Consider the following 455,405-nt stretch of genomic DNA (forward strand, 5'->3'; position numbering starts at 1 on the left):
GAAGTGGCGAGCGATGGGGGGATTGTAAGGACTGATCGGCGCCTGTCCTTGCTGCCAGGCGACAACTTGTTACAGCGCCAAACCCTGTTTTACCAAGGCTTTCGGCAATGCGACAAACACTGTCGCAATCGCGCAGTGTAAAGGTAGAGAGAGGCTGGGTGAACGGGTGTTCATTGTAGGAGCGGACTTGCGCCGCGAAAGGGCTGCGCAGCAGCCCCGGCGGCCTCAGCCCAGGCACCAAAAATTGGGGCAGCCTTGCTGCCCTTTCGCGGCACAAGGCCGCTCCTACAGAGGATCTGCGTAACCCACTCAGCCCTTTTCAGCCGGCGCCGAACTGAGCTCGAACGGGCTGCTGCTGCGCCGCTGGTTGCGGTCTTCACGCGGCGTGGCACCAAAGAAATTGCGGTAGGCGCTGGAAAAATGCGGCCCGGAGGAGAACCCGCAGGACAAGCCGATCTGGATGATCGACTTGCTGGTCTGCATCAGCATCTGCCGCGCCTTGTTCAGGCGCAGCTCCAGGTAATACTGGCTGGGCACGCGGTTCAGGTACTGCTTGAAGATGCGCTCCAGCTGCCGACGAGACACGCACACATGCTGGGCGATCTCGTCGGTGGTCAGCGGCTCTTCGATGTTGGCCTCCATCAGCAGCACCGCCTGGGTCAGCTTGGGGTGGCTGGAACCCAGGCGGTTCTGCAGCGGGATGCGCTGGCGCTCGCCACCTTCGCGGATGCGCTCGACCACCAGTTCCTCCGACACCGCCCCGGCCAGCTCCGCACCGTGGTCACGGGCCAGCACCGCCAGCAGCAGGTCGGTCACCGCCATGCCGCCACAGGCGGTCAGGCGATCACGGTCCCAGTCGAACAGGTGGCTGGTGGCGATCACCTTGGGGAAGCGCTCGGCAAAGTCATCCTGCCAGCGCCAGTGCACGGCGGCGCGGTAGCCATCGAGCAGGCCAAGGGCCGCCAGCGGGTACACCCCGGCCGACAGCCCGCCGAGCATGCAGCCACCGCGGGCCAGTTGCTTGAGCGCCGCAGACAGCGCCGAGCCCATTGCCGCAGGCGGCTCGTCGGCCACCAAAAACAGCTTGTGGCACCCTTCCAGGCGGCCGTTCCAGGCCTCGCCCGGCAGGCGCCAAGCGCCCTCCTGGCCCACCTCGGCCTGCAAAAAGGCCAACTCGTAGGCCACATCCGGGTGCACCCGCTGGGCCACCAGCAACACCTCTTCCGCCAACGCCAGGGTCAGCGGCCGGGTGCCGGGCCAGATGAGAAAGCCGATTCGCTGGGTGGTCATAGGGCGTGGTCCAAAACCTTGGAAAGGATTGTTCGCAACTGCGGCACAGGGCAGGCTGCGCGCGTTGCGCAGCATGCCCCATTCTGGTGCAAAAGTGCAGCCTTTACTTCAGGCTGCCAGAGAGGAACTGCTTGAGCCGTTCCGACTGCGGGTTGGCCAGCACTTCGCGCGGGCAACCGCGCTCTTCCACCAGGCCCTTGTGCAGGAACACCAGTTGGTTGGACACCTCGCGGGCAAAGCCCATCTCGTGGGTGACCACCACCATGGTGCGGCCTTCCTGGGCCAGCGACTGCATCACCTTGAGCACATCGCCCACCAGCTCCGGGTCCAGCGCCGAGGTGGGCTCGTCGAACAGCATCACCTCAGGCTCCATGGCCAGGGCCCGGGCAATCGCCACGCGCTGCTGTTCGCCGCCGGACATGTGGCCCGGGAACGCATCCTTGCGATGGGCCACGCCCACCTTGGCCAGGTAGTGCTCGGCCTTTTCCAGTGCATCTTTCTTGCTGACGCCCAGCACATGCACCGGCGCCTCGATGATGTTCTCAAGCGCGGTCATGTGCGACCACAGGTTGAAGTGCTGGAACACCATCGACAGCCGCGAGCGCATGCGCTGCAGCTGTTTCGGGTCGGCGGCCTTGAGCGCGCCGTCCTTGCCGGCCACAAGCTTGAGCTCTTCGTTGTTCAGCAGGATCTTGCCGGCATGGGGCTGCTCGAGCAGGTTGATGCAGCGCAGGAAGGTGGACTTGCCCGAACCACTGGAGCCGATGATGCTGATCACATCGCCCGCCTTGGCCTCGAGAGAGACGCCCTTGAGCACCTCGTGGCTGCCGTAGCGCTTGTGCAGGTCTTGGATTTGCAGTTTGTACATGCTGTCGGTTCTCACAGAGCGGTCAGTGCTTGCGCGGCGCCAGGTAGCCGAGCCAGCGGCGTTCGGCCAGCTTGAACAGGCGCACGAGGATGAAGGTCAGGCACAGGTAGAACACGCCCGCCGTGATGTAGGCCTCGAAAGGCAGGTAGTACTGGGCGTTGACCGTGCGCGCGGCACCGGTGATGTCGATCAGGGTGACGATCGAGGCCAGGCTGGTGGTCTGCAGCATCATGATCACTTCGTTGCTGTACTGCGGCAATGCGCGGCGCAGCGCCGAGGGCAGCAGGATGCGCCGGTACATCTTCATGCGCGACATGCCGATGGCCTTGGCTGCCTCGATCTCGCCATGGGGCGTGGCCTTGAGGCTGCCGGCGATGATCTCGGCGGTGTAGGCGCTGGTGTTGACGGCAAATGCCAGGCACGCACAGAAGGTCGCACTGGACAGCAACGGCCACATGAAGCTCTCGCGCACCGCCTCGAACTGGGCCAGGCCGTAGTAGATCAGGAACAACTGCACCAGCATCGGCGTGCCGCGGATCACGTAGGTGTACAGCCAGGCGGTCATGTTCACCAACGGCTGCTTGGACACCCGCATCAGGCCCAGCGGGACGGCCGCCAGCAGGCCGAAGAACAGCGACAGCGCCAGCAGCTTGAGGGTGGTCAACAGGCCGCCGAGATACAGCGGCATGGCCTCCCAGATGACGTTGTAGTCGAAGATCATAGTTCAGCCACCTTGACGCCAACCGAGTAGCGCTTCTCGAGGTACTTCAGCGCCAGCAGCGAGACGCTGGTCAGCACCAGATACAGTGCCGCCACCGCCAGGAAGAAGGTGAAAGGCTCGCGCGTGGCGTCGGCCGCCTGCTTGGCCTTGAACATCATGTCCTGCAGGCCCACCACCGAAATCAGTGCGGTGGCCTTGGTCAGCACCAGCCAGTTGTTGGTAAAACCCGGGATGGCCAGGCGGATCATCTGCGGCACCATGATCCGGAAAAACACTTGCACGCCGCTCATGCCATAGGCCGCGCCGGCCTCGGCCTGGCCCTTGGGGATACCCAGGAAGGCGCCGCGGAAGGTTTCCGAAAGGTACGCACCAAAAATGAAACCCAGGGTACCGATGCCGGCAGCCAGCGGGTTCAGGTCGATGTAGTCGTCGTAGCCGAGCAGCGGTGCTACCCGGTTGATGATGTCCTGGCCGCCGTAGAAAATCAGCAGGATCAGCACCAGGTCAGGGATGCCACGGATCACCGTGGAGTAAAGATCCCCCAGCCAGGCCAGCCAGCGTACCGGCGACAAGCGCAGCGCCACGCCGATCAGGCCGAGGACAATGGCCAGGGCCATCGACGACAGGGCGAGCTGCAGCGTCAGCCACGCCCCGTCGAGGATGACTGCCCCATAGCCTTTCAACATGATTCGGATTCCTCAGGGCTTGGGAATGAAAAATGGTGCAAACCTCAGAGCTTCTGCTGTTTGCACCATTGCACAGGTGAAACTCGACGGCTTACTTCGAGTCTGGACCGTAGATGTCGAAGTTGAAGTACTTCTTCTCGATCTCTTTGTATTTGCCGTTGGCACGGATAGCGTCGATGGCCGCGTTGATGCGGTCGACGTTGGCCTTGTCACCCTTGCGCACGGCGATACCGACGCCGTCACCGAAGTATTTCACGTCGGTGAACGATGGGCCGACGAAGGCAAAGCCCTTGCCGGCGTCGGTTTTCAGGAAACCGTCTTCGAGCAGGGTGGCATCGGCCACGGTGCCGTCCAGGCGGCCGGCAGCGACATCCAGATAGATCTCGTTCTGGGTGCCGTAAGGCACCACGGTGGCGCCTTTCGGGGCCAGGACCTCCTTGGCGAAGCGGTCGTGGATCGAACCACGCTGCACGCCGATCTTCTTGCCCTTGAGCTCATCCAGGCTGTCGCTGACCGCGGTGCCTTCCTTCATGACCAGGCGGGCCGGGGTCAGGTAGTAGCGCTTGGTGAAGTCGACGGACTTCTTGCGGTCGTCGGTGATCGACATGGACGACAGGATGGCGTCGATCTTGCGCACCTTCAGTGCCGGGATCAGGCCGTCGAACTCTTGCTCGACCCAGGTGCACTTGGTCTTCATCTCTTCGCACAAGGCGTTGCCGATGTCGTAGTCAAAGCCGGCGATGCTGCCATCAGGCTGCTTGAAAGCGAACGGTGGGTAGGCGGCCTCGATACCGATCTTCAACGGTTTCTCATCGGCCTGCGATACCAGGGAAAACACGGAAAGCGCCAGGGCGCCAAGCAGTGCGAGCTTCTTCATCAGGTAACTCCATCGGTACGGGGCAATACAAGGCAGGTGCAACGGCTGCCCGATATGCGAATGGGTACAACGCGAGCCGCGCAGGTTTCGACCAAGGTCGCAGACCACGAGCGAGTGAGTGGCATTTTAGCGACAGCCCGTTAGTCGATATTTCTTCAAAGCGACAACTAGTTATAGAAGCGCCTGAAACCGCGGCGGGCGATATTGACAGCTCTTGCATATTATGCAAGCGCAAAAGAAAAATAACCTTTACCCAAAGCAATAAGCGCGCCCATTATTGGCAAAGCCTTGAATTCCGGCAAGCGCAGCGTGCCCCACTGTAGAAAACGACTACAAAGGCGCCCCGGGATGGCGCAGAAATGTTCCCGCAAGCCCCACTATTGTGCGAACTGTCCGACAGGATTGGTTACCGATGAATGTCGGAGTAACAATTCCTTCAGTAAAGCAAAAACCCCGCCGGTTGCGCGGCGGGGTTTTCGTTGGGCTTTGTGACACTGATGAGGCCGCCTGTGCCGGCCCCATCGCCGGCAAGCCGGCTCTTATAGAACTGCACATAACTCATTGATTTAGCAGGGACCTGTGGGAGCGGGCTTGCCCGCGAACACCGGCGAAGCCGGTGCCAGACACCGCGTCGCCTGCTTCGCGGTGGTTCGGCACCCCGACAAGCCCGCTCCCACAGGGGCCGCGGCGGGCTCGTGCCCAGTTCTCTGCGCGACAGCACAGCCCGAAAGGGCTGGGCCATCCCGTACAGATACAGCGCAGGCCTGAAGGTCAGGCCGAGGCCAGATTCATGGCCTTGTGGGTGTCGATCAGGTGCTGTACCACGCCTGGGTCGGCCAGGGTGGAGATGTCACCCAAGGCGTCGTACTCGGCGGTGGCAATCTTGCGCAGGATGCGGCGCATGATCTTGCCCGAGCGGGTTTTCGGCAAGCCGGGCGCCCACTGGATCACGTCCGGCGAGGCGATCGGGCCGATTTCCTTGCGCACCCAGTTCTTCAGCTCCAGGCGCAGTTGCTCGCTCGGCTCCTCGCCGGCGTTGAGGGTGACATAGACATAGATGCCCTGCCCCTTGATGTCGTGGGGCACCCCCACCACTGCAGCTTCGGCCACCTTCGAGTGGGCCACCATGGCGCTTTCGATCTCGGCAGTGCCCATGCGGTGGCCGGACACGTTGAGCACGTCATCCACCCGGCCGGTGATCCAGTAGTAGCCGTCCTCGTCGCGGCGGGCACCGTCACCGGTGAAGTACATGCCACGGAAGGTCTTGAAGTAGGTGTCGACGAAGCGGTCGTGGTCGCCGTACAGCGAACGCGACTGGCCTGGCCACGAATCGAGGATCACCAGGTTGCCCTCGGCGGCGCCCTCGATCAGGTTGCCCAGGTTGTCCACCAGCGCCGGCACCACCCCGAAGAACGGGCGGGTGGCCGAGCCAGGTTTCAGGCCGGTAGCGCCCGGCAGCGGGCTGATCAGGATGCCGCCGGTTTCGGTCTGCCACCAGGTGTCGACGATCGGGCAACGCTCCTTGCCGACAGTCTTGTAGTACCAGTTCCAGGCTTCCGGGTTGATCGGCTCGCCCACCGAACCCAGCAGGCGCAAGCTGGAGCCATCGGCGCCGGCCACCGCCGCCTGCCCTTCGGCCATCATGGCGCGGATGGCAGTCGGGGCGGTATAGAGGATGTTGACCTTGTGCTTGTCGACGATCTTCGACACGCGGGTGATGTCCGGGTAGTTCGGCACACCTTCGAACAGCAAGGTGGTGGCGCCGTTGGCCAGCGGGCCGTAGACGATGTAGCTGTGGCCGGTGACCCAACCCACGTCGGCGGTGCACCAGTAGACTTCGCCCGGGCGGTAGTCGAACACCCGCTCGTGGGTCAGCGCGGCGTACACCAGGTAGCCGCCGGTGGTGTGCAGCACCCCCTTCGGCTTGCCGGTGGAGCCCGAGGTATAAAGGATGAACAGCGGCTCTTCGGCGCCCATTTCTTTCGGCGCGCAGTGGCTGGAGGCAACCTTCATCAGGTCTTCGTACCAGATGTCACGGTGCTGGTGCCAGGCAATCTCGCCACCGGTGCGCTTGCACACGATGATCTTCTGCACACTGTTGGTTTCAGGGTTGGTCAGCGCCAGGTCGACGTTGCCCTTGAGCGGGGTACGCCGCCCGCCGCGCACGCCTTCGTCGGCGGTGATCACCACCTTGGACTTGCAGTCGATGATGCGCCCGGCCAGCGCTTCAGGGGAGAAGCCGCCAAACACCACCGAGTGGATTGCGCCGATGCGGGCACAGGCCAGCATGGCCACCACGGCCTCGGGGATCATCGGCATGTAGATGGTCACCACGTCACCACGGTGCACGTCCTGGCCACGCAGGGCGTTGGCGAACTTGCAGACCTGCTCGTGCAGCTCGCGGTAGGTGATGTTGCGGTGTTCGGAAGGGTCGTCGCCCTCCCAGATGATTGCCAGTTGGTCGCCGCGCTCTTCGAGGTGGCGGTCCAGGCAGTTGGAGGAGACGTTCAGAGTGCCGTCGGCGAACCACTTGATATCGACATGGTGGTCGTCGAACGAGGTCTGCTTGACCTTGGTGAAGGGCTTGATCCAGTCCAGACGCTGGGCCTGCTCGCGCCAGAAGCCGTCCGGGTTGATCACCGATTGCTGGTACATGGCCTTGTAGGTGGCCTCGTCGGTCAGGGTACTGGCCGCAACCTCGGGACGAACGGGATACAGTGGAGCCGCACTCATCTGTGTTACCTCGGTGTAATAGTTGTTTTTGTATGGAACCGTTTGTAACTGTACCAGAGCGCCAAACACCATTCGACGTTGGTAGTAACGCGACGAACCGCACCCGCCGAAAAATGACACGACCGCTCTAGATCGTGGCATACAGCCATGAGCGAAGGTAACGCCAGAGGGATTGTTACGATTTCTGTCAAAAGTCTTTATCAAAAGACCCTCTGTTTCAGCCGCCACCAGCGCCATAAAATTCACCTCGCCAGCAACGGCAACGCGATTAACTAACTGGTCACAGCCCCCACGAAGGCAACGTGTTAATCGGCAACTAATCAAACTCTTTAAAACTTGCAGTACTCGCGGCGCCACAAGTGCCGCGTGCCCCCTCACGACCTTAGACAGGTAAATAGAAAATGAAAGCTTTACTGGCATTGGTACTTGGCAGTCTTTGCGGCGCGGCAATGGCCGGCGAGGCAAAAGATGCCGAGCAGATTCCGGTTGAACAGTACAGTTACTCGCAGCATCTGGACATCGCCCGCGTCATTTCCATGAGCGAAGTCCCGAACGTCTGCGAAGTCGTGCCCGCCCGCATGACCTACGAGGACTCCAAGGGCCAGAAGCACATTCTCGAATACCGCGTGATGGGGAACGGTTGTTCCAACGGTTGATTGATTCAGCACCCTTCGCGGGCAAGCCCGCTCCCACAGGTACAGCGCAAAGCCTGAGTGCAGCGTCGTACCTGCAGGAGCGGGCTTGCCCGCGATGAAGTTAAAGCCTCATTAACAGGCTATTGAATAACCGCCCTCATTCCGCCGACTTTCCCAGGGAATAATCCCGCAACTTGTTGGCAATGGTCGTGTGCGACACGCCCAATCTTTTCCCCAGTGCCCGGCTACTGGGAAACTCCCCCAGCAAACTTTCCAGCACCGCCTTTTCAAAGCGCCCGACAATATCCGAAAGTTCCCCTTCCAGTGAAAACTCGCCCAACGGCTGGCGCACGCCATAATCCGGCAGGCGAATATGTTCGCCTTTCACCACCCCGCCCTCACATAACGAAACCGCCTGGAACAACACGTTCTCCAGTTGCCGCACATTACCCGGCCAGTGGTACTGCGCCAGTTTGTCCATGGCCGACGACGCCAAGCGCGGCATCGGGCAGCCGATCTGCCGGCTGGCCTGGTCGAGAAAGTGCTGCACCAAACCGTCCAGGCCATCCATGCACTCGCGCAGCGGCGGGATGTGCAGCGACAGCACGTTCAGCCGGTGATAGAGGTCCTGGCGGAACTCGCCGCGGGCGCACAGCTCGGACAAATCCACCTGGGTCGCGCAGATCACCCGCACATCCAGGTACACCTCCTCGTCACTGCCCACCCGGCGAAAGCAGCCATCCTGCAGAAAGCGCAGCAGCTTCACCTGCAGCCGCGGGCTCATCTCCCCTACCCCGTCGAGGAACAACGTACCGCCGGCCGTCAGTTCCAGCAGCCCGAGCTTGCCCTCGGCCCGCGCGCCCTCGAACGCCCCGGGCCCATAGCCGAACAGCTCGGTCTCGGCCATCGACTCCGGCAAGCCGGCACAGTTGAGCGCCATCAGCGGCGCCTGGCCACGAGGGCTGGCCAGGTGGCAGGCGCGGGCCAGCAGCTCCTTGCCGGTGCCGGTCTCGCCCTCGATCAGCAGCGGCGCATCCAGCGGCGCCATGCGCCGCGCCTCGCGCACCACGGCGGCCATCACCTTCGAGCTCTGGAAGATACTGTCAAAGCCCCGCAACTCCTGCTTGCGCACGTTGTAGATGCGCTCGCCGATACGGTCGGCGCGGTGCAGGGTCAGCACCGCGCCAGCCAGGGCTTCGCTGTCATCGTGCTCGGACTGCAACGGCGCGATATCAGCCAGGAACACATCGCCCTTGACCTTGACCCGCAGGCCATTGATACGCGACTTGTTGGCCCGCACCAGTTCGGGCAGGTCGAAGTCCTCGACATAGCGCGACAGCGGCAGCCCCGGCACCTCGTCCACGCGCACTCCCAGCAGCTGCGCCGCGCCCCGGTTGCCTGCGACGATGCTGCCACCCATGTCGATCGAAAGCACCGGGAAGTCCAGCGCGCCCAGCAGCGCGTTGAGTTCCATGTGCCTGCGCTCGCTGGGCATCAAGCCGACGCGCTTGACCCCGAACACGCCGGTGATGGCCTCGAACTTGGGCCGCAGCGCCTGGAACTGCAAGTTGATCAGGTTCGGGCAGTGCAGGTAGATGGCGTTGCCATGGTCGCCCCCCACCTCGCCGCGCAGCACGTTGATGCCGTACTCCACCAGCAGGTTGAGGATGTCGCGCAGGATGCCGATGCGGTTCTGGCAGTGCACTTTGATACGCATGAATAGCCTCGAAGCGCGGTAACTATCTGTTGGCCGCGCATAAAATTCGTAAAAAAAACCTGACAAAAGCAGCCGATTACTGCTCGACATAGCGCTGATTTTCCGGCGGCAGACCTATTTTGTAAACTTATCGTTACGAAATGGCGGCAAACTCAGCCCTGGCATGGCGCCAGCACCCCGTGCAAAGCATCGGCTGCGGGGTTATTCCTGTTGCATGTCTTGCCCATAACAAGAAAGCCCTCACCAGGAGAGCCACATGAAACAGACGCACTACGTGGCACGCGAGCCCGATGCGCATGGTTTTATCGACTACCCCGAGCAAGAGCACGAGGTATGGAACACCCTGATCACCCGGCAGATGAAGGTCGTCGAAGGCCGCGCCTGCCAGGAATACCTCGACGGCATCGAGCAGCTCAAGCTGCCCCGCGAGCGCATTGCGCAACTGGGTGAAGTGAACAAGGTGCTGGGCGCCACCACCGGCTGGCAGGTCGCCCGGGTACCGGCGCTGATCCCCTTCCAGACCTTCTTCGAACTGCTGGCCAGCAAGCGTTTCCCGGTGGCCACCTTCATCCGCACCCCGGAAGAACTCGACTACCTGCAAGAGCCCGACATCTTCCACGAGATCTTCGGCCACTGCCCGCTCCTGACCAACCCCTGGTTCGCCGAATTCACCCACACCTACGGCAAGCTCGGCCTGGCAGCCACCAAGGAGCAGCGCGTATACCTGGCGCGCCTGTACTGGATGACCATCGAGTTCGGCCTGATGGAAACCGCTCAAGGCCGCAAAATTTACGGCGGCGGCATCCTCTCCTCACCCAAGGAGACCGTCTACAGTCTATCCGGCGAGCCCGAGTACCAGGCCTTCGACCCGGTCGAGGCCATGCGCACCCCGTACCGCATCGACATCCTGCAACCGGTGTACTTCGTGCTGCCCAATCTCAAGCGCCTGTTCGACCTGGCCCACGAGGACATCCCGGGCATGGTCCAGCAGGCCATGCAACTGGGCCTGCACGCACCGAAGTTTCCACCCAAGGCGGCGGCCTGAGCCGCCCCTTGCCGATAACAACTCAAACCGGACAACAGCCATGAATGCCTTGAACCAAGCCCACTGCGAAGCCTGCCGCGCCGACGCGCCGAAAGTCACCGACGAAGAGCTGGCGGTACTGATTCGCGAAATCCCGGACTGGAACATCGAAGTGCGCGACGGCCACATGGAGCTCGAGCGCGTGTTCCTGTTCAAGAACTTCAAACACGCCCTGGCCTTCACCAATGCCGTCGGCGAAATCGCCGAAGCCGAAGGCCACCACCCGGGCCTTCTGACCGAGTGGGGCAAGGTCACCGTGACCTGGTGGAGCCACTCGATCAAAGGCCTGCACCGCAACGACTTCATCATGTGCGCACGCACCGACAAAGTTGCCGAAGGCGCTGAAGGCCGCAAGTAACATCCCCCCTCTGTAGGAGCCGGCTTGTCGGGGTGCCGAACCACCGCGAAGCAGACGACGCGGTGTCTGGCACCGGCTTCGCCGGTGTTCGCGGGCAAGCCCGCTCCCACAGGGGCCGCGGCGGGTTCGTGCCCAGTTCTCTGCGCGACAGCGCAGCCCGCAGGGCTGGGTAATCTCCTACAGAAAAGCACCCGCCCGCACCCTGCCCTGTCCGATATCCGCCCGCAAAAACCGACAAGCGAATCGGAAAATTCTCAAACTGTCATCCAGACTGCTGTATCCTGCCCCAGCTTTTCGAAGCTCCATACATGCGCCAAGCGCTGCCTTTTCACTCACACTTGCGAGGAACGACGAGATGCATGAAATCCCGAATCTTCCCTTCCCAAGCCTGAACCCTGAAGAGCAATCCGTTGCTGCCCACGCCGAACCGACGCCTGCCGTCGAACCGGGTAGCGACGATCAATCCAGCGCCGACCAGGAATAACCGCGCCCCCATCGACAGTGTGAAAACGGCTGGCCTGCGGGAACCTCCTCGCCATCGCGTTTTCACACCGTCCAGAACCACTACCCGCCGAAGGCCCCCATGCCCGATTCACCGCGCCCCCTTGCGGTCACCCTGCAAGTCGTCTCCATCGTCCTCTTCACCTTCATCGGCTACCTGAACATCGGCATCCCCCTCGCCGTACTGCCGGGCTATGTGCACAACCAGCTGGGTTTCAGCGCGGTGATCGCGGGCCTGGTGATCAGCGTGCAGTACCTCGCCACCCTGCTCAGCCGCCCCACCGCCAGCCGCATCATCGACAACCTCGGCAGCAAGAAGGCCGTCATGTGGGGCCTGGCCGGCTGCGGCCTGAGCGGCGTGTTCATGCTCGCCTGCCACTTCCTGACCCCCTGGCCCTGGCTGAGCCTGGCCTGCCTGCTGGTCGGTCGGCTGGTGCTGGGCAGCGCCGAAAGCCTGGTGGGCTCGGGCTCCATCAGCTGGGGCATCGGCCGGGTGGGTGCCGACAACACCGCCAAGGTGATCTCGTGGAACGGCATCGCCAGCTACGGCGCGCTGGCCATCGGCGCCCCGCTGGGGGTCATGATGGTGAAAAACCTCGGGCTGTGGAGCATGGGCGTGAGCATCATCCTGCTGGGTGTGCTCGGCCTGCTGCTGGCATGGCCCAAGCAGGCGGCGCCGGTGGTCAGCGGCAAGCGCCTGCCGTTCATGCAGGTGCTGGGCAAGGTATTCCCGCACGGCTCGGGGCTGGCCCTGGGCTCGATCGGCTTTGGCACCATCGCCACCTTCATCACCCTGTATTACGCCAGCCGTGACTGGCCCAACGCGGCGCTGACCTTAAGCCTGTTCGGCGCCAGCTTCATCTGCGCGCGGCTGCTGTTCGGCAACATGATCAACCGCCTGGGCGGCTTTCGCGTGGCCATCGTCTGCCTGTCGGTGGAGACCCTGGGGCTTTTGATGCTGTGGCTGGCGCCCGATGCCGGGACGGCCCTGGCGGGCGCGGCGCTGAGCGGGTTCGGTTTTTCGCTGGTGTTCCCGGCGCTGGGGGTGGAGGCGGTCAACCAGGTGTCGGCGGCCAACCGCGGCGCAGCGGTGGGGGCCTATTCGCTGTTCATCGACCTGTCGCTGGGGATCACCGGGCCGCTGGTGGGCGCGGTGGCGGCGGGGTTCGGTTTTGCTTCGATGTTCCTGTTCGCCGCCTCGGCGGCAGCTTGCGGGTTGGTGCTGAGCCTGTACCTGTACCGGCAGGCACGGCGATTGCGCGAAAGCAGCTGAACCAGTCACGATCAGTGCCGGCTTTTTCGCGGGTAAACCCGCTCCCACAGGGATAACTCAGAGCCTGTGGGAGCGGGTTTACCCGCGAAGAGGCCGGTACAGGACTACAACCGGTCAGCGCGAAGCGAACTGCAACACCACTTCCAGCGGGTGGCGCAGCTGCTTCTCGGTCATGCGCTTGACCTGGCTGCGGCACGAATAACCGGTGGCCAGCGCCTCGCCTTCCTTGTCCAGCTTGGTCGCCCAGGACTGCTCGAAAATGGTCTTCGAACTTTCCTGGTTACGCGCCTCATGCCCGTAGGTGCCGGACATCCCGCAGCAACCGGTGGCCTCGGTCACCAGCTTGAGCCCCAGGCGCGCGAACACCTGCTCCCACTGCTTGGTGCTGGCCGGCACGTTGGTCTTCTCGGTGCAGTGCGCCATCAGCCTGAAGCTGCCAGCATTGGCCGCCGCCTGCTCGGGCAACGCACTCATCAGCCACTCCTGTGGCAGCAGCACCTGCGGGCACTCCACGCCATCGACCTTCTGGTATTCCTGGCGATACACCAGGGTCATGGCCGGGTCCAGGCCCACCAGCGGCACGCCGCAGTCGGCCAGGGCCTTGAGCTGGTTGGCGTTGCGAATCGCCGCCTTGGCGAAGGCGCCGAGGAAGCCCTGCACATGCAGCGGCTTGCCGTTGGCACTGTAGGGCGCCAGGAATACCTTGTGCCCCAGGCGGTGGGCCAGTTCGATGAAGGCCGCCAGCAGCGGCGTCTCGAAGTAGCGGGTGAAGGCATCCTGCACCAGCACGATGCTGCGCTCGCGCTGGGCCGGGGTCAGCTCGCGCAGCGCCGGCACGCTGGCCACCTGCACCCGGCAACGGGTCAGGGTGGCCTGGAAGTTGAAGCGGCTGATCAGGGGGCTATCGACCATGCCGACCTTGTCGGCCAGCAGGCCGCTGACCCACTTCGAGCCCATCACCGCGTTGTACAGGCCCGGCGCATGGGCCAGGTACGGGATGGTGAACTCCAGCGAGCCGATCAGATAGTCACGCAGCGGGCGCTGGTAGCGGCCGTGGTACAGCTCGAGGAAGCGCGAGCGGAAGTCCGGCACATTGACCTTGATCGGGCACTGCCCGGCGCACGACTTGCACGCCAGGCACCCGGCCATGGCGTCGTAGACTTCGTGGGAGAAGTCCTCCTGGCCCTGGCTGCGCGCCCGGTTGTTGCGCAGCCGCGCCGGCAGGCCCTTGAGCCACGACACCTTGTTGCGCGCCGCCGCCAGCACGTCGATGTTGGCCTCGCCCTGCAGGCGCAGCCATTCACGCATCAGCGAAGCACGGCCTTTGGGCGAGTGCTGGCGCTCGCGGGTGGCCTTCCACGACGGGCACATGGCGTCGTTGGGGTCGTAGTTGTAGCAGGCGCCGTTGCCGTTGCAGTGCACGGCGCTGGGGAAGTCCTGCCAGACCCGCTCATCGATGGTGCGGTCAAGGTCGCCGCGCAGGGTCACGCCATCCACCGGGGTGAGGCCTTCGGCGCTGTCTGGCGGGGTGCAGATCTTGCCCGGGTTGAGCTGGTTGTGCGGGTCGAACGCGCCCTTCAGGCGCTGCAGCGCCGGGTACAGCGCGCCGAAGTACTCCGGCACGTATTCCGAGCGCAAGCCCTTGCCATGCTCGCCCCACAGCAGGCCGCCGTAGCTCTTGGTCAGCGCCGCCACGGCATCGGAGATCGGCTTGACCAGCGCGGCCTGGGCCGGGTCCTTCATGTCCAGCGCCGGGCGCACGTGCAACACGCCGGCATCGACATGGCCGAACATGCCATAGGCCAGGCCGTAGCCGTCCAGCAGCGCGCGGAAGTCGGCAATGTAATCGGCGAGTTTTTCCGGCGGTACCGCGGTGTCTTCGACGAACGGCTGCGGGCGTACTTCGCCTTCGACGTTGCCCAACAAGCCCACCGAACGCTTGCGCATCACGTAAACGCGGGTCACCGCCTCGGCGCCCTCGGCCAGGGTATGGCCCAGGCGCTCGACGCTGGTATCACGCTGCAGGTGCTCGACGAACGCCTGCACCCGCGCATTGACCTCGGCCGGCTCGTCACCGCAGAACTCCACCAGGTTGATACCCAGGGTCGGGCGCTCGGCATCGGCGGGGAAGTATTCGGCAACGCTGTGCCAGACGATGTCCTTCATCGCCAGCATCAGCACCTTGGAGTCGACGGTCTCGATCGACAGCGGCTTGTGCGCCATCAGCGCGTTGGCATCGCGCAACGCGTCCATGAAGCTTGAGTAGCGCACGTTGACCAGCACGGCGTACTTGGGGATCGGCAGCACATTGAGCTTGGCCTCGACCACATAGCCCAGCGAGCCTTCGGCGCCGCACAGCACGCTGTTGAGGTTGAAGCGGCCCTGCTCGTCGCGCAGGTGCGCCAGATCGTAGCCGGTCAGGCAGCGGTTGAGCTTGGGGAAGGTGCTTTCGATCAGCTCGGCCTGGGTCTCTTGAATCTCCCGGGCCATGCGGTACACCTCGCCCACCCGGCCGGGCGCGGCGCAGGCCTGCTCCAGGGCTGCGTCGTCGATCGGCAGGCTGTGCAGGCGCTCGCCGCCCAGCAGCACGCTGTGCAGTTCCAGTACGTGGTCGCGGGTCTTGCCGTAGGTGCAACTGCCCTGGCCGCTGGCGTCGGTGTTGATCATGCCGCCGACGGTGGCGCGGTTGGAGGTGGACAGCTCAGGCGCGAAGAACAGCCCGTGGGGCTTGAGCGCGGCGTTGAGCTGGTCCTTGACGGTGCCGGCCTGCACCCGCACCCAGCGCTCCTCGACGTTGATCTCGAGGATCTTGTTCATGTGCCGCGACAGGTCGACGACGATGCCGTCGGTCAGCGACTGGCCGTTGGTGCCGGTGCCGCCGCCGCGCGGGGTCAGCTTGATGTCGCGAAACCGCGGCTCGGCCATCAGCGTGGCGATGCGCGCCACGTCGCCTGTGTCCAGCGGGAACACCGCCGCCTGGGGCAGGCGCTGGTAGATCGAGTTGTCGGTGGCCAGTACCGTGCGGGTGCCGTAGTCGGCGCTGATCTGGCCAGCAAAGCCGCTGTGCTTCAGGGCTTCGAGGAAATCGGGGTAGTTGGCGTCAGGCGCACGGGTCGGCAGCTGGGCGATCATCTGGGGATGGCCTCTTGTATTGGGCAAGTTCACGGTTTCAGGCAGTTAGCCTTCCCTGTGGGAGCGGGCTCGCCCGCGAAGCAGGCAACTCGATAGACGGCACCGGCTCCGCCGGTGTTCGCGGGCAAGCCCGCTCCCACAGATGCAGTTAGTTGTCATTTGCGCATGGATGAATTCACGGCGAATGACGAATGCGCCAATGTTCCTGTAGTTTCATGCCAGGGGCAAACGGATATTCCTGCCGCTATCAATGAGTTTTATGAATGAATTACCGCCACCTCACGCCCTCGATGTCGCTGCTGCTGGCGTTCGAGGCCGCCGCCCGGCATGAAAGCTACACCCGCGCCGCCGTCGAGCTGTCGCTGACGCAAAGCGCGGTGAGCCGCCAGGTACAGGCACTGGAGCAGCAACTGGGGCTGACGTTGTTCCGCCGCGAGGGCCGCCAGGTGCAATTGACCGACGTCGGCCGTCTGTACCAGCGCGAACTCAGCGAAGCCCTGGGGCGCATCCGCAGCGCCACCCTGCAGGCGCTGGCGTACCAGTCCGGGGTGGGCAACCTGCGCCTGGCCACCCTGCCGACCTTCGGCTCGAAGTGGCTGCTGCCGCGCCTGCATGCCTTCTACAGCGCCCACCCCGGCATGCTGGTGCATATTCATTCGCGCATCGAGGCAATCAACTTCGACACCAGCGAGATCGACGCTGCCATCGGTGTGGCCAGCCACGACCTGCCGGGGCTGGTCTGCCACCGCCTGCACGCCGAGGAGCTGGTGGTGATCCTGCCGCCCCAGGCTGCAGCCGAAGGCCCCTGGGACCCGGCGCGCATCAGCGGGCAGTTGCTGCTGAACGTGGCCAACAACCCCCACGCCTGGGGCGAGTGGTTCTCCCACCATGCCCTGCCACACCGCGCCATGCGCCTGGGGCCCAGTTTCGAGCTGACCTCGCACCTGATTCAGGCAGTGCGCGCCGGTATCGGCATCGGCCTGGTGCCACGCATTCTGGTCGAGGAAGAGCTGGCCAGCGGCGAGCTGATCAGTGCCGGCGCGCCGTTTGCCAGCCAGCGCAGCTACTACCTGATCTACCCGCCACGCAACGAGGCGCTGCCGTCGTTGCGGGCGTTTCGCAGCTGGTTGCTGGAACAGATCTGAAGGACACCGTGGGAGCGGGCTTGCCCCGCGATTGCCTCATTGACCCCATCGCGGGGCAAGCCCGCTCCCACGCACCGGATCACCGGCAACAAAAAACCCGATGCCAGTCACCCGGCATCGGGTTTTTCGCGGGCGGCAAACGCGCCTTACTTGGCCACGCTACCCGCCGCCTGCGCCCCACGCTTGCTCTTGAGCAAGTGGGCCACATACATCACCACCAGCCACACCGGGATCGCGTACACCGATACCTGGATGCCCGGAATCATCAGCATGATGCCCAGGATCAGCACCACGAAGGCCAGCACGATGTAGTTGCCGTAGGGGTACCACAGCGCCTTGAACAGCGGCTTCTGGCCGGTACGGTCCAGGTGCTGGCGGAATTTGAGGTGCGAGTAGCTGATCATCGCCCAGTTGATCACCAGGGTGGCGACCACCAGCGACATCAGCAGCTCCAGCGCATTCTGCGGCATCAGGTAGTTGAGCAGCACGGCAATCAGGGTCACGGCCGCCGATACCAAAATCGAGCGCACCGGTACGCCGCGCTTGTCGACCTTGGCCAGGGCCGCCGGGGCATCACCCTGCTCGGCCATGCCCAGCAGCATGCGGGCGTTGCAGTAGGTGCCGCTGTTGTACACCGACAGCGCAGCAGTCAGCACCACGAAGTTCAGCAGGTTGGCCGCGGTGTCGCTGCCCAGCATCGAGAACACCTGCACGAACGGGCTGGAGCCGTAGCTGCCGCCGGAGGCGTCGATGCTGGCCACCAGGCTGTCCCACGGGGTCAGCGACAGCAGCACCACCAGGGCGCCGACATAGAAGATCAGGATACGGTAGATGACCTGGTTGATCGCCTTGGGGATCACGCTCTTCGGCTTGTCGGCCTCGGCTGCGGTGAAGCCGAGCATTTCAAGGCCGCCGAAGGAGAACATGATGAACGCCAGGGCCATCACCAACCCGCTGACACCATGGGGGAAGAAGCCGCCATGGGCCCACAGGTTGGTCACCGAGGCTTCCGGGCCGCCGCTGCCGCTGGTCAGCAGCCAGGCACCCAGAGCGATCATGCCGACGATGGCCGCCACCTTGATGATGGCGAACCAGAATTCGGCCTCACCGAAGAACTTCACGTTCATCAGGTTGATGGCGTTGATCAGCACGAAGAAGCCCGCCGCCGTGACCCAGGTCGGGATTTCCGGCCACCAGTAGTGCACGTACTTGCCCACCGCCGACAGCTCCGACATGCCCACCAGGATGTACAGCACCCAGCAGTTCCAGCCCGACAAAAAGCCCGCAAAGCTGCCCCAGTATGTGTGGGCGAAGTGGCTGAATGAGCCGGCCACCGGCTCCTCGACAATCATTTCGCCAAGCTGGCGCATGATCATGAAGGCGATGAAGCCGCAGATGGCGTAGCCGAGGATCATCGACGGGCCTGCGGACTTCATCACGCCGGCCGAGCCAAGGAACAATCCGGTGCCGATGGCGCCGCCCAGGGCGATCAGCTGGATATGGCGGTTCTTCAAGCCACGCTTGAGTTCGCCGGACTGAGGGTTGTGTCCACTCATGAACGAAGTCACCTGCTTGTTTTTATCTGTGACGGAATCGGACCCACCGCGCTCGTGGCGCAGCGGAATGGGCAAGGTGGTTACCTTGGTTTCTTGGACGGGTAGTCAAGCGACGGGCGCAAAGCCCAGGGCAGATCAACCGGGTGTCAGCAAGAGTGCGCGGTACGCAAGGGGGTCACAGGTAAAACGCGGCGCATTGTATACCCCTGCAAACGCGCAGGCGTCAACGCGTTGCGTCGCTTCCTGTGGAAAAAACGCAGCGGTCCTGGGGGTGTGGCCTGAAAAGGCGGAGTGATCGGCGTACATGGCGCCTCCATTTGTTGTTCTGTTCGCCGGGCTCTGTGGCCAGGCGTTGCACACGGCAATGCGGCTATATCAGCGGTTTGCCGGAGGTTGGGCAAGGGGGCAGGACGGGGCGCGGGAGGCTTGGCCAGGGAACGCTTGGCACGTTTTTTTTACAGGCGTAGGAAAAATCGGGTTTTGGAAGGAAAACGCACCTCAGGCGTATAGATTTCTTTACGAGGCGGTTTGAAAACTTTCCAGCCTTGCCGGAAATGTTTTTGAGATCAGTAGGTTGGGGGCGCTTTGCGATCCAATCACCGGCAAGCCGGCCCCTACAGGGGGATCGCATAACTTTGCGGGCGACTGGCGACAATACAAAAACTCCAGGCACAAAAAAGCCAGCCCGAAGGCTGGCTCTTGCACTCAGGCGGGATCAGCCACGCGGCTTGCTGCGGCCACGGCCGGCGGGCTTGTCGCCGTCCGGGCGCGCAGGGCGCTTGCGCATCTCGCTCGGGCGTTCGGCCACGGCGCTGCCACGGTTCGGCTTGCCGCGCGGGGCTTCCTCACGCGGGGCACGGGCCGGGCGCTCTGCCGGGGCTGCATCGCCCTGGGCCGGGCGCAGGGTGCGCACGCGCTCGCCACGGCCCAGCGGGCGGGTCGACTTGCGCTGCAGGCGCTCGAGCTTGTCCTTGGCCTTGAGGTTCAGGGCTGGCAGCGCCACTGGCTGCAGGCCCACTTCAGCGGCCAGGATGTCGATCTCGCCCTGGCTCATTTCGCGCCAGCGGCCCATCGGCAGGTCGGAGTTGAGGAACACCGGGCCAAAGCGCACGCGCTTCAGGCGGCTGACCACCACGCCCTGGGACTCCCACAAGCGACGCACCTCACGGTTGCGGCCTTCCATCACCACGCAGTGGTACCAGTGGTTGAAGCCTTCACCACCCGGGGCCTTCTGGATGTCGGTGAACTTGGCCGGGCCGTCTTCGAGCATCACGCCGGCCTTGAGGCGGTCAATCATGTCGTCGTCGACCTCACCACGTACACGCACCGCGTATTCGCGGTCCATCTCGTAGGACGGGTGCATCAGGCGGTTGGCAAGCTCACCGTCGGTGGTGAACAGCAGCAGCCCGGTGGTGTTGATGTCGAGGCGGCCGATGTTGATCCAGCGGCCTTCTTTGGGCCGTGGCAGGCGGTCGAACACGGTCGGGCGGCCTTCCGGGTCGTCGCGGGTGCAGATTTCGCCGTCGGGCTTGTTGTACATGACCACACGGCGGGTCGCCTCGGCAGCCTCGACGCGCTTGATCAGCTTGCCATCGACGGTGATGGCGTCGTGCAGGTCGACGCGCAGGCCCAGGGTAGCGGCCACGCCATTGACCTTGATACGGCCCTGGCTGATCCAGGCCTCGACGTCACGGCGCGAGCCGACGCCGATGCGCGCCAGCACTTTCTGCAGTTTTTCGCCGGATGGCGGGGTGGGTTGTTGGTCTTGCAGGTCTTTGTCACTCATCTGGGCACCTCCCGGTGTAGTAGTGAAAGCGGGCGCGCATCATACGCGGTTCGGGGAATTAACGCATCTGGAGGGTAGAGGGTTTTTCGGGGTACGGGATTGTTTTCTGCCCAATGACCTGGGTGCGCCTGAACCGGCCTCTTCGCGGGCAAGCCCGCTCCCACAGTGAACGCACCGCATGTGGGAGCGGGCTTGCCCGCGAAGAGGCCGGTTCAGGCAACACTGAAGTCAGGATTGCAACTTGCCCTCTTCTTCCACCGAAACCTCGGGCTGTTCCTCGCGCAAATCATCAAAATCGGTCTTCAGCCCTTCTTCCATTGCATCCAGTTCCACCAGCAGCGAGCGGAAGCTGGTTTCCTCTTTCGGCTCGCCCGCCTCTTCCTCATCACCCAGGCTGGCATCAGCCAGCGCCTGCAAGTGCGCCGGCACCGGTGCGTCATCCGGGTCGAGCTCAGGCTCAGGCTCGGCAACCGGCTCCAGCTCGCGCAGCTCGGCCAACGCCGGCAATTCGTCGAGGCTCTTGAGGTTGAAATGGTCGAGAAACGCCCGGGTGGTGGCGAACATGGCCGGGCGGCCGGGCACCTCGCGGTAGCCGACGATGCGGATCCACTCCCGCTCCATCAGGGTCTTGATGATGTTGCTGTTCACCGCCACGCCGCGCACGTCTTCGATTTCACCGCGGGTGATGGGCTGGCGGTAGGCGATCAGCGCCATGGTTTCCAGCAACGCGCGGGAATAGCGCTGCGGGCGCTCCTCCCACAGGCGGCCAACCCAGGGGGCATAGGCTTCGCGAATCTGCAGGCGGTAGCCGCTGGCCACCTCCTTGAGTTCGAAGGCGCGGCCATTGCACGACTTGGCCAGCACCTCGAGGGCTTTTTTGAACACCGCCGGCGCCGGGCGCTCGGCCTCGTCGAACAGCTCGTACAGGCGGTCAAGGGATTGCGGCTTGCCCGAGGCAAGCAAAAAAGCCTCGATCAAGGAGGCAAGTTCGCGGGGTTCGTTCAGGTTCATCGGTCGTCAGGTCACTCTGCCCGGGCACGGACGTGGATCGGGGCGAAGGGTTCATTCTGCACCAGTTCGATCAGCGATTCCTTTACAAGCTCCAGAATCGCCATGAAGGTGACCACCACGCCGAGCTTGCCTTCCTCGACGCTGAACAACTCGACGAACGGCACAAAGGCGCCGCCCTTGAGGCGCTCGAGCACTTCGCTCATGCGCTCGCGGGTCGACAGTACCTCGCGGGTGATCTGGTGGCTTTCGAACAGGTCGTTGCGCCGCATCACCTCGGCCATGGACAGCAGGATCTCTTCCAGGGCCACGTCGGGCAACAGCTTGCGCGCCTTGGCCTGGGGGGCGTCCAGGCGTGGCACCAGCACGTCGCGGCCGACCCGCGGCAACTCGTCGATGCCCTCGGCGGCAGCCTTGAAGCGCTCGTACTCCTGCAGGCGGCGGATCAGCTCGGCGCGCGGATCGCCCTCCTCTTCCTCCACCTCGGCCGAACGCGGCAGCAACATGCGCGACTTGATCTCGGCGAGCATGGCGGCCATCACCAGGTATTCGGCGGCCAGTTCCAGGCGCACGTTCTTCATGAGCTCGACGTAGCTCATGTACTGGCGGGTGATCTCGGCCACCGGGATGTCGAGAATGTCGACGTTCTGCTTGCGGATCAGGTACAGCAACAGGTCCAGCGGGCCTTCGAAGGCTTCGAGGAAGACTTCCAGGGCGTCTGGCGGGATATACAGGTCTACCGGCATTTCGGTGAGGGCTTCACCGTAAACCAGCGCCAGCTGCAGCTGGAACGGCGCTTGGGCGTCAACCGCCGGCGCCTCGGGCGCTTGCACCTGGCTCACGCGTTGACCAGAAACGGCGTGGGGTCGCCGCAGCCTTCGCGGATCAGCTCGGGTTCGTCGCCGGACAGGTCGATGATGGTGGACGCCTTGAGGTCGCCAAAGCCGCCATCGATCACCAGGTCGACATGGTGCTCCAGCCGCTCGCGAATCTCGTAGGGGTCGACCATCGGCTCGTCGTCACCCGGCAGGATCAGGCTGACGCTCATCAGCGGCTCGCCCAGCTCTTCGAGCAGCGCCAGGGTGATGGCGTGGTCGGGCACCCGCAAGCCGATGGTGCGGCGCTTTTCGTGCAGCAGCAGGCGCGGTACCTCGCGGGTGCCGTTGAGAATGAAGGTGTAAGGGCCGGGCACATGGGCCTTGAGCAGGCGGAAGGTGCCGGTATCGACCTTGGCGTACAGCCCCAGCTGCGACATGTCGCAGCACATCAGGGTGAAGTTGTGGGTCTTGTCCAGGCCACGCAGCTTGCGCACCCGTTCAATGGCCGCCTTGTTGCCGATCTGGCAACCCAGGGCATAGGCCGAGTCGGTCGGGTACACCACCACGCCACCCTTGCGGATGATCTCCACGGCCTGTTTGATCAGGCGCGCCTGCGGGTTCTCCGGATGAATCTGGAAAAATTGGCTCACGAAGTCGTCCTGTTCATACCGCCATAGGCTGTTCATGTCGGAATCGGCGCCACAGAGGTGGCAGGTCCTCAGGCAATGGCCGGTAGGCACCGATCTCGCCCCAGGTGCCGGGGCCGTGGAAATCGCTGCCAGCGCTTGCCAGCAGGCCAAACTCACGGGTGAGGATGGACATCGTCCCCACCTGTTCGGGCGGCATCATCCCGTTGACCACTTCCAGTGCCTGCCCTCCAGCCTGAATATAGTCGGCAATCAGCCGTCTGCGCTTGCTGCGGGTAAGCTCGTAGTGCATGGGATGAGCCAGGCTCACCCAAGCGTTGGACTCACGCAGCGTGGCGACAGTTTCGTCCAGGGTAGGCCAGTGCAGTTTGACGTCGCCCAGCTTGCCGGCACCCAGCCACTTGCGAAACGCCTCGCCACGGTCCTTGACGAAGCCGGCTTGCACCAGATACTCGGCGAAATGCGGGCGTGCCGGGGCATTGCCGCTGTCGCCCAGCGCCTGCTGCACCGCCCGGGCGCCGTCCAGCGCACCGGGCATGCCCTTGGCGGCCAGCTTGCGGTCGATTTCCTCGGCGCGCAGCCAGCGGCCGCGGTGCAGGTTGGCGATAGCCTCGAGCAAGGGCGGTGCGTCGAGGGGGAAGTCGTAGCCCAGCACATGGATGGTGGCGCCACCCCAGGTGCACGACAGCTCCACCCCGCTGACCCAGGCCATGCCCCGCTCGGCGCAGGCCTGGCGCGCCTCGGGCAGGCCCTCGAGGGTGTCGTGGTCGGTGAGCGAGAGCGTGCGCACCCCGTGCTCGTGGGCCCGGGCGACCAGTGCCGTAGGCGACAGGGCGCCATCGGAGGCCGTGCTGTGACAGTGCAGATCAACATTCATGGTGCGGCGCTTTCGCAGGAATCGATGTTTGTTATTATGCCGTCACATCCCGCTTCTGGCTGCCATTGTGAAACAATTCATCGATTTCATCCCGCTGCTGCTGTTCTTCATCGTCTACAAGCTGGACCCGCGCCCGGTCGATTTCGCCGGCCACGTGTTCGAATTCGGCGGCATCTACAGCGCCACAGCGATGCTGATCGCAAGCTCGGTGGTGGTCTACGGCGCGCTGTTCCTGCGCCACCGCAAACTGGAAAAGGGCCAGTTGCTGACCCTGGTCGCATGCCTGGTGTTTGGCGGCCTGACCCTGGCCTTCCACAGCGAGACCTTCCTCAAGTGGAAGGCGCCGGTGGTCAACTGGCTGTTCGCCCTGGCCTTCGCCGGCAGCCACTTCATCGGCGACCGGGTGCTGATCAAGCGCATCATGGGCCACGCCCTGACGCTGCCGGAAGCCGTGTGGAACCGCCTTAACGTCGCCTGGATCGCGTTCTTCCTGGTGTGCGGCGCAGCCAACCTGTTCGTCGCCTTCACCTTCCAGGACTTCTGGGTCGACTTCAAGGTGTTCGGCAGCCTGGGCATGACCGTGATCTTCCTGGTGGCCCAGGGCGTTTATCTTTCGCGTCACCTGCACGACGCCGACCCGTCCACCTCCAAGACCAAGGACTGACATGCTCTACGCCATCATCGCCAGCGACGTCGCCAATTCCCTGGAAAAGCGCCTGGCCGCGCGCCCTGCCCACATCGAGCGCCTGCAACAGCTCAAGGCCGAAGGCCGCGTGGTACTGGCCGGCCCCCACCCGGCCATCGACAGCAACGACCCGGGTGAAGCCGGCTTCAGCGGCAGCCTGATCGTTGCCGAGTTCGACTCGCTGGCCGCGGCGCAAGCCTGGGCCGACGCCGACCCGTACATTGCCGCCGGCGTGTACGACAAGGTTGTGGTCAAGCCGTTCAAGCAAGTGCTGCCGTAATCCGCAATAGCGAGTTGCTCCCTTCGCGGGCAAACCCGCTCCCACAGGTTCTTCGGTGCCTGTGGGAGCGGGCTTGCCCGCGAATCGATTTCAGGGGCCACTCATAAATTCGGACCAGCGGCCGACAACCTCCTGAACCGATTCCATTCAGGAGTTCCAATGCGTCAAGGCCCGATGTTCCTCCTGCTGTGCCTGTTGCTGCTCTCCCCCCTGGCCGTGGCCGAACAGCCGCTGTCGCTGGAAGCCGGGGCGCGGATCACCGACCTGCAGCAGCGCCTGGAAGAAAGCGAAAAGCAGCGCGGCGCGCTGACCCAACAATTGCAGAACCAGGACAGCGAGCGCGAGAGCGCGCAACTGACCCGCCTGCGCCAGGACAACCAGCGCCTGAAGCTCGCCGTCAAGGAGCTGCAGGCCAGCGCCAGCACGCCGCAACGCCTGCTGACCGAGCAGCAGCAGTGGTTCCTGATTGGTTCTGGCGTTGCACTGTTATCGGTAGTCTGCGGTATCTTAGCCAGCGGCGGACACAGAAGACGCCGTCAATGGTTGAATTGAGTGAGACATGAGCGAGCTGTTACTGATTGATGATGACCAGGAACTGTGCGAACTACTGGGCAGTTGGCTGACCCAGGAAGGGTTTGCGGTTCGCGCCTGCCACGATGGCCAGAGCGCGCGCCAGGCCCTGGCCGCCCAGGCTCCGGCGGCAGTGGTGCTGGACGTGATGCTGCCCGACGGCAGCGGCCTTGAACTGCTCAAGCAGCTGCGCAGCGAGCACGCCGAACTGCCGGTGCTGATGCTCTCGGCCCGCGGCGAGCCGCTGGACCGCATCCTGGGCCTTGAGCTGGGCGCTGACGACTACCTGGCCAAGCCCTGTGACCCGCGCGAGCTCACCGCCCGCCTGCGTGCGGTGCTGCGCCGCAGCCACCCCAGTGCGCCGGCCACGCAGATGGAAGTCGGCGACCTAGCCTTCAGCCCGGTGCGCGGCGTGGTCAGCATCGATGAGCGCGAGATGACCCTGACGCTGTCCGAAAGCCGCATCCTCGAAGCCCTGCTGCGCCAGCCGGGCGAGCCGCTGGACAAGCAGGAACTGGCGCAGATCGGCCTGGGCCGCAAGCTCACCCTGTACGACCGCAGCCTGGACATGCACGTGAGCAACCTGCGCAAGAAGATCGGCCCGCATGCAGACGGCCGCCCGCGCATCATCGCGCTGCGCAGCCGAGGCTATTACTACAGCCTGTAACAGGCAACCGCATACCTGTAGGAGCGGGCTTGCCCGCGATTGCGTCCTTTCCCCCACCAACGCATTCGCGGGCAAGCCCGCTCCCACAGGGTCGCGTAGCGGCTGCCAGCGTCTTTACCCAGCCTTTACCCTCACCTGACCGCCCTTGACCTTGATCTCCCTAAACTGGGCTCATCCGGTAAACACCGGCCCATGACAGGAGAGACACCATGCGCAAGACCCTTATCGCCCTGATGTTCGCCGCTGCCCTGCCGACCGTTGCCATGGCCATGCCAGAAGGTGGCCCGCGCCACGACGGCCCACACCACCGCGGTGACGCGCCTTTCGCCCAGCTGGACCTGAGCCGCGACCAACGCCAGCAGATCGGCAAGCTGATGGGCGAGCAGATGCAGCAGCGCCGCGACATCACCGAGCGCTACCTGAACAAGCTGCCAGCCGCCGACCAGAAAGCCATGAAGGACGAGATCAAGGCCAGCCGCGACAAGGCCGATAGCCAGGTCCGCGCGCTGCTCAAGCCCGACCAGCAGAAGAAGTTCGACGAACTGCAAAAGGAACGCGCCGCCAAGAAAGCCGAATGGCAGGAGTTCCAGGCCTGGAAAGCTGAAAAACAGCACAAGGCCCAGTAAGCTGTCAGCCCCACGCCCGGCCCGCACCCTTGCGGGCCGGGCTTTTGCCATTTCACGGAGGTGCTCGCCTTGCGTTCACTGTTCTGGCGCATCCTGGCCAGTTTCTGGCTGGCCATTGCCCTGGTTGCCGGTTTGTCGATACTGCTGGGCCACATGCTCAACCAGGACACCTGGATCCTCAGCCGCCACCCGGGCCTGAACACCTTGGCCAGCCGCTGGGTGCAGCACTACGAGCAGGAAGGGCTGGAAGCCTCGCAGCGCTTCCTCGAGCGGCGCAAGGAGCGCTTCAAGATTGACGTACAGGTGCTCGACGACAGCGGCGAAGCCGTGGTGCCGGGCACCTTCCCGCGCCGCGCCGCGGCCTTCGAGGCGCGCCAGCACAACGACCAGCGCCGCCTGCCCTGGCGCCGCCTGACCGAGGAATACACCAGCCCCACCAGCGGCGAGACCTACCTGTTGATTTATCGCATTCCACACCCTGAGCTCGAAGCCTGGCACCGCGAAAGCCTGATCTGGCCATTGAGTGCGTTGGGCATCGCCCTGGTGGTGCTGACCCTGTTCAGCCTGCTGGTGACCCTGTCGATCACCCGCCCGCTCAGCCGCCTGCGCAGCGCGGTGCACGACCTGGGGCAGGCCAGCTACCAGCAGAACAGCCTGGCCCGCCTGGCCGTGCGGCGCGACGAGTTCGGCGTGCTGGCCAACGACTTCAACAAGATGGGTGCGCGCCTGCAGAGCCTGATCGGCAGCCAGCGCCAGCTGCTGCGCGACGTGTCCCACGAGCTACGCTCGCCGCTGGCGCGGTTGCGCATCGCCCTGGCCCTGGCCGAACGGGCCGAGCCCGAACAGCGCCAGGCGCTGTGGCCACGCCTGACCCGCGAGTGCGACCGCCTGGAGGCGCTGATCAGCGAAATTCTGGTACTGGCCCGTGTGGATGCCGAACAGGCCCATGCGGAGCCTGTGGACATCAACGCGCTGCTGGGCAGCGTGCGCAAGGATGCCCAGCTCAGTGCACCGGAGCAGGAAGTACGCCTTGAAGCCGAGCCAGGCCTTACGCTGCAGGGCTGGCCAACGCTGATCGAGCGGGCGGTGGACAACCTGCTGCGCAATGCCTTGCGCTTCAACCCGGCCGGGCAGCCCATCGAGATCCATGCCAGCCGCGAGCAAGGGCGCATCGTGCTGAGCGTGCGCGACCATGGGCCAGGGGCGCCGGCCGAGCACCTGGCGCAGTTGGGCGAACCGTTCTACCGGGCACCGGGGCAGGAAGCGCCTGGGCACGGGTTAGGCCTGGCAATTGCGCGCAAGGCGGCCGAGCGCCATGGCGGCAGCCTGACCTTGGGCAACCACCCACAGGGCGGGTTCGTGGCGACGTTGGAGTTGCCCTGTGAAGCTGCGCCAGCCTGAAGGCTTTTGGGGCCGCTGCGCGCCCCTTCGCGGGTAAACCCGCTCCCACAGGACCGCGCCGAGCCTGAATCCAGCGCTGTACCTGCGGGAGCGGGTTTACCCGCGAAGGGCCACAACGTGGCCCCCATTCACATCACTCGCCCCAGGCGCTGACGAAATCCTCGGTCGCCAGCACCGGCGCCGTACGCGGCTCGGTCGCCGGCGTACCGACATACAGGTAGCCGATCAACTCTTCGTTCTCGGCCAACCCCAGTCCCTTGTGCACATGGGCATCGAAGGCCATGTCACCGGTACGCCACACCGCACCCACACCCTGGGCATGCGCCGCGATCAGGATGCCGTGGGCCGCGCAGCCGGCCGCCAGGCGCTGCTCGGACTTGGGCACCTTGAAGTGATCCTGCAGCCTGGCCACCACCACGATCAGCAATGGTGCGCGCAGCGGCATGGCGCGGGCCTTGTCCAGCGCGGCCTGGCTGGCGTCACCCTTCGCTTGCAACGCCGCGGCGAACAGCTCACCAAGTTTCTCGCGGCCCTGGCCTTCGATGGTCAGAAAGCGCCATGGCCGCAGTTGGCCGTGGTCCGGTGCGCGCAACGCGGCCTGAAACAGCGCCTCGCGCTGGGCGGCGTTGGGTGCAGGTTCAGTCAGGCGTGGCACGGAAACACGGTTGAGCAGAGCGTCGAGAGCCTCCATGGGCTACCCTCCTGGCAAATTGAAAGTGCCGCCATTCTCAAGCTGCAAGCCACAAGCTGCAAGCCACAAGAAAAAGCAGCCTCATGCGGCAGCGCATGCACTTGGCGCTTGCAGCTTGCAACTTGCGGCTTAAAATGGCGCCCCTTCCGTAGCCAGTCAGAGCAGATCACATGGCGTTGCCGACCTTAAGGATCATTGGTTTCATCATCGGCATCTTCCTGATCACCCTGGCGGTGAGCATGGTCGTGCCCATGGCGACCCTGGTGGTCTTCGAGCGCACCGGCGACATGCCATCGTTTCTCTGGGCGAGCATGATCACCTTCATCGCAGGCCTGGGCCTGGTGATACAGGGCCGCCCCGAACACGTGCACCTGCGCCCGCGCGATATGTACCTGCTGACCGTCAGCAGCTGGCTGGTAGTGGGCGTGTTCGCCGCCCTGCCCTTCCTGCTCACCCAGCATATCAGCTACACCGACGCCTTCTTCGAGAGCATGTCCGGCATCACCGCCACCGGCTCCACCGTGCTCAGCGGCCTGGACAACATGTCGCCGGGCATCCTGATGTGGCGCTCGATGCTGCACTGGCTGGGCGGCATCGGCTTCATCGGTATGGCGGTGGCGATCCTGCCGCTGCTGCGCATCGGCGGCATGCGGCTGTTCCAGACCGAATCCTCGGACCGCTCAGAAAAAGTCATGCCGCGCTCGCACATGGTCGCCAAGTACATCGTCGCGGTGTACGTGGGTATCACCGTGCTGGGCAGCCTGGCGTTCTGGTGGGCGGGCATGAGCCCGTTCGATGCGATCAACCACGCCATGTCGGCGATCTCCACCGGCGGTTTCTCCACCTCCGACCAGTCCCTGGCCAAGTGGGACATCCCGGCCGTGCACTGGGTGGCGGTGGTGGTGATGATCATGGGCAGCGTGCCCTTCACCCTGTACGTGGCCACCCTGCGCGGCAACCGCAAGGCGCTGATCCGCGACCAGCAGGTGCAGGGGTTTCTCGGTTTGCTGGTGGCCACCTGGATCGTGCTCGGCACCTGGTATTGGGCCACCACCAACCTGCACTGGCTCGACGCCCTGCGCCACGTAGCGCTGAACGTCACCTCGGTGGTCACCACCACAGGCTTTGCCCTGGGCGACTACAGCCTGTGGGGCAACTTCTCGCTGATGCTGTTCTTCTACCTGGGGTTCATCGGCGGCTGCTCGGGCTCGACCGCCGGCGGCATCAAGATTTTCCGTTTCCAGGTGGCCTACATCCTGCTCAAGGCCAGCCTCAACCAGCTGATCCACCCGCGGGCGGTGATCAAGCAGAAGTACAACGGTCACCGCCTCGACGAAGAAATCGTGCGCTCGATCCTGACCTTCTCGTTCTTCTTTGCCGCCACCATCGCCGTGATCGCGCTGTTGCTGTCGCTGCTTGGCCTGGACTGGATGACCGCACTGACCGGTGCGGCCAGCACCGTGTCGGGCGTGGGGCCGGGGTTGGGCGAGGTGATTGGCCCGGCGGGCAACTTCGCTTCGCTGCCGGACGCCGCCAAGTGGATTCTCGCCGGCGGCATGCTGCTGGGCCGGCTGGAGATCATCACGGTGCTGGTGTTGTGTATGCCGGCGTTCTGGCGTCACTGACCGCCAGGCGCGCCCGGTACTCGCTGGGGGTGACATCGAACCAGCGGCGGAACGCCCGATAGAAGTTGCTCGGGTCGGCGAACCCCAGCAGGTAGGCGGTTTCCAGCAAGGTGGTGGTGGGCTGCGCCAGGTATTGCTCGGCAAGCTCGCGGCGGGTGTCATCGAGCAGCGCCTGGAAGCTGGTGCCCTCATCCTGCAGGCGCCGCTGCAGGGTGCGCTGCGACAGGTGCAGAGCCTGGGCCACGGTTTCACGCTTGGGCTCGCCTTGCGGCAGGATGCGGCACAGCACCTGGCGTACCCGGTGGGTCACGCGGCTTTCCGAAAAGCGCGCCAGGTACTCACCGGCAAAACGGTCGTGCAGCACCGCCATGGCTTCGTTGGCCGTGGGCAGCGGAGCTTCCATGTCGGCGCGTTCGAACAACAGTGCGTCGTGCGCTGCGCCGAACACCAGCGGTGAATGGAACGCCACCTTGTAGGGGTCGATGTTCTTCGGCTGCGGCCCCTGGATCAGCACCCGCCGCGGCTGGATCGGCCGCCCGCTGAGCCATTTGCACAGTGCCAGGGCGCAGGCCAGCGAGGCTTCGGAGCTGTGCCGGGTGGGCGGCAGGTGGTCGCCATGTACGGTCAGGATCAGCGAATAGCCCTCGGCGCCGAGCACGAAGCTCAAATCCGAGCTTTCGGCGATGATGCGCTGGTAGCGCACCAGGCGCTGGAAGCCCTCGGCCAGGGTGCGGCTGGACATCAGCGCGTAGCCGACCACATGGAACGACGCCGGGCGTACCACCCGGGCCATGTTCAGGCCTATTGCCTCGTTGCCCGACAATTCCACGGCCAGTTGCCACAAGCGGGTCATGGCGTCCTGGGGGAAGCGTGCATCGGGGTCGTCGAGGGCGGCGAAATCCAGGCCCAGTTGGCGAAACATGGCCGGGCAATCGAGCCCTTCCAGCTCGAGCGCCTTGACGATCCCTGAGGCCCAGCTGGCCGAGGTGGTTCTTTCACTCATGACAGGCTTCTTGTGCTGAACCGCTCCTGCGGTGAATCGAAAGGATACTCAATTGGCGCTGATTGTCACTGGCCATCATTCTGAGTGACTCTAGACTCGATTCAGGCTCCACGCCGTGTATCCTGTTCCCGACCCGCAGATCCGGAAAGCACAGCCATGACCCGCACAGCGCAGTTCCGCAGTTTTGCCGAGTTCTATCCCTACTACCTGGGGGAGCACAACAACCCCACCTGCCGGCGCCTTCACTTCGTCGGCACCAGCCTGGTGATCGCCCTGCTGGCCTATACCATTGGCAGTGGCAAGTGGTTGCTGCTGCTGGCGGTGCCGCTGGCAGGTTACGGCTTCGCCTGGGCCGGGCACTTCTTCTTCGAAAAAAACCGTCCGGCTACCTTCAGCCACCCGTGGTACAGCCTGGTGGGCGATTTCGCCATGTTCCGCGACATATTGCTGGGGCGTATCGCCCTCTGACTTCGTCGCAAGGCACGCGTGGCAGCGGGCATGCCCCGCGATGATCTTTACGCCGGCTCGCCAAGCTCCGCCAGGCGCTTTGCCGCTTCCTGGGCCTGGGCATCGGCAAAGCGGTACAGCTCGATCTGCCCGTCCCAGTGCTCGATCAGCGCGGTGCATGATTCCACCCAATCGCCGCAGTTGAGGTACTCCACCTCGCCCACCTTGCGAATTTCGGCATGGTGGATATGCCCGCACACTACGCCCTGGAAGCCGCGCTTGGTGCACTCGTGGGCGATGGCGTCTTCAAAGTCGCTGATGAAGTTCACCGCGCCCTTGACCTTGTGCTTGAGGTAGGCCGACAGCGACCAGTAGCCGTAGCCATAGCGTGCGCGCCAGTGGTTGAGCCAGCGGTTGAGCACCAGGGTGAACTCGTAGGCGCGGTCGCCGAGGAACGCCAGCCAGCGGTGGTAGCGGGTGATCACGTCGAACTGGTCGCCGTGGATCACCAGCAGGCGCCGGCCGTCGGCGGTGAGGTGCTCGGCCTCGTCCACCAGCTGGATGTTGCCGAGGATGAGTTTGGAGTAGCGGCGCAGAAATTCGTCATGGTTGCCGGTGACGTAGATCACCTCGGTGCCGCGCTTGCTCATGGTCAACAGGCGGCGGATGACGTTGGTGTGGGCCTGGGGCCAGTAAATGCCGCCACGCAGCTTCCAGCCGTCGATGATGTCGCCGACCAGGTAGATACGGTCGGCCTGGTAGCCCTTGAGAAAGTGCGACAGGTGCTCGGCCTGGCAGTCCCGGGTGCCCAGGTGCACGTCGGAGATCCACAGGGTGCGGACACGCAGCTTGCGGGAGGGGCGGGCGAGTTCGGCATGGGTCATCGGGGGCTCCGGTGCTGCGCTGTTTGTCGCAGACTCGCAGGTGCAGGTGACAGATTGGTGGCGGGTTTGTGACGGTCTGGGCTTTCAAGGTGTTCGCGTCAGGGCCACCAACCAACCCAGCGGTGTACACTCCGCTTGCAAAGAGGGATCCCCCATGACCACCGCCCAAATACTCTCCCTGCGCCAATACCGCGACGAGCTGATCGCCCACAGCCACGACCACCCGCAGTTGGTGTTCGCCCTGCGCGGTCGCCTGGACTTCGAGGTCGAGGGGCTGGGCGCGCGGCTCGACCGCCAGGGCCTGATCGTGGTGCCGGCCGGCGCCCACCACACCTGCGGCAGCACCAACGGCAGCCACTGCCTGGTACTGGACGTTCCCGGCGAACACTGGCTCAGCGAGCAACTGGGCACCCACGCCGACGCCAGCCGCCGCCTGCTCGACCGCCCAGGCGCCATCGGCCTGGACAGTCGCCAGCAGCAACTGGTCGACTGGCTGGCCACAAGCCCCATGGACGACCCGCTGATCACCCGCCAGGGCGCGGTGCTGTTGCTGGCCAGCCTCAACCCCCAGGCTGCTCCCATCGCCCCCAGCACCCGCCTGCCCTATGCAGCGTTCGATGCGCACATTGACCAGCACGCCGCCTACCCCCTGCAGGTGGCCGACCTGGCGCGCCTGGCCGGGCTGTCCACGGCGCGCCTGCATGCGCGGTTCGCCAGCGAAGCCGGGATGACGCCGATGGACTACATCCGCCAGCAACGGCTGCTCAAGGCTCGGCGGTTGTTGGTCGAGACCCGTCTGCCGGTCGGCGAGGTGGCGGCGCAGGTCGGGTATGGTTCGCAAAGCGCGTTCAGCGCGGCGGTGATGCGTGCGTTCGGTTGCACGCCGCTGGCGTTGCGGCGCGAGGCTGGCGATAAAGGGCAATAGGCTGACGACAGAATCGCTTGGCTGGTGGTTTTACACTGTGCCTGCCCCGCGATGAAGCCCGCGCGACATACCTCACATGCATAGGACCACCATGAACCACCGCACCGCCCTCGGCGCCCTGCATATCGGCGCGCTGTTCTTCGGCCTCACCGGCGTATTCGGCAAACTGGCCGCCAGCGCCAGCCCGGCAATCATCGTATTCGGCCGCGCCGCCTTCGCCGTGCTTGCGCTGGGCCTGTTCGCCGGCCTCGCCCGCCAGGCCTGGCAACCCTTGCAAGGCCGCGACCTGCGCCGCCTGCTGCTGGGCGGAGTGCTGCTGGCCGGGCACTGGGTGAGCTTCTTCATTGCGGTCAAGGTCGGCGGCGTGGCCATCGCCACCTTAGGCTTTGCCAGCTTCCCGGCCTTCACCGTCATCCTCGAAGGCGTATTGTTCCGCGAACGCATCCGCCGCAACGAAGCGCTGCTGGTGCTGCTGGTGAGCATCGGCCTGGTACTGGTCACCCCCGAGTTCGACCTGGCCAGCGAAGCCACCGGGGGGCTGCTCTGGGCATTGTTTTCAGGGCTGCTGTTCTCGCTGCTGTCGTTGACCAACCGCGCCGGCTCCGGGCGCCTGCCGGCGGTGCAGGCGGCTCTGTGGCAAAACTTGGTGGTCAGCCTGTGCCTGCTGCCGTTCGCAGCCCCGGGCCTTGCAGCCGTGGCGCCGCTGGACTGGCTGTGGATCGCCCTGCTCGGCATCTTCTGCACAGGCATTGCCCACAGCCTGTTCGTCGCCGCCCTGGCGGTGATCAAGGCCCGTACGGCAGCGGTGGTGTTCGGCATGGAGCCGGTCTACGGCATCGCCGTGGCCTGGGTGATATTCGCCGAAACACCGACCTTGAGCATGCTCGCCGGCGGCGCGCTGATCATCTTCGCCATCGTGCTGTCCAGCCGCCTGGCCGCCGAGCAGCCTGCGCGCCAGGCGGTTACCGAGAGCGCCTGATCAGCGATCGTTGTGGCCCAGGTCGCGCTGTGGGTCGATCCGGTCGCGCACCCGCTGCTTGAGCACCTTGGCCTCGGGAAAGCCACCATCGGCCTTGCGCTCCCAGATCTGCACACCGTCGCAGGTGATCTGGAACACCCCGCCGGTGCCCGGGGCCAGGGCCACCTGGCCGAGGTCGTCGGCGAAGGTGCTGAGCAGCTCCTGGGCCAGCCAGGCCGCGCGCAGCAACCACTGACACTGAGTGCAATAAGTGATGACAATATGCGGCTTGCTGTCGGCCATGTTGGGCATCTCCGGTTGGGGGGCCGCTTATACTAGCGGTCTTTACCCTCTGGTTTGAGACTCACGATGCGCCGTTTGCTGCTCTGCTTGTTGCTGACGCTCACCTCGCTCACCCTGCACGCCGCCGAAGCCGACCGCCCCAAGGTCGGCCTGGTGCTGTCCGGCGGCGCCGCCCGGGGCCTGGCCCATATCGGCGTGCTTAAAGCCCTTGAGCAACAGGGGGTGCGCATCGACGCCATAGCCGGCACCAGCATGGGCGCGGTGATCGGCGGGCTGTACGCCTCTGGCTACAGTGTCGAGGAGCTGGAAAAACTGGCCACCACCCTCGACTGGCAGCAGGCGCTGTCCGACGCCCCGCCACGCAAGGATGTGCCGTTCCGGCGCAAGCAGGATGACCGCGACTTCCTGGTCAAGCAGAAGCTCAGCTTTCGCGACGATGGCAGCCTGGGCCTGCCGCTGGGGGTAATCCAGGGCCAGAACCTGTCGTTGCTGCTGGAGAGCAAGCTGGCACACACCGCCGACATTCGCGACTTCGACAAGCTGCCGATCCCCTTCCGCGCCGTGGCCACCGATATCGCCAACGGCGAGAAGGTGGTATTTCGCCGCGGCCACCTGCCCCAGGTGGTGCGCGCCAGCATGTCGATCCCGGCGGTGTTCGCCCCGGTGGAGCTGGACGGGCGCCTGCTGGTCGATGGCGGCATGACCGACAACATCCCGCTGGATGTGGTGCGCGACATGGGCGTGGATATCGCCATCGTGGTCGATATCGGCACCCCGCTGCGCAACCGCAAGCAGTTGGCCACGGTGGTCGATGTACTGAACCAGTCGATCACCCTGATGACCCGGCGCAACTCCGAGGAGCAACTGGCCAGCCTGCACCGCGACGACATCCTGGTGCAGCCGCCACTGGCCAGCTTCGGCGTCACCGACTTCGGCCGCGCCCAGGACATGATCGATGCCGGCTACCGCGCCACCCTCGCACTCGACTCGCGCCTGGCAGCGCTGCGCCAGCCAGGCAGTGACGCCGAACTGGCCGTGGCTCGCTCGCCGCGCCAGCGCACCCCGGTAATCACCGCGATCAAGGTGGAAAACGACTCCAAGGTCAGCGACGACGTGATCCGCTACTACATCCGCCAGCCGGTGGGCGAGCCGTTGCAGCTCGACCGCCTGCAAACCGACATGGGCACCCTGTACGGCCTGGATTACTTCGACCAGGTGCAGTACCGCGTGGTGCACAAGGGCGAGGACAACACTCTGGTGATCAACGCCCGCGGGCGGCGCGGCGGCACCGACTACCTGCGCCTGGGCCTGAACCTGTCCGACGACATGCGCGGCGACAGCGCCTTCAACCTGGGCGCCAGTTACCGGGTCAACGGCATCAACCGCCTGGGCGCTGAATGGCTGACCCGCGCCCAAATCGGCGACCAGCAGGAGCTGTACAGCGAGTTCTACCAGCCACTGGATATCGGCTCACGCTACTTCGTCGCGCCCTACATAGACCTCGGCTCGCAGAACGTCGAAGCCACCCTGGACAACGACCCTGTAGCCGAATACCGCCTGGAACGCTACGGCTTCGGCCTGAACCTGGGCCGGCAGATCGGCACCTATGGCGAGGTACGCCTGGGTGCCGGCAAGGCCTGGGGCCAGGCCGATGTGCGCATTGGCGATCAAGACCTGCCCAAGGTCAGCTTCAACGAGGGTTTCTATGAGCTCAAATACTCGTTCGATACCTTCGACAATGTGTACTTCCCCCACAGCGGCGAAGAGATCGGCCTGACCCTGCGCAAATACGATAAATCGCTGGATTCGGACCAGAACTACCGGCAGTGGCTGCTGAATCTCGACAAGGCCTTCAGCAGCGGGCCCAACACCCTGGTGCTGGGCGGGCGCTACGGGCGCACCCTGGATGACGCCGAGGTGGTCACGTCGAGCTTCGTCTTTGGCGGTGCGCGTCAGCTGTCGGGCTTTCGTCAGGACTCGATCTCGGGGCAGAACATGAGCCTGCTGCGCATGGTCTACTACCGCCGGCTGACGCCACGGGCCTACCTGCCGCTGGACTTCCCGCTGTACCTGGGCGGGTCGCTGGAACGCGGGCGGGCGTGGAACAACGACAACCAGTTCGACAGCGGCTACATCAATGCCGCCAGCGTGTTCCTCGGGCTGGAAACGCCGCTGGGGCCGCTGAACCTGAGTTATGGGGTGAACGATGCCGATGAGCAGGCGGTATACCTGAATCTGGGGCATACCTTCTAGATAGCTACGCCCCCTGTAGCCGGCTTGCCGGCGATAGCGCCAGCGACAGCGCAGCCCGAAGGGCTGGGTGATCTCCTAGAGGGGCATTCAGGACTTCTCGAGGTTGCCGAGAATCTTCGCATGCACGCGCATGCACACCTCGAGGTCGGCCTCGTCGACACCGGTGAACAGCTCCAGGCGCAAGGCATTGGCGATGGTTTCGATCTGATCGATCAGCGGCTTGGCTGGCGGGCACAGCAGGATCTTCTTGGCCCGGCGGTCTTCCATCACCGCCTGGCGGCGCACCAGGCCCTGGGTTTCCAGGCTGTCCAGCAGCCGGGCCAAGGTCGGGCCCTCGACGCCAACGCTCTGGGCCAGCTCGCGTTGCGTGGGCGCCTCGTCGAAGCGCGCCAGGTGCAACAGCACCAGCCAACGCGCCTGCGAAAGGTTGAGCCCGGCCAGGCGGCGGTCCAGTTCGGCACGCCAACCCCGGGACATCTGGGCCAGCTGCATGCCGAAGCGGTGTTGGTTGTCGGTCAGGGGCATAAGCAACTCGATGAATAGAACTAATTATTAGTCAGCTAACCATGCCGCAACTGATCAGGCAAGGCCGAAAGTCGTCAATTGATATGACAAAGGTCAGACAATGACGCAAATGGCGTCGATCAGAGCTCGAACTCCGCCGCCAGCGCGGCACGTATGCAGTGCAGCACCCCTTCAGGTACCCGCGCGCCGAACAGCGGGGCAATGGCCGACACCGCCGGCAGCTCGCCCTCGCCGTCGAGGAAGGCGTCCTGCACCTCCATCATCAGCTCTTCAGGCAGGTCCAGGGCCTGCTCCAGGCTCAGCTCCTGGCGGCCGATGGCCTCGGCCAGCAGGCTGTAGACGTTCTTCTCGGTACAGTTGAGCTGGCCGGCGATCTGCACCGGGGTCATGCCGGCGCGGGCCAGGCTGACCAGCTCGTGGCGCAAGTCGAGCACCACCTTCGGTGCCTCCTCGGTGCCGCCGGCGCCGTTGAGCACTTCGAGGAAGGCCTGGCCATAACGCTCCAGCTTGCGTGCCCCGACGCCACTGACCTGGGCCATGTCGCTGAGGCTGGTGGGCATGCTGCGCAGCATTTCCAGCAGGGTCGAGTCGGGGAAGATGACGTAAGGCGGCACACTGTGCTCTTCGGCCAGCTTGCGCCGCAGGGTACGCAGGGCCTCCCACAGCTCGCGTTCCTCGCCGCGCACCAGCTGGCTGGCCGGGCTGCCGCCACTGCTGCTGGAGGACTTGGCGCTGGTTTGTGGCTTGAGGTCGCGGCGCAGTTGCAGGTTTACCTCGCCGCGCAGCAGCGGCCGGCAGCTGTCGGACAGGCGCAGGCCGCCGTAGCCTTCCAGGTCGATGTCCACCAGGCCGCGGGCCACCAGCTGGCGGAACAGCGAGCGCCACTCGGCCTCGGCCAGCGACTTGCCGACGCCGAACACCGAAAGCTTCTCGTGGCCGAAGTTGCGGATCTTGTCAGTGTCCTTGCCCAGCAGCACATCGACCAGATGGCCCACACCATAGCGCTGGCCGGTGCGGAACACCGCCGACAGGGCCTGGCGGGCAGGCTCGGTGGCGTCCCAGGTCTGTACCTGGTCGACGCAGTTGTCGCAGTGCCCGCAGGGTTGTTCCAGCACCTCGTCGAAGTAGGCCAGCAGCGACTGGCGGCGGCAGCGGGTCTCTTCGCACAACGCCAGCATGGCATCGAGCTTGTGCTGCTCGATGCGCTTGTGGCGCTCGTCGCCTTCGGAGTTCTGCAGCATCTGCTTGAGCATCACCATGTCCTGCAGGCCGTAGGCCATCCAGGCGTCCGACGGCAGGCCGTCACGGCCGGCACGGCCGGTTTCCTGGTAGTAGGCCTCGAGCGACTTGGGCAGGTCGAGGTGGGCGACGAAGCGTACGTTGGGTTTGTCGATGCCCATGCCGAAGGCAATGGTAGCGACCATGATCAGCCCTTCCTCGTTGAGGAAGCGGTGCTGGTTGGAGGCGCGGGTCTCGGCGGCAAGGCCGGCGTGGTACGGCAGCGCCGGGAAGCCCTGGTCGCAGAGGAACGCGGCGGTTTCGTCGACCTTCTTGCGTGACAGGCAGTAGACGATGCCGGCGTTGCCGCGGCGCTCGCCAAGGAACGCCATCAGCTGCTTGCGCGGCGACTCCTTGGGCACGATGCGGTAGAAGATGTTTGGCCGGTCGAAGCTCGACAGAAAACGCTCCGCGCCCTGCAGGTGCAGGCGCTGGACGATTTCCTCACGGGTCCGCATGTCGGCGGTGGCGGTCAGGGCGATGCGCGGCACATGGGGGAACAGCTCGGCCAACTGGCCCAGTTGCAGGTATTCGGGACGGAAGTCGTGACCCCATTGCGATACGCAGTGCGCTTCGTCGATGGCGAACAGCGACACGTCCAGGCCACGCAAAAAATCGAGCATGCGCGGCTGCACCAGGCGCTCGGGGGCCAGGTAGAGCATTTTCACCTCGCCCCGGCGCAGGCGCCCGGCCAGGTCGCGTTGCTGCTCGGCGCTCAGGGTGGAGTTGAGCGCAGCGGCAGCCACCCCCAGCTCGTCGAGGGTGGCGACCTGGTCATCCATCAGCGCGATCAGCGGCGAGACCACCACCGTCAGGCCCGGGCGCAGCAGCCCCGGCACCTGGAAGCACAGCGACTTGCCGCCGCCGGTGGGCATCAGCACCAGAGCATCGCCGCCATTGGCCACGCATTCGATGATCGCGGCCTGGCGCCCCCGGAAACTGTCGTAACCGAAGACATCCTTGAGAACGCGCTGAGCCTGTTCGAGCATTTGCCACTCCAAAATCGCCGTACCACCCCGTCACACAGGCTGGACGATAAATCCGCCGCGCACACGCTAAATGCGTAAGCGGTTTTTGCCAGGCGGCCGAAAAACGCCCGCCAGCATGAAAGCCGCGCAGTATACCCGACTGCCCTGCCCCCCGGCATGCCCCGGTGACAGACGTTCCCTTTGCCCCGTGCGCGCTGCAAGGTGCTAGAATTCGTTATCGTTTATTCCCCAAGGTAGCCCTGTAATGTCCTTCGCCGAGCAACTGACCCGCCTGCAAGCCTTCCTCGACGCCGACGAGCTGCACGAAGAAGCGCTGGACTACGTCGCCGCACACGGCTACCTGACCGCGCTGTCGATCTGCTCCGAGGACGTGCCGGACCGCGAATGGATCGACGCGCTGTTCGCCGAAGAACCCCACTACGCCAGCGACGCCCAGCGCACCGAAATCGAAGCCACGCTGGTGGCACTGAAGGGCCACATCGCCCGCCAGTTGGCCAGCGACGAAGAATTCGACCTGCCTTGCGAGCTGGACCTGACCGACGAGCCGGACGACTCCGACCTGCGCGGCTGGTGCATCGGCTTCATGGAAGGCGTGTTCCTGCGTGAAGAGGCCTGGTTCGAGAACGCCGAGGAAGAAGTCAGCGAAATGCTGCTGCCGATCATGGTCGGCTCGGGCCTGTTCGACGAGCAGCCTGAATTCGCCGACATCGCCAGCAACGCCAACCTGCAGGACGACATGATCGTGCAAATTCCCGAGGCGTTGAGCGCACTGTTCCTGCTGCTGCACGCCCCGGACGAAAAACCTGCCCTGCTCAAGCCACGCCACCACTGATCAACGTGGTGCGCTACCTGCTGCTGGCCGCAGGCTGGCTCAGCGTCGCGCTGGGGGTGGTGGGGATCTTCCTGCCGGTATTGCCGACCACCCCGTTCCTGCTGCTGGCTGCGGCGTGCTTTGCCCGCAGCTCCCCGCGTTTTCATGCCTGGCTGGTCAACCACCCGAAACTCGGGCCGTGGATCCGCGACTACCTCAGTGGTGAGGGCATACCGCTCAAGGGCAAGGTGTACGCCATTGGTTTGATGTGGGCGAGCATTGGCCTTTCGTGTTACCTGGTGCCCTTGTTCTGGGCGCGCGCGTTCATGCTCACCAGCGCGGTGCTGGTGAGTGCGTGGATTCTCAAGCAGAAGACCCTGCAGCGCTGAGAGCAGGTCCGGCCCTATCGCCGGCAAGCCGGCTCCTACAGGGTTCGCGCCAATATCACGCAACACCTGTAGGAGCCGGCTTGCCGGCGATGGGGCCAGGCCTGCCTTACACCGTATCCACCTTCAGCGAGTGATCATTGAGCATGCCGTTGATGATGGTCGCGGTATCATGCCCCGCTGCGATCACCCCGCCGGCCCCGGCCGTCACCCCGTAATGCTGGGCCAGGTCCACCCCGGCCAGCTCGATGGTCTGGGTGGGTGCCGCGCCGGCGATGCTGCTGACCTCGATGGTCGACACCACGCCGGCCCCGCTGCCGCTGACCTTGAAGTGCAGGTAGTCATCCAGTGATGCGCTGGTGGCATTCTCGCCCTGCAGCAACTGCGACAGGTCGAGGTGGTCGCTGCCGGGGGTGAAGTCGGTCACGGTATCGTGCCCGGTGTCGCCCTTCTGCCACACGAAGGTGTCGTTGCCCGGCCCGCCGGTCATGATGTCATCACCCGGGCCGCCAATGAGCGTGTCATTGCCGGCACCGCCCTTGAGCACATCGTTGCCGGCCCCACCATTGAGCAGGTTGTCACCGGCATTGCCGATCAGCGTGTCGTTGTAGTCCGAGCCGATCAGGTTCTCGATGCTGACGAAGGTATCCTGCCCGGCCCCCACGGTGTTCTGCTGCCCGACGATGCCGAGGTCGACCACTACCCCGGCGCCGGCCTTGGCAAAACTGACCGTGTCGATGCCGCTAGCGCCGTCGAACAAGTCGTTGCCGGAGCCGGCCAGTAGCAGGTCGTCCCCCGCCCCGCCATACAGGCTGCTGGTGCCATTGCCGGCCACCAGCACGTCATTGCCGTCACCGCCGTTGAGGGTGTTCTCGCCCGTGCCCGCCAGCAGTACATCATCGCCGGCCGTGCCGTTGAGGGTATGCCCGGCCTGGTAGCTGATATCGACGTTGCCAGTGGCCGTACCGCCATGGTTGTCACTGACGGTGTAGGTATCGTGGACCACCGGATTGCTGGCCTGGCTGTAGTCCACCACCAGGCTCAGCTTGTAGTTCTCCGCCGCCTTGCTGTTGCCGATGGCGTTCTCGCTGTTGACCACATGAATGCTGTACACCCCGTCGTGGCTGGCGGTAAAGCTGCCGCCATCGGCGATGCCCTGGTAGCTACCGCCGGCGTCCTTCCATTCCATCATCAGGTTGCCGGCTGGCTGGTTGTGGTCGAGGGTCAAGGTTTCGCCCTTGCGCAGGGTGACGGTGAAGGTGTCCTCATCGTTGGCGTTGCTGTTGCTGATCGCGCCCAGGTAACCGGCCACCATCAAGGCTGCAGTCATGCCGCCCGACAGGCTGGTGAACTCGCTGCGGGCCAGGTCACGGTACTGGTTTTCGGCCTGGTTGCCGGGCGCATCGAAGGTGATGGTGCGGGCCTGGGTGCCAGGGGTGAAGCCCTCGCCCTTGTCGGCAAAGCCCGTGTTGAAGGTTATCGGCGCGGCGCTCAGGCGATCGTGGTCGGCATCACTGTCGTTGGCCAGCAAGGCGGCAGCCGGCAGGCTGATGCTGGCGCCGGTGATGTTGGTGATGATGTGGTCGGCGCCGGCCACAGGCGCGGTGTTGGCATTGATGTTCACCGTCAACGTGGCGCTGCGGGTATCACCATCGTTGTCGCTGGCGGTGAAGCCGAACTGCTCGGCCTGGTTGCTGCTACCGCCTTTGGGCGGCGTGTAGGTGAACTCGCCGTTGTCCATGTCCACCAGCAAGGTGCCGCCCAGCCCGGTCTTGATCGCCAGGCTGTTGCTGACGGTGTCGAAGGTCGCCTTGTCGGCGCCGCCAGTGACGCTGTAGCCGCCCTGCCCGCCATGGGCATTGGGGTCGAAGCTGTAGGTGGTGCCGTCCACCAGCAGCGCCTTGATGAAGCCACCATCGGCGCCGAAGGTGCCGCCACTCATCAGGCTGCCGGTGATCGGCGAGCCCTGCACGGTGCCGGACAGCACCGCGTTGAGCTGGCCAAGGTCGGTGACCACCACCGAACCGGTATCGACATGGCTGCTGCCATCATAGGCCAGCGGGTCGAGGTTGCCGGTGTTTACCCCGTTGCCCAGGCCGATGGCGTAGCTCTTGATGCCGTTCTGGTCGAGGAAGTTCTCCCAGTTGTGTTCCAGGCTGCTGGTCATGCCGTGACCGGCGGTGGGCTCGCCATCGGAGAAGAAGTAGCCGATGTTCTGCGCACCGGCGATCTTGCCGCTGGTGTCGAAGGCCTGCTGCGCGGTGCTGGCCGCTGCATCGTAGTGGGTGGTGCCGCCGGCGCTGAGCCCGGCGATCAGGCTCTTGGCCTCGCCGATCGACACCCATACCGGGGTCTTGTCGGTGGCGCCGCTGGAGAAAGTGACCACCTGCACCTTGATGTCGCCCATGGCGTCGTACTTGTCGAGCAGTGCGTTGATCGCCTGCTTGGCCAGGTCCAGGCGGCTCAGGCCGGACACGCCCGAGGGCGAGTCCATGCTGCCCGACACATCGATCACCAGCAGCAGGTTGCTGTCGACCTGGCCCGGGGTGATGCTGCGCACCGCGTTCTGCACCTGCGGTACATCGTCGACGATATTGATGGCGATGCTGCCGGTGACGCTGTTGCCCAGCGCGTCGGTGGCCTTGTAGGTGAAGTGGTCGTTCAGGGTATTGGCACCGTCGTCGGCCCCGCCCGGGGTTTTCGGTGCCGAGGTCAGGGTGTAGGTGTAGCTGCCGTCGGCCTTGACCTGGATCTGCCCGTAAGCGCCGCTGGCGCTGCCCACCAGGCTGTAGGTGAGGCCACCGATACCGCCACTGACCGAGCCGGCCAGGTTGCCGCTGGCGGTCTCGCCGGTGGAGGTCGGGTCGCTGCCGGTGGTGTTGCCGGCAGCCAGGTCATTGCCGTCCTGGTGCAGGTCCAGGGCTTTTTCGTACACCGTGACGTCGTGGTTGTCGCTGGCCATCAGCTTGCTGTCCTGCACGCTGATGCGAATGGTGGTGGTGCTCTCGTCACCGTCCGCGTCGCGTATGGTGTAGGTGAAGCTGTCGGCGGCCCACGGCGGCAGCACGCTGTCGGGTTTGGCGTGGTAAGTGGCGTTGCCCTGGGCATCCAGGGTCAGGTAGCCGTACAGCCCCATCACCTGCTCACCGACATGGCCCACAGCCGAGCTCGAGGTGTCATGGCCGGCGCGCACGCCCACCACGTACTGGCCGTCGGCGCGCACATCGGCGCCCACCACATCGTTGGCCAGCACATTGCCGCTGACCGCGCCGCCCTGGTTCACGTCGGCATAGTCGCAATGGGCCTTGGGCACGTCGTCGACGATATTGATGACGATGGTGCTGGTGGTGGTATTGCCCAGTGAGTCCTTCACCTGGTAGGTGAAGCTCTCGGTGACGATATTCGGGCCGTCGTTGACGTGGTTCGGCGAATTCGGCGCCGAGGTCAGGGTGTAGGTGTACGAGCCATCGGCATTCAGCAGAATCTGCCCGTACTGGCCCGTGGCATTGCCCACCAGGGTGAAGCTCAGTGCACCAACACCGCCGTGCACCGCGTCGGCCAGCGAACCGGTCGCGGTTTCGCCGGGCGAATGCGGGTCACTGCCCACCACATTGCCCGGGGCCAGGTCGGCGCCGGTCTTGCACAGGTCCAGGGCGTTTTCGTACACCGTCACATCGTCCACACCCGCCATCAGCTTGCTGTCCTGCACATTGACGGTAATGGTTGCGGTACTTTCGTCACCATCGGCATCGCGGATGGTGTAGACGAAGGTATCGCTGGCCCACTGCGGCAGGTCCTGGTTGGCGTAGGCGTGGTAGCTGGCGTTGCCTTGGGAGTCGAGGGTCAGGTAGCCATACTGGCCGTTGATCGCATCGCCCACATGGCCGATGGCCGAGGTGGAGGTATCGCTGCCGGCGCGCACACCCACCACGTACTGGCCGTCGGCACGCACATCGGCGCCCAGCACATCGTTGGCTAGCACGTTACCGCTGACCGTGCCGCCTTCGGTGACATCGGCGTAATCGCAATGGGCCTTGGGTACGTCGTCGACGATATTGATGACGATGGTGCTGGTGGTGGTGTTGCCCAGCGAATCCTTCACCTGGTAGGTGAAGCTCTCGGTGACGATGTTCGGGCCGTCGTTGCCAGGGGTTGGCGAGCTCGGCGCCGAGGTCAGGGTGTAGGTGTACGAGCCATCGGCATTCAGCAGAATCTGCCCGTACTGCCCCGTGGCATTGCCCACCAAGGTGAAGGTCAGCGCCCCCACTCCGCCCTGCACCGCGTCAGCCAGCGAGCCTGTCGCCGTTTCGCCGGGCGAGTGCGGGTCGCTGCCCACCACGTTACCAGGGGCCAGGTCGGCGCCAGTCTTGCACAGGTCAAGGGCTTTTTCGTAGACCGTCACATCGTCCTCGCCCGCCACCAGCTTGCAGTCCTGCACCTTGATATTGATGGTGGTGGTGCTCTCGTCACCGTCGGCATCGCGAATGGTGTAGACGAAGGTGTCGGTGGCCCATTGCGGCAGGTCCTGGTTGGGGTTGGCGTGGTAGGTACCAACGCCGTTGGCGTCCAGGGTCAGGTAGCCGTACTGCCCCATAATCTGTTCGCCCACATGGCCAATGGCTGAGGACGAGGTGTCGCTGCCCGCGCGCACGCCGACCACGTATTGGCCATCGGCACGCACATCGGCGCCGGTGGTGTCGTTGTCCAGCACATTGCCGCTAACGCTCCCACCTTCCGTGACCTCGGCGAAATCGCACCGGGCCTGGGGCACGTCGTCGACGATTTTCACATCCAGCGTGCCGCTGGCGGTGCTGCCGTCCATGTCGGTGGCAGTGACGGTGAAGTGCTCGGTCAGGCTGTTGGTGCCGTCAGCGTTGGCGTGGGTTTCGTTGTCCAGCAGTTGGTAGGTGTAGCTGACCACCCCGGTATGGGGGTTATAGCCGGTGATGGTCAGGGTGTTGCCCAATGGCGTGGTGACCGACTGCGGGAAGCCTGCCGGCGTGCCGTCCACTACCAGGTTGAGCCCGGCTACGGTCAGGGTTTTCAAACCGTCCGGGGCGTCCACGGTGAAGGTGCCGCCCTGAGTTAGCTGGGCGGCATTCGGCGTGCTGCCATCGCCGAGGAATTTCTCGTAGACCGTCACCTCGCCATCAGCAACGTCCAGGCCGCCCAGTTTTACCGGGTCGTCGAGGTTCTTCACGTCGAGGGTCAGGGTGGCGCTGCTGGTGTCGCCGTCGGCGTCTTTGAGCGTGTAGGTGAAGTGCTCGACGCCGCTGCCGCCGCCGAACAGGTTCTTGAAGTCCGGGTCGTTGGTGTTGAGGGTGTAGGTGTAGGAGCCGTCGGCATTCAGCACCAGGGTGCCGTAGGTGCCGGTGAAGGTGCCGCCCTGGACCATACCGCCGGGCACACGGTCGGCGCCCTGGGTGTCGTTGTCCAGCACATTGCCGGTCAGTTCGGTATGCAGCTCGGTTGCCGGCGTGACGTTGTGGTCATCCACCGCCTTGGGCACGTCGTCGATGATGCGCACATCCAGCGAGCCACTGGCCACATCGCCATCGGTGTCGCTGACCAGCACCGGGAAATGCTCGCCCAGCACATTGTTGCCGGCCCCATCCGGGTGGTGTTCGGCACCGTTGAGGGTATAGCTGTAGCTGACCACGCCAGTGGCCGGGTTGTAGCCGGTGATGGTCAGGGTATTGCCCAGGGCAGTGGTGATGGACTGCCCGACTCCGGTCACCGCCCCGGCGGTCACCACATTGATGCCGCCAACGCTTAGATTGAACACTCCGTCGGGGGCCACCACGGTGAAACTGCCGCTCTGCGTCAGCTGCCCCGGCGCGCTGGCCGAGCCATCGGGCAGGTTGGCCTCGTTCAGGGTCAGCTCGCCGGGCTCCACGCTCAGGCCTTCGAGTTGCACCGGGCGATCCGGCGGTGGGTTGGCGACGCCGTCGCGGTCACCGTCCAGTGCACCGAGGCGGTCATTGGCCAGCTCCGGGATAATGTTGAAGCCGGCCGTGGGGAAGCCGACGGTGGGGTCGACACGCCCGGCCACCTCGGTCAGCAGCACGAAGCTGTGCCCGCCACCCAATGCCCCGACACCACCGGGGTTGCCGCCGGCAGCGGTCGCCTCGGCGTCCTGGGTCGGGTCGCTGCCCGCAGCGATGGCCCGTTGCAACTGCTCCACATCGCTCAGTTGCGCCTCGCTCGGCACCGGGTCGGGCGTTTGCACATGGGGGGCTCGGTTGGCCAAAAGCTCGGGGGACATCTCAAGGCTGCTGTCGCGGCCCAGGGTCAGTTCGGCCCCGTTCTGCAGGTGTACCGCCACCGCGCCGCTGTTGCCGGTTTCCAGCTGTTCGCCGGCATACAACCGGTCGCCCTCGACCAGCAGGCGGCGGTGGCCGTCATCACTGACCGCAAATACCTGCCCGACCAACTTGCTGACCACGCCAACTAATTTGGCCATGAGTGCACGCCTCCCCTGCCGATGGGCTTTTTGCAGATCAAGGCATGGCGGGTAAAAACACACGACGGCCCGGGTGTTGTGATTGTCGGACCGTCGCCGTCACGTTCGTGAATTTCACGCTCCCTGTGACGACTGCCGCGATAGCGGTAATAGGTAGTGGCCATCAATAAGTGACAATTTATTGTCGCCAAATACCGCTGTCGCTTTCCTCCCCTGTGTCCTTAGCTGCAAAAAAACTGGAACTTTCGCCGAAGCCCGAAACCCGCATCTTTCAGCCGGTACACCGAGCCACCTGAATGCAACAATGTCGTGTATTCCTTAGACCTCATAAGTTTTTTTTCGCATATAGCTTATGAAAAATTCTTCTTAGCTCGCCCCATAAATGTTCTTAGCTCTGTTGTTACAAGCCTGAAACGGTTTGATACCTATATTTCGTCATTTTTTTGGCGATCGCAGGACATTTTTGAGAGACCAGGGAGAAGTACCCCATGCGCGCTTTAACCCCCATCACCAGTGCAATTCTGTTGGCCATGACCTGCGCCAACAGCCAGGCGATGTCGATTAACGAGGCCGTTCAAAACGCGGTAGACCAACACCCCGAAATCAGCGCCAGCCGCAACAGCAGGCTGTCGGCCGACGAGGATGTGAAGTTCGCCCGCGGGGGCTACTACCCCACCGTCGACCTGGTGGCAGGCTATGGCCGCCAGCGCTCGGACAACACCAACACCCGCGGCTTCAACCCCGACGGCACACGCAACCACAATAAAGAAACCCTCAACTACACCCAGTCCGAACTGCGCCTGCGGCAGATGCTGTTCGACGGCTTCAACACCTCCAACGAAGTCGGCCGCACCGAGGCGGTCGCCGCCTCACGCGCCTACTACACCCAGGCCACCGCCGAAACCGTGGCCCTGCGCGCCGTCGAGGTGTACCTCGAGGTACTAAAGCGCCGCGAGCTGGTGACCCTGGCGCGCAACAACCTGCAGGCGCACCTGCGGGTCAACGACCAGATCGGCCTGCGCAGCGAACGCGGCGTGGGCAGCACCGCCGACCTTGACCAGTCCAGCGCCCGCCGCGCCCTGGCCGAGAACAACCTGGACACCGCCGAGGTGGACCTGGCCGATGCCGAGGCCAACTTCATCAGCGTGATCGGGCGCGTGCCCGACGAGCTGGAAGCGCCCACCTCCATCAAGCCCGAAGTGCCCGCCGACCTGCAGGCCGCCCGCCAGGGCATGCTGGAGAACAACCCCTACCTGAAGTCGGCCCAGGCCGACGTGCAGTCTGCCGAGCAGCAATACGAAGTGGCCAAGTCGCCGTTCTATCCACGCCTGGACGCAGTGCTGGCCACCGGCGCCGACAACAACACCGCCGGCCAGAAGGGCCACGCCAACAACGACTGGCAGGCCGGCGTCGAGCTTAGCTACAACCTGTTCCGCGGCGGCAGCGACAAGGCCCGCCTGCAGTCCGATGCGCACAAGATCAACCAGGCCATGGACATCCGCAACAACGCCCTGCGCCAGCTCAACGAGAACCTGAACCTGGCCTGGAACGCCATGAACAACGCGCGCAAGCAAACCCCCAGCGCCCGCGAATATGCCGAAACCACCCAGCGCGTGCGCGCCGCCTACCAGGACCAGTTCGGCCTGGGCCAGCGTACCCTGCTGGATGTGCTCGACAGCGAGAACGAGCTGTACAACGCCAACCGCCGCTACACCGAGGTGCGCTACACCGAGGAGTTCTCCATGTACCGCCTGCTGGCCAACATGGGCGAGCTGCTGAGCAAGCAGCGCATTTCGCTGCCGCCGGAGGCGATCGCCAAGACCGAAGTGAGAAATGAGGCCCGCTTGCCCGACATGCGTTAAGCACTGGACGAAACACGGACCTTTCAGCCAGCGCCCGTTCCCCCGTCCACTGCGGCAGGAGTAGGCCATCGTGACCAGTATGCAAAGTGCGCAACCGCGCCAGGATGTTGATGATCCACTGCTCGATGGCCTGCTGATTTTATGCAAGCTGCATGGCTGCACCGCCAGCCGCGCCAGCCTGTGCAGCGGCCTGCCGCTGGCCGGGCAAGGCCTGGGCCTGGCCCTGCTGCCCCGGGCCGCCGCCCGGGCCGGTTTGCAGGCACGGGTGCTGCGCCGCGAGCTGTCGGCTATTTCTGCGCTCAACCTGCCGGTGCTGCTGATCTTGAACGACGGCCGCAGCGCCGTGCTGCGGCGCTGGGGCGATGACGGCCGGGCGCTGCTGCTGCCGTGCGAGGCCGAAGGCGGCGAGCAGTGGGTCGAAACCCAGGCCCTGGCCGAGGCCTACAGCGGCCAGGCGCTGTTCGCCCGCCCCCGCCACGCCCTGGAAGATGCACGCGCCCCACTGCTGCCACGGGTCAACGCCTGGTTTCGCGATACCCTGCGCCACTCCCGCTGGCTGTACGGCGATGCCCTGCTGGCGAGCCTTTTGATCAACCTGCTGGGCCTGATGGTGCCGCTGTTCGTCATGCAAACTTACGACCGCGTGGTGCCCAACCAGGCGCTGTCGACCCTGTGGGTGCTGGTGGCCGGTTTGTTCATCGGCACCGCTTTCGAGCTGGTGTTGCGCATGGTGCGCGCGCACCTGTTGGACCAAGCCGGCAAGAAGACCGACCTGATCCTCTCCGCCACCCTGTTCGAGCGCATTACCGGCATGAGCATGAAGGCCCGCCCGGCCAGCATCGGCGGCTTCGCCCAGAGCATCCACGACTTCCAGGGCCTGCGTGAATTCCTCACGGCGGTCACCCTCACCAGCATCATCGACCTGCCCTTCGTCGCCCTCATGCTGTTGGTGATCGGCCTGCTCGGCGGCTGGCTGGTGCTGATCCCGCTGATCGCCTTCCCGGTGGCGGTGGGCCTGGCGCTGTTCATCCAGGTGCGCCTGCGCGACACCGTGCAAAAAAGCCTGAGCCTGGGCGCGGTGCGCCAGGCCCTGCTGATCGAGACCCTCGGCGGGCTGGAAACGCTTAAAGCCTGCGGCGCCGAGAGCGAGCGCCAATACCAGTGGGAGCACACCAACGGCGCCATCGCCCGGCTTGACGCCCACGCCCGCAACCTGTCGTCGCTGGCCAGCAACGGCACGCTGTTCATCCAGCAGTTCTGTGGCATGGCCACCATCGTTGCCGGGGTGTACAGCATCATCGCCGGCAACCTCAGCGTTGGCGCGCTGGTGGCCAGCTACATGCTCGGCAGCCGGGTGCTGGCCCCGCTGGGGCAGATCGCCGGGCTGATCACCCGCTACCAGCAGGCGCAGCTGACCATGCGCAGCACCGACGCGCTGATGAGCCTGCCCCAGGAACGCCAGGCCGAGCAGCAAGCCCTGGAGCACACCGCGCTGCAGGGCGGCCTGAGCATCAGCCACGCGAGCTTTCGCTACCCCGGGCAAACCGCCCCGGCGCTCAACGATGTTCACTTCAGCCTCACGCCCGGCGAGCGCATCGGCATCATCGGCCGCAGCGGCTCGGGCAAGAGCACCTTGGCGCGGCTGATCATGGGCTTTCATCACCCCGACGAAGGCCAGGTGCTGCTGGACAACCTCGACCTGCGCCAGTTGGACATCGCCGACCTGCGCAGCCAGCTGGGCTACGTGGCCCACGACCTGCCGCTGCTGGCCGGCAGCCTGCGCGACAACCTCACCCTCGGCGCCCGTCATGTCAGCGACGCACGCATGCTCGAAGTGGCCGAGCTGACCGGCGTCAGCGAGCTGGCCCGCCAGCACCCGCAGGGCTTCGACCGCCCGGTGGGCGAACGCGGCCAGTTGCTGTCCGGTGGCCAGCGCCAGGCCGTGCTGCTGGCCCGCGCGCTGCTGCTGGAGCCGCCGCTGCTGGTGCTCGACGAGCCCACCAGCCACATGGACAACAGCAGCGAAGACCAACTGCGCCAGCGCCTGCTGGCCTGGGTGCCGGGCAAGACCCTGCTGCTGGTCACCCACCGCACTTCGATGCTGAGCCTGGTGAACCGGTTGCTGGTGCTGGATAACGGCAAGATCGTCGCCGACGGGCCGAAGGATGCGGTGATCGATGCACTGCGCAAGGGGCGCATCGGATCGGCGTTTTAACAGGCATTGGTCATGACATGGCTCCGGCTTCGCCGGTGTTCGCGGCTAAAGCCGCTCCTACAGGTATCACGTTACCTTCAGGCCTGCGCTGTACCTGCAGGAGCCGGCTTGTCGGTGATGAGGCCGGCACAGGCAGCACAAGACAGTTGCACCAACAACCCGCCCTCCAACGAGGTAGCCCATGTCCATCACCCACAGCATCCGCAGCTACCTCCAAGGCCCCGACTCACGCGCCGAGCGCGACTACATGCCCGAGCTTGCCGGCGCCACCCTGCAGGACTCGCCAAGCCTGTCGCGCCTGACCGTGTGGCTGGCCGCCACCCTGCTGCTGGTGGCGGTGGTCTGGGCCAATTTTGCGGTACTCGATGAGGTCACTGTCGGCGAGGGCAAGGCCATTCCCTCGAGCAAGGTGCAGGTGGTGCAGAACCTCGAGGGCGGTATCGTCACCGAGATTCTGGTGCGCGAGGGCCAGATGGTCGACAAAGGCGCCACCCTGCTGCGCCTGGACGACACCCGGTTCAAGTCCAACAAGGGCGAAAGCGAGGCCGACCGCTATGCCCTCACCGCCCAGGTCGAGCGCCTGTCGGCCGAGGCCGAGGGCAAACCGTTCGTGGTCTCCGACGAAGTACGCGCCAAGGCGCCGCAGGTGGCCGAGGACGAACTGGCGTTGTACGACTCACGCCAGCGCCGCCTGGCCAGCGAGAAGCAGACCCTCAACGAGCAATTGCGCCAGAAAACCCAGGAGCTGGCCGAGTTCCGCTCCAAGGCCGACCAGTACCGCTCGGCGGTCGGCCTGCTGCAGCAGGAGCTGGACATGTCCGCCCCGCTGGTGAGCAAGGGGGCGATTTCGCCGGTGGAAATCCTGCGCCTCAAGCAGCGCACCGTCGAGGCCCGCGGCCAGCTCAACGCCACCAACCTGGCCATCCCCCGGGCCGAGGCGGCGATTGCCGAAATCCGCAGCAAGGTGCAGGAGTCCGATGCCACCTTCCGCTCCGAGGCTGCCAAGGACCTCAACGACAAGCGCACGGAGCTTTCGAAGATCACCGCCACCAGCATCGCCATCGACGACCGGGTCAACCGCACCACCGTGGTGTCACCGGTGCGCGGCATCGTCAAGTTGCTCAAGGTCAACACCATCGGCGGCGTGGTGCAGCCGGGCAGCGACCTGGTGGAGATCGTGCCGATAGAAGACAACCTGCTGATCGAAGCGCGCGTGCGCCCGCAAGACGTGGCCTTCCTGCACCCGGGGCAGACGGCGATGGTCAAGTTCAGCGCCTATGACTACAGCATCTACGGCGGCCTCAAGGCCAAGCTCGAGCTGATCGGTGCCGACACCGTCACCGACGACAAGGGCAACGCGTTCTACCTGATCCAGGTGCGCACCGACAAGAACCACCTGGGCGGGGACAACAAGCCGCTCTTGATCATCCCCGGCATGGTCGCCACGGTGGATATCATCACCGGGCACAAGAGCGTGCTGGATTACCTGTTGAAGCCGGTGTTCAAGGCGCGCACCGAGGCGTTGAGGGAGCGTTAGGTTGCCTGTGCCGGCCTCTTCGCGGGTGAACCCGCTCCCACAGGGGTATCGGTACCCTTGGAGCGCCGTGCAGTGCCTGTGGGAGCGGGTTTACCCGCGAAGAGGCCGGCACAGCAAAAGCCTGGCTTCAACCTTCGCCATGATTTCGTGTGAAGGTCTCTACGCCCATCGCCCCGATCTGCCCCTCGATCAACGCCTCGAACGGCCGCAGCAGCTCATCGAAACTGCCCGGCGCCTCAAGCACGTTCAACCCCTGCACTACCGCCTCGATGGTCGACAGCGCCCCGGGCTCCGGTGCCTTGCGCAGCCGGTAGCGTGATGGCGTCACCTGCCCCAGAGTCACCCGTGGCAAGGCGTCCAACAGCGGATTGAGGTAGAGCATCTTGCGAGCCTTGCGCCAGGTGCCGTCGGGGACGATCAGCATTAGCGGCAGGTCATCGCTCTGAGCATAGGGCTGCAGTACCTCGGCCTCATCCCCAGGGAACAGCAGCGCTGGCCGGTAACCTGGGGTGGCCAGCAGCGCCTGCAGGTCATCGAACACCTCGCCCACCCGCAGTTCGGCGTTGCGCAGCCCAAGGGCGGCCAGGCGTGCGGTGTTCAGGGCGTGGGAGGTTTCGCTGGGGTGCTGCAACAAGACCACGCGGGTGCGGCTGGCCAGGCTTGGAATCAGCGGGCAGAGGCAATGGGCGAGTGGGCGCTGGCAGCGTTCGCAGCGGGGTCTGGGCATGGCGGGCTCCTTCGGGGAGCGCAGTTTGCCACAGGGTGGTGCCCAGGCGGGAACCCTGGGCCCGGGTCGCGATGGGCCGCAGCGCGGCCCCCGCCATTGGCACGTACTCAGCGGTTGAACCGCTCCGCCAGGCTGTGCAGATACTCGGCCATGCGTTCCAGGTCCTGGCTGATCTCGGCGCCCTGCCGCGCTTGGCCGGCGCTTTCATCGCACAGGTGGGCAATGCGCACAATCTGCTGGTTGATATCTTCGGCCACGTGGCTTTGCTGCTCCGAGGCCGTGGCCATCTGCTGGCTCATACCGGTGATGCGGCTGACCGCCTGGGCGATACCCGCCAACGCCGCCTGCACCGCCTCGACACTGTGCACACTGTCCTGGGAGATCTGCTGGCCGCGGCTGGCGCTGGCTACCGCACGGTCGGCGCCTGAACGCAGGGTGGCGATGATGTGATGAATCTCCTCGGTGGAGGAACGGGTGCGCTGGGCCAGCGAGCGCACCTCGTCGGCGACCACCGCAAAGCCCCGGCCCTGCTCACCGGCCCGGGCCGCCTCGATGGCGGCGTTGAGCGCCAGCAGGTTGGTCTGCTCGGCAATCGAGGTGATCACATCCACCACGCTACCGATCGACTGGGTCTGCTCGGCCAGGGCGTTGACCGCTTGGCCGATGTCACTTACCGCCTCGCTCATGCTGCCCATGGCGCGCAGGCTCTGCTGCGCCAGGTCGCTGCCCTGCTGGGCCAACTGGTCGGCATCACTGGCGGCGTGGGCGGTGCTCTGCACGTTGTGGGTGACCTGCTGGATGGTCGCGGCCATCTGCGCGATGGCGGTGGCCGACTGGTCGGTTTCGCTGCGCTGGCGGTCGAGCATCTGTGCCTGGGCATCGGACAGGTCGGCGGACTGCGCGGCCCGCGACTTGACCCCGACGCCTGCGTCCACCAGGCGCGTCAGTGCAGTCTGCAGGCGGGCCTCTTCGCTGAGGATGGCCAGGTCCAGCTGGCCGCGCAGGCCGGGGTTGTCGCTGTAGGTCAGGGCCACCAGCGGGCTGGTGAAGGCCTTGGGGTGTTCGTCCAGGGTGCGGCGGATGGCGCGGTTCTGCTGGTTCTCGATCAGGTACCAGGCCGCAAGCAGGCTGGCCATCAGCACACCCAGCGCCGCGTAGGGTACCAGCCACAGGTAGGCGGCCGCCGACAGCAGCCCGGCGCCGAGCAGCGGCCAGCCACTGCCCACGCCATTGGCCAGCCGCGCCGCCAGGGCCACCGGCGAACGCCCACCGCGCAAGCGTGCGTACAGCGCCTCGGCACGGCGGATCTGCTCGCGGGTGGGCACCGAGCGCACCGACTCGTAACCGCTGATGCGGCCGTTCTCGTACACCGCCGTCACATAGGCGCTGACCCAGTAGAAATCGCCGTTCTTGGCGCGGTTCTTGACCACGCCCATCCAGGGCTTGCCTTGCTTGATGGTGTCCCACATGTGCGCGAATACCGACGGCGGCATGTCGGGGTGGCGCACCAGGTTGTGCGGCTGGCCCACCAACTCGTCGTAGGTGAAGCCGCTGATGGCCACGAAGGCATCGTTGCAGTAGGTGATGCGGCTGCTCAGGTCGGTGGTGGAAATCAACCGCTGATCGTTTGGAAACGTTCTCTCGCGTTCGGTGACGGGCAAATTCATGCGCATCGTTGGCGATCCCTTGCTTATCCAGATGAGTGGGAAAATCATCAAAGCAAGTAGAGGTTTAGCAGAAGGCCAGCACCGCAGCGGTCAAGTTTGTAGGAAATTCGCTCGTTTTGACGGAACGTGAGTATTCAGCCTACGTTGAGCTGGCTTTTGAGCAGGTCGCGGAAGGTCTGGATCAGGGGTTCGCGACTGCGGCCACGGCGGATGATCAGCGAAAACGGCGCCTGGTAGCCGAAGGTGGCCGGCGACAGCACGCGCAAATCGCCCTTGTCGACCCAGGCCTGGGCGTAGTGTTCGGGCAGGTAGCCGATGTAGGCACCGGAGAGAATCAGGATCAGTTGCGCCTCCATGCTCTCCACCGTCGCTGCACTGTGCTTGAAGCCATGCCGGGCCAGCTCGGCCTGGCTCCAGTAGCCACGCCCGACCATGCGCTGCTGGGTGACCACCGGCTCCGGGATGCGTCGCTCGGCGAACAGCGGGTGGCGGCTGCTGCAATACAGCCAGTGCTGTTCGCGGTACAGCGGCTGGTACAAAAGGCCGCTCATGCGTGACGAAAACGCGCCGATGGCCAGGTCCAGGCGGTTGTCCTGTACCCCCAGTTGCAGCTCGTAGGGGCTGGACACCGACAGGTGCAGGTGCACCGCCGGGTGCTCCTGGCTGTAGGCGCCGATGGCTTCGGCCAAAGGCAGGGCGCGGTCGCCGACGGTGGAGTCGATCACCCCCAGGTTGAGGGTGCCGCGCAGCTCGCCCTTGAGCGCCGCCGCGTACTGCTCGAAGCCGTCCAGCTCGGCCAGCAGGCGCAGGGTCTCCTGGTGGAACAGCTCGCCCTTGCTGGTCAGGCTGAAGCCGCCACGGCCACGGTGGCAGAGCACGATGCCCAGGGCGCCTTCCAGCTGGCTCATGTAGGTGCTGATGGCCGAGGTGGACAGGTTGAGGTCGCGTTGGGCATTGGCGAAGCCCTGGTGGCGCACCACGCTGGCGAAGATGCGCAGCAGTTTCAGGTCGGGCAGCGATGAGGCCATGGCGCGGGTCCGGCAGGGTGGAAATGCGCAGAGTCTAACGCGCTTGCCGGCCGATAGTTCAGAAATCTCTGAAGTAAGTTTTTGTCGGTAGCGATTCTTCCCCGGCACTACCTTGCGCAGACTGCGGCGAAATGTCCCTGCCCGCCGGCATTCGTCACAGTTCGAGGCGCGCGGCGGAACAGGTTCGAACAAACAGAACAATCGACCGACTGATGAGGCCCACCGTGGACAAGATTCTCCACCAACCACTGGGCGGCAACGAAATGCCGCGTTTCGGCGGCATCGCCACCATGCTTCGCCTTCCCCACCTGCAAAGCCCCGAGGGCCTGGACGCCGCCTTCATTGGCGTGCCGCTGGACATCGGTACCTCGCTGCGCTCGGGCACCCGCTTCGGCCCGCGGCAGATCCGCGCCGAATCGGTGATGATCCGCCCGTACAACATGGCCACCGGCGCCGCCCCGTTCGACTCGCTGTCGGTGGCTGACATCGGTGACGTGGCGATCAACACGTTCAACCTGCTGGACGCCGTGCGCATCATCGAAGAGGCCTACGACCAGATTGTCGAGCACAACGTGATCCCGATGACCCTGGGCGGCGACCACACCATCACCCTGCCGATCCTGCGCGCCCTGCACAAGAAACACGGCAAGATCGGCCTGGTGCACATCGATGCCCACGCCGACGTCAACGACCACATGTTCGGCGAGAAGATCGCCCACGGCACCACCTTCCGCCGCGCCGTGGAAGAAGGCCTGCTCGATTGCGAGCGCGTGGTGCAGATCGGCCTGCGCGCCCAGGGCTACACCGCCGACGACTTCAACTGGAGCCGCCGCCAGGGTTTTCGTGTAGTGCAGGCCGAAGAGTGCTGGCACAAGTCGCTGGAACCGCTGATGGCCGAAGTACGCGAAAAGGTCGGCGGCGGCCCGGTGTACCTGTCGTTCGACATCGACGGCATCGACCCGGCCTGGGCGCCTGGCACCGGCACCCCGGAAATCGGCGGCTTGACCACCATCCAGGCGATGGAGATCATCCGCGGCTGCCATGGCCTGGACCTGATCGGCTGTGACCTGGTCGAAGTCTCCCCACCCTACGACACCACCGGCAACACCTCGCTGCTGGGCGCCAACCTGCTGTTCGAAATGCTCTGCGTGCTGCCGGGCGTGGTGCGCCGCTGATCATCGCCCTGCTTGTGTAGGAGCGGCCTAGTGCCGCGATGGGCTGCACAGCAGCTCCAGATTGCCTGCAAGCCGGTAGATGCAGGCTTTGGGGCTGCTACGCAGCCCATCGCGGCACAAGGCCGCTCCTGCAGAAAACCCAGCTGCAACGACTTGCTTCACCCCGGCAGGAGCCATCCGGGAGGGCCATAGAGGCCCGCCAACACAAGACAGAGCCGTCGGGCGCCGTGAGAAGCCCTGGCGGCCGATCTCGCCATAATAAAGATAATCGGGAGACCCCCAATGGCCTTGGACATCATCGTTGTACTGATCTATGCCGCCGGCATGCTCGCGTTGGGCTGGTACGGCATGCGGCGCGCGAAAACCCATGAAGACTACCTGGTGGCCGGGCGCAACCTCGGGCCCACCCTGTACATGGGCACCATGGCCACCACCGTGCTGGGCGGTGCCTCCACCGTCGGTACCGTGCGCCTGGGTTATGTGCATGGCATTTCCGGCTTCTGGCTGTGCGCGGCACTGGGCCTGGGCATCATTGCCCTTAACCTGTTCCTGGCCAAGCCGCTGCTGCGCCTGAAGATCTTCACCGTGACCCAGGTGCTGGAGCGCCGCTACAACCCCATGGCACGCCAGGCCAGCGCGGCGATCATGCTGGCTTACGCGCTGATGATCGGCGTCACCTCGACCCTGGCCATGGGCACCGTGCTGCAGGTGCTGCTGGATGTGCCGTTCTGGATGGCGCTGCTGTTCGGCGGCGGCGTGGTGGTGGTGTATTCGACCATCGGCGGCATGTGGTCGCTGACTCTGACCGACATCGTCCAGTTCGTGATCAAGACCGTGGGCCTGATGTTCATCCTGCTGCCGGTGTGCCTGTACAAGGCCGGTGGCTGGGACGCCCTGGTAACCAAGCTGCCGGCGGCCAGCTTCAGCTGGACCACCATCGGCTGGGACACCATCATCACCTACTTCCTGATCTACTTCTTCGGCATCCTGATCGGCCAGGACATCTGGCAGCGCGTGTTCACCGCCCGTGACGAGAAGGTCTGCCAGCGCGCCGGTACCACCGCTGGCGTGTACTGCGTGCTGTACGGCCTGGCCTGCGCGATGATCGGCATGGCCGCCCATGTGCTGATGCCGGACCTTGCCAACCCCAACAACGCCTTTGCCGAGATGATCAAGGGCCAGTTGCCCGAGGGCATCCGTGGCCTGCTGATGGCCGCGGCCCTGGCCGCGATGATGTCCACCGCCAGCGCCGGCCTGCTGGCCGCCTCCACCACCCTGACCGAAGACCTGCTGCCCAAGCTGCGTGGCGGCAAGCAGTCGAGCCTCGGCATCAACCGCCTGTTCACCCTGCTCACCGGCCTGGTGGTGCTGGGTATCGCCCTGGCGGTGAACGATGTGATCAGCGCCCTGACCCTGGCCTACAACCTGCTGGTGGGCGGCATGCTGATCCCGCTGATCGGTGCGATCTTCTGGAAGCGCGCCACCACCGCCGGGGCCATCGCCAGCATGTCGCTGGGCTTTGCCACCGCGCTGTTCTTCATGTTCAAGGATGGCCTGGATGCCAACACGCCGATCTACTACAGCCTGGCCATCGGCCTGGTGAGCTTCGTGGTGGTCAGCCTGGCCTCGCGCAAGCCGGCTGCGGCGGTGAACCTGGCCTGAGGGGTAACTGGGGCTTGCCGGTGATGAGGCCCTCGGCAAAAACGCAAAAGGCCGCTACATCGAAAAGATGCGGCGGCCTTTTTGCTTGCTCTGAATCAGCGGCGGCGCGGCTGGCGCTTGCGCTGTTCTTCGTCGCTGGGGATCGGCACCGGCTGCAGCGGTGGTGGCAGCAAGCCCAGGGCGACGGCAAGGTCGTGGAGCCAGTTGTACATGTGTCGGTTCATAATGCCCCCTTGACGGGTCAGCCTCACGGTCAATCAATTCTGCGATGCTTCATACAGATCATAGTCCGATGTCCTGCATTGCGCATACGCCTGTTCTTACAGATAGGGGCGATTTTGACCCGGATCAAGCACTGGCCGCAGCTTCCGACGGTCGGTCAATCGTTTCGCTTTGTTGCAAGTCGATCCACGCCTGCAAATTTGCCCCGCGCATGCCCTGGCGCCACATCAGCCAGGTGACCGCCTGATCGAAGGGTGCCTGCAAGCGATGGGCACGTACCCGGTCGCGGCCTGGCAGGCTGTCGAGCATCGATTGGGCCATCAGCGCCACCCCGGCCCCTGCGATCACACAGGCCAGCATGCTCTGGTAGGACTCGATTTCCATCACCCGGCCCATGGGCGTGTGGGCATGGGCGTACCAGGCCTCCAGGCGCATGCGGTACGAGCAGCCCTGGCGGAAGGTAAACACCGCCTTGCCGGCGACATCCCGCGCAGTGCGTACCGGCGGGTGCTCGGGGCTGGTGATCAGCACCAGGGTTTCGTCGCACAGCGGCACGCCATCCAGCCCGGCCAGGCTGGGCGGGCCATCCACCAGCGCGGCATCGAGCTTGTGACTGAGCAGCCCTTCGAGCAGTTCACCGCTGGGCGCAGCCTGCACCTGCAGGTTCACGGCCGGGTACGCCTGGTGGTAGCGCGCCAGCAACCCGGGCAGGTGGATGGCCGCCGTGCTGTACATGGTGCCCAGCACAAAGTCGCCCGCCGGCTGGCCGCCCTGCACCGCCGCCACCGCTTCGTCACGCAGCGCCGACAGGCGGCTGGCGTAGTCGAGCAACACCTTGCCGGCCGGCGACAACTGCAAGCGCTGGCGTTCACGCAGGAACAGCTCCACCCCCAGTTGCTCCTCGAGCTGGCGCAGGCGCGTGCTGAGGTTCGACGGCACCCGGTGCAGGCGCTCGGCGGCGCGGGTCACCGAGCCCTCCTCGGCCACGGCCTGGAAGATGCGCAGTTGGCTGAACTCCATGACATTCTCCAAAACAGAACAACTTGATCATCATTATTCAATTTTATTGAAAGTCAACTCGCCCTACCCTGCCATCCATCGCCCACCTTCGGCAGGAGACTCGCCATGCCCCCCTTCGTGCAACTGCTGGCCAGCGCCGTGGCCCTGATGATGGCCATGGGTATCGGCCGCTTCGCCCTCACCCCGCAACTGCCCAGCCTGATCGCCGAGGGCCAGTTCGACCTGACCGCCGGCGGCCTGATCGCTGCGGCCAACTACCTCGGTTACTTGCTGGGCGCGGTGGACGGCATGTTCGCCCGCAAGCCCGCTCAAGTACGCCTTCGCCTGCATGGCGGGCTGTGGCTTTGCGTGCTGCTGACCCTGGCCTCAGCGGCGGCCGACGGGTTCTGGAGCCACTTGCTGCTGCGCTTCGGCACCGGCGTTGCCAGCGCCTGGGTGTTGGTGATGATCACCAGCCTCAGCCAGCAACTGGCCAATGCCCACGGCCGCCAGCGCCTTGGCGCACAGGTGTTCGCCGGGCCCGGCGCCGGTATTGCGTTGACCGGCCTGCTGGCGCTGGTCGCTCATTTGCTGGGGCTGGGCTCTTCGGCGCTGTGGCTGATCTACGGGGTGGCCGCGCTGGTGATGCTGCTGGCTGTGCTGCCATGGCTGCCGCGGGCGATGGAGGCTGTACCGGCACCCGCGGCAGTACCCAACAACCCGACGCGAGGCAGCGGTATTGGCCGCCTGGGGCTGGTGTATGGCCTGTACGGTATCGGCTACATCCTGCCGGCTACTTTTTTGTCGCAGATGGCCAGCCAACAGTTTCACGGCCAGTGGCAGGCAGACCTTTTCTGGCCGGCATTCGGCCTGGCGGCGGCGTTGGGCGTGGTGCTGGTCAGCCTGCGCCGGCCAGGCCGCACGTCGGGGTGGCTGACCATCACCTTGTGGCTGCAGGGCCTGGGGGTGCTGGCCTGCCTGCTGGGCGGCGGCATCGGGCTGGGGCTGGGTGTGCTGCTGTGCGGCGGGCCGTTCCTGGCCTGCATGCAACTGGTGATGCAGCGCTCGCGGGAGCTGGCGCCCCATGCCACCCAACGCAATGCCGGGCTGCTGACCGCCTGCTTTGCCTTGGGGCAGTTGAGCGGGCCGCTGCTGGCGGCGTTGAGCAGCCATTTCAGTGGTGGTTTGCAGCCGGCACTGGTGCTGGCAGCTGCCGGCTTGGCGGTTGCCGGGGTTTTGCTGATCAGCGCCGGGGCCGGGCGTGCCGAAGGCTGTGCCGGGCTGCAGCGGGTGCGTTGATTGGGCGGGCCCTATCGCCGGCAAGCCGGCTCCTACAGGGGCGCGGCCCTGCTCGCTAACCCACTACCTTGCGCAGTTGCTGGCGCACCCACTGCTCGGCGCTGACCATGATCACACCGAGCAGCACCATCACCGCACCGATCACGAAGTTCAGGCTCAAGGGTTCATCCAGCAGCACCACGCCGAAGGTCACACCGAATAGCGGGGTTATGAACGAAAACACCGCAAGGTTTGACGCCAGGTATTTGCGCAGCAGCCAGAACCAGGTCAGGTAGCTGATGAACGACACCACGATGCCCTGGAACAGCACACTGCCCACCGCCAGCCGGGTCAGTGTGAAGTCGCCGATCTGCCCGCTCAACAGGGCGATCAGCACCAGCCCGGCAAAGCCCACCGCCAGTTGGTAGAACAGCGTCAAGGTCGCCGGCGCCTCGGACAACCGCGAACCGCGCACCACCACGGTGGTCGCGCCCCAGGCCAGGCCAGCAAGAATGGCCAAGCCGTCGCCCAACAACATTTTCCCGTCCAGCTGATCCAGCGAAACCCCGCCGGCAAAAGCCAGGGCAATGCCGGCAAAGGCCAGCAGGATGCCCAGCCACTGCAACAGCCGCAGGCGCTCGCTGGGCATCATGAAATGCAGCCCCAGCGCGGTGAAGATCGGTGCGGTATAGAGGAACACCGACATGTGCGCCGCCGAGGTCAGCTTCAGGCCCTCGGCAATGAACAAAAACTCAAGGCCAAACAAGGCACCCGCCAACAGCCCCGCGCGCCAAGTGCTGCCCACCTGCGCCCAACCACCGCGAAAACACACCAGCAGCCCCACCAGCACGGCGGCGATGCCGTTACGAAAAGCCGCCTGCATCACCGGCGCGATGTCGACCGCAGCCGACTTGATCAGCACTTGCTGGCAGCCCCAGATCAGGCACAGCACCAGCATCACCTGCAGGGCAAAGGCGTCGGGGTTCTTGCGGGCCTCGCTCATGGGCGGGCCCCTTTTGCATCTTTGGTCATCGGCAAGGCTCGGCAGTCGAATGAAATTCAACCCCGATTATTCATGCCTCAGCCCTGCCAGCGCCACCTCTAGATGGAGCCACCGGCAATCTGCGCCTTGGCCGACACCTGTTCGAAGGTGGTTTCGTCCAGCGCATCGTCCTGCTCATCGAGCACATGGCGCGGGTGTTCGAAGCCGGGGATGCTGCTGTCGATCAGGCTGAGCAGGCGCGAACCGCGCTCGGTGAGCACGAAATTCTCGCCGTTGCCGCCGTCTTCTTCGGGGCGGCTCTCGATGTAGCCGCGCTCGAACAAGAGCTTTTCATATTCGCAGGCGCGGGTTTTCAGGTGGTCCAGATCACCCGGCGCCTCGCCCTTGGCGGCCAGCGCCGCGGCGTGTTGTTCGGCGTAGGGGCGCGGGGTGAAGCTGTGGCCGGCGCCGTTCTGTACTTCGTGCAACAAGCGCTCGATCAGGTCCCAGTCGTAGCTGCTCATGGAGCGGGCCTCCTGCTGTGGACGGATGGGGTACACAGGGTGTGGACCTGCGCGTGGCTCCAGGCGTTCCGCGAAATTTCGCTCGCCATGCATTGAGTCCCCCCATACCCGCTAAGGCCTCAGCTGTTCTTCACTAGGTAGTTGATGAACAAGCGAAACAACTCGGCATTGCCGGCGATGCCCAGGCGCTGCCAGATGTTGTGCCGGTGCACCTTGACCGTGCCCTCGGAGATACCCAGCTCGCGGGAGATCGACTGGCTGCTGTGGCCCTGCAATATGAGCTTGGCCACATGCCGCTGGGTTTCGGTCAACTGGCCCTGAAGAATGTCGACGAAGGCATCTTCCAGCTGGCTGTCCGAGTCCTGCGGGTCGGCCAGGTCGTCGCCATGGGCCAGGCGCAGGTGCTGGCTGAACACGGCCTCGACCACCGGCGTCAGCGCGGCCAGGCGCTGCGCCTGTGCGGCCGTAAAGGCGCCCTTGTCCAGGCCGCGCATCAGCGAATACACCAATGCCGTGCGTGGCCGCACCGGCACGATGAAACCGATTTCCTCGATCAGGCTGCCGTGATGCGACGACACGCAGGGGTGAATGTCGTGGGAGATGGAAAAGCCCGAAGCGAAGAAGCTGTCCGGCGCCAGCTCGCTCATGCGCCACAGGCCAGCGGGGTGGTGGTTGGTGCAGGCCACGTAGAACGGGTCAAGCAAATAGCCGCCACGCAAATAGGCCTTGAGCGTGCGCTCGGTCACCCGCTGCTGGTAGCCGTCATGCACCAGCAGCGCCGGCTGGTTGAAGCGAAACAGGTAGGCGCAGCTCATGTCGAAATCGACCACGGCCTTGAGCGCCGCGTCCACCGCCGGGCCCAGTGCATCGCTGCCGATGCTGGCGATGACCGCGCCCAGGCGGCTGGCGTTGTCGTTATTCATAGGTGCGTGCCTGCGCAGAAGAAAGCCGTTGACGGGCAGGCTGCCCGCCAGCGGCATTGAACGACGCCAGGCCCGGTCAGTGCAACGGTGCGCCGGCCGGCAACAGGCCTGCATCCTCATCCTGACGCCCCAGCTCGACGGCTTTGGGTACCGCCAACCAGTAGGCCAACAGCATGCCCAGCAAGCCGCCACTGAGCTTGCCGAGGATCAGCGGGCCGATCAGGGTGGGCTGGAAGTTGGCCGAGTAGGCCAGGTGGTCGCCGAAAGTGAACGCCGCGCACACGGCGAAGGCGATCACCAGCACCTTGTCCTTGGGCGGCATGTCGGCCACCAGGCGGAACATCGCCAGGATGTTCGCCGAGGCTGCCAGCACCCCGGCCGCACCCACCGGCGACAGGCCGACCTTGGCCGCCACCGATTCGATCGGCCGCGACAGGAAGCGCTTGATCAGGTAGACCATCGGGAACGCACCGCACAGCATGATGCCCACGTAACCTGCGATTTCCAGGGCGCGGAACTGGTCGGCCTTGTCGGCGATGATCGGCGCAAAGCCCCAGCTACCGAACACGGCAGTGAACGCCCCGGTGAAGTACTCGACGATAGAAGCCACCAGCACCAGGGTCACCGCCATGTACATCAACTGCCCGAGCTTGAGGAACAGGCGCACCATCAGGTTGGGGAAGTAGCGCAGCGCCGCGGCCAGGGCAATGCAGAACAGGATGAGCGGCGACAGGTTGCGCAGCAGGGTCGGCAAGGTGAAATGCAGGGCCTGGGTGGCGGCGCCGCTGGTGGCGATGTCCGGGCGTACGCCCAGGCCCATCAGCTGCATGCCCATGGCAATGGCCACGATACTGATCGGGATGCTCAGCAGCCCGGCCATGATCCCCAGGGCCATGTACTTGTGGTCGGCCTTGTTGAGCATGGCCAGCCCCACCGGGATGACGAAGATCACCGTCGACCCGCACTGAAAGCCGGTGATCAGCCCGAGAATCCACCCTTCGGGGCTGCTCGACAGGGCCTGGGCCAGTTGGTAGCCGCCAAGGTCGGAGGCGATGAAGATCGGCCCGGCAATGCCGGCATCGGCGCCCATGGCGTTGAACAGCGGGCCGATGAAGTGGCTGATGAAGCTGGATATGAACGGGATGGCGGCCATGATGCCGGCCACCGGGATGAAGATCGGGCCAATACTGTGCAGGCCGGCGGCGAACTCCTTGCCCAGCTCGGACTCGGCGTCGATGATCGAGGCAATCGCCCCGACCACAGCGCAGGCCATGATCACGTAAATGACGTAAGTGCCTATGTTTTCCATCTGCTGCCTCGTGTTGTTTGAGTTGGTGGGCAGAATCGAAAGGTGTCGCGGATTGTTCTTGTGATGTTCTGGTAGCGGGGCCGGCAGCCTGCTGCCGGCCGGGTGTCACATGGCGGTGTAGGCGTTGTCGACGAACAGGTGCGAGCCGCTGACGAAGCTCGACTCGTCGCTGGCCAGAAACAGCGCGGCATTGGCCACTTCGCTCGGGTCGCACAGGCGCCCCTGCATGGTCTTGATGGCCTCGTCAGAGGCATCGACCCCGTAGCCGCGCAGCAGGTCGAGCTCGCGCCGGCCATGGGCGGTACCGATAAAGCCAGGGCAAATGGCATTGCTGCGGATGTTCTGGTCGCGGTACTCCACCGCCAGTGCGCGGGCGAACATGTGGCTGGCGCCCTTGGTAGTGCAATACAGCACCTCCATCGGCGTGCCCACCACGGCAGAAATCGACGAGGTGCAGATCACGCTGCCGCCACCGGCGGCGAGCATGCCCGGCAGCACGGCCTTGGTCACCAGGAACATGCTCTTGACGTTGACACTCATCAGGCGGTCCCACTCGGCCTCGCTGGTTTCAAGGAACGGGCCGGCGGCAATGATGCCGGCGTGGTTCATCAGCACGGTGATCGGGCCGAAGTGCGCCTGGGCCTGAGTGACGACGCGGTGCACCTGGTCGGCCACGGAAACGTCAGCGGCGACGAACAGCGCCTGGCCACCAGCGGCATTGATACGCGCGGCCACGGCTTCGCCCTGGCTGCTCGGCAGGTCGAGAATGACCACCTTGGCGCCCTCGGCGGCAAACAGTTCCGAGGCTGCCAGGCCGCAGCCACCGGCGCCGCCGGTAATCAGTGCCACCTTGCCTTTCAATCGGTCCATACCCTGTGCTCCTGGCTGTCATCAGCTGTTGTGGTTGTGGCCACATGCTGGAGCCAGGCAGCGGGAGGGTCCATATACCCCTGGGTATAGGTGTCGCAAACGGTGATGGGCAGCCCGTCGCCGACGCTGAACTTATCGCTTGATGTGCCGCTCCACCGCGCATATCCACCGCCGGAGGTTCAACGGATGAAAACCCTGCTGCGTATCGCCTGCGCCGCCGCCCTGTGCAGCGCCCTGCCCGCCTGGGCCTGCACGCCGGAAGAAGCTACCCAGAAACGCGAGGAACTGGCCGGGCTGGTCAGCCAGCTGACCGAACAGAACCCGCAAAAAGCCAAGGAGATCAATGACGAGCTGCAGGACATGGACCTGGGCACGGCGAGCAAGGACCTGCCCGACAAATGCCAGCTCATCGACAAGCGGATCAAAGAGCTAAAAGCAGCCGAGAAAAACACCTGATGCCCTTCAACGCCGCTGCCGGGCTTCCATGTACTGGCGCAACAGCTGGTTGATGCGGGTCTGGTAGCCGGCACCCTGGGCCTTGAACCAGGCCAGCACGTCGCTGTCCAGGCGAATGGTCACGGTCTGCTTGGCGGGCAGGCGCAGTTCGGCGCGTTCGAAGAAGTCGTCGTCGAGTTCGGGGATGTCAGAAGTGTCGACCTGGTCGTTGACGGGCAGATTGCGGTCATCGTCGGCTGATGGTTTGGGCATAGCGCATTACCTCACGTTCGGTGGCTCTGCGGGCAGAGATGATGCGAATCACATCGCCCTGCCGCTCGGTGTAGACGACCACGCCCACCAGGGCATCGAGCCAGCCCATGGCGATCCAGCGGGTTTCGTCGTAAATGAACCGGTCATCTTCCAGTACCAGCATCGGGCGCTGGAACATTCTGGGTACATCGTTGAAGTCCAGGCCGTGCTTGCGAATGTTGAGGCGGTTCTTGTCCTCGTCCCATTCAAACTGCATCGCGCACTCTGCCGGAATCAATGTATTTACAGATGTACATACGCTACGCCTCCTGACTGCGTTATGCCAGAGCAGTCTGGAAGGTTTCGGGCGATTTTCCCGGCGAAAATGCGGTTTCAGAAAAGGGCTACAACAGGCGGGGAACAACGTGAAGACGCCCGCCACCGTTGCGGTGGCGGGGTACTGCAGAAAGGGGCTTACTCAGCCGCTGGCTTGCGCTTTTTCAGCGGTGCCAAGCCATCGGCGCTGGCCAGCGGGGCGTTAGGCCGCGGCTTGGCCGTTGGCTTGCGCTTGGCTGCGGTTTTCTTGTCGCCGGTCTTCTTGTCGCCCTTTTTCTTCTTGCTACCAACAGCCTTGCCCGAGGCCTTGACCTTTTTCGGCCCGCTGTAGGTGCCTTTGACTTCCTTGATGACCCGGCGCTCGAACTGCTGCTTGAGGTAGCGCTCGATGCTGGACATCAGGTTCCAGTCGTTGTGGGTGATCAGCGAGATGGCCAGGCCCTCGCCACCGGCACGGCCAGTGCGGCCGATACGGTGCACGTACTCGTCACCGCTGCGCGGCATGTCGAAGTTGATCACCAGGTCCAGGCCGTCGATGTCCAGGCCGCGGGCGGCGACGTCGGTGGCTACCAGCACCTTCGAGCCGCCTTCCTTGAAGCGGTCGATGGCCAGCTTGCGGTCCTTCTGGTCCTTGTCGCCGTGCAACACGAAGGCCTTCACTTCCTTGGCCACCAGGTGGCCGTAGATACGGTCGGCCAGGACACGGTAGTTGGTGAAGATGATCGCCTTCTGGTAGGTCTCGTTGGCCAACAGCCACTGGACGATCTGTTCTTTGTGCTGATCGTGGTCGGCGGTGATGACCTGCTGGCGAGTGCCCTCGGCCAGTTGCGAAACGCTGTTGAGCATCAGGTGCTCAGGGTCTTTGAGTACCTTGCCGATGATGTCGCGCAGCGCCGCGCCACCGGTGGTGGCCGAGAACAGCAGGGTCTGCTCGCGGTTCTCGCACTCCTTGCACAGGCGCTCCATGTCTTCGGCAAAGCCCATGTCGAGCATGCGGTCGGCTTCATCGAGCACCAGTACCTGCACGTGGGACAGGTCGAGGTTGCCGGCGTTGAGCTGCTCGAGCAGGCGGCCCGGGGTGCCGATCAGCACGTCTGGCACCTTGCGCAGCATTGCCGCTTGTTCCTTGAAGTCCTCACCGCCGGTAACCAGGCCCGACTTGATGTAGGTGAACTGCGAGAACAGCTTCACCTGCTTGAGGGTCTGCTGGGCCAGCTCGCGGGTCGGCAGCAGGATCAGTGCACGGATTTCCACGCTCGGGCCACTGCGGTCGACCAGGCGGTTGAGCATCGGCAGCACGAAGGCCGCGGTCTTGCCGCTGCCGGTCTGTGCCGTCACCCGCAGGTCACGCCCTTGCAGGGCCAGGGGAATGGCCGCTGCCTGCACCGGGGTCGGCTCGACAAATTTCAGCTCGGCCACGGCTTTGAGCAGGCGTTCGTGCAGGGCGAATTGGGAAAACACGGGGGTAACCTCGGGCAAGTGCAAAAATTCAAGTTGCATAGGGTAACGTTTTCCGTGGCCGGAGCCGAATTTCTTTTGGCAACTTTGCGCCGATCCGCGCTCTAATGCCGCTTCGTACCGCAATACAGACCGCTTTGAACATTTATGGACCTGCAACGATTCTGGCGTGACGCCTTCGACCTCTGGGGAACCCTGGACCAACACCCGCTGCTGCATGCCACCATCGGCCTGGTGGTATTGCTGCTGGTCTCGCTGCTGATCGGCCGGGTAACCCGCTTTCTGGTGCTGCACGCCAGCCGCCTGCTGGGCCGCCAGCCGGCGCTCAGGTGGCTGGACGACCTGCGCCACAACAAGGTGTTCCACCGCCTGGCACAGACCACCCCGTCGCTGGCGGTGCAGTCGGGCCTGAAACTGGTGCCGGAGCTTTCCAGCACCGCCCAGCACTTTCTCGGCAACGTCGCCCTGGCGGTGACCCTGCTGTTCATGACCCGCGCGCTGTCCTGCCTGCTGGACGCGCTGCTGGACATCTACGCGCGCACCGAGCACGCCCGCACCCGCTCGATCAAGGGCTACATGCAACTGGCCAAGATGATGCTGTGGATCTTCGCCGCCATCGTCATCGTCGCCACCCTGATCGACCGTTCGCCGCTGCTGTTGCTGTCGGGCCTGGGTGCCATGTCGGCGGTGCTGTTGTTGGTGTACAAGGACACCCTGCTGTCGTTCGTTGCCAGCGTGCAGCTGACCAGCAACGACATGCTGCACGTCGGTGACTGGATCGAGATGCCCCAGGCCGGCGCCGACGGCGATGTGGTGGACATCACCCTGCATACGGTGAAGGTGCAGAACTTCGACAAGACCATCGTCTCCATCCCCACCTGGCGCCTGATGAGCGAGTCGTTTCGCAACTACCGCGGCATGCAGCAGTCCGGCGGGCGGCGCATCAAGCGCAGCCTGTTCATCGACGCCGCCGGTGTGCGCTTTCTCACCGCCGAAGAAGAACAGCGCCTGGGCCAGGTGCGCCTGCTCGGCGACTACCTGGCTGGCAAGCGCCAGGAGCTGCATGAATGGAACCAGGCCCAGGGCCACAACGCCGGGCTTTCGGCCAACCGCCGCCAGTTGACCAACATCGGCACCTTCCGCGCCTTCGCCCTGGCGTACCTGAAAAACCACCCCAACGTGCACGCCAACATGACCTGCATGGTCCGCCAGCTGCAGACCACCGCCGAAGGCGTGCCGCTGGAGATCTACTGCTTCACGACCACCACGGTGTGGGCGGAGTACGAGCGCATTCAGGGGGATATCTTCGATTACCTGCTGGCGGTGTTGCCGGAGTTTGGTTTGAGCCTTTATCAGCAGCCCAGTGGCAATGATATGCGGGCGGGGTTGGCTGGGCGGGTTGTGGAGCCTATGCCACGGCGACTGGAAGAGATGGGCGAAGTTTGAGACTGCCGGGGCCGCGTTGCGGCCTCTTCGCGGGTTCAAGCCCGCTCCCAAAGGTCTGCGCGGTCATTGTAGGAGCGGGCTTGCCCCGCGAAGAGGCTCTTAACTACCCCGCATAACCCATCAGGTACAACAACCCGCTCAAGGTCACCAGAGACGCCACGGCCGACAAGAGGATCTTCCGCGAAATCAGCCCCGCCTCACCGCGGAAGCACTCCACCATCATGAACGGTCCGCTCTGGGGCGCTCGCTAACCGATCAAACAGCTAAGGAATCTCCGAACAAGTTGCTCATCAGCCGGAAATGGGCGGCTTGGAGATGCCGAAAAGCCCGATTTTCAGCCGCTAATTATTGGATACCCAAGGCAAAGCTCTGGTTATCTGCCCTCACGGGCGCACCGCTCCCGCAGCAGGCAATAATTGCCGGCGCACCATCCACAGATTCGACAGGACAAACAGCGTGGTCAGTTGCGCCGTGTTCTCGTCCAAGCCACGGAAGCGGGTTTTCACATAGCCGAATTGGCGCTTGATCACACGAAATGGATGTTCGACCTTCGCTCGTACCTGCGCTTTAACCTTCTCGACCTTGCGTCTGGCTTTGTAGAGCACGCTGCGATTACTCAAGTGCTTGTAGGTGCTACGACGAGCCGCAATCTGCCAGATCACCGGCCTTCCTTCATGCTCCGACCGCTTCTCAACGCTGGTATAACCCGCGTCGGCACAGACAACATTTTCATCGCCATGCAACAGGTGAGCGACCTCTGTTATATCAGCCACATTCGCCGCTGTGCCGTGAACGTGGTGCACCAGCCCCGACTCGGCATCAGCCCCGATATGCGCCTTCATGCCGAAGAAATACTGATTACCTTTCTTCGTCTGATGCATCTCAGGATCGCGTTTGCCTTCCTTGCTCTTGGTCGAACTGGGGGTGTGGATGATGGTGGCGTCGACGATGGTGCCCTGGCGCAACGACAGGCCTTTGTCTCGCAGGTAATTGTTGATGGTTTCCAAAATGCCCGTCGCCAACTGATACTTCTCCAGCAGGTGCCGAAAATTCATGATCGTCGTGTCTTCGGGGGTCGGAGCGCTGAGCGTCAGACGAGCAAACTGGCGCATCGAAGTGATCTCGTACAGCGCCTCTTCCATGGCTGGATCGCTCAACGAGAACCAGTTCTGCAGCAGGTGAATGCGCAGCATGGTTTCCAGCGGGTACGGCATGCGGCCACCACCGGCCTTTGGGTAATGCGGCTCGATCAAGGCCAGTAAACCGCTCCACGGCACCACCAGCACCATCTCGGCCAGTAAACCGCTCCACGGCACCACCAGCACCATCTCGGCCAGGAAACGCTCGCGACGGGTTTGCTTGCGCTTACTGGCGTACTCGAAAATCGGAAAAGCTCATCTGACTCATGGGATGGAGGGCTTGGAGAGGGCAGTTGGACGGAGAGCTATTTCAGCACAGCTCAGAGGGTCTGTGCTGACTTGTTCGGAGAATCCCTAAAGGCCAGAGCCTGCCAAAATATCGTAATCTTTGAGACAAAAAGGAAGATTTTTTGACGGTTTACTCTGGCCAGTGAAGCTACATTCAGTTCAGAAGATTTGGGCCTGCGTATGTTTCAGATTTGTGCCGATCTACGATTGATACACATGGCCAAGCCACATCCCTATAGACCTGATCCAGCAGGCACAACAGCCAACGAAGTGAACCGCTGAGGTAGTACAACGGCGCAATTATGATAGAATTCGAATCATCTGCGCTGACACTAAAGGGATTGGTTATGAGCGAAGTCAACATCACCTCAGGGTGTTCAATTGGCCACTTAGCAAAAAATATAAACTTTGGAGAAATGACAGATTTTTCTTTCACCAAGGACGCTAGCTTTACGCTTGGTGCCGAAGGTTTTTTCATCTCATGCATCATTGCTCTCGCCCGTAGTAATAAACTAGGAAAAATCAAGCTTCACCTTCGCAGAACCGACCTTGAACAGCATGGACTTCGAGACGACAACTATCTCAGCTCACCGAGCATGATCAACATCTGCATTCAAGATGTTAGAATCTATGACAAATCGGAGATAGATGTCACTGACCTGCTGACCGAGATGGTTAGCAACGCTGTTAATATGGATTACGGCGCCTTTGAGGGAGGGCAGGCCTATTCGCTCTATGCCTTAGACCCTTACTTTATTCATCCGCCCTTCCTAAACTTGGGAAATAGCGAACCTACAGAAATCGACTTTAAATGCGCTCTTGCCCCTCGAATCCAAGAGTGCATGTTTGGTGACACTGCTGCTGCGAGAGGCTCGCTCGATCACATCACCAACTCCATGAGCCTGTACGTGCTCCTTAAAGAAATTTGGGAAAACACCATTCATCATGCGAGAAGCACTAAAGTATCACTGAGATACATTAAGGTTTCGAAGGTTATTTACAATAACATTCAACAAATTCAAAACACCGAAATCCCCGAAGCGCTTAGAAGATACCTTTCATTTCGACTCGAAAATGAGGGAACAAAAAAATACCTCATCATCGATATCGTTGATTCAGGCACTGGCATCTACGAAACACTTAAGGGAAACCTGCCAGGTCTCACTAAGACTGAAGTGGTAAAGCTTGCCTTCAACAAGAACAGCACATCCAAGATTCAAAGGCAACCTATAAGCCGTGGATTAGGGCTGTTTTCCGCTATGGAGTGCGCAAAAAAATTGAAAGGAATGGTTATTATGACCACATCCGGAACGCTCTGCGTCAACTACGATTACGTTGAAGACAAATTCTTGAGCGAAATCCAAGTATTTGACATGGCCATTCCAGTAGATGACCTTTCAACATCGCTATCGCTCATCATCCCGGCCTAAACTTATGAATCCAGTAATCATCAACTGCATTGGAATGATCGCGCCGGCAGACGTTGAGCCGCTTCTTGCATCATCGTCTACCCCTTCAGATACGCCGTACGACAGTTGTTATCTCCTTGCTACAAACCAGGAATTTCTGGATTCCATGGAAAATGATGAAAACGGCCCAATTAGAGATAAACTGCTCGCACGCTTGAACGTCGAACTTATCGCAGTACTTTTTTACTGCAAAAACAAGCAGACATATCAAACCTATCAAATTCACTCGGACAAAGTCACACGTCTTGACAACGATTTCAAGACAGATGCATTAGCTTCGATTGACCTGTCGCAACTATTGGAAAAGCACTCAAGCGATAGTTTCATCCATGGCGGAGATCAATATCATTTTGCGACCCCGTCACACAATCATACCAATGCATTCTTCCGTCTCGGCGACTCCATTCGAAACAGAGACGATCTTGACAGAGTAACCTTTTGGCTACTTAAAAATATTGATCATGCCGACTATGTCTTTATCGACTCCTGGTCAATTGCAGCCATTCCACTGCGCGCATTTCAAATTTTAGGTAAAGAAACTGCATTCGATGCACTGCCAGCTCACCCAGCCAAAAAGATGGTTGATTGTAAAAGTGTCGTTTGCGCCTCCACGCCAGCCCTGAAATCAGCTAAGAACCCACTACTTTTAGTCAGCGTGGTGAGCAGCGGTAGTCTCGTCGAGAAATTTCAAGAGATTTTTAACGAGGCATACTCCACCAGAACCCTGTCAACCGTCTCAGTTTATTCATTCTCGCAAAACGACTACAGCCTTTGCATAGTAGACTACAACGTCGTCAATTATAATTTTGATGACTGCAAGTTCTGTGAACAGGGGAGTAAAGCTATTGAGATTCACCCGAGTGCTTATTATGTAAAAGACCCAAAAGACTCTGGAATCAGCTTGACCCCCGCCATCGCAGGAATGGGTTACAGCTTCTTCAAAAAATATCACGCCCATCTAGATGACATAGTGTCATTCCACAAAGGGGACACCTCCAAAGGAAATAAGCATTACGCATATTTCCTAGACTACAATCAAATAGCTAAAACCGAGTGCTTCCAAGAGTCTCTCCTCAAGGATTTCACTGAAAACCTAACCCCAGACTCAGTAGTACTTAGCATTGTAGATGAGCCAGCCATTAAGATGGCGACTGCAGCCCTTGGCGCAACTTACTGCCACACCCCTGAACCTGATAACATGATAGACGCCGATACGCTATCAGCCATCGAAAAATCTGACAGAGTTTTGATTTACGACACCGTCACCATAAGCGGAAATACATTTACACGCTTCAATAATTTCATCAGACAAAGCCCGCAATTAAACACTACGATCAAGGACATCACATTTCTTGCTGGGATTTACAGGCCAGCATCATTATCTCAAACAAGCCGACGGCTAAATAACAGCTTGGCCTACACCGACGAAAATGTTCGGAGACGGTTTACTTACATTGAGCACCTCGTGCTGCCAGATGTCGGCCCCAAAGAGTGCCCATGGTGCCTTGAACTGACGTCCATCAAGGACTCTATAAAGCCAGCACTCAAGAGCACTGGTAATTTTTATCGCCGAGTATCCAAGCTCTCCAACTTTACTGATGGAGTGAAAGGCATTGATGCCGTGTTCCATATCGATCAAACCAGCGAGACGGTATTACTAGGCGCGGAATCGGTTTTAGCCCCCACTGACACAGCTATCTGCGGTGTGATTCTGGCTGTTGCGTCGGCGCTCCAACAGTTGCGCACAACCAATAATAGTAAAGCTCGGTTAGCACCAGGCTTCCCATACACCCAAGTACTGGACTCAACAAACTTCGTAAGTTACTCGGAGGGACTAATTCGCTCCGCCCTGCTCCGCAATGCGGCCGCACTCGAATTCGGCGTAGTCGAAAAAGAGAAAACAATTGAAATCCTGTTAAAAGAACTCGGCAACTTAGACCAAAGCAATATGCTGTCGGAATATATAATAGCTGTGATATGCGGCAAACTCCCCTCCTCATCAAAGCTGGACGAGAGAGTTAACGTAAAGCTGCAAAAACTAATTAGCGAAAGCCCCGAAGTCATGAAATTAGCAGTAGTCTAATTCATCTCAACTAACAACGACGCGAACGCCATGCTTTTCAAAGTGGCGTTCATGTCCTTCAAACACGAAAATTACTTACACTGCCGAGCGCGCAAACACATTGCGAGGAGACCTTTAGTCTCCTCCTACCGCCAGCAAAGGTTGTTTGTAGAGTATATCCATAGCTGTTCCATCCTCACTGAAATCAGGCCGAACCGGACGTCCATCACATTATCTCTCGGGCTGACCGCCAAAAACATGAGCATCTCAGAAGGTAAGCAGTCAACTTCCATCAAATTCAGAGAACCCAATTAGATCTGTGATCCTTTTCTAAGCAAGTGGCGGGGGCTTGGACTAAAAACGATTTAAGTCAGAAATGCAGGCCCGATTGACGGGGGCGCGGGATGTCCATCTGAAAACGAAATTTGTGGCCACATGTCGGTGCGATAGAAGCCGCGTACTACGCGGTTTTAGCTGTCCATCAAGATCAGTTTTGCAAAACTATTGGAAGTCCTCCATCGAATGACGCAGCTTCGAAATCACACAACCCAGTCTTGAGGCTTGGCCCCTGTACGAACCGCGAAGATCCCTTGGTCAAATATCACAGGGGGCGCTTCCCTCTTCTCTGAAGGTTTCGCTGGATATCTCTGCTTTGGCACAGATTTCGGTTGGGGTACAGGTTCATTGGTCGGTGGCTGCGGACTTCCTGGGGCTGTTGCTGGAGCAGGAAGCGCAGTAGGGACTGACGGTGTTGTCGCGGGTGGAGTGGTGTAAACGAAGGCGAAGACTGCAATCCCCAGCGCCACGACGCAGAGCATTGTCAGACCTTGGCAGCTTACCCTATAAAAAAAGCTCTCGGCTTGCTCAATAGGGTCGCCTACCATTTTTTTGAATTCGGCTTCCGAGAGGAAGCGATACAGCTTCGACTGCCAATCCTGGCGCAACTTCCGCTGAATGTTTATGAATTTACGGCCCGACATGACGTTCAGCGTCGTGTAGCCGAATGCAACCGCCATGACGAGTGAAATGAGGTACGGGTTGATCTGCAGCGTGAGCCGCGCAACGATCAAGCCCAAGCCCAAAGTCAGCGCTGTCGAGATCGCAGCGATGGCCTGGCGGGTCGCATCTGTCGCTTTGGAGGTTTCTTCAGTAACTGCCTTGCGAAGGTCCCCGAGGGATTTGAGAGTATCTTTGGTGATCTCCGAGACCGCCATCTGGTAGGCGATTTTTCCGCAATCTAGTGCTGCCTCAAGATTCGCCCTGAAGTACTGAAATGCCTCTCCATCCGCCCTACCCGATCGAGCGATCTCAGCGGACAGCAGGATATGCTTCACTTCGGCTTCACGTGCGTTGTCGAACACCCAAACTGCGGCATCCTGTACGACCTTGAAGTCATTCAGCGTAATCTGCGCAGCACCATCGACCGTTTCCGGGAGCGTCAGATTGAGCTTGGGTGGCCCTTTGAAGCTGAGCTTACTCCCGCTAGCGTCAATCTCGTTCGCAAAACAACGACTCAGGGCTTCAAAGGCCTGAGTTGCCCAGACCAAGTGTAAAGGGTCAGCCTCATCGAGCTCATGGCCCTCTGCGAGCAACCAGTGCCGAACGTCCTCGGGCACAGTGCGGACGTCAGCGGACTCTTTTACTAGTAGCCGGGGTGACTTCGTCGCTTGCGATTCCACGAAAGGCTCTTCTATGCCCCAGTCGCTATAAGCGCGAGCCCGAGTATTGAAGGGCTTCAGGAGGCCCAAGACGTACCATCGTGATGCTGGATGACCGTTGTCGAGAAAGGCTCTGAAGCCCACCTCTGTGACCACGTACAAAGCTGCAGTCTTATCATGCTCCTGCGGAAGCGGTTTCACGAGCTCAGCACGAAAGGGCCCGAAAGCCTCATCCCCTTCTTCAACCTCGGTTTCGCCACCTGCGCTGTCAAACAGAGTGATCGCCCAGGCAGCAGCGGAGGCAGCCTGGGCGATTGACCGAGCAGCGTCAGCAGGTAGATCTGAGACAATGAGAGTGCTATTTCCCTCAGTGATCAGCGCCTGACCTTTACGTGACAGGTCGTTAAGTAGGCTGGCCAGCTTTTGGTGTGACAACGCTGTCCTCCGTGACTCTGTCTGTATCCACGATGATTTGCTTCTTGCCCCCTTTCAGTTCCACCACCCTGACGTTAGGGTTTTCCGTCCTATCGGGGAACAGGATGGTAACGCCTTCAGTCGTGACGATCTTACGCATATAGGGCTGCCGGAGGATCTTGCGATCAGGCTTAAAGCTGAGCTCATGCAACTTGCTCTTCTTAACGCGCGTGCGAGTCTCTTTCTCAAGGCGAGCGGCTATCTTTTCGTCTTCAGGATGACCAGCAGCCAGCATCACCGCCTCCACAATCGCACTTTCATCGATCAGCGTACGGGTTCCGAGGTTTGCTTGGGCTTTCTTCAGGGCCTTCGCCACATCTTTGCCTGGCAGATGCTCGATGCAAGTCTGGAGCGCCGCCTTAAGCACCTTGCGGGTAAGCTCGCTCAGCTCCGTGTCTGAGACTTCCCTAGCCACCGCCAGGAAATCGGTGAAGTAATCGGCGAGATCTACGCCATGCTTCGTACGGTCAGTTGCCGAGACATTCTTGTCAGCAACAGCATTGGCCACACGGATGAGCGCCGTCTTCTGGATAGCTTTCTTTTCGTCTACTAAGGCGTTCACGATTCGACGCAGCTTGTTGCCTGGAGCACCGTCGTTCTGCTCCAAAGCCAGCTTGTAGTCGTACTTGATCAAGCTGTAGATCTTCACATTGGGGTCTTTGACCGACAGCTCGAACATCAACAAAACCCCGTCAGCACTGCCGCCAACGTGGGCCCGATTGAAGCTGGCAGCCAGGCTCTGAGCACCATCAACGAACGGAGTAGCACCGGAAGCGATTGCTTCAATTGCGTTCCGGGTCGTGGACACTGCCTTGAACATGAAGATCGGGGCAGCAGCCATGTCCACAATTTTACTGATAAAGAATGCTTCCTCCTCTAGGGCACGCTCCGGCTGCGCCTCGAAGTTTTTGGTACCCACCACGTGCAGGATCATCCGAGTGATCTTGAGTGAACCGATTTCTTCGTCCGAAAAAAAACTCATGCGATCTCCATGTAAGCAGCGCCCTTCTGCCATGCAAGAGGAACCACTCGCCTCGGTTTGTACCTAGGCGGCAATGACGCATCGGTTGCAGCCTTTCAGAGGCCGGTGCCATCCCCGTAAACGTGAGATCGGGCGTGATGCAGTGGTCGGAGCATATACGCAAAGGCTGGCCAGCAGCCAGTATGTACGGACGCGTGTACGTGGGTGGAGTGAGATAGGAACCGCACAAACGTTGGATGAGATTCGGGTTGGAGAGTGTCCATATGGAGCTAAAAAATGGACTTTAAGTCACACCGCTGAAAGTCAATGTTTACGGGGTTTTATCTGTCCATTTGTCCATTTCGCTCACTAATACCCCTCTTTCGACAAGACCATCGTCTCCACCCCCACCTGGCGCCTGATGAGCGAGTCGTTCAGTAACTACCGCATCAAGCGCAGCCTGTTCATCGACGCCGCCGGGGTGCGTTTTCTGACTACAGAGGAAGAACAGCGCCTGGGCCAGGTTCGCCTGCTGGGCGACTACCTGGCCGGCAAGCGCCAGGAGCTGCATGAATGGAACCAGGCCCAGGGCCACAACGCCGGGCTGTCGGCCAACCGCCGGCAGTTGACCAACATCGGCACCTTCCGCGCCTTCGCCCTGGCGTACCTGAAAAACCACCCCAACGTGCACGCCAACATGACCTGCATGGTCCGCCAGTTGCAGACCACCGCCGAAGGCGTGCCGCTGGAGATCTACTGCTTCACCACCACCACGGTGTGGGCAGAGTACGAGCGCATTCAGGGGGATATCTTCGATTACCTGCTGGCGGTGTTGCCGGAGTTTGGCCTGAGCCTTTATCAGCAGCCCAGTGGCAATGACATGCGGGCGGGGTTGGCGGCGCGGGTTTCACATTCGCAGCCGATCTGAAACGCATCGCGGGGCAAGCCCGCTCCCACAAGTGAAACGCTGTGGGAGCGGGCTTGCCCCGCGATAAGGCCTCTACAGGCAACCGATCAACGCGAGGCGGGCAATACCTTGCCCTGCCCGCCCAGCCGGCTCATCCACACCGACGCCAAGATGATCCCGCCGCCAATGGCCAGCCGCCCCAGCGGCTCGTCCTGGTTCCAGATCAGCAGGTTCAGCAGCAACCCCACCGGCACATGCAGGTTGTTCATCACCGCCAGGGTGCCGCCGGAAACCAGGCACGCGCCCTTGTTCCACCAGTACAGCCCCAGCGCCGTCGGCACCAGCCCGAGGAACAACAGCACCAGCCACTGCGTATCGGTGCTCGGCAGGTGCTGGGCGTTGCCGAACAGCAGAAACGCCGGCAGCACCACCAGCAACGCCCCCAGGTAGAAGTAGCCAAAGCGCTTGTAATGCGGCAGGTCGCTGGGGTGGCGGGCAACCAGGTGGCGGTACAGCACCTGCCCGGCGGCATAGGTGAAGTTGGCCAGTTGCAGCAGCAAAAAGCCGATGAAGAACTCGCCGGTAACGCTGTCGAAGCGGATCACCGCAGCCCCGGCCACGGCCACCAGCGCGGCCAGCAGCGCCCAGGGGTTGAAGCGGCGGTTCAACGCATCTTCGATCAGGGTCACGTGCAGCGGTGTGAGTATGGTGAACAGCAGCACCTCCGGCACGGTCAGCACGCGGAAGCTCAGGTACAGGCACACGTAGGTGATGCCGTACTGCAGCGCGCCGATCAGCAGCATCGAGCGCATGAAGCGCGGCTCGACCTGGCGCCAGCGGGTCAGCGGCAGGAACACCAGCAGCGCCAGCACCACCCGGGCCAGCACGGCGAAGTAGCTGTCGACCTGGCCGGCCAGGTATTCACCGATCAGGTTGAAGGAAAACGCCTGGATCAGCGCGACGATAATCAGGTAGCCCATGGTTGCCTCTCGTGAATCAAGGCGGCGACCTTAGCGGGTGGGTTCGGGCAGTTCAACCATGAGGAATGTAAGGCTGTGCATGGCACCGGCTGCGCCGGTGTTCGCGGCTAAAGCCGCTCTACCCGAGGGTCGACTTGCCCAAGCAGCAAGCACCGCGCGGCTTGGCACGGGCTTCGCCCGTGTTCGCGGGCAAGCCCGCTCCCACAGGGATCGCGCTGGATTTTAGAAATTGAGCAAGACAATTGCTCCCACAGGTACAGGATTTGCTTCGGGCCGGTACAGCCATAAAAAAGCCCGGCCATGCAGGCCGGGCAGGTACACCCAAGGAGCAAAGAGGTGTCAGGGTTGGGAATTCGGGGAGCCTCAGGCCACTGCGGCCAGCTTGGCCTTGGCCTGCTTCAGGCCTTTCTCGTGGAAGTCGCCGCTCATGTTCAGGCCTTCGGCGTGGATGAAGTCCACATCATGAATACCGATGAAGGCCATCACCTGGCGCAGGTAGGGTTCCTGGTGGTCGCTGGTGGCACCCGCGTGGATGCCGCCGCGAGCGGTCAGCACGATGGCGCGCTTGCCGGCCAGCAGGCCCTGCGGCCCGGTGGGGGTGTACTTGAAGGTGATGCCGGCGCGCAGCACGTGGTCCAGCCAGGCCTTGAGGGTGCTGGGGATGGTGAAGTTGTACATCGGTGCGGCCATCACCAGCACGTCGGCCGCCAGCAGTTCATCGGTCAGCTCAACGGAGCGGGCCAGGGCTTCGAGCTCTGCGGCGCTACGCTGTCCTTCGGGCTTCATCCAGCCACCGAGCAGGTTGGCGTCCAGGTGCGGCACCGGGTTCACCGCCAGGTCGCGTACGGTGATCTGATCAGCCGGGTGAGCGGCCTGCCACTGCTCGATGAAGTCGCGGGTCAGTTGACGGGAAACGGAATCCTGCTGGCGGGCGCTGCTTTCGATGATCAGTACGCGGGACATGGGGTGCCTCCATCGGCGGTAAAGGGTTGCGATTCGATGGAGGTGAGATTAAATGTTGACCTATCGATAAAAAAGCGTAAAAAGTGGGATCAATCTATCGATTAATCCGTTTATTCCGCTTTGCAGTCAAGGTCGATGCGCAGCTTGATGATCTGCCGGTTGAACTTGGCGGTCACATCCACGCTCTTGCCGGCCGGCACGTTGACCCGGCGCACCCGCGGGGCCTCGGGGCCGTTGCGAAAGCTCACCCGGCACGCCGCCGGCACCTGGCCGTAGTTGTTCAGGGTGATCGCGCCGATGTCATAGGCCGTGTCGTAGGCGGTGTAGTCCAGCTTTACACCGTCCGCCTGCTTTTGCACATCGATGGGGTAGGCCATGGCCGTGAAGGGCAGGCACAGCAGCAAGGCCACACAACATTTCTTCATAGGGCGCTCTCCTTGAGAAGAGCGCAGCTTAGGACAACAGGAGCCATAGATGAAAGCGCCGCGCGTAACCCTGGATCAGTGGCGAACCCTGCAAGCGGTGGTCGACCATGGCGGGTTCGCCCAGGCCGCCGAGGCGCTGCACCGCTCGCAGTCGTCGGTGAGCTACACCGTGGCACGCATGCAGGAGCAACTGGGGGTGCCGCTGCTGCGCATCGACGGGCGCAAGGCGGTGCTGACCGAAGCCGGTAACGTGCTGTTGCGCCGTTCGCGGCACCTAGTCAAGCAGGCCAGCCAGCTCGAGGACCTCGCCCACCACATGGAGCAAGGCTGGGAGGCCGAGGTGCGCCTGGTGGTCGATGCCGCCTACCCCAGCGCCCGCCTGGTGCGTGCGCTGGCCGCGTTCATGCCGCAAAGCCGCGGCTGCCGGGTGCGCCTGCGTGAAGAAGTGCTCTCTGGCGTGGAAGAAGTGATGCACGAAGGCATCGCCGACCTTGCCATCAGCAGCTACAGCATCGGTGGCTACCTGGGGGCCGAGCTCAGCGCCGTGGAGTTCGTCGCCGTCGCCCACCCCGAACACAGCCTGCACCGCCTGGGCCGCGAGCTGACCTTCCAGGACCTGGAAAGCCAGCTGCAAGTGGTGATCCGCGACTCTGGCCGCGCGCAGCCACGCGACGTCGGCTGGCTGGGCGCCGAACAGCGCTGGACCGTCGGCAGCCTGGGCACCGCCGCCACCTTCGTCAGCAGCGGCCTGGGCTTTGCCTGGCTGCCCCGGCACATGATCGAGCGCGAACTGCGCGATGGCGTGCTAAAGCCCTTGCCGCTGGATCAGGGTGGCAGCCGCCACCCGCTGTTCTACCTTTATTCGAGCAAGGAAAAGACCCTGGGCCCGGCCACGCAGATCCTCATCGACCTGCTGCGCAACTTCGACACCGCACCGCTGGACGTGCCCTTCGCAGCCCCCCCGCAAGCCTGAGAGGACCGCGCCCATGGCCTGTTTCGAACACGACGGATGCCAGCTGCATTACGAGGTGCACGGCCAGGGCGACCCCCTGGTGCTGCTGCACGGGCTGGGCTCGAGCAGCCAGGACTGGGAACTGCAGATCAATGAATTCGCCCGCCACTACCGGGTGATCCTCATGGACATCCGCGGCCACGGCCAGTCCTCCAAGCCGCGCAAGGGCTACCGCATCAAGACCTTCAGCCAGGACTTGCTGGCCCTGCTCTACCACCTGGGCACAGGCCCCGTGCACTTCGTCGGCCTGTCCATGGGCGGTATGGTCGGTTTTCAGTTCGCCGTCGACCACCCCACCTGGCTGCGCAGCCTGTGCATCGTCAACAGCGCCCCTGAAGTGAAACGCCGCACCCGCAGCGACTGGCTGTGGTGGCTCAAGCGCTGGGGCCTGGCGCGCCTGCTCAGCGTCGAGACCGTGGGCAAGGGCCTGGCTGCAAGGCTGTTCCCCAAGCCTGAACAGGCCGAGCTGCGGCGCAAGATGGCCGAGCGCTGGGCGCGCAACGACAAGCGCGCGTACTTGAAAAGTTTCGACGCCATCGTCGACTGGGGCGTGCAGGAACGCATCGGGCAGATCCGCTGTCCCACGCTGGTGGTGGCGGCCGACCATGATTACACACCGATACAACTGAAAGAGCGCTACGTGGCGCTGATGCCCAACGCCAGGCTGGCGGTGATCGACGATTCGCGGCACGCTACGCCCCTGGACCAACCCGAGGTCTTCAACCTCACCGTGCTGCAGTTCCTCGCAGCCGCTTCCACCCCTCAAGGATCTTTGAGCCCATGCTGAAAAAACTCCTGCTCACCGCCTGCTCGGTCGCCTTCGCCACCAGCGTCATGGCCTCCGACAAGACCCCGCACGTGCTGCTCGATACCAGCTTTGGCCAGGTCGAGATCGAACTGAACGCGGAAAAGGCGCCGATCAGTACGAAGAATTTCCTGGCATACGTCGACAGCGGTTTCTACAACAATACGATCTTCCACCGGGTGATCCCGGGCTTCATGGTCCAGGGCGGCGGCTTCACCGAGCAGATGGTGCAAAAGCCCACCCAGGACCCGATCCGCAACGAGGCCAGCAATGGCCTGCAAAACACCCGCGGCACGTTGTCCATGGCCCGCACCTCCGACCCGAACTCGGCCACCAGCCAGTTCTTCATCAACGTGGCCGACAACGACTTCCTCAACCCGGGCCGCGACCGTGGCTATGCGGTGTTCGGCAAGGTTACCAAGGGCATGGAAGTGGTCGACCAGATCGTCAACTCGCCCACTACCGTGAAAAAGGGCATGCGTGACGTACCGGCCGACCCGGTGTTCATCAAGTCAGCCAAACGCATCGACTGACCGCAAGGCTTCACAGGGACGTGAACCGCCTGAAGGTCGGCTGAAACAGGAGTTTGCAAACCCATGCTGTACCGTCGTTTCGAGCAGTTGATCGACATCTTCCGCGAGGCGCCCACCGAGGCGCCTCCCGGCAAGGTCTGGCCCTTCTATATCTATTACCTGCGCCAGGTATGGCCGAGCTTTCTCGCCCTGCTGATCGTCGGGCTGTTCGCCTCGCTGATCGAGGTGGCGATGTTCAGCTACCTGAGCCGCATCATCGACCTGGCCCAAGGCACGCCCAACGCCAACTTCTTCAGCGACCACGCCGGCGAACTGGCGTGGATGCTGGTGGTGATCCTGCTGCTGCGGCCACTGTTCTTCGGCCTGCACGACCTGCTGGTGCACCAGACCATCAGCCCCGGCATGACCAGCCTGATCCGCTGGCAAAACCACACCTACGTGCTCAAGCAGAGCCTGAACTTCTTCCAGAGCGACTTCGCCGGGCGTATCGCCCAGCGCATCATGCAAACCGGCAACTCGCTGCGCGACTCGGCGGTGCAGGCGGTGGACGCCCTGTGGCACGTGCTGATCTACGCCATCAGCTCGCTGGTGCTGTTCGCCGAGGCCGACTGGCGGCTGATGCTGCCGCTGCTGGTGTGGATCGGCTGCTACATCGCCTCGCTGTACTACTTCGTACCCCGGGTGAAAGAGCGTTCGGTGATTTCGTCCGACGCCCGCTCCAAGCTGATGGGGCGCATCGTCGACGGCTACACCAACATCGCCACCCTCAAGCTGTTCGCCCACACCGACCATGAACAGCATTACGCCCGCGAAGCCATTCGCGAGCAGACCGAAAAAACCCAGCTGGCCGCGCGCGTGGTCACCAGCATGGACGTGGTCATCACCACCCTCAACGGCCTGCTGGTGGTCAGCACCACTGGCCTTGCCCTGTGGCTGTGGAGCCAGTCGCTGATCAGCGTCGGCGCCATTGCCCTGGCCACCGGCCTGGTGATTCGCATCGTCAACATGTCGGGCTGGATCATGTGGGTGGTCAACGGCATCTTCGAGAACATCGGCATGGTCCAGGACGGCCTGCAGACCATCGCCCAGCCGGTCACCGTCAGCGACAAGCCCAACGCGCAGCCGCTGAAGGTCAGCCGCGGCGCCGTGCACTTCGAGCATGTCGGTTTCCACTACGGCAAGGGCAGCAAGGTGATCGATGCGCTGAACCTGGACATTCGCCCCGGCGAGAAAATCGGCCTGATCGGCCCGTCCGGTGCCGGCAAGTCGACCCTGGTCAACCTGCTGCTGCGCCTGTACGACGTCGACAGCGGGCGCATCCTGATCGACGGGCAGAACATCGCCGAGGTCAACCAGGCCAGCCTGCGCGCGCAAATCGGCATGATCACCCAGGACACTTCGCTGCTGCACCGCTCGATCCGCGAGAACCTGTTGTACGGGCGCCCCGATGCCAGCGAAGAGGAAGTCTGGGAAGCGGTGCGCCGGGCCCGCGCCGACGAGTTCATCCCACAGTTGTCCGACGCCCAGGGCCGTACCGGCTTCGACGCTCACGTGGGTGAACGCGGGGTCAAGCTGTCGGGTGGCCAGCGCCAGCGCATCGCCATCGCCCGGGTGCTGCTGAAGAACGCGCCGATCCTGATCATGGACGAAGCCACCTCGGCGCTGGACTCGGAGGTCGAAGCCGCCATCCAGGAAAGCCTCGAAACCCTGATGCAGGGCAAGACAGTGATCGCTATTGCCCACCGCCTGTCCACCATCGCCCGGATGGACCGCCTGGTGGTGCTCGACAAAGGCCATATCGTCGAAAGCGGCAGCCACACCGAACTGCTCGCCCAGCGTGGGCTCTATGCCCGTTTGTGGCACCACCAGACCGGCGGTTTCGTCGGTGTAGATTGACCCCGCCCTGCCCCTCAAGCCAACGCCCGCCTCGCCGATAACCAGTTGTCGTACAACAACTAAATGGCCCTGAAGGGCCGGCGAGGTGGTAATGCTTTTACGCCAATGGAGTATCGCGCCCCGGGCTACATCGGGGTTTGCATGCATCGCACTGATGGTGGCCCTGCTGGGCTTGTTCTCCCTCGCCAAGATGGAGGACATCCGCGACTCGGCCACAGCCATGGAGAAAGACTGGGTGCCGAGCATCCGCACCGTCGACACCATCCGCGAGAACATGCTGCGCATCCGCACCATCTCGCTGCGCGTGGCGTTGGACCCGAACCCGGCCAACGTCGATACCTACGTCGGCCAGTACGATGCCCGCAACAAGGTCCTGATGCAGAACATCAAGGACTACGAGGCGTTCATCGACACCCCGGAAGAAACCCGCATTTACCAGCAGTTCCAGCGCGATTTTGCGGTGTACCAGAAAGGCATGGCCGACTCCTTCGCCCTGGCCCGGCGCGGCGACACTGCAGCCCTGCACAAGCTGGTACTGGTGGACATGAAGCCGGTGGTCGACGGCACTGGCGCGCAACTGGCCGAGCTGGGCGACCTGTACGGCAAGGGCATCGAGCGTGAGGGCAACCTGTCGGCCGAACGCTACGAGCAGTCCCGTGCCATCGTCATCGGCGTGATCCTGCTGGCCGCACTGTTCACCGTGGCGCTGGCCTGGCTGCTCACCCGCAGTATCGTGCAACCGCTCAAAGACGCGGTACTTGCGGCCAAACAGGTGGCCGAGGGCAACCTCAGCAACGCCATCGTCGCCAGCGGCAACGATGAAGTCAGCCAGTTGCAGCACTCGCTGGCGCAGATGCGCGACCGCCTGCGCGACACCTTGCGCGAAATCTCCGGCTCGTCCACTCAGCTGGCCGCCGCCTCCGAAGAGCTGCACGCGGTCACCGAAGAAGCCGGGCGCGGCATCACCCGCCAGCACGACGAAATCGAGCAGGCCGCCACCGCAGTCAACGAAATGAGCGCGGCGGTGGATGAAGTGGCGCGCAATGCCGTGTCCACATCCGAAGCTTCGCGGGCGTCCACCCAGTCGGCGCAACAGGGCCAGGCCCGGGTGTCGCAGACCATCGAGGCAATCAGCGACCTGGCCGAAGAAGTCACCGCCTCAGCATCGCTGGTGGAGCAACTGGCCGAGCAGTCCCAGGAAGTGGGCAAGGTGCTGGACGTGATCCGCGCCATCGCCGAGCAGACCAACCTGCTGGCGCTCAACGCCGCCATCGAGGCTGCCCGTGCCGGCGAGTCCGGGCGCGGCTTTGCGGTGGTCGCCGACGAGGTACGCGCACTGGCGCACCGCACGCAGAACTCCACCCAGGAAATCGAGCAGATGGTCACCCTGATGCGCACCGGCGCCAGCCAGGCGCTGAGCGCCATGCAAACCAGCAGCAGCCGGGCGCGCAACACCCAGGAGCTGGCCCAGAGCGCCGGGCACGCCCTGCAGGAAATCACCTCGGGGATCAGCGAGATGTACGAGCGCAACCTGGTGATCGCCAGCGCAGCCGAAGAGCAGGCCCAGGTGGCCCGCGAGGTGGACCGCAACCTCACCAACATCCGCGACCTGTCGGTGCAAAGCGCCACCGGGGCGCAGCAAACCAATGCTTCGAGCCAGGAGCTGTCGCGCCTGGCCAGCGGGCTGAACGGGTTGGTGAAGCGCTTCACGCTGTAGCCACGCCCCCTGTAGCCGGCTTGCCGGCGATGAGGCCAGGCCTGCAAACCCCTAGTCCAGGGCTGAGCTGTGGCTTATGGCCCTATCGCCGGCAAGCCGGCTCTCATAGAACAAACTACAACGTATTGATTTAACACGGTCCCCGTGGGAAGCGGCCTCGTGTCGCGATGGGGCGCGAAGCGGCCCTAAGATCTCGGCTTCATGCAAAATTGCCGGGGCTGCTGGGCAGCCCATCGCGACACAAGGCCGCTTCCCACAGGGGCCGCGGTGCATCTGCGAGACTAGTTCTCTGCGCGACAGCGCAGCCCGAAAGGGCTGGGTGATCTCCTACAGGGGTAATGCCCCTCGCGCTCTCAATCCTTGCGATAGGGCAACGCCGCGCACGCCTGCTCGGCATACGCCCGCACCCCCTCCCGCTCCTGCACCAGAAAATCCCCCACCGCCCGGCGCAGCCCTGGGTGCAGCAGGTAATGCCATGAGCGCGTGATCACCGGCTCAAAGCCGCGGATCAGCTTGTGCTCGCCCTGCGCCCCGGCGTCAAAGCGCTGCAGGCCCTCGGCGATGGCAAAGTCCATGCCCTGGTAGAAGCAGGTTTCAAAATGCAGCCGGTCGAACTCGTCCAGGCAGCCCCAGTAGCGGCCATACAAACTGTCACCGCCCACCAGGCTCAAGGCCATGGCCACCTCTCGCCCGTGCTGGCGGGCAATCACCACCCGCAGCGCCTCGGGCATGCGCTCGGCCAGCAGGCTGAAGAACTCGCGGGTGAGGTAGGGCGCGCGGCGGCGGACGGCATAGGTGTTGGCGTAGCACAGGTAAACGAAGTCCCATTGCGCCTCGCTCAGCTCATCGCCCCGGTACCAGGCGAAGTCGATGCCCTGCCCCGCCACCTGCTCGCGCTCCTTGCGCATCTGCTTGCGCTTGCGCGAGCTGAGGGTGTCGAGAAGATCCTGAAAGTCCCGATAGCCACGGTTTTGCCAATGGAACTGGCAACCCAGCCGCTGCATCCAGCCGGGCAGGCTGGCGAGGGCTTCATCCAGCGCGCTGTCGGTGAAGTTGATATGGGCGCCGGACAACCCACCCTTGCCCAGGTATTCGGGCATGGCCTGCAACAGCAGCAAGCCGTCGGCCGGGTCGTCGCACAGCAGGCGCGGCCCGCTGACCGGGCTGAACGGCACCGCTCCCAGCAGCTTGGGGTAGTAGGCGATGCCGGCTCGCTCGCAGGCGTCGGCCCAGCCATGGTCGAACACGTACTCGCCGAACGAGTGCCATTTGCGGTAGGCCGGCAGCAACGCACGCACCTGGCCGTCACGCTCCAGCACCAGGTGCTCGGCCGCCCAGCCGGTGTTCGGGGTGACGCTGCCACTGTCCTCCATGGCGCTGAGGAAGGCATGGCGCAGAAACGGCTGGCCCTCGGGCACCAGGGCATCCCAGGTGCTGGCCGGCAGGTCGCGCAGGTGGGCAATGCTATGCAGGCTGATCACGTTGGCGGCTCGCTTGAAAGAAGAACGCCAGTATTGCCAAAGCGCGCCAGACACTCAAATGACAGCCCGTTTACCAGGCCGCTTCTTAACCACAGTGCCACTGTTTAGACATTATTCTGTAATTCACCCCCGCAATACTTGCGCCTGTTTTCCGAAACCCCAGAACCTGTCTATTCAGGCCCTTTCCGAAGACATGCCAACTCGGGGGCGAGCGCTTGAGCCTCCCCCAACCTTTCCAACAGGGAGAACCTTATGCGTCTTGTTTCCACACTTACCGGAGTGAGCCTCACCGGCATGATGCTGGCTCTGAGTACTCCGGCCAGTGCCGCGGTCGACGCCAAGCTGCTCGAAATGCTCCGCGCCAACGGCTCGATCAACCAGGCGCAGTACAACGAACTGCAAGGCGACCTGGCAGCAGAAACCAAGGAAAAGGCCGCTCAAAAAGCTCAGTCCGACCGCATGAGCTCCTTCGAACAGAAAGTGGCATGGGCCGCCAAGACCCAGATCAAGGGTGACGTGCGCCTGCGTTACGAAGACGTCAACGTCGATGACCCGATTGCCCGCAGCAACAACCAGGACCGTCAGCGCGTACGTGCCCGCGTTGGCTTCTACAGCGAGATCAACCCGCAAGTAGACGCTGGCGTTCGTATCGCCACTGGCGGCAGCAGCGGTGATCGTCGCTCCACCAACGTGAGCCTGGAAAACTACTTCGACAAGAAGAACCTGTGGGTCGACATGGCCTACCTGGACTGGCACCCGACCGCCGTCCCCAACCTGCACATCATCGGCGGCAAGATGGCACAGCCATGGGTGAGCATGGGCGACATCATCTGGGATAGCGACATCAACCCGGAAGGCGTGGCGCTCACCTACAAGACCAACCTGGGCCCGGCCGAAGTATTCGGTAGCGCCGGTCAGTACACCCTGCAGGACAACGTCGACGGCGACGGCGTGCAGTACAAGCACGACGCACAGCTGTACCACGCTCAGTTGGGTGCCAAGTTCAACGCAGCCGACACTGTGAAAGTCACCGTCGGCGGTAGCATCTACGGCTACGACAACGACAAGGAATCGACCCTGCTGCGTTCGCTGGGTAACACCACCAACGAATTCAACCTGGTTGAAGGCTTCGGTCAGATCGACTTCACCGGCTTCGCCATCCCGGTTTCGGCCTACGGGCAGATGGTCAAAAACACCGAGAGCACCGATGGCAAGGACAAAGCCTGGCTGGCCGGCCTGAAGACCAAGCTCGGCGCCTGGAGCCTGGACTACAACTACCGCGACGTGCAGCGTAACGCTGTGGTGAGCCTGTTCACCGACTCCGACTTCGGCAACGGTTTCACCGGCTCGCGCGGTCACAAGTTCAAGGTCGGTTACGAAATCGACAAGAACTTCTCCCTGGGCGCGGCCTACCTGATGGCCAAGACCGACTACTCCAACCTGCCGAACAGCGATGCCAGCGTAGACACCCTGCAGGTAGACCTGGAAGCGAAGTTCTAAGCGACATCCCTCGTCTGCTTCACTCTAAGGCAGGAAATGCTGACCCCATCCAGCATTTCCTGCCTTTTTTTGCCTGGCGCATACCCCGGGGGAGCGGCATGACACTTGTAGGAGCGGCCTTGTGTCGCGATAGGGCTGCGCAGCAGCCCCGGCAAAATCTGCTGTGACACAGAAATCCTGGGGGCGCTTCGCATCCCTTTCGCGGCACAAGGCCGCTCCTACAGGAAATCGCGTCCCCCTGTAGGAGCGGCCTTGCGCCGCGAAAGCGCCGCAACGCGACGATCAGTGCTTGCGCAGAATCACACTACCAATCGAGTACCCCGCTCCGAACGAGCTGAGTACCGCCACCGAACCCTTGGCCAGGTCATCCTGGTACAGGTGGAAGGCAATCACGGAACCGGCCGAACTGGTGTTGGCATAGCGGTCCAGAATCACCGGCGCCTCCTGCTCGTCCACTTCACGCCCCAGCAGCTTCTTGACGATCAGGTGGTTCATGCTGAGGTTGGCCTGGTGCAGCCAGAAGCGCTTGACGTCCGACGGCTGCAAGCCGTTGTCGCCCAGGTGCTTGCCGATCAGTTCGGCCACCATCGGGCAGACTTCCTTGAACACCTTGCGGCCTTCCTGCACGAACAGCTTGTCGCGGGCGCCTTCGCCTTCCTCCGCCGCACGGTTGAGGAAGCCGAAGTTGTTGCGGATGTTGTTGGAGAACACCGTCGCCAGCTTGGTGCTGACGATGTCGAACTGGTACTTGGAGGTGGCAAGCTCAGCGCGCTCCACCAACACGGCCGTGGCGGCGTCACCGAAGATGAAGTGGCTGTCGCGGTCGCGGAAGTTCAGGTGGCCGGTGCAGATTTCCGGGCTGACCACCAGCACCGAACGGGCCTGGCCCAACTGCACGCTGTTGGCAGCGGTCTGGATGCCGAAGGTGGCCGACGAGCAGGCCACGTTCATGTCGAAGGCAAAGCCCTGGATGCCCAGCGCCTGCTGCACTTCGATGGCGATAGCCGGGTACGGGCGCTGCAGGTTGGAGCAGGCCACCAGCACGCCGTCGACATCGGCGGCAGTGCGGCCGGCGCGCTCCAGCGCCTGGCGGGCGGCAGCCACACCCATTTCGCAGAGAATCGACTGCTCGTCGTTGCTGCGCTCGGGCAGGCGCGGCTTCATGCGCTGCGGGTCGAGGATGCCGGCCTTGTCCATGACGAAGCGGCTCTTGATGCCCGAGGCCTTTTCAATGAAGGCCGCATCGGAGACCGGCGCCGCTTCGATTTCACCGCGCTCGATGGCGGCGGCGTTGTCCTGGTTGAACTGCTGCGACCAGGCGTTGAAGGAGGCCACCAGTTCTTCGTTGGAAATACTTTGGGCCGGGGTATACAGGCCGGTGCCGCTGATCACGACGTTATGCACGGTCGTTCCTCTGGTCAGAGGCCATCGCCACGCGGCGCTGGCCGGGAAAAGGGCAACATACTGGCACCTTGGTGCCAATTCAAAGGCGAGGGCTGTGCCCTCGATCGCAGGCTCCTACAGGGGAACGCTAAACCATGTAGGAGCAGGCTTGCCTGCGATGGGCCGCAAAGCGGCCCAAATTCCGCCAAGTTTGCCACAAGTCGAGGGCGTTAGGCTTCCACCTGACTCCACTGCTTGCTCAGGCGTTTGTCGGAAACCGCCACCTTGGTGCCCAACTGCTGGGCGAACAACGACACCCGATATTCCTCCAGCAGCCAGCGGTACAGGGCCAGTTGCTCGTCACGCTTGCCCTCCTGGGCATGCTTGTCGGCGCGGGTCTTGTATTGCGCCCAGCAGTTGTTCAGCTCGGCGCTCCACACCCGGTCTTTCTGCACCTGCGAACCAAGTTTCTCCAGGCGCAGCTCCACCGCCTTGAGGTAGCGCGGCAGTTCCTTGAACCAGGTGCCCGGGGTTTCGCGCACGAAGCCCGGGTACACCAGGTTGGCCAACTGCTGTTTGATATCGTTGAGCGCCACCGCCTGGCTGAGGTCGATCTTGCCCTTGAAACGCTTTTGCAGGCCATGCCACAGCTTGAGCACTTCAAGCGTAAGGCGCGCCAGGCGCTCGGCATGCTCGGCCCAGTCGCCGCGCTTGCGCTCGGCCAGCGAAGCCAGGCCGGCGCCGTCGCGCGGCAGCGGGTCTTCACCTTCCAGCACGCAGCTGTCCAGGCTTGCCAGCAGGATGTCTTCGACCAACGCATCGACCCGGCTCAGCTCGCGGTACAGCAGGCCCAGCTCGGTCAGCCCCGGCAGCTTGCTGCGCAGAAACTTGGCCGGCTCTGCCAGCTGTTGCAGCAGCAGGCGCTGCAGGGCCCGGCGGTGCTGGAACTCGGCCTCGGCCTGGGTGGAGAAACGCCCTTCGCGCACCGTGCCGTTTTCTTCGACCAGTGCCGGGTAGACGGTCATCGACAGCCCGGCGATCTTTTGCTGGGCAGTCTGCGCCACCTCGCTGAAGGCCTTGGCCTGCACCGGCTGGTCGGCCTTTTCGCTGCGCGGCATCGCCAGCGCCGCCTGGCTCGCGGCAGCGAAGCGTGCGGTCAGCTCGGCCAGGTCGCGGCCTTCACCAAGGAACTTGCCCTGGCCGTCGACCACCTCGATGTTCATCCGCAGGTGGTCTTCTACCAGCGAAGCGGCTTCGGCCCAGGCCTCGTCGGACACCCGCGCGCCGGTCATGCGCAGCAGCTCCTGGCCCAGGGCCTGGGGCAACGCGCCCTGGGCGAAACTCATGCGCGACAGCGCCGCCTTGACGAAGTCCGGCACAGGCACGAAGTTCTTGCGCAGTGCCTTGGGCAGGTTGCGCACCAGGGCGATGCACTTGGCCTCCAGCAGCCCCGGCACCAGCCATTCCAGGCGTTCGCCCGGCAGGTTGGGCAGCAGCGGCGCCGGCACCCGCACGGTCACGCCGTCGCGCGGGTGGTTGGGCTCGAAGTGGTAGCTCAGCGACAGGCGCAGCTCGCCCACCTGCAGGTGGTCGGGGTACTGCGCGGCGGTGACCTCGCTGGCCTCGCGGGCCAGCACGTCCTCTTCGCGCATGATCAACAGGTTGGCGTCCTTCTGGCTGGTGGTGCGGTACCAGCTGTCGAAGGTCGCGGTCTGGTGGATCTCTTCGGGCAGGCGCGCCTCGTAGAAGGCGTACAGGGTTTCTTCGTCTGCCAGGATGTCGCGCCGGCGCGCCTTGGCTTCCAGCTCGTCGAGCTGTTCGAGCAGGCGTTTGTTCGCCGCCAGGCACTTGGCCCGGGACTGGATTTCACCGCCCACCAGAGCCTCGCGGATGAACAACTCGCGGGAGGTGACCGGGTCGATCGGGCCATAGTGCACCGGCCGGCGGCCCACCAGTATCAGCCCGTACAGGGTGATCTGCTCGTAAGCCACCACCTGGCCGCGCTTCTTCTCCCAGTGCGGTTCGAAGTGGTTCTTCTTGATCAGGTGGCCGGCCAGGGGCTCGATCCAGTCCGGCTCGATTTTCGCCACCATGCGCGCGTACAGCTTGGTGGTTTCCACCAGTTCTGCGGTCATCACCCACTGCGGGCGCTTGCGGCCGATGCCCGACGAGGGGTGCACCCAGAACCTGCGCTGGCGCGCGCCCTGGTAGTCGCCTTCTTCGGTCTTCTGGCCGATCTGGCTGAGCAGGCCGCTGAGGATGGCCTTGTGCATGCGCAAGTAATCGCACGGCTCTTTATTGACCGCCAGTTGCAGCTCGCGGCAGATCAGCGACAGCTGGCGGTGCGCATCGCGCCACTCACGCAGGCGCAGGTAGTTGAGGAAGTTCTTGCGGCACCAGTTGCGCAGGGGGCTGGCGGTCAGCGCCTGGCGCTGCTCCTCGAAGCCGCGCCACAGGTTCACCAGGGCGGCGAAGTCCGAATCGACGTCCTTCCACTGCGCATGGGCCTGGTCGGCGGCCTGCTGGCGCTCCGGCGGGCGCTCGCGGGGGTCTTGCACCGACAGGGCACTGGCGACAATCAGCACTTCCTGCAAGCTGCCCTGGCGTGCGCCTTCAAGCAGCATGCGGCCCATGCGCGGGTCGATCGGCAGGCGCGCCAGCTGGCGGCCCAGCGGGGTCAGCTGGTTTTCGCGGTTGACCGCCGACAGCTCTTGCAACAGGTTGAAGCCGTCGCTGATGGCCTTGCCATCCGGCGGCTCGATGAACGGGAAGGCATCGATGGCGCCCAGGCGCAGGTGCAGCATCTGCAGGATCACCGCCGCCAGGTTGGTACGCAGGATCTCCGGGTCGGTGAACGCCGGGCGGCCGTTGAAGTCGTCTTCGCTGTACAGGCGGATGCAGATGCCCGGCTCGACCCGGCCGCAACGCCCCTTACGCTGGTTGGCGCTGGCCTGCGACACCGCTTCGATGGGCAGGCGCTGCACCTTGGCGCGGTAGCTGTAGCGGCTGATGCGCGCGGTACCGCTGTCGATCACGTAGCGGATGCCCGGCACGGTCAGCGAGGTTTCGGCAACGTTGGTCGCCAATACCACCCGCCGGCCGCTGTGGGACTGGAAGATCTTCTGCTGCTCGGCCGGGGTCAGGCGCGCGTACAGCGGCAAGATCTCGGTGTGGCGCAACTGCGCCTTGCGCAGCATGTCGGCTGCGTCGCGGATCTCGCGCTCGCCGGGCAGGAACACCAGCACATCGCCCGGGCCCTTGCCCTGGCTGCGCTCATGCTGGGCGATTTCGTCCAGGGTGGCGAGGATCGCCTGGTCGACGGAGATATCGTCCTCGACCTGGTTGCCCTCCTCGTCCTGCTCGCGGGTCAGCGGGCGGTACCAGGTGTCCACCGGGTAGGTGCGGCCCGACACCTCGATGATCGGCGCGCCATCGAAGTGCTTGGAAAAGCGCTCAAGGTCGATGGTCGCCGAGGTGATGATCAGCTTGAGCTCGGGGCGCCGGTGCAGCAGGGTCTTGAGGTAGCCAAGCAAGAAGTCGATGTTCAGGCTGCGCTCGTGGGCCTCGTCAACGATGATCGTGTCGTAGCGTTCGAGAAAGCGGTCGTGCTGGGTTTCGGCCAGCAGGATGCCGTCGGTCATCAGCTTGACCAGGGTGTTCGAGTCGCTTTGGTCTTCGAAGCGCACCTGGTAGCCCACCAGTGCCCCCAGTGGCGTGCCCAGTTCTTCGGCAACCCGCGCCGCCACGCTGCGCGCAGCGATACGCCGCGGTTGCGTGTGGGCGATCAGGCCGTGGCTGCCGCGGCCCAGCTCCAGGCAGATCTTCGGCAACTGGGTGGTCTTGCCCGAGCCGGTTTCGCCGGCGATCACCAGCACCTGGTGTTCGGCCAGGGCTTTTTTGATCTCGTCACGCTTGGCCGCAATCGGCAGGCTGTCGTCGTAACGGATGTTCGGCACGCTCTGCTGGCGCGCGGTGACCTGGGCGAACGAGGCCTGGACCTTTTCCACCCACTGCGCAAGCTTGGCCTCGTCCGGGCGCTTGCGCAGTTCGTGCAGTTGCCGGCGCAGGCGATGGCGGTCGGCAATCATGGCGTGGTCGAGGTTGTTCAGCAGTTGGTCGATGGCGTGGTCTGTCATGGGGCTTTTTAGTGATGCAGGTGGGCCTGCTTGTACATGATCGGCATTCGTCGGGCGGCAATTGTCGCAGATTTGCCGGGTTGGTGCCGCCTGTACCGGCCGCAGGGGTGAATGTCGTGCGGTCCCTGTAGGAGCCGGCTTGCCGGCGATAGGGCCGGTACAGGCAATACAAATGTTTAGCCAGGCCCGGTGTAAAGGTTGCCATTCACTACTTTAATCAACCTTACAGCGCATGTGAGTATCAAAGACATGACCCTCGCCCAGCCCATCGCCCCACCGCACTCGCGCCCTTCGCTACCGAAGGCCCGCAGCCGTGCCGGCGAAAATCCGCTGGTGCACATCATCCTCGCCTTCTGGGCCCTGTGGCACTGCCGCCACGCACGCCCACCGGACACCTCGCCCGCCCAACACTGAAACCCACCGGCCACTGCGCCGGCCCAATCAGTCCGACCGCACCCTCAACCAGGGCGGTCCCGTGCGCCCGTGGGCGCGAGCGAACCTACATGCACTTTGCCCCAGCAGAGCAGGCCCGACGTTTTCTGGCCGACAACCCCGATATCGAACTGATCGAGCTGTTCATCCTCGACGCCAATGGCGTACCCCGCGGCAAGCTGCTGCACCGCGACGAGCTGCTGGCGGTGTACGAAAGCGGCCGGCCACTGCCCAGCACCATCCTCGGCCTGACCCTCAACGGCGACGACGTGGAGAATTCCGGCCTGGTGTGGGACGTCGGCGACATCGACTGCCGCGCCTACCCACTGGACGGTAGCCTGGTGCGCCTGCCGTGGCGCCGGGTGCCGACCGCTGCGTTGCAGGTAAGCATGCACCCCACAGAAGGCCTGCCGGCCAGCGTCGCCGACCCGCGCCACGTGCTGCTGCGCGTCATCGAGGCGCTCAAGGCCGATGGCTACCACCCGGTGATGGCCTGCGAGCTGGAGTTCTACCTGCTCGACCAGAAGCGCAACGCCCATGGCCACCCGCAACCGGCACTGGACAACGACGGTGGCCGGCCGCGCAGCACCCAGGTGTACGGGCTGCGCGAGCTGGAGCAGATCGAGCCGTTCCTCGCCGACCTGTATGCCGCCTGCAAGGCGCAAGGCATCCCGGCGCGCACGGCGATTTCCGAATACGCGCCGGGCCAGGTGGAGATCACTCTGGAGCACGGTGACGCCTTGCTGGCCATGGACCAGGCCGTGCGCTACAAGCGCCTGGTCAAAGGTGTGGCCCATGCCCACGGCATGCAGGCCTGTTTCATGGCCAAGCCGTTCGACCATTTGGCCGGCACCGGCATGCACATGCACCTGAGCCTGGCCGACGCCGACGGCAACAACCTGTTCGCCAGCAGCGACCCGGCTGGCACGCCGCTGCTGCGCCAGGCGGTGGGCGGCATGCTGCAGCACCTGCGCGAGTCGCTGCTGCTGTTCTGCCCCAACGCCAACTCGTACCGGCGCTTTCAGGCCAACAGCTACGCGCCGCTGGCACCGACCTGGGGCGTGGACAACCGCACCGTCAGCCTGCGCGTGCCGGGCGGGCCGGCTGCCAGCCGGCATGTTGAGCACCGCATCTGCGGCGCCGACGCCAACCCCTACCTGGCCGCTGCCGCCATTCTGGCCGCCAGCCATGCGGGCATTCGCCAGCAGCTCGACCCCGGCGCACCGGTGCAAGGCAACGGCTATGCCCAGGCCACCGAGCACCTGCCCACCGACTGGCTGACCACCCTCGATGCCCTGGAGCGTTCGGCCTGGGCCCGCGAAATGCTCGGCGAGGCGTTTGTCGGCGTGTACCTGAAGGTCAAGCGCGCCGAGTACCGCCAGTTCATGGCCGAAGTCAGCGAGCAGGACTGGCGCTGGTACCTGCACCAGGCCTGAGCCCCCGAACTACAACAAGGAATACCCATGAACGCAGCAGTGAACACCGGGCCCGCCCAGCGCGCGCCGTCCTACTACAGCGCCACCCTCAACGACCGCACCGAATACCCCACTCTCAAGGGTACGGTGCAGGTGGACGTGGCAATCATCGGCGGTGGCTTCACCGGCGTCGCCACCGCAGTGGAGCTGGCCGAGCGTGGCCTGAAGGTGGCCATCGTCGAAACCCACCGCATCGGCTGGGGCGCCAGCGGGCGCAATGGCGGGCAGGTCACCGGCAGCCTGTCGGGCGACGAAGCCATGCGCACGCAAATGCGCGAGCGGCTCGGTAGCGAGGTGGACGATTTCATCTGGCAGCTGCGCTGGCGCGGCCACCAGATCATCGAGCAGCGCGTGGCCCGCTACGGCATCGACTGCGACCTCAAGCACGGCCACCTGCACGCGGCGATGAAGCCTGCGCACCTTACCGAACTGCGCGCCTTCGAAGCCGAGGCCCAGCGCCGCGGCATGGGCGAGCAAGTACAACTGCTCGACCGCACCGCCATGGCCGAGCACCTGCAAAGCCCGCTGTACCTGGGCGCGCTGAAGAACCTGCGCAACCTGCACCTGCATCCGCTCAACCTATGCCTGGGCGAAGCCCGTGCGGCGGCCGGGCTTGGGGCGCTGATCTTCGAGAATTCCGAAGTGCTGGAGATCATCCACGGCCCGCACCCGGCGGTAGTCACCGCCCAGGGGCGGATCGAGGCGCGCCAGGTGATGCTGGCGGGCGACGTGTACCACAAGCTGGAAAAGCGCCAGCTCAAGGGCAAGATCTTCCCGGCCATGGGCGGCATCGTCACCACCGCGCCACTGGGCGAGCTGGCCACGCAGATCAACCCGCAGGACCTGGCCGTATATGACTGCCGCTTCGTCCTCGACTACTACCGCCTGACCGCCGACAAACGCCTGCTGTTCGGTGGCGGCGCCAACTACTCAGGGCGTGACTCGCGGGATATCGAAGCCGAGTTGCGCCCGTGCATCGAACGCACCTTCCCGGCGCTCAAGGGCGTGCCGATCGAGTTCCAGTGGAGCTGCGCCATGGGCATCGTGGTCAACCGCATCCCGCAGCTGGGCAAGCTGTCGGACAACGTCTGGTACTGCCAGGGGTATTCCGGGCACGGCATCGCCACCAGCCATATCATGGGCGAGATCATGGCCGAGGCACTGACCGGCACGCTGGAGAAGTTCGATACGTTTGCCGGCTGCAAGCACATCAAGGTGCCGATGGGGGACTTGCTGGGGAATCCGCTGCTGGCGGCGGGGATGTGGTATTACCAGATGCTCGAGAAGTTGCGCTGAACCTGAAGCAGAAGACTGTTGTAGGAGCGACCTTGTGTCGCGAAAGGGCCGCGAAGCGGCCCCAGGCATGCTGCGTTGACTCACGAATCGTTGGGGGCGCTTCGCACCCCTTTCGCGACGCAAGGTCGCTCCTACAGAGACCGCGCAGACTGGGTGTCAGGCGATCTTCTTCAGGCCCTGCTTCTTCAGCTCTTCGTCACGCAGCTCGCGGCGCAGGATCTTGCCGACGTTGGTGGTCGGCAGCGAATCGCGGAACTCGATGGCCTTGGGCACCTTGTAGCCGGTAACGTTGGCACGCATGTGCTCCATCACCTGCTCTTTGGTCAGGGTCATGCCCGGCTTGACCACGATGAACACCTTGATCACCTCGCCGGACTTTTCATCCGGTACGCCGATGGCGGCGCACTGCAGCACGCCGGGCAGCGCGGCGAGCACGTCTTCGAGCTCGTTCGGGTACACGTTGAAGCCCGACACCAGGATCATGTCCTTCTTGCGGTCGACGATGCGCATATAGCCGTCCGGCTGGATCAGCGCGATATCGCCGGTCTTCAGCCAGCCATTGCTGTCGAGAATCTCGGCGGTGGCGTCTTCACGCTGCCAGTAGCCCTTCATTACCTGCGGGCCCTTCACGCACAGCTCGCCGACTTCGCCCAGGGGCAGTTCCTGGCCGTTGTCATCGATGACCTTGCACAGCGTCGAGGGCACCGGAATACCGATGGTGCCGACCTGGTTGGCCTCGGCCGGGTTGACCGCCGCCACCGGGCTGGTCTCGGTCATGCCGTAGCCTTCACAGATGGCGCAGCCGGTGACCGCCTTCCAGCGCTCGGCCACGCTCAGTTGCAGGGCCATGCCGCCGGACAGCGTGATTTTCAGCGAGGAGAAGTCCAGGCTGCGGAACGCCTCGTTGTTGCACAGGGCAACGAACAAGGTATTCAGGCCGACGAAGCCGCTGAACTTCCACTTGCCCAGTTCCTTGACCATGGCCGGCAGGTCGCGCGGGTTGCTGATCAGCACGTTGTGGTTGCCGATCAGCATCATGGCCATGCAATGGAAGGTAAAGGCATAGATGTGGTACAGCGGCAGCGGGGTGATCAGGATCTCGCAGCCTTCGTGCAGGTTCGAGCCCATCAGCGCGCGGCACTGCAGCATGTTGGCCACCAAGTTGCGGTGGGTGAGCATGGCGCCCTTGGCCACCCCGGTGGTGCCGCCGGTGTACTGCAGCACCGCCACGTCGTTGGCCTGCGGGTTGGCCTCGGTGACCGCCCCGCCCTTGCCCAGGGCCAGCGCATCGTTGAAGCGCACGGCGTTGGGCAGGTTGTAGGCCGGCACCATTTTTTTCACGTACTTGATGACGCTGTTGATCAGCAGGCGCTTGAGCGGTGGCAGCAGGTCGGCCACTTCGGTGACAATGACGTGCTTGACCTGGGTCTTGGGTACTACCTTTTCTGCCAGGTGGGCCATGTTGGCCAGGCACACCAGCGCCTTGGCGCCAGAGTCGTTGAACTGGTGTTCCATTTCCCGCGTGGTGTACAGCGGGTTGGTGTTGACCACGATCAGGCCGGCGCGCATGGCACCGAACACGGCTACTGGGTATTGCAGGACGTTGGGCAGTTGCACGGCGATGCGATCGCCAGGCTTGAGGTCGGTGTGCTGCTGCAGCCAGGCGGCGAAGGCGCCGGACAGCGTGTACAGCTCGCCATAGGTGATGGTCTTGCCCAGGTTGCTAAAGGCAGGTTTGTCGGCAAAACGTTGGCAGGATTGCTTGAGTACGGCCTGGATATTGGGGAATTCGTCAGGATTGATGTCCGCCGTGATCCCGGCTGGGTACTTATCCTTCCAAAAATGTTCGATCATGGAAGCCCGCTCCTTCAGCAACAGCGAATTCGGTACGCGTCGATGCGCTTATTATTGATATGGAAGCCCGGCTCATTGCAAACCGGATCCTCAGAAAGCGCGCCGAGAGTAACAGCTTTGCCAGGGGTCGCCTAGAGGCCGAAAGAGGCTTAATGGTCACAAAAATGACTCAAAGAAATATATAAGTCATTTTTAGAGTATTTAACCGAAATGTCGCGTAACTGGCCGGAAAGTCCGAAATAGAGCCCTTGCAGGAGCCGGCTTGGCGACGATGGAGCCTGATCTGAAAACATTGCTGCCTGATCGGGCCTTATCGCCGGCAAGCCGGCTCCTACAGGGGTGGCGTGTTTAAGCGATATCGCGCAGCTCGCGGCGCAGGATCTTGCCCACCGGGGTCATCGGCAGCGAATCGCGCAGCACGATGTACTTGGGCACCTTGTAGCCAGTGAAGTTGGCCTTGCAGTAGGCCTTGAGCTCCTCCACGCTGACCCCGCCCGCCCGCGCCACCACGAACAGCTTGACTGCCTCGCCGGAGCGCTCGTCCGGCACGCCGATGGCCGCGCAGCTGGCCACCTGCGGGTGGTTCATCACCACGTCCTCGATTTCGTTGGGGTACACGTTGAAACCCGAGACGATGATCATGTCCTTCTTGCGGTCGACGATGCGGGTGAAGCCGTCCGGGTCGATGATGGCGATGTCGCCGGTCTTGAACCAGCCCTCGGCGTCCAGCGCCTGGGCCGTCGCCTCGGGCTGCTGCCAGTAGCCCTTCATCACCTGCGGGCCCTGGATGCACAGCTCGCCACGCTCGCCCAGCGGCTGCTCGTTGCCCTCGTCGTCAATTACCTTGAACGCCGTGCCCACCACCGGAATGCCCACGGTGCCCAGGCGCGCCAGTTTGCCGTAGGGGTTGGTGCTGGCCACCGGCGAGGTTTCGGTAAGGCCGTAGCCCTCGACGATACGGCAGCCCGTCAGCGCCTCCCAGCGCTCGGCGGTGGCCTTCACCAGCGCGGTGCCACCGGAGTTGGTGACCTTCAAGGCCGAGAAGTCCAGCGCCTTGAACCCGGGGTTGTCCATCAGCGCGACGAACAGCGTATTGAGCCCCAGCAACGCCGAAAAACGCCACTTGCCCAGTTCCTTGATGAAGCCCGGGATGTCCCGCGGGTTGGTGATCAGCACGTTGTGGTTGCCGGTGACCATCATGCACATGCAGTTCGCGGTGAACGCATAGATGTGGTACAGCGGCAGCGGCGCGATCATCACCTCCTGCCCTTCCTTGATCAGCGGCTGGCCGTCGGGCCCGTGCTGGGCAAAGCAGGCCAGCACCTGCAGCATGTTCGCTACCAGGTTGCCGTGGGTGAGCATGGCGCCCTTGGCAAGGCCGGTGGTGCCGCCGGTGTACTGCAGCACGGCAACGTCATCCAGCGCCTGCGGCACCGTTTGGTGCACCTGCCCGCGGCCCTGGCGCAGCACCTGCTTGAACGACACCGCCTGGGGCAGGCGATAGGCCGGCACCATTTTCTTCACCTTGTCGACCACGGTATTGACCAGCCAGCCCTTGGCGGCGGGCAGCAGGTCGCCCATCATCGCCTCGATCAGATAGTCGATGCCGGTGTCGGCCAGCACCGCCTGCACACGGCTGCCGAACATGTTCAGGTACACCAGCGCGCGGGCGCCGGAGTCCTTGAACTGGTGACGCATCTCGCGCTCGGTGTACAGCGGGTTGGTGTTGACCACTACCAACCCTGCGCGCATTGCACCGAACACAGCAATGGGGTACTGCAGCACGTTGGGCATCTGCACCGCGATGCGGTCGCCCGGCTTGAGGTCGGTGTGCTGCTGCAGCCAGGCAGCGAAGGCCGCCGAGTGGCGTTCGAGCTCGGCGTAACTGAGGGTGACCCCCAGGTTGCTGAAGGCCGGGCGGTCGGCGAAGCGCTTGCATGAGCGTTCGAAGACCTCGACCACCGACTGGTAGGCGGTCATGTCGAGGGTGCTGGGGACGCCCGGTGGGCGCTTGTCGTTCCAGAATTCGGCTTGCATTTATTGTTGTTCCTCTGCCAGGAGAGTCCTTGCGAGGGCAATGCCCTCGATCGCCGGCAAGCCGGCTCCTACAGCAGCGGACGTTAGCAGCTCGGCAGGTGGTGGCAAATACGCCAAGTGCCGCCATTAACATTGTGAATCTTATTTGTGCCCTTCCTGCAATCTGGCGCTTTGTGCATACACTGTTGAACCAACCCCCGCGAAGGACCCGCCATGCCCCATGACGCCTTCTGGCTGCCTGCCAGCGAGCATTGCAGCCTGTACGTGCACCAATGGCTGCCGGCCACGCCGGTCAAGGCCGTGGTGCTGCTGGCCCATGGCATGGCCGAGCATGCCGGGCGCTACCAGCGCCTGGGCCATGCCCTGAACGCAGCCGGCTTCGCCCTGGTTGCCCACGACCAGCGTGGCCACGGGCGCACCGCCGAGCTGGGCAGCCTGGGCCTGTTCGCCACGCACAATGGCTGGAATGCCGTGGTCAACGACCTGGGCGTGCTGGCCCAGCACATCGGCCAGCAGTTCCCGGGCACGCCGCTGTTTCTGTTCGGCCACAGCATGGGCAGCTACATCGCCCAGGCCTACCTGCTGCACCACAGTGCCAGCCTGCAGGGGGCGATTCTCAGCGGCTCCAACTATCAACCGGCTGTGCTGTACCGCGCCGCGCGGCAGATTGCCCGGCTGGAAGCCTGGCGCCAGGGCCCGCTGGGCAAAAGTGCGCTGATCGACTGGCTGTCGTTCGGCTCTTTCAACAAGGCGTTCAAGCCCAACCGTACCGCCTTCGACTGGCTCAGCCGCGACCCGGCCGAGGTAGACAAGTACATCGCCGACCCGCTGTGCGGCTTTCGCTGCAGCAACCAGCTGTGGCTCGACCTGCTGCTGGGCCTGGCGCAAATCAGCCAGCCCCGGCTGCTGGCGCAGGTCGACCCGAACCTGCCGCTGCTGGTAATTGGCGGCGAATGTGATCCGGTGAGTGCCGGCAAGCGTCTCACCCATCTGGCCGACGCCTTGCGCGCGACCGGCAACCGCCACGTGCAGTTGCGCCTGTACCCCGGCGCGCGGCATGAAGTGCTCAACGAAACCCATCGCGACGAGGTGACCGCCGACATCATCGGCTGGCTGGAACAGGCGCTGGCCCTTGGCCGCCCTGCCCGCAGTGAATGATAAGCGCCCTCCTCGCCCCTCCAAGGAAGCCTCGATGACCCAGGTCACCAACACGCCTTACGAAGCCCTCGAAGTCGGCCAGAAGGCCGAATACAAGAAGTCCGTTGAAGAGCGCGACATCCAGCTGTTCGCCGCGATGTCCGGTGACCACAACCCGGTGCACCTGGATGCCGAGTTCGCTGCCAAGAGCATGTTCCGCGAACGCATCGCCCATGGCATGTTCAGCGGCGCGCTGATCAGCGCCGCAGTGGCCTGCACCCTGCCAGGCCCCGGCACCATCTACCTGGGCCAGCAGATGAGCTTCCAGAAGCCGGTGAAGATCGGCGACACCCTGACCGTGCGCCTGGAAATTCTCGAAAAGCTGCCCAAGTTCAAGGTGCGCATCGCCACCAACGTGTACAACCAGAACGACGAACTGGTGGTCCAGGGTGAGGCCGAAATCCTCGCGCCGCGCAAGCAGCAGACCGTCGAGCTGGTGAGCCCGCCGAACTTCGTCGCCAGCTGACAGACCACCATCGCCGGCAAGCCGGCTCCTGCAGGCCTCTCGCGGCTTAACGGCGAAGTGGTCCCTGTGGGAGCGGGTTTACCCGCGAAGAGGCCGGCCATGCCATCACCTCAATTCGCGTAATCGCCGCTCGATATGCCGCCGCTCCGGCCCCTGCCGGGTCAAGCCCAACGCCTGCTGCCAGGCCTGTCGCGCCTGCTGCACATTGCCCAGCTGCCGATGCAGCTCGGCCCGCGCCGCATGGGCCAGGTGATAATCGCCAAGCTCGCCCCGCGCCAGAATCGCCTCCACTGCCTGCAACCCCACTGCCGCCCCGTCACGCCGCGACAGCGCCACCGCCCGGTTGAGCTCGACCACCGGCGACGGCCAGTGCCGTAGCAGCAATTCATACAAACCAACGATCTCGCGCCAGTCCGTAGCCTGGGCACTGGGCGCCTCGGCATGCACCGCGGCAATCGCCGCCTGCACGCTGTAGGGGCCGATTTCGCCGCTGCGCAACGCCTGCTGCACCAGCTGGCAGCCTTCGTCGATCTGCGCCCGGTCCCACAGGCTGCGGTCCTGCTCGTCAAGCACCACCAGCTCGCCCGCGCTGTCACTGCGCGCGTTCTGCCGCGACGCTTGCAGCAACATCAGCGCCAGCAGCCCCAGCACCTCGGTGTCCGGCAGCAATTGCGCCAACAGGCGGCCCAGGCGGATCGCCTCGTCGGTAAGCGCCTGGGTGACCACCGCCTCGCCCGCCGACGCTGAATAGCCTTCGTTGAATACCAGGTAGATGACCCGCAGCACGCTTTCCAGTCGCTCGGGCAGCTCGCGTTGTTCCGGCACCTGATACGGAATGCCGGCATCGCGAATCTTGGCCTTGGCCCTTACGATGCGCTGGGCGATGGTCGCAGGGCTTTGCAAAAACGCCCGGGCGATCTGCTCTGTGGTGAGGTCGCAGACCTCGCGCAGGGTCAGCGGCACCTGGGCATCGGCAGCCAGGGCCGGGTGGCAGCAGGTGAAGATCAGCCGCAGGCGGTCGTCGGCCAGCAGCTCTTCGTCGGCCGGGTCCTGCGACTGGCCTTCGAGCAGCAGGATCAGGTCGGCCTGGGAGCGGTCGAAGCGGATACGCCGGCGCAAGGCGTCGATGGCCTTGAAACGCCCGGCCGACACCAGCCAGGCCCTGGGGTTGTCGGGGACGCCGTCGCGCTGCCACTGCTGCACAGCCACGAAGAACGCATCGTGCATCGCCTCCTCGGCCAGGTCGAAGTCGCCCAGCAGGCGAATCAAGGTTGCCAGAATACGCCGCGACTCGCGGCGATAGACGGCGTCCACCTCTGCCCGTACCTGCTCGGCATTCGCCATCAGTCACCTGCACCGCTTCGCTTCATCGCCAAGCTCCGTCAGGGTTGCAGTTCACGCACCGGGCGCACCTCGACGCTGCCCACCCGCGCCGCCGGGATACCCCTGGCGATGTTCAGCGCCTCATTGAGGTCGCGGGCCTCTACCAGATAAAAGCCGGCCAGTTGCTCCTTGGTTTCGGCAAACGGGCCGTCGGTCAGGCTCATGCGCCCGGCGCGCACCCGCACGGTGGTGGCGGTTTGCACCGGCTTGAGCGCCTCGGCAGCGAGCATGCGCCCGGAGCCGTGAACCGTTTCGGCGTAAGCCATGCACTCGGCGTCTTCGGGGCTGTCGGGCAGGCTGTGCAGCAGCGCTTCCTCACAATAGACCAGGCACAGGTATTTCATGATCGTCTCCAGGCGCAGTGGGCGATGGGCGGTTGCCGTGGTTCAGGGTTTGAGATCGAACAGGGCCTTTTGCGTCTGCATGTCGAACGGCGCCGACCAGTGTTCATGGATCACCTGCCACTGCCCGCCGCTGCGCCGGTAGCCGACCGTGGCGCGCATGAAGCCGCACTGGCTTTCGTCATCGCCCGGGCCGCAACGGTTGAGCCAATGGGCCAGGGCCAGGTCGCCGTCGGCATGCACGGTGAGTTCGGCCAGCTCGAACACCATGGGCCCGCTGCACATGCCCATGCACATTTCCCAGTGCGCGCGGTAGGCGGCCTTGCCCTTGAATTGCAGGGCCTGGATGGCATCGAAGGCGAGGATGTCGTCGGCGTAGGGGGCGACGATGCGCTCCACGTCGCGCTCGCGCACGGCCTGCATCCAGTGGTCGATCAGTTGGCGAATTTCGTTTTCGGCAGCGCTGTTCATGGCGGGTTCTCCGAACGGGGTCAAAGGTCAGGCGGCGCAGTGGGCGCCGCTTTCACTTCTGGTCGAACGGTAGCCGGGCAGATCGACAACGGCCGGATTTTTTTCAGCGTGCCAGCGGCAGCCAGATTTCCATCACCGCCTGCGGGTCGGCCGGGTCGAAACCTGCCGGGTAGCGCTCGAACAGCGCAGCATCTGCCTGCTGCTCGCCCGAGGCCGGCAGCCACTGCTGGAAGATGGCATTGAAGGTGACCGGCAGGCCTTGCAGGCTGCCGTGGTGCTCGAACACGGCGTAATGTTGCGGGGCCAGGGTCAGCTGGCTGAAGCCCTCGGGCAGGCTGGCGGCAGTGCTGACCTCGACCCCGGCCAGGTAGTCGAAGCCGCCCTGTTCGTCGGGGTTGTAGCACACGCCATAGCTGTCATGGCCATGGGCGCCTGGCACCTGGCCGATAAGCGGGCCGAAGCGCTGCCACAGGCGCGGCAGGCCGCTGAGGTCGGCCATGTTGAAGCGTTCGGCGAAGCCGGCCAGGGTCAGGGTTCGGCCGTCTTCGTGGCGGGCGGGGGAGATTGCGCGGGTGTCCATGATCGCGGTCCGGCTGGGGGAAGAGATCAGTACTCTAGCTTTCGGGTGAAGAAAGACAAAGGGGGATGGGTGGCTTTCCAATCGGCGGCGAACTCTTTTGCCTGCTCAATCTGCTCCGGCGTCATTTTGCCGCCAATCTCTTCAAGCATATCCGCAACATAGGTATCCAACCCTCCACCTCCGCTCAGTTCACGCAGGGTGTACATCAAACCATAACCCTTGACCAAATCAAGTTCAAACCCGTACTTTTCAGGGGCATGCCCAAGATATGCAGCATAAGAACTAACAGCATATGCATCCCCCTGCAACACTAGATCCACAGTAATCTTTCTTAAACTTTCCACCTCGCCACGCTTTTCTAGGATATCAAAGTAATAATCCATTGCTATCCGGTGCCCCGACTCGCCTGCATGCTTGAATAAAGCCTCTATCTTTTCACTCTTCTCCCACGGAGGAAAATAAAACTTGTCTCCATCTTTATACATAATAGCCAAGCGGTACTCTGCTTCTGGGTACCCTGCCTCTGCCGACCGCTTCAACCAGGGAAATCCACCACCCAGCAAAGCAAGCATGTACATCGCCTCACCGTCACCCTGCTCTGCTAAACGTTCAGTAGTGCTGCGCGCGAGTCGATACCAGTCTTTAGGGCTACGTTTGTCTTCCGAGCAACTCCCCATGATCTCGCAAAGATCATCACCTCTGGCCAACTGGTACATCGCATAGTAATCACCTTGCTCAGCAGCGGCGACATACCACTTATGGGCCTCACTGGTCATGTAGCGATTATCCAGTTTAATCTGTTCCGCCAGGTAATACTGAGCTTCACTATCTCCAGCCTGAGCCGCTACCTTAAGATAGGGTATGGCATTCTTTTTCTGACGATACAGAATCATGCCTTGGGTCTTCGCCTGTGCCTGCTCAGCAGTGAGCACAGCGGCGTGGCTCAAGGACCATGGCAGCGTCAAAATGAGAGCTAACGCCAACACTAGTTTTCTGGATCGCATGATTACAATGCCCACGCAAGAATAAAATGCATACGGAAACAGTAGGATTTAGCTACTGACATCACACCCCCATATTAATCATGCGAGCTTAATACTCCAGCTTTCGGGTAAAGAAAGACAATGGTGGGTGCGTAGCTTTCCACTCGACGGCAAACGCTTTCGCTTGCTCAATTTGCTCAGATGTCATTTTTTTGCCAATCTCCTCAAGTTTATCTTGAACATACACATCCATTGCGCCCCCTCCGTCCAGTTCAAGCAGCATCCAAACCAAACCATATCCTTTAATTAAATCAAACTCAAAGCCCATCCCCTCTGGAGTATGAGAAAGATACACACCATAGGCACTTATCGCATTGGCATCGCCTTGCATTGCCATATCCACCACAATTCTCCGCACAGTTTCCATATCGCCGCGCTTCTGGAGAATATCCATGTAGTAGTCCATAGCTAAATGATGCCCGGACTCGCCGGCGTGTTTGAACAGAGCCTCAATCTTTTCGCTCCGTTTCCAAGGAGGGAAATAGAATTTATCACCGTCTTTATACATGATTGCCAGGCGATACTCGGCTTCGGGATACCCTGCATTGGCCGAACGCTCCAGCCAAGGGAATCCCCCCCCCAACAAGGCAAGCACATACATCGCCTCACCATCACCCTGCTCGGCCAACCGTTCCGTCGTACTGCGTGCCAGGCGATACCAATCCTTGGCACTACGTTTATCTTCCGGACAGTTCCCCATGATCTCGCAGAGATCATCGCCACCTCTGGCCAATTGATACATTGCGTAGTAGTCACCTTGTTCGGCGGCGGCGACGTACCATTTATGAGCCTCGCTGGTCATGTAGCGGCTTGCCAACTTTAGTTCTTCCGCCAAGTAATACTGGGCCTCGCTATCTCCTGCCTGCGCAGCTATCCTCAGGTAGGGCGCGGCAGTCTTTTTCTGGCGATACAGAGTCATGCCTTGCGTCTTTGCTTGCATTTGCTCGTTTGTAAGCTCAGTCGCTTGGCATAGGGTCCACGGCAGCGCCAACATAAAAGAGATTACCAGCACTACCCCTTTATATCGCCTCATTCTCCTCCCCCTACATAAACAGCCCGCATCCCTGGCAAATACGTTTTTCCGTAATATTCACTTCTTGCGCAAAAATTATCCCTTTCTGCACCCAGCGCCAAAACAGACTTACTATAACGCGCGCGCATTTCACTATTTTGCTCAGCATCACGCCCTATATTCATAACCTTGACAGCCATAAACTGATCCATACGCAACCTAGCTTCACAGTAAGCCTGCCCCTGATTCTCCACCTTGCCCCCGAACCTGTTCATCCTTGAACATGCCTCTGCAAACTGAGCCATTGCCTCTTGCATCCTGTTCTTGCCTTTGGCATCCCTGAGAATCCACGTCAAGATCCTTTCAATTGCCGTTTGTTGAAGCAAATGGCAACCGGCTTTATCGTACGAACTTTTTTTGTCCTCCATCAAATCCACACCTTCGTCCCCTTGTTCAACTTCGAAGGCTTTAGGATCACTCAACAACGTCATCAACATCGGCCCCAACGCCTCCGGCGGCGCGCCCACAAACCAGCATCGCAGTGCCTCCTGATCCCGATGGGTCAGCAACTGATACGCAATCGGCCCACCCCTACCTGCACTGGTCAACGCCTCATACAAGCTCATCACGATATCCACACCCAGCATGTACACGATGGACACATCCAACCCCGCCCCACCCAGCAGGGTCAGCCTGCTGATGAATTCGAAGGCGATGGGGTCGACCCAGTCCAACCGCCGATACTGGTTATCCCGCAACGCCCTGCGGACCAGGTTGATCAGGTCGACAACCGCCTCATAGCCGACAGTGAAGTCCAGGCTGCCGCTGGCTCCGGTACCCGCCACCAGCGAGGCCTTGATGCGCAGCAGCAAGGTGCCCTTGGTCAGCGACAGGTTGATCTCGCGCTGCACCCCAAGCCCTGCGGCAACGGCCCCGCTGGCTTCCAGGCGGGCAAGGCTCAGCCAGCCGTCATCGGTGCTCATGCCCAGGGAAGGCGCCCGGCGCAGTTCTGCCAGCTCGGCGGGGGGTGCCCAGTTAAGGGCGCCGGTGACCTTGATGCCGGCCTGTACACCGGCGAACAGATTGAAGCTGGCCACGGCCCCGTCTTCGATCTTGACGTTGGCCCCCTTGCCGCTCACGACCGGCCCGGACTGAGCGTTGGCGACGCGGGTTGCAGTGTTGCCTTCGCGCTCTGCGGGCTGGACCGCGCTCAGGGCGGTGCCGTACCCGGTTTTGTCCCGGGCCAGCTGGACCTTGGCCGCCAGCAGCAGCGAAGCCCCCGCAAACCCCCAGGCCCGCGCGCTCAGGTGCAAGGAGAAACGCCCCAGGTCGAGCTCGGCCCGCTGGCCCTGGTAGTCGGTATAAGCCGCCTTGATCGATTGCGCCGCACGCCTTTCTGGCAGGTCGATCTTGCCAAGCTCCACTTCGCCGCGGGCCAGGTCGATATTCAGCGACAGCTCTGCTGCGGCCTTGAAGCCTTCAAGAGACAAGCCCGACTCGGCCTTGGCGTTGCCGTAAAGCGACGGCCTGGGCGGTGAAAGCAGGCGCACCAGCTGGGCCTGCGGGCTGGCATCGAACAGGCGCAGCTTGTTGCGCACATCATCGGCAAACAACACCTGGCGCAGGCGCAGGCCCCAGTCATTGCGCATACCCGCATCGTCGAGGGTTTTCACCCGGTAGCCCTTGGCCTCGAGATAGTTGCGGAACAACTCGACATCGAAGCAGCCCTGGGCGTCGAACCAATCACTTTGCTGATCCTTGACCCTGGCCGAGCCCATGTTCAGCAGCCAGTCCTTGAACGCCGAATCGCTGCGGTCCTCGGCTTGCTTGTTTTCGCCGCTGAGCTTCACGTCTGCCTTGCCCGCGGCCTTCGGCTTGCGAAGGCCCGCGAGCGTGGGGTCGAAGAGTTGCTTGAGGTCGGCAAAGCTCAGATGCCGCAGCGGCCTGTCAGGGGTATTGGGCAGGCTCACTTCGCGTAGCGGGAAGTCGCCCTTCACCAGGCTCTCCACCGGCTTTGGCGCAAAGCGCTCCGGCTCCCACAGCAGGTGCGGGTAGTGCAATTCAGAAACTCAGCTTCTGTTGAAAAAATGACAGCGGTGGGTGACTTAGCTTCCATTTTTCAGCAAAAATACTCGCCTCTTTAATTTGCTCCCCTGTCATCTTTTCACCAATTTCTTTTAACTTATCCTCGACATACACTTGCATGCCGCCTCCTCCATCCAATTCACGAAGAGTCAACACCAAGCCATATCCTTTTACCAAATCAAGAGCGAAGCCCATTCCGTCTGGGGTGTGGGATGTATAGACACCATAGGCACCCACAGCGTTAGCATCCCCCCGCAAAGCCGCTGCCTCCAACAGCTTTCTTGCCTCGGCAATATCTCCACGCTCTTGAAGAATCTCAATATAATAATCCATGGCTCTGACATGCCCAGACTCGGCGGCACTTTTCAAAAGCCCCTCTATTTCCTTACCTTTCTTCCAAGGAGGGAAGTAAAACTTCGCACCTTCTTTATACATAATCGCCATTCGATACTGCGCCTCAGGATAACCTGACGCCACCGATCGTTCCAACCAGCTTATGTCGCCGCCTAACATTGCGCGAACGTACATAGCCTCTCCGTCTCCTTGCAACGCAAGTTTCTCCGTCGTACGTCGTGCCAACTGATACCACTCCTCTGGCGAACGGCTATCAGACGGACAATTATCCATCACCTCACAGAGATTGTTTTTACGGCTTGCCAATCGATACATTGCATAATAATCACCTTGATCAGCTGCAGCTACATACCACTTATGAGCCTCATCAGTCACATAGCGTTTCTGTGCACTAATCGATTCGCCAAGATAATACTGCGCCTCTCGATCTCCAGCTTGCGCCGCCACCCTAAGATAGGGCTGTGCCGAGATATACTTATACTGCCCATAGAGCACCAACCCTTGAGTCTTCGCACGTAACAAATCTTCGGTGAGGGATGCAGCACCGCAGAGACCGCAAAATGAAGCTAATAGCAAAAAACCAAAAAACCGGACCCCGCTAACGACACTCACTGACCTGCCCCTGTATAAGTCACCCTGACACCTGGAAGATAAGTCTTGCCGTAATACTCACTCCTAACACAAAACCCATCACTTCTCGCACCAAGTTCAAGAACCGACGCCTTATAACGAGCGCGCATATTATTATTTTCATCACCTTTGGAGCCATAACTAAAAACATTCACCGCCATAAACTTATCCATACGAAGCCTAGCTTCACAATAGGCCTGCCCCTTATTGGCCACGACCGAACCGAATCTATTCATTCTTGCACACGCTTCAAAAAATTGTGCCTGTGCCTTTTCAAGGCACCCAGTTTTTCTGGCATCCATGAGAATCCAACTCAATATTGCTTCGATCGCTCGCTGCTGCAACAGGTAGCATCCTGCCTTGTCAAAAGAAGACTTCCTGTCTCCCAACAGATCGTCGCTGCTCTCTACCTGCATCATTTCGAAGGATTTCGGCTCGCTTAGCAGCGTCATCAACATGGGACCTAGTGCCTCGGGCGGTGCATCTACAAACCAACGAGACAATTCCGCATGATTTTGCTCCAGCATTATGTCATGTGCAATTGGTCCACCCTTACCCTCACTAGTCAGAGCTTCGTACAAGCTTATAACTACATCTCCCCCCAGCATGTAAACCACTGGCACATCGATACCTAAACCACCTAAAACATTCAATTTACTTATATAAGTGAAGGCATCCCCAGTCACCCAGTCCAACCGCCGATACTGGTTATCCCGCAACGCCCTGCGGACCAAGTTGATCAGGTCGACAACCGCCTCATAGCCGACAGTGAAATCCAGGCTGCCACTGGCCCCGGCACCCGCCACCAGCGAGGCCTTGATGCGCAGCAGCAGGGTGCCCTTGGTCAGCGACAGGTTGATCTCGCGCTGCACCCCAAGCCCTGCGGCAACGGCCCCGCTGGCTTCCAGGCGGGCAAGGCTCAGCCAGCCGTCATCGGTGCTCATGCCCAGGGAAGGCGCCCGGCGCAGTTCTGCCAGCTCGGCGGGGGGTGCCCAGTTAAGGGCGCCGGTGACCTTGATGCCGGCCTGTACACCGGCGAACAGATTGAAGCTGGCCACGGCCCCGTCTTCGATCTTGACGTTGGCCCCCTTGCCGCTCACGACCGGCCCGGACTGAGCGTTGGCGACGCGGGTTGCAGTGTTGCCTTCGCGCTCTGCGGGCTGGACCGCACTCAGGGTGGTGCCGTACCCGGTTTTGTCCCGGGCCAACTGAACCTTGGCCGCCAGCAGCAGCGAAGCCCCCGCAAACCCCCAGGCCCGCGCGCTCAGGTGCAAGGAGAAACGCCCCAGGTCGAGCTCGGCCCGCTGGCCCTGGTAGTCGGTATAAGCCGCCTTGATCGATTGCGCCGCACGCCTTTCTGGCAGGTCGATCTTGCCAAGCTCCACTTCGCCGCGGGCCAGGTCGATATCCAGCGACAGCTCTGCCGCGGCCTTGAAGCCTTCAAGAGACAAGCCCGACTCGGCCTTGGCGTTGCCGTAAAGCGACGGCCTGGGCGGTGAAAGCAGGCGCACCAGCTGGGCCTGCGGGCTGGCATCGAACAGGCGCAGCTTGTTGCGCACATCATCGGCAAACAACACCTGGCGCAGGCGCTGGCCCCAGTCATTGCGCATACCCGCATCGTCGAGGGTTTTCACCCGGTAGCCCTTGGCCTCGAGATAGTTGCGGAACAACTCGACATCGAAGCAGCCCTGGGCGTCGAACCAATCACTTTGCTGATCCTTGACCCTGGCCGAGCCCATGCCCAGCAGCCAGTCCTTGAACGCAGAATCGCTGCGGTCCTCGGCTTGCTTGTTGTCACCGCTGAGCTTCATGTCTGCCTTGCCCTCGGTCTTCGGCTTGCGAAGGCCCGCGAGCGTGGGGTCGAAGAGTTGCTTGAGGTCGGCAAAGCTCAAATGCCGCAGCGGCCTGTCAGGGGTATTGGGCAGGCTCACTTCGCGTAGCGGGAAGTCACCCTTCACCAGGCTCTCCACCGGTTTTGGCGCGAAACGCTCCGGCTCCCACAGCAGGTGCAGCCGTGGGGTGCTGCTGCTGATTGCCTGGCTTGCCTCCTGGTAAAGCTGCCGGGCCTTGTCTTCGAGGCTGCGCCACATGTTGCATTCCACCTCCACCAGGCTGCTCGGCGCCCGGTGGTTGTCGCCCGTGGCCCGCACCCAGGCCTTGTACTTGGCTTCCAGGCGTTGCTGGATCTGCTGCTGGCGCGCCAGCAGCGCCATGTAGCGCTTGAAACGCTGCACACCTTGGGTGATCGATGCAGAAGCATTGCCCGCCAGGGCATACTCGGGCTGGGCCAGGCCATACGCCCACCAAAAACACGCCAAATTAGTACTCTAGCTTTCGCGTAAAAAAAGACAGTGGCGGATGAGTTGCTTTCCAATGGGCGGCAAACTCTTTTGCCTGCTCAATTTGCTCCGAAGTCATTTTCTTACCAATCCTCTCAAGCTTCCTTGCAACATAAACGTCCAGACCTCCACCTCCATCCAACTCGAGAAGGGTATACATCAAGCCATAACCCTTAACCAGATCAAGTTCAAAACCTAACTTTTCCGGGGCATGTGCAAGATATGCAGCATATGAACTTACAGCATGAGCATCCCCCTCCAGAGCCATATCTATAGTGATTTTCCGCAAGCGCTCAGTTTCACCACGCTTTTCAAGAATATCAAAATAGTAATCCATTGCTATTCGGTGCCCCGACTCGCCTGCATGCTTAAATAAGGCTTCAATCTTTTCACTCTTCTTCCACGGAGGAAAGTAAAATTTATCTCCATCTTTATACATAATAGCCAAGCGGTACTCTGCTTCTGGGTACCCTGCTTCTGCCGAACGCTTCAACCAGGGAAATCCACCACCCAGCAGAGCAAGCATGTACATCGCCTCACCGTCACCCTGCTCTGCTAAACGTTCAGTAGTGCTGCGCGCGAGTCGATACCAATCTTTAGGGCTACGTTTGTCTTCCGGGCAATTCCCCATGATGTCGCAAAGATCACCTCCACTACTTGCCAATTGATACATCGCATAGTAATCACCCTGCTCGGCTGCCGCGACGTACCATTTATGAGCCTCAATGGTCATGTAACGATTCTTTAATGTCAGCTCTTCCGCAAGATAATATTGAGACTCACTATCCCCTGCTTGCGCCGCCACCCTCAGGTAATTTTCAGCAGTCTTTTTCTGGCGATATAGAATCATGCCTTGAGCCTTCGCTTGCTCCTGCTCAGCGGTGAGTACAACCGCCTGACTCGCCTCCCAAGGAAGTGCTAATACTAAAGCGAGCGCTACCGCTTTAAGCGGGCTCATTGCGTTTCTCCTTTATAAATAGCCCTCGCACCAGGTAAGTATGTCTTACCGTAATACTCAGTCCTAACGCAAAACGCGTCATTTTTCGCACCCAGCTCTGCAACAGTTTCTCTATAACTATCACGCATTTCCTTATTATGATCAGACCTATGCCCCACACTCATTACATTTACAGCCATAAACTGATCCATACGCAACCTGGCATCACAGTAGGCTTGCCCCGGAGCGTCAACCTTGCTTCCGAAACGATTCATTCTTGAGCAGGACTCACCAAACTGAGCCATTGCATCTTTAACACTGTTAGTTTTTTTAGCCTCAGCAAGAATCCACGTTAAAATCCTTTCAATAGCCATCTGCTGAAACAAGTAGCATTCAGCTTTATCAAATTTGCGTTTCTTGTCTTGCATCAGATCGGTATCCTCCTCTGCATGCTCAACCTCGAAAGGCCTCGGATCACTCAACAACGTCATCAACATCGGCCCCAAGGCCTCCGGCGGCGCGCCCACAAACCAGCATCGCAGTGCCTCCTGATCTCGATGTGACAGCAACTGATACGCAATCGGCCCACCCCTACCCGCACTGGTCAACGCCTCATACAAGCTCATCACGATATCCATCCCCAACATGTACACGATGGACACGTCCAACCCCGCCCCACCCAGCAGGGTCAGCCTGCTGATGTATTCAAAGGCGTTTTGATCGACCCAGTCCAACCGCCGATACTGGTTATCCCGCAACGCCCTGCGGACCAAGTTGATCAGATCGACAACCGCCTCGTAGCCGACAGTGAAGTCCAGGCTGCCGCTGGCTCCGGTACCCGCCACCAGCGAGGCCTTGATGCGCAGCAGCAGGGTGCCCTTGGTCAGCGACAGGTTGATCTCGCGCTGCCCCCCAAGCCCTGCGGCAACGGCCCCGCTGGCTTCCAGGCGGGCAAGGCTCAGCCAGCCGTCATCGGTGCTCATGCCCAGGGAAGGCGCCCGGCGCAGTTCTGCCAGCTCGGCGGGGGGGGCCCAGTTGAGCGCGCCGGTGACCTTGATGCCGGCCTGCACACCGGCGAACAGGTTGAAGCTGGCCGCGACCCCGTCTTCGATCTTGACGTTGGCGCCCTTGCCGGTCACGAGCTGCCCGGATTGGGCGTTGTCGGCGCTGGCTGCAGTGTTGCCTTCGCGCTCTGCGGGCTGGACCGCACTCAGGGTGGTGCCGTACCCGGTTTTGTCCCGGGCCAACTGAACCTTGGCCGCCAGCAGCATCGAAGCCCCCGCAAACCCCCAAGCCCGCGCGCTCAGGTGCAAGGAGAAACGCCCCAGGTCGAGCTCGGCCCGCTGGCCCTGGTAGTCGGTATAGGCCGCCTTGATCGATTGCGCCGCACGCCTTTCTGGCAGGTCGATCTTGCCAAGCTCCACTTCGCCGCGGGCCAGGTCGATATTCAGCGACAGCTCTGCTGCGGCCTTGAAGCCTTCAAGAGACAAGCCCGACTCGGCCTTGGCGTTGCCGTAAAGCGACGGCCTGGGCGGTGAAAGCAGGCGCACCAGCTGGGCCTGCGGGCTGGCATCGAACAGGCGCAGCTTGTTGCGCACATCATCGGCAAACAACACCTGGCGCAGGCGCTGGCCCCAGTCATTGCGCATACCCGCATCGTCGAGGGTTTTCACCCGGTAGCCCTTGGCCTCGAGATAGTTGCGGAACAACTCGACATCGAAGCACCCCTGGGCGTCGAACCAATCACTTTGCTGATCCTTGACCCTGGCCGAGCCCATGCCCAGCAGCCAGTCCTTGAACGCCGAATCGCTGCGGTCCTCGGCTTGCTTGTTGTCACCGCTGAGCTTCGCGTCTGCCTTGCCCGCGGTCTTCGGCTTGCGAAGGCCCGCGAGCGTGGGGTCGAAGAGTTGCTTGAGATCGGCAAAGCTCAGATGCCGCAGCGGCCTGTCAGGGGTATTGGGCAGGCTCACTTCGCGTAGCGGGAAGTCGCCCTTCACCAGGCTCTCCACCGGCTTTGGCGCGAAGCGCTCCGGCTCCCACAGCAGGTGCAGCCGCGGGGTGCTGCTGCTGATTGCCTGGCTTGCCTCCTGGTAAAGCTGCCGGGCCTTGTCTTCGAGGCTGCGCCACATGTTGCATTCCACCTCCACCAGGCTGCTCGGCGCCCGGTGGTTGTCGCCCGTGGCCCGCACCCAGGCCTTGTACTTGGCTTCCAGGCGTTGCTGGATCTACTGCTGGCGCGCCAGCAGCGCCATGTAGCGCTTGAAGCGCTGCACACCCTGGGTGATCGCCGCCGAACTATTGCCTGCCAGAGCATACTCGGGCAGGGCCAGGCCATACTCGGCAGCCTTGAGGATGGCTTGCACGTAGTTCGCGTAGGTGAACGGCGTGACGTTGTCCTGCCGCCACTTGATGTGATCGCGCAATTTATCCGGCTGCTCGAGGCCATTGACGACCGTCAGCGCAAGGCGCTCACGGTCTTCAACCAGCAGCTCGGCGATTTTTTCCTGGCTGTAGACCGGTATTTCGCCGCTTTTGAGCAGCGTTTTGCGCGCTTCAAGGTAGGCCTGCACCGCTTCGCGGGCGGCCACGGCCTGGGGGGTGAACAACAGGCCGGACTCGTAGGCGTAACCCTGCTGACGCGCGGCAGCGACGGCCTGCCGGTGCAGGCCCTCCCACTTGCGCAGGTTTGCATGGCGCTCGGCATTGGCTTTATGGGCCAGGTTGCGCGGGTCGCTGTAAAGGGCAGCGAGTTCCTGCTTCAGCGCCTCGGGCGCAGCGGGCTCCTGGGCCTCGAAGCCCTGCATCCAGGCCTTGTCTTCACCTTCCAGAAACAGGCTCAGCCGCGGCTCCAGGAAGTATTCGAGCAGCTCGCTGAGGTCCAGGCCGCGGGCACGTGCCTCTGCGCTTTGGCCGGCGACGACGTTCGAATCGAGGGTATGGATGGCTTCTTCGATCAGGCCCAGGGCACGTTTGCGTAGCAGCCAGAAGGCCTTTTCCTGCGGGGAGTAGAGGATGCTTTCGAAGACGGTCGAGCACGGCAGGTCTGGTTCGTCGAAGGATTCCTGGCACTGTGCAGGCTTTTCGACCTTGGCGTCGAGTATCAGCACTTCTGGCGCCGAAGCTGCAGTGCATTGGCCAGGGGTAACCGGGGTGTTCATGGCGGGTATCCTTTCCGCAGGGTGACATGGTGAATGAACGCAGATGGCCCCTGGGGGGCATCTAAAAACGCTCAGGCAAGCGCGCTCCAGCGAACTTGCGCAGGGATGCTATCTGCAATCAAAGGCCAAGTGCCAGTACTTGAGCGACATGATGTCAAAGTACAGGCGCCAGAAAACCTACCATTCAGCGCCGTCTGGCATTTGCGAAAATTGGCAGAAAATGTGACAGGGCTGCCTACAACGCTGGCGTGGCCAGAATGAATTCGCGGTACCCGGATACGATCACGTACACCGCGAAGTAGCAGAAGATCGCCGCCGACAGCAGGTACGACCAGGTCAGCAGGCGCTCCCCGAGCAGCCGCCCACCATGGCTGGCGATACCGCACAGCGATACGCACCACAGCATCCCGGCGGCGAAAAAACCTGCCAGGAACAGCCCGGCATCCCCAAGGCTGCCGCCACCGGAGCGGGAGATCAGCACCCCGCCCACGGCGGCGAACCACAAGATGGCGGTGGGTGACGACATGGCCAGGAAGATGCCGCGCAGAAACTCCCGCCAGCCTGACTCGACCACCACCTCGCTGCGGCTTTCAAGCTTGCCGCCGCGCCAGGCCGCCAGCAGCATCTTCAGCGCAAACCACACCAGCAACGCCGAGCCGCCCAGCCACAAGGCCCAGCGCACGCCCTCGAACTGCAGCAGTACGGTCATGCCGGCCAGCGCGGCAATGGCGTACACCAGGTCGCCGACACAGGTGCCCAGGCCCAGCCAGAAGCCCTGCAGAAAACCCCGTTGCATGGCCAGGGTGATCATGGCGATGTTGGCGATACCGATATCCAGGCATAGGGACAGGCTAAGGAGAAAACCGTTGGAGAAGGGCATTGCGGACTCATGTCGGTGAATGCAGAAGGCCGATTGTAGAGAAGAAGGTATGTGCTTCGCCAACTGCTCTAGGTCAATACTCTTTCAAGGTATTGGGGGAGGCTGGCGAGGGTTCGGCGAAAACTTCGCGGAGCCTGTGAGATCGAGCGCCGCGCGGGCGGCGCGCGATCTCGTGGGCACTGCAATAACTTCGCCGGCCACCCTTGAGTCTCCACGTAATATTGAAAGGGACCTCTTAACCCGCCAACACCCGCGCATACACCGCCCTATCCACATTCGCTCCGCTGAGCACCACCGCCACTCGCCGCCCAGCCTGGCGCTCGCGCTCCTGCAGCAACGCGGCCAGTGCCGCAGCCCCTGCCCCTTCGGCGGTGTTGTGGGTGGTTTCGTGGTACAGGCGCATGGCGGCGGCTACCTCGGCATCGGTTACCCGCACGATGCGCGCAGCATGTTCGCGCACCATGGCAAAGGCCTCGGGGTGCGGCACGCGGCAGGCCATGCCGTCGGCGAAGGTGTCGGCCGTGGCGGTGGTGACGATACGGCCCTGGGCGAAGCTTTGCGCATAGGCATCGGCAGCAGCGGACACCACCCCAACGATTTCGGTGCGCAGGCCCAGCAGGTTGCGCGCCTGGATCAGCCCGCAGATGCCCGAGCCCATGCCAATCGGCACGTACACGCAATCCAGGTCGGCCACCGCGCCGAACAGCTCCAGGGCATAGGTGGCCACGCCGCGCACCAGCTCCGGGTGGAACGACGGCACCATGGCATAACCACGAGCCTCGGCCAGCCGGGCCGCTTCTTCGCGCGCCACGTCAAAGTCCACGCCGTGCTCCACCAGCTCCGCGCCCAGGGCACGCATAGCGGCGTTCTTTTCCCGCGAGTTGCCTTCGGGCACCACGATCACCAGTGGCAGCCCGGCCTGGCGGGCGGCCAGGGCCATGCTCTGGCCATGGTTGCCGCGGGTGGCGGTGACCAGCCCGCGCGGCACCTCGCTGCCAGCCAGCAGCGAACGCACATAGACCAGCCCGCCACGCACCTTGAACGCCCCGGTGGGTGCGTGGTTTTCGTGCTTGACCCACACCTGGCAACCCAGCCGCTCGGCCAGCAGCGGCCAGGCGTGCTGCGGGGTCGGCGGCACATGCTGGTGGACGAAGGCGGCGGCTTCACGCAGGGCGGGCAGGTCGAACATGGCGGTCATCCTTTATGGGTACGAGGTTGAACCGATGCTAAGGGCCGGGCATTGTATGGGCCAAAGGTTATATTGCATGGGTGGCAATTTCGTGTGGACTCCAGCCCTGGCCGACGACGGCCAACCCCGCTACCTGGCGCTGGTCGATGCCATTGCTGTGGCCATCGAACGCGGTGAACTGAAAGTCGGCGAACGCCTGCCGCCGCAGCGGCGCCTCGCCTGGGCGCTGGGGCTGAACCCCAGTACCACCCAGCAGGCTTACCGGGAGGCGGCAGCGCGGCACCTGGTGGCCGGTGAAGTGGGCCGCGGCACCTATGTGCTGGCGGGCAGCAAGGAGGCCACGCTGTTCCGCCTGAAACGCCAGGACGGCCCGCAAACCATGATCGACCTGTCGACCAACGTGCCGGTCGCCGACCTGCACAACCACGACCTGGCCCACAGCCTGCAGGCCTTGCTGGCCCAGGGCGACAGCGCCCTGCTCGACCACTACCTGGGCCCGCAGCAACTACTGCTGGGGCGGGTGCACGGCGCGCGCTGGCTGGCGGGCCGCGGGCTTGCCCTGACCCCGGACGAACTGGCCTTGAGCGGCGGCGCCCAGCAGGCACTGCTAACCGTTTTGCAGTCGCTGTGCCAGGCCGGCGATGCGGTACTGGTCGAGGCGCTGACCGCCCCCGGCATCAAGGCCGCCTGCCGCCAGTTGCACCTGCCGGTGCACGGCGTGGCCCTGGACCGCCACGGCCTGCGCCCGGACGAGCTGGACCGCGTGGTGCGTGCCAGCGGCGCCCGGCTGCTGGTGACCACGCCAACCCTGCACAACCCCACGGGTGCGTGCATGGACGAAGCCCGCCGCCAGGCCCTGGCCGAGGTAGTCCGGCGCCATGACCTGCTGGTGGTCGAAGACGATGTGTACGGCGCGCTGACCGACCAGCCGCCGCTCTACCCGCTGCTCGAAGGCCGTGGCGTGCTGGTCAGCAGCCTGTCCAAGACCGTGGCTGCCGGCCTGCGCCTGGGCTGGATCGTTGCCCAGCCGCAGTTGCTGGCGCGCATCGACCCGCATGCCCAAGCCACCCACTGGCCGGTGTCACCGCTGAACCTGCGCATCGCCTGCCAGTGGATCGCCGATGGCACTGCGGCGCGGCGGCTGGCCTGGCAGCGCCAGGAAATTGCCGAGCGCTGGCGTCTGGCGCGCGCTGTGCTGGGCGCAGCCTTGATGAGTGATGGCGGGCCATCACCCCATGCCTGGGTGGCGACGCCCGGGGATGCCGAGCTGGTGGTGGCAGCCTGTCGCGAGCGCGGGGTGGAGGTGGTGCCGGCGAGCGTGTTCGCCGTCGGCACGCACACCCCCCAGGCGCTGCGGGTCAGCCTGTCAGCGGCGGCAAGCCGCGCGCAGTTGAAGCAGGCACTACAGGTGGTGTGTCAGGCCCTGTAGGAGATCACCCAGTCCTTTGGGCTACGCTGTCGCGCAGAGAACTGGTCTCGCAGATGCGCCACGCCCCCTGTGGGAAGCGGCCTTGTGTCGCGATGGGACGCGAAGCGGCCCCATGCAAAATTGCCGGGGCTGCTGCGCAGCCCATCGCGACACAAGGCCGCTTCCCACAGAGACCGTGTTAAATCAATAGTTGCAGTTTGTCCTATGAGAGCCGGCTTGCCGGCGATGGGGCCCGAACAGGCAGCATCATTTCCAAGCCCGGCGCCATCGCCGGCAAGCCGGCTACAGAGACCGATCGGCAAGGCCAATTATCCTTGCTGGCATCCCTCGCCCATGGCCCGGTACTGCAGGGTATGCACCTGGCCCTGATGGTCTTCGTAGGTCATGGTGGCGGGTACCACTTCGCAGACGTTGGGGATGGTCGACAGGTGGATCACGCGCTTGATGTCGAGGTTGGTGGAGTAGTCGTACTGCTGGACCACAGGCTGGCTGCGGGCGGGCTGGGCCTCTTCGGCGAGGGCGAACGAGGACATACCGACCAATGCAAGAATCAGTAGGGCTTTCATGGGTTGCGACCTTGAAGGTGTATCACGCTGATCGAGTGACTTCTGATGCCGTCATTGGCGCGGAGAAGTTGTCATCGGCAACAACCGATGGCACGAAGTACCGATCCCGCTTTTTCGTACTGCCGGGGGGATGAGGAAAAGTCTACGCCTCGCCCGGAATAGTTGAACCCCGAAGTCAGATATTCACCCTTGCCGTAATTGCAACAATCTGCGACAAAGCCCGCTCCCACGCCCCCGTTTGCTGTCGACCGCACAGCGCAAGGGCGGGAGATCGACGATAGAGGAACATGCACGTCTTGCTGACTTTTACCTTGCTACCTGCGTTACAGCGCCGCCTGCTCGACCAGTTTTACCGCCAGCATGGCTCACGCATGCGTGCCGCTGGCGAGGGTGTGCAGTGGGTGGCTCGTAGCGGCGAGATCATCGGCGGGATGAACCTGGTGCCTGTAGCCAGCGGCCATTGGCTGACCGGGCTGTTCGTTGCGCCCTCGCAGCGCGGGCAGCGGGTGGGCTCGCAGTTGATCGAAGCGGCATTACAGGCCACCCCGGGCCCGGTGTGGTTGTTCTGCGAGCCGCAACTGGCGCCGTTCTATGCACGCTTAGGGTTCAGCAACGCCGAACGACTGCCTGAAGCCCTGGCCTCGCGCCTGGCCCGCTACCAACGCAGCAAGCCATTGGTAGCATTGGTGCGCGCTCAGTCGTCCGCCACATCCAGCCCGGGGAACAGCACCTCGGTGTAGCCGAACTTGCTGAAGTCCTGGATGCGTGACGGGTACAACCGGCCGATCAGGTGGTCGCACTCATGCTGCACCACCCGCGCATGGAAGCCGTCGGCAACACGGTCGATGGGGTTACCCTGGGGGTCTATGCCTGAATAGCTGATGTGCTTGTAGCGCGGCACCACCCCACGCAGCCCAGGCACCGACAGGCAGCCCTCCCAACCATCCTCCACCTCGGTGGCCAGCGGCGTGATCACCGGGTTGAGCAGGATGGTGCGCGGCACCGGCTCGGCATCGGGGTAGCGCTCGCTGCGCTCGAAACCGAAGATCACCAGTTGCAGGTCGATGCCGATCTGCGGCGCGGCCAGGCCCACCCCGCCCACATGGGCCATGGTCTCGAACATGTCGCCGATCAGCTGTTGCAGCTCTGGTGTACCGAGCATGTGCGCCGGCACGGGCGGAGCGATGCGCAACAGGCGTTCATCGCCCATCTTGAGGATTTCACGGATCATTGCGGGTTCGGCTCACGGGGCTGGGGGTCTGCGGGGTGTTCGTGGCCGAGCACGGTGATGGTCTCTTGCGGCTGCTCGCCGCTGAAATCCTTCTCGCCGGGGTTCTTGCCCTCGGCCGACATGTGCTCGATCACGGCGTTCATCTCCGCGCCCAGCAACAGTACCGCGGCCGAGATGTAGAAATACAGCAGCAGCACGATGATCGCGCCGATGCTGCCGTACATGGCGTTGTAGTCGGCGAAGGTTTTCACGTAGTAGGCAAAGCCCAGCGAGGCGATGATCCACACCACCACCGCCAGCACCGAGCCTGGGGTGATGAAGCGAAATTTCTGCTTCACGTCGGGCATCACGTAGTAGATCAGCGCCACCGCCACCATCATCAGGATGATGATCGCCGGCCAGCGCAGCACGGTCCATAGGGTGACCACTGCCTCCTGCAAGCCAACCTGCCCGGCAATCCACTCCATCACCTGGGGCCCGAGCACCATCAGCGCGGCAGCGGCCAGCAGCATGCCGGCGATGCCGATGGTGTACACCACCGACAGCGGGATGCGCTTCCACACCGGGCGCCCTTCGGGCACGTCGTAGGCGGCGTTCATGGCGCTCATCATCAGGCGCACGCCGGCCGAAGCGGTCCACAGGGCGATGACGATACCCACCGACAACAACCCGCCCTTGGACTGCTGCAATTGGTCGATAACCGGGTTCACCTGCTCCAGGGCCTGGGGCGGCAGCACCAGTTCGGATTGCAGGCGCAGCCAGGAGAAGAAGTCCGGCAGGTGCAAAAAACCGATCAGGGCAATCAGAAACAGCAGGAAGGGGAACAGCGAGAACAGCATCTGGTACGCCAGCGCGGAGGCGTAGGTGGACATCTCGTCGTCGAGAAATTCCTTGACGGTGCGCACCAGCACACGGTGCAGGGGCAGGCCGCGCAGGGCGGGGAAAATCATAGCGTCTCCTTTCGCCGCTTGATCATCGAGGGGCTGGCCGACTCCACGGGAAGGCCTTGTCTATGGCAACAAGTCTAATAGACCGTGCGGCAAGTGTGACTGCTCAGTGTGCAGGCAGACAAAAGTCCTGCATCAAGCCCGCTCCCGCAGGGTTGGCATAAGCTTCAGGCCAGTGCCGTACCTGCAGGAGCCGACTTGCCGGCGATGAGGCCGGGTCATGCAGCACGAGACAACTGCTCCAACAAGGTCTCGGGTTGCAGGAACCACAGCCAATCAAGGCTTTTTCACGGCATCCTTGACCTTGCCCACGGCCTGCTGCGCCTCGCCCTTGAGCTCCTGGGCCTTGCCTTCGGCGCGCAGCTTGTCGTTGTCGGTCACCTTGCCGACGCCTTGCTTGATATTGCCCACGGCCTCGTTGGCCAGGCCCTTCGCTTTGTCTTTGGTGCCACTCATGGGATGTCTCCTTGCAAGAAAGACACGGGAAATCGTGTCGACAACAGATCGACCCGGCGCTGCTCGCAAGAGTTTCAATTGCTTGCGTCACCAACAGCCGAACGGCAAACAGCGGGCGAATATCGCACCGAATCGCCGCCCGGCACGCCGCCCCGGCCTGCCCTTGCCCTAGAATCGCGCCCAGACAGGCCGCCCGCCCGAGGCGCGCCACATAACAACAAACAGTCAGTGGAAACCCGCACCATGCGCCTGATGCCTGCGCTGGCAGCCCTGCTGCCGCTGCTCCCCTTGCCCGCCCTTGCCGCCGCAACCCCCGCACAAACCCTCACCGTCGAGCGCTACGCCGACGACGGCCAACCCGGCACCCTGCGCTGGGCCATCGAGACCAGCAACCAGAACCCCGGCCACTACCGCATCGAGATCGCCGCAGTAGGCAAGCCGCCCTACGTGATCAAACCCACCCGCGCGCTGCCCGAAATCAAGGGCCCGGTCAGCCTGAGCGGCCAGCCCTGGGCCCGCGACGGCCAGTACGTGGCCATCGACGGCAGCGGCTACATCAAGGATGAAGGCGTACGCACCTGCCCCGGCGCCGTGCCCGGGCAATTCGGCACCAACGTGCGCACCACCACAAACCCCGGCCTGGTGCTGCGCGACACCCAGGGCGTGCATATCCAGGGCCTGGAAGTACGCAACTTCTGCATCGGCATCTTGCTCAACCGCGCCGGCAACAACGTCATCGAAGACAACCGCATCACTGCCAACAAGGGCGGCGCCGGCATCATGCTCACCGGCGATGACGGCGCCGGCGACCCTACCGCCACCACAACGAACAACAACAAGGTGCTGCGCAACCAGTTGCTGGACAACGGCGACGGCCTGGAGCTGACCCGCGGCGCGGCGTTCAATCTGGTGGCCGACAACCTGTTCCGCTCAACGCCCGCCAACCCCGAGCCGTCGCAAGGCATCGAGATCCTGCTGGGCAACGACAACAGCGTGGTGCGCAACCGCTTCGAGAACTACTCAGACGGCCTGCAGATCAACTGGGGCAAGCGCAACTACCTGGCTGCCAACACCTTCAGCGGCAATTCCATCGGCGTCAGCGTCACCGGCGAGGGCAACATCCTCGATGGCAACCTGATCCACGGCAACCGCATCGGCGTGGCCCTGCGCCCGGAACCCGACACCACCGCCACGCGCCTCACCGCCAACCGTATCTGGGGCAACAGCCAGGACATCCGCCGCTGCCAGGCCGGGGGCTCGTGCGTACCGGGCCAGCGTACCGGCGCCATCGTGTTCGGCGTGCCGGCCCAGGCCCATGCGCTGTACGTGGGCTCGCGGGGTGTCGGGGCAGACTTGCCGAAAAAGGACCAGGCGATCATCTGTGACGCCAAGGGCGAGCCCAAGCCGTGCCAGCCGTTGCCCAACCACAACCAGCAGCCGCCGAAGCTGACCGGGTTTGCGGGCAATGTGCTGCGTGGCGAGGTGCAGGGGCCTGCGTCGAGCCTGTTGCGGGTGGAGTTGTTCGGTAATGCGGCGGCTGACGGGAGCGAGGCCGAGCAGTACCTGGGGGAGGTGCTGGTGAACAGTGACGAACAGGGGCAGGCGCGGTTTGCCCAGTTGCTGGAGCAGGTGGGTGGGTTGCAGAGCTTTACCGCGACGGTGACCAGCGTGGATGGGGCGACCTCGGAGCTTAGTCAGCCGATTCGACGGTGAGGCTTATGGCCCTATCGCCGGCAAGCCGGCTCTCATAGAACTGCACACAACTCATTGATTTAGCAACGACCTGTGGGAGCGGGCTTGCCCGCGAACACCGGCGAAGCCGGTGCCAGACACCGCGTCGCCTGCTTCGCGGGCGAGCCCGCTCCCACAGGGGCTGCGGCGGGCTCGTGCCCAGTTCTCTGCGCGACAGCGCAGCCCTAGAGGGCTGTGTGGTCTCCTACAGCGATCGCGCCGCCTGCAACCTGTGGGAGCGGGCTTGCCCCGCGATGAGCTCAGCCGCACAATGTCAGGCCTTTCTGGCGTCAACCCGCAGGAACCTGCATGAAACTCGACAAACCCAGTGCCATCGCCCGCCGTAACCTGGCCCTGGCCAACCCGGTACTCTCCAGTGCCAACACCCTGTTCGCGATTCTCGACAAAAAGCGCAACCTCTGGTGGTTCGAAGTCCCCGTAGCCTTGCTGCGCAAGGGCCAGCCCGACTGGGTCAACCTGCTGCTGCACACGCCCGAAACCGACGAGTTGCAGCACCTGAAGGTGCCGGTCAACTTCCTGCGCGCTCACCAGGAGCAGATGGAAGTGCGCAACCCCGGCAAGCGCCGCTCCACTATCAGCCTGGCCCTGAGCGCCGACCGCGACTCGCTGCTGCGCGACACCCGCCCGGGCGGCGAGCAGCTGGATTTCCGTACCTTCGTGCAGGCCTGATCAGGCCCGCTCGATGCGGTCGTCATGGATGACGATCTTGCCCTGCTTGAACAGTGCGCCAATCGCCTTCTTGAAGTTGCCCTTGCTGACGTTGAACATCTGGCTGATCACCGCCGGGTCGCTCTTGTCGCACACCGGCAGCACGCCACCGGCAGCTTCCAGGCGCTGCATGATCTGCTCGTGCAGGCCATCGGCCAGGGCCTGGCCTACCGGCTGCAGGCTCAGGGCGATCTTGCCGTCGTGGCGCACTTCCTTGATGAAGCCCTTCTCGTGCATGCCCGAACGCAGGAACTTGAACACCTCGTTCTTGTGGATCAGGCCCCAGTGGCGGTTGTTGATGATGGCCTTGAAGCCCATCGGCGTCTCGCCGGCCACCAGCAGTTCCACTGGCTGGCCAGGCTTGTAGTCGACAGGCGTGGTGTCCAGGTAGCGGTCCAGCTTGGCGGTGGCGGTGATGCGCCGGGTGCGCTTGTCCAGGTACGCATGGACCACGCAGTAGTCGCCGATCTTCAGTGGCCGCGACTCTTCCGAGTAAGGCATCAGCAAGTCCTTGGACAGGCCCCAGTCGAGGAAGATGCCGGCGCCGTTGATGTCCTTGACCTTGAGGCTGGCGAACTCGCCCACCTGCATCTTGGGTTTTTCGGTGGTGGCGATCAGCTGGTCTTCGCTGTCCAGGTAAATGAACACGTTCAGCCAATCGTCCAGCTCAAGCTCGGCATCCTTGGGGAAGTAGCGCCGTGGCAGGAGGATTTCGCCGTCGGCACCGCCGTCCAGGTACAGGCCGAATTCCACGTGTTTCACGATTTGCAAACTGTTGTAACGCCCAAGCAGAGCCATTTGTGAAGATCCTCAAGACAAGGCGGCTATTCTAACACCTGACCCGTTCGCCCGCCTGTGGGCACATCTGTCGGAACCGCCACGCCCACCTTGCGTCTACCGCCTGGCAAGCTTTTGCAAGGAATCGCTCATGCCCCTACGCCTGACCAAAGCCCTGCTGACTTTTATAGCCTTCGCCCTGGTGCTTGGCGCCTGTAGCCGCATCGACCTGGCCTACCGCAACCTCGACCGCCTGGTGCCCTGGTCGCTAGGCGACTACCTGGCCATGAACCGCCAGCAAAAAAGCCTGCTCGATGAACGGCTGAAGGAGCACCTGGCCTGGCACTGCAAGACCCAGCTACCCGGCTACCTCGACTGGCTCGACCGCATCCGCCTGATGGTGGCCAACGACGCGGTCACCGACCAGGCCCTGCAGCAGCGCACCGACGAGGCCCGCCAGGCCATCGGCCGGGTCGCCGAAGAAATCACCCCCTCCGCCACCGAACTGCTGCGCGGCATGAACGACAGCCAGGTGGCCGAGATGCGCCAGGCGTTTCGCGATGACATTGCCGAACGGCAGAAGGAGTACGTCGACACGCCGCTGGCCAAACAGGTCGAACAGCGCGCCACGCGCATGCAGAAGCGCCTGGAGCCGTGGTTGGGCGAGCTCAACGCCCAGCAGCGCCTGCGGGTGATGAGCTGGAGCCAGGCCTTGGGCGACCAGAACCGCCAGTGGATCGCCAACCGCGCCCACTGGCAGCAGCAGCTGGTACTGGTGATGGACCAGCGCGCAACGCCAAGCTTCGAGCCGCGCCTGGCGCAACTGCTGCAACGCAAGGAAAGCCTGTGGACGCCGGAGTACAAGCAGGCCTTTCAAAACACCGAGCAGCAGGCGCGCAGCCTGCTGGTAGACCTGATGAAGCAGAGCAGCCCGCAACAGAAGGCGTTGTTGCAGCAGCGGCTGGACAAGGTGCGTACGGATTTCAGCGAGTTGAAGTGCCTGAAGGGCTGAAGGGCTGAAGGCGCAAGCCCGCTCCCACGATCCGCTGCGCTGCAATCGGGCCTTTGCTAACGCCCCTTGCGCCGATACGGAAACACATCGATCACCTTCCCCGCCCGGATCGCCCCCTGCAGCCCCTGCCAATAATCGGCATCGTAAAGCTCGCCATGTAATCGGCTGAACAGCCGGCGCTGTCCGATATCGGCAAACAGAAACGGCGGGAACTCCTCGGGGAACACGTCTAGGGGCCCGATCGAATACCACGGCTCCCCCGACATCTCGTCCTCGGGGTAGCGCGGTGGCGGGATATGGCGGAAGTTCACCTCGGTCAGGTAGCTGATCTCGTCATAGTCGTAGAACACCACCCGGCCATGGCGGGTGACGCCAAAGTTCTTCAACAGCATGTCGCCGGGGAATATGTTGGCCGCCGCCAGTTGCTTGATCGCCAGCCCGTAGTCCTCCAGCGCCTCCAGTACCTGGGCTTCGCTGGCGTGCTCCAGATACAGGTTGAGCGGGGTCATACGCCGCTCGGTCCAGCAGTGGCGAATCAGCACCGTGTCGCCCTCCAGCGCCACCGTGGACGGCGCCACCTCCAACAGCTCGGCCAGGCATTGGGGTTCGAACTTGGCCACCGGGAAGCGAAAATCGGCGAACTCCTGGGTATCGGCCATGCGCCCGACACGGTCGACGCTTTTCACCAGGCGGTATTTCTCGATCACCGTGGCCCGGTCGACTGTCTTCGACGGCGAGAAGCGGTCCTTGATGATCTTGAACACGGTGTTGAAGCCCGGCAGGGTGAACACGCTCATCACCATGCCGCGCACCCCCGGGGCCATGACGAAGCGGTCGTCGCTGCTGGCCAGGTGGTTGATCAGCGCGCGATAGAACTCCGACTTGCCGTGCTTGTAGAAGCCGATGGAGGTGTACAGCTCGGCGATGTGCTTGCCCGGCAGGATGCGTTTGAGGAAGTTGACGAACTCCGCCGGCACCGGCACATCGACCATGAAGTACGAGCGGGTGAAGGAGAAGATGATCGACACCTCGGCCTCGTCGGTGATCAGCGCATCGGCCTCGATGCCATGGCCCTCGCGGTGCAGCAGCGGGATCACTAGCGGCCACTGCTCATCAGTGTTGTACAACCGGCCCACAAGATAAGCGCCCTTGTTGCGGTACAGCACCGGGGTGAACAGTTCCAGGGCCAGGGTTGGGTCCTTGCACACCCAGTCCGGCAGGCACTCGCGCAGTTGCGCTTGCAGCCGGGCCAGGTCGCCCTCAAGGTCGGCGAATGGCGTGCTGAATGCGTAATCGGCAAAAACCGCCCTGAGCAGCCCGTCAAGCCCGCCATCCGGGCGATAGGTGCGGGTTTGCGCGGCGCGTTCGCGGCCGCGCATCGATGGCCGGGTGGTGTGGATGAACATGCAGCCGTCGCTGATCAGGTCGTGGCTGAACAGGCTGCAGAACAGCGAGTTGTACCAGGTTTCCGAAAGTTCATCGTCCAGCCGCGGATCGATCAGGCGAATGTAGGCGCTCTTGACCAACGGCCATTGCTCGACGTCCAGCAGCACCTGTGGCTCGAAACCCCGACGCAGCCGGTCGCGCGCCTCGGCGACCTTTTCTTCGTACAGGTTGATGCGCGCCGCCGCGGCCTGCTGGATGTCCTGCCAGCGCGCCTGTTCGAAGCGCTCGCGGGCGCCCAGGGTGATACGCCGGAAGTGCTCGCGGTAGTCGTCGAAGCCATCGAGGATCAGCCGGGCGATATCGGCGGCGGGCCAGGTGGGGGTCATGCGCGAAGCCTCTGTGCTGGGGTCAACGGGAGAGCTTAGTTCGCCGCTCAGCCCTGTGTTTGCTCGAAAGGCCCCATCGCCCTGCAGGAGCCAGCTTGCCGGCGATGAGGCCAGCACGGCAGTACACCGCAAGAAAGCACAAGAATCCCTGCGCCCCCTCACGTACACTCGCGCCCTGCCCCACCGCCGGAGACCACCGTGAGCCCCATCGCCCTTGCCCGCCTGCTGACCCTTGCCGCTGTCTGGGGCGCGAGTTTCCTGTTCATGCGCATCATCGCCCCGGAACTCGGCACCGTACCCACGGCGTTCTTCCGGGTGTCGATCGCCTGCCTGGGGCTGGTGGCGATCCTCGCCGCCGCGCGGGTGCGCTGGGACTTTCAGGGCAAGCTCGGCGCCTGCCTGGTGCTGGGCATGATCAACTCAGGCATACCCGCGACCTTCTATTCGGTAGCCGCTCAGGTGCTGCCGGCCGGCTATTCGGCGATCTTCAACGCCACCACACCGCTGATGGGTGTGCTGATCGGCGCCTTGTTCTTCCGCGAAGCCATGACCCTGCCCAAGCTGTGCGGCATCTTCCTCGGCTTGTTCGGCGTTGGCATTCTCAGCGGTGCCGGCCCCGTGGCGCTGGACTGGGCCCTGCTGCAGGGCGCCCTGGCGTGCCTGGCGGCGACCACCTGCTACGGCTTTGCCGGCTTCCTGGCGCGGCGCTGGGTCAATGGCCTGGACAGCCGCCTGTCGGCCCTGGGCAGCATGCTCGGCGCCACCTTGCTGCTGACCCCGCTGTTCGCCTGGAGCGCCCTGGCCCAGCCACCGGCCAGCTGGGGCGGCTGGCAGGTGTGGGCATCGCTGCTGGGCCTGGGCCTGGTGTGCACGGCCTTTGCCTACATCCTGTACTTCCGCCTGCTGACCGAAATCGGCCCGGTCAAGGCCAGCACCGTGACCTTCCTGATCCCGGCGTTCGGTGTGCTGTGGGGGGCGTGGCTGCTGGACGAGCCGCTGTCGATGGCGCACCTGTATGGCGGGGTGCTGATCGCCGCGGCGCTGTGGTTGGTGTTGCGCCCCACCCGACAGTGAACTTGGTAGTGTAGGAGCGGGCTTGCCCCGCGATGCGTCATCCGCTCCGACGCAATCGCGAGGCAAGCCAGCTCCACAGGCGTCAGGCTTCGGCGGTGCGCAACGCCTGTTTACGGAACACAAACAACAGCCCGACCACAATCAACCCCATCCCCAGCAGGCTCAGTGGCGCCAGGCGGTTACCGAAGATGACGAAGTCCATCCCCGCCGTGACCGCCGGCACCAGGTAGAACAGGCTGGTGACATTGACCAGGTTGCCCCGGGCAATCAGCCGGTACAGCAGCAAGGTCGCCAGCAGCGACACCACCAGCCCCATCCACAGCAGCGCACCGATGAAGCTTGCGCTCCACTGCACGTGCAGTGGTTGCAGCGGGGCAAACACCGCGCACATGGCAAAACCGGCCAGGTATTGCAGCGGCAAGGTGCCCATGGGGTTGTCGGTAATGCGCTTTTGCAGGATGGAACCTGCAGTCATGCTGGCCAACGCCAGCAGGGCAAACAGCATGCCGGCCAGCGACACGCCGCCCAGGTTGATGCCTTGGTACACCACCATCACCAACCCGCCGAGCCCGAGCGCCAGGCCGAACAGCCGGCTCCACGAGCGCTGGCGCTCCATCAGCACCACGGTGAGGATCGGTTGCACGCCCATCACCGTGGCCATCACGCCCGGCGTGACATGGGTGTTGAGCGCCAGCAGATAGAAGATCTGGTAGGCGCCCAACAGCACGCAGCCGGTGCCCAGCGCGCGCAGAATCGCACCACGGCTGCGCGGCCAGCACAGCCCCAAAAGCGGGCCGATCAGCAAAAGTCCGGTGAACGCCAGCGCCGAGCGCAGCAGCAGGAAGGCGAACGGGCTGGCCTGGGCCAGGCCGAGCTTGGAAACGATCGCGCCGCTGCTCCACAGCAGGACGAACAGGCTGGTGGTGGCCGCCGAGGCCACGGATGCTTTGTTGAAGACAGACATGTATTGCCACCTGTATGGGCAAGGAAAGCCGTACGGGCGGAACTATCGCGTAACGAGGGGATAGCCGACCGTGTTCAGTAGGTTGCGGGTGCGAATGGGCTCAGCCCAGCACGACCACGCAAGGAGGCGGAGCTACGCCGCCTACGACGCCACTGACAGGTGGTGGGTAGTGACTGATGAAGACCGGCTGCTGGCTGCCGCGCACGACCATGCCCGCGACTGGCGCGAGGGCAAAAGCGGTGGTGATCGGGCTGGCTGACATGCGGTGGGTCTTCAGGGGAAGTGGAATGTTTCGGAATATAACGGTGAATCCAGGATCCGGCAATAGCCTGTCCCGGCCTCATCGCCGGGACAGGCTAAAACCCGATCAGAACAACCAACGGTACAGCAAGTAAGCCACCACCACCGCCAGCACCGGCCGCAGCACGCGGTAGGCCTTGGGGTTGGCGCGCTTGAAGGTTTTCACCCGCGCGCTGATGACATTGCTGAAGCGCTTGCTCCAGGCATAGGCCTGGTTGATCCCGCCCACGCGCTCGTCGTCGGTGTTCTGCGGCGCGGTGGCGCGGCCGAGGAAGGCACTGACCTTGCGGTTGATGCGGGTCATCAGCGGGCTGTTGAGCGGGCGCTCGACGTCGCAGAACAGGATCACCCGGGTGACGTCGGTCTCGTTCTTCACCCAGTGCACGTAGGTTTCATCGAACATCACGTCCTCACCATCGCGCCAGGCGTAGGGCTGGCCGTCGACGTAGATGCGGCAGGCATCGGAGTTCGGTGTGGTCAGGCCCAGGTGGTAACGCAGGGAGCCGGCGAACGGGTCGCGGTGCGGGTTCAGGTGGCTGCCGCCGGGCAGCAGGGCGAACATCGCGCCCTTGACGTTGGGGATGCTGCTGACCAGCTCGACGGTCTTGGGGCACAGCGCCTCGGCCGAGGGCAGCGGTTTGTCGTACCACTTCAGGTAAAAGCGCTTCCAGCCCTTCTTGAAGAACGAGCCAAAGCCTGCATCGTTGTCTTTTTCGGCGGCGCGAATGTAACCCTCGTCGAACAGGCGCATGGCCTCCTCGCGGATGGTTTGCCAGTTATCCTTGAGCACGTCCAGCTCGGGGAAGCGCTGGCGGTCGAGGTAGGGCTTGGACGGCACGCCCGAGAACAGATACATCAGCGCGTTGTACGGGGCGAACAGCGCCGAATGGTTGACGAACTGGCGCAACACCGGCAGGCGCGCCTTGCCGCGCAGGTGCACGAACAGCACGCTGGCGACGAACACCAGCAGCACACCGGCCTTGGCGACGAAGGAAAAGGTCATGCAACACTCCTTGGAGGGGAAATCAGGCCATCCCCGGATAGCCGGACATCATAAACCCATCCGCCCCCGGGACAAACCACCGGGGGCGCAAGGCTTTAGTCACAGATTGTGCAATAAACGGCAGGAAGGGATATTGCGCCGGATCAGCGGTGGGGGCTTATCAAAACCACTGCCCGGGTTTTCTGTGGGAGCAACTGTCTTGTGCTGCCCGTTCCGGCCTCATCGCCGGCAAGCCGGCTCCTACAGGGTTACTGCTGGTTTTCCTGTTCGCTGAACAGGTCGCTGAACAGCATGCTCGACAAGTAGCGCTCGCCGGAGTCCGGCAAAATCACCACGATGGTCTTGCCCTGCATCTCCGGTTTCTCGGCCAGGCGTACCGCAACCGCCATGGCCGCGCCGCAGGAAATTCCACACAGAATCCCCTCCTCCTGCATCAGGCGGATGGCCATGGCCTTGGATTCTTCATCGGTCACCGTCTCCACCTGATCGACGATCGACAGGTCGAGGTTCTTCGGCACGAAGCCTGCGCCAATGCCCTGGATCTTGTGCGGGCTGGGCTTGAGCTCCTCGCCGGCCAGGGTCTGGCTGATCAGCGGCGAGCTTGCCGGCTCCACCGCCACCGACAGGATCGACTTGCCCCGGGTGTGCTTGATGTAGCGCGATACACCGGTAATGGTGCCGCCGGTACCCACGCCGGCCACCAGCACATCCACCGCGCCATCGGTGTCATTCCAGATTTCCGGGCCGGTGGTCTTTTCGTGAATCGCCGGGTTGGCCGGGTTTTCGAACTGGCCCGGCAGGAAGTACTGGGCCGGGTCCGAGGCGACGATCTCGTTGGCCTTCTCGATGGCGCCCTTCATGCCCTTGGCAGGGTCGGTCAGCACCAGTTCGGCGCCCAGGGCCTTGAGCACCTTGCGCCGCTCCAGGCTCATCGAGGCCGGCATGGTCAGCATCAGCTTGTAGCCACGGGCGGCGGCAACGAAGGCCAGGCCAATACCGGTGTTGCCCGAAGTGGGCTCGACGATGGTCATGCCCGACTTGAGCTTGCCGCTGCTTTCGGCGTCCCAGACCATGTTCGCGCCGATCCGGCACTTGACCGAGTAGCCCGGGTTGCGCCCTTCGATCTTGGCCAGGATGGTCACCCCGCGCGGGGCGATGCGGTTGATCTGCACCAGCGGCGTATTGCCGATGGAGTGGGCGTTGTCTGCGTAGATACGGCTCATGGCAGGGTCCTTGGGGTTCGAGTGATGCAACTGAATACGAAAGGTTAAGCCTGCGGCACAGGTGCGTAAAGCCCGTTCGAACTCGCCGCGTTCGCCTGCGGTCAACCGCTCACCCCGCCGCGGAGAAACCACCGATGAAAGCCCGCTACCGCTGGCCATTGATCGCCCTTGGCAGCCTGCTGGTGCTGCTGGTGGCGCTGCACCTGGCACTGCCATACCTGGTGCGCGACTACCTGAACGACAAGCTCGCCAGCATGGGCGACTACCGCGGCCAGGTAACCGACGTGGACCTGGCCTGGTGGCGCGGGGCCTACAAGATCAACGGCCTGAAAATCGTCAAGGTGACCGGCAACGTGCCGGTGCCGCTGCTGGATGCGCCGCTTATCGACCTGTCGGTGAGCTGGCATTCGCTGTGGTACGACCACGCGGTGGTGGCCAAAGTCATTTTCGCGCAGCCACAGCTCAACTTCGTCGACGCCGGCAACCAGCAGGACTCCCAGACCGGCCAGGGCACCGACTGGCGCCAGCAACTTGAAAAGCTGGTGCCCATCACCCTCGATGAAGTACGTATCGAGCAAGGCACCCTGACCTTTCGCAACTTCACCTCGCAGCCGCCGGTCAATCTCAAGGCCACCCAGCTGGACGCCAGCATCCGCAACCTGACCAACGTGCGCGACCCGAAGGGCCGGCGCGACGCCAGCTTCGACGCCACCGCCGTGCTGCTGGGCGATGCCCGGGTCGAAAGCAGCGCCACCTTCGACCCGTTCAGCGACTTCGACGACTTCCAGTTCCGCCTGCGCGCCACCGGCATCGAGCTGCGCCGGCTCAACGACTTTGCCAGCGCCTACGGCAAGTTCGACTTCAATGCCGGCCACGGTGACGTGGTGATCGAGGCCGAAGCGGTGAACGGCCGGCTCAATGGCTATATCAAACCGCTGCTGCGGGATGTGGATGTGTTCAATTGGCAGCAGGATGTCGAGAACAAGAACAAGGGGTTCTTGCGTTCGGTGTGGGAAGCGCTGGTGGGCGCCAGCGAGACCGTGCTGAAGAACCAGCGCAAGAACCAGTTCGCCACCCGCGTGGAGCTCAGCGGCAGCGTGCACCAGCAGGATATCAGCGCTTTCGAGGCGTTCTTGCAGATCCTGCGCAATGGGTTCGTTCAGGCGTTCAATGCACGTTACGAGCAGCCCAAGCCTGATTCCGACTGAAGCGCGTGTGACGGGCCATTCAGGGACTGAATACCCGGTCTGCGTTTTCAGTCGCCGAACCGCACGTTATAGTCATTTCAAGTTTTGAATATCGTGTCGTCTGTTCGGGCCCCTTCGCGGGTAAACCCGCTCCCACAGGTACGGTGCATTCGCTTGAAGCGGCGCAATACCTGTGGGAGCGGGTTTACCCGCGAAAGGGCCCGCACAGGCCTACCTCTGAGGATCGCTTCATGAAGTTCGAAGGCACCCGCGACTACGTCGCCACAGACGACCTGAAACTGGCGGTGAACGCGGCCATCACCCTGGAACGCCCGCTACTGGTCAAGGGCGAGCCGGGCACCGGCAAGACCATGCTTGCCGAACAGCTGGCCGCCTCCTTCGGCGCGCGCCTGATCACCTGGCACATCAAGTCCACCACCAAGGCCCACCAGGGCCTGTACGAGTACGACGCGGTCAGCCGCCTGCGCGACTCGCAGTTGGGCGTGGACAAGGTCCACGACGTGCGCAACTACCTGAAGAAGGGCAAGCTGTGGGAGGCCTTCGAGGCCGATGAACGGGTGATCCTGTTGATCGATGAAATCGACAAGGCCGACATCGAGTTCCCCAACGACCTGTTGCAGGAACTCGACAAGATGGAGTTCTACGTTTACGAGATCGACGAGACCATCAAGGCCAAACAGCGCCCGATCATCATCATCACCTCCAACAACGAAAAAGAGCTGCCCGACGCCTTCCTGCGCCGCTGCTTCTTCCACTACATCGCCTTCCCCGACCGCAACACCCTGCAGCAGATCGTCGACGTGCACTACCCCAACATCAGCCAGTCGCTGGTCAGCGAGGCGCTGGACGTGTTCTTTGACGTGCGCAAGGTGCCAGGCCTGAAGAAAAAGCCCTCCACCTCCGAGCTGGTCGACTGGCTGAAACTGCTGATGGCCGACAACATTGGCGAGGCGGTGCTGCGTGAACGCGACCCGACCAAGGCCATCCCGCCGCTGGCCGGCGCCCTGGTGAAGAACGAACAGGACGTGCAGTTGCTCGAGCGCCTGGCCTTCATGAGCCGGCGCGGTAACCGCTGACAGGAGCCGGGCCATGCTGCTCAACCTGTTCAATGAAATGCGCGCAGCCAAGGTGCCGGTGTCGGTGCGCGAGCTGCTCGACCTGCACCACGCCCTGCAAAAGCGCGTGGTGTTTGCCGACATGGACGAGTTCTACTACCTCGCCCGGGCCATCCTGGTGAAGGACGAACGCCACTTCGACAAGTTCGACCGGGCCTTTGCCGCCTACTTCAAGGGCCTTGAGAACCTCGACCGGCATATCGAGGCGCTGATCCCCGACGAATGGCTGCGCAAGGAGTTCGAACGCTCCCTCAGCGACGAAGAATGCGCGCAGATCCAGTCCCTGGGCGGCCTGGACAAGCTCATCGAGGAGTTCAAGAAGCGCCTCGAAGAGCAAAAGGAACGCCACGCCGGCGGCAACAAGTGGATCGGCACTGGCGGCACCAGCCCGTTCGGCTCCGGCGGCTTCAACCCCGAGGGCATCCGCGTGGGCGAGGCCGGCAAGCGCCAGGGCAAGGCTGTGAAGGTGTGGGACCAGCGCGAGTACAAGAACCTTGACGACCAGGTCGAGCTGGGCACACGCAACATCAAGCTGGCCCTGCGCCGGCTACGCAAGTTCGCCCGCGAAGGCGCCGCCGAAGAGCTGGACATCGACGGTACCATCGACCACACCGCGCGTGACGCAGGCTTGCTGAACATCCAGATGCGCCCCGAGCGGCGCAACACGGTGAAGCTGCTGTTGCTGTTCGACATCGGCGGCTCGATGGACGCCCACGTGAAGGTGTGCGAGGAGCTGTTCTCGGCCTGCAAGACCGAGTTCAAGCACCTGGAGTACTACTACTTCCACAATTTCATCTACGAGTCGGTGTGGAAGAACAACCTGCGCCGCACCTCGGAGCGCTTCTCCACCTTCGACTTGCTGCACAAGTACGGCGATGACTACAAGGTGGTATTCGTCGGCGACGCCGCCATGGCGCCCTACGAGATCACCCAGCCGGGAGGCAGCGTCGAGCACTGGAACGAAGAAGCGGGCTATGTGTGGATGCAACGCTTCATGGAGAAATTCAAGAAGATCATCTGGATCAACCCGTACCCGCGGCAAACCTGGGACTACACCGCCTCCACCCACCTGGTGCGCGAGTTGATCGAGGACCGGATGTTCCCGCTGACCTTACAGGGGCTGGAGGACGGCATGAGGTATCTGTCCAAGTAGGCAGGCCGGCGATGCTCTTAGCGCCAGCTCTCTTTGACGGCCTTGCGCCGCCCGCCCAGCCCCCCCCAGCCAATCACCAGCAACAGGCTTTCGACCACAAATGCCAGCACGAAGCCCGCACCCACGCCCCAGCCGATCGCCTCGGGCACCAGCAGCACCTGGTAGCTGTAGCCCTTGAGCGTCTCCTCGCGCAGCGCCGGCTCCGGTTGCACCAGCACATGCCAGGTGCGACCAAACCACGAGCCTTGCAGCGCCTGCCACTCGTGCTCCAGCAGCTGGTTGCGGATCAGCAGGCTGTCGATGCTGTTGGCATCGCTGTTGAACACCGGGTCGTCACTGCTGCGGTAATGCCGCACCAGCGCCTGCAGGTCGCCGTTGAAGAAGCGCTGGGCAGTCTGCTTGAAACCATCGAGCGCCTGGCGCGATTCAAGCAAATGCGCCTCGACCCGCTGGCTGTAGTCATTGACCAGCCCGGGCACCTGAATACCGGCCAACAGACCGAAGGTGAACAACAGCAACCGCAGGTAACTTCTGAACATTCAGCGTCCTTGGCTTTGCCCGTGGGCGACGCACTCGCCATGGCGCCACAGCGCCCATTGGCCGGGCTCGTAGCGGTTCCAGGTCTCGTTTTCGGTCAACGCCTCGGTGGCGATCACCGTGACCACGTCGTTGGGGGTGGTTTGCGTGTGAAAGTCGACGATCAGGTCGACATCCTTGAGCCGCGCCGCACCAAACGGCGCGCGGCGGGTAATGTGCACCAGCTTGGTCGAGCAGAAGCAGAACAGCCAGTCGCCGTCGCTGAGCAGGCAGTTGAACACACCCTTGCCACGGTATTCGGCGCAGGCCTCGACCAGCACCGGCAGCAGTTGCTCGGCCTCGACAGGCTCGGGGAAGGCTTCACGAATGCGGTTGAGCAAGTCGCAAAACGCCGCTTCGCTGTCGGTGTCGCCAATCGGCCGGTAGAAGGTACGCAGGCCGCTGAACTCGCCCAGCTGGCCGTTGTGCGCAAAGCACCAGTTGCGGCCCCACAGCTCGCGCACGAACGGGTGGGTGTTGGACAGGCAGACCTTGCCGACGTTGGCCTGGCGAATATGCCCGATGACCACTTCGCTCTTGATCGGGTAACGCTGCACCAGGTTGGCCACCTCCGACTCGCTGCTCGCGGCCGGGTCCTGGAACAGGCGCAGGCCGCGCCCTTCATAGAAACCGATGCCCCAGCCGTCGCGGTGCGGGCCGGTGCGGCCACCGCGCTGCATGAGGCCTGTGAAGCTGAAGACGATGTCGGTGGGGACGTTGGCACTCATGCCCAGCAGTTCGCACATGTTCGCGGCTCCGGGTTACAGACGGGGTTCGACCCGGCCCTGGCCGGGGCCGCTGCGGCGTACCGGCTCGGCAGCAGGTTCTTCGCGGTAGCGGTCCTGGCGCGCAGCGGCCACCGGGGCTTCGACCATCACTTCGTCGTCTTCCTCGGCCTGGCGCTTGGCGGCGGCGTCACGTTGTGCGCGGCGCTCGCGGGCGCGTTTTTCCAGCGGCCAGCGAATCAGCACGAAGACGATGTACAGGGCAAAGGCGAACATACCGTACATGGCAAGGTCGGAGGCAGCGCGCCAGGCGTTGTTGCCCACCTTGAACGCAACGTCCAACGCGGTGATGGCGATGGCCGGGGCGAAGCTTTCCTTGACCGGGTCGACGATGGTCGGGCTAAGCAGCAGCACGGCGACGATCACCCGCAGCGGCTCGCGCAGCCAGCGCCACATCCAGCCGGTGAACTTGAAGGCCACCAGCAGGCAACCCAGGGCGGCGACGGCGTAGAGGCCCCAGGCCAACAGATAGTCGTGTTCGGTCATGGTGTTCGTGCAAGCCAGGCAAAGAGGTGCCTATGATAAACACTTTTACCGGCGCAGGCGCCCCCTATACCCATTCAGGACCGCGCCGGCCCCATTCGCGGGCAAGCCCGCTCCCACAGGATTGCACAGGCCTCGATGGCACTGAAGCCCTGTAGGAGCGGGCTTGCCCGCGATGAGGCCGGCACAGGCTGCCCCCAATCATGAGACAGCGAATGCCCATCAAGCCCCCCCTCGCCCACCAGGCCCCCGGCAACGACCCCTACGCCTGGCTGCAACAACGCGACACCCCCGAAGTGCTGGCCTACCTGGAACAGGAAAACGCCTACCAGCAAGCCTGCCTGGCCGGCCAGTCGCCCTTGCGCGAACAACTGTTCGAAGAGATCAAGGGCCGCATCCTCGAAACCGACCTGTCGCTGCCCTCGCCCTGGGGCCCGTACCTGTACTACACCCGCACCACCGCCGGCGACGAATACCCGCGCCACTACCGCTGCCTGCGCCCGGCCGACGACAGCAACAGCGTCGACCAAAGCCGCGAAGAGCTGCTGCTCGACCCGAACGCCCTGGCCAACGGCGGCTTCCTTTCGCTGGGCGCGTTCAACATAAGCCCCGACCATCGCCTGCTGGCCTACAGCCTCGACACCAGCGGCGACGAGGTCTACACCCTGTACGTCAAGGACCTGGCCAGCGGCGCCCTGACCACCCTGCCCTTCGACGACTGCGACGGCAGCATGACCTGGGCCAACGACAACCAGACACTGTTCTTCGCCGAGCTGGACGACACCCATCGCTCCTGGCGCCTGCGCCGCCATACCCTTGGCGAAAGCGGCGCCAGCACCGTGTTCGAAGAGCCCGACGGGCGCTTCTTCCTGCACTGCTACCGCGCAAGCTCCGAACGCCAACTGGTGCTGTTGCTCAACAGCAAGACCACCAGCGAAGCCTGGGTGCTCGATGCCGCCACCCCGCAGGCCGCCTTTACCTGCCTGGCACCGCGGGTCGAAGGCCATGAATACTTCCCCGACCACGGCCAGCTCGACGGCCAGTGGCGCTGGTTCATCCGCAGCAACCAGCAAGGCATCAACTTCGCCCTGTATCACGCCCCCGCCGATGCGGTACCGGCCCGCGACGACTGGCAAGAGCTGGTGGCGCACCGCGATGATGTGATGCTCGAAGGCCTGAGCCTGAACGCCTCGGGCCTGACCCTGAGCCTGCGCGAAGGCGGCCTGCCGATCATCGAGGTACGCCCCGAGGGCCTGGCGCCCTACCGGGTCGAGTTGCCCGACGCCGCCTACAGCTTGTACGTGCAGGACAGCCTGGAGTTCGCCAGCACGCGCATCCGCCTGCGCTACGAGGCGCTCAACCGCCCGGCCCAGGTGCGCCAGCTGGAACTGGCCACGGGCGCGCAGCAGGTGCTCAAGCAAACCCCGGTGCTCGGCGCCTTCGATGCCGACGACTACGTTAGCGAACGCCTGTGGGCACAGGCCAAGGACGGCACCCGGGTGCCGATCAGCCTAGTGCGCCGCCGCAGCGACCTGGGCAAGCGCGTACCGCTCTACCTGTACGGTTATGGCGCCTACGGCGAGAGCCTCGACCCGTGGTTCTCCCACGCCCGCCTGAGCCTGCTGCAGCGCGGCGTGGCCTTCGCCATCGCCCACGTGCGCGGCGGCGGCGAGCTGGGCGAAGCCTGGTACCGGGCCGGCAAGCAGGAGCACAAGCACAACAGCTTCGACGACTTCATCGCCTGCGCCGAGCATTTGATTGCCAGCGGCGTCACCGACAGCGAACACCTGGCCATCAGCGGCGGCAGCGCCGGCGGCCTGCTGATGGGCGCGGTACTCAACCTGCGCCCCGAACTGTTCCGCTGCGCCATCGCCGAGGTGCCGTTCGTCGATGTGCTCAACACCATGCTCGACCCCGAGCTGCCGCTGACCGTCACCGAGTACGACGAATGGGGCAACCCCGAGGAGCCCAAGGTGTACGCGCGAATCAAGGCCTACGCCCCGTACGAGAACGTCAAGGCCCAGCCCTACCCGGCCATGCTGGTGATCGCCGGCTACAACGACAGCCGCGTGCAGTACTGGGAAGCGGCCAAGTGGGTGGCGCGCCTGCGCACCCTGAAGACCGACAACCACCTGCTGCTGCTCAAGACCGAGATGGGCGCCGGCCACGGTGGCATGAGCGGGCGCTACCAGGGGCTGCGCGACGTGGCGCTGGAGTACGCGTTCGTCTTCAATGAGCTGGGCGTTGTGTAAAACGGGTTTTTCGTTGTCATAGAGTTCGGTCACCCGATCCGAGGTGACGCAGTCCCTGTGGGAGCGGGCTTGCCCGCGAATGCGCCAGAGCAGGCAACCAGGTTGCTCCTGCTGACGTATTCGCGGGCAAGCCCGCTCCCACAGAGGCCCGCAGCGCTTTCCAGACATTCGAAGAAGAACAACCCATGCCCGAAGAACTGCACCTGCACGCCGAGATCCGCGACATGCTCATGGACTGCGGCCTGTTCGACACCCTCCAGCCCGGCGACTTTCTCACCGCCGCCGGCTATTTCAGCCTGAGCACCATCGACGACGGCCAAACCATCTTCAGCGAAGGCGATGCCGGCACCTTCATGTGCATCCTGCACCACGGCGTGGTGTCGGTACGCAAGACCGACGGCCATGGCGCGCAAGGCGAAGTCGCCACCCTGCGCAGCGGCCGGGCGTTCGGTGAAATGGCTGTGCTCGACGGCGAGCGGCGCTCGGCCACCTGCGTGGCCGCCAGCCAGTGTCAGTTGCTGACCTTGGGCAAGGACTCGCTGGACAAGATGCTCAACGAAGCACCGCGCATCGCCGCGCGGATCATCCGCGCGCTGGCGGTGACGCTGTCGAAGCGCTTGCGCATGCAGGACGGCCAACGCCTGGCGTAAAGCCCGCTCCCACGCTACCGCGTACATCCGTTAATTGTGATTTTTGCCAGCAAGCGCGGCACAGTCACCTATTCGACGAAGAAGGCTTGGGCGGCTCCGGCTGCAACCCCGGCAACGGCTGGTCCTTCGGCGGCCCGGGCACAGGCATCGGCGGCAACAGCGGCGCCCCTGGCTGGCCGGCGCCGGCCTTGGGCGGCGTGCTGGGGGTGATCTGCGGGTATGGCGTGGGCGTTGGCGTACCCGGGGCGCCGGGCGCGGGGCTGAGCGGCCGGGCCTGCTGGCCGGCGGCCTGGGCCATGGGCGCAGCCGCCAGCAGCAACGCGGTGAGGATTGCAGGCAACATCGGCAGCCTCCTGTCGGGAACCTGGTTACAGGCTATGCCCACTCCGGCGTTTTCGCCTGTCCGTCCACGCCACTGGCGCGCTAGACTCAAGGGCATAACCGTCATTCAAGCCTGATAATCGAAAAGGTAACACCATGAGCTCCCCCTCCGCCGCCACCGCCCGCCTCGACCGCATCCTCGCCGACGCCAAGCGCGACAAGGAAATGGGCTACCGCGACAAGGCGCTGAAAATGTACCCCCACGTGTGCGGCCGCTGCGCCCGCGAGTTCTCCGGTAAGCGCCTGTCGGAGCTGACTGTGCACCACCGTGACCACAACCACGACAACAACCCACAGGATGGCTCCAACTGGGAGCTTCTGTGCCTGTACTGCCACGACAACGAACACTCGCGCTACACCGACCAGCAGTACTTCGGCGAAGGCTCGCTGAGCACGCCCAAGACCAACATCGCCACGCACAACCCGTTCGCCGGGCTGGGCGCGCTGCTGAAGAAGGACTGACGGTCGCCCCCGGGGTCGGCAAGCCCGTATAATCGCGCTCTTTTTTGCGAAGGGCCCCGACTCGTGGCGAACAAACGGTACAGCTGCATCGGCCTGTTCAACCCCAAATCTGCCGAAAACGTAGGCTCGGTGATGCGGGCGGCGGGCTGCTATGGGGTCAATTCGGTGTTCTACACCGGCAAGCGCTACGAGCGTGCCCGTGACTTCGTCACCGACACCAAGCGCGTGCACTACGACATCCCGCTGATCGGCATCGACGACTTGCAGCGCATCATCCCGCTGGGTTGCACGCCGGTGGCGGTAGAGCTGGTGGACGGCGCACGGCCGCTGCCGGAATACACCCACCCGGACCGGGCGATCTATATCTTCGGGCCAGAGGATGGCTCGCTGAGCGAAGAGGTGCGGGGGTGGTGCGAAGAGACCATCTACATCCCGACCCAGGGCTGCATGAACCTGGCCGCGACGGTGAATGTGGTGCTGTATGACCGCATGGCCAAGGGGCTCAATACCCGCTCGGGGCCCAAGTTCAAGTAAAACGCCGCTTTAGCGCCGCCTGTACCGGCCTCTTCGCGGGCAAGCCCGCTCCCACAGGAAGTGCAATACCTGTGGGAGCGGGCTTGCCCGCGAAGAGGCCGGTACAGGCAACACAAATGCAGCCAGGTGTCAGAACAGCACCTGACTGCTCAGATCACGAAGCGTTGATCCAGATAGTCTTCAGCTCCGTGTACTGGTCGTGGGCCCAGATCGACTTGTCACGCCCACCAAAGCCAGACTCCTTGTAGCCACCGAACGGCGTGCTCACATCCCCCTCGCCGAAGCAGTTGACCGTCACCACACCGGCACGTATCTCACGCGACAAACGCAGCGCATTGCGCAGGCTGCCGGTGTAGGCCGAAGCCGCCAGGCCATAGACGGTGTCGTTGGCCAGCTCAATGGCCTCATCGATGGTCTCGAACGTGGTCACACTCAGGATCGGCCCGAAGATCTCTTCGAAGAACAGCTTGTTGTCGCGGGTGACGCCATCGACGATGGTCGGCTGCACGCGCAGGCCTTCTTCGGTCTGGCCGCCCTGCACCACGTTGAGCTTGTGCTCGGCGGCGTAGTCCAGGTACGACTTGACCTTCTCGAAGTGCGCCTTGCTGACCATCGCGCCCAGGCGGTTGTCCGGGTCCATCGGGTCGCCCAGTTTCCAGTCCTTGAGGTGCTTGGCCATCAGGCCCAGCAGCTCGTCCTTCACATCCTTGTGCACGATCAGGCGCGAGGACGCCGAGCAGTTCTCGCCCATGTTCCAGAACGCACCGGCAGTGACGAACTCGGCGACTTCGTTCAGGTCCTCGCAGTCGTTCATGACCACGGCCGGGTTCTTGCCACCCAGCTCCAGGACGATGCGCTTGAGGTTGGACTCGGCGGCGTATTTCAGGAACAGGCGGCCGGTGTCGGTGGAGCCGGTGAAGCTGACCATCGGGATGTCCATGTGGCGGCCGATGGCCTCGCCCACTTCACGGCCACCGCCAGGCACCAGGTTGAACACCCCAGGCGCAATGCCGGCCTGGTGCGCCAGCTCCACAACGCGCAGGGCGCTCAAGGTGGTTTCCTTGGCCGGCTTGACCACGATCGAGCAACCGGCGGCCAGCGACGGGGCGATCTTCCAGGCCAGCATCAGCAGCGGGAAGTTCCACGGCAGCACCAGGCCAACCACGCCGATGGCTTCACGCACCACCATGGTCACGGCAGCGTTGCCGGTCGGGGCGGTAGCGTCGTAGATCTTGTCGATCAGCTCGGCGTGCCAGCGGATGGTGTGGATGGTTTCCGGCACGTCGACGTTCTGGCACTCGCTGACCGGCTTGCCGCTGTCCAGCGCTTCCAGTACCGCCAGTTCGTGGGCGTTGTCTTCGAGCAGTTGGGCGAACTTCTGCAGCACGTGCTTGCGGTCGGTCGGCTGCATCTTCGACCAGCTGCCTTCTTCGAACACGCGCTTGGCTGCAGCCACGGCCACGTTGACGTCGTTGACGTCACAGGCGGCGATTTCAGCGAGCTTTTCGCCGGTGGCCGGGTTGGTGGTGACGAAGGTCTTGCCCGAAATGGCATCGCAAAATTCACCGTCGATGAACGCCTTGGTGCGCAGTTGCAGGCCGGCGGCGATGGCCGCGTATTGTTCCTTGCTCAGCAAATCAGCCATGTCTGCAGGCTCCTTGTTTGATCTGTGCGACGGTGGCCTTGAGTTCGCTGACCACGCGCTTGAGTTCTTCTTTCTCGCAGGCGTCTAAGTCGTACAGCGGCTTGCGCACGCCGCCGGTCTTCAGGCCGTTGAGGGCCACGCCGTTCTTGATTGCCTGGACGAACTTGCCACCTTCGAGGAAGTCCATCAGCGGCATCATCGCGGCCATGATCTTGCGGCCCTTGTCGAAGTTCTTCTCCAGCACGCAGGCCTCATACAGGGCTACGTGTTCGCGCGGGATGAAGTTGGAGCCGGCGCACACCCAGCTCTGCGCGCCCCAGGCGAAGAATTCCAGGGCCTGGTCGTCCCAGCCGCAGGACAGCTGGATGTTCGGGCGCTTGATGGCCAGGCGGTGCAGCTGGGCCATGTCGCCGGAGCTCTCCTTGATGGCGACGATGTTCTTCACGTCGGCCACGGCGTCGAAAAACTCCTCGCCCATGCTCACGCTCATGCGGCCCGGGTAGTTGTAGAGCATGATCGGCAGGCCGGCAGCGGCGTCGACTGCTTTGACGTGCAGGGCGATTTCCTGCTGGGTCGGCAGGGCGTATGGCGGGGTGCCCACCAGCAGTGCGTCGGCCTTGATTTCCTTGGCGTGGCTGGCGAAGGCCACGGCGTCTTCGGTGCGAATGCCACCGGTGCCGACGATCAGTGGCAGGCGGCCGTTCAGCACGTCCTTGGCCTGGGCGGCCAGTTCGATGCGCTCCTGGGTGGTGTGGGCGTAGTACTCGCCGGTGGAGCCACCGATGATCACACCGTGGATCTTCGATTCCACCAGGTACTCGAGCACCTCGGCGAAGGCCGCCTTGTCGATCGAGCCGTCAGCGGCCAGGGGGGTGATTGCCGGGGTGTAGATGCCGTCGAATTTCATGGGGGTCTCCGTTGTTTCTTGTGCAGTTGTTCGTTTTCGGAATTTGCCGGGGCCACCCCGGCAAGGGTGGTTCAATTCAGCGAAGCAGCTTGTTGCAGGTTCAGCGCGCGGGTTTCCGGCGCCAGGGCAAGGGAGAACGCCAAACCGACGAACGTCACCACCGCCGCGGCGTACATGGTGGTGCCAATGCCGTAGCTATCCAGCGCCATGGGCACAAGCCAGGTGCCCACCGCCGCGCCGATGCGCGACATCGAGGTGCCCACACCCACCGCGCAGGCGCGGATTTCGGTGGGGAACAGTTCGTTGGGGTAGACCAGTTGCAGCACTTGGGCGCCGCCGATGAACAGCGCGTAGGCACCGAACAGCACCAGGATGAGCATTTCGGCGCCATTGCTGAACGCGCCCAAACCCAGCAGGGCCAGGCCCGACCAGAAGAAGCTGTGCAGCAGCGTGGTGCGCCGCCCGAGGGTGTTCAGAAGGCGGGTGCCGATGATGCAGCCGACCACGAACAGGAAGGTGATCGCCACCGAGCCGATGGAGGCCCAGTCGCCCTTGAGGTTGAGCGCGCCCAGCACCTTGGGTGCGAAGGCGTACACGGCGAACACCGGGATCACCGAGCAGGTCCAGAACATGGTGACGAACAGCATGCGCTTGCCATAGCCGGCGTGCAGCAGGCTCAAGAACGACAGCTTGCGGGTCTTGGGCTCTTCGGGCAGGTTGCGCAGCGAGAAATCGTTGCCGTACACCACCTTGATCACCTGCTCGGCTTCCTGGCTGCGGCCCTTGCTGAGCAACCAGCGCGGCGACTCCGGGGTGCCCAGGCGGATGATGAACAAAATCGCACCGATCACCGCAGCGCTGGCCAGCACCAGGCGCCAGGCATCGTCACCGCCCTGGCGCAGCAGCGCCTCGCCCACCACGTAGGCCGTGGCGGCGCCGGCAAACCACAGCACGGTCAGGGTGGCCAGGCGCGGGCCGCGGTTCTTCTTGGGCAGGAATTCCACCAGCAGCGAGGTGGCCACCGGGTACTCGATGCCCACGGCAATGCCGATGACAAAGCGCAGCAGGAACAGCGCCAGCGCCGACTCCACCCACAACTGGGCCAGGGAGGCGAGGATGAACAGGGTCGGGCCGACGAAGAACACGCGCTTGCGGCCGAAGCGGTCAGTCAGCCAGCCACCGAAAAAGCCCCCGAAGAAAATCCCGATCAGTGCCGAGGCTGCGATCATGCCCTGCCAGAAGCTGCTCAGGGACAGGCCTGCGGCCATCTGCACCATGGCCACGCCGATGATGCTTAGTACATAACCGTCGACAAACGAGCCACCGCCCGAACGGATAGTCAGAAATTGGTGAAAGCGGTTAAGCGGAACATCTTCGATTGATACAGGGGTGTTTGTCATTGTTTTCTCCAGCCGACATCAAACGCAGCCTGTTTTCAGGGCGAACGAACCCGCGACGCCGAAATAGCCTTTCAGCCCCGTGAAGTTCGAAGTTGCCCTTCAAACAGAAACAGCACGCAATAGAACGCTTGCGCCGGGTAATCAATACCCAGCCGGTACTTCCTTAACTTTACTGCCTTGCTTTAATTAACTTTCTTTGCCGGCGCGGAACTGGCCCCATTTCAAGTTGAAGTTCAAACCCAGTGAGGTCAACGCTGCCGGCGGGTTGGCGCACGGCCCCGGCGAGTTCAGCACAAAGTCGATCAGCTCGTTCTTTTCACCGGCCAGCCAGTCGGCCAGCAACTTGCCGGTGGCGGTACCGCGGGTCACCCCCAGGCCGTTGCAGCACAAGGCGCCGTATACGTTCGGCGCCAGCTGCCCGAAGTACCCCAGGTGGTTGCGCGACATCGCCAGCGCCCCGCCCCAGGTGTATTCGAACGGCATGCCCGAGAGCATCGGGAAGCGCCGTTCGAACGAGTCGCGGTGGCGTGGGGCAAAGCGCTGCAGGTATTTGCTCTGGGCGCGCCCGTCGGGGTTGAAGCTGAAACTGTTGCGCACCAGCAGGCGGTTGTCCGGGGTGCGCCGCACCGTGGTGCCGAACGGGTCGGCCGGAATCAGCCCCCAGTAAGGCTTGCCGCCCAGGCGCGCCTGCTCCTCGGCGTTCATCGGCCGGGTCAGGCTTGCGTAGGTGAACACCGGCAGCATGCGGCCCTTGAGAAAGCCAAAGCTCATGCCGAAGGCGTTGGTGGTCAGCAGCAGCTTGTCGGCGGTTATCGAGCCGTTGGCGTGCTTGAGCACGGTCTTGGCGCCGTACTCCACCTCAAGGATCGGGGTGTTCTCGTACAGGGTGACGTTGGCCGGCAGGCTGTCGGCCAGGCCCTTGACCAGCGCCGCAGGCTGGATCAAAGAGGTGCCGGGGGTGAACAGGGCCTTGCGGTAGAAGTGCGTACCGATGTGCTCGGGCAGCTCGTTCTGCTCGATCATCTGCCAGGGCTGGCCGAGCTTGTCGAGGCCGCGGCGGTAGGCGTCGAGCACGGCGATGCCGCGCGGTTCCACGGCGGCCTGGTACTTGCCGCAGTGTTTCATCTGGCAGTCGATGCCATAGCGCTCGACCAGCTCTTTAAGGTAGTTCTGGCCGCTCAGGTTGAGCTCGAGCACGGTCTTGGCGATGCCGATATCGCCGATGTAGTCGTCGGCGCCAATATCGTGGGGCAAGTCGATGGCAAAGCCCGCGTTGCGACCTGAAGAGCCGAAGCCCACTTCCTGGGCCTCGAGCAGCACGATCTGCTCGTCCGGGAAGTGCTCGGCCAGCTGGCGTGCAGCGGCCAGGCCGGTGAAGCCGGCGCCGACCACCACCCAGCGGGCGTGGCTGTGGCCGCTGTGCGCAGGTTGGATGCGCCGGTCTTTGCTCAGGTGGTACCAGCCGCAGGTGCTGTCATCGGCGGGCAACGAGGTGATCTTCGTCATTTCAGGAACCAGATATTGTTGTTAGGTCTGTTCCTCACCTGCCCCTTGCAGCAAGGGGCGGTGGAGAGCGTCGGTGCTACAGGTTCAAAGCCACATCCATACCCTGCGGCGCTGCGTACTCGGCCATGCGCCGGCGCGACAGCTCCATGTGTTCACGCACCAGGCGCCCGGCGGTTTCCGGGTCGCGGCGTTCGATCGCCTCGATCATCTGGTCGTGTTGCAGGCAGGCCAGCTCAAGGTCGGCCTGCATGTCGGTGGTGGTCGGGTGACGGTAGAAAATGGTGCCCAGGCGGGTGTGGTCGATCAGCACCCGGCGCAGGCTTGGCATCAGGTATTCGTTGTGCGCCATCTTGCCGATTTCCAGGTGGAAGGCGTCGTTGTAGATCACCCGGTTTTCCACGTCGCGCTCGACGATGGCCTGGCGGAACTGCTCCTGGATCGCCTTCAACACCTTGATTTCGGCAGCCGTGGCGTAGGTTGCCGCCAGCTGTGTGGTGGCCACGTACAGCAGGGGCGCTGCCAGAAAGAAGCTGTGCAGCGAGTCGTGGTTCATCGCCGCAACCCGGGGTGCGCGGTTGGTTTCCAGCTCGATGTAGCCTTCGGCGGCGATCTGGCGCAGCAGCTCGCGCACCGGCGGCCGCGACAGGCCGAACTCTTCGCAAAGCGCCAGTTCATCTACCACTGCGCCCGGTGCCAGCTCCATGCTCAGGATGCGCCGGCGCAACGCGTCGGCGAGCACGCCCTTGCGGTCGAGCGGCGCATCACCGGTCAGTGGGTGGACATCAGCAGTGGCTTTCATGGCGGCCTTTTTAGTTGTCATTGGCTTGTGTCTACTGTTTGTATAATGACTATAGGTGAGCGTTAGACAATGTGTCTACAGCTTTTTCGATGAGCGGTTTCAGACGGGCAAAAGCCCTTTGTGAGCCTGCGGCTATTTCACCACATACAGCGGCGACCGTGCCCGCGCCCATGGAACGATATCGGTAAACCGACGCTTATCCGCTGACGACAGGCTCGTGTCCGAATGCGACGATTTTCAGTACCACGATCAGGCAAGTTCAGCAGCGCAAAGCCATGAATCTGTTGGGTCGCTGGGTATTCTGGCTGAATTTTTTAGGTATACACAAAGAATACAACCTGATTGACCACCCTCCGATCCCGTGCCAACCTGCTGCGCAACAGCCATCACTCCGACTGCCAGAGCAACGGGGGTGTTCATGAGAAGCGGCAAGAACGACCTGTACGAAGACTTGAAGCACCAGATCCTGACCATGGAGCTGGACCCCGACCAGTTGCTCGACGAGCTGGGCCTGAGCGAGCGCTATGGCCTGTCGCGTACCCCGGTGCGTGAAGTGTTCCGCCGCCTGGCCGGTGAAGGCTACCTGGACATCCAGGAAAACCGCGGAGCCCGGGTGGCGCCAATGAACCACTCGACGCTGCGCAATTTTTTTTTGGTGGCGCCCATGGTGTACGCCGCCATCGGCCGCCTGGCGGTGCACAACTACAAGCCCGGCCAGTTGCGTGAACTGTGTGCCACGCAAGAGCGCTTTCGCCGCGCCAGCGCCGAGCACGACGCCCGCGCCCTGGTGGTGGAGAACAACCGCTTTCACGAAATCATGGGGCAGATGTCCGGCAACCCCTACCTCGAACCGAGCCTGGGGCGCCTGCTGATCGACCATGCGCGTATCGGCAACACGTTTTTCCGCCCGCGCAACAGCCAGATGGAACGCGACCTGGCCTTGGCCGTGGCGCACCACGACAGCTTCATCGAAGCCTTCGGCCGCCACGACGAAGGCGCGGTGGTGGACCTGGTGTTCGAACACTGGGAACTGTCGCGCTGCAACATGCAACTGTACATCGCCCCCCAGGGGTTGGTGGACGACCTCGCCGCCAGCATCAAGGGCGGCTGAGGGCTCGCCGGGCAGTGCCCGGTGCAATACCGATTGAGTAGTACGCAACCCTGACGGGCTGTCTTGCCCGGCTGCGGATTCGCGCAGGTGAAATTCGACAACGACAACAACAAAGGGCCGCTAACGCCCGTTTCCACACCTCGAAGGAGCACTACATGAATCGTATCCGCAAGGCGCTGTGCGCATTGGCAATGGTCGGCCTCGGGCTGTGTCAGGCCCATGCCGACGAGAAAGTCATCAAGATGGGCACCATGGCCTGGGAAGACATCATGCCGATCAGCGGCATCACCAAGAAGGCCCTGGAAAACGCCGGCTACAAGGTCGAGCTGACCACCTTCTCCGAATGGGGCATCGCCTACGCGGCGCTGACCAAGGGCGATGTGCAGATCCTCGCCTCGCAAATCAACTACGTAGCCAAGGACTACTGGGACAAGAACCGAAACCGCCTGGAGAAGATCTCCCCGGTGTCCCACGGCCTGTACCAAGGCATCGCCGTGCCCAAGTACGTGAACATCGATTCGGTCGAGCAGCTCAACGCCAACGCCGACAAGTTCGGCGGCAAGATCATCGGCATCGAGCCCGGTGCGGGGCTGATGGGTGAAGCGGCCAAGGCGGTGAAGGACTACGACCTCAAGCTCAACCTGGTCGAGGGCAGCACTGCGGCCATGACCGCCGCGCTCAAGTCTGCGGTCGATCGCAAGGAGTGGGTGGCCGTAACCCTGTGGGAGCCGACCTGGATGGCGATCAAGTACGACACCAAGTTCCTCGCCGACCCCAAAGGCATCTTCGCCCCGCCACAAACCTACTACTGGATCGGCCAGAAAGGCTTCAGCGCAAACCAAGCCAACGCCGAGGCCCGCGAAGTGCTGGCCAGCGTCTACGTGCCACTCAAGGATATCGGTGACATCAACCAGGCCGTCAACGACGGCAAGACCATGGACCAGGCGATCAAGGACTGGACCGACAGCCACGGCGATCTGCTCAAGCGCTGGGCCAGCATGAAGAAGTACTGATTCAGGCGTAACAGCCTTTGCCACTGCCGAACTTGAACACAAGAACACACCAGAAAACCTCTGGTTCGGGTGCACATATGAATACCGATAATGCTGTTGAAACCCTGGTCGATTGCCGTGGCGTCTGGAAGATTTTCGGCGACCGCGCGCCGGCCGCCCTGCAGGCCTACCGCGAGCGCGGCCTGAGCAAGACCCAGATCCTCCAGGAATATGGCTGCGTGGTGGGCGTCAGCGACGTCAGCCTGCAGGTTCGCCGCGGTGAAATTTTCTGCATCATGGGCCTGTCCGGCAGTGGCAAGTCCACCCTGATCCGCCTGCTCAACCGCCTGATCACGCCCACCAGCGGCGAGGTGCTGGTCAAGGGCCGGGATATTTCCCGGCTCGACGCCGCCGCCCTGCGCGAGGTGCGCGCCAAACACATCGGCATGGTGTTCCAGAGCGTCGCCCTGCTGCCGCACCGCTCGGTGCTGGAGAACGCAGCCTTTGGCCTTGAAGTGCAAGGCGTGGGCAAGGCCGAACGCCATGAAGTGGCCGGCCGAGCCCTGGCCAAGGTGGGCCTGAGCGACTGGGCCAACCGCTACCCCGCAGAGCTTTCCGGCGGCATGCAGCAGCGCGTGGGCCTGGCCCGGGCGATCGCCTCGGACCCTGAAGTGATCCTCATGGACGAACCCTTCAGCGCCCTTGACCCGCTGATCCGCCGCCAGTTGCAGGACGAGTTCCGCCAGCTGACCAAGTCGCTGGGCAAGTCGGCGGTGTTCATCACCCACGACCTCGAAGAAGCCATTCGCATCGGCGATCGCATCGCCATCATGAAAGATGGCGTGATCATCCAGGAAGGCACCGCCGAAGACATCGTGCTCAGCCCGGCCGACGACTATGTGGCCGAATTCGTCGCCGGCATTTCGCGCCTGCACCTGGTCAAGGCCCACTCGATCATGCAGCCGCCGGCCCGTGGCGAAAACCTCGAACACCTGGAGTGCGCCAGCCCCGACAGCGACCTGGACACCCTGATCAACCTGCTGATCCGCTCCGGCCAGGACGCCGTGGGCATTCGCGACAACGGCGCGCTGGTGGGTGTGATCAGCCAGCGCGCGCTGCTGCGCGCGGTGCAGGGCGTACCGCCGGAAACCCCGCTGCGCGCGGTACCTTCGCCACGGGAGGGCTCGGCATGAACCCCTCCGACTTTGCCGATGCCTTCGACGCCACCGTCGACAACGGCCTGATGTGGCTCTCGGACAACGCCTCGCATATCTTCGATGCGCTGAACGACGTGCTCAAGGCGCTGTACCAGGCAGTGCTGTGGGTGCTGAGCCTGCCGCCCTTCTACGTCGCCGCGCTGTTGTTCGCGCTGCTGGCCTGGCGCCTGGCCGGGCGGCGCTTTGCCATCGGCACCCTGGCCGCGCTGCTGCTGTGCGCGGTGATGGGCCTGTGGCCGCAGACCATGAGCACCCTGGCGCTGGTGCTCACCGCCACCAGCCTGGCGCTGCTGGTGGGCATCCCCTGCGGTGTGGCGGCGGGCCTGTCGCCCACCCTGTACCGCATCAGCGAACCGGTGCTGGACCTGATCCAGACCCTGCCGCCGTACATCTACCTGCTGCCGGCCATCGCCCTGCTCGGCTTTGGCGCCGGTACCGCGCTGGTGGCCACCTTCATCGTCGCCGTGCCGCCGGTGCTGCGCCTGACGGCGCTGGGCATCCGCATGACCCCCAAAGTTTTTATCGAGCTGGGCCACGCCAGCGGCACCACCGGTTGGCAGCAGTTCGTCAAGATCCGCCTGCCGTTCGCCCTGCCAAGCATCATGACCGGCATCAACCAGAGCCTGATGATGGCCTTCGGCATGGTGGTGATCGCCGGCATCGTCGGCTCCGGCGGGCTGGGCGAGGTGATCTACAACGCCATCCGCACCCTGGACATCGCCCGTTCGATCAACGCCGCCATCGCCATCGTGGTGCTGACCCTGATCCTCGACCGCCTTGCCCAGAGCGGCAGCGCCCAGGAGGCCCGCCATGAATCTCACTGAGCTGAACGTTTCGCCCGGCGCCTACCTGGCGCCGGTATTCGACTGGCTCAACGCCAACTTGCACGGCCTGTTCGTCGCCATCAGCCACTTCGTCGAAGCGGTGCTGGGTGCCATCGAAGCCGCCCTGCTGCTGCCGCCGGCCTGGGCGTTGATCGCCGTGGTGTGCGGCCTGACTGCGGCGTTCATCAGCCTGCGCAACGCCTTGCTGGCCGGCGTGCTGCTGGGCTTTTGCTGGGTCAGCGGCTTCTGGGCCGCCTCGATGCAGACCATCGCGCTGGTGTCGGTGGCGGTGCTGATCGCCGTGGCCATCGCCTTCCCGCTGGGCATCCTGGCGGCACGGGTCAAGCGCTTCGACAACGCCATCGGCCCGGTGATGAACATCATGCAAACGGTACCGCCATGGGTGTACCTGATTCCGGCGGTGATCATCTTCAGCCTGGGCAAGGTGCCGGCGATCATCGCCACGGTCATTTATGGCATCCCGCCGATGCTGCGCCTGACCAGCCTGGGCTTTCGCCAGGTGCCCAAGGACCTGCTGGAACTGGGCCAGGCCACCGGTGCCAAGCCGGCCACCATCCTGCTCAAGATCGAACTGCCCAGCGCCCTGCCCACCCTGCTGGTAGGCCTGAACCAGTGCATTTTGCTGTCGCTGGCCATGGTGGTGCTGGCCGGGCTGGTCGGTGCCGGTGGCCTGGGCGCCGAAGTGACCCGCGGCCTGACCCGCATGGAGATGGGCCTGGGCCTGCGCGCCGGCCTTGCGATCGTGGCCGTGGCGCTGCTGCTCGACCGCCTGTCCCGTGGCCTGCTGGAACGTCGCCGGGGAGCCCTGCCCGCCCATTGAACCCATCATCGCCGGCAAGCCGGCTCCTACAGGATTGCGCAAAGCCAGAGGCAAGCGTTGCACCTGTGGGAAGCGGCCTTGTGTCGCGATCGGGTGCGAAGCACCCGCAAAGCCAGGTCGCATTTGCGGCCCATCGCGGCACGAGGCCACACGGTTACCGGATCAGGCTTGCGCCAGCGCCGGTACCGGCTTGTGCCGCCACTGGTTGACTACCCCAATCCGCACAATCACCAACGCCAGCCCAATGGTCAGCGACACCTCCAACCGGTGCTGCGGCATCACGAACATACGCCGTACTTGGGGCGCCGCAGCAAAATACGGCCGAAACCTGGCAAACCAGAGCTTCGCGCCAGCCAAAACCAGTCCAGCCCCGGGTGACCAAGTTGCCCCTGGCGGACCCCGAGTTGGCCAGAAAGGTCACGCTAGAGCGGTTGTGCCGCTCGGCAGCGGGATTGAACAGGCACCGATGTGCCGGGGTCAGCTGCATAACCCATGCACACAGGAGACCGCGCAATGTTCGAAATCCCAACTTCCCAGGCCACCCCCGAACACAACGTCCACGGCCTGGAACGCCTCAGTTCGCTGGCCGGCGGCGCGCTGATGATCAGCAAGGGGCTGCGCCATGGTGGCCTGCTGGGCATGCTGCAGGTGGCCGTCGGCGGCCTGGCCCTGGCCCGCGGCGTGAGCGGGCGCTGCTCGACCAAGGCCTGGTGGCAGCGCCACCGTGCCGAGTATCACCGCCTGCACCGCGACATCGAGCGCGGCGCGCGGGAACTGAAGGCACTCAAGGCCAGTGCCGAGGCGGCAACGCGTACAGTGACCGTGACCGGGAAGGATCCGTTGGCGGGGGGTTGAAAATGCAATCGCGGGGCAAGCCCGCTCCCACGTTGCGTCCTGTTTGGGCCGCGTGGGAGCGGGCTTGCCCCGCGAAGAGCCTGGGTTAACGCAACACCTTGCTCTGCAACACCTCGGACTGGCGCCCGAGCACGTTCTCGCTGATCTGCACGAACTCATCGGTGCTGACGCTGGACAGGCGCATCAGCGCCTGGGCCACGTCGTCCAGCGAACGCTTGTCGTGGGTGTGCAGGCGGATCTCGCGGTCCAGCGCCTGCAGCAGCAGCACGCCACGGGCCACCTGGGCAGCATCGGCCTTGGCGCCCTTGAGGTGGGTGACCTTGGCGCCGAGCTTGTTCAGCCGCGCCTGCAAGGTGGCGTAGCGGTCGTCGCTGATACCGCCGGCACGGCGCAGCAGCTCGGTGGCGTAGTACTCGGTGAAGCTTTCGCCCAGCCAGTCACTGCGCTCGCGGTCGTTGATGCGGGCGAACTGCTGCACCACTTCGCGCAGCAGCGGGCTGTTGCCGCTTTCGCCGATCAACGGCCCTGCGCTGTACAGGTACAGCGAGTTGTTACCGGCCAGGGCCCCGCGCCACATGCCGTCCCGGGCGCCGACAATCAGCAGCTTGGGCGGGTTGCGCGGGAACACCGCCTGCAGTTGCGGCCAGACGAAGGTCAGCAGCGTCAGGGTGTCCATGCGCCGCATGCCCTGCCCCTGCGGTGCGGCGACGGTGACTTCGGTTTCCCCAAGGCGCGCGCGGCGGCTGCCGAGGTTGCCGGCGAGCATCCAGCCGGTGGGGCGGTCGAACAGGCGTGATACATCGTCGATGCGAAACTTCTGCCGGCCAATACGCGGCCAGGCGGTTTCCACGCTTTTCCAGCCGGCTGGCAAATCAAAGGCCAGGCGCGACACCAGCTCGGTGCCGTCCTGCTGATCAAGGCGCGCCGGCGGCACCAGCTGGTCGCCACGGAACAACGCCCAGTGTGCGGTGATGCGGGTTTCATGGGCCGCCCCGCCGGGTTGCTGGTCAAGGCGTACGCGGTAGCTCAGGCTGGTCTTGCCCGGCGCCGGGTGCCACAGGCCACGGCCGTTCTGCACCTGCCATTGGCCGTCGGCCAAAAAGTCGCTGTAGCTGTTGCCGTTGCCCAGGTCGAAGTCCAGGCTGCGCACCGCGCTGCCATCGGCCAAGGTCAGGCGCACCTCGGCCTGACCGCTTTGCGGCAGCAAACGTACCTGGTAATCGAGGTCGACCTTTTTCGCCAGTACCTGGGTACTGGCCAGCAGGCCGACAAGCAACAACAGCGGGCGACGCATACAGAAACTCCTTGTTCCCCAGAGGCGATGATTTTCAGCCGGCGCGGAAAATCAGGTGGTCTTCCCAGTCGTCTTCATCCACATCGTTCTCGCTGAGCATGCGCCCCGACCGGGAAATGCGCTGCTCGTGCACCTGCTTGCGGTCGCCGCTGACCAGGTGGTGCCAGGCCGGCAGGTCCTTGCCCTCGCTGACCAGGCGGTAGCCGCAGGTGGGCGGCAGCCACTTGAACTGGTCGGCCTTGCCGGGCGTTAGCTGGATGCAGTCCGGCACATGCTCGAAGCGGTTGGGGTAGTCACTGCACTGGCAGGTCTGCAGGTCCAGTAGCTTGCAGGCGATGCTGGTGTAGTAAACGGCGTTGTCCTCTTCGTCCTCGAGCTTTTGCAGGCAGCACAGGCCACAACCGTCGCACAGTGACTCCCACTCTTTGTCGTCAAGTTGTTCGAGGCTCTTGCGCCGCCAGAAGGGCGCGGTATCGGCGATCATCACACGGTTTCCTGCATTCAACGTGAATCCGCGGCGCGCGGCGGCGCCAGTCTAGAGCCAGTGCGGCGGCAAAGCCAGACCGCTTGTCAGTGCCAGCCGGACGCAGTAGCGTGCGGTCTTTGCCCACCTTTGCAGGAGCACCCATGAGCGCCAACCCACGCATCGCCGACTACGCCATCAACGAGCAGTTCATCAACCGCTGGTCACCTCGGGCGTTCACCGCCGAGCCGATCAGCCAGCAAACCCTGTTGAGCTTCCTCGAAGCCGCGCGCTGGGCGCCATCGGCCTACAACTCGCAGCCCTGGCGCTTCTTGTATGCCCGCCGCGACACGCCAAGCTGGGAGCGCTACCTGGCGATCCTCAACGAGTTCAACCGCAGCTGGGCGCAGCAGGCCTCGGCATTGGTGCTGGTGATCTCCAAGACCACCTTCGCAGCACCTGGCTCGGATGAAGAAAAGCCGGCCCTGTGGCACACCTTCGACACCGGCTCAGCCTGGGGCCACCTGGCGCTGCAGGCCAGCATCAGCGGCTGGCACACCCACGGCATGGCCGGTTTCGACCAGGCGCTGGCCCGCAGCGAGCTGAAGATCCCCGAGGGCTATGAGCTGCATGCCATGGTGGCGATCGGCAAGCTGGGGGACAAGGCGAGTCTGGCCGAAGGCCTGCAGAGCCGCGAAGTGCCTAGCCCGCGCCGGCCATTGAGTGAGCTGGCGGCTGAGGGTGAGTTCAGCCTGTAAATAGTCGGCTGGCTGTCCCGGCCTCTTCGCGGGCAAGCCCGCTCCCACAGGATTACCTGTGACCTGAGGAAACAGATAAACCTGTGGGAGCGGGCTTGCCCGCGAAGAGGCCGGGACAGGCAATAAAGGCTCAATAACCCCGGGCGAAATCCACCTCGCCACGCATCCCCTGCCCCGCTGCATACGCCCGCACATTCTCGACAAACAACCGCACCATCGCCGCAGGCGAGGTGGGCGCCGAGCTGTGCCCGGTCAGCAGCAAGCCCCAGGCAGTCCAGAACGGGTGGCGCTGGGGCAGCGGCTCCTGGCGGCACACATCGATCACCGCACCGGCCAGGTGGCCCTGCTTGAGCGCCTCGACAAGGTCCGCATCGACCACCGCCGCGCCGCGCCCGGCGTTGATGAACAGCGCACCAGGCTGGAAGCACTGGAACAGCGCCGCATCGTACAGGTCGTGGGTGGCTGGGGTATCGGGCAGCAGGTTCAGCACGTAGTCGGCCTGCGCCACCATGCGCGGCAGCTGGTCGAGCCCGGCCACCTCGGCGAACGGCGCCTGCTCGCGGGCGCTGCTGGCCACGCCATAAAGCGTCACGCCAAACGGCACCAGAAACTCAGCGACCCGCTGGCCGATATCGCCGGTGCCGACGATCAGCACCCGGCGGCCCTCCAGCGTGCGCCCGGGGCGGTCGTCCCAGCGCCGCTCCACCTGGCTGACCAGTCGCGACAGCACTTCGCGCTCGTGCGCCAGCATGTAGGTAAGCATGTACTCGGCCATCACCTGGCCGAAGATGCCCACGGCGCGGGTCAGACGGTAGTCACGCGGCAGGCCGTCGGCCAGCAGCGGGGTAATGCCGGCCCAGGTCGACTGCATCCAGTCGGGCTTGTGGCCCTGGCGCAGCAGGCTGGCCAAAAGGTCCGGCTGGCCCAGCCATACCGGGCAGTCGGGGGCGAAACGCGCCAGCTCGGCGGAATCGCCGCTGGTCAGGACCTCCAGGTCCGGTGCCGCTTCGCCCAGCAGGCGGGCGTAGTTGGCATGATCCTGTTCAGCGATCAGAACGCGCATGTAAAACACAACCTTGGCAGACAACGAACGCGGCCCGCCAGGCGGGCCGCTGTACAAGATGCGATGGCGCCCGGCTCAGACCGGGTCGTTGCGGCGCAGCAGCTCTTCGGGCAGGTGCTCGATGTACTCGTCTTCCAGCGGCGGCATCTGCAGGTGGTAGCCCTGGTTTTCGAGGTTCTCCAGCACCTTGGCGATGTCTTCGCGCGCCAGCTTGCGCTCGGGGGTCAGCACCAGGTCGAAGGCGTGCACGGGGGTGCCGAAGACCGGCAACAGGCCCTCGGGCACGCGCTCCAGGCCTTCGGCCTTGAGCACGTACAGGTACATTTCGTTCTTGCGCGGGCTCTTGTAGATCGAGCAGATACGTTTCATGGCTTGTCTCCGGCACCCGCCAGGTCGTCCAGCAGGGCCTGGCCCATGCGCTCACGGCGCCAGCCGCGCAACGCATCGGGCAGTTGATAGGGGCCGTCGGGGTAGCCGCTTTTAAGCAGCGCTTCGAGGGCTTTCTTGCGCAGCATCAGCTCCGGGGCAATCTGCAGGCGCTCGCCTTCGGCCTGGCCAATGGCACGCAGGCGCTTGAGAATGCCGGCGGCCTCGATCGGCAGCGGCTCGGGCAAAGCCTGCGGCCACTGCTCGGCAGGCTGGCTACCGGCGCGCTTGATCAGTTCGATGAGGAACTGGCCGTCCTGGCGGATGGTGCGCGGGTGCATCTCGTCGATTTTTGCCAGTGCCGACAGGTTGTCGGGCTGGGACTTGGCCATCGGCCACAGCGAATGTTCCTTCAGAATACGGTTGCGCGGCACGTCGCGGTTGCGCGCTTCACGCTCGCGCCAGGCGCACAGCTCGCGCAATACCGCCAGTTGCTGGCGCGACAGCTTCCAGGCCAGCTTCACCTCGCGGTACAGCGTCTGCGGGTCGACCTCGCGGCGCATCGCAGCCACCAGCTCTGCGCCGTCCTCCAGCACCCAGGCGTACTTGTCATCACTCAGGCGCGGGCGCAGGGCAGTGAACAGCTCGGCCAGGTGCACGGCATCTTCGGCGGCGTAGCTTACCTGGGTCTCGGACAGCGGGCGTTGCAGCCAGTCGGAGCGGGTTTCGCCCTTGGGCAGCTCGAGCCCCAGCACCTCTTGCACCAGGCGCGAGTAGCCCATGGAGAAGCCGATGTTCAGGTAGCCGGCGGCCAGTTGGGTGTCGAACAGCGGCTGCGGCAGCTTGCCGGTCAGGCGCAGCAGCACCTCGAGGTCTTCGCTGCAGGCGTGCAGCACCTTGACCACACCGCTGTCTTCGAGCAGCGCGGCCAGGGGTTGCCAGTTGCGGATCAACAGCGGGTCGATGAGGAAGGCGCGCTTGCCGTCACCGATCTGGATCAGGCCCGCCTTGGGGTAGAAGGTGTCGACCCGCATGAATTCGGTGTCGAGTGCTACATAGGGCAGTTCGCGCCAGGCTTGGCAGTGTTCGGCCAGGGTCTGGTCGTCACGGATCCAGTGAATTTCGATGGCCACGAGGCTCTCCCACTAACATTGGCGCGCAGTATATACGGCGCGGGCCTTGGGGGTGAAACCTCGCGCCATCCGTGGTGCCGGGCGGTTGCCCGGTGCTGTTGCGAAATGCTATCGCGGGGCAAGCCCGCTCCCACGTGAAGCTTTGCAGGATCACGTGGGAGCGGGCCTGCCCCGCGATCGGCCCTTGCAGGCTCAGCGACCCGCCGCCAGCCAAGGCCGGCAGCTGGCGAACATGTCCAGCGACTGCTGGTACACGCCGGTGCGCACCTGCAACAGGCCCAGCATCGAGTGGAACAGGTTGTCCTGGGACAGCGGCGCGTCGCGCAGCTTGGCCATGCATTCGGTGTCTACACCAAAGTCCTTCTGGTAGCTGTCGGAGAACCAGGCCACCATCGGCACGTGCTTCTGCTGGTCCGGGGCGATGGCGTACGGGGTGCCGTGCAGGTACAGGTTGTACTCGCCCAGCGACTCGCCGTGGTCGGACAGGTAGAGCATGGCGGTGTCGACCTTGTCCTGCTTGCTGCGCAGGGTGTCGATCAGCGACGACAGCACGTCGTCGGTGTAGGCCAGGGTGTTGTCGTAGCCGTTGATGATCTCGTCGCGGCTGCACTGGTTAAGTGCATTGCTGCGGCACACCGGCTGGAACGGCTCCTGGCCCTTGGGGTAGCGCTTGAAGTACTCCGGGCCGTGGCTGCCCATCTGGTGCAGCACCAGCACGGTATCCTTGTCGAGGTTGTCGATCAGCTCGCCCAGGCCTTGCAGCAGGATTTCGTCATGGCATTCGCCGCCGGCGCACAGGGCCGGGTCCTTGAGATTGCTCACGTCGATGAACTGCACGCGGTCGCAGGTGCCCTTGCAGCCGGACTGGTTGTCGCGCCACTGCACGCTGAGGCCGGCGCGTTGGAGGATATCCAGCAGGCCTTCGCGGTTCTTCGCCACCCGCGCGTCGTAGTCCTTGCGGCCCATGCCGGAGAACATGCACGGCACCGACACGGCGGTTTCGGTGCCGCACGAGTGCACGTCGCTGAAGCTCAGCAGGCCCTGCTGTTTGGCCAGTTTAGGGGTGGTGTCACGCTGGTAGCCGAGCAAGCCGAAGTTCTCGGCGCGGGCACTTTCACCCACTACCAGTACGGTCAGCGACTTGCGCTGGTGGTGCTGCCAGGCGGCATCGCGACGGGCATCTTCGCCATAGGCCTGGAACGGCCGCGCGGCGGTGCCGACCTGCTCGCTGACATAGCCGATGGAGGCGCCGACGATATTGCTTGGGGTGAGCATCAGGCGCAGTTCGTGGTGGTTGCGAAACAGCGACGACAGCCCCTGGTAGTTGACCAGCGCCACCGAACCCAGTGCCGCCACGCAGGCGCCGCCAACGACCAGCTTGCCCAGCAGTTCGCGGTGCCACGGGCGGTAGGCGATGCGCGCTTTCCACACCGCCAGCGAGGGCAGTATGCCCAGCAGCACGATATAAAGCGCAAACTTGATCGACAACAAGTCACGCACTTCCGAAACATTGGTTTCGGCGACATTGCGGAACATGCCGGCGTCAACAAGTACGCCATATTGGTTCATGAAATAAGCAACACTGGCGCCACTCATGAACAAGATGATCAATACCGGCTTCAATACATAACGAAACGCCAATAGCGTCAGTACCAGATTGAACGCGAACAGCATCAGCACGGCGAATGCCAGGCCCAGCCACAGCCCCACCATGCCGGGCGGCAGGATGCTCTCCAGGTGCCCCCAAAGAAAGGTGTTGAGGCCAATCAACAGGTAAAGGCTGGCCAACAGCGTGACCCATTCAGTCCGCAGGGGTTTGACTTTCAACATTGGCATTCGCACGTAGAGTTCATGGGCGGCCAGGGGCAACAGCGGCACCCTGGAAAGTTGGCCGAACTCTAGAAAGCCTAGCATCAATTTTTTGTGAAAAACTTGGTAACAATTGGTGCGGATGCAGTTTTCATCCGTTAAACAGTTTTCATTCAGCGATTATTCAGCCAGGCACGCCATGGCAGCCTGGCTTTTCGCAGTGGCGCAAAGGGGGCTATTCTCATGGCTCAGGCCCTTTCGCCAACCCCAGACAGAGGTGAAGAAATGCCAGTTCCGCACGATTTGCTCGCAGACCTGCACATTACCGCTGAGAATTTCCAGGCACTGATCGACAAGGACCAGGACCTGCACAAGCTGCACAAGGAATACAACGCCAAGGACAAGGAGGTGCTGGCCGCCGAAGGCAACGGCACCAGCGATGAGGCCGTCAACAAGCTGCGCAAGGAGCGGCTGCTGCTCAAGGACAAGATCGAACGGATCATCCACCCGCCCAAAGCCTGAACGTTCCTCACTGAATTCACTGACGCCATCGCGGGGCAAGCCCGCTTCCACGACTCACCGTGGGAGCGGGCTTGCCCCGCGATCATTCGGCGTTCAGGCAGAAGCCTTCAGCGCTGCATCCAGGTCTTCGATCAGGTCACGGTAATCCTCGATCCCCACCGACAACCGCAGCAGGTTCTCGCTGATGCCCATTTCGCCCTTCTGCGCCGGGCTCAACGAGTTGTGCGACATGGTCCAGGAGTGGTTGATCATGCTCTCCACCCCGCCCAGCGAATCGGCCAGCACGAAGATCTGCAACGCCTCCACCAACCGGTTGACCGCAGCCCGGTCGCCCTTGATGCGCAGCGCCACCACCGCACCGCCGGTGCGCATCTGGCGCTTGCACAGTTCATGTTGCGGGTGGCTTGGCAGCCCCGGGTAGAACACCTGCTCCACCTGCGCGTGGTTTTCCAGGTACTCGGCGATGCGCAAGGCGTTGGCGCTCTGGCGTTCCATGCGCACATCCAGCGTTTTCAACCCGCGCAGCGCCAGGTAGCAGTCGAACGGCCCCTGGATGGCCCCCACCGCCATGCTGATGTGGCGCAGGCGCTTGAGCAGCTGCTCATTGGCCGCCACCACCACGCCGCCGGTCAGGTCGGAGTGGCCGCCGATGTACTTGCTCGCCGAGTGCATCACCAGGTCCACGCCCAGGGTGATCGGCTGCTGGTTCCACGGCGAGCAGAAGGTGTTGTCGATGCAGGTCAGGATGCCGCGCTCACGGGCCAGCGTGCACAGCGCCTTGATGTCCACCAGGTGCAGCAGCGGGTTGGTCGGCGACTCGATCCAGATCAATTGCGTTTCAGGGCGGATGGCCGCAGCCACGGCGTCCAGGTCGTTGAGGTCGACGTAGGTGGTGGTCAGCCCCGAGGTGCGTGCACGGTAGTCTTCCAGCAGGCGGAAGGTACCGCCATAGACACCGTTCATCACCACCACATGGGCGTCCTTGTCGAGCAATTCCAGCACCGTAGAGGTGGCGTTCACCCCCGAGGCGCAAGCCACCGCGCCCACGCCTTCTTCCAGCGCGGCCACGCAGGTTTCGTAGGCGTGCCGGGTGGGGTTGCTGACGCGGCTGTAGGCGTATTCGGGGTGGTCGTCCAGACCGCGCTTGATGAACGAGCTGGAGGTGACGATGGCCGGGAAGATGGCGTTGTCGGCAACGCTGGACTGCTCGCCGGCGTGGATGGTACGGGTGGCGAAATTGCGCAGCTTGTCGGACATGCTCGGGCTCGTGGCGTGTGGGGGAAAGGCGCCACTATCTCATATCCGCCTGCGCCAGGCAGTGCGTGGAACGTTGTTGTCGTCACCGGCAGCTGATGTTTCCACCCATTACGGCAAACGGCTAACCTTGGGGTAACTTTTTCTCCTTTCGAGCCCGATTGCGCCATGGACAGTTTCGACCAGCACATCCTCACCCTGCTCCAGCGCGATGCCTCGATGTCGCTCAAGGATTTGGCCGAAGCGGTCAACCTGTCGACCACCCCGTGCTGGAAGCGGGTCAAGCGCCTGGAAGAGGACGGCTACATCCGCAGCCGCGTCGCGTTGCTCGACCCCGAGCGCCTGGGCCTGGGCCTGACGGTGTTCGTCCAGCTCAAGACCCAGCGCCACGACAGCGCGTGGCTGGCGCAATTCGCCGCCACGGTGACGGCGTTCGAGGAGGTGATGGAGGTGTACCGCATGTCTGGCGACTGGGACTACATGCTGCGGGTGGTGGTCGGCGACATCAAGGCTTACGACCACTTCTACAAGAAGCTCATCACCAGCACCGACGGGTTGTCCAACATCACCTCGAGCTTTGCCATGGAGCAGATGAAGTACACCACGGCGTTTCCGGTGAGCCGGTGATGTTTGCAGGCCCGGCCTCATCGCCGGCAAGCCGGCTCCTACAGGTGATCGCATCTCCCTGTGGGAGCCGGCTTGCCGGCGATAGGGCCGGTACAGGCCATCACTGCGCCGTGGCTGCCGCAATACGGTTACCCGCCTGCGCCTTCACCACCTTGATCGCCACGAACTTCGAGGTCGGCGTATAGGTGCCATCGCCGTAGCTTTCCAGCGGCACCAACGGGTTGGTCTCGGGGTAATAGGCTGCCGCCTGGCCTTCGGGTACGTCATAGGCCACCAGGCGAAAGCCCGACACCCGGCGCTCCACGCCATCCTCCCACAGCGACACCAGGTCCACCTGCTCGCCCGGCTCGAAGCCCAGGCGGCGAATGTCGGCCTCGTTGACGAACACCACCTCGCGCAGGCCGAACACCCCGCGGTAGCGGTCATCCAGGCCGTACAGCGTGGTGTTGTACTGGTCGTGCGAACGCAGGGTCTGCAGGATCAGGTCAGGCTTGTCGCCACGGGCCAGCACCTTGGCGTTGACCAGTTGCTCGGGCAACGGGCTGGGGCTGAAACGGGCCTTGCCGGTGCTGGTGCGGAAGTTGCGCTCGGCGGCGTTGTTGCCCAGGTGGAAGCCGCCCGGCGATTGCAGGCGCTCGTTGAAGTCGGTAAAGCCCGGGATCACGTCGGCGATCATGCTGCGGATGCGCCCGTAGTCGGCAACCGCGTATTCCCAGTCGATCGGCGTGTCGCCCAGCACGGCCTTGGCCATGCCGGCGACGATCGCAGGCTCCGAGCGCAGGTGCGGCGAGCGCGGTTTGAGCTGGCCGTGGGAGATATGCACCATGCTGAAGGTGTCCTCCACGGTCACGCCCTGCGGCCCTTCGGCCTGCAGGTCGATCTCGGTGCGGCCCAGGCACGGCAGAATCAAGGCATCACGCCCGGTCACCAGGTGCGAGCGGTTGAGCTTGGTGGAAATCTGCACGGTCAGCGCGCAGTTGCGCAGCGCCGCATGGGTGCGCGGGGTGTCCGGGGTGGCCTGGGCGAAGTTGCCGCCCAGGGCGACGAACACCTTGGCCCGGCCCTCCTCCATGGCCTTGATCGCCAGCACGGCATTGTGGCCGTGGGCGCGCGGCACCTTGAACTGGAAGCGTTTTTCCAGGGCATCGAGCAACACCGCCTTGGGCTTTTCGTCGATACCCATGGTGCGGTCGCCCTGCACGTTGCTGTGGCCGCGTACCGGCGACAACCCCGCACCCGGCTTGCCGACGTTGCCGCGCAGCAGCTGCAGGTTGACGATTTCCTGCACGGTCGGCACCGAATGGCGGTGCTGGGTGACGCCCATGGCCCAGCACATGATCACCCGTTCAGCCTTGCGGTACATGCGCGCGGCCAGCTCGATCTCGGCCTTGCTCAGCCCCGACTGCTCGACGATATGCTCCCACGGGGTGGCATCGACCACTTCAAGGTAGGCCTCGACTCCGCTGGTGTGCTCGGCGATGAAGGCGTGGTCGAACACTGCCGGCTCGTCGTTAAGCTGCGCCTCGCGCTCCCACTGCAGCAAAAACTTGGCAATGCCGCGCATGGCCGCCATGTCGCCACCCAGGGCCGGGCGGAAGTAGGCATTGGTGGTCGGCTCCGAGCCGTTGCTGAGCATCTCCAGCGGGTGCTGCGGGTGCTGGAAGCGCTCCAGGCCACGCTCCTTGAGCGGGTTGAAGCACACCACCTGGGCCCCGCGCTTGACCGCTTCGCGCAGCGGTTCGAGCATGCGCGGGTGGTTGGTGCCGGGGTTCTGGCCAATCACGAAAATCGCGTCAGCCAGCTCCAGGTCATGGAACACCACGGTGCCCTTGCCCACCCCGAGGGTTTCCGACATGCCGGCGCCGCTGGCCTCGTGGCACATGTTCGAGCAGTCAGGGAAGTTGTTGGTGCCATAGGCGCGCACGAACAGCTGGTAGAGGAACGCCGCCTCGTTGCTGGCCCGGCCCGAGGTGTAGAACTCGGCCTGGTCGGGGGACTCAAGTGCGTTCAGGTGCTCGCTGATCAGGGCAAAGGCCTCTTCCCAGCTGGTTTCGACGTAATGGTCGGTGGCTGCGTCGTAGCGCATCGGGTGGGTCAGGCGGCCCTGGTACTCCAGCCAGTAGTCGGTCTGCTCGCGCAGCGCACTGACGCTGTACTTGGCGAAGAACGCCGGGTCCACCGAACGGCCGGTGGCTTCCCAGTTGACCGCCTTGGCGCCGTTTTCGCAGAACTTGACCATGTCGCTTTCCGGCGACTCGCCCCAGGCGCAGCCGGGGCAGTCGAAGCCGCCGTTCTGGTTGGTCTTGAGCATGGCCCGCAGGTTCTTGAAGGCGTTCTCGCTGCCCAGCCAGCTCTTGGTCACGCTTTTCAGCGCGCCCCAGCCGGCGGCCGGCCCCTTGTAGTCCCTGATGTGTTGGTCCTGGCTCATGCGGTCGATCCTCACGCGGGCATTTGAAAGGTGCGGCAGGTCCCGTGGCCTGCTGCTTGCTTCCAGCCTATTGAGGGGCTGGTGGGGGCGTCCAATCGAAATGTCTTACGCTGTGATAGGTGCTGTCGATCATGCTGTGATGCAAGCCTGTGCTGGCCTCTCGCGGGCCAAGCGCGCTCCCACGACAAGCCCGGTGAATAAAGGCCCGCACTCGTGATAGAGGCTGTCGATCAAGCGGTCAGGCAAAGCAATTTGACGCTACTGGCCACTAGCGATAGCTTGGATCGCATAGCCCTTTTTCCTTCGAGCGCACCTGTGCAACAGCCCCCGGCCCTGATCGACGGTTTCAATCGCAAAGTCGACTACCTGCGGATGTCGGTCACCGACCGCTGTGACTTCCGTTGCGTCTACTGCATGGCCGAAGACATGCAGTTCTTGCCGCGCCAGCAGATCCTCAGCCTCGAAGAGCTGTACCAGGTAGCCGAGCGCTTCGTCGCCCTGGGCACCCGCAAGATCCGCCTGACCGGCGGCGAGCCGCTGGTACGCCAGGGCATCGTCGGCCTGTGCCAACGCATCGCCGCCCTGCCTGGCCTGCGCGAACTGTGCCTGACCAGCAACGGCTCGCAGCTCGGCCGCCTGGCCCAGCCGCTGTTCGATGCCGGCGTCACCCGCCTGAACATCAGCCTCGACAGCCTCGACCCCGAGCGCTTTCGCGCCCTCACCCGCACCGGCGATTTGCAGCAAGTGATCGACGGCATCGACGCCGCGCGCGCAGCAGGCTTTCGCCGCACCAAGCTCAACGCGGTGGTGCTCAAGGGCCGCAACGACGACGAAATCGTCGACCTGGTGCGGTTTGCCATCGATCGCGAGCTGGATATCTCGTTCATCGAAGAAATGCCCCTGGGGGTTATCAGCGAGCACCAGCGTGGCGAGTCGTATTGTTCCAGCGACGAGGTGCGCGAGCGCCTGGCCGCGCACTTCACCCTGGTCGAGTCGGCCGAATCGTCACAAGGCCCGGCCCGCTACTGGCGCCTGGCCGAGGCGCCGAATACCCGGGTCGGCTTCATTTCGCCCCACAGCCACAACTTCTGCGCCACCTGCAACCGCGTACGCCTGACCGTCGAGGGCCGGCTGCTGCTGTGCCTGGGCAACGAGCACTCGGTGGACCTCAAGCAGGTGCTGCGCCAGCACCCCGGCGACAGCGACCGGCTGGAAACCGCCATCCGCGATGCCATGCAGCTCAAGCCCTACCGCCACCACTTCGAGGTGGGCGGCGAGGTGCAGATCCTGCGTTTCATGAACATGACCGGCGGCTGATAGCCCGCCTCTGGAACCGCCTTGATCGTCCACCCACGCCCCGACATGCTGCGCGTGCTGTTCACTCTCAAGGGCTCGATCGTCAAACGCATTGCCGCGCGCTGCCTGGCAGTGACCCTGCTGGCGGCGTTGATCGTGTTGGTGGAGCGGCACTACCCGGCGCTGTTCTACCCGGTCAGCGCCACGCCGTTCACCCTGCTGGGCCTGTCGCTGTCGATCTTCATGAGCTTTCGCAACAACGCCTGCTACGACCGCTGGTGGGAGGGCCGCAAGGCCTGGGGGCGGGTGATCATCGAGGTGCGCTCGTTCGCCCGCGAAAGCGTGGTGATTGCCGATGAGCAACTGCGCGCGCATTTGCTGCGCAGCCTGTGCGGTTTTGCCCATGCCTTGAATGCGCGGCTGCGCAACGAGGATGAGCTGCGCGCGGCACGCCCGTGGCTGAACGAAGCCGACCGGGTAACCCCGCACAACGTCTGCAACGGCATTCTCCAGGCGGTCGGCGAGCACTGCGCAAAACTGCCGGTCAGCGATTTGCGCTACACCCTGCTGGAGCAGCGCCTGACCGGCCTTGCCGACGTGCAGGCCACCTGCGAGCGGATCAAGGGCACACCGCTGCCATTCCCCTACACCCTGCTGCTGCACCGCACCATCTACATCTTCTGCCTGCTGCTGCCGTTCGCCCTGGCCGAGCCGCTGGGCTGGCTGGCGCCGCTGTTCACCACCATCGTCAGCTACACCTTCTTTGGCCTGGATGCGATCGGCAACGAGCTGGAAGACCCGTTCGGGCGCGACGAGAACGACCTGCCCACCGATGCCCTGGTACGCACCATCGAGCGCGATGTGCTGGCGGCACTGGGGCATGAGCCGTTGCCGCCGGCGTTGCAGCCGGTGGAGCATGTGTTGAGCTGAGACCACGATGATTTAACACGGTCTCTGTGGGAAGCGGCCTTGTGTCGCGATGGGCTGCGCAGCAGCCCCGGCAATTTTGCATGAGGCCGAGGCCTTGGGGCCGCTTCGCGTCCCATCGCGACACAAGGCCGCTTCCCACAGGGATGGGTAATCTCCTACGGGGTCTCAACCGCGGCTTTCGCACAGCCCGATGGGTTTGAGGTGCGCGACAAAATTGCACGGCCGGTGCCGGGCATCGAGCTGTTCGGCCAGAATCCCTTCCCACGCGGTGCGACATGCCCCGGTAGAGCCGGGCAGGCAGCACACCAGGGTGCCGTTGGCCATGCCGGCCAAAGCCCGGCTCTGTACGGTCGAGGTGCCGATATCGAGAATCGACAGCGCCCGGAACAGCTCGCCGAAACCGTCGATGCGCTTGTCCAGCAGGCAGTCCACCGCTTCCGGGGTGCTGTCGCGGCCGGTAAAGCCGGTACCACCGGTGATCAGCACCACCTGCACCTGCTCGTCGGCAATCCAGGTGGCAACCTGGGCGCGGATCTTGTACAGGTCGTCCTTGAGCAGCTCGCGCGCCACCAGGCGGTGGCCCACGCCCACCGCGCGAGTGGCCAGCAGCTCGCCGGAGGTATCGGTGTCGTAGCTGCGGGTGTCGCTGACGGTCAGCACGGCGATGTTCAGCGGCACAAAGACCGCGTCGGGTTTGACGCTCACGGTGAAGCTCCTTGAAATGGCAGTGTGGGCAACGCTAGAGCGGTGGCCGGTGGGCGTCCAATAGATATGGCGTACCGGGTGATCGACAGGCTTTATCGCATGCCCGCTCCTACACAGGTAACCACGCCAGCATCCATTTGTGGCCATAACCCACCCCAGTTGGTTAAGGTCTCCCCATCCAGCACTTCCAGGCCAGCCCATGGACATCAAGCAGCTCAAGTTCCTCATCGCCCTCGACCAGACCCGCCACTTCGGCCAGGCTGCGGCGCTGTGCCATATCACCCAGCCGACGCTGTCCATGCGCCTGCGCAACCTGGAAGACGAACTGGACCTGGTGCTGGTCAAGCGCGGCCAGCGCTTCGAAGGTTTCACCGAGGCCGGCGAGCGCATCCTGGCCTGGGCCCGCACCTTGCTGGCCGCCCACGACGGCCTGCAGGCCGAGGCCGCCAGCTGCCGCGGCCAGGTGGTCGGCAGCCTGCGCCTGGGCACCGTGCCGCTGGCCAGCTTCAACCCCATGCACCTGCTGCTGCCGCTGCGCGAAAAATACCCCGAGCTGCAGTTTCAGCTGAGCTCCCACAGCACCGAGCAGATCATGGACGGCCTGAGCCGCAACCAGCTGGACCTGGGCATCTGCTACCTCGACCAGGTCAACGCCAACTTCTTCGAAGTGATCGAGCTGGGCACCACCACCATGGGCCTGCTGCATGACACCCGGCATTTCCAGTTCGAACACGACAGCCTGCGTTGGGAGGAGCTGGGGGATATCCCGCTGGGCCTGCTGAGCAAAGGCATGCACTACCGCCAGTCACTGGACCTGAGCTTTCGCAGCCGCAGCCTCGAGCCCAACGCAGTGCTGGAAAGCGACTCGACCTTCCAACTGATCCAGGCCATCAATACCGGCGTGTGCTGCGCCGTCATGCCGCTGGGCTGCGGCCTGGAAGGCTTGAGCGAACACACCCGCATCATCCCCATCGTCGAGGCCAGCATCCACAGCCCGGTGGGCCTGTTGCTACGCCGCAGCGAGCCGCGCTCGGCGATTGCCGAGCAGTGCTTCAGCGAAGCGCGGGCGCTGTTTCAGCCCTCCTGAGCCGTGGCCTGGCGGTACTGGCGCGGGGTAAAACCGGTGAGCTGGCGGAACTGCCGGCTGAAGGCGCTGTGGTCGGTATAGCCGCAGCGCAATGCCACCTCGGTGATCGGCAAATCCGAATGCAGCAGCCGGTGGGCGTGTTCAAGGCGCGCCTTGTGGATCATCTGCCTTGGCGTGAGGTGGAACACCCGCTTGCAGTAGCGCTCCAGTTGCGCCACCGAAATGCCGGCGATGCGGGTCAGCTCGCCCATTGTGACGGGCTGGTGGAAGTGCCGGCGAATGTGCTCGTCGACCGCCGCCAGGCGCTGGTACGCCGGGTGGGTGTCGGCGGCTGACTGCAGGTCCACCGAGATGCCCACCAGGCCGATGATATTGCCCGCAGGGTCATGCAAAGGGCGCTTGTGGGTCAGGCACCAGCCAGGCTCGCGGCTGCCGTACAGGTGCAGCTCGAGCTGGTCTTCCAGCACCAGCCCCTCTTCCAGTACGCGCCGGTCCTGCTCGGTATAGCCGGGGCCCAGGCGCGCCGGGAACACCTCGGCACTGGTCTTGCCGAGCAAAGGCTGCAACTGCTTGAGGCCGCAACGCTGCACCAGGGTACGGTTGGCCAGCACGTAGCGGGCCTGGGTGTCCTTGATGAAAATCGCGGCGTTGGCGATCACGTCGAGCATGGGTAGCAGCCAGACCACACCGGCCAACAGGGCCTCCAGCGACTCGGGGCGGTGCTGGTCGAGGGTCTGGTACAGGGTTGCCAGGGGCTTTGAGGTCATCGGTCAGTTCTCTGCCGGCAGTGCCGGCTTCTTCGCGGGCAAGCCCGCTCCCACAGGTACGGCACAGGGTTCGAAACTTGCAGGGGCCTGTGGGAGCGGGCTTGCCCGCGAAGAGGCCGGCACTCGCCACATACCTCTACAGCCCTTGTGCAGCCTTGCTTACAGCCTATCCACCAGCCACATCGGATCGCCACCCTTTTTTGCAACTATGCCGATTTCGTCATTCACCTTGCAGAAAACCATCAAGAACCGCCACCCCCGGCCGGTCCACTCTATGCCCCACGCAAGCCGCCCCATACCTACAAGAGCGCGGCCGTAACAAGCCGCAACGTGACATCAGACCTGCCTATCCAAAACCTACAAAAAGGCGCACCCATGTCAGGCAAATTCAAGAAGCAATTGTCATTGCTGGACCTCACCTTCATCGGCCTCGGCGCCATCTTCGGCTCCGGCTGGCTGTTCGCCGCCAGCCACGTCTCGGCCATCGCCGGGCCGGCCGGCATCCTCTCCTGGTTCCTCGGCGGCTTCGCCGTGTTGCTGCTGGGCATCGTCTACTGCGAGCTGGGCGCCGCCCTGCCGCGGGCCGGTGGCGTGGTGCGCTACCCGGTGTACTCCCACGGCCCGCTGCTGGGCTACCTGATGGGGTTCATCACCCTGATCGCGTTTTCCAGCCTGATCGCCATCGAGGTGGTCGCCTCGCGCCAGTACGCCGCAGCCTGGTTCCCCGGGCTGACCAAGGCCGGCTCCAGTGACCCCACGGTGCTCGGCTGGCTGGTGCAGTTCGCCCTGCTGGGGTTGTTCTTCTTCCTCAACTACCGCAGCGTGAAGACCTTCGCCAAGGCCAACAACCTGGTCAGCGTGTTCAAGTTCATCGTGCCGCTGCTGGTGATCGGTGTGCTGTTCACCTTCTTCAAGCCGGAAAACTTCGAGGTGCAGGGCTTTGCCCCGTTCGGCCTGTCCGGCGTTGAAATGGCGGTGTCGGCCGGCGGCATCATCTTCGCCTACCTGGGCCTGACGCCGATCATCTCGGTGGCCAGCGAGGTGAAGAACCCGCAACGCACCATCCCCATTGCGCTGATTCTGTCGGTGCTGCTGTCCACCGCCATCTACGCCCTGCTGCAACTGGCCTTCCTCGGCAGCGTGCCGACCGAAATGATCGCCAACGGCTGGGCCGGCATCTCCAAGGAGTTGGCGCTGCCCTACCGTGACATCGCCCTGGCCCTGGGCGTGGGCTGGCTGGCCTACCTGGTGGTGGCGGACGCGGTGATCTCGCCCAGCGGCTGCGGCAACATCTACATGAACGCCACCCCGCGGGTGATCTACGGCTGGGCGCAGACCGGCACCTTCTTCAAGTATTTCACCCGCATCGACGAGCAGTCCGGCATCCCGCGCCCGGCGCTGTGGCTGACCTTCGGCCTGTCGGTGTTCTGGACCCTGCCGTTCCCGTCGTGGGAGGCGCTGATCAACGTGGTTTCCGCCGCCCTGGTACTGAGCTATGCAGTGGCCCCGGTCAGCGTCGCCGCCCTGCGCCGCAACGCCCCCGGCATGCCGCGCCCGTTCCGGGTCAAGGGCATGGGCGTGCTCGGCCCGCTGTCGTTCATCATCGCCGCGCTGATCGTCTACTGGTCGGGCTGGAACACCGTGTCCTGGCTGCTGGCCCTGCAGATCGTGATGTTCGTGCTGTACCTGCTGTGCCGCCGCTTCGTGCCCACCGAGCACCTGTCGCTGGGCCAGCAGGTGCGCTCCTCGGCCTGGCTGATCGGCTTCTACGCCGTGACCATTGTGCTGTCGTGGCTGGGCAGCTTCGGCGGGCTGGGGGTGATCGGCCACCCGTTCGACACCGTAGTGGTGGCCGCTGCTGCCCTGGGCATCTACTACTGGGGGGCGGCCAGCGGCGTGCCGGCGCACCTGGTGCGGTTGGATGGCGAGGATGAAAGCGAAGGAGCTGGGCAAGTGCACAGCGCCCTGCGCCCGGCGGCACTGGCGCCCTGAAAACAACCGACAGCCCGCTCCCAAGGGTCACCTTGAACCTGCAACGGACACGCCCATGAAACAGATCCACGTCATCGATTCACACACCGGCGGCGAACCGACCCGCCTGGTGATGAAGGGCTTCCCCGCCCTCAGCGGCCGGACCATGGCCGAGCAACGCGACAAGTTGCGCGAGCTGCACGACCACTGGCGCCGCGCCTGCCTGCTGGAGCCACGCGGCAACGATGTGCTGGTGGGCGCGCTGTACTGCCCGCCAGTGTCGGCAGAGGCCATCTGCGGGGTGATCTTCTTCAACAACGCCGGCTACCTGAACATGTGCGGCCACGGCACCATCGGCCTGGTCGCCTCGCTCCAGCACCTGGGCCTGATCGGCCCGGGCGAACACCGCATCGACACCCCGGTCGGCCAGGTCAGCGCCACCCTGCACGATGACGGCGCCATCACCGTCGCCAATGTGCCGTCCTACCGCTACCGCAAGCAGGTGGCGGTGGATGTGCCGGGCCACGGCGTGGTGCACGGCGACATCGCCTGGGGCGGCAACTGGTTCTTTCTGGTCAGCGAGCACGGCCAGCGCATCGAACTGGACAACCGCGAAGCCCTCACCGAATACACCTGGGCCATGCTCAAGGCCCTCGAAGCCCAGGGCATCACGGGTGAAAACGGCGGCCTGATCGACCACGTCGAGCTGTTCGCCGACGATGAACACGCCGACAGCCGCAACTTCGTCATGTGCCCGGGCAAGGCCTACGACCGCTCGCCCTGCGGCACCGGCACCAGCGCCAAGCTGGCGTGCCTGGCCGCCGACGGCAAGCTCGACGAAGGCCAGGTGTGGACCCAGGCCAGCATCACTGGCAGCCAGTTCCAGGGCCGCTTCGAGCGTATCGGCGAGCGTATTCGCCCGTTCATCACCGGCCGCGCCTACATGACCGCCGACAGCACCCTGCTGATCGACGAACAAGACCCTTTCGCCTGGGGCATCTGACCCCGTTTTTCCGACTGAACATTGCCAGGAGTGACACCATGACCACCAACATCTTCACCGGCACCATGCCCGCCCTGATGACCCCCTGCACCGCCGAGCGCAAGCCGGACTTCGACGCCCTTGTGCGCAAAGGCCGCGAACTGATCGAGGCCGGCATGAGCGCGGTGGTGTACTGCGGCTCGATGGGCGACTGGCCGCTGCTGACCGAGGCCGAGCGCCAGGAAGGCGTGGCACGCCTGGTGGCGGCAGGCATCCCGACCATCGTCGGCACTGGCGCGGTGAACTCCCGCGAGGCCGTGGCCCATGCCGCCCACGCCGCCAAGGTTGGCGCCGCCGGCCTGATGGTGATCCCCCGCGTGCTCAGCCGCGGCGCTTCGCTGATTGCCCAGAAGCACCACTTCTCGGCCATTCTGGCCGCAGCGCCGAAGCTGCCGGCGGTGATCTACAACAGCCCCTACTATGGCTTTGCCACCCGCGCCGACCTGTTCTTCGAGCTGCGCAGCCAGCACCCGAACCTGATCGGCTTCAAGGAATTCGGCGGCGGCGCCGACCTGCGCTACGCCGCCGAGCACATCACCTCCAAGGATGACGACGTAACCCTGATGGTGGGCGTGGACACCCAGGTGGTGCATGGCTTCGTCAACTGCAACGCCACCGGCGCGATCACCGGCATCGGCAACGCCCTGCCGCGCGAAGTGCTGCAACTGGTGAGCCTGAGCAAGCAGGCGGCCAAGGGCGATGCCCGCGCCCGCCGCCTGGCCCGCGAGCTTGAGTCGGCGCTGGCGGTGCTGTCGTCGTTCGATGAAGGTTGCGACCTGGTGCTGTACTACAAGCACCTGATGGTGCTCAACGGCGACACCGAGTACAGCCTGCATTTCAACGAAACCGACGCCCTCACCGACGCCCAGCGCAACTACGCCGAGCAGCAGTACGCGCTGTTCCGCCAGTGGTACGCCAACTGGTCGGCCGAGCAGAACCTGGCCTGACCCTGGGGCTGCTTCGCAGCCCTTGTGGGAGCGGGTTCACCCGCGAACACCGGCGAAGCCGGTGCCATGCACCGTGTCGCCCTTTTCGCGGGTGAACCCGCTCCCACAGAGCCCAATGCAGAACTCCACTCCAAAGGACGCCCCATGACCCTCAACGGCAACCTGCTGATCGGCCAACGCGCCGTGCCCGGCACCGAGGCGCCAATCCGCGCCATCGACCCGGCCACCCACCAGCCGCTCGAACCCGCCTACCCCGGCGCCAGCGCCGAACACGTGGCCCAAGCCTGTGCCCTGGCCTGGGCGGCGTTCGATACCTACCGCGAAACCTCGCTCGAACAACGGGCGAACTTTCTCGACAGCATCGCCCAACAGATCGAAGCCCTGGGCGATGAGCTGATACACCGCGCCGTCGCCGAAACCGGCCTGCCGCCAGCCCGCATCCAGGGCGAGCGTGGCCGCACCTGCATGCAACTGCGCACCTTCGCCCGGGTGGTGCGGGCCGGCGAATGGCTGGACGTGCGTATCGACCCGGCGCTGCCCGAGCGCCAGCCCCTGCCCCGCCCAGACCTGCGCCAGCGCCAGGTGGCCCTGGGCCCGGTGGCGGTGTTCGGCGCCAGCAACTTCCCACTGGCCTTCTCGGTGGCCGGCGGCGACACCGCCTCGGCCCTAGCTGCCGGCTGCCCGGTGGTGGTCAAGGCCCACGGTGCCCACCCCGGCACCAGCGAGCTGGTCGGCCGCGCCGTGGCCCTGGCCGTTAAACAATGCGGGCTGCCCGAAGGGGTGTTCTCGCTGCTGCACGGCAGCGGCCGCGAAGTGGGCCTGGGGCTGGTCAACGACCCGCGCATCAAGGCCGTCGGTTTCACCGGTTCACGCAGCGGTGGCCTGGCCCTGCTGCACTCGGCCCAGGCACGCCCGGAGCCGATCCCGGTGTATGCCGAAATGGCTTCGATCAACCCGGTATTTTTGTTCGCGCATGCCCTTGAGCTGCGTACCGACGCACTGGCCCAAGGCTTCGTCGCCTCGCTGACCCAGGGCGCCGGGCAGTTCTGCACCAACCCGGGGCTGGTGATCGCCCGCCAGGGGCCGGCGTTGCAGCGCTTTGTCGAGCAGGCCAGCGAGCATGTGCGCAAGGCCCCCGCGCAGACCATGCTGACCCCGGGTATCTTCAGTGCCTATGAAGCAGGCGTGGCGGCACTGGCCGAGAACCGCCACGCGCAAACCGCCGCCAGTGGCCAACCGGCCCAGGGGCCGAACCAGTGCCAGGCGCAGTTGTTCGTCACCGAGGCCCGCGCCTTTTTGGCCGACGAGGCGCTGCAGGCCGAAGTGTTCGGCGCAGCCTCGCTGGTGGTGGCCTGCGACACCGATGCACAAATTCGTGAAGTTGCCGAGCACCTGGAAGGCCAGCTGACCGCCACCCTGCACTTGATCGACGCCGACCTCGCCAGTGCCCGCGCGCTGCTGCCAACCCTGGAGCGCAAGGCCGGGCGCATTCTGGTCAATGGCTGGCCGACCGGGGTGGAGGTGTGCGACGCCATGGTCCACGGCGGCCCGTTCCCGGCCACCTCCGATGCCCGCAGCACCTCGGTGGGCTCTGCGGCGATCCTGCGCTTCTTGCGCCCGGTGTGTTACCAGGGCTTCCCGGATGCGTTGCTGCCGCAAGCCCTGCAACAGGGCAACCCGCTGCACCTGCGGCGGCTGCTCGACGGCCAGCGGGAAGCCTGAGCCATGGCCGACTTCGACACCGATATCGCCGTGGTCGGCGCCGGCATCGTCGGCGTGGCCTGCGCCCTGCAACTGGCCCGCCAGGGTAAGCGGGTGCTGCTGCTCGACCGCCAGGCGCCGGGCCACGGCGCCTCGTGGGGCAATGCCGGGCACCTGGCCACCGAGCAAGTGTTCCCGATTGCCGACCTGTCGATCCTCAAGCGCCTGCCAAGCATGCTGATGGACCCCATGGGCCCGCTGCGCCTGGACTGGAAATACCTGCCCCGCGCCCTGCCGTGGTTCACCCGGCTGCTGCTCAACCTGCGCCCGGCGCCGTTCGGGCGCAGTGTGGCCGGCATCCGCGCGCTGAACGAGGGCAGCCTGGGCGCCTGGCAGCGCTTGCTCGGCTCCATCGGGCGGCTCGACCTGCTGCGTGAAGACGGCTCGTTGCTGGTGTTCGAGCGGCCTGAGTCAGGCGTGGCGCTGCAGGCCCTGCGCCGGCGCATGCAGCAGCAAGGCGTAGCGGTGGACGGCTGGTCGGCGCAGCAGGTGCGCGAAGCCGCGCCGCAATTGAGCGAAACGCTGCAGGGTGGGCTGTTCTTCCCGCGCACCGGGCATTTCATCGACCCGTACCGGGTGGTCAACGCGTTGTTCGAGGCAGCACTGGCGGCCGGTGTGCAGTTTGCCTGCCGCGAGGTGACGGGGGGCCGGTTGCAGGGTGACGGCGTCTGCCTTGCCAGCAACCAGGGCCAGGTGCGCGCGCGCCAGGTGCTGGTGGCGTGCGGCGCGCATTCGGCAACGCTGGTCAAGGCACTGACCGGCAAGGCCGTGCCATTGGACACCGAGCGTGGTTACCACCTGATGCTGCCGGCCGAGCACGGGCGGCTGCCGTTTGCGGTCACCTCGCTTGAGCGCAAGTTCATCATGACGCCCATGGCCGACGGCCTGCGCCTGGCCGGCACGGTGGAGTTCGCCGGGCTCGACGCGCCGCCGAGCATGCAGCGGGCGTGGCAGTTGCACCGCTTGAGCCAGGGGTTGTTCAAGCAGGATTTGAATGCCGACGGGGCAACGCCGTGGATGGGCTTTCGGCCTTCGTTGCCGGACTCGCTGCCAGTGATCGACCGGGTGGCCGACGGGCGCGTGCTGCTGGCGTTCGGGCACCAGCACCTGGGGTTGACCCAGGCGGCGCTGACCGGGGAATGGGTGGGGCGGTTGGCTGGCGGGGGGGATTGCGCCGGGGCTTATCGGTTGGATCGGTTTTGATTCAAGAGGCCGCTTTGCGGCCCTTTCGCGGCACAAGGCCGCTCCTACAGGAGATCGCGTGGTGCTGCACCTATGCGATCCCTGTAGGAGCGGCCTTGTGCCGCGAAAGGGCTGCGCAGCAGCCCCTTCAAACCTCAGCGATAGCGCTCAAGCCAATGCGCATACGGCGCTGGCAAGGTCCACGAAGCCTTGTCCACACCCAGCTCCTTGGCCGCGGCATACGGCCAGTGCGGGTCGGCCAGGTGGGCGCGGCCCACCGACACCAGGTCCAGCTGGTTGGCCTGCAGCGCGCCTTCGGCCAGTTGCGGGGTACCAAAGCCCCACGCCGAGGTTACCGGCAGCTGTGCCTCGCGGCGCACGCGCTCGGCGATCGGACCCATGAACGCCGGGCCCCACGGGATGTTGGTGTCGGGGATGGTGAAACCGACGCTGACGCTCAGCAGGTCCAGGCCGCCGGCCTTGAAGCGGCGTGCCAGCTCGATGGACTCTTCCAGGGTCTGCTCGTCACGCCCGTCGTATTCCAGCACGCCAAAACGCGCGGTCAGCGGCAGGTGCTCCGGCCACACTTCACGCACGGCTGCCAGTGTTTCCAGCAGGAAGCGGCTGCGGTTGTCGAAGCTGCCGCCGTAGGCGTCGGTGCGCTGGTTGGAGTGCTCGGAGAAGAAGCTCTGGCCCAGGTAGCCGTGGGCAAAATGCAGTTCGATCCACTCAAAGCCTGCATCACGGGCGCGGCGGGCGCCATCGACGAAGTCCTGCTTGACCCGCTCGATGTCGGCCAGGGTCATCTCGCGCGGCACTTTCGGCAGGTGGGCACCAAAGGCGATGGCCGACGGGGCGATGGTCTGCCAGCCGCGGGCATCATCTGCCGCAATGTGGTCGTCACCTTCCCACGGGCGGTTGGCGCTGGCCTTGCGCCCGGCGTGGGCGATCTGGATGCCTGGCACCGAACCTGCGGCCTTGATTGCCTGCACCACCGGCACGAAGGCCTGGGCATGGGCGTCGCTCCAGATACCGGCGCAGCCGGGGGTGATGCGGCCTTCCGGCGCCACTGCGGTGGCTTCCACCACCACCAGGCCGGCGCCGCCACGGGCCAGGCCCGCCAGGTGCACGTGGTGCCAGTCGTTGATCATGCCGTCCTCGGCCATGTACTGGCACATCGGCGGAATGGCGATGCGGTTGCGCAGGGTCACATCCTTGAGGGTGTAGGGCTGGAACAATGCAGACATGGGAAACTCCAGGGGAAGGGTTGCATACGATTGTTCGATCATAATCGAACTATGGCAATTAGTGGAACCCCCGTTATCATGTTGCCCATGCGAACCTACACCCACCCCTCCCCCGAACACCTCTCCCTGGAACGGTTGCTCTACGCCCTGAGCGACCCTGTGCGCCTGCAGATTGTCCGCCACCTGGCCGGTGTGGCCGAAGCCAGCTGTGGCGAGCTGGACGGCGGGCGGCCGAAGTCGAGCATGTCCCACCATTTTCGCGTGCTGCGCGAGGCGGGGCTGGTGTTCACCCGCAACGTTGGCACCACGCACATGAACTCGCTGCGTAGCGATATTCTGGATGCGCGCTTCCCCGGGTTGCTCGAGTGCATCTTGCGCCAGCATTGAGCATGGCTGCGACGCGGGGAATGGCACCGGCTGCGCCGGTGTTCGCGGTGGTCCGGCACTCCGGCAAGCCCGCTCCCACAGGTCCTTGCTAAATCAATGAGTCGTGTGCAGTTCCATGAGAGCCGGCTTGCCGGCGATGGGGCCCGATCAGGCGCGCACAAAAAAGCCACGAGGCCGCCGGTGGCGACGCTCGTGGCTTGGTGTGTTGCCGGGCAAGCCCGGCAAGCGGGGTGGCCTTACAGGGCCATGTCGTTGGCAGGCTTGCTTTCGACCGGTGCGCTTGGCTGCACGCTGGTGCCGACGCTCTGGTCGATCACCGGCGGCTTCTCAAGCTGCAGTACTTCGGCGGTGTAGTTCCACTCTTTCTGGGTGGCTGCAGCCGACTCGTTCAGCTTGGTGCCGTAGCTTGGGACGATTTGCTTGAGCTTGGCCTGCCACTCTGGGGTGGCGACCTTCTCCTTGAACACGGTCTCAAGCACGTTGAGCATGATCGGTGCAGCGGTCGAGGCACCTGGCGAGGCACCCAGCAGGCCGGCGATGGTACGGTCCTGGGAGGCCACGACCTCGGTGCCCAGCTTCAGCACGCCGCCTTTTTCTGCATCACGCTTGATGATCTGCACGCGCTGGCCGGCTTGCCACAGGCGCCAGTCTTCTTTCTTGGCGTTCGGGAAGTAGGTGCGCAGGGCTTCGAAGCGGTCGTCGTCCGACAGCATCAGCTGGCCGGCGAGGTATTCCACCAGCGGGTACTGCTCGATACCCACCTTGGTCATCGGCCAGACGTTGTGCATGGTGGTGCTGCTCAGCAGGTCCAGGTACGAGCCGTTCTTCAGGAACTTGGTCGAGAAGGTGGCGAATGGCCCGAACAGGATCACGCGCTTGCCGTCCAGCACGCGGGTGTCCAGGTGCGGTACAGACATGGGTGGCGCGCCGGTGGAGGCGATGCCGTAGGCCTTGGCCATGTGCTGCATGGCAATGGTCGGGTTCTCGGTAACCAGGAACGAACCGCCCACCGGGAAGCCGGCGTATTCCTTGGCCTCCGGGATGCCCGATTTTTGCAAGAGCTTCAACGCGCCGCCGCCGGCACCGATGAACAGGAACTTGGCGTCGGTGGCGTGTGCGGTGCCATCCTTCAGGTTCTTGTACTCGACGTGCCAGGAGCCGTCTTCGTTGCGGGTGATGTCCTGCACTTCGCTGGACAGCTTCAGGTCGAAGTTCGGCTGGGTCTTCAGGTGGCCGACGAACTGGCGGGTGATTTCGCCGAAGTTGACGTCGGTACCGATTGGCGTCCAAGTGACCGCGAGCTTCTGGTTCGGGTCACGGCCTTCCATCATCAGCGGGACCCACTTGGCGATCTGCGCGTGGTCCTCGGAGTACTGCATCGGGCGGAACAGCGGGCTCTGCTGCAGGGCGTCGTAGCGCTTCTTGAGGAACTTGATGTTGTCATCACCCCAGACGAAGCTCATGTGCGGGGTGGTGTTGATGAACGAGTGCGGGTTCTTCAGCACGCCCTGGCGAACCTGCCAGGCCCAGAACTGACGGGAGATCTGGAACGACTCGTTGATCTCGATGGCCTTGGAGATGTTGACGTTGCCGTCTTTGTCTTCCGGGGTGTAGTTCAGCTCGGCCAGCGCGGAGTGGCCGGTACCGGCGTTGTTCCAGCCGTTGGAGCTTTCTTCGGCGACGCCGTCCAGGCGCTCGACCATTTCCATCGACCAGCTTGGCTCCAGCTCGTGCAGCCAGACCGCGAGGGTGGAACTCATGATGCCGCCGCCGACGAGCAGTACGTCGACTTTTTTGGTTTCTTCGGCGTGGGCGTGCATGAAGCTCGCCGCAACAGCCAGACCCAGCAAGGTCTTGCCAGCTTTCTTGAACATTGATCGATTCCAGTGTTGTAGAACGGAGTGAGGGCCTGTGGCTGGCCCGGGTGTTCCATGTTCTTCAGCGCAGGCTTTTTGTGATCATTGTTCAGCAGCCAGAGAACCAGAAAACGACCCAGCCTTTTGTCGTATTGACCTACAAGCTGAATCGTTTCGCGGCGGATTGTAACCGAATTGCCAGCACAAACAAATTCTGCCCCGCCAGGCAAGGCGGCAGGTTGTCTCAGGCCGATTGCAGTATTGGCGGGACACCCCTACTATTGCGAGCATTTCTCATTCGCACAACGTCAGCGCTCGCGCCGGATGCCGCCGTGGTTTCGATACCTGAAGTGAATGCCTCGCTCCACACCCTCTACCACAGCCACTCCCGCTGGTTGCTGGGCGTGCTGTACCGCCGCCTGGGCTGCCGCTGCGAGGCGGCAGACCTGGTGCAGGACACCTTCGTGCGGCTGATCCAGCGCCCGCGCAGCTTCGACGGTGCCAGCGGCGAACGCTCGTACCTGGCCACCATCGCCCGCGGCCTGTGCATCGACCACTGGCGCCGCCAGCGCCTGGAGCAGGCCTGGCTGCAGCAACTGGCGCTGCAGCCCGAAGCGCTGCAGCCCTCCCCCGAGCAGCGCGCAATCATTGTCGAGACCCTGCACGAGGTGGATGCCATGCTGTTGCGCCTGCCAGCCAAGGTGCGCCAGGCGTTTTTGCTGGCGCAGATCGACGGCCTGGCCTACCGCGACATTGCCGGGCGCATCGGCGTGAGCGAGCGGATGATCAAGAAGTATCTGGCCCAGGCTTTCTTGCACTGCGCCATCCTCGAAGCCGAACTCGACGGCGTGCTGGTGGAGTAATGCCATGACCCAGCCCGCCCAGACACTGCGCCACGAAAGCCTGCAGCAGGCCGCACACTGGTACGTGCAGTTGCAGGACGAACCGGTTGCCCCGCAGTTGCGCCAGCAGTGGCAGCACTGGCTTGAGCAGCACGGCGACCACCAGGCCGCCTGGCTGTATGTGCAGCGGGTCGGCCAGCGCTTCGCGCCGTTGCAAGGTGAAGGCGCTGCCGCCGGGCGGGTTTTGCGCGAGCAGCAATCACGCGGCTTCAGCCGCCGCACCGGGCTCAAGTCGCTGCTGGTGCTGGGCGCCAGCGCGCTGGTCGGCTGGCAGGCCTGGCGCGGCGCGCCGCTGTCGGGCTGGACTGCCGACCTTGCCACCGGCATCGGCGAAACCCGGCAAACCCGCCTGGCCGACGGCAGCCAGCTGTGGCTGGGGGCGCAGAGCGCCATCGACCTGGACTTCTCGGCACTGGCCCGGGTGCTGCACCTGCGCTTTGGCGAGCTGCTCGTGGAAACCGCCCAAGACCGGCGCCGGCCGTTTTTCGTCGACACCGCCCAAGGGCGCATGCAGGCCCTGGGTACACGTTTTGCCGTGTGCCAGCAGGGCGACAGCACGCGGCTGAACGTGTATGCCGGGGCGGTGGAGGTGTGCACCGCGCTGGGCGGCGAGCGGCGTATCGTGCAGGCCGGCCAGCAGGTGGAGTTCAACGCCCGGGCCATCACTGCCGGCGGGCCTGCGCAAAGTGCCGGGCAGTCGTGGATCGAGCGGCGCCTGAACGCCGAGGCCATGCCTCTGGCGCAGTTGCTGCAGACGCTGGGGCGTTATCGCCATGGCCACCTGGGCTGGCACCCGGCGGTGGCGGGGTTGTCGGTGATGGGGGCGTTCCCGCTGGATGACACCGACCGGGCGCTGGCGCTGCTGCAGGCGGCGTTGCCGGTGCGGGTACAGCGCTTGACGCCTTGGTGGGTGAGTGTGGAGCCGGTGTGACAGCGCACGCATAGCGTGGGAGCGGGCTTGCCCCGCGATCACCGGCCTTGCCGGTGCCATGCTGCGCGGTGCCTGAATCGCGGGGCAAGCCCGCTCCCACGCCATGCGAAAAAAAACGCCTGCGCAGTTCCCTTTTGCAAATCTCGTCCGGTTTACCCCTGGCAAGCCACCTCAACCTACCGTATCGATTCCAGGGACCCGCATGCCGACGCCTTTCCACCCCGCGCTTCGCCTGGCGCTCGCCGCGCCGCTCACCCTCTGCGCCGCCGCGCCGCTGCTGCTGCTGCCGGTAACTGCGGCGCATGCCGAGCAGGCCGCAAGCACCGAGCTGAACTTCGACATCGCCCCCGGCTCGCTGGCTGCGGCCCTCAACCAGTTCAGTGGCCAGGCCGGCATTTACCTGGCCGGTAGCAACGAGCTGGCCGCCGGCAAAACCAGCCCGGGCCTGCAAGGCCGCTACAGCGTGGCCCAGGGCTTGGCCCGCCTGCTGCAGGGCAGCGGCCTGCAGGCAGTGCCACAAGGCAGCGCCGGCTATGTGCTGCAACCGCTCGCCGAGGGCGGCGCGCTGCAACTGGATGCCACCGCGATCAACGCCGCCTTGCTGACTGCCAACGGCCAGAGCGACACGGGCTACCGCGCAGTGACCAGCAACACCGCGAGCAAGACTGGCACCGCCCTGGCCGAAACGCCGCGCTCGGTATCGGTGGTGACCCGCCAGCGCATGGACGACCAGCAGTCGCAGACCCTCACCGAAGTGCTGGGCTATGTGCCGGGGGTTTTCTCGCCGCCGTTTGCCGGCGGTGATGGCCAGGCCGGCGACCTGTTCTTCATTCGCGGCTTCAACGCCACCGACTGGGGCTACGGCCTGTTGCGCGACGGCCTGCGGGTGCAGGGCAACCGCTACGACACCAGCAGCGAACCCTATGGCCTGGAGCGGGTGGAAGTGTTCCGTGGCCCCACTTCGATCCTGTACGGCGAAAACGCCCCGGGTGGCGTGGTCAACCTGGTCAGCAAGCGCCCCACCGCCGAGGCTCGCGGCGAGGTGCAACTGAGCTATGGCTCGCACAACCGTCGCCAGCTGGGGGTGGATGTCTCCGGCCCGCTGACCGACGAAGGCAACATTCTTGGGCGCCTGGTGATGATGGGGCGCAAGTCCGACACGCAGATCGACCATCAGCCCGACGACCGGATGTACATCGCGCCGTCGCTGACCTTGAACTTTGATGACTTCAACAGTCTGACCCTGCTGGCCACCTACCAGCGCGATCGCACCTTGATGGAGCTGGGCCACCCTGCGGCCGGCACCTTGCTGAAAAACCCCAACGGCAAGATCGACAAGGACCAGCTGTCGGGCAACCCCGACTGGGACAACTTCGAACGTGAAACCTGGAGCCTGGGCTACGAGTTCAGCCACCGCTTCAACGACACCTGGCAGTTCCGCCAGAACTCGCGCTACCTGCAGTCGCGCATCGACCGCCAGGAAACCTGGCCTGGCTCCCTCGAGGGCGGCGGTTTCGGCACTGCCTTGAACGTCCAGTACTACGATCGCTACAACCGCTCGATCGCCTACTCGCTGGACAACCAGTTCGAAGGCCACTTCAGCCAGGGCGCGATCGAACACACCGTCCTGGTCGGCGCAAGCCTGGACCGCACCTCGTTCAATCAGGACTGGGACGCCGGTATCGGCCGCCTCAACAACGTGTTCGACCCCGTGTGGACCGGCACCCCAAGTGCGCCGCTGCACGTGCAGAATGCCTTGCTCGAACAGACCCTCTACGGCCTCTACGGCCAGTGGCAGACCAAGGTCGACCAGTGGGTGCTTTTGCTGGGCGGGCGCCTGGACCGCGCCAACAGCCAGTTCCGCAACAAGGCCGGCACGCTCAACGCCGCCGCCGACATGGACAACTGGGACAGCGACTTCACCTGGCAGACCGGGGTGATGTACCAGTTCGACAACGGCCTGTCGCCGTACTTCAGCTACTCCACCGCCTTTGCCCCGACCCAGCAAACCGAGGCCAAGAGCGGCGCACTGGACCCGACCACCAGCGAGCAGTACGAGGTGGGTATCAAATACGAGCCCAAGGGCTGGAACACCGCCTTCACCGCATCGGTGTACGACCTGCGCAAGAAGGACGACGTGCTGTACGACTCGGCCGTGGGCGACTACCGCCAGATCGGCGCCAGCCGGGCCAAGGGGGTGGAGCTTGAGCTCAACAGCGACCTGACTGAAAACCTCAACCTCACCGCAGCCTACACCTACACCGACTCGCGCATCACCAAGGACGTGGCGGGCTCGCTGTACGAAGGCCACCAGATGACCGGCGTGCCGCGCAACCAAGCCTCGGTGTGGAGCACCTACCGCTGGCGCGACGGCCTGCTCAAGGGGCTGCAGGTGGGTGCCGGCGTGCGCCACTTCGACAGCACCTTCGCCTATACCCCGACCACCCTGTACGGCAAGCTCGATACCGGTGACGTGACGCTGGTGGATGCCAAGGTGGGCTACGACTTCGACGAGCACTGGTCGGTGGAGGTCAACGCACGCAACCTGTTCAACCAGGAATACGTGGCCGGCTGCAACAACGCCGGGCGTTGCTACTGGGGTGAAGAACGCACGTTGCTGGGTACCGTGTCGCTGCGTTGGTAAGGCAAGAGGTATTCAGGCCTGCGCAATACCTGTAGGAGCCGGCTTGCCGGCGATGAGGCCCGCACAGGCAGCGCAAAACTCATCGTGTTCACATGACAGCCTGCCCATAAACAAAAACCCCCGGCCACATCCATGGCCGGGGGTCTTGGATCAAGCCACTAGAGGCCCGATCGGGGTATCGCCAAGATTACTGCTGCTGAGGCAGTTTATCGATCGGGCCGCAGCCGCCGATGATCTTGGAGATGGAAACTGCTGGGTGGAACAGGTAGTCGTACGAGCAGTTCTTAGGCTGGTTGTACACTTGGCCAGTGCAACCGGACAGCAGGGCAACGCCCGAAACGACAGCAACGGCTACGGTAGCCTTGATCAGCTTTTTCATAAAAATCCTTTAAGTCCATGATCCGCCATCACTCTGATGGCGCGGGGATGATACGGGAAAAGGACTCTCAGAAAAAGCCGTTAGTACAACTGTACTATTGTTCTAAGCAGAAGCCCGCTACTTACAAGCGCACAACTAACAAGCCCGAGCCGATTGATATCGGCCAGAACATGCAAATATTGAGCACTGTTTTCTGTATCGCGTGATCGCTACAACTTCTTTAGGGATGAGCGGCACTAAAAAAACGCCCATCCCGACGCTCGCCAACTATTTTCAGCCCAATGCAAAAAGCCCCTGAAAACTTTGGTTTCCAGGGGCTTTTGCATGTATGGCGGAGAGATAGGGATTTGAACCCTAGGTACTGTTGCCAGTACAACGGATTTCGAATCCGTCCCGTTCGACCACTCCGGCATCTCTCCAGTGGCGCGAATCATACCAGCGTTTTCGCATTTGGCAAACTTTTTTTGAAAAAAATTCGCGTGGTATCAGTCGCTTGCGTGAACGAGCCGGTTACAGCGGCACGCCAAGGCGCTTGGCCACTTCTTCGTAGGCCTCGATCACGTCGCCCAGGCCCTGGCGGAAGCGGTCCTTGTCCATCTTCTTGCGGGTTTCTTTGTCCCACAGGCGGCAGCCGTCCGGGCTGAACTCGTCGCCCAACACGATCTGGCCGTGGAATACGCCGAACTCCAGCTTGAAGTCGACCAGCAGCAGGCCGGCGTCATCGAACAGCTTGCTCAGCACTTCGTTGACCTTCAGCGACAGCTTCTTCATCTCGACCAACTGCTCGGCGGTGCCCCAGCCGAAAGCAACCACGTGGGATTCGTTGATGAAGGGGTCACCCTTCTCGTCGTTCTTCAGGAACAGCTCGAAGGTCGAAGGCTCAAGCTTGATGCCCTCTTCCACACCCAGGCGCTTGACCAGGCTGCCGGCGGCATAGTTACGCACCACGCACTCGACCGGGATCATGTCGAGCTTCTTCACCAGGCATTCGTTGTCGCCCAGCAGCTTGTCGAACTGGGTCGGCACGCCGGCTTCTTCGAGCTTTTGCATGATGAAGGCATTGAACTTGTTGTTCACCATGCCCTTGCGGTCGAGCTGTTCGATGCGTTTGCCGTCGAACGCCGAGGTGTCGTTGCGGAACAGCAGGATCAGGCGGTCGGCGTCGTCGGTCTTGTAAACCGATTTGGCCTTGCCGCGGTAAAGTTCGTCGCGTTTTTCCATGATGGGCTCCGCTTGCTGAGTTGGTGGGCTAGGCGATGTGGCGCCAGTCGAGCCCATGGTCCTGATTGGCCACCTGGAGCCAGGCTGGGTCGCACCCGAGGGTATCGACGAAGCACTGTAGCGCCAGTTGTGGCAGGTTGTTCTTGCTGCTGAGGTGGGCCAGCACCAGGTGCTGCAGGTTGTTCCAGCCCAGCTCGGCCACCAGGTTCGCAGCCTGGTGGTTGTTCAAATGGCCCTGGCTGCCACCGACCCGCAGCTTGAGAAAGCGCGGGTAGTGGCCGCGGGCAAGCAGGTCGCGGCAGTGGTTGGCTTCGATCAACAGCGCATCGAGCCCCTGGTAGCGCTCGAGCAGCCGCGAATCGTAGCTGCCAAGGTCGGTGAGCATGCCGAACCGCCGGCGACCATCGCTAATCACGTACTGCAGCGGCTCATAGGCATCGTGCTCGACCCGGGCGGCGCTGACTTGCAACTCGCCGACCTGCAACAGGTCGCCGCAACCGATGAACCCGGCCACTTCCACCGGCTTGCGCAAACCGCGCAGGGTGCCCTGGCTCATGTAGACCGGTACATTGTAGCGGCGGGCGAGCAACCCTACCCCATGCACGTGGTCGGCATGTTCGTGGGTCACCAGCACTGCGCTCAGTTGCGCCGCCGACACCCCGAGCAGCGCCAGGCGCCGCTCGGTTTCACGTAGCGAAAAGCCGCAATCGACCAGGATGAAGGTGTCACCACTGGCGATCAGCGTGCCGTTTCCCTGGCTACCGCTTCCAAGAACCGCGAAGCGCACTTAACCCAGGCGGTCCTGGATGGCGCTCAGCACGCGGCGGGCGACATCGGCCGGGGCCACGGTGTTGATGTTCTTTTCAACAGTTACCTGAACGTTGTCACCGACCTTGCTCAGGCGTACCTGATAGCGCTCGGCACGGGCTTCACGCTCTTCCTTGGTCGGCTCGCTGCCGAACAGGCGGCTGAAGAAGCCAGGCTCCTTCTGCTTGTCGTCGGGTTTCTCGGACAGGTTGATGTAGTACAGGCCCAGGCTGCGGTTGATATCCTCGACCCGCCATTCGCCCTGCTCCAGGGCGCGGCCGACGCCGGACCAGGCGCGGTCCAGGTCCGAGCCCAGGTACAGCACCGGGTTGCCGCTGCCGTCCTCGCTCAGGCTGACCTGGCTCGGTGCGTCGAAATCGCGTGCGGCCAGCAGCGACACCGAACCGCCCTTCTCGGCGTTGCGGTTCATGCTGGCGAGCATTTCGTCGACCAGCAGCGCGTCGGCGCCGGTATTGCTCGAGGTGGACGGGAAGTCAGGCTCGCTGGTGCTGCCAGCCGGGCGCTCGACGCTGACCACGTACACTTCGGAAGTGTTGCGCTGCACGCCGGGCTCCATGCGCACACGGACGCGCACTTCGCTGTCCTGGCTGCTGGAGGCGCTGGCCAGGCGTTGGCCGAGCGACGCCGACAGCTCGTCGAAACGCTGCCAGGTGGTGGTGAATTCGCCGGTCTGCGGGCGCTCTTCGGCGATACGGAAGCCGTTATCCTCGAAGAACTGGTGAGTCACCGGCCAGACTTCGGCCGGGGCGCGCTGGGCCAGTACCCAACGGCTGCTGCCGCTGCGCTGCAGGGTGAAGTCGCTGACATCGGCGGTCGCCGACAGCGGCTGCGGGCGCGGAACCTCGAACTCGCCGGTGGCGTTGTCGCTGGCGACGTTACGCGGAATCGGCAGCAGCGGGTCAAGACGCTTGACGTGGGTGGCGTCCGGCGGCAGCTGCATCGGGGCGGTCGGGCGCGCCTCCAGATAATCGCTGCCACGGTCGCGGAAATAGCCGTCCTCGCCCCACAGCCAGCCGCAACCGCTGGTGCTGGAGATGATCAGGGCAAGGGTGGAAAGACCAGCCAGTCGCTTCATGCGGTGTACTTCCTCGATTAAACCAGTACGCCGGACTGGCGCAAGGCAGTACGGACTTTTTCGTGGCAGCTTTCGCTCAGCCAGGTCAGCGGCAGGCGGATGCCCTTGTGCATCAGGCCCATTTCAACGAGCGCCCACTTCACCGGGATCGGGTTGGCTTCGCAGAACAGGTCTTTGTGCAGCGGCATGAGTTTTTCGTTGATTGCGCGGGCCTTCTCGGCGTCGCCCGCCAGGGCGGCCTCGCACAGGTCGGCCATTTCGCGCGGGGCGACGTTGGCGGTGACCGAAATATTGCCCTTGCCGCCCATCAGGATCAGCTCGACTGCAGTCGGGTCGTCGCCGGACATGACGATGAAGTCGCTGCTTACGCCGTCGAGGATGGCCTTGGCGCGCACCAGGTCGCCGGTGGCTTCCTTGATGCCGATGATGTTCTTGACCTTCGACAGGCGGATCACGGTGTCGGCCTGCATGTCGCAGGAGGTGCGGCCGGGCACGTTGTACAGGATTTGCGGGATGTCGACGGCTTCGGCGATGTGCTTGAAGTGCTGGTACAGGCCTTCTTGCGTCGGCTTGTTGTAGTACGGGACGACCAGCAGGCAGGCATCGGCGCCGGCATTCTTGGCGTTTTGCGTCAGGTGCACGGCTTCGGCAGTGGAGTTGGCACCGGTACCGGCGATCACCGGGATGGGGTTTTTGCTGTGTTTGACCCGCTCGACCACGTGCTTGATGACCAGGATGTGCTCTTCTACATCCAGAGTGGCGGACTCACCGGTGGTGCCGACAGCGACGATCGCGTGGGTGCCGTTTTCCAGGTGGAAGTCTACAAGTTTGTCGAGGCTGCCCCAGTCCAGACGCCCTTGTGCATCCATGGGTGTGACCAACGCCACCATACTGCCCGCAATCATGTAACTGCTCCTGCCGGAAAAAGAGAGCGGTAATGGTACTGGGGGCATCGGCCTTGCACAAGCGAAGCAGGCGGGCGGAGCATTCCCCTTCGCGGCTTATTTCGCTACCCTTGATCCTTTGATCGGTGCAGCGCGGCCCGCCGGGCCGTCGACAGTGCTTCCGGCCTGCCTGAACAGCCGCCAACCCCGTCCTGCGCCGACCGCTCATCGCTTTAGGAATGCTGCATGTCCACCCCCACCGTTCGCGAACAATTCCTCGTTATCAGCGCCCTGGGCCCCAACCCCATGGAGCTGGCCAATGTGCTGAGCCGCGCAGCCTTCGACAACCGCTGCGCGGTGGTCACCTCGCGCCTGACCCGCCACGGCGAAACCAGCGCCCTGGTGCTGCAGGTCGGCGGCAGCTGGGATGCCCTGGCACGCCTCGAAACCACCCTGCCGGGCCTGGCCAAAAAGCACGGCCTGACTCTGGACGTGGTGCGCAGCGCCGAGCAGGAAGTGCGCCCCCAGGCACTGCCGTACGTCGCTTATGTCAGCGCCGCCTATCGCCCGGACATCATCAACGAGCTGTGCCAGTTCTTCCTCGACCACCGCGTCGAGCTGGATGCCATGACCTGCGACACCTACCTGGCCCCGCAGACCGGCAGCAGCATGCTCAACGCCCAGTTCACCGTGATCCTGCCGGCCGGCACCCAGATCAGCTGGCTGCGTGACCAGTTCCTGGACTTTGCCGACGCCCTCAACCTGGACGCGCTGATCGAACCGTGGCGCCCACAGAACCCTGTTTAAGGAATTTCCCATGGCCGTAGCACTCGACCAACCTGTCGCCGACTTCCAGGTTCAGGCCACCAGCGGCCAGACCGTCAGCCTGGCTGAACTCAAGGGCCAGCAAGTGGTGCTGTACTTCTACCCCAAGGACAGCACCCCGGGCTGCACCACCGAAGGCCAGGGTTTCCGCGACCAGCACGCGGCGTTCCAGGCGGCCAACACCCTGGTGTTCGGCGTGTCGCGCGATGGCATCAAGTCCCACGAGAACTTCAAGGCCAAGCAGGCCTTCCCGTTCGAGCTGATCAGCGACAAGGACGAGGCCCTGTGCCAGCTGTTCGACGTGATCAAGCTGAAGAAGCTGTATGGCAAGGAATACCTGGGCGTCGACCGCAGCACCTTCCTGATCGATCGCGACGGCGTGCTGCGCCAGGAGTGGCGCGGGGTGAAGGTGCCAGGGCATGTGGATGCCGTATTGGCTGCCGCCCAGGCGCTGAACAAGGCTTGAGACCCTGGGGCTGCTTTGCAGCCCTTCGCGGGGCAAGGTCGCCCCCTGTAGGAGCGGGCTTGCCCCGCGAAGGGCCGCAAGGCGGCCCCAATGACATTACAGCATCGGCGAAACACTGCTCTCCTGCCGCGGCCACGCATCCAGCACGGCCTTGAACAGCGTCGCCAGCGGGATGGCGAAGAAGATCCCCCAAAAGCCCCACAGCCCGCCAAACAACAGCACCGCACAGATGATCGCCACCGGGTGCAGGCTCACCGCCTCGGAGAACAGCAACGGCACCAGCACGTTGCCGTCCAGCGCCTGGATGATCGCGTATACCGCCATCAGGTAAATGAACTGGTCGCCCCAGCCCCACTGGAACAGCGCGATCAAGGTCACCGGCACGGTCACCACCACCGCCCCGACGTAGGGCACCACCACCGACAGCCCCACCAGCAGCGCCAGCAAGGCGGCGTAGTTGAGCCCCAGGCTGATGAAGGCAATGTAGGTGGCGCCACCGCAGATGAGAATCTCGATACCCTTGCCGCGGATGTAGTTGGCGATCTGCCGGTTCATCTCGTCGCCCACCCGGTTGAGCAGGGTGCGCTGGCGCGGCAGGTAGCCGCTGACCCAGCGCCCGATCAGCTCGCGGTCCTTGAGGAAGAAGAACACCAAAATCGGCACCAGCACCAGGTAGATCATCGCGTTGACCAGCAGCGGCAGGCTCGACAACGAGAAGGTCAGCGCCCACTGGCCGAACTTGCCGATTTCGCCGCGCACCGACTCGATGGCGCGCAGCACCTGCTCGTCCGACACCAGGTGCGGGTAGCGCTCGGGCAGCAGCAGCAACAGCGATTGCCATTTGCCAAGCATGCCCGGCAGCTCGTTGAACAGGGTGATCAACTGGTGCCACAAAAGCGGCACCAGCACCAGCATGAACACCGCCAGCGCCCCCATGAACAGCGCGAACACCAGCCACACCGCCAGCCGCGTGGGCACCCGCAAACGCTCCAGGGCGTTGACCAGGCCCTGCATCAGAAACGCCAGCACCATGCCCGCCAGCACCGGCGCCAGCATGCCGCCCAGGGTGAGCACCACGGTAAAGGCCAGAAACAGCAGGACCGCCAGCACCACCGCCTCCTCATCAGAGAAGTAGCGCTGCATCCAGTCGCGGAGCACTTTGAACATCGACGATCCTAGGGTTTGTACGGAAGGGAATCAGGCCTTGCGCAGCCAGTAGGTGTACACCCCGGCCTCGGCGGTTTCGTGCAGCAGGGTATGACCGGCCAGTTTTGCAAAGGTGCGAAAGTCGCGTTGCGAGCCTGCGTCGGTGGCCACCACCTTGAGCACCGCGCCACTGGCCAGGCGGTTGAGCTCCATCTTTGCCTTGAGCAGCGGCAATGGACAATTAAGACCGCTGGCGTCGAGCTCGGCGTCACAAGTCAGGGTGTCACTCATCGGGCGCAGCTCCTGGGCAGCGTGGAAATGGCCGGTAGGATACCGCCACTGGTCGGCTTCGTGCGACCCGGCTACAGTAAGCCTTTTGACCGACGCGAGCTTCTGCATGAATCCACTGCGCCCCACCCTGCTGGCGCTGGCCTGCCTGATGGCCCTGCCCGGCCACGCCGACGACCTGCCGTCACTGGGCGATGCCAGTTCCGCGATCGTTTCGCCGAAGCAGGAACACGACCTCGGCCGTGCCTGGCTGAGCCTGCTGCGCGGCCAGGTCAACCAGCTCAACGACCCGCAGCTCAAGGACTTCGTCGAGACCAGCGTGTACAAGCTGGCCGAAACCAGCCAGCTGCAGGACCGGCGCCTGGAATTCATCCTGATCGACAGCAAGGAACTCAATGCCTTCGCAGCACCCGGCGGTATCGTCGGGGTCAACGGCGGCTTGTTCCTCAACGCCCAGACCGAAGGCGAGTACGCCTCGGTGCTGGCCCACGAACTGGCGCACTTGTCGCAGCGCCATTTCGCCCGTGGCGTCGAAGCCCAGCAACGCATGCAACTGCCGATGATGGCCGCGCTGCTGGCCGGTATCGTGCTGGCCGCAGGCGGCGGGGGCGATGCCGGTATCGGCGTGATCGCCGGTACCCAGGCGGCAGCGATCCAGGAGCAGCGGCGCTTCTCCCGGCAGAACGAGCAGGAGGCCGACCGCATCGGCATCCAGAACCTGGAAAAGGCCGGCTACGACCCGCGCAACATGCCGAGCATGTTCGAGCGCCTGGCCCGCCAGTACCGTTACGACGCCAAGCCGCCGGAGTTTCTGCTGACTCACCCGGTCACCGAATCGCGCGTGGCCGACACCCGTAACCGCGCCGAGCAAGCGCCCAAGGGCGGTATCGAGGACAGCCTGCGCTACCAGCTGATCCGTGCCCGCGTGGCACTCACCTACGAAGGCACCCCAGGGCTTGCGGCCAAGCGCTTCCGCGCCCAGCTCGACGTAGACCCGAAACTCGATGCCGCGCGCTACGGCCTGGCCCTGGCGCTGATCAAAGGTGGCCAGCTCAACGAAGCGCGGGAGAACCTCAAGCCGCTGCTGGCCAAAGCGCCCAACGACATCACCTACAACCTGGCGCAGATCGACCTGGACATCACCAACAACCGCCTGGACGACGCCCAGCAGCGGGTGCAGCGCATGCAGCAGCTGTACCCGGGCAACTACCCGCTCAAGCAGGTGCGCGCCGACCTGCTGGTCAAGCAGGGCAAGCCGGCCGAAGCGGAAAAGGTACTGGATGAGCTGGTGAAGAACCGCCCGGACGACCCGGACGTGTGGTACGACGTGGCTGAAGTGCGCGGGCTTTCGGGCAATACCATCGGCCTGCACCGCGCCCGCGCCGAGTATTTCACCCTGGTGGGCGACTTCGACCAGGCAATCCAGCAGCTGGACTACGCCAAGCGCCGTGCCGGCAGCAACTTCCCGCTGGCCGCGCAGATCGACCAGCGCCAGCGCGAGGTGATGGAGCAGCAGCGCATGGTCAAGGACATGATGGGGCGTTAGCGCCAATCGCCGGCAGGCCGGCTGCTACAGGTACAAAGGTCATGCGATCCCTGTAGGAGCGGGTTTACCCGCGAAGCATACGACGCGGTGGATGGCACCGGCTGCGCCGGTGTTCGCGGCTGAAGCCGCTCCCACAGGTACAACCGCCATCGCGGGGCAAGCCCGCTCCCACGCATCTGACACTTGCGCAGAATCAGAGGGCCTCAGGCGTTACCCGACACCTTCATCCGCGCCGCCTGGGTGAAGTCGAGCATGCGGTTCAGCGGCTTGATCGCCTTGGGAATCAGCGCCGGCTCCACGAAGATCTCGTTGCTGCCGGTGCGCAGGCAGTCGAGCACCCGCTCCAGGGTGTTCATGGCCATCCACGGGCAGTGCGCGCAGCTGCGGCAGGCCGCGCCGTTGCCGGCGGTAGGGGCTTCGATGAACTCTTTGTCCGGGCACAACTGCTGCATCTTGTAGAAGATGCCGCGGTCGGTGGCGACGATGAACTGCTTGTTCGGCAGGGTCTGCGCGGCCTTGATCAGTTGGCTGGTGGAACCCACCGCATCGGCCAGGTCGATTACCGATTCCGGCGACTCGGGGTGCACCAGGATGGCGGCATCCGGGTACAGCGCCTTCATGTCGGCCAACTGGCGCGACTTGAACTCTTCATGGACGATGCACGCACCATCCCAAAGCAGCATGTCGGCACCGGTTTTCTTCTGGATATAGCGGCCCAGGTGCTGGTCCGGGCCCCAGATGATGGTCTCGCCGTTGTCCATCAGGCTCTCGACGATCTCCAGCGCGCAGCTGGAGGTAACCACCCAGTCGGCACGGGCTTTGACCGCCGCCGAGGTGTTGGCGTACACCACCACGGTGCGCTCGGGGTGCTGGTCGCAGAAGGCCGAGAAAGCCTCAACCGGGCAGCCCAGGTCGAGCGAGCAGGTGGCTTCGAGGGTCGGCATCAGCACGCGCTTGTGCGGGGTGAGGATTTTTGCGGTCTCGCCCATGAAACGTACGCCGGCCACGACCACGGTATCGGCCTCGTGGTTCTTGCCGAAGCGGGCCATTTCCAGCGAGTCGGACACACAACCACCGGTCTCTTCGGCCAGGGCCTGGATCACCGGGTCGCAATAAAAGTGCGCCACCAGCACGGCGTTCTGCTTTTTCAGCTCTGCGGCGATGGCCGCACGGTAATCGGCCTCCTGCGCGGGCGTCAGCGGGTGCGGCTGCTTGGCGTCGAGGTGGGCCTGAACCAACAGGCGTTCGGAAATCTGGGTCATGATCGCGGGACCTGGGGGCGCTTGGGCGCGTCAGTCGAGAGTATCACCCGGCCCTGGCAGATCGGCTAATGGCGCCGGACGGCCAGCCTGGGCGGGCCCTCCCGGCCCCTCTGCGGGCACGGATTATTATCGGACGGCGAAGGCTACAGGCAATCGGGGCGATGCAAAAGGGGTTTTTGCACAGGCCATGCAAACGCAATCGCGGGGCAAGCCCGCTGCCACGCAACGCCCGGTTTGAGGCTGCTGCGTGGCAGCGGGCTTGCCCCGCGATCTGGGGGGCTGCGCGCTCGTCAGCCCTGCGGCTGCAAGGCCGCCAGGTGGCCACTGATCAGCATGGCGAACTCTTCAACGGTCATTTTCTTGCCGTTGAAGTCGACCATGCCGTCGGCGTATTGCAGGCTGGTCACCACGTCGTTGCCCTGCACCGTGGCCATGCCGCTCTGCAGCGCCATCATGCCGACCATCTCACCGGCCTGGCTGGACTGCCGGGCAATCGCCTGGGCGTCGGTTTCACCGCCCAGCAGCGCCTGCAGGGTGGCCAAATCACCGACCATCGGCTTGGACACGCTGAGCTTGCTGTGCAGGCGGCTGACCAGTTGCTTGCCCAGCTGGTCAGGCGGCAGGTCGAACGAGGTGGGGTTGGCAAAATCCATGGCCAGGTTGAAGTGGCTCTCGCCGTTGGCGGTCTTGAACGCCAGCTTTTCCAGGGCGAACTGCGGCTTGCCGGCCAGCAGTTGCTGCAGGTCGGCCTGCACCTTGGCTTTTTCTTCCGGGGTCATGTCCAGCGCCGGCAGCCCCGCGCCTTCGGCGGCAGCTTGCTGCACTTCCGGCAGGCGGCTCTGGTACCACTGCATCAGCGACTGCATGGACGGGATGTCGATGGACTTCATGGTGAAGACCATCTCGCCGCTGCCAACCTTGCGCCCGGCGTAGGTGATATCGCCAACCTTGTATTCCAGGCGCCCGGACAGCTTGTCCTTGGCATCGCCATCGGCGCTGTACAGGTTGTTCTGCTGCAGGTCCTCGAGCACCAGCACTTCCTGCTTGGGCCCGCTGGTCACCTGTACGTTGGCCAGGGCCAGGTCGATGTTGCCGACGTAAATCATGTCGTGGGCGGTCTGGCTGAGCTTGCCGCCCAGCTTGAAGCCCTTGAGCAGCACCTTGACTGGGGTATCCTGAGCATCGGCAAAGTTCAGCTCCAGGCTGCCCATGTTGCCGTGCACCTCGGCCGCCTTGCCTTCCTGGTCACCGCTCACCAGCAGTTGCATGCCGGAGAAATCGACGACCTTCTGGCCATCCTGCTCGAGCTTGACCGGCGCCAGGCGGATGTCGCTTTCGACATGGCCGCCATAGCCCAGGCTGATCTGGCCGCTGACCGGCGGCTGGTCGCCGGCGGCGGCGAACCAGTCGGCGGTGTTGTCATCCTTTTCCAGCGCACTGTTGCTGGTAGCCATCACCGGCATCAGCTTGAACGCCTTGACCCGCGACCAAGGGAACGGGCCGTGCTCGATCTGGTCGACCACGCCGACGTCGAAGTTCAGCTTCTCCACCTCGCCCAGCTGGATATCCTGCGCCTTCAGGCGGTAGTGCGCGGTGCTGGTGAAGAAGTGCTGGTCGAGCGAGACCAGCTCGATGGTCATGCTGCCACCGGTACCCACCAAGGCTTTCTTCAGCTCGGCGTTGCCATTGGCGATGGAGCGCTCAAGCTCCGCCGGCAGTTGCTTGCCGGTATACCAGGCGCCAGCGGTGGTTGCGACGGCGATGGCAATGGCCAGACCGGAAAGGATGCCTGTTGATTTCTTCATGAATTGAACCGATTGCTGTCCATAAGGGCGCAGGCCAGGGAGTTGCCGCGCGGTGGTTGAAGAATATCCCATAGGCTGTAGTGACTGCACCGACCCGACTGTCTGCAGGAGCCGGATTGCGGGCGAGAGGCCCTGAAGTCGTAAATTTTAACGGACACCGACATCGACTATTACGCCATACCCTTTAAAAATATCAGTGCATTTCGGCCAAATTAACCGATTCACCTTCTAATCCCCCATCACTCTGTCATGTTTAACTTGACACCTCCCTAGGCATCGTTTTTTATTCCCCCCACCTTGCAAGCGCCCCATTCCACGAAGAAGAACAACGCGCCGTCATGATCCCGCCACGCCCCGCCCAGCACGCGCCGCCTTCCTCGTCCCGGCCCTGCCAGCCCTGACACCAGCGCCCTCCCCGCGCACCTCGCAGCTCCTCCATAAAAGGTGAACAACATGGAGCCAACCCGCTCGACCTTGCCGTGCCCGCCGTTCGTGCCCGCAGCCCCGCAACAGGAGTGCCGCCCGCATGCATGACCACAGCGCCACCGGCAACGGCCAGTTCCGTAAATCCCTGCGCCTCTGGCACGTGGTGATCATCGGCCTGGCCTACCTCACCCCGATGACCGTGTTCGACACCTTCGGCATCGTCTCCGGCATCACCGCCGGGCACGTGCCCAGTGCCTACATCCTGGCCCTGGCCGGGGTGCTGTTCACCGCGGTGAGCTACGGCACTCTGGTTCGGCGCTTCCCGCAGTCCGGTTCGGCCTACACCTACACACAGCGCGCGATCAACCCGCACGTGGGCTTTCTGGTGGGCTGGTCGTCGCTGCTGGACTACCTGCTGCTGCCGATGGTCAACGCGCTGCTGGCCAAGCTGTACCTGTCGGCGATGTTCCCCGAGGTCCCGGAGTGGGCCTGGGTGGTCGGCTTCGTCACCCTGATCAGCCTGATCAACATGCGCAGCATCAACCTGGTGGCGCATTTCAACTTGCTGTTCGTGCTGGTGCAGGTGGCCATCATGAGCGTGTTCGTCTACCTCTGCGTGCGTGGCCTGGATCAGGGAGAGGGCCTGGGCACCGCGTGGAGCCTGACACCGTTCGTCGACGACAAGACCCAGTTCGCCGCCCTGGCGGCCGGGGCGACCATCCTGTGCTTCTCGTTCCTGGGCTTCGATGCGGTCACCTGCCTGTCGGAAGAAACCCGCGACCCGGGCAAGACCATCCCCAAGGCGATCTTCCTCACCGCGCTGATCGGCGGGGTGATGTTCATCGGCGTGTCGTACTTCATCCAGGCCTACTTCCCGACCATGCAGCGTTTCCACGACCAGGAAGCGGCGCTGCCGGAAATCGCCCTGTATGTCGGTGGCAAGCTGTTCCAGTCGGTGTTCATCGCCTGCACCGTGATCAACACCATCGCCTCGGGCCTGGCCTCGCAGACCAGCGTGTCGCGCCTTTTGTACGTGATGGGCCGCGACAACGTGCTGCCGGCCGGGGTGTTTGCCCGCCTGCACCCGCGCTTCAAGACCCCGGTGCTGAACATCATCGTGGTCGGCCTGATTTCGCTGTCGGCGATCTTCTTCGACCTGGTCACCGCCACCTCGGTGATCAACTTCGGCGCGCTGGTGGCATTCAGCTTCGTCAACCTGTCGGTGATCAACCACTGCTTCCTGCGCGAAGGCTTGCGCCAGGGGCTGGCGAACAAGATGAAGTACCTGGTGCTGCCGACCATCGGCTTTTGCATCATCGTTTCGCTGTGGCTGGACCTGAACGAGCACTCGCTGCTGTTCGGCGGGGTCTGGGCAGCGCTTGGCGTGCTGTACCTGGGCTGGCTGACCAAGGCCTTCCGCGTCGCGCCGCCTAACTACATCGCTGAATGAACCCACCCACGCCCGCCTGACCGCGGGCGTGCTGCTTTCAGACCGTGAAGGATCCGCCCATGTTGCCGCGCCGCCTCACCATTCAGTGGAAGATCACCCTGCTTGCCGGCCTGTGCCTGCTGGCCATCGTCGCCGTGCTGGTGACCAGCGCGCTGGGCCAGGCCCGGCGCAGCGCTGCGCTGGTCAGCCAGGCCAGCACCGAAATGCTCGAACACAGCGCCCGTCTGCGCCTTGAGGCCCACGCCGAAACCCAGGCGCTGCGCATTCAGCGCTACTTCATGGACGCCTACCAGTACGGCAACGGCTTTGCCCGCCTGGTGCAGGTGCTCAAGCAAAAAGGCGCCAGCGACCTGCGCGCCGACCTGACCCGCCAGGCCCAGGCAAGCCTGGCCGGCAACCCCGACATCATCGGCCTGTACCTGGTGTTCCAGCCCAACGCCCTGGACCACCAGGACAGCCAGTTCATCGGCGCCGATGCCACCGGCAGCAACGAGACCGGGCGCTTCTCGCTATATTGGTCGCAACCCAGCCCCGGCGCCCTGGAGCAGGAAGCCATGCCCGAGTCGATGCTCGGCGACGCCAGCCTGGGCAGCAACGGCATCGCCAAGAACCGCTGGCTGACCTGCCCGCTGGAGAGCGGCCGGCCGTGCATGCTCGAACCCTACCTGGACGACGTCAACGGCCAGCAGGTGTTGATGACCAGCATCGCCCTGCCACTGCTCGAGGCGGGCAAGGTGGTGGGTGTGGTGGGCCTGGACATCGGCCTGAACAACCTGCAGCAACTGAGCCTGGCCGGGCGCCAGGAGCTGTTCGACGGCAAGGGCCAGGTGAGCATCGTCAGCCCCGCCGGCCTGCTGGCCGGGCACAGCCTGGATGCCGCCAAGCTGGGCCGGGCCCTCAACCAGGACACGGCGCAAGGCATGCTGCGGGTCGCCCACCCGTTCGCGCCAATCCCCGGCGCCGCGCCCTGGCAGGTGTTGCTGGAACTGCCAGACAGCGTGCTGCAAGCCCCCGCTGTGGCCCTCAACCAGCGCCTGAACGAACACAACCGCAGCGCCAACCTGACCAGCCTGCTGGTGGGCCTGGGCGCCGCCGTGCTGGGCCTGTTGCTGGTGTGGCTGACCGCCCGCGGGGTAACCCGTCCGATCCTCGCCGTGGCCGCGCGCCTGAAGGACATCGCCAGTGGCGAAGGCGACCTGACCCGCCGCCTGGACTACGCCCGCGACGACGAACTGGGCCAGCTCAGCAGTTGGTTCAACCGCTTCCTCGACAAGCTGCAACCGGTGATCGCCCAGGTCAAAGGCTCGCTCGGCGAAGCCCGCGGCACGGCTGACCAGTCGGCGCTGATCGCCAGCCAGACCAGCGCCGGCATGCAGCAGCAGCACCGCGAGATCGAGCAGGTGGCCACGGCCGCCAACGAGATGAGCGCCACCGCCCAGGATGTGGCGCGCAACGCCTCGCAGGCCGCCCACGCTGCCCGTGGCGCCGACCAGGCCACCCGCGAAGGCCTCGACCTGGTGGGCGCCGCCGGCCAGGCCATCGAGCGCCTGGCCGGCGGCATGGATGCGGCCATGGAGCAAGCCCGCGCGCTGGAAAGCAGCAGCGAGCAGATTGGTTCGGTGCTGGAGGTGATCCGCGCCATTGCCGAACAGACCAACCTGCTGGCCCTCAACGCCGCCATCGAGGCCGCCCGCGCCGGCGAGGCCGGGCGTGGCTTTGCGGTGGTGGCCGACGAGGTACGCAACCTGGCCCAGCGCACGCAAGTGTCGGTGAAGGAGATACGCCAGGTGATCGAAGGCCTGCAGCAAGGCACCCATGACGTGGTCGGCGCCATGCAGGGCAGCCAGCGCCAGGCCCAGGACAGCGCCGCGCAGATGGCGCTGACGTTGCCGGCGTTGCAGCGCATCGGCGAGGCAGTGGCGGTGATCAGCGACATGAACCTGCAAATCGCCTCCGCCGCCGAAGAACAAAGCGCCGTGGCCGAGGAGGTGAACCGCAACGTGGCGGGCATTCGCGACGTTACCGAGTCGTTGTCTGGCCAGGCCGAGGAGTCGGCGCACATCAGCCAGGCGCTGAACCGCCTGGCCAACCAGCAGCAGGCGTTGATGGAGCAATTTCGCGTCTGAGCACGTAGTCGCGCCGTTGCTCACCTGTGCACGAGCGGCCTTATGCCGCTCGTTGCTTCAGGATGCTTGCATCGCGAGCCCCCCCTCCTTCACCGATACCTGAGCGATAGCTGTCATTGCATCCTAGCTTTACACAGCTTAACAAAATGGCAGAATGCCATGACTCAGGAATGCCTTTGCGCAATAGACAGCTTCCCGCACCACACTTCCTGGTTTTTCCGAATACCCCGCGACCGCCCCATCCCGCCCCCTGGCACGTATGCCGGGTTCGATCATGCATGGAAATGGATTATGAGCACCCCGGATCAGAAAACTTCGAACACTATCCTGGCATCAGGCGCAGTCGACGGGCCTGGCATGGCTGCACTTAGCGACAACGGCTATGTGCTGACCTGGAGCTCCGACAGCAATACGTTCGAAGGCGTCGTTGCAGCTCGGTACAGCGCCGATGGCACCCTGCTGCAGCGCACTGAAATAGCTAGCGATGATGTCGACGACCCATCGGTTACTGCTTTGGCCAACGGCCAGTTCATCGTTGCCTGGACTTCGGAAGACGACGATGCGGGTACCGGCAGTGTCTACACCCAACTGTTCGATTCAAACGGCAATGCGGTTGGCTCGCCTGCCCTGGTCGCCACTGCTCGCTACGAACTCGAGGACGCCAAAGTTCACGTACTGGCAACCAACAAGTACATCGTGACCTGGGGTGAAACCCACTCCAACGGAGGCGATTTCGACCCAGCTACAGCAGACCTCAAAGCCGTGGTTTACACCAATGGGAAGGGCGGGACGGTCCAGACATTGCTCAAAGGCGACATCAACGAAGGTGAGGCCGATGACGTTTCGCTCTTCAGCAGCGGCGGCAAGCTGTGGATCAGCTACAGCCTGCAAAAAGATGTCTACGACAGTAACAACATGATCATCTCGAGCACCTCGACTCTTACTGTTGCGCAGATCAACAGCAGCGGCGCGGCCATTGCCGGCACCACCCAGGAACTGGGCCAGGTGGTCTCGAACTACGTCAATGCCAACGCCGCATATTACAACGTGATTCAAACCGGTACCGGCTTCCTGGTGACCTGGGTCGACAACAGCGCTACCGGCCCTAACCGTGTTATTCATCTGCAGCAGTACAATGAGCAATTCGTCTCTGTAGGCACCCCGACGGAAATCGCCAGCGACAGCTCAATCAACGGCGGTATCGCTCATGCACTGCCCGGCGGTGGCTATCTGCTCGCGTGGAACGACTACACCGGTGGAGCGTCAGAGGTGCATGCCCAGCGCTTTAACGCAGATGGCACGGCGATCGACGAAACGCCGATTCTGGTAGCAACCACCACTGAATCCGAATCTCTCTGGGACACTCCGACCGTCACTGTACGCAACGACGGCAGCATGGTGATCAGTTGGGTTACTGGTGGAGAGGACGGCACCGTCCTGCATGCTCAGCAAGTCAACGCACAGGGCGACCTCTACGGCAACATCGACACTGGCGTCCTGCCGGTCACCGACACGTCCCAGTTCGACGGCAATATGGGCGACTACAGCTTCTCCGACGACGGTGACGGCCACATCATCGTCAAGGGCGCCCAGGGCTCGATCATCACCACTGCTCAAAGCCTGCAATTCAACGATGGCACACTGACCGTAAAAGGTGGCCCTTTCGCCAACGAAAGCGGCAACGTAGTCTCCATGGAGCCGGCGTCCACTGCACTGTCCAGCGGTGGTTACGTCATCCTTTGGGAGCAGACCACTGCACCAGGCCAGGCCAGCGAAATCTGGTTGCAACGGTATGATCTGAACCAGGATTTGCTTTCCAGCGAAAAGCTCCCAGGCGTCAATGGTAGTAACCCGTTCGTGACAACCAGTGACGACGGTTTTGTGGTGGGCTGGACGACCGATACTTATACGCTGACCCTTCAAGCCTACGACAAGAATGGTCAGGCCAGCGGTAACTCCATCGCTATCGGTACTCAGGACAACGACAATTCATCGGTCCACATGGGTAACGGCTCGCTCACGGTGCTTGAAAACGGCAATTGGGTCATCGCCTGGAATGAAGAGACCCAGGCGTTCGATGAACACAACGTGTTTCACGAAGCGGGCGAAGTGTTCATCCAGTTAATCAACCCGAAAACCCTCGAATTGATCGGCGATCCTATTTCCGTCGATGCCAAAGCCAGCGACGACAGCATCTACGCCGAGGAACCGGTCGTAACAGCCCTGCGCGATGGGAACTTCGTGGTTGTGTGGGAGCGCGAGACTGACAAGACCGATGACGTCGACATCTATATGCAGCGCTACAGCGCCGACGGCGTGGCATTAGGTGGTAACACCCTGGTCAACACCACCACAGCGGGTCAACAGAAGGGCGCAGCGGTCGACGTTCTCAACGACGGCAGCTTCGTGGTGACTTGGACCAGCATCAAGTACAACGCCGATGAACAGCCGATCAGCGGCGATGTCTTCATGCAGCGCTACAGTGCCAATGGGGTCAAGCTGGGCAAAGAGACCCAAGTCAGCGTTTCGAGCAAGGAAATCCATGGCGAGCCGGCGATTACCGCACTCAATGCTGACGGCTACGTCATCACCTGGGCTACCTACGATGAAGGCTCGCACGAAGTATCCAACCTTTACGCGCAGGTCTACGACAAGAACGGCGTGAAGATCAGCAGCCTCTTGAAGATCGCCTCCGACAAAGTCAACGACCTATTCCCTGTGGTCGCAGCCACGGACGATGGCGGCTTCATCGTCACCTGGGAGTCGCTGTCCAGGGACGGTAACGACAACAACCTCAATTCCTCAGGGGACATCTATAGCCAGCGTTTCGACGCCACCGGCAACTCGATCGGACTGGTCGGCGAAAATGACAACACGATTGTCTGGACAGGTGATAAGCCTGTGAACATTACCGCCGAAGGAGGTGACAATATCCTAACTGGCGGTAATGGCAACGACACTATCGCTGGCGCTGCTGGCAATGACATCCTTGATGGCGGAGCGGGCGCCGATAGCTTGATTGGCGGCAACGGCAACGACATTTTTATCGTCGACAACGTTGGGGACCTGGTCGTCGAAAACTATGACGAAGGTATCGACACTGTTCGCTCCTCGATCACCTGGAGCCTTGGAGCCAGCCTGGAAAACCTTGAACTCACCGGCAATGCGGCGATCAACGGCACCGGCAACGAGCTGGACAACGTGCTGATCGGCAACAGCGCCAAGAACGTCCTGACCGGCGGCGCGGGCAACGACACCCTCGACGGCGGCGCCGGGATCGACACCCTGGTCGGCGGCACCGGTGACGACACCTACATCGTCGACCTGCTGGTCAAGGGCACCGGCACCAAGGCCACCGTGGCCCTGGAAGACACCATCACCGAAAAAGCCAACGAAGGCAGCGACACCCTGCAACTGCGCATGGGCGCCGATGTCATCGCCAGCTTCACCGGCAACGCTTCGATCACCCTCGCCGCCAACTTGGAAAACTTCGACGCCAGCCAGACCGGCGCGCTGAAGATCAACCTGACCGGCAACGCTGCCGACAACGTGCTCACCGGCAACGACGGCGACAACCTGCTGGACGGCAAGGGCGGCGTCGACACCCTGATCGGCGGCAAGGGCGACGACACCTACGTGATCGACGACGCCCGCGAGCTGGGCCTGCTCGTGGAAAATGCCGACGAAGGCAACGACACCCTGCAGATCACCTACCGCAACCTGTCCAAGACCGAGGCGCAGCTGGTTGACCTGTCCAGCGCATCCTTGCTCAACGTCGAGAACGTCACCGTCACCGGTACCGGCCTGTTCGACATCACCGGCAATGCCGGCGACAACGTGCTGACCGGCAACGCCTCGCGCAACGTGATCAGCGCCGGCGACGGCAACGACACCCTCGATGGCAAAGGCGGTGGCGACCGCCTGATCGGCGGCGCCGGCAACGACACGTATTACGTCTACAGTGACAGCGACGAAGTGGTTGAAGCCGCTGACGAAGGCATCGACACCGTGCATGTGATGGGCGCTGGCAAGAACGGCTACACCCTGGCCGCCAACGTCGAAAACGCCATCATCGGCGCCAAAACCGCGATCAACCTGACCGGCAACGAACTGGACAACCAGCTGACCGGCAACGATGCCGCCAACATTCTCGATGGCGGCGCTGGCGCCGACACCCTGATCGGTGGCAAGGGCAACGACACCTACATCGTCGACAACGCAGGCGACGTGGTGGTCGAGCTGGAGAACGAAGGCACCGACACCGTCCGTTCGTCCATCAACTACACCCTGGGCGCCAACCTGGAAAACCTGGTACTGCTCGACGGCGCCAGCAACGGCACCGGCAACGACCTGAAGAACATCATCACCGGCAACAGCGCGGCCAACGTGCTGGACGGCGGCAAGGGCGTGGACACCCTGATCGGCGGTGCCGGTGACGACACCTACATCGTCGACCTGCTGGTCAAGGGCACCGGCACCAAGGCCACCGTGGCCCTGGAAGACACCATCACCGAAAAAGCCAACGAAGGCAGCGATACCCTGGTGCTGCGCATGGACGCAGACACCGTCGCAGGCTTCACCGGCACTGCCTCGCTGACCCTCGCCGCCAACCTGGAAAACCTCGACGCCAGCCAAACCGGCGCGCTGAAGATCAACCTGACCGGCAACGCTGCCGACAACGTGCTCACCGGGAACGACGGCGACAACCTGCTGGACGGCAAGGCTGGCGTCGACACCCTGATCGGCGGCAAGGGCAACGACACCTACGTGATCGACGACGCCCGCGAGCTGGGCCTGCTGGTGGAGAACGCTGACGAAGGCAACGACACCCTGCAGATCACCTACCGCAACCTGTCCAAGACCGAAGCGCAGCTGGTCGACCTGTCCCGCGCATCCTTGCTCAACGTCGAGAACGTCACCGTCACCGGTACCGGCCTGTTCGACATCACCGGCAATGCCGGCGACAACGTGCTGACCGGCAACGCCTCGCGCAACGTGATCAGCGCCGGCAACGGCAACGACACCCTCGATGGCAAAGGCGGTGGCGACCGCCTGATCGGCGGCGCCGGCAACGACACCTACTACGTCTACAGCGACAGCGACGAAGTGGTTGAAGCCGCTGACGAAGGCATCGACACCGTGCATGTGATGGGCGCAGGCAAGAACGGCTACACCCTGGCCGCCAACGTCGAAAACGCCATCATCGGCGCCAAGACCGCGATCAACCTGACCGGCAACGAACTGGACAACCAGCTGACCGGCAACGATGCCGCCAACATTCTCGATGGCGGCGCTGGCGCCGACACCTTGATCGGTGGCAAGGGCAACGACACCTACATCGTCGACAACATTGGCGATGTGGTGATCGAGCTGGCCAACGAAGGCACCGACACCGTCAAGGCCTCGATCGACTACACCCTGGGCGACAACCTCGAGAACCTGGTACTGCTCGACGGCGCACTCAAGGGCACCGGCAACGAGCTGAAAAACACCATCACCGGCAACAGCGCCGACAACGTGCTCGATGGCGGCAAGGGCGTGGACACCTTGATTGGCGGTGAAGGCAACGATACCTACATCGTCGACCTGCTGGTCAAAGGCACTGGCACCAAGGCCACCGTGGCCCTGGAAGACACCATCGTCGAAAAAGCCAACCAGGGCACCGACACCCTCGAACTGCGCATGGACGCCGACGCCATCAGCAGCTTCACCGGCAGCGCCTCGATTACCCTGGGCGCCAACCTGGAGAACCTCGACGCTCGTCAGCTGGGCAACCTGTCGATTAATCTCACCGGCAACGCGGCCGATAACGAGATTTGGGGCAGCACTGGCAACAACCTGCTCAGCGGCGGTGCCGGCAACGACATCCTGCATGCCGGTGACGGTGGCGAGAATGTGCTGATCGGCGGCCTGGGTGCCGACACGATGTACGCCGGCAGCGGCCAGGACACCTTCAAGTTCAATGCCTTGAACGAGATGGGCCTGGGTGACAAGCAGGACGTGATCATCGGCTTTGGTGACGGCGACAAGCTCGATTTCTCGGCGCTGAAGGGCTACAGCTTCGTCGAAGACGGCGAGTTCACCGGCGCCAAGCAGCTGCGCTTCGAAGTCGATGCAGACGGCATCACGGTGTACGGCAACAGCAACGCCGACACCGCGCCGGACTTCTCGATCAAGCTGGTGGGGGTCACCGAACTGCATGCCGACCAGCTGACACTGTAAGCTGCACGCCCTCCCCGCCCCGGCTTGCCGGGGCGGCATCGCCAATGCCCATGGCTGCCGGTCGCTTGCACGCGACGGCCGGCAGCCATGGGCATTGGCACGTTTAACGATCAACGGGGCTTGCACCCCCGCTTTACAGGCAGGCAACCATGGCAACATCCCCCCGCACCGAGCTGGAACAAGCCCTCGCCACCTGCAAGGACAGCTTCCTCTCGGTCGGCTTTTTCAGTTTCTTCGTCAACCTGCTGATGCTGGTGCCGTCGTTCTACATGCTGCAGGTCTACGACCGCGCCGTGGGCAGCGCCAGCGAGTCGACGCTGCTGATGCTGACCCTGATCATGCTGCTGCTGATGGGTACCCTCGGCGCCCTGGAATGGGTGCGCTCGCGCATCATGGTGCGCATCAGCACCCGGCTGGAGACGCTGCTGGGCAAGCGCCTGTTCGATGCAAGCTTTCGCCAGGCCCTGGACAGCGGCGGCATGAACGCCTCGGCCCAGCCACTGAGCGACCTGAGCAGCCTGCGACAGTTCCTCACCGGCAACGGCCTGTTCGCCTTCTTCGACACCCCGTGGATCCCCATCTACCTGGCGGTGATGTTCATGTTCCACCCCTGGTACGGCTGGATGGGCGTGATCAGCGCCCTGCTGCTGGGCCTGCTGGCCTGGTGCAACGAGCGCCTGACCAAGGCGCCGCTGTACAACGCCAACCGCGAGCACATGGCCGCCACCGCCTTCACCAACAAAAGCCTGCGCAACGCCGAGGTGGTGGAGTCGATGGGCATGCTCGGTGACCTGCGCCAGCGCTGGAGCGCGCGGGTGCACAAGGTGCTGAGCCTGCAGAGCGTGGCCAGCGACCGCGCCGGGGCCATCGCCTCGGTGTCACGCACCTTCCGCCAGATCGTGCAGTCGCTGGTGCTGGGCCTGGGCGCCTACCTGACCATCAAACACGAGATCAGCTCGGGCCTGATGATCGCCGGCTCCATCCTGCTGGGCCGGGCGCTGGCGCCCATCGACCAGTTGATCGGCGTGTGGAAGGGCTTCGTCGGCGCCCGTGGGCAGTACGCGCGCCTGCACGAGCTGCTGGAGAAGATCGCCGCCGAACCCGAGCGCATGTCGCTGCCGGCGCCCCAGGGTGCTATCAGCGTGGAAAACCTGTCGGTTGCCGCCCCCGGCAGCCGCACGCCGCTGGTGCGCAGCCTGAGTTTCAAGGTCGCCCCCGGCGAAACCGTCGGCATCATCGGCCCCAGCGGCGCCGGCAAGTCGACCCTGGCCCGCGCCCTGCTGGGGATCTGGCCGGGCCTGGCCGGCACGGTACGCCTGGACGGCGCCGACATCACCCAGTGGCGCCGCGAAGAACTCGGCCCGCACCTGGGCTACCTGCCCCAGGACATCGAGCTGTTCGAAGGCACCATCAGCGAGAACATCGCCCGTTTTGCCCAGGTGGACGCCACCGCCGTGGTGGACGCCGCACGCATGGCCGGGGTGCACGAGATGATCCTGCAACTGCCCCAGGGCTACGACACCGTGATCGGCGCCAACGGCGGCGGGCTGTCCGGCGGCCAGCGCCAGCGCGTGGGCCTGGCCCGGGCCCTGTACCGGGCACCGCGGCTGGTAGTGCTGGACGAGCCGAACTCCAACCTGGATGAAACCGGCGAGCGACTGCTGGCCGAGGCGCTGCTCAAGCTCAAGCAAAGCGGCGCCACAGTGTTCGTCATCACCCACCGCTCCGGTGTACTGGCAGCGGTCGACCGCCTGCTGGTGCTCAACCAGGGCGAACTGAGCCTGTACGGCCCCCGCGACAAGGTGCTCGCCCACCTGCAAAACGCTGCCACCCCGCCCGCGCCGAATGCGCAGGCCATCGGTACCACGCCATGAACCTGAACCTGCAACACCCGGCCGCACCCGCCGAGACCGACGCGCCGCTGCCGGTGGACGACCGCCCGACCCGGCGCATCGGCTACCTGATCGTGCTGGTGACCTTCGGCCTGTTCGGCGGCTGGGCCGCCCTCGCCCCGCTGGACAGCGCCGCCCTGGCCCCCGGCGTGGTCACCGTGAAAAGCTACCGCAAGACCGTGCAGCACCTGGAAGGCGGCATCGTGCGCGAATTGCGCGTGCACGATGGCGATCAGGTCAAGGCCGGCGACGTGCTGCTGGTGCTGGACAACACCCAGGCCCGAGCCGACGCCGAAATGATCCGCAGCCAGCTCATCGCCGCTCAGGCCCTGGAAGAGCGCCTGGTGGCCGAGCGCGACGGCTTGGCCGCGCCGGCCCTACAAGCGCGCCTGAACGCCGACGACCCGCGGGTGCGTGAAGCCCGCGAAAGCGAAGCGCGGATCTTCCAGGCCCGGCGCGCCGCGCTGCTGGGCGAGATCAGCCTGCAACAGAAGACCATCCAGCAGATCCGCGTGCAGATAACCGGCAACCAGGCCATCCGCGCCGAAAAAGAGCGCCTGATCCCAGGCTACGACAGCGAGATCGCCAGCCTCGACGACCTGCTCAAGCAGGGCTACGTCGACAGCCAGCGCCTGCAGGAACGCCAGCGCGACCTGGGCAACATGAAGGCGCAACTGGCCGAATTGCGCTCGGACGCCGCCCGCGCCGAACAGCAGATCGCCGAGGCGCAGTTGAAAATCCTGCAACTGAACAAGACCTTCGCCAGCGAAGTGGCCGAGCAACTGGGCGAAACCCGCAGCAAGGTCTACGACCTCACCGAGCGCCTGGCCGCAGTGCAGGACCGCGACCAGCGCACCGAGGTGCAGGCCCCCGAGGCCGGCATGGTGATGGGCATGACCGTGCACACCTTGGGCGGGGTGATCAGCCCGGGCACACCGCTGATGGACATCGTGCCGGCCAACGAGGAGCTGATCGTCGAGGCGCAGGTCTCGCCCATGGACATCGACCGCATCGTCATCGGCAGCCTGGCCAACATCCGCTTCAGCGCCTTCAAGAGCAGCACCACGCCGGTGATCGAAGGCCGCCTGCTGCAGGTGTCGGCCGACCGCCTGGTGAACAAGGACACCGGCGCCCCCTACTACCTGGCCCGGGTGGCGGTGACCGACAACGGCCACAAGGCCCTCGGCCACCTGGCGCTGCTGCCGGGCATGCCTGCCGAGGTGCTGATCAACACGGGCGCGCGCACCCTGCTGCAGTACCTGGTGCAACCGGCCAGCAACGCCTTCGCCCGCTCGCTGATCGAGGACTGACATGAAGTACCTGATAGCCCTCGGCCTGTGCCTGCCAGGCCTGGCCCTGGCCACCCCGGCGCCGGCGTCCATCGACCTGTGGCAGCTGCAGCAGGAGGCCGCCAGCGCCGACCCGCGGGTGTTGCGTGCCCAGGCGGTGGTGCGCAGCGGTGAAGGCCGCGAACGCGAGGCGCTGGGCCAGATGCTGCCGCAAATCAGCGCCAGCGGCAGTATCAACCGCAGCCGCCGCGACGATGACCTGGGGCGTACCGAATACAACGGCAAGCGCGCGGTGGTCAGCCTCAACCAGGCGATCTACGACCCGCAGGTGTGGCGCAGCTACCAGAAGTTTCGCCAGCTCACCCGCCAGCGCGACTTCGAGGCCGAGGACACCCGCATCCAGGCCAGCATCGACCTGGCCGAGCGCTACTTCGCGGTGCTTGCCGCCGAAGACGAACTGGCCCTGGTGCGCGCCGAACTGGACGCCACCCAAACCGACAACAAGCGCCTGAAGGCTCTGCTTGCCCACAACATGGCTACCACCCAGGACTCGCAGGCCATGCAGGCGCGGGTCGACAACCTGGTGGCCGACGAGATCGAGGCCGCCAACCGCGTGGCCGTGGCCCGCGAGGCCATCTCCGAACTGGTCGGGCGTGACGTGCAGGAGCCGCTCAAGCGCATCGCCAGCAACGCCACCTACACCCTGCCGGCGCAATCGCGGGATTACTGGGAACAGACCGCACTGCGCGAGAACCCCGGTATCAAGGCCCGCGAGCGCAGCCTGGACGCGGCGCAGGCGGCGATTTCCGAAGCCAAGGCCGGGCACCTGCCCAAACTCGGCCTGAGCCTGACGGCGCTGCGCAGCGACATCGGTTATGAGGGCACGCTCACCCCACGCTCGGAGAACTACGTAGCGTCGCTGGATATGCAGGTGCCGTTGTACAGCGGGGGGTCCACCAGTGCACGGGTGGCAAGTTCGATGGGGGATCGCGATGCGGCCGAGCAGGAGCTGGAAGCGTTGCGCCGCCAGGTCAAGCGCGAAACCGCCACCGCCTTTTTGACCATGAACGCCGAGCTGCAACGCATCAAGGCGACGCGGGTGGCCGTGGAATCGACCACTGCCGCCACGCGTTCGGCCCAGGAAGTCTACAAGCGCGGCATCAACACCAGCACCGACGTGCTGTACAGCATTCGCGAGGAGTTCCGCGCCCGCCGCGACCTGCAACAGGCGCAGTACCGCTTCATCACCAGCCTGCTGACCCTGCACCGCTGGCGCGGGCAGTTGACCGACAGTGACATCCGCCGTGCCAATGACTGGTTGGTGGAGCCTTAGCCTGTACCGGCCCTATCGCTGGCAAGCCAGCTCCCACAGGTCCCTGCTAAATCAATGAGTTATGTGCAGTTCTATGAGAGCCGGCTTGCCGGCGATCACCGGCAAAGCCGGTGCCAGCAGGTCAGGCGACGAAATCGGACTACGACAGGGTGCCGCAGCCCATGCAAAGGAAAGTTGTCGCCAGAAAAGCTGTTTGATCAGCTCAAGTCAGGGGCATCAGGTCATCCTGGGTCAAGCTCTTGACACCGGTCAGCACGATCTGGAAATCGGCCTGGTCGTCGTTGTCGAGGGTGCCGTACAACACACCGCCCACCAGCTTGAGCTGGTAGCCGCCGGTGAACGCGGCATCCCCTTGAACCACGCGGAAATCACCCAGGCGGGTGAAATCGAGCAGGTCCTCGCCTGATTTGAAATCGGTGATGGTGTCGCGGGTGTCAAGGGTATTGCCCAACTGGTCGAGCGCGTCGAAACGGAACGCGTCGTGGCCGCGCCCGCCAGTGAACACGTTCTGCGCGCTGTTGCCGGTGAGTACGTTGTCCAGCGTGTTGCCGACCAGGTTGAGGCGCACGCCGGCGTTGGTGTCGCTGATATCCAGGTTGTCGAGGTTGGCGCCCAGGGTGATGGTCTTGGATGCCAGGCCCAGGGTGCCGCCACGTACCAACACGGTATCGACCCCCTCCCCGACCCGTTCGATGATGCTGTCCTGCAGGGCATTGGCCGCAGTGAGGTCGACCAGGTAGGTGTCGTTGCCGACACCGCCCTGCAGCTTGTCCACGCCCGCGCCACCGTCGAGGCGGTTGTCGCTGGCGTTGCCGATGATGGTGTTGTTCAGCGCGTTGCCGGTGCCGTCGATCGGCGCGCTGCCCATCAGGGTGAGGTTCTCGAGGTTGGCGCCCAGGGTGAAGCTGACATGGGCCTGGACCAGGTCGGTGCCCTCGTTCAAGCCCTCGACCACCGTGTCGCCGGCGCCAACCACATAGGTGTCGTTGCCCTTGCCGCCGGTGAGCAGGTTGGCGGCGCTGTTCTGCCAGCCGTCGAGCACGTTGGCCAGGGCGTTGCCGGTGGCGTTGATGGCGTTGCTGCCGGTCAGCGTGAGGTTTTCCAGGGTCGAGCCCTGCAGGTCGAAGCTGATGCTGGAGATGACCGTATCGAGCCCGGCGCTGTCGATGATCACATCACCGATATCGTCGACGTAATAGGTGTCGTTGCCGGCGCCGCCGTTCATGGTATCGGCACCGGCACCGCCATCGAGCACGTTGGCCGCCGCGTTGCCGGTGAGCTGGTTGTTCAGCGCGTTGCCGGTGAGGTCGAAGGCCACGGTGTTGGTCAGTTTGCCGTTCTCGACGTTGGCCCCCAGGGTGTAGCTGCCCTTGGCGACTGCGATGGCGATATTGACCGTGTCGGTGCCTTCGCCGGCCAGCTCCACCACGCTGTCGCCGATGCTGTCGACGTAATAGGTGTCATTGCCTTGGCCGCCGAACATCTGGTCGCTGCCAACGCCACCATTGAGGGTGTCGTTGCCCAGCCCGCCGCGCAGGATGTCGTCACCGGCCAGGCCGCTGAGCAGGTTGTCGGCATCATTGCCGATGAGTTCGTTGCCGGCGGTATTGCCGGTGAGGTTGAGCAGCACCGCGCCGGTTTGCCCGGCGTCGAGGTTTTCAAGGTTGGCACCCAGCACCAGAGTGGCCAGCTTGGCGCCGCTGGTACCACCGGTGACGCGCAAGGTGTCGGTGCCCTGGTTCAGTGCCTCGATGACCTTGTCCTGCAAGGCGTTGGTGGCCGTCAGGCTGACGCTATAGGTGTCGTTGCCGGCACCACCCTGCAGGGTATCCACCCCGTCGCCGCCATCGAGCACGTTGTCGCCGCTGTTGCCGGTGATGACGTTGGCCAGCTCGTTGCCGGTGCCGTTGATGGCGGCGTTGCCGAGCAGGGTGAGGTTTTCGAGGTTGGCGCCCAGGGTGTGGCTGAGGCTGGTCTGCACCAAGTCGATGCCTTCGTTGAACAACTCCACCGCCGTATCGCCTGCGCCGAGCAGGTAGGTGTCGTTGCCCTTGCCGCCGGTGAGCACGTTGGCGGCGCTGTTCTGGGTAGCGTCGAGCAGGTTCGCTGCGGCGTTACCCGTGCCGTTGATGGCCTGGCTGCCGGTGAGTTTCAAGTTTTCCAGGCCTGCGGCCAGGGTGTAGCTGATCGAGGCCTCGACAGTGTCGATACCTGCGCTGTCGATCACCAGGTCGCCGAGGTTGTCCACCACATAGGTGTCGTTGCCCGCACCGCCGTTCAGGGTGTCTGCCCCTAGCCCGCCGTCAAGGCGGTTGGCCGCGGCGTTGCCGGTGAGGGTGTTGTTCAGCGCGTTGCCGGTGAGGTCGAAGGCCACCGCATTGGTCAGCTTGCCGTTCTCGACGTTGGCCCCCAGGGTGTAGCTGCCCTTGGCGACTGCGATGGCGATATTGACCGTATCGATGCCTTCGCCGGCCAGTTCCTGCACCTGGTCACCGATGTTGTCCACCACGTAGGTGTCGTTGCCCACCCCGCCGATCATGATGTCGGCACCGCCGCGGCCGTCGATCAGGTCGTCGCCGGCAAAGCCCAGCAGCGTGTCGTTACCGGTGCTGCCCAGCAGGGTGTCGTTGCCGTCGAGCACGTAGGCGTAGGTTTCCAAGGTATCGCCTTCGGTCATGGCGAACTCGGCCAGCTCTGCCAGGCTTTTGTTCATGCCGGTTGCGCTGTAGACCGTGGCGCCGTTCAGGCGGAAGGTGCTGCTGGTGACCGTGCCGCTGACATAGTCGCCGAAATAGACGAAGCGCCCACCGAAGCTCTGGGTGTGCACACCGTCACTGATGACCATGGATGAGCCGGTGGCCTGGGTGACATCCCAGCTCCAGTCCTGCGGGTCGAGAAAGCTGAAACTGCGGGAAAGGGTGATGGTCGCCATGTCGTTTCGCTCATTCCATTGAATAACGGTGAACGAGCAGACTAGTTGATCCTGGGCCAATGCGGAACTGGCTGGTTGAAACAGCCATGCAGCACGTAGGAAACGGTGAAAGACGCAAACGAAAAAGCCCGCCATGAAGGCGGGCTTTTTCTTACTGCGTATGGTGGGTCGTGTAGGATTCGAACCTACGACCAATTGGTTAAAAGCCAACTGCTCTACCAACTGAGCTAACGACCCGTTGGATGGCGCGTATATTACTGATTTCTCACAGGAAATCAACACCCCATCGGAAATATTTTCAAATATACCGGGTCGGATCCGCTACACCGGCAGCCTTGAAGCCGTCGGCGCGCAGGCGGCAGCTGTCGCACTTGCCGCAGGCGCGGCCGTCATCGTCGGCCTGGTAGCACGAGACCGTCAGGCTGTAATCCACACCGCGGGCCATGCCGGCCTCGACGATCTGCGCCTTGCTCAGGTTCTGCAGCGGTGCCTGAATACGGAAGCCCTGCCCCTCGACACCGGCCTTGGTGGCCAGGTTGGCCATGCGCTCGAAGGCTTCGACGAACTCGGGGCGGCAGTCCGGGTAACCGGAATAGTCCACCGCGTTGACACCAATGAAGATGTCGCGCGCTTCCAGCACCTCGGCCCAACCCAGGGCCAGGGACAGGAACACGGTGTTACGGGCCGGTACGTAGGTGACCGGAATGCCTTCACTCGGCGCCTCTGGCACATCGATGCTGGTGTCGGTCAGGGCCGAACCACCAATGCCATCGAGGTTCAGGCCGATCACCTTGTGCTCGACCACCCCCAGGTCACGGGCCACGCGGGCCGCTGCGTTGAGCTCGGCGCGGTGGCGCTGGCCGTAGTCGAAGCTCATGGTGTAGCAGGCATAGCCTTCGGCCTTGGCCATGGCCACCACGGTGGCCGAGTCCAGGCCACCGGACAGCAGGATTACCGCACGTTTGTCAGTCATGTCTTTTCTCTCAGCGTCCAGGTTCGTCGTTCCACAGCAGCTTGTGCAGCTGCAGCTGGAAACGCACGGGCAGGTTGTCGGCGACGATCCAGTCGGCCAGGTCGGTGACGCTCACCTGATGGTGACTGGGCGAAAACAGCACTTCACCGGCGCGTTCGGCCAGGTTGTACTGGATCAGCTTGGAGACCGCCCAATCGTAGTCCTCACGGGAACAGATGACGAACTTGACCTGGTCGTTGCGGGTCAGCAGCTCGATGTTCTCGTAGCGGTTACGGTGCGACTCCTGCGAGCCTGGGGTCTTGAGGTCGACCACGCGGCTGACGCGGGTGTCGGTGCCGGCAATGTCCAGCGCGCCGCTGGTTTCCAGCGATACGTCGTAGCCGGCATCACACAGACGCTTGAGCAAGGGCAGCGCATTGGGCTGGGCCAGCGGTTCACCGCCGGTGACGCAGACATAGCGCGGCTTGAAGCCGGCCACCTGTTCGAGGATAGAATCGAGGCTGCGGATGGTGCCGCCGGTGAAGGCATAGGCACTGTCGCAGTACTGGCAGCGCAGGGGGCAACCGGTCAGGCGCACGAATACCGTGGGCAGCCCAGCCGTGCGTGTTTCACCCTGCAACGAGTAAAAGACTTCGGTGATGCGTAATGTGTCTTGCATGGTCGCCACGGGCGTGACAGCTAAACAGGCTGTCCGCCTCCGTCAGGCACTGTCGCGGACTCGACATGGCGTTATCCGCGATAGCGTGTTTGAAAAAGGGCCAAGATTCTAACGAACAACCGGGTGGTGCGTCCACCAACGCGCCTGCGGCATAACGCGCGGCCCAGTGCAGGAGCTGGCTTGCTGGCGACTGCAGGGGGCATAAAACGAAAAAACCCGCGACGGGCGCGGGTTTGTTCATCAAGCGGTGACTCAGAGCTTTTGCAGGTCGCGCTGGGCCAGTTGCGCGGCGGAGGTGCCGGGGTACTGGGTGACGACCTGTTGCAGGATGCCCTTGACCTTGTCGGTGTGGCCCAGGCGGCGCTCGACGTCGGCCAGCTTGTACAGCGAGTCCGGCACCTTGCTGTGCTGCGGGTACAGCTGGCTGACCTTGGCAAAGGCCTGGCCTGCACCCTGCAGGTCACCCTTGGCCAGGTTGACTTCACCCAGCCAGTATTGCGCGTTGCCGGCGTACTGGCTGTTGGGGTACTTGCGCAGGAAGGCGTTGAACGCCTGGCTGGCCTTGTCGAAGTCTTTCTGCTTGATCTGGTCGAAAGCGGCATCGTAATACAGCTTTTCTTTCGCCGGATCGCCCGGCTCGCTGCTCGCGGCCGGTTGCTGCGCGGCGCTTGCGCCGGCAGCGGCACCCGTGGCTGCGTTGTTCGCACCACCGGTGGAGGAATTGTCTGGAGCCGCTGGGGCAGGCGCACCGGTACCGATACGACGGTCCAGGTCCTGGTAGCGCTCGAGGTTTTCCTGCTTCATGCGCGACACATCGTTTTGCAGCTCTTCGATGATGCCTTGCTGGCGGGAAATCTGGTCCTGCATCTGTTGCAGCTGCATGAACAGCTGACCGTTTGCAGAAGCAGGGGCCGAAGCCCCTACCCCGGCAGACGCGCCGCTCGTGCCATAACCCGCAGGTGGGTAACCACCCGAGTTGTCATCTACTACGGGAACTGCAGCCCACGCCGAAAGCGGCAGGCTGAGTGCGAGGACGGTTACAGCACGACGGCACATACGCATAAGAACTTACTTACGCAGTTCTACGCGACGGTTCTGAGCCCAGGACTGCTCGTCGTTGCCGGTGGCAACTGGACGCTCTTCGCCGTAGGAAACCAGTTCCAGCTGAGCAGGGGAAACGCCCTGCAGAACCAGGTAGCGCTGAACGGCTTTCGCACGACGCTCACCCAGAGCCATGTTGTACTCGCGGGTGCCGCGCTCGTCGGTGTTGCCTTCCAGGACAACGCGGTTGCCGTTGGCTTTCAGGTCCTTGGCGTGAACGTCCAGGGCGCGCATGGCTTCTGGCTTCAGATCCGAGCTGTCGTATTCGAAGTAGAAGGTGGTGATTGCGCGCAGGGCGGCTTCTTCGCTCAGGGAACCGTCGACAGCGCCAGTGTTGGCACCGTAGCCAGCGTTCGGGTCAACAGCGCCTTCACCAGCGTTGTCGCCGCCTTTGGAGGAGCAACCTACAGCTACAGCCATGGCCAGAGCCAGCGCAGCGAATTTACCAAACTTCAGCATTTCCATCGTGAAACTCCTAATGAAACCCCAGTGTGTTAAGCAAAACGTGTTACGCCGCAATCAGTTCAGGTAAGGGGACCAGGACGGTTCTCTGACTTCGCCTTGAGCGGTAGGAAGTGGGAGCCTCACACGGCCGTTAAGCGACACGAGCATCAAGACTCCCCGGCCCTGCTGGCGGGTGGCGTAGATTAGCATGGTGCCGTTTGGCGCAACAGTGGGAGACTCATCAAGACTGGTCTCTGTGAGAATCTTTACACTTCCGCGTTGCAGGTCCTGTGCTGCCACCTTGAAGTTGGTGAAACCCTGTTGGCGATGAATCATCACCAGGGTCTTTTCATCGGCAGACAGTTTTGGGTTGGCGTTGTAGTTGCCAACGAAAGTTACCCGCTCGGCACCACCACCACTGACCGACTGTTTATAGATCTGCGGTTTGCCGCCACGGTCGGAAGTGAAGTAAAGCGTGTTGCCATCCTTGCCCCAGAACGGCTCGGTATTGATACCGGGGCCAGCGGTGACACGGCTGATCTGGCGCGAAGCCACGTTCATCACATAGATGTCCGGGTTGCCGTCCTTGGACAGCACGAATGCCAGGCGGGTGCCGTCAGGCGACCAGGCCGGAGCACCGTTCAGGCCTTCGAAGTTGGTGATCTGCTCACGGCGGCCGGTGTCGATGTGCTGAACGAAGATGCGCGGGCGCTTCTGTTCGAACGACACATAGGCGATACGCTTGCCATCCGGCGCGAAGCGCGGCGACAGGATCGGCTCGCGCGACTGCAGCAGGGTCACCGCACGGGCACCGTCGTAGTCCGAGCGCTGCAGCGTGTAGCGGGTGTTATTGGTCGAGAAGCGCTCGGCAGTCACGTACAGCATGCGGGTGGAAAACGCACCCTTGATGCCGGTGAGCTTCTCGAACGACTGGTCGGCGATGTAGTGGGCCATGTCGCGCAGTTGGTCGACACCGCCAGCAACGCTGCCGGTCAGCACTTGCTGCTCGGTGGCGACGTTGAACAGCGCGTAGCTGACCTGCAGGCGCCCGCCTGCCGGCACGATGCTGCCGACCATGACGTACTGGGCGCCCAGGGCTTTCCAGTCGCGGAAGATCACTTCACTGGCCTGGCTCGGCAGGCTGATCATGTTCTGCCGCGGGATCGGCGAGTAGTAGCCGGAGTTGCGCAGGTCGTTGCCGATGATGTCGGCCATGTCTTCCGGCAACACGCTGCCGCCCTGCACACCGAACGGTACGACGGCGATGGGCGTGGCCCGATCGCTGCCGCTGGTGACCAGGATGTTCTTCTCTTCTGCCATGGCCATGCCCGCCACGCAGCAGAGCAAGACCAGGAGTCCTCTCAGACGTTTAATCACAACGCTAGATCCTCAGGTGTAAATGTCATCTTGAATGAACGATACGGATTGAACTCGTTCGGCTTCAAGCCCTGCATCTCGGTCAACCGACCAATGTTCTTCACCGCGGCTACCGCCGAGCTGTCGAACGGGCCGTCGCCACTGGATTTGGCCACGCTCACGTTGGTGATGGTGCCGTCCGGCAGCATGTTGATCTGCAGAACTACCGTCATGCCTTTACGCGCAGAGGGCGGACGCGCCCAGCCTTCGGCTGCTCGCATGCGGATCAGGTCGTCGAAGTCGCCGGCCACCTGGTCACCCTGCTCATCGGCCAGGGCCTGCTGGCGTTCGGTGGAGTCGGACAACAGCTCGGCCAGGGCCTGGGCTTTCTTGTCTTCCGCCGACTTGCGCGCCGCTTCCTGTGCCTTTTTCTTCTGGGCGTCTGCAGCGGCCTTTTTCTTGGCCTCTTCAGCTGCCTTTTTCTTCGCATCCTCGGCCGCGGCTTTTTTCTTCGCGTCCTCGGCTGCTTTTTTCTTCGCGTCTTCGGCGGCTTTCTTCTTCGCCTCTTCCGCAGCTTGTTTCTTGGCTTCTTCCTCGGCCTGTTTCTTGGCCTCTTCTTCAGCCTTTTTCTTGGCGATGTCGGCCTGCTGCTTTTCAGCGGCCTTCTTCGCCTCTTCAGCCTTCTTGGCTTCAGCGGCCTTCTTCTGCTCGGCGGCCTTGGCGGCTTCGTCAGCCTTTTTCGCCTCGGCGGCTTCACGGGCCTCTTCGGCCTTTTGAGCGGCGTCGGCTTTCTTTTGTTCCGCGGCCTTTATGGCCTCCTGCTCGACCTTCTTCTGCTCCAACTGCTCGACTTCGGTCTGGCGCGCGGCGGTTTTCTTCGCCTCCCCGGCAATCTTCTGATTGGTCTGGGTGGTAGCCTGGCTTTTCGACTTGAGCTGGTACAGCGTAGCCTGCACGATGGGTTTGGAGGGCGGCAGCTCGGGCGTCATGGCAAAACTGACGAACAGCAAGCCGAACACCAGCACATGCAGGCCAATGGCCCAGATACTGGGCCAGAAGTAGCTTTCCGAGGCGGATGGCTCTCGCTGTTGCATCAGGGCGCCTCGGTAATCAGGCCAACGTTACCGACACCGGCCTTCTGCAACCCGCCCATGGCACCCATGACCGCGCCGTAGTCGACAGCCTTGTCGCCACGAATGAAGACCTGGGTCTGTTTGCCCTGGTCGCGGCCGGCGGCGATGATCTTGGTCACCGCACCGGTCATTTCCGGCAAGGTCATGGCCTTGTCCATCTGCTTGTCGGTGTCGACTTCGCTGCCAAGGTTCCAGTAGTAGGTCTTGTCGGCCTTGATCGAGATGGTCAGGATCTGGACGTTGTTGTCCTGCGGCAGGGCTTCGCTGGAAACCTTGGGCAGGTCCACCTTCACGCCCTGGTTGAGCATGGGGGCGGTCACCATGAAGATGACCAGCAGCACCAGCATCACGTCGATGTAGGGCACCACGTTCATCTCGGCGACCGGCTTGCGTTTGTGGCGAACTCGGGCCATGGGTTTCTACCTGATCACTCTTCGCTGGTGTGTACTTTGCGGTGCAGAATTGCCTGGAACTCGTCGGCGAACGTGTAGTAACGGCCGATCAGAGTTTCACTGCGCGCAGCGAAACGGTTGTAGGCGATGACCGCCGGGATGGCTGCGAACAAGCCGATCGCGGTGGCGATCAGGGCCTCGGCGATGCCGGGGGCCACAGTGGCCAGGGTCGCCTGCTGGGCGCTGGCCAGGCCGCGGAAGGAGTTCATGATGCCCCACACGGTACCGAACAGGCCGATGTACGGGCTGGTGGAACCGACGGTGGCCAGGAACGGCAGGCTCTGCTCGAGTTTTTCTTCCTCGCGCGAGATGGCAACGCGCATGGCACGGCCAACGCCTTCCATCACCGCGTCAGGGTCGACACCCGGCTGCTGGCGCAGGCGTGAGAACTCCTTGAAGCCGGCACGGAACACCTGCTCGACGCCCGAGTCCGGGTCCGGGTTGCTGCCGGCCTGGCGGTACAGCTTGGACAGATCGATGCCCGACCAGAAGCGCTCTTCGAACGCGTCAAGCGCACGACGGCCGGCACGCAGCATGGTGCTGCGCTGGAAGATCATGATCCACGAGGTGACCGAGGCGGCCACCAAGGTCAACATGACCAACTGAACCACGACACTGGCATTGGCGACCAGGCTCCACATGGAGGTATGGTCGACGACGGTTGCTTCCACGCTTATTCTCCTGCGTTGGATTGAGTACCCGTGCTGTCCGCCAGGAAGGCGTCACGCAGCGCTGGGGGAATGGCCCGGGGTTTGAAAGTGTCGGCACGCACGGCGGCCACCAGAAACTGCCCTTCGCAGAGCAGCGTTTCATCTTTGCAGCGCCACACCTGCTGCACGAAACGCAGGCTGGCGCGGTTCAATTCGGTTACTTGCGCGGTCACCCGCAACTCGTCGTCCAGCCGCGCCGGCGCGTGGTAGCGCGCTTCGCTGGAATGGACCACGAACAGAAGGTTGTCACCGGCCAGCTCCAGCTGGGAAAACCCCAGGTGACGCAGGCGCTCGGTACGCGCACGCTCCATGAACTTCAGGTAGTTGACGTAGTAAACCACCCCACCGGCGTCGGTATCCTCGTAATAGACGCGACAGCGGTGTGCGAACGGTTCCAGCCCATTTTGCGCGCGCATACTCTAGTGCTTACTCCTGTGCTTGCCAATCCGCTGCGGCAACTGTTTTTGCATCGATAATGTCTTATTGCCAGCGCCGCTGCGGCGTGCCTGCGGTAGGACCACAAAAACGCCGGTTCGATCTGTCATTCGTCGTCTTGCGCCGCATATTCACCGCCCTCGCAGAAGCGCCCGGGGATGTTCAGGCCGAAATGCAGGTAGGCGTGGCGGGTGACCACCCGGCCTCGAGGGGTGCGCATGATGTAACCCTGCTGGATCAGATACGGCTCGAGCACGTCTTCGATAGTGTGGCGCTCCTCGCCAATGGCCGCCGCCAGGTTGTCCAGGCCCACCGGGCCGCCGTCGAATTTTTCGATCATGGTCAACAGCAGGCGCCGGTCGGAGTGGTCGAAACCACGCTCGTCGACATCGAGCAGGTTCAACGCCATGTCGGCGACTGCCTTGGTGATCTCGCCCTTGCCGCGCACCTCGGCGTAGTCGCGCACCCGCCGCAGCAGGCGGTTGGCGATACGTGGCGTGCCGCGCGCCCGGCGGGCGATCTCGTAGGCGCCCTTGTCGTCCATCGGCAACCCGAGAATGCTCGCCGAACGGCTGACGATGGTGGCCAGGTCGCGGTCGCTGTAGAACTCCAGGCGCTGGACGATACCGAAACGGTCACGCAGCGGGTTGGTCAGCATGCCGGCACGGGTAGTGGCGCCGACCAGGGTGAACGGCGGCAGGTCGAGCTTGATCGAGCGGGCCGCAGGGCCTTCACCGATCATGATGTCGAGCTGGAAGTCTTCCATGGCTGGGTACAGCACTTCCTCGACCACCGGCGACAGGCGGTGAATTTCGTCGATGAACAGCACATCGTGGGGTTCGAGGTTGGTCAGCATCGCCGCCAGGTCACCCGGGCGCTCGAGGATCGGGCCGGAGGTACTTTTGACCGACACGCCCATTTCGTGGGCGATGATGTTGGCCAGGGTGGTCTTGCCCAGGCCCGGCGGGCCGAAGATCAGGGTGTGGTCGAGGGACTCGCTGCGCCCACGCGCGGCCTGGATGAACAGCGCCATCTGCTCGCGCACCACCGGCTGGCCAATGTAGTCCTCCAGGCTCAACGGGCGAATCGCACGGTCCTGGACTTCTTCGCGGTCACGCCCGGAGGCGGCGATCAGGCGGTCGGTCTCGATCACTTGGTAATCATCCCTTTGAGGCTGCGGCGGATCAGCTCTTCACTGCCAAGGCCTGCCTTGTCCTTGATCGCGGCGATGGCCTTGCTGGCCTCTTGCGGCTTGTAGCCCAAAGAGACCAAGGCGCTTACTGCGTCGGCCTCGGCGGTGGATTCGCTGGCCACCGGCAGCGGGCCGTCGGAAACCAGAGTGAACATGGCCGGGGAGGTTTCCCAGGCCTTGAAACGGTCCTTGAGCTCGACCAACAGGCGTTCGGCGGTCTTCTTGCCAACCCCGGGCACGCGCACCAGGGCCGAGGCGTCCTGGGCCTGAACGCAGCGCACCAGTTCGTCCACTTCAAGCCCCGACATCAGTGCCAGCGCCAGCTTGGGGCCTACGCCGTTGAGCCGGATCAGCTCGCGGAACAGCTCACGCTCGCGCTTCTCGGCGAAGCCGTAGAGCAAGTGGGCGTCTTCACGGACCACCAGGTGCGTGTGCAGGGTGACCACCTCGCCCAGCTTGGGCAGGCGGTACAGCGTGGTCATGGGGACTTCGAGCTCATAGCCCAGGCCGCCCACATCGACAATCAGGTGCGGCGGCTGTTTTTCCGCCAGGGTACCGCGCAAACGTCCAATCACGTTCCGATCCTTCCTCTCGGGCGCCGGTCGAAAACCGGTTCACCCTATCAGCAAATGTGCCGGGTGAATGTTTCCCCCGGACAAAATGTGTATCAGCGCATGAAGCGCTTACAGACGCAAGCGCCCGCCGCGCCGCCGCGCCGTGCTCAGGCCATGGGGGATCAGGCTTGAGCGGGTGTGGGCGTGGCACAAGGCGATGGCCAGGGCATCGGAGGCGTCGATCTGCGGCTTCTTGGTGAGTTTGAGCAGGTGCATGACCATAAGCATCACCTGTTCCTTGTTGGCCCCGCCGGTGCCCGCCACGGCCTGCTTGACCTGGCTGGCGGTGTATTCGGCGATCTCAAGGCCGGCTTCGGCGGCGGCGACGATGGCTGCCCCGCGCGCCTGGCCGAGCTTGAGCGCCGAGTCGGCGTTGCGCGCCATGAACACCCGCTCGATGCCCATGGTCACGGGGCCGTGCTGGCGGATGATCTCGCTGACGCCGCGAAACACCACCAGCAGACGGTCATGCAGCTCGCCGTCACCGGTGCGGATGCAGCCTGAGGTCACGTACTCGCAGCCGCGCGCGGTCTGGCGAACCACGCCGAAGCCGGTGATGCGCGAGCCGGGGTCGATACCAAGAATCAGAGTCATAACGCCTGCATTACCAGTGCAATGTGTACCGGCCTATTCGCGGGCAAGCCCGCTCCCACAGGTTCACCTTCTCTCTGACGAGTGATGAGATCCTGCGGGAGCGGGCTTGCCCGCGAATAGGCCGCCTGGATTAACGACAACCTTAGCCCAGCGCTTCCATGATCTCGTCAGAGATCTGCGCATTGGAGTAGACGTTCTGCACATCGTCCAGGTCTTCGAGCATGTCGATCAGCTTGAGCACCTTCTCGGCCCCGTCCTGGTCCAGTTCGGCACTGGTGGTCGGCTGCATCACGATCTCGGCGTCCGAGGCCTTGAAGCCGGCTTCTTCCAGGGCGTTGCGCACCGCGTAAAAGCTGTTGAACGAGGTGAACACCTCGAACGAGCCGTCTTCGTTGGCCACCACGTCATCGGCGTCGGCCTCCATGGCGGCTTCCATCAGCGCATCTTCGTCCACCTTCAGTTCGGCGGCGAAGCTGATCTGGCCCTTGCGCTCGAACAGGTAGGCCACCGAGCCGTCGGTGCCCAGGTTGCCGCCGCATTTGGTGAACGCGTGGCGCACTGCAGCTGCGGTGCGGTTGCGGTTGTCGGTCATGGCCTCGACCATGATCGCCACGCCGCCCGGGCCGTAGCCTTCGTAGCTGAGCTCTTCGACGTTGTCGCTTTCGTTGGTGCCGGCACCACGGGCCACCGCGCGGTCGATGATGTCGCGGCTCATGTTGGCGCCCAGGGCCTTGTCCAGCGCCAGGCGCAGGCGCGGGTTGGAGGCCGGGTCAGGTCCGCCTTGCTTGGCGGCGACGGTCAGCTCGCGGATCCATTTGGTGAAGACCTTGCCTCTCTTGGCATCCTGGCGTTCTTTGCGGTGCTTGATGTTCGCCCACTTGGAATGACCGGCCATAACGACTCCAAATCCTTGAAACAGAAACAGGTTCCGCCCCGAAGGGCGGAACGCGAAGAAGACTGCGCCAAAGCGCGGGAGCGCCCTGTTACCGGGGCGCCCCGGCCGATCACTCGACCTTGGTCTGCTCACGCAGACGAATGTGCAGCTCACGCAGGGCCTTGGCATCGACCTGGCCTGGGGCCTGGGTCATCACGTCAGCGGCGCTCTGGGTTTTCGGGAAGGCGATCACTTCACGGATCGACTGGGCGCCGGTCATCAGCATGACCAGGCGGTCCAGGCCGAAGGCCAGGCCACCGTGGGGTGGTGCGCCGAACTTCAGGGCGTCGAGCAGGAAGCCGAACTTCTCTTCCTGCTCTGCCGCCTCGATGCCCAGCAGGCGGAACACCGCTTGCTGCATCTCTTTACGGTGGATACGGATCGAACCGCCACCCAGCTCGGTGCCGTTCAGGACCATGTCGTAGGCACGGGACAGAGCGGCGCCCGGGTTGGCCTCGAGCTCTTGCGGCGAGCACTTCGGTGCGGTGAACGGGTGGTGCAGCGCGCTGAAGCTGCCGTCTTCGTTCTCTTCGAACATCGGGAAGTCGACCACCCACATCGGCGCCCACTTGCAGGTCAGCAGCTCGAAGTCGTGACCCAGGCGGATACGCAGCGCACCCAGGGCTTCGCTGACCACCTTGAACTTATCGGCACCGAAGAACACGATGTCGCCGTCGACAGCGCCCACGCGGTCGAGGATGTTGTTGAGGTTGGCCTCAGGGATGTTCTTGACGATCGGCGACTGCAGGCCTTCGACGCCCTTGGCGCGCTCGTTGACCTTGATGTAGGCCAGGCCCTTGGCACCGTAGATGCCGACGAACTTGGTGTACTCGTCGATCTTGCTGCGCGGCATGCTGGCGCCGCCTGGCAGGCGCAGGGCGGTGACGCGGCATTTCGGGTCGTTGGCGGGGCCGGCGAAGACCTTGAAGTCAACGTCTTTCAATTGGTCGGCAACATCGACCAGCTCCAGCGGGATGCGCAGGTCAGGCTTGTCCGAACCGTAGCGGCGCATGGCCTCTTCGAAGGTCATGTGCGGGAATTCGCCGAACTCCAGGTCCAGGACCTCTTTGAACAGCTTGCGGATCATGCCCTCGGTCAGGCCCATGATCTCGGCTTCATCGAGGAAGCTGGTCTCGATGTCGATCTGGGTGAATTCCGGCTGGCGGTCGGCACGCAGGTCTTCGTCGCGGAAGCACTTGGCGATCTGATAGTAGCGGTCGAAGCCGGCGACCATCAGCAACTGCTTGAACAGCTGCGGCGACTGCGGCAGGGCGAAGAAGCTGCCGGCGTGGGTACGGCTCGGTACCAGATAGTCGCGGGCGCCTTCAGGGGTTGCGCGGGTCAGGATCGGCGTTTCGACGTCGAGGAAGCCGTTTTCGTCGAGGAAGCGGCGGATGCTGCTGGTGATGCGCGAACGCAGGCGCAGCTTGTCGGCCATTTCCGGGCGACGCAGGTCGATGAAGCGGTAGCGCAGGCGGGTTTCCTCGCCGACGTCGGAATATTCGTTCAGCGGGAACGGCGGGGTTTCGGCTTCGTTGAGCACGTTCAGCTCGTAACCCAGCACTTCGATGCCACCGGAGGCCATGTTCGGGTTGACCGCGCCTTCAGGGCGACGGCGCACCTTGCCGGTGATCTGCACGACGTATTCGCTGCGCACGCGGTCGGCGTTGGCGAAGGTTTCGGCGCGATCCGGGTCGAACACGACCTGGGCCATGCCTTCGCGGTCACGGATATCGAGGAAGATCACCCCGCCGTGGTCGCGGCGACGATGGACCCAACCGCAAAGGGTGATTTCCTGGCCGTCCAGGCTCTCGTTCAGTTGGCCGCAATAATGGCTGCGCATCATGATGGTGTTCGCTTCTCGTGATTCGTGTATTCGGTAAAGGTCTGGCCTGCCCAGGGGGCTAATACTGCAAGACCTGCTCGGTGCAATTCAACTCAGTCGGCCTTGTCGCCGCCTGCCAGGTTCTTTTTTGCCCCGGTCTTGAAGTCAGTCTCGTACCAGCCGTTGCCGCTCAGGCGAAAGCCGGGGACCGACAGCAGTTTCTTCAACGCGGGTGCCTGGCACGCCGGGCAATCGCTCAGCGGCGCAGCGCTGATCTTCTGCAGGGCCTCGAACTGGTGCTCGCAGGCGCCACATTGATAGTCGTAAAGGGGCATGGGTGTCTCTCGTCAACCACATCGCACGCTGCCCAAGGCAGCAAAGAGCGGGATTATATATGGTTAAGGGGAGCAGTGCAGCCCGCCCGGCGATCAGTCGGCGTCGGGTGCTTCCTGCAGCCAGGCCACGCAGATGACCCGTACCAGGCCGCTGAAATTGCGCACCCCGCCATGGCGCAGGTGCACTTCGCGGTCCAGGTACGACAACACGGCGCTGACCGAGCAGTGATTGGCCCGGGCGATGCGCTCGAGGATGCGCCAGTAGACCACCTCAAGACGCAGACAGGTGGCAAAGCCGTTCAAGCGCACCGAACGCGAGACCGGCCCGGCCTGCGCCATGTCGAAGTCGGCCCTGAACGGGTCGATACTGGGCTTGCCTGCCCGCTGCCCCTGCCTGGCACCGCCATCGACCCCGCGCACCCCGTCATTCATCGCTTTGCTCCCTGTGGCGACACGACCTTTCGCCCAAGCGAGCAGGTCAAGGACACCCATGAAGCGCTCCCGGCCGCGGCCATCCCAGCAGCAAGGCCTTCCCCCCAAACGCTCAGGCCCGCCACCTGTGAAGGTGGCGGGCCTGATTCCAGGGCGCAGCGAACGGCTCAAGCGGCAATCATTTCCCGTCGAGCAATACCCGCAACATCCAGGCGGTTTTCTCGTGCACCTGCATGCGCTGGGTCAGCAGGTCGGCGGTCGGCTCGTCACTGACCTTGTCCACCACCGGGAAGATACTGCGCGCGGTGCGCACCACTGCTTCCTGCCCCTGGACCAGCTGGCGGATCATTTCGTCGGCCGCCGGCACCCCTTCCTCTTCTTTAATAGAGGAGTGGCGGGCATAGAATGCATAAGAGCCCGGCGCCGGGAAGCCGAGGGCGCGGATACGCTCGGCAATGGAGTCAACAGCCAGGGCCAGTTCGTTGTACTGCTCCTCGAACATCAGGTGCAGGGTACGGAACGACGGGCCGGTGACATTCCAGTGGAAGTTGTGGGTTTTCAGGTACAGCACGTAAGTGTCGGACAACAGGCGCGACAGCCCTTCGACGATGGACTTGCGGTCTTCTTCGCTGATACCGATATCGATTGCCATGAAGTTCCCCTTTCCATAAGGCCTGAATGCTCAAGCGGGCGCGAGCCACTGTAGCAAGAGATTGCTTCCCGCGCATGCGCTCAGGCGCCGCACGCATAGCCGTTTGCCAGCCAACGGTTTGAGAAGCCCCCTCCTTTGCTGTTAAATAGGCAGCGTGCCACCCGTGCGGATTGTCAATGCCGGGTGCATAGGCTTGGCCAGCCACGTTTTCGCACCTACCGTTTCTGTGCACCGTGCAGCCAGCTCATCCTGTGATCGGCCTTTATCAATGCGAGCCAACTAAAAATGTTCAAGATCGTCCATCTGGTGACGGGCGTGGCTGCCTTGCTGCTATCGCTCATACCCAGCCTCAGAACCGACGCAACACCTTTGCTGCAACAACCCGAAGCCGTCTACCTGGCCTTGCTCGGCCTGCTCAACCTGCTGCTCGCCCCTGCCCTGCCGCTGTACTACAAGGGCATGCGCCAGCATCTGCAACGCGCCGCCAGCATCCTGCTGGTGGCAGCGGTGATCCTGCAGACCATCACCCTGCTGGCACGCCCGGAGCTGGGCACCCTGCCGGCACTGGCCTGCGCCATGCTCGCCACCTTGCTGCACCTGGCCGCAGGCCTGGCCCGCAGCGCGCGCAAGCCACGCGCAAGCCAGGGCGTTGCGCTGGATGCTGGCAAACGCGATACCGGCACGGTGAAGTGGTTCAACACCTCCAAGGGCTTCGGCTTCATCTCGCGCGATTCGGGTGACGATATCTTCGTGCACTTTCGCGCCATCCGCGGCGAAGGCCACCGCGTTCTGGTCGAAGGCCAGCGCGTGGAGTTTTCGGTGATGCACCGCGACAAAGGCCTGCAGGCCGAAGACGTGGTCGCGGTCTCGCGCCGCTGACCACGCCCCTCCACCACCCTCAGTAATGGGGGGGTGGAGGCTCCTCCCCGCCCCCGCCGTACTGGCCGACCATGTCTTCGTAACGCTTGATCAGCTCGGCCATCTGCAGTTGCAGGCGCTCGATCACCCGCCCCTGCTCGACCACCACGTCGTTAAGCTCCTGAATGGTGTCATCCTGGAATGCCTGACGGGTTTCCAGTTCGACGATGCGCATTTCAAGCGACATGATTCAGGCCTCCTTGAAGCTTTCGCCGAGCAGTTCGACGATACGCCGACGAATGCCTTCGACCTGCTGGTCGGTGTAACCGATAGCCGGCACCTTGCCCCATACCGGCGCCGGCCAGGCGGCGTCGCCACGGCGGCGGACGATCACATGCATGTGCAACTGACTGACTAGATTGCCGAGGGTAGCAACGTTCATCTTGTCGGCAGCGAACGCGTCCTTGAGTGCCTCGGCCAACGCCGTGCTTTCTTCCCACAACTGGCGCTGGTCGGCTTCATCCAGGTCGAACAGTTCGCTGACATCGGCACGCCGCGGCACGAGGATGAACCAGGGGTAATTGGCGTCCTTGCTCAGCAGCAGGCTGCACAACGGCAGCTCGCCCAGTAGCAGGGAATCCTGTTGCAGACGCGAATCGAGAGTGAACACGGCGAACCTCCAGAAAACAGGTGCCCGCCCATGCGGCGGGAACAGGGGGCGAAGGATACCCTGCTTTACCAGCCACCACACGGGCACGACGCGCAACCGCGCACAGCTGCACCCAAGTGGTTCACCAACACCCCTGGGCTTGCCCCGCCGCGGTAACACCGCGCTACTTTTCGCACCACAATGATGCGAACCGTCACCGTGCAACCACACAGCCGTCACACAAAACAGGCAAGTTGAACAAAGCGCGGTAACACCTTGACTTTGAAGGCAGCTCAGACAAGCGCAGCAGTGGCACACCATCAGACACCCGAAACCCCGTATTCACTGGGGTTTTCGCCCTGCCCGCTGCGGGTTTGTGAAAATTTCATCAAACGTTCGCGATTTTGAGCATGCTTGTTGCATTCGTTTGACGCCAAGTCGGCACGACACCTGCAAAGACAGGTGAGCGCGACAAATAACAACAGCGGCATCGGAGTTACCAGGGAGCCTTCAGCCCTACTTTGTGTTTACACATAAATGATGGGCGCGGCAGCGCTGGCGTTGTACACCCCAATAAAAAGGGGTGTGATTTGCGACATGGAAATAACCGTAAGCGACACGGCCATAAAGTTACCGAAAGGTTGTTTTCAGCTGTATCGCCAACAATAGTCAGCGTGATATACATTTTCGCCGACATAACAAGAAAGAGCTGCCCCTCATAATTAAAACACTGGGCGCAGCGGTACTCTTCCTAAAACCAAAGGAGCAAATCACGATGCGCGTGATGAAGTGGAGCATGATCGCCCTGGCCGTTGCGGCGGGGACTTCGCAAATGGCAATCGCCTCTTCGCAGGATGAGTCCAAAGGCTTCCTCGAAGACAGCAAGCTGAACGTCAAGACCCGTATGCTGTATTTCAGCCGTGACTTCCGTAACAACGAACGGGATGCAGACGGCAACCGCCAAAGCCGCGCCGAAGAAACCGGCCTGGGCTTCCTCGGCACCTTCGAGTCCGGCTTCACCCAGGGCACCGTGGGCTTTGGCGTCGACGCCATCGGCATGCTGGGCCTGAAAGTCGACAGCGGCAAGGGCCGCGCCGGCACCGGTCTGTTCCCGACCGGCAGCGACGGCCGTTCCCAGGACGACTACTCCAAAGGCGGTGCGGCAGCCAAGTTCCGCATCTCCGATACCGTGCTGAAAGTGGGTGACCAGTTCACCGCCCTGCCGGTCTTCGCCACCGACGACAGCCGCTTGCTGCCGGAAATGGCCCAAGGCGGCCTGATCACCAGCAACGAAATCAAGGGCCTGACCCTGCACGCCGGCCGCTTCACCAGCCTGACCGGGCAAGCCGAGACCAACCGCGACAGCCTGCGCCTGACCGAAGCTGACGTTCTGGGCGGCACCTACGCCTTCACCGACAGCCTGACCACCAGCCTGTACTACTCGAAGGTCGAAGACTACTGGCGCAAATACTACGCCAACGTCAACTGGGCACTGCCGATCTCGGACAAGCAAGGCCTGGTGTTCGACTTCAACATCTATGACACCAAGAGCGATGGCTCGGGCAAGGTTCGCGCCTTCGACGGCGACAAACTGGACAACCGCGCGTTCAGCCTCTCGGCCGCCTACAACGTTGGCGCCCACACCTTCACCCTGGCTTACCAGAAAGTCACCGGTGACGGCGACTACGCCTATGGCGTGGACGGCGGCGGCACCGTGTTCCTGGCCAACTCCATCGCCCGCTCCGACTTCAACGCCGAAGACGAGAAGTCCTGGCAGGCTCGCTACGACCTGAACTTCGCCGAATACGGCATCCCGGGCCTGTCGTTCATGACCCGTTATGCCCGCGGCACTGGTGCCAACGTAGAAGGCACCAACAACGGCAAGGAATGGGAACGCGACATCGACGTCAAGTACGTGCTGCAAGAAGGCCCGGCCAAGGACCTGAGCTTCCGCGTACGCCAGGCCACCTACCGTTCGGCCGACGGCGTCTACTACGGCTCCCCGTCGCTGGACGAGCTGCGCCTGATCGTCGAGTACCCGCTGAGCATCCTGTAAGCCAAGGGCTTCAGTACTCGGCACCTGAAGAAGCCCGGCGATCGCCGGGCTTTTTCTTGGCTGACATAAATGCACAACTGCTGCATTCTGTACGCCTTCGTTCCGCCCCCGTACAATGCGGGGTCATTTCACATTCAGGCAATCGACACGGCTCCCCATGCGCACCAGTCAATATTTGCTCGCCACCCAAAAAGAAACCCCGGCCGATGCAGTGGTCATCAGCCACCAGCTCATGCTGCGCGCCGGCATGATCCGCAAGCTGGCCTCCGGCCTGTACACCTGGCTGCCGATGGGCCTGCGGGTGATGCGCAAGGTCGAGAACGTGGTACGCGAGGAAATGAACGCCGCCGGCGCCCTGGAAGTGCTGATGCCGAGCATCCAGCCAGCAGAGCTGTGGCAGGAGTCCGGCCGCTGGGAGCAGTACGGCCCCGAGCTGCTGCGCCTGAAGGACCGCCATCAGCGTGACTTCTGCGTCGGCCCGACCCACGAAGAAGTCATCACCGACCTGGCCCGCAACGAGCTGTCCAGCTATAAACAGCTGCCGCTCAACATGTACCAGATCCAGACCAAATTCCGCGACGAGATCCGCCCACGCTTCGGTCTGATGCGCGGCCGCGAATTCATCATGAAGGACGCCTACTCCTTCCATGCCGACCAGGCTTCCCTGCAGGAAACCTACGACCGCATGCACCAGGCGTACAGCAACGTGTTCACCCGCCTGGGCCTGGACTTCCGCCCCGTGCAGGCCGACACCGGCTCGATCGGTGGCAGCTATTCCCACGAGTTCCACGTGCTGGCTTCGTCCGGCGAAGACGACGTGATCTTCAGCGACAGCTCCGACTACGCCGCCAATATCGAGAAGGCCGAAGCCATCCCGCGTGAAACCGTGCGCCCGGCCCCTGCCGAGGAGCTGCGCCTGGTCGATACGCCGCAGGCCAAGACCATTGCCGAACTGGTCGAAAACCACAACCTGCCGATCGAGAAGACCGTCAAGACCCTGATCGTGCGCGGCGCCGAAGAGGGCAAGTTGATCGCCCTGGTGGTACGCGGCGACCACGAACTCAACGAAATCAAGGCCACCAAGCTGGAACAGGTTGCCGACCCGCTGGTCATGGCTACCGAAGCCGACCTGCGTAACGCCATCGGTGCAGGCGCAGGCTCACTGGGCCCGCTGAACCTGCCGCTGGAATGCATCATCGACCGCTCGGTCGCCCTGATGAGCGACTTCGCTGTCGGCGCCAACATCGACGACAAGCACTACTTCGGCGTGAACTGGGAGCGCGACCTGCCGGTCCCGCAGGTTGCCGACATCCGCAACGTCGTCGAAGGCGACCCGAGCCCGGACGGCCAGGGCACCCTGGTGATCAAGCGCGGCATCGAAGTGGGCCACATCTTCCAGCTCGGCACCAAGTACAGCGAGGCGCTCAAGTGCCAGGTACTGGGTGAAAACGGCAAGCCGGTGGTGCTGTCCATGGGCTGCTACGGCATTGGCGTGTCCCGCGTGGTTGCTGCTGCCATCGAGCAGAGCTACGACGACAAGGGCATCATCTGGAACGATGCCCTGGCGCCCTTCCAGATCGCCCTGGTGCCGCTGCGCTACGAAACCGACGTGGTCCGCGAGGCCACCGACAAGCTGTACGCCGAACTGACCGCTGCGGGCTTCGAAGTACTGCTGGACGATCGTGACAAGAAGACCAGCCCCGGCATCAAGTTCGCCGACATGGAGCTGATCGGCATCCCGCACCGCATCGTCGTCAGCGACCGCGGCCTGGCCGAAGGCAACCTGGAATACAAGCACCGCACCGAGCAGGATGCGCAGGCACTGCCGCTCAATGAAGTGCTGACCTTCCTGCAGGCCCGTATCCGCCGCTGATAACCCGTTGCGCGAGTGATCATGTCCAAGCGAAGTACCTACACCCTGGGGGGCGCCGCACTGTGCGGTGCCCTGTTCCTCACAGGCTGCGCCAACCATATGTCGCAGCGCAGCGACCATGAGGAGCGCGTCGAGCGCAAACTGCTCGAACACACCCTGCAGATCGACATCGGCGAGCCGAAGGTGATGGAGCTTCCGCAGCGGCGCGTGCGCATTCACGAACAGAAGCGCTTCGAGGTCACCGAGTTCGAGGTGACCCGCCGTTACGACCGCTACACGCCCTACCAACCCTGGCGGGAGATCTACGAGATCCCGCTGGGCGCGGTGGCGGTGGTCGCCGGCGTCGGCGCCAACGTGGTCAACGTGTTCGCCCTGGGTAACCTGCCCGACAGCGTGACCCACGACTGGCTCAGCTATGGCGTGGCCGGGCTCAACCCGTTCATGAACGTGCAGTCCAACGGCCGCGCCCAGCAGAACCTGGCCGGGATCGACGAAGTCGAGAAAGGCAAGCGTGAGGAATTCACCAGCCTGCCGTGGAACGAGCGACTGGTGGAGGTCAAGGCCGGCAAGATGACCCACGAGCTGACCACCGACAAGAACGGCGTGCTGCGCCTGAACCTGTTGGACAGCCCGTTCTCCGAGCAGAACCTCAACCACGTCGGCACCTTGCACCTGCAGGTGGTCGACGAGGATAACGGCGTACGCGGCGATGCCAGCCTGCTGGTCAGCGGCAATCTGCGCGGCAAGCTGCTCGAAGCCCATGAGCTGATCTTCGACGACCTCGAAGATGACGACGTCGGCCAGTGGGTACACCGGGTCAAGCGCCTGTCGGAGCTGGGCCTGGAAGAAGAAGCCAGCGAGCTGGAGCAGAGCCTGATCGAGCTGACCCGCAACGACCCGGAGTTGCAGCAGGAGTTCGTCAAAAGCCTGACCAAGGCCACCGGGCGACTGGTGGCAGACCCGGGCGTACAGTAATCGCCTGCAACGACCTCATCGCCGACAATCCGGCTCCGACAAGGGGGCGGCACCTTGTCGGCGATGAGACCGTTACAACTCCCCGAACAGCTCCAGCTGTTCATGAGCCCCGCGCAAATCCCGCAACCTCACCCCTACCCCCAACAGCCGTACCGGCTTGCCGCCCCGGGCAAACGCCTGGCTGAGCAACTGTCGGTAACTGTCCAGGTCACGCCCTGCCCCGGCCTGCTCCATGGTCGTCTGGCTGAAGTCGTGGAACTTCACCTTCACGAAGGGTTTGTCCGGGCGGTAACTGCTGTCCATGCGGGCAATCCGTTCGTTCAGGCTCGCCAGCAGGTCGGGCAGCTTCTCAAGGCAGCTGGGCAAGTCTGGCAGGTCATGGTCGTAGGTGTTCTCCACGCTGACCGATTGCCGACGGCTATCGTTGTGCACCGCACGCTCGTCGATACCCCGCGCCAGCCCCCACAAGCGCTCACCGAAACTGCCGAACTCGCGCACCAGCGCCAGCCGTGACCATTCGCGCAGCGACAGGCAGGTATCAATACCCAGGCGCGAGAGCTTCTCGGCCGTCACCTTGCCTACACCATGCAGGCGGGCGACCGGCAACTCGGCAACGAAGGCTTCCACCTGATCGGGCGTGATGACAAACAGGCCGTTGGGCTTGCGCCAGTCGCTGGCGATCTTGGCCAGGAACTTGTTGGGGGCGACCCCTGCTGACACCGTGATATGCAATTGCCGGGCGACCCGTTTGCGGATGTCTTCGGCGATGCGCGTGGCGCTGCCGGCAAACCACTGGCTATCGGTGACATCCAGGTAAGCCTCGTCCAACGACAGCGGCTCGATCAGGTCGGTGTAATCACGAAAGATCGTATGGATCTCCCGCGAGGCTTCTTTATAGGCTTCGAAACGCGGTTTGACGATTTCAAGGTCAGGGCACAGCTTCAATGCATGCCCCGACGCCATCGCCGAACGCACGCCGTAAGCCCGCGCCTCGTAGTTGCAAGTGGCAATGACGCCACGCTGGCCCGGCTGACCGCCCACAGCCATGGGCCGGCCGGCCAGGCGCGGGTCATCACGCATCTCGATGGCTGCGTAGAAACAGTCACAATCAATGTGGATGATCTTGCGCTGGGGCATGGACGACAGGCACTACTGTAAATTCATACAGATAGTACTCCATGCACCTACCTGCGAAACAGCCTGCCAGCGATAATCGGCCTGCAAGCCCCGCCAGCACTGAGCCGCCTGCAGATTCGGCACGCTAACAGATTGAACGAAAAAGAGTTTTTTCGATTTATTGCTTGACACAGGGAAGCAAATCCGTAGAATTCGATCTCACAGGCGCGGGATGGAGCAGCCTGGTAGCTCGTCGGGCTCATAACCCGAAGGTCGTCGGTTCAAATCCGGCTCCCGCAACCAGATTCAAGAAAAGGCCACTGTTTCGACAGTGGCCTTTTTTATTGCCTTGAGATTACCCTTACGAGATTTCTCCGCCAAATCAAACATTAACGCTTGACACCTGGCCAGGTATCCGTAGAATGCGCACCTCTGACGCGGGATGGAGCAGCCTGGTAGCTCGTCGGGCTCATAACCCGAAGGTCGTCGGTTCAAATCCGGCTCCCGCAACCAGATTCAGTAAAAAAGGCCACTGTTTCGACAGTGGCCTTTTTTATTGCCTTGAAGATTACCCCTGCGAGAATTCTCTGCTAAATCAAGCATTAACGCTTGACACTTGGCCAGGTACCCGTAAAATGCGCACCTCTGACGCGGGATGGAGCAGCCTGGTAGCTCGTCGGGCTCATAACCCGAAGGTCGTCGGTTCAAATCCGGCTCCCGCAACCATATTCGTCAGAACAAACCCCGCCTATCGCAAGATGGCGGGGTTTGTTGCATCTGGCCGTTGCCCTTCTCGTCGCACTTCCCCCTCCCCTCGCGCCCCGCCTTGTCCTGCGGTGCCTCCGCTCGCCTGGATGAACTATCTTTAACTAACCTGAAACAGATTAACCACTCGGCCCGGAGTAATATCTGGACTCGTTTTCCAAAGGGACTTTCACTTGGCCGTAACCTGCCTTCACCTCGCGCGCACCGCACGAGGTACCCGATGACCGCCCCCACTCCCGACACCCAGGCTCCGCTCACCGAAGCACTGCCTGCGGCTGCGCAGCACCTGCCCTGGCTGGAACGCCTGAGCAAGTACCGTCAGCCCCTGGGCCTGGGCCTGACCCTGGTGCTGTTCGCCATGGGCCTGATTGCCTGCCGCCACCTGTTGAGCGAGCTGGATATCTATGCCCTGCACGACGCGATCCTCAGCGTGCCGGTCAAGTCGCTGCTCGGTGCACTACTGGCCACCGTGGTCGGCTTCGTGATCCTGCTGGGTTATGAATGGTCGGCCACCCGCTACGCCGCAGTGCAGCTACCACCACGCACCCTGCTGCTGGGCGGCTTCAGCGCCTTCGCCATTGGCAATGCCATCGGCCTGTCGATGCTGTCGGGGGGCTCGGTACGCTATCGCCTGTATGCACGCCAAGGGCTCGGCGCCGCCGAGGTGGCGCGCATGACTGTGTTCGCCAGCTTGTCCCTGGGCTGCGCGCTGCCACCCCTGGCCGCTATCGCCACCCTCAGCGACCTGCCGGGCGCCGCCACCGCCCTGCGCCTGCCGGCACCACTGCTGGGCGGTATCGCCGTGGCCGTGCTGGTGCTGACCGTGGCCCTGGTGATCGGCCTGAGCCGCCGTCGCCTGGCCGAGCAGCCGCTGGCCGACAGCTTGCTGGTGCAGTTCGGCCGGCGCACCCTGCGCCTGCCCAACGGCCGCCTGGCAGCGCTGCAACTGCTGATCACCGCGCTAGATGTCGCCGCCGCCGCCACCGTGCTGTATATGCTGCTGCCCGAAGCACCGCCCTTCGGCGCCTTCGTGCTGGTCTACCTGCTGGCCCTTGCGGCGGGCGTGCTCAGCCATGTGCCAGGTGGCGTCGGCGTGTTCGAGGCCATTCTGCTGGCCGCCTTCGCCAACCAACTGGGCGCCGCCCCCCTGGCCGCCGCGCTACTGCTGTACCGGCTGATCTACGTGGTGCTACCACTGCTGCTGGCTTGCGTGCTGCTGCTGGCCAATGAAGCCCGCCGGCTCTTGTTCGCCCAGCAAGCGATCCGTGCCGCTTCCGGCCTGGCCGCCCCGGTGCTGGCGATTCTGGTGTTCCTGTCGGGCGTGGTACTGCTGTTTTCCGGCGCCACCCCGGAGATCGACAGTCGCCTGGAGCACATGGGCTTTCTGATCCCGCACCGTCTGATCGACGCTTCGCACTTCGGCGCCAGCCTGATCGGCGTGCTGTGCCTGCTGCTCGCCCAAGGCCTGCGCCGACGCCTGTCGGCGGCTTGGCTGCTGACCACCGTATTGCTGCTGGTGGGCGCGTTGCTGTCGCTGCTCAAGGGCTTCGACTGGGAAGAAGCCACCCTGATGTGCTTCACCGCTGCCCTGCTGGCGCTGTTCCGCCGCTCGTTCTACCGCCCCAGCCGGCTGCTGGAGCTGCCGTTCTCACCGGTTTACCTGGTGGCCAGCGCCTGCGTGGTCGGCGCCTCGGTGTGGCTGCTGCTGTTTGCCTACCAGGACGTGCCCTACACCCATAAGCTGTGGTGGCAGTTCACCCTCGACGCCGATGCCCCGCGTGGCCTGCGCGCGGCACTAGGCAGCGCAGTATTGCTGGTGATCGTCGCCCTGACCTGGCTGCTGCGCACCGCCCGCCCGGTGATCCACCTGCCTACCGAAGACGAGCTGCAGCGTGCCAACCGCATACTGCTGGCATCCGACCAGCCCGATGGCGGCCTGGCCCTGACCGGCGACAAGGCGCTGCTGTTCCACCCCAGCGACAATGCCTACCTGATGTACGGCCGCCGTGGCCGCAGCCTGGTGGCCCTGTACGACCCGATCGGCCCGGCCCAGGAGCGCGCCGAAATGATCTGGCAGTTCCGCGACCTCTGCGACCTGCACCACGCCCGCCCGGTGTTCTACCAGGTACGCGCCGAGAACCTGCCGTTCTACATGGACATCGGCCTGACCGCGATCAAGCTGGGCGAAGAGGCCCGGGTCGACCTGCGCCGCTTCGACATCGAGGCCAAGGGCAAGGAGATGAAAGACCTGCGCTACACCTGGAACCGCGGTGGGCGCGATGGCCTGAGCCTTGAGATCCACGAACCCGGCCATGCACCGCTGGCAGAGCTCAAGGAAATCTCCGACGCCTGGCTAACTGGCAAGAACGTGCGCGAGAAAGGCTTCTCGCTGGGCCGCTTCAGCCCCGAGTACCTGCAGCATTTTCGCATTGCGCTGATCCGCTTCCAGGGCCGCCCGGTGGCCTTCGCCAACCTGCTGGAAACCCACAGCAACGAGCTGGCCAGCCTGGACCTGATGCGCGCCCACCCCGAGGCGCCGAAGCTGACCATGGAATTCATGATGGTTGGCCTGATTCTTCACTACAAGAGCCATGACTATGGCCGTTTCAGCCTGGGGATGGTCCCCCTTTCCGGCTTGCAGCCGCGCCGCGGCGCACCCTTGACCCAGCGCCTGGGTTCGATGGTGTTCCAGCGCGGTGAACAGCTTTACAACTTCCAGGGCCTGCGGCGCTTCAAGGACAAGTTCCAGCCGGACTGGGAACCCCGCTACATGGCCGTGCCGGCCGGGCTCGACCCGCTGGTGGCACTGGCCGATACCGCTGCCCTGATCGCTGGCGGCCTGACTGGATTGGTGAAACGTTGATGATCCGACGCTATTGGCTGTACCTACTGATTCCCCTGGTGCTGGCCGCTGCGGCCGGGGCCACGGCCTTCTGGCTGTGGACCCGCCCGGCACCCGAGGCGCGCCTGGAGCACCTGACCCTGAACGACGGCAGCAGCCTGACCCGCGCCACACCCGCCGTACACGCCAAAGCCCGGGTGGCCATCGGCGTACCTCAGGAGCAGGCGCTCTCCGACAAACAGCTGCTGGACCTGAGCCAGGCCGGCGAAGCCCAGCTGGTGCAGGTGATCCTGCCGGCTGCCGACTGCAGCAAACAGCAGGTGGCAATGGACCAGGCCCTGGTCCAGCTGGCCGACAAGCCCACCGTGGTTGCCGGTATCGGCCCAGGCGCTGCCCAGGCCTGGCGCTGGCTGGCTGGCCAGACCGACGACAAGGCCCGGGCCATTTCGGTCGACTTCAACCTCGAGCAACCCGGTTGTCAGGTCGCGCTGCCCAAGTCTGCGGCCCACGGCCACTGGAACGTGGCCTGGAACGACAATCCGGACGACGCCAGCGCTGCCTTCGTGCGCGACCAGGCCAACGCCGAGACCAGCATCGCCGACTACGACATCCACCTGCCCCAGGTGCTCAAGGCCCAGCTGACCCAGGCCCTGGTCGGCCAGGACGGCAACGCCCTGGCCATTCCGGTGGTCGAGGTGCCCGCCGGGCAGACCACCGACACTGTCACCCTGTTCCTCTCCGGTGATGGCGGCTGGCGCGACCTGGACCGTGACGTGGCCGGCGAGATGGCCAAGCTTGGTTACCCGGTGGTAGGCATCGACACCCTGCGCTACTACTGGCAGCACAAGACCCCGGAGCAAAGCGCGGCCGACCTGTCCGAACTGATGCAGCACTACCGCCAGAAGTGGGGTACCAAGCGCTTCGTGCTGACCGGTTACTCGTTCGGCGCCGACGTGCTGCCGGCCATCTACAACCGCCTGCCTGAAGAAGACCAGAAGCGCATCGACGCGGTAATGCTGCTGGCCTTCGCCCGCAGTGGCAGCTTCGAAATCGAGGTTGAGGGCTGGTTGGGCAAGGAAGGACAGGAAGCACCGACCGGCCCGGAAATGGCCCGTCTGCCGGCAGCGAAAGTGGTGTGCATCTACGGTGTGGAAGAAACCGACGAAAGCGGTTGCACCGACAAGACCGCAGTGGGCGAGCGCATGAAGCTGCCTGGCGGGCACCACTTCGACGAGAACTACCCGGCCCTGGCCAAGCGCCTGATCGACGAGATCGAGACCCGCCAGGGCAAGTCCAGCGTCGCTGAGAAGTGATGTAAAGGGGACCGCAATGCGGCCCTTGGCGGGTAAGCCCGCTCCCACAGGGATCGCAAGCCTGCAAACCAGCGCATACCTGTAGGAGCCGGCTTGCCGGCGATGAGGCCCGCACAGCTATCACAAGGCAGTGGCCACTGGCAGGGACGGGTCACCCGCCAGGGGCTGCAGCAGCCCCTGGCCCACTCAGATCTCGACCTGGGTCCCCAGCTCGATCACCCGGTTAAGCGGCAGGTTGAAGAACCTCAAGTTGCCGTTGGCATTCTTCAACAAGAACGCGAACAGGTTACCGCGCCAGCGCGACATCCCCTCCAAACGCGAAGCAATTACCGTCTCCCGGCTGAGGAAGTAGGTGGTACGCATCGGGCTGAAATCCAGCTCGTCCAGGTGGCACAGCTTCAACGCCGCCGGTACGTCCGGCTCGTCCATGAAGCCAAAGTGCAACAGCACGCGGAAGAACCCGTCGCCATAGGCCTCCACCTCGAAGCGCTCGCTCTCCGGCACCCGTGGCCGGTCCTCGCTGACCACCGTCAGCAACACCACCTGGCTGTGCAGCACCTGGTTGTGCAACATGTTGTGCAGCAGCGCATGTGGCACGGCGTCCGGCCGGGCAGTCAGGAACACCGCAGTGCCCTCCACCCGGTGCGGCGGCTGCACGCGGATGCTGCTGATGAACACCGGCAGCGGCAGCCCGCCTTCATCGATACGCTCGACCAGGATCTGCTTGCCGCGCTTCCAGGTACTCATCAGCAAGAACAGCACCCCACCGGCCAGCACCGGGAAGGCGCCGCCCTGGACGATTTTTGGCACATTGGCGGCAAAGAACAGGCCGTCCACCAACAGGAAACCGACCAAAATCGGCACCGCCAGCAGTGGCGGCCATTTCCACAGCAGCAGCATCACTGCCGATACCAGAATGGTGGTCATCAACATGGTGCCCGTTACCGCCACGCCGTAGGCCGCCGCCAAGGCGCCGGACGACTCGAAGCCGACCACCAGCAGCACAACCCCGACCATCAGCGTCCAGTTCACAGCACCAATGTAGATCTGCCCCTGCTCGTCACTGGAGGTGTGCTGGATCTGCATGCGCGGGATGTAGCCCAGCTGAATGGCCTGGCGAGTCAGGGAGAAGGCCCCCGAGATCACCGCCTGCGAGGCGATCACCGTGGCCATGGTGGCCAGGCCCACCAAGGGCAGCAACGCCCAGCTCGGCGCCAGCAGGTAGAACGGGTTGCGCGCAGCTTCGGGGTTTTGCAGCAGCATCGCACCCTGGCCGAAATAGTTGAGCACCAGCGCCGGCAGCACCAGGGCGAACCAGGCGCGGGCGATCGGCTTGCGGCCGAAGTGGCCCATGTCGGCATACAGCGCCTCGGCACCGGTCAGCGCCAGCACCACCGCCCCGAGAATGGCCACGCCCATGCCAGGGTGAACGATGAAGAAGTTCAGTGCCCAGCCCGGGTTGAAGGCCTTGAGCACCTCGGGGCTCTGGGAGATGCCATGCACCCCCAGCGCCCCCAGCACCACGAACCAGGTGACCATGATCGGGCCGAACAGCTTGCCGATCTTCTCGGTACCGTGCTTTTGCACCAGAAACAGCGCCACCAGCACCACCAGCGAAATCGGCACTACCCAGTGGTCGATGCCATCGAAGGCCAGGCCCATGCCCTCCACCGCCGACAGCACCGACACCGCCGGGGTGATCATGCTGTCGCCGTAGAACAGCGAGGCGCCAATCAACCCGCAGATCACCATCAACGTGCGCAGCTTCGGGTAATTGGCCGTGGCCCGCCGCGCCAGCGCGGTCAGGGCCATGGTGCCGCCCTCGCCCTGGTTGTCGGCGCGCAGGATGAACATCACGTACTTGAACGACACTACCCACAGCAGCGACCAGAGGATCAGCGAGAGAATCCCCAGCACGCCGTCATGGTTGACCGGCACCCCGTAGCCGCCGGTGAAGACCTCTTTGAGGGTGTACAACGGGCTGGTACCGATATCGCCATAGACCACCCCAACAGCTGCCACCAGCAGGCCGAACGAGCGTGTAGCCCCCTGCCCGCCCTCGGCGTGACTGCTTGCCTGAACCATCGACCACTCCCGCAGAAGGCCTTTGAAGACCCGTTGAATTCACTTGGGCGCGGGGCCTGACTGGTGCCCCGACGCAACGGCGCGAAGCATAGCGCAGCGTACGGCGTATTTCTGCTGCTCAAGCTCGACGTCGTGGCTCACCTGCTGGCCAGCATGCATTAGCGAGGTTAGCCCACTACCGAACCTGCAACACCAGTTCTGGCCCGGTAACAATCAGTTCAACTCTCGCCTGCGCTTTCGACCACCTCGCTTCAGGGCAGTCACTAGACTTTTCCGAAGTCGGCGGGTGTTCGTTTCTTTTTAGGGATGCGCCCAGGGCGATAAAAATATGCAATCACCCATTTGTCTTTTTTAAGGTACATTCTGCATGTATGAAGTGGAGCATGTCCTGTCATCCAATGGAGTGGACATCTACCAGGCCTGGCTCGATACCGTGCGCGACAAGCGCTGCAAAGCCAAGATCACTACACGGGTGGACCGCGCATCCCTTGGCCACTTCGGCGACGTTGAGCCAGTAGGTGATGGCGTCTTTGAAATGAAGATCAATTTTGGGCCTGGCTTTCGCGTCTACTACGCGGTCCAGGGTCGCAAGGTCATTTTCCTGCTGGGCGGCGGCGCCAAAGACAAACAGCAAAGGGACATCGATCAGGCCAAGGCCCTCTGGAAATGTCACAAGGTGAACTGAAATGACTGCCCGTACCCGCTCTCACGAAGACAGCGTGCTCAGCATGCTGCGCGAAGACGAGGACTTTGCCATCGAGTACCTCGCGGCCGCGCTCGAGGACATCGACGAACCGGGTGGTGAGGACACCTTCCTTCTCGCCATTCGACGTATCGCCGAGGCACGTGGCGGCATGAGCAACCTCTCGCAAAACACGGGGCTGGCACGCCCGAACCTTTACCGCTCGCTCGCGGCAGGTGGTGACCCGAAACTCTCCACCGTACTGAAGGTACTGCAGGCGCTCGGGGTCGGCATGTCCAAGGTGGTCTCGCATAAAGTTGGACAAGCGTGCGAATAACCCCATCGCCCAACGCCTAACTGCCCCGGCCCATTCGCAACAGCCCCGCGTAGGCGCCTCGTCGGGGCGGCTCAGGCAGCGCCGCCAGCACGGCTGCCTGGAGCCATCAGCAATAGCACAGCGTTCGTCGCATTTGTGCTGGTCAAGCGCCTTTGCGCTCGCTAGAATTGCGCACTTTTTGATCAGAGGCGCCCAAAGCGCCCGCCAGGATCGCCCCCGTTACCGGCCGGGCGGGCTGCATTCAATACCGAGGTTAGTCATGTCCACCACCAACGCCATCCCCAAGGTCGGCTTCGTTTCGCTGGGTTGCCCCAAGGCCCTGGTCGATTCCGAGCGCATCCTTACCCAGCTGCGCATGGAAGGCTATGAAGTCGTGCCCACCTACGAGGACGCCGACGTGGTGGTGGTCAACACCTGCGGCTTCATCGACAGCGCCAAGGCCGAGTCGCTGGAAGTCATCGGCGAGGCGATCAAGGAAAACGGCAAGGTCATCGTGACCGGCTGCATGGGCGTCGAAGAAGGCAACATCCGTGACGTGCACCCAAGCGTGCTGTCGGTGAGTGGCCCGCAGCAGTACGAGCAAGTGGTCAACGCCGTGCACGAAGTGGTGCCGCCGCGCCAGGACCACAACCCGCTGATCGACCTGGTGCCGCCACAGGGCGTCAAGCTGACCCCGCGCCACTACGCCTACCTGAAGATTTCCGAAGGCTGCAACCACAGCTGCAGCTTCTGCATCATCCCGTCGATGCGCGGCAAGCTGGTCAGCCGCCCGGTGGGTGAAGTGCTGAGCGAGGCCGAGCGCCTGGTCAAGGCCGGCGTCAAGGAGATCCTGGTGATCTCCCAGGACACCAGCGCCTACGGCGTGGACGTAAAGTACAAGACCGACTTCTGGAACGGCCGCCCGGTCAAGACCCGCATGCTCGAGCTGTGCGAGGCCCTGAGCAGCCTGGGCGCCTGGGTACGCCTGCACTACGTGTACCCGTACCCGAACGTCGACGACGTGATCCCGCTGATGGCCGCCGGCAAGATCCTGCCGTACCTGGACATCCCGTTCCAGCACGCCAGCCCCAAAGTGCTCAAGTCGATGAAGCGCCCGGCCTTCGAAGACCGCACCCTGGCGCGCATCAAGAACTGGCGCGAGCAGTGCCCTGAGCTGGTGATCCGCTCCACCTTCATCGTCGGCTTCCCGGGTGAAACCGAAGAAGACTTCCAGTACCTGCTGGACTGGCTGACCGAAGCCCAGCTCGACCGCGTGGGTTGCTTCCAGTACTCGCCGGTCGAAGGCGCCCCGGCCAACGACCTGGGCCTGGACGAAGTACCGGACGACATCAAGCAGGACCGCTGGGACCGCTTCATGGCCCACCAGCAGGCGATCAGCGCCGCACGCCTGCAACTGCGCATCGGCAAGGAAATCGAAGTGCTGATCGACGAAGTCGAGGAGCAAGGCTCGGTTGGCCGCAGCTTCTTCGATGCCCCGGAAATCGACGGCAGCGTGTTCATTGATGGCGACCATGGCTTCAAGCCGGGCGACAAGGTCCGTTGCCGCGTGGTCGATGCCGACGAGTACGACATGTGGGCCGAGCCGGTCTGAGCCAACGGCTGCAACCCTGCATCCCACGCAATACCCCGCGTTTGCATCTATGTTTTCCTTCATGCTCATGGAGGAAAACACAGATGCGCCCGACACTGACCCTGCAGACCCCGCACTACAGCGACTACCCCGAACTGGTTGCGGTCTGGGAAGCCTCAGTCCGCGCCACCCATGACTTTCTCCCCGAAAGCTACATTCTGGTGTTGCGTGACCATGTGCTGCGCAAATACCTGGATGCGGTGATGCTGGTCTGCTGCAAGGACCGTCAGCGTCACATCCTCGGCTTCGCCGGCGTGGCCAATGGCCGGGTCGACATGCTCTTCGTCGCCCCCGAATACCGTGGCCAGGGCGTCGGCCAGCGCCTGCTGCGCCATGCCGTGGCCGAACTCAATGCCGAACGCCTCGACGTCAACGAACAGAACCCCCAGGCCCTGGGCTTCTACCTGCACGAAGGCTTCGAGGTGGTCGGCCGCTCGGTCACCGACGGCCTGGGCCAGCCCTACCCCTTGCTGCACATGCGCTTGGCACGTACCGCGGCCTGACGCTTGGGCAAAATGGCGTGAATGACACCGATTTGCAGCCGCAACCTCGCCGGGGCAGGTACAATGTGGCCTTTCCCCGCCTTGCGAAACCATTGTCCATGTCCGACCCCATCCGCCTGTCCAAACGCCTCATCGAACAGCTTGGCTGCTCCCGCCGAGAGGCCGAACTGTATATCGAGGGAGGCTGGGTCACGGTCGATGGCGAGGTGGTCGAGCAACCCCAGTTCAAGGTCGGCGAGCAGCGGGTCGAGCTGCTGCCCGGCGCCCGCGCCGAAGCCCTTGAGCCGGTCACCCTGCTGCTGCACCAACTCGCCGGCCAAGGCACCGCAACGGCGCAGGCCGGCATCGGCATGGCCAGCCTCAGCGAAACCCATCGCGAAGGCGTGCGCCCGCTGCACGGCCACTTCACCCGCCAGGCTTGCATCGCCCCGCTGTTGCCTGGCGCCAGCGGCCTGCAGGTATTCACCCAGGACTGGCGGGTCACCCGCAAGCTGGACGCCGACCTGCGCCGCATGGAGCAGGAGTACATCGTTCAGGTCAGCGGCGAGGCCAAGCCTGGTGCGCTGGAACGCCTGGCCCGTGGTGTGGAGCGCAAGGGCGTCGAGCTGCCGAAGGCCAAGGCCAGCTGGCAGAACGAGCAGCACCTGCGCATGGTGTTGAAAAACCCGCAGCCCGGGGTGATCGAAGCATTGTGCGAAACCGCCGGGCTCAAGGTGCTGGGCATGCGCCGCATTCGCCTGGGCGGCGTGTCGATGGGCAAGCTGGCCCAGGGCCAATGGCGGTACCTGGTGGGCAGCGAACGTTTTTAAGCGATACCCCGCCGCGCAGGAGCGCGCGGCATCAGAACAGGATTGGCGTCAATGAACCACAACGATGTAATGCGCAGCCTGCGCTATATGCTCAAGGCAAACGACCAGAAGATGGCCGAAATCATCGGTCTGAGCGGGATGCAAGTGACCGCCGAAGCCATCGCCGGTTACGTGAAGAAAGAAGAAGAGCCCGGCTACGTAGCGTGCCCGGACAAGGTCATGGCGCACTTTCTAGACGGCCTGGTGATCCACCGCCGCGGCCGCGACGACAGCCGCCCGCCGCAGCCGATCGAGTTGCCGGTGACCAACAACACCGTGCTCAAGAAGCTGCGGGTGGCCTTCGAGCTGAAAGAGGACGACCTGCACGCGGTGCTCAAGTCGGTCAATTTCCCGGTGTCCAAACCCGAACTGAGCGCGCTGTTCCGCAAGGTGGGCCACGACAACTACCGCCCGTGCGGCGACCAGTTGCTGCGCAACTTCCTCAAGGGCCTGACCCTGCGCGTGCGCGGCTGATGCAGCACAGCGTCTCGCCGGTCGGCATCGTGCGCTCCTGTTTCAAGGAGAAGTTCGCCATCCCGCGCCAGCCGCAGTTGGCGCCAGCCGCCCGAGGCGTGCTGGAGCTGCTGGCGCCGTTCGACCAGGGCGATGCGGTGGCGGGCCTTGAGCAGGTCAGCCATGTGTGGCTGCTGTTTCTGTTCCACCAGGCGCTGGAAGACAAGCCGCGCCTGAAGGTGCGCCCGCCACGCCTGGGCGGCAACAAGAGCATGGGTGTATTCGCCACCCGCGCTACCCACCGGCCCAATGGCATCGGCCAGTCAGTGGTGCGCCTGGAAGGCGTGGAGCCCGGGCGCTTGCTGCTGTCGGGCATCGATTTGCTGGATGGCACCCCGGTACTGGATATCAAGCCCTATGTGCCCTACGCCGACAGCGTGGCCGATGCCACCAATCAGATGGCCGACGGGGCGCCGCAGCCGATTGCCGTGCAATGGAGTGACAACGCCCTGCCCCAGGCCCGCGAGCATGCACTGCGCCTGGATGAACCGCTGGTTGAGCTGATCGAGCAGTGCCTGGCCCAGGACCCACGCCCGGCCTACCAGGTGCCGCCGCCCGAGCGGGTGTATGGGGTCAGGTTCTGGGATGTGCAGGTGCGCTGGCAGTACCCGCAGCCGGATGTGATCCGGGTACTGGAGGTTGTGCGCGAGGGCTGAGGTTCGGGGGCGTGCTGCACCGGCTTCTTCGCGGGCAAGCCCGCTCCCACAGGCAAGGCGCCATATTCGAACCCAGTGAAGGCTCTGTGGGAACTGTTTTGTGTCGCCTGTCCTGGCCTCATCGCCGGCAAGCCGGCTCCTACAGGTACAGCGCTGGCCTGAATGCTGTGAACACTGTGGGAGCGGGCTTGCCCGCGAAAGGGCCACCACAGCCAACCCTTTTCTCGCAGACCAAAAAAAACGCAGCCCCAGAGCTGCGTTTTTGCGTTACCGCACTCGCCTCACTTCTCGACGAAGGCACGCTCGATCAGGTAATCGCCTGGCTCGCGCATGCGGGCGGAGACTTTCAGGCCGAAGCTGTCGAGCACTTCGCTGGTTTCGTCGAGCATGCTCGGGCTGCCGCAGATCATCGCACGGTCGTCCTGCGGGTTGATCGGTGGCAGGCCGATGTCGCTGAACAGCTTGCCGCTGCGCATCAGGTCGGTCAGACGGCCCTGGTTCTCGAACGGCTCACGGGTGACGGTGGGGTAGTAGATCAGCTTGTCACGCACAGCCTCACCGAAGAACTCGTTCTGCGGCAGGTGCTCGGTGATGAACTCGCGGTAGGCCACTTCGTTCACGTAGCGCACGCCGTGCACCAGAATGACCTTTTCGAAACGCTCGTAGGTTTCCGGGTCCTGGATGACGCTCATGAACGGCGCCAGGCCAGTGCCGGTGCTCAGCAGGTACAGGTGCTTGCCCGGGTTCAGGTCGTCGAGTACCAGCGTGCCGGTAGGCTTCTTGCTGATGATGATCTCGTCGCCTTCCTTGAGGTGCTGCAACTGCGAGGTCAGCGGGCCGTCCGGCACCTTGATGCTGAAGAACTCCAGGTGCTCTTCCCAGTTTGGCGACGCGATGGAATAGGCGCGCATGAGCGGACGGCCGCTTTCCTGCTGCAGGCCGATCATCACGAACTGACCGTTCTCGAAGCGCAGCCCCGGGTCGCGGGTGCACTTGAAGCTGAACAGGGTGTCGTTCCAGTGGTGAACACTGAGGACACGTTCGTGGTTCATGTTGCTCATCTAGGGGCTCCTGAAGAAAAACGCAGCGCGCAAAACGCGCAGTTGCGCGATAGTTTAGGGGCAGCGACAATATCTGTTAACTGAATTATCAAGATATGTGTTATCGGTTATATAGATATGCGATTCACACTTCGTCAGCTTCAGGTCTTCGTTGCCGTCGCCCAGCACCAAAGCGTCTCTCGAGCCGCTGGTGTGCTGGCCTTGTCGCAATCGGCGGCCAGCACCTCCATCACTGAGCTTGAGCGCCAGTCCAGCTGCCAGCTGTTCGACCGCGCCGGCAAGCGCCTGAGCCTCAACGCCCTGGGCCATCAACTGCTGCCCCAGGCCGTGGCACTGCTCGACCAGGCCAAGGAAATCGAAGACCTGCTCAACGGCAAGTCCGGTTTTGGCTCACTGGCGGTGGGCGCCACCCTGACCATCGGCAACTACCTGGCCACGTTGCTGATCGGCAGCTTCATGCAGGTGCACCCGGAAAGCCAGGTGAAGCTGCACGTGCAGAACACTGCGCATATTGTGCAACAGGTGGCCCATTACGAAATTGATCTGGGTCTGATCGAGGGTGATTGCAACCACCCCAATATCGAAGTGCAGCCGTGGGTGGAGGATGAACTGGTGGTGTTCTGCGCGCCCCAGCACCCGCTGGCCAAGGTCGGCCATGCCAGCATCGAGCAATTGGCCCATGAAGCGTGGATTCTGCGCGAGCAGGGTTCGGGGACGCGTCTGACCTTTGACCAGGCCATGCGTCACCACCGCGCCAACCTGAACATCCGCCTGGAGCTCGAGCACACCGAGGCGATCAAACGCGCCGTGGAGTCGGGGTTGGGCATCGGCTGCATCTCACGCCTGGCCCTGCGCGATGCGTTCCGCCGCGGCAGCCTGGTGCCGGTGGAAACCCCGGCACTGGACCTGGCGCGGCAGTTCTACTTCATCTGGCACAAGCAGAAGTACCAGACCTCGGCCATGCGCGAGTTCCTCGAGCTGTGCCGCAGCTTCACCGCAGGAGTCAGGCGCAGCGACGAGATCGTGCTGCCGCCGATTGCCTGAGCATCAGCCGAGCAGGATCACGCCCCACACCAGCGCCACCATGCTCATGGCCACCAGTTGCGCGGCGCTGCCCATGTCCTTGGCGTTTTTCGACAGTGGGTGGCGGTCAAGCGAGATGCGGTCGATAGCCGCCTCCACCGCAGAGTTGAGCAGCTCGACGATCAGCCCCAGCAGGCACACCGCGATCAGGATTGCGCGCTCGGCGCGGCTCACCGGCAACCAGAAGGCCGTGGGGATGAGCAGCACGTTGACCAGCACCAGTTGGCGGAACGCGGCTTCACCCTTGAACGCCGCGCGCAGGCCGTCCAGCGAGTAGCCGGCGGCATTGAAAATACGTTTGAGGCCGGTCTGGCCCTTGAATGGCGACATGTGTGTCAGTCACTTCACCGAGAAAAGGCCAGCAGGCTAGTTCAACCGGGGTCAAAAAAGCGTGAAGGCGCAGGGACTTAGCTGGCCGAAACCGATTCAAGTTGTTGCAGCAGCAGCGCAGCCTGGGTACGGGTACGCACGCCCAGCTTGCGGAAGATCGCCGTGACGTGGGCCTTGATAGTCGCCTCCGATACACTCAGCTCGTAGGCGATCTGCTTGTTCAGCAGGCCCTCGCAGACCATGGTCAGCACCCGGAACTGCTGCGGCGTGAGGCTGGCCAGGCCTTCGCTGGCGGCCTTGGCCTCGGCCGAAACGTCGACCTTCTCGAATGCCTGTGGCGGCCACCACACTTCGCCGTCCAGCACCTTCCTGACCGCATCCTGGATGACGTTCAGGTCGCTGGACTTGGGGATGAAACCGCTGGCACCGAATTCGCGCGACTTGACCACCACCGCCGCTTCTTCCTGGGCCGAGACCATCACCACCGGAATTTGCGGGTATTGCCCGCGCAGCAGCACCAGCCCGGAAAAACCGTAGGCACCGGGCATGTTCAGGTCCAGCAGGACCAGGTCCCAGTCGGCTTTTTCGCCCAGGCGGGTTTCCAGCTCGGCGATGCTCGCCACCTCGACCAGACGCACGTCCGAACCCAGGCCAAGGGTAACGGCCTGGCGCATGGCGCTGCGGAACAACGGGTGGTCATCGGCAATCAGGATTTCGTATGTGGCCATCGATCTATGGATCCTGTTCTGTGCCAGGCGCGGGGGTATGGCAACGCCTGGCGGGCAACTCATGGCGCGTACGGCAGGGCCGTCGGCCGGGATGGCACGGCGAAGGCCGGGGTAACAGCAGCTTCGTCGCGCCTGAAGCGGCGCCAAGGATGACCAGCACGCCCCGGGTGGTCAAGCCAATTGCCCGGTCGTACCGCCCACCCTGGCTGCCAGCCCCGACAGTATGACCCAATCCGTCGCGCCTGCCCCTTGGACTATAGGAAGGTATGCAAGCGCTGGTGGACCTCGTCCTGCTCGTCCAACGGCAGGCGGCGCTTGCCGCTCAGGTAATGCAGGCTGAACAGGTCAAGGTAGGCGTCCAGCGCCTGGGACGCCTGGTTGTCACCGGCCAGGTCCAGGCACATGGCGGCAACTTCCGCGGTGCAGAAGTGATCGTCGCGCTTGGAGCGGCGCAGGCGGTAGCGCGACATCTGCTCCGCTTCAAGGCTGAGCACCGGGAAACGGTCCAGGTACGGGCTCTTGCGGAACATCTTGCGTGCTTCGGTCCAGGTGGCGTCGAGCAGGATGAACAACGGGCGCTTGCCCGGCTCGCGCTGCACCTGTGTAACCACGCGTTCCTGGGCGACGAACTCGCCAGGGAAGACGATATAGGGCTGCCACTGCGGGTCGTCGAGTAGCGCCAGCAGGCGCTCGTCCACCGAGGTGCGCAGCCAGCCGAAGGCAGAGGTGTCTTCGATCAGGTCGGCGATAAGCCAGCCGGTGTTGGTTGGCTTCAATGGCTCGGTGTCATGCATCAGCAGGCACACGCCAGAGTCGGCCTGCACCCGCGGCTTCCAGGCACACAGGCAGTGGGTAGCGATGACCCGGCAGTCGGGGCAGCGCTCGGCGCGCGAACCACGGGCAACGAAGGGTTTGACGCTGCGGGCCAGGCGTTCGGCGCGCAGGCGCGCTACGGCGTGGCTCATGGCCGCAGGCCTTGGCAGGGGGATGGGGCGGGCACAGGTATGACTCGACGATAACAAAGCGCCAGTCTACCAGAGCCGGCCTCTTTTGCCGTGCAGCGGTGCCGGCGGCTCCTTTATAATCGCCTGCTTTGGCGGCCGCGAAACCTGCCGGTTTCATGGAACGCCGCCCGCCGGCGCAGGTCAAAGCGCCAGTCATCGAACCAGGAGAGATTCATGCTGCGTCTTATCGTCCCGACCCTGAGCCTGCTGCTCGCCCTGCCGCTGGCCGCACAGGCCGCCTCCAAGCAGGAGTACGAGCTGACCCAGACGCTGCAGAAGGTCGCCAAGGAAAGCAGCGTCGGTACCCCGCGAGCCATCAATGAAGACATCCTCGACCAGGGCTACACCGTTGAAAAGGGCAAGGCGCTGGTCAACCACCTGAGCGTGCGCGAAAGCCACGCCGAACGCATGCAGGCCAACCCTGAGCAGGTACGCAGCCAGCTGGGCGACAGCGTGTGCCGCAACAACGGCTACCGCAACCTGATGTCCAAAGGCGCCGTGCTGGTTTACCGCTTCACTGTCTACAAGACCAACCAGCCGATCATGGACCAGGCCTTCGACGCCGCCAGCTGCACGGCCGGCAACAAGAAGAAGTGATTCAGGCGAGCTGATCGCTGGCACTGGCGCGCCGCTGCTCCTCATCGGCGCGCAAACCGGCCAGCAAGGCCTGCAAGTAGCGCGAATGCGGCTGCACACCCTGCAACCGGCGCAAGCACTCCTGCTCAAGGCTCAGCCGATTGCCCTGGGCCGCCTCCAGCAACTCCCCGTACAGCTGCGCCTCCACCTCGATCACCAGCCGATGCATGGCGTCACCTCCTGCGCATCGAGCCCCTGTGCCTTTCAGTTAACCAAAGCCGATCAATTATTGGATCCGATCTGACGAATGGCTTGCGACAGCGGCACGAAGCCGCACCAGGGTCTAGATTGAAAGCGAACGCCTGCCACAATGCGTTTCGATCAAAACAACGAAAATGGATGGACTTTACCCCTGCAACACGGCCTTGAAGGCCTACTGCAATGCTCGCGGTTCACACTCGAGCCAAGCAGCCTGCGACACACGCAGTGTCGCGGCCGGGACACGCCATCGGCCCGGTCAGAGGTTTTGCTGCAGAAGGAGACGTTGAATGCCGTACCAACCGAACGAACGCCTGCTCGAACACTTTCGCGAGCACGGCATCGACCTGGGCAAGGTCGACGAGCAACTGCAACTGGTCGCCCCCAACAGCCCCAACCTGCCGCTGTACCGCGACATGATGCTGACCATCCTGCGCATGGCCCACGACGACGGTAACCGCTGGAACGCCAAGATCACATTGCAGGCGCTGCGCGAACTCGATCATTCGTTCCGCACCCTCGAGCACTACAAGGGCCGGCGCAAGGTCACGGTGTTCGGCTCGGCGCGCACGCCCGTCGAACACCCGATGTACGCCCTGGCCCGCGAACTGGGCGCAACCCTGGCCCGCGCCGACCTGATGGTCATCACCGGTGCCGGCGGCGGCATCATGGCTGCCGCCCACGAAGGCGCTGGCAGCGACCACAGCCTGGGCTTCAACATCACCCTGCCCTTCGAGCAGCACGCCAACGCCACGGTCGACGGCACCGACAAGCTGCTGCCGTTTCACTTTTTCTTCATTCGCAAGTTGTTCTTCGTCAAGGAGGCCGACGCTCTGGTGCTGTGCCCGGGCGGCTTCGGCACCCTGGACGAGGCGCTGGAAGTGCTGACCCTGATCCAGACCGGCAAGAGCCCGCTGGTACCGGTGGTGTTGCTCGACTCACCTGGCGGCAGCTTCTGGCAGGACGCGCTGGCCTTCATCAGCCGCCAGCTCGAAGAGAACCGCTACATCCTGCCCAGCGACCTCAAGCTGGTGCGCATGGCCCACAGCGCCGACGAGGCGGTGGAAGAAATCCGGCAGTTCTACAGCAACTACCACTCCAGCCGCTGGCTGAAAAAACAGTTCGTGGTGCGCATGCACCACCGCCTGAGCGAGGCCGCCCTGCACGATATCGAGGAGGGCTTTCCCGACCTGCGCCTGAGCGGCCGCTACCATCAGCAGGCCGACAGTGGCGCCGAACACGAAGAAGGCAACTACAGCCACCTGACACGGCTGACCTTTGCTTTCAATGGCCGTGATCAGGGTCGCCTGCGCGAGCTGGTGGACTTTATCAACCTGCCGGAAAACTGGGCGAAGCCCCAGCCGATGCACACCACCCAGCGGGCGCGGGAAGCGTTGAAAGTGAGCTGAACGCAAAATGCCCTGTACGGGCTGGCACCGGGCGGTGCCAGCCCGTACAGGGCATTGGTCAGTAGTCGTCCAGGTCACGGCCGTTGAGCAGCCGACCGACCATCTCCATCGAGAACCCACGGTAGACGAGAAACCGAGTCTGCTGCGCGCGGCTGCGTGGGTCTTGCGGGCGCTGCCCGGCAAACTTGCGCTGCCATACATCCCGCAGGCGTTCGCCCCAGTCCACTTCGCTCTCGCGCAAAGCCTGGTCAATATCGCCACGCACCAAGCCGCGCTGCCCCAGCTCCTCGCGAATACGCGCGGGGCCGTAGCCAGCATTGGAACGGTAACGGATGAAGCTTTCGAGATAGCGGGCTTCGCTAAGCAGCCCTTCCTCGGCAAGCCGATCGAGCGCAGGCTCGATCAGCTCATCGATGGCACCGCGCTGACGCAGCTTTCGCGTTAGTTCGACGCGACCATGCTCGCGGCGTGCGAGCAGGTCCATGGCTGCCCGCCGAACGGCGACGGGGTTGTCGAGTACGGCGGGCATGGGGCGAATCAGTAACCGGCGTCAGCGTCAGCCAGATCGTCAGCATCGGCTTGGGCAGCTGCGGCTTTGCCTTCTGCGGTTACAGCAGCGCTGGTCAGCAGCTTGTCGCGGATTTGCTTCTCGATCTCGGCGCCAATGGCCGGGTTCTCTTGCAGGTACTTGGCCGCGTTGGCTTTGCCCTGGCCGATCTTGTTGCCTTGGTAGGCGTACCAGGCACCGGATTTTTCCACCAGGCCTTGGGATACACCCAGGTCGATGATTTCGCCGTTGCGGTAGATACCCTTGCCGTAAAGAATTTGGAACTCGGCCTGACGGAAAGGTGGCGAGACCTTGTTCTTGACGATTTTGACGCGGGTTTCGCTGCCGACCACTTCGTCGCCTTCCTTGACCGCGCCGGTACGGCGAATGTCCAGGCGAACCGAAGCGTAGAACTTCAGGGCGTTACCACCGGTGGTGGTTTCCGGGCTGCCGAACATCACGCCGATCTTCATACGGATCTGGTTGATGAAGATGACCAGGCAGTTGGCGTTCTTGATGTTACCGGTGATTTTGCGCAGCGCCTGGGACATCAGACGGGCCTGCAGGCCGACGTGCATGTCGCCCATTTCGCCTTCGATCTCGGCCTTGGGTACCAGGGCGGCAACGGAGTCGACGATGATCACGTCAACGGCGTTGGAGCGCACCAGCATGTCGGTGATTTCCAGGGCTTGTTCGCCGGTGTCTGGCTGCGAGACCAGCAGGTCGTCGACGTTGACGCCCAGCTTGCCGGCGTATTCAGGGTCGAGGGCGTGCTCGGCGTCGACGAAGGCGCAAGTGGCGCCGTTCTTCTGGGCTTCGGCGATGACCGACAAGGTCAGCGTGGTTTTACCGGAGGATTCCGGGCCGTAGATCTCGACGATACGGCCTTTTGGCAGACCGCCGATGCCCAGGGCGATGTCCAGGCCCAGGGAGCCGGTGGAGATGGCTGGAATGCCTTGGCGCTCGTGGTCGCCCATGCGCATGACCGCGCCTTTGCCGAATTGGCGTTCGATCTGACCCAGGGCCGCAGCCAAGGCGCGTTTCTTGTTGTCGTCCATTGAAATCCTCACGTGTTCGACTTGGCCCTGACGGCCGGAATACCTGTATAAGTAGCCAGTATTATTCCACAGGGATTCGTTTTGGCAAACCCCCGCCGGGCGAATTACTCCGCGCCAAGCTGTAACAAGCCGTCTAACGCGGCGATTACCGTTTGTCGACGCACCGCTTCGCGGTCACCGTCGAAGTGCCGCCGCTCGCTGCTCACATGGTTTCCATCGGCCCACGCCAGCCACACGGTGCCCACCGGTTTGGCCGGCGAGCCGCCGTCAGGGCCGGCCACGCCGCTGACCGCCACGGCAAAGCGCGCACCGCTTGCAGCTTGCGCGCCGCGCACCATGGCTTCGACCACCTCCTGGCTGACCGCCCCGACCTCGCCGAACAGCGGGGCCGGCACGCCTAGCTGGCGGGTTTTCTGAGCGTTGGAGTAGGTGACGTAGCCGGCCTCGAACCAGGCCGAGCTGCCGGGGATGCGGGTGATCGCTTCGGCAATGCCGCCGCCGGTACAGGATTCGGCGGTACTCACCTGGGCGTTGAAACGACGCAGGTGTTCACCCAGGCGGGCGGAAAGAACGGTGATCGGGTCCATGGCAGGCTCCTGGCGACAATGCGCCCTACCCTACCACCCTCGCCCATGCTGGCAAGCCTAGCGCGCCAACGCCCGCACGTAGGCCTGGCAGGCACGCAACGCAATCAGTCCCCGGTCGCCGTCGTCGGTGATACCGATAATTCGTCGAGCATGCGCCGGGTCAATTCGGGCGCGTACGGGGCCATCATCCACGCCGCCGGCGCCGGCGGCGGCAGGCACTGCGGCGCAACCGGCGCTGCGCTCGACCAGGACCGACAACCGCAGGTCGCTAGTAGCAAGGCGATCACGCAGGCGAGCCTGGGCATCCTGGGCATCGTTAAGCTCCTTGAAATGTTGCGCTTCGCTGTCGTGCAGGCGCTGTTCCAATGAAAGACGCTGCTCACGCTCGGCCAGCAGCAGGTTATGCAGCGCCTCGGCCTGGTCCAACCGCTGCTGCACCAGAGCCTGCTCCTGCCCGGCCAGCAGCCGCCCGTAGCGCCAGGCCTGGGCTTGCCAGGCCAATGCCGCAGCCAGGGCCACCAGCGCCAGGCACACGCCGAGCTGCAAGCGACTCAGCACAGCACCTCCCGCGCCCGCGCCCACAGTTGCAGGCGCTCGGTCAGCCCGTTCAGCCCGCCATTGATGTGCCGGGTAATGCGGTTGAACTCACCCTGGTCAGCCAGCGCATTGAGCCCGCGCGACTGCCAGAACCACGCCGCCGACTCGCACGCCCAACGCGGCTGTTCGAGCATTTGCGGCTGCGCCAGCAGGCGTTCGTCACCGAACAGCGCGCGGCTGCAAGCCTGGTAGTTGTTGCGCCCGGTCACCTGGATCAGGCCGCGGCCGCAATACAGCTGGCCGTCGCCATCGGCCTCCGGAGTATTACCCAACCGTCGGGCCAGGCTGCCGGTATCGTAGCGGGCCAGGTAGCGCTCGCCGCCCAGCTCCTTGACGTAGCGCAGCTGGCCGGACTCATGCCCGACCTGGGCGAGAAACGCCGCGGCGCGCTTGGGGTGGTCGATTTCCCAGCGGGCCATGGCCTCGTTGAGCGCGGGCAAAAATGCCGCGACCCGTTGGCCGGCGAGGGGGTAGATGTCACTTAGTTGCCTGGCGGTCAGCACCATGGGTGCAAGCTCCTTTGCTGTCTGGTCGAACGGCGGCCGCAGCCGCCGGCGGGGTCGCTCAGGGGCGATGGGTTGAAGCGCGAGGCTTTCATTGCAGGTGACGAGACGGCCTTGGGTTACCCGTGCCGACCACAAGAAGAGCAGGCGAGAAACAGCGCCCGCAGGTTCAGCCCTGGGCTTTGAGCGTCCCGGCCTGGCGCGTCGCGCTGCCCTTGGCCCGGGCCTTGCCCTGCTGGCCGCCGTTGCACTGCACGGTGGTGCGCCAGCCGCTGCTGGTGAACACCTGCTCCACCGACTCGATCAGGTACGCGCCGTCCAGCCCGGCCATGAAGCCGCGCACTTCGATGCTGCGCTCGGCGAACAGGTCGGTGCGCCCGGGCAAGTCCAGGCGCACGCTGGCGGTGTCGCGGTTGAAGCTGGCCAGGCGCGCGCGGGCCGCTTGCTCTGCCGCTGCGCGGTTGGGGTACAGGTGGCGGTCGGTGTACACCGGCTGCAAGCCGTCCGGCGCTTGCTCGTTGCCCAGCTCGACCGCCTGCAGGCGGCCACTGGCGCTGTCCTGGTGGCGGGTACGCACAGCCTTGTGGGTGGTGCGGTCGGCCAGGCGAAACTGCCACTGGCTGACCTCGCTGCGCTGCAAGGTCACCACCCCCAGCGCCTGGCCGCTGGCGCTCTTGCCTGCCTGGCGCGGCAGCACCAGCAACTGGCCGTTGGCGAGCTTGGCGGTGCAGTCGTACTGGCGGGCAACGCGGGTGATGAAGTTGAAGTCCGACTCGCTGTACTGGTCGATGCGCGGTATCAGCGTGGCCACCGAGCACACCGCCTGCCAGCCGTTGCGCGCGGCCAGGTCGGCGACAATACGTTGCAGCGTGGCACCCTCCCAGCTGCCGCTGCGGATGGTCTTGCCCGAGCCACGCAGGTCGCTGGCCTTGCCGCGGATCACCAAGGTGTCCGGCGGGCCGGACAGCTCGACCTCATCGACGGTGTAACGCCCCAGCAGGCTCAACGCCTGCCCGGCGTAACCCAGGTGTACCGCCAGCAGCGCGCCACGGGCCGGCAGTGCCAGCGCGCCGTCGCGGGCATCGATGCGCAGTTCGAACTCGTCCGCTTCCAGGCCCGGCTTGTCGGTGGTGCGCATCAGCAGCAGGCGGTCGTTGATCAGCGCGGTGATGTCCTTGCCGTCGGCCTGGATGCTGAATACAGGTTTCATGGCTGCGCCTCCTTAGTCACTCCCATATTTGTCAGTCCCATAATTGAAGGGTGTCGCTGGCCGGCGCAGGCAGCTCCGGCAACACGATCATCACCCCGGCGCGAAACGGCTGCGCTTCATCCGCCAGGCCCTGATTGGCATCCAGCACCGCCTCGACGGTGCCGGCAAGGTGCCCGTAGTAGTGCTGGCAGAGGGTGTCGAGCACATCGCCCTCAGAGGTTTTGCAGGTCCTGGCCATAGCTTACGAACTCCAGTGAAAAGCCTTGTTTGCGTGGAATGCCGCCAGCCTGCAGCAGGCTCTGGTCCTCCTCGATGCTGGTCAGGCACCAGTTGCCGAGCACCTCGCCGTAGCCTGTGGTCAGCGACAGCGGCAGCAGTTGCCGGCCGATGCTGCGCAAGGTCTGCAACTGGCCGAGCCCGCCCTTGAAGCCTGGGAAGATGGCACCGCGAATGCTGATGTTCTCCTCGCCCAGGCTGACCGCCTGCTGCGCGCCCTCGCGGCCGAGGCGTTCCTGCCCGGCCCAGCGAAAGCGTGTCTGCCGGCGCAACTGGTCGAAGGCGGCGGTGTCGAGGTTGAAGTAGTAAGGCGCCGCGCCCGCCTTCAGCGGCTGCAGCACCAACAAGTGCGGGAACGGTTTGACCGCCTCGGCGGCAGGGGTGGCCTCGGGGGCAAAGCCCAAGGTCTGCAGCACGCCGCTAACCGTGGCACGCACCTCCCCCACCACCCGGCGCACCGCCGCGGTGGCCTTGGCCACGTGGCCGGCGAAGGCGTCGATGCGTTCGCGCACCTGGCGCACCACCGCCACCGCCTGGTCGTACTTGGCCACTACCTTGGCCACCCGCGCCTGGGCCCGGTCGATGGCGCGCATGGCGCGTTGCAGCTTGGCGCCGATGATCGGGCCAACCACCGGCAGGCCCTCAAGCTCGGTGACCGCGCCCTGGACGTGGTCGATGGCCTCGTTCATCGGGTCGAGCATGGCGTCGACCCGTCGACGCCCCGCCTCCCCCGCCTCGACCAGGGCGTGCAGCGTGGCTTGCAGCTGCTCCAGATAGGTCATCTATTGCTCCTCAAACGTAGACCGGGTCGGTCAGTTGCGCGGACTTGGCGCGCTCCATCAGGTCGGTTAACGTGCGCCGGGCGATCTGCTCCAGCTGTTGAATCACCGATGGGTCGTCCAGGCTGTTGTTGAAGGTGACCGGCATGTTGGCGGTGAAGGTGAATTGCTGGTTGGCAGGCAAGGGGGCAGTTGCAGCTGAAACCGGCGGCGCTGCGGCAGGCGCAGTCACCGCCGAGGCAGCGTCACCCAGGGCCGGCTTGACGGGTGCCTCGCCCTGGGCAGGGCCACCGCCAATGACCCTGCCCAACCAGCCACCGGCTTCTTCGCCGCCCATGCCGCCGACAAAGCCACCGATCAACCCGCCGATCAAGGTACCGACTACCGGCACGACCGAGCCGATGGCCGCCCCGGCAGCAGCACCGGCCAAGGTTCCGCCCATGCCGCCCAAGGCCGATCCATAGCCTTCGGCCTTCTCTTGCGGCGTGCCTTCGCTGGTGTAAACCTGCGCCAGTTGCATGGCACCATCGACCAGCGCCCCGGCGGGCACGCGCTTGAGCAACCCGCGGGCCACTTGCCCCCCCGCACCCGCCAGCTTTGGCACAGAAGCGGGCGCCCGGCTACTGGTCAAACTCATTGCCGCATCGCCCACGCCCTTTCGGCTGGCCACAGACTGCGGCGGCTGTGTGTAACCATTCCTGCGGGCCTTGCGCTGGCCCTTCCTGGATTTCTTGGACGTTGCGTTCCGGCCGCCAACGGCCCCGCCCAATGCGCCGAAATTGGTCACAAACACGTTGACCGGCTGTGACCTCGCGCCAGCGGAAAGCCCCTCGCCGCCCTGGCTCCCAGCCTTTTTGAACAGGCCTTTGCCCGTCTCGAATACGCCTTTGCCCAGCTGGAAGGTTCTGTAAGCCCCGGCCGCCAAAGTAGCCAGGCCCGCCACCGCGGTCAGGCCCACGACCACCCGCGGACAGGCATCCGTCAGGTCGGTAAGCCCTTGCAACAACTGGGTGGCTTCATCGGCGACGCCATCACTGAGCGGGCGCATGCCATCGCCAGCACTGCGCAAAAGGTCATTCCAGGCATTCTGACTCTGCTGCCACTTGGTACCAGACTGCGTCAGCCGCCGGGCCAAGTCAGCATCCAAATCGCCGCCCTTGTCGCCTTGCATGGCGCGCATCCGCTCACGCATGGCGCTATCGCCGCTGAAATCGACGGAGCCCTTTTCGCTGGCCTCCAAGAAGCGTTTGACCATCTCGCCGGCATCATCGGCGCCATTGGCCGATGCCCTCTGGGCCTGCAGCAATGCGCCAAGTTCGCGTACGGCATCGAGCGGGCTTTGCTTTCCGTCCATGGCGGGCAGCAACTTGGGTATCCATTTCGCCAGTTCAGCGCTGTCGAAACCGCCGTCTCGCGCCTGGGCCACCAACAGGCCCAGCCCTTCTCGCAATGCCTGCGGCTGCTTCAGCCCAGCTTGCTGCAGGGAGCGCATCAAAGCCGCCGTGTCGTCACCTTCGACGCCCTGCCCGTAGGCGAAGGTCGTCGCCGTGCCCAGGTTGTCCCTGGCCTGCTGCAAGGACATGCCCTTGTCCATCATCTGACCGACCAACCGGGCTACCTGGTCGCGCGACATGCCACTGCCTCGCGAGGCGGCTACCACCTCCCTGGCCAACTCGGCCTCCATTGTCGCGCTGGCGCCCGACCTTTGCCCAATGGCACCGATCAGCGCCTGATAGTCGCCGCTGACCTTTACTGGCTGGTAAGCAGCCTTGAGCGCCGTGGCGATCGACGAAAAACCGGCTGCGCCGGTAGTGAGTGCCGTCGTCGTGTCGGCATCGCGCTTGAACGCGTCGAGCTGGCGCTCGATCTGTGCAAGCGCCTTTCCCACCGTCGGCTCGACGGTGGCACCAATGTTCAACGTTACCGCTGCTTGTTCAGCCATCCGTTCCTCCTGACCCGTCCCCGAGCCACCAGAGCATGTCGGGGTACGACATGCTCATGATTTCGCTCGCGGAAAAGTTCAGCTCCGTGGCCAGCCGCCGTGCGGCGGCCTTCTGCCGGGCAGGGTCAAAGCTCGTCGTCCTGCACCAGGCGAAAGTAGCCGGCTTGCAGGCGGCTGTAGTCCTTCAGGGCCAGGCCCTCGAGGTCCTTGACACCCACTTCGGCAAGCGAGGCGAACAGGTTCAGTTCACGCTGCTCGTCGTCTTTGGCGCCGCCCGCCTGGGCGTTGCGGATATCACGCACGGTGGGGGCGCGCAGCGACAGGCTGTCGACCTGCACGCCGTTGGCCTCACTGGGGCGGGACAGGCGCACGGTGACGCGCTCGGCGTCGACGCTCAGCCACTGCGGAAGCTTTTTCGCTTGAGCCATGTGCAGCCTCCTTACAAGCCAAGGGCGGCGCGCTGGGCGGCCAGCTGGTCGGTGCCGTCGATCACCCGCTTCATGCCGATGGCGTCGATCTCGTAGATCAGGCGGCCGTCGACTTCCAGCTTGTAGTAGGTGACGCTGACGCCGTGCTTGATCTCGGCCTTGTCGCCGGACTTCCAGTCGCCCATGTCGATTTCTTTAAGGGTGCCGCGCAGGGTCACCACCACCGGGTTGATCTGGCCCTTGAGGCCCTTGAAGGCGCCGCGGAAGGTGCCGTTGAAGCCGTTGCCGTCGGCCAGGCCGAAGAACTTCAAAGCCTCGCGGCGCACGCCGGTGGTGGTGAAGGCGGCCTCTTGCTTTTCCATGCCCTGGTCCATCTCGACCGGCATGTCCATGCCACCTGGGCGGTACTCTTCCATTTTCAGGGTGAGCTTGGGCAGGGTGAGGCTGGGCACGTCGCCCTGGAAGCTCACGCCATCGACGAACAGGTTCAGGTTGGCCAGTGTTTCGGGAATCATTGCCATGTAAATGCGCTCCTTAAGCGGCGGAATCGAGGACTTCGGTCAGCCACTGGTTGGTGACTTCGACGCGGAAATTGGGGTTTTCGGCAGGGGGTACGTCGGTGAAGCGGATGTTCCAGTACACCTTGCCCTGCTCCAGCTGGCTGGCAGTGTTCAGCTCGGGGTCGGCGTAGACCTCGAAGTTGATGATCGCGCCCTGGTTCTTCAGGTCGCGCATGAAGGCCTGCAGGCCTTCGGTGACGTCCTTCACATAGGTGGCGGTGATGGAGCGGTCGACGGCCCACTTGTGGCCGTAGAGGATCGCGTCCATGACGATGTCCATGGTGCGCACGCGGGTGACGAAGGCCCATTTCGGGTCGCTGGACAGGGTGCGGTTGCCCCACAGGCGGAAGCCGTCATCGCGGATGATGGTGGCGATGTTGGCGTTGTTCAGCAGGTTGGCGCGGCAGGTGTCGTCGCCATCGAGGAACTCCACCGCACGGCTGGTGCCGGTGATGCCGACGAACTCCTTGTTCGAAGGCGAGGCCCAGAAGCCGTATTCACGGTCGGTCCAGGCGAACAAACCGGCCACCCAGGCCGAGCCCGGTGCGTCCACCGTGGCGGCTTCGTCGTTGTCCCAGTAGCGCACGCCCGGGTCGACCAGGAACGCGCGCTTGGCGCCGAAGTTGCCGGCGTAGGCGATGGCCGCCTCGTCGGTGGTGTTGGGGCCGTCGATGATGGCGATGGCGCGCAGCTTGTCGGCAAGGGCCACCAGCGCGGTGCCGACGGCGTCGGTAGCGCTGTGTTTCGGGGTGACCAGCAGGCGTGGCTGGGCGTTGAAACGGCTCTTGCCGTCCAGCAGCGCCTGCAGGCCGGTGCGCTTGCCGTCGGCCTGCACGGTGCCGATGATCGCCGCGGTTTGCTCGGCCGCGTCGCTGAGCTTGGCCACGCCGCAGGCGACGATGACCGCCTTGGCGCGGGTGTAGATGGCGCGGCAGGCCTTGGTGATGGCCGCATCCTGGCCGAACGCCGTCACCGCTTCGCGCTCGCTGGTGATCAGCACCAGGTCGCCTGCCTTGGCGGTGGCGCCAGCGCCTTCGGTGAAGGTGTCCACCAGGCCGATGATCGAGGAAGACGGCAGCGCGATGCTGCGGGCACCGGTGTCGACGTTGGTCACGGTGACGCCGTGGAAGAATCCACTCATAGGGGTTTTGCTCCAGATTCAGATATGAAAAGGCCCCGCGAGGGTGCGGGGCCTTGAGGGGTGTTTTGCGGGTGAAAAAAAGCCCCGGCGGTGCGGGGCTGTCAGGTTTGGCATTGCGCGATAGCGCTAATCACCGCCCAATGGCAAAGAAGTTGATATACGCGCTTGCCACGCTAGTGACCTGGTAAATGTCCTGCCTGTTGGCCATGAATCCTTGCAAGGTAGTTGCACTTATCTGAGCCACGATACCGTCGTTTTGCCTTGCTTGGTCGTAGCCATAGGCAACTTGCAAATTGAACAATTCGGCAGGAAACGGGATTGGGAAAACAACCTCGTACTCTTTGTCGCCGACTGGTGTGGCAATGCGCCCCCATTGAATGATCAGACCGCCAAGCCAGGTAGGAAACGTTAAGTATCCGTTTTGCGAGAGCTTGGCCGCAAAGCCCATACGCATCCGGCGCAAGCTCAACCACTTGCTACCTTGCGCAGAACCAGCGGTTACTTCCGCCTCACTGATTTCACCTTGCAGGGCAAAGTCCTGCACCGCTTTGTCATTGACGGCAAGGTTATCGGCGCGGCTCATTGGTCACCTCCAAGCTGTTCCAGGAATTGCGGAGCCTGCGGGCGTTTCGCGGCATCGGGGAAGGCTTCGGATTGCGGCCAGTCACGCAACGCCTGCATGTGCACCAACAGCTCGGCGAACTGTTCAGAGGACAGCGTGGTCGTAGCGCCGATCTCAAGCTGATCGCGGTGACGGTCGCGTAGCCAGATCAACCCGGTGAATTGTGTGTTGCGCCAGCCCCGCTCTTCGTCAGCACGTTGCTGAGGGCTTACGAAAGTCAACTCTTCACTCTCTCCAGGCAACCACTCCTCGGCATAACCCGGTTGACGATTTGCATATTGACCGGTGATCTGGCCTTGTTCATTTCGTTGTACGAATGGCATAGATTTTCCTTAATCAAGCTCGCTATAGCCGAGTGTTGAAATTGAATAGAACCCTGCAGACGCGTTATTCAACTGCATCTCGACTGCCCCTGATGCGTCAGAAACCACATCAAAAGAGAAAGCACCGAAATCCACATCCGAAGTATTTAGACTTTGGCCGACGCCCCAAGCCGCCAATGCTGCAGCATTGTTCGCAGTTACCCACTTTATTGAAGCAACATTAGCGTCTGTTGGACGCAGATATACAGTGGACGCAGAGCCCGTGAAGCCGACATGCAAATGAACAAGCACGCGCTTACCCCGAGGCACAGACAAAGTGAGCGTTCTTGTGCTGTCACCGCCCGCCATAGAACCCGCCCCATCCTTGATAGGGGATTGGAAAAGGAACCGCCGCCCGACATTGATGAACGGGATGATTTCATTCGCTTCATTGGTGGCGATCGACGCAATTCGCCGGACCACACCGTAACCCGCAGGCAACATCGGGGCTGAAGCACTCAACGAGAACAACAGGTCAGCTTGGCCGTCGGTGATCTGCTGGATCATGAAGACGTTGTACCAACTGTTGGCCGTTCGAACACCAGTATCGAGCTTGTTGCCACCAGCCCCTGGCGTCCAGTTACCCACCGCCTGCAACACGCCAGTGATGGCGCTATTCAACTCGACCGGGTTACCTGCGCCCCTTGCGATACCTGGCGCTACATCGATGGCTGTGGTTGGGGAAACGGCGTTGACGGACAAGCCGAGGCCATGAAGGTAGTACTTGGGGATGCCTACAGCGACTTGCGCTGCGAGCGCAGCCACATCGATGTTTCCTTGGTTGACCGGCGCGTTCCAGGCCTTGATGCACCACATCACTGCCAAGTTGCGCGGCCGGGTTTCGGTAGAAGTACGTGCTGAGCGGGACAGATCAAACGTCATAAATCGCAACGGAGAACCTGACCCAGCAGCAACGGCATTTAACGCATCTCCCACTTGGAAAGGGCCTGTTGCGTCTCTACTCGAATCGTTCGCAGGGACCATTCGACCAACGGAACCCGTTACGTTCTGTAAAGAGTCAGTTTGATTCGTACCAATCCCACGCCCGACATCCACACCCAGGCCATGATCCCAACCCCGCAGGAACTCACCACGAGTGTCCGGCAAGCGGAAGAACCCTGCCCCTTCATCGCCCTTGTCGAACGCCCCGCCCAAATACGCCGCCAGATCGGGATAGATCGCAGCGCTGTACGCACGGCCGTCGACCTCCAGAAACCCTGCCGGCACGGCATCGCGTGGAAACGGCAGCATGGTCCCGACCGGCAGCGCCGAAGCAGTCAACATCAGTGCCTGCACTTCAGCCTTGGTATAGCTGTCAGCCGACTGAAACGCGCTGAACGCCAGAATCTCCACCGAATCACCAAACGCACAAGCCGTACGGAAGATGATCTTCTGCCCGTCAGCCTGGTAGTCGGTCACCTCACGCCCGTTGCGCAGCACGATGGTGCTGCCGATGGTGTGGGGCACGTTGAAGGTGGTTTGCCCCACCGAAGCTTCGAACGAGAAGCGCTCGAACGCCTTGCCGGCGCCGACGCCGCCACCGAGCTGGAAGTAGGTGCCGTCGTAGTTCAGGTCGTACAAAGCGCCAGCGCGGATATCACCGGCCACCAGGTCCACCAGGCCAGCGCTGCCGGCCTTTTTCACGGCCACGGCGGCCAGAGTATTGATGCGCGCGGTCACGGCGCCGGTGTTGCTGGCACTGGCCTGGAACTGGAAACGCTGGCCGGCGGCGTAGGCCGCAAGCGCCGCTTCGCTGCTCTTGAACTTGAGCATCAGGGCATCGCCGGTGCCGGTGGCAGCGCCCAGCCAGGCCAGTTGGCCGGCGTCCTTGGCTACATCCGCGCGGCGCAGGTACTGCGGGTGCGGGTCGGCGGCCTCGACGTGCGCCTTGATCTGGTTGCGGGCATACAGCTCGGCCGCTTCACGCGCCTTGTCGGCGTAGTCGCGGGTGGCCAGCACGATGCTCGGGTCGATCTTCAGGGTGACGTTGGCCAAGTTGCCGAACACCACGTGCATGCGGATGGTCTGGGTACGCCCGGAGCCCTGCGCCAGCAATGGTTTGTAACTCGGCGCGGGCATGGCCACGGCGATGAAGTTGCCGTTGGCGTCCTCCAACGCCAGCTCGCGGATCCACCAGCCGCCGATCTCGGGCGGCAGCACCAGTTCGGCCACCAGCACGTTGGGGTCGGCGGGCGACGGGTACAGCGCGTTCAGCTGCGCCCGGTACACCTGGCGCACCAGCGCGCTCTGGGTCGGCTTGGGGGTGGGGTCGGGGGTTTGCGAAGGTTCGCCGCCGGCATCGCCGATCAGCATGTGGGTGATGTTCCAGGGCAGCCCCAGCGCGGCGGTATTGGCCTGCTGGGCGGTGCCGACGTTGGTCAGGAACCCACCAAATTGAGTGGTTGAGTTAGCCATTTAGGTAGATGTCCAGTATGTCCAGTGTGTGGTCGTTCAGCCGTTGGCTGGCGGCCAGGTGCACGTCGATGTCCGCCGCCTCCCAGGGGAATACCTCGAGCAGCTCGCCATCGCTGACCACCAGCGCCTGGTAGGCCGGCAGCAGGCTTTCGAGGCTGATGTCCAGGCCGATCAGGTGGCGGCTGACGGGGCGTGCGTCCTCGATCAGGCGGCTCAGTTCCTGGTAGGTGTTTTCGTCGATGCCGGCGTTTTCCACCCCCACTTTCAGGGCGAAGGTGCCGGGCACCCCGAGCGGGTCGAGTTGCCACCATTCGCGCACCTCGATCAGGTAACCGAACGGCTCGACCACCCGGCGCAAGGCGCCGAGGGTGCCCTTGTGGGCATGTACGTAGAACGCCGAGCGGATTACCGAGCGCTTGATCGCCTCGCTCCAGTTGTCGTCCCAGCGGTCCACCGACCAGGCCCAGGCCAGTTGGTACAGCAGGTGCGCCGGGCAGGTGTCGGGGTTGTAGAGGGTGCGCAGGCCGGCCTTGAGGTCCTCGTCGGCGGCCACTTCCAGGGCCCGTTCCAGGGGCGTGCGGTTGAGCGGCAGGAGGCTTTGCATGTCAGCCTCCGCGGGCAAGGTCGAAGCCTGTGCACCAGGCGGCCTGGGCCTTGCTCGGTTGCAGGTCGGCCCAGCCGATCAGCTCGACCCGGCTGACGCCGTCGATGTGCAGCAGCGCATCGATGCCCGAGCGGGCCACTTCGACGCCCAGGCGCCGGCGCGGGTTGACCGAGGCCTGCAGGCGCCGGCGGCACTCGGCCAGAATGGCCTCGTACTCCGGGCCGTCGCCGGCCATGTGCAGCACCGCGTCGATGCGGTACGGCAGAATCTCGGCGCTGCGCACCTGCACCCGGTCGGCCACCGGGCGGATATCGTCGTCGTTGAGGTAAGCCGCCACCTCGGCGACCAGTTCGGCGCTGGCGCTGCCATCGCCTTCCAGGCTCAGCACGGTGACATCCACCACCGCAGGCGACGGGCTTTCGGCGGTGGCGTCGGCCACCTGCCCGGAGGCGTTGCGGGCATGCAGGATGTAGCTGTTGCGCGGGCCGGCGGTGGTCAGGCCTTCGTAGACCAGTTGCACCCGTTCGCGCAGGGCGTCGTCCAGCTCCAGCAGGGCCTCGACCGGCGGTGTGGCGGTGAGGTCTTCGGCCTGGATCACCAGGCGTTGCAGGCCGACGTTGGCGGCCAGTTGTTCAAGGTCGCGGCCTTCGGCGTAGGCCAGCAGCAGCGCCTTGGCTGCGTCGTTGATGCGCGCCCGGTTGAGCAGCTTGCGGTAGGCCCCCACCTCCAGCAGCTTGGTCACCGGGTCGCTTTCAAGGTTGGCGTTCCAGCTGTCGCCCAGTTGCGTGCGGAAGGTGTCCAGGTCCTGCTGGTAGAGCTCCTCGAAGTCGAGGTCTTCGAGCAGTTGCGGCGCGGGCAGTTTCGACAAGTCGACCTGGCTCATACGCTCACCTCCACCAGCATGTCGTCACCCAGGTAACGGCCGTTGAGGGCCAGGCTGACCTGGCCGTCGAGCACCGCCACCACCTTCACCCGCTCCAGCGCCAGGCGCGGTTCCCAACGCCCGAGGGCGCGGGCCACTTCGGCCTGCACTGCGCTCTTCCAGCCTTCGTTGACCGGCAGGTCGATGTAGCGGCGCAGTTGGCTGCCGTAGTCGGGGCGCATACGCCGGCTGCCGAGGGGGGTGGTGAGGATGTCTTCGATGGATTGGCGCAGGTGGGCAATGCCGCTCAAGGGTTGCCCGGTACGGCGGTCCATGCCGATCAAGGGGCACCTCCCGACGCGGGCGCACCCCGTTCGTGGGTATGCATAGCGTTCTCCTGTGATGCGAGGGTTGGCCCGGGCCGCGTTGCGGCCGTTTGCCAGCCCCCGCCTCTATTGCAGCGAGGGATGGGACGCGGCCGGGGCCGCGCTCAGGTCGCTCTCAGGCGATCGCTCGGGGCTCTGGGCCCTGGCATGGTTCAAGGTGCCGCAACGCGGGCACTTGATTTGCAGTTCAGTCAGCACGCCCATGCGGGCAAGCAGTCGCGAGCAGGTGCCGCAACGAAAATCCTTTAGCATCGCGGGCTCCTGCCTAGTGCTTGTGGTTGGCGGTGTTGCCGGCGGTATCGATGATCCGCCCGCCGCCGTTGATGTCGCCGCTGACGGTGAGCGGGCCGTTGACCGCCACCTGGCCGGCCAGGGTGATGGTCGAGGCCTCGACCGTGACCGAGGGCGCCTTCAGGGTGATGGCGCCGTCGTTTACCTCCAGCACACTGCCGGCCACGCTGATGGTGGCATTGCCGGCGGGCAGCTGGATGGCGTAGCGCCCGGCCTGCCAGTCGTAGCTCAGCGAGCCGCCGTCGTCGAAATGCCAGGCTTCTACATGGTCGCGGTTGTCCGGCGGGTTGCCGGCATTGCCGTACAGCCCAGGCACGAAAGTGCCCTGCGCCGGCTCGCCGCTGGGGCTGACCAGCACGCCCTGCTCGTCCAGGCTCGGCGCCCGCCAGTGCCGGGCCTTACCGGCGGCCAGCGAATGCCAGCGCACCCAGGCGCTGGTCCAGCCGCCGCCATCGGACACCCGCACCCGGGCGGCGGCCAGATCCACCGCCACCACCCGGCACGGGATCACCAGGGCAGCCAGCATGCGGTCGTGCATGGCACTGGCGTAGCTCATGCCAGGTCCTCCGGGCTGATGTAGCGGTTTTCGTTGCCGGTACCGGTATCCGGGTCGAAGCCCAGCATCAGGCTGCCCGGCGGTTGGTCCGGCCACTCCCAACGCGGCTCGCCCAGCAACACCGGTTGCTCCCAGCGCACCTTCCATTGCGCGCCCTGGTACTGCGCCTGCACGTTGCGAGTCGCCTCGACGAACTCCAGGCCCCACAGTTGCTGGCGCAACAGGTCCATCAGTTGCGCCGCCAACTCGCTGCCCTGCAACCGTGCATCGTTGCTGGCGTTGTCGGGGGTGATATCGGCCTCGAAGGTGACCGCCAGTACCGAGCGGCCATCCCTGGGCGCGGCGTCGGCGACCATGCTGACGATGCCGTGGCGCAGGGCCGGTAATGCAGGGCTGTTTCCTACAGCTGAATCAGCGTCGACTGACGCCAAATCCGGCATCGCCTCACGAATGGTGGCGGTGAGGGTTGCCTGTAAAGTGGCCAGCTGGCTCATGCATCCTCCTTCCATTGCTCAGTACCACTGGCCGGCTCGCGCAGGCCCAGGCGGCGGGCCGCCCAGCGTTCGTAAAGGTTGATGGCGACGTCGGCGCCGGCCATGGCGGTGAGGCAGCCAAAGGCCGCGGCGCTCCAGATAGACATGCCGCTGGCATACAGCAGCATGACCGTCGACACCCCGCAGACCATGCAGGCCCCGGAGCGCAGCGCCAGCCGCCGGATCAGCGCCCAGCCCCGGGCACCAGCCTTGTCGGCGCGCCACATCTCGCCAGACAAACCGCCCAGCAATGCCAGGACGATCACCAGCCAGAGCGGCATTTCCAGCAACGTCTGTTGCTCGTTCGTCACTGTCCTGTCTCCTGTGTGATGCCCGCCGGCGACATGCCGGCGGTGCGTATGGGTTGTGTGCATATGAATGAACGTGGCATTCCAAAGGGCCCGGTTCGCCAGGCCCTGCAGTAATGCGTTGTCCAACCGCCGGCCACGACTGGTGACGCCGTGCGGTTGCGCTTCAAATTGGTGACTCCGACCGCGGCCGCCTGCCCGCCGGATAACTGCTTCTGGTGCTTTACGCTGCACACCCGGGCCAGTTGCCAACCCTCTGAACAGTCGAGGCCTGTTCATCGCTGCCTGTGTAACAACCGGTTGCTGACCGGCTTGAGACACAGGTTATGCATTGATGCATATGCAGTCAATGCATTTTTTCAAGTTTTTATGCGCTGGAATTTGCTGAAATGCATGCAGTCCATGCATGACGCGGCTTGTAGGGCTTTTCTGAGGACGAAAAAAAACCCGCCGAGGCGGGTTTCCTTTGCGCAGGAGAGGTCAGCGGGCGTACATGCCCCACCAGAACACATGGCCGAGCAGGCTGATCTGCTCATCCTGCATCTGCTGGAAGCTGTAGTCCTCGTCGGGGTGCTCGTCGCGGTTGAAGCTGCGCAGGCGAATGCCGGTGGGCAAGCGGTACACCTGCTTCACCCGCAGCTGGCCGTTGTGGTTGATGGCGTAGAGGTCGCCGTCGATGATGTCGCCCACCGTGCACTTGCCGGTGTTCACCCCCACCGTGGCGCCGTCGCGCAGCACCGGCAGCATGCTGTTGCCGCGCACGGTCACGCACTTGGCGTTGTCGAACTGCACGCCGTTGTGGCGCAGGCTGCGCTTGCCGAAACGCAAGCGGGCATGCTCGCTCTCTTCGATGACGAATCTTCCTGATCCTGCTGCCAACTCGACCTCACGAAGAAAGGGTACCGACACCTCGTCGTCCTCGACGGGGGTTTCATCATCCCACAGGCTGATGTCGTTCAGCGCCAAATGGGCTGGCGTGGACGCTGCGGCTTCGCGCGACTCGCCAAGCTCGGCGCGGCCGCGCAACTGGTCGGTGCTGATGCCGAAATACTCGGCGATGCGCGACACGTGCTTGTCGGACGGGTCGACGATTTTCTCGCCGAGAATACGCGACAGCGTGGATTGCGGAACGCCCGTGCGCCGGTGCAGCTCTGTCGGGGACAGGCCGTGGCGGTCGAGCAGCGCTTTGAGTACGGAGGCTACGTTGCGTTTTTGCATAGCGTGCATAATGCAGGTGCGCCGGGGGGAATGCAATCACTCGGTGCTTGTTGCCGTCACCTTGTGTGGGTATCGTCGCCGCGCGGCTCTTCTTTATGCAGACAGGGAATGGAACACCGACATGGACTTCACTCCCCAGCGCCGCTGGCCACGGCAGTTGCTTGTATGGCTGCTGATCCTGCTGGCGGTGGCTTTGAACTTCAACCCGCAGGACCTGCCCTCCTTCGAACGCCCGCGACGCGTGTTCACCCGCGGCTTCGTCATGGTATGCGTGGTCGTGGTGGTGATCGAACTGATCCTGCTCAACCAGCTGTACAGCTGATGCGCAGATTTGCCCCAGCCAAGGCGCCTGCAACGGGCAATAAAAGCCTGTACCATTAGCGGTTTCGCAACAGCCACCAGATCCCGCTTCAAGGCCCCGAATGTCCGATCTCTCCGCACACACCCCGATGATGCAGCAGTACTGGAAGCTGAAAAACCAGCACCCGGACCAGCTGATGTTCTACCGCATGGGCGACTTCTACGAGATCTTCTACGAAGATGCGAAGAAGGCCGCGAAACTGCTGGATATCACCCTGACCGCCCGCGGGCAGTCGGCGGGGCAGTCCATCCCCATGTGCGGGATCCCCTTCCATTCGCTCGAGGGCTACCTGGCCAAGCTGGTCAAGCTCGGCGAGTCGGTGGTGATCTGCGAGCAGATCGGCGACCCGGCCACCAGCAAGGGGCCGGTGGAGCGCCAGGTGGTGCGCATCATCACCCCGGGCACCATCAGCGACGAAGCGCTGCTGGACGAGCGCCGCGACAACCTGATCGCCGCCCTGCTGGGTGACGAGCGCCTGTTCGGCCTGGCGGTGCTGGATATCACCAGCGGCAACTTCACAGTGCAGGAGATCAAGGGTTGGGAAAACCTGCTGGCGGAGCTGGAGCGCATCAACCCGGTGGAGCTGCTGATCCCGGATGACTGGCCACAAGGCCTGCCGGCCGAGAAGCGCCCCGGCGCCCGCCGCCGCGCGCCCTGGGACTTCGACCGCGATTCGGCGCGCAAGAGCCTGTGCCAGCAGTTTGCAACCCAGGACCTCAAAGGCTTTGGCTGCGACAAGCTGACATTGGCCATCGGCGCCGCCGGCTGCTTGCTCGGTTACGCCAAAGAGACCCAGCGCACCTCGCTGCCGCACCTGCGCAGCCTGCGCCATGAGCGCATGGATGACACGGTCATCCTCGACGCTGCCAGCCGCCGCAACCTGGAGCTGGACATCAACCTGGCCGGCGGGCGCGACAACACCCTGCAGTCGGTGGTCGACCGCTGCCAGACCGCCATGGCCAGCCGCCTGCTGACCCGCTGGCTGAACCGCCCGCTGCGCGACCTCAAGGTGCTCACCGCACGCCAGGGCTCTATCCGTTGCCTGCTCGACGGCTACCGTTTCGAAAAGCTGCAGCCGCAGCTCAAGGAAATCGGCGACATCGAGCGTATTCTGGCGCGTATCGGCCTGCGCAACGCCCGCCCCCGCGACCTGGCGCGCCTGCGTGACGCCCTGGGCGCGTTGCCCGAGCTGCAGAACGCCATGGCCGAGCTGGAAGCGCCGCACCTGGCGCGCCTGGCCGCCATCACCGGCACCTACCCGGAGCTGGCCGGCCTGCTGGAGCGGGCGATCATCGACAACCCGCCGGCGGTGATCCGCGACGGTGGCGTGCTCAAGACCGGCTACGACAGCGAGCTGGACGAGCTGCTGGCCATGAGCGAGAACGCCGGCCAGTTCCTCATCGACCTCGAAGCCCGTGAAAAGGCCCGTACCGGCCTTGCCAACCTCAAGGTCGGCTACAACCGCGTGCACGGCTACTACATCGAGCTGCCGACCAAGCAGGCCGAGCAGGCCCCGGGCGACTATATCCGCCGCCAGACCCTCAAGGGCGCCGAGCGCTTCATCACCCCGGAACTCAAGGCATTCGAGGACAAGGCGCTGTCGGCCAAAAGCCGCGCCCTGGCCCGCGAAAAGATGCTTTACGACGCGCTGCTGGAGACCCTCATCGGCCACTTGGCGCCGCTGCAGGACAGCGCCGCCGCTTTGGCCGAGCTGGACGTGCTGAGCAACCTTGCAGAACGCGCGCTGAACCTCGACCTTAACTGCCCGAGCTTCGTCGATGAGCCGTGCATGCGCATCGAGCAGGGCCGCCACCCGGTGGTCGAACAGGTGCTGACCACCCCGTTCGTGGCCAACGACCTGGGCCTGGACGACAGCACGCGCATGCTGATCATCACCGGCCCGAACATGGGCGGTAAATCCACCTACATGCGCCAGACCGCACTGATCGTGCTGCTGGCGCATATCGGCAGCTTCGTGCCGGCGGCCAGCTGCGAGCTTTCGCTGGTCGACCGTATCTTCACCCGCATCGGCTCCAGCGACGACCTGGCCGGCGGGCGCTCGACCTTCATGGTCGAGATGAGCGAAACCGCGAACATTCTGCACAACGCCACCGACCGCAGCCTGGTGCTGATGGACGAAGTGGGCCGCGGCACCAGTACCTTCGACGGCCTGTCGCTGGCCTGGGCCGCCGCCGAGCGCCTGGCCCAGCTGCGCGCCTACACCCTGTTCGCCACCCACTACTTCGAGCTGACCGTGCTGCCGGAGAGCGAACCGCTGGTGGCCAACGTGCACCTGAACGCCACCGAGCACAACGAACGCATCGTGTTCCTGCACCACGTGCTGCCAGGCCCCGCCAGCCAGAGCTACGGCCTGGCCGTGGCCCAGCTGGCCGGGGTGCCGGGGCCGGTGATCCAGCGTGCCCGCGAACACCTGGGCCGGCTGGAAACTGCCAGCCTGCCCCATGACGCGCCACTTGCCAACAAGAGCAAGGGCGAGCCAAGCGTGCCGCACCAAAGCGACCTGTTCGCCAGCCTGCCACACCCGGCCATAGAGAAGCTGGGCAAGCTGCAACTGGACGACATGACGCCGCGCCAAGCTATCGAAATGCTATATCAACTAAAGAACCTGTTATAACGACCACCCGCGCAAGCTGGTAGAATCCGGCGCGGTTTGCGAGTGCTGCAGGTTATTAGCCTGGCCTGCAGCCACACAATCGTGAGCCGCGCTGCCCTGGACGCAAGGGCAAGCTGCCGTCGCCTGAGGAGAGAATTAGAAATGACCTTCGTCGTCACCGACAACTGCATCAAATGCAAGTACACCGACTGCGTGGAAGTCTGCCCGGTGGACTGCTTCTACGAAGGCCCGAACTTCCTGGTGATTCACCCGGACGAGTGCATCGACTGTGCGCTTTGCGAGCCTGAGTGCCCGGCCCAGGCCATCTTCTCGGAAGACGAGATTCCGGCTGGTATGGAGAACTTCATCGAGCTCAACGCCGAGCTTGCGGAAATCTGGCCGAACATCACCGAGAAGAAAGACGCCCTGGCGGACGCCGAAGAGTGGGACGGCAAGCCTGGCAAGCTCGCCGACCTGGTGCGCTGAGTTCCAGGCACGAAAAAGGCCCGCAACGGGCCTTTTTTCATTTCTGCCAGGCAAAAAAAAGGGGCGGTTTGACCCGCCCACATTTTTTCCGTAGTCCCTGTATGTCCCACTCATCGTCCTGATGAATCGCTTCTTGCGATGTCCTTGGCCGTCATCCGTGATGGCCTGTGTCTGTCCGTTGACACAGTTCGAATACTAGCGATTTCCGGGCGGTGGGCAAGGGATGAATTTTTCAGGAAGTTTCCGCAGACACATTCAGAAAAATCGCAAAAAACCTTTAATTTCAATTACTTAAAAATTTAAAGGCGTTGAAAACGACTTTTATTTACCGCTCCCGTCACGGTTCTCCTACACCACGAGTAAGTAAATGCTTACACGCTATGCAACGACGGTAGATAAGTAAACACCCCCTGTAGACACAAACAAAAACGCCCCGAGGTCACCGGGGCGTCTTGCGCGGCCTTGCGTGCGCTTACTGGAACAGCGACTCGCTGGACAGGCCGTTCTTCTCAAGGATCTCGCGCAGACGCTTGAGGCCCTCTACCTGGATTTGCCGCACCCGCTCACGGGTCAGGCCGATCTCCAGGCCAACATCTTCAAGCGTGCTGCTTTCGTGCCCGCGCAGGCCGAAGCGGCGCACCACCACCTCACGCTGCTTGTCGGTCAGCTCGCCCAGCCACTGGTCGATGCTCTGCGACAGGTCGTCGTCCTGCAGCAGCTCACAGGGGTCGGTGGGGCGGTCGTCAGTCAGGGTGTCGAGCAAGGTCTTGTCCGAGTCCGGGCCGAGCGAGACATCCACCGACGACACCCGCTCGTTCAGGCCGAGCATGCGCTTGACCTCTGCCACTGGTTTTTCCAGCAGGCTGGCGATTTCTTCGGGCGATGGCTCGTGATCGAGCTTTTGCGTCAACTCCCGCGCGGCACGCAGGTAGACGTTGAGCTCCTTGACCACGTGGATCGGCAGGCGGATGGTGCGGGTCTGGTTCATGATCGCCCGCTCGATGGTCTGGCGGATCCACCAGGTGGCGTAGGTCGAGAAGCGGAAGCCACGCTCGGGGTCGAACTTCTCCACCGCGCGAATCAGGCCCAGGTTGCCTTCCTCGATCAGGTCGAGCAGCGACAGGCCACGATTGACGTAACGGCGTGCGATCTTCACCACCAGGCGCAGGTTGCTTTCGATCATGCGCTTGCGACCGGCCGGGTCGCCTTTTTGCGAGAGACGCGCGAAATGTACTTCCTCCTCTGGCGAAAGCAGGGGCGAGAAGCCGATTTCGTTGAGATACAGCTGGGTGGCATCGAGCGCCCGGCTGTAATCGATATATTTATGCTGCTTGAGCGAGGCGCCTTGTTTCGACTTGGTCCGAACCGAGGGTACAGCAGGTTCGTCTGACACCACATCCGTTTCCAAGACAATGCCGGTCTCCATCAAGAGCAGGTCATCGTCGATGTCAAACTCCGGCACTTCTTTACTGAGAGCCATTGTTATAGTCCTTTGCTGAGTTCGAACTCAGACTCGAGCGTCACCTTTCCGTGGCAGCGCTGGAGCCTGTCCCCTCTACATCCAAGGAACAGGCCGGAACAATGGTCAGCGGCGTGGCAAGAACTGGAGCGGATCGACGGGTTTGCCCTGGCGGCGAATCTCGAAATGCAGCTTCACCCGATCAGTGCCCGTGGACCCCATCTCTGCAATTGTCTGCCCTGCCTTGACCTGCTGCCCCTCCCGAACCAAAAGCCTGCGGTTGTGGCCGTAGGCACTGACGTAGGTATCGCTGTGTTTGATGATGATCAGCTCGCCGTAGCCCCGCAAGCCACTCCCGGCGTAAACCACTGCTCCATCAGACGCGGCAAAAACAGGCTGTCCCAAATCACCGGCGATATCAATGCCTTTATTCAAACTACCGTTTGAAGCAAATTTTCCAATCAACACGCCGTTTGCCGGCCACGTCCAGCCCCCTACGGCGCGCTCTGCAGCCGGGACCTGGGCAACCGTTTGCGAGGAAGCCGAAGGCGCCACTGTGGCAGTTTTGCCACTGCCGGATGCTGGCGCGGTAGTGGCCACTGGCCGACGAATGACCGTCGTCTTGCTGGATGAAGAAGGGCTGGAAACCACTGTCGTGCTGCCACCGGCAGCGCTGCTGAAACGGATGGCCTGGCCGGGGCGGATGGTGTAGGGCGCCGGGATGTTGTTCCGCGCCGCCAGCTCCTTGTAGTCCCAGCCATAGCGGAAGGCGATGGAGAACAGAGTGTCGCCCGGCTTGACCACGTACTGCCCCGAGGTGACGGTCGGGCGCTTGGGCGCCGCATTGTTGCGGTCAACCACCCGCGCGCCGCTGGAGCCTGTGCTCGAGCAGCCGGCCAACAGGGTTCCCATGGCAAGCGCAATCACCAGAAGCTTCAAAACCGAACGATCCTTGCGCTGCCGAACGACTGTGTGACCCACCCGCGCTCCCCTCATGGTGCCGAAAAAGACGATTTGAAATGCAATATTGTTGCAATTATAACCGAGGCGCCTGCCGAGCAGGGCCCGGGATGTGCCGCAATGGCGCAGGCCTCGCCGAATAGACAGGCCCGCCGCCCAGGAATTCGTCGCCCGCGCAAATATTCCGGCGCGTGCCTCAGGCCAGCGGGCCACCCAGCAACGGCACGAAGCGCACCGCACCGAGCACCCGGCGCGAGAAGCCGTGTTCTTCACGCACGATCAGCATCAGCTGCTGCGCCTCCCCTGCCGGGCCCACCGGGATGACCATGCGCCCGCCGGGCGCCAGCTGGTCGAGCAAGGCCTGGGGCACCTCAGGTGCCACCGCAGTGACGATGATGGCGTTGTATGGCGCCAGCGCCGGCCAGCCTTCGCAGCCGTCCCCCCAGCGAAACACCACGTTACGCAGGTTGAGTTCGAGCAGGCGCTCCTTGGCGCGGTCCTGCAGCACCTTGATGCGCTCCACCGAGAACACCCGTTCCACCAGTTGGGCGAGGATCGCAGTCTGGTAGCCAGAGCCGGTGCCGATTTCCAGCACCTTGTCCAGCGGGCCGGCCTCGAGCAACAGCTCGCTCATGTGCGCGACCATGAACGGCTGCGAGATGGTCTGGTTGTGGCCGATCGGCAGCGCGGTGTCTTCGTAGGCGCGATGGGCCAGGGCCTCGTCGACGAACAGGTGGCGCGGGGTGCGGCGGATCGCCTCGAGCACCTTGGCGTTGGACACGCCCTCCTCGTACAGCCGCTGGATCAGCCGCTCGCGGGTGCGCTGGGAGGTCATGCCGATTCCATGGCGCATCAGATCGTCCTGCTCGCGCATCAGAGCACGCCCTCCAGCCAGCCCTCGAAACGCTCGAAAGCGTCGTTGAAGGTGCGGTCCAGCTGCAACGGCGTGATCGACACGTAGCCTTGCATCACGGCATGGAAGTCGGTGCCCGGCCCGCCGTCCTCGGCGTCACCGGCCACGGCGATCCAGTAACCTTCCTTGCCCCGCGGGTTGACCACCTTGTGCGGCGCGGCGGCGCGCGCACGGTGGCCCAGGCGGGTCAGCTGGATGCCGCGGATGTGCTCAAGCGGCAGGTTGGGGATATTGATGTTCAGCACCGTGCGCGGCGGCAGCTCCAGGCGTGCCTGCGCCTCGACCAGGCGGCGGGCGATATGCGCGGCGGCCGGCAGGTTGTCGGGCTGGCGCGACACAAGCGAGAACGCAAGCGACGTACCGCCGAGGAAGCGCCCTTCGAGTGCGGCGGCCACGGTGCCGGAATACAGCACGTCGTCCCCCAGGTTGGCGCCCAGGTTGATACCCGACACCACCATGTCAGGGGTGTGCGGCAACAGGCCGTTGACCCCCAGGTGCACGCAGTCGGTGGGGGTGCCGTTGAGGCTGATGAAGCCGTTGGCGAGCGTCTGCGGGTGCAGCGGCCGGTCGAGTGTCAGCGAGCTGCCGGCACCGCTCTTGTCTTGATCCGGGGCAATTACCGCGCACTCGGCATAATCCGCCAGCGCAGCATGCAGCGCGGCGAGGCCGGGTGCGGTAACACCGTCGTCATTCGAAATCAGAATACGCATGGGCTGTCCGTCTGCCCTGCCGGCACCAGATCGACGAGTTCGCGCACCACCACGGTGGCGAAGCATCCGGCCGGAAGGACGAATTCCAGTTGCAGGATATCAGGCTCGGGATAATGCCATGTAAGCCGCCCAATAGGGAGCCGCAGAATGCGCCGTTCGTGCGCCATGCCCGCCCGCGCCAGCCACTGGCACAGCTGCGGGTGGCGCGCGCCGACAGTGTTTTCCAACGCCTGAGGGCTGCCGCTGCCTGGCGCCTCGCCCTCGCCCCACAACGGGCCGGTGGGGTGCAAGTCAAGAATCCCCAGGCGCGGGTCGCTGCATTCGGCCTCGCCTGCGGCGAAGAAGCTGCGGCTGTCGGTGAAGGCCAACAGGTCGCCCACCTGTGCTTGCTGCCAGCTGCCATCGACCACCCGTGCGGCCAGCACCTGGTTGAACAGGTAACTGCGCGCGGCCGACAGCAAGCGCGAACGCACATTGCGCTGCTCGGGCAGGGCCTGGCGCGCCGCCCAGTCCTGGGCGTCGTGTACGTTGCCGCCGGCATGGCCAAAACGCTGTGCACCGAAATAGTTGGGCACGCCCTGGGCCTTGAGTTGCTCCAGGCGCGCATCGAGGGCCGCGTGCTCGGCGGTCAGACCGGTCAGACGCAGGGTGAAGCCGTTGGCCGAATGGGCACCGCGTTGCAGCTTGCGCGAATGGCGCACCTGCTTGAGCACGCGCAAGGTGTCGTCTTCGGCGCGGGTCAGGTCAGGGTCGGCCTTGCCCGGCAGGTGCAGGCTGAACCACTGGCGGGTCAGGGCCTGACGGTCCTTCAGGCCCGCATAGCTGATGGCGCGTACCGGCACGCCGGCGGCGCGGGCCAGGCGGCGGGCCGCCTCTTCGGTATTGAGGTCGCGTTTTTCGACCCACAACCACAGGTGCTCGCCCTGCCCCGACAACGGGATATCGAGCACTTCATCAACCTGGAAGTCCTCGGCCACGGCCTTCAATACGGCGCTGCCCAGGGCTTCGCCCGAGGCCCGTGGCCCCAGCAGTTCCAGTTCGGTCATACGGGCAGCAACAGGGCGACGGCGTGCACCGCGATCCCTTCCTCACGGCCGGTGAAGCCGAGCTTTTCTTCGGTGGTGGCCTTGACGTTGACCTGGTCGAGTTCGACCTGCAGGTCTTCGGCGATGCGCTGGCGCATGGTTTCGATGTGCGGGGCCATCTTCGGCGCCTGGGCGACGATGGTCGCGTCGACGTTGCCGACCTTCCAGCCCTTGCCGTGCACCACATCCAGCACATGGCGCAGCAGCACGCGGCTGTCGGCGCCCTTGAACTGCGGGTCGGTGTCGGGGAAGTGCTTGCCGATATCACCCAGCGCCGCGGCGCCAAGCAGGGCATCGCTGACGGCGTGCAGCAACACGTCGCCGTCGGAGTGGGCCAGCAGGCCGTATTTGTGGGGGATACGCACCCCGCCCAGGGTAATGAAATCACCGTCGGCAAAACGGTGCACATCGTAGCCGTGGCCAATACGCATAGAAAAACGCCCTGATTGAGTCAGGGCGTGATTCTACCTGCTTTCATGCAGTATTGGGGCTGCTGTGCAGCCCTTCGCGGGTGAACCCGCTCCCACAGGGACCGCTGCAAACCGAAGCTTGCCGATACCTGTGGGAGCGGGTTTACCCGCGAAAAAGCCGACACCGTGCTGGCAGGTCAAACCCGGCCAAGTGCCACTGCATGGTGGCGCAGGTGCTCATCGATGAAGCTGGCGATGAAGTAGTAGCTGTGGTCATAGCCTGGCTGCAGGCGCAGGGTCAGCTCGTGCCCGCCCTTGCGCGCGGCCTGCTCCAGCGCTTGCGGCTTGAGCTGCTTTTCCAGGAAATCGTCACGATCCCCCTGGTCCACCAGCAGCGGCGGGCATTCGCTGGATTCTGCCAGCAACACGCTGGCATCCCACTCGCGCCAGCGCGCACGGTCTTCGCCCAGGTAGCGGCTGAAGGCCTTCTCGCCCCACGGGCAGTCCATGGGGTTGCTGATCGGCGAGAACGCCGACACCGAGCGGTAGCGGCCCGGGTTGCGCAGGGCGCACACCAGTGCGCCATGCCCGCCCATGGAGTGGCCGCTGATGCTGCGCTGATCACTGGCCGGGAAGTGCGCCTCGATCAGTGCTGGCAGCTCCTGCACCACGTAGTCATGCATGCGGTAGTGCTGGGCCCAGGGCTGCTGGGTGGCGTTGAGGTAGAACCCGGCGCCCAGGCCGAAGTCCCACGCACCATCCGGGTCGCCCGGCACCTGCTCGCCACGCGGGCTGGTGTCGGGGGCGACGATGATCAGCCCAAGCTCGGCGGCCAGGCGCTGGGCGCCGGCCTTCTGCATGAAGTTCTCGTCGGTGCAGGTCAGCCCAGACAGCCAGTACAGCACCGGCAGTTTCTCGCCCTGCTCGGCCTGGGGCGGCAGGTACACGGCGAACACCATGTCGCAGCCGAGCACCTTGGAGCTGTGCCGGTAGCGCTTGTGCCAGCCGCCGAAGCTCTTCTGGCAGGAGATGTTTTCCAGTGTCATGGCAGCGGGCCTCAGAAGTGGATGACGCTACGAATGCTCTTGCCTTCGTGCATCAGGTCGAAGGCCTTGTTGATGTCTTCCAGGCCCATGGTGTGGGTGATGAAGGTGTCCAGCGGAATCTCGCCCTTCTCTGCCATCTCGACGTAGCTCGGCAGCTCGCTGCGGCCACGCACACCACCGAACGCCGAACCGCGCCAGACGCGGCCGGTGACCAGCTGGAACGGACGGGTGGCGATTTCCTGGCCGGCACCGGCCACGCCGATGATCACCGACTCGCCCCAGCCCTTGTGGCAGCACTCCAGTGCCGCGCGCATCAGTTGCACGTTGCCGATGCACTCGAAGGAGAAGTCCACGCCACCGTCGGTGAGGTCGACGATCACTTCCTGGATCGGGCGGTCGTATTCTTTCGGGTTGATGCAGTCGGTGGCGCCCAGCTGGCGGGCGATCTCGAACTTGGCCGGGTTGATGTCGATGGCGATGATGCGCGAGGCCTTGGCCTTGACCGCACCGATGATCGCCGACAGGCCGATGCCGCCCAGGCCGAAGATGGCCACGGTGTCACCAGGCTTGACCTTGGCGGTGTTGATCACCGCGCCAATGCCGGTGGTCACGCCGCAACCGAGCAGGCAGACCTTCTCCAGCGGGGCTTCCTTTTGAATCTTGGCCACGGAGATTTCCGGCAGCACGGTGTACTCGGAGAAGGTCGAGGTGCCCATGTAGTGGAACAGCTGCTGGCCTTTGTAGCTGAAGCGGGTGGTGCCGTCCGGCATCAGGCCCTTGCCCTGGGTGGCGCGGATGGCCTGGCACAGGTTGGTCTTGCCCGACAGGCAGAATTTGCACTTGCCGCACTCCGGGGTGTACAGCGGGATCACGTGGTCGCCCACGGCCACCGAGGTGACGCCCTCGCCGACCGCTTCGACGATGGCACCGCCCTCGTGGCCGAGGATCGACGGGAAGATGCCTTCGGGGTCGGCGCCCGAAAGGGTGTAGGCGTCGGTGTGGCAAACGCCCGAGGCGACGACGCGCAGCAGCACCTCGCCGGCTTTGGGCATGGCCACGTCGACTTCGACGATTTCCAGGGGTTTCTTGGCTTCGAAGGCTACGGCAGCGCGGGACTTGATCATCAAGTGTCTCCAGACAGGGTGTCTATTTCAGTCCAGCAGTGTAATTCATGCTCTTTTGATGAATAATCCGGCCAGTTAAAAAACATTATTGCTGTACAGGGATAATCCATGAGCAACCGCTGGGAAGGCATCGACGAATTTGTCGCCGTAGCCGAGTCGGGCCAGTTCACGGCGGCGGCCGAGCGCCTGGGAGTTTCCTCATCGCACATCAGCCGGCAGATCGCCCGCCTGGAAGAGCGCCTGCAAACCCGCCTTTTGTACCGCAGTACCCGGCGGGTAACCCTGAGCGAAGCCGGGCAGACTTTTTTGCAGCACTGCCAGCGCCTGCAGGATGGCCGCGAAGAGGCGCTGCGGGCCATGGGCGATTTGGCCAGCGAGCCCAAGGGCCTGCTGCGCATGACCTGCGCGGTGGCCTATGGCGAGCGCTTCATCGTGCCGCTGGTGACGCGTTTCATGGCGCAGTACCCACAGTTGCGGGTGGAGGTGGAGTTGAGCAACCGCACCCTCGACCTGCTGCACGAGGGCATGGACCTGGCGATCCGCCTCGGCCGCCTGCAGGACTCACGACTGGTGGCCACGCGCCTGGCGCCGCGGCGCATGTACCTGTGCGCCTCGCCTGCTTATCTTGAGCGCTACGGGCGGCCCCACAGCCTGTCGGAACTGGCCCGGCACAACTGTCTGGTGGGCAGCTCGGACTTGTGGGCTTTGCAGCAGGACGGCCGCGAGATCAGCCAGCGGGTGCAGGGCAACTGGCGCTGCAACAGCGGCCAGGCGGTGCTGGATGCGGCGCTGCAGGGGATGGGGTTGTGCCAGTTGCCGGATTACTACGTGCTGGAGCACCTGCACAGCGGCGCGCTGGTGTCGCTGCTGGAGGCGCACCAGCCGCCTAACACCGCGGTGTGGGCGCTGTATCCGCAGCAGCGGCACCTGTCGCCCAAAGTGCGGCGCTTGGTGGATTACATGAAGCAAGAGCTGGCGGGGTTGCCGGAGTATCGGCAGGGCTGAAGAACTGCACTGTCATCACTGGCCTCTTCGCGGGCAAGCCCGCTCCCACAGGGACCGCAATAGCGCAAAGGTTGATGCAATCCTGTGGGAGCGGGCTTGCCGTGAATGGCCCAACACCGCACTGAAGCCTCAGCGCCGGCTTGCCCACCGCTGGCGCAACCACTCCAGGTCTTCCGGCCGGGTCACCTTGATGTTGTCGCTGCGCCCTTCCACCAACCGCGGCGCGTGCCCGGCCCATTCGATGGCGGAGGATTCATCGGTCACCGCCACATCCGAAACCAGGCACTCGGCCAGCGCCCGGTGCAGCATGCCCAAACGGAACATTTGCGGCGTGTAGGCCTGCCACACGGTGCTGCGGTCGATGGTGGCACTCACCCGGCCATCGGCGCCGGCGCGCTTGAGGGTGTCGCGGGCCGGGACCGCCAGCAGACCGCCCACCGGGTCATCGGCAAGCTCCGCCAGCAAACGGTCCAGGTCGCTGCGCGCCAGGTTCGGCCGGGCGGCATCGTGCACCAGCACCCAATCGTCGTCGGCAGCGCCCTGGGCGTGCAGCAACAGCAGCGCATTGAGCACCGAATCGGCACGTTCACGGCCACCCGGGGCACGCTGGATACGCGAGTCATGGGCGCAGCGCAGGCCGGGCCAGTACGGGTCTTCATCGGCAATGCTGACCACCACGCTCTTGAGCGCGGGGTGGCCTAGAAAACAGTCGAGGCTATGCTCGAGAATGGTCTGCCCGCCCAGCATCAGGTACTGCTTGGGGCGGTCGGCAGCCATGCGGGCACCAACGCCCGCAGCAGGAATCACGGCCCAGAAGGCCGGTAACGGATGGGTCATTTTTGTGGCAGCTGGTAGAGGGTTTCGCCTTCCTTGACCATCCCCAGTTCATGACGAGCCCGCTCTTCCACGGTCTCCATACCTTTCTTCAGCTCCAGCACTTCGGCATCGAGCACGCGATTGCGCTCCAGCAGCCGCTCGTTCTCGGCGTGCTGTTCGTCAATCTGTTGCTTGAGTTCGGCGACTTGCGCCAGGCTGCCATTACCGACCCAAAGGCGGTATTGCAGGCCGCCGAGCAGCAGGAGCAGGACGAGGAACAACCAATAGGGACTGCGCATGAAGATATCCAGGTATAAAGGCCGCCGCAGCGAGCTTCCGATAGCACGAAGCCTGGCCGAGGCCAGGCTTCGTCGACAGAAACCCGTGGGAGACGCCTGAACGTTCAGTACGAACGTGCAGGCTGCCCCGGCTGCTGCCTTTTTACCATCTCTTGCTTAGCCGCGAAACTCGGCACGGCCGCGATAAACGGCCTTGGCGCCCAGTTGCTCTTCGATGCGCAGCAGTTGGTTGTACTTGCTGACGCGGTCGGAACGGCACAGCGAACCGGTCTTGATCTGGCCGGCAGCGGTACCCACGGCCAGGTCGGCGATGGTGGAGTCTTCGGTTTCACCGGAACGGTGCGAGATCACCGCGGTGTAGCCGGCAGCCTTGGCCATCTGGATGGCTTCGAGGGTTTCGGTCAGCGAGCCGATCTGGTTGAACTTGATCAGGATCGAGTTACCGATACCCTTCTCGATGCCTTCTTTCAGGATTTTGGTGTTGGTAACGAACAGGTCGTCGCCCACCAGCTGGACTTTCTCGCCGATCTTGTCGGTGAGGATTTTCCAGCCAGCCCAGTCGGACTCGTCCAGGCCGTCTTCGATCGAGATGATCGGGAAGCGCTCGGTCAGGCCCTTGAGGTAGTCGGCAAAACCTTCGGCGTCGAACGACTTGCCTTCACCGGACAGGTTGTACTTGCCGTCTTCGTAGAACTCGGAAGCGGCGCAGTCCAGGGCCAGGGTCACGTCGGTGCCCAGCTTGTAGCCGGCCTTGTCGCAGGCTTCGGCGATGGCCGCCAGGGCGTCTTCGTTGGAAGCCAGGTTAGGCGCAAAGCCACCTTCGTCACCCACGGCGGTGTTCAGGCCACGGGCCTTCAGTACAGCCTTGAGGTGGTGGAAGATCTCGGTGCCCATGCGCAGGCCGTCGGAGAAGGTCTTGGCGCCAACCGGCTGCACCATGAACTCCTGAATGTCGACGTTGTTGTCGGCGTGCTCGCCGCCGTTGATGATGTTCATCATAGGAACCGGCATCGAGTACTGGCCCGGGGTGCCGTTGAGGTTGGCGATGTGCGCGTACAGCGGCAGGTCCTGGTCCTGGGCAGCAGCCTTGGCGGCAGCCAGGGAGACGGCCAGGATGGCGTTGGCGCCCAGCTTGGCCTTGTTCTCGGTACCGTCCAGTTCGATCATGGCGCGGTCCAGGGCTTTCTGGTCCGATGGGTCCTTGCCCAGCAGCAGTTCGCGGATCGGACCGTTGATGTTGCCGACGGCCTTCAGCACGCCTTTGCCCAGGTAACGGCTCTTGTCGCCATCACGCAGCTCCAGCGCTTCGCGCGAGCCAGTGGAAGCACCCGACGGCGCGCAGGCGCTGCCGATGATGCCGTTGTCGAGCAGTACGTCGGCTTCCACGGTGGGGTTGCCACGGGAATCGAGAACTTCACGACCTTTGATGTCGACGATCTTTGCCATTGTTGTAAGCACTCCAGAATTGACGAAACTAACGCAACTTTTGGGAATTCTTGCCGTTCACCAGGCGACATGGCACGGGCAGGCCTGGCGAAGGGAGCCCCTGACCTGACGGTCAGGGGGTGGAACGGGCGGTACTTTACCCGAGAAACGCGCTTTACGCGGTTTCTACCGTCGGAAAACTTTTCACCAGGTCATCCAGCTGCTTGAGCTGGCTGAGGAACGGCTCCAGTTTGTCCAGGCGCAGGGCGCAAGGGCCGTCGCACTTGGCGTTGTCCGGGTCCGGATGGGCTTCGAGGAACAGCCCGGCCAGGCCCTGGCTCATGCCGGCCTTGGCAAGGTCGGTGACCTGGGCGCGGCGGCCACCGGCGGAGTCGGCGCGACCACCCGGGGTCTGCAGGGCATGGGTTACGTCGAAGAACACCGGGTACTCGAACTGCTTCATGATGCCGAAGCCGAGCATGTCCACCACCAGGTTGTTGTAGCCGAAGCTCGAACCGCGCTCGCACAGGATGAGCTGGTCGTTGCCGGCCTCGATGCACTTGGCGAGGATGTGCTTCATCTCGTGGGGCGCAAGGAACTGCGCCTTCTTGATGTTGATCACCGCACCGGTCTTGGCCATCGCCACCACCAGGTCGGTCTGGCGCGACAGGAAGGCCGGCAGCTGGATGATGTCGCACACCTGCGCCACCGGTTCGCACTGGTAGGGTTCGTGCACATCGGTGATCACCGGCACATTGAAGGTGCGTTTGATCTCCTCGAAGATCTTCAGCCCCTCTTCCATGCCCGGGCCACGGTACGAAGCCACCGACGAGCGGTTGGCCTTGTCGAAGCTGGCCTTGAACACGTACGGGATACCGAGTTTTTCGGTGACCCGAACGTACTCCTCGCAGACCTTCATTGCCAGGTCACGGGACTCCAGAACGTTCATGCCGCCGAACAGGACGAACGGCTTGTCGTTGGCGATCTCGATGTTACCGACGCGAATGATCTTCTGAGTCATGGATCAGGCCTTGTTCTTCTGTGCCAGGGCAGCCTTGACGAAGCCGCTGAACAGCGGGTGGCCGTCACGTGGCGTCGAGGTGAACTCCGGGTGGAACTGGCAGGCGACGAACCATGGGTGGTCCTTGGACTCGACCACTTCCACCAGCGCGCCGTCTTCGGAGCGGCCGGAAACCACCAGGCCTGCGTCAACCAGCTGCGGCAGCAGGTTGTTGTTCACTTCGTAGCGGTGACGGTGACGCTCGGTGATGATGTCCTTGCCGTAGCAGTCGTGTACTTTCGAGCCCGATGCCAGCTGGCAGTCCTGTGCGCCCAGGCGCATGGTGCCGCCCAGGTCGGAGGCTTCGGTACGGGTCTCGACCGCGCCGGTGGCGTCAGCCCACTCGGTAATCAGGCCGACCACCGGGTGGCCGCTGTTGCGGTCGAACTCGGTGGAGTTGGCGTCTTTCCAGCCCATCACGTTACGGGCGAACTCGATCACGGCCACCTGCATGCCCAGGCAGATACCCAGGTACGGGACCTTGTTCTCACGGGCGTATTGCACCGCAGTGATCTTGCCTTCGACGCCGCGCAGGCCGAAACCGCCCGGTACCAGGATGGCATCGGCGCCTTCGAGCAGGCTGGTGCCCTGGTTCTCGATGTCTTCGGAATCGATGTAGCGCAGGTTGACCTTGGTGCGGTTGGTGATGCCGGCGTGGCTCATCGCTTCGATCAGCGACTTGTACGCATCCAGCAGCTCCATGTACTTGCCGACCATGGCGATGGTGACTTCCTGCTCAGGGTTGAGCTTGGCGTCCACCACCTTGTCCCACTCGGACAGGTCGGCGCTATTGCACTGCAGGCCGAAGCGCTCGACGACAAAGTCGTCCAGGCCTTGAGCGTGCAGCACGCCAGGGATCTTGTAGATGGTGTCGACGTCTTCCAGCGAAATCACCGCACGCTCTTCGACGTTGGTGAACAGCGCGATCTTGCGGCGCGACGAGGCATCGACGGGGTGGTCGGAGCGGCAGATCAGCACGTCAGGCTGCAGGCCGATGGAGCGCAGCTCCTTGACCGAGTGCTGGGTCGGCTTGGTCTTGGTCTCGCCGGCGGTGGCGATGTACGGCACCAGGGTCAGGTGCATCAGCATGGCGCGCTTGGAGCCCACTTCGACGCGCAGCTGGCGGATGGCCTCGAGGAACGGCTGCGACTCGATGTCGCCCACGGTACCGCCGATCTCGACCAGCGCAACGTCGGCGTCGCCTGCGCCCTTGATGATGCGGCGCTTGATCTCGTCGGTGATGTGCGGGATGACCTGGATGGTCGCGCCCAGGTAATCACCACGGCGCTCTTTGCGCAGCACGTGCTCGTAGATGCGGCCGGTGGTGAAGTTGTTGTTCTGGGTCATCGTGGTGCGGATGAACCGCTCGTAGTGGCCCAGGTCGAGGTCAGTCTCGGCGCCGTCGTGGGTGACGAACACTTCGCCGTGCTGGAACGGGCTCATGGTGCCCGGGTCGACGTTGATGTACGGGTCCAGCTTGAGCATGGTGACCTTCAGGCCCCGCGCTTCCAGGATGGCCGCCAGGGATGCCGAGGCAATGCCTTTCCCCAATGAAGAAACAACACCGCCCGTGACGAATATGTAGCGCGTCATGAAAAACCCTAGAAGTCTGCGTTAAGGCGGCTTGGGCCGCCGGAGAAAGCGAAGGAAGGCCGAAGCCCCCGATCACCTGCGTCAATCACAGTGCATCTCGAACAACTGCCGCGTCTGTACAGACCAGGGGTATCCCCGGTTTGGAGCTCGCTCGTCATTTTAAGAATCAGCCCAGCAAAAAACTGCTTGGTAATCGGCAACTGCTGTGTTTTCGAGAAAGCCACAGAAGTTGTATCAAGAAGGGAGGGTAGTCTACCGGAATGTACCCTTCAGCTCAAACCTTGCACGTTGGTCGGCGGCTGCCAGTGCAGCTGGCAATTCGCCCCCCCCAATGCGGGCAGGTTGGCCACTGCCAGCAGTTGATCGCCGCAGTACAAAAGCGGCAGGCGCGGGCGCACGAAGTGCGGCAGCTGCGCTTCGTTGAGCAGGCGCTTGAGGTCGCGACGGCCGCGGCCGGGCACCTGCATGACCTCGCCGCCCACCCGGTAGGCGATACGCAGGCCCTGCCCTGCAGGCTCGCCGGCCAGGCGGACACTGCCGTTGCCAGGCAAGTGCAAGGGCCGGTTTGGCTCAGGCCAGGCTTGCCCGCCAGTGACCGGCTGCAGCCACGCCCCGCTCAGCCACCAGATACGCCCGTGGCTGCGCAGCAGCTGGCCGTCGGTCAGGTGCCACACTGGCGCGGCATCGGTGGCCGCATTGCGCAGGTCGTCCCAGCCCGCCCAGTGGCGGCTGTCGGGCAGACGGGTACGGGCGCTCAGCCAGTACTGCAAGGCGTTGCGCTGGCGGGCCGGTGAAAGCGTGGCCAGTGTGGCAAGGTCGAGGGAGGCCAGGCCGAGCCAGGGCCATGGTTCGGCACCCTCGGCAGCGGCAAGGTCGGTGAAGGCGACTTCATCCAGCAAGCCCTGCGCCTCACCCAAATGCTCAGCCGCGCGCGCGAGGTTGCCCTCGGCCTGCGGCCAGCGCCCATGGAGCAGCGGCAACACCTCGCCACGCAGGAAATTGCGGGCGAAGCCGGTATCGGCATTGGAGGGGTCTTCGACCCAGACCAGCCCGCGCTCCTCGGCACATGCCTGCAGTTGCCGGCGCGCCACCTTCAGCAGCGGGCGCACCAGCCTGCCCTGCCCCAGCGCCCGCGTTTCGGGCATGGCCGCCAGGCCGCGCAGGCCGGCGCCGCGCAACAGGCGAAACAGCAGGGTCTCGGCCTGGTCGTCGCGATGCTGGCCGGTGAACAGCACCTCGCCCGGGCCCAGCAGCTTTTCGAACGCACCATAGCGTGCATCGCGGGCGGCCTGCTCCAGGCTGGCGCCGGGGGCTACCTTTACGTGCACGATATCGAGCTCGACGCCCAAGGCTTGGCACACGGCGCGGCAGTGTTCCGGCCAGGTGTCGGCAGCGGCTTGCAGGCCGTGGTGTACGTGGATGGCGCGCAGCGGGGGCGTGACGTGGGTACGGCGGTAGTCGGCCAGCAAGTGCAGCAGGACGGTGGAGTCGAGGCCGCCGGAGAAGGCGATGTGCCAGGCGGGGGCGGTGAGCCAGGGAGCCAGCTGTGAGGAGAGGTCAGGCATCAGCGTGCATCCTCGGATGGCATCGCGGGGCAAGCCCGCTCCCACAAGATCGTCAGTGCGATACCGTGGGAGCGGGCTTGCCCCGCGATTGGTACTGCGACCTGTTAGAGGCCGTAGCTCATCAGGCGATCGTAACGGCGCTTGAGCAGCGCGTCGTTGTCGAGCTTGCCGAGCATGTCCAGCTGTTCGATCAGGTCGGCGCGTACGCTGGCCGACATCTTGGCCGGGTCACGGTGGGCGCCGCCCAGCGGCTCCTGAATGACCTTGTCGACGATGTTCAGGCTCTTCAGACGATCGGCGGTCACGCCCATAGCCTCGGCAGCGTCGGCGGCACGGTCGGCGGTCTTCCACAGGATCGAGGCGCAACCTTCGGGCGAGATCACCGAGTAGGTCGAGTACTGCAGCATGTTCAACTGGTCGCACACGCCGATGGCCAGGGCGCCGCCCGAACCACCTTCACCGATCACGGTGGCGATGATCGGGGTTTTCAGGCGCGCCATGACACGCAGGTTCCAGGCGATGGCTTCGCTCTGGTTGCGCTCTTCGGCGTCGATGCCCGGGTATGCGCCCGGAGTGTCGATGAAGGTCAGGATCGGCATCTTGAAGCGCTCGGCCATTTCCATCAGGCGGCAGGCCTTGCGGTAGCCTTCAGGGCGCGGCATGCCGAAGTTGCGGCGAACTTTTTCGCGCACTTCGCGGCCTTTCTGGTGGCCGATGATCATGACCGGTTTGTCGTTCAGGCGCGCGGTACCGCCCACGATCGCGGCGTCGTCGGAGAAGTGACGGTCGCCGTGCAGTTCTTCGAACTCGTCGAAGATGTGCTCGATGTAGTCGAGGGTGTACGGGCGGCGCGGGTGACGGGCCAGGCGGGCGATCTGCCAACTGGTCAGGTTGCCGAAGATGCTCTCGGTCAGGGTGCTGCTTTTGTCTTGCAGACGGGCAATTTCATCGCTGATGTTCAGCGAATTGTCGTTGCCCACCAGGCGCAGCTCTTCGATCTTGGCTTGCAGGTCGGCAATCGGCTGTTCGAAATCGAGGAAATTCGGGTTCATAGGCTTCCGTCTTGGGTCTACGGCCAGGCGGCCGGCCGGTTGATCCGTTTGGCGCCCTACCTTAAGGGATCAGGCGCATAAAGGTCGAGATTAAAATTCGTCGTTTCAACGGTATTGCAGGAAGACGTTCTCACGCCCGAACTGGTCACGCAGTGCCTGAATCAGGCCATCGGCCGGGTCGATCGACCACTGGTCGCCGAACTGCAGCATGGCCTTGGCGTCGCTGCCGGTGTATTCCAGGGTGATCGGGCAACCGCCGCGGTGGCGGGTGATCAGCTCGCCCAGCCAGTTCAGGCGGTCGCCTTTCAGCGCATCGTGGGCGATTTTCAGGCGCAGGCTCTCGGCCAGCTTGGTGCGCGCGTCTTCCATGGTCATCACCGTCTTGACCCGCAGGCGCAGGCCACCGGAGAAGTCGTCGTTGCTCACCTCGCCTTCCACCACCACCATGGCATCGGTCTGCAGCAGGGCCTGGGCAGCCATGAACGAGTCGGCGAACAGCGAAGCTTCGATACGCCCGGAGCGGTCGTCGAGGGTGACGAAGCCCATCTTGTCGCCCTTCTTGTTCTTCATTACCCGCAGGGCAATGATCATGCCGGCGATGGTCTGTGTGTCCCGCGCAGGCTTGAGGTCGACGATGCGCTGGCGGGCGAAGCGGCGGATTTCGGTTTCGTACTCGTCGATCGGATGGCCGGTGAGGTACAGCCCGAGGGTATCCTTTTCGCCTTTCAGGCGCTCCTTGAGCGTCAGTTCGCGGACCTTGCGGTGGTTGGCATAGACGTCGACCTCCACGTCGTCGAACATGCTGCCGAACAGGTCGACGTGGCCGCTGTCGGCGGTGTGGGCAGCCTGCTCGGCGGCCTTGATTGCCTCGCCCAAGGCCGACAACAAGGTGGCGCGGTTGATGTCGATGTTGGCCTGGTAGGCCTTGATCTCGTCATGGAAGTGCGGCCCCAGGCGGTCCAGCGCACCGCTGCGAATCAACGCATCGAGGGTTCGCTTGTTGACCCGCTTGAGGTCGATGCGGTCGCAGAAGTCGAACAGGTCCTTGAACGGGCCGCCTTGCGCGCGGGCTTCGACGATGGCCTCCACCGGCCCCTCGCCCACACCCTTGATAGCGCCCAGGCCATAGACGATGCGCCCGTCGTTGTTCACGGTGAACTTGAAGTCGGAGAAGTTCACATCCGGCGCGTCCAGGCGCAGCTTCATGCTGCGCACTTCCTCCACCAGCACCACCACCTTGTCGGTGTTGTGCATATCCGCCGACAGCACCGCTGCCATGAACGGCGCCGGGTGGTGGGTCTTCAGCCAGGCGGTCTGGTACGACACCAGGCCGTAGGCGGCGGAGTGGGATTTGTTGAAGCCGTAACCTGCGAACTTCTCTACCAGGTCGAAGATGTTACCGGCCAGGTCCGCGTCGATGTTGTTGGCAACGCAACCTTCGATGAAACCGCCGCGCTGCTTGGCCATCTCCTCGGGCTTTTTCTTACCCATCGCCCGGCGCAGCATGTCGGCGCCGCCGAGGGTGTAGCCGGCCATCACCTGGGCGATCTGCATCACCTGTTCCTGGTACAGGATGATGCCGTAGGTCGGCGCCAGTACCGGCTTGAGGCCTTCGTACTGGTAGTCGGAGTGCGGGTAGGCAAGCTCGGCGCGGCCGTGCTTGCGGTTGATGAAGTCGTCCACCATGCCCGACTGCAGCGGGCCTGGGCGGAACAGCGCCACCAGTGCGATAAGGTCTTCAAGGCAGTCGGGCTTGAGCTTTTTGATCAGCTCTTTCATGCCGCGCGATTCAAGCTGGAACACCGCCGTGGTTTCGGCTTTTTGCAGCAGCTCGTAGGTCTTGCGGTCATCCAGCGGGATGAAGTCGATGTTGAGGTCGGGCAGGTCTTTCTTTTTCTGCTCGCGGTTGATGATCTCCATCGCCCACTTGATGATGGTCAGGGTACGCAGGCCGAGGAAGTCGAACTTCACCAGGCCCGCGGCCTCGACGTCATCCTTGTCGAACTGGGTCACCAGGCCGCCGCCCTCTTCGTCACAGGCGATCGGCGAAAAGTCGGTGAGCTTGGTGGGGGCGATTACCACGCCACCGGCGTGCTTGCCGGTACCCCGGGTAACGCCCTCGAGCTTGAGGGCCATGTCCCAGATCTCGCGGCCGTCCTCGTCGCTCTTGAGAAAATCGCGCAGGATCTCTTCCTGCTCGTAGGCTTTCTCCAGGGTCATGCCCACTTCGAACGGGATCATCTTCGACAGGCGGTCGGCCAGGCCGTAGGACTTGCCCTGCACCCGCGCCACGTCGCGCACCACCGCCTTGGCGGCCATGGTGCCGAAGGTGATGATCTGGCTCACCGCGTTGCGCCCGTAGGCCTCGGCTACGTAGTCGATCACCCGGTCACGACCATCCATGCAGAAGTCGACGTCGAAGTCGGGCATGGATACACGTTCAGGGTTGAGGAAACGTTCGAACAGCAAGTCGTAGGCCAGCGGGTCGAGGTCGGTGATCTTCAGTACATAGGCCACCAGCGAGCCCGCACCCGAACCCCGGCCCGGGCCCACCGGCACGTCGTTGTTCTTGGCCCACTTGATGAAGTCCATAACGATCAGGAAGTAACCGGGGAAGCCCATCTGGATGATGATGTCCAGTTCGAACTTCAGGCGGTCCAGATACACCTGGCGCTTTTCTTCGTAGTTGGGTGTGGTGTCTTTCGGCCACAGCACTGCCAGACGCTCTTCCAGGCCTTCGTGGGACACATGGCGCAGGTAGTCGTCGATGCCCATGCCGTTGGGCGTGGGGAAGTCGGGCAAGAAGTATTTGCCCAGCTGCACGGTGATGTTGCAGCGCTTGGCGATTTCAACCGTGTTGGCGATGGCATCGGGCAGGTCGCTGAACAGCTCGGCCATTTCTTCCGGCGACTTGAGGTACTGCTGGTCACTGTAGCCACGCGGGCGGCGCGGGTCATCGAGGGTCCAGCCCTCGCCAATGCACACGCGGGTTTCGTGGGCATCGAAGTCCGACTGCTTGATGAAACGCACGTCGTTGGTCGCCACCAGCGGCGCGCCGAGCTTGTCGGCCAGGGCCACGGCGGCGTGCACGTACTCCTCGTCACCGGCGCGGTTGGTGCGCTGCACCTCCACATAGAAGCGATCCGGGAACATGCCCAGCCAATCGCCCAGTAGCGCTTCGGCTTCTTCTTGGCGGCCGCTCATCAGGGCCATGCCGATGTCGCCTTCCTTGCCGGCGGACAGGGCAATCAGCCCTTCGCTGGCCGGGGCGATCCAGTCACGCTGGATGATCACCAGGCCGTTGCGCTGGCCGTCGGTCCAGCCGCGCGAGATCAGCTCGGTGAGGTTGCGGTAGCCCTTGGGGTCCATGGCCAAAAAGCAGATGCGCGACAGCGGCGCCTCGGGGTCGGCCCCGGCCAGCCACAGGTCGGCGCCGCAGATCGGCTTGATGCCGGCGCCCATGGCGGTCTTGTAGAACTTCACCAGCGAGCACATGTTGCTCTGGTCGGTGATCGCCACCGCCGGCATGTTCATCCCCGCCAGGGCCTTGGCCAGCGGCTTGATCCGCACCAGGCCGTCGACCAGGGAGAATTCGGAGTGCACGCGAAGGTGAACGAAGGAAACCGACATGGAAGATCCTGTAGCAGAGCTGAACGACAAGGGCGGGATTGTAGCGTAAATGGGCAGAAAGTTTTGGGGCCGCTGCGCGCCCCTTCGCGGGCAAGCCCGCTCCCACAGGATACGCGGAACCTGTGGGAGCGGGCTTGCCCGCGAAGGGCCGCACAGCGGCCCCAACCAATCAGATCAACGAACTGGAGACGCCCTCACGGGCCTCCCAGGCCGCCCGCACCGGAGCGAACGAGCGCCGGTGAATCGGCGTCGGCCCCAGCCGAGCCAGGGCTTCCAGGTGCACCGGCGTCGGGTAGCCCTTGTGCCCGCCAATACCATAGCCCGGGTAGATCAGCTCGAACGCGCTCATCTCGCGGTCACGGGTGACCTTGGCCAGGATCGAGGCTGCAGCGATGGCCGGCACCTGCGAATCGCCCTTGACCACCGGCGATGCCGGCACTGCCAGTTTCGGGCAGCGGTTGCCGTCGATCAGCGCAAGTTTTGGCGTGACGTGCAGGCCTTCGACCGCGCGCTGCATGGCCAGCATGGTGGCCTGCAGAATGTTCAGGCGGTCGATTTCTTCAACCTCCGCTCGGGCGATGCAAAAGCTCAGGGCCTTTTCGCAGATCTCGTCGAACAGCGCCTCGCGCCGGGCTTCGGTGAGTTTCTTCGAATCGTTCAGGCCGAGGATCGGACGGTTCGGGTCGAGAATGACCGCCGCAGTGACCACCGCGCCGCACAGCGGGCCACGGCCTACTTCGTCAACGCCGGCCACCAGGTCTTCGACCAGGTTGAAATCCAGTCCCATCTGCATGTCAGCGGTCCTTCAACAGGGCCAGCACCGCGTCAGCCGCCTGGTTGGAGGCGTCACGGCGCAGGGTACGGTGAATCTGGTCGAAGCTGTCGGTCTGCTGCGTGCCATCCTGCACCAGCGGCGCCAAGGTCTGGGCCAGGGCCTCGCTGGTGGCAGCGTCCTGCAGCAGTTCTGGCACCAGCATGCGCTGGGCCAACAGGTTGGGCAGCGACACGTAGGGGCTCTTGACCATGCGCTTGAGGATCCAGTACGTCAGCGGCGCCAGGCGGTAGGCCACCACCATCGGGCGCTTGTACAGCATCGCCTCCAGCGTGGCCGTGCCCGAGGCAATCAATACCGCATCGCAGGCCGCCAGGGCTTGGTGCGACTGGCCGTCGAGCAAGGACAGCGGCAGATCGCGGCCTTCGAGCATTTGCTCGACCTGGGCGCGGCGCGCGGCGTTGGCGCAAGGCAGCACGAAGCGCGCCCCGGGCACCAGTTCGCGCAGGCGCTGGGCGGCATCGAGGAACAAGGCGCCCAACCGCCCCACTTCGCCACCGCGGCTGCCGGGCATCAGCGCAATCACCGGGCCATCGGCCAGCCCCAGTTCGGCGCGCGCCGCAGCGCGGTCGGCTTCAAGCGGAATGGTATCGGCCAGCGGGTGGCCGACGAAACGCACCGGCACGCCCTGCTCTTCATAAAAGCGCGCCTCGAACGGCAGCAGGGTGAGCATCAGGTCGCAACCTTCACGGATCTTCAGCACGCGCTTCTGCCGCCACGCCCACACCGATGGGCTGACGTAGTGCACGGTCTTGATACCGGCCTGGCGCAACTTGAGCTCAATGTTGAGGGTGAAATCGGGCGCGTCGATGCCGATGAACACATCGGGCTTTTCGCCGATCAGCGTCTCGATCAGCAGCTTGCGCCGCTTGAGCAGCTCGCGCAGGCGCCCGAGCACCTCCACCAGGCCCATTACTGCCAGGCGCTCCATGGGGAAGTACGAGGCCATGCCTTCAGCCTCCATCAACGGGCCGCCGACACCGATGAAGCGTACATCGGGGTGGCGGGCCTTGATGGCGCGCATCAGGCCGGAGCCGAGAATATCGCCGCTGGCCTCGCCTGCGACCAGCGCTACACAGAGCTGCGCCATATCAGCGGGTGATGCCGCGGTCGGACTTGAGGATCGACTGGCGGAACAGGTCCACTTCAGGGAACTGGCTGACCAGTTCGTCAAGCTCTTTCACCGCTTCTTCAACGGTCAGGCCGTGGCGGTAGACGATCTTGTAGGCGCGGCGCAGGGCATGGATGACCTCGTCGCTGAAACCGCGACGGCGCATGCCTTCGAAGTTCATGCTGCGCGCTTCGGCCGGGCTGCCGAACACGGTGACGAAGGCCGGTACGTCCTTGCCGATCGCCGTACCCATGCCGGAGAACGCGTGAGCACCGATGTGGCAGTACTGGTGCACCAGGGTGTAACCGGACAAGATCGCCCAGTCGCCCACGTGCACATGCCCGGCCAACGCAGTGTTGTTGACCAGGATGCAGTGGTTGCCGATCACGCTGTCGTGGCCGATGTGGGCGTAGGCCATGATCAGATTGTGGTCGCCCAGGGTGGTTTCCGAGCGGTCCTGCACGGTGCCGCGGTGGATGGTGACACCCTCGCGGATCACGTTGTGGTCGCCGATCACCAGGCGCGTCGCTTCACCCTTGTACTTGAGGTCAGGGGTATCTTCGCCGATAGAGCTGAACTGGTAGATGCGATTGTGCTTGCCGATGCGGGTCGGCCCCTTGAGCACCACATGCGGGCCAATGACGGTGCCCTCCCCGATTTCGACATCGGGGCCAACGATCGACCAAGGGCCGACCTCGACACCTTCGGCCATTTTGGCCGAGGGGTCGATGATCGCCCGAGGGTCAATCAGACTCATAGGGAGCGTTCCGCACAGGTGATCTCGGCCGAGCAGACCGGCTTGCCGTCAACCAGGGCGCGGCATTCGAACTTCCAGATCATGCTCTTGCGGCTGAGGAACTTGGCTTCCAGCACCAGCTGGTCACCCGGCAGCACCGGCTGGCGGAAGCGCAGCTTGTCGGAGCCGACGAAGTAGTACAGGGTGCCGTCGGCAGGTTTTGCGTCGAGCATCTTGAAACCGAGAATACCGGCCGCTTGGGCCATGGCCTCGATGATCAGCACGCCCGGCATGATCGGATGCGCCGGGAAGTGGCCGTTGAAGAACGGCTCGTTGATGCTGACATTCTTGTAGGCACGAATGCTCTGGGCCTCGAAGTCCAGGTCCGTGACGCGGTCCACCAGCAGGAACGGGTAACGGTGAGGCAGGTATTCGCGAATCTCGTTGATGTCCATCATTTCGGGGGGAAGCCTGTAATAAGAATAGGGAGCGCAGGGGCTGACCGCACGCTCCTTTTGCAAATCCAAAGAGGAGCCAGCTAGCGACTGTTCTCTAGCTCAGGAAATGGTATCAGCCTTCTGATGCCGGCTGGCCACCTGAGGTCACGGTATCGACACGTTTTTCCAGCTGCCCGAGGCGCTTGGACATCTCGTCAAGCTGGCGAATACGCGCGGCGCTCTTGCGCCATTCGGCCAGGGGTTGCATGGCCGTTCCGGAAGAATAGCCGCCCGGTTCGGTAATGGAACGGGTGACCATGGTCATGCCGGAGACAAACACGTTGTCGCAAACATCGATGTGACCGACCATGCCGACACCGCCCGCGATCATGCAGTGCCTGCCGATCTTGGTGCTGCCGGAAATACCGACGCAGGCCGCCATCGCCGTGTGGTCACCGACCTGCACGTTGTGGGCGATCTGGATCTGGTTGTCGAGCTTGACGCCATTGCCAATGCGCGTGTCGGACAGCGCGCCGCGGTCTACCGCAGTGTTCACGCCGATCTCCACGTCATCACCCAAGGTCACGCCGCCGATTTGCGCGATCTTCTGCCACACGCCCTTCTCATTGGCAAAGCCGAAGCCTTCGCCGCCGATCACCGCGCCCGACTGAATCACCACGCGCTTGCCGATGGTCACGTCGTGGTACAAGGTGACCCGCGGTGCCAGCCAGCCACCGTCACCGATGACGCAGCGGGCACCGACGAAGCAGTGCGCAGCGACACTCACGTTGGCGCCGATGCGTGCACCGGCCTCGATCACCGCGAACGGGCCGATGCTGGCGCTGGCATCGACCTGTGCGTCCTCATGCACCACGGCGCTGGGATGAATTCCCGCCACAGCCTTGGGCTTGGGGTCGAACAGGTGCGAAATGCGCGCGTACGCAAGGTACGGGTCGGCGACGATCAGGGCATTGCCGGCAAAGCCCTCGGCGTCCTCGGCCTTGAGCAGTACTGCTGCGGCCTGGGTGTCGTCGAGGAACTTGCGGTACTGCTTGTTGGCAAGGAAGCTCAACTGCCCGGCGCCTGCCTCCTGCAAGGTGGCAAGGCCGGTGATCTGCAGCGCCTCGGGGCCTTTGAGCTGTGCCCCGAGGGCCTCGGCCAGCTGGCCGAGCGTCATGGTCACGGTCATATCAACGCGCTTGGTTCATGCGCTCGATGACCTGGCGGGTGATGTCGTACTGAGGCTTGACATCGATGACCGCACCACGCTCGAGCACCAGGTCGAAGCCGCCCTTCTTGATGACTTCTTCCACAGCGCCGTCCAGCTTGGGCTTGAGCTGCTTGAGCATGTCACGGTCGGCAACGGCCTTGGCTTCGTTCAGCTCCTTGGACTGGAACTGGAAGTCGCGGGCTTTTTGCTTGAATTCGAGCTCCAGGCGCTCACGCTCTGGCTGAGGCATCTTGTCGCCACCTTTGATCAGACGGTCCTGGATGCCCTTGGCGCTGCTTTCCAGGGTCTTGAGCTTGGTCAGCTGCGGGCCGAACTTCTTCTCGGCGTCAACGGCGTACTTCTTGGCCGCATCGGATTCGAGCAGGGCCATCTGATAGTTCAGCACGGCAACCTTCATTTCGGCGAAAGCCGGGGTGGCGACCAGCGCCGCGGCCACGAGGGCCAGTTGAGTCAACTTACGCACGATGCACTCCTGGATAAACCGTTGTCGTTGTACGAGGGCCGACCCTTAGAAGGTCTGGCCCAGAGAGAATTGGAACACCTGGGTGTCGGCGTCGTCCGGCTTCTTGATCGGCATCGCCAGGCTGAAGCTCAGCGGGCCCAGCGCAGTGATCCAGGTTACGCCCAGGCCGACCGAGCTGGCCATGTCGCTGAAACCGACCTTGGCGCAATCGGGCTTGGAGCCGCAGTTGGTGTCGAACACGTTACCCACGTCCCAGAACACGGAGGTGCGCAGCGAACGCTGGTCCTTGACGAACGGCAGCGGGAACAGCAGTTCCACACCACCCTGCACCAGCACGTTGCCACCGAACGGCAGCGGATCCTGGTCCGGGTCGGCGATGGTGCCCGGGTTCTTGCCGGTACTCGGGGTACTGCGCGGGCCAAGGCTGCTGTCCTTGAAGCCACGGACCGAGTTGAAACCACCAGCGTAGTAGTTCTCGTAGAACGGCAGGCCCGAGGTAGAGCCGAAGCCGTCACCATAGCCCAGCTCGGTGTGCAGGCGCAGGGTGTAGTCGTTGTTGATTGGCTTGAACAGCTGGCCGCGGTAGTCGAGCTTGTAGAACGACAGGTCGCTGCCCGGCACGGTGGTTTCCAGGGTCAGGCTTTGCGAATGACCACGGGTTGCCAGTACGCCTTTGTTGAGCGTGGACTCGGACCAGCCGATCGATGCCTTGAAGTTGAGGAAGTTGTCGCCTTCGTTTTCGAGGAAGTCGAAGATCTCGTCGACGGTGTATTTGCCGGTCTTGATCTTGTCCTGCTGCACGGTCAGGCCGTAGGTCAGGCGCGAGGTTTCGCTGATCGGGTAGCCCAGGCTGACACCGGCACCGAGGCTGTCCACCGCGTAGCTGGCCACGTCGACGTCGAGGTCGTCGTAGTTGGTGCTGCGGTAGAAGGCGTTGTAACCCAGGCTCACGCCGTCGGCGGTGAAGTAGGGGTCAACGAAGCCGAAGTTGTAGCGGGTCTGGTATTCCGAACGGGTCAGGCCGATGGACACCTTGTTACCGGTACCGAGGAAGTTGCTCTGGCTGATCGAGCCACCCAGGATCAGGCCCGCGCTCTGTGCGAAACCGACGCTGGCGGTGATCGAGCCCGAGGCTTGTTCTTCCACGGCGTAGTTCACGTCGACCTGATCGTCAGTGCCTGGCACTGCCGGGGTTTCGACGTTGACTTCCTTGAAGAAGCCCAGGCGCTCAAGGCGGGTCTTGGACTGGTCGATCAGGTAGGTCGAAGCCCAGCCGCCTTCCATCTGGCGCATTTCGCGGCGCAGCACTTCGTCTTCGGTCTTGGTGTTGCCGCGGTAGTTGATGCGGTTGACGTAGGCACGCTTGCCCGGGTCGACCACGAACATGATGTCCACGGTGTGGTCTTCATCGTGCGGCTGCGGCACGCCGTTGACGTTGGCGAAGGTATAGCCCTCGTTACCCAGGCGGCGGGTGATCAGGTCGGAGCTGGTGGTCATGACCTTGCGCGAGAACACCTGGCCAGGCTGCACCAGCAGCAGCGACTTGACCTGGTCTTCCGGCACTTTCAGGTCGCCGGAGAGCTTCACGTCACGCACGGTGTACTTTTCGCCTTCGTTGACGTTGACCGTGATGTAGACGTGCTTCTTGTCCGGAGTGATGGACACCTGGGTGGATGCGATGTCCATGTTGATGTAGCCGCGGTCCAGGTAGTACGAGCGCAGGCGCTCCAGGTCACCGGAGAGTTTTTCGCGAGCGTACTTGTCGTCGTTCTTGAAGAACGACAGCCAGTTGGTGGTTTTCAGCTCGAACAGCTGGGCCAGCTCTTCGTCGTCGAACACGGTGTTGCCGACGATGTTGATGTGCTGGATGGCCGCCACGGTGCCTTCGTTGATCTTGATCTTCAGGCCCACGCGGTTGCGCGGCTGCGGCACCACTTCGGCGTCGACTTCGGCCGAGTAGCGGCCCTGGGCCACGTACTGGCGCTGCAGCTCGTTACGCACGCCCTCAAGGGTTGCACGCTGGAAGATCTCGCCTTCGGCCAGGCCCGATTGTTTCAGGCCCTTCATCAGGTCTTCCGTGCTGATCGCCTTGTTGCCTTCGATCTCGATGCTGGAGACCGACGGGCGCTCGACCACGTTGATGATCAGGACATTGCCGTCGCGGTTCAGCTGGATGTCCTGGAAGAAGCCGGTCTTGAACAGCGAACGGGTCGAGTCCACCAGGCGACGGTCGTCGACCTGGTCACCGACGTTCAGCGGCAAGGCGCCGAACACGCTGCCGGCGGAAACCCGCTGCAGGCCGTTGACGCGAATATCGGAGATGGTGAAGGACTCGGCGTGAACTTCAGCGATCATCAGTGCGGAGAGCACCGCAGTTAGCAGCAGACGTTTCATGAAGTCCTTTTATTCCAACTGGCAATAAACAACCCGCCGCACACAACGCGGCAGGTTTCGCGATTGAGCGAAGCTTTTATAGTCGACCCAGATCGTTGATCAGGGCGAGCAACATCACCCCCACGACCAAACTGATACCGATCTGGACCCCCCAACCTTGCACCCGATCCGAGAGCGGACGACCGCGCGCCCACTCGATCAGGTAGAACAGCAAGTGCCCCCCATCCAGTACCGGGATGGGCAGCAAATTCAGAACCCCCAGGCTTATGCTCAGGTAGGCCAGGAAATTCAGGAAATCCCCAACGCCCGACTGGGCTGAAGCGCCCGCCACTTTAGCAATGGTTATCGGTCCACTCAAGTTTTTTACCGAGAGCTCCCCGAACAGCATTTTCTTCAGCGACTCGAGGGTCAGGACGCTCATGCTCCAGGTACGCGAGAGCCCCTCACCCACCGCTTCCAGCGGGCCGTAGCTGACCTCGCGAAGCATCGCGGCCGGCCACTCGCCAGCCTTCACGCCCGCGCCAAGGTAACCACCGGAAGCCTGGCCTTCGCCCTTGCGCGCCAGGGTGACCGCGACGTCCTGCTGCGCACCGTCACGCTCGATACGCAGGCTGACCTTGCTTTCGGGGCGGGCACGCACGGCGTCGACCACCTGCTGCCAGTCGGCCAGCGCGGTACCGTCGATGGCCAGCAGCTTGTCGCCACTCTTGAGCCCGGCAGCAGCGGCCGGGCCCTTGGGGTCGATCTCGGCCAGCACCGGCGCCACCGCCGGGCGCCACGGGCGCAGGCCGAGGGACTGGATCGGGTCGGGCTCATCGGCGCCCTTGAGCCAGTGGTCGAGCTGGATATCGAATTGGCGGGCGGTGCTGGCGCCCTCCTCCAGCACGCCCACGCGCAGGGTGCCGCTCTCGCCGAGGCGGCGCACCAACTGCAGGTTGACCGCCGACCAGCCATTGGTCGGCTTGCCATCAATGGAAACGATTTCCTGGCCGGCGCTCAGGCCGGCACTGGCGGCCAGGCTCCCCGATTCGATCGAGCCGATGACCGGGCGCACCTGTTGCGTGCCCAGCATGGCGATGACCCAGAAGAACAGGATCGCCAGCAAGAAGTTGGCGACAGGGCCCGCGGCAACGATGGCGATGCGCTGGCGCACCGACTTGCGGTTGAACGACTGCCCGGCCAACGCCGGCGGCACATCGCCTTCGCGCTCGTCGAGCATCTTCACGTAGCCCCCCAGCGGAATGGCCGCTACCACAAACTCGGTGCCGTGACGGTCATGCCAGCGCACCAGCGGCGTGCCGAAGCCCACCGAGAAGCGCAGCACTTTCACGCCGCAACGCCGCGCCACCCAGAAGTGGCCGAATTCGTGGAAGGTGACCAGCACCCCCAGTGCCACCAAGGTGCCGACGATCATGTAAAGCGCAGACATGTGCAATCTCCGGATGACGTGAGGGCAGCCAGCGGCTGCCGGTCAGCGACCGTGGCGCCGCAGCCATTCCCGGGACAACTCCCGGGCACGCTGGTCGGCGGCAAATACGGCGTCGAGCGTGGCCACCGGCACCACCGGTTCCTGCTCGAGCACCTGTTCGATCATACTCGCGATCTCAGGGAAGCGGATGCGCCCCTGCAGAAACGCCTCCACCGCCACTTCGTTGGCCGCGTTGAGCACCGCCGGCGCACTGTTGCCCGCCTCGGCAGCCTGACGCGCCAGCCGCAGGCAAGGGAAGCGCTGTTCGTCGGGGGCCTGGAAATCCAGACGGGCGATACTGAACAGGTCCAGCGGTGCAACCCCCGAATCAATGCGCTCGGGCCAGGCCAGGGCGTTGGCAATGGGGGTGCGCATGTCCGGGTTGCCCAACTGGGCCAGCACCGAACCGTCGACATAGTCGACCAGCGAGTGGATCACGCTCTGCGGGTGAACCACCACCTCCACCTGACCGGGCGCCGCATCGAACAGCCAGCAGGCCTCGATCAGCTCCAGGCCCTTGTTCATCATGCTCGCCGAGTCCACCGAGATCTTGCGGCCCATAGACCAGTTGGGGTGAGCGCAAGCCTGCTCGGGGGTAACATTCACAAGCTCTGGCGCAGGTGTTTCGCGAAACGGCCCGCCCGAGGCGGTCAGCAGAATGCGCCGCACGCCCACCGCACTCAAACCGCGCGCGTAATCGCCGGGCATGCACTGGAAGATCGCGTTGTGCTCGCTGTCGATCGGCAGCAGTACAGCGCCGCTGCGCCGCACCGCATCCATGAACAGCGCCCCGGACATCACCAGGGCTTCCTTGTTGGCCAGCAGCACCTTCTTGCCAGCCTCTACCGCCGCCAGGGTCGGGCGCAGGCCCGCAGCACCGACAATGGCCGCCATGACGGCATCCACTTCAGGCGCGGCAGACACCTGACACAACCCGGCCTCGCCTTCCAGCACTTCGGTGGCGCAGTCGGCGGTTTTCAAACCCTCGCGCAGGCGCGCGGCCGCATCACTGCCCGGCACCACGGCATACGCCGGGCGATGGCGCAGGCACAAGGCCAACAGCTCGTCGACCCGCGAATAGCCGCTCAGGGCGAACACTTGATAACGGTCGGGATGGCGGGCGATCACATCGAGGGTGCTCAGGCCGATGGAGCCGGTCGCCCCCAGCACGGTAATGCGCTGTGGTTGACTCACATCACACCCCATTCGGCAGCCCACAACAGCACGGCGAACATCGGGATGGCCGCAGTCAGGCTGTCGATACGGTCGAGCACGCCACCATGGCCGGGCAGCAGGTTGCTGCTGTCCTTGATGCCTTCGCGGCGCTTGAACATGCTCTCGGTCAGGTCACCGACCACCGAGGACATCACCACCACAACCGCACCCAGCAGGCCCAGCAGCAGCTCACCGATGCCCCAGCCACGGTTCAGGCCGACCACCAAGGTGATCAGCAGGCTGACCGCCAGGCCACCATAGACGCCTTCCCAGCTCTTGCCCGGGCTGACCTGCGGCGCCAGCTTGCGCTTGCCAAGGGCACGCCCCGAGAAATACGCACCAATGTCGGCAGCCCACACCAGCACCATCACCGCCAGGATCAGCCAGTTGCCCAGCGGCCAGTGCTTGAGCAGTACCAAACCCTGCCAGGCCGGCAGCAGGATCAGCAGGCCGATCAGCAGGCGGCAGGCCGCGCTGCTCCACAGCTCGTTGCTGCGCGGGTAGGTGAGCACCAACCAGGTGGCCAGCGCCCACCAGATCACCGATGCACCCAGCACCCAAGGCGCCAGCTCCGGCAGGATGTACAGCAGCATCAGGCCACCGGCGACGACAGCGGCGTAGGCGATACGCAGCGGCTGGGCCACCAGCCCGGCCAGGCGCGCCCACTCCCAGGCACCCAGGGTGACCACCAGGCCGATGAACAGTGCGAAATCCCCGCCATTGAGCAGGAAGAAACCGCACAGCGCGACCGGCAGCAGGATCAGCGCGGTAATGATGCGTTGTTTAAGCATTAAGCACGGGCTCCGGCCTCGACCTGCTCGCTGGTCTTACCGAAGCGGCGCTGGCGCGAGGCGAAATCGGCCAGCGCGGTGCGCATGGCCTCGTGTTTGAAGTCCGGCCAGAAGAGGTCGGAGAAGTACAGCTCGGCGTAGGCCAGCTGCCACAGCAGGAAGTTGCTGATGCGCCGCTCGCCGCCGGTGCGGATGCACAGGTCGGGCAACGGCAGGTCGCCGGTGGCCAGGCAAGTTTGCAAGAGCTCGGGGGTGATATCGTCCGGGCGCAGGTGCCCGGCCTGCACTTCACGCGCCAGGCGCTGCGCAGCCTGGGCGATGTCCCACTGGCCACCGTAGTTGGCGGCGATCTGCAGGATGAAACGGCCGCTGCCGGCAGTGATGGCCTCGGCTTCACGCATGGCAGTCTGCAGTTCGGGGTGAAAGCGCGAGCGGTCGCCGATGATACGCAGGCTGATGTTGTTCTCGTTCAGCCGCCGGGCCTCGCGGCGCAGGGCGGTGAAAAACAGCTCCATCAACGCACCGACCTCTTCGGCCGGGCGCTGCCAGTTCTCGCTGGAGAAGGCGAAGAGCGTGAGCACCTCGACCTTCGCCTCGGCGCACACCTCGATCACTGCCCGCACGGCATCCACGCCGGCCTTGTGCCCGGCGACGCCGGGCAGCAGGCGTTTTTTCGCCCAGCGGTTGTTACCGTCCATGATGATAGCGACGTGACGCGGCACCGAACCCGGTGCCGCCAGCTTGGTCTTTTCCATTGAAAAACCCCGGCCTTAGACGGCCATCAGGTCCTTTTCCTTGGCTTTGAACGCAGCGTCGACTTCAGCAACGAACTTGTCGGTCAGCTTCTGGATTTCGTCAGCAGCGCGACGCTCTTCGTCTTCGCTGATTTCCTTGTCCTTGGTGAGCTTTTTCAGGTCGGCCAGGGCGTCGCGGCGCACGTTGCGCACAGCGACCTTGGCGTCTTCGGCAACACCGCTGGCCTGCTTGGTGTAACCCTTGCGGGTTTCCTCGGTCAGGGCCGGCATCGGCACGCGAATGGTGGTACCGGCGCTGGAAGGGTTCAGGCCCAGGTCGGAGGTCAGAATGGCCTTTTCGATGGCGGCGCTGAGGTTCTTGTCGTGGGCGACGATCTTCAGGGTGCGGGCGTCTTCAACGGTGATCGCGGCGACCTGGTTCAGCGGCATGTCGCTACCCCAGGCCGGGACCTTGACGCTGTCGAGGATGCTTGGGTGGGCACGACCGGTACGGATTGCCGCCAGGTTGCGGGCCAGCGCCTCGAGGGACTTGCTCATGCGATCCTGGGCGTCTTTCTTGATTTCGTTGATCATTTTTGAACTTCCTCGATCAGGGTTCCTTCCGCGCCGCCGTGCACGATGTTCAGCAGGGCGCCGGGTTTGTTCATGTTGAAGACGCGCAGCGGCATCTTGTGATCGCGGCACAGGCAGATTGCCGTCAGGTCCATTACACCCAGCTTGCGATCCAGCACTTCATCGTAGGACAGATGATCGAACTTCTCGGCATGCGGGTCCTTGAATGGATCTGCAGTGTATACACCATCGACCTTGGTTGCCTTCAATACCACGTCGGCATCGATTTCGATGGCGCGCAGGCAAGCGGCGGAGTCGGTGGTGAAGAACGGGTTGCCGGTACCGGCAGCGAAGATCACCACTTCCTTGGAGTTGAGGTGGCGCATGGCCTTGCGGCGGTCATAGTGGTCGGTCACACCCACCATGGAGATAGCCGACATGACGATAGCGGTAATGTTCGCCCGCTCCAGCGCATCACGCATGGCCAGGCCGTTCATCACGGTGGCCAGCATGCCCATGTGGTCACCGGTGACCCGGTCCATACCTGCTGCACTGAGCGCCGCACCACGGAACAGGTTGCCGCCACCGATCACCAGACCTACCTGGACACCGATGCCGACCAGTTGGCCGACTTCCAGGGCCATGCGATCCAGGACCTTGGGGTCGATCCCGAACTCTTCCGAGCCCATCAGGGCCTCGCCGCTAAGTTTGAGTAGAATGCGTTTATAGCGAGCCTGATGACCACTGCCCTGCTGAGCCATTGCGAATCTCTCCTGCGGCGTTTGTAAAATTCTGGCGGGCACGTTCCGCCCGCGAGTCACTCTAGCTTGACGCAGCTTCTGCGTCAGCGAGCAGCGGTTTGGTAAACCGCTCCCGCTTTGACAAAGAGGCTGCGCGCGTGAGCGGGCAGCCTCTTTGGGGCGACAGACGAGTCCGTCTTACTGCTTGGCAGCAGCTACCTGGGCAGCAACTTCGGCAGCGAAGTCGTCAACCGGCTTCTCGATGCCTTCGCCAACCTTGAAGTAGGTGAAGGAAACGATTTCAGCACCGGCTTTCTTGGCCAGTTCGCCAACTTTGACTTCCGGGTTCATGACGAAAGCTTGCTCTTTCAGCGAGGCTTCGGCTTTGAACTTGGTGATACGGCCGTTGATCATGTTCTCAACGATGTTTTCCGGCTTGCCGGCGATCTTGTCGGCGTTCAGTTGCAGGAAGACGTTCTTCTCGCGCTCGACGGCCTCGGCGGAGATTTCCGACGCGTCCAGGAACTCAGGGTTCGAAGCCGCAACGTGCATGGCGATGTTCTTGGCCAGCTCGACGTCGCCGCCTTTCAGAACAACCACAGCACCGATCTTGTTGCCGTGCAGGTAGGCGCCGACAACGTCACCTTCAACGCGCACCAGGCGACGGATGTTGACGTTTTCGCCGCACTTGGCAACCAGGGCTTCGCGAGCGGATTCGCGCGAGGCGATCAGCGGAGCGGCGTCGGTCAGCTTCTGGGCGAAGGCTTCTTCCAGGCTTTCGGCGACGAAGTTCTTGAAGTCGTCTTGTAGGGCCAGGAAGTCGGTCTGCGAGTTCACTTCCAGCAGAACGGCGGCTTTGCCGTCGGTCTTGACGGCGATGGCGCCTTCGGCGGCAACGTTGCCAGCCTTTTTGGCGGCCTTGATGGCGCCCGAGGCACGCATGTCGTCAATGGCTTTTTCGATGTCGCCGCCGGCCTTTTCCAGGGCCTTCTTGCAATCCATCATGCCTTCGCCGGTACGCTCGCGCAGTTCTTTGACCAGCGCTGCAGTAATTGCTGCCATTTCAAAATCCTCTTGGAAAGTTTTTCAACCATTCCACCCGTTGGTCACGGGCGTTAAATTCTGCAAATCCGCTGTTTTTAGCTCAGCCGACCCATGATGCGGGGCCATTGCTGACAGCAGGATTTCAAGGTGGCAAAAAGGGGGCAAAGCCCCCTTTTTGCGTGCCAAGCAGACGCTAGCGTCTATTACTCGGCAGCAGGTGCAGCCGCTTCTTCAGCGTAGACTTCGGTGCCGCCAGCAACGTTGTTGCGGCCGCGAATGACGGCGTCAGCCATCGAAGTCATGTACAGCTCGATGGCGCGGATGGCGTCGTCGTTACCTGGGATGACGTAGTCAACGCCTTCCGGGCTGCTGTTGGTATCGACAACGCCGATAACCGGGATGCCCAGCTTGTTGGCTTCGGTGATCGCGATGCGCTCGTGATCAACGTCGATGACGAACAGAGCGTCAGGCAGGCCACCCATGTCCTTGATACCGCCCAGGCTGCGATCCAGTTTTTCCAGGTCGCGCGAGCGCATCAGGGCTTCTTTCTTGGTCAGCTTGGCAAAGGTGCCGTCTTCGGCCTGGGTTTCCAGGTCGCGCAGACGCTTGATCGAAGCGCGGATGGTCTTGTAGTTGGTCAGCATGCCGCCCAACCAGCGGTGGTCAACATATGGCGAACCGCAACGAGCAGCTTGCTCGGCGACGATCTTGCCGGCGGAACGCTTGGTGCCGACGAACATGATCTTGTTCTTGCCCTGGGCCAGGCGCTCTACGAACGACAGAGCGTCGTTGAACATCGGCAGGGTTTTTTCCAGGTTGATGATGTGGATCTTGTTACGCGCGCCGAAAATGTACTTGCCCATTTTCGGGTTCCAGTAACGGGTCTGGTGGCCGAAGTGCACACCGGCCTTCAGCATATCGCGCATGTTGACTTGGGACATGATAGTTCCTTGATAAGTCGGGTTGGGCCTCCACGTATCCCAATGACCAACCCGCGCCTGCGAACAAGCGGGGCACCCAGGCCATCGTGTCGACACGTGTGTGGGTTTAGGCTTTCCAGGGACCTCCCCTGAAAGCGGCGCATTTTATACCACAGACCGGCGGCGAACGGAACCCGGATTGTGCTGCGTCCGTCAGCGGCTTTTGCAGCACCCGGGTTTTGCGCCCAGAATGCCCTCAATAGACCACCGGATCCGCAGGTTTATCCCGCCAGATCGGCGCCATGCTCTGGTAGAATCCGGCCTTTCCCGTTCGTTCGCGCCGTACGCGGCGCCGTAGAGAGCCTGTAATGACCGTCACCATCAAGACTGCAGAAGACATCGAGCAGATGCGCATCGCCGGCCGCCTGGCCGCCGAAGTACTGGAAATGATCGAAGAGCACGTCAAGCCCGGTGTCACCACCGAAGAGCTCGACCGCCTGTGCCACGACTACATCGTCAACGTCCAGCAGGCGATCCCGGCGCCCCTCAACTACAAGGGCTACCCGAAGTCGATCTGCACCTCGATCAACCATGTGGTCTGCCACGGCATCCCCAACGACAAACCGCTCAAGGACGGTGACACGCTGAACATCGACGTCACCGTGATCAAGAACGGCTACCACGGCGATACCAGCCGCATGTTCCACGTCGGCACTGTGCCGGTCTGGGCCGAGCGCCTGTCGAAAGTCACCCAGGAGTGCATGTACAAGGCCATCGAGCTGGTCAAGCCGGGCTGCCGCCTGGGCGATATCGGCGAAGTGATCCAGAAGCACGCCGAGAAGAACGGTTTCTCGGTGGTGCGCGAGTTCTGCGGCCATGGCATCGGCAAGGTGTTCCACGAAGAACCGCAAATTCTCCACTATGGCCGCGCCGGCACCGGCATGGAGCTCAAAGAGGGCATGACCTTCACCATCGAGCCGATGATCAACCAGGGCAAGGCCGACACCAAGGTGCTGGGCGACGGCTGGACCGCCATCACCAAGGACCGCAAGCTCTCGGCGCAGTGGGAACACACTTTGGTGGTGACCGCCACCGGCTACGAGATCTTCACCCTGCGCAAGGACGACACCATCCCGCGCACCTCGGCCTGACCCTCATACAGACAGGAACGCGACTCGATGCCCCAGGTGGATCCCGAGCTGTTCGACCGCGGCCAGTTCCAGGCGGAACTGGCCCTCAAGGCGAGCCCCATCGCCGCCTTCAAGAAGGCCATCCGCCTGGCCGGCGAGGTGCTCGACAAGCGCTTTCGCGAGGGCCGCGAGATCCGCCGGCTGATCGAGGACCGCGCCTGGTTCGTCGACAATATCCTGCAACAGGCCTGGAACCAGTTCGACTGGGGCGACCCGGACGGTATCGCCCTGGTGGCGGTGGGGGGCTACGGGCGCGGCGAACTGCACCCCTGGTCGGACATCGACCTGCTGATCTTGCTGGGCGCCGCCGAACACGAGCAGTACCGCGAGGCCATCGAGCGCTTTCTCACCCTGTTGTGGGACATTGGCCTGGAAGTGGGCCAGAGCGTGCGCACGGTCGACGAATGCGCCGAGCAGGCCCGGGCCGACTTGACCATCATCACCAACCTGATGGAAAGCCGCACCGTCGCCGGCCCCGAATCCCTGCGCCAGCGCATGCTCGAGGTCACCAGCACCGAGCACATGTGGCCCAGCCGCGAATTCTTCCTGGCCAAGCGCGCCGAGCTCAAGGCCCGCCACCACAAGTACAACGATACCGAGTACAACCTCGAACCCAACGTCAAGGGCTCGCCGGGCGGGCTGCGCGACATCCAGACGGTGTTGTGGGTGGCCCGCCGCCAATACGGTACGTTGAACCTGCACGCCCTGGCCGGCGAAGGCTTTTTGCTGGAAAGCGAAAACGAGCTGCTGGCCTCCTCCCAGGCGTTTTTGTGGAAGGTGCGCTACGCCCTGCACATGCTTGCCGGGCGCGCCGAAGACCGACTGCTGTTCGACCACCAGCGCAGCATCGCCGCGCTGCTGGGCTACAGCGACGACAACCCCAAGCGCGCCATCGAACAGTTCATGCAGCAGTACTACCGGGTGGTGATGAGCATCAGCCAGCTGTGCGACCTGATCATCCAGCACTTCGAGGAGGTCATCCTCGCCGATGACGACAGCGGCACCACGCAGCCCTTGAATGCGCGCTTTCGCCTGCACGACGGCTATATAGAAGCCGTAAGCCAGAACGTATTCCGCCGCACACCGTTCGCCATGCTGGAGATCTTCGTGCTGATGGCCCAGCACCCCGAGATCAAGGGCGTGCGTGCCGACACCGTGCGCCTGCTGCGCGAACACCGCCACCTGATCGACGACAAGTTCCGCAGCGACATCCGCAACACCAGCCTGTTCATCGAGCTGTTCAAGTGCGAGATCGGCATCCACCGCAACCTGCGGCGGATGAACCGCTACGGCATCCTCGGCCGCTACCTGCCGGAGTTCGGCCTGATCGTCGGGCAGATGCAGCACGACCTGTTCCACATCTATACGGTCGATGCCCACACCCTCAACCTGATCAAGCACCTGCGCAAGCTGCAGTACACCCCGGTGTCGGAGAAATTCCCGCTGGCCAGCAAGCTCATGGGCCGCCTGCCCAAGCCCGAGCTGATCTACCTCGCCGGGCTGTACCACGACATCGGCAAGGGCCGCCAGGGCGACCACAGCGAGCTCGGCGCCGTAGACGCCCAGGCGTTCTGCGAGCGCCACCAGTTACCGGCCTGGGACAGCCGGCTGATCGTCTGGCTGGTGCAGAACCACCTGGTGATGTCCACCACCGCCCAGCGCAAGGACCTTTCCGACCCGCAGGTGATCAACGACTTCGCCCTGCATGTGGGCGACGAGACGCGCCTGGACTACCTCTATGTGCTGACCGTAGCCGACATCAACGCCACCAACCCCAGCCTGTGGAACTCCTGGCGCGCCAGCCTGCTGCGCCAGCTGTACACCGAGACCAAGCGCGCACTACGCCGCGGCCTTGAAAACCCGCTGGACCGCGAGGAGCAGATCCGCCAGACGCAAAGCGCCGCGCTGGACATCCTGGTGCGCGAAGGCATCGACCCGGACGATGTCGAGCAGCTGTGGTCGCAACTGGGCGATGACTACTTCCTCAAGCACAACGCCGCCGATGTGGCCTGGCACACCGACGCCATCCTGCAGCAACCGGCCGACGGCGGGCCTCTGGTGCTGATCAAGGAAACCACCCAGCGCGAGTTCGAGGGCGGCACGCAGATCTTCATCTACGCCCCCGACCAGCACGACTTCTTTGCCGTGACCGTGGCGGCGATGTCGCAGCTCAACCTGAACATCCACGACGCCCGCATCATCACCTCGAGCAGCCAGTTCACCCTCGACACCTACATAGTGCTCGACAACGACGGCGGCTCGATCGGCGACAACCCGCAGCGGGTCAAGCAGATCCGCGACGGCCTCACCGAAGCGCTGCGCAACCCCGAGGACTACCCGACCATCATCCAGCGCCGGGTACCGCGCCAGCTCAAGCACTTCAACTTCGCCCCGCAGGTGACCATCCTCAACGACGCCCAGCGCCCGGTGACCATCCTCGAGATCACCGCCCCCGACCGCCCCGGCCTGCTGGCGCGCATCGGGCGGATTTTCCTGGAGTTCGACCTGTCGCTGCAGAACGCCAAGATCGCCACCCTGGGCGAGCGGGTGGAAGACGTGTTCTTCATCACCGACGCCGACAACCAGCCGCTGTCCGACCCGCAGCTGTGCAGCCGCCTGCAGGAGGCCATCGTGCAGCAGCTGCAAGCCGGCCAGGCCAGCGACGCCAGCCCGACCCGCGTGACCTTTTAACGATTAGACGATTAACGAGACCTTGCGCCGATGAACCACGCCCTGACCCAGCTTCAGCCCTACCCGTTCGAGAAACTGCGCGCCCTGCTGGGCACTGTGAAGCCTGCGGCAGACAAACGCGCCATCGCCCTGTCGATCGGTGAGCCGAAGCACGAATCGCCAGCCTTCGTCGCCAAAGCCATGGCCGACAACCTCGACAAGCTGGCGGTCTACCCCAGCACCCTGGGCCTTGCGGCCCTGCGCCAGGCCATCGGCCAGTGGTGCGAACGGCGCTTCAACGTCCCCGCCGGCTGGCTCGACGCCGAGCGCCATATCCTGCCGGTCAACGGCACCCGTGAAGCGCTGTTCGCCTTCACCCAGGCCGTGGTCAACCGCGCCGATGACGGCCTGGTGGTCAGCCCCAACCCGTTCTACCAGATCTACGAAGGCGCAGCGCTTTTGGCCGGCGCGACCCCGCACTACCTGCCATGCCTGGAAGACAACGGTTTCAACCCCGACTTCGACGCCGTGCCGGCCGAAGTCTGGAAGCGCTGCCAGATCCTGTTCCTGTGCTCCCCGGGCAACCCCACCGGTGCCCTGGTGCCGATGGACACCCTGAAAAAGCTGATCGCCCTGGCGGACCAGTACGACTTCGTGATCGCCGCCGACGAGTGCTACAGCGAGCTGTACTTCGACGAAGGCGCCCCGCCACCTGGCCTGCTGAGCGCCTGCGCCGAGCTTGGCCGCAGCGATTTTGCGCGCTGCGTGGTGTTCCACAGCCTGTCCAAGCGTTCCAACCTGCCGGGCCTGCGCTCGGGCTTCGTCGCCGGTGATGCCGGCATCATCAAGCCGTTTTTGCTGTACCGCACCTACCACGGTTGCGCCATGCCGGTGCAGACGCAACTGGCCAGCGTCGCCGCCTGGAACGACGAAGCCCACGTGCGCGAGAACCGCGACCAGTACCGTGCCAAGTACGACGCGGTGCTGCGCATTCTGCAACCGGTGATGGACGTGCAGCGCCCCGACGGCAGCTTCTACCTGTGGGCCAAGGTGCCGGGCTGCGATGCCGATTTCACCCGTGACCTGTTCGAGGCCGAGCATGTGACCGTGGTGCCGGGCTCGTACCTGTCCCGTGAGGTGGATGGCGTGAACCCGGGGGCCGGGCGTGTGCGCATGGCGCTGGTGGCACCGTTGGCCGAGTGCATCGAGGCGGCCGAGCGGATTCGCACGTTCCTGCAAAGCCGCTGACCCGCGCCAAAGAGTCCAGCAACTGTCTTGTTCAATTTCCAAAATCTAGCGCGCCCCCTGTAGGAGCCGGCTCCTACAGGGGGCGCGAAGCCCGAACCAAGCGCCGTACCTGTGGGAGCCAACCGTCCAGCGCAACCCTATGCCACCTGGTCCGGCCACCCGGCCGAGCCAGAGTTGCATATAGATACCGCATGCCGCCACACCGCCTGGCGCAACCTGTGCCCTCCTTGATATGGAGGCAAGCTGCATGCACGATCCACTGCTGGAAAGAACCGTCCACGAACTGCGCCAGGCCATGCAAAGCAAGGCTCGCGCCACCCCCAACCGCAGCAAGCGCTCCGTCGGCCTGCCCGAGGCCTTCTGGCCCAACGCAAAAACGCTGCGGGTCTCGTTTCTGGGTACGCCCGACCCTGCACTGCGCCAACGCATCTTCGACATTGGCCAGCAGTGGCTGGCATACGCCAACCTGAGCTTCCTGTTGCTCGATAACGACCAGCCTGAAGCAGACATCGTCATCCGTACCGACGCCCCGCAGCATCTGAACCAGAGCGATTACGGCAGATACCGCAGCGACCCTGCCGGCGAGACCATGACACTTGGGGTAAAGCCGAGTGATCCGGACTTCACCGCCAAAGTGCTGCACGAGTTCGGCCATGCGCTGGGGCTTTACCACGAACACCAGCACCCTGACGCGGCCATTCGCTGGGACTACGAAGGGCTGCGCAACCACATTTCAGCGCGATTCACCGACGCACAGCGCTGCGCGCCAGGCTTCGACGACACCCTGGCGCGGCTGATCAGGCAAAATTATGAGCCCATGACCTACCAGCCGAGGATCACCTTGCGCTACGACAGCCGATCGATCATGCATTACCCGGTCAACCGGTCGCATGCATTCAGCGAACACTCAACGACCTGGAACCAAACGCTGAGCGCAAAAGACAAGCAGTTCGTCGGCATGATCTACCCAGGGCGATACGCGGTCGACAACTGAGCGCGACCTACCGGACCTGCCCCAGGTTCGCCTCGCTCATATCCAGCTCCCCCAGCACCTGGCGCACCACTTCATCGCCCACCAGGTGCTGGCGGTGCAAGTTGTATAGTTCCAGCCGCTGCGCCCGCAGCGCACGCAAGCGCAAGCGCCGCTCGAGCAGGTCCATCTGCTCGGCCAGCGCCCGCGCCTCGGCGGTGTCGTTATAGCTATCCAGTTCATCGCGGTACTCGGCCATCAACCGCGCCTTGAGTTCGGTTGCCATGGCTGCCTGCGCCGCATCCTGGGGCGCACTGGCGTCGACCACCTCCTCGGCTTCCAGCGCATGGATCGCGGCCTCCGCCGTACGCCGCCAGGCCTCCTGCACTTCCTGATGCAAGCGCTCGTCCGGGCTCTTGGTGATCCCGCGCAACAAGATCGGCAGCGCAATGCAGGCACTGATCAACGACAGCAGAATCACCCCCGCAGCGATGAAAATCAGCAGGTCACGCTCGGGGAACGCCTGGCCCGCGCCGATCAACAGCGGCACCGACATCACACCGGCCAAGGTCACCGCCCCGCGCACACCGCCCAAGGTCAGCAACCAGCACGAGCGCGCCGTCGGCATCAGCACCAGCGCTGGCTTGCCCCGCCAACGCCGCACCACGCCGATCGAACGCCAGATGCTCTGCACCCAGATGAACCGCAGCAAAATCAACGCAGCGAAGATCGCCATCACGTCCAGGCAGCGATACGCCAAGGTCGGCCACACCGTCGCCTCGTGGCTGACCACTGCCTTGATGATGTCCGGCAGTTGCAGGCCCAGCAGCAAGAAGATCAGCCCGTTGAAGGCAAATTCGAGCAGCGACCAGACACTGCGGTTGAGCAGGCGCGTGCTGGTCTGCCGGGGCAGCAGGTCAAGCCAGCTCTGCATCATGCCGGCGGCCACAGCAGACAAGATGCCCGAGACGCCCAGGCGCTCGGCCAGCACATAAGCGGCGAACGGCAGCAACAGCATGAACACCACATGGGTGGCGGGGTCGTCCCAGCCACGGGCGATCATCCAGGCGCGCAGGCGGCCGATCAGCCAGCTCAGGGCCACGCCCACCGCCAGCCCGCCCAGGGCCACCAGCACGAAGCTCAGGCTGGCGTCGGTCAGCGAGAACACCCCGGTAATGGCCGCGGCCAGGGCGAACTTGAAGGTCACCAGGCCCGAGGCATCGTTCATCAGCGCCTCGCCCTGCAGCATGTGCATCAGCGGCGTGGGCAGGCGGTCCTGGGTGATGGCCGACACCGCCACGGCGTCGGTGGGCGACAACACCGCAGCCAGGGCGAAGGCCACCGGCAGCGGGATGCTCGGCAACAGCCAGTGGATGAAGTAGCCCGCCCCCACCACGGTGAACAGCACCAGCCCCACCGCCAACGCCACCACCGGCCCGCGAATGCGCCACAGCTCGCGCTTGGGGATGCGCCAGCCGTCGGCGAACAGCAGCGGCGGCAGGAACAGGAACAGGAACAACTCAGGGTCCAGGGCCACATGCAAGCCCAGGGTCGGCCAGGCGAGCAAGGCACCGGCGGCAATCTGCACCAGCGGCAAGGGCAGCGGGATCATCCGTCCGACCAATTTCGACAGGCTGACCAGCGTCAGCAGGATGAGGACGGTGTAGGCGGACTGCATCCGTGAGGCTTCCTTTGTAAATCAAGAACGACAACAGGGGCGAGACATCGCCATTGAAACAATATGTTAGCGGCGCACTGTGAATGTGGGCCGCTGCACCATAGTCGCAGGTGGCGGGTAAATATGTAACATGATGATACTCACTGACTTTTACCATACTGCTCACGCGCGTATGTCCATCTGCCTGGACACCACCCCCGAGTTCTGGCTCAACCTGCAAAGCGCCTTCGACCTGCGCACCGCCGAACAGCAACATGGCGATGAGATCATCGGCTCTGCGACGCCTGGTCGCCTGAGCCAGCCTTCATGCAATGAACATGGGCGCCATGGGCGTGGCGCCGCGAGGATGCTTCCCGCATAATCCCGCGACTGACATTCGGATACGGAGAAATTGGGGCAGCCTGTGGCCTCAATGCACACAATGACCTACACGCTCTACGGCATCAAAGCCTGCGACACCATGAAAAAGGCGCGTACCTGGCTCGAAGACAAGGCCATCGCCTACGATTTTCACGACTACAAGGTTCAAGGCATCGACCGTGACAGCCTGAACCGCTGGTGCAGCGAACACGGCTGGGAAACCATCCTCAACCGTGCCGGCACTACCTTCCGCAAGCTCGACGACGTCAGCAAGGCCGACCTCGACCAGGCCAAGGCCGTCGAACTGATGCTGGCCCAGCCATCCATGATCAAGCGCCCGGTGCTCGAGCTTGGCGAGCGCACCCTGGTGGGCTTCAAGCCCGACCTGTACGCCGCCGCCCTGGCCTGAGCCCCCACCCTATTTCGTACGAGGTAATCACATGTCCAATACCCTGTTCAGCCTGGCCTTCGGCGTCGGCACCCAGAACCGCCAGGGCGCCTGGCTGGAAGTCTTCTACGCGCAGCCCGTGCTCAACCCTTCGCCTGAGCTGGTCGCCGCCGTTGCGCCGATCCTCGGCTATGAGGCCGGCAACCAGGCCATCGCCTTCAGCAACGCCCAGGCAGCCCAGCTGGCCGTAGCCCTGAAGGACGTCGATGCCGCCCAGGCCGCACTGCTGACCCGCCTGGCAGAAAGCCACAAGCCGCTGGTCGCCACCGTGCTGGCCGAAGACGCAGCGCTGGCCTCCACCCCCGAGGCCTACCTGAAGCTGCACCTGCTGTCGCACCGCCTGGTCAAACCGCACGGCGTATCGCTGGCCGGTATCTTCCCGCTGCTGCCGAACGTGGCCTGGACCAACCAGGGCGCCGTCGACCTGGCCGAGCTGGCCGAGCTGCAACTGGAAGCGCGCCTTAAGGGCGAGCTGCTGGAAGTGTTCTCGGTGGACAAGTTCCCGAAGATGACCGACTACGTGGTACCGGCCGGCGTGCGTATCGCCGACACCGCCCGTGTGCGCCTGGGCGCCTACATCGGCGAAGGCACCACCATCATGCACGAAGGCTTCGTCAACTTTAACGCCGGCACCGAAGGCCCGGGCATGATCGAAGGCCGCGTCTCCGCTGGCGTATTCGTCGGCAAGGGCTCGGACCTGGGCGGCGGCTGCTCGACCATGGGCACCCTGTCCGGTGGCGGCAACATCGTCATCAAGGTCGGCGAAGGCTGCCTGATCGGCGCGAACGCCGGTATCGGCATCCCGCTGGGTGACCGCAACACCGTCGAGGCCGGCCTGTACATCACCGCCGGCACCAAGGTGAACCTGCTGGATGAGAACAACCAGCTGGTCAAAGTGGTCAAGGCTCGCGACCTGGCCGGCCAGACCGACCTGCTGTTCCGCCGCAACTCGCTGAACGGCGCGGTGGAGTGCAAAACCCACAAGTCGGCCATCGAGCTGAACGAGGCGCTGCACGCCCACAACTGAGAACCTGCCGGTTTGAAGTGTTAACATCGGGTCTGGCGCTCAAGCGTCAGACCCGATTTTCATTCCAGGCCTTTGCGACCATGTTCCAGCCCTCCCCCTGGCGTGCCGATTTCCCCGCCATCGCCGCCCTGCAACGGCAGCACCAGACTTACCTGGACAGCGCCGCCACCGCCCAGAAGCCCCAGGCCCTGATTGATGCGCTAAGCCACTACTACGGCCATGGCGCAGCCAACGTGCACCGTGCCCAGCACCTGCCCGGCGCCCTGGCCACCCAGGCCTTCGAGGGGACCCGCGACAAGATCGCCGCCTGGCTCAACGCCGCCGAATCGCGGCAAATCGTCTTCACCCACGGCGCCACCTCGGCACTGAACCTGCTGGCATACGGCCTGGAACACCGCTTCGAGGCGGGTGATGAAATCGCCATCAGCGCCCTGGAGCACCACGCCAACCTGCTGCCCTGGCAGCAACTGGCGCAGCGGCGCAACCTGAAGCTGGTGGTACTGCCGCTCAACGAGCGCGGTTGCATCGACCTCGACCAAGCCTTGCAACTGATCGGCCCGCGCACCCGCCTGCTGGCGCTCAGCCAGCTGTCCAACGTGCTCGGCACCTGGCAGCCGCTGGCGCCGCTGCTGAACCATGCCCGCGCCCAGGGCGCATTGACCGTGGTCGATGGCGCACAGGGGGTGGTCCATGGCCGGCATGACGTGCAGCAACTGGGCTGCGATTTCTATGTGTTCTCCAGCCACAAGTTGTACGGCCCGGATGGGGTCGGCGTGCTCTATGGGCAGCCACAGGCGCTGGCGCTGCTGCGCCACTGGCAATTCGGCGGCGAGATGGTGCAACTGGCCGACTACCAGGGCGCAAGCTTTCGCCCCGCGCCGTTGGGGTTAGAAGCCGGTACGCCACCGATTGCCGGTGTGATCGGCCTGGGGGCGACCCTGGACTACCTGGCCAGCCTCGACGCCGATGCCGTGCACAAGCACGAAACCAGCCTGCACCAGTTGCTGCTACGCGGCCTGGCCGATCGCGAAGGCATCCGTGTACTGGGGGCACCCGATACTGCGCTGGCCAGCTTCGTCATCGAAGGGGTGCATAACGCCGACATCGCCCACCTGCTGACCGAGCAGGGTATTGCCGTGCGCGCCGGGCATCACTGCGCCATGCCGCTGCTCAAGGGCCTGGGGCTGGAGGGGGCGATCCGCGTGTCGTTAGGCTTGTACAGCGACAGCGATGACCTGCAACGCTTCTTCGATGCCCTCGACCAGGGCCTGGAGCTGTTGCGGTGAGCCTGTCAGCAGATGCCAGCCAGGCGCTGGAAAGCTTCCAGCAGGCACGGGGCTGGGAACAGCGTGCGCGCCTTCTGATGCAGTGGGGCGAGCGGCTGGAGCCGCTGGATGAGCGCGACAAGAGCGAAGCCAACCGAGTGCACGGCTGCGAGAGCCTGGTGTGGCTGGTAGCCGAACAGCTCGAGGGCCAGTGGCGCTTCAAGGCGGCCAGTGATGCAAGGCTGCTGCGAGGGTTGCTGGCGCTGTTGCTGGTACGGGTGCAGGGATTGGCCAATGAGGAGTTGGCCGGGCTGGACCTGGGCGCATGGTTCACCCAGTTGGGGCTGGAACGCCAGCTATCGCCGTCGCGTGCCAACGGGCTGCATGCGGTGTTGCAGCGCATGGCCGATCTACAGCACTAAGAGCATCTGCTGTAGGAGATCACCCAGCCCTTTCGGGCTGCGCTGTCGCGCAGAGAACAGAATTCGTAAGGGCGCCACATACCCTGTGGGAGCGGGCTTGCCCGCGAAGATGCCAGCGCCGTTATTCTGCCTTGATCCGCTCCGAAGGCCGACGCGCCCCGGCCACCAACTTCTCGATCGCCTTGCTCGCCGCAACCATGCCAAAGGTCGCAGTCACCATCATCACCGCACCAAACCCGCCGGCGCAGTCCAGGCGTACGCCTTCACCGACGAAGCTCTTCTGCAGGCAAACGCTGCCATCGCCCTTGGGGTAGCGCAGTTGCTCGCTGGAGAACACGCACGGCACGCCATAGTTGCGGCTGGTGTTGCGCGAGAAGTTGTAGTCCCGGCGCAAGGTGGAGCGTACCCGTGAGGCCAGCGGGTCGTTGAAGGTCTTGTTGAGGTCGCCGACCTGGATCTGCGTCGGGTCGATCTGCCCGCCTGCACCACCGGTGGTGACGATGGCGATCTTGCGCCGCCGGCACCAGGCAATCAGTGCCGCCTTGGCCATCACGCTGTCGATGCAGTCGATCACGCAGTCCATCTGCTCGGTGATGTACTCGGCCATGCTGTCACGGGTGACGAAGTCGGCCACCGCGTGCACGGTAATAGCCGGGTTGATCGCCCGCAGGCGCTCGGCCATCACCTCGACCTTGGCCCGCCCCACCTGGCCTTCCAGGGCATGGGCCTGGCGGTTGGTGTTGCTGACACAGACATCGTCCAGGTCGAACAGGCTGATCTCGCCCACGCCGCTGCGCGCCAGGGCCTCGGCCACCCACGAGCCGACCCCGCCGATACCGACCACCCCCACATGGGCCCGGCCCAGGCGTTGCAGGCCCTCGTCGCCGTACAGCCGGGCAACGCCGGCAAAGCGTGGATCTTCTGTGCTCATGCTGCCACCTTGGAAAAAACCGGCGCGCATTATAGGGCAATCAGCCCGATCCAGGGCTGCCGTTGGCCACTCGGCCACCAAGCCTGCTTTAATGTCCTACACATAAAAAAGATCTGGACGACAACCGAGCGGGTTCAGAACTTCCTCCCGTGTGCCAAATCCAATGCCCTGCCTTACCGGGCAGTGCAGGCTTTGCACGGCCATAGGCCCCGCCCGCTCCCCTCTTCGGAACCTCGCACACCTATGTCATCACGCAAGTTCGGCCTCAACCTGGTGGTGGTCCTGGCCATCGCCGCGCTGTTCACCGGGTTCTGGGCGCTCATCAACCGCCCGGTGTCCGCCCCCGCCTGGCCGGAGCAGATCTCCGGGTTCTCGTACTCGCCGTTTCGCCTTGGCGAAAGCCCGCAAAAGGGCCAGTACCCTACCCCGGACGAGATGCGCCAGGACCTGGAACAGCTGAACAAGCTCACCGACAACATCCGTATCTACACCGTCGAGGGCACCCAGGCAGAGATCCCGCAACTGGCCGAAGAGCTGGGCATGCGCGTCACCCTGGGTATCTGGATCAGCACCGACATTGAGCGCAACGAGCGCGAGATCGAAAAAGCCATTGGCCTGGCCAACACCTCGCGCAGCGTGGTGCGGGTGGTGGTGGGCAACGAAGCGCTGTTTCGCGAAGAGGTGACCCCCGAGCAACTGATCGGCTACCTCGACCGGGTACGTGCGGCGGTAAAAGTGCCGGTGACCACCAGCGAGCAGTGGCACATCTGGAAGGAACACCCGGAGCTTGCCAAGCACGTCGACCTGATCGCTGCGCACATTCTGCCCTACTGGGAGTTCGTGCCGATGAAGGACTCGGTGCAGTTCGTGCTGGACCGTGCCCGCGACCTGCGCAAGCAGTTCCCTCGCAAGCCGCTGCTGCTGTCGGAGGTCGGCTGGCCAAGCAACGGCCGCATGCGCGGCGGTGCCGACGCCACCCAGGCCGACCAGGCCATCTACCTGCGCACCCTGGTCAACACCCTCAACCGGCGCGGCTACAACTACTTCGTCATCGAGGCCTACGACCAGCCGTGGAAGGCCAGCGACGAAGGCTCGGTAGGCGCCTACTGGGGCGTGTACAACGCCGAGCGCCAGCAGAAATTCAACTTCGAGGGGCCGGTGGTCGCCATCCCGCAGTGGCGCGCCCTGGCGGTGGCCTCGGTGGTACTGGCGATGATCGCCCTGATGGTGCTGTTCATCGACGGCTCGGCCCTGCGCCAGCGCGGGCGCACCTTCCTCACCTTCATTACCTTCCTGTGCGGGTCGGTGCTGGTGTGGATCGCCTACGACTACAGCCAGCAATACAGCACCTGGTTCAGCCTGACCGTGGGCGTGTTGCTGGCCCTTGGCGCGCTGGGGGTGTTCATCGTGCTGCTGACCGAAGCCCACGAGCTGGCCGAGGCGGTGTGGATACACAAGCGCCGGCGCGAGTTCCTGCCGGTGCAGGCGGACAGCGCCTACCGCCCGAAGGTCTCGGTGCATGTACCCTGCTACAACGAGCCGCCGGAGATGGTCAAACAGACCCTCGATGCGCTCGCCGCGCTGGACTACCCCGACTACGAAGTGCTGGTGATCGACAACAACACCAAGGACCCGGCGGTGTGGGAACCGCTCAAGGCCCACTGCGAAAAACTCGGGCCGCGCTTCAAGTTCTTCCATGTCGCGCCACTGGCCGGCTTCAAGGGTGGCGCGCTGAACTACCTGCTGCCGCACACCGCCAAGGACGCCGAGGTGATTGCGGTGATCGACTCGGACTACTGCGTTGACCGCAACTGGCTCAAGCACATGGTGCCGCACTTCGCCGACCCGAAGATCGCCGTGGTGCAATCGCCGCAGGATTACCGCGACCAGCACGAGAGCGCCTTCAAGAAGCTTTGCTACAGCGAGTACAAGGGCTTCTTCCACATCGGCATGGTCACCCGCAACGACCGTGACGCGATCATCCAGCACGGCACCATGACCATGACCCGGCGCACCGTGCTCGAAGAGCTGGGTTGGGCCGAGTGGTGCATCTGCGAGGACGCCGAGCTTGGCTTGCGGGTGTTCGAAAAGGGCCTGTCGGCGGCCTACGCCCACAACAGCTACGGCAAGGGCCTGATGCCCGACACCTTCATCGACTTCAAGAAGCAGCGCTTCCGCTGGGCCTACGGCGCCATCCAGATCATCAAGCACCACGCCGGCGCCCTGCTGCGCGGCAAGGGCAGCGAGCTGACCCGTGGCCAGCGCTACCACTTTTTGGCCGGCTGGCTGCCGTGGATTGCCGATGGCATGAACATCTTCTTCACCGTCGGCGCGCTGTTGTGGTCGGCGGCGATGATCATCGTGCCGCACCGGGTCGACCCGCCGCTGATGATGTTCGCCATCCCGCCACTGGCGCTGTTCTTCTTCAAGGTCGGCAAGATCGTGTTCCTCTACCGCCGCGCCGTGGGGGTCAACCTCAAGGACGCCTTCGCCGCCGCCCTGGCGGGCCTGGCACTGTCGCACACCATCGCCAAGGCGGTGCTGTACGGCTTCTTCACCAGCAGCATGCCGTTCTTCCGCACGCCGAAGAACGCCGACAGCCATGGGCTGCTGGTGGCGATTTCGGAAGCCCGCGAAGAGCTGTTCATCATGTTGCTGCTGTGGGGCGCGGCACTGGGTATCTACCTGGTGCAGGGGTTACCGAGTTCGGACATGCGCTTCTGGGTGGCGATGCTGCTGGTGCAGTCGTTGCCGTACCTGGCAGCGCTGGTGATGGCGCTGCTGTCGTCGCTGCCCAAGCCGGCTGAAAAAGCCGCTGAAGCACAAGCCGTTTGAGACCCGTGGGAGCGGGCTTGCCGCGCGATCGATTCGCGGGGCAAGCCCGCTCCCACGAAGCAGCCCGTGCCCGCTGAAATCATTTGATATAAGATAACGCCCCTCAGTTTTCCCCGCCTTGCCCCGGAGTTCCCCATGACGGCCCCCGCCGAGCTTTCGCCTACCCTGCAACTGGCCTGCGACCTGATCCGCCGCCCATCGGTCACCCCGGTCGACGCCGATTGCCAGGCCCAGATGATGAACCGACTGGGCGCGGTCGGCTTCCAGCTCGAGCCGCTGCGCTTCGAGGACGTTGACAACTTCTGGGCCACCCATGGCAACGGCGACGGCCCGGTGCTGTGCTTTGCCGGCCACACCGACGTGGTGCCCACCGGCCCGGTGCAGCAGTGGCAGCACGAGCCGTTCGATGCGCTGATCGACGCCGATGGCATGCTTTGCGGGCGTGGTGCTGCCGACATGAAAGGCAGCCTGGCCTCGATGGTGGTGGCCAGCGAACGCTTCGTGCAGGACTACCCCAACCACCGCGGCAAGGTCGCCTTCCTGATCACCAGCGACGAAGAAGGCCCGGCGCACCACGGCACCAAGGCTGTGGTCGAACTGCTCAAAGCGCGCAACGAGCGCCTGGACTGGTGCATCGTCGGCGAACCGTCGAGCACCACCCTGCTGGGTGATGTGGTCAAGAACGGCCGCCGTGGCTCGCTGGGTGCCAGGCTGACCGTGCGCGGCAAGCAAGGCCACGTGGCCTACCCGCACCTGGCGCGCAACCCGATCCACCTGGCCGCACCGGCCCTGGCGGAGCTGGCCGCCGAGCATTGGGACGAAGGCAATGCGTTCTTCCCGCCCACCAGCTTCCAGATCTCCAACCTGAACTCCGGCACCGGCGCCACCAACGTGGTACCAGGCGAGTTGACCGCGCTGTTCAACTTCCGTTTCTCCACCGAGTCCACCGTCGAAGGCCTGCAGCAGCGCGTCGCGGCGATCCTCGACAAGCATGGGCTTGAGTGGAGCATCGACTGGGCGCTGTCGGGCCTGCCGTTCCTCACCGAGCCGGGCGACTTGCTCGATGCGGTGTCCTCGAGCATCCACGCGGTCACTGGCCGCACCACCCAACCGTCCACCAGCGGCGGCACCTCGGACGGGCGCTTCATCGCCACCATGGGCACGCAGGTGGTCGAACTGGGCCCGGTCAACGCCACCATCCACCAGGTGGACGAGCGCATCCTGGCCAGCGACCTCGACCTGCTGACCGAGATCTACTACCAGACCCTGGTGCGGTTGCTCGCCTGATGCTCGCCTGCCCTCTCTGCCAGGCGCCGCTGGCGCAGCTCGACAACGGCGTGGCCTGCCCGGCCGGCCACCGTTTCGACCGCGCCCGCCAGGGTTACCTGAACCTGCTGCCGGTGCAGCACAAGAACAGCCGCGACCCGGGCGACAACCAGGCCATGGTCGAAGCCCGCCGCGACTTCCTCGACGCCGGCCACTACGCCCCGGTGGCCCGCCGCCTGGCGGCGCTGGCCGCCGAGCGCGCGCCCGGCGCCTGGCTGGACATCGGCTGCGGCGAAGGCTATTACACCGCGCAGATCGCCCAGGCCTTGCCGGCGGCCGACGGCTATGCCCTGGACATCTCCCGCGAAGCAGTCAAGCGCGCCTGCCGCCGCGCGCCGGAAGTGACCTGGATGGTCGCCAGCATGGCCCGCGTGCCCATGACGGACGCCAGCTGCGGCTTCATCGCCAGCGTGTTCAGCCCGCTGGACTGGGCCGAGGCCCGGCGCCTGCTGGCGCCCGGCGGCGGCCTGATGCGGGTGGGTCCTACCAGCGGCCACCTGATGGAGCTGCGCGAGGTGCTCTACGATGAAGTGCGCCCCTACGCCGACGACAAGCACCTGGCCCTGGTGCCCGCAGGCATGGCCCATGCCCACAGCGAAATCCTCGAGTTCCGCCTGAGCCTGGCCGACGCCAAGGCCCGCGCCGACCTGCTGGCCATGACGCCCCACGGCTGGCGCGCCAGCGCCGAGAAGCGTGCCCGGGTGATTGAGCAGCCCGAGCCGTTCGAGGTCACGGTTTCCATGCGTTATGACTATTTTGTGCGCCAAGACTGAGCACACCGGAGCCCCTATGCGCCAACCCGATATCGAGATTTACCTGAAGGACGCCGACGTCGATCACAAGCAGATCGCCGACTGGCTGGCCCAAGCCCTGGGCCCATGCAGCGAATGGAAGCAAAAAGGCCAGACCTTCAAGTGCACGGCCGGTAACATTCCGGTCACCTGGTTACCGAAGGCTGTAGGGAAATGGAACAGCCTGTACCTGGAAAGCGACCAGACCCCGTGGGCCGACGATATCGCCTGCGCCCGCGCAGCGTTTGCCGCACTCAACGTCGAAGTACGCTGCGCGCCGGGTGGCTGGGCTGAAGAAGATGGTGAAGAAGATGCCGACCGTTGGGTACGCATCAGCGCCGACGGTGAAGAGGAAATCACCTGGCGTACACAGTAACGCACTGATTCAACATAGCCCCTGTGGGAGCGGGTTCACCCGCGAAGCATGCGACGCGGTGCATGGCACCGGCTGCGCCGGTGTTCGCGGGTAAACCCGCTCCTACAGGGGTAGCGGCGCGCTTGAGAGGCGCCGATCAGAGACCGACGACGTCTTCGGCCTGCAGGCCTTTCTGGCCCTGCACCAGCGCATATTCAACCTGTTGCCCTTCGACCAGGGTGCGATGCCCCTCACCGCGAATCGCCCGATAGTGGACGAATACATCCGCACCACCGTCGCGCTGAATGAAGCCATAACCCTTGGCATCGTTGAACCACTTCACATTCCCAGCCTCACGAGACGACATCTGAACTACTCCGGTTTTTTATTTTGAAGATCGCCTTGCCGGCATGGGCTCACAGCCCGCACCGTCGCGGCTTGCCCAATTAGCAAGCAAGCGCCAGGCCGAGTATATGGCAGCGATTAAAAAAATTTCATGACCAGGCGTACTTTTGCCGATTTTTGCTGAACTTACGCAGATACGGCAGACTAATGCCTTGGAAAATCACCGAACATAACATCCAGGGCACCAACCCCATGACCCGTTCTCCCCTGCGCCGCCTGATCTTCGGCGCCCTGCGTCGCGTGCTGTACCTGTGGGTGCGCTCCGAAACCATCAACCAGTCCTCGCTGCCCCTCAAGCTCGACCGCAGCCGCCCGGTGTTCTACGCCCTGCCCTCGCCTTCGCTCACCGACCTGGCGGTGATCGACCACGAATGCACCAAAGCAGGGCTGCCGCGCCCGGTACTGTCGGTGGCGGTGGGCCCGCTGCAGGAGCCGGCGGCGTTCTTCTACCTCACCCCCGACCCCGACTGGCTCGGCCGCCACGACAAACGCGGCGCCCCTCCCACCCTGGAACGCCTGGTGGCGGCGATCACCCAGCATGCCGAAGAAGACGCGCAGATCATCCCGGTCAGCGTGTTCTGGGGGCAGACCCCGGCCAGTGAATCGAGCCCGTGGAAGCTGTTGTTCGCCGACAGCTGGGCGGTCACCGGGCGCCTGCGCCGCTTGCTCAGCATCCTGATTCTCGGGCGCAAGACCCGGGTGCAGTTCTCCGCGCCCATCCACCTGCGCGAACTGGTCGATCACAACAAAGGCCACGAGCGCACCGTGCGCATGGCCCAGCGCGTCATGCGGGTGCACTTTCGCAACCTCAAGACCGCGGTCATCGGCCCGGATATTTCGCACCGACGCAACCTGGTCAAGGGCCTGGTGCACGACCCGCTGGTGCGCCAGGCCATCAGCGACGAAGCCGAGCGCGAGAAGATCCCCTACGCCAAGGCCGAGGCCAAGGCGCTGCACTACGGCAACGAGATCGCCTCGGACTACACCTACACCGCCATCCGCTTCCTCGAAGTGGTGCTGAGTTGGTTCTGGAACAAGATCTACGACGGCATCAAGGTCAACCATATCGAGCAGGTGCAGGGCATCGCCCCGGGGCACGAGGTGATCTACGTGCCCTGCCACCGCAGCCATATCGACTACCTGCTGCTGTCGTACCTGTTGTTCCGCAACGGCCTGACCCCGCCGCACATCGCCGCCGGCATCAACCTCAACATGCCGGTGATCGGCGGCCTGCTGCGCCGCGGCGGGGCGTTCTTCATGCGCCGCACCTTCAAGGGCAACCCGCTGTACACCGCGATGTTCAACGAATACCTGCACACCCTGTTCACCAAGGGGTTCCCTGTGGAGTACTTCGTCGAGGGCGGCCGCTCGCGCACCGGGCGCATGCTGCAGCCGCGCCCGGGCATGCTGGCGATCACCCTGCGCAGCTTCCTGCGCTCATCGCGCACACCCATCGTTTTCGTGCCGGTGTACATCGGCTACGAGCGGGTGCTCGAAGGCCGCACTTACCTGGGCGAACTGCGCGGGGCGAGCAAGAAGAAAGAGTCGATCTTCGACATCTTCAAGGTCATCGGCGCGCTGAAGCAGCGCTTTGGCCAGGTGTACGTGAACTTCGGCGAGCCGATTCGCCTCGCCGGTTTTCTCGACCAGCAGCAACCTGGCTGGCGCGAGCAGGACCTGGCCCCGCAGTACCGCCCGGCCTGGCTCAACGACACCACCACCCGCCTGGGCGAGACCGTGGCCCGCCACCTCAACGGCGCGGCGGCGGTCAACCCGGTCAACCTGGTGGCCTTGGCGCTGCTGTCCACCAGCCGCCTGGCCCTGGACGAGCGCGCCCTGACCCGGGTGCTCGACCTGTACCTGGCGCTGCTGCGCCAGGTGCCGTATTCGGCGCACACCACCCTGCCCGAAGGCGACGGCCAGGCGCTGATCAAGCACGTGCTAGGCATGAACCTGCTGGCCGAGCAGAAGGACGCGCTGGGGCGCATCCTGTACCTGGACGAAGCCAATGCGGTGCTGATGACCTACTACCGCAACAACGTCCTGCACATCTTCGCCCTGCCGGCGCTGCTGGCGAGCTTCTTCCAGAGCAGTTCGCGCATGAGCCGCGAGCTGGTCGGCCAGTACGTCCAGGCGCTGTACCCCTACCTGCAGTCCGAGCTGTTCCTGCGCTGGGAGCCCGAGCAACTGGACGAGGTCATCGACCAGTGGCTGGCCGCGCTGGTGGAGCAAGGCCTGCTGCGCTTCGAGAACGGCGTGTACCTGCGCCCGGCACCCAGCTCGCAGCAGTTCGTGCTGCTGACCCTGCTGGCGCGCACCATCACCCAGACCCTGCAACGTTTCTACATGGCCACCTCGCTGTTGCTCAACAGCGGCCAGCACACGCTGAATGCCGAAGAGCTGGAGGAGCTGTGCGTGATGATGGCCCAGCGCCTGTCGATTCTGCATGGGCTCAACGCCCCGGAGTTTTTCGACAAGACCCTGTTCCGCCACTTCATCCAGACCCTGCTGCGCGAAGGGGTGCTCAGGCCGGATGCCAACGGCAAGCTGGGGCATCACGACAAGCTTGGCGAACTGGCCGAGGGCGTGGCCAAGCGCGTGCTGTCGGCCGAACTGCGCCTGTCGATCCGCCAGGTGGCGCTGCACCGCGACGAACCGCAGGACGCCGCGATCGTCTAATTCATCGGCCCACGCAGGGTGCTGGCTGCGTGGGCCAGAGTTCCGTCTGCCTGGCCGCTGCTGCGGCTTTTACAGTCGGCGGGCGGGCGTCAAGGCAATCTCGCCAGACTCAGGCGCCCACAGGAGTCACCCATGCCTCACGCCAACATCGTCGAGATCTTCGGCAGCGTCACTTCACCTGACCATCTGCCCACCACCGACGGTCCTGTACGCCTGCTGATAACTGCAAAGGCCGTTTCCGCGTCGTCCCAGCGGCTCATAGCCTATTGCAGTTGCCAGCTAACCGGCTCACCCATGCCGTTCAACTTGCGCGTGGATCGCTCGACGCTTGCCGAGGGCGAAACGCTGACCCTTCAGGCCGGTTGCGGCACCGCACCGGGCGAGGACTCGCAGGTCGTCCGTACCCGCCTGCCAGTGCCGCTCGACGGCCAGCGGCGGATCGGACCGCTGACGCTGCAGCTCGAACCGGTAACCGACAGCCCGCAAACCGATGCTCTGAAGATGCCGATCGAACCTGTGGTCATCTCGCTCAGCCTGTCGGTCGTGATTCCCGAGGCACTGGTGAAGGCCGACACCCATCTGGACGTCACCTTGTTGCGGGTCCAGCAGGACGGCCAAAGCAATCGCGTCAGCAGCAACATCGCCGGGGCCTCGATGCAGCACGGTGGCAATGGCTCGCCTTTCACGCTGTATCTGGATGCCAACGTGCTGACCGAAAATGACCGCCTCAAACTGCACGTGGCGCAGTACAACCAGGAACGGAGCAAAGCACTTGCCGGGTATGTGGTGCGCGACCTGGGCCCGAACGACCTGCGCGACTTCGGCGAAGTCATCCTGCGAGCCCCGCGCCAGTGACCACCTGCCCGTGAAAATCCGCTAGAGTTCCTGGGGTTGGCCACAAGCCAGCCCCCGGTACCACGGAGATTCCATGAAAAAACTCTTCACCCTGTGCTGCGCCACCCTGCTCGCAGCCTGTTCCAGCCACAACCCTGCGCCCCACGCCAGCCTCGACGGCGAAGTCTTCTACCTGCAGCGCAGCGCCCTGCCGCCGGCCGCCACCTTGAGCGTGAGCCTGCAGGATGTGTCGCTGATGGATGCCCCGGCGGTGACCCTGGCCAGCCAGGCCGGCCCGGTCAAAGGCAACGTGCCGCTGCCGTTCCACCTGACTTACGACCCCGCCCAGGTCAAGCCCGGCCACCGCTACGCGGTGAGCGCGCGCATCGAGCTGGACGGCAAGCTACTGTTCATCACTACCGAACACCACGGCGTGACCCTCGACGGCAACGACCCGCAGCCGCTGCGGATCAAGGTCGACCCGGTACGCTGAGCCCACCCTCGTCATAAGGAAATCCCCATGCTTCGCACTTCCCTGCGCTTCACCACCCTGTGCGCCGGCCTGCTGCTGTCGGCCAGCGCCCTGGCCCTGTCGCTCAGCGACCTGTCGCAAGGCGACGCCTCCGCCGGCCTGAAAGACGCCCTGACCCAGGGCGCCCAGGTTGCCGTCAAGCAACTGAGCACCCCGGGCGGCTTCAACAACAACCCCGATGTGCGCATCGAACTGCCGGGCAACCTGGGCAAGGCCGCCAAGGCGATGAAGATGTTCGGCAAGGGGGACCAGGTCGACGCCCTGGAAAACAGCATGAACAAGGCCGCCGAAGCTGCCGTGCCACAGGCCCAGGCGATTCTGGTGGATGCGGTGAAGAAAATGACCGTAACCGACGCCAAGGGCATCTTGAGCGGCGGCGACGACTCGGCCACCCAGTACCTGAACAAGAGCAGCCGCGAGCAGATCCGCGCCAAGTTCCTGCCGATCGTCAAGCAGGCTACCGACCAGGTCGGCCTGGCCAAGCAGTACAACAACTTCGCCGGGCAAGCCGCAGGCCTGGGCGTGATCGACGCCAAGAGCGCCAATATCGAAAGCTACGTGACCGAAAAAGCCCTGGACGGGCTGTTCGAGATGATCGCCAAGCAGGAAGAGACCATTCGCAAGAACCCGGCGCAGGCCGCCACCAGCCTTGCCAAGAAGGTCTTCGGCGCGCTGTGAGGCCATGCCGAACCTGTAGGCGCCGACTTGCCGGCGACAGGGCCGCAAGCCCTGCCCCCAGGCCCGGCCTCATCGCCGGCAAGCCGGCTCCTGCTGGTACGGCACCAGCCTTAAGCTTATGCAACCTCTGTGGGAAGCGGCCTTGTGTCGCGATGGGCTGCGCAGCAGCCCCGACGATTATGCATGGTGCCGAGATCCTGGGGCCGCTGCGCGCCCCATCTCGACCGGACGGCGCCCCGGCAAGGCCGCTCCTACAGAGATTGCGTAGGCCGATGCTTCAGTCCTTCTTCACCCTGAACCACGCCGCATACAGCGCCGGCAGGAACAGCAGGGTCAGCACCGTGGCCACGATCAGCCCACCCATGATCGCCACCGCCATCGGCCCGTAGAACACGCTGCGTGACAGCGGGATCATCGCCAGCACCGCCGCCAGGGCGGTCAGCACGATCGGCCGGAAACGCCGTACCGTGGCCTCGATGATCGCCTCCCAACGGCCGAGCCCCGCCGCGATGTCCTGCTCGATCTGGTCCACCAGAATCACCGAGTTGCGCATGATCATGCCCGCCAGGGCAATGGTGCCGAGCATCGCCACGAACCCGAACGGCTGGCGGAACACCAGCAGGAACAGGGTCACGCCGATCAAGCCCAGCGGCGCGGTGAGAAACACCATGAACATCCGCGAAAAACTGCGCAGCTGGATCATCAACAAGCTCAGCACCACCACGATGAACAGCGGCATGCCGGCGTTCACCGAACGCTGGCCGCGCTCGGAGTCCTCTACCGTACCGCCCACCTCCAGCAAATAGCCATCGGGCAGCTCGGCCTTGATCTGCTGCAGGGTCGGGAGAATCTGCTGGGTCAAGCTGGCCGGTTGCTCCTTGCCGTAGATATCGGCGCGCACGGTCACTGTCGGCAGGCGGTTGCGGTGCCAGATCACGCCCTCTTCAAAGCCGTATTCCAGGGTCGCCACCTGGCTCAGGGCCACGCTCTGGCCGTTGTCGGTAGGGATCGCCAGGCTGCCCAGGTTACCCAGCTCGCGGCGCTCCTCGGCGGTGCCGCGCTGCAGTATCTCGATCAGCTCGTTGTCCTCGCGGTACTGGCTGACGTTGCTGCCGGTCAGCGAGCTTTGCAGGAAGCTCGACAGGTGCGCAGTGCTCACCCCAAGCGCCCGGGCGCGGTCCTGGTCGATGTTCAGGTACACCGCCTTGCTGGGTTCTTCCCAATCCAGGTGCACGTTGACCACATGGGGGTTCTCGCGCACCTTGGCCGCCACCTCGCGGGCCAGGGCGCGGACCTTCTCGATGTGCTCGCCGGTCACCCGGAACTGCACCGGGTAACCCACCGGCGGGCCGTTTTCAAGGCGCGTGACCCGCGCCCGCAGGTCGGGGAACTGCTCGTCCAGGGTTGCGATCAGCCAACTGCGCAGGCGCTCGCGCTCCTCCAGCGACTTGGCCAGCACCACGAACTGGGCGAAGCTCGCCGCCGGCAGTTGCTGGTCCAGCGGCAGGTAGAAGCGCGGCGAGCCGGTCCCCACATAGGCCACGTAGTTGTCGATGCCGTCCTGCTGCTTGAGCAGCGCTTCGAGCTGGCGCACGCGCTCGGCGGTGTTGTTCAGCGAGGCACCTTCGGCGAGCTTGAGGTCGACCATCAGCTCCGGGCGCCCGGAAGCCGGGAAGAACTGCTGCGGCACGAAGCGGAACAGCAGGATGCTGCCGACGAACGCTGCGATGGTCAGCAGAATGACCGTTTTACGCCGCCGCACGCACCAGGCCACCACCCGCCGCACGCGCTGGTAGAACGGTGTGGCATAGGGGTCGGGCGCATGCCCGTCGCTGCCGTGGCGGGCCGCGTGCAGCTTGGCCAGGTCCGGCAGCAGGCGCTCACCCAGGTACGGCACAAACACCACCGCTGCCACCCACGAGGTCAACAGGGCGATGGTCACCACCTGGAAGATCGAGCGGGTGTACTCACCGGTGCTCGACGCCGCCGTGGCGATGGGCAAAAAGCCCGCTGCAGTGATCAAGGTGCCGGTGAGCATCGGGAACGCCGTGCTCGACCAGGCGTAGCTGGCCGCCTTGAGCCGGTCGTAGCCCTGCTCCATCTTGATCGCCATCATCTCCACTGCAATGATCGCGTCATCCACCAACAGCCCCAGCGCCAGCACCAGGGCGCCGAGAGAGATCTTGTGCAGGCCGATGCCGAAGTAGTGCATCAGGGCAAAGGTCATGGCCAGCACCAGCGGGATCGCCAGGGCCACCACCAGGCCGGTGCGCACGCCCAGCGAGAAGAAACTCACCAGCAGCACGATGGCCAGGGCCTCCACCAGCACCTGGACGAACTCGCCAACCCCGGCCTTCACCGCCGCCGGCTGGTCGGACACCTTGCGCAGCTCCATGCCTGCCGGCAGCCCTTGGGCCAGGCGGGCGAACTCGCCTTCCAGAGCCTTGCCCAGCACCAGGATGTCGCCGCCGTCCTTCATCGACACCGCAAGGCCAATGGCGTCCTCGCCCATGAAGCGCATGCGCGGTGCGGGCGGGTCGTTGAAACCGCGCTGCACCTCGGCCACATCGCCGATGCGGAAGGTGCGATCACCCACGCGAATGGGGAACTGGCGAATCTGCTCGACCGTGTCGAAACGCCCGCTCACCCGCACCTGCAAGCGCTCGCTGGGGGTTTCGAAAAAGCCTGCGGTGCTCACCGCGTTCTGCTCGCGCAGGGCCTGCTGTACAGCGGCCATGGGCACGCCGAGGGTGGCCAGCTTGGTGTTGGAAAGCTCGATCCAGATTTTTTCGTCTTGCAAACCGACAAGCTCGACCTTGCCCACATCCTTGACCCGCTGCAGCTGGATCTGGATACGGTCGGCGTAGTCCTTGAGCAGCGCGTAGTCAAAGCCAGGGCCGGTCAGCGCGTAGATGTTGCCGAAGGTGGTGCCGAACTCGTCGTTGAAGAACGGCCCCTGCACCTCCGGCGGCAGAGTGTGCTGGATGTCCGCGACCTTCTTGCGGATCTGGTACCACAGCTCGGGGATATCCTTGGAATGCAGCGAATCGCGGGCCATGAAGGTGACCTGAGACTCGCCGGGCCGGGAGAACGAGACGATCTTCTCGTACTCGCCGGTCTCCATCAGTTTCTTCTCGATGCGCTCGGTAACCTGGCGCGATACCTCCTCGGCGCTCGCCCCCGGCCACAGGGTACGGATGACCATGGCCTTGAAGGTGAACGGCGGGTCTTCGCTCTGGCCCAGCTTGGTGTAGGACATGGCGCCGATGGCGGCCAGCAGGATCATCAGGAACAGCACGATCTGGCGGTTGCGCAGCGCCCAGGCGGAAAGGTTGAAACCCATGCTGACTTACTCCTTGGCCGCCAGGTCTACGTCACGGTTGCTGCGGTCCACCGGGCGTACCTGCTGGCCTTCGCGCAGCACATGGCCCCCGGCGGCCACCACCCAGTCGCTTGCGTTCAGGCCCTCAAGTACCGGCACGCTGTCGGCGCCATAAGGGCCCAGGCGTACGGCAGCGCGCTCCAGGCGGTTGTCCTTGCCCACCCGCCAAACATAGGTTTGCCCGCCCTCGGCGCTGACCGCCGACAGCGGCACCGCCAGCGGCGCATGCTCGGCATGGGCGATGAATACCCGGGCGCTCTGGCCCAGCTCGGCCGGCGCCTTGCCGGTGAAGGCAATACGCGCGGCGAAAGTGCGCGAACGTGGGTCCGCGGCTGGCGACAGCTCGCGGATACGTGCCTCGAAGCGTTGGTTGGGGTGCGACCACAACTCCACGCTGACTGGCTGGCCCACGGCAAAGCGGGCGAATTGCTGCTCTGGCAGGCCGATGGCCACCTCGCGCTCACCGTCGGCGGCCAGGGTGAATACGGTCTGCCCGGCCGCCACCACTTGGCCGGTTTCCACCTGGCGCTTGGCGATCACCCCGGCCTGGGGTGCGCGCAGCACGGCGTAATCGGCCTGGTTGCCGGCCACCTCGAACTCGGCCTTGGCCTGCTTGAGGCGGGCCTGGCCTGCGCGGAACAGGTTTTCGGCGTTGTCGAACTGCGAGTGGCTGACCATCTGCCGGTCGAGCAGCTTCTGGTAGCGGTCGCGCTCAGCGCGCACCAGCGCAAGATTCGCCTCGGCGGCGGCCAACTGGGCGCGGTTGGCCTCAAGCTGCAGGCGTACGTCCTGCGGGTCGAGCTCGGCCAGCGGCTGCTCGGCCTTGACCCGCTGGCCCTCCTCCACCAGGCGCTTGCTCACCTTGCCGTTGATGCGAAACGCAAGTTCAGGCTCGAAACGCGCACGCACTTCGCCGGGGTAGCTGTCGGCCGAAGCCCCCGCCGGCTGGGGCTGGACCACCAGCGCCGGGCGCAGTGCAGCAGGTGGCGCGGCCTCCTGGCCGCAGGCGGTAAGCAGCACGAGGGCAGCGGGCAAGGTGAACGACAGCGCACGACGCAACATGATGGAAGACCTTCGGCAGAGGACGCGGCGAATATTTATACTGGCGAGTATACTAAGTCAGCCGAACGACGCCGGGAAGCGCTTCGCTGGAGAAAATTCCGTGGGTTTTCACTTGGTTTGAGAATCGGTTCATTGAAAAACAGAATTTTCGCACCGCAATGGTGCATCGCACGATCTGAGAGACCGAACCCTCGTCACCACCGCGCAGATTGCTCGCCTTGGAGCTGCCCTACCCATCTAAGTGCGGTCGTGGCTGACGACCCGAAGCTGTCTATCACTGGGGTTCGTTTTTTTGATCGAAAAAATAATTTGATGGTGCTTGACCAGGGAGAACGATCGTTCTACATTGAACCCATGAGCAGACCAACGATAGATCACAGAGCCCAGATCCTGGCCACCGCCGAGAAACTCATCTACGAAAACGGGATTCATGCCACGGGCATGGATCTACTGGTGAAGACCTCCGGCGTTTCAAGGAAGGGTATCTACAACCACTTCGCCACCAAAGATGATGTCGCGGCTGCGGCCTTGAGCGCCCGCGACGTACGCTGGATGCAATGGTTCAGAACTGAATGCGACAAAGCAGCTACGCCGTATGATCGCGTACTGGGTATGTTTACTGTTTTGAAAAGCTGGTTTGAGGCGGATGGTTTCCGCGGCTGTGCGTTCATTAACACGGCAGGTGAGGTAGGGGACCCCGATGACCCTATCCGCCAGATCGCCAAGTTGCACAAGCAAAAGCTCTTAGACTATACGCTTGAACTGACTGAGCAATTGAACACCGAGCAACCGTTGGTCTTAGCCAGGCAGTTATTTATTTTGATGGAAGGCGCAATCACCACGGCGCGTGTCATGGGTGATTATCACGCTGCTGATAACGCAAAGGAAGTTGCGCGGATGTTGCTGAAAGAGCTCACGCCTTAAAGCTTGAGCTTCAGAGATACGACTCATACTTATCTATCCAACTAGACTGGAGTCACTACCATGTCCAATGCCCAAACTCGCCCGCCACTTCCTCCTTTTACTCGCGAAACGGCGATTGAAAAGGTCCGACTGGCTGAAGATGGCTGGAACAGCCGCGACGCGGAGAAAGTCTCGCTCGCCTACACGGTGGATACCAAATGGCGTAACCGCGCCGAGTTTGCTACCAACCGTGAAGAGGCCAAAGGCTTCCTCACCCGTAAGTGGAAAAAAGAGCTGAATTACCGTCTGGTCAAAGAGCTTTGGGCGTTTACCGATAACCGGATCGCCGTCCGTTACGCGTACGAGTGGCATGATGATTCCGGTAACTGGTTCCGCTCCTATGGCAACGAGAACTGGGAATTTGAAGCTGATGGTCTCATGCACCGCCGCTTCGCCTGCGTAAACGACATGCCTATCAAGGAAAGCGAGCGCAAATTCCACTGGCCGCTGGGCCGCCGCCCAGATGATCATCCGGGCCTGACTGAGTTGGGGCTGTAACTCCGGCAACCCTGTAAATTCTTTCGAACTCCGAGTGCTCGGCTAGGCAGAATGAAATTTAAATTCGATTGCCGCCACTGCAGGTAGAGTACGAACGCTTCCAGCATAAGCATGGCTCCACTAAGAGTTATGATACTCCACGGAAACAAAATTCCGAGGATACGTACGCCTGTACCTGTAGCCTCTCTATTAATTGCGAGCGCTTCAATCAAGGTGTGGCAATAGAATTTAATTTTAATGCTGTCACGGGCAGCGCGATTCAACTTTCACACATTGATATTCAAGCGGCCTTGCTATAGGCCTGAGATTTAATGGCGCTGTTTTACTCAATTATCCAACTCACCTGGAGGCACCACCATGTCCGATACCCAAACTCGCCCACCACTTCCTCCTTTCACTCGCGAAACGGCGATTGAAAAAGTCCGACTGGCAGAAGATGGTTGGAACACCCGTGACGCGGAGAAAGTTTCGCTCGCCTACACGCTGGATACCAAATGGCGTAACCGCGCTGAGTTTGCTACCCACCGCGAAGAAGCTAAAGGGTTCCTTACCCGCAAGTGGAAAAAAGAGCTGGATTATCGCCTGATCAAAGAGCTCTGGGCCTTTACCGATAACCGTATCGCCGTCCGTTACGCATACGAGTGGCATGATGATTCCGGTAACTGGTTCCGCTCCTACGGCAACGAGAACTGGGAATTTGAAGCTGATGGTCTCATGCACCGCCGCTTCGCCTGCGTAAACGACATGCCTATCAAGGAAAGCGAGCGTAAGTTCCACTGGCCACTGGGTCGCCGTCCGGATGACCACCCAGGTTTGACCGAGCTCGGCCTGTAAGTCACCGCCAACCTGATCCTTTTGACTTAAAGGATCAGGTTTTTTCGTTCAGAAGCGATTCGTCATCCCTGTTGCGGTTTGTGATACACACCAGTGCGCCGTCTGCAGCCAGAAAGCCAATAGGGGGCTTTCCTCTCCTTCCAATCTGCGCTTCGTCGGCCGAGTAGGCCATCGTCGTTGCACTTTCCCTCTCCCTGAGGCCCTGTTGCACACACTCATCCTGCGGTCGCGCAAACCCTCACTGATCAAGATCGCTGGATACTTCTTTAGCCAGCTCGATGAAGACGCGCACCGCCGCGCTCAGAAAGGCGTCTTTGCGCCGCATTAGAACGGCCCGTCGCTCCAAGCGCTCCGGCTCCAACGTGATGGCCACCAGGTCGTCATGGGCCAATGCAATTCTGGCAGGCAATAAGGTGGAGAGATTCGTCCGGCGAACGATCTCGATCACTGCGCCTAGGGCATTGGCCTCCATCTGCACCTTAGGGCGAATCTCATATTTGCGGCAGTAACGGTCGATTTGCTCGCGAGTGGCAAACTCAGTGCTGAGCAAGACTAAAGACTCAGCGCTCAGGCCGTGCGAGGTAATGGAGTGTTCCTCGGCCAGGCGGTGTCTGCGGTTCATAACCAGAGCGAGTGTTTCGTTCAGCAAGGGGATGGCTTCGATGTCAGGTGCATGTATTTCATCGAATGCGATCCCTACGTCCAACTCTCCCGCCAACAGCAGCTCCTCAATACGCTCCTGGGAGATCTCTTTCAGGTTGACGGTGATCTTGGGGTACCTGAAGTGAAATGCCTCGATCAGCGGCCCCACTAGATAGGTCGTGAACGTCGGCGTTACGGCAACACGCAATGAGCCACGGCTGAGGTCGCTGACATCATGTATAGCCCTTCTGGCTTCCTGCAATTCCTGATACGCACGGCGCGCATAGAGAAGATAGACATCCCCCGCGTCAGTCAAACGCGTCGTGCGGCCTGATCGATCAAACAACTGGGCTCCTAGGCTCTCTTCCAACTGCCTTACTTGCTGAGAAAGGGCCGGCTGAGAGACATGCAGCGCCGCTGCAGCCTTCGTGAAACTGAGATGTTCCGCAACGGCTAGGAAGTACTGGATGTGTCGAGCGAGCATGTCGAAACCCATAAGATAATCTGATCCAGATCATAATAAATGAGACTTTTACCTTATGCCATGCACTGCTTAATCTTTGTCTCACACCCAGCGACATTGAGACAGCAACCATGAAAGCGATCATCGACGGATTTCTGAAGTTTCAAAAAAACGCCTTTCCTGAGCGGGTCAAACTGTTCAAGGACCTTGCTAACCAGCAGGCGCCAAAGGCTCTCTTCATCTCCTGCTCTGATAGCCGACTGGTGCCTGAGCTGGTCACCCAACGGGAGCCAGGCGATCTGTTTGTAATCCGCAACGCCGGCAATATCGTGCCGTCGTACGGGCCAGAGCCGGGTGGTGTTTCGGCTTCGGTCGAATACGCGGTCGCCGGACTTAACGTTGCGGACATCGTGATCTGCGGCCACTCCGACTGCGGCGCGATGACTGCCATCGCCACCTGCAAATGCCTGGACCACATGCCCGCCGTGGCCGGCTGGTTGCGGTACGCCGACTCGGCCAAGGTCGTTAATGAGGCCCGTCATCACGTGGATAAGCCCAGCAAAGTCGCCTCCATGGTGCGCGAGAACGTGATTGCGCAACTGGCCAACATCCAGACCCACCCGTCCGTTCGCCTGGCTCTCGAAGAAGGCCGTGTGACTCTGCATGGCTGGATCTATGACATCGAGACCGGACGTATCGACGCGTTTGATGGCAGTACCGGCACCTTCGTATCTCTCGCGGAAAACCCAGAAGTCCACGCCGTTTCCCAGCAAGCCAGGCACGTCGCCTGAAACCTGTACCTGTACCTTTACTTACCCAGGAGATTCACCATGATCCAGACTCAAGCCACCCGCACCGCTCGCCAAGAACTGACTGAAGTGATCATTCTGGCCAAGGCTCGCAAGGACCTGTCCTTTGCGCAAATCGTTGACGGTACCGGCCTGTCCGAGGCCTTTGTCACCGCTGCCTTGCTTGGCCAACATCCGCTGCCTGAAAGCGCCGCGAAGGTCGTCGGCGAGAAGCTCGACCTCGATGCTGATCAAGTCGCGCTGCTGCAATCGATGCCGATCCGCGGCAGCTTCTTCGACGGCGTGCCGAGCGACCCCACCATCTACCGCTTCTACGAAATGATGTCGGTGTATGGAACCACCCTCAAAGCGCTGGTCCACGAGAAGTTCGGCGACGGCATCATCAGTGCCATCAACTTCAAGCTGGACATCAAGAAGGTAGAAGATCCGGACGGTGGCCACCGTGCTGTGATCACCCTGGACGGCAAGTACCTGCCTACCAAACCCTTCTGATGTAGCTCAGCCCGGCGCCCTGCTGCGCCGGGCCATCCCCAACATTTATGACGACTGAGCGCCGATTGGGTGCTCAGGCCTTCTTACGCCCTCACTACAGGTGATTACCATGAAACTGTTACTCGTTTTGTTCCTAGGCTGCCTTGGTTCTGTTGCTCTGGCCGATGACCAAGGTACTCAAACTGCACAAATTACGATTGAGCCCTACCGCTACTCTCAGAACCTGGATATCGCGCACGTTGTGGCTGTGACGCCGGTGCCCAATGTCTGCGAAGTTGTGCCGATGCAGCTGACTTACGACGACTCCAAAGGCAAGCGGCATATCATGGAGTACCGCATTGTGGGGAATGGCTGTTCTGACAACTGATGCGCCGTCCATACTCCAGCCTGACGGGCAGCTCCTGGACATCAGGGGCGATACGATTGAGGCTTAACATCCTGTATAGAATTAAGCCCACTTCGAAAATCGCTGTGGGCTCTCTTGCTTCCGACAGAGGGTGATCCGCCCAAGCAAGACCAATCAATTGCCGACTCGTAGCTCAATTGGGCCTGCCTCGTCACTGCTTCACCTAAGACTGCGATCGTCGAAAGTAAGCGAGCATGGATGTGGGGTTAAACTCGAACCATCCGGCGCTACGATGGGAGAAGGATGAGAATGCAATACCGGCGCGCTCAAGAATTGGAACGAGAATTTGATGCGCTGATTGCGTTGATCGCTGACATGATCACTACCCAAGCAAAACAGCACGTTCCCACTGCCCATACGCCAGCTTGGATGTTCAGCCAGCATGACCTGGCGAAGAAGCTGTTTCGGCATATGTGCTCTGTACGTTCCTTGCTGGAGCCTTCGCCCTTCCGGAACCAAGTCATTCCCTCGCACAGCTTTATCGATCACTCCTCGGGGCGGTCCTGACTCGATCTGCGATCGAGAACTATCTGCTCATGACATGGCTACACAGCAAAGGTGATGAATCGTTGCGGGATTTCCGGCATAACGTCTGGGAATATTGCGGTTGGAAGAAGCGAAGCAAGATGGCTGCAACCACGGATGACGCTCGCCTCGCTAGACAAAAAGCTGAGGCAGACGCTGCTCTGTTGTGGCCTTCCATACAAAGCTCCTTTCACTTCCAGAGCTACGCTGAGCCTCACCAAGAACGCCTTCGCAAAGGTAGCTGGGATGCAGGGTGGCGGCGGCGGCTCTAGTAGAGCTTTTGAGAGAAAACGGGTACAGATTCTTTCGAGAGGATTAGGTGGGGCTCCATCTAGGTGTTGCCCCCTACGCTTAGGAAGTCAAAACTTTGAACAAGTTTTGAATGGCAGCCTGGGTCGATTGCTGCCACTCGGTGGAGGTGGAAAAGCCTTGAAATCAAGCCTGAAGCGCTCTCCCCGTCGGCCTCATAGAGGCCGTGCAATCGGGCCTGACCGGCGAGCTTTTGGAGGTTGAAGTGGTTGTAGAACGCTTGGCCCAGTCGCTGACTTGCGCAACTTCCTTGGCGCCATAGCCGGAAGAAGTCCTCGTGAGCAGCGCGTTGACATCGCACAGCCAGTCGAGCAAGTTCTCCTTGAGTGTGACTACGAACAGTACCCATCTTCCAGTGATGGGGATCCCCTCTGGAAGTCTCGCACCTGGTAAGGCCGATAGCTTGGACGAGTGGGTAGTTACCGCCGCACACCTAAAAAAAGCCCGCACTGGGCGGGCCTGAAATGCGCATGCTGTCGAGGATGGATAACCATCGTTCGATAGATCCATGCTAGTAGCCCATAGCTCACCGCTACTGACCAACGGCGCTTCCGGGGTAATCTGTAAAGTTCGTAAAGACCGGTCAAAACGGGTTTGTCACCAAGCCATTTGGATTGAATTTTTTTGCGGCGCAGCGCCTCCATGTTTGGGTAACCAACTGGGAGGGCAAGCTGATGAATGGACCGCAACTGTACGTCATTGAATACGAGCTTCATGGGGATTTCCGGACATTCATCATTCGTCTGGAGCGAATGGATAATGCAGAGGCTTGGCACTGGGCAAGTTGTGACGCAGGAATCGGCATCATTCCGCGGTTTGGCCAACACAAGATCAAGAAGGTCAGCAAACCCCAGGCGGAGCGCTACGGCCTTGGCAACGTCAAATGGCGAATTGCCGGTCACGGGCCAGAATTTCAAGCCATGCCGATCGATCCCACGAAGTTTGGCAAAGTTGAGTAGATTCTGTAGTAGCGAACACACGCTGCGAACAGGTTGCTCAATCCCTAAAGGGTATAGCTTGAAGCGTGACACCCATGTCAGCGGACTCACCCAACACCTTCACTCGGGTTGAGACTAAGCCAATCCTGAAAGCCCAACACGGCGCTTACGACCCAATGCTCTGTCACACCACCCCGGTCGGGCCATCCAGCACCTGCCTCACCCGGCGAGCCAGGTCATGCGGCTGGCAAGGTTTGGAAATGACCTCAAATTCGGAGCCGCCAATGTCAGTCCGTTCGATCGCACTCTCTGCGTACCCTGTCGTCAACAACACTTTGATCCTGGGCTGTAGCCGCCGCACTTCCCGGGCAAGCATCACACCATTCATGCCACCCGGCATGATCAAGTCGGTGAACAGCAAGTCATAGCGCTCCCCAGCCTGAATTAGCTTCAAGGCTTCCCTGGCATTGAGCACCATATCAGCCGCATAGCCGTAGTCTTCCAGCACCATCTTAGCGAGCTCGGCCACATCCGGCCTATCTTCAACGATCAGGATGCGCTCACTGCCGGCGCTGCGCTCAGGTACTTTCAGATGTAGCTGCTGCGCCACTTTGGCTTCATCTACCGGGAAGTAAAGACGCAACGTGGTACCTTCTCCCTCTTCAGTGTAAATCCGCGCCGCGCCTCCAGACTGGCGGGCAAATCCGTACACCATGGACAGCCCCAGCCCCGAGCCTTTTCCTTCTTCCTTTGTGGTGAAAAAGGGATCCATCACCCGATCACGAATACCCGCTGGCATTCCGACACCGTTGTCAGTGATGGAAATACTCACGTAATTGCCCGGCAGTAACCCATCGAACGAGAGACTCAAATCCGTGATCTGGACATTGCGTGTTTCAATGAAAACGTGCGGGCGTTTGCGACCTATAAGGGCATCTCTAGCGTTGATGAATATATTCAGCAATGCCACTTCTGCCTGTGTCGCGTCGATACGGCAGTTACGAAGCTGGGAATCGAAGTCGAACTCTACCGTCACATCTGCGCCAAACGTGCGCTCAATGATCGGCCTTACGTCGTCGATCAGGTTGTTCAAATTGAGCACACGTCCATGTAGCTTCTGCTTACGGGCGAATGCCAGCAGCTGCTTGGTCAGGGTACTGGCACGCTCCACCGCTGATTGCGCGTGCCCGACACTGCGGCGAACACGATTCAAGTCCGCTTCAGCCTTATCGGCCTCACGGGCGATCAAGCCCAAGTATCCGCCCATGACTTGGAGCAGGTTGTTGAAGTCGTGGGCGATTCCGCCGGTTAGCTGCCCCAGTGCCTCCATTTTCTGGGCTTGGCGCAGGGCGTCCTCAGCATCCCGGCGTCGGCTGACATCAAGCTGGGAGGCAAAGTAATAGATCAACTCACCTCGTTCGTTGAAGATCGGCGACATGAAGAGCGCGTTCCAGAAGCTGGAGCCGTCCTTACGATAATTAAGAATCTCCGTGGCGATATCGACACGCTGCTCGATGGCCTCACGTAGACTGTCCACCACTGACCGCTCGGTTTCGGGTCCCTGCAGGAATCGACAGTTTCGACCCAAGATCTCGTCAATTGCATAACCGGTCATTTCCAGAAATGCCTTGTTGGCAAAAATGATCGGGTTGTCGTCACGTTTGGGGTCGGTGACGATCATCGGCATCCGAGTGGTTTGCACGGCAGCGAAGAACATGTCATGAGGCAAGCCGGATATATCGCCTGAGGCCTGGTTGCTGACGCGCGCCTTCTGGTCGGTCACGGTAATCTCCTCGAATATTGCGTCTGGCTCTTCAAATCTGGACAACATTCAAGGGCAGGTTGCTCCCGGCTGAGCCCCATCTTTGAAACTTTGCCCTCAACAGTGAGTCGATTCGTACTCGCTTCGCCTATGCTTGTCGCTTGAAAATCATCCTGAACATCGCCTCAAGTCGCTGCTGAACATGGAACCGGTATGAGCCTCCAACAGCGTAACAACGTTCACCTTTCGGGCAGCGGCAATGCCACTCTGGTCTTCTCCCACGGCTTTGGTTGCGACCAGTCGATGTGGAAGTTCTTGCTTCCGCATTTTCAGGAGCGATTTCGTCTGATCACCTACGACCTGGTCGGTGCAGGTCAGTCTGATCTCAACGCTTATGATCGGGAAAAGTATGACTCGCTCTGGGGTTACGCACAGGACCTCAATGACATCGTTAGCGAGTTCGCAGCCGGACCAGTCATTCTTGTTGGCCACTCTGTCAGCGCCATGATCGGCGTCCTCGCAGATCGCCAACTACCTGGTCGCATCGCCGCCCATGTGATGGTTGGCCCCTCGCCTTGCTACATTGACTCAGACAACTACATCGGCGGCTTCAAAGAGCAGGACATTCACTCGCTGCTGGACACCCTGGATAGCAACTACCTCGGCTGGTCGAGCACTATGGCACCCGTGATAATGGGCGCCCCCGGGCAGCCGGCACTCGCTGAGGAATTGACCAACAGCTTCTGCCGTACAGACCCTCAAATTGCCCAGCATTTTGCCCGGGTCACCTTCCTCTCAGACAACCGCCAGGACATAAAGGGCCTGCATACCCCGACGCTGATCCTACAATCGAGCGACGATCTGATTGCGCCAGTTGCGGTCGGGGAGTACTTGCACAGCATGCTGCCCAATAGCCGACTATGGCTGATCGACAATTTTGGCCACTGTCCACACATGAGTGCTCCTAGCGCCTGCTCGACGGCCATGGACGAGTTCCTGGTTCCGTGGAGTTGCGCGCATGGATAGGGTGCCGCCCGATGCCGATATGCTGTTCGAGCACGCCCCTTGCGGGTTGGTGGTCACCACTGAAGATGGCTCCATCCTGCGCAGTAATCAAACCTTCTGTGATTGGCTGGGCCAAGACCAGGCCGCGCTTTTGGAGCGGCGCTTCCAGGATCTGCTGACTATCGGCGGGAGGATCTTCCACCAGACCCACTGGGCGCCGCTAATGCGAATGCAGGGCTCGGTCGCGGAGGTGAAGCTCGACCTGCTGCATCGCGACGGCAACGTCATCACCATGTTGCTCAATGGCGTGCGACGTGAATATGCCAGCGGTCACTGCTACGAATTGGCATTGTTCGGCACTGTTGAACGCGATCGTTATGAACGCGAAATTCTAGCCGCGCGGCGGCGTGCCGAAGAAGTGCTTACACAGAAAACTCACGCCGAGACGGAATTGCAGCAGGCCAAGGCCGAGTTGGCAGCCGCTTATAAAAACGCCGAGCGCCGCGCGGCATTCGCCGAACAGATGGTAGCCATCGCTAGCCACGACCTTAAAAACCCGCTGACGGCGATTCGCATGGCAACCCAGTTGCTCGAGCGAAGCGAGCGTAGGGACAAGGAACGGCGGCTTTTAAGCAGTATCAGCAACTCCTCCGAGCGCGCACAGCGCATGATCGCGGACCTGCTCGACTTCGCCTCGGTGCGGATTGGCCAAGGTATCGGCATCAACCGCCGCCCAGTCGAACTGCAGATGGTCATTGAGCAAAGTGTCAGCGAATTGCGGGTCGCCTTTGGCCATGCCCGCATTCGCCATCTGGCTAGGAGTACAGCGCAGGCGGATGTGGACCCCGACCGGCTACAGCAAATGATTGGCAACTTGGTGGCCAATAGCGTGGCCTATGGCGATCTGGCACACCCCATCACCGTGACCTGCGACGTGGCTGACGGCATTGCGATCATTTCGGTACACAACCATGGCCCATGCATACCGGAATCATTGATTCCGGACCTTTTTGAACCAATGACTCGTGCCAGCGACCGCAGTGACGCGGTGCGCTCAGTAGGATTAGGATTGTTCATCGTCCGGGAGATCACAGAGGCCCATGGCGGCGATATCACCGTCACCTCCAATCTTGAATCCGGCACCACCTTTACCCTTCGCCTGCCAGTGGCCACTGTTTCAGAGTGAGGGGAAGTCGAAGCCGCCTCCGACCATCTAGCGTTGAAGAGGATTGTCGATTCCTTGAGGAATAAGCGCCATGCAATCAATTCAGGCAAGGCGCTTAACCAGAAATGGGGACTAGCAGGAAATTGGCGCAAATAACTAAATGCCGGTTCTCATCACGTCGACTTACGCGCTCGCCCTCACGTTTGAACGCTTCTGTTGGAAAGCTCTTTGACGGGCTTTATTAACCCCCCATGCTAGTGTCCCGTCTCAGATAAAACGTTCTTTTTCATCGCGCCTGCCATCGCGTCTCGGGCACTCTGGATCTTGCGCAAGATGTCTTCACCTTTCGCGTTCCAGACGTACCGGCAGGGCTGAGCGTTGTGCAGCGCCAAGAACGCGGTGATGGGGCTAGCCAGTTCGCGTGTCGAACTAAAGCTGCCATCGCGCAGGTAGACGGTGATGTCCCGGAAAAAGCGTTCAACCATGTTCATCCAGGAGCTTGAGGTCGGGGTGAAGTGCAGATGAAATCGTGGATGACGTTTGAGCCATTCCTTGACGACCGGATGCTTGTGCGTGGCGTAGTTATCCACGATCAAGTGCAATTGCAGGTTCTTGGGTGTTTCCCGGTTGATCTTTTTCAGGAAAGCCAGCCACTCCTGATGCCGGTGCTGTGTTTCGATGCTGCTGATCAGCCGACCCTGGAGGTAATCCATGGCCGCGAACAGCGTTAGCGTGCCGTGACGAACGTAGTCATGGGTCTGTGTGCGGATGTGGCCAATGCCCAATGGCAAGCCTGGTTGCGTGCGTTGCAAGGCTTGAACCTGGCTCTTTTCATCGCAGCAGAGCACCAGCGCTTTATCCGGTGGCGCCAGATACAGTCCAATGACGTCCCAGAATCTCTCTTCGAAATGCGGGTCATTGGACAGTTTGAAGGTGCGAGTCAGGTGCGGTTTGATGTCGTTCGCGGCCCAAATTCGTTGGACGCTGGCAGGCGAAATACCGGCGACTCGCGCCATGCTGCGGCAGCTCCAACGAGGTTGGCCAATGCGTGGTTGAGTGACCTGCTCAAGCGTTCGTTTCAAAGCTTCGGCAGGTAAGGAAGTTTTGCGTCCTCGCCCAGGCAAATCCACTAAGCCTTGTAGGCGCTGGGCTTGAAAACGCTTGCACCAGCGGGTGATCGAAACAACGGAGAGGCCGGTCAATTCAGCGATTTCGTTACGTGAATGACCTTGAGCAGCCAGCAAGATTACACGCGCTCGGCGACCGTCGCGCTGGCTGATGGTCGCCGAGCGAACCCGCCGGCTCAACTCAACCTGCTCATCGTCACTGAGCACAATGGCTTGAGAGTTCACGGCTCCACTCCTCTTTGTGGCTGACCAACGAAGCGTAGCTCAAGTGGGTTAAGTTATTTCCGAGACAGGACACTAGCGTTGAACTTGATGAAAAGGCTACAGCTGTAGCCGAGGCGATGAAGAATCGCACCCAGTCGAACCCAGAGGCCCAGCCTCTGACCGGTGCGGAGTTAGGCAAGGTCAATAGCGGGCAGTGAGAGGCGCCCGCGCCAAATGGACCCGGCGCGGGGCTAAGCCTTAACGCTTGGCTTCAGCATCAGGGTCGGCCGACCGGGCCAGGAAGGCACGGGTAATCTCCGGAAGATGCTCTTTCAGCCATTCGGCCATGGCGACTTCTTCTTTCAGAATCGAGCGGCACGCTTGGGCAGTAGCCTGATCTCCGGCCGCCTCAGCCGCCTCGATGGGGTCGCCTGTGGACGTCGCTAGCAGAAGCCGCGACCGACACGAAGTGTCGACCTTCCGGGCATATCCTCTGGCTTCATACACGCAGCATGTGAACTGCCAGGCCGGCCAGTGCACAGGCAAACAGCACCTGTATCACACCGCGCTTGAAGCGGAACAAGGCAACTGCTGCTGCAACCGCGATCCCCGCAGATGGCCAGTCAAACGCCCCGCTAAAGCCCTTCGGCCAAAGCACGTGGTAGCCAAAGAACATCGCGAGGTTGAGGATCACGCCTACTACTGCGGCCGTGATCCCCATCAGAGATGCAGTGAATTTCATCTCGTTATGGGTCGATTCCACCAGCGGGCCACCGGCGAGGATGAACAGGAACGACGGCAAGAAGGTGAACCAGGTGACGAGGCTCGCCGCGACCGCGCCGGCAAGGAATGGGTATTCGGCACCGAACATCGGTTGCACGTAGCCACCGACGAAGCCGACGAAGGCAACCACCATTATCAGTGGCCCTGGCGTGGTTTCCCCCAAGGCGAGGCCATCGATCATCTGGGTTGGCGTCAGCCACCCGTAGTGCCCGACAGCGCCCTGGTAGACATAGGGCAGCACAGCATACGCACCGCCAAAGGTCATCAGCGCGGCCTTGGTGAAGAACCAGCCCATTTGCGTCAGGGTTCCATCCCAGCCAAACGATAGCGTCAACAGCCCCATGGGCAGGGCCCAGAGCCCTGCACCGACCAGCAGCAGGCACACCAGATGCCCCCAGTTGAAACGGGCATGCTCAGGGGGTGGGGTGTCGTCATCGATCAAAGCCGGGCCATAGCTGTTTTTCGCGGCCCCATGACCGCCGCCGATCACAAACTTGCCTGGCGCAAAGCGCCCCCCCACATAGCCGATGACGCCAGCCCCTAGCACGATCAGTGGGAACGGCACGTTGAGGGCGAAGATGGCTACGAACGAGGCTCCGGCCATGGCCCACAGCCAGCCATTCTTCAGAGCGCGTGAACCAATCCGGTGGGCGGCGTGGACGACAATGGCCGTGACCGCCGGCTTGATGCCATAGAAGACTCCCGCGACCACCGGTACTTCGCCAAAGGCGACGTAGACCCAGGACAACCCGATAAGGATGAATAGCGAAGGCAGCACGAACAATACGCCGGCAATCACCCCGCCCCAGCTGCGATGCATGAGCCAGCCGATGTAAGTGGCGAGCTGCTGAGCCTCGGGGCCAGGCAGCAACATGCAATAGTTCAAGGCGTGCAGAAACCGCTTCTCACTGATCCAGCGGCGACGCTCGACCAACTCCTGGTGCATGATCGAGATCTGCCCAGCGGGCCCGCCAAAGCTGATGAAGCCTAACTTGAGCCAGAACAGGAAGGCTTCATAGAGACCGATCGGCTGCCGGGTCGCTTGCGATGGCGGCTGTTCACTCACTGCGGAGGTGGTATCAACCATTTTTAGGCTTCCTCACTTGCAAAAGCCGTCAGCAGACCATCGAAGATGCCTCCGGCGACCATGCTCAGTTGATCGTCATCGCCAATGCTCTCTCTCATGCCGGCGAGGACACGCTCGATACCTGATGCTTCGGGAGGTTGGTAGCCTCCTACATCCAGGTAGTGGATGACACCAGCCAGGCGTGCCAGGCCTGGCTGCTGAACGGCAAAACTCTCAATGAGGGTTTCGAAGGACACCCGCTGGCCTACGTGGCTGAATCTGGCCCCATCAAAATCGAAGCCGAGCGCATCGCTTGGGCAGTCACTGGGACTGTCCAACCAAATGAATCGGGCGTCGGGATCGATGAAGCGACGGATCAGCCAGGCACTTGCCAACCGGTCCACCCATGGGCGCTTTCGCGTTGCCCATCGGCGACCTTGGTATTCGCTGCGCTCCAGCTGGGTTATGGCCTCATCGTGTGAACTTGGCTCATCGGAGGACAGAGCACAGCTAATCGCGGTCTCAAGCTCCTGCAGGGCAGAATCGGCTTGAGCCTTGAGCACGCCTGGGAAGAAGTCGATCGCCGCCAACTGGCCGAAGGCCTTCCTGAGCTTGCGCACTTGCCGGGCTATCTGCAGCGCATTATCCGGGGATAGGTCAGCCCGCCAGCCTGCAATTTCCTCCAGCAGCTTGGCGTACTCATCGCTTCTGTCGAATAGCCCGCTGAAGCGTTCCTCGTGCTCAGGCAGTGACAGCAGAAATGCCGTTCCGTTGATGGCCAGCACATCTCTCTCCACGGCTTCAAACGCTTCACGGCCCACGCTTTTGCCAGGCAGCAGGTATACACCATCCCGCAGAACTGCGGCACCAGAAGCCTTCAGGGTTCTCCAAGCGCGCATCCGCTCGGTAGCGTTCGCCGTGGGTAGACCAAGGATCAACAGCAACCATTCGATAATGTAGGCATCTCAACAACAAATGTATTTATATCTACACTAATCGAGATTCATCCAAATGCAATGGCTAGTCAGGGGGTGTGCTGAATATTATGAAATCGTCAAAAAACAGTTGTCCGTCGATTAAAATAACACCCGTAAATTACCATCCAGTATCGCTTTACTCCTCGCCCCCCTAATTTTAGCCCCCCTTCAGCAATATCATCATCAGACACTAAGTGCACCTGGTAAAAATCATGATACCCGAAAGCGAGCATACTCCAACTACTACTGGTAAACTCGTGACACATCTAGTAATTAGTGCACTGTTCTTTTAATACATCCAGGTTTTGATGGATTAAAATTCTGAGATCGGTGAAAAATCAAGAGCTAACCCGTTGATTTGGCTATGCCTGAATTCTAGTTTTGGGGGAAAATTGATGAATTCATGATTGCATTGCGACGTATGCCAGCCCCCGGATGCGCCGCGACCCGGTAAACTGCCCCCTTTTCACAGGCACAACGGTTACCCATGTCCAACGACGCACCCATCGGCCCAGGCCGGCCAAAGGACCTGGCCAAGCGCGAGGCCATCCTCGAGGCCGCCAAGTCGCTGTTCCTCAGCCTTGGCTATGCCAACACCAGCATGGATGCAGTCGCTGCGGCGGCAGGTGTTTCGAAGCTCACCGTGTACAGCCACTTCACCGACAAGCAGACGCTGTTCGGCGCTGCGGTCATGGCCACCTGCCAGATGCAACTGCCGGACCTGATCTTCGAATACCCCGAAGGGGTGCCGGTGCACGAGGTGCTGCTGAACATCGCCCGAGGCTTTCAGGCACTGATCAGCAGTGACGAAGCGGTCAAACTCAGCCGCCTGATCATGGCCCTGGGCAGCCAGGACCCAAGTTTTGGCCAGTACTTCTACGAAGCCGGGCCCAAGCGGGTGTTGGCGGGGATGGAGGCGCTGCTGCGCCAGATCGACGAGCAGGGCATGCTGCGCATTGCAAATCCGCTGCATGCCGCCGAGCACTTCTTCTGCCTGGTCAAGGGCGCGCCGGACTACCGCTTGTTGCTGGGTTTTGCGGGGCCGCTGCAGGGCGATGAGGCCGAGGCCCATGTGCAGGAAGTGGTGGGCGTGTTCATGCGGGCGTTTCGGCCGTAAAACATTGCGGGGCTTGGGCAAAGTCCCAGGCAAACGCTGCACCTGTAGGAGCCGGGCTTGCCGGTGCCGGGCACCGCGTCGCCATCTTCGCGGGCAAGCCCGCTCCCACAGGAGCGACGAAGCCCGAAACAGACACCGTACCCGTGGGGGCTTTAGCCGCGAACACCGGCGCAGCCGGTGCCAGGCACCGCGTCCCTGGCCACTTACAGTCAGGCTTTCAAGGCCTTCTTCGGGTAGATGTCATAGCGGCTCGACTTGCCTTCCAGGCTATGGCTGGGCTTGGGCCCATCGATGATCGGCGCCTTGCGCGGGCGTTTGACCACTACCCGGTGACTGGCCAGGGCCAGCGCGGCTTCGAGCAGCGCCGGGGCATCCAGGTCATCACCCACCAAAGGCCGAAACACCCGCATCTCCTTTTTCACCAACGCGCTCTTGTCACGGTGCGGGAACATCGGGTCGAGGTAGATCACCTGCGGCGCCTCACCCTCCCAGGCACGCATGCGCTCGATGGCGTTGCCGGTCAACAGGCGCATGCGCCCGACAATCGGCCCGACTTCTTCATCCACCCGGGCCCGCGCCAGGCCGTCTTCCAGCAGCGCGGCAATCAACGGCTGGCGCTCGATCAGGGTCATCTGGCAGCCGAGGCTTGCCAGCACGAACGCATCCTTGCCCAGCCCTGCCGTGGCATCCAGTACCTGCGGCCGCACGCCTTGAGCGATACCTACCGCCTTGGCGATCATCTGCCCGTTGCCACCGCCGAACTGGCGCCGGTGCGCCGCCTGGCCTTCAACAAAGTCGACCCGCACCGGCCCCGGCGCCTGCGGGCCAAGTTGCTGGATCTGCAAGCCATCGGGGCCAAACTGCACGGCAAATTCGGCCATATCGTCAACCAGCGGCAAGCCCAGGCGTTCAGCCCAGGCCTGTGCCTGCTGCTCAAATTGCGCGCCCAGCGCCTCGACCCTGATACCTGCGCCCTGCCCTTGCTCTGCCATCGGTTACCGCACTCGAAAAAATTAATGAAAGCCCGGCCACGGCCGATACAGCGAATATCCCGCTATTCTGCCAGAGCACAACGCGCGCGACTGCCATGTCAGACACTCTTCCCCTTGGCTTGACCTACCTGTCGCCTGTCGGCAACTACGGTCGACAGAATACCCAGGCACTGGGTGGCGTCAGCCACCTGTGGCAGGATTTCTTCGCCCGCGCCATGGCCGAGCAGCAAGAGCCCGAGGTCGACAGCGTCAGCCAGGCACTGGTGCAGTACGACCAGCAAAGCGGCGAGCCGATCGGCGGCGCCAAGGCCCTGGCCCTGATCGAGATCCAGCGCGCCCTGCCGGTGCAGGACACCATCGTTGCCCCGCCCGAGCCGCTGTTCCTGCCCAAGGCCGAGCTTGAAGCCAAGCTGCTGCCCCCCGCCCCCGAGCCGTTCAGCGCCCTCGAACTGATCGAACAGCAGCGCCAGCTCGACATCAGCAACAGCTGGCTGCGCCCGGTGGTGATGAGCCAGGGCCACCCTGCTGATGAGCCTGGCCCGGCGCCGGCAACCCGCCCGCTGTTCCTGCCGATTGCCGAGCTTGAGCGCAACCTGCTCGACCCGGCCCCCGAGCCGTTCGATGAGGCCACCCTGGCCAAGCAGCAGAACGACCTGGAATTCGACACCCACTGGGCGCGCCCGGTGGTGCTGAACAACGTGCGCGTGCACGCGTAAGTTCAGCGGCAGACCTGCCAGAAGCCCATATCGAAGTGAAAATGGTTGTGATGGGCTGCGTTGTAGTCCGGCCCCAAAACCGTGCTGAAACTGTCGCAGGCGCCGTCACGCACCTCACGTAAAAAACGCGCCTTGTCGCCCTCCCCCTGCCAGTCACGCGCCAGCACGATGCGCTGGCCATCCTTCAGGCGAAAACCGCTGATATCCAGGGCATTGGCCGTGGCGTGCTGGCTCAGACGCCCCTGCTTGCGGTGGTAGACGTTGCGGCAGGCAAAACTGCCGAGGTGATCGACCTGCGCCACCGGCTGGCCGAACACCCGTTGCGCCGCCGGCTGCAGGCCGTGCACCTCGAACAGCGCATAGGCCACCGCCAGCGGGCAGCTGGCGAGGAAACTGCTGCTCAGCCGCGCCTGGCCGCCCTCGATGCGCCATACGTTGTGCAACGGGCAATCGGCACTGGCCGGGCTGTCGGCTTGCTGGCGCACGCGCAGGGCCGAGGCCTGCAAGGCCTGGCGGCACAGCTCAGGGTCATCACGCAGGCGCGACAGCTTCCACGGGGTGAGCAGGTTCGGCGGCTGGTGCACATCCAGCACTGCCCAAGGGTTCCAGGCATCCGGCAGGCGCCAGCCCTGGTGCCAGGCCAGGCCCGCCATAGCCAGCAGGCCGGCCAGCAGCGCTAAAGCTACGCGCATGCAGCCTCAGCGACGGAACAGGTCATTGAGACGCGCAAACGGCAGGGCCTGTTCACCGTAGCCGAACGTGCCCTGATCGCGGATCTCCAGCGCCGCACGCTCGAAGGCGCCCAGCGCGGCGCGGGCCAGGGAAGACCCCACGCTGATGCGCTTCACGCCCAGGTCCTGCAGCTGGTTCACGCTCAGCGGCACGCCCGCCAGGCCCATCAGCACGTTGACAGGCTTGGGCGCTACCGCCTGTACCACCGCGCGAATTTCATCGACGCTGCGCAGCCCCGGGGCGTACAGCACATCGGCGCCCGCCTCGGCATAGGCTTGCAGGCGCACAATGGTGTCGTCCAGGTCCAGCCGGCCGTGCAGCAGGTTTTCTGCGCGGGCGCACAGGGTGAAGGGGAATGGCAGGCTGCGCGCCGCCTGCACCGCCGCACGCACCCGCGCCACCGACAGCTCGAAATCGTAGATCGGCGCGTCGCTGCGCCCGCTGGCGTCCTCGATCGAGCCGCCCACCAGCCCCGCCTCGGCGGCGCGCAGGATGGTCTGGGCGCAGTCTTCGGGCAGGTCGCCAAAGCCGTTTTCAAGGTCCGCTGCCACCGGCAGCGGCGTGGCATCGACGATGATGCCGGCGTTATCCAGCGTTTCGTCCAGGCTCAGCGCGCCCTCGGCATCAGGCCGCCCCAGGCTGAACGCCAGCCCCGCGCTGGTGGTGGCCAGGGCTTCGAAGCCAAGGCCGGCAAGCAACTTGGCAGAACCTGCATCCCAGGGGTTGGGGATGACGAACGCCCCATCGCGCTCGTGCAGTGCCTTGAAGGCTTCGGCTCGCAGGGTTTGCACATCCATGGTTCAACCTCCGGCAGGGGGTGTGAGTGGTCAGAGTAGGCCCAGTTGTTCGACCTCGGGCGCCCGTGGCAATTCCACCAGCGGCGCCAACCCAGGCAGGCGCGCCATCAGGCGTTGGTGAAAACGCCGGGCCAGCGCTGCGGCCAGGCGGTTATCGCTGGTGTGCAGGAATACGTAGGGGCTGCGGCCCTCCTCGATCCAGGCCCCGACCTTCTCCACCCACGGTGTGAGAAAGCTTTCGTTGGCCTCAAGCTCCGGGTGGCCAATGAATCGCACCTGCGGGTGCTGGCTGAACGCGCACGGGCGTGGCGGTACCTTGGGCTTTTTGGCTTGGGCGTGAAGTACGCCGGGCTCACGCGAGGTGCAACTGAACAAGGCCCGCGGGTCCAGGCAGATGCGCTCGACCCCGCGCTCGTGCAGCAGGCGGTTGAGCTGGCGCTCGTCCTGGCCCTTGGCGAAGAAGGCCTCGTTGCGCACCTCCACCGCCACCGGCACGCCGATCTCGTCGATGAAACAGGCGAGTTCCCCCAACCGCGATGGCCCGAACTGCGCCGGCAGTTGCAGCCAGTACGGCGCCACACGCTCACCCAGCGGTGCCATCAGACGGGTGAAGTCCTGGGCTGAGTCCAGCTGCGCGCGCAGGTCATCGACGTGGCTGACGTCACCGGGGAACTTGGCAGTAAAGCGAAAGCCCGCCGGCATGATGCGCGCCCAGCGTTCTACCGTGGCGGGCGCGGGGCGGGCATAGAACGTGGTATTGCCCTCGACGGCGTTGAACACCTGGCTGTACAGCCCAAGCATGTCACCCGTGCGGGCGTCGGCGGGGTAAAGGTACTCGCGCCAGGCGTTTTCGCTCCAGGACGGGCAACCGAGAAAATAAGGCAGGGGGGACGCAATCATCCGTCAAATGTACAGGTCCAGCCCCAGCACTTCCATGTCCCAATCGGTAAAGCCTGCGGTGGTCAGGTAGCTGGCCAGGGCGGTGGAGGTGCGCCGGTCACGGGCGCGGGGGAAGATCATGTCCTGCTGGCGGGCCGGCAGGTCGCTTTTGCGGCGGTTGGTGCGGTTGAACTGCGCATCGGCGTCATCGACGACTTCGGCCTCTTCTTCTACAGCTTCGTCCCGCACATTCGCCTTGCGTGGCGTGCGCTTGATGGGGTAGCTGGATGAGGAGAAGCCGTCGATACGCATGGCATGGGCACTCAGGATCAATGATGGCAATTTAGCAGCATCAGGATTCCATCGCTAATGCCCGAACGATAACTGGACCACAGTTCACACAAAAGGTTTATTTCGAACGGCAATAGCCGACGAACTGCTGCCTTCAGCGCGCCTTGGGGGTTGCCACATTATCGCGCAGGTAAACCGGTTGCGCTTGTTCGGCGGCGACTGCCTCGCCACGGGCCCAGGCAAAGCGCGCCAGGCTGAGGATGTCCTGGGCGTCGGGCAAGGCGCTCGGGTCGCTGCTGGCCAGTTGCACCGCCAGGCGCTCGGCCAGGCCCCAGCCGGTGCCGGCACCGTACCAGTCGCCGCCCAGGCCGTCTGGCAGGGCCACCCGCTCCGGTGCAATTACTGCTTCCTGGCCGATCAGGCGCATCTCGCCCTGTTCGGCGCGGTAGCAGCCCCAATACACCTCATCCATGCGAGCATCGATGGCCGCAGCCACCTGCTGTACCCCGTGGCGGCGCAGGGCGCCCTGGGCCAGGGCTGCCAGGTTGGAGGTGGGCAGTACCGGGCGCTCGAGGGCAAAGGCCAGGCCCTGGACCACGCCGATGGCAATGCGCACGCCGGTGAAGGCGCCCGGGCCACGGCCGAAGGCGATGGCATCCAGCGCGCTCATGGCCACGCCGGAGTCGGCCAGCAGCTGCTTGATCATCGGCAGCAGCTTCTGCGCGTGCATGCGCGGGATCACCTCGTAGTGGCTGGTCACCTTGCCGTCATGCAGCAGGGCGACGGAACAGGCTTCGGTGGCGGTATCCAGGGCCAGCAGGGTGGTCATCGAACGGGTATCCAGGGGCAAAAGAGCGGGCAAGTATAGAGCAGCGGGCCCTTAGTGGGGAGCGGTCAGTGCGGGGGCTGCCTTGCCAATCATCTGAAGGCCGGCACGCGTCCTGTGGGAAGCGGCCTTGTGTCGCGATGGGCTGCGAAGCAGCCCCAGGATCTCAACCTCATGCAAAATCGTCGGGACTGCTTCGCAGCCCATCGCGACACAAGGCCGCTTCCCACAGCAGTCACGCTCGCTTCCAGATCATCAGCACAACAGTTCCCACACAAACCCATCCCGAAACGCTCAGCCAGAAACAACAACGGCCCGCAAGCGGGCCGTCGTGGTGCAGGGAGCGTGGATCAGCTCAGGGCTGCCAACACCTTGGCGGTGATCGACTCGACCGAACCGACACCTTCGATGTGGCTGTACTTCGGCTTGCCGGCGTTGGCGGCCGACAGCTTCTGGTAGAAGTCCACCAGCGGCTTGGTCTGGCTGTGGTAGACCGACAGGCGGTGGCGCACGGTCTCTTCCTTGTCGTCGTCGCGCTGGATCAGCTCTTCACCGGTGACATCATCCTTGCCTTCAACCTTCGGCGGATTGTACTGGATGTGGTAGGTGCGGCCGGAAGCCAGGTGCACGCGGCGGCCAGCCATGCGGCCGACGATCTCTTCGTCGTCCACGGCAATTTCAACCACGGCGTCGATGTCGACACCGGCGGCGACCATGGCTTCAGCTTGCGGGATGGTACGCGGGAAGCCGTCGAACAGGCAGCCATTGGCGCAGTCTGGCTGGGCGATGCGCTCCTTCACCAGGCTGATGATCAGGTCGTCGGAGACCAGCTGGCCGGCGTCCATGACTTTTTTCAGTTCCAGGCCCAGCGGGGTACCGGCCTTGACGGCGGCACGCAGCATGTCACCGGTGGAGATCTGTGGAATACCGAACTTCTCGGTGATGAACTTAGCCTGAGTACCTTTACCGGCCCCGGGAGCTCCCAGCAGAATTACGCGCATCTTGTGCTCCTCATATTTTTTTATGCAAATCAACGGATTCGGCGCACAAGGCCAACTCCGGAAAATCGGACGAGACCGTCAAATCGGTCAGAAGGCTGCTCAAGATACACAGCGCCCGCCCCCCCGACAAGCGTCCCAAAGTGGCAACAAAGGGTCCGGCGCAGCCTGCCCGGGTGGCGGTTGCGCCCGTCGCAACCAGGCGCCCTGCCCCTGCCCGGGCGCCATGGGCGCACCGGCCAGGGGCAGGCGGCAAAGGCGTCAGCCGGTGTTGCGCAGGCCCGCCGCGATGCCTGCCACGCTCACCAGCAAGGCCTGCTCCAACGGGCTGTCCAGAGCGGCTTCGCGGCTGCGCGAACGGGCCAGCAGCTCGGCCTGCAGGCGGTGCAGCGGGTCCAGGTAGGTGTTGCGCAGGCGGATGAATTCCAGGGTCTCGGGGCTGTGCGCCAGTAGCACCGGCTGCCCGGTCAGGCCCAGCACCACCCGGCATGACTGCGACAATAGGTCGCGCAGCTGCGCACCCAATGGCAACAGCGGCGGTTGCACTAGACGTTGGTCGTAGGCCTCGGCAATTTGCGCATCGGCCTTGGCCAGCACCATCTCGAGCATGTCGATGCGGGTCCTGAAAAACGGCCACTGCTCGCGCATCTGCGCCAGCAACTCACCCTGCCCGCGCGCCAGCGCGTTGTTCAGTGCCGTCTCCCAACCCAACCATGCCGGCAGCATCAGGCGCGTCTGGGTCCAACCAAAGATCCACGGGATCGCCCGCAGGCTTTCGATACCACCGGCGCGGCGCTTGGCCGGGCGGCTGCCCAGGGGCAGGCGGCCGAGCTCCTGCTCGGGGGTGGACTGGCGGAAGTACTCGACGAAATCCGGGTTTTCGCGCACCACGTCGCGGTAAGCCTTGACCCCGTCGGCGGCCAGCTGGTCCATCACTTCGCGCCAGGCCGGCTCCGGCGGCGGTGGCGGCAGCAAGGTGGCCTCTAGCACAGCAGCCAGGTACAGGTTGAGGTTTTGCTCGGCGATGCCCGGCAGGCCGAACTTGAAGCGGATCATCTCGCCCTGCTCGGTGGTACGGAAACGCCCGGCCACCGACCCCGGCGGCTGCGACAAGATCGCCGCATGGGCCGGGCCGCCGCCACGGCCAACGGTGCCGCCACGGCCATGGAACAACAGCAGCTCGACCTGGTGCTCGCGGCAGATGCGCACCAGGTTTTCCTGGGCGCGGTACTGGGCCCAGGCGGCGGCAGTGGTGCCGGCATCCTTGGCCGAGTCGGAATAGCCGATCATCACCTCTTGCGGGCCATGCAGGCCGGCGCGATAGCCCGGCAAACCGAGCAGGCGCTCCATCACCGGGCCTGCGTTGTCCAGGTCGGCGAGGGTTTCGAATAGCGGCACCACGCGCATCGGCCGGGTCAGCCCGGCCTCTTTGAGCAGCAGTTGCACCGCCAGCACGTCCGAGGCGGCGCCGGCCATGGAAATCACATAAGAGCCCAGGGAGGCCGCCGGGGCGGCAGCGATTTCACGGCAGGTGGCGAGCACCTCAGCGGTGTCGGCCTGGGGCTTGAAATGCCCGGGCAGCAATGGCCGGCGGTTTTTCAGCTCGGCCTGCAGGAAGCTGATGCGACGTTCTTCATCCCAGTCGGCGTAGCGCCCCAGGCCCAGGTAGTCGGTGATCTCCGACAAGGCATCGCGGTGGCGGGTGGAATCCTGGCGCACGTCCAGGCGCACCAGGAACAGGCCAAAGGTTACCGCGCGGCGCAGGCAGTCGAGCAACGGGCCGTCGGCGATCACGCCCATGCCGCACTCATGCAGCGACTGGTAGCACAGCTCCAGGGGCGCGATCAGTTCGCGGTTGTTTACCAGCACCGCAGCGCTGGCCGGCTGAGGCGCTGCCAGCGAGGCATGGGCCCAGGCGCGGGTGGCGCGCAGGCGGTCGCGCAGTTGCTTGAGCAGCGCGCGATAGGGCTCTGCGCTGTCGTCGCCCACCTGCTCGCGCAGCGCAGCGCTGGCGGCCTGCATCGAAAGCTCCGCGGCCAGGTAGTCGATATCGCGCAGGAACAGGTCGGCCGCCATCCAGCGCGCCAGCAGCAATACCTCGCGGGTTACTGCGGCGGTGACATTGGGGTTGCCGTCACGGTCGCCGCCCATCCACGAAGCGAAGCGCACCGGCGCGGCTTCCAGCGGCAACCGCAGGCCGGTGGCTTCGAACAGCGCGGCGTCAACCTTGCGTAGGTGGCTGGGGATGGCCTGCCACAGTGAATGCTCGATCACCGCAAAGCCCCACTTGGCCTCGTCCACCGGGGTGGGCCGGGTGCGGCGGATTTCTTCAGTGTGCCAGGCCTCGGCGATCAGCCGGCGCAGACGCTCGCGCACCTGCTGGCGTTCGGCGGGCAGCAGGTCGCGGTGGTCCTGCGCGGCCAACTGCGCGGCGATGGCGTCGTACTTCTGGATCAGCGTGCGGCGTGCCACTTCGGTGGGGTGGGCGGTGAGCACCAGCTGGATGTCCAGCCGCGCCAGCTGGCGCGCCAGGGTGTCGTTGCCGTGCCCGGCCGCCTTGAGCCGCGCCAGCAGTTCAGGCAGCGCGCGGTCTTCGAACGGCTCGGGCTGGCCGGCATCGCGGCGGCGGATCAGCTGGTACTGCTCGGCGATGTTGGCCAGGTTCAGGAACTGGTTGAAGGCCCGCGCCACCGGCAGCAGGTCTTCTTCGGCCAGGTCGTCCAGGGTCGAGCTCAATTGCTCGCCCTCGCCGAGGCGGTCGGCCTTGGCGCTGTGGCGGATCGCCTCGATCTTGTCGAGGAACGCATCGCCATGCTGCTGGCGGATGGTTTCGCCAAGCAGCTCTCCCAAAAGGTGCACATCCTCACGCAAGCGCAAATCGATATCGCTCATCGGGCCTCTCCAGTCCAGGAAACAGCAGGCCCCAAGAGTGCCCACTCACGCCTGCGCCTGGCAAGCCGGGCGCGGCCAAAGCAACTAAAGTCAATACAGGTCATCCGAAGCAATGCCCCCTCCAAGGCTTTGACAGAGGTCATCATGAAAATCCGCGAACTCGCCCAACACTGGGAACAGAATGCCGCCGGCCGCCTGAGCCCCACCGGCCACCAACTGCACCTGGACATAGAAGCCGAAGCGCGCCTGGCGGCGCTGGTGGACATGTACCCCAAGCGCAGCGCCGAGGAACTGCTGGGTGAACTGGTAGCCGCCGCGCTCGAGGAGCTGGAAGCCAGCTTCCCCTACATCAAGGGCCAGCAGGTGATCGCCACCGACGAAGAGGGCGACCCGCTGTACGAGGATATCGGCCCTACCCCGCGCTTTCTGGCGCTCTCGCGCCAGCACCTGCACGCCTCCAGCAGCGCCCGCGACGACGAGCGCCACTGACCCGCCGATTGCCTGCGGGCCTTGTCGCACAAGGCCCGCAATACCTCCCTGCACGCGCAAAGTTCCCAGCTTTTTGCGCTGACCAATTGGTCAGCAAAAAAAGTGTTTAGCGTGCGAATTTTTCTGAACTATCGGAAAAACGCCTCGGTCACAGCCAATAGCCATCACGGCAAAACCCTGCAAACACGGGCGTTGCAGCGCCCTTACGCCCAGGGAAACAGCGATGGACCGGTTGCGGACATCGTCGTTAACAGGAGTGACCAATGGAGTTGACCACCATGAAGACCCGCATCGTTAAACCCGCCTCCCCCCACCTGCGCGGGCTCAAGCTGGCCGCACTGGCACTGGGCAGCAGCCTGCTGCTGGCCGGTTGCGCCGGCAAGCCGCCCACCGAGCAGTACGCCGTGACCCAATCGGCGGTCAATTCGGCGGTCAGCGCTGGCGGCACCGAGTTCGCCGCGGTGGAAATGAAAGCGGCCCAGGACAAGTTCAAGCAGGCTGAAATCGCCATGCACGACAAGAAATATGACGAGGCCCGGATGCTGGCCGAGCAGGCCGAATGGGACGCCCGCGTGGCCGAACGCAAGGCCCAGGCAGCCAAGGCCCAGAAAGCCCTCCAGGACAGCCGCGAAGGCGTCCAGGACGTGCGCGAGGAAGGCCTGCGCAGCGCCGAGTGAGCCTGCCCACGCCCCTTGAGCCTTCGTCGATAGCAATCAAAGGATGAACACTATGCGCAACTACGTCATGATCCCCGCCCTTCTGGCCCTGAGCGTAGGCCTGGCGGCCTGCTCCCACGACCCAAATGCCAACCTGGAATCGGCCCGCACCAACTTCTCGGCGCTGCAGAGCGACCCGCAGTCGAGCAAGGTGGCCGCCCTTGAGACCAAGGACGCCCAGGACTGGCTGAACAAGGCCGACAAGGCCTACATGGAGCGTGAGGACGACAAGAAGGTCGACCAGCTTGCCTACCTCACCAACCAGCGTGTGGAAGTGGCCAAGCAGACCATCGCCCTGCGCACCGCCGAAGCGGAGCTGAAAAATTCTGCCGCGCAGCGCGCCCAGGCGAAGCTGGACGCCCGCGACGCGCAGATCAAGAAGCTGCAGGACAGCCTCAACGCCAAGCAGACCGACCGTGGCACCCTGGTGACCTTTGGCGATGTGCTGTTCGACTTCAACAAGGCCGAGCTTAAAAGCAGTGCCTACCCCAACGTCACCAAGCTGGCGCAGTTCCTTCAGGAAAACCCTGAGCGCAAGGTGATCGTCGAGGGTTACACCGACAGCGTCGGTTCGGCCAACTACAACCAGACCCTGTCCGAGCGCCGCGCCGGTGCCGTGCGCATGGCGCTGGTACGTGCCGGCGTCGACCCTGCGCGCATCGTCGCCCAGGGTTACGGCAAGGAGTACCCGGTGGCTGACAACACCAGCAACTCGGGGCGTGCGCAGAACCGTCGGGTGGAGGTGACCATCTCCAACGACAACCAGCCGGTGGCGCCACGTTCGGTGAGCCAGGTGCAGTGACGGCTGCTGGCTGAATGAAAAAACCCGCCTGATGGCGGGTTTTTTCTTGGGTTGTCTCTGGGCTATCCGCGCGGCGCATTGCAGGCTTCGCCCAAAGGTATCGCATGACCTCCAGGCCTGCGCTGTACCTGTAGGAGCCGGCTTGCCGGCGATAAGGCCAGCCCAGGTAACCTCGATCTGCGGCCTGGCACCGGCGTTGCCGGTGATCGCCGGCAAGCCGGCTCCTACAGAGAGCGCGGTTGCACGGTTCGCGATCACTGCACCTGCTGCTGCGGCGTCTCCTGCCCCATGCAGCGCACCGCGCGCTTGCGGTTGTCCACCAGCACGCCGGTCAGGCCCTTCTGCTGGGTGTCGAACAGCACCAGCACGCCATCGACGCACTGCGCCACCTGCGGTGCCGGGTCCAGCGATACCTTGTAGTCCTCGCCGGGGATGGTCTTGAGCATGGTGAAGTCCTGCAGCAACAGGGCATCTTCAGGCTTGGCGAAATGCAGGTAGCCGTAATACCAGAGGGCCCCCACCGTCACGATGATGCTGCCGACACCGGTCAGGATCAGCGGGATGGCGTTGCGTTCTTCACTCATTGCTGGTTGTTCTCGTCAGGGTAGTTGGGTACTTCGGCCAGGCGGCGCAGGCCGTTGAAGTGGCTGGGGTCGTCCAGAAAGCGCAGCATCACCTCACGCCATGTCGGGTCGGCGAAAGTCTGCACATGGCCACCCCGGGTAAGCTGCAGCACCCGCGGCGGCGGGGCGTGCTGGTACAAACGGATACCGTTTTCAAGCGGCACCAACTGGTCGTCCAGGCTGTGGAAGAACAGCTTGGGCGGGCTGCTCAGCTGTTCGATGGAGCGGATCGCGCTGTCGCCATCCGGCACCAGCCACGACAGCGGCACCTGCAGCGGCCAGGTCAACCACGAGGTGCTCAGGGCATAACGGCCGACACTGCGGTAGCTGGCCGGCACGCCATCGAACACCAGGGCACTGAAGCGCTGGCGCTGCTCGGGGTGCGCCGCCAGGTAATGGATGGCCATGGCCCCGCCCAGGCTCTGGCCCAGCAGCACCAGCGGCTTGCCCTGCACCTCGGGGGCGCGGTCCAGCCAGGCCATGGCGGCGGCGATATCGTCGTACACCTCGGGCAGGCTCGGCTTGCCCTGCGACAGGCCATAACCGCGGTAATCGATCATCAGCACCTGCCAGCCCTGCTCGGGCAGCCAGTAGCTGCCGCCCAGATGGCCGGCCAGGTTGCCGCCGTTGCCATGCAGGTGCAGCACCGTGCCCTTGACCTCGGCCCCGGCCTTGGCCGGCAGCCACCAGCCGTGCAGGCGCACACCATCGGCGGTGGTCAGGGTGATGTCGCGGTACGCAAGCTTGGCCCGCTCGGGGGTGAACGGCTGGCCGCGCTCGGGGAAGAACAGCAGGCTGCTGCAACCGCCCAGCCCCAGCAGCAGCAGGCCGAGCAAGAGCAGGCGGCAGCGCTCAGAGAATGTTCGCGTAGTCGGCTTCAATACGGTCCAGGCTCAGGTGGTTGAGGAAGTTGGAGAAGCACATCCAGGCCGACAGCGCGTTAAGGTCACGGAACTGCTCCGGCAGGTACTTGGGCGGCTCCACCAACCCTTCTTCGACCAGCTGGCGCAGCGTACGCATGTCTTCCAGGGTGGTCTTGCCGCAGAACAGCAAGGGGATCTGCTCCAGCTTGCCCTTCTTCACGGCCAACTGAATGTAGTTGTAAACCATGATGAAGCCCTTGAGGTAGGACAAGTCCTTGGTGAATGGCAGGCCGTTGGGCACCGAGCCGCGGAACACCCGGCTGGCGTTGCTGTAGCTCTGGGCCATCTCGAAGCCCTGCTCGCGGAAGAAGTTGAACACCTGCAGGAAGTCGGCGCCCTCCTCGACCATGTGTATGGCCCGGGTGCGGTTGGCCAGCTTGCGCAGGCGGCTGGGGTAGGAGGCGAAGGCGATCACCTCCATCAGGATCGCCAGGCCTTCCTGGGTCACGGTCGACGAGGGCGGGCCCTTGGCCAGGAAGGTGCAGATCGGCTGGTTCAAACCGTTGAGCGTAGTGCCCACGTGCACCAGCCCCTCGTGCACCTCCAGCGCGCGCACATCGCGGCTGTTGAACATGGCGTCGGCGCGCACCTTGATGTAGTCGGCGCCGGCCGCAGCGTCGGCGACGATACCGTCGGACTCGAACACGCGAATGGTCCCTTCGGCCTCGCCGAACACCTTGTTCAGCCGGTGCTGGAGAATCTCCACGGCCTCTTTTGCGGTGAGGTTTTTCGGTTCGTCCTTGAGGTCGCCGCGCCCGTCGATGTTGTCGAGGTAGTTGGACAGCATCAGGCCCAGGTCGGCCAGGGTCGGGTCACCGGCGTGGAAGGCGTCTGAGGCTGCGCCGTAGAGCTCTTGCGAGATCAGCCCGAAGTCCTCGGTGCCACGCGCCTCGAGCATGCGCACCACCATGCGGTACTCGCGGCACATGCGCTTCATGATCTGCCCGACCGGGTTGAACTGGCCGAGCTGGCGGATGATGTCGCGCTCGATGCTCTGGAACTCGGCCTTCACCGCGCCGGAGTCGAACGACAGCGGGCGGTTCTGGTAGTAGGCCCGGTCGATGGCCGGCGGCTCCTTGCCCTTGGCCTTGAGGAAGCCCTGGCGCACGCTGTCGTCCCATTTCACCGCATCCAGCACCCGGATCGGAGTCTGGGCCGCGACGATGCGGTCGGAGAGGCTGCGGATGGTCTGCTGGTATTCGTCCACCGGGGACTCCTTATCGGAACATTGTGCCAAGCGCTGCTTTGCCTGTGCGGGCCTCATCGCGGGCAAGCCCGCTCCTACAGGGGCAGCATAGGGTTCGAGCCGAGCACAGTACCTGTGGGAGCGGGCTTGCCCGCGAAGAGGCCGGCACAGCCGACTACTTGCCGGAGCGCTGGAAGCGCGCCACCTCGACGAACAGGTCGGAGTTGGCCGGGTCGTCCAGGTAGGCCAGCACCCGCGCCGAGGGGCTGTCGATCAGCACGCCTTCGCCGTTCTCGTCCGGTACCTGGGTGGTGCGCCCGGTCAGCTCTTTCTGCTCCACCGCCTGCTGCACCTGCTCCACATCCAGGTTGTACAGCACCAGCTCCTTGCCCTCGACGATGTCGAAGCCGCCTATCAGGAAGTTGCCACCCATGGCCTTGGGCACGCCGGCCGACAGGTACCAGCGGTTGCCATGGCGCGAAACGGTGAAGGTGTACTCCTGCGCCGCCTTGCCCTTGGCCGTGGCCACGGCCTTGTAGGCGTCGGCGCCACTGCGGCTGATCACAAGCTTCAACGGCTCGCCCCAGGCATCCTTGCTGCTCCACTTGCCAAGCAGCGCCTTGGGCGCTGCCTGGTTGGCCGGCAACGGCTCGTGGAAGGTCACCAGACACCCGCCCAGCAAGAGGAATGACAAGGTCAACAACACCACACGCCAGGCTTTCATCAGGTTCTCCTTGAAAATTCGGTCGCCTCAGGCCGAAGCCAGCACCATCTGCAGGTATCGGACAAGAATAGCGAGCATCTGCTCATCGGCCTGTGCATCAGCGCCCTTGAGCAGGCCCTGATATTCCATCTGCTCGATGATGGCCGTCAACATCTGGGCGTCCTGCTCGGGCTGGCGCGAGCCCACCACCTGCAGCATCTGCCGTGCGCCATGCAGCAGAATCTGCTCGTGGGCGCAGACCAGCTCGGCCAGGCGCGGGCACAGCAGCGCCTCCTGGCGAAAGCCCTGCTCGGCCATTAGGAAGTCGCGGCGGTTGTTGAGCTGGCGGATCACATAATCGGCGGTCATGCGTGCCACTTCGTTGACCAGCCGCGCCCGCGCCTCGGGGCTGCCATCGCCCTGGGCCAGCAGCTGGCGCAGCACCACTTCGGTATTGGCCCACAGCTTGGCCATGTAGGCGGCGCTGCGTTCGACGTACTGGGCGAAGGTGTCGGCCAGCAGGTCCTGGATATCCTTGAAGTAGTAGGTGGTGGCCGACAGCGGCACACCGGCCTCGGCGGCCACCGCACGGTGGCGCACGCCGCGCACGCCGTCGCGCACGACAATGCGCATGGCGGCATCGAGGATCTGCTGGCGGCGCTGCTCGCTGCCCTGGCGGGCAGTTTTGCGGCCTTGGTACTGCACGCTCTCGGCGACGGCGGTGGCGATGCCGGCGGCGCCTTGTGGGACCATTGCGGGTGTCACGATAAATACCTCTTGGAGTCATGCGCAGCTTGTGCCGGCCCTTTCGCGGGTAAACCCGCTCCCACAGGTAATTTATTCAGCTGTGAGAGCGGGTTTACCCGCAAAAGGGCCGGCACAGACAACATAAAGCTTCAGGCATGAAAAAGCCGCCTCGAAAGGCGGCTTGTTCACATCGCTCAGGCCTGCGGGCGCATGTGCGGGAACAGGATCACGTCGCGGATCGACGGCGAGTTGGTCAGCAACATCACCAGGCGGTCGATGCCGATGCCTTCACCGGCGGTCGGCGGCATGCCGTACTCCAGGGCGCGGACAAAGTCGGCATCGTAGTGCATGGCTTCGTCGTCACCGGCGTCTTTCTCGGCCACCTGGGCCAGGAAACGCTCGGCCTGGTCTTCGGCATCGTTGAGCTCGGAGTAGGCGTTGGCGATTTCGCGGCCACCGATGAACAGCTCGAAGCGGTCGGTCACGGCAGGGTTTTCGTCGTTGCGACGCGCCAGCGGCGAGACTTCGAACGGGTACTCGGTGATGAAGTGCGGCTGCTCCAGCTTGTGCTCGACCAGCTCTTCGAAAATCATCACCTGCAGCTTGCCCAGGCCTTCGTGGCCGAGCACCTTGGCGCCGGCCTTCTTGGCGATGTCGCGGGCGCGGTCGACGTCCTGCAGGTCGGCGGCGGTCAGCTCGGGATTGTACTTGAGGATCGAGTCGAACACCGACAGGCGCACGAACGGCTCGCCGAAGTGAAACACCTTGTCGCCGTAAGGCACGTCGGTGCTGCCCAGCACCAGCTGCGCCAGCTCGCGGAACAGTTCCTCGGTGAGGTCCATGTTGTCGCGGTAGTCGGCGTAGGCCTGGTAGAACTCGAGCATGGTGAATTCAGGGTTGTGACGGGTCGAGACACCTTCGTTACGGAAGTTGCGGTTGATCTCGAACACCTTCTCGAAGCCGCCCACCACCAGGCGCTTGAGGTACAGCTCCGGCGCGATGCGCAGGAACATGGCCATGTCCAGGGCGTTGTGGTGGGTTTCGAACGGCTTGGCCGCAGCACCGCCAGGGATGGTCTGCAGCATCGGCGTTTCGACTTCGAGGAAGTCACGCTCGATGAGGAACTTGCGGATGTACGAGATCACCTGCGAGCGCACACGGAAGGTGTGGCGGGTTTCTTCGTTGACCATCAGGTCGACGTAGCGCTGGCGGTAGCGCTGCTCGGTGTCGGTCAGGCCGTGGTGCTTGTCCGGCAGCGGGCGCAGCGACTTGGTCAGCAGGCGCACGTTGGTCATTTCGACGTACAGGTCGCCCTTGCCGGAACGGGCCAGGGTGCCTTCGGCGCTGATGATGTCGCCCAGGTCCCAGGTCTTGACCGCGGCCAGGGTTTCTTCGGGCAGGGTCTTGCGGTTGACGTAGACCTGGATACGGCCGGTCATGTCCTGGATAACCATGAACGAGCCACGGTTGAGCATGATACGGCCAGCCACCTTGACCGGGATCGCGGCTGCTTCCAGCTCTTCCTTGGTCTTGTCCGCGTACTGCTTTTGCAGGTCGTTGCAGTAGCTGTCGCGACGGAAGTCGTTGGGGAAGGCGTTGCCCTTGGCGCGTTCTGCAGCAAGTTTTTCCTTGCGCAGGGCGATCAGGGCGTTTTCTTCCTGTTGCAGGTCTTGCGATTCGGTCTTGAGGTCGCTCATGTCGTCAGTCTTTCCATCAGGTATTCGTTGCCCCTGTCGGGCAGGGCAGGCGATACCGGCCCCCAGGGCCTGGTATCGCGGCGGTGGTGTACAGGTTACAGGCCCTGCTTGAGGCTCGCCTCGAGGTACTCGTCGATGTCGCCATCGAGCACCTTGTTGCAGTCGCTGCGCTCGACGCCGGTCCGCAGGTCCTTGATGCGCGAGTCATCCAGTACATAGGAGCGGATCTGGTGGCCCCAGCCGATGTCCGACTTGCTGTCTTCCAGGGCTTGCGAGGCGGCGTTGCGCTTTTGCATTTCCAGCTCGTACAACTTGGCCCGCAGCATTTTCATGGCGGTATCCTTGTTGGCGTGCTGCGAGCGTTCGTTCTGGCAGGCCACCACGGTGTTGGTCGGTACGTGGGTGATACGTACGGCCGAGTCGGTGGTGTTGACGTGCTGGCCACCGGCGCCCGAGGAGCGGTAGGTGTCGATGCGCAGGTCCGACGGGTTGATCTCGATTTCGACCTTGTCGTCGATCTCGGGCGAGACGAACACCGCCGAGAACGAGGTGTGGCGGCGTGCGCCGGAGTCGAACGGGCTCTTGCGCACCAGGCGGTGCACGCCGATCTCGGTGCGCAGCCAGCCAAAGGCGTACTCGCCCTTGATGTGCACGGTGGCACCCTTGATGCCGGCGACTTCACCTTCGGACAACTCGATGATGGTGGCGTCGAAACCGCGCTTGTCGGCCCAGCGCAGGTACATGCGCAGCAGGATGTTGGCCCAGTCCTGGGCCTCGGTGCCGCCGGAGCCGGCCTGGATGTCCAGGTAGGCGTTGTTCGGGTCCATCTCGCCGCTGAACATGCGACGGAACTCGAGCAGGGCGAGGGATTCCTCCAGCCCTTGCAGCTCGGTCACGACATCGCTGACAGCGCCTTCGTCGTTTTCCTCGACCGCCATGTCGAGCAGGTCCTTGCAGTCGCCAAGGCCGTTGGACAGCTTGTCGAGGGTGTCGACCACCTGCGCCAGCATGGCACGCTCGCGGCCCAGGGCCTGGGCGTACTCGGGCTTGTTCCAGACGGCGGCGTCTTCCAGTTCGCGGTTTACTTCGACCAGACGATCATGCTTGTGATCGTAGTCAAAGATACCCCCGAATGGACTGGGAACGCTCGGTGAGGTCCTTGATGGTGTTCAGGATCGGTTGGATTTCCATGGGCGGGCAGCTCTCGTGCGAATTCGGTGAAAAGCCCGCGAGTATAACCGAGTCTTGGGCATGACGGCAGACCCGCCGAGCAGGTCTTGACACCTCACAATCGCGGAGCAAGCCCGCTCCCACAGGTACAGCGCCTGACTCAGGCTCTGCGCGATCCTGTGGGAGCGGGCTTGCCCGCGAAGCAGGCAACGCGGTGGTTGGCACCGGCTTTGCCGGTGTTCGCGGGCAAGCCCGCTCCCACAGGAATCACGCCTGCTTCAAGATCATCAGCAAAACAGTTGCTCCCACAAGGGCAACACCTTCCCCCGCGATCAGGCAATCCCCACCTGGTTGCGGCCGTTGTGCTTGGCCTGGTACAGCCCCTTGTCCGCCGCCGAAATGAGCTGTCGGCAATGGCTGCCCTGGCTTGGCGTCTGGGTTGCCAGGCCGATGCTCACGGTCAGGCGCGAGCCGGCTTCGGGGGCGATGTGCGGGATGTTCAGGGCGATGATGTTCTGGCGCAGCTTCTCGGCCACCAGCCGCGCACCGCCCGGCGAGGTGTTGGGCAGCACCAGGGCGAATTCCTCGCCGCCGTAGCGCGCCGGCAGGTCACTGGGGCGCGCGCAGCAGCTGCGGATGCCCTCGGCCACCTGGCGCAGCGCCTCGTCGCCGGCCAGGTGGCCGAAACTGTCGTTGTAGGCCTTGAAGTAGTCGACGTCGATCATCAGCAGCGACAACTGCTGCTGCTCGCGCAGGGCGCGGCGCCATTCCAGTTCCAGGTACTCGTCGAAGTGGCGGCGGTTGGACAGCCCGGTCAGGCCGTCGGAGTTCATCAGCCGCTGCAGCATCAGGTTGGTGTCGAGCAGTTGCTGCTGGCTCACCCGCAGGGCGCGGTAGGCTTCGTCGCGCTGCAGCAGGGTGAGGTAGGAGCGCGAGTGGTAACGAATGCGCGCCACCAGCTCGATGGTGTCGGGCAGCTTGACCAGGTAGTCGTTGGCCCCGGCGGCGAAGGCCGCGCTCTTGACCAGCGGGTCTTCCTTGGTCGACAGGACGATGATCGGGATGTCCAGGGTGGCCGGGTTGTTGCGGTACTCGCGCACCAAGGTCAAACCATCGAGGCCCGGCATGATCAGGTCCTGCAGAATCACCGTGGGCTTTATGCGCATGGCCTGGGCCACCGCCTGATGCGGGTCGGCGCAAAAATGGAAGTCGATGTTCTCTTCCTGGGCCAGCCCGCGACGCACTGCCTCACCGATCATGGCCTGGTCATCCACCAGCAGGACCATGGCCGAGTTTTCGTTGGTGGTCGTCAGACCTTCGGTTGGCAGATCATTCATCCCTAGTGTCCTGTCTCGGAAATAAGCTGGCCAGGCGGCGTGAATCATTACAAGTAGTCATTTCGAATAGACTTCCATCAGTCGCCCGGCGATACGCTCCAACGGACGGATTTCCACTGCCGCATTGATTGCTGCGGCAGCCTTGGGCATACCGTACACCGCACTGCTCTGCTGGTCCTGGGCGATGGTCAGAAAGCCCCGTTCGCGCATCAGTTTCAAACCCTGGGCGCCATCGCGGCCCATGCCGGTGAGCAACACGCCCACCGCTTCACCGGCCCAGTAGCGTGCCACGCTTTCGAAAAACACGTCGATCGACGGCCGGTAGATTTCGTTGACCGGCTCGGCAGTGTAGGCCAGCTGGCCGTTCTGCAGCAGGCGGATATGGTGGTTGGTGCCGGCCAGCAGTACCTGGCCCGGCTGCGGCGGCTCGCCATCGCGGGCCAGGCGCACCGGCAGGCCACTGGCCGAGGCCAGCCATTCGGCCATGCCGGCGGCAAATACCTGGTCGACGTGCTGCACCAGCACGATGGCCGCCGGAAAGCTTCGCGGCAGCCCCTTGAGCAGCACCTCCAGCGCCGCCGGCCCGCCGGCGGACGAGCCGATCGCCACCAGGCCCTGGCGTTGTGCGGCTTCGCGCACGGGCGCCGGCACCGCGCGCGGCGCGCTGGGCCGCTGCTGGCCGATCAGCCAGGCGATGTTGAGGATCTTGCGCAGCAGCGGCGCCGCTGCTTCGCGCGGGTCACCCGCACCCAGGGCCGGGGTGTCGACCACATCCAGCGCGCCGTGCCCCATGGCCTCGAACACCCGGTGCACGTTCTGCTTGCGGTCGACAGTGACGATGACGATGGCGCAGGGAGTCTCGGCCATGATCCGGCGGGTGGCCTCCACGCCGTCCATCACCGGCATGATCAGGTCCATCAGGATCAGGTCAGGGGTCTGTTCGGCGCAGCGGGCAATGGCCTCGGCGCCATTGCTGGCCACCCATAGCACCTGATGCGCAGGCTCGAAGGCCAGCGCCCGGCGCAGGGCCTCCACAGCCATGGGCATGTCGTTGACGATGGCGATCTTCATCCCTGCGCCCCTCCGATCAGCTCCTCGACGGCATCCAGCAACGCATCGTCATGGAAGCTGGCCTTGGCCAGATAATAGTCGGCGCCGGCGTCCAGTCCACGCCGGCGATCTTCCTCGCGGTCCTTGTACGACACCACCATCACCGGCAGCGATTGCAGGCGGTGGTCGCGGCGCACCAGAGTGACCAGCTCGATGCCGTCCATGCGCGGCATGTCGATGTCGGTGATCAGCAGGTCGAAATCATCGCTGCGCAGGGCGTTCCAGCCGTCCATGCCATCCACCGCCACCGCCACATCGTAGCCACGGTGGCTCAACAGCTTGCGCTGCAGCTCGCGCACGGTCAGCGAGTCGTCCACCACCAGCACGCGCTTGCGGGCCACCCCACGGCCACTTCTGGCGCCGCGCTCGATGCGCTCCAGGCGGCCGGTGCTGAGCAGTTTTTCCACCGAGCGCAGCAGGTCTTCGACGTCGATGATCAGCACCACCGAGCCATCGTCGAGCAAGGCGCCGGACGAGATGTCCTGGACCTTGCCCAAGCGCGGGTCGAGCGGCATCACCACCAGCACCCGCTCGCCGATCAGCCGCTGCACGGCCACACCGTACAGCTGGTCGCGCTCGCGGATCACCACCACCCGCAAGCTGTGCCCCTCGTCCTGGGTGGCCGGGCGGTTGAGCAACTGGCTGGCGGCCACCAAACCGATATGCCGACCCTCGTGCCAGAAATGCTGGCGCCCCTCGATCTGCACGATATCCTCGGCCGCCACATCCAGGGTGCGTTCGATATGCGCCAGCGGGAAGGCATAGGCCTCGCCGCCCTCCTCCACCACCAGGCTGCGCACCACCGACAGGGTCAACGGCACTTCGAGGTGGAAGCAGCAGCCCTGCCCGGCCACCTGGGTCAGCTCGATAGCGCCGCGCAGTTCGCGCACCATGTGCTGCACCGCATCCAGCCCGACGCCGCGCCCGGACACTTCGGTGACCTTGTCGCGCAGGCTGAAGCCCGGCAGGAACAAGAAGCTCAACAGCTCCGCCTCGCTCATTTGCGCCACGGTGTCAGCCGGCGACAGGCCGCGCTCGACGATGCTGCGGCTCAGGCGCTGCAGGTCGATACCGGCCCCGTCGTCGGTCAGCTCCAGCACCAGCAGCCCGGCCTGGTGCGAGGCGCGCAGGCGCACCGTGCCCTCCTCGGGCTTGCCGGCCAGCAGGCGCCGCTCGGGCGACTCGATGCCATGGTCAACGGCGTTGCGCAAAAGGTGAGTGAGCGGCGCTTCGAGCTTTTCCAGCACATCGCGGTCGACCTGGGTCTTCTCGCCCTCGACCACCAGGCGCACCGGCTTGCCCAGTGAGCGCCCAAGGTCGCGGACCATGCGGCTCTGCCCGTTCAGCACATCGGCGAACGGGCGCATGCGGCAGGCCAGGGCGGTGTCGTACAGCAGTTGCGCACGCTGGCTGGCCTGCCAGCCAAACTCGTCCAGGTCGGTGGCCTGCTGCAGCAAAATCTGTTGGGTTTCGGCCAGCAATTGCTGGGTTTGCGCCAGGGCCTGCAGCACTTCGGCATTCTGCCCGCTGGCTTCGAGCTGGGCCTTGAGCCCGTCCAGCGCGCGCATGCCCTGGCCGTGCATGCGCTTGAGGCGCTGCAAGGTGGCCAGGTAGGGCTTCAGGCGCTGGGTCTCGACCAGGGATTTGCTCGACAGGTCGAGCAGGCTGTTCAGGCGGTCGGCGGTAACCCGCAACACCCGCTCGCCGTTCTCGCCGGTGCGCTTGCCGGCTTTGCGCGGTGCGTGCGGCTCAGGCTCGGCGGCAGGTTCAAGCAGCGGTTCGCTGGCCACAGGCGGTTCGGGCAGTACAGGTGCAGCCGGTGCAGGGGTGGCCGGCACTGGCAGCGCCTGCGCGGCAGCCGGGTCCAGCAGGCCTGCAAGCTTTGCCAGAAACGCCGGCACCGCAGCCTCGCCCCCCGGGTCGCCGGGGGTAGCGATGCGCATCAGCAGGTCGGTGCCCTGCAGCAGCGCATCGATATGCTCCGGGCGCAGCAGCAGGCGGCCTTCCTGGGCGGCCACCAGGCAGTCTTCCATCACATGGGCGACGCTGACCCCGGCGTCGATGCCGACGATACGCGCCGCACCCTTCAGCGAATGGGCCGCGCGCATGCAGGCCTCGAGCTGGTCGGGCTGCGCCGGGTTGCGCTCCAGCGCCATCAGGCCTGCGCTGAGCACTTGGGTTTGCGCCTCGGCCTCCAGGCTGAACAGCTCGAGCAGCGAAGCGTCGCGCATTTGCTCGGGGGTCATGACAGGCTCCGCTTCACGGCTTGCAGTAAATGGTCTTCGTCCAGCACCCGCACGCTGCGGCTGCGCCATTGCAGCACGGCGGCGGTGAAGTGGGCGGTGTCGCGGCCTTGGTCAAGGCGTGCAGGGTCGAGCCGGTGAATGCCGTCGATCTCGTCCACCGGCACCACCACCGGCCCGCCCTCGGCGGCCAGGATCAGCATGCGCGGCAGGTGGCGCCCGCTGCGCTCGCCGGCAGGCTCGCCCGCCACACCCAGCAGGTCGGCCAGCGACAGGCACGGCACCAGCGCACCGCGCACATTGGCCACGCCCTGCAGCACCCGCGAGCGTTGGTGGGGCAGCGAATGCACCGGCTGCGTCGGGGCGATCTCGGCCAGGCAAACGGTGGGCAGCGCCAGCCATTCCTCGCCCAGGCGGAACAGCAGCATCGAGCGGCCAGTGGCCGGCTCCTGCGCTGCGACCGGGGCTGCCAGCACGTCGCCTTCGACCAGCGCGTAGCGGTCCAGCAAACGCGTGGCGGCAGAGGCGTAAACCTCGCAGTTGCGGCAGTGGATATGCCGCGCAAGCAGCGGGCATTGCTTGTCGCCGTGCACGCCGATGCGGTTCCAGCAGTCGTCGATGGCCTCGTCTTGGTGGGCAATCACTTGCATGTCCAGGCCGGTGCTCATCGTTCAGACTCCCGGCCGGCCCGTGCCGCGCGCTCCTGCAGGCGCCGGGCGCCTGCCGCATCGCCTTGGGCAGCCAGCAGCGCCGCCAGGTGCATCAGGGTCTCGGGGTGCTGGGGCTCCAGGTAAAGGGCCTTGCGGTAGTGGACGATGGCCTGGGCGGCGTCGCCTTCGGTGTCGCTGAGCAGGCCCAGCCAGTAGTAAACCTGCGCCTTGGGGGCGAACTGCTTGAGGTAGCGCTCGCAGCCGGCACGGGCTTGCTGGCTGTCGCCGCCATTGGCGGCCTGGGCGATGGCGGCCAGCAACTGCGCCTCGCTTTCACGGGCCGGCGCAGGTTGCGGCGCTGGGCTGGCCGGGCGCGGCGCCCGGGGCGCCAGTGGCACCACCTTGGGCAGCGCAGGCTGGCGTTGCGGGCGCTCGGCTTGTTCAGCTGGCGCGGGTGCCGGGTCGGCCTGGCGCACATAAGCGAACGATTGGGCAATACCCACCGGGCGCATACCCAGGCGCGCCAGCAGGCTGCCCTCGGCCGGGCCGATGAACAGCACGCCCTGGGCATGGGTCAGGCGCTTGAGTACCTCGAACACCCGCTGCTGGGTCGGCACGTCGAAATAGATCAGCAAGTTGCGGCAGAACACGAAGTCGTACAGCCCGTCACGGCTTTTCAGCGCCGGGTCCAGCACATTGCCCGCTTGCAGGCTCACCTGCCGGCGTACCCGCTCATCCAGGCGGTGAACCTCGCCCTCGGCGCTGAAGTGCCGGTCGCGAAACGCCAGGTCGCTGCCACGGAACGAGTTGCGGCCGTACTCGGCCTGTTGCGCCTTGGCTACCGAGTTGGGGCTGATGTCCATGGCGTCGATCAGGAAGCTGGCCGGGCACAGGCCGCCGTCGAGCAAAGCCATGGCGATCGAATAGGGTTCCTCGCCGGTGGAGCACGGCAGGCTGAGGATGCGCAGCGGCCGCGCCCCGGCCAGCTCCGCCTGGCGCTTGCGGGCAAGGGTGAGCAAGGCGTCGAAGGATTCGGGGTAACGGAAGAACCAGGTCTCGGGGACGATCACCGCCTCGATCAAGGCCTGCTGCTCGGCCGCCGACTGGCGCAGGCGCACCCAGTAGTCGTCCAGATCGTTTGCCTGCACGGCCTGGCTGCGCTGGTGCAAGGCGCGCTCGACCATGGCCACGCCGACCGACTCCACGTCCAGGCCGATGCGTTCCTGCAAGAAGCGGAAGAACCGTTGCTCGCTCATGCGCGCTCCTGCCCTGGCTCATCGGGGAACAGCAACGGGCGCACGGCTTCGGGCAGCAGGTCCTGCACGCGAATGCGCTGCAGCAGCCCGGCGGCGTCCTGGCGCACCGGCCCCAGGTACGGCGCCTCGGCGTTGTCCAGGCCGTAAGGCTGAAACTCCTCGGGCTGGCAGCGCAGGGTGTCGGTGGCCTGTTCGAGCACCAGCCCCAGTTGCAGGCCCGGGCGCAGCGGGTCGCCGTCGTAACGCACCAGCACCAGGCGGGTGCTGCTGCGGGCCGCTGCCGGGGTGGCAAAGCACAGCGCCGACAGGTCGATCACCGGCACCAGCTCACCACGGTGGGCCAGAATGCCGGCGACCCAGGCCGGGGCCTGGGGGATCGGCTTGAGCGGGCGGCGTGGCAACACTTCGATCACCTCGCGCACGTCCAGCGCAAAGCGCTGCTGGCCGATGCGAAACTGCAGGTACAGCACGCCCTTGGCGGCGGCCGTGCGCTCCTCGCGCGGATGCAGGTCGGTCATGGGCATCAGACTTTGAAGCGCGAAACACCGCCGCGCAGGCCGGCCGCCACCTGGCTCAACTCATCGATGGCGAAGCTGGCCTGGCGCAACGACTCCACCGTCTGCGTGCTGGCATCGCTGAGCTGGGCCAGGGCCTGGTTGATCTGTTCGGCACCGGTGGCCTGGGCCTGCATACCTTCGTTGACCATCAGCACCCGCGGCGCCAGCGCCTGCACCTGGTGGATGATCTGGCTCAGTTGCTCGCCCACCTGCTGCACCTCGAACATGCCGCGGCGCACCTCTTCGGAGAACTTGTCCATGCCCATCACCCCGGCCGACACCGCCGACTGGATCTCGCGCACCATCTGCTCGATGTCGTAGGTGGCCACGGCGGTCTGGTCGGCCAGGCGGCGCACTTCGGTGGCCACCACGGCAAAGCCGCGGCCGTACTCGCCGGCCTTTTCCGCCTCGATGGCGGCGTTGAGCGACAGCAGGTTGGTCTGGTCGGCCACCTTGACGATGGTCACCACCATTTGGGTGATGTTGCCGGCCTTCTCGTTGAGGATGCCCAGCTTGGCGTTGACCAGCTCGGCGGCGCCCATCACCTGGTGCATGGTTTCTTCCATGCGCGCCAGGCCTTGCTGGCCGGAGCCGGCCAGGCTCGAGGCCTGGTCGGCGGCGCTGGTGACTTCGGTCATGGTGCGCACCAGGTCGCGCGAGGTGGCGGCGATTTCCCGCGAGGTGGCGCCAATCTCGGTGGTGGTGGCGGCGGTTTCGGTGGCGGTGGCCTGCTGCTGCTTGGAGGTGGCGGCGATTTCGGTCACCGAGGTGGTCACCTGCACCGACGAGCGCTGGGCCTGGGACACAAGGCCGGCCAACGACTCGGCCATTTCGTTGAAGCCGCTTTCGATGGCGCCGAACTCGTCCTTGCGGTCCAGGCTCAGGCGCATGCTCAAGTCGCCCGAGCGCAGGCGGTCGAGGGCGTGCACGATGCGCTGCATGGGCGCGGTGATGGCGCGCATCAGCAGCAGGCCGCACACGCCGGCGGCGATGATCGCCAGCACCAGCGACACCATCATGCTGACCTTGGCGGTGGCTACTGCGTTGACGATGTCGTTGGTAGCCGCATCGGCCGACTCGCGGTTGCGCTCGATCACGTCGTTGAGGTGCTTGCGACCGTCTATCCAGGCGGGGGTCAAAACGTCGGCGATCAGCCGCTGGGCTTCTGCGTAGTCATGCTTGCGGTAGGTTTCCAGCACCTGGGCGACGATCTTCACGTACGCCTCTTCCTGGCGAGTGAAGACGTCGAAGGCGTCCTGGTCGCCCTTGTCGCGGATGGTTCCCTGGTAACTGGCCATGTGCTGTTTGAGGCGCTCGTCGAAGCTCTTGAACAGCTCAAGGTCCGCCGAGGTGATCTCGCGGTGGTTCGACAGCCCCACCAACTGCTGGCTGGTGACATAGCTGTCGACCCAGGCGCTGCGGATCATCGAGCTGTAGTAGACCCCGGGGATGCTGTCGGAGCCTACCACTTCTTCACTGGACTCGATCGCCAGCAGCCTTGAGTAGGCTGCCACGATCATCAGCAACATGATGGCGATGATCACGGCGAAACTTGCCAGGATCCGTTGGCGCAAGGTCCAGTTCTTCACATTCAGCCCTCAGGAATTCGTCACAAGCGGGGAAAAATCGCCGAAGTATAGCCCAGGCTTCCTACGCTTTTGCGGCTGAATGCTGCTGTATTCGGGCTTAGGTGGCCAGCGAACTGGCCAAATGCCATTTCATTGACCGGCAGCAAGCCGAACCTGGCTCTCCAGTTCCTGGCGCAGCGCCGGGTCCAGGCGCAGCTGGCGGGACAGTTCGTCCAGGTAGGCACGCTCCATGAAGTTCTCCTGGTCGACCATCATCACGCTGGCCAGGTACATCTCGGCGGCCATTTCCGGAGTTTGCGCGGCGCGGGCCACTTCGGCCGGGTCCAGCGGTTTGTTCAGCTCGGCGTGCAGCCAGTGCTGCAGTTCGCGGTCGCTGTCCAGGCGGGTGAATTCGCCCTCGATCAAGGCCCGCTCGCGCTCATCGATATGGCCGTCGGACTTGGCCGCCGCCACCAGCGCGCGCAGTACCGCCTGGCTGTGCTGCTCGGCCTGGGCCGGCGGCAGGCGGTCGAGGGTCTGCGGCTCCTGGTTGCCGGCGCCCTGGCGGGCCTGCCAGTTGCCGTAGGCCTTGTAGGCCAGCACGCCGAGGGCGGCCAGGCCTCCGTAGGTGAGTACCTTGCCGCCGTACTTGCGGGCCTTTTTGTTACCCATCAGCAGCCCCATTGCGCCGGCTGCCAGGGCGCCGCCGCCGGCACCGGAAAGCAGGCCGCCCAGGCCGCCGCTGGCGGATTTGCCAGCACCCTTGCCGGTTTGGTTGCCGAGCAGTTCCTGGCCGGACTTGAGCAGTTGGTCGAGCAGACCCCGGGTGTTCATGGTTGCGTCTCCACGGTACGAAAAAGAGGCCACCAGAGTAGGACGGCGCCCGTGGTAAGCCACCTGAACAAATGCTTCCGGATGTTGCGCCTGCCATCGATAAAAACGAACTATGCTGGTATCAGCCAATAAAACTCATAAGAAGCCTGCCCCCATGATGACCCTGCGCCAGATCCGGCACTTCATCGCCGTTGCCGAGACCGGCTCCATCTCTGCCGCCGCCCAGGCGGTGTTCATTTCGCAGTCCACCCTGACCCTTGCCATCCAGCAACTGGAGCAGGAGATCGGCGTGCTGCTGTTCAACCGCCACGCCAAAGGCATGACCCTGACCCACCAAGGCCACCAGTTCTTGCGCCAGGCGCACCTGATTCTGGCCACCGTCGACAACGCCAAGCGCAGCCTGCAGCAAAGCACCGACCAGGTGTCGGGCCAGTTGACCATCGGCGTCACCAGCCTGGTGGCCGGCTATTACCTGGCCGACCTGCTGACCCGCTTTCAGCGCGCCTACCCCAACGTGGCGCTGCGGGTGGTGGAAGACGAGCGGCCCTACATCGAGCACCTGCTGGTCAGCGGCGAAATCGACGTGGCGGTGCTGATTTTGTCCAACCTCGAAGACCGCATGGCGCTGCAGACCGAGGTGCTGACCCACTCGCCGCACCGCCTGTGGCTGCCGGCCCAGCACCCGCTGCTGGAGCAGGACAGCATCAGCCTGGCCGATGTCGCCGAGCAGCCATTGATTCAGCTGAACGTCGACGAAATGGAGCACAACGCCCGGCGCATGTGGGCCAGCGCCGGGCTGCAGGCCAACGTCAGCCTGCGCACTGCCTCCACCGAGGCCGTGCGCAGCCTGGTGGCGGCAGGGCTTGGGGTGTCGATCCAGCCAGACATGACCTACCGCCCCTGGTCGCTGGAAGGCGACATCATCGAGGCCCGGCCGCTGGCCGACCTCAACCAGACCCTCGACGTCGGCCTGGCCTGGCGCCGGGGCACCGCGCGCCCGGCACTGGTGGACCCGTTCCTCACCGTGGCCCGGGAACAGCCGGCCGGCGGGCGCAAGCATTCGATTTAATCGATGGCCACCTTCTTTATTTCGAATTTGTAGGCAGGGCGCGGGCGCTCTAGGCTGACTCGACGGCAACACCTCCAATAACAGCCAAAGTGAGCCTGCGATGCCTGGTACCCCTACCCCGCTGTGCACCGCGTTGCTCATCGATGGCGAGCTGGTCGAAGGCTGCGGGCCGGCAGAACCCATTCTCAACCCGGCCACCGGCGAAACCCTGGTGCGCATTGCCGAGGCCGGCGTCGAGCAGGTCGAAGCGGCCATCGTCGCCGCCCAGCGGGCCTTTGCCGGCTGGGCCCGCACCACCCCGCAACAACGCGCAGGCGTGCTGCTGGAGATCGCCGACGCCCTGCAGCGCCAGCAGGAACAACTGGCCTGCCTCGAAGCCCTGAACTGCGGCAAGCCCCTGCACCTGGCCCGCCAGGATGACCTGGCCGCGGCCATCGACGTGTTTCGCTTTTTCGCCGGCGCCGTGCGCTGCCAGACCGGCCAGCTGGCCGGCGAGTACCTGCCCGGCTACACCAGCCTGGTGCGCCGCGACCCGCTGGGGGTGGTAGCCTCCATCGCGCCGTGGAACTACCCGATCATGATGGCCGCCTGGAAGATCGCCCCGGCCCTGGCGGCTGGCAACACCCTGGTGTTCAAACCCTCCGAACACACCCCGCTGTCGATTCTGGCGCTGGCGCCAGCACTTAACGCGCTGCTGCCGCCCGGCGTGCTGAACATCGTCTGCGGCGGCGGCGAAAGCGTCGGCAGCCACCTGGTGAGCCACCCGGCGGTGCGCATGGTGTCGCTGACCGGCGATATCGTCACCGGGCAGAAGATCCTTCAGGCCGCCTCGCGCACCCTCAAACGCACCCACCTGGAGCTGGGTGGCAAGGCGCCGGTGATCGTCTGCGACGACGCCGACCTTGAGGCGGTGGTGGCCGGCGTGCGCGCCTATGGCTACTACAACGCAGGCCAGGACTGCACCGCCGCCTGCCGCATCTACGCCCAGGCCGGCATCCACGACCGCCTCGTCGAGGAGCTGGGCGCCGCCGTCGCCTCGCTGCGTTTTGCCGGCAAGCGCGACGCCGACAACGAGATCGGCCCGCTGATCACCCCGCGCCAGCGCGACCGCGTGGCCAGCTTTGTCGAACGCGCCCTGGGCCAGCCGCATATCGAACGGGTGACCGGCGCCGCCGTGCACTCCGGCCCCGGCTTTTATTATCAACCCACGCTGCTGGCCGGTTGCCGGCAACACGACGAGATCGTCCAGCGCGAGGTGTTCGGCCCGGTGGTCACGGTGACCCGCTTCGAGGGCCTGGCCCAGGCAGTGGACTGGGCCAACGACTCTGAATACGGCCTGGCCTCGTCGGTATGGACGCAAAACCTGGACAAGGCCATGCAGGTGGCCAACCGCCTGCAGTACGGCTGCACCTGGATCAACAGCCACTTCATGCTGGCCAGCGAAATGCCCCACGGCGGCCTGAAGCGCTCAGGCTACGGCAAGGATTTGTCCAGCGACTCGCTGCAGGACTACAGCGTGGTGCGCCACATCATGGCGCGCCACGGCGAGCACCTGGAGTAACCCCGCACAACACGCAATCAACGATGGCTTCACCGCTTTGCTTGACGACTGCCCCGACCACAACAGCGAACAAGAGGGAACATCATGTCAGTGCACAAGACCATTTTGCTCGGCGCCCTGCTGGCCAGTGCCGGCGCGCAGGCCGCCGGGCTGCCGCAGAAGCTCGGCGCCGGCGAAGGGCAGCTGGACATCATCGCCTGGCCCGGCTACATCGAGCGCGGTGACAGCGACAAGGCCTACGACTGGGTGACAGGCTTCGAGAAGCAGACCGGCTGCAAGGTCAACGTGAAGACCGCCGCCACCTCCGACGAGATGGTCAGCCTGATGACCAAGGGCGGCTACGACCTGGTCACCGCGTCCGGCGACGCCTCGCTGCGGCTGGTGGCCGGCAAGCGTGTACAGCCGATCAACACGGCGTTGATCCCCAACTGGAAGAACCTGGACCCGCGCCTGCAAAACGGCGCCTGGTACGTGGTCAAGGACCAGGTCTACGGCACGCCCTACCAGTGGGGCCCGAACGTGCTGCTGTACAACACCAACGTGTTCAAGACCCCACCCACCAGCTGGAGCGTGGTGTTCGAGCCGCAGAACCTGCCGGACGGCAAACCCAACAAGGGCCGCGTGCAGGCCTACGACGGGCCGATCTACATCGCCGATGCGGCGCTGTACCTGAAGTCGGCCAAGCCTGAACTGGGTATCCAGAACCCCTACGAGCTGACCGAGGTGCAATACAAGGCGGTGCTCGACCTGCTGCGCCAGCAGCAACCGCTGATTCACCGCTACTGGCATGACGCGACGGTGCAAATGAGCGACGTGAAGAACGAAGGCGTGGCGGCCACCAGTTCGTGGGGCTACATGGTCAACGGCCTGCAGGCCGACAAGCAGCCGGTGGCCTCGGTGGTACCGAAGGAAGGCGCCACCGGCTGGGCCGACACCACCATGCTGCACGCCGAAGCCAAGCACCCCAACTGCGCCTACCAGTGGATGGACTGGTCGCTGCAACCGAAGGTGCAGGGTGACGTGGCGGCCTGGTTCGGTTCGTTGCCGGCGGTGCCGGCAGCCTGCACCGGCAGCGAGCTGCTGGGCGCCGAGGGCTGCAAGACCAACGGTTTCGACAACTTCGACAAGATCGCCTTCTGGAAAACCCCGCAGGCCGAGGGCGGCAAGTTCGTGCCCTACAGCCGCTGGACCCAGGATTACATCGCGATCATGGGTGGGCGCTGATAAAGCGTCGCTTGTACCGGCCCCATCGCGGGCAAGCCCGCTCCCACAGGAGCAGCGCAGTCCCTGTAGGAGCGGGCTTGCCCGCGATGAGGCCGGCACATGAAACACAATCAACCGAGTACCCGCCATGCCCCCAGCAGTCCAGTTCACCCAGGTTTGCCGCACCTTCGGCGAGGTCAAGGCCGTCGACCAGGTCAGCATCGACATCCACGATGGCGAATTCTTCTCCATGCTCGGCCCTTCGGGTTCGGGCAAGACCACCTGCCTGCGCCTGATCGCCGGCTTCGAGCAGCCCAGCAGCGGCTCTATCCGCATCCATGGCAGCGAGGCCGCCGGCCTGCCGCCATACCAGCGCGACGTCAACACGGTGTTTCAGGACTACGCGCTGTTCCCGCACATGAACGTGCGCGACAACGTCGCCTACGGCTTGAAGGTCAAGGGCGTGGCCAAGGCCGAGCGCCATGCCCGCGCCGACGAGGCGCTGGCCATGGTCGCCCTGGGTGACTACGGCGCGCGCAAGCCGGCGCAGTTGTCCGGCGGGCAGCGCCAGCGTGTGGCCCTGGCCCGGGCGCTGGTAAACCGCCCGCGGGTGCTGCTGCTCGACGAACCGCTCGGCGCCCTCGACCTGAAGCTGCGCGAGCAGATGCAGGGCGAGCTGAAAAAACTCCAGCGCCAGCTGGGCATCACCTTCATTTTCGTCACCCACGACCAGACCGAAGCGTTGTCGATGTCCGACCGGGTGGCGGTGTTCAACCGCGGGCGCATCGAGCAGGTAGACACCCCGCGCAACCTGTACATGAAGCCGGCCACCACCTTCGTGGCCGAGTTTGTCGGCACCTCCAACGTGCTGCGCGGCGAGCTGGCGCAACAGCTCAGCGGCAGCCCGCAGCCCTTCTCGATCCGCCCCGAGCACATCCGCCTGGGCGGCCAGCCGGCCAGCCATGAGGTGCAGGTGGCCGGCGTGCTGCACGATATCCAGTACCAGGGCAGTGCCACGCGCTTTGAACTGAAGCTCGACAGCGGCCAGTTACTGGCAGTGAGCCAGGCCAACGACCAGTGGCAGGAGCAGCCCCACCCCTGGCAGGCCGGCCAGCGCGTGCAGGCCAGTTGGCCGCGTGAGGCAATGACCGCACTGCAGGAAACCCAGCCATGAGCCTGGCCGTGCAAGCCGCCAGCGAGCAACCGGGGACCTCGGCGATGCGGCGCCTGTGCAACCTGTTGTACCGGCGCCCCAACCTGTACCTGCTGATGCTGCTGATCCCGCCGCTGCTGTGGTTTGGCGCGATCTACCTGGGCTCGCTGCTGAACCTGTTGTGGCAAGGCTTCTACACCTTCGACGACTTCTCCATGACGGTGTCGCCAGAGCTGACCCTGGCCAACTTCGCCGCGCTGCTGCGTCCATCGAACTTCGACATCATCCTGCGCACCTTGAGCATGGCCGTGGCCGTGTCGCTGGCCAGCGCCGCCCTGGCCTTCCCCATCGCCTACTACATGGCGCGCTACACCAGCGGGCGCACCAAGGCGTTCTTCTACATCGCGGTGATGATGCCGATGTGGGCCAGCTACATCGTCAAGACCTACGCCTGGACCTTGCTGCTGGCCAAGGGTGGCGTAGCCCAGTGGTTCATCCAGCAACTGCACCTGGACGCTGTGCTGCAACTGGTGCTGGGCATCCCCGGGGTGGGCGGCAGCACGCTGTCCACCTCGCACCTGGGGCGCTTTCTGGTGTTCGTGTACATCTGGCTGCCGTTCATGATCCTGCCGATCCAGGCCTCGCTGGAGCGCCTGCCGCCCTCGCTGCTGCAAGCCTCCGCCGACCTTGGCGCACGGCCCGGGCAGACCTTCCTGCAGGTGGTGCTGCCGCTGTCGGTGCCGGGCATCGCTGCGGGCTCGATCTTTACCTTTTCGCTGACCTTGGGCGACTTCATCGTGCCGCAGCTGGTCGGCCCGCCCGGCTACTTCATCGGCAGCATGGTGTACGCCCAGCAAGGGGCGATCGGCAACATGCCCATGGCGGCGGCCTTCACCCTGGTGCCGATCGTACTGATTGCCGTGTACCTGTCCATCGTCAAACGCCTAGGGGCCTTCGATGCACTCTGACAAAGCCTCATGGGGCCTGCGCCTGGCGGCCTGGGGCGGGCTGGTGTTCCTGCACTTCCCGATCCTGATCATCCTGCTGTATGCCTTCAACACCGAGGACGCCGCGTTCAGCTTCCCGCCACAGGGGTTCACCCTGAAGTGGTTCAGCGTGGCCTTCGCCCGCCCCGACGTGCTCGAGGCGATCAAGCTGTCGCTGCAGGTGGCGTGCCTGGCCACGCTGATCGCCCTGGTGCTCGGCACCCTGGCTTCGGCGGCGCTGTACCGGCGCGATTTTTTCGGCAAGGAAGGCATTTCGCTGATGCTGATCCTGCCCATCGCCCTGCCCGGCATCATCACCGGTATCGCCCTGCTGTCGGCGTTCAAGAGCCTGGGCATCGAGCCCGGGTTGTTCACAATCGTGGTCGGCCACGCGACCTTTTGCGTGGTGATCGTCTACAACAACGTCATCGCCCGCCTTCGGCGCACCTCGCAGAGCCTGATCGAAGCCTCGATGGACCTGGGCGCCGATGGCTGGCAAACCTTCCGCTACATCATCCTGCCCAACCTCGGTTCGGCCCTGCTGGCCGGCGGCATGCTGGCCTTTGCGTTGTCGTTCGACGAGATCATCGTCACTACCTTCACCGCCGGCAACGAACGCACCCTGCCGATCTGGCTGCTCAACCAGCTCAGCCGCCCGCGTGACGTGCCGGTGACCAATGTGGTCGCCATGCTGGTGATGCTGGTGACCATGCTGCCGATACTCGGCGCCTATTACCTGACCCGCGGCGGCGAAAGCGTTGCGGGCAGCAGCAAATGACCCAGGAGGAGTCCCCGATGCAAACCCGAATGCTGATCGACGGCCGTCTCGTAAACGGCGAAGGCCCGGCCTGGACCGTGCTTGACCCGGCCAGCGGCACTGCCCTGGCGCAGATTCTCGAGGCCACCGAGGCCCAGGTCGATATTGCCGTACGCGCCGCAGACCGAGCCTTCGACGGCTGGTCGCAAACCACGCCCAAGGAGCGCTCGGCGGCACTGCTGGCCATTGCCGATGTAATCGAGGCCCATGGCGAGGAGCTGGCCCGGCTGGAGTCGCAGAACTGCGGCAAGCCGTATGCCGCCGCCCTGGGCGACGAGATCCCGGCCATCGCCGATGTGTTCCGCTACTTCGCCGGCGCAGCCCGCTGCCTGGGTGGCTCGGCAGCCGGCGAGTACCTGCCGGGGCACACCTCGATGATCCGCCGCGACCCGCTGGGGGTGGTGGCGTCCATCGCACCGTGGAACTACCCGCTGATGATGCTGGCGTGGAAGATCGCCCCGGCCCTGGCTGCCGGCAACACCGTGGTGATCAAACCGTCGGAGCTGACCCCGCTGACCGCCCTGCGCCTGGGCGAACTGGTGCAGGGCCTGCTGCCGGCCGGTGTGCTGAACATTTTGTTCGGCCGTGGCCAGACCGTGGGCAACCCGCTGGTCACCCACGCCAAGGTGCGCATGGTGTCGCTGACCGGCTCCATCCCCACCGGCGCGCACATCATCGGCGCCACTGCCGACAGCGTGAAGCGCATGCACATGGAGCTGGGCGGCAAGGCGCCCGTGCTGGTATTCGACGACGCCGATATCGATGCGGCCATCGACGGCATCCGCACCTTCGGCTTCTACAACGCAGGCCAGGACTGCACCGCCGCCTGCCGGCTGTACGTGCAGAGCGGCATCTACGAGCAGTTCGTCGAGCGCCTGGGCGCGGCCGTTGCCAGTATCAAGCACGGCCTGCAGGAGGCCGAGGGCACCGAGCTGGGCCCACTGATCAGCGCACAGCATCGCGACAAGGTGGCCGGGCTGGTGCAGCGCGCCATCGAGCAGCCGCACATTCGCCTGGTGACCGGTGGCAAGGTGATTGCCGGGGACGGTTTCTTCTTCGAGCCCACGGTACTGGCCGATGCCTTGCAGGATGACGAAATCGTCCGCCACGAAGTGTTCGGCCCGGTGGTGTCGGTGACCCGCTTCACCGATGAGGCCCAGGCGCTGGAGTGGGCCAACGATTCCGACTACGGCCTGGCTTCGTCGGTATGGACCCGCGACAGCGGCCGCGCGCACCGCCTGGCGGCGCGCCTGCAATATGGCTGCACCTGGGTGAATACGCACTTCATGCTGGTCAGCGAAATGCCCCATGGCGGGCAGAAGCACTCGGGGTATGGGAAGGATATGTCGATGTATGGGCTGGAGGATTACACCTGTGTGCGGCATGTGATGTTCAAGCATTGAGGCCTGCTTGACCCTGGCCGACCGGCCATTCTGAGGCGGTCGGCTTTCCTCTCTTGAATGCAATGACTTTTCCTGCCTGCCAAGGCTCCAGCCTCCTACGGGCAAACGGTTGAGCAGATTCTTCTGGTATCACAGACTGATACCATAAATAATCACCAACGCGCTGCACTCGTACTCATTTTCAGCAAGCCTGTTCCCAAGACACTGGATTGGCAGCGCCTGGAATCGTTACTGGTATCCCTAGGTGCCATAACGGTGGAAGGTCGTGGCTCACGTGTGCGCTTCGAGCTCAACGGCGCGGTTGCGACGTTCCATCGCCCCCATCCGGATCGCCATGCCAAGCCGTACCAGATAAAGGGAGCTCGCCAGTTCCTTGAGCAGGCAGGAGTCACACCATGAATGTCATGCACTACGGCGGCTATTCAGCTCGCATCGAATACAGCGACGAAGACCAGTTGCTGATTGGCCATATCGCGGGTATCCACGATGTGATCGGCTTCCATGGCGAGTCCATCGGCGAACTGCGCCATGCTTTCGAGGAAGCTGTCGACGATTACCTGGAAACCTGTGAACGCTTGGGCCGAGCGCCACAGAAAGCTTATTCCGGAAAATTGAGCCTGCGCCTGGACCCCACCCTCCACGCCAGCGTGGCTGCCAAAGCCGAGCTGGCGCAGAAAAGCATCAATCAATGGGTCAGCGACATCCTCCTCCAGGCAGCTTGCCGCTGAGTCAGTCGCGCAGGTCCGACTCATGAATCGGGTTGGCCCGGCTGGTGGCGCGCTGGTACTGCGCGGGCCAGGTGGCCTTGTTGCCACCCAGGTCGTCGTCTGCGTGTAGCGGCCAGTACGGGTCGCGCAGCAGTTCGCGGGCGAGGAAGATCACGTCGGCCTGGCCGGTGCGCAGGATGTGCTCGGCCTGGGCCGGCTCGGTGATCATGCCGACGGTGCCGGTGGCGATTTCCGATTCCTTGCGCACGCGCTCGGCGAAGCGGGTCTGGTAGCCGGGGCCTGTGGGGATTTCGGCGTTGACCGAGGTGCCGCCGGAAGACACGTCAATCAGGTCCACCCCCAGTACCCGCAGGCGGCGGGCCAGCTCGACGGTTTCATCGGGGTTCCAGCCGTCTTCCACCCAGTCGGTGGCCGATACCCGCACGAACAGCGGTAGCTCCTTGGGCCATACCTTGCGCACTGCTTCGGTGACTTGCAGGGTCAAGCGGATGCGGTTTTCGAAGCAGCTGCCGTACTCATCGCGGCGCTGGTTGCTCAGCGGCGAGAGGAACTGGTGCAGCAGGTAGCCGTGGGCGGCGTGGATCTCGACCACCTTGAAGCCGGCTTGCAGGGCACGTTCGGTGGCGGCCACGAACGCGGCAATGATGTTCTTTATGTCGTCCTGGCTCAGTTCACGGGGCACGGTGTGTTCGGGGTCGAAGGCGATCTTCGACGGGCCAACCGGCTGCCAGCCGCCCTCTTCGGGCTTGATGCTGCCGTGCTTGCCCAGCCAAGGGCGGTGGGTGCTGGCCTTGCGCCCGGCGTGGGCGAGCTGGATGCCGGGTACGGCGCCCTGGGCGGTGATGAATCGTGTGATGCGTTGCAGCGGGGGGATCTGCTCGTCGGTCCACAGGCCGAGGTCTTCGGCGGTGATACGGCCGTCGGCGGTGACGGCCACGGCTTCGGTGATCACCAAGCCGGCGCCGCCTACCGCGCGGCTGCCCAGGTGCACGAGGTGCCAGTCATTGGCCAGGCCGTCTGCGGCGGAGTACTGGCACATGGGGGAGACTGCGATACGGTTGGGCAGGGTAAGTTGACGCAGGGTGTAGGGCTCAAGCAATAGGCTCATGAGGGCACCTCCCAGGGACTCCAAATGGTTTTTCCGGTCCGGGGTTCGTTGTTGGGGTGGGGCCGGTACCGGTTTGATTGAGACTAGACCATGGGGGTGGGGTTCGGATTTTTGGGGTTCGGGTTCGGGTTCGGGTTCGGGTTCGGGTTCGGGTTCGGGGATTGTGGTTATTGCTTTGGGAGATGTATGCGCATTCATTGACGATATTCGCTTTTCGTCACCTTTCCGCCCTTACGGCGGGTCACTTTTTGTCAAACGCGACAAAAAGTAACCAAAAAACGCTGGCGGTATGACTCACCCACATGGGTTACAAATCAGTTCACGCACATAGGTAACAGTTTTTAACTGGCATGGTCGGTTTTTCGAGGATCTGACCATGCCTTGGCGAGAGCTGAAACCTATGGACATGAAAGTGCTTTTCATCGCTGACTATCTCCAGGGGGCGCCTAGCTTCAGCGCCCTTTGCGAGGCCTACGAGATCAGTCGAAAGACCGGTTACAAATGGGTCGAGCGTTTCGAGAAAGCTGGCCCAGCAGGCCTAGAGGAACGTAGCCGTCGCCGGCTGACGCAAGATTGGGTTGTACCCGTCGCCGTTCGCGAGGCCATTATCGAATTACGCGGCAAGGGCCAGACGGAGCCTGGGCCCAAGAAGATCCAGGCCGCATTGCAGGAACGTTTTCCTGACCAGGCGCCCCTCCAAGACAACGATCTACAACATCCTCAAGAAAGCCGAGCTGATCAAGCCGCGGCGCCTGCGTCAGCGCGTAGCGGTCTATCCCAAGCCGCTTGAAAAGGCGGAGTCGCCCAATCAGCTCTTCACTGCGGACTACAAAGGCCAGTTTCTGACAGGAGCTGGGGTCTGGTGCTATCCGTTGACGATCATGGATCACGCCAGTCGCTTCTTGCTCGCGTGCCACAGCATGGCCAATACGAACTTTCTGGAGACACAGGCTGTGTTCACTGAGGTCTTTCGTGAAAACGGGCTACCTGAACGTATCCGGACCGATAACGGCGTGCCGTTTGCCAGTAAAGGGCGTGCAGGGCTCTCCCAGCTGTCCATCTGGTGGCTGCGCCTAGGCATCATTCCTGAACGTATTGCGCCTGGCAGACCGGAGCAAAATGGTCGGCACGAGCGTATGCACCGAACACTCAAAAGTACGCTTCCGTCACCGCCCGCAGTGGCTTTGGGAGGCTCAACAACGGCACTTCGACCGCTTCCGGCAACACTACAATTACGAGCGGCTCCACGAAGCACTGAAGCAGAAAACACCAGCGTCCTGCTACCAGCCTTCGCCACGCCCGTTCCCGGAAAAACTACCTGAAATGACTTACCCCAGTCATATCGAGAGCCTGCCAGCTGATCGCAGTGGCATCGTCAACCGCCGGGGTTTGAGGATCTATGTAGGTTACGTGCTCAAGCATCAGACCATTGGGCTGGAGCAAGTCGGGGATGGGGTGTGGGATGTTATTTTCGGCCCAATCATTCTCGGCAGGATCGATGAGCGAGATGCCGATGATGGTTATGTAACACTTCAGGTGTTGTCACCTATGTGAGCGAACTTTTGTGTAACCCATGTGGGTGACCCGTACATGGCTCCTATCATCCGGCCCCCTACGCTGCGCTTCGGGGGTTCCCTCGCTCCGGGCTTGCTACGGAGGTACGCGCCGACGGGCCGTCCCTGGCCCGATCGGCGCTCGACCGGCATCCATGCCGGTCGCCCTCCTACGCAAGCCCTACGCTCGGCCTCCTGAAGTCGCGATTTGTGTTGTCTGAACTACCGCGCGCTTAGAAGCAAGAGCAAGAGCAAGAGCAAGAGCAAGAGCAAGAGCAAGAGCAAGAGCAAGAGCAAGAGCAAGAGCAAGAGCTGGGATTTTGGTTTGATTGTTATTGATGTGTTGTTTGTTCTGATGCCATCGCGGGGCAAGCCCGCTCCCACGCCGATCGCGCACTTACTGTGGGAGCGGGCTTGCCCCGCGATTAAATCCTGAGTTCCCACGGTGGCAACTAGCGGTTAGCTGCGCCAGTGCAAGCGCCGCCCCTAACTTCGCGACTTCAGGAGGCCGAACGCAGGGATTGCGTAGGGGGGCGACCGGCATGGATGCCGGTCGAGCGCCGATCGGGCCAGGGACGGCCCGTCGGCGCGTACCCCCGGAGCAAGCCCGGAGTGAGGGAACCCCGGAGCGAAGCGTAGGGGCCGTATGAATGGAGCGAGGATTTTTTGGTGACTTTTTGATCCTTCAAAAAGTTACCCGCCGTAAGGGCGGAAAGGTGAATAAGCGTCAATACAAATAATGAATGCGCATACAACTTCCAAAACAACCAAAATCAAACTAACCGAAAATCACCGTGCCTCCATATGCGCAATCATCAACTGCACACTCTCATTCCCCCGAAACTCATTCACATCCAACTTGTAAGCCAACTCCACCCACCGCACAGTAGGGTTCGGCCAAACCTCCCGGTCCACGCCAAAGGCAATCCCATCCAGCCGCACCGACCCGCACTCGCTCTTGAGCACGACTTTCAAGTGCCGCTCCCCCACCACCCGCTGCTCCATCAACTGAAACACCCCATGGAACAACGGCTCGGGAAAGTGCTGCCCCCAAGGCCCGGCATTGCGCAAAGCCCGCGCCAGGTCCAGGTGAAACTCCTCCACCGCCAGCACCCCGTCAGACAACAGCCGGCCGGTCAGGTCCTCCTCACGCAGTTGCCGGCGCACCTCAAGGTCGAACGCCTCGGCAAACGCCGGGAAATTCGCCTCAGGCAACGACAGGCCAGCCGCCATGGCATGCCCGCCGAACTTGCTGATCAACGCCGGGTGGCGCGCCGCCACCGCATCCAGCGCGTCGCGAATATGGAACCCCGCCACCGACCGCGCCGAACCCTTGAGCATGCCGTCGCCGGCATCGGCAAAGGCGATGGTCGGGCGGTGGTAGCGCTCCTTCAGGCGCGAAGCCAGGATACCGATCACCCCCTGGTGCCACTCGGCGTCGAACAGGCACAGGCCATAGGGCATGGACTCGACCGGCAAGTCCTTGAGCTGGGCCAGCGCCTCGCGCTGCATGCCCTGCTCGATCGACTTGCGATCCTGGTTCAGGCCGTCCAGCTGCTGGGCCATATCCTGCGCAAGCGCAGCGTCGTCGCACAGCAGGCATTCGATACCCAGGCTCATGTCATCCAGGCGGCCGGCGGCGTTCAACCGCGGGCCGAGGATGAAGCCAAGGTCGGTGGAGGTGATGCGCCGGTGATCGCGCCGGGCGACCTCCAAAATGGCCTTGAGCCCTGGCCGGGCACGGCCCGCACGAATGCGCTCCAGGCCCTGGTGGACCAGGATGCGGTTGTTGGCATCCAGCGGCACCACGTCGGCCACGCTGCCCAGCGCCACCAGGTCGAGCAGCTCACCGATATTCGGCTGCGCCTGTTGCTCGTAACGGCCCAGGCTACGCAAACGGGCGCGCAGGGCCATCAGCACGTAGAAGATCACCCCCACCCCGGCCAGAGACTTGCTGGGGAACGCGCAGCCCGGCTGGTTCGGGTTGACGATGGCGTCGGCATCCGGCAACTGCTGGCCCGGCAGGTGGTGGTCGGTCACCAGCACCTTAAGCCCGGCCGCCTTGGCCGCCGCCACACCCTCGACGCTGGAGATACCGTTGTCCACGGTGACCAGCAGCTGCGGCTGGCGCTGCAACGCCACCTCGACGATTTCCGGGGTCAGGCCGTAGCCGTACTCGAAGCGGTTGGGTACCAGGTAATCGACATGGGCCGCACCCAGCAGGCGCAGGCCAAGTACGCCGACGGTGCTGGCAGTGGCGCCGTCGGCGTCGAAGTCACCGACGATGAGGATACGCTGGCGCAGGTCCAGGGCCTGCACCAACAGGTCCACCGCTGCGTCGATGCCCTTGAGCTGCTGGTAGGGCAGCAGCCGTGCCAGGCTCTTGTCCAGCTCGGCCTCGCTCTGCACGCCACGGGCGGCGTACAGGCGGGTCAGCAAGGGGGGCAGGTTGCCCAGCAGGGGCAAGGTCGACGGCAGGGGGCGGGGTTCGATGCGCATGGGGTCTTCGGTAATCAGGTAAAAGTCGACTCAGCGCTCGCCGAGCAGCCACTGCAGCTGCACTTCGTGCTGGCCGCGGTCGTCGGTGACGAAGATCGTGCCTTCGCTGATCATCACGTCCCACTTGATAGTGCGCGGCATGTCGGTGGCCAGCACCTCCAGCACTTCCTGCGGTACTGCGGCGATGCTCAGGTTCTTCAGGCCCTTGACCGCGCCGACCACCTTGCCCTCCCACACCCGCAGGCTGCCGTAGGCCAGCAGGCTGGTGCGCTCGGTACGGCGCGAGCACCAGGTCAGGCGGTCGGCATCCGGCTGGCCGACTTCGATCCAGTGCAGGATGCGGTCGTCCAGGCTCTTTTCCCACAAGGCGGCTTCGTCGACGTCCGACAGGCCACGGCCGAACGACAGGTTCTCGTTGTACCAGAGGGCATAGGCCAGCAGGCGCACAGCCATGCGCTCCTCGGTTTCCGACGGGTGACGGGCGATGGTCTGGCGCACGCTCTCGTAGACGCCGCGGTCGAGGTCGGTGAGGTTGAGTTCGAACTTGTAGGTGGTGGACGGCTGGGCCATGGGGGCGGGCTTCGTTGAAAAGAAAGTCGCACAGTCTAACTGATCCTGCGCCTTCGCGGGCCCGCCGGTCTGCCGGATTACGGGTTGCCGGCTGTCTTGCGCTGCCTGTATGGGCCCTATCGCCGGCAAGCCGGCTTCTACAAGGTTATGCAAGCCCGCACGGTCAGCAGATGACAGGGGCCACCGTATACCTGCCACCGCCCAGCTGTGATACAACCACCGCTCAACGCCCTTCGCCACGGATGCCCCATGCCCACGCCCAGCAAACCCCTCGCCGGCCTGAAAGTCATCGAACTTGGCACCCTGATCGCCGGCCCCTTTGCTTCGCGCATCTGCGCCGAGTTCGGCGCCGAGGTGATCAAGGTCGAGTCGCCCGACGGCGGCGACCCGCTGCGCAAGTGGCGCAAGCTGTACGAGGGCACGTCGCTGTGGTGGTTCGTGCAGGCGCGCAACAAACAGTCGCTGACCCTCAACCTCAAGCACCCCGAAGGCCGCGAAGTGCTCAAGCGCCTGCTGGCCGAGGCTGACATCCTGATCGAGAACTTCCGCCCCGGCGTGCTGGAAAAACTCGGCCTGGGCTGGGACGTGCTGCACGCGCTCAACCCGCGCCTGGTGATGGTGCGCCTGTCAGGCTTCGGCCAGACCGGGCCGATGAAAGACCAGCCTGGCTTCGGTGCGGTCGGCGAGTCCATGGGCGGGCTGCGCTACATCACCGGCTTCGAGGACCGCCCGCCGGTGCGCACAGGTATCTCCATCGGCGACTCCATCGCTGCGCTTTGGGGGGTGATCGGTGCGTTGATGGCCCTGCGTCATCGTGAAGTGAACGGCGGCCAGGGGCAGGTGGTTGACGTGGCGCTGTACGAGGCAATCTTCGCCATGATGGAAAGCATGGTGCCGGAGTTCGACGTGTTCGGCTTCATCCGCGAACGCACCGGCAACATCATGCCGGGCATCACCCCGTCGTGCATCCACACCACCGCCGATGGCCGCCATGTGCAGATCGGCGCCAACGGCGATGCCATCTTCAAGCGCCTCATGCAGGCCATCGGCCGCCACGACCTGGCCGACGACACCACCCTGGCCAGCAACGATGGCCGCGACGCCCGCCGCGACGAGCTGTACGGGGTGATCGACCGCTGGGCCAACAGCCTGCCGCTGGCCGAGGTGATGCAGGTACTGAACGCCGCCGAAGTGCCGGCCAGCCGTATCTATTCGGCCGAGGACATGTTCAGCGACCCGCAGTACCTGGCCCGCGAGATGTTCCTGCAAGCCAAGCTGCCGGACGGCAAGCCGTTCAAGATGCCGGGCATCGTACCCAAGCTGTCCGACACGCCGGGCTCGGCCGACTGGGTGGGCCCGGAACTGGGCGAGCATACTGCCAGCGTACTGGGTGGGCTGGGTTACGACGCAGCCGCCATCGCCCGCCTACGTGAGAGCGGCGCGGTCTGACCGCGCCCGGCCCCATGCGCAGCCTTCGCCTGATCGCCCTCGCCGCCCTGCTGCTAAGCGCCCTTGGTGCTCAAGCCGGCGAAGCACGCGAGCGCCTTTTGTGGCTGATACGCGACCTGCCGCCGTTCACCATTTTCGAAGGCCCGGCCAAGGGCCAGGGCGTGGTCGACCAGATGCTGCCGCTGCTGATGGCGCAGATGCCCGAATACGACCACAGCATCGTGCGGGTCAACCGCGCCCGCGGCATCCAGATGCTCCAGGAAGACAGCTTCACCTGCGACCCCAGCCTGCTGTGGACGGCAGAACGGGCCAAGTACGTGTACTTCTCCAAACCCGTGCTGGCAGCCCTGAGCAGCGGCCTGGTGGTGCGCAGGCAAGACCAGGCGCTGCTGGCCCCCTACCTCGACCAGCACCAGGTCGACCTCGGCCAACTGCTGGCTGGCACCCACCTGAAGCTGGGCATCGTCGCCGAACGCAGCTACAGCACTCAGGTGGACGCGATCCTGCGCCAACTGCCGGACAGCGCCTTGAGCCGCCACTACGGCAACGAAGCCACGGCGAGCCTTTTGCAAATGCAGCAGTTGGGGCGCCTGCAACTGGTGCTGGGTTACTGGCCGGAAATCCGCTACCTGATCCAGCAGCAAGGTGGCTCGCTCGACGGCTATGCGTTCTACCCGATCAAGGGGGTAGACCACTATCAGTTCCTGCGCGTGGGTTGCTCCGACACGCCGCTGGGGCGCAACGCCATCGCCCATATCGACCGGCTGCTGCCGGAACTGGGCGGCGACACCCTCCCCGCCCTGTATGCCCGCTGGCTCGACCCGAACCAGCAGGCCGACTATCTGGAGCAGGCCAGGCATCTGTTCGAGGCTGCCCCCAGCCTCGGCACCCAGCCCTGAAACAGGCAAAAAGAAACCCCGGACGCTGGGGAGGACGGCCGGGGTCAAGCGAAAGCCTGTGGGGCTTCCCGGGGCAACCTGACACTACCGGAGCAAAGCACCGTCAGACTGCCCTTGCTGATTCAGATGCGCCTGTCAGGCAAAGGTTCCCTGGGGCTGGCGTTGGTGCTGCAAGGCGGCGATCACGCAGGGTTGCAGGCGCCCTTCGGCGATTTGCAGGTCACGGTGCAGGCCGTCGACCAGGTCGACCAGCAACTGCTGCTCCAGCAACTGGCGTGCAGCGACCTTGCGCTGCAAGGTGAGCGTGCCGTGTTCGTCGTGGAGTGTCAGTTGGCGGCTGCCATCGCTGTCGATGTGGCCGAGGGTGGCGTGGTAGGGGGTCAGGGCATCGTTGAGCAGTCTGCAGATTCTTTCCATCCGGAACACTCGCTGGCAGGTAGACATATGGGAACTGACCATCGAGCCCGTGGGAAAGTTCGCCCTACCGGCCCGCCCTACCAAGCATGCGCGGGCAGTGTGACAGTTTGCAGGCAGCGCCGTGCCCTGCTTACAGACGGGCCAGGGCCTTTTCCAGGGCCACGGTCGACACCGGCCAGGGCAGTTCGCCCACTACCCGAAAACCTCGCCTGCGGGCCTCCAGGGCCATGTCTTGGCGTTTGTCGTCTACCTGGCCGACGAACAACAACGCCCGTGGCGCAGGCTGGGCCTGCAAGTGCTGGAGCAAGGAGAGGGCGGAGGGTTCAGGCATGCCGTGGTCGAGTACCAGTACATCCACGGCACGCTCACGGCCCAGGCAGGCGGTGGTGTTGACCAGGTCGTCGCTCAGGCGCACGTTGAACACACCCTGGGCATTGAACGCCTGATGCAGGGGGATCTGGTGGAAGGGGCGGGCTTGGTGGATGAGGACTTGGAGGCTGCGCACAGGCTTCTCCTGGCAGAAGTGAAACCTGCACTTTAGGGATGGCCATATGCCGACTAAATAGGAAATTTCCGAGAACGCGGTGGGGGGTTTCTTGAATATTGGGGCTGCTTTGCAGCCCATCGCGGCACAAGGCCGCTCCTACAGGGTTCGTACGCTCTCTGTAGGAGCGGCCTTGTGCCGCGATGGGCCGCGAAGCGGCCTCGGCGGTGCATGCCTTACAACGGCTTGCCGCGATTACCGTGCTGGCTGACGAAGGCCTGTACAGCTTTCAGGTCGTTGGCCAGTACCGTGCAGCGCTCTTCGCGGCTGAACAGGTCGCTCAGGTGGGCTGGCAGCTCCAGCGCCTTGCCGACGCCGGCCTTCTCCACCGCCTCGGGGAACTTGACCGGGTGCGCTGTGCCCAGCACCACCATTGGCGTGTCCAGGCTGCGGCGGCACTCGCGGGCGGCCTTGACGCCGATGGCGGTGTGCGGGTCGAGTACTTCACCGGTGCTGGCGAACACTTCGGCGATGGTCTCGCAGGTTTGCTCGTCGGTAACGGCCAGCGAGTCGAACAGCTTGCGTGCTTCGGTCCAGCGGTCCTGCTCGACGCTGAAGCCGCCACCTTGCTTGAAGGTAGCCATCAGCTCGGCAACCGCTGCGCCATTGCGCCCGTGCAGGTCGAACAGCAGGCGCTCGAAGTTGGACGAAACCATGATGTCCATGGACGGCGACAGCGTCGGGTGCAGGGCATCCTTGACGTACTGGTTGCCGCTCATGAAGCGGTGCAGGATGTCGTTGCGGTTGGTGGCCACCACCAGCTGGCTGATCGGCAGGCCCATGTTGCGCGCCAGGTAACCTGCGAAGATGTCGCCGAAGTTGCCGGTCGGCACCGAGAACGCCACCGAACGGGCCGGGCCGCCCAACTGCAGGGCTGCATGGAAGTAGTAGACGATCTGGGCCATGATCCGCGCCCAGTTGATCGAGTTCACTGCCACCAGGCGGGTGCCCTTGAGGAACGACTGGTCGGCGAAGCTGGCCTTGACCATTTCCTGGCAGTCGTCGAAGTTGCCTTCGATGGCGATGTTGTGGATGTTGTCGCCGAGGATGGTGGTCATCTGCCGGCGCTGCACTTCCGACACGCGCTGATGCGGGTGCAGGATGAAGATGTCGACGTTGTCGCAACGGCGGCAGCCTTCGATGGCGGCCGAACCGGTATCACCACTGGTGGCACCGACGATCACCACGCGCTCGTTGCGCTTGGCCAGCACGTGGTCGAGCAGGCGGCCGAGCAGTTGCAGGGCAAAGTCCTTGAACGCCAGGGTCGGGCCGTGGAACAGCTCCATCACCCACTCGTTGCCGTTGAGCTGGCGCAGCGGCGCGACGGCGGCGTGGGCGAAGTTGCCGTAGGTTTCTTCGAGGATTTTCTTGAAGTCGGCATCAGCGATGCTGCCGGTGACGAACGGGCGCATCACCCGGAAGGCCAGCTCGTGGTACGGCAGGCCGGCCCAGGAGGCGATTTCTTCCTGGGTGAAGCGTGGCAGGTTCTCGGGAACGTACAGGCCGCCGTCGGTGGCAAGGCCGGCCAGCAGCACGTCTTCGAAGTTCAGGGCCGGAGCCTGGCCGCGGGTACTGATATAGCGCATGGGTGCAAACCTTCGATGCTGGGCGCGGGCCGCCGTCGCGGCCCGCCGCCGGAATTAATTGAGCTGTTCGACGCGGATGCGTACAACCGGGCCAACCACGTCCTGCAGGGCTTCCAGGGCGACGATGGCATCGTTGATGCGCTGCTCGACCACACCGTGGGTCAGCAGGATCATCGGCACCAGGCCGTCCTGCTCCTCGGCTTCCTTCTGCATGATCGACTCGATGTTGATGCCGCGCTCCGAGAGGATGCTGGCCACCTGGGCAAGCACGCCCGGGTGATCCTTGGCCTGGATGCGCAGGTAGTAGGCACTTTCGCATGCTTCGATCGGCAGGATCGGGTGGGCCGACAGCGAGTCTGGCTGGAAGGCCAGGTGCGGTACGCGGTTTTCAGGGTCGGAAGTCATGGCGCGAACCACGTCCACCAGGTCGGCCACCACCGAGGATGCGGTCGGCTCCATGCCGGCGCCAGCGCCGTAGTACAGGGTGGAACCGGCAGCGTCGCCATTGACCATCACCGCGTTCATCACGCCGTTGACGTTGGCGATCAGGCGGTCGGCCGGGATCAGCGTCGGGTGCACGCGCAGCTCGATGCCTTCGGCGGTGCGCCGGGCAACGCCCAGGTGCTTGATGCGGTAGCCCAGGGCTTCGGCGTAGTTCACGTCAGCGGTGGTCAGGCGGGTGATGCCTTCGGTGTAGGCCTTGTCGAACTGCAGCGGGATGCCAAAGGCGATGGACGCCAGGATGGTCAGTTTGTGCGCGGCATCGATGCCTTCGACGTCGAAGGTCGGGTCGGCTTCGGCATAACCCAGCGCCTGGGCTTCGGCCAGCACGTCGGGGAAGGTGCGGCCCTTCTCGCGCATTTCGCTGAGGATGAAGTTGCCGGTACCGTTGATGATGCCGGCCAGCCAGTTGATGCGGTTGGCCGACAGGCCTTCGCGAATCGCCTTGATCACAGGGATGCCGCCGGCCACGGCCGCTTCGAAGGCGACGATGACGCCCTTCTCGCGGGCCTTGGCGAAGATCTCGTTGCCGTGCACGGCAATCAGCGCCTTGTTGGCGGTGACCACGTGCTTGCCGTTTTCGATGGCCTTGAGCACCAGGTCGCGGGCGATGGTGTAGCCACCGATCAGCTCGATGACGATGTCGATTTCGGGATTGGTCGCGACTTCGAACACATCAGCGGTAATGGGGGTACCGGTAATCTGGCAGTTCGGGTTCTGCGAGCGCATGGCAATCTGTGCCACTTCAATACCGCGCCCGGCACGGCGGGCAATCTCCTCGGCGTTGCGCTGAAGTACATTGAAGGTACCGCCACCGACGGTCCCCAACCCACAGATGCCTACTTTGACCGGTTTCACTGTGAACTCCCCATTGAACGGCCGGCACCTGCGCCGACCGTGAAACATGCCGTCACCCCATGACGACGGCGTACTGAATTGGTTACTTGGCTGCTTGCTGCTGGCCAGCCAGGGCCAGCTTGGCCACTTGCGGTGCCGGCTGGTAGCCCGGAATCACCTGACCGCTTTCCAGCACGATGGCCGGCGTGCCGTTGACGCCGATCGACTGGCCCAGGGCAAACTGCTTGCCCACCGGGTTGGTGCACTTGGCGGCCTTGATTTCTTTACCCTCGACCATCTTGTCCATCGCCGCGCGGCGGTCGCTGGAGCACCATACCGCCTGCAACTGCTCGTCACCCGGCGAGCCCAGGCCCTGGCGCGGGAACGCGACGTAGCGCACTTCGATGCCGCGCTTGTTCAGCTCGGGCACTTCGGCGTGCAGCTTGTGGCAGTAGGGGCAGGTGGTGTCAGTGAACACGGTGATGTGCGATTTGGTCTCGCCCTTGGCCGGGTACACGACCATCTCCGCAGCCGGGATGCCGTTGATCAGCTTGGCGATACCCTGGCGTTCGGTTTTTTCGGTGAGGTTGACCGGCTTGCCGTCCTGGATCTGGAACAGGTAGCCCTGCATCACGAACTGGCCGTCGGCGCTGGCGTACAGCACCCGCCCGCCCTGCAGCTTGACTTCGTACAGACCGTCGAGCGGGCTGCTGGCAACGCTTTCGACCGGCACTTCCAGCGACAGGTTCTGCAGCGATTTGCGGATCGCCTGTTCGGCGTTGGCATTGCCGTCGGTGGCCGCGGCGGCGGCAAAGGTACTGGCCAGCGCCAGGGCGGCGGCGGCGAAAATCTGGGTCACGCGCATGGGGAACTCCTGAGGGCGGACGGGGCCGGCGAAGCATGCCTGCGGGGTGAAACGCGGCGTTCGGGCGGCCCTTGCAACAAACCGCCCAAGCCTACCACAACACAGGCCCGCAGAATGGCCCCTCATGCACCAGTCGGCGGAACATGAATATCATTCATCCACGCGGATGGTGCTGGGCGTGCAGCTGCTGCAGGCGGGCCTTGGCTACGTGGGTGTAGATCTGCGTGGTAGACAGGTCGCTATGGCCCAGCAGCATCTGCACCACGCGCAGGTCGGCGCCGTGGTTGAGCAGGTGGGTGGCGAAGGCGTGGCGCAGGGTGTGCGGTGACAGCGGCTTGTCGATACCGGCCACCCGGGCATGATGCTTGATGCGGTGCCAGAAGGTCTGGCGGGTCATCTGTTCGCCACGCTGGCTGGGGAACAGCACGTCGCTGGGGCGGCCATTGAGCAGCTCGGCGCGGCCGTCGCGCACATAACGCTCGATCCACACCACCGCCTCCTCGCCCATGGGCACCAGGCGCTCCTTGCTGCCCTTGCCCATCACCCGCAGCACGCCCTGGCGCAGGTTGACCTGGTCGAGGGTCAGGCTGACCAGCTCGGTGACCCGCAGGCCACAGGCATACAGCACCTCGAGCATGGCGCGGTCGCGCTGGCCGATGGCTTCGCTGCGGTCCGGCGCCTGCAACAGGGCCTCTACATCGGCTTCGGACAGCGACTTGGGTAGCGGGCGGCCCAGTTGCGGCATGTCTACCTGCAGCGTCGGGTCTACGCCGATCATGCGTTCGCGCAGCAGGTAGCGGTAAAAACCACGCACGCCGGACAGAAAGCGCGCCGTTGAGCGCGGCTTGTACGCCTGGTCGAAGCGCCAGGCCAGGTGGTCGAGGATCAACTCGCGGCCGGCATCGGGCAACGCGACGCCTTTTTCCTGCAGCCAGCCGTTGAACAGGGCCAGGTCGCTGCGGTAAGAGGCGCGGGTGTTGTCGGACAGGCCTTTTTCCAGCCACAGGGCGTCGAGGAACTGGTCGATCAGGGGGTGGTCGAGGGCGGGCATGCGAGGGGCTGTACCAAGTATTGAGGCGGCCAGTGTTTCATAGCGGGTTGCTGGTTGTCTGTACTGGCCCTATCGCCGGCAAGCCGCCTCCCGCGCAGGACAGCACAGCTTGGCAGCCATTCAAGCCTGCGGCAACACCGGCACCGGGCGCTTGTCCTCGTCGATGGCGACGAAACTGAACACCCCGTGGATGGCCCGCTCGCGGCCATCGAGGTACATGTTCTCGACGAACACATCCACCTGCACCTGCAGGCTGGTGTTGCCCACCTTAACCACGGTACCCACCAACTCGACGATGGAGCCGGCCGGGATCGGGTGCTTGAAGTCGATGCGGTCGGTGGACACGGTCACCAGCGGCAGGCGGCAAAAACGGGTGGCGGCGATGAACGACACCTCGTCCATCCAGGCCAGAGCGGTGCCACCGAACAGGGTGTTGTGGTGGTTGGTGGTGTTGGGGAATACAGCTTTGGTCACGCGGGTTTCCGAAAGCTGCGTGCGGCGCTGGATTTCCTGGTCTCGAGGGGTCATGGGCAACTCACATCGTAAGGGCTTGAAGACAGTGTCGCCTGCTTCGCGGGTAAACCCGCTCCCACAGGGGCAGCGTTGGTTTCATAGGTGACTGGGTTCCTGTGGAAGAAGCCAACCCAGCGGTACAGGGCACAGAAAGCAAAAAAGCAGCCCGAAGGCTGCTTTTTCTCGCGCGGGGGCCTAGGCCACCAGGCAAACTGCACTCAGGACAGTTTTTCCTTGATGCGAGCGGCTTTGCCGGACAGGTCGCGAAGGTAGTACAGCTTGGCTTTACGCACGTCACCACGACGTTTCACGGCCAGGCTGTCGATCTGCGGGCTGTAGGTCTGGAAGGTACGCTCTACGCCAACGCCGCTGGAGATCTTGCGCACGGTGAAGGCGCTGTTCAGACCGCGGTTACGCTTGGCGATAACGACGCCTTCGAAAGCCTGCAGACGCGAGCGGTCGCCTTCCTTCACTTTAACCTGGACGACAACGGTGTCGCCTGGTGCGAAGGTCGGGATCTCTTTGCTCATCTGTTCAGCTTCGAGCTGCTGGATGATCTTGTTGGTCATGCTGTGCTCCTAAGATGGATACGCGATCCACCATCGATACGTTTAACTATCGTCCCGCTCGCGGAGATATTCCTCGAGCAGCTTCTTCTCTTCTCCAGAAAGCGAGCGACTTTCCAGAAGATCGGCGCGTCGTTCGAAGGTCCTACCAAGGGACTGCTTCATCCGCCATCGCCGGATATGTGCATGGTTGCCACTTAGCAACACGTCGGGAACACGCTGATCCGCATACACCTCAGGTCGGGTGTAGTGCGGGCAATCCAGCAGACCGTCGGTGAAAGAGTCTTCCTCCGCCGAGTCCACATGCCCTAAAGCTCCGGGCAGCAGCCGTGTAACCGCATCGATCAGTACCATGGCCGGCAGCTCGCCACCGGAAAGCACATAGTCACCAATCGACCACTCCTCATCGACATGAGCCTCGATAAAGCGCTCGTCGATGCCTTCATAACGACCGGCGATCAGGATCAACGATTCCTGTTCGGCCAGGCCTTTGACCGCTTGCTGAGTCAGCTTGCGGCCTTGTGGCGAAAGGTAGATCACCTTTGCCGCAGCTCCAGTCGCCTGCCTGGCGCTAACCAGGGCGTCTTCCAGAGGCTTGATCTTCATCACCATGCCCGGACCACCGCCAAACGGCCGATCATCCACGGTATGGTGGCGATCTGTGGTGTAGTCCCGCGGGTTCCAGCAGGTCACTTGCAGCAACCCCTGTTTCACCGCACGGCTGGTAATGCCGTACTCCGTAATGGCCGAGAACATCTCGGGGAACAACGTGATGACGTCTACGCGAAGGTTACCCATCGTTTAGAAGTCCGCGTCCCACTCAACCCGCATCACGCCTGCTTCCAGGTCGATGTCGAGCACGCATTGCGCCGTGTAGGGCAACAGACGCTCGCGATCATCCAGGCTGCCTGCGCAGGGTTTGACCACCATTACATCGTTCGCGCCGGTCTCCAACAGGTGATCGATCGTGCCGAACAGCTGTTCGTCCTGATTGATGACCTTCAGGCCCACCAACTGGTACCAGTAGTACTCGTCAGCTGCCAGGTTGGGCAAAAGGCTGCGCGGAATGCAGATTTCGAAGCCGCTCAGAAGACGGGCTTCTTCACGATCATCGAGGCCTTTCAATTTCACGACCAGACCCTTTGCAGAGCCACGACCGTTGACCAGCTCGACCTGTTTTACCTTGCCTTCGTGCCGTAGCGTCCAGCGCGGGTAATCCAACAGGTTTTCAATCGGATCGGTAAAGGAAAACACCTTCACCTCGCCGCGAACGCCGTGAACCGAAAAAATCTTGCCAACGACGATCAGGTCGTCAGCCTTTTCTGGCGTCGCGTTCATACTGCTCAGGCTGCGGCCTTGGCAGCTTCCTTCAGCAGCTGAGCAACACGCTCAGACGGCTGCGCGCCCTGGCTCAGCCAGTAGGTGACGCGTTCCTGGTTGACCGACAGCTTGACTTCGGCGCCCGATGCGATCGGGTTGAAGAAGCCTACGCGCTCAACGAAACGGCCGTCACGGGCGTTACGCGAGTTGGTCACGGTCAGGTGGTAGAAAGGGCGCTTTTTCGAGCCGCCACGGGCAAGACGGATGGTTACCATGTGAACATCGTTCCTATAGTGGTGCTGCAAAACTGAATGCCCAATGGGCACACGGGTGCCCAAAAGGCCGCATATTCTCGGGGAATACACGGACATTTGCAAATGCCTTTTTCGGCGAGCACCTGGCCCACCGTTCAGTCCTGCCGGTTGAAGCCGCCTGACGGCGGCCATGTTCCCGCCAAAGCGGGGGTCTGGCCGGCCTCCTTATATATAGGAAGCCCGCCGGATTAGGCTTTGTACGAAAAGTGCCTGCGCGACGATCATGCTGCGTTGAAAACAGGCTCGGAATGCTCATTTACGACCCGTAAAGTCGAGCGCGACTCCGACCGTTCCTCGCCTGTTTTCGCCTTGCCTGATCGCCGCTCGGCGACTTTCGCACAAACCCTAGTTACATCTTCGGCATGCCGCCACCGGGCAACATGCCGCCAAGGCCGCGCATCATCTTGGCCATGCCGCCCTTGGCGGAGAATTTTTTCATCATCTTTTGCATCTGCTTGTGCTGCTTGATCAAGCGGCCGATATCCTGCACCTGGGTGCCGGAGCCGAGGGCAATGCGGCGCTTGCGCGAACCGCTGATCAGGTCGGGGTCGCGGCGCTCGGCAGGGGTCATGGAGTTGATGATCGCCTCCATCTGCTTGAACTGCTTCTCGGCGGCGCCCTGGGCGTTGCCCATCTGCGACAGGTTCATGCCACCAATGCTCGGCAGCTTGTCCATCAGGCCGCCAAGGCCGCCCATGTTCTTCATCTGCTGCAGCTGGTCGCGGAAGTCTTCAAGGTCGAAGCCCTTGCCCTTCTTCAGTTTTTTCGCAAGCTTGTCGGCCTTGGCCTTGTCGATGTTCTGCTCGGCCTGCTCGATCAGGCTGAGCACGTCACCCATGCCGAGGATGCGCGAGGCGATACGGTCGGGGTGGAACGGCTCCAGGGCCTCGGTCTTCTCGCCCATACCGATGAACTTGATCGGCTTGCCGGTGATGGCGCGCACCGACAGCGCAGCACCGCCACGGGCATCACCGTCGACCTTGGTCAGCACCACGCCGGTCAGCGGCAGGGCGTCGCCGAAGGCCTTGGCGGTGTTGGCGGCGTCCTGGCCGGTCATGGCGTCGACCACGAACAGCGTCTCGATCGGCTTGACCGCAGCGTGCAGGGCCTTGATCTCGTCCATCATGTCGGCATCGACGTGCAGGCGACCTGCGGTATCGACGATCACCACGTCGATGAACTTGAGCTTGGCTTCGCGAATGGCCGCCTCGGCGATGGCCACCGGTTTCTGGCTGATGTCGGACGGGAAGAAGGTCACGCCGATGTCGTTGGCCAGGGTTTCCAGCTGCTTGATCGCCGCCGGGCGGTAGACGTCGGCCGACACCACCATCACGCTCTTTTTCTTGCGCTCTTTCAGGTGGCGGGCCAGCTTGCCGGCGGTGGTGGTCTTACCGGCACCTTGCAGGCCGGCCATCAGCACCACGGCAGGTGGCGCGCTGTTCAGCGTCAGCTCTTCGTTGGCGGCGCCCATCAGGCTTTCGAGCTCGGCCTGGACGATCTTCACGAAGGCCTGGCCCGGGGTCAGGCTGCGCGATACTTCAGTGCCGACCGCACGTTCCTTGACGCTGTTGACGAAATCCTTGACCACCGGCAGGGCGACATCGGCCTCGAGCAGGGCCATGCGCACTTCGCGCAGCGTGTCCTTGATGTTGTCTTCGGTCAGCTTGGCCTTGCCGGTGACATGGCGCAGCGTCTGTGACAGGCGGTCGGTCAGGTTTTCGAACATGGTGATCCTTTCAGGCCCAGTGAAGCCGAGGTTTTTCAGGTGCCCGGGAAACAATGCACACACGCCGGGCACAGCAAGGCGGCGATTATAGCGGAGACTGCCAGCTGCGCACACCTTGGCGCCGGGTCTCTGGACATTCGGTGGCCTGGCCGGCCTCTTCGCGGGCAAACCCGCTCCCACAGGGGGCGCGTGACCTTCAGGCCTGCGCTGTAACCCGCGATTGATACGCAGTCTTCCTTGCCCACCGGGTTCTATGCCAAACTCCGTCCCTTTAGGGCTTGCCTGCCAGGACTTATGCTCTCTTCACCCAGCCTCCTCCCCAACCTGATCGCCGCCTTCCTTTATGTGGCCGCGACGGTCTTCCAGGCCACCGGCCTTGCCCGTGGCGTCAAGGCAGACAAGCGCCTGCTCGGCCTGCTCGGCGTACTGGCCGTGCTCGCCCAGGGCGGCGCGCTGTTCTTCCAGCTGATCACCCCGCTGGGCCTGAGCCTGGACTTCTTCAGCGCCGCCAGCCTGATCGCCGTGGCCGTCATCGCCCTGACCCTGCTCGCCTGCCTGAGCATCCCGGTGGAGAACCTGCTGGTGCTGCTGTTCCCGCTGGGCGCGGTCACCGCCCTGCTGGCCCAGTTCGCCCCGCCAGGCACGGTGCCGCTGATCAACGAAGAACCCGGCATTCTCGCCCATATTCTGCTGTCGATCCTGGCCTACGGCCTGTTCACCATTGCCGTGTTCCAGGCCCTGCTGCTGCTGCTGCAGGACCGCCAGCTGAAGAACAAGCACCCGTCCGGCATGATCCGCAACTTCCCGCCCCTGCAAACCATGGAAAGCCTGCTTTTCGGCTTCCTCTGGGCCGGCTGGGTCCTGCTGTCGCTATCGTTGATTTCCGGCTGGCTGTTCCTCGACAACCTGTTCGCCCAGCACCTGGTGCACAAGACCCTGCTGGCCTGCGTGGCCTGGGTGGTGTTCAGCGTGCTGCTGTGGGGCCGCACCCGTCTCGGCTGGCGCGGCCACAAGGCAATCCGCTGGACCCTGGCCGGTTTCTGCCTGCTGATGCTGGCCTATTTCGGCAGCAAGCTGGTCCGCGAATTCATCCTGCATATCTGACGGCCGAATATGGACACCCTGCCGTACGCCCCGCTGCTCGGCAACCTCGCACTGGCCCTGCTGTGGTCGGCGCTGTTCACCGCCGTGGACATCGCCCGCCAGCAGCTCAACGGCCATGGCGAACCTTCGCTACCGGCCCAGGCCCTGGTGCTGTGCGCCAGTTTCGGCAAGCTGCTGGTACTGGGCCTGGCCTGCCTGCTCGGCCAGCGCTACAACGGTGAGCACGGTTTCTGGATGGCCGGCCTGGCCGGTGCTCTCAGCCTGCTGGTACTGGCCGAATACCTGCCCCGGCGCCTGGCCAGGCGCAACCCGCAGGCATTTGTCAGCCTCGGTGCCAGCCTGCTCAAACTTCCGCTCACCCTGCTGCAGCCGCTGGCCTGCGTGCTGGACGGTATCGCCCGGCTGATCCTGCGCCCGTTCCGTGTGCAACCCACTGCCGTGGCACTGCACCCGCAGCAAGAGAGCGACGACTTCGACGACGAGCCTCAGGAGCCCGCCCGCCACGGCCTGCTCGAAGGCCTGCAGGCGCTGGACAAGGTCACCGTCAACGACATCCTGATCCCGCGCAACGAAGTCGACGGCATCAACCTCGACGACCCCATCGAGCAGATCATCGAGCAGTTGATCGTCAGCCGGCATACCCGCCTGCCGGTGTACCACAACGACATCAACCAGGTTGAAGCGGTGCTCAACACCAAGCTCATCAGCCACCTGCTGCCACGCGCCGAGCTGACCCTCGGGCAGTTGCAGGCCGCCTGCTACGAGCCCTACTTCGTCCCCGAGAGCACGCCCCTGCAGCTGCAGCTGCTGAACTTCCACAAGCAGCAGCGGCGCATGGGCGTGGTGGTGGACGAGTACGGCGAAGTGCTGGGCATCGTCACCCTGGAGGACATCCTCGAGGAGATCGTCGGCGAGTTCGAGGACGAGCACAGCCTCGACAACCCCCACGTCCACCCCCAGCCCGACGGGCGCTTCGTCATCGAAGGCACCGCCTCGCTGCGCGAGATCAACCGCTCGCTGGGCTGGCACCTGCCCTGCGACGGCGGGCCGAAAACCCTCAACGGCCTGGTCACCGAGGCGCTGGAAAGCATCCCGGAAAGCGCGGTGTGCCTGAAGATCGGCCGCTACCGCCTGGAAATCCTCGAAACCGAGGACAATTGCGCCAGCAAGGTACTGGTCTGGACCGTGACCCGATAGCTATACTCCGGTCACGCTTATCAAGCCCTGCCATCGCGCCTGCTACCCGCACTCCGCGCCCGATGGCCAGTCCGCACCACTGACACGCCCCGCGGTCCTGCTTCACCACCCCGAACAGTGCCCGCCCCCGCCTCTACCCCCGGGCCATCGTCAGTCGCGCGAACCATAACAATACGCTCCGGCCGCCCTGCGCCTGTCGCCTGGCCGTGCCCGTGGAGCATCGACTGTCAGGGACCTACACAATGACAACCAGCAGCACCTGCGCCGGCTCTGCCCCGGCGGCCCCGGTCAACTCGCCTGCCCGGGTGGCCACCGCCAGCTTCATCGGCACCGCCATCGAGTTCTACGATTTCTACGTCTACGCCACCGCCGCCGCCCTGGTGATCGGGCCGATCTTCTTCCCGTCCGGCTCCGGCACCGTGCAAATGCTTGCGGCGTTCCTCACCTTCGGAATCGCCTTCCTTGCCCGGCCGTTGGGCTCGGCACTGTTCGGCCACTTCGGCGACCGCATCGGGCGCAAGTCGACCCTGGTGGCCTCGCTGCTGTTGATGGGCGTGTCGACCACGCTGATCGGCGTACTGCCCGGCTATGACAGCATCGGCATCTGGGCGCCGATCATCCTCTGCGTGCTGCGCTTCGGCCAGGGCCTGGGGCTGGGTGGCGAATGGGGCGGCGCGGCGCTGCTGGCCACCGAGAACGCCCCGCAAGGCAAGCGCGCCTGGTTCGGCATGTTCCCGCAACTGGGCCCGTCGATTGGTTTTCTGGCCGCCAACGGCCTGTTCCTGACCCTGGCGCTGGTCCTGAGCGACGAGCAGTTCCGCGAGTGGGGCTGGCGTATTCCGTTCCTGCTCAGCGCAGCCCTGGTGCTGGTCGGCCTGTATGTGCGCCTGAAGCTCGAGGAAAGCCCGGTGTTCGCCAAGGCCGTGGCACGCCACGAGCGGGTGAAAATGCCGGTGGTCGAGCTGTTCAGCCAGTACTGGCTGCCGACCCTGCTGGGCGCCGCCGCCATGGTGGTGTGCTACGCGCTGTTCTATATCTCGACAGTGTTCTCCCTCAGCTATGGCGTGAATACCCTGGGTTACACCCGCCAGAGCTTCCTTGGCATGCTGTGCTTCGCGGTGGTGTTCATGGCCCTGGCCACGCCGCTGTCGGCTTGGCTCAGCGACCGCTACGGGCGCAAGCCGGTGCTGATCGTCGGCGGCCTGCTGGCGGTGGCTTCGGGCTTTGCCATGGAACCGCTGCTGACCTCCGGCTCCACCGCCGGGGTGACGCTGTTCCTGAGCATCGAGCTGTTCCTGATGGGGGTGACCTTCGCCCCGATGGGCGCCCTGCTGCCCGAGCTGTTCCCGACCCACGTGCGCTACACCGGCGCCTCGGCCGCCTACAACCTGGGCGGCATCGTCGGCGCCTCGGCGGCACCGTTCTTCGCCCAGCAGCTGGTAAGCATGGGTGGGTTGAGCTGGGTGGGGGGGTATGTGTCGGCGGCAGCGGTGATCAGCCTGATTGCTGTCTTGTGCCTGAAAGAGACGCGTGATACCGCGCTTTGATCACTTGGGGCTGCCTTGCAGCCCTTCGCGGCACAAGGCCGCTCCTAACAGGGAATGCACAACCCTTGTAGGAGCTGCCTTGTGTCGCGAAAGGGGCGCAAGGCGCCCCCAGCAATGTCAGATCAGAACTCGACCTTGACCGCCTGCGCAGCGCGGGTGGCCTTGGCCCGGGCAGCCTCGATCGACTCGTCGCGGGCCAGGCAAACGCCCATGCGCCGGGTGCCGTTGATTTCCGGCTTGCCGAACAGGCGGATGGCGGTGTCCGGCTCGCTCAGGGCGGCGTTCAGGTTGGCGAAGCTGGTCTGCTGCGACTGGCCTTGCGGCAGGATCACCGCCGAGGCCGACGGGCCGAACTGACGCACGGTCGGGATCGGCAGGCCAAGAATGGCACGGGCGTGCAGGGCGAACTGCGACAGGTCTTGCGAAATCAGGGTCACAAGGCCCGTATCGTGCGGGCGCGGCGACACTTCGCTGAACCACACCTGATCGCCTTTCACGAACAGTTCCACGCCAAACAGGCCACGCCCGCCCAAGGCATCGGTGACCGCCTGGGCCACCCGCTGCGACTCGGCCAGGGCTTTCGGGCTCATGGCCTGGGGCTGCCACGACTCCTGGTAGTCGCCCTTCTCCTGGCGGTGACCGACCGGCGCCAGGAAGGTGGTGCCGCCCACGTGGCGCACGGTCAGCAGGGTGATTTCGTATTCGAAGTCGATAAAGCCTTCGATGATCACCCGGCCCTTGCCGGCGCGGCCACCTTCCTGGGCGTAATCCCAGGCTTTTTGCAGGTCGTCGGCGCTGCGCAGCAGGCTCTGGCCCTTGCCCGACGAGCTCATCACCGGCTTGACCACGCACGGGTAGCCCAGGTCGGCCACAGCCTTGCTGTAGTCCTCGAAGGTGTCGGCAAAGTGGTACGGCGAGGTCGGCAGGTCCAGCTCTTCAGCGGCCAGGCGGCGGATACCTTCGCGGTTCATGGTCAGCTGGGTAGCGCGGGCGGTTGGCACCACGGTGAAACCTTCGCTTTCCAGCTCAACCAGGGTGGCGGTGGCGATGGCTTCGATCTCGGGGACGATGTAGTGCGGCTTTTCCGCTTCGATCACCGCACGCAAGGCCACGCCGTCGAGCATGTTGACCACATGGCTGCGGTGCGCAACCTGCATGGCCGGGGCGTTGGCATAGCGGTCCACGGCAATCACCTCCACGCCCAGGCGCTGCAGCTCGATCACCACTTCCTTGCCCAGCTCGCCGCAGCCGCACAGCAGTACACGGGTCGCGGTCGGCGACAATGGGGTTCCGATACGGGTCATTTCAGGTCCTCGAAGGCGTCCGGGGCGGCGCTACGGGTGGCGCTGCCCGCTGAAAAAGGACCGGTATTCTACACCCGTGCGAGGCGCTTCGGGGCTGCTTTGCAGTTCATCCCACAGGTTCAGCTGGCCACAGCTGCCCTGCGCGCGCGCCAGGCCATGATCAGCCACACGGCGGTGACGCCAGCGAACTTCGACGCCATGGCGGTGCCGACCACCACCGGCGTAAGCGCGCCGATCATGCCGAAGAAGATGAAGGTGTCCACCGGGATGCTCAGCGCCGAGCTCAACCACAGGCGGTCACGCAGGGGCCGGCGGGTGATGCTGAACACCAGCCAGTCGATCAGCTCGGAAATGAAGAACGCCGTGGCGCTGGCCAGGGCGATGGCCGGCTCCGAGGTGACGTAGGACAGCACCAGCGCCACCAGCATCGCCACCAACGCGCCATGGCCGTAGCGGGTCTGCACCATGTCGCGCAGGACGAACACCAACCCGCCCCAGGCGGACCAGATCACGTCCAGGTGCGGGGCGCTGGAGAAGGCGTAGTTGATGAGCACCACGCTGCTGATGTAGGCGATGAGGTAGAACATGATCTGAGAATTCGCTGAGCAAGCGGCACAGAATACTTGAATTCGGAGCCAGCACCAGGGCCTTCGCGGGCAAACCCGCTCCACAGGCTTGTGATGGGCCTGTGGGAGCGGGTTTACCCGCGAAGAAGCCCGCGCTGCAATCGACCATTCAGAGGCCGATCACCAACCCCGCCGCCACCGCCCGCTCATGGCAAAGCTTGAGCACCACCCGCCGCTCGGCATTGTCCATGCGCCCCCAGCGGGTGATCTCGTCCACCGTGCGCTGGCAGCCGGTGCAGATATCCTGCTCGTCCAGCGCGCACACGCTCACACACGGCGAGGCCACTGGCCGCTCGCGGGGGGCGGCATCAGTCATCGTCAGCCACCAGGTCGCGGGCATAACGCTCGGCGTTGTGCACGTAATGCGCGGCGCTGGCCTCCAGCATGCGCATCTGCTGCTCGGTAAGCTCGCGCACCACCTTACCCGGCGAGCCCATCACCAGCGAGCCGTCGGGGATGACCTTGCCTTCGGGGATCAGCGCATTGGCGCCGATGATGCAGTGCTTGCCGATGCGTGCGCCGTTGAGTATTACCGCATTGATGCCCACCAGGCTGTAGTCGTCCACCGTGCAGCCATGCAGCATGGCGTTGTGGCCGATGGTCACGCCCTTGCCCAAGGTCAGCGGCGAACCCATGTCGGTGTGCATTACCGTACCGTCCTGGACGTTGCTGCCCTCGCCGATGTCGATCAGTTCGTTGTCGCCGCGCAGCACCGCACCAAACCAAACGCTGGCACGGGCCTGCAGGCGCACCTTGCCGATCAGGGTGGCGGTGGGGGCGGTCCAGCTGGTGGGGTGGGCTTCGACTTTCATGTCGCCCAGGCGGTATTTCATGTGTGGCTCCTCAGGGTTTGGCGCAGGCGGCGGGGTTGGCCCCGCTCAGTTCTGGATGAAACGTTCCGGCGGCTGGTGCAGGCTGATGCCGGCGTCGTACAGCAGGTTGACCAGCTCGACGATCATGATCGCCGACAGGCCCCAGATCTTGTAGTCGCCATAACGGTAGCTGGGCACGTACCAGCTGCGCCCCTGGTAATCGATACGGTGGGTGTGGTCACGCGGGTCCTGGCGGAAGAACTCCAGCGGCACGCTGAACACTGCGGCAATTTCGGCATCGTTGGCGCGGTACTCGACGTAATCGGGGATCAGCCCGACGAACGGCGTCACTTTCAGGCCATGCAACGAAATCAGCGGGCTGAGCGGGCCGATCACCTCCACCAGCCCCGGCGGCAGGCCGATTTCTTCTTCGGCTTCGCGCAGCGCGGTGAATACCAGATCCGGGTCTTCAGGGTCGCGACGCCCGCCGGGAAATGCTACTTCGCCGCCGTGGGTGGACAACCCCTTGGCGCGCAAGGTCAATACCAGCTCCGGCTCTTCGCTGCGGGTGATGGGCAGCAGCACCGCCGCTTCCGGGAAGCGCCGATCCACCTCCAGCGAGGCGGGGGTGTGGTTGCTCATTCGGCGAAGAAGCTCGTCCAGCATTACGCACTCTCGTGTTCAAGGCCTGCCGTGCATGATGCACCAAAAGCCACGGGGCACCCAAGCCCCACCCGCCGGGCGCCGCTTGCAGCGGGCGGGCCGGGCGCGCCAAGATAGCCCGAACCTACAGGAATGAAAGCATGAAATTCTGCAGCGCGTGCGGCCAGCCCGTCACCCAGCGCATCCCCGAGGGCGACAGCCGCCTGCGGTACGTGTGCGACCATTGCCAGACCATCCATTACCAGAACCCCAACATCGTTGCCGGGGTGCTGCCCACCTGGGGCAGCCAGGTGCTGTTGTGCCGGCGGGCCATCGAGCCGCGCCGGGGCTTCTGGACGCTGCCGGCCGGGTTCATGGAAAACGGCGAGACCCTCGACGCTGCCGCCCGTCGCGAAACCGTCGAAGAAGCCTGCGCCCGGGTGGGCGATACCAGCCTGTACCAGCTGTTCGACCTGCCGCACATCAACCAGGTGCACGTGTTCTTTCGCGCCGAACTTGCCGACCTTGACTTTGCCGTGGGCGAGGAAAGCCTGGAGGTGCGCCTGTTCGAGGAACATGAGGTCCCGTGGGGCGAGCTGGCTTTCCGCACGGTCACGCGCACACTAGAATGCTACTATCGCGACCGCATCAGGCAGCACTACCCCATAGGCCATGAATACCTGCCGCCGATGAACGTTTCGTCGCCCACCACTTGAGTCTTCAGGGATACGGTTTCATGCGCTGGTTGCTTGCCCTTTTCTGCCTCGGAATCGCCTCGCTGTCGCAGGCGGCCTATACCGAAACCATCATCCGCAAGCCGCTTTCGGCGGCGCCGGCAGCCACCACCCCTGCCACCCCGGCGGTTCAGGAGCGGCTGATCGACAAGGTGCTGGTGCTCAAGTCCGAACGGCGCCTGCAACTGATCAGCCGTGGCGAGCCACTGAAGACCTACCGCATCTCCCTGGGCAAGCAGCCCAAGGGCGCCAAGGAGCGCGAGGGCGACAAGAGAACCCCCGAAGGCTTGTACTGGCTGGACTGGCGCAAGGTCAGCGACCGCTACAACCTGGCCATGCACATCTCCTACCCGAACATCACCGACGCCGCCAAGGCCCGCCGCGAGGGGGTCAGTGCCGGCAGCATGATCATGATCCACGGCACACCGATCAACGAGGAGTACCCCGAGTGGTACTTCCACACCCTGGACTGGACCGAAGGCTGTATCGCCATGCGCAACGACGACATGCGCGAGGTGTGGAACCTGGTCAAGGACGGCACGCTGATCGAGATCAGGCCCTGACGGGGCATAAGCACCGCCCACCTGTAGGAGCGGCCTTGCGCCGCGAAGGGGTGCGTAGCGCCCCCGGATTCTGGGCATCATGCGTTATCGCCGGGGCTGCTACGCAGCCCTTTCGCGGCACAAGGCCGCTCCTACAAAGACCGTGTTCAATCTTTGCGAAACGCGCTTGTTACATAACCTTTCAGCAAAGAAATCACCTACAAAACTAAGTAACTTTTCCGATGCCCATCAAGGCACGGGACCGCATCCAACCGGCTAAACGCATCCATAAAATCCACGCAACCGAGTACCAGAGTCGTACACGAATTGCGGGATTTTCCGATGCCCAAAAAGCTCAGCCGTGCCCTCACACTGCCCCTGGTCTGCCTGCTGCTGCACCTGGCCACCCCCTCTGCGGCTTACGCCTCGGACCCGGCCAGCCAACAACTGCGCGAGCAGCGCCAGGCCACCGAGCAGTTCGAACGCCAACAGCGCCTGCACCGCTGGCAACGCCAGCGCGAAAACAGCCCGGCACCTGCTGACAGCTCACCAGACCAGACCGACGGCCCCTGCTTCCCGATAAGCGGCCTGCGCCTGGCCGGCAACCGCCGGCTTTCGGCCAGCGAGCTGGAACGCACCCTGCGCCCATTGCTGCAGCCCTGCCTGAGCGTACCGGCCATCAATCAGCTGCTGCGCGCCGTCACCCAACGCTACGTGCAGGCCGGCTACCCGCTGGCCCGCCCCTACCTGCGCAGCGCGCCCCGGCCCGGCGAGCCGCTGGACATTCTGATCGTCGAAGGCCATGTCGAGGCCATCGAACTGACCGAGCCGCTGCCGTTGTCGCTGCAAGGCGCCTTCCCTGCCCTGCTCGGCCAGCCGCTGCACCTGCCCGACCTGGAACAGGGCCTGGATCAGCTCAACCGCCTGCGCGCCTTTGAGGTCACCGCCGAACTGCTGCCCGGCCAGGCGCCCGGAAGCACTCAAGTCGCCATCACCCCGCGCCAGGTGCGCAGCCGCTGGCACCTCGAAGGCCGCTTCGACAACCGTGGCAGCGAACTGACCGGGCGCAATCGCCTCAACCTCGGGCTGGGCATCGACAGCCCGCTGGGCCTGAACGACGACCTGCGCCTGTCGCAGCTTGCGACCGTACTCGGCGCCCCGGGCCAGAGCCGTGGCCTGAACCTGTACTACAACATCCCCTACGGCCCGTGGAGCTTCACCCTCAACGCCAGCCAGCTCAGTTACAGCTCCCCGCTGCCCAATGGACTGCAGGCCGAGGGCGGCAGCCGCTTCCAGGGCCTGGCCGCCGAACGCCTTCTGTGGCGCAACCAGCACGGCATGCTCAGTGCCGGCCTGCGGCTGGACCGCAAACAGCTGGAAAACCAGCTCAAGGGCCAGCAACTCAAAGTGCAGAGCACCACGCTCACTACCTTGGACGCAGGGCTCAACCTGCTGTGGCTCGAACATGGCCTGTGGAGCGCCTCGCTGGGTGTAAGCCAGGGGCTAGACGCCCTCGGTGCCGACCACGCCATACGCGCCCGCCGCGCCCCACAGCCGGACTTTCGCAAGTACCGCGCCAGCCTGCTGTACTTGGCCCAGGCGCCACCTGCGCTCCCCTGGCGCTGGCAGAGCGAGCTGAACCTGCAGTACAGCCCGGACTTTCTGCCCGCCGTCGAACAGCTGGCGCTCAACGACAACAGCGCCGTGCGCGGCGTACGCCAACTCACCGTCACGGGTGCCACCGGCGCCGTCTGGCGCAACACCCTCAGCTACCCCATCACCCTTGCTTCATTGCCGACGGTGCAACTGCGCCCGTTCCTCGGCGTGGACCTCGGCTGGGCCCGCTTCGACCAGGGCAGCCCCTCGCAACGCCTGGCCGGCAGCGCCATCGGCCTTGAGCTGAGCCTGCCCGGCAACCGCATCCGCCTTGACTACCAGCGCGCGCTGTATGCCAGCGGCCTGCCGCGACGGGCACTCGAACCTGGGTACTGGGGCCTGGAGTGGGCCCTCGACCTCTGACTCACCCACAGAAAGGAGAGCACCACAATGACCCATGACTCAACATCATGCCCGCTACGCCCCGACCACCTGCGCTGGGCGATATTCCTCTGCCTGCTCGCGCCGCCCGCCCTGCACGCTGCAGCCCCCTTGCAGCCGGCCAGTGGCGCCGGTGGCACGCCAATCATCAACAATGCCCACGGCGTGCCGGTGATCGACATCGTCGCGCCCAACGCCAACGGCCTTTCGCACAACCAGTTCCTCGACTACAACGTCGAGCGCCAGGGCCTGGTGCTGAACAACGCCGTGCAGGCCGGCCAGTCGCAACTGGCCGGCGCGCTGGGCGCCAACCCGCAGTTCCGCGGCCAGGCTGCCTCGACCATCCTCAACGAGGTGATCAGCCGCCACGCCTCGCTGATTGAAGGCCCCCAGGAAATCTTCGGCCGCGCCGCCGATTACATTCTGGCCAACCCCAACGGCATCACCCTCAACGGCGGCAGCTTCATCAACACCACCCGCGCAGGCTTTTTGGTCGGCACGCCGGTGATCGAGGACCAACGCATCCAGTACCTCGACACCCTGCAGGCCGATGGCGCGCTGAATGTGCAAGCCGGTGGCCAGATCAACCTCGACGGCGCGCTCGACCTGATCGCCCCGCGCATCGACAGCCAGGGGCCCCTGCAAGCCAAGGGCGACCTGAACCTCACCGCCGGCCGCAACCGCCTGGACGCCAGCACCGGCGAAGTGCTGCAGCACCTGCCGGGCACCCCGTCGAGCATCGACGCCAGCCTGTTCGGCGCCATGCGCGCCGGGCGCATCAAAGTGCGCAGCACCGCCGAAGGTGCCGGGGTGCGGGTGGGCGGGGTCGAGCTGCTGGCTGACGACAGCCTCAGCCTGCGCTCGGCCGGCGACCTGCAGCTCACCGCAACCCAGGGCAAGGCCCGGCAGATCGAAGCCCATGCCGGGCAAAAACTGATACTCGATGCCGACACCCGCGAAAATGTGCAACGCGACCGCGAAGCCTGGAACAAGAAAGCCTGGTTCGTCACCACCGAAACCTACAGCCGCGACCGCACGCAAACCGACAGTACGCAACAAGGCGCAAGCTTGCAGGCCAGCGAAGGCCTGTCGCTCGAGGCAGGCACGGACCTGCAACTGACCGCTGCAAAATTGAAGGCCGGCACCACCCTGGCGCTGCACAGCGGTGGTGATATTGCCATCGAGGCCGGTATCGACAGCCGCAAGGTCGAGGAGCAGGTTCGCCACCGCAAGCACCTGTGGCGCGGTGACAAGGACAGCCAGCAGTACAGCGAAAGTGCCAGCGCCAGCACCCTGGAGGGCGGCACCCTGGTGGCCAGCGCCGGGCACAACCTGCGCGTGCGCGCCAGCGAACTGCGCAGCCAGGGCGACCTGCAACTGCAGGCACGCCAGGTCGAGGTGGGCGAGCAGGCACTCAGCGACAACGCCAATCAACGTGATTACCGCGGCGACCTGGTGTCTGGCACCTTCTTCGGTAACCGCAAGGGCAACGATACCCAGGGCAGCCAGGCTGCCGGCAGCAGCGTACGCGCCGAGGGCAAGCTCGACGTGACAGCCGAAAGCATGAGTATTCGCGGCAGTACGGTCAGCAGCGGCGGCGACGCCGTGCTGTACAGCAACAAGGCCGGCTTGACCGTGGAAGCCGCCCACAGCACCCGGCAATCGCAACAGCACGCCAGTGACAGCCAGGTGTTCGGGCTGACGGGCAAAAGCAGCCAGAGCAAGAGCAGTAGCGACGAAGTGCTGGTCAGCGACCTGCGCTCCAGCAGCAACCTGCGCCTGGCCAGCGCCGACGAACTGAAGGTCAAGGGCGCCACCCTCGCCGCAGGGGGCAAGCTCGAACTGGATGCCAAGGGCCAGTTGCGCCTGGAAAGCGCACAGGCCAGCCACAGCAGCGAGAGCAACGAGCAGCAGCGCTACTTCACCGCCAGCGCCGGGCAAACCCAGCAAGCCCAGGACGGCAAACCCGACTCGCGGCAATTCGAGGCCAGGGTCGGCTACGAGGTGGCCTCGGTCGAGCAGCAGCAATCCGCCACCGGGCGAGTCGCCAGCACCCTGAGCGGCGCCAGCGTCGGCCTGCACAGCGACGCGCAACTGGTCGCCAGCGGCGCACAGGTCAAGGCCACCGCCGGCGACCTGACGGTCAAGGCCGCCGAGGTACAGCTGAATGCAGCCCAGGCCAGCGAGCAAAGCAGCACGGTCACTACCCGCAGTGGCGGCGGCCTGGCGGTGACCGGCGGCATCGACCGCGTAGGCAGCGCCTTCGAAGGCCACCGCAACCGCGACAGCCTCAGCGAAAACAGCACCACGGCGCAGGCCAGCGAGCTGAAGGCCAGCGGCAACTTGCACCTTGAGACCGCGCAGCTGACCAGCGAAGGGGCCAAGGTACAGGCCGACGGCCAACTGCTGGTGAACGCCGGGCGCATCGACAACCGCGCCGCCACCGACACCACTGCGCGCGAAACCTCCAGCAACCATTGGCAGGGCAGCCTGGGCGCCAGCGTCGAATACCGGGATATTTCCCGTCCCATCGAGCGCTTGGTCGAAGGCCGCGAGGCGGCACGCTTCCAGCAGGCGGGTATCGAAGATGCCCTGGCGCCCCCCAGCGTGGGCGCAGACTTTGCCATCGAGCACCTGGCACGTCGGCAAACCGACAGCACCAGCACGGCCCGGGCCGGCCAGTTCAGCGGCGCCGCAGTGAAGGTGCAAGCCGACAGCATCCAGGACCAGGGCACTGACTACAGCGCCACCAACGGCCAGTTGCGCATCGACGCCAACCAGCATCAGTTGCTGGCAGCCAGCGATCAGCAGCGCCACGAGGTACAGCGCACTGACGTGGCGGGTGGCCTGCGGGTGGACACCAGCACCGGCGAGGACATCAACGGCCGCCTGGAAGGCAAACTCGGCACCTTGAGCGACGTGCAGACCACCACCCTCGCCCGCCCGGGCAGCCTGCTCGGCCAAACCGGCATCCAGGTGCAACTGGGCAGCGATGGCCGTTACGAAGGCACGCGCATCGACGCAGGCACCGGCCCGGCCAGCCTCGTCAGCGGCGCCAAGCTGACCCTGGCCGCCGCCCACGACCGCAACGTTCAAGGTAAAAGCCAACTGGACGCCAGCCTCTGGGCCAAGGGCGGCAACCGCCCCGGCAGCACCGGGCTGGATGCGCGCGGGTACGCTGACTACAGCACCCGCGACAGCGAAGATGCCACGGCCCAGGTCGCCAGCGTGCAGGCCAAGGGCCCGGTGGAGTTGAGCAGCAGCGGCGACCTCAGCGTGGAGGGTTCGCGCATCGAGGCTGCAGGCGATATCACCCTGCACAGCGACGGCATATTGAAGGTGCTGGCCGCCAACAGCAGCCACCGCGCCAGCGGCAACACCCTGGGAGGCGGCCTGGAGGTGGCGCTGACCCAAGGCACCGGCAAGGGCGGCGGCCTGGGTGGCCACTTCACCAGCGCCAAGGTGGATGAAGACAGCCAGCAGGCGGTGAACGCCCGCTTCGCAAGCCAGGGCAGCGCGCAGCTCACCAGCCTTGCCCGCGATGAGCAGGCCCTGCAGGTGCAAGGTTTGCAGGCCAGCGCCACGCGCATTGGCCTGGACGCACGCAACGGCGGCTTGCAAGTGGAGGCCTCCAGCCAACGGGACTGGCGCAACAACCTCAACGTCACCGCCGGCGCAGGCCTGCGCCTGAACCGTGGCGAAACCACCGACAAGGACATCCGCGCCCTGCATGGCCGGGTGCAGGTAGCCGTGGACAAGCGGGACAACCAGACCTGGAGCGACAGCACCCTGCGCGCCGACCACATCGAGCTGAACAGCCGTGGCGACACCCGCATCGAAGGCGCAAGGCTGGATGCCGAGCGTATCGAGGGCAAGGTGGGCGGCGACCTGCGGGTGGCCAGCCGCAAGGACCGGGTCGACAGCCTGACGGTCGCCGTCGACGGGCGCCTGAGCCAGGAGAAGAACCCCCAGGGCCATATCAATGCCGCCAGTGCGCTGGCCGGGCCGGCCTCGGGCAAGGTGCAGGAGAAGGCCGGCAAGGCCCTGGCCCGTACCGAGCCTGCACTGTCCCCTACCGTGAAGGTGCAGGTCAGCCGCGAGCAGCGCGACAGCGTCACCCGGCAGACCACACTGGCTGGCAGCCAGGGCATCGAGCTGAAGGTCGGCGGCGATACCCACCTGGTGGGCGCCCGGTTGCAGGCCAGTGAAGGCAGCGTGGCGCTGGGCAGCAACACTGTCACCCGCGAAACCCTGACCGGCAGCGATTCGCGCCGGGATGTGTCGGTGGACCTGAGCAATGCACCGGTCGATATCGGCACAGCCCTGGTTGACAGCTTCAAGGACAAGGGCGCCGCGCAGGGTGAAAACGCCCTCGACCTGGGCCTGCTGCGCACCAGCGGCTACAGCCGCAACACCGAGCAGACCTCAAGCATCGACAGCAAGCGATAAGCCACAGGGCCCGGGCGTGCCCGGGCTTTTGCATTCAACCTGCCGATACCACGCGACCGCCACTGCAGTAACAGCCCTGCAATGTAAACATCATGATCGCGTTCTAAAGTCGGCTTTCTGCGTTATTCCAGACAAGAAAAGGACACCTGATGAGTCGAGACAGCGGCGACAACCTTGACCGTAACCACGCCGGCAACCTGCCGATGGCCAGCGTCATGGACGCCTACCTGAGCCGCCGTAGCGTCATCCGCGGCAGCCTCGGTGCAGCCATTGCGATGATCGCCGGCACCGGCCTGACCGCCTGCTTCGATAGCAGCAACGGCACGCCTGCGCCCACACCGCAACCGGCCAAGCCCAAGCTCGGCTTCCAGTCGATCAAGGGTTCGCGCACCGACGCCTGCGCCATCGCCCCCGGCTACAGCGCCCACGTACTGGCGCCCTGGGGCACCCCGCTGAACAGCAACGGCGCCGCCTGGAAAGCCGATGGCAGCAACAGCGCCAGCGATCAGGCCAACGCCATGGGCATGCACCACGACGGCATGCGCTTCTTCCCCATCGACGGCAGCTCGGACGACGGCCTGCTGGCGATCAACTTCGAATACATCGACACCGCCGCCTTGCACCCCCACGGCCCGAGCAACGCGCTCAGCGGCCAGCGCCCGGCCGAAGAGGTGCGCAAGGAGATCAACGCGCACGGCGCCGGCGTGGTGCGCATCCGCAAGGTCAGCGGGCGCTGGCAGGTGGTCGACAACGACCCGCTCAACCGCCGCTTCACCACCGCCACGGTGATGGACATCGCCGGCCCCCTGCGCGGCACCGACCATGTGCGCACGCGCTTCTCCCCGGCCGGCATCGAGTGCCGCGGCACCAACAACAACTGCGGCAACGGCTACACCCCGTGGGGCACCTACCTCACCTGCGAAGAGAACTGGCCCGGCATCTTCGTCAACACTGCCAGCCGCCCGGCCGACCAGGTGCGCATCGGGGTTGCCGCCACCGCCGGCCAGTACCGCTGGGAGAGCGCGGCAGGTGATGCCAGCGAGGTGGACGACGAGTTCGCCCGTTTCGATGTCACCCCCAAGGGCGCCAGTGCCAGCGACGACTATCGCAACGAAGCCAGCACCTTCGGCTACATCGTCGAGATCGACCCGTATAACAGCGCCACCCGCGCGGTAAAACGCACAGCGCTCGGACGCTTCCGCCATGAAGGCTGCTGCCCGGGCCTGGCGGTGGCCGGCAAGCCGCTCACCTGGTACACCGGTGACGACTCCAACAACGAGTACCTGTACAAATTCGTCTCCGATGCCGTGTGGGACCCGGCCGACGCCAAGGCCGCCGACCGCCTGGCCATCGGCGCCAAGTACCTCGACAAGGGCAAGCTGTACGTCGCCCGCTTCAATGCCGACGGCAGCGGCGACTGGCTGCTGCTCGACGTTGCCACGCCAACCCGCGACGGCAAAACCCTCGGCGCGCTGTTCGGCGACCTGCCGGGCATCATCGTCAATACCCGTGGCGCGGCCGATGTCGTTGGCGCAACGCCCATGGACCGCCCCGAGTGGACCGCAGTCAACCCGCTGAACGGCGACGCCTACCTGACCCTGACCAACAACAGCGCGCGCAGCGCCGACAAGACCGACAAGGCCAACCCGCGCGGCCCCAACCGCCATGGCCATATCATCCGCTGGCACGACAGCGACGATCACCAGCACTTTGCCTGGGACATCTTCGTGTTCGGTGCCAATGCCGATGGCGGCGCCGACATCAACCGCTCCGGCCTGACCGAAATGAACCAGTTCGCCAGCCCCGACGGCATGAGCTTCGATAGCCGCGGCGTGTTGTGGTTCGAGACCGACAACGGCGAAGAAACCCTGACCCGCTACACCAATGACCAGTTGCTGGCGGTGATCCCCACCGACCTGGTGGATGGCAATGGCAAGCAGGTGCCGATCAACGCGCAGAACCAGGCCGACCTGCGGCGGTTCTTCGTCGGGCCCAATGGTTGCGAAGTGACGGGTATCACCTTCACCCCCGACAACAAGACCCTGTTCATCAATATCCAGCACCCGGAAAACTGGCCGTCCACCGATGTGGCGACCGATGTAACTGCGCCGGGCAGCAAGGTGCGGCCGCGTTCGTCGACCGTGGTCATCCAGCGGCTCGATGGCGGGGAGATAGGCACTGCCTGAAAGCCGCTCCCGCAGCTACAGCGCAGGCTTCAAGCCTGACGCGATCCTGTGGGAGCGGGTTTACCCGCGAACACCGGCGCAGCCGGTGCCACCCACCGCGCTGGCTGCTTCGCGGGTAAACCCGCTCCCACAGGACTGAGTAATTTCCAAATCATGCGCTCTGAAATGCATCGCGGGGCAAGCCCGCTCCCACGCAACCGATGAAGAATGCGTGGGAGCGGGCTTGCCCCGCGATGGGTACTGCGCCGAACCTCAGAAATCGGCCAGCGGCCAGACCTCATAAGCCGGTGTTTCGTACGGGTGGCTGTGCTTCAGCGCTGCGACCACTTGAGCGATCAGCTCATCGGCCACCACCAGCTCCACCTTCCACTCCTCGACCGTCTCGACCTGGCCAGTTTGCCCGAGGTACGGCTGGCTGCCGTGCAAGGGGCGAAACTGGCCCTGGCCGAGGGTTTGCCAGGCGCAGTGCTCATAAGCGCCGATGCGCCCGCCACCTGCGGCGAACACAGCGGCCTTGACCACCTCGACATGGCTGCCCGGGACGAAGAAGGCGAGCTTGTACACGCCTTAGTTCACCCACACCCGCGCGTTGCGGAACATGCGCATCAGCGCAGCATCTTCCTGCCACTCATCCGGGCGCCAGGAGTTCTGCACGGCGCGGAACATACGCTCCGGGTGCGGCATCATGATGGTCACGCGGCCGTCGCGGTTGGTCAGGCCGGTGATACCGCGTGGCGAGCCGTTCGGGTTGGCCGGGTAGGCCTCGGTGACCTTGCCGTGGTTGTCGACGTAGCGCAGCGCCACGGTGCCGGACAGGTCTGCGGCCAGCAGGGCTTCTTCGCTTGCGAACTCGGCGTGGCCTTCGCCGTGGGCGATGGCGATCGGCATGCGCGAACCGGCCATGCCCTGCAGGAAGATCGAGTTGGACTTCTGCACCTCGACCATGGCCACACGCGCCTCGAACTGCTCCGAACGGTTGCGCACGAAGTGCGGCCAGTGCTCGGTGCCCGGAATCAGTTCGTGCAGGTTGGACATCATCTGGCAACCGTTGCACACGCCCAGGGCGAAGCTGTCGTTGCGCTCGAAGAAGGCCTGGAAGGCATCGCGGGCACGGGCGTTGAACAGCGCCGACTTGGCCCAGCCCTCACCGGCACCCAGCACGTCGCCGTAGGAGAAGCCACCACAGGCCACCAGGCCCTTGAACGCTTCGAAGTCGACGCGCCCGGCGAGGATGTCGCTCATGTGCACGTCGATGGCGGCAAAGCCTGCGCGGTCGAAGGCGGCAGCCATCTCAACCTGGCCGTTGACGCCCTGCTCGCGCAGGATCGCCACTTGCGGGCGCACGCCCTTTTTGATGTACGGTGCTGCGATGTCGTCGTTGACGTCAAAGCCCAGCTTCACCGACAGGCCCGGGTTCTCTTCCTCAAGCAGCAGGTCGAATTCCTGGTCGGCGCAGTCGGCGTTGTCGCGCAGGCGCTGCACCTGGTAACTGGTTTCAGCCCACTGGCGCTGCAGCATGCGGCGGTCGTCGTCGAACAGCACTTCGCCGTTCAGGCTGATGGACACTTCACCGTTGTTGATCGGCTTGCCGATCACTGCCACGCACTCTTCACCCAGGCCTGCGGCGCTGAACTGCGCCAGCACGTCCGGGGTGGCATCCTGGCGAACCTGAATGACCGCGCCCAGCTCTTCGTTGAACAGGATGGCCGGCACCTCGCCCTTGCTGTCGGTCAGCGGGTCGAGTTGCAGGTCGAGGCCGCAGTGGCCGGCAAAGGCCATTTCCAGCACGGTGGTCAGCAGGCCACCGTCGGAACGGTCGTGGTAGGCCAGCAGGTGGCCGTCGGCGTTCAGGCCCTGGATCACGGCGAAGAACGCCTTGAGGTCTTCGGCATCGTCGACGTCCGGCGCTTGCGCCGCCAGCTTGCCGTAGGTCTGGGCCAGGATCGAGGCGCCCATACGGTTCTTGCCGCGGCCCAGGTCGATCAGGATCAGGTCGGTCTCGCCCTTGTCCAGGCGCAGTTGCGGGGTGAGGGTCTTGCGAATGTCGGTGACCGGGGCGAAGCCGGTGATGATCAGCGACATCGGCGCGGTAACGCTCTTCTCGACGCCCTCCTCGCTCCACTTGGTCTTCATCGACATGGAGTCTTTGCCGACCGGGATGGTGATACCCAGTTCGGGGCACAGCTGCATGCCGACGGCCTTGACGGTGTCGTACAGGCGCGCGTCTTCACCCGGGTGGCCGGCGGCGGACATCCAGTTGGCCGACAGCTTGATGTCGGACAGCTTGCCGATTTGCGCGGCGGCCAGGTTGGTGAGGGTTTCGCCGATGGCCATGCGCCCGGACGCCGGGGCATCCAGCAGCGCCAGCGGGGTACGCTCGCCCATGGCCATGGCTTCGCCGGTGTACACGTCGAAGCTGGTGGCGGTGACGGCAACGTCGGCAACCGGCACCTGCCAAGGGCCGACCATCTGGTCGCGGGCAACCAGGCCGGTGATGGTGCGGTCGCCGATGGTGATCAGGAAGCTCTTGCTGGCCACGGCCGGGTGGCTGAGTACGCGCCCTACCGCTTCGTCCAGGTCCAGCTGGCTCGGGTCGAAATCATCGCCCAGCTCTGCTTCACGGGTGACCGAGCGGTGCATGCGCGGCGGCTTGCCCAGCAGCACGTCCAGCGGCATGTCCACCGGGGTGTTGGCGAAGTGGCTGTCGGTAACGGTCAGGTGCGGCTCTTCGGTGGCTTCACCCACCACGGCGAACGGGCAACGCTCGCGCTCGCAAATGGCCTGGAAGCGCTCGAAGTCCTTGGCGCTGACCGCCAGCACGTAACGCTCCTGCGATTCGTTGCTCCAGATTTCATGCGGGGCCATGCCCGGCTCGTCGTTGGGCACGTTGCGCAGTTCGAAGCGGCCACCGCGGCCACCGTCGTTGACCAGCTCCGGGAAGGCGTTGGAGATACCGCCGGCGCCGACGTCGTGGATGAACGCGATCGGGTTGGCGTCGCCCAGTTGCCAGCAACGGTCGATGACCTCCTGGCAGCGGCGTTCCATTTCAGGGTTTTCGCGCTGTACCGAGGCAAAATCCAGGTCGGCGGAGCTTGCACCGGTGGCCACCGACGAAGCGGCGCCGCCACCCAGGCCGATCAGCATGGCCGGGCCGCCGAGCACGATCAGCTTGGCGCCGACGGTGATCTCGCCTTTTTGCACGTGGTCTTCACGGATGTTGCCCATGCCGCCGGCGAGCATGATCGGCTTGTGGTAGCCGCGCACTTCTTCACCGTGGGGGGTGTTGATGCTCTGCTCGAAGGTACGGAAGTAGCCGGTCAGGGCCGGGCGGCCGAATTCGTTGTTGAACGCGGCGCCGCCCAGCGGGCCTTCGATCATGATGTCGAGGGCGTCGACGATGCGCTCCGGCTTGCCGTAGGCCTGCTCCCACGGCTGCTCGAAGCCCGGAATGCGCAGGTTGGACACGGTGAAACCGGTCAGGCCGGCTTTTGGCTTGGCGCCACGGCCGGTGGCGCCTTCGTCGCGGATTTCGCCGCCGGAGCCTGTGGAGGCGCCGGAGAACGGGGCAATGGCGGTCGGGTGGTTGTGCGTCTCGACCTTCATCAGGATGTGCACCGGCTCCTGCACCGCACCGTACTGGCGGGTTTCAGGGTTCGGGAAGAAGCGCCCGGCCACACTGCCGACGATCACCGAGGCGTTGTCCTTGTAAGCCGACAACACGCCTTCGTTGTGCATCTGGTAGGTGTTCTTGATCATGCCGAACAGGCTCTTTTCCTGCTCCTCGCCATCGATATCCCAACTGGCGTTGAAGATCTTGTGGCGGCAGTGCTCGGAGTTGGCCTGGGCGAACATCATCAGTTCGATGTCGTTCGGATTGCGCTGCAAGCCCTGGAAGGCGTTGACCAGGTAGTCGATCTCGTCTTCGGCCAGGGCCAGGCCCAGGTCGATGTTGGCTTGCGCCAGCGCTGCGCGGCCACCACCGAGCACGTCGACCGAGGTCATCGGCTTGGGCTGGGCGTGGCTGAACAGGTCGGCGGCGCCTTCGAGCTGGCCCAGTACGCGCTGGGTCATGCGGTCGTGCAGTTCGGCGGCGATAAGTTGCGCATCGGCGTCACTGAGGTTGCCGGCGACGTAGTAGGCGATGCCGCGCTCCAGGCGCTGGATCGACTGCAGGCCGCAGTTGTGGGCGATGTCGCTGGCCTTGCTCGCCCACGGCGAGATGGTGCCCAGGCGCGGCACAACCAGGAACAGGCGGCCGGTCGGCTCCTGTACCGGCACGCTCGGGCCGTACTTGAGAAGACGGCGCAGCACCTGCTGCTGGTCGGCGGTCAGCTCGCCGTCAACGTCGGCAAAGTGGGCGAATTCGGCATACAAACCAGTAACAGCGGGGACTTTCTGGCTCAGTTGCTCGAGTAATTTACCGTGGCGAAAGGCAGAAAGGGCAGGAGCGCCGCGCAGGATCAACATCGTCGGGACAGCCTCAGGGAAGGGGTGTGCTTAGAGGCCGTGCATTCTAGCCTAATTCGCAGGCTTTCGGCACCTGCTCTACGCCAGTGCTGCCGGGCGGTGGAACCGGACTTCAAAGTCAAAAAAACACCCGCTTTGCGCGGCCTCTGCAGGAGCCGGCTTGCCGGCGATGAGGCCGGCACAGCCAGCACAAGGCAGTTGCTCCTACAAGGACAAGGAGCCGGCACTGCACAGAACCCGCTAGCAGACAAGCCAGCCGTTGTCGAGATATGGCGGGGGCGGTGCTTTGCGTATACTGCACGCTATGTTCGCCCACACTGCTTTGCGCCAGCGTTGCGCCAAATGGCTCTTCGCAACCGGACTCTTCCTGATGCTCGGTGCCTGTGTTGAAAAACCCAGCACCCTAGAACGCGTCAAGGAGGATGGCGTATTGCGCGTGATTACCCGCAACAGCCCGGCCACCTACTTCCAGGACCGCAACGGCGAAACCGGCTTCGAATACGAACTGGTCAAGCGTTTTGCCGACGACCTGGGGGTCAAGCTCGAGATCGAGACCGCCGACAACCTCGACGACATCTTCAACCAGCTGGGCAAGCCGTCCGGCCCGGTGCTGGCTGCCGCCGGCCTGGTCAGCAGCGAGCGACGCACCAGCCAGGCAAAGTTCTCCCACCCGTACCTCGAAGTCACGCCCCAGGTCATCTACCGCAACGGCCGTTCGCGCCCTACCGAGGCCAAGGGCCTGGTGGGCAAGAAGATCATGGTGCTCAAGGGCAGCAGCCACGCCGACCAGCTGGCCGAGCTGAAAAAACAGTACCCGGCCCTGGAATACGAAGAGTCCGACGCCGTCGAGGTGGTCGACCTGCTGCGCATGGTCGACGAAGGGCAGATCGACCTGACCCTGGTCGACTCCAACGAACTGGCGATGAACCAGGTGTACTTCCCCAACGTGCGCGTGGCCTTCGACCTGGGTGACGCCCGCGACCAGCGCTGGGCGGTGGCTGCAGGCGAGGACAACAGCCTGCTCAACGAGGTCAACGAGTTCCTCGACAAGTCGCAGAAGAACGGCACCCTGCAACGCCTCAAAGACCGCTACTACGGCCACGTCGACGTGCTCGGCTATGTAGGCGCCTACACCTTCGCCCAGCACCTGCAGCAGCGCCTGCCCAAGTACGAGAAGCACTTCAAGGCCTCCTCCAAGGTGGAGCAGGTCGACTGGCGCCTGCTGGCGGCGATCGGCTATCAGGAGTCCATGTGGCAGCCCGAGGTCACCTCCAAGACCGGCGTACGCGGGCTGATGATGCTCACCCAGCGCACTGCCCAGGCCATGGGCGTATCCAACCGCCTGGACCCGAAACAGAGCATCCAGGGCGGCGCCAAGTACTTCATGCTGGTCAAGGAACAGCTCGACGACAGCATCCAGGAGCCGGACCGCACCTGGTTCGCCCTGGCCGCCTACAACGTCGGCAGCGGCCACCTGGAAGACGCCCGCACCCTGGCCAAGCGCGAAGGCCTGAACCCGAACAAGTGGCTGGACGTGAAGAAGATGCTGCCACGCCTGTCGCAGAAGCAGTGGTACAGCAAAACCAAATACGGTTATGCCCGCGGCGGCGAGCCGGTGCACTTCGTGGCCAACATCCGCCGCTACTACGACATCCTCACCTGGGTGACGCAGCCGCAGCTGGAGGGCCAGGTGGCCGAAGGCAACCTGCATGTGCCCGGGGTGAACAAGGACAAGCCGGCGGAGCAGTCGCCGCCGATGTAAACCTGCACCGGCCCTTTCGCGGGCAAGCCCGCTCCCACAGGTAATGCGCTGCCCTTGAAGCTTGCACGTAACCTGTAGGAGCCGGTTGGCCAATGCAGGTTAACCCTTGGCCCGCCGTGCCTTGAAGAACTCGCTCAGAATCGCCCCGCACTCCTCGGCCAGCACTCCCCCCTCCACCATCACCCGGTGGTTGAGAAAGCCCTGCCCGAAGAACTGCCCCTGGCTCTGCACGATGCCTGCTTTAGGCTCCAGCGCACCAAACACCACCCGCGCCACCCGCGAATGCACAATCAGCCCTGCGCACATGCTGCACGGCTCCAGCGTGACGTACAGGGTGCTGCCCGGCAGCCGGTAGTTGCTGGCCGCCTGCGCAGCGGCGCGGATGGCGACCATCTCGGCGTGGGCACTGGGGTCGCTGTCGAGAATCGGCCGGTTGAAGCCCTGCCCCAGCACCTGGCCGTGCTGCACCAGCACCGCCCCCACCGGCACCTCGCCCAGCGCCGCGCCCTGGGCGGCGAGGTCCAGGGCCAGGCGCATGAATTCCTGGTCGCGGCTGCGATCGATGATCTGCGGGCGCATCACACCACCGCAATCGCGGCCATCAGGCCGGTTTCCATGTGGTCGATGACGTGGCAGTGGAACATCCAGGTACCCGGGTTATCCGCCACCAGCGCCACTTGCGCGCGCTCGTTCTTGCCCAGCAGGTAGGTGTCAGTGAAGTAAGGTTCGGGGATTTTCCGGCGATTGGAGCCGATCACCTTGAAACTCATACCGTGCAGGTGGATCGGGTGCTGGTACTGGGTCATGTTCTTCAGCTCGAAAATATAACTGTTGCCGAGCTTGAGCGTGGCGATGGGCCGGTCGGCGCAAGTCTTGTCGGTGATGTCCCAGGCCTGGCCGTTGATTTGCCACAGGCTCGGCGGCTTGCCGTTTTCGGTGTTCACCGAAACCTTGCCGACCCATTCGAAATTGAAGTTGAGCTTTTCGGCTTTCTCCAGGTCCGGCTCGGCGATCGGGTTGGCCGGCAACGCCTTGGGCCAGTCGCCAGGCGCGTCGCTGCTGGCCACCGAACGCAGGGTGCCCAGGCGCACGAAACCGTCGCGCAGGGAGATTTCCTCGCCCGCCTCGGGAATACGAACGGCCAGGCAGATACGCATGCCCGGGCCCAGCCAGTACTCCTCGTCCAGCGGCCGCGGGGTCACCGGGTTGCCGTCCAGGGCGTAGATCATCGCCTCGCAGTTGCCCTTGAGGTTCAGGCGGTAGGTCCAGGTGTTGTCCAGGTTCAGCAGGCGCAAGCGCACCACCTGGCCGGCCGGCAGCTCAGTGACCGAGTCGGCCTGGCCGTTGATGGTGATCAGCCGCCCGGCGGTGCCGTTGCGCGCAGCCTCCCGGGGGATGCTGAACGGCAGCCAGCCGCCCTGCTCATCGACGTGCCAGTTCTTCAGGCTCAGGGTGCGCTCGTGCTTGAAGCCGGTGGGCTCGCGCTCCTCGATGATCAGCGGGCCAACCAGGCCGCGACCGAGCTCTTCGGAGCTGCTGACATGGGGGTGGTACCAGTAGCTGCCGGCATCCGGCACGCGGAACTTGTAGTCGAAGTACTCGCCCGGTTTCACCGGCAGTTGCGACACATAGGGCACGCCGTCCATCTCAAGCGGCAGGCGGATACCGTGCCAGTGGATGGTGGTTTCCACCGGCAGGTGGTTGATAAAGCGCACCCGCAGCCAGGTGCCCTGGCGTACCCGCAACTCAGTGCCCGGCGCCGACGGGCCGAAGGCCCAGGCCTCGGTCTTGAAGCCCGCAACCAGCTCGACATCCAGCGGCGCTGCGATCAGCTCGTAGTCGTGCCCGGCGTTGTCAACCTCGACCTTGCCCAGCCAGTAACGCGCGGCACCTCCGGCGCCCAGGCCTACCACCACCAGGCCGGTCAGGCCTTTGAGCATTTGTCGACGGGAAAAGGACATTGGTGCGGGTACCTCGTTTTCGCGCAATCAGTCTGCCAGCAGCGGCCAGCGATGAAGGGCGAATACGATACACCTGCATTTGCGAAAGATTAAGTGAAAGCACGTATTCCCATGCCGGGCATCAATAAGTACCGCCTTCCCCCAACCACCTCCCAACAAGCTGCCAACCCTTATCCCAAAGGAGTAACAGCATGTCGCTCGAAACAACGCCCAATGCCGACAAGACGGCGCTGCAGGCCCTGGCCAGCCAACTGACCGACGACTGTCCGGACATGCGCCAGATGGCGCGCGAAGTCGCGCAACAGGTTCTGGACCGTAACGGCATCCACAAACTGGACCCGGATAACGTCTACCTGCACCGTTTCGCCACCGCTTCCAGCAGCCCCAGGACTTACTCGGGCTGGCAGCATTTCGAAACCCCTTTCGAGTCGCTGACCCTGCCGCAACTGGTCATGCACCGTTTCAATGCCAACGATTCGGACAACGCCGACCTGCTCAGCTACCTGGTCGGTTTCTACACCGACGGGCCAGACAAGGGCGAGTACGACGAGCGCAACGAAGTCCGCCTCGACGCCAGGCAGGTGCTGGAGTACTTCTGGAGCATCGACTTCGCCAGCAACTTCAAGCAGCGTCTCAAGGCATTCTGGGCCAAGCATTACAGCGACTTTCGCACCCTGGCCAAGCTCAATTTCCTCAGCAAGGTGCTGGAGGCCTGCGCCGAAAACCCGGGTTCGGCGCTCGCCAAATGCTGCGCCGAGGCATCTGCTGCCCTGGTCGGCGGGCAGTTCTGGCCACCCTCGCAAGAACAGTTGCTTCGCGAGGTAGCCCCGGACAAGGCAAAGGTACGCCTGAGCGCCTTGGACATCGGCGGCCACGTAGCGACCGATATCCTGCGCATAGTCATGACCGATGGCCGGCAACTGCTGTACATCCCCAGTGAAGTCGATGCCCTGCAGCTCTTCCCTGACGAACAGGCGCTGTACTGGTGGGTACTGACCCACAACAATCAAGTCGAAAACCGCGCCCGCTTCATGGGCCACTTTTCCCTTGCCGACCGCGAGGAAAGCCACGCAGGCGTCGGGCTCAATCACCTTGTCGACCTGCTGTACCAAAGCTGGGGGCGGGACGACCATAGCGGGCTGAACACCTCGGACCTGACGATCACTGGCGATGGTTTCAGCTGGCTGCGTGACAAGGCTCAGCAACGCATGCAGGATGATGTGCATTTTTCCCTGCGCTCGAATGCCGACCTGCGCAAACAACTGTGGATCGGCTACCTCAACGCATTCAACAAAGTGTTTGCCCCAATGGCCGCCGTGGACTGGCCGGTCGCCCTGGTGGTGGTTGGCGCCGGCCTGGCCACCACCGGTTTGAACGTCGACCAGGCAATCAATGGCCACACCACAAGCGAGCGCAGGGCCGGGGTAGTCGGGGCGATCTTCGCGGCGATCGACACCCTGTTCAACGCCACATTCCTGCTCGGGGCACCCGGCAAGCCACTGGCAGAGATTGGCGAGGGCGAAAACGCTGTGCCGGCGCCAGAGGAACCCATCGGGCCTGAAGAAAGCGGGCCCCATGAGCAGGACCAGCCCATCACCCCCGCCCAACTTGAGCACTGGGTACCCCGGCCCTTCTGGCCCGGGGACCGCGCGCAGTTGCTGGCCCCATTTGAAACCAACGTGATCATTACAGGGGAGCCTGGAACCGGGAATCTTGCAGGTGTTTATGTGCAAGACGGCCAGTTTCACGTGCTGATCGACGAGTTGCCCTATCAGGTCCGCTACGTCGGCGAGCTGAAAACCTGGGTCATCGTCGACCCCGAAAATCCGTTTTCCTTCTACAAATGCCAAGGCATTCGCCTGGACGCCGATGGCCAATGGCACCCTGTTGAACGCGCCGGCCTCAAGGGCGGCATGCTCTCGCGGCTCAAGGCCTGGGGGCGAACGCCCGCCCCCGCCGAATTGCCAGCATTGCCCGAAAACCAGTACGAAATGCCACCGGCGCTTCATGCACACCTGCGCAATGCCGACAGGCCAGTGCTCAGTGGTGACCATGTAAGCTTCAATCTGGATATGCACCAGGCCGTTGTCACGTTCCGCAAGGTGCGCCAGCAGCTGGCCACCGATGCGGCAGAGTTCATGAAGGCGCCTGACCTGCCGCCGCGCCCACCAATACCGGAACCTGTCGAAAACATGACCACCAAGGCCCTGCTCGGGAAAATCTACGACAACACCAACGGCCTGGTGATCGGCGAGTCCCACAGCGAAATGGGCAGCAAACGCTTCCTGATCGACAACATGGCCCTGCTGCGCAAGATGAAAGTGAAAACGCTCTACCTCGAGCACTTCCAGACCGACTTCCAACAGCCTGACCTCGATGTATTCAATCGCACCGGTGAAATGCCCGAAGAACTGGATAGCTACATCACCGGGCAGGATCACGGGCATATGACCGATGAGTCGGGCCGCTACACGTTCCGCCAGGTGCTGGTACAGGCACAGAAAAACGAAGTGCGGATCCAGTCCATCGACTGCATGACGAGCTACAGGCAGGAAGGGCAACCAAACCCGGCTTCACGCCAGGAAATGATGAATTTCTACGCCCATCGCATCATCCAGGCCGATCAGGCCTTGCGTGGGCCAGGCAGGTGGGTGGCATTGGTCGGCAACACCCACAGCAATCTGTTCGAGGGTATCCCCGGGCTCGCCGAACTGGAAGGCGCCATTGGCCTGCGCGTCGAGGATGCCCCCATAGGCCAGCCGGACCGCCTCGATACCGACCCAGGGCTGACAGTGAAATATAATGGCCTGAAATGGAAGGGCGAGGGTGAGCACTTCCAACGAGTCAAGGGCGACCTTCGGTTACGCGCTGGTGTGTCCTCGAAGCCCTCTGCCGCCAGAGGCTCGGAGCCCACTGCGGTCCAGGACTTCGAAACGTTGCTCAGGCGCCCCGGCGACTACACCATTGCCGAGGAGGCTGGCGACTCCTATGTGATCAACAGAGCGCGTGATCGGTCGCTGCGACGCACCCTGATCAAAATTGAAGGGCGCTTCATCTACGTGGAGCAGCCGGATTGGCCGACGATCCACGAACGTCGCCTGCAGCAACCTGCCGAATTGCACGCACTGCTACGCGCGCGCGGCATGCGCTATATCAGCTGATGGCCCACGCAGGCCGGCAGGCCAAAGCCTGCCGGCCTGCGTGACTGCTTGCCCAAACAAGCACAGGCTGCTTAAGTTCAAGCGTCGCGACTGCCTAACCCATTCCGAGGCTTGGCCAACATGCAAAAAGGCAATACTCCATTGCAGCTGGCCCTGCTGGCCGCCGTTTCACTGCTACTGCTGCCAAAGGTCATCCTGATCAGCTATTTCGCCAGCCGCTGGGTCGATACCGACCCGGTCAGCATCGGCCTTTATCTGCTGCAGGACCTTCTGCTGGCCGCGCTGGTTTACCTGCTGGCGATCACCTTGCTGCGCAGGGTGCGTTACAGCTGGCTGCCGGTCAGTGCCTGCTGCGGCGCCTTGCTGCTGCTATTGCTGATCGACATGCGCGTGCGCGAACTGTGGCTCAAGCCGCTGGACTTGAAGCTGGTGCAATACAGCCTGGAGCATGCGGGCAGCCTGAGCTCGGGCGCCGAGGTGTTTCTCAACCAGTTGGCCGGCTTTGGCTTCACCTTCCGCTTCATTGTTTTCATGCTGTTCCTGGCCTGGCTGGGCACCTGGCTGCTGGTGGGCCTGGCCACCCGCAGGGCGCGCAAATACCCATCAGCGCCCATGACCGGCAGCGGCAAGCTGGCGCTCATCGCCGTGCTGGCAGGCCTGCTGCTGGGCGCGGTGCTTGCCCGCGACGCACGCTACGACCTGAACCAGAACATCGCCACCCGCCCGCTGATCGAGGCACTGCGCAGCACCGGCCTTGGCCGCGACAACACCGCGCAGAACCTGCTGCCCTTCGAACAGCCCGCCTACCCACTGTCAGCCATCAACGCACTGCCCAGGTCCGAGATAGCCCCAGCCTTCAAAAACCTGGTGTACATCGTCATGGAGTCGGTGCGCTGGAACAGCACCTTCGGCCCCAACGTCGACACCACCGAACGCTACCCCACCTTCGCCAGGCTCGCCCGCGAAGGCATGCTGACCAAGGCCTACGTCACGGTGCCGCACTCCTCCAAAGGGTACTTCTCGATCTTCACCGGGCTGCACGCCTACCCCGGTGTGGAAATCAAAGAAGCCATGCACCTGTACCAGCCCGGGGTGATCCACGCGCTCAAGCAAAAGCGCAACATGGAGGCCGTGGCCTTCAGCTCGCTGTACCTGCAGTTTGAAAACATGGACGGTTTTCTCAAGTCCATCGGCGTATCCAAGGCCTACGCCGTCGCCGACATGCTGCCCGCCAACGCGGCGGCGCAGCACAGCAGCAGCTTCGGCGCCAGCGACGAGCAGCTGTTCCTGCCCAGCATCCCCTACCTGCAAGCCATACAGCAGGCGGGCAAGGGCTTCATCGCCTTGTACTTCCCAAGCGCTGCCCACTACCCCTACGACTGCCCGGGCAACCGTGTGCCCACCTCGGAGCTGGACAAGTACGAAGCCTGCATCGAGACCACCGACGCGTTGATCGGGCAGATGCTCGAAGGCTACGACAAAGCCGGCCTGCTCGACTCGACCCTGTTCGTGCTGGTTGGCGACCACGGCGAGTCGTTTGGCGAGCACGGCATGTTCATCCACAACTCGTCGATGCACGAAGAAGAAGTGACCGTGCCGCTGATCTTCTGGGCCAAGGGCCAAACTCTGCCCAAGCCTGAATCGGGCGTCAGCCAGCAGACCGATATCGCTCCCACTGTGGCGGATTTGTTCGGCGTCACCGATGAAAGCTTCAAGGTGCAGGGCATCAGCCTGCTGCGGCCCCACGGCAGGCGGGCGTTCTTCATGGCGACCTTCTTCGACCGGCTCGCCAGCGCGCTGGTGGAGCCCCCGCACAAGTACATCTACGAATACAGCCCGGACACCCTGGTGCGCTACAACCTCGACGACGACCCGTGGGAGAACAAACCCCACCTGGTGACCGGCGATGAATTCACCGCGACGAAAAACCGTTTGCTGTCCTACGACGCCTATCAGAAGGCGTTTTTCGCCAAGGCCCCCGAACAGCGCTGAAGCTGTGCAATGATCGCGGCTCCATAAATGCTCGCAAGGAAGGGACATGAAGGAACACCACTACGCACTCACCCTGAACTGGACCGGCAACACTGGCCAGGGCACCAGCAGCTACACCGCCTACCAGCGCGACTACACCCTCGAGATCACGGGCAAGCCCAGCCTGCACGGCTCGGCCGACCCGGCCTTTCGCGGCGACCCCGCGCGCTGGAACCCCGAGGACATGCTGCTGGCCTCGCTGTCGGCCTGCCACAAGCTGTGGTACCTGCACCTGTGTGCGGTAAACAAGGTCAATGTGCTGGCCTATGTCGACCACCCCGAGGGGCGCATGGTCGAAGGCGATGCCGAGCGCAAGGGGCACTTCACCGAAGTGGTGCTGCGCCCGCAGGTGGTGGTGAGCAGTGATTCGGATGCGCAGATGGCGCTGCGGCTGCATGAAGATGCTCACCATGAGTGCTTTGTTGCCAACTCGGTGAACTTCCCGGTGCGCTGTGAGGCGGTGATTCGGCGCGAGGGTTGAATACCGGGCGCACGAGCGCCCTGCATCTGAGCTACGCCATTGCTTCGATGCACAGCTCCAAGTAATGGCGTGCTTCCCTCAGCAGATCAGACACTGGCTGCCTGCTGTTGCTGGAAGGTAATGACGATGAACTCGGCCGGGCGTGCCACTGCCACCTCGACCGTGACACCCAGGTAGCCGTTAAGCAGGTCATCGGCCGTCATGCTTGAGCCCAGCCCGACACTCACCTGAAACGCATCCGCCGGCGCCGCACCCTGCAGGCCGCCCTGCTTCCAGATATCGGTGAGAAAGCTTGTGATCATCGTCTTGACCGCCCCCCAGGTGTTGGCGTTGTTGGGCTCGAACACAAAGGCCCTGGTGGCGAGCTTGATCGACTGTTCAAGGAAGGTCACGGTCCGGCGCACCGGCACGTAACGCCAGTCCTGGCTGTTGCCATCAAGGGTGCGCGCACCCCAGACGAGAATGCCCTGGCCGCTGAACAAACGGATGGCGTTGATCGACTTGCCCGACACCGGATCGACGTTGAGATTGGCCTGCTGCGGGTCAGACAAGTTGATCGGCAGGCTGACCGCACCGACGATGCTCATGTTGGCTGGCGCGTTCCAGACGCCGTGGGTGTTGTCGCTGAGCGTATACACCCCGGCCATGGCGCCACTGGCTGGCAGCATATTGGCGCACGCAAGGACATGCTTGACGATCTGACCATAGAGCGGGCAGGCATTGAGCAACGCATCTTGCAACTGGCTGTTGCTCATTGGGTTGGCCGGCGGCTTCTCGATGAGGCCCAGCAAGGTAGCCACCGCAGCATTGGGCGCGGCCGGCGGGTTGATCAACGCTGCCAGTTGCGCGATGTCGCCACCGAACAGGTTGGTGAAGTCGATATCGCCCTGCTGCATGATGGTGGTGCCGATGAACGGGTAGTAGCAGGTGCCGTAGTTCAGCCCGTTGTTACCGGTGTTGTTGCGAAAGGCCTGGATATCCTGGGTGTAACGGACGGGGTCGGGATTGGCGCCGCCGATGATGTCGAACACGCACAGGGCCGTGCCCATCTCCTCTGCCTGCAGCAGCATGCCCTGCATGAGCGTGGCGTTATCGGCCCCGGCCAGCAGGGTGGCCTCCGGGCAGATGTACAAGGTCGGCTCGGGCTGGTTCAGCAAGGTAGCCAGGCCGCGCTGCAGGTCGGCCAGTTGCACGTTGGGGTTGACCCACTGCGCAGCCGGGTCGCTGACTGGCTGCTTGCTGGGCGGGCCATAAGGGCCGACGGCGACGATGTACGCATCGCCGCCACCGTTCTGGTAGAACAAGCGGATGCTGTTATAGAGGTAGTAAAGGGTCGCGGGGTCAGGCAACACCGCGTAGTACACCCCGTCGATAACCAGGTAGTCACCTGAGGCGGGCTGCCCCTTCTGTGCCACCAGGTAGTACTGCGGGCTGTACTGGCGCGCCGGGTCAGCCGGCGGCGGCGGGTTGTCCAGCATGAAACAGGCCTGGAACTCGGCGAACGAAGAGACCTTCACCGCCTGGTTGTAACAAGACTGGCCCTGATACACGGCACGGGGCGTGTAACCGATGAAGGCCGGAACCGCAGTCGCGACCGCCACCACGCTGGCGGCTTGGGCGCTGGCCCCGTTGATGTACACGCCGGGTGTTGCATAGGTGGAGGCCATGGCTCGTCCTTGTCGGTAGAAGGAGTGGCAAGGCCGGCCGCAATACCCAAGCTGCTGCAAAGCCATTGCCGGATCGCTGTGAACTGGCCTGGGGTATCGGTGATAAAGCAGTCACTGAAACCCCAAGGTTCCAGCAAGCTAGCACAACCATGGCTCATGGCCATACCTGAACGACAAAAGTGACCACGCAGATACAACAAGGGCGCCTTGCGGCGCCCTTGTGGCTCAACTTATTCCCACTCGATGGTGGCCGGCGGCTTGCTCGACACGTCGTAAGTAACGCGCGAAATACCTTCGATTTCGTTGATGATGCGCCCGCTCACGGTCTCCAGCAGCTCGTAAGGCAGGTGCGCCCAACGTGCGGTCATGAAGTCCACGGTCTCGACGGCGCGCAGCGCCACGACCCAGGCGTAGCGACGGCCGTCGCCAACGACGCCCACCGACTTGACCGGCTGGAACACCACGAAGGCCTGGCTGGTCTTGTGGTACCAGTCGGCCTTGCGCAGCTCTTCGATGAAGATGTGGTCGGCGCGACGCAGGATGTCGGCGTATTCCTTCTTCACTTCACCCAGAATGCGCACACCCAAGCCCGGGCCCGGGAACGGGTGGCGGTAGACCATGTCGTACGGCAGGCCCAGTTCCAGGCCGATCTTGCGCACTTCGTCCTTGAACAGCTCACGCAGTGGCTCGACCAGCTTGAGGTTCATTTCCTCCGGCAGGCCGCCGACGTTGTGGTGCGACTTGATCACGTGGGCCTTGCCGCTCTTGGCGCCGGCCGACTCGATCACGTCGGGGTAGATGGTGCCCTGGGCGAGGAACTGGATGTTCTCCAGCTTGCTGGCCTCGGCATCGAAGATGTCGATGAAGGTGCGGCCGATGATCTTGCGCTTCTTCTCTGGGTCCGCTTCGCCTTCGAGGTTGTCGAGGAACTGCTTTTCAGCATCGGCGCGGATCACCTTGACGCCCATGTTCTCCTTGAACATGGCCATCACCTGGTCGCCTTCGTGCAGGCGCAGCAGGCCGTTGTCGACGAATACGCAGGTCAGCTGGTCGCCGATGGCGCGGTGCAGCAGCGCTGCAACCACCGAGCTGTCGACGCCGCCGGACAGGCCCAGCAGGACGTTGGCCGAACCGACTTGTGCACGTACCTGGGCGATGGCGTCTTCGACGATGTTCGAGGCGGTCCACAGGGCTTCACAGCCGCAGATGTCCTGCACGAAACGCGACAGGATGCGACCGCCCTGCTTGGTGTGGGTCACTTCCGGGTGGAACTGCACGCCGTAGTAGCCCAGGGCGTCGTCGTACATGCCGGCGATCGGGCAGCTCGGGGTGCTGGCCAGCACGTTGAAGTTGCCTGGCATCTGGGTGACCTTGTCGCCGTGGCTCATCCACACGTCCAGGCCCAGTACGCCGTCATCGTCGACGTGGTCTTCGATGCCGTCGAGCAGGCGGCTCTTGCCGACCACGTCGACACGGGCGTAGCCGAACTCGCGCAGCTCGGAACCTTCGACCTTGCCGCCCATCTGCTCGGCCATGGTCTGCATGCCGTAGCAGATGCCCAGTACCGGCACCTTCAGGTCGAACACCGCTTGCGGGGCGCGCGGGCTGTTGGCTTCGTGGACCGACTCGGGGCCGCCGGCCAGGATGATGCCGCGCGGGTTGAATTCGCGGATCGCTTCATCGTCCATGTCGAACGGGTGCAGCTCGCAGTACACGCCGATTTCGCGCACGCGGCGGGCGATCAGCTGGGTGTACTGGGAACCGAAATCGAGGATCAGGATGCGGTGAGCGTGAATGTCGAGGGCCATGACTCAATCTCGTCAGTGGAAATCGGAAACGACGCGGGGCTGTTCGTGACAGCCCCGTTCGGTTATTGCTTGAAGCCTCAGCCTACGCGGTAGTTAGGGGCTTCTTTGGTGATCTGCACGTCATGCACGTGGGACTCGGCCATGCCGGCACCGGTGATGCGCACGAACTCAGGCTTGGTACGCATCTCTTCGATGGTCGCGCTGCCGGTGTAGCCCATGGACGAACGCAGGCCGCCCATCAGCTGGTGGATGATCGCGGCCAGGGCGCCTTTGTAAGGAACGCGGCCTTCGATGCCTTCCGGTACCAGTTTCTCGGCACCGGCCGAGGAGTCCTGGAAGTAACGGTCGGACGAGCCTTGCGCCTGTGCCATGGCACCCAGCGAGCCCATGCCGCGGTAAGCCTTGTACGAACGGCCCTGGAACAGCTCGACTTCACCTGGGGCTTCTTCGGTACCGGCGAACATCGAACCCATCATCACGCAGGACGCACCGGCGACGATGGCCTTGGACAGGTCACCCGAGAAACGGATGCCGCCGTCGGCGATCAGTGGCACGCCAGTGCCTTCCAGTGCGGCGGCAACGTTGGCGATGGCGCTGATTTGCGGCACGCCGACACCGGCAACGATACGGGTGGTGCAGATCGAGCCTGGGCCGATACCGACCTTGACTGCGTCGGCGCCGGCTTCGGCCAGGGCCTTGGCGGCAGCGCCGGTGGCGATGTTGCCACCGATCACCTGCACTTGCGGGTAGGTCTCTTTGACCCAGCGAACGCGGTCGATCACGCCTTTGGAGTGGCCGTGGGCGGTGTCGACGACAACCACGTCAACGCCGGCAGCAACCAGCGCGGCAACGCGCTCGCCGGTGTCCTTGCCGGTACCGACCGCAGCGCCGACGCGCAGGCGACCCTGGTCGTCCTTGCTGGCCAGCGGGTAGGCCTTGGCCTTTTCGATGTCCTTGACGGTCATCATGCCCTTGAGGGCGAACTTGTCGTCGACGATCAGGACTTTTTCCAGGCGGTGCTTGTGCAGCAGCTCGCGGACTTCGTTCTTGTCGGCGCCTTCGCGCACGGTGACCAGACGCTCTTTGGGGGTCATCACGTCGCGGACCTTGGCGTCCAGACGGTTTTCGAAGCGCACGTCACGGGAGGTGACGATGCCGACCAGGTCGCCGTTTTCCAGCACTGGCACACCGGAGATGTTGTTCAGGCGGGTCAGCTCGAACAGGTCGCGCACGGTGGCGTCGGCGTCGATGGTGATCGGGTCCTTGACCACGCCAGCCTCGAACTTCTTGACCTTGCGCACTTCGCCGGCCTGCTGCTCGATGGTCATGTTCTTGTGGATGATGCCGATGCCGCCTTCCTGGGCCATGGCAATGGCCAGACGCGCTTCGGTCACGGTATCCATGGCGGCGGAAACCAGGGGAATGTTCAGCTCGATGCCACGGGTCAAACGGGTCTTGAGACTGACTTCATTGGGCAGTACCTCGGAGTAGCCAGGTACAAGGAGGATATCGTCGAAGGTCAGGGCTTCTTGGCTGATACGCAGCATCGCGGGGGCTCCCGGGCGGGAAAAATGGAAGCGCGCCATTATACTCATGCAAGGCGCGCCGCTCAATGCAAAATAAGGGCCTTCGGTCCAGTTTTGGCTGTTGTGGCCTCCTCGCCGGCAAGCCGGCTCCTACAGGGCGTAGCGCATTGCCTGTAGGAGCCGGCTTGCCGGCGATGGGGCCGTCGAATCAGCCTACCTTCACCTGCACCACAGCCACCGGCTGGTCGAGCCAGTCGGCGAAGCTGTCGAGAAAGGCCTGGGTAAACCCGGCCTCGCCCCAGTTGTTGAAGATGAACCCAAGGTTGGAAAAGGCACATGGCTGCAGGTAAATGAAGCCATTGATGTCATCTTCGAAGCCGCACAGCGGGCAGGTGAAGTTGTCGCTCACCGCCGGCATCCACTCCTCCAGGCTCTCGAACAGCGGCTCGCCCACCTCGCGCCGGCACTGCGGGCAGCCGGCCTCTTCAAGAAAACCTTCGGTGGGGGTGTAGATGCAGCGCTTGAGCATCACCTCCAGGCCGTTGACCGGGTTGCCCAACGGCAGTTTTTCCGGATGCAGGGCCACCTTGCGGGCACCTGTGGCCAGGGCATGGCCCATGCGGTTGCCGGTACGCCCGCAGGTGCTCAGTTGCTCCTCGACGACTTTTTCGCGCACCAGCCAGCGCAGGATGGCCCGGGCACGGGCTTCGTGCACCGGCACGGTGGACAGCTTGGGAACGATGATGCTCTGGGTGTTCATGAACGGGGCAAGCCTGCAAAACAGCGGTAATGGCGCAATTCTACCGCCTGCTCAGCCGCTCAGGTAGCGACCGATCAGCGCCAGGCCGCTGGCCAGCACCAGCCAGGTGACCAGGCGCACGAAGGCTTCGCGGGACAACTTCAGGGTCAAGCGCCTGCCGACCCACAGCCCGACGAACATCACCGGCAGCAGGCAGGCCGCCAACCACAGCAGGCTGCTGTCGGCATACACACCAGCGATCAGGAACAGCGACAGGCGCACGATGGTGCTGCAGCTGATCAGCGCGCTCTGGGTGGCGCGCACCTGCTCTTTCACCCCCAGCCGGGCGCTGAGGTAGATGGCATACAGAAAGCCGCCACTGCCGAACAACGCACCGAACAGCCCGCCCACGGTGCCCATCGGCAGCGCCCACAGCCCGGACAACCTGGCCGGGCGCACCTTCACCGCCAGCCCGTAGATGGCGTAGGCGGTAACGAACAGCCCCATCAGCAACAGCAGCAGGTCGGATTTGAGGTGCAGCAGAAACACCACGCCCAAGGTGCAGCCCACCGCCATGCACGGCAGCAGGCGCAGCAGTTCGCCGCGCACCACATCCTTGCGTGATGGCAGCAGGTTGCCGAAGGCGGCGACAAAGTCCAGCAGCACCAGCAGCGGGATGATCCGCGACAGCGGCATGAAGTGAATCAGCACCGGGCCTGCCACCAGCGCGGTACCGAACCCGGCAATGCCGAAGACGATGTAGGCGGCGGCGATGGCCAGCAGGATGGGAATCCATTCGAGGGGGGTGAGGGCGAGTTGGCTGAGCATGGGCCGATTCCTTGGGCGACCGGCACAGGTTAGCCTGCCTCACCCCATCGCCGGCAAGGGGGGGCACCTCGCCACATGCTGTAGGAGCGGGCTTGCCCCGCGATCACCGGCAGCGCCGGTGCCATGCCACTCGACACAGACAACCGCCCCGCATGTCCTTTATGATGCCCGCCATGATCAGAGACCCCTTCGAACGACTCGGCCTGGACCGCGAGGTCCTCACCGTCAGCCAGCTCAACGGCCGCGCCCGCGTGCTGCTGGAAGACGTGTTCCGCAGCGTCTGGGTGGAAGGCGAGATTTCCAACCTCGCCCGCCCGGCCTCCGGGCACATGTACTTCACCCTCAAGGACAGCGGCGCGCAAATTCGCTGCGCGCTGTTCCGCCAGAACGCCGCCCGCGTGCGCCAGGCCCTGCGTGACGGCCTGGCGGTCAAGGTGCGCGGCAAGGTTTCGCTGTTCGAGGGCCGTGGCGACTACCAGCTGATCCTCGACACCGTCGAGCCTGCCGGCGACGGCGCCCTGCGTCTGGCGTTCGAGGCACTCAAAGAGAAGCTCGGTGCCGAGGGCCTGTTCAGCACCGAGCGCAAGCAGCCGCTGCCGGCCCATCCGCGGCGCATCGGCATCGTCACCTCGCCCACCGGCGCGGTGATCCGCGACATCATCAGCGTGTTTGGCCGCCGCGCGCCGCAGGTCGAGCTGAACCTGATCCCCACCGCCGTACAGGGCCGCGAAGCGATCAACCAGATCGTCCGCGCCCTGCAGATGGCCGACCGCCAGGGCTTCGATGCGTTGATCCTGGCCCGCGGCGGCGGCTCGCTGGAGGATTTGTGGTGTTTCAACGAAGAGGCCGTGGCCCGCGCCGTGGCCGCCTGCGTGACACCCATCGTCAGCGCCGTGGGGCATGAAACCGACGTGTCGATCAGTGACTTCGTCGCCGACGTGCGCGCCCCTACGCCGTCCGCCGCCGCCGAGTTGCTGGCCCCCGACAACAGCGGCCTGCAGCAGCGCCTGGACAGCCTGCAGCGGCGCCTGCTGCTGCGCATGCAAAACCGCCTGGCCCATGACCGCCTGCGCCTGGACGGGCTGGCCCGGCGCCTGCGCCACCCCGGCGAGCGCCTGCGCCAACAGGCCCAGCGTCTGGACGACCTGGACATGCGCCTGCGCCGCGCCTTCATGCTCGGCATGCAGCGCCGCCACGAGCGCCTGGGGCGCATGGACATGCGCCTGGCCGCGCAGCACCCGGGGCGCAACCTGAAAATGCTCCAGCAGCGCCTGGACACCCTTGCCGCACGCCTGCCACGGGCCATGCGCGAAGTGCTCAAGGACCGCCGCCAGCGCTTTCAGGCGCAACTGCAGACGCTGCAGGTGGTCAGCCCCCTGGCCACCCTCGCCCGCGGCTACAGCATCCTGCTCGACGAGCGTGGCCAGGCCGTGCGCAGCGCCGCCGATACCCGCAACGGCCAACGCCTGACCGCACGCCTGAACGAAGGCGAACTGAAGGTGCGGGTCGAGGACAACCACCAGACCCCGGTCACCCTCTCGCTACTGGACTGACACATGCCCCTCCTGTTCGCGCCCCTGCTCGCCCTCGCCCTGCTGCTGCCAATCAGCGCCGCCCAGGCCAGCTACATCACCCGCACCCTGAACAAGCCGGTGCCCGGCGGCGTTGCCGTGGTCGATCTGGGGCCTGCCGCCAGCGCCCCGTCGGCGCGCTTCGACGGCAAGCCGGTGCTGGTGGTCAGGGAGCAGGACACCTGGCTGGCCATCGTCGGCATCCCGCTGACGCAAAAGCCCGGCAGCGCGGTGCTGACCCAAGGCGGGCGCACTCTGGCGTTCAGCGTTGGCAGCAAGAAATACCCCGAGCAACACATCACCTTGAAGAACCAGCGCCAGGTCAATCCCAACCCCGACGACCTCAAGCGCATTGACCGCGAGCTTGCCGAGCAGATCAAGGCCTACCGCAGCTTCAGCCCGGCGCTGCCGAGCAACCTGATCCTCGACAAGCCGGTCAACGGCCCGCTGTCGAGCAAGTTCGGCGTGCGCCGCTTCTTCAACGGCGAAGAGCGCAACCCCCACGCCGGCCTGGACTTCGCCGTACCCGCCGGCACGCCAATCAAGACCCCGGCCAACGGCAAGGTAATCCTGGTGGGTGATTACTTCTTCAATGGCCGCACGGTGTTCGTCGACCATGGCCAAGGCTTCATCAGCATGTTCTGCCACATGTCGAAGATCGACGTGAAGCCCGGGCAGGTGCTGCGCCGCGGCGAAGTGGTGGGGCGCGTGGGCTCGACCGGGCGTGCCACCGGGCCGCACATGCACTGGAACGTCAGCCTGAACGATGCGCGGGTGGACCCGGCGATTTTCATTGGTGCGTTCCAGCCCTGAGACAGCGGCCCTGCTTCGCGGGCAAGCCCGCTCCCACAGGTACGACGAAGCGTTCGAAGGCTGTGATTTCCCTGTGGGAGCGGGCTTGCCCGCGAAGAGGCGAGCACCGCCACCATCACTTCACCTGTGTTGCGCCATTAAAAAATACTGCGCAACAATTAAAAACCTAAAAACACATCTCAGCGATAAAATCTCGCCTTAATGCATTTTTTAAGCATTCCTCTCAATTTTTTCGCAGTGCTTGCCATCCCCCACCCCACTGGTTAGGGTTGAGCACATGAAAACCTTCAGCACCCTCATCCTGCTCCGACAACATCGCAGCCTCAACCTGGTCAGCGCCCGACTACCAGGCTGATTCGCGTCGCCTCGCCCCTTCATCTTGTTACTGCCCGGCAGGCCCGATCTCGGCCGCACACAAAAGGATTGCTTCCATGACCATGCTCAAAGACCCTTCGAAGAAATACCGCGCCTTCCCGACCATCGACCTGCCCGACCGCACCTGGCCGTCGAAGGCCATCACCGAAGCGCCGATCTGGTGCAGCTCGGACCTGCGTGATGGCAACCAGTCGCTGATCGAGCCGATGGATTCGGAGAAGAAGCTGCGTTTCTGGAAGACCCTGGTGCAAGTGGGCGTGAAGGAAATCGAAGCCTCCTTCCCTTCCGCTTCGCAAACCGATTTCGACTTCGTGCGCACCCTGATCGAAGACGGCCACATCCCGGACGACACCACCATCCAGGTGCTCACCCAGGCCCGTGAAGACCTGATCGCCCGCACCTTCGAATCGCTGCGCGGCGCCAAAAAGGCCATCGTCCACCTGTACAACGCCACCTGCCCGTCGTTCCGCCGCATCGTCTTCAACCAGGACAAGCAGGGCGTCAAAGACATCGCTGTCAACGCTGCCAAGCTGTTCGTCAAGTACGCCGCCCAGCAGCCTGAGACGCAATGGACCTTCCAGTACTCGCCGGAAACCTTCAGCGCCACCGAACTTGAGTTCGCCAAAGAGGTGTGCGACGCGGTGATCGAGGTGTGGAACCCCACCCCTGAGCACAAGATCATCCTCAACCTGCCGGCCACTGTCGAAGTTGCCACGCCGAACGTCTACGCCGACCAGATCGAATGGTTCTGCCGCAACGTCAACCGCCGTGACAGCGTGATCATCAGCCTGCACTGCCACAACGACCGCGGCACCGGCATCGCCGCCACCGAGCTGGGCCTGATGGCCGGCGCCGACCGCGCCGAAGGCTGCCTGTTCGGCAACGGCGAGCGCACCGGCAACGTCGACCTGGTCACTCTGGCATTGAACCTCTACACCCAGGGCATCGACCCGCAGCTGGACTTCTCCGACATCGACGGCGTGCGCAAGGTGGTCGAGGAGTGCAACCAGCTGCCGGTGCACCCGCGTCACCCCTACGTCGGCGACCTGGTGCACACCGCGTTCTCCGGCTCGCACCAGGACGCGATTCGCAAGGGCTTCACCAAGCAGCAGGAAGGCGAGCTGTGGGAAGTGCCGTACCTGCCGATCGACCCTGCCGACATCGGCCGCAGCTACGAGGCGGTAATCCGCGTCAACAGCCAATCGGGCAAGGGCGGCATCACCTACCTGCTCGAGCAGGAATACGGCATCAGCCTGCCACGCCGCATGCAGATCGAGTTCAGCCAGGTGGTGCAAGGTGAAACCGACCGCCTGGGCCTGGAAATGACTGCCCAGCAGATCTACAAGCTGCTGCAGAAGGAATATCTGCAGGCCAACGCCCCCTACACCTTGGTCAGCCACCGCTTGCAGGAAGAAAACGGCAACAGCGCCGTGGAAGTGGAAGTCGCTGGTGAAGGCGAGACCAACCTGCACTGGCGCGGCAAGGGCAACGGCGCCCTGGAAGCCTTGGTCGCCGGCCTGCCGGTTGCAGTCGAAATCATGGACTACAACGAGCACGCCATCGGCGCCGGCACCAATGCAAAAGCTGCGGCCTACATCGAGCTGCGCGTGGCCGGTGGCCGCCCGGTGCACGGGGTGGGTATCGACGAGAACATCACCACCGCCAGCTTCAAGGCGCTGTTCAGTGCGCTCAACCGCTCGCTGAGCCAGCAGGAAGCCAAGGCTGCGTAAACAGCGGTTTGATGGCCAAGAGCCCGCATCCTCGATGCGGGCTTTTTTATGGTTCTTCACGGATTGCCG

General features: G+C 63.8%; 400 protein-coding genes, 5 tRNA genes and 8 pseudogenes (1 of these 413 cut by a window edge). 166 read left to right on the plus strand and 247 right to left on the minus strand.

Annotated elements, in window-relative coordinates; all coding sequences use genetic code 11:
- Positions 1-309: 309 nt before the first annotated feature.
- The 6 genes from argR to acs all read right to left on the minus strand — a co-directional run bounded on the left by argR (position 310) and on the right by acs (position 7,175).
- Positions 310-1,290: a transcriptional regulator ArgR gene (argR, locus tag KSS93_RS22075; protein ID WP_217885975.1), complete on the minus strand. Its 981-nt coding sequence runs from the start codon at positions 1,288-1,290 to the stop codon at positions 310-312.
- Between the two features lie 103 nt (positions 1,291-1,393).
- Positions 1,394-2,158 (minus strand): ABC transporter ATP-binding protein, encoded by a 765-nt coding sequence (locus KSS93_RS22080; protein ID WP_217885976.1) that lies wholly within the window; start codon positions 2,156-2,158, stop codon positions 1,394-1,396.
- Positions 2,159-2,180: 22 nt separating this feature from the next.
- Positions 2,181-2,879 carry an ABC transporter permease gene (locus KSS93_RS22085; protein WP_217885977.1) on the minus strand — a complete coding sequence of 233 codons (699 nt, stop codon included), beginning with the start codon at positions 2,877-2,879 and terminating at the stop codon, positions 2,181-2,183.
- Complete coding sequence (locus KSS93_RS22090; protein WP_166883285.1) at positions 2,876-3,565, minus strand: ABC transporter permease; 690 nt, start codon at positions 3,563-3,565, stop codon at positions 2,876-2,878. The genes KSS93_RS22085 and KSS93_RS22090 overlap by 4 nt, the downstream gene beginning before the upstream one ends.
- A gap of 91 nt (positions 3,566-3,656) precedes the next feature.
- On the minus strand, positions 3,657-4,442 hold the full coding sequence (locus tag KSS93_RS22095; RefSeq protein WP_217885978.1) for an ABC transporter substrate-binding protein: 786 nt from the start codon (positions 4,440-4,442) through the stop codon (positions 3,657-3,659).
- Positions 4,443-5,213: 771 nt separating this feature from the next.
- Positions 5,214-7,175 carry an acetate--CoA ligase gene (gene acs / locus KSS93_RS22100; RefSeq protein WP_217885979.1) on the minus strand — a complete coding sequence of 654 codons (1,962 nt, stop codon included), beginning with the start codon at positions 7,173-7,175 and terminating at the stop codon, positions 5,214-5,216.
- Positions 7,176-7,576: 401 nt separating this feature from the next.
- Here acs and KSS93_RS22105 point away from each other — a divergent pair, with 401 nt between their 5' ends.
- The gene (locus KSS93_RS22105) at positions 7,577-7,831 is read left to right on the plus strand and encodes a DUF2790 domain-containing protein (RefSeq protein WP_217885980.1); all 255 of its coding nucleotides are present in this window, start codon (positions 7,577-7,579) and stop codon (positions 7,829-7,831) included.
- 136 nt (positions 7,832-7,967) lie between these two features.
- Here KSS93_RS22105 and KSS93_RS22110 read toward each other — a convergent pair whose 3' ends face one another.
- The gene (locus KSS93_RS22110) at positions 7,968-9,527 is read right to left on the minus strand and encodes a sigma-54-dependent transcriptional regulator (protein ID WP_217885981.1); all 1,560 of its coding nucleotides are present in this window, start codon (positions 9,525-9,527) and stop codon (positions 7,968-7,970) included.
- A 256-nt stretch (positions 9,528-9,783) separates the two neighbouring features.
- Here KSS93_RS22110 and phhA point away from each other — a divergent pair, with 256 nt between their 5' ends.
- From phhA to KSS93_RS22125, 4 genes are all read left to right on the plus strand, one after another.
- Positions 9,784-10,572 carry a phenylalanine 4-monooxygenase gene (gene phhA, locus KSS93_RS22115; protein ID WP_217885982.1) on the plus strand — a complete coding sequence of 263 codons (789 nt, stop codon included), beginning with the start codon at positions 9,784-9,786 and terminating at the stop codon, positions 10,570-10,572.
- A gap of 40 nt (positions 10,573-10,612) precedes the next feature.
- Positions 10,613-10,969, plus strand: coding sequence for a 4a-hydroxytetrahydrobiopterin dehydratase (locus KSS93_RS22120; protein ID WP_217885983.1), 357 nt, complete (start codon positions 10,613-10,615; stop codon positions 10,967-10,969).
- Positions 10,970-11,324: 355 nt separating this feature from the next.
- Positions 11,325-11,453: a hypothetical protein gene (locus tag KSS93_RS26680; RefSeq protein WP_263975033.1), complete on the plus strand. Its 129-nt coding sequence runs from the start codon at positions 11,325-11,327 to the stop codon at positions 11,451-11,453.
- Between the two features lie 99 nt (positions 11,454-11,552).
- Positions 11,553-12,743: an MFS transporter gene (locus KSS93_RS22125; RefSeq protein ID WP_217885984.1), complete on the plus strand. Its 1,191-nt coding sequence runs from the start codon at positions 11,553-11,555 to the stop codon at positions 12,741-12,743.
- 114 nt (positions 12,744-12,857) lie between these two features.
- On the opposite strand, the gene ydiJ is transcribed toward KSS93_RS22125, so the two are convergent.
- Positions 12,858-15,875: a D-2-hydroxyglutarate dehydrogenase YdiJ gene (gene ydiJ, locus KSS93_RS22130; protein WP_217885985.1), complete on the minus strand. Its 3,018-nt coding sequence runs from the start codon at positions 15,873-15,875 to the stop codon at positions 12,858-12,860.
- A gap of 263 nt (positions 15,876-16,138) precedes the next feature.
- On the opposite strand from ydiJ, the gene KSS93_RS22135 reads away from it, so the two are divergent.
- Positions 16,139-17,020: a LysR substrate-binding domain-containing protein gene (locus tag KSS93_RS22135; protein ID WP_217885986.1), complete on the plus strand. Its 882-nt coding sequence runs from the start codon at positions 16,139-16,141 to the stop codon at positions 17,018-17,020.
- Between the two features lie 146 nt (positions 17,021-17,166).
- Here KSS93_RS22135 and KSS93_RS22140 read toward each other — a convergent pair whose 3' ends face one another.
- From KSS93_RS22140 to KSS93_RS22165, 6 genes are all read right to left on the minus strand, one after another.
- Positions 17,167-18,576 carry an amino acid permease gene (locus KSS93_RS22140; protein ID WP_217885987.1) on the minus strand — a complete coding sequence of 470 codons (1,410 nt, stop codon included), beginning with the start codon at positions 18,574-18,576 and terminating at the stop codon, positions 17,167-17,169.
- Positions 18,577-19,291: 715 nt separating this feature from the next.
- Positions 19,292-20,362 (minus strand): 23S rRNA pseudouridine(2605) synthase RluB, encoded by a 1,071-nt coding sequence (rluB, locus tag KSS93_RS22145; protein WP_217885988.1) that lies wholly within the window; start codon positions 20,360-20,362, stop codon positions 19,292-19,294.
- Positions 20,363-20,590: 228 nt separating this feature from the next.
- Entirely contained in the window at positions 20,591-21,373 is a 783-nt protein-coding gene (scpB, locus tag KSS93_RS22150) for an SMC-Scp complex subunit ScpB (RefSeq protein WP_217885989.1), read from the minus strand.
- Positions 21,374-21,384: 11 nt separating this feature from the next.
- The gene (locus KSS93_RS22155; protein ID WP_496198605.1) at positions 21,385-22,212 is read right to left on the minus strand and encodes a segregation and condensation protein A; all 828 of its coding nucleotides are present in this window, start codon (positions 22,210-22,212) and stop codon (positions 21,385-21,387) included.
- Entirely contained in the window at positions 22,209-22,838 is a 630-nt protein-coding gene (locus KSS93_RS22160; protein ID WP_217839732.1) for an L-threonylcarbamoyladenylate synthase, read from the minus strand. Before KSS93_RS22160 ends, KSS93_RS22155 begins: the two co-directional genes overlap by 4 nt.
- Before the next feature lie 13 nt (positions 22,839-22,851).
- Entirely contained in the window at positions 22,852-23,712 is an 861-nt protein-coding gene (locus KSS93_RS22165; RefSeq protein ID WP_217839733.1) for a PHP domain-containing protein, read from the minus strand.
- A gap of 67 nt (positions 23,713-23,779) precedes the next feature.
- On the opposite strand from KSS93_RS22165, the gene KSS93_RS22170 reads away from it, so the two are divergent.
- From KSS93_RS22170 to KSS93_RS22195, 6 genes are all read left to right on the plus strand, one after another.
- Complete coding sequence (locus KSS93_RS22170; protein WP_217885990.1) at positions 23,780-24,376, plus strand: septation protein A; 597 nt, start codon at positions 23,780-23,782, stop codon at positions 24,374-24,376.
- Between the two features lies 1 nt (position 24,377).
- Positions 24,378-24,677, plus strand: coding sequence for a YciI family protein (locus tag KSS93_RS22175; RefSeq protein ID WP_015271283.1), 300 nt, complete (start codon positions 24,378-24,380; stop codon positions 24,675-24,677).
- Between the two features lie 159 nt (positions 24,678-24,836).
- Positions 24,837-25,229: an SH3 domain-containing protein gene (locus tag KSS93_RS22180; RefSeq protein WP_217885991.1), complete on the plus strand. Its 393-nt coding sequence runs from the start codon at positions 24,837-24,839 to the stop codon at positions 25,227-25,229.
- A gap of 7 nt (positions 25,230-25,236) precedes the next feature.
- Positions 25,237-25,914, plus strand: a complete 678-nt coding sequence (locus tag KSS93_RS22185) for a response regulator transcription factor (RefSeq protein ID WP_217885992.1) — start codon at positions 25,237-25,239, stop codon at positions 25,912-25,914.
- A gap of 209 nt (positions 25,915-26,123) precedes the next feature.
- Complete coding sequence (locus KSS93_RS22190) at positions 26,124-26,540, plus strand: Spy/CpxP family protein refolding chaperone (RefSeq protein WP_217839737.1); 417 nt, start codon at positions 26,124-26,126, stop codon at positions 26,538-26,540.
- Positions 26,541-26,609: 69 nt separating this feature from the next.
- Entirely contained in the window at positions 26,610-27,941 is a 1,332-nt protein-coding gene (locus tag KSS93_RS22195; RefSeq protein WP_217885993.1) for a sensor histidine kinase, read from the plus strand.
- A 133-nt stretch (positions 27,942-28,074) separates the two neighbouring features.
- On the opposite strand, the gene KSS93_RS22200 is transcribed toward KSS93_RS22195, so the two are convergent.
- A complete protein-coding gene (locus KSS93_RS22200; RefSeq protein WP_217885994.1) occupies positions 28,075-28,632 on the minus strand; it encodes an NAD(P)H nitroreductase in 558 nt (185 codons plus the stop codon).
- Positions 28,633-28,802: 170 nt separating this feature from the next.
- On the opposite strand from KSS93_RS22200, the gene KSS93_RS22205 reads away from it, so the two are divergent.
- Positions 28,803-30,257 (plus strand): TrkH family potassium uptake protein, encoded by a 1,455-nt coding sequence (locus KSS93_RS22205; RefSeq protein ID WP_217885995.1) that lies wholly within the window; start codon positions 28,803-28,805, stop codon positions 30,255-30,257.
- Here KSS93_RS22205 and KSS93_RS22210 read toward each other — a convergent pair.
- The gene (locus KSS93_RS22210; protein WP_217885996.1) at positions 30,214-31,260 is read right to left on the minus strand and encodes an AraC family transcriptional regulator; all 1,047 of its coding nucleotides are present in this window, start codon (positions 31,258-31,260) and stop codon (positions 30,214-30,216) included. The genes KSS93_RS22205 and KSS93_RS22210 overlap by 44 nt on opposite strands.
- 156 nt (positions 31,261-31,416) lie before the next feature.
- Between KSS93_RS22210 and KSS93_RS22215 the strand changes: the two genes are divergently transcribed.
- Positions 31,417-31,728, plus strand: a complete 312-nt coding sequence (locus KSS93_RS22215) for an Mpo1-like protein (protein ID WP_217839742.1) — start codon at positions 31,417-31,419, stop codon at positions 31,726-31,728.
- 47 nt (positions 31,729-31,775) lie between these two features.
- On the opposite strand, the gene KSS93_RS22220 is transcribed toward KSS93_RS22215, so the two are convergent.
- Positions 31,776-32,591: a UDP-2,3-diacylglucosamine diphosphatase gene (locus KSS93_RS22220; RefSeq protein WP_217885997.1), complete on the minus strand. Its 816-nt coding sequence runs from the start codon at positions 32,589-32,591 to the stop codon at positions 31,776-31,778.
- A gap of 154 nt (positions 32,592-32,745) precedes the next feature.
- Between KSS93_RS22220 and KSS93_RS22225 the strand changes: the two genes are divergently transcribed.
- Together KSS93_RS22225 and KSS93_RS22230 are read left to right on the plus strand one after the other, a co-directional pair.
- On the plus strand, positions 32,746-33,516 hold the full coding sequence (locus KSS93_RS22225; protein WP_217885998.1) for a helix-turn-helix transcriptional regulator: 771 nt from the start codon (positions 32,746-32,748) through the stop codon (positions 33,514-33,516).
- 91 nt (positions 33,517-33,607) lie between these two features.
- Positions 33,608-34,495 (plus strand): DMT family transporter, encoded by an 888-nt coding sequence (locus KSS93_RS22230; RefSeq protein ID WP_217885999.1) that lies wholly within the window; start codon positions 33,608-33,610, stop codon positions 34,493-34,495.
- Here KSS93_RS22230 and KSS93_RS22235 read toward each other — a convergent pair whose 3' ends face one another.
- The gene (locus tag KSS93_RS22235) at positions 34,496-34,777 is read right to left on the minus strand and encodes an Rdx family protein (RefSeq protein WP_217839746.1); all 282 of its coding nucleotides are present in this window, start codon (positions 34,775-34,777) and stop codon (positions 34,496-34,498) included.
- Positions 34,778-34,843: 66 nt separating this feature from the next.
- On the opposite strand from KSS93_RS22235, the gene KSS93_RS22240 reads away from it, so the two are divergent.
- On the plus strand, positions 34,844-37,030 hold the full coding sequence (locus KSS93_RS22240) for a patatin-like phospholipase family protein (protein ID WP_217886000.1): 2,187 nt from the start codon (positions 34,844-34,846) through the stop codon (positions 37,028-37,030).
- 87 nt (positions 37,031-37,117) lie between these two features.
- Here the strand turns inward: KSS93_RS22240 and KSS93_RS22245 are convergent, their stop codons facing one another.
- Both KSS93_RS22245 and recQ read right to left on the minus strand, forming a co-directional pair.
- The gene (locus KSS93_RS22245; RefSeq protein ID WP_217839748.1) at positions 37,118-37,555 is read right to left on the minus strand and encodes a MarR family transcriptional regulator; all 438 of its coding nucleotides are present in this window, start codon (positions 37,553-37,555) and stop codon (positions 37,118-37,120) included.
- 119 nt (positions 37,556-37,674) lie between these two features.
- A complete protein-coding gene (recQ, locus tag KSS93_RS22250) occupies positions 37,675-39,822 on the minus strand; it encodes a DNA helicase RecQ (RefSeq protein WP_217886001.1) in 2,148 nt (715 codons plus the stop codon).
- 244 nt (positions 39,823-40,066) lie between these two features.
- Between recQ and KSS93_RS22255 the strand changes: the two genes are divergently transcribed.
- A complete protein-coding gene (locus KSS93_RS22255; RefSeq protein WP_217839750.1) occupies positions 40,067-40,654 on the plus strand; it encodes a YecA/YgfB family protein in 588 nt (195 codons plus the stop codon).
- Positions 40,655-40,662: 8 nt separating this feature from the next.
- Entirely contained in the window at positions 40,663-41,022 is a 360-nt protein-coding gene (locus KSS93_RS22260) for a YbaN family protein (protein WP_217886002.1), read from the plus strand.
- Between the two features lie 106 nt (positions 41,023-41,128).
- Here the strand turns inward: KSS93_RS22260 and KSS93_RS22265 are convergent, their stop codons facing one another.
- Positions 41,129-47,482 (minus strand): retention module-containing protein, encoded by a 6,354-nt coding sequence (locus KSS93_RS22265; RefSeq protein WP_217886003.1) that lies wholly within the window; start codon positions 47,480-47,482, stop codon positions 41,129-41,131.
- A 488-nt stretch (positions 47,483-47,970) separates the two neighbouring features.
- On the opposite strand from KSS93_RS22265, the gene KSS93_RS22270 reads away from it, so the two are divergent.
- The 3 genes from KSS93_RS22270 to KSS93_RS22280 all read left to right on the plus strand — a co-directional run bounded on the left by KSS93_RS22270 (position 47,971) and on the right by KSS93_RS22280 (position 53,096).
- Positions 47,971-49,344 (plus strand): TolC family outer membrane protein, encoded by a 1,374-nt coding sequence (locus KSS93_RS22270; RefSeq protein ID WP_217886004.1) that lies wholly within the window; start codon positions 47,971-47,973, stop codon positions 49,342-49,344.
- Positions 49,345-49,423: 79 nt separating this feature from the next.
- A complete protein-coding gene (locus KSS93_RS22275; protein ID WP_217888785.1) occupies positions 49,424-51,559 on the plus strand; it encodes a type I secretion system permease/ATPase in 2,136 nt (711 codons plus the stop codon).
- Between the two features lie 181 nt (positions 51,560-51,740).
- Positions 51,741-53,096, plus strand: a complete 1,356-nt coding sequence (locus KSS93_RS22280; RefSeq protein ID WP_217886005.1) for an HlyD family type I secretion periplasmic adaptor subunit — start codon at positions 51,741-51,743, stop codon at positions 53,094-53,096.
- A 127-nt stretch (positions 53,097-53,223) separates the two neighbouring features.
- Here the strand turns inward: KSS93_RS22280 and KSS93_RS22285 are convergent, their stop codons facing one another.
- The 4 genes and pseudogenes from KSS93_RS22285 to KSS93_RS22295 all read right to left on the minus strand — a co-directional run bounded on the left by KSS93_RS22285 (position 53,224) and on the right by KSS93_RS22295 (position 56,518).
- Positions 53,224-53,823 (minus strand): tRNA-uridine aminocarboxypropyltransferase, encoded by a 600-nt coding sequence (locus KSS93_RS22285; RefSeq protein WP_217886006.1) that lies wholly within the window; start codon positions 53,821-53,823, stop codon positions 53,224-53,226.
- A gap of 107 nt (positions 53,824-53,930) precedes the next feature.
- Positions 53,931-54,905 (minus strand): annotated as a pseudogene (locus tag KSS93_RS27025) (methyl-accepting chemotaxis protein); the annotation flags it as partial.
- Positions 54,906-55,193: 288 nt separating this feature from the next.
- Positions 55,194-55,538: pseudogene (locus KSS93_RS27030) on the minus strand (PAS domain-containing protein); the annotation flags it as partial.
- An 86-nt stretch (positions 55,539-55,624) separates the two neighbouring features.
- A complete protein-coding gene (locus KSS93_RS22295) occupies positions 55,625-56,518 on the minus strand; it encodes a LysR family transcriptional regulator (RefSeq protein ID WP_217839757.1) in 894 nt (297 codons plus the stop codon).
- A gap of 224 nt (positions 56,519-56,742) precedes the next feature.
- On the opposite strand from KSS93_RS22295, the gene speB reads away from it, so the two are divergent.
- Complete coding sequence (speB, locus tag KSS93_RS22300) at positions 56,743-57,693, plus strand: agmatinase (RefSeq protein WP_217839758.1); 951 nt, start codon at positions 56,743-56,745, stop codon at positions 57,691-57,693.
- Between the two features lie 282 nt (positions 57,694-57,975).
- A complete protein-coding gene (locus KSS93_RS22305; RefSeq protein WP_217839759.1) occupies positions 57,976-59,355 on the plus strand; it encodes a sodium:solute symporter family protein in 1,380 nt (459 codons plus the stop codon).
- A gap of 95 nt (positions 59,356-59,450) precedes the next feature.
- Here the strand turns inward: KSS93_RS22305 and KSS93_RS26685 are convergent, their stop codons facing one another.
- Both KSS93_RS26685 and ptrR read right to left on the minus strand, forming a co-directional pair.
- Complete coding sequence (locus tag KSS93_RS26685; RefSeq protein WP_263975034.1) at positions 59,451-59,579, minus strand: PA1414 family protein; 129 nt, start codon at positions 59,577-59,579, stop codon at positions 59,451-59,453.
- A gap of 124 nt (positions 59,580-59,703) precedes the next feature.
- Positions 59,704-60,597 carry a putrescine utilization regulator PtrR gene (ptrR, locus tag KSS93_RS22310; protein ID WP_217886008.1) on the minus strand — a complete coding sequence of 298 codons (894 nt, stop codon included), beginning with the start codon at positions 60,595-60,597 and terminating at the stop codon, positions 59,704-59,706.
- A gap of 105 nt (positions 60,598-60,702) precedes the next feature.
- Between ptrR and KSS93_RS22315 the strand changes: the two genes are divergently transcribed.
- Complete coding sequence (locus KSS93_RS22315) at positions 60,703-61,875, plus strand: MFS transporter (RefSeq protein WP_217886009.1); 1,173 nt, start codon at positions 60,703-60,705, stop codon at positions 61,873-61,875.
- A gap of 55 nt (positions 61,876-61,930) precedes the next feature.
- Here KSS93_RS22315 and KSS93_RS22320 read toward each other — a convergent pair whose 3' ends face one another.
- The 5 genes from KSS93_RS22320 to KSS93_RS22340 all read right to left on the minus strand — a co-directional run bounded on the left by KSS93_RS22320 (position 61,931) and on the right by KSS93_RS22340 (position 66,462).
- Positions 61,931-62,857: a DMT family transporter gene (locus tag KSS93_RS22320; RefSeq protein WP_217886010.1), complete on the minus strand. Its 927-nt coding sequence runs from the start codon at positions 62,855-62,857 to the stop codon at positions 61,931-61,933.
- Positions 62,858-62,955: 98 nt separating this feature from the next.
- Positions 62,956-63,360: a transcriptional regulator gene (locus KSS93_RS22325; RefSeq protein WP_217886011.1), complete on the minus strand. Its 405-nt coding sequence runs from the start codon at positions 63,358-63,360 to the stop codon at positions 62,956-62,958.
- A gap of 119 nt (positions 63,361-63,479) precedes the next feature.
- Positions 63,480-64,283: a helix-turn-helix domain-containing protein gene (locus tag KSS93_RS22330; RefSeq protein ID WP_217886012.1), complete on the minus strand. Its 804-nt coding sequence runs from the start codon at positions 64,281-64,283 to the stop codon at positions 63,480-63,482.
- Positions 64,284-64,359: 76 nt separating this feature from the next.
- Positions 64,360-65,592, minus strand: coding sequence for an ethanolamine utilization protein EutH (gene eutH / locus KSS93_RS22335; protein WP_217886013.1), 1,233 nt, complete (start codon positions 65,590-65,592; stop codon positions 64,360-64,362).
- Positions 65,593-65,697: 105 nt separating this feature from the next.
- A complete protein-coding gene (locus tag KSS93_RS22340; protein WP_217886014.1) occupies positions 65,698-66,462 on the minus strand; it encodes an SDR family NAD(P)-dependent oxidoreductase in 765 nt (254 codons plus the stop codon).
- A 186-nt stretch (positions 66,463-66,648) separates the two neighbouring features.
- On the opposite strand from KSS93_RS22340, the gene KSS93_RS22345 reads away from it, so the two are divergent.
- Positions 66,649-66,918 carry a hypothetical protein gene (locus KSS93_RS22345; RefSeq protein ID WP_217886015.1) on the plus strand — a complete coding sequence of 90 codons (270 nt, stop codon included), beginning with the start codon at positions 66,649-66,651 and terminating at the stop codon, positions 66,916-66,918.
- 6 nt (positions 66,919-66,924) lie between these two features.
- Here the strand turns inward: KSS93_RS22345 and KSS93_RS22350 are convergent, their stop codons facing one another.
- From KSS93_RS22350 to KSS93_RS22360, 3 genes are all read right to left on the minus strand, one after another.
- A complete protein-coding gene (locus tag KSS93_RS22350) occupies positions 66,925-67,170 on the minus strand; it encodes a BrnA antitoxin family protein (protein WP_217886016.1) in 246 nt (81 codons plus the stop codon).
- The gene (locus tag KSS93_RS22355; RefSeq protein WP_217839766.1) at positions 67,145-67,426 is read right to left on the minus strand and encodes a BrnT family toxin; all 282 of its coding nucleotides are present in this window, start codon (positions 67,424-67,426) and stop codon (positions 67,145-67,147) included. Before KSS93_RS22355 ends, KSS93_RS22350 begins: the two co-directional genes overlap by 26 nt.
- Before the next feature lie 197 nt (positions 67,427-67,623).
- Positions 67,624-68,985, minus strand: a complete 1,362-nt coding sequence (locus KSS93_RS22360) for a DEAD/DEAH box helicase (RefSeq protein ID WP_217886017.1) — start codon at positions 68,983-68,985, stop codon at positions 67,624-67,626.
- Between the two features lie 105 nt (positions 68,986-69,090).
- Here KSS93_RS22360 and KSS93_RS22365 point away from each other — a divergent pair, with 105 nt between their 5' ends.
- Entirely contained in the window at positions 69,091-70,389 is a 1,299-nt protein-coding gene (locus KSS93_RS22365) for a mechanosensitive ion channel family protein (RefSeq protein WP_217886018.1), read from the plus strand.
- A gap of 383 nt (positions 70,390-70,772) precedes the next feature.
- Here KSS93_RS22365 and KSS93_RS22370 read toward each other — a convergent pair.
- Positions 70,773-71,796, minus strand: a pseudogene (locus KSS93_RS22370) (IS5 family transposase).
- A 367-nt stretch (positions 71,797-72,163) separates the two neighbouring features.
- Between KSS93_RS22370 and KSS93_RS22375 the strand changes: the two are divergent.
- Positions 72,164-73,246, plus strand: coding sequence for a hypothetical protein (locus KSS93_RS22375; protein ID WP_217886019.1), 1,083 nt, complete (start codon positions 72,164-72,166; stop codon positions 73,244-73,246).
- A 4-nt stretch (positions 73,247-73,250) separates the two neighbouring features.
- Complete coding sequence (locus KSS93_RS22380) at positions 73,251-75,368, plus strand: hypothetical protein (protein WP_217886020.1); 2,118 nt, start codon at positions 73,251-73,253, stop codon at positions 75,366-75,368.
- 518 nt (positions 75,369-75,886) lie between these two features.
- Here the strand turns inward: KSS93_RS22380 and KSS93_RS22385 are convergent.
- Complete coding sequence (locus KSS93_RS22385) at positions 75,887-77,440, minus strand: hypothetical protein (protein ID WP_217886021.1); 1,554 nt, start codon at positions 77,438-77,440, stop codon at positions 75,887-75,889.
- Complete coding sequence (locus KSS93_RS22390) at positions 77,409-78,461, minus strand: nucleoid-associated protein (protein WP_217886022.1); 1,053 nt, start codon at positions 78,459-78,461, stop codon at positions 77,409-77,411. The genes KSS93_RS22385 and KSS93_RS22390 overlap by 32 nt, the downstream gene beginning before the upstream one ends.
- A 358-nt stretch (positions 78,462-78,819) precedes the next feature.
- Here KSS93_RS22390 and KSS93_RS22395 point away from each other — a divergent pair.
- A pseudogene (locus KSS93_RS22395) lies at positions 78,820-79,368 on the plus strand (mechanosensitive ion channel family protein); the annotation flags it as partial.
- Positions 79,369-79,454: 86 nt separating this feature from the next.
- Here the strand turns inward: KSS93_RS22395 and KSS93_RS22400 are convergent.
- The 3 genes from KSS93_RS22400 to KSS93_RS22410 all read right to left on the minus strand — a co-directional run bounded on the left by KSS93_RS22400 (position 79,455) and on the right by KSS93_RS22410 (position 81,715).
- Positions 79,455-80,327, minus strand: coding sequence for a carboxylate/amino acid/amine transporter (locus tag KSS93_RS22400; protein ID WP_217886023.1), 873 nt, complete (start codon positions 80,325-80,327; stop codon positions 79,455-79,457).
- Positions 80,328-80,690: 363 nt separating this feature from the next.
- Positions 80,691-81,290 carry an FMN-dependent NADH-azoreductase gene (locus KSS93_RS22405; RefSeq protein WP_217886024.1) on the minus strand — a complete coding sequence of 200 codons (600 nt, stop codon included), beginning with the start codon at positions 81,288-81,290 and terminating at the stop codon, positions 80,691-80,693.
- A gap of 110 nt (positions 81,291-81,400) precedes the next feature.
- Positions 81,401-81,715, minus strand: coding sequence for a 3-phosphoglycerate kinase (locus KSS93_RS22410; protein ID WP_217886025.1), 315 nt, complete (start codon positions 81,713-81,715; stop codon positions 81,401-81,403).
- Positions 81,716-81,764: 49 nt separating this feature from the next.
- On the opposite strand from KSS93_RS22410, the gene KSS93_RS22415 reads away from it, so the two are divergent.
- From KSS93_RS22415 to KSS93_RS22435, 5 genes are all read left to right on the plus strand, one after another.
- The gene (locus tag KSS93_RS22415; RefSeq protein WP_217886026.1) at positions 81,765-82,688 is read left to right on the plus strand and encodes a LysR family transcriptional regulator; all 924 of its coding nucleotides are present in this window, start codon (positions 81,765-81,767) and stop codon (positions 82,686-82,688) included.
- Between the two features lie 13 nt (positions 82,689-82,701).
- Entirely contained in the window at positions 82,702-83,514 is an 813-nt protein-coding gene (locus KSS93_RS22420) for an alpha/beta fold hydrolase (protein ID WP_217886027.1), read from the plus strand.
- A complete protein-coding gene (locus KSS93_RS22425) occupies positions 83,508-84,065 on the plus strand; it encodes a peptidylprolyl isomerase (RefSeq protein ID WP_217839774.1) in 558 nt (185 codons plus the stop codon). The genes KSS93_RS22420 and KSS93_RS22425 overlap by 7 nt, the downstream gene beginning before the upstream one ends.
- Before the next feature lie 63 nt (positions 84,066-84,128).
- The gene (locus KSS93_RS22430) at positions 84,129-85,961 is read left to right on the plus strand and encodes an ABC transporter ATP-binding protein (protein WP_217886028.1); all 1,833 of its coding nucleotides are present in this window, start codon (positions 84,129-84,131) and stop codon (positions 85,959-85,961) included.
- 91 nt (positions 85,962-86,052) lie between these two features.
- Positions 86,053-87,678 (plus strand): methyl-accepting chemotaxis protein, encoded by a 1,626-nt coding sequence (locus tag KSS93_RS22435; RefSeq protein WP_217886029.1) that lies wholly within the window; start codon positions 86,053-86,055, stop codon positions 87,676-87,678.
- A 353-nt stretch (positions 87,679-88,031) separates the two neighbouring features.
- On the opposite strand, the gene KSS93_RS22440 is transcribed toward KSS93_RS22435, so the two are convergent.
- Positions 88,032-89,159 carry a GNAT family N-acetyltransferase gene (locus KSS93_RS22440; RefSeq protein WP_217886030.1) on the minus strand — a complete coding sequence of 376 codons (1,128 nt, stop codon included), beginning with the start codon at positions 89,157-89,159 and terminating at the stop codon, positions 88,032-88,034.
- Positions 89,160-89,411: 252 nt separating this feature from the next.
- On the opposite strand from KSS93_RS22440, the gene KSS93_RS22445 reads away from it, so the two are divergent.
- Positions 89,412-90,659, plus strand: a complete 1,248-nt coding sequence (locus KSS93_RS22445) for a putative porin (RefSeq protein ID WP_217886031.1) — start codon at positions 89,412-89,414, stop codon at positions 90,657-90,659.
- A gap of 282 nt (positions 90,660-90,941) precedes the next feature.
- Here the strand turns inward: KSS93_RS22445 and KSS93_RS22450 are convergent, their stop codons facing one another.
- The gene (locus KSS93_RS22450; RefSeq protein WP_217886032.1) at positions 90,942-92,063 is read right to left on the minus strand and encodes a beta-ketoacyl-ACP synthase III; all 1,122 of its coding nucleotides are present in this window, start codon (positions 92,061-92,063) and stop codon (positions 90,942-90,944) included.
- 209 nt (positions 92,064-92,272) lie between these two features.
- Positions 92,273-96,178 carry an ATP-dependent RNA helicase HrpA gene (hrpA, locus tag KSS93_RS22455; RefSeq protein WP_217886033.1) on the minus strand — a complete coding sequence of 1,302 codons (3,906 nt, stop codon included), beginning with the start codon at positions 96,176-96,178 and terminating at the stop codon, positions 92,273-92,275.
- A gap of 249 nt (positions 96,179-96,427) precedes the next feature.
- Between hrpA and KSS93_RS22460 the strand changes: the two genes are divergently transcribed.
- From KSS93_RS22460 to KSS93_RS22470, 3 genes are all read left to right on the plus strand, one after another.
- A complete protein-coding gene (locus KSS93_RS22460; protein ID WP_217886034.1) occupies positions 96,428-96,592 on the plus strand; it encodes a hypothetical protein in 165 nt (54 codons plus the stop codon).
- 89 nt (positions 96,593-96,681) lie between these two features.
- Positions 96,682-98,046, plus strand: a complete 1,365-nt coding sequence (locus tag KSS93_RS22465) for a glutamine synthetase family protein (protein WP_217886035.1) — start codon at positions 96,682-96,684, stop codon at positions 98,044-98,046.
- 27 nt (positions 98,047-98,073) lie between these two features.
- The gene (locus tag KSS93_RS22470) at positions 98,074-99,381 is read left to right on the plus strand and encodes an NAD(P)/FAD-dependent oxidoreductase (protein WP_217886036.1); all 1,308 of its coding nucleotides are present in this window, start codon (positions 98,074-98,076) and stop codon (positions 99,379-99,381) included.
- A gap of 156 nt (positions 99,382-99,537) precedes the next feature.
- Here KSS93_RS22470 and fadD1 read toward each other — a convergent pair whose 3' ends face one another.
- Positions 99,538-101,235 (minus strand): long-chain-fatty-acid--CoA ligase FadD1, encoded by a 1,698-nt coding sequence (fadD1, locus tag KSS93_RS22475; RefSeq protein ID WP_217886037.1) that lies wholly within the window; start codon positions 101,233-101,235, stop codon positions 99,538-99,540.
- A 348-nt stretch (positions 101,236-101,583) separates the two neighbouring features.
- Positions 101,584-103,272 carry a long-chain-fatty-acid--CoA ligase FadD2 gene (gene fadD2, locus KSS93_RS22480; RefSeq protein ID WP_217886038.1) on the minus strand — a complete coding sequence of 563 codons (1,689 nt, stop codon included), beginning with the start codon at positions 103,270-103,272 and terminating at the stop codon, positions 101,584-101,586.
- Between the two features lie 213 nt (positions 103,273-103,485).
- Here fadD2 and KSS93_RS22485 point away from each other — a divergent pair, with 213 nt between their 5' ends.
- Entirely contained in the window at positions 103,486-104,430 is a 945-nt protein-coding gene (locus KSS93_RS22485) for an alpha/beta hydrolase (protein WP_217886039.1), read from the plus strand.
- Positions 104,431-104,464: 34 nt separating this feature from the next.
- Complete coding sequence (locus KSS93_RS22490; RefSeq protein ID WP_217839787.1) at positions 104,465-104,935, plus strand: MaoC family dehydratase; 471 nt, start codon at positions 104,465-104,467, stop codon at positions 104,933-104,935.
- 105 nt (positions 104,936-105,040) lie between these two features.
- Here KSS93_RS22490 and KSS93_RS22495 read toward each other — a convergent pair whose 3' ends face one another.
- The 14 genes from KSS93_RS22495 to KSS93_RS22560 all read right to left on the minus strand — a co-directional run bounded on the left by KSS93_RS22495 (position 105,041) and on the right by KSS93_RS22560 (position 121,337).
- A complete protein-coding gene (locus KSS93_RS22495; protein WP_217886040.1) occupies positions 105,041-106,279 on the minus strand; it encodes an RNA polymerase sigma factor in 1,239 nt (412 codons plus the stop codon).
- 38 nt (positions 106,280-106,317) lie between these two features.
- On the minus strand, positions 106,318-106,662 hold the full coding sequence (locus KSS93_RS22500) for a YciI family protein (RefSeq protein ID WP_217886041.1): 345 nt from the start codon (positions 106,660-106,662) through the stop codon (positions 106,318-106,320).
- Positions 106,663-106,704: 42 nt separating this feature from the next.
- On the minus strand, positions 106,705-107,130 hold the full coding sequence (locus KSS93_RS22505; RefSeq protein WP_217886042.1) for a YybH family protein: 426 nt from the start codon (positions 107,128-107,130) through the stop codon (positions 106,705-106,707).
- 103 nt (positions 107,131-107,233) lie between these two features.
- Positions 107,234-107,710 carry a GyrI-like domain-containing protein gene (locus KSS93_RS22510; protein WP_217886043.1) on the minus strand — a complete coding sequence of 159 codons (477 nt, stop codon included), beginning with the start codon at positions 107,708-107,710 and terminating at the stop codon, positions 107,234-107,236.
- A gap of 26 nt (positions 107,711-107,736) precedes the next feature.
- On the minus strand, positions 107,737-108,603 hold the full coding sequence (locus KSS93_RS22515) for a tetratricopeptide repeat protein (RefSeq protein WP_217886044.1): 867 nt from the start codon (positions 108,601-108,603) through the stop codon (positions 107,737-107,739).
- Positions 108,604-108,802: 199 nt separating this feature from the next.
- A complete protein-coding gene (locus KSS93_RS22520; protein ID WP_217886045.1) occupies positions 108,803-109,672 on the minus strand; it encodes a tetratricopeptide repeat protein in 870 nt (289 codons plus the stop codon).
- A gap of 110 nt (positions 109,673-109,782) precedes the next feature.
- Positions 109,783-111,825 carry a hypothetical protein gene (locus tag KSS93_RS22525; protein ID WP_217886046.1) on the minus strand — a complete coding sequence of 681 codons (2,043 nt, stop codon included), beginning with the start codon at positions 111,823-111,825 and terminating at the stop codon, positions 109,783-109,785.
- 1 nt (position 111,826) lies between these two features.
- The gene (locus tag KSS93_RS22530) at positions 111,827-112,816 is read right to left on the minus strand and encodes a tetratricopeptide repeat protein (protein WP_217886047.1); all 990 of its coding nucleotides are present in this window, start codon (positions 112,814-112,816) and stop codon (positions 111,827-111,829) included.
- Positions 112,813-115,152, minus strand: coding sequence for a hypothetical protein (locus KSS93_RS22535; protein WP_217886048.1), 2,340 nt, complete (start codon positions 115,150-115,152; stop codon positions 112,813-112,815). The genes KSS93_RS22530 and KSS93_RS22535 overlap by 4 nt, the downstream gene beginning before the upstream one ends.
- A gap of 1 nt (position 115,153) precedes the next feature.
- Positions 115,154-116,131 carry a tetratricopeptide repeat protein gene (locus KSS93_RS22540; protein WP_217886049.1) on the minus strand — a complete coding sequence of 326 codons (978 nt, stop codon included), beginning with the start codon at positions 116,129-116,131 and terminating at the stop codon, positions 115,154-115,156.
- Entirely contained in the window at positions 116,128-118,239 is a 2,112-nt protein-coding gene (locus KSS93_RS22545) for a hypothetical protein (protein WP_217886050.1), read from the minus strand. The genes KSS93_RS22540 and KSS93_RS22545 overlap by 4 nt, the downstream gene beginning before the upstream one ends.
- Positions 118,240-118,335: 96 nt before the next feature.
- Positions 118,336-119,268: a hypothetical protein gene (locus KSS93_RS22550; RefSeq protein WP_217886051.1), complete on the minus strand. Its 933-nt coding sequence runs from the start codon at positions 119,266-119,268 to the stop codon at positions 118,336-118,338.
- A 235-nt stretch (positions 119,269-119,503) separates the two neighbouring features.
- Positions 119,504-120,148: a LysE family translocator gene (locus KSS93_RS22555; protein WP_217886052.1), complete on the minus strand. Its 645-nt coding sequence runs from the start codon at positions 120,146-120,148 to the stop codon at positions 119,504-119,506.
- 235 nt (positions 120,149-120,383) lie between these two features.
- Positions 120,384-121,337 carry a threonine dehydratase gene (locus KSS93_RS22560; RefSeq protein ID WP_217886053.1) on the minus strand — a complete coding sequence of 318 codons (954 nt, stop codon included), beginning with the start codon at positions 121,335-121,337 and terminating at the stop codon, positions 120,384-120,386.
- Between the two features lie 91 nt (positions 121,338-121,428).
- Here KSS93_RS22560 and KSS93_RS22565 point away from each other — a divergent pair, with 91 nt between their 5' ends.
- Positions 121,429-122,766 carry an aminotransferase-like domain-containing protein gene (locus KSS93_RS22565; protein WP_217888787.1) on the plus strand — a complete coding sequence of 446 codons (1,338 nt, stop codon included), beginning with the start codon at positions 121,429-121,431 and terminating at the stop codon, positions 122,764-122,766.
- Positions 122,767-123,074: 308 nt separating this feature from the next.
- Here KSS93_RS22565 and KSS93_RS22570 read toward each other — a convergent pair whose 3' ends face one another.
- Entirely contained in the window at positions 123,075-123,332 is a 258-nt protein-coding gene (locus tag KSS93_RS22570) for a DUF2790 domain-containing protein (protein WP_217886054.1), read from the minus strand.
- Between the two features lie 287 nt (positions 123,333-123,619).
- Here KSS93_RS22570 and KSS93_RS22575 point away from each other — a divergent pair, with 287 nt between their 5' ends.
- On the plus strand, positions 123,620-124,072 hold the full coding sequence (locus KSS93_RS22575; RefSeq protein WP_217886055.1) for a GNAT family N-acetyltransferase: 453 nt from the start codon (positions 123,620-123,622) through the stop codon (positions 124,070-124,072).
- Here the strand turns inward: KSS93_RS22575 and def are convergent.
- The 3 genes from def to KSS93_RS22590 form a co-directional block, all read right to left on the minus strand.
- Positions 124,027-124,563: a peptide deformylase gene (def, locus tag KSS93_RS22580; RefSeq protein ID WP_217886056.1), complete on the minus strand. Its 537-nt coding sequence runs from the start codon at positions 124,561-124,563 to the stop codon at positions 124,027-124,029. The two genes, KSS93_RS22575 and def, sit on opposite strands and share 46 nt — an antisense overlap.
- Positions 124,560-125,513, minus strand: coding sequence for a YihY/virulence factor BrkB family protein (locus KSS93_RS22585; protein ID WP_217886057.1), 954 nt, complete (start codon positions 125,511-125,513; stop codon positions 124,560-124,562). Before KSS93_RS22585 ends, def begins: the two co-directional genes overlap by 4 nt.
- A 273-nt stretch (positions 125,514-125,786) precedes the next feature.
- Positions 125,787-125,966 (minus strand): CsbD family protein, encoded by a 180-nt coding sequence (locus KSS93_RS22590; RefSeq protein WP_023629533.1) that lies wholly within the window; start codon positions 125,964-125,966, stop codon positions 125,787-125,789.
- 243 nt (positions 125,967-126,209) lie between these two features.
- On the opposite strand from KSS93_RS22590, the gene KSS93_RS22595 reads away from it, so the two are divergent.
- Entirely contained in the window at positions 126,210-127,679 is a 1,470-nt protein-coding gene (locus KSS93_RS22595; RefSeq protein ID WP_217886058.1) for a right-handed parallel beta-helix repeat-containing protein, read from the plus strand.
- Positions 127,680-128,006: 327 nt separating this feature from the next.
- Entirely contained in the window at positions 128,007-128,387 is a 381-nt protein-coding gene (locus tag KSS93_RS22600; RefSeq protein WP_217839806.1) for a hypothetical protein, read from the plus strand.
- On the opposite strand, the gene KSS93_RS22605 is transcribed toward KSS93_RS22600, so the two are convergent.
- Positions 128,388-129,224 carry a CvfB family protein gene (locus KSS93_RS22605; protein WP_217886059.1) on the minus strand — a complete coding sequence of 279 codons (837 nt, stop codon included), beginning with the start codon at positions 129,222-129,224 and terminating at the stop codon, positions 128,388-128,390.
- Positions 129,225-129,354: 130 nt separating this feature from the next.
- Between KSS93_RS22605 and KSS93_RS22610 the strand changes: the two genes are divergently transcribed.
- Positions 129,355-130,215 (plus strand): DUF6279 family lipoprotein, encoded by an 861-nt coding sequence (locus KSS93_RS22610; protein WP_217886060.1) that lies wholly within the window; start codon positions 129,355-129,357, stop codon positions 130,213-130,215.
- A gap of 56 nt (positions 130,216-130,271) precedes the next feature.
- Here the strand turns inward: KSS93_RS22610 and aceK are convergent, their stop codons facing one another.
- Positions 130,272-131,987, minus strand: a complete 1,716-nt coding sequence (gene aceK / locus KSS93_RS22615; protein WP_217886061.1) for a bifunctional isocitrate dehydrogenase kinase/phosphatase — start codon at positions 131,985-131,987, stop codon at positions 130,272-130,274.
- A 198-nt stretch (positions 131,988-132,185) separates the two neighbouring features.
- On the opposite strand from aceK, the gene KSS93_RS22620 reads away from it, so the two are divergent.
- Complete coding sequence (locus tag KSS93_RS22620) at positions 132,186-133,061, plus strand: DMT family transporter (RefSeq protein ID WP_217886062.1); 876 nt, start codon at positions 132,186-132,188, stop codon at positions 133,059-133,061.
- Between the two features lie 82 nt (positions 133,062-133,143).
- On the opposite strand, the gene KSS93_RS22625 is transcribed toward KSS93_RS22620, so the two are convergent.
- The 3 genes from KSS93_RS22625 to cysK all read right to left on the minus strand — a co-directional run bounded on the left by KSS93_RS22625 (position 133,144) and on the right by cysK (position 136,551).
- Complete coding sequence (locus KSS93_RS22625) at positions 133,144-134,025, minus strand: DMT family transporter (RefSeq protein ID WP_217886063.1); 882 nt, start codon at positions 134,023-134,025, stop codon at positions 133,144-133,146.
- A gap of 367 nt (positions 134,026-134,392) precedes the next feature.
- Positions 134,393-135,328, minus strand: a complete 936-nt coding sequence (locus KSS93_RS22630) for an aspartyl/asparaginyl beta-hydroxylase domain-containing protein (protein WP_217886064.1) — start codon at positions 135,326-135,328, stop codon at positions 134,393-134,395.
- A gap of 248 nt (positions 135,329-135,576) precedes the next feature.
- On the minus strand, positions 135,577-136,551 hold the full coding sequence (gene cysK / locus KSS93_RS22635; protein WP_217886065.1) for a cysteine synthase A: 975 nt from the start codon (positions 136,549-136,551) through the stop codon (positions 135,577-135,579).
- 134 nt (positions 136,552-136,685) lie between these two features.
- Between cysK and KSS93_RS22640 the strand changes: the two genes are divergently transcribed.
- The 3 genes from KSS93_RS22640 (at position 136,686) to KSS93_RS22650 (ending at position 140,027) form a co-directional block, all read left to right on the plus strand.
- Positions 136,686-137,759, plus strand: coding sequence for a DUF748 domain-containing protein (locus KSS93_RS22640; protein ID WP_217886066.1), 1,074 nt, complete (start codon positions 136,686-136,688; stop codon positions 137,757-137,759).
- A 230-nt stretch (positions 137,760-137,989) separates the two neighbouring features.
- Complete coding sequence (locus tag KSS93_RS22645) at positions 137,990-138,835, plus strand: AAA family ATPase (protein ID WP_217886067.1); 846 nt, start codon at positions 137,990-137,992, stop codon at positions 138,833-138,835.
- A 13-nt stretch (positions 138,836-138,848) separates the two neighbouring features.
- The gene (locus KSS93_RS22650) at positions 138,849-140,027 is read left to right on the plus strand and encodes a vWA domain-containing protein (RefSeq protein WP_217886068.1); all 1,179 of its coding nucleotides are present in this window, start codon (positions 138,849-138,851) and stop codon (positions 140,025-140,027) included.
- Positions 140,028-140,044: 17 nt separating this feature from the next.
- Here the strand turns inward: KSS93_RS22650 and KSS93_RS22655 are convergent, their stop codons facing one another.
- The 3 genes from KSS93_RS22655 to KSS93_RS22665 are packed head-to-tail and all read right to left on the minus strand — an operon-like array spanning position 140,045 to position 141,874.
- Positions 140,045-140,566, minus strand: coding sequence for a DUF2937 family protein (locus tag KSS93_RS22655; protein ID WP_217886069.1), 522 nt, complete (start codon positions 140,564-140,566; stop codon positions 140,045-140,047).
- Positions 140,567-141,349 (minus strand): class II glutamine amidotransferase, encoded by a 783-nt coding sequence (locus KSS93_RS22660; protein WP_217886070.1) that lies wholly within the window; start codon positions 141,347-141,349, stop codon positions 140,567-140,569.
- Positions 141,350-141,364: 15 nt separating this feature from the next.
- Positions 141,365-141,874, minus strand: coding sequence for an MFS transporter (locus tag KSS93_RS22665; RefSeq protein WP_217886071.1), 510 nt, complete (start codon positions 141,872-141,874; stop codon positions 141,365-141,367).
- 212 nt (positions 141,875-142,086) lie between these two features.
- Between KSS93_RS22665 and KSS93_RS22670 the strand changes: the two genes are divergently transcribed.
- Both KSS93_RS22670 and KSS93_RS22675 read left to right on the plus strand, forming a co-directional pair.
- Entirely contained in the window at positions 142,087-144,123 is a 2,037-nt protein-coding gene (locus KSS93_RS22670; RefSeq protein ID WP_217886072.1) for a S9 family peptidase, read from the plus strand.
- A gap of 185 nt (positions 144,124-144,308) precedes the next feature.
- On the plus strand, positions 144,309-144,773 hold the full coding sequence (locus KSS93_RS22675; protein ID WP_217886073.1) for a cyclic nucleotide-binding domain-containing protein: 465 nt from the start codon (positions 144,309-144,311) through the stop codon (positions 144,771-144,773).
- Positions 144,774-144,837: 64 nt separating this feature from the next.
- Here KSS93_RS22675 and KSS93_RS22680 read toward each other — a convergent pair whose 3' ends face one another.
- On the minus strand, positions 144,838-145,116 hold the full coding sequence (locus KSS93_RS22680) for a hypothetical protein (RefSeq protein WP_217886074.1): 279 nt from the start codon (positions 145,114-145,116) through the stop codon (positions 144,838-144,840).
- 134 nt (positions 145,117-145,250) lie between these two features.
- Between KSS93_RS22680 and KSS93_RS22685 the strand changes: the two genes are divergently transcribed.
- Complete coding sequence (locus KSS93_RS22685; protein WP_217839824.1) at positions 145,251-145,616, plus strand: YajD family HNH nuclease; 366 nt, start codon at positions 145,251-145,253, stop codon at positions 145,614-145,616.
- Positions 145,617-145,679: 63 nt separating this feature from the next.
- Positions 145,680-146,150, plus strand: coding sequence for an RNA methyltransferase (locus KSS93_RS22690; RefSeq protein ID WP_167059483.1), 471 nt, complete (start codon positions 145,680-145,682; stop codon positions 146,148-146,150).
- 154 nt (positions 146,151-146,304) lie between these two features.
- Here KSS93_RS22690 and KSS93_RS22695 read toward each other — a convergent pair whose 3' ends face one another.
- From KSS93_RS22695 to KSS93_RS22715, 5 genes are all read right to left on the minus strand, one after another.
- Positions 146,305-147,795, minus strand: coding sequence for an aldehyde dehydrogenase (locus tag KSS93_RS22695; RefSeq protein WP_217886075.1), 1,491 nt, complete (start codon positions 147,793-147,795; stop codon positions 146,305-146,307).
- Positions 147,788-148,702, minus strand: coding sequence for a dihydrodipicolinate synthase family protein (locus tag KSS93_RS22700; protein WP_217886076.1), 915 nt, complete (start codon positions 148,700-148,702; stop codon positions 147,788-147,790). The genes KSS93_RS22695 and KSS93_RS22700 overlap by 8 nt, the downstream gene beginning before the upstream one ends.
- Positions 148,703-148,773: 71 nt before the next feature.
- Positions 148,774-150,102, minus strand: coding sequence for an MFS transporter (locus KSS93_RS22705; protein ID WP_217886077.1), 1,329 nt, complete (start codon positions 150,100-150,102; stop codon positions 148,774-148,776).
- Positions 150,103-150,288: 186 nt separating this feature from the next.
- The gene (locus KSS93_RS22710) at positions 150,289-151,608 is read right to left on the minus strand and encodes an NAD(P)/FAD-dependent oxidoreductase (RefSeq protein WP_217886078.1); all 1,320 of its coding nucleotides are present in this window, start codon (positions 151,606-151,608) and stop codon (positions 150,289-150,291) included.
- Between the two features lie 76 nt (positions 151,609-151,684).
- On the minus strand, positions 151,685-152,407 hold the full coding sequence (locus tag KSS93_RS22715; protein WP_217886079.1) for a GntR family transcriptional regulator: 723 nt from the start codon (positions 152,405-152,407) through the stop codon (positions 151,685-151,687).
- Positions 152,408-152,825: 418 nt separating this feature from the next.
- Here KSS93_RS22715 and KSS93_RS22720 point away from each other — a divergent pair, with 418 nt between their 5' ends.
- The 5 genes from KSS93_RS22720 (at position 152,826) to KSS93_RS22740 (ending at position 157,392) form a co-directional block, all read left to right on the plus strand.
- Entirely contained in the window at positions 152,826-153,518 is a 693-nt protein-coding gene (locus tag KSS93_RS22720; RefSeq protein ID WP_217886080.1) for a GntR family transcriptional regulator, read from the plus strand.
- Between the two features lie 155 nt (positions 153,519-153,673).
- On the plus strand, positions 153,674-154,531 hold the full coding sequence (locus KSS93_RS22725) for a glycine betaine ABC transporter substrate-binding protein (RefSeq protein ID WP_217886081.1): 858 nt from the start codon (positions 153,674-153,676) through the stop codon (positions 154,529-154,531).
- A 77-nt stretch (positions 154,532-154,608) separates the two neighbouring features.
- On the plus strand, positions 154,609-155,703 hold the full coding sequence (locus KSS93_RS22730) for a quaternary amine ABC transporter ATP-binding protein (RefSeq protein WP_217839832.1): 1,095 nt from the start codon (positions 154,609-154,611) through the stop codon (positions 155,701-155,703).
- Positions 155,700-156,551, plus strand: a complete 852-nt coding sequence (locus KSS93_RS22735) for an ABC transporter permease (protein WP_217886082.1) — start codon at positions 155,700-155,702, stop codon at positions 156,549-156,551. Before KSS93_RS22730 ends, KSS93_RS22735 begins: the two co-directional genes overlap by 4 nt.
- Entirely contained in the window at positions 156,538-157,392 is an 855-nt protein-coding gene (locus KSS93_RS22740; protein ID WP_217886083.1) for an ABC transporter permease, read from the plus strand. Before KSS93_RS22735 ends, KSS93_RS22740 begins: the two co-directional genes overlap by 14 nt.
- 162 nt (positions 157,393-157,554) lie before the next feature.
- On the opposite strand, the gene KSS93_RS26690 is transcribed toward KSS93_RS22740, so the two are convergent.
- On the minus strand, positions 157,555-157,680 hold the full coding sequence (locus KSS93_RS26690) for a hypothetical protein (protein ID WP_263975035.1): 126 nt from the start codon (positions 157,678-157,680) through the stop codon (positions 157,555-157,557).
- Between the two features lie 225 nt (positions 157,681-157,905).
- Here KSS93_RS26690 and KSS93_RS22745 point away from each other — a divergent pair, with 225 nt between their 5' ends.
- Positions 157,906-158,247, plus strand: coding sequence for a DUF2892 domain-containing protein (locus tag KSS93_RS22745; RefSeq protein ID WP_217886084.1), 342 nt, complete (start codon positions 157,906-157,908; stop codon positions 158,245-158,247).
- Between the two features lie 85 nt (positions 158,248-158,332).
- Here KSS93_RS22745 and KSS93_RS22750 read toward each other — a convergent pair whose 3' ends face one another.
- The gene (locus KSS93_RS22750; protein WP_217886085.1) at positions 158,333-159,541 is read right to left on the minus strand and encodes a hypothetical protein; all 1,209 of its coding nucleotides are present in this window, start codon (positions 159,539-159,541) and stop codon (positions 158,333-158,335) included.
- Between the two features lie 34 nt (positions 159,542-159,575).
- Entirely contained in the window at positions 159,576-160,025 is a 450-nt protein-coding gene (locus KSS93_RS22755) for a YcgN family cysteine cluster protein (RefSeq protein WP_217886086.1), read from the minus strand.
- A 143-nt stretch (positions 160,026-160,168) separates the two neighbouring features.
- Here KSS93_RS22755 and KSS93_RS22760 point away from each other — a divergent pair, with 143 nt between their 5' ends.
- Positions 160,169-160,762: a nitroreductase family protein gene (locus KSS93_RS22760; RefSeq protein ID WP_217886087.1), complete on the plus strand. Its 594-nt coding sequence runs from the start codon at positions 160,169-160,171 to the stop codon at positions 160,760-160,762.
- 130 nt (positions 160,763-160,892) lie between these two features.
- On the opposite strand, the gene KSS93_RS22765 is transcribed toward KSS93_RS22760, so the two are convergent.
- The 4 genes from KSS93_RS22765 to KSS93_RS22780 form a co-directional block, all read right to left on the minus strand.
- Positions 160,893-161,825 (minus strand): D-2-hydroxyacid dehydrogenase, encoded by a 933-nt coding sequence (locus KSS93_RS22765; protein WP_217886088.1) that lies wholly within the window; start codon positions 161,823-161,825, stop codon positions 160,893-160,895.
- A 75-nt stretch (positions 161,826-161,900) separates the two neighbouring features.
- Positions 161,901-162,194, minus strand: a complete 294-nt coding sequence (locus KSS93_RS22770) for a YcgL domain-containing protein (protein WP_217886089.1) — start codon at positions 162,192-162,194, stop codon at positions 161,901-161,903.
- Entirely contained in the window at positions 162,191-163,324 is a 1,134-nt protein-coding gene (rnd, locus tag KSS93_RS22775; RefSeq protein ID WP_217839843.1) for a ribonuclease D, read from the minus strand. The genes KSS93_RS22770 and rnd overlap by 4 nt, the downstream gene beginning before the upstream one ends.
- Positions 163,325-163,516: 192 nt before the next feature.
- Positions 163,517-165,154, minus strand: coding sequence for a phosphoethanolamine transferase (locus KSS93_RS22780; RefSeq protein WP_217888788.1), 1,638 nt, complete (start codon positions 165,152-165,154; stop codon positions 163,517-163,519).
- 264 nt (positions 165,155-165,418) lie between these two features.
- Between KSS93_RS22780 and KSS93_RS22785 the strand changes: the two genes are divergently transcribed.
- Positions 165,419-165,655 (plus strand): HP1242/YdcH family protein, encoded by a 237-nt coding sequence (locus tag KSS93_RS22785; RefSeq protein ID WP_217886090.1) that lies wholly within the window; start codon positions 165,419-165,421, stop codon positions 165,653-165,655.
- A 93-nt stretch (positions 165,656-165,748) separates the two neighbouring features.
- Here KSS93_RS22785 and KSS93_RS22790 read toward each other — a convergent pair whose 3' ends face one another.
- Entirely contained in the window at positions 165,749-166,912 is a 1,164-nt protein-coding gene (locus tag KSS93_RS22790; RefSeq protein ID WP_217886091.1) for a trans-sulfuration enzyme family protein, read from the minus strand.
- A gap of 165 nt (positions 166,913-167,077) precedes the next feature.
- On the opposite strand from KSS93_RS22790, the gene KSS93_RS22795 reads away from it, so the two are divergent.
- Positions 167,078-167,536 carry an Lrp/AsnC family transcriptional regulator gene (locus tag KSS93_RS22795; protein ID WP_217839847.1) on the plus strand — a complete coding sequence of 153 codons (459 nt, stop codon included), beginning with the start codon at positions 167,078-167,080 and terminating at the stop codon, positions 167,534-167,536.
- Positions 167,537-167,636: 100 nt separating this feature from the next.
- Here the strand turns inward: KSS93_RS22795 and KSS93_RS22800 are convergent, their stop codons facing one another.
- Positions 167,637-169,964 (minus strand): FdhF/YdeP family oxidoreductase, encoded by a 2,328-nt coding sequence (locus KSS93_RS22800; RefSeq protein ID WP_217886092.1) that lies wholly within the window; start codon positions 169,962-169,964, stop codon positions 167,637-167,639.
- Positions 169,965-170,279: 315 nt separating this feature from the next.
- Here KSS93_RS22800 and moaA point away from each other — a divergent pair, with 315 nt between their 5' ends.
- Both moaA and KSS93_RS22810 read left to right on the plus strand, forming a co-directional pair.
- The gene (moaA, locus tag KSS93_RS22805; RefSeq protein ID WP_217886093.1) at positions 170,280-171,281 is read left to right on the plus strand and encodes a GTP 3',8-cyclase MoaA; all 1,002 of its coding nucleotides are present in this window, start codon (positions 170,280-170,282) and stop codon (positions 171,279-171,281) included.
- A 21-nt stretch (positions 171,282-171,302) separates the two neighbouring features.
- Entirely contained in the window at positions 171,303-172,190 is an 888-nt protein-coding gene (locus tag KSS93_RS22810) for a bestrophin family protein (protein ID WP_217886094.1), read from the plus strand.
- A 165-nt stretch (positions 172,191-172,355) separates the two neighbouring features.
- Here KSS93_RS22810 and moaB read toward each other — a convergent pair whose 3' ends face one another.
- Positions 172,356-172,895, minus strand: a complete 540-nt coding sequence (gene moaB / locus KSS93_RS22815; protein ID WP_217839851.1) for a molybdenum cofactor biosynthesis protein B — start codon at positions 172,893-172,895, stop codon at positions 172,356-172,358.
- 199 nt (positions 172,896-173,094) lie between these two features.
- On the opposite strand from moaB, the gene KSS93_RS22820 reads away from it, so the two are divergent.
- Positions 173,095-173,982: a LysR family transcriptional regulator gene (locus KSS93_RS22820; RefSeq protein WP_217886095.1), complete on the plus strand. Its 888-nt coding sequence runs from the start codon at positions 173,095-173,097 to the stop codon at positions 173,980-173,982.
- Here the strand turns inward: KSS93_RS22820 and KSS93_RS22825 are convergent.
- Positions 173,970-174,749 (minus strand): AraC family transcriptional regulator, encoded by a 780-nt coding sequence (locus KSS93_RS22825; protein ID WP_217886096.1) that lies wholly within the window; start codon positions 174,747-174,749, stop codon positions 173,970-173,972. The two genes, KSS93_RS22820 and KSS93_RS22825, sit on opposite strands and share 13 nt — an antisense overlap.
- A gap of 375 nt (positions 174,750-175,124) precedes the next feature.
- Here KSS93_RS22825 and KSS93_RS22830 point away from each other — a divergent pair, with 375 nt between their 5' ends.
- The 5 genes from KSS93_RS22830 (at position 175,125) to KSS93_RS22850 (ending at position 181,673) form a co-directional block, all read left to right on the plus strand.
- Positions 175,125-176,741, plus strand: a complete 1,617-nt coding sequence (locus tag KSS93_RS22830) for an APC family permease (RefSeq protein ID WP_217886097.1) — start codon at positions 175,125-175,127, stop codon at positions 176,739-176,741.
- 55 nt (positions 176,742-176,796) lie between these two features.
- Entirely contained in the window at positions 176,797-177,723 is a 927-nt protein-coding gene (locus KSS93_RS22835) for a 4-hydroxyproline epimerase (RefSeq protein WP_217886098.1), read from the plus strand.
- Between the two features lie 38 nt (positions 177,724-177,761).
- Positions 177,762-178,709 carry a dihydrodipicolinate synthase family protein gene (locus tag KSS93_RS22840; protein ID WP_217886099.1) on the plus strand — a complete coding sequence of 316 codons (948 nt, stop codon included), beginning with the start codon at positions 177,762-177,764 and terminating at the stop codon, positions 178,707-178,709.
- A gap of 144 nt (positions 178,710-178,853) precedes the next feature.
- Complete coding sequence (locus KSS93_RS22845) at positions 178,854-180,431, plus strand: aldehyde dehydrogenase (NADP(+)) (protein WP_217886100.1); 1,578 nt, start codon at positions 178,854-178,856, stop codon at positions 180,429-180,431.
- 3 nt (positions 180,432-180,434) lie between these two features.
- Positions 180,435-181,673, plus strand: a complete 1,239-nt coding sequence (locus tag KSS93_RS22850; RefSeq protein WP_217886101.1) for an FAD-dependent oxidoreductase — start codon at positions 180,435-180,437, stop codon at positions 181,671-181,673.
- Positions 181,674-181,807: 134 nt separating this feature from the next.
- Here the strand turns inward: KSS93_RS22850 and xenA are convergent, their stop codons facing one another.
- Complete coding sequence (gene xenA / locus KSS93_RS22855; protein WP_217886102.1) at positions 181,808-182,899, minus strand: xenobiotic reductase XenA; 1,092 nt, start codon at positions 182,897-182,899, stop codon at positions 181,808-181,810.
- A gap of 51 nt (positions 182,900-182,950) precedes the next feature.
- Between xenA and KSS93_RS22860 the strand changes: the two genes are divergently transcribed.
- Entirely contained in the window at positions 182,951-183,286 is a 336-nt protein-coding gene (locus KSS93_RS22860; protein ID WP_217886103.1) for an ArsR/SmtB family transcription factor, read from the plus strand.
- A gap of 236 nt (positions 183,287-183,522) precedes the next feature.
- Here the strand turns inward: KSS93_RS22860 and mqo are convergent, their stop codons facing one another.
- The gene (gene mqo / locus KSS93_RS22865) at positions 183,523-185,160 is read right to left on the minus strand and encodes a malate dehydrogenase (quinone) (protein ID WP_217886104.1); all 1,638 of its coding nucleotides are present in this window, start codon (positions 185,158-185,160) and stop codon (positions 183,523-183,525) included.
- A 314-nt stretch (positions 185,161-185,474) separates the two neighbouring features.
- On the opposite strand from mqo, the gene KSS93_RS22870 reads away from it, so the two are divergent.
- From KSS93_RS22870 to KSS93_RS22880, 3 genes are all read left to right on the plus strand, one after another.
- Entirely contained in the window at positions 185,475-186,005 is a 531-nt protein-coding gene (locus tag KSS93_RS22870) for a sigma-70 family RNA polymerase sigma factor (protein ID WP_217886105.1), read from the plus strand.
- Between the two features lie 4 nt (positions 186,006-186,009).
- Complete coding sequence (locus KSS93_RS22875) at positions 186,010-186,975, plus strand: FecR domain-containing protein (protein ID WP_217886106.1); 966 nt, start codon at positions 186,010-186,012, stop codon at positions 186,973-186,975.
- 202 nt (positions 186,976-187,177) lie between these two features.
- Positions 187,178-189,619, plus strand: a complete 2,442-nt coding sequence (locus KSS93_RS22880) for a TonB-dependent siderophore receptor (protein WP_217886107.1) — start codon at positions 187,178-187,180, stop codon at positions 189,617-189,619.
- Between the two features lie 187 nt (positions 189,620-189,806).
- Here the strand turns inward: KSS93_RS22880 and KSS93_RS22885 are convergent, their stop codons facing one another.
- From KSS93_RS22885 to dapA, 6 genes are all read right to left on the minus strand, one after another.
- Entirely contained in the window at positions 189,807-189,998 is a 192-nt protein-coding gene (locus tag KSS93_RS22885; RefSeq protein ID WP_138218418.1) for a DUF4223 family protein, read from the minus strand.
- Positions 189,999-190,327: 329 nt separating this feature from the next.
- Positions 190,328-190,417 (minus strand) — tRNA-Ser (locus KSS93_RS22890).
- Positions 190,418-190,508: 91 nt separating this feature from the next.
- Positions 190,509-191,219: a phosphoribosylaminoimidazolesuccinocarboxamide synthase gene (gene purC / locus KSS93_RS22895; RefSeq protein ID WP_011535129.1), complete on the minus strand. Its 711-nt coding sequence runs from the start codon at positions 191,217-191,219 to the stop codon at positions 190,509-190,511.
- Between the two features lie 28 nt (positions 191,220-191,247).
- Positions 191,248-192,006 (minus strand): MBL fold metallo-hydrolase, encoded by a 759-nt coding sequence (locus KSS93_RS22900; protein WP_217886108.1) that lies wholly within the window; start codon positions 192,004-192,006, stop codon positions 191,248-191,250.
- Entirely contained in the window at positions 192,007-193,122 is a 1,116-nt protein-coding gene (gene bamC / locus KSS93_RS22905) for an NlpB/DapX family lipoprotein (protein ID WP_217886109.1), read from the minus strand.
- A 17-nt stretch (positions 193,123-193,139) separates the two neighbouring features.
- Positions 193,140-194,027, minus strand: coding sequence for a 4-hydroxy-tetrahydrodipicolinate synthase (gene dapA / locus KSS93_RS22910; RefSeq protein WP_217886110.1), 888 nt, complete (start codon positions 194,025-194,027; stop codon positions 193,140-193,142).
- A gap of 225 nt (positions 194,028-194,252) precedes the next feature.
- Between dapA and KSS93_RS22915 the strand changes: the two genes are divergently transcribed.
- Together KSS93_RS22915 and KSS93_RS22920 are read left to right on the plus strand one after the other, a co-directional pair.
- Complete coding sequence (locus KSS93_RS22915) at positions 194,253-194,813, plus strand: glycine cleavage system transcriptional repressor (RefSeq protein ID WP_217886111.1); 561 nt, start codon at positions 194,253-194,255, stop codon at positions 194,811-194,813.
- A 10-nt stretch (positions 194,814-194,823) separates the two neighbouring features.
- The gene (locus KSS93_RS22920; RefSeq protein WP_217839874.1) at positions 194,824-195,297 is read left to right on the plus strand and encodes a peroxiredoxin; all 474 of its coding nucleotides are present in this window, start codon (positions 194,824-194,826) and stop codon (positions 195,295-195,297) included.
- 96 nt (positions 195,298-195,393) lie between these two features.
- Here KSS93_RS22920 and KSS93_RS22925 read toward each other — a convergent pair whose 3' ends face one another.
- Together KSS93_RS22925 and KSS93_RS22930 are read right to left on the minus strand one after the other, a co-directional pair.
- The gene (locus KSS93_RS22925; protein ID WP_217886112.1) at positions 195,394-196,464 is read right to left on the minus strand and encodes an AI-2E family transporter; all 1,071 of its coding nucleotides are present in this window, start codon (positions 196,462-196,464) and stop codon (positions 195,394-195,396) included.
- A 30-nt stretch (positions 196,465-196,494) separates the two neighbouring features.
- Positions 196,495-196,734 carry a sulfurtransferase TusA family protein gene (locus KSS93_RS22930; protein ID WP_217839876.1) on the minus strand — a complete coding sequence of 80 codons (240 nt, stop codon included), beginning with the start codon at positions 196,732-196,734 and terminating at the stop codon, positions 196,495-196,497.
- Positions 196,735-196,840: 106 nt separating this feature from the next.
- On the opposite strand from KSS93_RS22930, the gene KSS93_RS22935 reads away from it, so the two are divergent.
- Positions 196,841-198,277, plus strand: coding sequence for a M48 family metalloprotease (locus KSS93_RS22935; RefSeq protein ID WP_217886113.1), 1,437 nt, complete (start codon positions 196,841-196,843; stop codon positions 198,275-198,277).
- Between the two features lie 203 nt (positions 198,278-198,480).
- Here the strand turns inward: KSS93_RS22935 and nadA are convergent, their stop codons facing one another.
- Positions 198,481-199,539: a quinolinate synthase NadA gene (gene nadA, locus KSS93_RS22940; protein ID WP_217839878.1), complete on the minus strand. Its 1,059-nt coding sequence runs from the start codon at positions 199,537-199,539 to the stop codon at positions 198,481-198,483.
- 290 nt (positions 199,540-199,829) lie between these two features.
- Positions 199,830-201,344, minus strand: coding sequence for a YdgA family protein (locus tag KSS93_RS22945; protein WP_217886114.1), 1,515 nt, complete (start codon positions 201,342-201,344; stop codon positions 199,830-199,832).
- A 526-nt stretch (positions 201,345-201,870) separates the two neighbouring features.
- Between KSS93_RS22945 and KSS93_RS22950 the strand changes: the two genes are divergently transcribed.
- From KSS93_RS22950 to KSS93_RS22975, 7 genes and pseudogenes are all read left to right on the plus strand, one after another.
- Complete coding sequence (locus tag KSS93_RS22950; RefSeq protein ID WP_217886115.1) at positions 201,871-203,220, plus strand: APC family permease; 1,350 nt, start codon at positions 201,871-201,873, stop codon at positions 203,218-203,220.
- Positions 203,221-203,498: 278 nt separating this feature from the next.
- Positions 203,499-204,488, plus strand: a pseudogene (locus KSS93_RS27035) (cache domain-containing protein); the annotation flags it as partial.
- A gap of 102 nt (positions 204,489-204,590) precedes the next feature.
- Positions 204,591-205,346 (plus strand): methyl-accepting chemotaxis protein, encoded by a 756-nt coding sequence (locus KSS93_RS27040; RefSeq protein WP_437182138.1) that lies wholly within the window; start codon positions 204,591-204,593, stop codon positions 205,344-205,346.
- A gap of 357 nt (positions 205,347-205,703) precedes the next feature.
- On the plus strand, positions 205,704-211,568 hold the full coding sequence (locus KSS93_RS26745; protein WP_217886117.1) for a calcium-binding protein: 5,865 nt from the start codon (positions 205,704-205,706) through the stop codon (positions 211,566-211,568).
- A 149-nt stretch (positions 211,569-211,717) separates the two neighbouring features.
- The gene (locus KSS93_RS22965) at positions 211,718-213,442 is read left to right on the plus strand and encodes a type I secretion system permease/ATPase (protein WP_217886118.1); all 1,725 of its coding nucleotides are present in this window, start codon (positions 211,718-211,720) and stop codon (positions 213,440-213,442) included.
- Positions 213,439-214,770, plus strand: a complete 1,332-nt coding sequence (locus KSS93_RS22970) for an HlyD family type I secretion periplasmic adaptor subunit (RefSeq protein WP_217886119.1) — start codon at positions 213,439-213,441, stop codon at positions 214,768-214,770. The genes KSS93_RS22965 and KSS93_RS22970 overlap by 4 nt, the downstream gene beginning before the upstream one ends.
- 1 nt (position 214,771) lies before the next feature.
- Positions 214,772-216,082, plus strand: coding sequence for a TolC family protein (locus KSS93_RS22975; RefSeq protein WP_217886120.1), 1,311 nt, complete (start codon positions 214,772-214,774; stop codon positions 216,080-216,082).
- Between the two features lie 202 nt (positions 216,083-216,284).
- Here the strand turns inward: KSS93_RS22975 and KSS93_RS22980 are convergent, their stop codons facing one another.
- The 19 genes from KSS93_RS22980 to KSS93_RS23070 all read right to left on the minus strand — a co-directional run bounded on the left by KSS93_RS22980 (position 216,285) and on the right by KSS93_RS23070 (position 232,854).
- On the minus strand, positions 216,285-219,014 hold the full coding sequence (locus KSS93_RS22980) for a beta strand repeat-containing protein (protein ID WP_217886121.1): 2,730 nt from the start codon (positions 219,012-219,014) through the stop codon (positions 216,285-216,287).
- Between the two features lie 161 nt (positions 219,015-219,175).
- A tRNA-Lys gene (locus tag KSS93_RS22985) sits at positions 219,176-219,251 on the minus strand.
- 61 nt (positions 219,252-219,312) lie between these two features.
- Positions 219,313-219,987 carry a 7-cyano-7-deazaguanine synthase QueC gene (gene queC, locus KSS93_RS22990; protein ID WP_217839884.1) on the minus strand — a complete coding sequence of 225 codons (675 nt, stop codon included), beginning with the start codon at positions 219,985-219,987 and terminating at the stop codon, positions 219,313-219,315.
- A 10-nt stretch (positions 219,988-219,997) separates the two neighbouring features.
- A complete protein-coding gene (gene queE / locus KSS93_RS22995) occupies positions 219,998-220,645 on the minus strand; it encodes a 7-carboxy-7-deazaguanine synthase QueE (protein ID WP_217886122.1) in 648 nt (215 codons plus the stop codon).
- A gap of 252 nt (positions 220,646-220,897) precedes the next feature.
- On the minus strand, positions 220,898-221,707 hold the full coding sequence (gene ybgF / locus KSS93_RS23000; protein WP_217886123.1) for a tol-pal system protein YbgF: 810 nt from the start codon (positions 221,705-221,707) through the stop codon (positions 220,898-220,900).
- 6 nt (positions 221,708-221,713) lie between these two features.
- On the minus strand, positions 221,714-222,211 hold the full coding sequence (gene pal / locus KSS93_RS23005) for a peptidoglycan-associated lipoprotein Pal (protein ID WP_023381906.1): 498 nt from the start codon (positions 222,209-222,211) through the stop codon (positions 221,714-221,716).
- Between the two features lie 54 nt (positions 222,212-222,265).
- Positions 222,266-223,516 (minus strand): Tol-Pal system beta propeller repeat protein TolB, encoded by a 1,251-nt coding sequence (gene tolB / locus KSS93_RS23010; RefSeq protein ID WP_217888789.1) that lies wholly within the window; start codon positions 223,514-223,516, stop codon positions 222,266-222,268.
- Positions 223,517-223,563: 47 nt separating this feature from the next.
- Complete coding sequence (gene tolA / locus KSS93_RS23015; RefSeq protein ID WP_217886124.1) at positions 223,564-224,640, minus strand: cell envelope integrity protein TolA; 1,077 nt, start codon at positions 224,638-224,640, stop codon at positions 223,564-223,566.
- Positions 224,640-225,092, minus strand: coding sequence for a protein TolR (tolR, locus tag KSS93_RS23020; protein WP_039603824.1), 453 nt, complete (start codon positions 225,090-225,092; stop codon positions 224,640-224,642). The genes tolA and tolR overlap by 1 nt, the downstream gene beginning before the upstream one ends.
- Before the next feature lie 14 nt (positions 225,093-225,106).
- The gene (gene tolQ, locus KSS93_RS23025) at positions 225,107-225,802 is read right to left on the minus strand and encodes a protein TolQ (RefSeq protein WP_217839888.1); all 696 of its coding nucleotides are present in this window, start codon (positions 225,800-225,802) and stop codon (positions 225,107-225,109) included.
- A gap of 2 nt (positions 225,803-225,804) precedes the next feature.
- On the minus strand, positions 225,805-226,257 hold the full coding sequence (gene ybgC / locus KSS93_RS23030; protein WP_217839889.1) for a tol-pal system-associated acyl-CoA thioesterase: 453 nt from the start codon (positions 226,255-226,257) through the stop codon (positions 225,805-225,807).
- 125 nt (positions 226,258-226,382) lie between these two features.
- Positions 226,383-227,429, minus strand: a complete 1,047-nt coding sequence (ruvB, locus tag KSS93_RS23035; RefSeq protein ID WP_217839890.1) for a Holliday junction branch migration DNA helicase RuvB — start codon at positions 227,427-227,429, stop codon at positions 226,383-226,385.
- Entirely contained in the window at positions 227,426-228,043 is a 618-nt protein-coding gene (gene ruvA / locus KSS93_RS23040; RefSeq protein WP_217839891.1) for a Holliday junction branch migration protein RuvA, read from the minus strand. Before ruvA ends, ruvB begins: the two co-directional genes overlap by 4 nt.
- 108 nt (positions 228,044-228,151) lie before the next feature.
- Positions 228,152-228,676, minus strand: a complete 525-nt coding sequence (gene ruvC / locus KSS93_RS23045) for a crossover junction endodeoxyribonuclease RuvC (RefSeq protein WP_217886125.1) — start codon at positions 228,674-228,676, stop codon at positions 228,152-228,154.
- Positions 228,677-228,818: 142 nt separating this feature from the next.
- A complete protein-coding gene (locus KSS93_RS23050; RefSeq protein ID WP_217839893.1) occupies positions 228,819-229,571 on the minus strand; it encodes a YebC/PmpR family DNA-binding transcriptional regulator in 753 nt (250 codons plus the stop codon).
- 109 nt (positions 229,572-229,680) lie between these two features.
- A complete protein-coding gene (gene aspS, locus KSS93_RS23055) occupies positions 229,681-231,456 on the minus strand; it encodes an aspartate--tRNA ligase (protein ID WP_217886126.1) in 1,776 nt (591 codons plus the stop codon).
- 92 nt (positions 231,457-231,548) lie between these two features.
- Entirely contained in the window at positions 231,549-231,770 is a 222-nt protein-coding gene (locus tag KSS93_RS23060) for an FmdB family zinc ribbon protein (protein WP_217886127.1), read from the minus strand.
- A gap of 93 nt (positions 231,771-231,863) precedes the next feature.
- The gene (locus KSS93_RS23065) at positions 231,864-232,202 is read right to left on the minus strand and encodes a ribbon-helix-helix domain-containing protein (protein ID WP_217886128.1); all 339 of its coding nucleotides are present in this window, start codon (positions 232,200-232,202) and stop codon (positions 231,864-231,866) included.
- A gap of 178 nt (positions 232,203-232,380) precedes the next feature.
- Positions 232,381-232,854 carry a Dps family protein gene (locus KSS93_RS23070; RefSeq protein WP_023381917.1) on the minus strand — a complete coding sequence of 158 codons (474 nt, stop codon included), beginning with the start codon at positions 232,852-232,854 and terminating at the stop codon, positions 232,381-232,383.
- 285 nt (positions 232,855-233,139) lie between these two features.
- Between KSS93_RS23070 and KSS93_RS26750 the strand changes: the two genes are divergently transcribed.
- On the plus strand, positions 233,140-233,733 hold the full coding sequence (locus KSS93_RS26750; protein ID WP_302474049.1) for a cold-shock protein: 594 nt from the start codon (positions 233,140-233,142) through the stop codon (positions 233,731-233,733).
- A 19-nt stretch (positions 233,734-233,752) separates the two neighbouring features.
- Here the strand turns inward: KSS93_RS26750 and KSS93_RS23080 are convergent, their stop codons facing one another.
- Positions 233,753-233,959, minus strand: a complete 207-nt coding sequence (locus tag KSS93_RS23080; protein WP_217839898.1) for a SlyX family protein — start codon at positions 233,957-233,959, stop codon at positions 233,753-233,755.
- A gap of 3 nt (positions 233,960-233,962) precedes the next feature.
- Positions 233,963-234,382 (minus strand): HIT family protein, encoded by a 420-nt coding sequence (locus KSS93_RS23085; protein ID WP_217886129.1) that lies wholly within the window; start codon positions 234,380-234,382, stop codon positions 233,963-233,965.
- A 754-nt stretch (positions 234,383-235,136) separates the two neighbouring features.
- Here KSS93_RS23085 and KSS93_RS23090 point away from each other — a divergent pair.
- The 3 genes from KSS93_RS23090 to KSS93_RS23100 all read left to right on the plus strand — a co-directional run bounded on the left by KSS93_RS23090 (position 235,137) and on the right by KSS93_RS23100 (position 239,265).
- Positions 235,137-236,417: an OprD family porin gene (locus KSS93_RS23090; RefSeq protein ID WP_217886130.1), complete on the plus strand. Its 1,281-nt coding sequence runs from the start codon at positions 235,137-235,139 to the stop codon at positions 236,415-236,417.
- 157 nt (positions 236,418-236,574) lie between these two features.
- Positions 236,575-238,290 (plus strand): proline--tRNA ligase, encoded by a 1,716-nt coding sequence (locus KSS93_RS23095; protein WP_217886131.1) that lies wholly within the window; start codon positions 236,575-236,577, stop codon positions 238,288-238,290.
- Positions 238,291-238,311: 21 nt separating this feature from the next.
- Entirely contained in the window at positions 238,312-239,265 is a 954-nt protein-coding gene (locus tag KSS93_RS23100; protein WP_217886132.1) for a hypothetical protein, read from the plus strand.
- A gap of 72 nt (positions 239,266-239,337) precedes the next feature.
- Here the strand turns inward: KSS93_RS23100 and dinB are convergent, their stop codons facing one another.
- The gene (gene dinB, locus KSS93_RS23105) at positions 239,338-240,402 is read right to left on the minus strand and encodes a DNA polymerase IV (protein ID WP_217886133.1); all 1,065 of its coding nucleotides are present in this window, start codon (positions 240,400-240,402) and stop codon (positions 239,338-239,340) included.
- Positions 240,403-240,607: 205 nt separating this feature from the next.
- Here dinB and KSS93_RS23110 point away from each other — a divergent pair.
- The 5 genes from KSS93_RS23110 to KSS93_RS23130 all read left to right on the plus strand — a co-directional run bounded on the left by KSS93_RS23110 (position 240,608) and on the right by KSS93_RS23130 (position 245,301).
- Positions 240,608-240,684 (plus strand) — tRNA-Met (locus KSS93_RS23110).
- A 133-nt stretch (positions 240,685-240,817) separates the two neighbouring features.
- Positions 240,818-240,894, plus strand: a tRNA-Met gene (locus tag KSS93_RS23115).
- 136 nt (positions 240,895-241,030) lie between these two features.
- Positions 241,031-241,107 (plus strand) — tRNA-Met (locus tag KSS93_RS23120).
- Positions 241,108-241,366: 259 nt separating this feature from the next.
- Positions 241,367-244,009 (plus strand): bifunctional lysylphosphatidylglycerol flippase/synthetase MprF, encoded by a 2,643-nt coding sequence (gene mprF, locus KSS93_RS23125; RefSeq protein ID WP_217886134.1) that lies wholly within the window; start codon positions 241,367-241,369, stop codon positions 244,007-244,009.
- Positions 244,009-245,301: a virulence factor family protein gene (locus KSS93_RS23130; protein WP_217886135.1), complete on the plus strand. Its 1,293-nt coding sequence runs from the start codon at positions 244,009-244,011 to the stop codon at positions 245,299-245,301. Before mprF ends, KSS93_RS23130 begins: the two co-directional genes overlap by 1 nt.
- Positions 245,302-245,487: 186 nt before the next feature.
- On the opposite strand, the gene KSS93_RS23135 is transcribed toward KSS93_RS23130, so the two are convergent.
- Positions 245,488-247,386, minus strand: a complete 1,899-nt coding sequence (locus KSS93_RS23135) for a potassium transporter Kup (protein ID WP_217839906.1) — start codon at positions 247,384-247,386, stop codon at positions 245,488-245,490.
- A gap of 367 nt (positions 247,387-247,753) precedes the next feature.
- On the opposite strand from KSS93_RS23135, the gene KSS93_RS23140 reads away from it, so the two are divergent.
- The 7 genes from KSS93_RS23140 to tsaA all read left to right on the plus strand — a co-directional run bounded on the left by KSS93_RS23140 (position 247,754) and on the right by tsaA (position 252,555).
- Positions 247,754-248,071, plus strand: a complete 318-nt coding sequence (locus tag KSS93_RS23140; RefSeq protein WP_217886136.1) for a type II toxin-antitoxin system RelE/ParE family toxin — start codon at positions 247,754-247,756, stop codon at positions 248,069-248,071.
- A gap of 1 nt (position 248,072) precedes the next feature.
- Positions 248,073-248,405 (plus strand): addiction module antidote protein, encoded by a 333-nt coding sequence (locus KSS93_RS23145; RefSeq protein ID WP_217886137.1) that lies wholly within the window; start codon positions 248,073-248,075, stop codon positions 248,403-248,405.
- Between the two features lie 259 nt (positions 248,406-248,664).
- Positions 248,665-249,996: a 30S ribosomal protein S12 methylthiotransferase RimO gene (rimO, locus tag KSS93_RS23150; RefSeq protein WP_217886138.1), complete on the plus strand. Its 1,332-nt coding sequence runs from the start codon at positions 248,665-248,667 to the stop codon at positions 249,994-249,996.
- 83 nt (positions 249,997-250,079) lie between these two features.
- Positions 250,080-250,538, plus strand: coding sequence for a GNAT family N-acetyltransferase (locus KSS93_RS23155; protein WP_217886139.1), 459 nt, complete (start codon positions 250,080-250,082; stop codon positions 250,536-250,538).
- A 98-nt stretch (positions 250,539-250,636) separates the two neighbouring features.
- Complete coding sequence (locus tag KSS93_RS23160) at positions 250,637-251,347, plus strand: rRNA pseudouridine synthase (RefSeq protein ID WP_217886140.1); 711 nt, start codon at positions 250,637-250,639, stop codon at positions 251,345-251,347.
- Positions 251,348-251,398: 51 nt separating this feature from the next.
- Positions 251,399-251,860, plus strand: coding sequence for a YehS family protein (locus tag KSS93_RS23165; protein ID WP_217886141.1), 462 nt, complete (start codon positions 251,399-251,401; stop codon positions 251,858-251,860).
- On the plus strand, positions 251,860-252,555 hold the full coding sequence (gene tsaA, locus KSS93_RS23170; protein ID WP_217886142.1) for a tRNA (N6-threonylcarbamoyladenosine(37)-N6)-methyltransferase TrmO: 696 nt from the start codon (positions 251,860-251,862) through the stop codon (positions 252,553-252,555). The genes KSS93_RS23165 and tsaA overlap by 1 nt, the downstream gene beginning before the upstream one ends.
- A 281-nt stretch (positions 252,556-252,836) precedes the next feature.
- Here the strand turns inward: tsaA and fpr are convergent, their stop codons facing one another.
- Positions 252,837-253,616 carry a ferredoxin-NADP reductase gene (gene fpr / locus KSS93_RS23175; protein ID WP_167069020.1) on the minus strand — a complete coding sequence of 260 codons (780 nt, stop codon included), beginning with the start codon at positions 253,614-253,616 and terminating at the stop codon, positions 252,837-252,839.
- A 117-nt stretch (positions 253,617-253,733) separates the two neighbouring features.
- On the opposite strand from fpr, the gene KSS93_RS23180 reads away from it, so the two are divergent.
- Entirely contained in the window at positions 253,734-254,660 is a 927-nt protein-coding gene (locus KSS93_RS23180; RefSeq protein WP_217886143.1) for a LysR family transcriptional regulator, read from the plus strand.
- Between the two features lie 3 nt (positions 254,661-254,663).
- Here the strand turns inward: KSS93_RS23180 and KSS93_RS23185 are convergent, their stop codons facing one another.
- From KSS93_RS23185 to KSS93_RS23195, 3 genes are all read right to left on the minus strand, one after another.
- Positions 254,664-255,029 (minus strand): diacylglycerol kinase, encoded by a 366-nt coding sequence (locus tag KSS93_RS23185; protein ID WP_023631044.1) that lies wholly within the window; start codon positions 255,027-255,029, stop codon positions 254,664-254,666.
- A 77-nt stretch (positions 255,030-255,106) separates the two neighbouring features.
- A complete protein-coding gene (gene erdR, locus KSS93_RS23190; RefSeq protein WP_217886144.1) occupies positions 255,107-255,757 on the minus strand; it encodes a response regulator transcription factor ErdR in 651 nt (216 codons plus the stop codon).
- A gap of 254 nt (positions 255,758-256,011) precedes the next feature.
- On the minus strand, positions 256,012-256,722 hold the full coding sequence (locus KSS93_RS23195) for a tRNA-uridine aminocarboxypropyltransferase (protein WP_217886145.1): 711 nt from the start codon (positions 256,720-256,722) through the stop codon (positions 256,012-256,014).
- Positions 256,723-256,935: 213 nt separating this feature from the next.
- Here KSS93_RS23195 and KSS93_RS23200 point away from each other — a divergent pair, with 213 nt between their 5' ends.
- On the plus strand, positions 256,936-257,358 hold the full coding sequence (locus KSS93_RS23200) for a quorum-sensing-regulated virulence factor family protein (protein WP_217886146.1): 423 nt from the start codon (positions 256,936-256,938) through the stop codon (positions 257,356-257,358).
- A 1-nt stretch (position 257,359) separates the two neighbouring features.
- Here the strand turns inward: KSS93_RS23200 and KSS93_RS23205 are convergent, their stop codons facing one another.
- Positions 257,360-257,566 (minus strand): hypothetical protein, encoded by a 207-nt coding sequence (locus KSS93_RS23205; RefSeq protein WP_217886147.1) that lies wholly within the window; start codon positions 257,564-257,566, stop codon positions 257,360-257,362.
- A gap of 319 nt (positions 257,567-257,885) precedes the next feature.
- Here KSS93_RS23205 and KSS93_RS23210 point away from each other — a divergent pair, with 319 nt between their 5' ends.
- On the plus strand, positions 257,886-259,004 hold the full coding sequence (locus tag KSS93_RS23210) for an LOG family protein (protein ID WP_217886148.1): 1,119 nt from the start codon (positions 257,886-257,888) through the stop codon (positions 259,002-259,004).
- Between the two features lie 58 nt (positions 259,005-259,062).
- On the opposite strand, the gene recX is transcribed toward KSS93_RS23210, so the two are convergent.
- The 23 genes from recX to KSS93_RS23330 all read right to left on the minus strand — a co-directional run bounded on the left by recX (position 259,063) and on the right by KSS93_RS23330 (position 276,789).
- On the minus strand, positions 259,063-259,533 hold the full coding sequence (gene recX / locus KSS93_RS23215) for a recombination regulator RecX (protein WP_217886149.1): 471 nt from the start codon (positions 259,531-259,533) through the stop codon (positions 259,063-259,065).
- 8 nt (positions 259,534-259,541) lie between these two features.
- Positions 259,542-260,609 carry a recombinase RecA gene (gene recA, locus KSS93_RS23220; RefSeq protein ID WP_217839921.1) on the minus strand — a complete coding sequence of 356 codons (1,068 nt, stop codon included), beginning with the start codon at positions 260,607-260,609 and terminating at the stop codon, positions 259,542-259,544.
- Positions 260,610-260,713: 104 nt separating this feature from the next.
- Positions 260,714-261,196, minus strand: coding sequence for a CinA family protein (locus KSS93_RS23225; protein WP_217886150.1), 483 nt, complete (start codon positions 261,194-261,196; stop codon positions 260,714-260,716).
- Positions 261,197-261,253: 57 nt separating this feature from the next.
- A complete protein-coding gene (locus KSS93_RS23230; protein ID WP_217888790.1) occupies positions 261,254-261,751 on the minus strand; it encodes a lysis system i-spanin subunit Rz in 498 nt (165 codons plus the stop codon).
- Positions 261,748-262,299, minus strand: a complete 552-nt coding sequence (locus KSS93_RS23235; protein WP_217886151.1) for a glycoside hydrolase family 19 protein — start codon at positions 262,297-262,299, stop codon at positions 261,748-261,750. Before KSS93_RS23235 ends, KSS93_RS23230 begins: the two co-directional genes overlap by 4 nt.
- A gap of 166 nt (positions 262,300-262,465) precedes the next feature.
- Positions 262,466-263,506 carry a phage late control D family protein gene (locus tag KSS93_RS23240; RefSeq protein WP_217886152.1) on the minus strand — a complete coding sequence of 347 codons (1,041 nt, stop codon included), beginning with the start codon at positions 263,504-263,506 and terminating at the stop codon, positions 262,466-262,468.
- Between the two features lie 31 nt (positions 263,507-263,537).
- Positions 263,538-263,744, minus strand: coding sequence for a tail protein X (locus KSS93_RS23245; protein ID WP_217839925.1), 207 nt, complete (start codon positions 263,742-263,744; stop codon positions 263,538-263,540).
- The gene (locus KSS93_RS23250) at positions 263,719-264,564 is read right to left on the minus strand and encodes a phage tail protein (RefSeq protein WP_217886153.1); all 846 of its coding nucleotides are present in this window, start codon (positions 264,562-264,564) and stop codon (positions 263,719-263,721) included. Before KSS93_RS23250 ends, KSS93_RS23245 begins: the two co-directional genes overlap by 26 nt.
- A gap of 10 nt (positions 264,565-264,574) precedes the next feature.
- Positions 264,575-266,503, minus strand: coding sequence for a phage tail tape measure protein (locus KSS93_RS23255; protein WP_217886154.1), 1,929 nt, complete (start codon positions 266,501-266,503; stop codon positions 264,575-264,577).
- A gap of 125 nt (positions 266,504-266,628) precedes the next feature.
- Positions 266,629-266,931 carry a phage tail assembly protein gene (locus tag KSS93_RS23260; protein ID WP_217886155.1) on the minus strand — a complete coding sequence of 101 codons (303 nt, stop codon included), beginning with the start codon at positions 266,929-266,931 and terminating at the stop codon, positions 266,629-266,631.
- Between the two features lie 11 nt (positions 266,932-266,942).
- The gene (locus KSS93_RS23265) at positions 266,943-267,452 is read right to left on the minus strand and encodes a phage major tail tube protein (protein WP_217839929.1); all 510 of its coding nucleotides are present in this window, start codon (positions 267,450-267,452) and stop codon (positions 266,943-266,945) included.
- Positions 267,453-267,465: 13 nt separating this feature from the next.
- The gene (locus KSS93_RS23270; RefSeq protein ID WP_217886156.1) at positions 267,466-268,632 is read right to left on the minus strand and encodes a phage tail sheath subtilisin-like domain-containing protein; all 1,167 of its coding nucleotides are present in this window, start codon (positions 268,630-268,632) and stop codon (positions 267,466-267,468) included.
- 130 nt (positions 268,633-268,762) lie between these two features.
- A complete protein-coding gene (locus KSS93_RS23275) occupies positions 268,763-269,215 on the minus strand; it encodes a gp53-like domain-containing protein (RefSeq protein WP_217886157.1) in 453 nt (150 codons plus the stop codon).
- The gene (locus KSS93_RS23280; RefSeq protein ID WP_217886158.1) at positions 269,212-269,577 is read right to left on the minus strand and encodes a phage tail assembly chaperone; all 366 of its coding nucleotides are present in this window, start codon (positions 269,575-269,577) and stop codon (positions 269,212-269,214) included. The genes KSS93_RS23275 and KSS93_RS23280 overlap by 4 nt, the downstream gene beginning before the upstream one ends.
- A 9-nt stretch (positions 269,578-269,586) precedes the next feature.
- Positions 269,587-272,031 carry a phage tail-collar fiber domain-containing protein gene (locus KSS93_RS23285; protein WP_225917243.1) on the minus strand — a complete coding sequence of 815 codons (2,445 nt, stop codon included), beginning with the start codon at positions 272,029-272,031 and terminating at the stop codon, positions 269,587-269,589.
- Positions 272,024-272,635 carry a phage tail protein I gene (locus tag KSS93_RS23295; protein ID WP_217886159.1) on the minus strand — a complete coding sequence of 204 codons (612 nt, stop codon included), beginning with the start codon at positions 272,633-272,635 and terminating at the stop codon, positions 272,024-272,026. The genes KSS93_RS23285 and KSS93_RS23295 overlap by 8 nt, the downstream gene beginning before the upstream one ends.
- Position 272,636: 1 nt before the next feature.
- Entirely contained in the window at positions 272,637-273,518 is an 882-nt protein-coding gene (locus KSS93_RS23300; RefSeq protein ID WP_217886160.1) for a baseplate assembly protein, read from the minus strand.
- Positions 273,515-273,841, minus strand: a complete 327-nt coding sequence (locus tag KSS93_RS23305; protein WP_217886161.1) for a GPW/gp25 family protein — start codon at positions 273,839-273,841, stop codon at positions 273,515-273,517. The genes KSS93_RS23300 and KSS93_RS23305 overlap by 4 nt, the downstream gene beginning before the upstream one ends.
- Positions 273,842-273,949: 108 nt before the next feature.
- Positions 273,950-274,135 (minus strand): Com family DNA-binding transcriptional regulator, encoded by a 186-nt coding sequence (locus KSS93_RS23310; protein WP_217839935.1) that lies wholly within the window; start codon positions 274,133-274,135, stop codon positions 273,950-273,952.
- Positions 274,136-274,148: 13 nt separating this feature from the next.
- Positions 274,149-274,730, minus strand: coding sequence for a phage baseplate assembly protein V (locus tag KSS93_RS23315; RefSeq protein WP_217886162.1), 582 nt, complete (start codon positions 274,728-274,730; stop codon positions 274,149-274,151).
- On the minus strand, positions 274,727-275,224 hold the full coding sequence (locus KSS93_RS23320) for a hypothetical protein (RefSeq protein ID WP_217886163.1): 498 nt from the start codon (positions 275,222-275,224) through the stop codon (positions 274,727-274,729). Before KSS93_RS23320 ends, KSS93_RS23315 begins: the two co-directional genes overlap by 4 nt.
- A complete protein-coding gene (locus tag KSS93_RS23325) occupies positions 275,221-275,574 on the minus strand; it encodes a phage holin family protein (RefSeq protein WP_217886164.1) in 354 nt (117 codons plus the stop codon). The genes KSS93_RS23320 and KSS93_RS23325 overlap by 4 nt, the downstream gene beginning before the upstream one ends.
- Before the next feature lie 477 nt (positions 275,575-276,051).
- Positions 276,052-276,789 (minus strand): XRE family transcriptional regulator, encoded by a 738-nt coding sequence (locus KSS93_RS23330; protein WP_217886165.1) that lies wholly within the window; start codon positions 276,787-276,789, stop codon positions 276,052-276,054.
- A 121-nt stretch (positions 276,790-276,910) separates the two neighbouring features.
- Here KSS93_RS23330 and KSS93_RS23335 point away from each other — a divergent pair, with 121 nt between their 5' ends.
- From KSS93_RS23335 to fdxA, 3 genes are all read left to right on the plus strand, one after another.
- Positions 276,911-277,111: a hypothetical protein gene (locus KSS93_RS23335; RefSeq protein WP_217888815.1), complete on the plus strand. Its 201-nt coding sequence runs from the start codon at positions 276,911-276,913 to the stop codon at positions 277,109-277,111.
- A gap of 100 nt (positions 277,112-277,211) precedes the next feature.
- The gene (mutS, locus tag KSS93_RS23340; RefSeq protein WP_217886166.1) at positions 277,212-279,785 is read left to right on the plus strand and encodes a DNA mismatch repair protein MutS; all 2,574 of its coding nucleotides are present in this window, start codon (positions 277,212-277,214) and stop codon (positions 279,783-279,785) included.
- A 141-nt stretch (positions 279,786-279,926) separates the two neighbouring features.
- Complete coding sequence (gene fdxA / locus KSS93_RS23345; protein ID WP_217886167.1) at positions 279,927-280,250, plus strand: ferredoxin FdxA; 324 nt, start codon at positions 279,927-279,929, stop codon at positions 280,248-280,250.
- A gap of 472 nt (positions 280,251-280,722) precedes the next feature.
- Here fdxA and rpoS read toward each other — a convergent pair whose 3' ends face one another.
- From rpoS to KSS93_RS23385, 8 genes are all read right to left on the minus strand, one after another.
- Positions 280,723-281,730 carry an RNA polymerase sigma factor RpoS gene (gene rpoS, locus KSS93_RS23350; protein WP_011535249.1) on the minus strand — a complete coding sequence of 336 codons (1,008 nt, stop codon included), beginning with the start codon at positions 281,728-281,730 and terminating at the stop codon, positions 280,723-280,725.
- A gap of 105 nt (positions 281,731-281,835) precedes the next feature.
- The gene (locus KSS93_RS23355; RefSeq protein WP_217886168.1) at positions 281,836-282,690 is read right to left on the minus strand and encodes a peptidoglycan DD-metalloendopeptidase family protein; all 855 of its coding nucleotides are present in this window, start codon (positions 282,688-282,690) and stop codon (positions 281,836-281,838) included.
- Between the two features lie 175 nt (positions 282,691-282,865).
- On the minus strand, positions 282,866-283,504 hold the full coding sequence (locus KSS93_RS23360) for a protein-L-isoaspartate(D-aspartate) O-methyltransferase (RefSeq protein ID WP_217888792.1): 639 nt from the start codon (positions 283,502-283,504) through the stop codon (positions 282,866-282,868).
- A gap of 38 nt (positions 283,505-283,542) precedes the next feature.
- Positions 283,543-284,292 carry a 5'/3'-nucleotidase SurE gene (gene surE, locus KSS93_RS23365; RefSeq protein WP_217886169.1) on the minus strand — a complete coding sequence of 250 codons (750 nt, stop codon included), beginning with the start codon at positions 284,290-284,292 and terminating at the stop codon, positions 283,543-283,545.
- On the minus strand, positions 284,280-285,338 hold the full coding sequence (truD, locus tag KSS93_RS23370; protein ID WP_217886170.1) for a tRNA pseudouridine(13) synthase TruD: 1,059 nt from the start codon (positions 285,336-285,338) through the stop codon (positions 284,280-284,282). The genes surE and truD overlap by 13 nt, the downstream gene beginning before the upstream one ends.
- Positions 285,335-285,808: a 2-C-methyl-D-erythritol 2,4-cyclodiphosphate synthase gene (ispF, locus tag KSS93_RS23375; protein WP_217886171.1), complete on the minus strand. Its 474-nt coding sequence runs from the start codon at positions 285,806-285,808 to the stop codon at positions 285,335-285,337. The genes truD and ispF overlap by 4 nt, the downstream gene beginning before the upstream one ends.
- 176 nt (positions 285,809-285,984) lie before the next feature.
- Entirely contained in the window at positions 285,985-286,833 is an 849-nt protein-coding gene (gene fghA, locus KSS93_RS23380; protein ID WP_217886172.1) for an S-formylglutathione hydrolase, read from the minus strand.
- An 11-nt stretch (positions 286,834-286,844) separates the two neighbouring features.
- Positions 286,845-287,957, minus strand: coding sequence for an S-(hydroxymethyl)glutathione dehydrogenase/class III alcohol dehydrogenase (locus KSS93_RS23385; protein ID WP_217839948.1), 1,113 nt, complete (start codon positions 287,955-287,957; stop codon positions 286,845-286,847).
- Positions 287,958-288,065: 108 nt separating this feature from the next.
- Here KSS93_RS23385 and KSS93_RS23390 point away from each other — a divergent pair, with 108 nt between their 5' ends.
- Positions 288,066-288,962 (plus strand): LysR substrate-binding domain-containing protein, encoded by an 897-nt coding sequence (locus tag KSS93_RS23390; RefSeq protein WP_217886173.1) that lies wholly within the window; start codon positions 288,066-288,068, stop codon positions 288,960-288,962.
- 129 nt (positions 288,963-289,091) lie between these two features.
- Here KSS93_RS23390 and ispD read toward each other — a convergent pair whose 3' ends face one another.
- From ispD to rpsB, 23 genes are all read right to left on the minus strand, one after another.
- The gene (gene ispD, locus KSS93_RS23395; protein WP_217886174.1) at positions 289,092-289,799 is read right to left on the minus strand and encodes a 2-C-methyl-D-erythritol 4-phosphate cytidylyltransferase; all 708 of its coding nucleotides are present in this window, start codon (positions 289,797-289,799) and stop codon (positions 289,092-289,094) included.
- On the minus strand, positions 289,796-290,077 hold the full coding sequence (gene ftsB, locus KSS93_RS23400; RefSeq protein WP_217839951.1) for a cell division protein FtsB: 282 nt from the start codon (positions 290,075-290,077) through the stop codon (positions 289,796-289,798). Before ftsB ends, ispD begins: the two co-directional genes overlap by 4 nt.
- Positions 290,078-290,233: 156 nt before the next feature.
- Positions 290,234-291,523, minus strand: coding sequence for a phosphopyruvate hydratase (eno, locus tag KSS93_RS23405; RefSeq protein ID WP_217886175.1), 1,290 nt, complete (start codon positions 291,521-291,523; stop codon positions 290,234-290,236).
- 154 nt (positions 291,524-291,677) lie between these two features.
- On the minus strand, positions 291,678-292,523 hold the full coding sequence (gene kdsA / locus KSS93_RS23410) for a 3-deoxy-8-phosphooctulonate synthase (RefSeq protein WP_217886176.1): 846 nt from the start codon (positions 292,521-292,523) through the stop codon (positions 291,678-291,680).
- A gap of 3 nt (positions 292,524-292,526) precedes the next feature.
- Positions 292,527-294,155, minus strand: coding sequence for a CTP synthase (pyrG, locus tag KSS93_RS23415; RefSeq protein ID WP_217886177.1), 1,629 nt, complete (start codon positions 294,153-294,155; stop codon positions 292,527-292,529).
- A 269-nt stretch (positions 294,156-294,424) separates the two neighbouring features.
- Complete coding sequence (gene tilS, locus KSS93_RS23420; RefSeq protein ID WP_217886178.1) at positions 294,425-295,720, minus strand: tRNA lysidine(34) synthetase TilS; 1,296 nt, start codon at positions 295,718-295,720, stop codon at positions 294,425-294,427.
- 104 nt (positions 295,721-295,824) lie between these two features.
- Positions 295,825-296,772 carry an acetyl-CoA carboxylase carboxyltransferase subunit alpha gene (locus KSS93_RS23425; RefSeq protein WP_217886179.1) on the minus strand — a complete coding sequence of 316 codons (948 nt, stop codon included), beginning with the start codon at positions 296,770-296,772 and terminating at the stop codon, positions 295,825-295,827.
- A 105-nt stretch (positions 296,773-296,877) separates the two neighbouring features.
- Complete coding sequence (gene dnaE / locus KSS93_RS23430) at positions 296,878-300,402, minus strand: DNA polymerase III subunit alpha (protein WP_217886180.1); 3,525 nt, start codon at positions 300,400-300,402, stop codon at positions 296,878-296,880.
- A 169-nt stretch (positions 300,403-300,571) separates the two neighbouring features.
- The gene (rnhB, locus tag KSS93_RS23435; protein WP_217886181.1) at positions 300,572-301,195 is read right to left on the minus strand and encodes a ribonuclease HII; all 624 of its coding nucleotides are present in this window, start codon (positions 301,193-301,195) and stop codon (positions 300,572-300,574) included.
- Between the two features lies 1 nt (position 301,196).
- Positions 301,197-302,324 carry a lipid-A-disaccharide synthase gene (gene lpxB / locus KSS93_RS23440; RefSeq protein ID WP_217886182.1) on the minus strand — a complete coding sequence of 376 codons (1,128 nt, stop codon included), beginning with the start codon at positions 302,322-302,324 and terminating at the stop codon, positions 301,197-301,199.
- A 1-nt stretch (position 302,325) separates the two neighbouring features.
- Positions 302,326-303,102, minus strand: a complete 777-nt coding sequence (gene lpxA / locus KSS93_RS23445) for an acyl-ACP--UDP-N-acetylglucosamine O-acyltransferase (protein ID WP_217886183.1) — start codon at positions 303,100-303,102, stop codon at positions 302,326-302,328.
- The gene (gene fabZ / locus KSS93_RS23450) at positions 303,099-303,539 is read right to left on the minus strand and encodes a 3-hydroxyacyl-ACP dehydratase FabZ (protein WP_003252314.1); all 441 of its coding nucleotides are present in this window, start codon (positions 303,537-303,539) and stop codon (positions 303,099-303,101) included. The genes lpxA and fabZ overlap by 4 nt, the downstream gene beginning before the upstream one ends.
- A 112-nt stretch (positions 303,540-303,651) precedes the next feature.
- Positions 303,652-304,707 carry a UDP-3-O-(3-hydroxymyristoyl)glucosamine N-acyltransferase gene (lpxD, locus tag KSS93_RS23455; RefSeq protein ID WP_217886184.1) on the minus strand — a complete coding sequence of 352 codons (1,056 nt, stop codon included), beginning with the start codon at positions 304,705-304,707 and terminating at the stop codon, positions 303,652-303,654.
- A gap of 1 nt (position 304,708) precedes the next feature.
- Positions 304,709-305,212 (minus strand): OmpH/Skp family outer membrane protein, encoded by a 504-nt coding sequence (locus KSS93_RS23460; RefSeq protein WP_217839962.1) that lies wholly within the window; start codon positions 305,210-305,212, stop codon positions 304,709-304,711.
- Between the two features lie 45 nt (positions 305,213-305,257).
- Positions 305,258-307,606: an outer membrane protein assembly factor BamA gene (gene bamA, locus KSS93_RS23465; RefSeq protein ID WP_217886185.1), complete on the minus strand. Its 2,349-nt coding sequence runs from the start codon at positions 307,604-307,606 to the stop codon at positions 305,258-305,260.
- A gap of 76 nt (positions 307,607-307,682) precedes the next feature.
- Positions 307,683-309,035, minus strand: coding sequence for an RIP metalloprotease RseP (gene rseP, locus KSS93_RS23470; protein WP_217886186.1), 1,353 nt, complete (start codon positions 309,033-309,035; stop codon positions 307,683-307,685).
- A gap of 42 nt (positions 309,036-309,077) precedes the next feature.
- Positions 309,078-310,268: a 1-deoxy-D-xylulose-5-phosphate reductoisomerase gene (gene ispC, locus KSS93_RS23475; RefSeq protein ID WP_217886187.1), complete on the minus strand. Its 1,191-nt coding sequence runs from the start codon at positions 310,266-310,268 to the stop codon at positions 309,078-309,080.
- On the minus strand, positions 310,265-311,080 hold the full coding sequence (locus KSS93_RS23480) for a phosphatidate cytidylyltransferase (protein WP_217886188.1): 816 nt from the start codon (positions 311,078-311,080) through the stop codon (positions 310,265-310,267). Before KSS93_RS23480 ends, ispC begins: the two co-directional genes overlap by 4 nt.
- The gene (gene uppS / locus KSS93_RS23485; RefSeq protein WP_217886189.1) at positions 311,080-311,835 is read right to left on the minus strand and encodes a polyprenyl diphosphate synthase; all 756 of its coding nucleotides are present in this window, start codon (positions 311,833-311,835) and stop codon (positions 311,080-311,082) included. Before uppS ends, KSS93_RS23480 begins: the two co-directional genes overlap by 1 nt.
- A gap of 15 nt (positions 311,836-311,850) precedes the next feature.
- Positions 311,851-312,408 carry a ribosome recycling factor gene (gene frr, locus KSS93_RS23490; protein ID WP_217886190.1) on the minus strand — a complete coding sequence of 186 codons (558 nt, stop codon included), beginning with the start codon at positions 312,406-312,408 and terminating at the stop codon, positions 311,851-311,853.
- Positions 312,405-313,148 (minus strand): UMP kinase, encoded by a 744-nt coding sequence (gene pyrH / locus KSS93_RS23495; protein WP_028690676.1) that lies wholly within the window; start codon positions 313,146-313,148, stop codon positions 312,405-312,407. Before pyrH ends, frr begins: the two co-directional genes overlap by 4 nt.
- A gap of 177 nt (positions 313,149-313,325) precedes the next feature.
- Positions 313,326-314,189 carry a translation elongation factor Ts gene (gene tsf, locus KSS93_RS23500; RefSeq protein ID WP_217886191.1) on the minus strand — a complete coding sequence of 288 codons (864 nt, stop codon included), beginning with the start codon at positions 314,187-314,189 and terminating at the stop codon, positions 313,326-313,328.
- Between the two features lie 185 nt (positions 314,190-314,374).
- Positions 314,375-315,112, minus strand: coding sequence for a 30S ribosomal protein S2 (gene rpsB, locus KSS93_RS23505; protein WP_217839970.1), 738 nt, complete (start codon positions 315,110-315,112; stop codon positions 314,375-314,377).
- 347 nt (positions 315,113-315,459) lie between these two features.
- Here rpsB and map point away from each other — a divergent pair, with 347 nt between their 5' ends.
- The 4 genes from map (at position 315,460) to KSS93_RS23525 (ending at position 321,193) form a co-directional block, all read left to right on the plus strand.
- On the plus strand, positions 315,460-316,242 hold the full coding sequence (gene map, locus KSS93_RS23510) for a type I methionyl aminopeptidase (RefSeq protein WP_217886192.1): 783 nt from the start codon (positions 315,460-315,462) through the stop codon (positions 316,240-316,242).
- 27 nt (positions 316,243-316,269) lie between these two features.
- Positions 316,270-318,972 (plus strand): [protein-PII] uridylyltransferase, encoded by a 2,703-nt coding sequence (locus KSS93_RS23515; RefSeq protein ID WP_217886193.1) that lies wholly within the window; start codon positions 316,270-316,272, stop codon positions 318,970-318,972.
- A gap of 30 nt (positions 318,973-319,002) precedes the next feature.
- Complete coding sequence (gene dapC, locus KSS93_RS23520) at positions 319,003-320,199, plus strand: succinyldiaminopimelate transaminase (protein ID WP_217886194.1); 1,197 nt, start codon at positions 319,003-319,005, stop codon at positions 320,197-320,199.
- A gap of 247 nt (positions 320,200-320,446) precedes the next feature.
- Positions 320,447-321,193 (plus strand): zinc metalloprotease, encoded by a 747-nt coding sequence (locus KSS93_RS23525; protein WP_217886195.1) that lies wholly within the window; start codon positions 320,447-320,449, stop codon positions 321,191-321,193.
- A gap of 7 nt (positions 321,194-321,200) precedes the next feature.
- On the opposite strand, the gene KSS93_RS23530 is transcribed toward KSS93_RS23525, so the two are convergent.
- A complete protein-coding gene (locus KSS93_RS23530) occupies positions 321,201-322,847 on the minus strand; it encodes a Na+/H+ antiporter (RefSeq protein WP_217886196.1) in 1,647 nt (548 codons plus the stop codon).
- Positions 322,848-323,016: 169 nt separating this feature from the next.
- On the opposite strand from KSS93_RS23530, the pseudogene KSS93_RS23535 reads away from it, so the two are divergent.
- From KSS93_RS23535 to KSS93_RS23555, 5 genes and pseudogenes are all read left to right on the plus strand, one after another.
- Positions 323,017-323,124 (plus strand): annotated as a pseudogene (locus KSS93_RS23535) (helix-turn-helix transcriptional regulator); the annotation flags it as partial.
- Positions 323,125-323,268: 144 nt separating this feature from the next.
- A complete protein-coding gene (locus tag KSS93_RS23540) occupies positions 323,269-323,616 on the plus strand; it encodes an ArsC family reductase (protein ID WP_217886197.1) in 348 nt (115 codons plus the stop codon).
- Positions 323,617-323,647: 31 nt separating this feature from the next.
- Positions 323,648-324,682, plus strand: coding sequence for a 2,3,4,5-tetrahydropyridine-2,6-dicarboxylate N-succinyltransferase (gene dapD / locus KSS93_RS23545; protein ID WP_217886198.1), 1,035 nt, complete (start codon positions 323,648-323,650; stop codon positions 324,680-324,682).
- Positions 324,683-324,762: 80 nt separating this feature from the next.
- Complete coding sequence (locus tag KSS93_RS23550) at positions 324,763-325,968, plus strand: cysteine desulfurase (protein WP_217886199.1); 1,206 nt, start codon at positions 324,763-324,765, stop codon at positions 325,966-325,968.
- Positions 325,965-326,369: a SufE family protein gene (locus KSS93_RS23555; protein ID WP_217886200.1), complete on the plus strand. Its 405-nt coding sequence runs from the start codon at positions 325,965-325,967 to the stop codon at positions 326,367-326,369. The genes KSS93_RS23550 and KSS93_RS23555 overlap by 4 nt, the downstream gene beginning before the upstream one ends.
- Before the next feature lie 121 nt (positions 326,370-326,490).
- On the opposite strand, the gene tcdA is transcribed toward KSS93_RS23555, so the two are convergent.
- The gene (tcdA, locus tag KSS93_RS23560; protein WP_217886201.1) at positions 326,491-327,300 is read right to left on the minus strand and encodes a tRNA cyclic N6-threonylcarbamoyladenosine(37) synthase TcdA; all 810 of its coding nucleotides are present in this window, start codon (positions 327,298-327,300) and stop codon (positions 326,491-326,493) included.
- A 243-nt stretch (positions 327,301-327,543) separates the two neighbouring features.
- Between tcdA and KSS93_RS23565 the strand changes: the two genes are divergently transcribed.
- From KSS93_RS23565 to KSS93_RS23580, 4 genes are all read left to right on the plus strand, one after another.
- A complete protein-coding gene (locus KSS93_RS23565; RefSeq protein WP_217886202.1) occupies positions 327,544-330,135 on the plus strand; it encodes a glycosyltransferase in 2,592 nt (863 codons plus the stop codon).
- A 135-nt stretch (positions 330,136-330,270) separates the two neighbouring features.
- Entirely contained in the window at positions 330,271-331,422 is a 1,152-nt protein-coding gene (gene dapE / locus KSS93_RS23570) for a succinyl-diaminopimelate desuccinylase (RefSeq protein ID WP_217886203.1), read from the plus strand.
- The gene (locus KSS93_RS23575) at positions 331,422-332,234 is read left to right on the plus strand and encodes a putative RNA methyltransferase (protein ID WP_217886204.1); all 813 of its coding nucleotides are present in this window, start codon (positions 331,422-331,424) and stop codon (positions 332,232-332,234) included. The genes dapE and KSS93_RS23575 overlap by 1 nt, the downstream gene beginning before the upstream one ends.
- A gap of 16 nt (positions 332,235-332,250) precedes the next feature.
- Positions 332,251-332,628, plus strand: a complete 378-nt coding sequence (locus tag KSS93_RS23580; protein ID WP_217886205.1) for a hypothetical protein — start codon at positions 332,251-332,253, stop codon at positions 332,626-332,628.
- Positions 332,629-332,764: 136 nt separating this feature from the next.
- On the opposite strand, the gene KSS93_RS23585 is transcribed toward KSS93_RS23580, so the two are convergent.
- Positions 332,765-332,974 (minus strand): cold-shock protein, encoded by a 210-nt coding sequence (locus tag KSS93_RS23585; protein ID WP_217886206.1) that lies wholly within the window; start codon positions 332,972-332,974, stop codon positions 332,765-332,767.
- Between the two features lie 230 nt (positions 332,975-333,204).
- On the opposite strand from KSS93_RS23585, the gene plsB reads away from it, so the two are divergent.
- The 4 genes from plsB (at position 333,205) to KSS93_RS23605 (ending at position 337,735) form a co-directional block, all read left to right on the plus strand.
- A complete protein-coding gene (gene plsB, locus KSS93_RS23590; RefSeq protein ID WP_217886207.1) occupies positions 333,205-335,691 on the plus strand; it encodes a glycerol-3-phosphate 1-O-acyltransferase PlsB in 2,487 nt (828 codons plus the stop codon).
- A gap of 132 nt (positions 335,692-335,823) precedes the next feature.
- Complete coding sequence (locus tag KSS93_RS23595; protein ID WP_217886208.1) at positions 335,824-336,546, plus strand: hypothetical protein; 723 nt, start codon at positions 335,824-335,826, stop codon at positions 336,544-336,546.
- A 73-nt stretch (positions 336,547-336,619) separates the two neighbouring features.
- Entirely contained in the window at positions 336,620-337,018 is a 399-nt protein-coding gene (locus tag KSS93_RS23600) for a YbaY family lipoprotein (protein ID WP_217886209.1), read from the plus strand.
- A 27-nt stretch (positions 337,019-337,045) separates the two neighbouring features.
- Positions 337,046-337,735, plus strand: a complete 690-nt coding sequence (locus tag KSS93_RS23605; protein WP_217839989.1) for a DUF4197 domain-containing protein — start codon at positions 337,046-337,048, stop codon at positions 337,733-337,735.
- Positions 337,736-338,012: 277 nt separating this feature from the next.
- Here the strand turns inward: KSS93_RS23605 and KSS93_RS23610 are convergent, their stop codons facing one another.
- Together KSS93_RS23610 and KSS93_RS23615 are read right to left on the minus strand one after the other, a co-directional pair.
- Entirely contained in the window at positions 338,013-341,078 is a 3,066-nt protein-coding gene (locus KSS93_RS23610) for an efflux RND transporter permease subunit (protein WP_217886210.1), read from the minus strand.
- Positions 341,079-341,084: 6 nt separating this feature from the next.
- Positions 341,085-342,179, minus strand: a complete 1,095-nt coding sequence (locus tag KSS93_RS23615; protein ID WP_217886211.1) for an efflux RND transporter periplasmic adaptor subunit — start codon at positions 342,177-342,179, stop codon at positions 341,085-341,087.
- A gap of 354 nt (positions 342,180-342,533) precedes the next feature.
- On the opposite strand from KSS93_RS23615, the gene KSS93_RS23620 reads away from it, so the two are divergent.
- From KSS93_RS23620 to KSS93_RS23630, 3 genes are all read left to right on the plus strand, one after another.
- Positions 342,534-343,103, plus strand: coding sequence for a TetR/AcrR family transcriptional regulator (locus KSS93_RS23620; protein ID WP_217888793.1), 570 nt, complete (start codon positions 342,534-342,536; stop codon positions 343,101-343,103).
- Positions 343,104-343,163: 60 nt separating this feature from the next.
- On the plus strand, positions 343,164-343,640 hold the full coding sequence (locus tag KSS93_RS23625; RefSeq protein WP_217886212.1) for a nuclear transport factor 2 family protein: 477 nt from the start codon (positions 343,164-343,166) through the stop codon (positions 343,638-343,640).
- Between the two features lie 357 nt (positions 343,641-343,997).
- Positions 343,998-344,474, plus strand: a complete 477-nt coding sequence (locus tag KSS93_RS23630) for a nuclear transport factor 2 family protein (protein ID WP_217886213.1) — start codon at positions 343,998-344,000, stop codon at positions 344,472-344,474.
- Between the two features lie 238 nt (positions 344,475-344,712).
- On the opposite strand, the gene cynR is transcribed toward KSS93_RS23630, so the two are convergent.
- Complete coding sequence (gene cynR / locus KSS93_RS23635) at positions 344,713-345,600, minus strand: transcriptional regulator CynR (RefSeq protein WP_217888794.1); 888 nt, start codon at positions 345,598-345,600, stop codon at positions 344,713-344,715.
- 110 nt (positions 345,601-345,710) lie between these two features.
- On the opposite strand from cynR, the gene KSS93_RS23640 reads away from it, so the two are divergent.
- From KSS93_RS23640 to KSS93_RS23655, 4 genes are all read left to right on the plus strand, one after another.
- The gene (locus KSS93_RS23640; RefSeq protein WP_090313438.1) at positions 345,711-346,370 is read left to right on the plus strand and encodes a carbonic anhydrase; all 660 of its coding nucleotides are present in this window, start codon (positions 345,711-345,713) and stop codon (positions 346,368-346,370) included.
- Between the two features lie 39 nt (positions 346,371-346,409).
- Positions 346,410-346,880: a cyanase gene (gene cynS, locus KSS93_RS23645; protein WP_085622528.1), complete on the plus strand. Its 471-nt coding sequence runs from the start codon at positions 346,410-346,412 to the stop codon at positions 346,878-346,880.
- A 109-nt stretch (positions 346,881-346,989) separates the two neighbouring features.
- On the plus strand, positions 346,990-347,247 hold the full coding sequence (locus KSS93_RS23650; RefSeq protein ID WP_217886214.1) for a DUF2790 domain-containing protein: 258 nt from the start codon (positions 346,990-346,992) through the stop codon (positions 347,245-347,247).
- Positions 347,248-348,794: 1,547 nt separating this feature from the next.
- Positions 348,795-349,079 carry a DUF6555 family protein gene (locus tag KSS93_RS23655; RefSeq protein ID WP_217886215.1) on the plus strand — a complete coding sequence of 95 codons (285 nt, stop codon included), beginning with the start codon at positions 348,795-348,797 and terminating at the stop codon, positions 349,077-349,079.
- Between the two features lie 163 nt (positions 349,080-349,242).
- Here KSS93_RS23655 and KSS93_RS23660 read toward each other — a convergent pair whose 3' ends face one another.
- Positions 349,243-350,841 (minus strand): histidine kinase famiy protein, encoded by a 1,599-nt coding sequence (locus KSS93_RS23660; protein ID WP_217886216.1) that lies wholly within the window; start codon positions 350,839-350,841, stop codon positions 349,243-349,245.
- Positions 350,842-351,033: 192 nt separating this feature from the next.
- On the opposite strand from KSS93_RS23660, the gene KSS93_RS23665 reads away from it, so the two are divergent.
- On the plus strand, positions 351,034-351,846 hold the full coding sequence (locus tag KSS93_RS23665) for an alpha/beta fold hydrolase (protein WP_217886217.1): 813 nt from the start codon (positions 351,034-351,036) through the stop codon (positions 351,844-351,846).
- A complete protein-coding gene (locus KSS93_RS23670; RefSeq protein WP_217886218.1) occupies positions 351,839-353,011 on the plus strand; it encodes a PAS domain-containing sensor histidine kinase in 1,173 nt (390 codons plus the stop codon). The genes KSS93_RS23665 and KSS93_RS23670 overlap by 8 nt, the downstream gene beginning before the upstream one ends.
- A 233-nt stretch (positions 353,012-353,244) precedes the next feature.
- Here KSS93_RS23670 and KSS93_RS23675 read toward each other — a convergent pair whose 3' ends face one another.
- From KSS93_RS23675 to KSS93_RS23690, 4 genes and pseudogenes are all read right to left on the minus strand, one after another.
- On the minus strand, positions 353,245-354,342 hold the full coding sequence (locus KSS93_RS23675) for an IS630 family transposase (protein ID WP_217886219.1): 1,098 nt from the start codon (positions 354,340-354,342) through the stop codon (positions 353,245-353,247).
- Positions 354,343-354,579: 237 nt separating this feature from the next.
- Positions 354,580-354,744 (minus strand): annotated as a pseudogene (locus KSS93_RS23680) (DUF892 family protein); the annotation flags it as partial.
- 76 nt (positions 354,745-354,820) lie between these two features.
- Positions 354,821-356,191: a chromate efflux transporter gene (chrA, locus tag KSS93_RS23685; RefSeq protein WP_217886220.1), complete on the minus strand. Its 1,371-nt coding sequence runs from the start codon at positions 356,189-356,191 to the stop codon at positions 354,821-354,823.
- 2 nt (positions 356,192-356,193) lie between these two features.
- A complete protein-coding gene (locus KSS93_RS23690; RefSeq protein WP_217888795.1) occupies positions 356,194-357,126 on the minus strand; it encodes a chromate resistance protein ChrB domain-containing protein in 933 nt (310 codons plus the stop codon).
- A gap of 508 nt (positions 357,127-357,634) precedes the next feature.
- Between KSS93_RS23690 and KSS93_RS23695 the strand changes: the two genes are divergently transcribed.
- On the plus strand, positions 357,635-358,264 hold the full coding sequence (locus KSS93_RS23695; RefSeq protein WP_217886221.1) for a TetR/AcrR family transcriptional regulator: 630 nt from the start codon (positions 357,635-357,637) through the stop codon (positions 358,262-358,264).
- A gap of 209 nt (positions 358,265-358,473) precedes the next feature.
- On the opposite strand, the gene KSS93_RS23700 is transcribed toward KSS93_RS23695, so the two are convergent.
- Positions 358,474-359,256 carry a class I SAM-dependent methyltransferase gene (locus KSS93_RS23700; RefSeq protein ID WP_217886222.1) on the minus strand — a complete coding sequence of 261 codons (783 nt, stop codon included), beginning with the start codon at positions 359,254-359,256 and terminating at the stop codon, positions 358,474-358,476.
- Positions 359,257-359,351: 95 nt separating this feature from the next.
- Here KSS93_RS23700 and KSS93_RS23705 point away from each other — a divergent pair, with 95 nt between their 5' ends.
- Positions 359,352-359,972, plus strand: a complete 621-nt coding sequence (locus KSS93_RS23705; RefSeq protein ID WP_217886223.1) for an energy transducer TonB — start codon at positions 359,352-359,354, stop codon at positions 359,970-359,972.
- A 2-nt stretch (positions 359,973-359,974) separates the two neighbouring features.
- Here KSS93_RS23705 and KSS93_RS23710 read toward each other — a convergent pair whose 3' ends face one another.
- The 7 genes from KSS93_RS23710 to ppc all read right to left on the minus strand — a co-directional run bounded on the left by KSS93_RS23710 (position 359,975) and on the right by ppc (position 367,387).
- Complete coding sequence (locus tag KSS93_RS23710; RefSeq protein WP_217886224.1) at positions 359,975-360,664, minus strand: extensin-like domain-containing protein; 690 nt, start codon at positions 360,662-360,664, stop codon at positions 359,975-359,977.
- Between the two features lie 6 nt (positions 360,665-360,670).
- A complete protein-coding gene (locus KSS93_RS23715) occupies positions 360,671-361,501 on the minus strand; it encodes an isocitrate lyase/PEP mutase family protein (protein WP_217886225.1) in 831 nt (276 codons plus the stop codon).
- Positions 361,502-361,531: 30 nt separating this feature from the next.
- The gene (locus KSS93_RS23720) at positions 361,532-362,401 is read right to left on the minus strand and encodes a DUF72 domain-containing protein (RefSeq protein WP_217886226.1); all 870 of its coding nucleotides are present in this window, start codon (positions 362,399-362,401) and stop codon (positions 361,532-361,534) included.
- Between the two features lie 3 nt (positions 362,402-362,404).
- Complete coding sequence (locus KSS93_RS23725) at positions 362,405-362,692, minus strand: hypothetical protein (protein WP_217888796.1); 288 nt, start codon at positions 362,690-362,692, stop codon at positions 362,405-362,407.
- Between the two features lie 133 nt (positions 362,693-362,825).
- On the minus strand, positions 362,826-363,500 hold the full coding sequence (gene tsaB / locus KSS93_RS23730; protein ID WP_217886227.1) for a tRNA (adenosine(37)-N6)-threonylcarbamoyltransferase complex dimerization subunit type 1 TsaB: 675 nt from the start codon (positions 363,498-363,500) through the stop codon (positions 362,826-362,828).
- A gap of 347 nt (positions 363,501-363,847) precedes the next feature.
- The gene (gene adk, locus KSS93_RS23735; protein WP_217840000.1) at positions 363,848-364,498 is read right to left on the minus strand and encodes an adenylate kinase; all 651 of its coding nucleotides are present in this window, start codon (positions 364,496-364,498) and stop codon (positions 363,848-363,850) included.
- Positions 364,499-364,756: 258 nt separating this feature from the next.
- Positions 364,757-367,387: a phosphoenolpyruvate carboxylase gene (gene ppc / locus KSS93_RS23740; protein WP_217886228.1), complete on the minus strand. Its 2,631-nt coding sequence runs from the start codon at positions 367,385-367,387 to the stop codon at positions 364,757-364,759.
- A 144-nt stretch (positions 367,388-367,531) separates the two neighbouring features.
- On the opposite strand from ppc, the gene KSS93_RS23745 reads away from it, so the two are divergent.
- The 3 genes from KSS93_RS23745 to lptF all read left to right on the plus strand — a co-directional run bounded on the left by KSS93_RS23745 (position 367,532) and on the right by lptF (position 369,394).
- On the plus strand, positions 367,532-367,876 hold the full coding sequence (locus KSS93_RS23745; protein ID WP_217886229.1) for a pilin assembly protein: 345 nt from the start codon (positions 367,532-367,534) through the stop codon (positions 367,874-367,876).
- A gap of 263 nt (positions 367,877-368,139) precedes the next feature.
- Complete coding sequence (locus tag KSS93_RS23750) at positions 368,140-368,553, plus strand: DUF4398 domain-containing protein (protein WP_217886230.1); 414 nt, start codon at positions 368,140-368,142, stop codon at positions 368,551-368,553.
- Between the two features lie 52 nt (positions 368,554-368,605).
- A complete protein-coding gene (gene lptF / locus KSS93_RS23755; RefSeq protein WP_217886231.1) occupies positions 368,606-369,394 on the plus strand; it encodes a lipotoxin F family OmpA-related lipoprotein LptF in 789 nt (262 codons plus the stop codon).
- A gap of 254 nt (positions 369,395-369,648) precedes the next feature.
- On the opposite strand, the gene KSS93_RS23760 is transcribed toward lptF, so the two are convergent.
- The 15 genes from KSS93_RS23760 to KSS93_RS23830 form a co-directional block, all read right to left on the minus strand.
- A complete protein-coding gene (locus KSS93_RS23760) occupies positions 369,649-369,978 on the minus strand; it encodes a PA3694 family proteiin (RefSeq protein WP_217840007.1) in 330 nt (109 codons plus the stop codon).
- On the minus strand, positions 369,975-370,898 hold the full coding sequence (locus tag KSS93_RS23765) for an alpha/beta hydrolase (protein ID WP_217886232.1): 924 nt from the start codon (positions 370,896-370,898) through the stop codon (positions 369,975-369,977). The genes KSS93_RS23760 and KSS93_RS23765 overlap by 4 nt, the downstream gene beginning before the upstream one ends.
- Entirely contained in the window at positions 370,870-372,204 is a 1,335-nt protein-coding gene (locus tag KSS93_RS23770; protein WP_217886233.1) for a flavohemoglobin expression-modulating QEGLA motif protein, read from the minus strand. Before KSS93_RS23770 ends, KSS93_RS23765 begins: the two co-directional genes overlap by 29 nt.
- 97 nt (positions 372,205-372,301) lie before the next feature.
- Positions 372,302-372,850, minus strand: a complete 549-nt coding sequence (locus tag KSS93_RS23775) for a hypothetical protein (RefSeq protein ID WP_217840009.1) — start codon at positions 372,848-372,850, stop codon at positions 372,302-372,304.
- Between the two features lie 27 nt (positions 372,851-372,877).
- A complete protein-coding gene (locus KSS93_RS23780; protein ID WP_217886234.1) occupies positions 372,878-373,582 on the minus strand; it encodes a TetR/AcrR family transcriptional regulator in 705 nt (234 codons plus the stop codon).
- A 188-nt stretch (positions 373,583-373,770) separates the two neighbouring features.
- Complete coding sequence (lysS, locus tag KSS93_RS23785) at positions 373,771-375,273, minus strand: lysine--tRNA ligase (RefSeq protein ID WP_217886235.1); 1,503 nt, start codon at positions 375,271-375,273, stop codon at positions 373,771-373,773.
- Between the two features lie 95 nt (positions 375,274-375,368).
- Positions 375,369-376,464 (minus strand): peptide chain release factor 2 gene (gene prfB / locus KSS93_RS23790; RefSeq protein ID WP_217886236.1). Its coding sequence is split into 2 segments (ribosomal slippage): positions 375,369-376,391 and positions 376,393-376,464, totalling 1,095 coding nucleotides; the frame shifts between segments, so codons are not numbered across the junction.
- A gap of 311 nt (positions 376,465-376,775) precedes the next feature.
- The gene (locus tag KSS93_RS23795; protein WP_217886237.1) at positions 376,776-377,780 is read right to left on the minus strand and encodes a response regulator; all 1,005 of its coding nucleotides are present in this window, start codon (positions 377,778-377,780) and stop codon (positions 376,776-376,778) included.
- Between the two features lie 57 nt (positions 377,781-377,837).
- Positions 377,838-378,851, minus strand: coding sequence for a chemotaxis response regulator protein-glutamate methylesterase (locus KSS93_RS23800; RefSeq protein ID WP_217886238.1), 1,014 nt, complete (start codon positions 378,849-378,851; stop codon positions 377,838-377,840).
- Entirely contained in the window at positions 378,848-381,136 is a 2,289-nt protein-coding gene (locus KSS93_RS23805; protein WP_217886239.1) for a hybrid sensor histidine kinase/response regulator, read from the minus strand. Before KSS93_RS23805 ends, KSS93_RS23800 begins: the two co-directional genes overlap by 4 nt.
- Complete coding sequence (locus KSS93_RS23810; protein ID WP_217886240.1) at positions 381,133-381,801, minus strand: chemotaxis protein CheW; 669 nt, start codon at positions 381,799-381,801, stop codon at positions 381,133-381,135. The genes KSS93_RS23805 and KSS93_RS23810 overlap by 4 nt, the downstream gene beginning before the upstream one ends.
- On the minus strand, positions 381,798-383,039 hold the full coding sequence (locus tag KSS93_RS23815) for a CheR family methyltransferase (protein ID WP_217886241.1): 1,242 nt from the start codon (positions 383,037-383,039) through the stop codon (positions 381,798-381,800). The genes KSS93_RS23810 and KSS93_RS23815 overlap by 4 nt, the downstream gene beginning before the upstream one ends.
- Entirely contained in the window at positions 383,036-383,557 is a 522-nt protein-coding gene (locus tag KSS93_RS23820; RefSeq protein ID WP_217886242.1) for a chemotaxis protein CheW, read from the minus strand. The genes KSS93_RS23815 and KSS93_RS23820 overlap by 4 nt, the downstream gene beginning before the upstream one ends.
- Before the next feature lie 5 nt (positions 383,558-383,562).
- On the minus strand, positions 383,563-385,185 hold the full coding sequence (locus KSS93_RS23825; protein ID WP_217886243.1) for a methyl-accepting chemotaxis protein: 1,623 nt from the start codon (positions 385,183-385,185) through the stop codon (positions 383,563-383,565).
- A gap of 129 nt (positions 385,186-385,314) precedes the next feature.
- Entirely contained in the window at positions 385,315-385,998 is a 684-nt protein-coding gene (locus KSS93_RS23830; RefSeq protein WP_217886244.1) for a tellurite resistance TerB family protein, read from the minus strand.
- Between the two features lie 154 nt (positions 385,999-386,152).
- Between KSS93_RS23830 and KSS93_RS23835 the strand changes: the two genes are divergently transcribed.
- The 9 genes from KSS93_RS23835 (at position 386,153) to KSS93_RS23875 (ending at position 394,918) form a co-directional block, all read left to right on the plus strand.
- Positions 386,153-387,067: a LysR family transcriptional regulator gene (locus KSS93_RS23835; RefSeq protein WP_217886245.1), complete on the plus strand. Its 915-nt coding sequence runs from the start codon at positions 386,153-386,155 to the stop codon at positions 387,065-387,067.
- A 100-nt stretch (positions 387,068-387,167) separates the two neighbouring features.
- Positions 387,168-388,628: a gamma-aminobutyraldehyde dehydrogenase gene (locus KSS93_RS23840; protein ID WP_217886246.1), complete on the plus strand. Its 1,461-nt coding sequence runs from the start codon at positions 387,168-387,170 to the stop codon at positions 388,626-388,628.
- A gap of 84 nt (positions 388,629-388,712) precedes the next feature.
- A complete protein-coding gene (gene ydcS / locus KSS93_RS23845) occupies positions 388,713-389,852 on the plus strand; it encodes a putative ABC transporter substrate-binding protein YdcS (protein ID WP_217886247.1) in 1,140 nt (379 codons plus the stop codon).
- A 127-nt stretch (positions 389,853-389,979) separates the two neighbouring features.
- The gene (locus KSS93_RS23850) at positions 389,980-391,005 is read left to right on the plus strand and encodes an ABC transporter ATP-binding protein (protein WP_217886248.1); all 1,026 of its coding nucleotides are present in this window, start codon (positions 389,980-389,982) and stop codon (positions 391,003-391,005) included.
- Complete coding sequence (locus KSS93_RS23855) at positions 391,002-391,952, plus strand: ABC transporter permease (RefSeq protein ID WP_217886249.1); 951 nt, start codon at positions 391,002-391,004, stop codon at positions 391,950-391,952. Before KSS93_RS23850 ends, KSS93_RS23855 begins: the two co-directional genes overlap by 4 nt.
- Entirely contained in the window at positions 391,942-392,748 is an 807-nt protein-coding gene (locus tag KSS93_RS23860; RefSeq protein WP_217886250.1) for an ABC transporter permease, read from the plus strand. Before KSS93_RS23855 ends, KSS93_RS23860 begins: the two co-directional genes overlap by 11 nt.
- 17 nt (positions 392,749-392,765) lie before the next feature.
- Positions 392,766-394,190: a gamma-aminobutyraldehyde dehydrogenase gene (locus tag KSS93_RS23865; protein ID WP_217886251.1), complete on the plus strand. Its 1,425-nt coding sequence runs from the start codon at positions 392,766-392,768 to the stop codon at positions 394,188-394,190.
- A gap of 144 nt (positions 394,191-394,334) precedes the next feature.
- On the plus strand, positions 394,335-394,589 hold the full coding sequence (locus tag KSS93_RS23870) for a type II toxin-antitoxin system HicA family toxin (protein WP_217888797.1): 255 nt from the start codon (positions 394,335-394,337) through the stop codon (positions 394,587-394,589).
- Positions 394,586-394,918, plus strand: coding sequence for a type II toxin-antitoxin system HicB family antitoxin (locus tag KSS93_RS23875; protein ID WP_217886252.1), 333 nt, complete (start codon positions 394,586-394,588; stop codon positions 394,916-394,918). The genes KSS93_RS23870 and KSS93_RS23875 overlap by 4 nt, the downstream gene beginning before the upstream one ends.
- Before the next feature lies 1 nt (position 394,919).
- Here KSS93_RS23875 and KSS93_RS23880 read toward each other — a convergent pair whose 3' ends face one another.
- Positions 394,920-396,026, minus strand: coding sequence for an NADH:flavin oxidoreductase/NADH oxidase (locus KSS93_RS23880; RefSeq protein WP_217886253.1), 1,107 nt, complete (start codon positions 396,024-396,026; stop codon positions 394,920-394,922).
- Between the two features lie 376 nt (positions 396,027-396,402).
- Here KSS93_RS23880 and KSS93_RS26755 point away from each other — a divergent pair.
- A pseudogene (locus tag KSS93_RS26755) lies at positions 396,403-397,580 on the plus strand (integrase core domain-containing protein).
- Positions 397,581-398,368: 788 nt separating this feature from the next.
- Here the strand turns inward: KSS93_RS26755 and recJ are convergent.
- Both recJ and KSS93_RS23895 read right to left on the minus strand, forming a co-directional pair.
- Positions 398,369-400,078 carry a single-stranded-DNA-specific exonuclease RecJ gene (gene recJ, locus KSS93_RS23890; protein WP_217886254.1) on the minus strand — a complete coding sequence of 570 codons (1,710 nt, stop codon included), beginning with the start codon at positions 400,076-400,078 and terminating at the stop codon, positions 398,369-398,371.
- 30 nt (positions 400,079-400,108) lie between these two features.
- Positions 400,109-400,648 carry a YaeQ family protein gene (locus tag KSS93_RS23895; RefSeq protein WP_217840032.1) on the minus strand — a complete coding sequence of 180 codons (540 nt, stop codon included), beginning with the start codon at positions 400,646-400,648 and terminating at the stop codon, positions 400,109-400,111.
- A 249-nt stretch (positions 400,649-400,897) separates the two neighbouring features.
- On the opposite strand from KSS93_RS23895, the gene KSS93_RS23900 reads away from it, so the two are divergent.
- Positions 400,898-402,097 carry a CaiB/BaiF CoA transferase family protein gene (locus KSS93_RS23900; RefSeq protein WP_217886255.1) on the plus strand — a complete coding sequence of 400 codons (1,200 nt, stop codon included), beginning with the start codon at positions 400,898-400,900 and terminating at the stop codon, positions 402,095-402,097.
- Positions 402,098-402,111: 14 nt separating this feature from the next.
- The gene (locus tag KSS93_RS23905; RefSeq protein ID WP_217886256.1) at positions 402,112-402,996 is read left to right on the plus strand and encodes a TIGR02285 family protein; all 885 of its coding nucleotides are present in this window, start codon (positions 402,112-402,114) and stop codon (positions 402,994-402,996) included.
- A gap of 135 nt (positions 402,997-403,131) precedes the next feature.
- Here KSS93_RS23905 and KSS93_RS23910 read toward each other — a convergent pair whose 3' ends face one another.
- The 12 genes from KSS93_RS23910 to ffh form a co-directional block, all read right to left on the minus strand.
- Entirely contained in the window at positions 403,132-403,413 is a 282-nt protein-coding gene (locus KSS93_RS23910) for a DUF3509 domain-containing protein (RefSeq protein ID WP_217886257.1), read from the minus strand.
- A gap of 130 nt (positions 403,414-403,543) precedes the next feature.
- Positions 403,544-403,918: a DNA-binding transcriptional response regulator gene (locus KSS93_RS23915; protein ID WP_225917245.1), complete on the minus strand. Its 375-nt coding sequence runs from the start codon at positions 403,916-403,918 to the stop codon at positions 403,544-403,546.
- A 215-nt stretch (positions 403,919-404,133) separates the two neighbouring features.
- A complete protein-coding gene (gene thrC / locus KSS93_RS23920) occupies positions 404,134-405,543 on the minus strand; it encodes a threonine synthase (RefSeq protein ID WP_217886258.1) in 1,410 nt (469 codons plus the stop codon).
- A gap of 54 nt (positions 405,544-405,597) precedes the next feature.
- The gene (locus tag KSS93_RS23925) at positions 405,598-406,902 is read right to left on the minus strand and encodes a homoserine dehydrogenase (RefSeq protein ID WP_217840037.1); all 1,305 of its coding nucleotides are present in this window, start codon (positions 406,900-406,902) and stop codon (positions 405,598-405,600) included.
- An 82-nt stretch (positions 406,903-406,984) separates the two neighbouring features.
- Entirely contained in the window at positions 406,985-407,746 is a 762-nt protein-coding gene (locus tag KSS93_RS23930) for a DsbC family protein (protein ID WP_217886259.1), read from the minus strand.
- 154 nt (positions 407,747-407,900) lie between these two features.
- On the minus strand, positions 407,901-408,797 hold the full coding sequence (gene xerD / locus KSS93_RS23935) for a site-specific tyrosine recombinase XerD (RefSeq protein ID WP_217840039.1): 897 nt from the start codon (positions 408,795-408,797) through the stop codon (positions 407,901-407,903).
- 120 nt (positions 408,798-408,917) lie between these two features.
- Positions 408,918-409,325 (minus strand): acyl-CoA thioesterase, encoded by a 408-nt coding sequence (locus KSS93_RS23940; protein WP_217886260.1) that lies wholly within the window; start codon positions 409,323-409,325, stop codon positions 408,918-408,920.
- Positions 409,326-409,528: 203 nt separating this feature from the next.
- Positions 409,529-409,879, minus strand: a complete 351-nt coding sequence (rplS, locus tag KSS93_RS23945; protein ID WP_011535315.1) for a 50S ribosomal protein L19 — start codon at positions 409,877-409,879, stop codon at positions 409,529-409,531.
- Between the two features lie 42 nt (positions 409,880-409,921).
- Positions 409,922-410,674 carry a tRNA (guanosine(37)-N1)-methyltransferase TrmD gene (trmD, locus tag KSS93_RS23950; RefSeq protein ID WP_003252146.1) on the minus strand — a complete coding sequence of 251 codons (753 nt, stop codon included), beginning with the start codon at positions 410,672-410,674 and terminating at the stop codon, positions 409,922-409,924.
- A 3-nt stretch (positions 410,675-410,677) separates the two neighbouring features.
- Entirely contained in the window at positions 410,678-411,214 is a 537-nt protein-coding gene (gene rimM, locus KSS93_RS23955; RefSeq protein WP_217840041.1) for a ribosome maturation factor RimM, read from the minus strand.
- A 5-nt stretch (positions 411,215-411,219) separates the two neighbouring features.
- A complete protein-coding gene (rpsP, locus tag KSS93_RS23960; protein ID WP_011535318.1) occupies positions 411,220-411,471 on the minus strand; it encodes a 30S ribosomal protein S16 in 252 nt (83 codons plus the stop codon).
- Between the two features lie 388 nt (positions 411,472-411,859).
- Entirely contained in the window at positions 411,860-413,236 is a 1,377-nt protein-coding gene (ffh, locus tag KSS93_RS23965) for a signal recognition particle protein (protein ID WP_217886261.1), read from the minus strand.
- A 294-nt stretch (positions 413,237-413,530) separates the two neighbouring features.
- Here ffh and KSS93_RS23970 point away from each other — a divergent pair, with 294 nt between their 5' ends.
- From KSS93_RS23970 to KSS93_RS23980, 3 genes are all read left to right on the plus strand, one after another.
- Positions 413,531-414,340 (plus strand): cytochrome C assembly family protein, encoded by an 810-nt coding sequence (locus KSS93_RS23970; protein ID WP_217886262.1) that lies wholly within the window; start codon positions 413,531-413,533, stop codon positions 414,338-414,340.
- Positions 414,341-414,349: 9 nt separating this feature from the next.
- A complete protein-coding gene (locus KSS93_RS23975; RefSeq protein ID WP_217886263.1) occupies positions 414,350-415,537 on the plus strand; it encodes a transporter associated domain-containing protein in 1,188 nt (395 codons plus the stop codon).
- A 242-nt stretch (positions 415,538-415,779) separates the two neighbouring features.
- Positions 415,780-417,084: an MFS transporter gene (locus KSS93_RS23980; RefSeq protein WP_217886264.1), complete on the plus strand. Its 1,305-nt coding sequence runs from the start codon at positions 415,780-415,782 to the stop codon at positions 417,082-417,084.
- A 122-nt stretch (positions 417,085-417,206) separates the two neighbouring features.
- Here the strand turns inward: KSS93_RS23980 and purT are convergent, their stop codons facing one another.
- From purT to KSS93_RS24005, 5 genes are all read right to left on the minus strand, one after another.
- Positions 417,207-418,388, minus strand: a complete 1,182-nt coding sequence (purT, locus tag KSS93_RS23985) for a formate-dependent phosphoribosylglycinamide formyltransferase (protein ID WP_217886265.1) — start codon at positions 418,386-418,388, stop codon at positions 417,207-417,209.
- Positions 418,389-418,507: 119 nt separating this feature from the next.
- Positions 418,508-418,975, minus strand: a complete 468-nt coding sequence (locus KSS93_RS23990) for a 7-cyano-7-deazaguanine/7-aminomethyl-7-deazaguanine transporter (RefSeq protein WP_217886266.1) — start codon at positions 418,973-418,975, stop codon at positions 418,508-418,510.
- Between the two features lie 148 nt (positions 418,976-419,123).
- Positions 419,124-419,330, minus strand: coding sequence for a DUF1289 domain-containing protein (locus KSS93_RS23995; RefSeq protein WP_217886267.1), 207 nt, complete (start codon positions 419,328-419,330; stop codon positions 419,124-419,126).
- Positions 419,323-419,847, minus strand: a complete 525-nt coding sequence (locus KSS93_RS24000) for a gamma carbonic anhydrase family protein (RefSeq protein WP_217840049.1) — start codon at positions 419,845-419,847, stop codon at positions 419,323-419,325. Before KSS93_RS24000 ends, KSS93_RS23995 begins: the two co-directional genes overlap by 8 nt.
- Before the next feature lie 45 nt (positions 419,848-419,892).
- Positions 419,893-420,492, minus strand: coding sequence for a CoA pyrophosphatase (locus KSS93_RS24005; RefSeq protein WP_217886268.1), 600 nt, complete (start codon positions 420,490-420,492; stop codon positions 419,893-419,895).
- Between the two features lie 137 nt (positions 420,493-420,629).
- On the opposite strand from KSS93_RS24005, the gene KSS93_RS24010 reads away from it, so the two are divergent.
- The 5 genes from KSS93_RS24010 to KSS93_RS24030 all read left to right on the plus strand — a co-directional run bounded on the left by KSS93_RS24010 (position 420,630) and on the right by KSS93_RS24030 (position 430,416).
- Positions 420,630-421,184 (plus strand): NUDIX hydrolase, encoded by a 555-nt coding sequence (locus KSS93_RS24010; RefSeq protein WP_217886269.1) that lies wholly within the window; start codon positions 420,630-420,632, stop codon positions 421,182-421,184.
- Positions 421,185-421,204: 20 nt separating this feature from the next.
- Complete coding sequence (locus KSS93_RS24015; protein ID WP_217886270.1) at positions 421,205-421,765, plus strand: L,D-transpeptidase family protein; 561 nt, start codon at positions 421,205-421,207, stop codon at positions 421,763-421,765.
- A 321-nt stretch (positions 421,766-422,086) separates the two neighbouring features.
- Positions 422,087-423,763 (plus strand): ShlB/FhaC/HecB family hemolysin secretion/activation protein, encoded by a 1,677-nt coding sequence (locus KSS93_RS24020; RefSeq protein WP_217886271.1) that lies wholly within the window; start codon positions 422,087-422,089, stop codon positions 423,761-423,763.
- A 27-nt stretch (positions 423,764-423,790) separates the two neighbouring features.
- Positions 423,791-428,230: a hemagglutinin repeat-containing protein gene (locus KSS93_RS24025; RefSeq protein ID WP_217886272.1), complete on the plus strand. Its 4,440-nt coding sequence runs from the start codon at positions 423,791-423,793 to the stop codon at positions 428,228-428,230.
- A 149-nt stretch (positions 428,231-428,379) separates the two neighbouring features.
- Entirely contained in the window at positions 428,380-430,416 is a 2,037-nt protein-coding gene (locus KSS93_RS24030) for a PhoX family protein (RefSeq protein ID WP_217886273.1), read from the plus strand.
- A gap of 252 nt (positions 430,417-430,668) precedes the next feature.
- Here the strand turns inward: KSS93_RS24030 and cutA are convergent, their stop codons facing one another.
- Both cutA and purL read right to left on the minus strand, forming a co-directional pair.
- The gene (cutA, locus tag KSS93_RS24035) at positions 430,669-430,980 is read right to left on the minus strand and encodes a divalent cation tolerance protein CutA (protein WP_217886274.1); all 312 of its coding nucleotides are present in this window, start codon (positions 430,978-430,980) and stop codon (positions 430,669-430,671) included.
- 3 nt (positions 430,981-430,983) lie between these two features.
- Positions 430,984-434,883 (minus strand): phosphoribosylformylglycinamidine synthase, encoded by a 3,900-nt coding sequence (gene purL, locus KSS93_RS24040; protein WP_217886275.1) that lies wholly within the window; start codon positions 434,881-434,883, stop codon positions 430,984-430,986.
- A gap of 304 nt (positions 434,884-435,187) precedes the next feature.
- On the opposite strand from purL, the gene mltF reads away from it, so the two are divergent.
- Positions 435,188-436,645, plus strand: coding sequence for a membrane-bound lytic murein transglycosylase MltF (gene mltF / locus KSS93_RS24045; protein WP_217888798.1), 1,458 nt, complete (start codon positions 435,188-435,190; stop codon positions 436,643-436,645).
- Between the two features lie 99 nt (positions 436,646-436,744).
- Here mltF and tadA read toward each other — a convergent pair whose 3' ends face one another.
- Positions 436,745-437,224, minus strand: a complete 480-nt coding sequence (gene tadA / locus KSS93_RS24050) for a tRNA adenosine(34) deaminase TadA (protein ID WP_217886276.1) — start codon at positions 437,222-437,224, stop codon at positions 436,745-436,747.
- Positions 437,224-438,606: a multicopper oxidase family protein gene (locus tag KSS93_RS24055; RefSeq protein ID WP_217886277.1), complete on the minus strand. Its 1,383-nt coding sequence runs from the start codon at positions 438,604-438,606 to the stop codon at positions 437,224-437,226. The genes tadA and KSS93_RS24055 overlap by 1 nt, the downstream gene beginning before the upstream one ends.
- Before the next feature lie 191 nt (positions 438,607-438,797).
- On the opposite strand from KSS93_RS24055, the gene KSS93_RS24060 reads away from it, so the two are divergent.
- From KSS93_RS24060 to KSS93_RS24070, 3 genes are all read left to right on the plus strand, one after another.
- A complete protein-coding gene (locus KSS93_RS24060; RefSeq protein ID WP_217886278.1) occupies positions 438,798-441,767 on the plus strand; it encodes a membrane-targeted effector domain-containing toxin in 2,970 nt (989 codons plus the stop codon).
- Positions 441,768-441,887: 120 nt separating this feature from the next.
- Positions 441,888-443,759, plus strand: coding sequence for an LTA synthase family protein (locus tag KSS93_RS24065; protein WP_217886279.1), 1,872 nt, complete (start codon positions 441,888-441,890; stop codon positions 443,757-443,759).
- Positions 443,760-443,805: 46 nt separating this feature from the next.
- Positions 443,806-444,279 (plus strand): OsmC family protein, encoded by a 474-nt coding sequence (locus KSS93_RS24070; RefSeq protein ID WP_217886280.1) that lies wholly within the window; start codon positions 443,806-443,808, stop codon positions 444,277-444,279.
- An 86-nt stretch (positions 444,280-444,365) separates the two neighbouring features.
- Here KSS93_RS24070 and KSS93_RS24075 read toward each other — a convergent pair whose 3' ends face one another.
- The 5 genes from KSS93_RS24075 to KSS93_RS24095 all read right to left on the minus strand — a co-directional run bounded on the left by KSS93_RS24075 (position 444,366) and on the right by KSS93_RS24095 (position 450,847).
- Entirely contained in the window at positions 444,366-445,946 is a 1,581-nt protein-coding gene (locus KSS93_RS24075; protein WP_217886281.1) for a phage tail sheath family protein, read from the minus strand.
- A gap of 230 nt (positions 445,947-446,176) precedes the next feature.
- Positions 446,177-447,754 carry a glutamine-hydrolyzing GMP synthase gene (gene guaA, locus KSS93_RS24080; RefSeq protein WP_217840080.1) on the minus strand — a complete coding sequence of 526 codons (1,578 nt, stop codon included), beginning with the start codon at positions 447,752-447,754 and terminating at the stop codon, positions 446,177-446,179.
- A gap of 77 nt (positions 447,755-447,831) precedes the next feature.
- Positions 447,832-449,301 (minus strand): IMP dehydrogenase, encoded by a 1,470-nt coding sequence (gene guaB, locus KSS93_RS24085; RefSeq protein ID WP_217886282.1) that lies wholly within the window; start codon positions 449,299-449,301, stop codon positions 447,832-447,834.
- A 187-nt stretch (positions 449,302-449,488) separates the two neighbouring features.
- On the minus strand, positions 449,489-450,040 hold the full coding sequence (locus tag KSS93_RS24090) for a sugar ABC transporter ATPase (RefSeq protein ID WP_217886283.1): 552 nt from the start codon (positions 450,038-450,040) through the stop codon (positions 449,489-449,491).
- Between the two features lie 51 nt (positions 450,041-450,091).
- On the minus strand, positions 450,092-450,847 hold the full coding sequence (locus tag KSS93_RS24095) for a sulfite exporter TauE/SafE family protein (RefSeq protein ID WP_217886284.1): 756 nt from the start codon (positions 450,845-450,847) through the stop codon (positions 450,092-450,094).
- A 173-nt stretch (positions 450,848-451,020) separates the two neighbouring features.
- Here KSS93_RS24095 and xseA point away from each other — a divergent pair, with 173 nt between their 5' ends.
- The 3 genes from xseA to leuA all read left to right on the plus strand — a co-directional run bounded on the left by xseA (position 451,021) and on the right by leuA (position 455,336).
- Entirely contained in the window at positions 451,021-452,400 is a 1,380-nt protein-coding gene (gene xseA / locus KSS93_RS24100; RefSeq protein WP_217886285.1) for an exodeoxyribonuclease VII large subunit, read from the plus strand.
- 3 nt (positions 452,401-452,403) lie between these two features.
- Entirely contained in the window at positions 452,404-453,231 is an 828-nt protein-coding gene (locus KSS93_RS24105; RefSeq protein ID WP_217886286.1) for a M23 family metallopeptidase, read from the plus strand.
- A gap of 431 nt (positions 453,232-453,662) precedes the next feature.
- Positions 453,663-455,336, plus strand: a complete 1,674-nt coding sequence (leuA, locus tag KSS93_RS24110) for a 2-isopropylmalate synthase (protein WP_217840086.1) — start codon at positions 453,663-453,665, stop codon at positions 455,334-455,336.
- Between the two features lie 56 nt (positions 455,337-455,392).
- Here leuA and KSS93_RS24115 read toward each other — a convergent pair whose 3' ends face one another.
- Positions 455,393-455,405: the end of an ISL3 family transposase gene (locus tag KSS93_RS24115; protein ID WP_217886287.1), read on the minus strand. The gene runs 1,193 nt beyond the window's last position; 13 of the gene's 1,206 nt are visible here — the last part of the coding sequence; its start codon lies off the right edge, out of view; it ends in the stop codon at positions 455,393-455,395.

Origin of the sequence: Pseudomonas xanthosomatis (assembly GCF_019139835.1) — a bacterium.
Taxonomy (GTDB): domain Bacteria; phylum Pseudomonadota; class Gammaproteobacteria; order Pseudomonadales; family Pseudomonadaceae; genus Aquipseudomonas; species Aquipseudomonas fakonensis.

What these genes read in the sequence shown, in the direction of transcription:
- argR (WP_217885975.1), bottom strand. Translation starts at nt 1,290, where the DNA reads ATGACCACCCAGCGAATCGGCTTTCTCATCTGGCCCGGCACCCGGCCG.
- KSS93_RS22080 (WP_217885976.1), bottom strand. Translation starts at nt 2,158, where the DNA reads ATGTACAAACTGCAAATCCAAGACCTGCACAAGCGCTACGGCAGCCAC.
- KSS93_RS22085 (WP_217885977.1), bottom strand. Translation starts at nt 2,879, where the DNA reads ATGATCTTCGACTACAACGTCATCTGGGAGGCCATGCCGCTGTATCTC.
- KSS93_RS22090 (WP_166883285.1), bottom strand. Translation starts at nt 3,565, where the DNA reads ATGTTGAAAGGCTATGGGGCAGTCATCCTCGACGGGGCGTGGCTGACG.
- KSS93_RS22095 (WP_217885978.1), bottom strand. Translation starts at nt 4,442, where the DNA reads ATGAAGAAGCTCGCACTGCTTGGCGCCCTGGCGCTTTCCGTGTTTTCC.
- acs (WP_217885979.1), bottom strand. Translation starts at nt 7,175, where the DNA reads ATGAGTGCGGCTCCACTGTATCCCGTTCGTCCCGAGGTTGCGGCCAGT.
- KSS93_RS22105 (WP_217885980.1), top strand. Translation starts at nt 7,577, where the DNA reads ATGAAAGCTTTACTGGCATTGGTACTTGGCAGTCTTTGCGGCGCGGCA.
- KSS93_RS22110 (WP_217885981.1), bottom strand. Translation starts at nt 9,527, where the DNA reads ATGCGTATCAAAGTGCACTGCCAGAACCGCATCGGCATCCTGCGCGAC.
- phhA (WP_217885982.1), top strand. Translation starts at nt 9,784, where the DNA reads ATGAAACAGACGCACTACGTGGCACGCGAGCCCGATGCGCATGGTTTT.
- KSS93_RS22120 (WP_217885983.1), top strand. Translation starts at nt 10,613, where the DNA reads ATGAATGCCTTGAACCAAGCCCACTGCGAAGCCTGCCGCGCCGACGCG.
- KSS93_RS26680 (WP_263975033.1), top strand. Translation starts at nt 11,325, where the DNA reads ATGCATGAAATCCCGAATCTTCCCTTCCCAAGCCTGAACCCTGAAGAG.
- KSS93_RS22125 (WP_217885984.1), top strand. Translation starts at nt 11,553, where the DNA reads ATGCCCGATTCACCGCGCCCCCTTGCGGTCACCCTGCAAGTCGTCTCC.
- ydiJ (WP_217885985.1), bottom strand. Translation starts at nt 15,875, where the DNA reads ATGATCGCCCAGCTGCCGACCCGTGCGCCTGACGCCAACTACCCCGAT.
- KSS93_RS22135 (WP_217885986.1), top strand. Translation starts at nt 16,139, where the DNA reads ATGAATTACCGCCACCTCACGCCCTCGATGTCGCTGCTGCTGGCGTTC.
- KSS93_RS22140 (WP_217885987.1), bottom strand. Translation starts at nt 18,576, where the DNA reads ATGAGTGGACACAACCCTCAGTCCGGCGAACTCAAGCGTGGCTTGAAG.
- rluB (WP_217885988.1), bottom strand. Translation starts at nt 20,362, where the DNA reads ATGAGTGACAAAGACCTGCAAGACCAACAACCCACCCCGCCATCCGGC.
- scpB (WP_217885989.1), bottom strand. Translation starts at nt 21,373, where the DNA reads ATGAACCTGAACGAACCCCGCGAACTTGCCTCCTTGATCGAGGCTTTT.
- KSS93_RS22165 (WP_217839733.1), bottom strand. Translation starts at nt 23,712, where the DNA reads ATGAATGTTGATCTGCACTGTCACAGCACGGCCTCCGATGGCGCCCTG.
- KSS93_RS22175 (WP_015271283.1), top strand. Translation starts at nt 24,378, where the DNA reads ATGCTCTACGCCATCATCGCCAGCGACGTCGCCAATTCCCTGGAAAAG.
- KSS93_RS22180 (WP_217885991.1), top strand. Translation starts at nt 24,837, where the DNA reads ATGCGTCAAGGCCCGATGTTCCTCCTGCTGTGCCTGTTGCTGCTCTCC.
- KSS93_RS22185 (WP_217885992.1), top strand. Translation starts at nt 25,237, where the DNA reads ATGAGCGAGCTGTTACTGATTGATGATGACCAGGAACTGTGCGAACTA.
- KSS93_RS22190 (WP_217839737.1), top strand. Translation starts at nt 26,124, where the DNA reads ATGCGCAAGACCCTTATCGCCCTGATGTTCGCCGCTGCCCTGCCGACC.
- KSS93_RS22200 (WP_217885994.1), bottom strand. Translation starts at nt 28,632, where the DNA reads ATGGAGGCTCTCGACGCTCTGCTCAACCGTGTTTCCGTGCCACGCCTG.
- KSS93_RS22205 (WP_217885995.1), top strand. Translation starts at nt 28,803, where the DNA reads ATGGCGTTGCCGACCTTAAGGATCATTGGTTTCATCATCGGCATCTTC.
- KSS93_RS22210 (WP_217885996.1), bottom strand. Translation starts at nt 31,260, where the DNA reads ATGAGTGAAAGAACCACCTCGGCCAGCTGGGCCTCAGGGATCGTCAAG.
- KSS93_RS22215 (WP_217839742.1), top strand. Translation starts at nt 31,417, where the DNA reads ATGACCCGCACAGCGCAGTTCCGCAGTTTTGCCGAGTTCTATCCCTAC.
- KSS93_RS22220 (WP_217885997.1), bottom strand. Translation starts at nt 32,591, where the DNA reads ATGACCCATGCCGAACTCGCCCGCCCCTCCCGCAAGCTGCGTGTCCGC.
- KSS93_RS22225 (WP_217885998.1), top strand. Translation starts at nt 32,746, where the DNA reads ATGACCACCGCCCAAATACTCTCCCTGCGCCAATACCGCGACGAGCTG.
- KSS93_RS22230 (WP_217885999.1), top strand. Translation starts at nt 33,608, where the DNA reads ATGAACCACCGCACCGCCCTCGGCGCCCTGCATATCGGCGCGCTGTTC.
- KSS93_RS22235 (WP_217839746.1), bottom strand. Translation starts at nt 34,777, where the DNA reads ATGGCCGACAGCAAGCCGCATATTGTCATCACTTATTGCACTCAGTGT.
- KSS93_RS22240 (WP_217886000.1), top strand. Translation starts at nt 34,844, where the DNA reads ATGCGCCGTTTGCTGCTCTGCTTGTTGCTGACGCTCACCTCGCTCACC.
- KSS93_RS22245 (WP_217839748.1), bottom strand. Translation starts at nt 37,555, where the DNA reads ATGCCCCTGACCGACAACCAACACCGCTTCGGCATGCAGCTGGCCCAG.
- recQ (WP_217886001.1), bottom strand. Translation starts at nt 39,822, where the DNA reads ATGCTCGAACAGGCTCAGCGCGTTCTCAAGGATGTCTTCGGTTACGAC.
- KSS93_RS22255 (WP_217839750.1), top strand. Translation starts at nt 40,067, where the DNA reads ATGTCCTTCGCCGAGCAACTGACCCGCCTGCAAGCCTTCCTCGACGCC.
- KSS93_RS22265 (WP_217886003.1), bottom strand. Translation starts at nt 47,482, where the DNA reads ATGGCCAAATTAGTTGGCGTGGTCAGCAAGTTGGTCGGGCAGGTATTT.
- KSS93_RS22270 (WP_217886004.1), top strand. Translation starts at nt 47,971, where the DNA reads ATGCGCGCTTTAACCCCCATCACCAGTGCAATTCTGTTGGCCATGACC.
- KSS93_RS22275 (WP_217888785.1), top strand. Translation starts at nt 49,424, where the DNA reads ATGCAAAGTGCGCAACCGCGCCAGGATGTTGATGATCCACTGCTCGAT.
- KSS93_RS22280 (WP_217886005.1), top strand. Translation starts at nt 51,741, where the DNA reads ATGTCCATCACCCACAGCATCCGCAGCTACCTCCAAGGCCCCGACTCA.
- KSS93_RS22285 (WP_217886006.1), bottom strand. Translation starts at nt 53,823, where the DNA reads ATGCCCAGACCCCGCTGCGAACGCTGCCAGCGCCCACTCGCCCATTGC.
- KSS93_RS22295 (WP_217839757.1), bottom strand. Translation starts at nt 56,518, where the DNA reads ATGGCCTCATCGCTGCCCGACCTGAAACTGCTGCGCATCTTCGCCAGC.
- KSS93_RS22305 (WP_217839759.1), top strand. Translation starts at nt 57,976, where the DNA reads ATGGCCTTGGACATCATCGTTGTACTGATCTATGCCGCCGGCATGCTC.
- KSS93_RS26685 (WP_263975034.1), bottom strand. Translation starts at nt 59,579, where the DNA reads ATGAACCGACACATGTACAACTGGCTCCACGACCTTGCCGTCGCCCTG.
- ptrR (WP_217886008.1), bottom strand. Translation starts at nt 60,597, where the DNA reads ATGGAGTTCAGCCAACTGCGCATCTTCCAGGCCGTGGCCGAGGAGGGC.
- KSS93_RS22315 (WP_217886009.1), top strand. Translation starts at nt 60,703, where the DNA reads ATGCCCCCCTTCGTGCAACTGCTGGCCAGCGCCGTGGCCCTGATGATG.
- KSS93_RS22320 (WP_217886010.1), bottom strand. Translation starts at nt 62,857, where the DNA reads ATGAGCGAGGCCCGCAAGAACCCCGACGCCTTTGCCCTGCAGGTGATG.
- KSS93_RS22325 (WP_217886011.1), bottom strand. Translation starts at nt 63,360, where the DNA reads ATGAGCAGCTACGACTGGGACCTGATCGAGCGCTTGTTGCACGAAGTA.
- KSS93_RS22330 (WP_217886012.1), bottom strand. Translation starts at nt 64,283, where the DNA reads ATGAATAACGACAACGCCAGCCGCCTGGGCGCGGTCATCGCCAGCATC.
- eutH (WP_217886013.1), bottom strand. Translation starts at nt 65,592, where the DNA reads ATGGAAAACATAGGCACTTACGTCATTTACGTGATCATGGCCTGCGCT.
- KSS93_RS22340 (WP_217886014.1), bottom strand. Translation starts at nt 66,462, where the DNA reads ATGGACCGATTGAAAGGCAAGGTGGCACTGATTACCGGCGGCGCCGGT.
- KSS93_RS22345 (WP_217886015.1), top strand. Translation starts at nt 66,649, where the DNA reads ATGAAAACCCTGCTGCGTATCGCCTGCGCCGCCGCCCTGTGCAGCGCC.
- KSS93_RS22350 (WP_217886016.1), bottom strand. Translation starts at nt 67,170, where the DNA reads ATGCCCAAACCATCAGCCGACGATGACCGCAATCTGCCCGTCAACGAC.
- KSS93_RS22355 (WP_217839766.1), bottom strand. Translation starts at nt 67,426, where the DNA reads ATGCAGTTTGAATGGGACGAGGACAAGAACCGCCTCAACATTCGCAAG.
- KSS93_RS22360 (WP_217886017.1), bottom strand. Translation starts at nt 68,985, where the DNA reads ATGCAACTTGAATTTTTGCACTTGCCCGAGGTTACCCCCGTGTTTTCC.
- KSS93_RS22365 (WP_217886018.1), top strand. Translation starts at nt 69,091, where the DNA reads ATGGACCTGCAACGATTCTGGCGTGACGCCTTCGACCTCTGGGGAACC.
- KSS93_RS22375 (WP_217886019.1), top strand. Translation starts at nt 72,164, where the DNA reads ATGAGCGAAGTCAACATCACCTCAGGGTGTTCAATTGGCCACTTAGCA.
- KSS93_RS22380 (WP_217886020.1), top strand. Translation starts at nt 73,251, where the DNA reads ATGAATCCAGTAATCATCAACTGCATTGGAATGATCGCGCCGGCAGAC.
- KSS93_RS22390 (WP_217886022.1), bottom strand. Translation starts at nt 78,461, where the DNA reads ATGAGTTTTTTTTCGGACGAAGAAATCGGTTCACTCAAGATCACTCGG.
- KSS93_RS22400 (WP_217886023.1), bottom strand. Translation starts at nt 80,327, where the DNA reads ATGGGCTACCTGATTATCGTCGCGCTGATCCAGGCGTTTTCCTTCAAC.
- KSS93_RS22405 (WP_217886024.1), bottom strand. Translation starts at nt 81,290, where the DNA reads ATGTCCCGCGTACTGATCATCGAAAGCAGCGCCCGCCAGCAGGATTCC.
- KSS93_RS22410 (WP_217886025.1), bottom strand. Translation starts at nt 81,715, where the DNA reads ATGAAGAAATGTTGTGTGGCCTTGCTGCTGTGCCTGCCCTTCACGGCC.
- KSS93_RS22415 (WP_217886026.1), top strand. Translation starts at nt 81,765, where the DNA reads ATGAAAGCGCCGCGCGTAACCCTGGATCAGTGGCGAACCCTGCAAGCG.
- KSS93_RS22420 (WP_217886027.1), top strand. Translation starts at nt 82,702, where the DNA reads ATGGCCTGTTTCGAACACGACGGATGCCAGCTGCATTACGAGGTGCAC.
- KSS93_RS22425 (WP_217839774.1), top strand. Translation starts at nt 83,508, where the DNA reads ATGCTGAAAAAACTCCTGCTCACCGCCTGCTCGGTCGCCTTCGCCACC.
- KSS93_RS22430 (WP_217886028.1), top strand. Translation starts at nt 84,129, where the DNA reads ATGCTGTACCGTCGTTTCGAGCAGTTGATCGACATCTTCCGCGAGGCG.
- KSS93_RS22435 (WP_217886029.1), top strand. Translation starts at nt 86,053, where the DNA reads ATGCTTTTACGCCAATGGAGTATCGCGCCCCGGGCTACATCGGGGTTT.
- KSS93_RS22445 (WP_217886031.1), top strand. Translation starts at nt 89,412, where the DNA reads ATGCGTCTTGTTTCCACACTTACCGGAGTGAGCCTCACCGGCATGATG.
- hrpA (WP_217886033.1), bottom strand. Translation starts at nt 96,178, where the DNA reads ATGACAGACCACGCCATCGACCAACTGCTGAACAACCTCGACCACGCC.
- KSS93_RS22460 (WP_217886034.1), top strand. Translation starts at nt 96,428, where the DNA reads ATGACCCTCGCCCAGCCCATCGCCCCACCGCACTCGCGCCCTTCGCTA.
- KSS93_RS22465 (WP_217886035.1), top strand. Translation starts at nt 96,682, where the DNA reads ATGCACTTTGCCCCAGCAGAGCAGGCCCGACGTTTTCTGGCCGACAAC.
- KSS93_RS22470 (WP_217886036.1), top strand. Translation starts at nt 98,074, where the DNA reads ATGAACGCAGCAGTGAACACCGGGCCCGCCCAGCGCGCGCCGTCCTAC.
- fadD1 (WP_217886037.1), bottom strand. Translation starts at nt 101,235, where the DNA reads ATGATCGAACATTTTTGGAAGGATAAGTACCCAGCCGGGATCACGGCG.
- fadD2 (WP_217886038.1), bottom strand. Translation starts at nt 103,272, where the DNA reads ATGCAAGCCGAATTCTGGAACGACAAGCGCCCACCGGGCGTCCCCAGC.
- KSS93_RS22485 (WP_217886039.1), top strand. Translation starts at nt 103,486, where the DNA reads ATGCCCCATGACGCCTTCTGGCTGCCTGCCAGCGAGCATTGCAGCCTG.
- KSS93_RS22490 (WP_217839787.1), top strand. Translation starts at nt 104,465, where the DNA reads ATGACCCAGGTCACCAACACGCCTTACGAAGCCCTCGAAGTCGGCCAG.
- KSS93_RS22495 (WP_217886040.1), bottom strand. Translation starts at nt 106,279, where the DNA reads ATGGCGAATGCCGAGCAGGTACGGGCAGAGGTGGACGCCGTCTATCGC.
- KSS93_RS22500 (WP_217886041.1), bottom strand. Translation starts at nt 106,662, where the DNA reads ATGAAATACCTGTGCCTGGTCTATTGTGAGGAAGCGCTGCTGCACAGC.
- KSS93_RS22505 (WP_217886042.1), bottom strand. Translation starts at nt 107,130, where the DNA reads ATGAACAGCGCTGCCGAAAACGAAATTCGCCAACTGATCGACCACTGG.
- KSS93_RS22510 (WP_217886043.1), bottom strand. Translation starts at nt 107,710, where the DNA reads ATGGACACCCGCGCAATCTCCCCCGCCCGCCACGAAGACGGCCGAACC.
- KSS93_RS22515 (WP_217886044.1), bottom strand. Translation starts at nt 108,603, where the DNA reads ATGATTCTGTATCGTCAGAAAAAGAATGCCATACCCTATCTTAAGGTA.
- KSS93_RS22520 (WP_217886045.1), bottom strand. Translation starts at nt 109,672, where the DNA reads ATGACTCTGTATCGCCAGAAAAAGACTGCCGCGCCCTACCTGAGGATA.
- KSS93_RS22540 (WP_217886049.1), bottom strand. Translation starts at nt 116,131, where the DNA reads ATGAGCCCGCTTAAAGCGGTAGCGCTCGCTTTAGTATTAGCACTTCCT.
- KSS93_RS22545 (WP_217886050.1), bottom strand. Translation starts at nt 118,239, where the DNA reads ATGTGGCGCAGCCTCGAAGACAAGGCCCGGCAGCTTTACCAGGAGGCA.
- KSS93_RS22550 (WP_217886051.1), bottom strand. Translation starts at nt 119,268, where the DNA reads ATGAACACCCCGGTTACCCCTGGCCAATGCACTGCAGCTTCGGCGCCA.
- KSS93_RS22555 (WP_217886052.1), bottom strand. Translation starts at nt 120,148, where the DNA reads ATGCCCTTCTCCAACGGTTTTCTCCTTAGCCTGTCCCTATGCCTGGAT.
- KSS93_RS22560 (WP_217886053.1), bottom strand. Translation starts at nt 121,337, where the DNA reads ATGTTCGACCTGCCCGCCCTGCGTGAAGCCGCCGCCTTCGTCCACCAG.
- KSS93_RS22570 (WP_217886054.1), bottom strand. Translation starts at nt 123,332, where the DNA reads ATGAAAGCCCTACTGATTCTTGCATTGGTCGGTATGTCCTCGTTCGCC.
- KSS93_RS22575 (WP_217886055.1), top strand. Translation starts at nt 123,620, where the DNA reads ATGCACGTCTTGCTGACTTTTACCTTGCTACCTGCGTTACAGCGCCGC.
- def (WP_217886056.1), bottom strand. Translation starts at nt 124,563, where the DNA reads ATGATCCGTGAAATCCTCAAGATGGGCGATGAACGCCTGTTGCGCATC.
- KSS93_RS22585 (WP_217886057.1), bottom strand. Translation starts at nt 125,513, where the DNA reads ATGATTTTCCCCGCCCTGCGCGGCCTGCCCCTGCACCGTGTGCTGGTG.
- KSS93_RS22590 (WP_023629533.1), bottom strand. Translation starts at nt 125,966, where the DNA reads ATGAGTGGCACCAAAGACAAAGCGAAGGGCCTGGCCAACGAGGCCGTG.
- KSS93_RS22595 (WP_217886058.1), top strand. Translation starts at nt 126,210, where the DNA reads ATGCGCCTGATGCCTGCGCTGGCAGCCCTGCTGCCGCTGCTCCCCTTG.
- KSS93_RS22600 (WP_217839806.1), top strand. Translation starts at nt 128,007, where the DNA reads ATGAAACTCGACAAACCCAGTGCCATCGCCCGCCGTAACCTGGCCCTG.
- KSS93_RS22605 (WP_217886059.1), bottom strand. Translation starts at nt 129,224, where the DNA reads ATGGCTCTGCTTGGGCGTTACAACAGTTTGCAAATCGTGAAACACGTG.
- KSS93_RS22610 (WP_217886060.1), top strand. Translation starts at nt 129,355, where the DNA reads ATGCCCCTACGCCTGACCAAAGCCCTGCTGACTTTTATAGCCTTCGCC.
- aceK (WP_217886061.1), bottom strand. Translation starts at nt 131,987, where the DNA reads ATGACCCCCACCTGGCCCGCCGCCGATATCGCCCGGCTGATCCTCGAT.
- KSS93_RS22625 (WP_217886063.1), bottom strand. Translation starts at nt 134,025, where the DNA reads ATGTCTGTCTTCAACAAAGCATCCGTGGCCTCGGCGGCCACCACCAGC.
- KSS93_RS22630 (WP_217886064.1), bottom strand. Translation starts at nt 135,328, where the DNA reads ATGACCTTTTCCTTCGTCGCCAAGGCCGGTGTGCTGCTGGTGTTCGTC.
- cysK (WP_217886065.1), bottom strand. Translation starts at nt 136,551, where the DNA reads ATGAGCCGTATCTACGCAGACAACGCCCACTCCATCGGCAATACGCCG.
- KSS93_RS22640 (WP_217886066.1), top strand. Translation starts at nt 136,686, where the DNA reads ATGAAAGCCCGCTACCGCTGGCCATTGATCGCCCTTGGCAGCCTGCTG.
- KSS93_RS22645 (WP_217886067.1), top strand. Translation starts at nt 137,990, where the DNA reads ATGAAGTTCGAAGGCACCCGCGACTACGTCGCCACAGACGACCTGAAA.
- KSS93_RS22650 (WP_217886068.1), top strand. Translation starts at nt 138,849, where the DNA reads ATGCTGCTCAACCTGTTCAATGAAATGCGCGCAGCCAAGGTGCCGGTG.
- KSS93_RS22655 (WP_217886069.1), bottom strand. Translation starts at nt 140,566, where the DNA reads ATGTTCAGAAGTTACCTGCGGTTGCTGTTGTTCACCTTCGGTCTGTTG.
- KSS93_RS22660 (WP_217886070.1), bottom strand. Translation starts at nt 141,349, where the DNA reads ATGTGCGAACTGCTGGGCATGAGTGCCAACGTCCCCACCGACATCGTC.
- KSS93_RS22665 (WP_217886071.1), bottom strand. Translation starts at nt 141,874, where the DNA reads ATGACCGAACACGACTATCTGTTGGCCTGGGGCCTCTACGCCGTCGCC.
- KSS93_RS22670 (WP_217886072.1), top strand. Translation starts at nt 142,087, where the DNA reads ATGCCCATCAAGCCCCCCCTCGCCCACCAGGCCCCCGGCAACGACCCC.
- KSS93_RS22675 (WP_217886073.1), top strand. Translation starts at nt 144,309, where the DNA reads ATGCCCGAAGAACTGCACCTGCACGCCGAGATCCGCGACATGCTCATG.
- KSS93_RS22680 (WP_217886074.1), bottom strand. Translation starts at nt 145,116, where the DNA reads ATGTTGCCTGCAATCCTCACCGCGTTGCTGCTGGCGGCTGCGCCCATG.
- KSS93_RS22685 (WP_217839824.1), top strand. Translation starts at nt 145,251, where the DNA reads ATGAGCTCCCCCTCCGCCGCCACCGCCCGCCTCGACCGCATCCTCGCC.
- KSS93_RS22695 (WP_217886075.1), bottom strand. Translation starts at nt 147,795, where the DNA reads ATGGCTGATTTGCTGAGCAAGGAACAATACGCGGCCATCGCCGCCGGC.
- KSS93_RS22700 (WP_217886076.1), bottom strand. Translation starts at nt 148,702, where the DNA reads ATGAAATTCGACGGCATCTACACCCCGGCAATCACCCCCCTGGCCGCT.
- KSS93_RS22705 (WP_217886077.1), bottom strand. Translation starts at nt 150,102, where the DNA reads ATGACAAACACCCCTGTATCAATCGAAGATGTTCCGCTTAACCGCTTT.
- KSS93_RS22710 (WP_217886078.1), bottom strand. Translation starts at nt 151,608, where the DNA reads ATGACGAAGATCACCTCGTTGCCCGCCGATGACAGCACCTGCGGCTGG.
- KSS93_RS22715 (WP_217886079.1), bottom strand. Translation starts at nt 152,407, where the DNA reads ATGAAAGCCACTGCTGATGTCCACCCACTGACCGGTGATGCGCCGCTC.
- KSS93_RS22720 (WP_217886080.1), top strand. Translation starts at nt 152,826, where the DNA reads ATGAGAAGCGGCAAGAACGACCTGTACGAAGACTTGAAGCACCAGATC.
- KSS93_RS22725 (WP_217886081.1), top strand. Translation starts at nt 153,674, where the DNA reads ATGAATCGTATCCGCAAGGCGCTGTGCGCATTGGCAATGGTCGGCCTC.
- KSS93_RS22730 (WP_217839832.1), top strand. Translation starts at nt 154,609, where the DNA reads ATGAATACCGATAATGCTGTTGAAACCCTGGTCGATTGCCGTGGCGTC.
- KSS93_RS22735 (WP_217886082.1), top strand. Translation starts at nt 155,700, where the DNA reads ATGAACCCCTCCGACTTTGCCGATGCCTTCGACGCCACCGTCGACAAC.
- KSS93_RS22740 (WP_217886083.1), top strand. Translation starts at nt 156,538, where the DNA reads ATGAATCTCACTGAGCTGAACGTTTCGCCCGGCGCCTACCTGGCGCCG.
- KSS93_RS26690 (WP_263975035.1), bottom strand. Translation starts at nt 157,680, where the DNA reads ATGTTCGTGATGCCGCAGCACCGGTTGGAGGTGTCGCTGACCATTGGG.
- KSS93_RS22745 (WP_217886084.1), top strand. Translation starts at nt 157,906, where the DNA reads ATGTTCGAAATCCCAACTTCCCAGGCCACCCCCGAACACAACGTCCAC.
- KSS93_RS22750 (WP_217886085.1), bottom strand. Translation starts at nt 159,541, where the DNA reads ATGCGTCGCCCGCTGTTGTTGCTTGTCGGCCTGCTGGCCAGTACCCAG.
- KSS93_RS22755 (WP_217886086.1), bottom strand. Translation starts at nt 160,025, where the DNA reads ATGATCGCCGATACCGCGCCCTTCTGGCGGCGCAAGAGCCTCGAACAA.
- KSS93_RS22760 (WP_217886087.1), top strand. Translation starts at nt 160,169, where the DNA reads ATGAGCGCCAACCCACGCATCGCCGACTACGCCATCAACGAGCAGTTC.
- KSS93_RS22765 (WP_217886088.1), bottom strand. Translation starts at nt 161,825, where the DNA reads ATGCGCGTTCTGATCGCTGAACAGGATCATGCCAACTACGCCCGCCTG.
- KSS93_RS22770 (WP_217886089.1), bottom strand. Translation starts at nt 162,194, where the DNA reads ATGAAACGTATCTGCTCGATCTACAAGAGCCCGCGCAAGAACGAAATG.
- KSS93_RS22780 (WP_217888788.1), bottom strand. Translation starts at nt 165,154, where the DNA reads ATGTTGAAAGTCAAACCCCTGCGGACTGAATGGGTCACGCTGTTGGCC.
- KSS93_RS22785 (WP_217886090.1), top strand. Translation starts at nt 165,419, where the DNA reads ATGCCAGTTCCGCACGATTTGCTCGCAGACCTGCACATTACCGCTGAG.
- KSS93_RS22790 (WP_217886091.1), bottom strand. Translation starts at nt 166,912, where the DNA reads ATGTCCGACAAGCTGCGCAATTTCGCCACCCGTACCATCCACGCCGGC.
- KSS93_RS22795 (WP_217839847.1), top strand. Translation starts at nt 167,078, where the DNA reads ATGGACAGTTTCGACCAGCACATCCTCACCCTGCTCCAGCGCGATGCC.
- KSS93_RS22800 (WP_217886092.1), bottom strand. Translation starts at nt 169,964, where the DNA reads ATGAGCCAGGACCAACACATCAGGGACTACAAGGGGCCGGCCGCCGGC.
- KSS93_RS22820 (WP_217886095.1), top strand. Translation starts at nt 173,095, where the DNA reads ATGGACATCAAGCAGCTCAAGTTCCTCATCGCCCTCGACCAGACCCGC.
- KSS93_RS22825 (WP_217886096.1), bottom strand. Translation starts at nt 174,749, where the DNA reads ATGACCTCAAAGCCCCTGGCAACCCTGTACCAGACCCTCGACCAGCAC.
- KSS93_RS22830 (WP_217886097.1), top strand. Translation starts at nt 175,125, where the DNA reads ATGTCAGGCAAATTCAAGAAGCAATTGTCATTGCTGGACCTCACCTTC.
- KSS93_RS22835 (WP_217886098.1), top strand. Translation starts at nt 176,797, where the DNA reads ATGAAACAGATCCACGTCATCGATTCACACACCGGCGGCGAACCGACC.
- KSS93_RS22840 (WP_217886099.1), top strand. Translation starts at nt 177,762, where the DNA reads ATGACCACCAACATCTTCACCGGCACCATGCCCGCCCTGATGACCCCC.
- KSS93_RS22845 (WP_217886100.1), top strand. Translation starts at nt 178,854, where the DNA reads ATGACCCTCAACGGCAACCTGCTGATCGGCCAACGCGCCGTGCCCGGC.
- KSS93_RS22850 (WP_217886101.1), top strand. Translation starts at nt 180,435, where the DNA reads ATGGCCGACTTCGACACCGATATCGCCGTGGTCGGCGCCGGCATCGTC.
- xenA (WP_217886102.1), bottom strand. Translation starts at nt 182,899, where the DNA reads ATGTCTGCATTGTTCCAGCCCTACACCCTCAAGGATGTGACCCTGCGC.
- KSS93_RS22860 (WP_217886103.1), top strand. Translation starts at nt 182,951, where the DNA reads ATGGCAATTAGTGGAACCCCCGTTATCATGTTGCCCATGCGAACCTAC.
- mqo (WP_217886104.1), bottom strand. Translation starts at nt 185,160, where the DNA reads ATGTTCAAGAAAGCTGGCAAGACCTTGCTGGGTCTGGCTGTTGCGGCG.
- KSS93_RS22875 (WP_217886106.1), top strand. Translation starts at nt 186,010, where the DNA reads ATGACCCAGCCCGCCCAGACACTGCGCCACGAAAGCCTGCAGCAGGCC.
- KSS93_RS22880 (WP_217886107.1), top strand. Translation starts at nt 187,178, where the DNA reads ATGCCGACGCCTTTCCACCCCGCGCTTCGCCTGGCGCTCGCCGCGCCG.
- KSS93_RS22885 (WP_138218418.1), bottom strand. Translation starts at nt 189,998, where the DNA reads ATGAAAAAGCTGATCAAGGCTACCGTAGCCGTTGCTGTCGTTTCGGGC.
- purC (WP_011535129.1), bottom strand. Translation starts at nt 191,219, where the DNA reads ATGGAAAAACGCGACGAACTTTACCGCGGCAAGGCCAAATCGGTTTAC.
- bamC (WP_217886109.1), bottom strand. Translation starts at nt 193,122, where the DNA reads ATGAAGCGACTGGCTGGTCTTTCCACCCTTGCCCTGATCATCTCCAGC.
- dapA (WP_217886110.1), bottom strand. Translation starts at nt 194,027, where the DNA reads ATGATTGCGGGCAGTATGGTGGCGTTGGTCACACCCATGGATGCACAA.
- KSS93_RS22915 (WP_217886111.1), top strand. Translation starts at nt 194,253, where the DNA reads ATGTCCACCCCCACCGTTCGCGAACAATTCCTCGTTATCAGCGCCCTG.
- KSS93_RS22920 (WP_217839874.1), top strand. Translation starts at nt 194,824, where the DNA reads ATGGCCGTAGCACTCGACCAACCTGTCGCCGACTTCCAGGTTCAGGCC.
- KSS93_RS22925 (WP_217886112.1), bottom strand. Translation starts at nt 196,464, where the DNA reads ATGTTCAAAGTGCTCCGCGACTGGATGCAGCGCTACTTCTCTGATGAG.
- KSS93_RS22930 (WP_217839876.1), bottom strand. Translation starts at nt 196,734, where the DNA reads ATGAGTGACACCCTGACTTGTGACGCCGAGCTCGACGCCAGCGGTCTT.
- KSS93_RS22935 (WP_217886113.1), top strand. Translation starts at nt 196,841, where the DNA reads ATGAATCCACTGCGCCCCACCCTGCTGGCGCTGGCCTGCCTGATGGCC.
- nadA (WP_217839878.1), bottom strand. Translation starts at nt 199,539, where the DNA reads ATGACCCAGATTTCCGAACGCCTGTTGGTTCAGGCCCACCTCGACGCC.
- KSS93_RS22945 (WP_217886114.1), bottom strand. Translation starts at nt 201,344, where the DNA reads ATGAAGAAATCAACAGGCATCCTTTCCGGTCTGGCCATTGCCATCGCC.
- KSS93_RS22950 (WP_217886115.1), top strand. Translation starts at nt 201,871, where the DNA reads ATGCATGACCACAGCGCCACCGGCAACGGCCAGTTCCGTAAATCCCTG.
- KSS93_RS27040 (WP_437182138.1), top strand. Translation starts at nt 204,591, where the DNA reads ATGCAGCAGCAGCACCGCGAGATCGAGCAGGTGGCCACGGCCGCCAAC.
- KSS93_RS26745 (WP_217886117.1), top strand. Translation starts at nt 205,704, where the DNA reads ATGGCTGCACTTAGCGACAACGGCTATGTGCTGACCTGGAGCTCCGAC.
- KSS93_RS22965 (WP_217886118.1), top strand. Translation starts at nt 211,718, where the DNA reads ATGGCAACATCCCCCCGCACCGAGCTGGAACAAGCCCTCGCCACCTGC.
- KSS93_RS22970 (WP_217886119.1), top strand. Translation starts at nt 213,439, where the DNA reads ATGAACCTGAACCTGCAACACCCGGCCGCACCCGCCGAGACCGACGCG.
- KSS93_RS22975 (WP_217886120.1), top strand. Translation starts at nt 214,772, where the DNA reads ATGAAGTACCTGATAGCCCTCGGCCTGTGCCTGCCAGGCCTGGCCCTG.
- KSS93_RS22980 (WP_217886121.1), bottom strand. Translation starts at nt 219,014, where the DNA reads ATGGCGACCATCACCCTTTCCCGCAGTTTCAGCTTTCTCGACCCGCAG.
- queC (WP_217839884.1), bottom strand. Translation starts at nt 219,987, where the DNA reads ATGACTGACAAACGTGCGGTAATCCTGCTGTCCGGTGGCCTGGACTCG.
- queE (WP_217886122.1), bottom strand. Translation starts at nt 220,645, where the DNA reads ATGCAAGACACATTACGCATCACCGAAGTCTTTTACTCGTTGCAGGGT.
- ybgF (WP_217886123.1), bottom strand. Translation starts at nt 221,707, where the DNA reads ATGCGTATGTGCCGTCGTGCTGTAACCGTCCTCGCACTCAGCCTGCCG.
- pal (WP_023381906.1), bottom strand. Translation starts at nt 222,211, where the DNA reads ATGGAAATGCTGAAGTTTGGTAAATTCGCTGCGCTGGCTCTGGCCATG.
- tolB (WP_217888789.1), bottom strand. Translation starts at nt 223,516, where the DNA reads ATGGCCATGGCAGAAGAGAAGAACATCCTGGTCACCAGCGGCAGCGAT.
- tolA (WP_217886124.1), bottom strand. Translation starts at nt 224,640, where the DNA reads ATGCAACAGCGAGAGCCATCCGCCTCGGAAAGCTACTTCTGGCCCAGT.
- tolR (WP_039603824.1), bottom strand. Translation starts at nt 225,092, where the DNA reads ATGGCCCGAGTTCGCCACAAACGCAAGCCGGTCGCCGAGATGAACGTG.
- ybgC (WP_217839889.1), bottom strand. Translation starts at nt 226,257, where the DNA reads ATGCGCGCGCAAAATGGGCTGGAACCGTTCGCACACCGCTGTCGCGTC.
- ruvC (WP_217886125.1), bottom strand. Translation starts at nt 228,676, where the DNA reads ATGACTCTGATTCTTGGTATCGACCCCGGCTCGCGCATCACCGGCTTC.
- KSS93_RS23050 (WP_217839893.1), bottom strand. Translation starts at nt 229,571, where the DNA reads ATGGCCGGTCATTCCAAGTGGGCGAACATCAAGCACCGCAAAGAACGC.
- aspS (WP_217886126.1), bottom strand. Translation starts at nt 231,456, where the DNA reads ATGATGCGCAGCCATTATTGCGGCCAACTGAACGAGAGCCTGGACGGC.
- KSS93_RS23060 (WP_217886127.1), bottom strand. Translation starts at nt 231,770, where the DNA reads ATGCCCCTTTACGACTATCAATGTGGCGCCTGCGAGCACCAGTTCGAG.
- KSS93_RS23065 (WP_217886128.1), bottom strand. Translation starts at nt 232,202, where the DNA reads ATGAATGACGGGGTGCGCGGGGTCGATGGCGGTGCCAGGCAGGGGCAG.
- KSS93_RS23070 (WP_023381917.1), bottom strand. Translation starts at nt 232,854, where the DNA reads ATGGCAATCGATATCGGTATCAGCGAAGAAGACCGCAAGTCCATCGTC.
- KSS93_RS26750 (WP_302474049.1), top strand. Translation starts at nt 233,140, where the DNA reads ATGTTCAAGATCGTCCATCTGGTGACGGGCGTGGCTGCCTTGCTGCTA.
- KSS93_RS23080 (WP_217839898.1), bottom strand. Translation starts at nt 233,959, where the DNA reads ATGTCGCTTGAAATGCGCATCGTCGAACTGGAAACCCGTCAGGCATTC.
- KSS93_RS23090 (WP_217886130.1), top strand. Translation starts at nt 235,137, where the DNA reads ATGCGCGTGATGAAGTGGAGCATGATCGCCCTGGCCGTTGCGGCGGGG.
- KSS93_RS23095 (WP_217886131.1), top strand. Translation starts at nt 236,575, where the DNA reads ATGCGCACCAGTCAATATTTGCTCGCCACCCAAAAAGAAACCCCGGCC.
- KSS93_RS23100 (WP_217886132.1), top strand. Translation starts at nt 238,312, where the DNA reads ATGTCCAAGCGAAGTACCTACACCCTGGGGGGCGCCGCACTGTGCGGT.
- dinB (WP_217886133.1), bottom strand. Translation starts at nt 240,402, where the DNA reads ATGCCCCAGCGCAAGATCATCCACATTGATTGTGACTGTTTCTACGCA.
- mprF (WP_217886134.1), top strand. Translation starts at nt 241,367, where the DNA reads ATGACCGCCCCCACTCCCGACACCCAGGCTCCGCTCACCGAAGCACTG.
- KSS93_RS23130 (WP_217886135.1), top strand. Translation starts at nt 244,009, where the DNA reads ATGATCCGACGCTATTGGCTGTACCTACTGATTCCCCTGGTGCTGGCC.
- KSS93_RS23135 (WP_217839906.1), bottom strand. Translation starts at nt 247,386, where the DNA reads ATGGTTCAGGCAAGCAGTCACGCCGAGGGCGGGCAGGGGGCTACACGC.
- KSS93_RS23140 (WP_217886136.1), top strand. Translation starts at nt 247,754, where the DNA reads ATGTATGAAGTGGAGCATGTCCTGTCATCCAATGGAGTGGACATCTAC.
- KSS93_RS23145 (WP_217886137.1), top strand. Translation starts at nt 248,073, where the DNA reads ATGACTGCCCGTACCCGCTCTCACGAAGACAGCGTGCTCAGCATGCTG.
- rimO (WP_217886138.1), top strand. Translation starts at nt 248,665, where the DNA reads ATGTCCACCACCAACGCCATCCCCAAGGTCGGCTTCGTTTCGCTGGGT.
- KSS93_RS23155 (WP_217886139.1), top strand. Translation starts at nt 250,080, where the DNA reads ATGCGCCCGACACTGACCCTGCAGACCCCGCACTACAGCGACTACCCC.
- KSS93_RS23160 (WP_217886140.1), top strand. Translation starts at nt 250,637, where the DNA reads ATGTCCGACCCCATCCGCCTGTCCAAACGCCTCATCGAACAGCTTGGC.
- KSS93_RS23165 (WP_217886141.1), top strand. Translation starts at nt 251,399, where the DNA reads ATGAACCACAACGATGTAATGCGCAGCCTGCGCTATATGCTCAAGGCA.
- tsaA (WP_217886142.1), top strand. Translation starts at nt 251,860, where the DNA reads ATGCAGCACAGCGTCTCGCCGGTCGGCATCGTGCGCTCCTGTTTCAAG.
- fpr (WP_167069020.1), bottom strand. Translation starts at nt 253,616, where the DNA reads ATGAGCAACATGAACCACGAACGTGTCCTCAGTGTTCACCACTGGAAC.
- KSS93_RS23180 (WP_217886143.1), top strand. Translation starts at nt 253,734, where the DNA reads ATGCGATTCACACTTCGTCAGCTTCAGGTCTTCGTTGCCGTCGCCCAG.
- KSS93_RS23185 (WP_023631044.1), bottom strand. Translation starts at nt 255,029, where the DNA reads ATGTCGCCATTCAAGGGCCAGACCGGCCTCAAACGTATTTTCAATGCC.
- erdR (WP_217886144.1), bottom strand. Translation starts at nt 255,757, where the DNA reads ATGGCCACATACGAAATCCTGATTGCCGATGACCACCCGTTGTTCCGC.
- KSS93_RS23195 (WP_217886145.1), bottom strand. Translation starts at nt 256,722, where the DNA reads ATGAGCCACGCCGTAGCGCGCCTGCGCGCCGAACGCCTGGCCCGCAGC.
- KSS93_RS23200 (WP_217886146.1), top strand. Translation starts at nt 256,936, where the DNA reads ATGCTGCGTCTTATCGTCCCGACCCTGAGCCTGCTGCTCGCCCTGCCG.
- KSS93_RS23205 (WP_217886147.1), bottom strand. Translation starts at nt 257,566, where the DNA reads ATGCATCGGCTGGTGATCGAGGTGGAGGCGCAGCTGTACGGGGAGTTG.
- KSS93_RS23210 (WP_217886148.1), top strand. Translation starts at nt 257,886, where the DNA reads ATGCCGTACCAACCGAACGAACGCCTGCTCGAACACTTTCGCGAGCAC.
- recX (WP_217886149.1), bottom strand. Translation starts at nt 259,533, where the DNA reads ATGCCCGCCGTACTCGACAACCCCGTCGCCGTTCGGCGGGCAGCCATG.
- recA (WP_217839921.1), bottom strand. Translation starts at nt 260,609, where the DNA reads ATGGACGACAACAAGAAACGCGCCTTGGCTGCGGCCCTGGGTCAGATC.
- KSS93_RS23225 (WP_217886150.1), bottom strand. Translation starts at nt 261,196, where the DNA reads ATGGACCCGATCACCGTTCTTTCCGCCCGCCTGGGTGAACACCTGCGT.
- KSS93_RS23235 (WP_217886151.1), bottom strand. Translation starts at nt 262,299, where the DNA reads ATGGTGCTGACCGCCAGGCAACTAAGTGACATCTACCCCCTCGCCGGC.
- KSS93_RS23240 (WP_217886152.1), bottom strand. Translation starts at nt 263,506, where the DNA reads ATGAAACCTGTATTCAGCATCCAGGCCGACGGCAAGGACATCACCGCG.
- KSS93_RS23245 (WP_217839925.1), bottom strand. Translation starts at nt 263,744, where the DNA reads ATGGCCAGGACCTGCAAAACCTCTGAGGGCGATGTGCTCGACACCCTC.
- KSS93_RS23250 (WP_217886153.1), bottom strand. Translation starts at nt 264,564, where the DNA reads ATGACCTATCTGGAGCAGCTGCAAGCCACGCTGCACGCCCTGGTCGAG.
- KSS93_RS23255 (WP_217886154.1), bottom strand. Translation starts at nt 266,503, where the DNA reads ATGGCTGAACAAGCAGCGGTAACGTTGAACATTGGTGCCACCGTCGAG.
- KSS93_RS23260 (WP_217886155.1), bottom strand. Translation starts at nt 266,931, where the DNA reads ATGGCTCAAGCGAAAAAGCTTCCGCAGTGGCTGAGCGTCGACGCCGAG.
- KSS93_RS23265 (WP_217839929.1), bottom strand. Translation starts at nt 267,452, where the DNA reads ATGGCAATGATTCCCGAAACACTGGCCAACCTGAACCTGTTCGTCGAT.
- KSS93_RS23270 (WP_217886156.1), bottom strand. Translation starts at nt 268,632, where the DNA reads ATGAGTGGATTCTTCCACGGCGTCACCGTGACCAACGTCGACACCGGT.
- KSS93_RS23275 (WP_217886157.1), bottom strand. Translation starts at nt 269,215, where the DNA reads ATGAGCCGCGCCGATAACCTTGCCGTCAATGACAAAGCGGTGCAGGAC.
- KSS93_RS23280 (WP_217886158.1), bottom strand. Translation starts at nt 269,577, where the DNA reads ATGCCATTCGTACAACGAAATGAACAAGGCCAGATCACCGGTCAATAT.
- KSS93_RS23285 (WP_225917243.1), bottom strand. Translation starts at nt 272,031, where the DNA reads ATGGCTAACTCAACCACTCAATTTGGTGGGTTCCTGACCAACGTCGGC.
- KSS93_RS23295 (WP_217886159.1), bottom strand. Translation starts at nt 272,635, where the DNA reads ATGCAAAGCCTCCTGCCGCTCAACCGCACGCCCCTGGAACGGGCCCTG.
- KSS93_RS23300 (WP_217886160.1), bottom strand. Translation starts at nt 273,518, where the DNA reads ATGAGCCAGGTCGACTTGTCGAAACTGCCCGCGCCGCAACTGCTCGAA.
- KSS93_RS23310 (WP_217839935.1), bottom strand. Translation starts at nt 274,135, where the DNA reads ATGCTAAAGGATTTTCGTTGCGGCACCTGCTCGCGACTGCTTGCCCGC.
- KSS93_RS23315 (WP_217886162.1), bottom strand. Translation starts at nt 274,730, where the DNA reads ATGAGCTACGCCAGTGCCATGCACGACCGCATGCTGGCTGCCCTGGTG.
- KSS93_RS23320 (WP_217886163.1), bottom strand. Translation starts at nt 275,224, where the DNA reads ATGAGCCAGCTGGCCACTTTACAGGCAACCCTCACCGCCACCATTCGT.
- KSS93_RS23330 (WP_217886165.1), bottom strand. Translation starts at nt 276,789, where the DNA reads ATGCAAAAACGCAACGTAGCCTCCGTACTCAAAGCGCTGCTCGACCGC.
- KSS93_RS23335 (WP_217888815.1), top strand. Translation starts at nt 276,911, where the DNA reads ATGGACTTCACTCCCCAGCGCCGCTGGCCACGGCAGTTGCTTGTATGG.
- mutS (WP_217886166.1), top strand. Translation starts at nt 277,212, where the DNA reads ATGTCCGATCTCTCCGCACACACCCCGATGATGCAGCAGTACTGGAAG.
- fdxA (WP_217886167.1), top strand. Translation starts at nt 279,927, where the DNA reads ATGACCTTCGTCGTCACCGACAACTGCATCAAATGCAAGTACACCGAC.
- rpoS (WP_011535249.1), bottom strand. Translation starts at nt 281,730, where the DNA reads ATGGCTCTCAGTAAAGAAGTGCCGGAGTTTGACATCGACGATGACCTG.
- KSS93_RS23360 (WP_217888792.1), bottom strand. Translation starts at nt 283,504, where the DNA reads ATGACCTCCCAGCGCACCCGCGAGCGGCTGATCCAGCGGCTGTACGAG.
- surE (WP_217886169.1), bottom strand. Translation starts at nt 284,292, where the DNA reads ATGCGTATTCTGATTTCGAATGACGACGGTGTTACCGCACCCGGCCTC.
- truD (WP_217886170.1), bottom strand. Translation starts at nt 285,338, where the DNA reads ATGACCGAACTGGAACTGCTGGGGCCACGGGCCTCGGGCGAAGCCCTG.
- ispF (WP_217886171.1), bottom strand. Translation starts at nt 285,808, where the DNA reads ATGCGTATTGGCCACGGCTACGATGTGCACCGTTTTGCCGACGGTGAT.
- fghA (WP_217886172.1), bottom strand. Translation starts at nt 286,833, where the DNA reads ATGACACTGGAAAACATCTCCTGCCAGAAGAGCTTCGGCGGCTGGCAC.
- KSS93_RS23385 (WP_217839948.1), bottom strand. Translation starts at nt 287,957, where the DNA reads ATGATCAAGTCCCGCGCTGCCGTAGCCTTCGAAGCCAAGAAACCCCTG.
- KSS93_RS23390 (WP_217886173.1), top strand. Translation starts at nt 288,066, where the DNA reads ATGAGCAACCGCTGGGAAGGCATCGACGAATTTGTCGCCGTAGCCGAG.
- ispD (WP_217886174.1), bottom strand. Translation starts at nt 289,799, where the DNA reads ATGACCCATCCGTTACCGGCCTTCTGGGCCGTGATTCCTGCTGCGGGC.
- ftsB (WP_217839951.1), bottom strand. Translation starts at nt 290,077, where the DNA reads ATGCGCAGTCCCTATTGGTTGTTCCTCGTCCTGCTCCTGCTGCTCGGC.
- eno (WP_217886175.1), bottom strand. Translation starts at nt 291,523, where the DNA reads ATGGCAAAGATCGTCGACATCAAAGGTCGTGAAGTTCTCGATTCCCGT.
- kdsA (WP_217886176.1), bottom strand. Translation starts at nt 292,523, where the DNA reads ATGACTCAGAAGATCATTCGCGTCGGTAACATCGAGATCGCCAACGAC.
- pyrG (WP_217886177.1), bottom strand. Translation starts at nt 294,155, where the DNA reads ATGACGCGCTACATATTCGTCACGGGCGGTGTTGTTTCTTCATTGGGG.
- tilS (WP_217886178.1), bottom strand. Translation starts at nt 295,720, where the DNA reads ATGCCTGACCTCTCCTCACAGCTGGCTCCCTGGCTCACCGCCCCCGCC.
- KSS93_RS23425 (WP_217886179.1), bottom strand. Translation starts at nt 296,772, where the DNA reads ATGAACCCGAATTTCCTCGATTTCGAACAGCCGATTGCCGACCTGCAA.
- dnaE (WP_217886180.1), bottom strand. Translation starts at nt 300,402, where the DNA reads ATGTCGGTTTCCTTCGTTCACCTTCGCGTGCACTCCGAATTCTCCCTG.
- rnhB (WP_217886181.1), bottom strand. Translation starts at nt 301,195, where the DNA reads ATGCAGATGGGACTGGATTTCAACCTGGTCGAAGACCTGGTGGCCGGC.
- lpxB (WP_217886182.1), bottom strand. Translation starts at nt 302,324, where the DNA reads ATGGCGCAGCTCTGTGTAGCGCTGGTCGCAGGCGAGGCCAGCGGCGAT.
- lpxA (WP_217886183.1), bottom strand. Translation starts at nt 303,102, where the DNA reads ATGAGTCTGATTGACCCTCGGGCGATCATCGACCCCTCGGCCAAAATG.
- fabZ (WP_003252314.1), bottom strand. Translation starts at nt 303,539, where the DNA reads ATGATGGACATCAACGAGATTCGCGAATACCTGCCTCACCGTTACCCG.
- lpxD (WP_217886184.1), bottom strand. Translation starts at nt 304,707, where the DNA reads ATGACCGTGACCATGACGCTCGGCCAGCTGGCCGAGGCCCTCGGGGCA.
- bamA (WP_217886185.1), bottom strand. Translation starts at nt 307,606, where the DNA reads ATGAAACGTCTGCTGCTAACTGCGGTGCTCTCCGCACTGATGATCGCT.
- rseP (WP_217886186.1), bottom strand. Translation starts at nt 309,035, where the DNA reads ATGTCTGCGCTTTACATGATCGTCGGCACCTTGGTGGCACTGGGGGTG.
- KSS93_RS23480 (WP_217886188.1), bottom strand. Translation starts at nt 311,080, where the DNA reads ATGCTTAAACAACGCATCATTACCGCGCTGATCCTGCTGCCGGTCGCG.
- uppS (WP_217886189.1), bottom strand. Translation starts at nt 311,835, where the DNA reads ATGGAAAAGACCAAGCTGGCGGCACCGGGTTCGGTGCCGCGTCACGTC.
- frr (WP_217886190.1), bottom strand. Translation starts at nt 312,408, where the DNA reads ATGATCAACGAAATCAAGAAAGACGCCCAGGATCGCATGAGCAAGTCC.
- pyrH (WP_028690676.1), bottom strand. Translation starts at nt 313,148, where the DNA reads ATGGCTCAGCAGGGCAGTGGTCATCAGGCTCGCTATAAACGCATTCTA.
- tsf (WP_217886191.1), bottom strand. Translation starts at nt 314,189, where the DNA reads ATGGCAGCAATTACTGCAGCGCTGGTCAAAGAACTGCGCGAGCGTACC.
- rpsB (WP_217839970.1), bottom strand. Translation starts at nt 315,112, where the DNA reads ATGTCCCAAGTCAACATGCGCGATATGCTGAAGGCCGGTGTGCACTTC.
- map (WP_217886192.1), top strand. Translation starts at nt 315,460, where the DNA reads ATGACCGTCACCATCAAGACTGCAGAAGACATCGAGCAGATGCGCATC.
- KSS93_RS23515 (WP_217886193.1), top strand. Translation starts at nt 316,270, where the DNA reads ATGCCCCAGGTGGATCCCGAGCTGTTCGACCGCGGCCAGTTCCAGGCG.
- dapC (WP_217886194.1), top strand. Translation starts at nt 319,003, where the DNA reads ATGAACCACGCCCTGACCCAGCTTCAGCCCTACCCGTTCGAGAAACTG.
- KSS93_RS23525 (WP_217886195.1), top strand. Translation starts at nt 320,447, where the DNA reads ATGCACGATCCACTGCTGGAAAGAACCGTCCACGAACTGCGCCAGGCC.
- KSS93_RS23530 (WP_217886196.1), bottom strand. Translation starts at nt 322,847, where the DNA reads ATGCAGTCCGCCTACACCGTCCTCATCCTGCTGACGCTGGTCAGCCTG.
- KSS93_RS23540 (WP_217886197.1), top strand. Translation starts at nt 323,269, where the DNA reads ATGACCTACACGCTCTACGGCATCAAAGCCTGCGACACCATGAAAAAG.
- dapD (WP_217886198.1), top strand. Translation starts at nt 323,648, where the DNA reads ATGTCCAATACCCTGTTCAGCCTGGCCTTCGGCGTCGGCACCCAGAAC.
- KSS93_RS23550 (WP_217886199.1), top strand. Translation starts at nt 324,763, where the DNA reads ATGTTCCAGCCCTCCCCCTGGCGTGCCGATTTCCCCGCCATCGCCGCC.
- tcdA (WP_217886201.1), bottom strand. Translation starts at nt 327,300, where the DNA reads ATGAGCACAGAAGATCCACGCTTTGCCGGCGTTGCCCGGCTGTACGGC.
- KSS93_RS23565 (WP_217886202.1), top strand. Translation starts at nt 327,544, where the DNA reads ATGTCATCACGCAAGTTCGGCCTCAACCTGGTGGTGGTCCTGGCCATC.
- dapE (WP_217886203.1), top strand. Translation starts at nt 330,271, where the DNA reads ATGACGGCCCCCGCCGAGCTTTCGCCTACCCTGCAACTGGCCTGCGAC.
- KSS93_RS23575 (WP_217886204.1), top strand. Translation starts at nt 331,422, where the DNA reads ATGCTCGCCTGCCCTCTCTGCCAGGCGCCGCTGGCGCAGCTCGACAAC.
- KSS93_RS23580 (WP_217886205.1), top strand. Translation starts at nt 332,251, where the DNA reads ATGCGCCAACCCGATATCGAGATTTACCTGAAGGACGCCGACGTCGAT.
- KSS93_RS23585 (WP_217886206.1), bottom strand. Translation starts at nt 332,974, where the DNA reads ATGTCGTCTCGTGAGGCTGGGAATGTGAAGTGGTTCAACGATGCCAAG.
- plsB (WP_217886207.1), top strand. Translation starts at nt 333,205, where the DNA reads ATGACCCGTTCTCCCCTGCGCCGCCTGATCTTCGGCGCCCTGCGTCGC.
- KSS93_RS23595 (WP_217886208.1), top strand. Translation starts at nt 335,824, where the DNA reads ATGCCTCACGCCAACATCGTCGAGATCTTCGGCAGCGTCACTTCACCT.
- KSS93_RS23600 (WP_217886209.1), top strand. Translation starts at nt 336,620, where the DNA reads ATGAAAAAACTCTTCACCCTGTGCTGCGCCACCCTGCTCGCAGCCTGT.
- KSS93_RS23605 (WP_217839989.1), top strand. Translation starts at nt 337,046, where the DNA reads ATGCTTCGCACTTCCCTGCGCTTCACCACCCTGTGCGCCGGCCTGCTG.
- KSS93_RS23610 (WP_217886210.1), bottom strand. Translation starts at nt 341,078, where the DNA reads ATGGGTTTCAACCTTTCCGCCTGGGCGCTGCGCAACCGCCAGATCGTG.
- KSS93_RS23615 (WP_217886211.1), bottom strand. Translation starts at nt 342,179, where the DNA reads ATGTTGCGTCGTGCGCTGTCGTTCACCTTGCCCGCTGCCCTCGTGCTG.
- KSS93_RS23620 (WP_217888793.1), top strand. Translation starts at nt 342,534, where the DNA reads ATGAGCAGACCAACGATAGATCACAGAGCCCAGATCCTGGCCACCGCC.
- KSS93_RS23625 (WP_217886212.1), top strand. Translation starts at nt 343,164, where the DNA reads ATGTCCAATGCCCAAACTCGCCCGCCACTTCCTCCTTTTACTCGCGAA.
- KSS93_RS23630 (WP_217886213.1), top strand. Translation starts at nt 343,998, where the DNA reads ATGTCCGATACCCAAACTCGCCCACCACTTCCTCCTTTCACTCGCGAA.
- cynR (WP_217888794.1), bottom strand. Translation starts at nt 345,600, where the DNA reads ATGCTCGCTCGACACATCCAGTACTTCCTAGCCGTTGCGGAACATCTC.
- KSS93_RS23640 (WP_090313438.1), top strand. Translation starts at nt 345,711, where the DNA reads ATGAAAGCGATCATCGACGGATTTCTGAAGTTTCAAAAAAACGCCTTT.
- cynS (WP_085622528.1), top strand. Translation starts at nt 346,410, where the DNA reads ATGATCCAGACTCAAGCCACCCGCACCGCTCGCCAAGAACTGACTGAA.
- KSS93_RS23650 (WP_217886214.1), top strand. Translation starts at nt 346,990, where the DNA reads ATGAAACTGTTACTCGTTTTGTTCCTAGGCTGCCTTGGTTCTGTTGCT.
- KSS93_RS23655 (WP_217886215.1), top strand. Translation starts at nt 348,795, where the DNA reads ATGAATGGACCGCAACTGTACGTCATTGAATACGAGCTTCATGGGGAT.
- KSS93_RS23665 (WP_217886217.1), top strand. Translation starts at nt 351,034, where the DNA reads ATGAGCCTCCAACAGCGTAACAACGTTCACCTTTCGGGCAGCGGCAAT.
- KSS93_RS23670 (WP_217886218.1), top strand. Translation starts at nt 351,839, where the DNA reads ATGGATAGGGTGCCGCCCGATGCCGATATGCTGTTCGAGCACGCCCCT.
- chrA (WP_217886220.1), bottom strand. Translation starts at nt 356,191, where the DNA reads ATGGTTGATACCACCTCCGCAGTGAGTGAACAGCCGCCATCGCAAGCG.
- KSS93_RS23695 (WP_217886221.1), top strand. Translation starts at nt 357,635, where the DNA reads ATGTCCAACGACGCACCCATCGGCCCAGGCCGGCCAAAGGACCTGGCC.
- KSS93_RS23700 (WP_217886222.1), bottom strand. Translation starts at nt 359,256, where the DNA reads ATGGCAGAGCAAGGGCAGGGCGCAGGTATCAGGGTCGAGGCGCTGGGC.
- KSS93_RS23705 (WP_217886223.1), top strand. Translation starts at nt 359,352, where the DNA reads ATGTCAGACACTCTTCCCCTTGGCTTGACCTACCTGTCGCCTGTCGGC.
- KSS93_RS23710 (WP_217886224.1), bottom strand. Translation starts at nt 360,664, where the DNA reads ATGCGCGTAGCTTTAGCGCTGCTGGCCGGCCTGCTGGCTATGGCGGGC.
- KSS93_RS23715 (WP_217886225.1), bottom strand. Translation starts at nt 361,501, where the DNA reads ATGGATGTGCAAACCCTGCGAGCCGAAGCCTTCAAGGCACTGCACGAG.
- KSS93_RS23720 (WP_217886226.1), bottom strand. Translation starts at nt 362,401, where the DNA reads ATGATTGCGTCCCCCCTGCCTTATTTTCTCGGTTGCCCGTCCTGGAGC.
- KSS93_RS23725 (WP_217888796.1), bottom strand. Translation starts at nt 362,692, where the DNA reads ATGCGTATCGACGGCTTCTCCTCATCCAGCTACCCCATCAAGCGCACG.
- tsaB (WP_217886227.1), bottom strand. Translation starts at nt 363,500, where the DNA reads ATGACCACCCTGCTGGCCCTGGATACCGCCACCGAAGCCTGTTCCGTC.
- adk (WP_217840000.1), bottom strand. Translation starts at nt 364,498, where the DNA reads ATGCGCGTAATTCTGCTGGGAGCTCCCGGGGCCGGTAAAGGTACTCAG.
- ppc (WP_217886228.1), bottom strand. Translation starts at nt 367,387, where the DNA reads ATGAGCGATATCGATTTGCGCTTGCGTGAGGATGTGCACCTTTTGGGA.
- KSS93_RS23745 (WP_217886229.1), top strand. Translation starts at nt 367,532, where the DNA reads ATGAAAATCCGCGAACTCGCCCAACACTGGGAACAGAATGCCGCCGGC.
- KSS93_RS23750 (WP_217886230.1), top strand. Translation starts at nt 368,140, where the DNA reads ATGGAGTTGACCACCATGAAGACCCGCATCGTTAAACCCGCCTCCCCC.
- lptF (WP_217886231.1), top strand. Translation starts at nt 368,606, where the DNA reads ATGCGCAACTACGTCATGATCCCCGCCCTTCTGGCCCTGAGCGTAGGC.
- KSS93_RS23760 (WP_217840007.1), bottom strand. Translation starts at nt 369,978, where the DNA reads ATGAGTGAAGAACGCAACGCCATCCCGCTGATCCTGACCGGTGTCGGC.
- KSS93_RS23770 (WP_217886233.1), bottom strand. Translation starts at nt 372,204, where the DNA reads ATGAGGCCCGCACAGGCAAAGCAGCGCTTGGCACAATGTTCCGATAAG.
- KSS93_RS23775 (WP_217840009.1), bottom strand. Translation starts at nt 372,850, where the DNA reads ATGAAAGCCTGGCGTGTGGTGTTGTTGACCTTGTCATTCCTCTTGCTG.
- KSS93_RS23780 (WP_217886234.1), bottom strand. Translation starts at nt 373,582, where the DNA reads ATGGTCCCACAAGGCGCCGCCGGCATCGCCACCGCCGTCGCCGAGAGC.
- lysS (WP_217886235.1), bottom strand. Translation starts at nt 375,273, where the DNA reads ATGAGCGACCTCAAGACCGAATCGCAAGACCTGCAACAGGAAGAAAAC.
- KSS93_RS23795 (WP_217886237.1), bottom strand. Translation starts at nt 377,780, where the DNA reads ATGAATGATCTGCCAACCGAAGGTCTGACGACCACCAACGAAAACTCG.
- KSS93_RS23800 (WP_217886238.1), bottom strand. Translation starts at nt 378,851, where the DNA reads ATGAAGATCGCCATCGTCAACGACATGCCCATGGCTGTGGAGGCCCTG.
- KSS93_RS23805 (WP_217886239.1), bottom strand. Translation starts at nt 381,136, where the DNA reads ATGACCCCCGAGCAAATGCGCGACGCTTCGCTGCTCGAGCTGTTCAGC.
- KSS93_RS23810 (WP_217886240.1), bottom strand. Translation starts at nt 381,801, where the DNA reads ATGAGCACCGGCCTGGACATGCAAGTGATTGCCCACCAAGACGAGGCC.
- KSS93_RS23815 (WP_217886241.1), bottom strand. Translation starts at nt 383,039, where the DNA reads ATGAGCGAGCAACGGTTCTTCCGCTTCTTGCAGGAACGCATCGGCCTG.
- KSS93_RS23820 (WP_217886242.1), bottom strand. Translation starts at nt 383,557, where the DNA reads ATGACCGACCTGCATCCGCGCGAGGAGCGCACGGCCGCCGCCAAGGGC.
- KSS93_RS23830 (WP_217886244.1), bottom strand. Translation starts at nt 385,998, where the DNA reads ATGAACACCCGGGGTCTGCTCGACCAACTGCTCAAGTCCGGCCAGGAA.
- KSS93_RS23835 (WP_217886245.1), top strand. Translation starts at nt 386,153, where the DNA reads ATGATGACCCTGCGCCAGATCCGGCACTTCATCGCCGTTGCCGAGACC.
- KSS93_RS23840 (WP_217886246.1), top strand. Translation starts at nt 387,168, where the DNA reads ATGCCTGGTACCCCTACCCCGCTGTGCACCGCGTTGCTCATCGATGGC.
- ydcS (WP_217886247.1), top strand. Translation starts at nt 388,713, where the DNA reads ATGTCAGTGCACAAGACCATTTTGCTCGGCGCCCTGCTGGCCAGTGCC.
- KSS93_RS23850 (WP_217886248.1), top strand. Translation starts at nt 389,980, where the DNA reads ATGCCCCCAGCAGTCCAGTTCACCCAGGTTTGCCGCACCTTCGGCGAG.
- KSS93_RS23855 (WP_217886249.1), top strand. Translation starts at nt 391,002, where the DNA reads ATGAGCCTGGCCGTGCAAGCCGCCAGCGAGCAACCGGGGACCTCGGCG.
- KSS93_RS23860 (WP_217886250.1), top strand. Translation starts at nt 391,942, where the DNA reads ATGCACTCTGACAAAGCCTCATGGGGCCTGCGCCTGGCGGCCTGGGGC.
- KSS93_RS23865 (WP_217886251.1), top strand. Translation starts at nt 392,766, where the DNA reads ATGCAAACCCGAATGCTGATCGACGGCCGTCTCGTAAACGGCGAAGGC.
- KSS93_RS23875 (WP_217886252.1), top strand. Translation starts at nt 394,586, where the DNA reads ATGAATGTCATGCACTACGGCGGCTATTCAGCTCGCATCGAATACAGC.
- KSS93_RS23880 (WP_217886253.1), bottom strand. Translation starts at nt 396,026, where the DNA reads ATGAGCCTATTGCTTGAGCCCTACACCCTGCGTCAACTTACCCTGCCC.
- recJ (WP_217886254.1), bottom strand. Translation starts at nt 400,078, where the DNA reads ATGCGCATCGAACCCCGCCCCCTGCCGTCGACCTTGCCCCTGCTGGGC.
- KSS93_RS23895 (WP_217840032.1), bottom strand. Translation starts at nt 400,648, where the DNA reads ATGGCCCAGCCGTCCACCACCTACAAGTTCGAACTCAACCTCACCGAC.
- KSS93_RS23900 (WP_217886255.1), top strand. Translation starts at nt 400,898, where the DNA reads ATGCCCACGCCCAGCAAACCCCTCGCCGGCCTGAAAGTCATCGAACTT.
- KSS93_RS23905 (WP_217886256.1), top strand. Translation starts at nt 402,112, where the DNA reads ATGCGCAGCCTTCGCCTGATCGCCCTCGCCGCCCTGCTGCTAAGCGCC.
- KSS93_RS23910 (WP_217886257.1), bottom strand. Translation starts at nt 403,413, where the DNA reads ATGGAAAGAATCTGCAGACTGCTCAACGATGCCCTGACCCCCTACCAC.
- thrC (WP_217886258.1), bottom strand. Translation starts at nt 405,543, where the DNA reads ATGCGCTATATCAGTACCCGCGGCCAGGCTCCGGCCCTGAACTTCGAA.
- KSS93_RS23930 (WP_217886259.1), bottom strand. Translation starts at nt 407,746, where the DNA reads ATGCGCGTGACCCAGATTTTCGCCGCCGCCGCCCTGGCGCTGGCCAGT.
- xerD (WP_217840039.1), bottom strand. Translation starts at nt 408,797, where the DNA reads ATGCCCGCCCTCGACCACCCCCTGATCGACCAGTTCCTCGACGCCCTG.
- KSS93_RS23940 (WP_217886260.1), bottom strand. Translation starts at nt 409,325, where the DNA reads ATGACCCCTCGAGACCAGGAAATCCAGCGCCGCACGCAGCTTTCGGAA.
- rplS (WP_011535315.1), bottom strand. Translation starts at nt 409,879, where the DNA reads ATGACCAACAAGATCATCCAGCAGCTCGAAGCTGAACAGATGAGCAAA.
- trmD (WP_003252146.1), bottom strand. Translation starts at nt 410,674, where the DNA reads ATGGGTAACCTTCGCGTAGACGTCATCACGTTGTTCCCCGAGATGTTC.
- rimM (WP_217840041.1), bottom strand. Translation starts at nt 411,214, where the DNA reads ATGAACGCGACGCCAGAAAAGGCTGACGACCTGATCGTCGTTGGCAAG.
- rpsP (WP_011535318.1), bottom strand. Translation starts at nt 411,471, where the DNA reads ATGGTAACCATCCGTCTTGCCCGTGGCGGCTCGAAAAAGCGCCCTTTC.
- ffh (WP_217886261.1), bottom strand. Translation starts at nt 413,236, where the DNA reads ATGTTCGAAAACCTGACCGACCGCCTGTCACAGACGCTGCGCCATGTC.
- KSS93_RS23970 (WP_217886262.1), top strand. Translation starts at nt 413,531, where the DNA reads ATGCTCTCTTCACCCAGCCTCCTCCCCAACCTGATCGCCGCCTTCCTT.
- KSS93_RS23975 (WP_217886263.1), top strand. Translation starts at nt 414,350, where the DNA reads ATGGACACCCTGCCGTACGCCCCGCTGCTCGGCAACCTCGCACTGGCC.
- KSS93_RS23980 (WP_217886264.1), top strand. Translation starts at nt 415,780, where the DNA reads ATGACAACCAGCAGCACCTGCGCCGGCTCTGCCCCGGCGGCCCCGGTC.
- purT (WP_217886265.1), bottom strand. Translation starts at nt 418,388, where the DNA reads ATGACCCGTATCGGAACCCCATTGTCGCCGACCGCGACCCGTGTACTG.
- KSS93_RS23990 (WP_217886266.1), bottom strand. Translation starts at nt 418,975, where the DNA reads ATGTTCTACCTCATCGCCTACATCAGCAGCGTGGTGCTCATCAACTAC.
- KSS93_RS23995 (WP_217886267.1), bottom strand. Translation starts at nt 419,330, where the DNA reads ATGACTGATGCCGCCCCCCGCGAGCGGCCAGTGGCCTCGCCGTGTGTG.
- KSS93_RS24000 (WP_217840049.1), bottom strand. Translation starts at nt 419,847, where the DNA reads ATGAAATACCGCCTGGGCGACATGAAAGTCGAAGCCCACCCCACCAGC.
- KSS93_RS24005 (WP_217886268.1), bottom strand. Translation starts at nt 420,492, where the DNA reads ATGCTGGACGAGCTTCTTCGCCGAATGAGCAACCACACCCCCGCCTCG.
- KSS93_RS24010 (WP_217886269.1), top strand. Translation starts at nt 420,630, where the DNA reads ATGAAATTCTGCAGCGCGTGCGGCCAGCCCGTCACCCAGCGCATCCCC.
- KSS93_RS24015 (WP_217886270.1), top strand. Translation starts at nt 421,205, where the DNA reads ATGCGCTGGTTGCTTGCCCTTTTCTGCCTCGGAATCGCCTCGCTGTCG.
- KSS93_RS24020 (WP_217886271.1), top strand. Translation starts at nt 422,087, where the DNA reads ATGCCCAAAAAGCTCAGCCGTGCCCTCACACTGCCCCTGGTCTGCCTG.
- KSS93_RS24025 (WP_217886272.1), top strand. Translation starts at nt 423,791, where the DNA reads ATGACCCATGACTCAACATCATGCCCGCTACGCCCCGACCACCTGCGC.
- KSS93_RS24030 (WP_217886273.1), top strand. Translation starts at nt 428,380, where the DNA reads ATGAGTCGAGACAGCGGCGACAACCTTGACCGTAACCACGCCGGCAAC.
- purL (WP_217886275.1), bottom strand. Translation starts at nt 434,883, where the DNA reads ATGTTGATCCTGCGCGGCGCTCCTGCCCTTTCTGCCTTTCGCCACGGT.
- mltF (WP_217888798.1), top strand. Translation starts at nt 435,188, where the DNA reads ATGTTCGCCCACACTGCTTTGCGCCAGCGTTGCGCCAAATGGCTCTTC.
- tadA (WP_217886276.1), bottom strand. Translation starts at nt 437,224, where the DNA reads ATGCGCCCGCAGATCATCGATCGCAGCCGCGACCAGGAATTCATGCGC.
- KSS93_RS24055 (WP_217886277.1), bottom strand. Translation starts at nt 438,606, where the DNA reads ATGTCCTTTTCCCGTCGACAAATGCTCAAAGGCCTGACCGGCCTGGTG.
- KSS93_RS24060 (WP_217886278.1), top strand. Translation starts at nt 438,798, where the DNA reads ATGTCGCTCGAAACAACGCCCAATGCCGACAAGACGGCGCTGCAGGCC.
- KSS93_RS24065 (WP_217886279.1), top strand. Translation starts at nt 441,888, where the DNA reads ATGCAAAAAGGCAATACTCCATTGCAGCTGGCCCTGCTGGCCGCCGTT.
- KSS93_RS24070 (WP_217886280.1), top strand. Translation starts at nt 443,806, where the DNA reads ATGAAGGAACACCACTACGCACTCACCCTGAACTGGACCGGCAACACT.
- KSS93_RS24075 (WP_217886281.1), bottom strand. Translation starts at nt 445,946, where the DNA reads ATGGCCTCCACCTATGCAACACCCGGCGTGTACATCAACGGGGCCAGC.
- guaA (WP_217840080.1), bottom strand. Translation starts at nt 447,754, where the DNA reads ATGGCCCTCGACATTCACGCTCACCGCATCCTGATCCTCGATTTCGGT.
- guaB (WP_217886282.1), bottom strand. Translation starts at nt 449,301, where the DNA reads ATGCTGCGTATCAGCCAAGAAGCCCTGACCTTCGACGATATCCTCCTT.
- KSS93_RS24090 (WP_217886283.1), bottom strand. Translation starts at nt 450,040, where the DNA reads ATGAACACCCAGAGCATCATCGTTCCCAAGCTGTCCACCGTGCCGGTG.
- KSS93_RS24095 (WP_217886284.1), bottom strand. Translation starts at nt 450,847, where the DNA reads ATGCTCAGCCAACTCGCCCTCACCCCCCTCGAATGGATTCCCATCCTG.
- xseA (WP_217886285.1), top strand. Translation starts at nt 451,021, where the DNA reads ATGATCAGAGACCCCTTCGAACGACTCGGCCTGGACCGCGAGGTCCTC.
- KSS93_RS24105 (WP_217886286.1), top strand. Translation starts at nt 452,404, where the DNA reads ATGCCCCTCCTGTTCGCGCCCCTGCTCGCCCTCGCCCTGCTGCTGCCA.
- leuA (WP_217840086.1), top strand. Translation starts at nt 453,663, where the DNA reads ATGACCATGCTCAAAGACCCTTCGAAGAAATACCGCGCCTTCCCGACC.